Below are 391,147 nucleotides of genomic sequence, written 5' to 3'. Positions count from 1 at the left end.
GGAACGACGTTCTCTTACTCATTTGCTTGGGTTTCTTGGGTTTCAAACATAAACACTGAGGGTTTATGTGTGAAACCCAAGAACCCCAAGCAAATGAGGAAGAGAACGCCGTTCCCGCGATGACCACCGTGGAACGTGCGGAGATGCTCCTCAAGCAGGACGCGGTCATCCGCGAGAAGATCAAGGGCGGCGCTACGCTGGACGAGGCCGTCGACCCCTCCAATAAGGAGTTCGGCCCGCTCGCGCACCCCGAGCAGGTGCAGATGCGCGTCGCCAAGCGTGCGATGATGCTCGAAAGCGGCATCAACCCGTACCCGGTCCACCTCGACGTCACCGACACCATCGAGGGCGTGCGCGCCAAGTACGACGGCAAGCTCGAACCCGGTCAGGAGACCGAAGACATGGTGGGCATCGCCGGTCGCGTCCTGTTCATCCGCAACGCCGGCGGCCTCAACTTCGTGCAGCTCGCCGCGGGCGACGGCACGAAGATCCAGGGCATGATCTCCAAGAAGGAGATCGGCGCCGACTCGTTGAAGCAGTTCAAACAGCTCGTCGACCTCGGCGACCACCTGTACCTGAAGGGCCGCGTCATCGCGTCCAAGACCGGCGAGCTGTCCGTGTTCGCCACCGAGTGGGCCATCGCCTCCAAGGCGCTCCAGCCGCTGCCCGCCCTGCACAAGGACCTCAACGAGGATACCCGCACCCGCAAGCCGTATATCGGCATGATCGCCGACGAGAAGATCCGCAACATGGTGCGCAACCGCTCCAAGGCCGTCGCCTCCCTGCGCCACACCTTCGCGAGCCACGACTTCCTCGAGGTCGAGACTCCGATGCTGCAGACCATCCATGGCGGCGCCGCGGCCCGTCCGTTCACCACGCACATGAACGCATTCGACCTCGACCTCTACCTGCGCATCGCCCCGGAGCTCTTCCTCAAGCGCTGCCTCGTCGGCGGCATCGACCGCGTGTTCGAGATCAACCGCGACTTCCGCAACGAGGGCGTCGACGCCACCCACGCCCCCGAATTCACGATGGTCGAGGCCTATCAGGCGTACGGCACGTACGACACCATCGGCGAGCTCGTCAAGGAGCTCGTGCAGAAGACCGCGATGGACGTCTACGGCTCGCACAAGGTCACCCTCCTCGACGGCACCGAATACGACTTCGGCGGCGAGTGGAAGACCATCAGCATGTACGACTCCCTGTCCGAGGCACTCGGCGAGGAGATCATCCCCAACGGCGGCCCGGAGCACCCCGGCACCTCCGTCGAGCATCTGGGCGAGATCGCCGACAAGCTCGGCGTCGAGCGCGACGAGGTCGAGAACCACGGCAAGCTCGTCGAACACCTCTGGGAGCACTTCTACGAGGACAAGCTCTACGAGCCGACCTTCGTGCGCGACTTCCCGGTCGAGACCTCGCCGCTGGTCAAGGGCCACCGCACCAAGCCCGGCGTCGTCGAGAAGTGGGACCTCTACGTGCGCGGCTTCGAGCTGGCCACCGGCTACTCCGAGCTCAACGACCCGGTCGTGCAGCGCGAACGCTTCGTCGCGCAGGCCAAGGACGCGCTCGCCGGCGACGAGGAGGCGTGCGACATCGACGAGGACTTCCTCGAGGCCCTCGGCGTCGGCATGCCCCCGGCAGGCGGCATGGGCATGGGCATCGACCGACTGCTCATCGCCCTGACCGGTGCCACGATCCGCGAGACCATCACCTTCCCGCTCGTCAAGCCGCTCGTCGGCTGACCGTTGGCCCGGGCGGATCCTAGCCGCCACCGGCCATTCGACAGACCAAAAGCGCCCCGTTCCCCGCGGGGCGCTTTTTTCGTTCACATGCCCCGCGCCCTCCATATACTGAAAGCTATGACGATGGGATTGTGGATTCAGGGTGCGCGCCCGAAGACGCTGCCATTGGCCATCTCACCGGTCGTGGCCGCCTCGATGGCCATGTGGCCGACCGTATTCGAAGGCGTATGGGGCGGCTCCTACCTGCACAGGCCATGCCCGGTGATCGGCGGCAGGCCGTCCTTCGACCCCAACGGCGACTACGGCCAATGCCTGACCTCGCCCGTCTGGTACGCCGCGGTCACGCTGCTGTGCGTCGGCGTGGCCCTGTTGCTCCAGATCGCCGTCAACTTCGCCAACGACTATGCGGACGGCGTACGAGGTGCGGACGATGCGCGCGGCGGCGAGGAATCCGCCACCGGCAAGCCGCAACGCCTCACCGCCTCCGGATTGGTCCCGGCGAAGCATGTGCTCGCCGCCGCCGGCGTCAGCGCGGCGCTCGCCTGCGTGTGCGGACTGGCGATCACCGTCCTGACCGGACACTGGTGGTTCATCGCACTGGGACTGGTCTGCCTCGCGGCCGGATGGTATTACGTCGGTGGCAGACACCCCTACGGATACCACGGTTGGGGCGAGGTGTCCGTGTTCGTGTTCTTCGGACTCGTCGCCACCTGTGGCACCTCCTACGCCCTGTCCGACGAAGTGCCGTTCCTGGTGGTGTGGACGGCCGTCGCGCTCGGGTTCGTCGCGGTCGGCGTGCTGTGCGTCAACAACCTGCGCGACATCGACGACGACGCGGCCCACGGCAAACGCACGTGGATGGTGCGGTTGGGCCGGGAGCGCGGCACCACGTTCGCCTCCGCCATACCGATCGCGGCCGTGGCGATGCTCGCGCTCGCCTACATGTCGCGCAATCCGCTGATCCGGGTGGCATGGATGGTGGCCGACCCGATGTGCGGCATGACCGGCGACGGTCGGACGGTGTGCACGGGTGTGTCGTGGATCGATATCGTCCTGGCGGCCGCGTCCACGGCGATGCTCGTCGTCGCGATCGTGCTGTGCATCCGTCTGCGTGGGGGCCTGCGCGGTCGGCGCTACCGGTCGGCGCTGCCGATGGCGTCGATGCTGTCGCCGGTGCTGGCGCTGGGCTTCGGATCCCTCTACCTGATGGGTGCGTGACTGGTGCGTGACCGGTGTGTGACGGTCGGAGACGTGGGTTCCCTGGGTTCTTCGGGAAACGTCGGCTGAACGTTGCGCAGAAACTTGGGATGAATGTTCGTGTCCGGGCGGCATGGGCGGTAGACTGGCCGTATGACTTACAAACTAGTACTGCTCCGTCACGGACAGAGCGCATGGAACAAAACCAACCAGTTCACCGGCTGGGTCGACGTCCCGCTGACCGAGAAGGGTGAAGAGGAAGCCAAGCACGGTGGCGAGCTGCTCAAGGAGAAGAACGTCCTTCCGGACATCGTCTTCACCTCCCTGCTGCGTCGCGCCATCAACACCGCCAACCTCGCGCTGGACGCCGCGGATCGCCTGTGGATCCCGGTCGAGCGCAGCTGGCGTCTCAACGAGCGTCACTACGGCGCTCTGCAGGGCAAGAACAAGACCGAGATCCGCGAGGAGTACGGCGACGAGAAGTTCATGCTGTGGCGTCGCTCCTACGCGACCCCGCCGCCCGAGATCGATCCGAACGACGAGTACGCCCAGAACCACGACCCGCGTTACGTGGGCGATCCGGTTCCGGAGGCCGAGTGCCTGGCCGACGTCGTCAAGCGCGTCGAGCCGTACTTCAAGTCCGACATCGAGCCGCAGCTCCGCGCCGGCAAGACCGTCCTGATCGCCGCTCACGGCAACTCGCTGCGTGCCATCGTCAAGATGCTCGACAACCTGTCCGAGGAGGAGATCGCCAAGGTCAACATCCCGACCGCCATCCCGCTGCTGTACGAGCTGGATGAGGACTTCAAGCCGGTCAAGCCGCGTGGCGAGTACCTCGACCCGGAGGCCGCCGCCGCCGGTGCCGCCGCCGTCGCCGCCCAGGGCCAGAAGTGAGCCTAGGCCGCTGCTAATATAGCCGTTAATATAACAGCGCGCTGCAAGCAAGGGGGACGTTCCCAAGTGGAACGTCCCCCTTGTCATGTCTTGGCTCCCCTTGTCAGGGGAGCTGGCACGCGAAGCGGGACTGAGGGGTAGTCGAGGAGAGCCTGAAATACAGAGCCGAGAAAACAAAACGACGCAAGACCAACAGGCCATTGCGTCGTTTCGGGCCTCCCCGTGGGGAGAAATCTTAAGTTATCGGGATTCTCGAGATCGGATCACCGAATCGAGATTCACTCGATGGCGCCGTCCTCATCGCGGGCCGGCTCCTTGGACGGATCGAAACCGGAGACGATGAACACCACGCGGCGGGCGGCGGAGACGGCGTGATCGCCGAGACGCTCGAGGAAGCGGCCGATCAGGACCACGTCGATGATCTGCTGACGGGTCAGATCGGTGTTCTCGTCGAGAGCCAGCTCGAAGGTGTTGTGGTGCAGTTCGTCCAGCTTGTCGTCGTTGGCGATGATGCGCTCGGCGGTCTTGGCGTCACGGTCGGCGAGCATGCTCACCAGATCGTCGGACGTGCGGTCGAGGAAGTCCTGCATCTGCTGGAAGGTCTCCTTGGCCGAATCCGGCAGCGGGGAGGCGGGGTAGGTGCGGCGGGAGATCTCGGCCACGTGCTTGGCGAGGTCGCCCATGCGCTCGAAGGTGCTCGCCAGACGCATCGTGGAGACCACGACGCGCAGATCGGTGGCGACCGGGTTCTGCTTGGCAAGCAGCTTCACGCACTGGTCGATGACGCTCTCCTCGAGGGCGTCGAGTTCGATATCGCCGTCGATAACGCTCTGGGCGGCTTCGACATCCTGCTTGAGCAGGGCATCGCCCGCTCCGCGGATGGACTTGCGCACGCCCTGAACCATGCGGTCGAGGTCGTCGTCGACGGCCTTCAGCTCCTCATTAAAGATAACGCGCATTGTCTTTTCAGCCTTTCGTTCTTTTCCGATTACTCAGTCAGATAGCAACCACTCTTCAGTCTATTATTCCGTGTCGGCAATTGCGACAACGTAGCGCAAAGGCCATCTGATGTTGGTTGGCCGTTTACTGGAACGTTCACCTTAAGTTCAGGTTCACGGCATGTCGTCTCCGGCCTCTGCGCCGGTGTGGGAAGATGGAGACATGTACGATTCCCCTGTGCCCTCGATGATCGTCTCGACGGTGTTCGGCATCCTCGGCGTGGCCATGGTGCTCGGCATCATCCTGTTCATTTTCGACCATATCGAGCCGCTTGTCGAGCGTGTTCTCAAAGGCGTGTCGATCACCGAATGGATCGGCGGGAAGGTCGGTGGCGGGATCCGGCGACTGCCGCGGCTGCATCATCGCAGGCGTTCCGGTGTCGACGACGACCATGAGCTCGAGGCGTCCGCCGAGTCGTTGCTGTCGATCCTGCCGAGCGCGTCGCTGATCGTCGATCGTCAGGATGATGTCGTCCGGGCCAATCCGCAGGCGTATCGGCTCGGCATCGTGCGCGACGACAGCATCGTCGAACCGTCGGTCCTCGAGGCGGTGCATGAGGTGCGCGATCATGGCGGCAGGCGTCGGTTCGATCTGGAGACCGAGACGCCGGAACGCTTCGTCCAGTCCCTTCCGGGAGTCGACGGGGCCGGGACGGGGCCGAAGAGCGGCGTGCGCAGGCCGAACTGGCTCAAGGTGACTGTCGGGCGCGTCGATGAGCGGTTCGTCGTGGTGATGATCGACGACGTGAGCGAGACGGTACGGTTCTCGCAGATCCGCGACTCCTTCATCGTCAACGTCTCCGAACAGCTGCTCGCGCCCACCGAGGCGCTGGCGAGTCTCGCCGATGAGATCGAGCGCGACGACGGGGATCCGTCGAGGATCCGCGCCGATGCGTTGCGCGTGCGCGTGACCAGCAACCATCTCAACCACATGGTCTCCGATCTGCTGTTGCTCATCAAGGCGCAGGAGCCGATCGTTCCGTCGGCCGCGAACCGGCTCAACGTGATGGGCCAGTTGGAGGCCGTAACCGCGAAGCTGCAGTCACGGGCCGCGGATGCGGGCGTGCGGCTGACGCTCGACGGCGATCGCACGCTGGTCATCAACGGCGAGCCGGATCAGATCCGCACGGCCGTCACGAAGCTGGTCGAGAACGCGATCATCTACTCGAAGAAGGGCGGATATGTCGGCATATCGGCCGAGAGGGACGATTCCGGGCGATACGCGGTGATCCGAGTGCTCGATCAGGGCAAGGGCATCTCCAAGAGCGAGCAGGAGCGCATCTTCGAGCGTTTCTACCGTGGAAAGGACCAGAACGAACGCAGCGCCGACGGCGTGGGGCTTGGCCTGTCGATCGTCAAGCATGTGGCGCTGACGCATCACGGCACCGTCACCGTGTGGTCGGCGCCGGGGCAGGGCAGCACGTTCACGCTGTCGCTGCCCCTGGCGCGGTAGACCACCGCCTGTCTGCCCCCGGACCGCCTTACCGCCTTACTGCTACTGCCCGAGTCGGCGGTAGTCCCAGCGGTCGAAGTGCTCCCAGATGAGCATGAGCACACCGATGATCACGCCGGCGGTGCACACGATCCGTGCCGTCTGCGCGTTGAAGGACATCGCCTCCAGGATCAGACACACAATCAGGGCGATGGCCCATAGGCCGGTGCCGATGAGGAATACGGTACGAAGATCCACACGCACCGGCTTGGGGGCCGGACGGCGCACGGACGGGTCGATGATCGGCGCGAATCGCAGTCGCCATGGCTTCCTGGTCGTCATGGTAGAGGCCTCGTTCCTTCGGTGTCCGTCAGTGCTGGAGTCGTTCGACAACGTAGTCTATGCACTGCGTCAGCGCGACCACGTCGGAGGGTTCCACGGACGGGAATACGCCGATGCGCAGCTGGTTGCGGCCCAGCTTGCGGTATCCGGAGGTGTCCACGATGCCGTTCTCGCGCAGCGCCTGCACCACCGCGGACGCGCTGATCGCATCGTCCAGATCAATGGTGACCACCGAATGCGAGCGCGCGGCCGGATCGGTGACGAACGGACGGGCGTATTCGCTGCGTTCCGCCCACGTGTACAGCAGCGAGGCGGACTTGGAGCAGCGGGCGGTGGACCATTCCATGCCGCCGTTGTCGTTGAGCCAGCGCACCTGGTTCTCCATCATGATGAGCGTGGCCACGGCGGGCGTGTTCAGCGTCTGGTCCTTGCGGGAGTTTTCCAACGCGCTCGTCAGCGACAGGAACGGCGGCACCCAGCGGCTCACGCCGGGCAGGTTCACGTTCGCCTCGACGCGTGCGGCGCGTTCGATGGCGGCGGGGGAGAGCACCGCGACCCACAGGCCGCCATCCGAGCCGAACGCCTTCTGCGGGGAGAAGTAGTAGGCGTCGGTCTGGGAGACGTCCACGGGCAGGGCTCCGGCGGCCGACGTGCCGTCGATCAGCGTGATCGCGCCCTGCTCCGCGCTGCCCTCGACGCGCTGCACCGGTGCCGCGACGCCGGTCGACGTCTCGTTGTGCGCCCAGCAGTACGCGTCCGCGTATTCGGTGGGCTCGGGCAGACGGTAGGTGCCGGGTTCGCCCTTGAAGACGACCGGCTCCTCCAGGAACGGCGCCTTGGATGCGGAAGCGGCGAACTTGGAGCTGAACGATCCGTATGCGCCGAACGCGGCCTGACGGGTGATCAGGCAGGCGCAGGCGATCTCCCAGAAGCAGCTTGCGCCTCCGTTGCCGAGCGCGATCTCGTATCCGTCGGGCACCTTGAAGAACGATTCGAGCCCTTCTCGGATGGAACCGACGAGCTGGCGCACCGGCGTCTGCCTGTGTGAGGTGCCCAGCAGGGTGGTGGCGCCAGCATCGAGCGCGGCGACCTGTTCGGGGCGGATCTTGCTTGGACCGGAGCCGAAGCGACCATCTTCGGGCAACATATCGGTGGGAATCTTCACTGCATTGGACATGCCCTCCACCCTAGCCAACCGTGGGGATGGAGGGAAGAGCCGACCGTATTTCGGGCGTTCCCCCTAGGGGGACGGAAAACGCGAAAAAATTCTTCGTCACTTCGGAAATCATTCCTCCTCAGCCTTTGTGCCGACTGGAAAAACGACGATGAACATCGGATGGATGATGCATGTCCCCAGCGCAAAGTAAAACGATTGACGCGCCGTTTGGATTTGTTCAAAGACCGGGGCGCGTTGTATGGTGTCGAATCGAGACGGTGATGTGGCGTCCCCTAAGGGTCGCCCAAACGGCCCGCAAGGAGTGATTCTGTATGAAGCATGCTGCACACAAGGCGGCTAAGACTTCCATTCGAAGCAACGGTACGTCCGGTTCCGGTAATCTGTTCACCGCTGCTCGCGGTTCCCACTCGCGCAGGACCGTCATCGCCATGCAGATGGCAGGCAACAACGGCGCCGTGCTCGGCCTCGAGCCGGCGGTCGCCGAAAAGCTCAACGAGCTCGCCCCGATGTCGCGTCGAGCCATCCGAGAGGCCGCACGTGCGGCCGAACGCCGCAACATCATCGTGGGTTCCGCGTCCCTCGCCGCGCTCGCCGGCACCGCCGCGACCACGCTGGCGTTCGCCAACCCCACCGATGATCTGCTGCCGCTGGCCGATGATCCGGCCACGACCACCACGCAGATCCAGCGTCTTGGCGCCACGGCGTCAGCCTCCCGCTCCGACGTGCGCGTTCCGCTCGTCGGCACCGCAGACGGCCAGTCCGCGCAGTCCTCTTCGACCGCCGGCACCGATTCGTCCGCGACCACCTCCGACAAGACCGCCGACTCCGCCGCCGATTCCGACTCCGTCGCCGCCCAGGGCGATGCCGCGAAGTCCGATACCGCCGATTCCGCGGTCGCCTCCGAAGGCACCTCCTCCACCGCCGACGGCACCACGAAGCAGACCTCCAACACCGGTTCGTGGTCGCTGAGCGACTCCACCGCTTCCCTGGACGTCAAGCAGATGTCGAAGTCGCTGGCTAACAACCCGAACGTGGCCAAGCTGATGGATGCCGACAGCAGCGTGCTGCCGGCCGGATTCGACCCGAACCACGCCACCGGAGACACGGGCAACGCCTACGAGTTCAGCCAGTGCACGTGGTGGGTGTACCTCCGCCGCCACGATCTGGGCCTGCCGGTCGGCTCCTACTTCGGCAACGGCGCGCAGTGGGCGGACTCCGCCAGGGCTCTCGGCTACTGGGTCGACAACACCCCGCGTCACGTCGGCGACATCATGGTCTTCCGCACCGGTCAGGAGGGTGCGAACTCCGTCTACGGCCATGTCGCCATCGTCGAGAGCATCAATCCGGACGGTTCCGTCACCACGTCCGAGAGCGGCTCGTCCCTGCAGGGCAAGACCATGTCGCGCACGTTCACGAACGTGTCCGACTTCCAGTACATTCACTACTGATCGTTTTTTTTCGATCGCTTTTCGATCGCTTTCGCTGATCGTCATCGTGTCCGGGATCGTCATCGTCGATCTGTGATCCTCGTCATGGTTACCGGCGTGTCGTCACCGACGACGACCATGAGGCAATATCAGGGTTGAGGTCAGGGATCACCCGATGCTATGGTGGTGCCCTGATGAAGACCTTGAAGAACTATCTTTCCATGGTGATCGCCGTCGTGGCCCTCTGCACGACGTGCATTGCGCTCGCACCGGCCGCCACCGCAGCCGATGCCTCCGGTGTCGTCTCCTCCGAACGCTCGTTCCCGAAGGCCGCCGCCGCTCGCAAGAACCTGCTCAAGGAATCGACGTCCACCGACGTCGAGCAGGATTCCAATTGGGGTGGCATCGAATCGCTCGATGTGCCCAAGACCAAGTCCCAGGCCGAGAAGGACGCCGAGGCCAAGGCCCAGCAGGAGGCTGCCGCCGCGGCAGCCGCTGCAGCGGCAGCAGCTCAGGCGGGATCCTCCTCCGCCAGTCGTTCCGGCAACCGTAGCTCGCTGGGCGCCTCCACCACCACCGGAACCGGTGCCTCCAGCTTCGATCTTGGTTCCGTCGAGGCCCCGACCAGCTCCAATGGTTCGGCCGTCGTCTCCTACGCCGCCCAGTTCCAGGGCGTGCCGTATGTCTACGGTGGCACCACGCCCTCCGGCTTCGACTGCTCCGGCTTCACCCAGTACGTCTACGCCGCCTTCGGCATCAGCCTGCCGCGCGTCGACAACCAGCAGCGCGTGTGGGCTCAGTCCAACGGCACCAAGGTGTCCAACCCGCAGCCCGGCGACCTCATGTGGCGCCCCGGCCACGTGGGCATCTACGTGGGCAACAACATGATGATCCACGCGCCGCGCCCCGGCAAGAGCGTGTCGATCGTCCCGGTGTACGCCTCCTTCGAGTACTACCGCATTATCTGATCGCTTCCTGATCGTATTTGGCGGTCGCTGGTAGTTCGACGGCACACATCGCCCTGATCTTCATGAAACGCCTCCCGATGGGAGGCGTTTTCCTGTTTTGGGCGATTCCCGCCGTGCTGTTCACACACGGCGAACCCATCCGGGGGTATTCTTGGGAATCACAGGGGGCGACGTCGCCAACCGCGTCGTCGCATATATATCCTTAAGGAGGTCGTCATGATCAACGACAAAGCGATTCTCGTCGGCGTTGACGGATCGAATGCCAGCTACAAGGCCACCTGGTGGGCGGCCAATTACGCCAAGCACGCGGGACTCACACTGCAGATCGTCTGCGCGTATTCGCTGCCCAGCTACGCCGCCGTCAGCTTCGATGCCACCTACACCGCGATGGGGGACGACAACGCGGCCCACTCCGACGCGCAGGAGATCCTCTCCAAGGCCAAGGCCATCGCCGACGAACAGGGCGTGGAGGCTGCCACGCTCATCGTGACCGGTGATCCGGCATCCGTGTTCGTTGAGCTGAGCCGCAACTACAACCTGATCGTCATTGGCAACCGCGGCAAGGGCGGACTCGCCGAACGACTGCTCGGCACCACCTCGTCCTCGCTGCCGGCCTACGCGTACTGCCCGATCGTCGTCGTGCCCTACACCGATGACGACGGCAACCTGATGCACCTGAACAACACGATCACCAAGGTGGCTGTCGGCTCCGACGAATCCAAGTGGGGTCTGAAGGCGCTCGACATCGCCGCGTCGTTCGCCCACGCGTGGGGAGCCGAACTCGACGTGATCTCCGCCGCGCCGCAGGTCAAGGGCGCCGACGACGCCGTGTACGAGTCGTACATGGACGATCTGGAGACCCGCGTCAAGCCGCTCGAGGAGCAGTACCCCGATCTGGTGATCAAGAAGCGCATCGTGTCCGGCTCCGCCGTGGACACGCTCACCAAGGCCAGCTACGACCATGACGTCGTCGTCGTGGGCTCCCGCGGCCGTGGCGGTTTCACCGGCCTGTTGCTCGGTTCCACCAGTCAGGGACTGATCCAGCACGCCGCCGGTCCGGTCTACGTCGTGCCGCGCAAGTACGTCGAGGCGGCAGAATCGCGTCTCGACACCGTGCCGAGCTCGCCGGCCGAGGTCACCCCGAAGCCGCTCGACGACATCTCCGGTGTCGAGGAGATCCCGGTACCCACCGCCAAGCCCGAAGTCGTCAACGAGATCGAAAAGACCATCGATCCCGAGCACTGACCGGCGGCCTTTGACCCCTCTTTCTCCCGCGGCCCCCTCTGACGGGACGTTGCCGTGAAGCAAATGGAAAAGCTCCCCACCCGGGGAGCTTTTCCATTTCCATTTATCTTTACCGTCAGTTTCGGTAATCGCGTCCGCACTCAGTGCTTGACCGTGACCTCCATGCGCACCGGCGTCTCCTGCACGTACGTGTGCTTGACCGTGCACGCCTTGTCGATGTGGCGGGTGATGCGCTCCTTGAGCTTGTCGGCGTCCTCGTCGCTCAGACCCGCGTCGGAGGCGTCCACGACGACCTGCTCGTTGAAGTTGATGAACGCGTCGCTGTCAGCGTCGTACGTGCCATCCACGACGATCTTCGCGCCCTTGCCCTCGCCCAGAGCGTTCTCGACCGCGAACTGGCTGGAGAGTGCCGCGCAGCCCGCCAGGGCGATCTTCACCAGATCGCCGGGCGTGAACTGGCCGCGATCCTTGCCGAACTTGATGTGCGCGCCGTCATCGCTGAACGCGTCCCAGGAACCGTCCTTGTTGCGCTCCACCCACAGTCGCTTGCCCATAATGACTCCTCATTGTCGTGTCTGTATTGTGATTGTGCGCGCGGCGCGCCTGCCGTGCCGCGATATCTCCCAATCTAGCCCATATGTCGCTTCGTGAGGCACCGATGCGATCGTATTCGGTCATGACGGTAGTCAGCTACACTGGTGGGCATGGCTTTGACCGAAGAACAACTCGCTGACATCCGCTCCCGCATCCCCGCACGCCCCGTCACGGACATCCCCATGCCCTATGAGGATCTCGTGCGCCGGATCCTGACCGAAGGCACGCTCAAGTCCGATCGCACCGGCACCGGCACGATCTCCCTGTTCGGCCAGCAGATGCGCTTCGATCTGTCCCGGGGTGCCTTCCCGCTGCTCACCACGAAGACCGTGTTCTTCAAGGGACTCGCCTACGAGCTGCTGTGGTTCCTCAAGGGATCGCGCAACATCCGCTGGCTGCAGGAGCGGGGCGTGCACATCTGGGACGAGTGGGCCGACGAGAACGGCGACTTGGGCCCGATCTACGGCGTGCAGTGGCGCAGCTGGCCCGCACCCACGCCCGAGGACCCGAACCGTACGATCGACCAGATCTCCAATGTGATGGACCTCATCAAGCATCACCCCGATTCTCGCCGCATGGTCGTCACGGCGTGGAACCCGGCCGAGGTCGAGCAGATGGCACTTCCGCCCTGCCACGCCCTGTTCCAGTTCTACGTGGCCGACGGGCGCCTGAGCTGCCAGCTCTACCAGCGCTCGTGCGACATGTTCCTCGGCGTGCCGTTCAACATCGCCTCCTACTCGCTGCTCACCCTGATGATGGCACAGCAGGCGGGACTCGAACCGGGGGAGTTCGTGTGGACCGGCGGCGACTGCCATGTCTACGACAACCACGTCGATCAGGTGCTCGAACAGCTGTCGCGCGAACCATACCCGTACCCGAGAATCGAGATCGACAAGGCCGATTCGCTCTTCGACTACCGATACGAGGACTTCCACATCCTCGATTACCGGCATCACCCCACCATCAAGGCACCCGTCGCGGTCTGACGGTCGCCGCGTGACACTAAACTTGCCGCTAGCCGAAACGCATTCAAGGAGTATGAAATGGAGCATGACAGTAGCCGAAGCGGCTATCACGAACCCGAGCCCGGAGAAGCCGGGCTTGAGGAGATCGAGGACTGGGGTGACGATTTCCCCAAGACGTTCTCAATCAACCTGATCTGGGCCGAAGCCCGCGACAAGGAAGGTCGTCCGGGTGCCATCGGCTTCGACGGGGGCATGCCTTGGCACTTGGCCGAGGATATGAAGCATTTCAAGGAACTCACCGTCTCGCATCCGGTCATCATGGGTCGACGCACGTGGGAGTCGCTGGGGGCGAAGTATCGCCCGCTGCGCAATCGCGACAACATCGTCGTCTCCCATGACGCCTCGTATCGTGCGCCGGGGGCCACCGTCGTCGACAGCCTCGAGGACGCGCTCGATCTGGCACGTCAGGAGGCCATCCCGGACGACGGCATCGACCGTTCCGAGATCTGGGTGATCGGCGGGGCGCAGCTGTTCGAGGAGGCGCTGCCGGAGGCGAACAAGGTGTACGTCACCCTGCTCGACACCAAGGTGGACGCTGACACGTACGCGCCGGACATCGCCGCGCTCGCCAAGGCCGGACACTGGGATGTCGCCGACCGCTCCCCGTGGCTCAAGCCGGACAAGGAGAAGGACGGCAAGGACATCCGCCGCTACCGTTTCCTGACGTACGTGCGCGCCGCGCGCTGACACGACATCGAATCAGCAACGCCGAATCAGTGAACCTGCGAACCGGCGAACCGACAAGGACTGCAAGGATACATATTTCATGGCCGATAACCGCACCAGCGACCATAAGAGCGACCACAAGTACACGGTGATGACCGTCTGCACCGGCAACATCTGCCGTTCGCCGATGGGGGAGATCATCCTGCGCCACTACTTCGACGAGCGTGGTCTCGGTGACCTAGTGGATGTTGAGTCGAGCGGTGTCTCCGACGAGGAGTGGAGCCATCCGATCGACCCGCGCGCCGTGCACGTGCTGCGCGAGCGCGGTTACGGCGACGAGATCCCGCGCAACCACTTCGCGCACCGTATCTCGCGCGACGAGATCGCCCGCACCGATCTGTTCCTGCCGATGACCGCCGCGCACATGCGCTCGCTGCTGCGTCTGCTGCCGCCGGGCAAGCGCGCCGAAGTGCACATGTACCGCAGCTTCGACCCGAACCTGCCCAAGCCGCCGGCCGGCCGCGAGGACACGATCGATCTGGTCGACCCGTGGTACGGCGGCCCGCACGAGTTCGAGGTCGCCATCGACCAGATCGAACAGGTCGCCCCCTACATCGTCGACTGGGTCGCCAAGCAGCTCAAGGCCGAAGACAAGGGTTGAGTGGTTCGAGAGGCCGACTGAGGGCGGGCCTTATAGCTCCAGTTGCGGTCGTCTCCGCCAGCGAGCCTCTGTAGTTGGCACATAACGGACTCCCGAAAGCCTTCGGAAGTCCGTTATCCATAAGAAGACCGTATCTGCTTGCAGCTAACCGACGCCAACGGCGTGATTCGCGTCCGTTTCATACCAGAAAAGCGCTGAAACCCTTGAGTTTCAGCGCTTTTCATGGCTTTTGCCACAGGTACCCCCAGAGAGGGGGATACGGCCCAGCGTCGTACAGGTCCATCTCCACCACTCCGGGGGCAAATAAATTTACCTTCATTACTTACAAAATCAATCATAGCAACGGTTCCCGCTTTCTTCCAATAGACACGCAAGCAGTGTTGCTCCTTATCGTCATCTTCATGCGGCTGATGGTCGAAACGACCTGTGACGAGTGATCGAATCAGCCTAAACCTCAATGATTGCAAGGCCTAAGGCACTAGAGGTGCATTTTTAGGTGCAATGGCTCACTGAGAGCGTATTCGGCCACTTGGTGGCATTTTTGGTGGCATTTTTCCGAGGCCGTTATGCCATGCCATCGATCTTGGATTCAGCACAAGGAGCATCATCATGTCCGCAAGGACGAAGAAGGACAGTATGGGGCCGTCGCCGGGACGGCGGAGCAGGTTCGGCACCGTGACGCCGCGCTACGATACCGCAGGCAATCTCGTCGCCTGGCAGGTGCGGTACCCGGACCCGAAACGACCGGGCAAGAAGGTCCAGCGTCAGTTCAAGCCGGACATGGAGCACGAGGCGCACCAGTGGCTCGAAGAGGAACGGCATCTGGTGGAACTGGATCGCAAGAACATCCAGGAATGGGTCCATCCGTCAGAACGCCGCCGCAGGAAGCGCGCGAACCTGATCTCGTTCGAGGATTACGTGACCCGGTGGGCGGAAGGATACCGGCTGCCGAACGGCGAGAGGATAGCCGGCGGCACGCGCCGGAACCTGTATCTCGACATCGCGCACTTCATGCCGGGCTTCAAGGGCAAGCTCCTGACCGAGATCACGCCGAAGGACATCAAACGCTGGTACGACGCGCCGCACCCTGAGGGGCAATGGGCGTTCCGCCGCTCATGCATGCGCCTGAAGGCGGCGTTCGCCAGCGCCACGAAGATGAGTATGGACGGCTCCCCGCCGCTGATCCGCGACAACCCGTTCATCCTGCCCATACCACCCGCGCCACGATCCGCCAGGGAGGACGTTCCACCGGTCACGCCGCTGGAACTCAAGCTGATCGCGGAGAACATGCCCGACTACACGAGACTGGCGGTGATACTCGCCACGCTCGTCGGAGGCCTCCGTTGCGGCGAGCTGTGCGGCCTGCAGATCAAGGACATCGACCTGAAGGCCAAACGCCTGACCGTGCGACATTCCGTCAACAGGGGCTATGCGGATCGCGGTTCGACACGCATCGCCAGGACCAAGACCGACTCCAGCCGGCGCACCGTGCCCATCCCCGACGGGCTCGTGCCCCTGATTCACGACCACCTGCTCAGGCACTGCGAATGGACGGACCCGGAAGCCATGGTCTTCCGCCCCAGACGAGCCTCGGTGATGAGCCAGACCACTTTGGAGGCCCAGTTCCGCAAAGCCAGGGAGAAAGCCGGCCGCCCCGACCTGACCTTCCAATCCCTGAGGGCGAGTCACGCGACACTGCTCATGCTCAAGGGCGGCACCCTGCGGGAAGTCATGGACGAACTCGGTCACGTCAGCGAGAAGGTCGCCATCAAGCACTACCAGCGCATCGTCGCCCGACACCGCAACCAGATCGTCAACCAACTCGCCGAAGACTTCATCAAAGCAGCGCAATGACCACATGCAGACGAATACGGATTGAGACGCCCTGTTGCCCTGTGTATACAGAACTATTCCCAATCTGGAATAGTTCTGTATACAATAGGAATATGGCTATCAGAACGAATCGGACGCTGCTCACACGGCGGGAAGCCGCCCGTAGACTCGGAGTGAGCGAGCGACGGGTCAGCGCGCTTCGCGCTGCTGGCCGGCTTGAATCTCTTTCCGTGGGAGGCGGCTCGCTGATTACGGAGGATTCCGTACGTCGCCAAGCACAGTGGCAGGGTGCGGATGGGCGTCCTTATTCACCAGACATGGCGTTCGGGGCGCTATACATGCTCAGCGGGCTCGACGCGCCATGGCTGGGCCGACAGCAGCGATACCGGCTCAGGGGATACCTGAGGCAGATGGATGCGGAGAATCTGACCCGTCTCGCGCGCAGGCGTGCGACGACGGTCGAATACTGGTGCAGGGACTCCAACCTCGACAAGGTCGAAACCCTCATCCGTCCCTCCGCCGCCACCGGAGCATTGGCCGCCTCGTTCCAATTGACCGCCACAGACGTGGTGGAAGGCTACGTCACCGCCGATGCTCTGAACGACGCCATTCGGCAATGCCGGTTGAAGCAAGGCGCGACTCCGGTCCGGGTACGGCTCCACGTCGCCGACGATCTTCCCGCCGGCGAGGGGCCGATGCCTCTCGGCGTATGCGCGGCCGACCTGGCTGAATCCAACGACCCGAGAGAACGCCGCGCCGGCATGGAAACCCTTCAACAGCTGATCGACGAATATCATCGCAAGGAGCACCAGGCATGATTCCGACAATCCGCATCCCCAACACGGGCCATCCGTGGAATACCGTGTACGCGGTAGCCGCGGCGAACATCCCGGAATCATGGCTGCTTACGGGCGGGCTCATGGTCCAGCTGCACGCCATCATGGGCGGATTGACAGCACGACCCACCACCGACGCCGACCTGCTCGCCGACCTCATGGCGGATCGACGCGGCATCGCCAGACTGCGCGGCATTCTCACCTCTCGCGGGTTCGAGACGCAGCCGGGCACGCTGACCGGATACACGACCCGCATGATCGCGCCGAACGGCGACGTCGTGGACCTGCTGGTCGCCGATCACCTTCCCAAGTTCCTTGGGGCTGACGCGACCATCGCCGGCACACCGGTGCTATCCATGCCGGGCGGCGCGCAGGCAGTGGAACGCAGCATGCAGGTCCAACTCATCGATGACAAGGACGGCGCCGAAGTCGTGGTTCGCATCCCGGACCTGCTCGGCGCGCTGATACTCAAGAGCGCGGCCTACAGCGCCGACCACGCCGGCTACGGTGACCGTCACCTCTATGATGCAGCCATGCTCGCATCCCTCATCCCGGATCCCGATGCGGAGCTCGCACGCTTGCACAGCGGCACCGACCGCAAACGCATCAGACTCCTGCACGACAAGCTCATCGAGGATTCCCCGTACTGGGACAACCTCGATGAATCACACCGTCAAGACGGGCTCGACACTATTGAAACGCTCTCCACATGGTAATTGTCGGCAATTCCTTTTCTTGCAGATCCAGTTGTACCTTGCGAAAACCTTCAGATGAATGCGCCGTCTCGCATGGTGAGGGTGGTGTCGCATTGGGCTGCGACGCGTGGGTCGTGGGTGGCGAGGATGAGCGTGGCGCCTTGCCTGCATTGCGCGAGGAGCATGGTCATGATGGTGTCGGCGGTGTGCGTGTCGAGTGCCGCGGTGGGTTCGTCGGCGATGATGATGGCGGGGTGCATCACGGTCGCCCTGGCGATGGCGATGCGTTGCCTTTCGCCGCCGGACAGTTGCCCGGGCATGCGTCGCGCCTTGCCGGCGAGCCCGACTTGTTCCAAAGCGGCTGTGGCGCGTTGCCGGCGTTCGGCGCGCTTGATCTTGGGTTTCGCGTATTCCATGGGGATGGCGACATTGGCCCATGCGGGCTCGTCTTCGAGGATCGCGTAGTCCTGCGGGATGAAGCCGAACATGCGGTTGCGCCATGCGGACCGGTCCTTGTCGTTTTCCGGTGCCGGGCGCCCCTGCAGGAGCAGGGAGCCGGAGGTGGGTTGCATGGACAGTCCGATCATGCGCAGCAGGGTGGATTTGCCGCATCCGGACGGTCCCATGATGGCGATCGACTCCCCGGCCGAGGCGTGCAGGGATACGTCGCGCACGGCGAGGAGCTGCGCCTGCCCGTCCGTGTATCGTTTGGTCAGGTTTCGGGCGTCTATGGTCGTCTGTGGCATGGTCGGTGCTTCTTTCATTGAATGTGTGTGGTTGCGCGTCGTACGGCGATCGTCCAGACCAGGGCCGCCATGGCGAGGATGACGGCGATCATCGTCCGGGATGCGGTGGCCACCGGTTCCCCTATCAGCTGGAAGCATGCCAGCACCACGGCGGCGGGCAGCAGCATGCTGAGGATGAGTCCGGCGACGCGGATCGCCTCGTCCACGGCGGTGGCGCCGTAGAGCCGGCGGACGAGCATCGCCGGCCGCTCCCGTGCGAGGGTCACGGACAATGATTGGATGATCACGATGACGGTGAGCGCGAGGAAGGCGGACAGTCCGAGCAGGTACATCAGCGCGCGCACGATGAGATCCCTGTCGCGTTGGGGCTGCTCCGTGTTCAGCCGGTGCGGCACGAGTATCAGGCCGGCGTCGCGGCTTCCCGTGATGAAACCGTCGAGCTGGGTTCGGGATGGGTTGAACATGACCGTTTTGGTCACCGCCTCTTCGAGTTCGATGTCGTTGAGCCGGTTCAACGAACTCGGGTCGAGCCGGATGACGAGATACCGGTCCAGGTTGATGCCGGCGGTGTTCGGGTCGAATATGGCCGCCGAGGCCGGCAGCGTGCCGGTTACCCTGACGTCGGTGCCGGCGATATGCACACTGTCGGGCGCCTGCGCCCGGTCCACCCGGTAGCCGATGGACGCGCAGGGCGCGTGGGAGCACAGGCCCAGACGGGGGAACACGTCATCGACGTTGCCCATCAGGACGATGGCCGGTATGCCGTTGGCGAAATCGGGATCGTCGATCTCGACGTTGTTGACGATCGCGGTGTACGCCCTGCCCTGCTCCAGCATGTCCCGCAAACTATCCGTCACCTTGGGGTCCGTCTTGCTCGGGGACTGCAGGAGGTATTGCGGGGAGAACGTGACCGCGTCGACGGCCCGCAGACGAGCCTCGCCGCTGATCACGCTGGATTCGGTCAGCACATCGCTGAGCGTCATCGTGAACACGCTTCCCGCGAAGACGACGAGCAGCGTGATGCCGAGAATCGATCCCCATCGCCTCAATCCCATGCGGACGCCGGTCATCAGTTCATGGATCATCGTTCCACCTCGTCATTCGATCGTATGCCGAGCCATTCAGCCAACGCCGTCACAAGCGCCGTCAGGACCGTGCCGCTGATAAAAGCTGCGGCGAACGCGGCCGCCGGGCCGATGCCGGTCCTGCCCGACACCACGGTGATGAGCACGGCGCTCAACACCGTTCCTGCCAGCACGCCGGCCACGATCGGGACAACGGCCTCACGCACCCGGCCCGCCCACACCTGCCTGCCAGTGGCGCCGAACAGCCGTCTGACATGCAGGTCGGCCTTCCTCGCCGTCTCCATCGTCATGACGCACACGCAGGCGCAGACCAACGCCAGTACCAGAAACAGCAAGGTGATACCCACGAAGGAATCACCGGCAAGGGACGACCACAACGACTGCGCCTGCGGTTGGGTCACGTCCATGCCGCAGCGCGCGAACAGGTCCGAGATCTCCCGGAGCCGCTGCGGGTCGCTCGTGTTCACATACACGCTGCCGGGAAACAAGGGAACCGCCCCCAACGGGAGCACATACTGCAGGTTGCCGCCGACGTTCGCCCCCGGAACCCTGACGACACCGCCGACGGAAAACCCGGCGGGCAATAGCGGTGCATCCCCATGCTCACGCCATTGCCCGGCCGAGAACGACGACTCGATCACACAGGCCACGCGACTGTTCATGTTCCGGCATTCTTGCGGAAGCGCATCGGCCCATCCGATGGAGGCCCCCGACGACTGGAACACGATCGCCGGCCAACCGTCCCCCACGGAACCCTCCAACAGGGAAATACCGTGACCGGAAAGATACTCGGCCAGATCACGCGTCGCCTCAAGATTCTTTCCGTCGTCGTGCCCGGCATCCGCCGACGCGGTCAGCACCAGTTGCGTCTTCGCGTCGAACATGCCCCATTGCGATCCACGCCAATCAAGAACGCTCCAGTACACCGCCCAGGCAAGAAACGAAGACAACATCCCCAACAGCAACGATATTGCGCAAATGGATGTAGAAAAAAACTTTAGATGACGGGTAATTTTTAGCATTCCGTATCTTTCCAATCACGGTATTTCTAGATGGGTGCAATAAGAAATGCGTCAGAAGTATTCAACACCCCAGTAATAGTGCGTGACGTACTTATCGCCCCACAATACGGAATCCCAGACGGAGTCCGTCCTGCTTCGAACCTGAGTGTCTCCTGAATAGGAAGCGGCTGATGTATACAGTCGTCCGGTATCCAAGCTGGGGCCGGCCTGTCGGGTGAAACGCTGATATCCGCGACGCGCGTGACGCCCGCCATCATTATAGGAAGCCTGAATCTGTACATAGCCATTCACCTTGATGCCGCCAATGCTGCTTTCCCATGTGCGACCATAATTCGGACCGCCGGCAAAAGCGGTAGAAGGCAATGCGATGCCAGTTATACCCAGAATTGCCGCAAGGACAATTGCCGTAAATTACTTTCGCACAATCATGATTACTCCTTTGTTGGAAATTTGGAATGTGTAAAGACATGCGTAAAAAAACTAGATGATAATTACTTTCCTTTCTGCTAGATGCCGAAGTCTTATGGCTTCGTCTTGCAAGATCCAGTCTTCTACCCCAGCGAGAGAGAAACAATCAGAGAAGGAGTTATTGACATCTAGAGATGACTCGCAATACGTCAATCGGAGAAGGGGAAAGCTACAACTAGCTGCTTCTATAGCCAACCTAATACTGATTATGTTTGTTTTTGTCATCTCTGGATGACAAAAACAAACAACGGTTCTTTCAGCATATCTGCCTACACTGGTTTTTGGTTTCAATCTCCCCACAAGGCGCACGCAGGGTGCGCCTTTTCGCGATCGAGGGAGATCAATATGCCGAAAATCAGGCATTCCCATGGAAACCATCCGCAGAAGCCTCCGCGAAGCAAGTGGGGAACCGTGCTGGCCCGTTATGACGGAACCGGCATGCTAATCGCATGGCAGGTTCGATATCCGAATCCATTAGAACCTGGCAAACGCGTCCAACGCCAGTTCAAGCCGGATCAGGAGCTCGAAGCCCGTAGGTGGTTGGAAGCCGAAAAGTATCTTGTCAGTCTCCATCGTAACGGCATCGCCGAATGGGTTCATCCAACGGAACGAAGCCGACGAAAAGCCGTCGCGGAAAAGAGCCGGACACAACGCAATATGCTGTTCCGCGACTATGTGATGCGATGGGCCGAGGAATACCGGCTGCCCGACGGCAATGGTATCGCCGGTGGCACGCGTCGCAATCTTTATCTGGACATTGGCCATTTTTTGCCAAGTCTTGGGGACCTGCCGCTTAACGAGATCACTCCGTCCATTATCAAGGCTTGGTATGATGCGCCTCACCCGGAAGGACGGTGGGCGTTCCGACGCTCATGCATGCGACTGAAGGCGGTACTGGAGTCAGCCACCCGTGGCGGATTGGACGGTTCGGAGCCATTGCTGTCCTTCAATCCCTTCATATTCCATATTCCGCCAGCGCCACAGCCCGCCCGCATCAATGTACCGCCGGTGACTCCTTCCGAACTGATCCTGCTGGCTGACGCCATGCCCGATTACACCAGACTGTCCGTATTCCTCTCGACTTTAGTGGGTGGTCTGCGATGTGGTGAACTATGTGGGCTTCAGGTGCAAGACATCGATCTGAACAGGCAGATACTTCATGTCCGGCACTCCGTGAATCGCGGTGACGCTGACAGAGGGGATCTCCAATTCGGTAAGACGAAAACGGAATCCAGCATCAGGAACGTACACATCCCGGATACCCTGATTCCTCTTATTCGACAGCACCTTTCTGATTACTGCGATCTGACACGACCGGATTCGCCGGTGTTCGTGCCCAAACGTGCAAGAATCATGTCCCAGACAACGCTGGACGGCCAGTTCGCCAAGGCCCGGCTGAAAGCAGGACGCCCTGATCTGACATTCCAGGCATTACGAGCCAGCCATGCAACATTACTCATGATTCAGGGTGGAACGTTGCGGGAAGTCATGAATCAATTGGGACACGTCAGTGAGAAGGTGGCTATCCGGTACTACCAGCTCACCGTCGCCTCACATCAGAGTCAAGTGGTTGACGAGCTTGCCGAATCATTTATGAGCGACATTCAGCGGCGTGAGTCCTAGACCAAAGTGATGCACCATCGCGATACGTGACTCACCTTCATATAGGAAATGCCGTGAGGGATCTGAATCTGGTCCCTCACGGCATTTCGGTCTCTGACTGGTCGAAGTCTCACAATCGCAGCATCAGACGGATTGGAAGCGCAGATAGTCCGTTAACTCCCACACCGTATCTTGCAGCCGACGAAGTTCGGAGTCTCGGCTGAGAGTACTCCATTGCGCCGCATACGCCTCCATCCAGATTTCCAGCGCTTCGGCAAGACGCGCCGTATCATCATGCTGAGATGCGGCACTTGACTGCAAAGAGTCGATGACCCCGACATCGGACGCAAGCTGGAGACCAACTCGGTTCAACAGTCGTTGCCCCTCGATGGCTACGCGGAATGCAGCGGCGTTTCCTGCGATTCGCGGTCCTGCGGTCGCGGTGATCGCGGAGATTCGACGGGCGCTGGTCTGCAGAAGGTGATCTGCGGTTTCACCGAGCGAGATGTGGTGCTTCAGATAGCGGAGCAGCATCCGTCGGGATTCCACAAGTGACGGTGCCCGGCTTCCGTCCTGAAGGGCGCGGATCACATCGTCTGGTCGTTCGTTTTCCGGCAGCAGTCCTGGGATGGTTTGCAGGACACCGGTGTTGACGCCGCCCCGTCCGTCATCAAGTTCCAGCCAAGTGATCAGGTGGTTCCATTGGAAGCAGGCCGCATGGCTTGCGCGAGCAAGGATATCAAGCAGTTCTCCGCTGGCGTCGTGGTATTCGAGTCGGGAGATGCGTCGGAGCATGTCGGTCTCGTCGGGGATGCGCCCGGGGTTCCAGGATTCCTGTGCGCCGATGATCATGCCGGGGATGGCCATGCGCGGGTCGTTGACGTGGCCGAGGTCGCCCCAGTCGGTGACGAGCATGCCTGCCGCTTGGTATTGCGTGCCGTAGCGGGCCATGCGGGTGATGTTGTTCCAGGCGTCGTCGATGCGCGGCAGGAGCGCGTTCCAGCACCATACGGCCGGGCACACGATCTGTGTGGCGCCGGATTGGGCGACGGTGCGGACCTTCTCGTCGGTGACCTGCGGGTCGTACTGCCAGTTGAGCAGGGTGACGGCTTCGGGGAGGCGCTCCAGGATCTCGGGGTGTTCGAGGGCGATGTCGCCCCACATCATCGGCTGTTTGCCTTGGGCTTCGAGGTGGCGGCACAGGCGGGTGACGTAGTCGACGTACATGGCGGCGACGCCGATCTCCTCGGCGAAGGTCTTGGAACGACCCCTGCCGAGGTCGAAGGTCTCGTCGGCGCAGATGTTGAACTTGTCGGAGCGGAACAATTGCAGGTAGTCGTCGATGAGCTTCGTGGACAGGGTGAAGGCGCGTTCGTCGCTGATGTTCAATGTGTGGTGGCGCATGCGGTCGATGAATCCGAACGGTTCGTCGGCGGTCTCGGGGAACTCGCCGAGATCGCGCAGGCTCCGGGTGCGCAGGGCCATGTAGAGGTGACCGAACGTGGAGACCGACGGCACCAGCTCGATGCCCCGTTCGGCGCAGTAGTCGTCGAGGTCGAGGATGTCGCGCGGGGCGAGCGGGCTGGAGCCGCGCCATGTCTCGCTCATGCCGTCGAAGCGGAAGGTGTGTTCGACGTAGAGCTGGAGCTGGTTGTACTTGTAGAGGCAGAGTTTGTCGGCCCAGTGTTTGAGCCAGTCGAGGGTGGGGACGCGCCCGCGGGTGACGTCGAGGTAGTAGCCGCGCGTTTCGAAGGCGGGCCGGTCCTCGATGTGCAGGAGGGGCAGGGCGGCGCCGCATTGGCGGATGAGCTGGCGCAGGGTCTGCACGCCGTTGCGCACGCCCTCGAAGTCCACGCCCGCGACGGTCACGCCATCCGGGGTGACATCGAGCGTATACGAGCCGGACGGGTGTGCATGGGGATTGTCAAGTATGGTCAGGGTGATGAATCCCGGCCAGCGGTCGCCCGTCGCGATGTCCCATTCCAATCCGGTGGCTGCGCGGATGTCGTCGATGAGTTGTGCGGCGAGTATATGCCGATCGTCACCGACCGTGCGCGCTTCGTTGATTCGTCCGCACATTGGCAGCAATGCGATGCCTGCTTTATGCTGCATGGTTTGCGGCGTGGGGATGATGGTCCATCCTTGCAGGAGTATTTGGCCGTTCATGGGAAGTTCCTTTCTTGGCATATCGCTAAGGATTGTTGTGAGGTTCGTTTGGCCCTGAGATGGCAGTGCGGTGTCGAGGCCATTTCGCGGATATGGTCCCGACACCGCACATGCTGCCGATCGATTCGGTTGGGTTATTTGACGGCTCCCGTGGTGACGCCCTTCATGATGTTCCTTTGAATGATCATGAAGAAGATCACGACGGGCAGGGAGAAGATAACGGATGCGGCCATCTGCCCGCCGAAGTCGGTGCCCATGGTGGGCGTGGAGAACGAGGAGAGCCACACGGGCAACGTATACTTCGCCTGATCCTTCATAAACGTGTAAGCGGTCATATAGTCGTTCCACGCGTTGATGAACGCGAACACGGACGTGGACACGATGCCGGGCGCGGCCAGCGGGAAGGTGATCTTCCACAGGATCTGCCAGTCGTTGGCCCCCTCAACGGCCGCGGACTCGAAGATGTCCTTCGGGATGTTGAGGAAGAAGCCGCGCATGTTCCAGATCGCAAACGGCAGGACCATGGCGATGTACGCGAGGATCAGGCCGCTGTACTTGTTCAGCAGGCCGAACTGGTTGAAGATGATGAACTGCGGGATGATGCCGCCCGAGGTCATCTGGATGGCCAGCACGAACACCATGATCGCCTTGCGGCCGCGGAACCGGTAGAGGGTCAGGGCCGCGCACGCGAAGAACGCGAGGACGATCGACAGGACGATCGACACGGCGGTCACGATCACGCTGTTCTTCAGGTTCGTCAGGAAAGACGTCTGGGTGACGGCCACCATGAAGTTGTCGATCGACAGCTTCGCGGGCCAGAACACGGGCGTGGCGGTCATGATCTGGTTGCGCGGCTTGATCGACGTGACGAACATCCAGTAGACCGGGAAGATCCACACGATGCAGAACGCGACGGCCAACACGATCGTGCCGATGCGGCGCAGCCGTGAGGAAAGGCTGCGCTTGGCTCGCGGCGCGGCAGAGGTTATGGTTGCGGTGGTCATCACAGGTCCTCCCCGGATTTGAGCAGGTATCGGATGTACACGCTCGTCAGGGCGAGCAGGATGAGCGTGACCAGCACGCTCGCGGCGGCGCCGGTGCCGATGTCGAACGACACGAACGCCTTCTTGTAGGTGAAGATGCCGATCGTCGCGGTCGTCTCGCGGGGGCCTCCCTGGGAGACGAGCCAGATCTGGTTGAACACGTTGAAGTCCCAGATCACCGACAGCATCGTGATGACCATCAGGCTCGGCTTGATCAGCGGCACGGTGATCTGCCAGTAGCAGCGCAGCTTCGAGCAGCCGTCCAGCTGGGCCGCCTCAAGGCAGGACTTGTCCACCTGCGTGGTCGCCGCGTACAGGTTGATCGCGATGTACGGGACGGCCTGCCAGACGACCAGCAGCCAGATCTCCAGGAACGCGAGCCACGTGTTGTCGGTCCACGACAGGTTCGTCACGTCCCCGAACAAATGGGTCTGGGTCAGTAGCCAGTTGACCACGCCGTACCCCGGCTGGAACAGCCACTTCCATACCACCGACGAGGCGACGTTCGGCATGGCCCACGCGAAGATCAGCACGAACGTGACCAGCCAGCGCATCACCGGCCCCAGCTTGGTCATCAGCTGGGCCACGCCCATGCCGATCAGCACGCTGCCGGCCACGAGGGCGGCAGCGAACCCGAACGTGCGGGCCAGCGACTTGTAGAACTCCGGGTCGGTCAGCACGTTCTCGTACTGGTCGAACCCGACGATGTTGAACGAGCCCGTGAACAGGGTCTTCTGGTTGAAGTCCGTGAACGACGTGAAGACCAGGAAGATCAACGGCACCACGACCAGCGCGATGATGATCACGCCGGCGGGTGTCAGGAGCCACAGGGGCGTCAGATTGCGACGCCGCTTCACCACGGGGACGGCGGCAGCCGTCGATTGCGCATTGCTCATCACGCTTCCCCTACTTCTTCGCGTACAGGGAGTCCGCATGCTCGTCGAACGACTTGGCCGCGGCCTTGGCCGTGGTGGCGCCGGTGGCGATGTCGCCGAAGCAGTTCAGGGAGCTGTCGTTCTCGATGGTCAGCCATTGCGGTGACGCCGGCGTGGCCTTGGTGTTCTTCGCCGACTCGAAGAAGCCGGTCAGGTAGGACGGGAAGTCCGCGGACTTCATGACCTCGTCGAGGCCTTCGACGTAGTTGGGCATCCACCCGTCCTTGGCGAACACGTAGTCCTTCTGGATCTCGGGGCTCGCGGCGATCTTGATCCACTTGAGCGCCAGCTCCTGACGCTTGCTCTTCTGGGCGACGCCCCATACCGAGCCGGCCATCATCGCCGGCTGGAGCTTGCCGCTGGCGCCGGGCATGGGGAACGATCCCAGATCGTCGGTCGTGAGGTCGGGGTTGTACTGCTGGATGGTGCGGATGCCGGCGCTGTTGTTCAGGATCGCGCCGGTCTTGCCTTCGGCCAGCAGCTGGCTGAAGTCGGGGTTGCCGGTATCCAGCGAACGGGACGCCTCGGAGGACCACTTGTGCTGGAATTCCAGCCATTGGTCGATGCCCTTGAGCGAATTGTCGCTCGACAGGGTGCTCTTCCAGGTTCCGTCCGACTGCTGCTCGGCGAAGTCGCCGCCGGCATCCCAGATCCACCGTGCCGCCGACTTCCAATCGCGGCCGGGCATGTAGAACGGGGAGAAGTCCTTGTCGGTGTTCGCGTCCCGGAGCTTCTGCAGGTCGGCTTCAAGCTCCTCGTACGTGCTCGGCGGATTGTCGATTCCGGCCGCGGACCACATCTTCTTGTTGTAGATCACGGCGCCGGCGGCCCCCAGCGCGGGGATGCCGTACAGTCTGCCGTCGATGGTGGCGGGCTCCTCAAGACCGGACAGCCAGGTGTGCCCCTGCCTCATATCGTCGGCCTTGTCCGTCAGATCCAGCAGGCCGCCGCTCACGGCGAACCCGGCGACCTGCGTGTTGCCCAGATCGATAACGTCCGGCGGCGTGTCCGTGGACAGCGCGGTCGTCACCTTCGTGTTGATGTCGGCCCACACCTGGGTCTGCACATCGACCTTGACGCCCGTCTCCTTGGTGAACCGCTCGTTGATCGCCTTGATGGTGTCCTCGCTCTGGTCGCCCTGCATGATCCACACCGTCAGCTTGCCGCCCGCGGACGCATCCTGCTGCGATCCGCCGGACGGGGCTCCCATCGAGCATCCCGACAGGGTGAGCGCTGACGCGGCCGCCAAGGCGATGGCCGCGGAAATCCTCTTCGTTCTCATGGTGGTTTCCTTTTCCTGGAATGCCTGCCCGACGCCGCCGTTCGGAGGAATGGCGCGACGTGCCGCTGCGCACGACGGTCCCGGGTCCGTATCCGCCCGCGCTGCCATGCGTGGACGATGCTGTTTCGGACGCCGTCGCCGGCGCCCGAAACAGCGCCTGGGAACGTGATGTCACATCGTTCCTCGACATGACATCACGGCATGAATGACCAGAATTTTGTTAGTCATCCTTGCTTAATTCCCTTAGTTGGTTTCAACCTCCTTGATAGCCAAGGATATGACGCCTTTATCTTTTTTGCAAGTCAGTCGAACAAAATAAGGGGCATGCTACGGCCTTGCTTGGCGAAACCTGACGGAACGCGCGGCATTCGGCCCGACGCGCCGAAGGGGGGCGTTGCATCGGGAAGTGCGGTCAGCAGGCGATGAGGGATGCACCGAGCGCGCCGATCGGAATCGACGGGTCGGCGAGCCGCAGACGTTCCGTCAGGCGCAGACCCGCGATGAAACCGCTGGAGGATTCCCGCCTGCGCAGTTCCCCGCGCAATGCGTCAAGCAACGGGGAGCCGACGCGCGAGACGCCGCCCCCGATGACGATGACCGAAGGGTCCTCGCCCTGGGCGACGATCTGCACGACGTCGGCGAGGGCATGCAGCAGGATGCCGAGAACCCGCCCGGCTTCGGCATCGCCTCCTGCGGCCTTCGCGAGGATGTCGGGCAGCGGAGGATCCGCCATGGGCCACATGCGTCGCAGAGCCCCTCCCGAGCATGCGGTCTCCAGACATCCGCGTTGGCCGCATTTGCATGCCACGCGGTTGGAATCCACCGGAAGGTGGCCGATCTCCCCGAGGGCGCCCGTGTCGCCGCGTTCGACGAGACCGGCGCGGACGAATCCGGCCGCCAGCCCCGTCCCCAGGTTGACGAACGCCATCCTTCCCTGACGGAGCCGTTCGGGAAGCGTCCCATAGGCTCCCAGCGCGGCGGCGTTCACGTCGTTGTCCACCCACACGGGCAGACCGAGCACGCCGGACGCGCGGCCCCCGAGCTCCAGTTTCTCGATTCCGAGATTGACCACGTTCTCCACCTGCCCGGTGTCTCGGTGGACCAACCCCGGGATGCCGATGCCCACCGATCTCACATCACCGAACCTCATGCCGGCCACCTGCCGCACGATGGCGGCCACGTCCTCCACGACCTCATTGCCGCCCTTTCGGGCCGTCCTGCGTCCGGACGCGAGGATGGCGCCGGCCGCGTCGGTCAGCACCGCCTCGATCTTCGTTCCCCCGACATCCACTCCGACGCGCAGGTTCTCTATTTCCGTCGCGCCGCCGCCGTTCATCATCATGGCAATCTCCGTTCCCGTTGGACGGACTTCTCTTTCGTCCGCCGATCATTATGTTCGAAATCCTTACATATTGGATTCGGGAAGCGATGATACACCACGACATGCGCGCCCTGCGACGGCGGCCGCATCCATCAGGACGAGGCCGCCGCCGCGGACAGCCCGCGCCTGCCCACGATCTCGCGCAGAACCGAGACCGCCTGCCCCCGCAGGGTGGCGTCGTCGCCGAGCTCGCACCGGCGCACCCGTATGTTGCTCTGGTAGTCGTTCCGCGACAAGGAGTTGACGGTTTCGCCGCATGCGCCGAGCAGCGTCTCGCCGACGATGTCGGGAGGCCCGTAGACGGCGATGTCGTGAAGGTTCAGCAGGCTCGCCGGCATGGCCAGCGCGCTGCCGAGCCTTGCGCCGGCCTCGGCCAGGATGTCCGCGCGCCGCTCGGGATTCCGGCGGATGCGGTCGCGCAACGCGATGGCCGATACATAGGTCTCCAGACAGCCGCGCTTGCCGCAGGTGCACGCAGGGCCGGCGGGATCGATCACGACATGGCCGATTTCGCCGGCCGCATGGTCATCGCCCTCCACGAACTCGTCGTTCAGCAGCACCGACGCGCCGATGCCCCGAGTGATCTGCACGAGCAGACAGTTGGGATTGCCGTGCCCGAGGAAGCGGTCGGCGAGCAGAGCCGCGTTCGCGTCGTTGTCCACTCGGACCGGCAACGAGAACTCGCCTTCGAGCATGTCGCGAAGCTCCACGTCATCCCAGCCGAGATTGGAACTGGAGATCACCCTCCCCGCGCCGGAAACCACGCCGGGGACGGCCACGCCGATGCCGACGAGCCCCGAACCGGCAAGCCGGATCATCTGGCCCACAAGCGAGAGCACATCGTCGAGATCGACCCGGTCGCCATCATCGAGCACGCGTTCGCGGCGCTCCACGATTCTGGCCCGCAGGTCCATCACGGCGCCGGTCATCACATACGGGCGGGACAGATCGACGCATACCAGACGAAGCACGTCCGCGTCGATGGCCAGCAGGGTGCCCGGCTTGCCCCGGCCGTCGCGCCTGCCCGACCCCAGTTCCCTCAGCAGGCCGTCGTCGATCATCTCGCCGGTCACATCCGTAGCGGTGGCGCGGGAAAGCCCCGTCTCCTTACACAGGTCGGCGCGCGACAGCTGCCGGTCGGGAAACAGTAGCCGGAACAGCAGTCTGCGGTTGTTGGCCCTTGCATCGCTGGGATTGGATTTAGCGTACATGGGAGCCCTCCTCGGGTGAGACGATTGCGGAAAATGCGGAATCACATTATCGGGACGGACATCCCGGCGTCATCCTCGAACGGCTTTCAGGATAACACCCATCAGGGGACTGACAATATGAAAACCCCGGCACTTTGACAAGTTTCCCATCTTTGTACATAATCATGTTCGACATCCAAACAAAATAGTTGCGACATACGGCCAAAGATGGTCGAGCACGGAAAGAAGACCAACATGAACAACACCACACGCGCAGCCATCGCCACGGCCGCCATCGGAGCGCTGCTCATCCCTCTCGCGGGATGCGGCAACACGACAACAAGCTCGGGCAAGACCGAACTGACGGTATGGTCGTGGGACGCCAGCATCGATCGCGCCGCCAAAAACTTCATGAAGGCCAACCCCGACATCACGGTGAAGGTGAGCAACGTCGGCAGCACCGAGGAGACCTACACCGCGCTCAACAACGCGGCCCAGGCCGGCAATGGCCTGCCCGACGTCACCCTGATCGAATACCTCGCCATCCCGCAGTTCGTGCACTCGGACACGCTCATGGATCTGAGCAAGGTCTACGACACCGTCAAGTTCAAGGACACGTTCACTCCCGGCACATGGAACTCCGTGAACATCAACGGCGGCCTGTACGCGATGCCTGCCGACTCGGGCCCCATGGCCTACTTCTACAACAAGGACGTGTTCGACAAGGCCGGTATCGGCCAACCACCGACCACCTGGGACGAGTTCTACGAAGACGCGAAGAAGATCCGCGCCACCGGCTCCTACATCACCTCCGACTCCGGCGACGCCGGCCTGTTCAACGCGATGATGTGGGCCATGGGCGGCCACGCCTACAAACTCAACGACGACAAACTGACCATCAATATCACCAAGGACAAGGGCGCCCAGCGGTTCATGAACCTCTGGCAGAAGATGCGCGACGAAGACCTCATCGACGTCCACACGAAGACCTGGACCGACGACTGGATGAAGTCACTGGGCGACGGCTCCATCGCCAGCCTCATCAGCGGCGCATGGATGGCCAACAACCTCCTGCAGGGCGTGCCCCAAGCCACCGGCAAATTCCGCGTAGCCCTCCTACCCACCATCGACGGAACGCCCATCAACGGCGAATACGGCGGCAGCGGACTGGCCATCACCAAGAAGATCCCCGACGGCAAACTCGACGCCGCCAAGAAGTTCGTCGAATACGTCACCACCAACGACGAAGGCATCGACGCCCGCGTATCCAACGGCAGCTTCCCCGCCACCACCAAGACCCTCGACCAGAAGGACTTCCTCGCCAAGACCACGCTCAGGAACGCCGACGGCAGCGACAACGAGTTCTTCGGCGGACAGAAATACAACGAGGTCTTCTCCCAGGCCGCCAAGAACGTCACCGGCAAATGGGAGTTTCTGCCCTTCGAACCCTACGCCCGCTCCATCTACAACGACAATATGGGATCGTTCTTCTCCGGCAAGACCGATTTCAGGACTGCTGCTGGCAAATGGCAGATAGCGCTAAGAAATTATGCCGCTGACCAAGGATTTGCATCGTTTCAAGATGAATAGATTACAAAGATGACTCCTGTAAGAAATTAGCTATGGTTCATATAGTATTATAAAGGAGTATATAAATTATACTCGTAATTAGATGGATACTTCATGTTAAGCACATTTCATAAATGTGTGAAATATTGACATGGGCCTATGTTTGAATTGAAGTCACTATTTCAGTTGTGTAAAAACACCCGATTTAATCCAATTGATTGCAATTTGGGTGCGGTTTGAAAGATGAAGTTTCGATAGAATTCGACTAACATAGCGTTTGACTGATTTGGTTTCCAGAAATAGTTTTTTTGCTATGTCTTCATTACTGAGTCCTTGTGCGATTAAGGCACATATGTCACGCTCTCTAGTAGTAAGACTCTTGAATGATTCAATAAATATATTTTGTTGGTCTTGAAAAATGAATTTGCTTTGTTGATATTCTACTAGTTTCTTTGTTATTCGTGGAGTAAGAATTTTACCATTTTCAAAAACAGCTTTTATCGATTCCATTAATTGTGATTTACTTATGTCTTTCAGTAGGAATCCGCTGGCTCCAGCGTCGAGCCCGCCGAAGGCGTAGTCGTCTTCGTCGTAGGTGGTGAGGATGAGGGTTCTGATGGTGGGCCAGTGTCTGGCGATGTGTCGGGTTGCTTCGATGCCGTCCATGCCGGGCATGCGCACGTCCATGAGGATCACGTCGGGCAATGGCCGGTGATTGGCATCCAACTGGTTGAGTGTGTCGATGGCGGATTGCCCGTTTTCCGCTGAGGTGATGACGGTGATGTCGGTCACGTCGTCGAGCATGAGCTGGAAACCGAGGCGTGCCAGTCTCTGGTCGTCTACGAGCATCACACGGATCATGGTTGAATCTTCCTTTCGGCCGGTTGCTTCCCGGTCATGTTCCCGGTTGGGGGAATGACCGCTTTGACCTGCCATTCGGTGCCATCGACCGGCCCATAGGCGAACGTGCCGCCGGCGTCTTGCACGCGCCGTGACAGTCCGGCCAATCCGGTGCCGTCATCGGGTGCGACGGCTTGCGCCGCACCGGTGGCTCCGTCGTTGCGGACGATGACGGTGACTCCGTTGGGCTGGTGGTTCCATGAGACGTTGAGATGCGTGACGTGTCTGCCGTGGCGGATGGCGTTGGTTATGGCCTCTCGGGTCACGTCGAAGCAGAGGTCCGCCTGGGGTTCGTCGTCGGCGCGGATGCCGGTTTCGGTGAATATGGTGATGATGCCGAGCGTGCGGGCATGTGCGAGGATCGGACGGATGTCATCCCATGAACGCATGCTCCGGGATCCCGGTTCAGCAGGGTCTTCGTCGGTCGTGTCGGTTTCAGTCAGTGCGCGCACGGCCTTGCGCGTGTCCGCCAGGCTTTCCCGTGCGATCTCGTTGATGCCTTTCAGGGCCTCGTCCACGCGCGGGTCGCCGGTCTTACCGCTCAATCCCTCGGATAAAGCGATGATCGTGGTCAACCCGTGACCCACGCTGTCGTGCAGCTGTCCGGCGATGCGCGAACGACGCACCGCGGCGTCACGCTGCTTGACGGCGGTCTGCGCGCGCCGGTGTTCCAGGCCGGCGGCGGCCGTGGCTCTCCTGGCTTGAACCATGCCGCGGTGCGCCAGGGCGATCGCGCCGGCGAGGGCGAGTAGGAGGATGCGGCCAGGCCATTCGCCGAGGAACTGGCTGGCGGGCCATGACATGAACGTCGCCAAGGTCACGGCCAACGTCGTCGCGAGGGATCCGATGTACATGCGGCGTTCCCCGGTCGTGCGCATGAACGCGTAAAACGCCGCGACCAGCTGGACCAGCAGAATCGAGTCCGCATGCCAGAAGGACAGCATTAGGGTCAGGACGAGCTGCGACATCAATGTGACGGACGGGACCCGGTAACGGAACATCAAGACCGAGCATGACAGGCACAGGGCCAGCAACAGCAGCACGAATCCGCCGGTCTGCTTGGCGAGCGTGTACATCGGGTCCAATGGGGTGCCGATTATGCGCTCCCACATGAGCATCATGACCTCGACCGCGAGCACGCATAATGGCATGGCTGTGGCCGTGACCCTGCCGACGTTCACCGTTTGCCGTTCCATACGATCCACTGTGCCGTCTCGCCGGGTCATCGGCGTGCTTACTGGGCGAGACAGTCCGCGCCGGGCATCAGGCAGCCGAGCATCGTGACCGAACCGGTGAACAACAAAGTGAATACGATGATGATGGCCAGCCATACGAACGGCGAGAGCAGCGCCCCGATCCATGCGGCGACGCGGCCGCCATGCTCCCATCCGTGCCCGTCGCGGCCGGTGATCCACGCGATCAGCACGCCGGGCAGGGACAGGAACAGTCCGAGCAGCAGGAATCCGACGATCGAATCGTTCGGCGCGGCTTGCAACGGTTGGGGCGGGTTCGGCCGGCCGGGCTCCGGGACGGGCGGTGACGCCGACAGGGGCTTGCCGGGTGACGGTTCGTGATGTGCGGGAATGTCCATGAGCGCCGATCCTTTTGAGTGTCATTGGAGCTTGTTGATGTTGATGGTGCCGTTGTCACCAGGCAATGCACTGATGGAGACCTTGACGATGCCGTCGTCGGCCGTGTAGTCGTATACGCCGGCCTGTTCCTCCTCGGTGGCGTTGCGGGTGAAGCCCGCGTCCTTGATCTTTCGCGCGTAGTCCTTCGCCTCGGCGATGGTCCATGACACGTCGATCAGATAGCCGTTGTCGGTCTCGTCCCTGATACGGGTCGTCACCCGATCGGGTTCGGGCACCCGGCCGGCATACTGGCCGTCCGGCCAGGAGCCTTGGACGGAGCCGCACGCCGCCAGCCCGAACAAGGCCGTCAGGATTAGCAGGAACGCGAGCAGCATGGACACCGGGGCTCGCCTCGGCATGGCCGTGTATCGGACAGGCATGATCTCATCCTCCTTTTCCGAATCCGGTGCCGTCAACGGCTTCTGATCGCGTCGGCCACGCTGCGGCGCAACGCGGGGCGGATCTGCATGTACTGGATGAGGAACAACGCCAGCCAGCAGGCCGCTGCCGCGCCGATCACACCGGTCCACGGGATCTCGGCCACCGGAACACCGACGAGCGTGATGGAGCGTGTGGCGAGCACGAGCGAGCTGACGGCGACCGGGATGAGCGCGAGGACGACCGCGCCGGCGGCCAATTGCAGGCTCTGCCACAGGATCATGCGCGTCACCCGGCGCGGCGACATGCCGATGCTGCGCAGCAGCGCCTGGTCGGCGACCATGCCGCGGTTCGACAACGCGATGACGGCCAGGCTCGTGGCCAGGGACACGATGCACAGCATCGCGATCATCAGCAGCGAGTCCGCGTAGTTCAGGCTCGTCGGATGGCCACCCAGGGCCAGTATCCGCCCGTAGGACCGCGCGCAGGTCAGCAGGGTCGCGGACAATCCCAGAGCCAGTGCGAGCGGGGCGATGGTGTTCATACTGGACACGGCCTTCGCCCTAGCGGCACGGGCCGCGAGCACGCCGGTCGCCGACCCGCACAGGCGGCACATGACGCGTCCCGCGTCCAACAGGATCGGGACCAGCACGCCGGCGAGGACATACATGCCGAACGACGCGATGATCCCGGCCCATAATGCGCCGTTGAACGTCTGGCCGGCCTCCTGTCCGAACGCGCGGGCGCGCGGCATGCCCATGCCGGAGAACGCCAATACCAGCGCCGCCGCCATGACAACCAGTCCCAGCGCCCAGCGCACCCAATACCGCCATCCACGCCGTCCAATCGGCGCGTCCTTGCCGCGGATCGCCTCGATGGGACGGACCTTCGCCGCACGCATCGAGGGCACAAACGCGCCCAGCATGCACGTGACCACGCCCAACAGCAGCGAGCCGAGCCATGCCGCCACGGACGGCGCGAACGCGGGAGGGACGAACGAGCCGAGCCCGCCGGCGAAGCTCTCCGCGGCCATCGCGTCGAACTCGGGAACCGCGAGCAGGCTGGCCGGCATCGCGATCAGTGAACCGAGCAGCGAGCCAATGAGGCTCGCCACGCCCACGAGCATCCACATGCCCGCACGCACCTGGCTCGGGCTGGCGCCCATGAGACGCCATTGCGCGAACGTGCCGCGGATGCGGTCAACCGTGGCCGAACCGACCACCGTGAGCGAGAAGAACGCAAGCAACGCCACCACGACATAGATCGTGACCGACACCATGGCGAACTCGGCCGGATCCAAACCCGCCAGCCGGGCGGCCGACGCGAACGACGGCGACGAGGTCCACACGAACTGGTTCATGCACACGCCCACCAGCGTGGTCACCACCGCGACCACCATGATCGTGGGCACCCAACCCGCGAGATTGTCGCGGAACACGCGAAGCACATACCTACCCACGGCGAACCTCCTGACCGTGCTGCGACATGGGCGGCTCGAACGTGCGGCGCATGCCCTCGACGATCTGCCCGGCGGTCAGCCTGCCCGCGACGTGGGTGATCCCGCCGTCACGCAGGAAGACTACGCGGTCGGCCAGTGCGGCGGCATCCGTGTCATGCGTGACCATGACCACGCTGGAACCCGAATCCGCCAGCTCGCGCAGCACCTGCAGCACGAGCTCGCTGTTCGCGGTGTCGAGCGCGCCGGTGGGCTCGTCGGCGAACACCACCGCCGGACGCAAGAGCAGGGCCCGGCACAGGGCCACGCGCTGCTGCTCTCCACCGGACAGGGCGCTCACCACGGTCCTCGCCCTCTGGCGCAGGCCGAACCGGGACAGCAGCTGCGTGACATGCACGTAGTCGGCCTTGCGATGGGCGAGCGAGAGCGGCAGCGTCACGTTCTCCTCGACCGTCAGATACGGCACGAGGTTGTACTGCTGGAACACGAAACCGATATGCCCGCGGATGAACCGCGAACGACGCTCCTCGTCCAACGCGTAGATGTCGGTGCCGCCGATGACGACCCGGCCCGAGTCGGGCCTGTCCAAACCGGACAACACGTACAACAGAGAGGTCTTGCCCGCTCCCGAAGGCCCGACGATCGCCGTCAACCCGGCACCGGGAATATCCAACGAGACATCATTGAGAATCACACTCGGACTGGAACCATCAGCGGAAGCCACACGCTTGACCAGCCCACGCGCCTGAATCGATAAATATGTATTTACCCCAATGAAGTCATTTGGTTGTTTTTTCATGGACGAGAATCCTTCCTACGAGAGTGCTACTGCCGACAGTATCCATAAAGACGAGTCAATCGTCTATGCCGGAGAGACGATTGACATCAAAAGATGTCAATCTGTGTCGAAGAGAGAGTCGAGTAACCATATAGTTGATAAACAGCCACCGGTCAAAGAATCATCAGAATTGTGATGTCCTTCATCTAAAAGTTGCAAAAACACCGAATTATGTGCGGACGGAACAATAGCCGAATATGAATTCAGCCATTGTTCCGTATATAAGAGAGGCGCCTTTATATCATTCTTGCCGGCAGTAATCCAAATGTCAGGAGCTTGATTAGAAAAATCAGCTGGAAGACGCCGCAATTGCGCCAAAGGTGAAAACGAGTCATAGCAAGAAGATGATGATGGATATCCGAATTCATCCCAATCGCTAATTGTAAGTGGATTGTCGGGGTTTGTGAGAATCAATTCCGGTGTTAAAAAAGGGTGCGATAATTGAACAATTTTGAAATAATCCGGGCGGCGCAATGCGGCAGAAAGAACAACCAAAGCGCCGGCGCTTGAACCCACTGCTCCAATGCGTTTGGCGTCACATAAGTTATTTGCAATCAATCCTTTAGTGCAATCGAGAAAATCATTGATAGATATGAACTTATTGTTTTTTATCGCTTGCCTATGCCATTCCTCCCCATACTCGCCCCCACCTCGAATATGGCAGAAGGCAACAGTTATGCCGGACTGTATGACATATGAAATCAAACGGTCATAGGCTCCCTCAAGTGCGATTCCATAACATCCGTATGCCATCAATAGAATAGGAGACTGCTCGAGAATACTATCAAGTCTATAAAAAAGTGTAATGGGAATATTTGTTTGATCTCTACTCCGGATAATAATTTTGCGACAGTGAATATTAGGTGTGGACGATACAGCCTCTAAGAATCCTTTCCTATTTCCTGTTACAATTTGCGTTTGATGGATTGGAGATGATATGCAGAAAACAGGGAATCTATCCTGAAATCCAAGAAAACTAATAACTCCACAAGGAGGAGCTTTCCATATCCCATTTTGTCCGAGAGATGGAATCCAGATGGCGGAGTCGCCCGATAGGCGTCCTATCACATAAACAATCCCATTACGCTTTTGCAATGATTTAGGAATAAATCCATGGGGAGACTGAATCATTTGCCTATCATGTATATCGTTAAAAAAGTTAATAATTAGAAGTTGGTTATTGACGATAGCATATAGAAGAGTATTTGTAATCTCCATCGAATCAATGGGGAGTGATGCAGTAATTTCCCTAAAGCGTGTGTCTCTTTCGCCGAAATCATCGAAAAACAGCATACGAGAATTGTCTCCGTGCGTCATTCTTATAACAATAACCGCATCATTACTGCAAACGAAAGATAATATATCATATTCACTATTTGTGCCGTATACTTCAATGATGCCACACTTGTTTGCCATCATTAGTTTATACGGGCGATTTGATTTGCTTTTATTAATCCAATAGATAGAATGGTATGTCGTTCTTATCTGAGGTACAACATTGTTGCACCTCAGAAGAATATTGGCGGATTGCTTTTTCAATTCATATAATGAAATAGTGTAAAAATCAGTTTTTGGCATCTGCGTTAATAATGCCGCTATTGTCTTCTCTGAATTAATGTAAAAACCAGATATTCTTCCAATCGGTTTTTGACATAAATGAATATATTGCGACGGATCATCCTTGAAATGAATTACTAGTTCATTATTAATTTGCATTAATTCGAGCGATTGATTACTGGAATAATGAAAATTATTTGTATCCTCTATTAAATGTTCACAAAGTTGTTGCGCCTTGCTGCGATACTTGTCAGAGAATTCTTCATACAATTTGATGGGTTGATTGAGTGTTGTACACTTCATAGTTACTCCATTGCAAAAGTGTCTGGCATCAATTTTGCGAATTGGTGCCAGACACTTGTCTTGTCAGCAGTTGCTGTAGGTCAAGGTACTCGGCAGGCCCGGGCAGGGGCCATTGAAGCTAAACGTGCTGATACGTGCTGCATCATCCGTTTCGCCGTCAGCAGTCAAGATTTGAAAATCAAGAACGTTGTTTCCCATTGTGCACCTCCTTTCTAATATCTAAGGAATCGTTCCATGACAGGAACGGTATGCCTGACCATTTCCCCTGGAGTGCGGCAAGAGATCCGAGGACTCCGGCGGATCCGGTCAGAAAATCACACGACAGTTTTAGTCCTTGATTTCCTCGGACATAAAAACCGCCTTTACTTGGAATGATAAATAGTCGAAGAGAATCGCAATATGAGTTAATTACCTGATATTCCAGCTTGCTTTTATCGTCCTTTGCATTCAGAAAAGTCAAAAAGCCTGACATACCATATGCGTATGTTCCCTGTGCACACTGATAGTAGGTGCATGCGCGAACTAGGGACTCATACTCTTTGTCCAAGAGACATTCTCCGGTCGCTTTTCGCAAGGCATATAAAGCGATTGCAATACCGCATGACCCGGTTCCCAGATATGGCAGAGTTCTCCACTTTTCATCGTATTCCATGGTCATATTTTGGGTCAAAACACATTTTTTAATATCGTTTTGTATTGCATGTAGTGCATAATCCACATATTTTTCATCTCGATCAACCGTTCTATAGATTTCGGCCCACAATAAGGCCGCGCCAGACCAGCCATATAATAATCCAGCGGATTCACATTCGACATCGTTGGTAAGCATGTTCTGCAACTTTGATGAGGCTAAAAATAGTTCATCATATGATTTATTCGACCCGATACTTAGGTCATTTAGGCCGACGCCAGCCCATCCGGACCAATAAGTAGGATTAATGGGGTTTGCCACGGGCAAAGAATGTGCTTCTCGAGCGAGTTCATCAAATCCCGCCATGCGTAAGCCATACTCCAAACCATCTTTGCCGGCGAATCCTCGGTTTTTAACGCCCGAAAGATGATTTAAAATCCATTGAGATGCTTTTTGAACCGATGCGGAATCTATTGGATCACCTGCCAAAGCTAACGTCGACAAAGCACCCGCAACGCCATAAGGGTATCCCACCGAGGCTTGTACAGCATTAGGGCCAAATAGTTCTATATCACCGGGTAGAGCAACTGTAGCGCCTTCATCAAAATGAAGGTGTGCCTTTATTCCCCGAGCTAGTCCATGTATTAAATCTTCAATAGAAGCGAGATTGACAGCTCGCTGATCCAAGGATAGCTGAGTATTTTTAGATGTCTTTTGAATTATAGATTCGATGGAGTCTTCGTTAATATCGAGATGACTCTGCGCGTGTCTAGCGATTCGTATAATGCTTCCTTCATTGCCCTGATCTGTAATGGTGGCTTGAGGAAGAAGCATATCTAACTCCAGCAACCCTAATGAACAAAAATCTGCGTCGGTGCCGGTAAACCCTGTCAGAGGACCATATCCTGGTGCTATTTGTTTAATTCGCCATCCTTTATCCATTTTGTGCGCGAATTCAAAATCAATAAATTTAGGATTAACTCCGTTTTCCATAATGATATTTTTAGGGTGAATATCACCAAGAAGCCATCCGTGTCGATGAAAGAGCGACATTGCTTTATCAAGCTGTGAAACGGTATGATCAACCCATTGCCCAAAGGCAGCATTATCTAGTTTCCAAGGAGCTGGCTTTAGTATGGGAGTTCTAAGCATGCATTCATGCTTAAGGTTGTTCCCTGGTATTTTCTCCATCACGAGATAAAGGTTTTCCCATGCTCTAAACATTCCGAATACCTGAGGCACAAAGCCCGTATCTTGTAATTCGGATAAGACATGTTCTTCGTGCTTCAAACGATATACAGCATCATGGCCGTCGGAATCAAGCGCCGTATATGGTCGCGCCTCCTTTAGTACAACGATAGTTCCTTTTGAAACGTATTCATCCGTCAACGCCTCTGCGGTATACACACCTCCACCGCATGAAAAATGCATAGCTGATTTCATCTCGAATGGGAATGGTATAGATTGAGATTCTATGGATTCGTGTAGAAATTCCGGTATTTTCACCCAATCCGGCACGATAAAGGTAGGACGACGTACATCTTCCTCCTCGACTCCGTCGGGCCTTTTCAATACACTTATATATTTTGTCTTATCCTTAGGCGGGATAAAAGCGCCGAAGCGATAGAATATAGGCCCGTTCCTCCAACGTCTATCCGAAAGGATATAGGGTCCTGACTCATTCCCAATAATGTCGTCTAACCCATTGAGAGTAGAATGAAACTCCAATTCGTTTACTGGATATATTGTAATATATTTTCCGGCAGCAGCCCTATCGGTATATTTACTGTTTTGATCAAAAAAATCAGCTTTTGTTGATAGATATTTAAATGCGACTTTTTTTGAAAAACAATAATTTGATACTTCTCTTAATATCTTTTCATAATTCCAAAGAGTTGCCGAGATGTGAATCTTCCATCCCTGTTCCGGAATTTTAACATTACTAGGACGACAATTTGTCCATGGGGTACCTTTATATATCTTCCAATTATTTGGAAAGTGAATTTCATCATCAAGTCTTGGCGAAGATTGACGATCTGGTGGCTCATAGAAGGAACTGTTGGACTGACAGAATGGGATATATTTTAGGTCGATGGGCACGATTCTGTCTCTTTCCTTATTAATGGCTTATGACATTTTTATTACATCACCTATTCGCGTGCCGCGCGACCCGTTATGGGTTATCTGTCATCTCCAGATGACAAGAGATAAGAGTCGATATAGATTTCCGTCCAGTCGTCGGCCTTGTCATCATATGATGATATATACATTTTTTGTATAGTTTATGTCTGTATTTGTTATAGAGTTAGTCAGAGTGTTGCTTATTTGACCTAGCGGAACATAGTGTATTTTGTGTAGATGTCCAATCGGTTGTAATCGGTGAAAAGTGATATATATGCAGCATATATAAAATAACTATATTTTATAGTTAGATGAGGAATTATTGTAATAAATCGCCAAATTTCTTTTAGCTATGAGATATATTGTTCCGTTGCGAGATTGCGATAAAATGGTGCCGTTTTAAAAAGTTGTTTATGGGTTCCCGATCCGATAATCCGCCCTTGATTAAGTACATATATAAGATCGGAGTCAATTATCGTGGCGAGTCGATGCGCAACGATAATAAAAGTGCGGCCTTCTACCTGAGTCAATAGCTGAGTGATAAGGCGTTCGTTATCGGCGTCCAGGTTTGCGGTGGCTTCGTCGAGCAGGATGATTTTTGCCGTGGAAAGAAGGGCGCGGGCTATGGCGAGTCTTTGGCGTTCTCCGCCTGATAGCATGATTCCGTTTTCCCCTATCTGCATATCAAGACCTTTGTCGGATCGATCTAGCAGATGGGAGAGATTCACGGATTCCAATACCCGTCGGCATTCATCATCGCTACAATCGTTTGATCCGAGAAGTAGGTTCTCTCGTATGCTACCGGACAGTGCCGGTGAATCCTGTTCCACGTATGCGATGTGGCTGCGTAAATCGTCTCGATCACAGGTTGTTATGTCCTTACCGAGTACATTGATATTTCCGCTGGAAGGATCATAGAAACGTTCGATAAGTTGCAGGATCGTGCTTTTCCCTGCCCCTGAGGGCCCGACAAGTGCCGTGACACTTCCTTGGGATATGGAGAGATTCAGGTCACGCAGAATTGGTTTGGATCCATAGGAGAAGTAGACGTGTTGGAATTCCACCGCTGGCGGACGGGGCCCGCTGTGTGCCAGCGGCATATGTTCATTGATTGTTGCGACGACGGTGTCAGAGTCCTTTTCTTCGGGAATATCCAATATTTCCCGTATACGGTTCATTGCGGCCATTGAATTGCCGATTTGTGAGCCTGCGTAAATGATCTGGCTGAGCGGTGAGATGCTGATGAACAGCAACATGATGAACTGAGTAAGTTTCTCTACGGATAGCAGCCCTGTGGTTACGCGCCATAATCCCAGACCGAACACAATGATAGCTGCGAGTTGCAGGGCTATCGTGGCCAGTGGATTGACGATCGACTGGATTTTGGCAATCTTGAGTCCGGACAGGCGGACGCGGTTGATCAAGGCGGCAATAACCTTATTCTCGTTCTCGAAGCCGTTTGAAGCGCGTATGGTGCGGATGCCGGCGAGATCACGATTGAGCGTGGAGGTAAGGTCGCCGAGCGTGTATTGGCTGTCATAGCTTGCTCGTTCGATGAATTTAGCGGACAGCAGCATGAGCGTGAATACCGTAAGGAGCAAGGTGATCGCTGTGCCGAATAGGATCGGGTCAAGCATTGCCATAAACGCAGCGGAACCGATGACGGTGATGAAACCTGATGCAAGGGCTGATGTGCACTGCATGAATGCATTACGCAGTTGTGAGGTGTCGTTGCCGACACGGCTGAGCAGGTCGCCGGAGTCACGTTGATCGTATTCGCGTATGGGCAGACGTAGCAGGTGTTTGCTTAGTGCGAGACGAGCATCCCTTACGATATCCTCCCCTGTGCTCTGCAATTGGTAGTTCTGTAGGGCTGATATAGCTCCTGAAGCGGTGACGAGTAACAGCATTCCGGCAATGACGGGCCACTGGGGAACCTGGAATACACCATTCTGGAAGAAGTTGGTCATGTACTTAGGCACGAGCAGCGTCATAACGGCTCCTATGGCTCCAAGACATAGGATGAGTGCCAGCCGTCCTCGGTATTTTCGGAGAGGAGAAATCAGATTGTACATGGAGGCATGTTTCATGTGCATGGTGTCGTCCGGGTCGTTGGCGGTCATTGCGTATCTTTCCGTTCGGAACTGGTTCTGGTGATGGTGTACCGTCTGACGGCATCAGGTTCGCCGATGGGTATGCCGTTGGCTTCGACCCAGGCGTGTGCGCGAAAGGGACGATCGGTGAACCCGGTGCACCATGTGACGGATCGGCGAGATATGCGGCATGCCGCCGCCGTGGAGAGCGACCGAAGCAGACAACCCTGCTGGCTGCGGCATCTGCGGCTTACCGAACATACGGCGTTGCGGTAACGCTTCGCCATGTCGGCATCGGCTGGCGGATACCGTTCGGACCACGTTTCAAGCCGGCGGCAGAACTTTCCGATTCGTTGTCGTTCCATCCGTCTTCCGATAATGATGGCAATCAGCGCCACCAGGCGGTCGTGAAAGTTGACGCGTGTGGTTGCTTCCGGCTGTAGAGGGATACTCATAGGCGCACGTGCTTCCCTATATCGGCGAGGAATCGTTCCGTATCCCGGACGATGATTTGTCTGTCGGTCTGATATTCTTCGGCGATTGCGTTCATGCAATCCTCGACGGTTTTGCCGTGCATCAGACCGTCGAGGATGATTCGGCCTATTTCGTTGACCTGCAGGTATTCGCCGGTGTCGTTGACGAATACGATTGCCCCTCCCTCTTTGGGATATAGGGATATCTGGTCTTTCAGGCTGGTGTTCGCCATCGTGTTATCGGTTTGCATGTCTTAGCCACCTTTCCACTGCCGCGACTCGTTGCATTTCAAACAGAAACGTGATGTCAGGCATCGGCATGGAAGCTCGACGCCGTACGGCTGGTATATCGATCAGTCCTTCTTCGTCCAGCACTCCGCCGGCGATTGAGTCGAGCAGCGTGTCTTTCGAGCGTTGCCATGCCAGATACAGTGAATATGAGTGATCGCCTTTGACGGGACGCCGGAATATCGTTTCGGGGACTATACCCTTGAGCGCCCGGTACAATACGGCTTTGTGTAGATTTCCCTCGGTGCGTGCACTGATTGGGGCGCATAGCGCATAGCCCACGATTCCACGGTCCAGGTAGGGGGAGCGGAACGTTATGTCGTCGGAGGCGAACGTCCGATTAACCTGATTGAGCATTCGTGCCTGCATTGACAGAGAGTAGAGCGCCTGATGACGGCTTCGGTCGGGGCTTAATGGCCGAATGTCGGCGTGTTTCAATTGTGATTCAATGGCGCCATATAGGGTATCCCTGGCTTTCGCGGTCAGGAATTCGGGAATGCGTATGGCATCGTGCCATCCACAAGGCGAGGAGCGATGGCCATGATCTTGTTCCGCGTCCAGGAGCGATGACCGTAATTCCTCATGCAGATCGGTGCTGTCGGTCAGATCGAGAATTGCCTGATAGGGTGGGACCCGGTAATCGGCGCTGTATTGTCTTCGAATGTCCCGTAGCCGCAGCGGGTGTTCCCGCAGACAACTCCATGATGAGGATGGCATGGATGCGAACAGCTCGTCTCCTCCGAAACCCGTGACATGGATACGGCTTGTGTCTGCTTCCATTTCGGAGATTCGGCTGAGATAGCCTTCGATATCGCTCCAGAAGACCGGTTCTTCAGGTATCTCTCTGTTGGGATATTCGGCTGTGGATTCGAATGATCTGTTTCCATCCACGACTCGGCCGATTTTGATGAGTGGCATCCGAACGTCCTCGGAGATTCGCTCGGCCCATCGGGAATCCTGATTCATTGGATCGTCGGGTGTTTCATGATACAGGGGCATACGAACCCCCTCACTGGCGAAGATGTATGCGATGGCGGCGGAATCCACTCCTCCGGACACATCGGCGGATAGTGGTGCCTCATTGCGCCACTCATCCGCGATCGTCAGGAAACGGCTCCTTAGCGATGCCAGAATTACGTCGTTTGAAACATGTTTTATGGGTGAAGGTTCCGCTCTCGTATATCGCGGCCTATTGGATTTGTCGAGGTGCAGTGTGGTTGCGGCGGGTACGGAATGTATGTTCCTCCATGGGGATTTGTCCCCTCGCAGGCTGTCAGGGAGCGAAGGCAGCAGATCCATGATGATGCGTTCCAGGTCAAGATCGGCGTTCGTGATGCTTGCAAGCCGGAAGGCGCTGTCCGACAGGAGCACTTCATCTTCGGAGACGGTCCAGAACATGCGATCGCCACTCAACAGAGGAACCTGGACGCATGTTCCCTCGTCATTGATGCTGATGGAGGCGGGAAGCTTCGAACGGTCCGTCGGCTTCCCGCCGCGGACAATCACGGTACGGTTTGGGTTCTTATGCGTAAACGGCATCACGTTTCCCTATCCTGATACAGCTAGGGATCATCAATATATGCAGGGTTTCGGTCAGTTCGATCCCCAAGGGAACGGGGCCTTGGCTCCGCCAACATCGACATAGTTGCCGAACCATACGCCATTGGTTGCTTCCTTGAATGATGCGATGACCTCAACGACAGGAGGCACATAATCCTTCATCTTCGTTCTCCTCATGTTCTGTATATGGAACCGGATTGCATGCCGGTGCATGCCATTCCAGTTAACCTGATTTGGATGGTACATCCAAGAATGTGTTTGGTGTTTGTCATCTTCGGATGACAAACACCAAACACATGGACCTATGGGAGCGGGTGATCCGCCGGCGTTTTTCAGTCTTCCTTCCAGAGCTGGCCGCGGGAACCCTCTTTTACCACGGTGCCTTTATCCAGTACCACAACATCATCGGTAATCGGCTTCAGTCTGCCGTCCGGTTCGGATGCGATGAGCACCGCAACGCCACGATTCGCCTGCTTCCGTATCTGCTCGCAGATCCAATTCGTGCCCGATTGATCAAGTGCCTGGAGCGGTTCGTCTACGATCAGGGCTTTGGGGTTGGGAAGCAGAGCTATAGCGAATCGCATTTTGAGGACACCGATCGGAGCGAGATCGTGGAGCTTGACGGTGAGAAGATTCTGCAGTTCGGTCATGTGAATGATCCCGTCAAGAAGCGAATCAGACGTCCCGGCCCAGAGCGCCTTCCAACGAAGATAGGTTCCGGCCGAGTAATACGGGGACAGTGAAATGGCTTCGGGCATTGCACTCACAACGTTTTTTGGTATACGGGATGTGCCATAGGGTTTGCCACAGGTGGATATGCATCCGGAATCCGGGATATCCAGTCCCAACAGCATCCGGAGAACAGTTGTTTTGCCGGCGTCATGCGGTCCCATCAGAACGGTGACTCGACCTGCATAGGCGGCAAATGAGATCCCATGCAATTCGCGACCGGCATGATTGAATGAGACGTTCTCAAACGCGATGATGGGTGAAGCCGAATCGGGCAGCTGGCACATCGTTTTCCTTTCTTCGATTGACCCGAGCCGCAATAATCGAAGTCCCCCCCCCCCCTAACGGTTTTTGGATACTGCCCTATCTTAGGGGATGGCAGAAGTGACGTGATATATATGCTAGGTTTGTTCCGTTCGCTTGAGCGATGGACATAGACAGTTAACCAGTTCGCTCTATTCTCCAATAAAAGGATTGTGGTGTTTGTCATCTGAAGATGACAAACACCACAATCCTTGAGATGAATATCGTGATTTTTATGCTGGTTTGCCGCCTGTTATTTGGTCCAGCCCCGATTGATACCAGGCTATGGCGATTTGAACCCGGTCCCGCATGTGCATTCTGGCCAATATGCGGCTTACCGTGCGCCGTACCGATGTCGTTTCGATGAATAGGCGCTCCGCGATTTCCTGATTGGACAAGCCTGCCGCCACGAGTTCCGCGACTTCACGTTCCCGCTTGGAAAGTCCGTCGAATAGGCTTCGTAGCAGCTTGATGCGGGTGTTGTCCGATATGGGCCGAACCCCGCGATTGAGTACTTCACCGGTGATTCTCGGTGTCAATACCGCATCTCCGTTATGCACGGCGTGTACGGCGTCACGTAGCTGTTTGGGGGTCGCATCCTTGAGCAGGAATCCGGATGCCCCTCGCGCCAATCCGTCGAAGGCGTAATCGTCCTCATCGTATGTGGTCAGGATCAGTATCTGGATTTGGGGGAATTGCTCCTTGATGATGCCCGTCGCCTCTATGCCGTCCATGACGGGCATGCGCACGTCCATCAGAATCACGTCAGGCAGTTGCTGCGGTGATTGCCGTAGGAACTCGATTGCTTGGGCGCCGTCCACGGCCTGGGAGCTGACGATGATGTTCGGATCGTTGTTCAGCATCATCATGAAGCCGGTGCGCGCCCCTCGCATGTCATCGACCAGCATGACCTTGATGATGTCGTCTCTTGCATCCTTCATGGTTCTTCCGTTTCTTTCAGGGGATTAGTGCCTTGACCGCCCAGCCATTGCCGTATGGCCCATAGGACAGGGTGCCGCCCATTTTCGCAAGGCGTTGGGAGAGCCGTTGCAGTCCGGTTCCACCTGTCGGCTTCCTGCTTTGACCGGATGCCTCGCCGGTGGTGTCGTGTCCGGAGACGTGTCCATCGTTGCGGATCGTGATTGCTGTTCCGCCATCACGGTAATGATTCCAGGAGACGGCAATGCGGGTCAGTCCCGCGCCGTGCCGAAGGGCATTGGTCAGTGCCTCGCGAGTGACGGCGAAGCATAAATCCGAACGGCGGGGGTCCTCGACGCGTCTTCCCGTTTCGGTGAACACGACGATGATTCCGGTTGAGCGTATGTGTTCCAGTACGGGTCTGATATCGTCCCAATCCCGTAAACGCAGGATGTCATCCTGATTCACTGGGTCAAGACCGACCTGTTCCAAAGACGGCTGCGATTCCTCTTCATTGAAGACCTTTAGTATACGGCGCGTATCGGTCAGACTGTCCTTCGCAATCGATGTGATCTCTGCTAAGACATCAGCCAGTTGCGAAGCGGAATAGCCGCCATTCCTTATGCAGTCCTCACCTCCCTGCGATAACGCGATAATCGAGGTCAATCCATGACCGACACTGTCATGCAGCTCGTTGGCCATGCGAAGGCGCCGTTCCGTACGATTCTTTTCCTCCGCCAGCATTGCGGTCTTTCGCCGTGCCTCGGACAGCAGCCTATTCGACGTTCGCCGTTCCCACGCTATGGACAACAGTGAGGATGCGATGCCGGCCAAAGCGACGGAGTACAGTAACGCCAAATATTGAGGCTGCAGATAGGAGGGATAGATGTATTGCATTGCGATCATGCAGATCATGGCCAGATCGCACATGGCCTGAACATACAAAGGAAGCCGAATGCACAGATAAAGCACCAAGATAAGCGCGACCTGCGTGTATGAGTGCAGACCAACGCCGAACAGGACGCCCAGAGAGAGCTCAATGAATTCCAAGGCCAGCAACGCCACGGGGCTTCTGGACCTTAACGTCACGTTTATGGCTCCCAAAACTAGCAGTATAAGGAAGTACCATATTCCCGCTCCCTCGTTGAGGAACCGGATAAACGAATATCCTGTGCCGATTGCCATCCGCTCTTTCACATAATCGCGGATCAGCACGCCCATCGTGCCAACGATGCAGATCAGAGTCGTCGTGAAACGAAGCAGGCGTTCCCCTTTGAGCTGACGAAGCCATAGGATCAATCGATCCCGCGGGGTGACGGCTAACGTTTGTCTCCCATCTGATGACTTACCCCGGCGTGAGCCCATAATGAGATGGTTCCTCGCAACCTGCACCTTACGCCTTCTTCGTTGTCCGAGAATACAGCTTTCCCATTATCTACGATTTGAGGCTCGCATGTCCATGACTGGGCTCCTGTTTGACATCTACGGATGACAGTAACTTATCGCGGACTTCCCTCTCCGCTTGCGGAGAGAATGCTCCAGGCGGGGCTGTTCGACATACTCTCCGCAATCGGCGCGGGAACGCGGCCCCGGTCCATGCGCTGCGCGCATGACCGTGCTGTCTGGCCGCTCGCATGCTCGCGGCGGTGGGCCGCGCGGAATCTGACGAGGGGTTTGCGGCCACCACCAGCATGCCATGCGCTCCGTCTGCGTTCCCTGCGCCGTGTCCCGCGCCGCTCCCGTGCCTGCGCTGCGACGGCGGACCAGCATGCCGTCTTCGCTACTGCCCGGATCGTCGCGGTCCACGCCTCCGGTCTCTCCGCCTGCGCGCATGGCAGGCGGGTGGTGTCCGAAATGGAAACCACACGGAAAGGACCGATGGACATGAACGACATGGTGGACACCCGCACGACGGGAACCGGACTGGCGAAGCGCGTACGCGACGGGTTCCTTCAGGACCGGCGTGAACTTGGGCCGGCGGAAGCGGCCGACAAGTGGTTCGCACCCCTGATGGACAGGTGGAACGGCCTGCTGTCGCGCGACGAGGGCGGCTTCTCCCATGAGGAGCGCGTCACGCTGGCGGTGCTGATGACCGAGTGCCTGAGCATGCGGGACGCGCTGATACTCGCATCTTTGCGCGAGATGGGCGGCGGCGAACTGCACATGCTGTACGCCCAGCCGCATTCGATGGAGTCGGCGGCCGTGGTCATGCGCGAACTGTCACGGGCGTTCAAGGACGCCGACTACCAGCCGGACACGCGACGCGGGGAACGCGCGACGGCGTTGCTGGAATCGGTGACGGCCGACGCCCCGGACGGATACAAGGCACAGCCGATGGCGTCGTGCGCGTACCTGCTGTGGATGGCCGACCGTTCGACCGCCGCCGCGGTGCGCGCGCTCAAGGCCTTGGCCTTGGACGACGACTGCTCGTTGGCATCCCTCGTGCTCGCGGCCAGCGAACACGGCATCCGCCCCGCGTGGACGGAACGCCGCCGCCACTGAGCGTCGGCCGTGGATTCATCTGGCTGGGGCTTCCGATTCCGGAAGCCCCAGCCAATCCCCAATCATCTGTTTTTTCAAGGAGACAATCATGGAAACCGCAATCATCGAACGTCCCGTATCGGCCGACGAAGGCATGGAGGAATCGAACATCGTCATGCTGGACGTGGGACTTATCGATCCGAACCCCGCGAACCCGCGCCGCGACGTGGGCGATGTGTCGGAACTCGCGGATTCGATACGCGCGCAGGGCATCCGGCAAAACCTGCTCGTCACTCCCACGCCGCAGGGACGCTACCTGCTCGTCATCGGGCATCGCCGCCTCGCCGCCGCCAAACTCGCCGGATTGAGCCGGGTACCCGCCGTGGTGGCCGATTTGTCGGAACGGGAGCAACGCGAGCTCATGCTCGTGGAGAACAGCCAGCGCGCCGACCTGACCGTCATCGAGGAGGCCGACGGCTATCAGGGGCTTCTCGATTTGGGCGTGGGCGTGGACGAGGCAGCGCAACGCACCGGCCGTTCCACGTCATTGGTGCGCCGACGCCTGAAGATAGCCGCCATCGGCGAGAACGCGCGAAGCAAGGCCGGAACGGCCCAGCTGAGCATCGACGACTGGGAGACCATCGCCGACTTCGACCGGCATCCAGACCTTCAGGAACGGCTCGCCGAGGCGGCAGGCGGCAAGAACTGGAACATGGCCGTCAAGCACGCCCGGCAGGAGCGAACATGGCGCGAATGGCTCGACACGGCGAGAGCCGAATTGGAACGCATGGGCATCGACGCGGCCGACGAACAGCCGAACACGGACAACTGGTATGACTCGCCAAAGGGATTGCGTCGCACCACGATGCTGACCACGGGCGACATCGCCAAGGCCATCGACGCATGGCGCGACTCCCATGACGGAGCCACGCCCGTCGTTGGAGTGCGGGCCGAAGGCGCGTCATGGGCGCGCGGCATCGCCCTGTACGAAACCGTGGACGAGGAGGCCGAGACCGCGGCCCGCGAGGCGCGGGAGGCGCGTTGGCGAGAGGAACGGGAACGCGAGGAACGCGAGACGGCACCGGCCAAGGAGTTCGCGCGGGCAAGCCGTGATTTGCGCATCGCGTTCGTGACGCATCTCATGGAACTGAAATCCCAGCCGAAGGGCATCGGCAAAGCCGTCGCCCTGCTGTCCGCGAGATTCGCGCTCGATACGCTCACCGAGGGATTCGACCAATGGAACAGTCATGCCGAGGACGTCTGGGAGCAAATCACCGGCATCGGCACGGCGGGCGACGACGCCGATGATGCAAAGCCGGAGGACGAGGCCGAAGACCCGTTACGCGAGTCCGTCACCGCGATGATTGCCGGCGACCCGCAACGGGCCGCGTTCGGACTGCTCTACGCCTTGGCCGAAGAGCGCGTCAGCTGGGAAACGTGGCGTGACGCGGCGACCATCGCGGAACACGCCGCACCGTTGTACGAGGCGTTGGAAACACTCGGCTACCGCACCTCGGACACGGAAGCCGAAGCCCTCAACGGCTCCCTCGTACCAATCGATGACGACGACAATGGCGAGGATACCGGCATAGGGCAGGACAGCGAACCGGACGACGATGGGGCGTCGCAAGCCGACGACGCATCCGGCGAGCCGGACGACGCCGAATAAGCGACGGACGGGGCGGAACCGGAATACGGGTTCCGCCCCCGTCCGGGCGCGAATGGCGAAACGTGACGGCGCATGCGCGCCCGCGCCTTCCGGAGCCAAGCGGCGGCGGGTGACGTTCAGCCGTGGCGGGCGGAGCGTCGTCGGAGCCGCGCGTCGCACCAATCCATGAGCATGCTCGCAAGCACGGCCGTGAGAAACGTGGCGACGATCAACGCGAACGAGCCGTCCAATGCCGGAGCGTCCGAGCCGGCGAGGAAATGCATGAGCAGGAACGCCAGCATGAGCAATCCCGACAGCATGGCGAACGCCGTGAACACGGAGTTCACGAGGAACACCACGAGCCGCAACGGGTGCGCGAACAGGGCAAGGCACGAGGCCACGCCCCGCATCAGCATGCGTATCACGCCCGTCGCCAGCGACAGGCCAAGCATCACCAGCAGCATCGGCATCGCCGCCACCTCCCGTATGTCGCCAATGTCATCCAGCGTAGCCGCCAGGACGCGGGAAACCGAATCGCAATCCCTCCGGGTCCAATCCAATCGAACCGGATTCTCCGGCATCACCGGCATCGGCCGCATTCGCCGTTGCGGCGTTGTCTTCCGTCAGGGCAATCTCCGGCGTATCGACGGCGGATGCCGGTCGGCCGTCGGATTCGAGGGACAAATCCTCGCCATCATGGATTTCGCCGTGACTATCGGCGGGATTGGCCTGCCCGTAGTCGGGCGTGACGGCATGGAACGCCATGCCCGTCTCCCTTGGCTCCATCCTGAGCGTGCGCACGAGCTGGGCACGAGGCATGTGATGGTCGTCGCAGAACGATTGGGCGGCGTCACGGAATCGTTCCGCGGCCCAGCGCATGTCGTCCAGCAGGATGCCCAAGCGCGACAGTTCGCCGCGTTTGCGCCGGAGTGCCTCCAACTCGGCATCCAATGCGTTGTCGGCGATGGCGCGCATCGCCCGGTTGCGTTCCCTCGGCTTCGCCATGACGGTCTCCTCACGGTGATTGTTCTTCACTGCCCCGCATCGTAGAACGACGCCGGCCATGATGCCGGCGGACACGAAAACGGAACCGGCGTCGGCATGCGAAACGTGACCTGAAGTCCGCCGCGCATGGCGTGGCGCCAAGGCGAAACTGACCGGTGCGCAACCATCCCCTCCCCGGAGGGGCGGTTGGTGTGTAGCAAGCATCGCCGGTGTACGTACACCGGCGCGGCCCCGCGAGGCTCGGGGCCGATCGCGGGACACCCGTGGAACCCGATATGAGGAGGCGCCGATGGGTTGGAAAGGCAACCGTTCCAGGACGATCCGCAAGGCGGTCACGTTCAGCGAGGAGGAATGGCGGTGGGTGGCGGACTCGCTCAAAGTGGAGAACCGTCAGCGCATCCAGGCCGGGCTCAGGCCCGTGGGCTGGATGGCGTTCGCCCGCAACAGGATCAGATGCGCCCACCGCGTCAACATCACCATGCCCGCGAACCTGCATGACGTGAGCGCCCAACTGGCGAGGATCGGCAACAACGTCAACCAGATCGCCCGTCACGCGAACACCACGCGGGAGACGGACCTGGCCATGCTCTCGCGCGTGTTCGACGAGCTGCGCCAGGCGGAACGGCTGGTCGCGGGCCTGAGCATCCGGGTGGAGACCGACGTTGACCCCAAAGGGGTGCCCGAATGGCTGTAGTCAAGATCGGCAAGATCAAAAGCACGCTTGCCCGCAGCATCGCCTACGTGACGAACCCGGCCAAGACCGACGGCTACCGGTGGGCCTCGACCACCGTCGGCGATGACATCACGGACGCCGAGTCCATCGCCCGCGGCTTCGAATGTGCGTTGGACGCCACGAAAGGCGGCTCACGCCGGCAGGGGGCCGTGTTGGCGCTGCACGTGATCCAATCGTTCGATCCCACCGACCAGGTCACGCCCCGATTGGCGCATCTGATTGGGGAACGGTTCGTCCGGGAGATCACCGGAGGCACGCACGACTACGTGATCGCCACCCACACCGACAGGTCCCACATGCACAACCACATCCTCATCTGCCCGGCAGACCGGATCACGGGCAAGGCCCTGCGTCTGCGGAAAGGAACCCTGGGCGAATGGCGGAAGATCAGCGACCGGCTATGCCGCGAATACGGGCTGCACACCCTCATGCCGGAACGGTCCGGGCGCGTGGCCCCGTCGATCGGGGAACTCCATCTGAGCGCCAGAGGCGGCAACCTCAAGGACCGGTTGCGCACCAGCATCGACACGGCCTGCATGAACGCCCATGACTTCGCGGGATTCCGCCGCGAACTCGCGACGCTCGGCGTCAACGCGACCGTGCGCGGCGGACGCATCACCTACACGCCATGCGGGCAGACCCGCGGAATCCGAGACCGGCGACTGGGCGTGGCATACAACATGCTCGCCATCATGGGCAAGATCCACCGGCGCACGCTCAGCGAGATCACCTTCCACGAGGCCATGATCGCCCGTCGGACGGATACGGCGGTGACCGTGCGGGTGCCCGGCACGCACGGACGCCTGCGCCTGTCCATACCGTGCGACCGGCTCGTGCGTGACGGAAGGATCTGGCACGCCTACCTGTCCGACGACGTCAGACAGGTGCTCACCGACGAGAACGGCGGCTATGCACGTTCAACGGACTGCGAGGGCCTGTACGCATGGTTCGCGCGGCCCACGCTGCGACTGGAGGACTACTGCCGTCAACGGTTCGACGGCCGGGACATGACCGGCGTGAACGGGCGCGCGCTGCGTCAGGCAATCGCCTGCGACCGGCTCGCCGACAGCCTGCGCGAGCTCAAGGTGCTCGCCCAGGTCATCGACGAAGGCGACGGCCGGCTGGCGACGCTCGGCCGACTCACCGACTCCGTCGAACGCAACGCGAAGCACATGCGCGCCCTGATCGCGCTCATCGCCGACAACCATGATCAGGGAGCCGACGCCACGGGACTGGAGGCCCAGCTCGCCATCGAGGAGCAAGAGACCCGTGGCCTGGCCTCCGACGCCCTCGCCCTGCGCCGGCTCATCGCCCGCACCACGCCAACCGCCGAACGCTCCGACGGCGCACGGCGCGCGCAACGCCGCGATGGCGGGCATCGTGTCCGCCGCAGGAACCGGTGAGCCGGCGGAAGCTGGAACGCAACGAACCACGACGGATGACGGGAGAATCCTATGGCGGCCGAGGACCAGGCACAGGAACTCATGATGCGCGTCAGCGAGCAAGGCACGCGCGTCATCATCGACGTGACCAAATACGGGCTCGACAAGGCGCTGCACCTGCTCGGCATCGGCGTGCACGCCACCGGCGAGACATTACGGCGTATCAGGACCACCGGCAAGGTGGACGGCAAGACCCTGCACCGCACCGGCGAGCCGATCAACGTGCAGGAAGTCACCGGACGATACGCCCGACAGCTCGAACACGACCTGAAAAAGGCCGGCATCACCTTCCACATCGAGCACGACCGCGACACCGGCCGCACCTTCCTCCACTTCCAAGGCAAGGACGCCGACGAGGTCAACCACGTCGTCTCACGCATCGTCGAACGCCTCAACCGGGAACTCGCCCGGCAGGAGACCGCCACGACTCCCGAACCCGGCGACGCCGATCCCGCACGGCCGGCCACGGAGACAATGCCGGCACCGGAACGAGAGGAGCCGAATCCGTTCCTCGAACCCTCCGACGACGCGCTGCGCCTCGCCTTCGACGCCGAATCGCCATCGAACGGCCGGTTTGACTTCCGCACGGTGCCCTGGGACCGTGACGCCGCGATCATCACCGACCAGCTCGACCGGCTCCACATACCCCACCACACGCAACGGGTCGCCGACGACACGGTGCGCTTCACCTACCCGGCCGGCCAGGCCAGACGTATCGCCGACACTATCGAAACCCTGACCGCACGCTCACGGGGCCTGGACTGGAACCGCATGGACATCCCCGCCCCGGACGGCGGCGTGCGCCGCCCCAAAACCAAGCAGCAGACCCTGAACGACATCCGCAAGCGGGCCGGCAAACGCATCGAAGGGCAACGCCGCACCGCGCCCTCGAAGCAACGCACCCGCACCCGGTGAACGGATGCGCGACGACCATGACCGGAAAGGAACATCGCCATGCCCGAGCTTTCAGCCAACGCGCGTTGGCTCATGGACAACCTCATCGACAACGACCGGCAGGCCCTGGCGGACATCGCGCGACGCGGCGAGCAATACGCGGCCGCCGGCATGCCGCAGGACAATCGGCTGGGCCAGGTCGCCCGCATGGTCGTCGATGACGCGATCCGACGCCACAACCAGGCATGGCCCGACGCCTCGATCAGCTTCCCTGCGCCGGACCTCGACCAGGCCTCCGACGAGATCGCCCAACGCATCCGCACGCAGGCCGCACGATCATGGAACACGCCCGACGCCATGCAGACGCCGACGCGATGGCAGCCCGAACAGACCGGAAACGCGCGAACTCCGGCCCCGGAGCCGAAACGGAACGAGACGGCCGTCGGCCGGCCCGGCGGCGAGCAGACGGCGCAACCCGCGGCCGGTGGAAGAACAAGGGAGATCTGGCCGCGCGTGAACTTCCCCAACAGCTACGTGCACCTGTACCGGATGACCTCCAAGGACGGGCGCATGTTTGACAAGATGCGCGTGGCGATACCGCAGGGCACCAGCATCCGCGGCGTGGACCTGACCGGATGGCAGCTCGACCGCTTCCTGACCGACCATGCACGGGACGCCAAACTGAACGGGCGCGACGTGACCGTCAGCTTCAAACCCGGCGAACCGGTAGAACTGTGGCGCGGCAAAGGCGAGCAACGAGAGACCATGCGCATCGACGACGCATGGCAGCTGTGCCGCGCCGTCAAAGCGCAACGCATGGCCTACGCGAGGCAGCACGCCGAAAACAAACCAGTCACCGCCACCACCGGCACCCCAACCGGCGAGGAACCACCAGCAGCACCCGGCCCGGAAAACCCCGAACCGGCGGCCGAGCAATCCCGGAAGGCCGGCAAGAGCCGGACACTCGACGCCATCAAGGACAGGGCCGAACGCCGCACGCAAACACCATCCACCACGCCGGCAAGAACGCGGACGCAATCACAGCAATCACAGACAAGGAGCCGATGATGGCGGAAGACGACCTGACGATCAACGTATGGGTAGGCAACCTCGGACGATACAACGAGGGCACGCTCATCGGCGGATGGCTGCGCCTGCCCACGGACGAGCAGCGGATCAACCGGTTCCTCACCGAACAGGTCGGACTGACGCTCGACGCGCAGCAAGCCTATGAGATCGGACGCCAAGGAGGCGTCACCTATGAGGAATACGGCATCTTCGACCACGAATACACGGGCCTGCTCGCCGCACTCGACTACCGGCCCGGCGAATACGAAGACCTCCACTCCCTGAACACGCTCGCGCAAGCCGCCCGGATCTTCACGCAAGACCAGCCCGAAGCATTGGAGGCGGTACGGCTGGCGGCCGATATGAACGGCGTGCACGACCCGATCGGACTGGCGAACCTGCTCGTCCAATCCGAGGACATCGAATACATGACCTACGACCCGCCGCAAGGCATCACGCAGGAGAACACGCCCGACCTGGACGAGATGTACGGCTGGCATTGCGTCAACCAAAGCACGGAACTCGCGAAACTCCTTGACGGACCATACGGCATGTACTTCGACGTGGCGAAATACGGGCGCGACGCCGCCATCAACGACAACGTCACCCTCGCCGACCACGGGTTCCTGATCGACGCCACCATCCCCGACACCAAACGGTATTCCGGCACGGAACTCAAGCAGATCATCGACGCCTACACCGACGACGAGCCCGGCCTCGACGCCACGACGCAGTCGACCCCCGACGCAATGCGGATGATCGAGCGCTGGGGAGACACGCACGACAACGTGATGCGATCGGACGGCACGGAGCGCATCACCGAACGCATCATGCAGGCCAACGACACCGATGGCGACACCCTGCGCCGACAGGTCCAAGGCCTCGTCAAACCGGTGGCCGACCAGCTGGACGGCGACATGCCCTCAGGCTCGGCCACGTTCGCCCGACTCGTCGCCGAACACGCAGCAGAACACGCCAATCCCGACCAGATGCCGGCACGGGAACCGTTCCGGCTCGAATCACTGCTCGAACCCAGCGAACGCATCATGGAATACACGCTCGCCGGCACGGCGACGAACTGGGGAGCACCCGTCTACCAGTGCATCATGCCCGCCGATTCCACCGACATCAGCGCCGGATTGGAGGACACCCTCCAACGCATCATCGCCGACCGGACCGGGCGCGGCGACGCCGCCTCGATACTCGCCGAAACCATGGGCGCCAGACCCGCCGGCGAACTCGACCCCGCCGACGGCATCACCCCGATCGACCAGGGATACGCGCTGCCCGCACCCATCACCTCCTTCAACCCCAAATCGGCGAAAGAGGAAGAGCCGAACACGTCGAAAGGCAGGGACACGGTGCTCGACGGCATACGCCAACGGGCCAGCCAACGCACCAACGATTCCGCAACCCATCCGTCCACACCGGACCGGACGAAGACCCGCAACCGATAAGCCGCCGAGGAGACCAGCATGACCACCATGGACACCGCCTACCGGCAACTGCAGGACGAACTCAAACGTCTCGGCTACGAGCTGCGCATGGAAGGCTTCGGCATCCTCCAGCCCCAAGGCTCCTACGGGGACATCGAACCACCGTACCGACTCGTCACCTTGCACGAGATCCCTGTCGAACCGTTGCCTGAATGGTCGGCCGACGTACATCCGCACGACATCACCTACCGGTTCGACGCCACGCGATACCAGCACGACCGCGAACAGCGTGACGCCGTTGACGTGCGCGACTACGAGACATGGACACGCACCATATGCGACGAACAACACGTGCAGGGCCGCGTGCTCATCGACATGGACAAGACAGGAGAGGAACGCATCACCGACCTCGCCACCGCAATCCACTACATCCGGTCCACACAACCGGCATGCCGCTCCTACGCGGTGGACCGCAAGACCCGACGCAACGAACTGCCCGACCGCACCCGCATCAGCCAGCCGATCGACGACTACCGGGACCCGTGGAGCATCCGGGTCATGGCCGCACGGGAACAGGCCCTCGACACGCTCTCCTCCAGGCACGTTCGGGTGTCCAAGGCCCGCGCCGAATCCGACGCGCTCACCGGAGGCGGCCGCCATGCCCGCGCCATCGGTCGAGACGCCATCAACGCCGTCCAAGGCAAAGCCCCGAACATCGACAAACCCATCAGAAAACGCAGGCCGAGCCGATGATCGACGCCCGACATCCGCAGGCCTATGCGCGCGGCATCCTCACCGATGACGCCAGATTCCACACCGACGGCGACGGCAGGACGACGGCAACCCTGACCGTGAACGCCGGCACCATGGACACGCCGCTCATCATCCGCGTGCACGCGGCCGGAGACCATGCGACATACCTGCGCGAACAGAGCGCACTGCAGGGACGACGACTCATCGTCCACGGCATCATCCACGAAGAGGAAAACGCCGACGAAGTGTACATCCTGGCCGACGAGATGGCCCTGCACACCAGCGTCAAGGACACACTCCCGTGAACACGGCGCGAACAATCACGATCATCGATGCAGGCGAGGAAACCGTTGGCACTCCAATCACACGCGGGAACTCGGCCATCTACGATGCGGAAACACCCGTGGGACGCATCCTTGCCGCGATGTGCGACGGAGGCGACACCATCGAGAACCGCCAAGGTCTCACGCGCATCACCAGCGCCGCCGACGCGGGAAACAGACAGCCGGCACTCGGACGCGATAAGCCTTTGCAAGCGGACACCGCCGTCATGCAGCCCGCGGCCGACGATCCGCCATGGACTAGGGAACAGACGCTCACGAACATCCGCGTCCGCGCCGAACACCGCATCAACAGTCGGATTTCGCAAGCGGCCGAAGCATTCGTTGGAGATGACATACGAAGAACCATGACGCAGCACCGCGTCAGCGTGGGAGGAGACAAGGGAAACCAATGAAACGCCTGCAAGCCATACTGCCCGCGGCCATGGGACTGCTCACACTGTTCTGGCTGGGCGACAAGATCGGCTACCAGATACGCACCGACCTGGATGAAGGCACGAGCGTGATCGACCTGATGAACAGATTCTGGCTCGACCTGTACCATCCATTCCACCTATCCACGAACCATACCGATTTGCTGTGCGGGCTCGCCGCAATGGGCGTCGGCCTGCTGATTTGGGCATACAAGTACACGGCGCGCCTGAACCTGCGCAGCGGTGAGGAACACGGCTCCGCCCACTGGGGCACCCCGAAGGACATCAAACCGTTCATCGACCCCGTGGAATCCCGCAACATCCGATTCACAGAGACCGAACGGCTCTCCATAGACACGCGACGCACCCGACGCAACCTCAACGCGCTCCTGCTCGGCTCATCAGGCTCCGGCAAAACCCGCTACTACGTCAAACCCAACCTATTGTCCGTGGACATGAACTGGGCCGTCACCGATCCCAAAGGCGAACTTAAACGCGACACGGAACACGCCATGCGCGACCGCGGCTATCAAGTCAACACGCTCGACCTCATCCGCCTCGACCGGTCCGACCGGTTCAACCCCATGCGCTACATCGACCCCGAAGAACCCCAATCCGCGATCCTGCGTCTGACCGACAACCTCGTCACCAACGCCAACGGAGACCGCAAAACCGGAGACAGCTTCTGGCAGGACGCCGAAAAAGCACTCCTATGCGCCCTCATCGCATGGACCTACTACACCGAAAACAACCCCACCCTCAACCAAGTCACCGACACACTCGACCGAATGGGAGCCAGCGAACAGGACGAAGACAAGGAATACATCATCGATGCGCTCTTTGCCGAAGCCCAAACCGAAATCCACCGCATGCGCGAACACCCCGACGACTACGATGAGGAGACCCGGAGCATGCTCGACGGGCTCGCGTTCGCATGCGCCCAATACAACACGTTCCTCAAAGGCGCCGGCGAAACCAAGAAAAGCATCATCATCACCACCGGCGTCCACCTTTCACCTCTCCAAGTGCGCGAGGTACGCCGGATCCTCGACGGCGACGACATCCGGCTCGAAACCCTCGACCAAGGCAAACGCATCATCTACCTCGAACTGCCCGACACCAACGCCACGTTCTCCTTCATCGCCAGCGTCTTCTACCAATGCCTCTTCGAAACACTCGTGCGCAAAGCCGACGCCAAACCCGACGGCGTGCTCGACCGCGACGTGCACTGCATGCTCGACGAATTCGCCAACATCGGCAAAATCCCCAACTTCGTAAGGCTCATCGCCACCATACGAAGCCGACGCATCAGCTGCAGCATCATCCTCCAGACCGTCAGCCAAGGCAAGAGCCTCTATCGGGATGACTGGGAAACCATTGCCGGCAACTGCGACAGCCAGCTCTTCCTCGGCGGCAACGAACCCAGCACCACCAAATACATCAGCGACCGACTCGGAGACCAGACCATCGACGTCATCGAAACCAGCGAAACCAAAGGCCTCAACGGCAGCTGGACGCGCAGCACCCGTAAGAACGCCCGAAAACTCCTCACCCCGGACGAACTCGGACGCATACCTGCCAACCAGTGCATCTACCTACTCAGAGGCATACCGCCGTTCCTTAGCAATAAGGTTTGTCATCTATAGATGACAAACCCCTCTTTTCACAGGCAGCGTTTTGAATAAAGTGCCAGTATAAATGTGAGGTTCATCACAAAGACGTTGATGAATCCTCAGCGTCTGGTGAAGCCTCGTCAGACGTACACCCTTAAAAGAGAAAGAGTCATCATGAACACCGTCAAGCGCAAGCTTCTTGGCGTTTTCATACCGATGCTGGCTATGGCCTGCTTCGCAACACCGGCAATCGCCGGCAACGTGAGCAGCAGCAGCTGGAGCGGATATGCCAAGAACTGGTCTACCTTCGATACCCCTAACCGGCAGAAGCAGAATAGCTCAGCTTCCTTCGTGCGAGCTGATAATGTATCTGGGAATCGTACCATTAGGGTATGGGCCCTTGGATACAGCAATGATGACGTGTCATCCAGCGTTGAATTCCTGCGCAGCAATAAGAGTGCTCTTGTATCAAATAACGCTTTCAAGAACGGCCCCAAGCAAATTCATTTGCGTATGCAGAATGTAGAGAACTACATCTCTGCAACGTCTGCGTATGGTGTCTGGAGTCCGGACTCTAACTGATAACGACTAATAACGATGTGGGTGGTGCCACATATTCGGCGTCACCCACATCGTCATTAGAACGATATGGGAGTAGGGAGTAAAGCATGAATAGATTTGTATTCCGTCGGCAGTTGGCGCGAAACGTGTGCAGTGTTCGTTTGCTGGTTGTCGTGGCTATGTCTGTAATGCTGATGGCGGTGCAGTATTGGACCACGTACCACGCGGGGTATCGAATCAGGGAAAGTGCGCCATCGCTCCTGAAGGATGTGATGCTATTCAACCAGTATGGTTCGGCATCCACATTGTATCTGTATTTGCTGCCGTTCTTCGCGGCCCTGATGGGTGGGAGCGTGTGGGCGGTGGAGGAGCGTAGCGGTCGCCTGCTGAACATGCTTCCGCGCGAGGGACGTTCCGCGCTTTTGCATACAAGCATGCTGTCCGGTTTTGTGCTGGGTGGCTTGGGTGGGGTGTTGCCGTTGATCGTCAACCTGTTGGTTTCGGCTGTTCGGACACCACAGTTGTCGTTCATCGAAGGTACATCGGCGGATGAGAATGGCATGATGCTGCCTAAATATGTACTGATTGATTCGTCGTCGTGGGCGTATCCGTTGTACAGGATGAGTCAGCCGTTGCTGATTGCGGTGATCCTGTTGTTGGTGTTTGTCTTGTCGGGTGCGTTCGCCCTGTTGGCGTTGGGCTCGTCCCTGTTCATCCGTCGCAGGCATGTGGAGCTGCTGGTCCCGTTCGTGGCGAGTCTGGTGTGGTGGATGCTGCCCGCGCTGACCGGTGGCCTGGTTCCCGACGAGTGGAGCCAGATCATCTTCCTGAATTTCTCGCATTGGGATGCGCCTGGCACCGCGTGGCGCAATTACTTGGGGATGCTCCTGATGACGGTCGGGATGACGGTCTGCTCGCTGGTGCTCGCGCGGGTGAAGGAGGCCCGCGATGTGCTCTGATCTGTTCCATCCGTTCCGGACCGCGCCACGGGTGATGCGTATCGCAGTGGGGCTGGTGTCCCTGATCGGCGCCGTATGCGCCGTGAGTCTGCTATACGGGGGCTTGGCCCCATCCCTGCACGACGATTACATCGGGTTCATGCGTGTGGGCGCCACTTTGTGCTCGTTGCCGCCGTGTCTGATCGCGGTGGGCGCGGGCAGTGCGAGGTATGGCGCGTTCGAACGGGTGCGCCGCGATCCGAGGAACGAGTTGCGGCACAACCTCGCGTGGCTGACTCTGATGGGCCTGTTGACAGGGGCGTGCTCGGGTGTGGTGTTCGCACTGACCGAGTTCGTCCTGCTCGGCCGGCCGTTCGAGCCGGGCTCGCTGTCGCTGACGGCGATGCTGACGGTGCAGACGGTGATGATGTGCGTGGCCGTGTCGCTGCTGGTGCTGCTGCTGGCGAACTGCGGGCTGCCGTTCTCGCGGACGCTGCCGGTGCTGATTGCCATCCTGCTGTTGGCGAATTGGATGCTGCTGCCGTTGACGGGCGAGGTGACCCGGTACGTGTACTACTTCTGGTATCCGATCAGTCCTTATTGGTCGGATGTGCTCGTCGGGCAGGTGGCGCCGTTCGTCGGCTGGTGTCTGCTGCTCGTCGTCGCGAACGTCGTCGCCTTTGGACACATGGACAGGTTGGAGGCGTGACATGAACGATAGTGGTCGGATGAAGTGGCAGATGGCCCGGTTCCTGCAGTCGCTACATCGGCGCAACGGGTTGCGCGCGATGCTGCTCGTCATCTACGCGGTGGTCGTGTACCGGTTCCTGATCAGCGGTATGGATCCGGGCGTGTTCATCGGCATGTTCCGCTCGTCGGATTCGCCGTTCACTCCGGGGCTGGCGTACAACATGTATGCACTGGTGTACGCTTTGTTCGGTATGGCGATCCCGTTGGAGCAGTTCTCGGAATGGCTCGCCGTGCCCGAGTGCATGGTGTACGTCAGACGCGGCCGGGGACCGGGACGGTTCCTCGCCTACCTGCTCATGATCACCGTGTACTGCGTCGTCTACACCCTGATCCAAGCCGTGGCCCAGCGGATCATGTTCCCGGACGAAGACCCGGTCGCGTTCGCAGGTTCGGCCGTGTGCGCGGCGTGCGTGCTGCTGGCTGCGATGCTGACCGCGAACCTTGGCTACTTGTCGGGGTCGCGCATCGCTGGCTACTTCGTCGTGGTCGTACTGCTGGGACTGCTCATGTCGTTCTCGGAACCGCAGCAGTGGCTGCTCGCCGTCGGTCCGCTTCACGTACCGAACTGGATGCCCGCGGCCATCCTGACGATCCTCATATGCGCCGCGGCGAACCTGATCGCGTTCAATCGGATGCAGATTCTCTGAAGAGGTCGGGATGACGTCGCCAATCGGAAAACCAACCACTTTGTTACCAGCGAAAGGGGAACATCATGTACGTGCAGGTCAGGAACCTCACCAAGACGCTCAAGGGCAGGACCGTCCTCAAAGACGTGAACGCCGACTTCGAACGGGGACGGATATACGGCGTGGTCGGCGCCAACGGCTCCGGCAAGACCATGCTGTTGCGGGCCGTATGCGGATTCATCCGTCCCGACCGCGGGACCGTGACCATCAACGGCAAAACGGTCGAATTCAACCGCAAGCTCCCCGACATGGTCGGTGTGATTATCGAGAACCCCGGATTCATGCCCTCCGAAACCGCAGACGCCAACCTGCGCTATCTCGCCGGCATCAACCATACCTACGACGAGCGGGAGACCACACGGCTGCTGACGTTGTTCGGACTGAACGACCACAGGCACGAGAAGGTCAAGTCGTTCTCCCTGGGCATGCGCCAGAAGCTCGCCATCGTCCAGGCCCTCATGGAGCATCAGCATCTCATCCTGCTCGACGAGCCCACCAACGGCCTTGACGAACACTCCGTGGATATCTTCCTCAATGAGATGAAACGTCAGCGCGACATGGGACGGACCGCCATCATCGCCTCCCACCACAGCGATGAACTCAACCAAATCGCCGACCACCTCTACACCATGACCGACGGCAAACTCGGATGAGCAGTACTATCCCAGCCGGTCGGGGAATGAGGGGGTTGCCGATTGCCCAGGTACGTCCCAAGTGGGATTGCCTCGCGTGACTGGCTGGGATAAACCTTCCGCTGATGGTGCGGGTTGTCGGTTCGATGATTGGGAATCCGATCCTGGATGCGTGGAACCATCCGAACGGCCCGCCTCGGATATTTCCTCGTTCTCTACTACAGCCGTCATGGAATCCCGGACGATTTGCATGACTTCGTTGAGGTCCTGGATGGTTCTGTTATAGACATCAAGATCCTGATGGTCGCGCATCATGAGTCGTGCATGGGTGATCTGCTCATTGAGTCGTGCGCGGGTGTTGTCGTCTCTGACCTTGTTCGCGGATTCTTTGTAGAACCTATCGGCGTCTTCAATGGTTTGGCTCAGTGCGTTCTGTGCGTTGTCGATCTGTTGTTGTTCCTGTGATGCCTTGACCGTGTCAACTGTGTCATGCAGGTTCCTGATCTGGGTTCTGAGCTGGTTATTCGCTCTCCCTATTTCTGCACGAGTGCGATCGAGACGGTCGGCCGTCAGACTCGGATTGCAATTTTCTGTTGAGATCGATGGTTGATATTGCATGATTTTGCCAAGCAGTTCCAAAGACTTGGGATCCCGCACGTCTTTATCCTGGAACTTCGCATATGGTTCCGCCTGTTTCAATGCCTTGTTCCATTCAATCCGCACTATGTCAGATTGCTTGATTGCGTGATTGCATGACGTGAGCGCCGCCTGATGGTCGTAGTTCTTCTTCGCCATGACAAGGCCTGCGGCTGATCCTGCTGCGATGACCAGAACGAGCATGATGCCGGCGATGTGGGTAAAAGGGATATGCCGATGGACGGCCACCTCATCCGTGCTGTCAGCCGATGAATCTTCTGCCAAGGACACATCATCCTTGGCATGTTCCCCTACCCCCATTGGTGTGTCTATCGTCGTTCCCTTCTGTTTGTCAAGCTTGGATACGGGAGTGCTGTTGTTCCGTGCATCGCGAGGCAGCTCATCATCGATGATGGGTGTGATGGGAAGCAGCCGGTGCTTGGGTTTTCCGTCTGTCAACGGTTCCGGTGGAGCCCCAGCGGTTTCAGGGTCTGCAATGGCATGCGCAGCCCACTGGTCGAGTTCCGGCCATGTACTGGGATGATTGCGGATTTGCATGAGGAGATCCCAGTTGGCGGAATCGCTCATAAGATCGGAAAGCTCGCAAGGGTCAAGCTTGGGATTGATGCGGCGCATGCTTCCTTCCTTCCCTCGGGATTAGTGGATGTAAGTGATGCTGGGATTGTTGGCCTGCTCCTTGGTAAGGGTCCTGAGCCATGCGTATGGAAGGCCGCCGCCGGATTCGCTGACGACGATGCTGCCGTCGTCCTTGATTTCCTCGACGATGGCGACGTGTCCGTAATCGGCGCTTGCGCCGAGATAGCCTTTGGCGAAGCTCGCCACGTCGCCGAGCTGTATGCCGCCGCCCGTCGGGTATCCGAATTTTCTGGCGCTTGACGCCCACATCCAGCCGTCGCCCATGTAACCGTCCACAGGTTTGCCGATCTGCAATCGGCGAGCGGCCGCCCACCATGTGCATTGACCGGTTGCATAGGTGGTGATCTTGCCTACGGGCGTGCCGGTCGCCGCCACATCCACGTTCAGAGTGCCGGACCGCATGACCAACGGCGGCGTGAGCTTGCCGATGGTTCGTCCTGCCGTGGCCGAACAGCCGCCTCCCGCATCAATCGCCGGCTTCACGTTGTCGAGATACCGTTTGGTGATGTTGGGAATATCCGGGTACCTCATGAGATTGCCTTCGCCCGCGTTATGGGCGATGACCAAAGCCGTCAGGTCGTCAAGCTCGGCGAACGGCATGCCCGGATGCTTGGCCTTGAGTTGTTTGACGCCTTCCAGACGGTTTTTCAGGTATATGCCGCCGTAATGGGCATGGACCATGGGGTCGGTAATACCTTCAGGTGGCGTCCGGTCGGCACCTTCGGGATGCACGCCGCGCCATACGATCCTGTTCATCTGCAGCAGTCCCCATGTTCCGCCGTTGCTGTCGTCGGCATACGCATCCGGTCGGAAACCGGATTCCTGCTTCATGATCGCCGCGATGAAATCAGCGCTCAATCCGCTCGATCGAGCCGCCTCGCTCACCCATGGCTTCGCCTCGTCCGGAACCTCGATCACACTGGCCTCGCAGCCTCCGTCATCTCCGACGGCAACGGTGGGGATGAACCACAACAGCAGGCTGAAGACCATCAGCACCGCCGCCGCGCCCAATAGAAATGGAACGCTGACCGCAGCCGATGCCGATGCCGCGACACCGGCCTTCACCGCCGTCATAGTCCGAGAAACCGCCTGTGTGACTTGTCGTGCAATCTGCGTCGAAGCTCTGGCAGCGGATTCGGCCCCCTGAACACCTGATCGTACGGTCTTGCCGGAACGCCTCGCACGTTTGGCACGAACCGAAGCCGTTCTTCCCGCCTCGGCACGCGCCGTTGAACCTCTTGCGGCATGTCTTGTGCGAATAATGCCGGTCACGCCGTCGCGTACCCGGTCTGCAGGGACCATTGACGACAACAGATCGTCATCCTCGCTGGTCTCCGTCTGTGTCGATTGCGATTCAAGCACGGACCGTGTCGCCTTCACACCACGTTCCAAAACGCTGACGGTTGTTGTACAGATTGGGTGCGATACCTCGGATTGACTGTTCCTGATGGTGGTTCGTGGCTGTTTCAGCCCGGCCAGCGTTGGCCCATGGGAGAGTCCATTGACATGACGGACCTTCAAGCCATGAATCGTGCCGTTCGGCCGAACGAGATTGCGTGTGGCGTGGAAGGAGTCGGAGGTGACGGGTCTCATTCGGGTTTCCGATCCTCGAATTTCGTGGTATACAACCGATAAAGCAGACTATCGGCATCGATGCGCCCATCGAACGGTATGAACGCGGTACCACTCTTGGCCATGCCCTGACCGGGCTGCACCCCGGTGAAGAACGCCCGCTGTTCATCGGACAGCTTCAGCAGCTCGCACAAGGCGTCGGCATCCGTGGCGGTCTGGTTCAGCAGCAACAGGAAGTCGCTGTTCGCGAGCATCAGACGCGCATCCTGGTTGGCCAGTAGCTCCTCGATGTTCTGCGTGATGCCGGTGGGGCACAAGCCCCATTTACGGGCGCGCTTGTACAGGCGCAGGAAGTATTCGGCCGCATACCGGTTCGAGAACAGCAGATGGAACTCGTCCACCCACAGCCAGGTGCGCCGGCCGAGACGGCGATTCCTGACGACCCGGTTCCATATCTGATCCAGGACGACGAGCATACCGAATGTGCGCAACTCCGCTCCCAGACCGGAAACGTCATAGACCAGGAACCGGCTGGACGTATTCACATCAGTGGCATGGGCGAAGGCGTTCAGACTGCCGGTCGCGTAGATCTCCAATGCTCGCGCGGCATCATGGGCACCTGGCTCATTCAAAGCCGTGAGACGGTCATGCAGGGTGACGAGCGTTGGCATGCCCAGTTCTGGATGCTCCCGCACCTCGCGATACATGCCGATGACCGTACGGTCGATCAGACTGCGCTGCATGCGGTCGATGCCGTCCTGTCCGCCGATCAGCACGCCGAGCATGTTCAGCACGCTCGCACATTTCGACCGTATCGGATCACCCTCGGAATCATCCTCATACTCGATATCCAAAGCGTTGATATGCGCGCGCGACGATTCCCCGATCTCGACTCGCTCGCCGCCAAGACCGGTGCACAACGGCGTGAACTCACGTTCCGGGTCGATGACGATCAGATCATCGTCCGGACGGGTCAGATAGATCTGGGTGATCTCGTTCTTCGCCGCCTGGCTCTTGCCCGACCCGGTCGTACCCAGAACGAATCCGTTGCCGTTCATGCCTTTCGTACGGTCGATGACCACGGGATTGCCGGTGCGGGCGTTCGCCCCATGGAACACCCCGCCCGGCTCGAACAGCTCCTGCGATGTGAACGGCACCAGAATTGCCGCGCTCGACGTGGTCAGCGTGCGGCGCATCGGCGGCAAAGGATTACCCAATGGCAGCACGGCGTTCAGTCCCTCCACCTGCATGTAGGCCAAGGTCTCGGCCACGCATGACTGTCCATCGATCGCGGCCGTCACGTCACGGACCGTCTGGTCCAGTTGCTCGCGACTGTCCGCCGACACGTCCACGATCATGAGGGAATCCACCAGACGGTCGCCGTTATGCTCTAGATCATCGCGCAGCTCGCCCGCCTGGGTCATGGATTCCTGAAGATCATGAGGCAGCATGTCCTCGGGCAGATGCTGTTTGCGGTTCTTGCGCCGCTCGTCGATGGCCTGCATGTCCATCTCGGCGATCGTCCGGTTCACGAGCTTCAATCCCTCGGCCTTGCCCCGCGGGGACAGATGGATGCTGACCGTGATATCCGCCTTGATGTCCGTGATGGACGACACCAGCTGATCGCTCAGATAATCCGGGAAGTCACGCACCAAAAGACACTGATGCCATACTTCCGTGGTGCCCGAGCTCAACCGGAGCCAACGGCGATCCGACACGTCCACGGCGAACGGGGCCACGTAATCCTTCGTGGACATGCCATGCGATTGCAGGAAATCATCCTCGGTGAACGAGAACCGGACACCGTGCCGCAGCATCCCGTGCAGCACCGCCAGACGCGACTGACGGTTCAAGCGGACGCCGACGCAGCCGCCCACCGATCGTAGTTGCGCCGTGGCACGCAACGCGGCACGGTTCAGCAGCGTGACCGCACGTTCCCCGTCCCGTTCATGCAGCGTCAGCGTCAGATACTTGTCCGTCACCGCGCCCTGCGAACGGCCGGCGAGACGCCGACGCACATTGCGGTTGAAGTCCCCGCGCAATCCATCCAACGCATCGCCCCGAAGCGGCATGGCGATGCTGCGCGTCACCTCCTCGGGATCCAGCATGCGCGTGGCGACCGTGATCTGGACACCCATGTTCTCGCCGACCGAATTCAGGAAACGACCCCACCGGTCCACGACGTCCAGCTGCTGATCCTGGGTCGCGACCTGATAATTGATGTCGCTGATTCGCAGAGACACGCTCCACCGGTCGCCGCCAAGGAACGCGATGCCATTGGACAGCATCGAATCATAGCCAAGCAGCTCCTTCGACGAACGCGGCATGCGACGATTCCCGGAACGCCTGTTCCCGGCCTTTCCATGTCGCTTGCCATTGCCTTTGACCGCCTTGCTGCCGCTGATGTCAGACATGACGACGTGCCTTCCTTCCCCTGATTCGTCTACGGGTCTTCTCCCTCAATGACGGTTTGCCGGGAAACCTCGCGGGAACATAGGATTCAAGCAGGTAGACCCTCGGGCCGAAACGCTGGCGCAGCATGTATCCCAGATACCGTTCAGGCTTCAGCCCCTTCGGACGCCATCAGCCCCACAGCGCGAACGGCAGGCACACCGCAAACAGCAGATACGACCCCAGATCGGACAGTCCCAACGACCAGAACAACGCAGCCTCGCCTCCGCCCAGAACGAGCATGCACGCGGCGGCCGCCAGTTGGCGCCAGCTCAGACCCCACATCACCTTCGCCTCGACATTGGCGATCTCCTTATATACGCGCATCTGCAACATGAAAGAATCCTTTCCCCGATTGGATCCGGTTTATAGTAGGCGGCTACTCGCCGCCGGCTATGGCCCGGCTGACACGCTGACTCACCGCGATCACGAAGAACAGCAGGATGCCCGCCATCATGAGATTGCCGAAGTTGCCCGTCACCCACGCCACCATGCCCTCGTCAGCGGAATCCGGGATCTTCACGGCATCGACCACGATCCGCTGATAGAACACCAGACAGATGAACACGCACACCGCATTCACCGACGTGCGCGCATACGATTTGAAGAAACCCACGCCGATCGGCTTGGTGTCCTCATGCACCAGAAACGCGAACGGCAACGACTGAAACGCCGTCAACGCATACAATTCGATGAACCGCACATACAGCACCACTGTGAACACCACCGACGCCAACTGGGACAACAGCCACGGAATCACCAGCAGAAAGAACAACGCCGCCTGCCCCATCACCCCGGCATCGCGAATCTGGTCGCGCATCAGATCACCCAGCTGACCGCCGTCGCCCGTCGCCTCATACGACATCTGCGAGGACACGCCCTGCATGAGGAACTGCGTGACCTGATTAAACATCCGAATGAACAAACCGGCGTTCTGCACGGCGATGAACACCAGCGCGATCTTGAACATGGTGCCGGCTACGATCTTCACACCCAGATCGCGATCCGCTTCGATGCGCGTCGAGTTGCGCGCCAGCTCCAACGTGAACATGACCGCGAGCACCACCGACGTCAAAGGCTTGACGGCGACTCCATGCACATTCACCGCCAACTGATAAAGAGCGGGATTCCATGTCTCCGGCGCCTGGGACAACAGCCCGGCAGTGATCGAACCGGCACCTCCGCCGCCGATCATGTTGAGCATGGCTACGATGAAGTCCTCCACGGCAGGCCCCGAACCAGCTCAGCCCAGAGCCACCGCGTTGAAAATCTGCGCGGCCGCGATGATCATGCCGCCGCCCACGATCTGCCACAGTCCAGACTGCGTCTGCGGCCCATTGTGATCCTTCAGGCCGCCACCAAATGTAACGGCACCCCACACCAGCCACAGACCGCCGCCGATAGTGGCGAACCTGACGAACAACTGAAGCACCTGATTCAACAAATCCACGACGGCCTCCTCTGACGATGATCAAGGAGCCCGACAGGCAACGGCCTCCGTTGACACCCATCGTCAGGGAAAACCGGCAGGATAGCGGCGGACAACGAATGGTTTCATTGTCCTTCATGTTTTGATTGGGACGAAAAAAGGAGGCGAGCAAACTCGCCTCCTCGATTCATAGAGTCAAACTTAGCGGAACCAGACCTGAGCGTGGTAACTGGTCGAGTACCCGTCATCTGCGTATGCGCGGCTGGACTGCAGAGTCCACACGGTGCTTGCTACGCGCCTGCCATGCTGCGCATAGGAGCGACCTTGGGTTCCTCCGTTGGTTCAAGTCTGGGCCAAGGCATAGTCCGTGCCGGCATGGAGAGCGTAGGTTCCGGCCGCGTTAGCGGCAGGAACGGTGAAAGCCATCACGGCTGCCGCAGCTGCGGCGACGGCTCCGACTTTGCCCAGCAGACCGATTTTGCTTTTGGTGGTGGTGTTCATGGGAGTTCCTTCCTCCTTGGGTTGTCCAACCTTTCCGGTTGGTGCTCCCATAATATGCATTGACTGACTAGTCAGTCAACAAGAATCGTTGATTCTTGTCATACGATTCCCTTATAGCCTGTTATCAGAGAGTTCAGCCGCTTTGCTCAGACCGGTTAGGGACAGATAGAAATCAAGGGCCTGACGGAGCTGCTGCTTATTCTTCCATCGATCAGACCTTATGACGGCGATGTACATATCGATTAGGGTTCCTGCCTTAATGCTGTTATGGACGTCGTTGGACTGCCCAAACAAGACTAGTTCAAGTGCTTCCTCCCACTTCATGTGCCCCGCGTTCTCCGCTCGGGCTTTTTCTTCATGCAGCAGCAACCCGGAACGTATTCGCGCATCTTCATAGTGCATGTCAGCAATCGCGGCGAGAATCCGAGCGAAATCGCTTCTGCCGCTACATTGGGACACTTTTGCGCACAGGCGCTCATCGCACCATTGGATAAGCGTATCCCGTAATGCTTCCTTCGTGTGAAAATGGAACAGCACTGTGCCACGCGTCAAACCAAGTCGGTCAGCGACGCCCTGCAATGTGGTCTTCGCATATCCCTGTGTTTCAAATTCGAGAGCCGCGGCTTCGAGCAGGGCTTCGCGCGTTCTACGTCTCCGTTCCGCACTATTCATCGATATCCTCGCATTCATTGACTAATCAGTCAGTATGGGTAAGGATATCTTATCGTGAATAAATCATCTAATGGTCATGCCGATATGTCGATTTAGCATGATTCCGGCGCGGAATACATCGGCTGTGGGACGGCTAATGTTGAGGCTGGCGCCGATGGCGTCTGTGCAGGCTTTGGTGATGGATAGTCCGAGGCCGTGGCCGGGTTGGTTGGCCATGCGGGTTGCGTCTCCTCGATGGAATGGTTGGATGAGGTCGGCCGTGGCTTCGGGGTGGTCCGGCTGTCTTGTGGTGTTGGTGATGCTGATGGTGACGTGCTGCTTGTCGTCGTGGATGGTGCAGGCGATGGTGCCGTGGTCGGTGTTGTGGATGATGGCGTTGCGTATCAGGTTGTCCACGGCGAGCGAGAGGTAGCGCGGGTTCGTCTCGATGAAGGGGCCGTGGTATGCGACGAGTCCGTCGGCGTCGATGCGCAGGTGACGTGCCTGCGCCTGTTCGCGGTGGGTTTCGAGCGTGTCGCGTACGATGCGGGCGGGGTCCACGGCTTCCGTGCTGGTGTCGGGCACGGTCTGGATGCGGGAGAGTTCGAGCAGGCTGTTGATGAGTTCGCCGCTTTTGCGGTTCGCTTCGATGGCGTGGCGGATGGCTGGTCTGACGTCCTCGGGGAACCGGTCCTGGGCCATGAGCGCTTCGAGGCTGGTGCCGATGGTCGTGATCGGTGTTTTCAGTTCGTGGCTGGCGTTGCGGATGAACGATCGTTGCAGTTCGTTGGATTGCTCGATGCGGTCGAGCATCGTGTTGAGCGCGTCGGCGAGGCTGGCGGTCTCGGCGTCGGGATGATCGAGGCTGATGCGCCCGGCGGGATAGTCGGGGTCGAGTTGGCCGGCCTGGCGGCTGATGGAGTCGAGGTGTGCGGTGAGTTTGTCCGACAGGTTCCAGACGAGGAGCACGGCCAGGAGCGCGGATACGGCGAACACGGCGAGCGATCCGTAGCGCATCCATTGCACGACGCCGTCCCTGACGGTGAGCACCACGCCCTCCGTGCCGCCCTGTCCGGCGTTCGGGGTCGGAATGGTGCCGGTCACGTCGCAGGGGTCCGCGTTGCATGAGTCGGCCGTGCCGGGAACCCCGTCCTGGGGTGTTGCCGGTTCCGTCGTGATGGTGTTCTGGTTGCTGCCGGTGGCGATGGTGTCCACCTGATGCTGGAACGCCCAGTCGAGCGAGATGTTCTGCACGAGGATCACGGCGAGGAGCATGCCGAGCAGGAGCAGTCCGACGGTGACGGCGAGGCGGATGCGGAAGCTGGCGGGTTTGCGCGGGTGCGCGGCGTGCCCGGCCGGCTGGTTTGTCGTGTCGGTGTCGGTCATGGTATGCGGTATCCCTCTCCGCGCGACGAGGCGATGAGCGAGGGGTCGGGCAGCCTGCGCCGTAGCGAGTAGACGGCGGTCTTGACGAGGTCGGGCTGGTCGTGCGCCTCGGACGGCCACAGGGATTCGAGGAGGGCGCGGGTGTTGATCCACCCGCCGTCGGCGCGCAGCAGTTCCTCTAGGAGCGAGTATTCGCGGGGTGCGAGGTCGAGGGGCCGGCCGTCCGCGTAGGCGAGCCGTCTGACGGTGTCCACCGACAGACGTCCCCGTGAGATTACGGTGGGCGCGTCGTCGGCGTCGCCTCGGCGCAGGAGCGCGCGGATGCGGGCGAGGAGTTCGGGGTAGGCGAACGGTTTGGGCAGGTAGTCGTCGGCCCCGAGGTCGAGGCCGTGCACGCGGTCCTCGATGCTGCCGGCCGCGGTGAGCATGAGCGTACGCACGGGGATGCGCAGCCTGTCCACGGTGCGCATGACCTCGTCTCCGGAGAGCACGGGCAGGTCGCGGTCGAGGAGCATCACGTCGTATTCTCCCCGTGAGAGCAGGTCCAGCGCCTCGACGCCGGTGCCTGCCAGTCCGGTCGCGTATCCCTCGTGCCTGAGACAGTCGTCCAGCACTGCCGACAGGTCGGCGTCGTCCTCGACGATCAGGATCCTCGCCATTCTTATTGCCTCCGATTCCTCGCATGGTCTCCATGCGATTGCCTTCGTGCTCTCCATTGTGCCCGGTGTGGGTGTGCGTTAGGTGAGCGCGACACGCACCCATCGCACACGGAGAGCCGGCTGTAATGGGCATCGTCCGGCAGCCGCCGGGCCAAAGCATCGCCCCGGCAGCGGCGAACCCATGCAAGGGAGGAACACATGCGAACCATATCTGTATTCAGACTGGCGGCGGCCGCGGCGCTTGCCGCCATGCTGGCCGCGCCATTGTCGGCGTGCGGCCAACAGCAGCCGACGCAATCATCCGACGCGCCCTCCGCGACGACGTCGCAGGACGCGGCGCCGAAGACCGACAGCCAGGGCGGCGACGCGCCGCAGGGATCGAACCCGGCCTCGAAACAGGCTGCCGAACGATACCGCGACTGTCTCACGGCAGCGGGAGTGCCCGCGCAGATCATGGACGGCAACTGGGTCGTGCTCCAATGGACCGGCGACGGCTCCGGCTCGGTGTCCTCGGGGTCCACGGACGGTGACCGGGACAAGGCCATCAAGGAATGCCAGGCCAAGGTGCCCGACTACCACGATCCCGACTTCAACACCAAGTAGACAGACCGGCACCAGCCGATGGAAGGGGAAACCACCATGACCACCAGCACATCATCCATCCTCCGCCAAGAAACGCTGCGCAGGGCCGCCGCGCTGCTGTCCTGCATGGGACTGCTCGTCTCGCTGACGGCATGCTCGACGCCCTGGAGCCGGGACACGGCCGACGACGCGCAGACATCCGGCACCAGAATCGCGCCGAGCATGAGCGCCCTGTTCGACCAGTACCTCGCCAAGGACACACTCAGCCAGTTCGAGCGCGACGTGCTCCAACGGGCCAAGAAGACCGGCAAGATCAGCGCCGAGGACTACGAGACCGCGCACGACAAACAGGCCGCGTGCATGGCCGAGAACGGGTGGCAGGAACAGACCCGCAAACTGTCCAACGGACTCTACCAGACCACCGGCGTGACGCCGGTGCCATCGACCGACGCCGAAGTGAACAAGTACATGGAGGCATCCAACACCTGCTCCGAGGGCACCAGCAAGATCATCGAATCCCTCTACCAGCTCCAGCAGGGCAACCCGGGTCTTCTGGCCGACCCGTACGAGACCGCCGTGGAATGCCTGAAGAAAAGCAGCCTCGTCGATGACTCCTACACCGGACGCAAACTCGAAAACGCGTTGAACGGGGACGGAGCATCCAAGGGACTGCCGTTCGACGCCTCGTCGGACGCCGCCCAGTCATGCTTCACCGGAGCAGGCCTCGCCGTCAACATCGGCTGACGAACAAGCATCCGACGAAAGGAAACGACCACATGAAAACACGAATCCTGACCCCGCTGATCCTGACCGGGCTGGGCATGCTGTCCGCGGGCGTGCTCGTCACCGCGCTCGTCATCCCCACGCCCACACCCGACGGACTGTCCGCGGCCACGAGCCCAGACACCGTCACGGCCAGCCGCCAGCAGTTCGACGACGAACGGACCGTCGAGGCCTCGTTCGAGACCAGCGCGGAACAATCGATCACCTCGCGCGCCGCCGGCACCGTCAGCGAAACCCTGTGCACGCCCGGCCAAGCGGTCGAATCCGGCAAACGACTGCTGTCCGTGGACGGCAAACCCGTCATCGCCCTGCACACCGACACGCCCCTCTACCGCGAGATCGGCACCGGCGACACCGGGCCCGACGTGCTCGCCCTGCAACAGGAACTCGCCCGCCTCGGCTACAACGCCGAAGGCAACGGCACCTACGGGTGGCGCACCAAGGACGGCGTCAACCAGCTGCTCTCGCAGGCCGGCGACCGCAACCCCGACGGCAGGATCGGACCGGCCGACGTGGCATGGCTGCCCCAAGCTGCCGCCATGCCCACCCAATGCACGGCCGGACTGAACGCCAGCCTGACGGACGGTGCCGAAATCATGAAGACCGGCGGCCAGCTGACGGCCATCACCTTCCCCACGCCGGAGAACCTGAGGGAAGGCAAACGCACGTTCACACTCTTCGGCGTCAAGACCAGCCTCGACAAGACCGACGGCAGGATCAGCGACCAGAAATTCCTCGACCAGGTACAGGCCAGCGACGGCTACAAGACCACCCTCGCCGACCAAGGCGGCAAGAAACCCACCGCCACCCTCGCGCTCGAACAACCCATCGACGCGATCAAGGTCCCGCCCTCCGCCATCACCGGCCAGAACGGCACCCGCGCCTGCGTCTCGCCCGACGGCAAACAGGCCATCCCCGTCACCGTCATCGGCTCCGCCCTCGGCGCCACGCTCATCCAACCCGAACAATCCGACGCGACAATCGGCAAAGTCGCCCTCGGCCACAAACTCGACGACATCCAATGCCCCGCCGCAACGCAGCACTGACACAAGGAGGACGCGCATGAGCATCAGCATCCTGCCCCTCGAAACGGTCGCGGACCCCGTGCCGGCACGGCCAATCGACTCCGCGCGGCCCGCGGCCGGCGGAATACCGTCGGTCACGGGAGAACACGTGGGCCACCGGTTCGCGGACGGCCCCTGGCTGTTCCGCGACCTTGACTTCACCCTTACGACCGGCGAAGCCGTCGGCCTGTGCGGGCCGTCCGGCTCCGGCAAATCCACCCTCCTGTCCATCATCGCCGGCTTCGAGCCGCCCGCCGAAGGAACCATCCGACGCAGCCGGGTCAACCGCGTGCGCTGGGTGTTCCAGAACCCCCACGGCATGCCACGGCGCACCGCCATCGACCACGTCGTCCAACCGCTCCTCGGCCAAGGCATCGACCGCACGCAAGCCGAAGACGAAGCCATCGCCATCATGAGCACGTTCCACCTGACCAAAGTCGCCGCACGCGAGTTCCGTGAACTATCCGGAGGCGAAGCCCAACGCCTCATGCTCGCCCGCGCCATCGCCAGCAAACCCGACCTCCTCCTCGTGGACGAACCCACCGCCCAACTCGACCAGCGCACCGCCAACGACATCGACTCCACCCTCACCGGACTCGCGCAAGGCGACGCGATCGTCGTCATCGCCACCCACGACCCCAACACCCGGGCCGCGTGCACCCGCGTCATCGACCTCGCGTGGCACAACCCGAACCCCAACATCGACACCAAGGACGACACACGATGAAACCAACCGCCATCCTGTCCGAAGCATGGCGCAACATCGCCACCGGCACCACACGCGCCCTCGCCTGCGCCGGCATCCTCACCCTCATCGCAGCAGGAACCGCCGTATTCGACCTGACCGCCATCACCTCCCTCCAACACGAATCCCGACAATGGGCCACCAGCGCCGCCGCCATCCACATCATCTCCGGCAGCAAGCAAATCGACCCCACCACATGCGCAAACCTCACCCAAACCACCGGCACCACAGGCGACACCACCACGAACCCCATCCAAGCGGCCGGCGCGCTCAAAAGCAACGGGGAAATCACCCTGACCGCCATGCCCGCGGCCCCACTGGACGCATGGCAGGCCACGCCGGGACTCGCTAACGTGCTCGGCGTCGGAGCAAGAGAGCAAACCCAACCCGGCGTATGGATCTCCAGTCAACTCGCCGCCACCCTCCACGCGCGAGAAGGAGACGACCTGCCCACGACCCAGGGCGTCATGCACATCAGCGCGGTCTTCCCTTGGACCGACGACAGCCGTGACCAACGACTCGCCTACGCGATCATCACCCCAACACCCATCAACGCCGGCCAGCAATGGGACGAATGCTGGGCCACCATCAACCCCGCCAACCCCGACGCCGAAGACTTGCTCAACACCACCGCGACCGCCATACCCGGAGCCGCACCCGCCACCCAAACCAAACAAGCCAACACCATGCTCGGCACCAACCCTGACCTCGACACCCGCTACCGGCAGCGAACCACACGCCTCATGCTCGCCATCACACCCATCGCCGCATTCGCCATCGCCATCATGGCCACACGCGCACGACGCATCGAAATAGCCGACGACCTGCACATGGGAATACCCCGCCAAGGCATCCTCGCCACCAACGCGCTCGAAACCCTCGCATGGACCCTGCCGGCAATCCTCGCCGCCACCGCCATCACCTACACCACGGCCCGCTGGACCAGCGGACACGCCAACGCGATCACCCTGACAGCCATCCAACTCCCCGCACTCACCACAGCCCTCATCACCGCGCAAATCGGAGCCGTCATTGCCATCACCGCCATACACGACAACCAACTCTTCGCCTTCTTCAAAAACAGACAGTGAGCATGAGGAAAAGGTTCCGGTTCAGACTGCCATACGTCTTGATTAGAGGGCGAGCATGTTTTCCAATGACAAGCCCGCCCTCTATGCATTGCCCCTTTGTCGGGACGCTTGAAGTTTATCAGTTGTGGGTCACTTCCTGAGTGGGGGAATCCGCCATCTTGCAAATCCCGGGTTATGCTGTAGTAAAACCCTTTACTAAAGTTTGCGAGGAGGATGTCATGGCCACGCTCAAGGAAGTCGCGGAACGGGCCGGGGTGTCGCAGAGCACGGTGTCGCGCTTGCTGAACGACCCGTCGTTCTCCATCAAGGAGGAGACGCGCCGGCGGGTGCTGCGCGTATGCGAGGAGATGGGATACCGCAACGTGTTCCGTCCCGCGATCGCGGTGTTGGATGCCCCTCCGTCCGGGGAGGAATTGCAGGACGCATACTTCTCGGATCTGCGGAAGGTCCTTGTGGAGTGTGCAAAGTCGATGGAATTGGACCAGCCCACGTTCATCCGGTCCATACACGAGTTGACGGAACGTGCGGCGGAGTTTGATGGGTTCATCACCGTGGGCGCCACGGTGTTTCCCGAAGCGGACCTGCGCGCCCTGCATGCGGTGCTCCCGCATGGCGTGTGCATCGATACGAATCCGGCGCCGCACCTGTTCGACTCCGTACGGCCCGATCTGTCGCAGACGATGCTGGACGCCCTGGACGCGATGATCGCGGTGGGCCGCAGGCGCATCGCGTTTCTCGGCGGAGTGGGCAGCATCATGGGCATGCATGACTATCCCGAGGACATCCGTGAACTGTCGTTCCGCCAGTGGGCCGCGCACTTGGGATTGGGAACGGACGGATTGGTGTATTCGTCCGGCACGTTCACCGTGGAGAACGGCTACCGTCTCGCGGAGCAATTGGTGGCTGACCATCGTGAGGCCGGCAGCATGCCCGATGGCCTGATCGTGGCCGCCGACGTGCTCGCGGTGGGGGCGTTGCAGGCGTTGAATGCGCTGCGTGTGGCGGTTCCCGACGAGTTGGCTGTGGTGAGTGTGAACAACCAGTCGATCGCCCGGTACACGTCTCCGTCGCTGAGTTCGTATGCGATCGATCAAAGGGAGTTGGCCCGTATGGCGTTCTCCACCTTGATTGATGGGTTGAAGCATGAGCGGCGGGTGCGGCGTCACATCCTGCTGACGACCGAGCTGGTGCCGCGCGCAAGCTTCGTTCCTCGGGCGTAAGACGTCGTCTCGAAGACGGGCGGCACCGGTGTCGATTTTGCTGGAAGGAGTTTACTTCAGCTGGCGGCCGGCGCACCAGACGTGTTGGGCGGTCCAGTCGGTGGGGTCGAGGAGGTTGAGGTCGGCGGCGTATCCGGGGGCGATCAGGCCGAGCGGCGTGCCGGTGACGGGGTTGGCCCTGTCGAATCCGAAAGCGCGGGCCGGGGTGAGGGTGGCGGCCTCGACGGCGGCGACCGGGCTGAAGCCGAGTTCGTTGACCGCGCGCTGAACCGCGACCTCCAACGTCAAGGTGGAGCCGGCGATCGCGCCGTTGGACACGAGTCGGGCGTGGCCGTCGATGACGTTCACATCAAGTTTGCCGAGCTTGTACGCGCCGTCGGGGCAGTCGGTGGCGGCCATCGCGTCGGTGACGAACGCGATGCGGTGGGGCGCCAGTCCGAAGCCGAGCTTGACCATCGGGTTCTGGACGTGGAAGCCGTCGTTGATGAGCTCGATGGTGACGCGCGGGTCCTCGACCGCGGCCGGGATGGGGCCGGGTTCGCGGTGGTGCAGGCCGTTCATCGCGTTGAACATGTGGGTCATGATGCCGGCGCCCGCGTCGAAGCCGGCCTGGGCGGTGGCGTAGTCGGCGTCGCAGTGTCCGACCGCGGGCACCACGCCGGCGGCAGCGAACTGGCGGATGGCGCCGATGCCGTGCTCCAGTTCGGGGGCGATGGTGATCTGACGGATGCAGCCGAGCTTGCCGGCCGCGGGGTCGGCGCCCGAGGCGTCGAGCATGCGGTCCACGAGTTCGGGCACCGGGTCCTTGAGGCAGTTCGGGTCGTGCGCGCCCTTGCGCTTCAGGGCGAGGAACGGGCCTTCGAGGTGGCAGCCGAGGATGTCGGGGCGGGTGGCCATCTTCTCGCGCACGGTGCGGATGTTGCGGCAGATCACGTCCATCGGGTTGGTGATGAGCGAGAGGACCTGGCGGGTGGTGCCGTGCACCGCGTGGCCAGCGCGGGCCACGTCGATGCCGTTCGGGCCGTCGTCGAAGCTCTTCTCCCAGGCGCCATGGGCGTGGATGTCCACGTAGCCGGGCGTGAGGATGCGGCCGTCCGCATCAATAACCGCACCGTCCGAACCCGATGGAGCGGCCGGGTCGATGCCGACCGTGCGGCAGGCGTGCTCGAACGCCTCCTCGCCGCTGCCGTCCGCCGCCGCGAAACCGGTGGCCACGATCACGCCGCGCGCGTCCGAGACCACCCAATATCCGCTTTGCTCGCCGCGGGCGTCCACCTTGCGAGCCCCGCGGATCGCGACCGGACGGGCCTCGCCCTCCAACGCCGCCGTCACGTGCGCGACGATCTCACTTCTGTCCTGTGTCATGATTTCCTTCCTATATGCGTTCGGGCTCCTTCTTTGCGGAGAAAGAAGGAGCCCGAACCGTTCGATTGCCGTCAGATGCCCTGCCAGGCCGGCTTGTGGGCGAAGGCGTAGCGGTAGTAGTCCTTGTGACGCAGGCGGCTGGCGGCCTCCTCATCCACGATGATCGTGGCGTGCGGGTGCAGCTGCAGCGCGGAGGCCGGGCAGAACGCGCTCACGCCACCCTCGACGGTCTCCTCGATGGCCTCGGCCTTGCCCGAGCCGAACGCAAGCAGCACGAGGTGACGGGCCTTCAGGACCGTGCCGATGCCCTGCGTGATGCAGTGGGTCGGTACCTGGTTGATGTCGTCGTCGAAGAAGCGGGCGTTGTCGATGCGCGTCTGCTCGGCCAGGGTCTTCACGCGCGTGCCGGAGGCGAGCGAGGAGCCGGGCTCGTTGAAACCGATGTGGCCGTCGGTGCCGATGCCGAGGATCTGCACGTCGATGCCGCCCGCGGCCTCGATGGCCGCGTCGTAGGCCGGGCCGGCGGCGGCGATCTTGTCGCCGTCTTCGAGCGGGGCGCCGTTCAGCACGTCGCCGGGCACGTGGACCTTGGCCGGGTCGAGGCCCAGGGGCTCGACGACCGTGCGGTGGATGGTGGAGTGGTAGGACTGCGGGTGGTCGAGCGGCAAGCCCAGGTACTCGTCGAGCGCGAAGCCGCGCACCTTGGAGACGTCGATGTGCTCCTCATGCACGATCTTGGCGAGGGCCTGGTAGGCGGCCAGCGGGCTGGAGCCCGTGGCGAGTCCCAGCACCGCGTCCGGCTTGGCCTTGATGAGGTCCGCCACGCAACGGCCGTAGATCTCGCCGGCCTCCTCCTCGTTCTTGACGATGATCACTTCAGCCATGATTGATTGTCTCTTTTCTGTGGGTGTGTTTTGGGGAATATGCACGGGCGGCGGCATGGTGGTGCATGCCGCCGCCCGTTGCCGGTCAGATGAGTTCGAGGTTCACGTCGAGGGTGAGCGGCCTGCCTGCGGGCAGCTGGTAGGCCGTGTGGACGGGGGCTCCCCAGGAGTCGTCTCCGCCGACGCCCATCTGCGCCGCGAGCAGACGCAGGTAGTTGTGGCGCGGGGCGGGCAGGTCCTCATGGCGGCGCGCGGCTTCGATCATGTAGGTGTTCCATGGCAGCAGGCTGGCCGTGAAGTGACGGTCGCCGCGCTGGCTGACGCGCAATCCGTGGCCTTGGATGTCGGTGGCTTCGAGCCAGCGGACGTCCTCGTGGCTTCCGGTTTCCTGCACCATGAGATACGGCGCCATGCTCGCCTCTGAGGTGGTGTCCCAGATGCCGAGCTTGCCGCCCTGCTTGCGGTCGCGGTAGGTTTCCTCGGGGCCGGGTCCGTAGTAGCGCAGCTGCGTGTATTCGCCGGGCAGTTCCCATTCGACACCGAACGCGGGCAGGCTGGCGGCGTTGGTGACACCGCCGGGGTATTCGACGGTCAATCGCATGCGCATGTCGGACGTGATGCGGTAGGCGACCGTCACGGGCGTGTGGCCCGGGTCGGCGAGCTCGTACCGGTATTTGGCGGTGAGTCCTCCGTCGTCGGATTGCGTGATGCTCGTATCGGTCACGATGGCGTAGCGGCCGGCCGCGAACCATGCTGCACGGTCGAATCCGGAACGGTTACCGCGGTCGTTGTCGGTCAGAGGGCGGAAGGTGACGAGTTCAGGGCGACGGATGACCATTTCCCGTCCGTCCCGCGTCCAGGAGACGATGCCTCCCTGGGTGCGCGACAGGAGGATTTCCTCGTCGTCGCGGCGGATGCCCGCGTTCCACCGGCCGAGCGTGACCGTCGCGCGGCCGTCGTCGTCATAATCGGTCTCGGTGATGTCCCGTTCGGGGTTGAGAGTGCCGGTAAGCTGGCCGAACGCGAGCTCGTAGCCGGCCGGCGCCCATGCAGTGGCTTCGGCGAGCAGGAGATCGACCTCGTAGGTGACCTCGCGCGTATTCCCGTCCGTGTCGATGTCGGGGAAGGCGATGTCATGGCGTTGGGTGTCTCCGGCGGCCACGTCGAACCGGTAGTCGGCGTGCCAGATCTCGCGCCCGTCTTCGAGGAGCCGTGCGGCGAACACGTAATCGTCGGTGCCGATGAACAGGTTGCGGTTCTCGATGGTCACGCCGTGTCCGTCGGGGGTGAGCTTGATCGGCGAATACAGCTGCTTGACCTCCTGCGCCTTGGGGCTGGGCGTGCGGTCGGCGAACACGATGCCGTTGCCCACGAATTCGTAGTCGGTCGGCCGGTCGCCCCATTCTCCGCCGACGCTGAGTCGTTCGCTCCCGTCGGGCAGGCGCTGGACGAGCCCCTGGTCGATGTAGTCCCAGATGAACCCGCCGGAGTAGCGCTCGTACTGTTCGAGGTCGATGAACTCGCTCAGGCCGCCGCACGAGTTGCCCATGGCGTGCATGTACTCGCAGCTGACGAACGGCTTGTTCGCCGCGCCACGCTCGTCGCCGTGTTCGAGCCAGTCGCGGATCTCGTCCGGCTTGGCGTACATACGGCTTTCGAAATCGCTGATCCCATCGTAGGCGTGGTTCCAGTTGACGCCTTCGTAGTGGACGGGACGGCCCGGGTCGAGCCGATGCGCGTGCATGCTCATGGCCTTGAGGACTTCGCCCGCGTAGGATTCGTTGCCCAGCGACCAGACGAGTACGCTGGGATGGTTGCGGTCACGCATGATCATGCTGTCCAGCCGGTCGATGCATGCGCCCAGCCAGGCCTCGTCGTCACCGGGGACGGAGGTGCCCACGGGGATGTCGCCGGGGCTGTTCCAGCTGCCGTGGGTCTCCAGGTTGGTCTCGTCGATCAGATAGATGCCGTATTCGTCGCACAGCTCGTACCAGCGTGACTGGTTCGGGTAGTGCGAGGTGCGCACCGCGTTGATGTTGTGGCGCTTCATGAAGCGGATGTCCCACAGCATGTCCTCTTCGGTGACGGCGCGGCCGCGCCGGCAGTCGAACTCGTGGCGGTCCACGCCGCGGAACACGAGGCGCTTGCCGTTGAGCTTGAGGACGCCGTCCTCGATGGCCACATGCCGGAAGCCGATGCGGGTGCGCGCGGTCTCCAGAACCGTGCCGTCCGCGTCGAGCAGGGTGACGGACAATTCGTACAGGTCCGGGCGTTCGGCGCTCCAGGGGGCGGCGTCGTCGATCTCGGCTTCGGCGTGCAGCGTTCCGGCCGCTTCCGTGGCGGTGCGCCAGACGATGGTGCCGTTCTTGTCTCGCAACGCGAGGTCGGCCGTCGCGGCGTTCGTGGCGCCGTCGATCAGCACGTCCAGCGAGAGCGATCCGATCGACGTGGCAGGCTCCCAATCGGCTTCGGCGTGGATGTCGGAGACGTGGGCGGCGGGTCTCGCGTTGAGCTCGACGGAGCGGAACAGGCCGTGCAACCGCCAGAAGTCCTGGTCCTCCAGCCAGCTCGCGCTCGAATACTCGTAGCAGGCGACCGCCAGCACGTTGCCGTCCTTCCTGACGACGTCCGTCACGTCGAACTCGCTGGGCGTGAAGGAGTCCTCGGCGTAGCCGACGAACGCGCCGTTGAGCCACACGTAGATGGCGGTGGCCGCGCCCTGGAAGGTGAGCGTCACCGTGCGGCCCTCGCGGATGGCCTGGGCGACCGCGCCCTCCGCGGCGAACTTGCGTCGGTAGACCGCCACATGACCATGCTCGGGGATGGCCGGGGCCTTCGGGTCCTCGTGGCCGTCCCACGGGTACTGCACGTTCACATACTGCGGGTCAAGAAGCCCCGCGGTCTCCAGATGCGAGGGCACCCGCACGCGGGGGAACGACGAGTCGTCGAAGCCCGGCGCGGCGAACAGCGGCGACACGTCGCTGATCCAATCCGGCCCGTCGCTCGTCCCGTCGGGGAAGCTGTTCGCCGGCGCCGTCTCGACGCGGACCCGCCATTCGCCGTCAAGGCTCTGCGTGAGATCCGTGCCCTCGCCGCCGGAGGGGGCGTACGACCAGCACGCATGGTCGGAATGGGCGTCGAGCCGGTGGACCGCGTACACGCGCGGGTCGGCGAGCCATGCCGTCGTCGGCATGGACGGGGAGACGATCGGATCGCCGTTCTTCCGCTGATCGTCGGTTGTGTTCATGATGTCCTCGCTTTCGCATCGGATTGCGTCGCGTCGTTGCCGCCGCAGTGCGGGAGCCCTCGAATGTGACTCCTTGCACAACGATGATAAAGATATTTACTAATTTACGCAACTTCTTGCGCATGCCTCGATGGTGACTGCGAGAACCTGTGCAAATCCATTGATTGCAATGATAATTCGGCTGCTACGGTGTCTTTTCGCCCGTGCGTCGCGTCGAATCGTCGAATGCGATTCGTTGGCGTTGCTTGCGACACGCGGTAAAGTTTTTTACTTTTTTGAGAAAGTTCTATACTCGCGTCTTGCGGGATCGGAGCTGTTCCCGCGCACGGATTCTTTACAGGTCGCAAGGAGGCCAGCACACCATGAGCGGATCCACCACACAGCGCACGGCGACGCCCGGACAACCGCAGGCAGCGCCCGCGAGGAACATGGGCCAGAAGATCGCATACGCGTTCGGCAATCTGGGACAGGCCGCGTTCTACAACACGATGAGCACGTTCTTCATCACGTTCGTGACCACCGCGCTGTTCATCGACGTGGACAAGACGCTGGCCGCGCGCCTCATTGCGGTGATCACCGGACTCGTGGTGGTCATCCGCATCGCGGAGATCTTCCTCGACCCGCTGCTCGGCAACCTCGTGGACAACACGAACACCCGCTGGGGCCGGTTCCGCCCCTGGCAGTTCATCGGCGGCCTCGTGCCCGGCATCCTGCTGATCATGGTGTTCACCGGCCTGTTCGGCCTCGTGGACGTGAACACCGGCGTGTTCATGGTCCTGTTCGTCATCGTGTTCATCCTGCTGGACGTGATCTACTCGCTGCGCGACATCTCCTACTGGGGCATGATCCCCGCGATCTCCTCCGACTCGCACGAACGCAGCACGTACACCGCGCTCGGCGCGTTCACCGGATCCATCGGCTACAACGGCGTCACCGTCATCGTCGTGCCCGTCGTCAGCTGGTTCACCTGGAAGTTCACCGGCCAATGGGAGCAGGGCCGCACCGGCTGGGCCGCGTTCGCCATCATCATCGCCGTGCTCGGCCTGTTGACCGCGTGGAGCGTCGCGTTCGGCACCCGCGAGAACCAGGGCGAGCTGCGCGCCAAGGCCGAGGCCAACGGCAACCCCATCGAGGCGTTCAAGGCCATCGCCCAGAACGACCAGCTCCTGTGGGTCGCCCTGAGCTACCTGCTGTACTCCGTGGCCAACGTCGCCACCACCGGCGTGCTCTTCTACCAGTTCAAATACGTGCTCGGCGCGCCGGACAGCTTCTCCATCGCCGGCGTCATCCCGGTCATCACCGGACTGGTCACCACGCCCCTCTACCCGGTGCTCAACCGCCGCATCCCGCGCCGCTGGCTGTACACCGCCGGCATGGCGTTCATGATCGCCGGCTACACGCTGTTCATCATCGCGCCCATGAACCTGCCCGTCGTCATCGTCGCGCTCGTCCTCTTCTACCTGCCCGCGCAGACCATCCAGATGACCGCCATCCTGAGCATGACCGACTCCATCGAATACGGACAGCTCAAGACCGGCAAGCGCAACGAGGCCGTCACCCTCTCCGTGCGCCCGATGCTCGACAAGATCGCCGGCGCGCTGTCCAACGGCATCGTGGGCTTCGTGGCCGTCGCCGCCGGCATGGTCGGCAACGCCACCGCCGCCGACATGACCGCCGCGAACATCCGCACGTTCAAGACCTGCGCCTACTACCTGCCGCTCGCCGGCATCGTCGCCAGCCTCGTCGTCTTCCTCCTGACCGTCAAGATCGACGAGAACATGCACGACCACATCGTCGAACAGCTCGAAGAACGACTCGCCTCCGAGGAAACCGACAAGCAGTAAGCAATCAGGGCAGCAAGGGAACGGCCCGACGCGAACGGTTTGAACCGTTGGCGCCGGGCCGTTGCCATGCCCGCCGGGGAGAGAAGAAGGAAGAGAACCGGCGGGGTTCCGGCCGGATTGTCGTCCGGCCGGAAGAATCATCGCGGCAGAAAGCGGTCCCTGCCGCTTCGGTCAGACCACGGATTGCCCGCCGGGAACCGAATCCACGGTTTCGACGGCATCCGCGTCGGCGTCCTCGGCATCGACGGGTTGCATCGTGCCGGAGTGACGGCCGGCGGCGTTGTTCCCGCGCCTGAACCTGCGGGCGGCGACCAGTCCCACGCCGACGGCGAGCAGGGTGATCGCCGCGGCGATCACGCCCTGGATGGCGGCGCCGGTGTGGGCGAGCCCGGTCCGGTAGCCGTTCCAGTCGTCGGTGTTGCTGACCACTTCGGTGTCGGGGCAGACGAGCCTGCCGTCGATCGTGACCGCGTCATCGGGTGCGGACGTCTCGTCCTTGCCGTCGAACGGATCCGGGTCGGAGACGACGCATTCGATCAGAGGCGTGCCGGTGACCGTGGCGCGGTCGGTGTGATGGTCGGTCACGCCCTTGAGGACGCCCTTGACCTCGACGCTTTCGCCGGGCTTGAGGATGCGGCTGTCCCAATCGGCGGGGTATTCGAGGTCGGTCACCCGGCCGTCGCCGGCGACCAGTTGGTCCTTGAGGTTCAGGTCCTTGGTTCGGTACCATGCGCCCTGCTTGGTGTCGGGGTCGGCGGTGCTGGTGTTGGTGATGGTGAACACGATGCGCGTGTCGCCCTGCATGGCCAGCGCGTCCTTGACCTGGTCGCGGTCGCCGGCCGGCCAGCCGGAGGCCTCGTCCCATTTCTCGATCTTCAGGCTCGGGGTCATGTCGGGCGTGTGCGTCTCGACCTGGTTGGAAGGCCGTTTGGTGCCGTTGATGGTTTCGTCGAACCGGTTGGCGATGTGTTCGCCGGTCTTGACGCGCTTGCACTGGATGAACGCGGTCCATGCCTGCTCGCTTTCGTCGTTGCCGCTGACGAGATCGAGCATGCGCTGGGTCGCGGTAACGGTGACCACGCCCTTGTCGTCCTGCGCGAGGGTGAACAGTTCGCCACCGTACACACTGGCGTCGAAGCCGCTGCCGGCGATCTTCACGCCCTTGCGGGCGATCACCCTGCCCTGCTCGGTCAGGTCGCGCATGGCGTATACGGCCCATTGGCCGGTGTACTGGTCATGCTCGGCGTCGAGCGGGTCGGTGATGCTCCAGTCGGTGACCTTCTGGTAGGCGCGGTGCGCGGGCAGCACGGAGCTGTCGAGGCGATAGAGGAACAGGCCGTTGAGGTACACGCTCCGCTTGTCGATGGATTCGCCGTCCACCCTCACGACCACGTCCTTGGACGGGTTGACGGGTTTGAGGGGGTTGGCGACCTCGTTGGTGTCCTTGCGGGTGTCGTTGACGACCTGCGTGGCCTTGTTCCTCACGATATGTCCGTCGGTGACCTTGATGACGGTCATCGGCAGGATCACCTCGTAGCTCGTGCCCAGCATCGACTGGTCGATGGCCGGCTCCTTCAACGGGTCGTGGTCCTTCTTTTCGGCGTATTCCTTGAGGTTCTTGGGCTGGGGATCGCCCTTGATGGTCTCGCCGGTGGCCGGCACCTTCGTGTCCGCGGTCTTGGCGTACACGTAGGCGACGCCGTCGATCGCCGCGATGTTGAACTTCGCGGTCACGTCCTTGCCGGTCGCGGTGTCGGTGACCTCGATGCGCTTGGCGTCGAGGGAGAGGTATTCGTCGTCCCAGTCGTCGGTCATGCCGAGCCTCCAGACCTTGTAGGCCTGGTTGGTCTGCTTGGCGTCGATGGTCACGCGGTAGTAGATCCGGTCGCCCAGCAGCGCGGTCTTGCCGTCGATGCTGATGGACGGGTCGGCCTGGGTGTCCTTCTTCACCGGCGTGAAGTCGGGCGGCTCGTTCCATACCTTGTTGCTCGGGGTGATCATGTTGTTCAGGGTCAGGGCCCACTGGTTGCCGATTTTGGTGTCCGTGGGCGCGTCCTTGGCGACCGTGCCCTCGAAGCGGACGATGATGCGCGGGTTCGCGCCGTTGCGCCAGTTGGTCTTCACGTACCCGTCGGAGAACACGAGGCGCACCGCGTGCTGCGAGTCGTTCCACTGGGTCTCGTACTCGGTTTTCGGGATGAACCTGCCGGTGGACAGGTCGGTGACCTCCAAGGTCTGCTTGTCCACTTCAAGATGCTCGTCATAGGTGTCGGTGACCGCTACCTCGCTGACCGAGTACGCGAGATTGCCGGGCAGGTGGGGCTGGGTCTCCAGACGGTATTCCAAGCGTTGGCCCGGGTAAACGACTCTGCCGTCCACGGACGCCTGGTCGCCTCCCTGCGAGGATTCGCCGACCACGTCCTTGACGACGGGCGGTATGTAGCCGCAGATCTTCGGCTCGTTCGTGGGGATGGTGTGCGTGTTGACGGTCTGGGAGCCCTTGTTCGTCAGCGCCTTGTCGTCCGGCGCGGTGCAGAACGACAGTTCGTCGCTCGCCTGCTTGCCGAAGTCGTCGCGTACCTGGCCTGCGCCCTTGCCGTTGGCGTAGGCCGCCTTGCCGGGAATGAGCAGCGTGACCTGCTTCGCGGTCTTCAGTCCCTTCAATCCCTCGCGGTAGGCCTGGCCGGCGGTGGCGGTCACCGTGGTGCCTTCCATCGTGATCGCCCACTGGTCGGTGACGTCCCTGCCGTGGTTGGCGATGTCGGTGACGCTGGACTCGCGATCGGTGCCGGCATCGGCCTCGTACACCTTGATCTTCGACTTGTCGTCGGCGTCGAACAGGTAGTCGGCGGCCGACCAGTCGTCCGTGAGCGTCAGAGCCTCCGGGGCCTGGATGAGGTTCTTGGCGATGGTGCCGTTGACCACCGAGGCGACCCGGTCCCCGTCCAGAAGCGTCATATCGTCGGCGCCGGTCCGGTTGGTCTCCTTCGGGTCGATGACCGCCTCCCACTGGCCCTTCGCGTTCAGGCGGATCCAGCTCTTGTCGGGATTCGGCCGCCACGTATCGAACTGTTTCGTTCCGGCGTCGGCCTCGGGCTCGTGGTTCCACTGGCCCCACGCATGGTCCCTGACCTGCTGGAAGTCGGAGGGCTTCGACACGGTCACGTCGAAGCTGAACTCGTAGACATGGTCCATGGGCATCTCGCCCTTGTCCGCCGAACGAGCGGCCGACACCGTGTTCGACGCCTTGTCCCAATTGATCTCGAACTCGCCGGAAACGTCGCGGTTGCCGTCGGTCCTGTCGATGAGCCTGTAGTTGTCCACGGAGTATTCGACGCCGTTGGGTTCGATCACGTCGCGGAAACGCATCTCGTAGCCGCCGCGGCCGGTGCCGTACGTGATGGTGGTGCGGTTCGTCATCCGGTCGGCGCTCACGCCGTCCTCGATCTTCTTGACCGGGGGCTCGGGCGGCACCGAGCTCACCTTCCAGGATTCGGCCGGGTCACGGTCCGCGGTGTCCACGGCCGTCTGCATGCGCCCCTGCTTGGGCACCTGGATGTCGATCCAGTACGAGCCCTCGGCCCAGTGTTCCATGCCGAAATCCTTCGGCGAGGCGAGATTGTCGAGCTGGGTGTCCCCATTGCTGGAGAAGCTGATCGGCTTGCTCACGCTCTTCGCGGGCAGATAGGGGCCGTTCTCGTAATGGATGATCGCGGTGCCGTTCAACGTCTCCTTGATCGCGGAACCGCCGTTGTCTGCATGGATGACGTCGCCGATCGGGTCGGTGGAACCGACCTGCATGTCGGTCTTCTGCTTGTGGCTGGTGGTCACGTTCAGCTTGTAATCGACCGGCGGCTGGTTCTGTGCCAGCACGATCACACGGAACGAGGCGTTCGGGTTGGAGTCGATCGACTCCTGCGCCAGCGAGTCAACACTGCGTGTGCCGAGCTTGTCCTTCCACGTGGTCGAGGTCGAGTACTTCTGGCCCTGATACGTGTAGTCGCCCTTCGCCTCGGCCTTCCACTGCGCTTCCCAACGGTTCTTCGCGTTCGAACTCACATAGCTGCCATTGAACGAACCATCCGCCAATCGCACGTAGCCCACCGCCACCAGACGGCAATCCGCGTTCCCATCACCCGTATAGGAACGCCGGCACTCATCGATCGCGTCGCTCAAAGTCTTGTTCATGTTCACGAACTGGTTCTGCCCGTTCGCCAGATCGGACGACAGACGCACCTTCGCGTCACTCAACGCCATCTTCATGCCATCCAGCGTGGCCGGCCACGAATCCTTGTAGATCCAATGCACATCGGCCGTCTGCGTCGGACCACCGCCCGAACCGCCACCGTCCTCACCGGAACCGCCGCCACCGTTATCGGCCAACGCGACCGGAACCAAGCAGGCCAGCAACGCCGCGGCGGCGGTGATCGACGCCACCACGCCGACGCCCTTCTTCCCGAACCTCATACGAAATCCTTTCCCACATACGACAGAAGCGCCCCTCTCCGGGAAAGGGAGGAGACGGGGACTCCAGAACCCGCCTCCTCCCGGGTCCCTGGAAGAAAAGCACGCCCGTGAACCCGACGGCCGGCCGTAGGGCTCCGAACGCACCATCAGCATCACTCCGCATCGAGTGATGCTGCGGCGGACATGTGACGAAGATTGGCAACCCGTTCATGGATGAAACATGACGCGGGTACTACATTTAGTGCATTGCTTTGCTTTGGATACTAGATGTACGGAGTGTTCTGTATCTTTACGAAAGGCGATATATTCGCTACAATTAGCGATGTTAAAAGCCACCATTGCCTCTCACTGAAGCACACTAGGGTGGCATTTTTCTTATCGGAGGAACAATGGGCGAGAACGATACTCCACAGCTCCGCCCCTATCCGCAGCATCCGCCGAAATCATTGGATGCTTTATCGGCCAAACTCATTGACAACGGTTTGTCCGGAGTAAGTCGCGAGCTGCTTGAGCATCGGATCGAGCGAGTGGGATACTTCCGGCTGAAAGGATACTGGTATCCGTTCCTCACCCCAGTGTCGGAGCAGTCGGCGAAACGTTCATTGCCCTTCAAACAGGGTGTGCAATTCAAAGATATCTGGGATAGATACTTATTCGATCAGGAACTGCGGATGCTGGTATTCGACGGCATCGTCACCATCGAGATCTATCTCAAGAGCTTCCTCGCCCATGAGCTATCGGTATTCGGCGGTGAATTCGGCTACATGACACGAGAAGGACTCCCGGGGCTGAGCTATGACGACCATCTGGCCTGCCTTTCCTCGTTGCGTTCAATATTCACCAAATCGAATCTTCCGTACCTCAGGCATTTTCGGAGCACCTACAGTGATCCGCTACCTCCATACTGGATGATTGTCGGATGCCTGAGCTACGGAACGCTCAAGGAGAACTTCTACCAAGGTGCACCAGACCATGTCAAGAGAAAACTGGCCACCAAGCTGCACATCTTCAACCCCAACCCGAATCCGGCCGTTCGAGGCGACGCCAAAATCCTCTCCAATTGGCTTGAGACTATCCGACAGGCCCGGAACATGACCGCGCATCATGATCGCTTCTGGAACGAAACCAGCACCCGCATAGCGCCGAAACTGCCGAAGCATCGCAGCGGATCCCATGCAAAGGGTTGGTGGGGTAACGATTGGGATATCTTCCGTAAGTCCTCCGGCCCTGCTGCATTCCTCACCATGGAGAACTACCTGACGTCCCAGATCGACGGATCCGCATGGACGGAGAAATTCATCTCCCTTATGGATAGGTACCCTCAGATTCCGAAGTCTGACATGGGATTCCCTGACGGATGGCGGGTGTCGCCGCTGTGGCGAGTCGATGGCTCAGCTCATTGACGGGGCATCCTAATTGCATAAATGGGGAAACGCGCGCCTTTCAGGGACGTGGATCCAAGGAATTACCCGTCCCTGAAATGATAAGCGACAGAAACATCGTCTTTATTTGACGATGCGAGTAATTACATAGGCCATAAGACCTGCGATGACGGTGACGGCGGCAAGGAGCGCCAGTCTGGTTTCGCGGCGTTCCTTGGCCGCCATGTCGGCTTGCCGGTTGGCCAGGGCTTCGGCTTCGGCGGCGACGCCGCTGGCGGCGATGGCCGCGATGTGTGCGCTCATCTGGTCTTCGAGAGTGGAATCCTCGCTCGTGCCGTCGAAGGGCTCCTCGTTTTCGTTGTGGTTGTCATTCATGGTTCTGCTCCGTTCCTGATTGTTGGATTGTTTACTTTCCTGATTGTTGGCTTGCTTGATTGCTTGCATGTCAGCTTGCCTGCATGCAGTCAAGTTTGATTGTTTGATTGTCTGCATGCGGGCTTGTCTGCTTGTCAGCTTTCGTTTTGCCCGGCGAGGATAGACATGCGGGCGGCGATAAGCGCGTGGCGCGCGATCTCCAGGTAGAGCTGGTGGCCCTCGCCGTCGCCCCAGAACCGGTCGAACTGTTCGGTCGGCATCATGCTGGCAGGGTCGAACCCGTTCCACACGCCGCCGCAGAACACCTTCGCGGCCGCGTTCACCTCCTCGTCGGACGGCATGCCCGGATGCCCTTCGGCGGCATCGGCGGCCGCGCGCAGCTGCGCGCCGAACACGCGGGCCTGCAACGGCGAGAGCGTGTACGCCAGCCCCGCCGTCGAGCCTGCCGGGAATCCCGTGTTCACGCCGAGGGTGATGACGCGCCCCTCCTCGCCGACGCTGATCCGGTCGCCGAGCACGGAGACCTCCATCGAATAGTCCATAGTGGCTCCTTTCCGCAGACATGGCGTATTCATGGAATCGTGTCTGCATGTTTGACTGCTTGTATGCTTGGTCGTCGGCTTGTTTGCTTGCTGGATTGCTGGATTGCCGGATTGCCGGACGGATTACGTCTCGTCGTTGCCGTCGAGACGGTCGAGCTCGTGTTCGATGGCGTCGCGCAGGAGCTGCTGCATGGGAAGGTCGTGTGCGGCGGCCGTGGTTTTGAGACGGGTCTTGAGCGACACGGGTATGCGCAGTGAGAGCATGACCAATGGTTCGCCTGTGGTCTTGGGTGTCTTGTTCTGCTGGCGCAGCACGTCGTCGAACGGCACTGGCCGGGCCAGCGGCTGGTAGTTTCCTTGCACGGCCTTACCCCTGCTTTCCGGCGATCTGCTGGAGCTCGGTGACGAGGTCTCGGTATTCGCCCAACTGGTGCGGGTTGGTGCCGAGCGAACGCTTGTAGGTCTGGGCCTTCGGCACGATCGTATCGAATCGGGGCGTGTCCATGGCAATGAGGGCGTCCATAGTGTCGCGGAACGCCTTTGTGCTGCGTTCGGCCTTGACCAGCAGCAGGGCTGCGGGAGTGCTCATTCTGGCCATGTCGAGGGTGCTCCATGCCTGTTGGAGGTCCATAGGTGAGTCCGATGCCGGCACGATCACGAAGTCGGCGGCCTTGATTGCCAGATCCAGGGCCGGTCCCTGCGGAGGCGCGTCGATGATCGCCCATTCGTCCGGGTCCGGATCCGAGGCGAGATGGCGAAGCGTGGCTTGGTTTGCGGGCAGTACGTCGAACGTCAACGGATCCGCAGTCTGCTCAGCTGCGGCGGCCCACAGACTGGCGCTGGATTGCGGGTCCGCGTCGTACACGACGGCCATGCCTCCTCTGGATACGATGACCGAGGCGATGTAAATGCTGGACGTGGTCTTCGCGACCCCGCCCTTAGCGTTGGCTATGGCGATGCGCATTCGTTCTTCTCCTTTGCGATTGCCCGTGATCACGCAGGCCGGGCTGCCTGATCGTTTGATTGTCTGATTGCTTGATTGCTTGGCTGTTTGGATTCCTGCTTGTTTGAATGTCTGCCGGTTCGACGGGTCATGCGGTGCTCGGGGATTGGCCGGACCGCGCACGTAGGCGTCGTTGCTGGCGTTCCGCGCTGGCCTCGTCGGTGACGTCGTCGAACACATTCCCATGGGCGCGGATCCAGTCCGTGAGCAGCTGCCAGCGTTGGATCCATGGCATGCCGCGATCCCGGCAGGGGACGCCGTCGGCTTCGGCCATGCGGGCGATCCGTCGCCGGTCGGTGCATACCTTGCCGCCGTACACACCCCACTCGAGCCCTCCGCTGGCCGCGTAGGCCAGGCATTCGGCCCGGACCGGGCACTGTTCGCACACTGCCCTGGCGACCGAGTGGAACGCCTTCGCGTCAGCTGGACGGTGTTCGAACTCCAACGACCACAGGTAGTCGGACCAGGGTCGCGGGAAGTCGCGGCATTCGCCGGATTGCTTCCACTCCTCAAGACGATTCGCGACCCCGCTCATGGCCGCACCGTCCCCGCTGTAGCACCGGCTTTCGCCCTGCGGCGTCCGGCGACATCGTGGGTGGCATGGTTGCGTTTGTCGTATGCGCATACCGGGCATGCCTCCTGCGAGATGCTACCGTCGATGTGCTCCTGGCATAGCGAGGTGCGCAGCAGCGCCGCCCCGTAGATCGGCACGCGGCTCGCGGACAACGAGCTGACCGGTATCGCCCGGTTGGGATCCTTGACGACCGGCAGTGGGGCGTCGGGCGCGCGTTTGCCCGTCGGATCGGGATGGGTGAGCATCTCAAGCCGCAGCTGCACGTAGTTCGCGGCGAACTTGGCTCCATTGGCGAGCCGGGGCAGCCAGTAACGGTTGCGGTACGCCCAGTCCATCGTCGCGACGATCTCGCCGTATGGCCGGTCGATCAGCAGTGAGTGGACGGCCTTGCGGTCGGCCATGGTCGCCGGAACGTCGAACCGTCGGTCCACGGCGAGCAGGTGTTGCCGGATGCCGTCGAGCACGCGAACCTCCTGGCCGGCGCGCTCCGTGACCGGCTCGGGCAGTTTGCCGGGCTCGGGCACCCACAGCGGGTTCCTGCATCCCCGTGGAGGCAGGGCCCTGCCCCAATCGGGCGTTGGAACGGTTTCAGGCTTCGAATTGGTGGCGGACGTCCGAGCGGAGGCTTGTCCGACGTTGAGGGAGGCATCCCCGAAGGGGATGAAGGGAGAATTGTTTATCACTTGTCTATTGGGTGACTTTCTGTCCGGAATTTCGGGACAATTTGTCCGCGAGCCGGCGTCCGTCGGTTCGGGTGACAATCCGTCGGGTGACAAATTGTCCTTGCCTGTATCCGACTCGCCGGAGCAGGCCAGCGCGTCCAGGTTCCGGGGCTTCTCCTCGATGTTCTCGGCGGGACGGCCGCCGTCCATGACGACGTCCCACACGCGGGAGCGATGCCCCTTGGCGATCGGCTTGCGCGTGCGCGGATTGCGTGCGGACATCTCCTGGTCACCGAGCCTGATGTAGCCCTTGCGTTCCAACTCCTGCAACGAACGGATCACCGTGCGCTCACAGCATCCGCAGTTGAACGCAATGGTCTCCACGCTCGGCCAGGCGGCGGCGCCATCGTCGTAGTAGGCGCGACGGGCCAGATACACCAGCACGAACTTGGTGATGCCCTTGACGTCGTCACGCTCCCATGCCCAGTTCTCGGCCCTGCTGCTCATCGACAGTCCTCCTCGACGTCACACCGCCGGTCCGCTTCACGCCGTTCGTGCAGTCTTGCGCCGATCTCGTCGCCCAAGCGGGCGGCGCGGCACAACACATACGCGAGAACGCCGCCGGAAACGCACACGGCGACCACGACCATCCACCACATGGTTCGGCCGGATTCGAGGGGATGTCCCATGGACGCGCGCCTCAACGGCGCGAGCCCCGGGACGGGTGGGCGAGCATGGACAGCACATGAGCTTTCGCAATGCGCATGTCGACGTTCCCATCGACTCGCGTCGTCCGCCGCGCGGAGTCGCACGAACGGGTAGGCTCGGAAACATGCGCCGGGCGAACGCCGGCGGCATTGGTAGAATCGGTCATGGCGATGATCCTCCTTCGGGGAATCGGGACAGCTGGCGTCTGATCTTGGCGGATGCACGCGCCGGCGCGTCCCATGGTTGTTGCCGTTCAATCCCCGTGTCGGGTTCCAGCCGGTCCGGGGATTCTTGTTTCGGGTTTCCACCCGCCGTCCGTCAGGTATGCATCGATGCCGAGCACGTACCCCGGGGACAGGTTTCGGTGAATGGCCAGCCAGATCAGATCGGACTGCTGCCACGGTATCGAACCGTTGACCTTCCCCGCGACCGAGGATTTGGACTTGCCCATCTCCTTCGCGAGGTCGCGGCAGCTCAGACCCGCCGCCGTCATGTATCGACGCATCGGAGAATCCAATCTTTTTGCTGTCAGTCCATTCACGATAGACAATATATCAGGGAACTTGCGTCGAAGCAAATCGCTGTTGTAGGATTGTGTCCATCAGCAATGGACGTATGCAAATATGGAGGAACCTGATATGACAAGTTTTGAATCATCTCCCGGAACCAATGGACTCGGCGACTACATGCAGAAGGTGTTCATCTGGAATGTCAACATGCAGCTGACGGGACGTGGCCTGAACCAGCAGGCACTGTGCGCCCCGTTGGGGCTGAAGAAGGGTGCGGTGTCCGCGAAAATGACCGGCAAGACCACCTGGACCATCCAGGACATCGCCGCGGTGGCGGAGTTCCTCAACGTCTCGCCCCTCTACCTTCTGGACGCGTCGATGTACGAGCAGATGATGCGTGGCATGAACGGCGACGGAGGTGCATCTTTGGTGGCAGCGGCCACCGCCGGGTTTCCTGTGCGCGCGGCTGAAGGCCAGGCTGACGGCCTGAAACCGTTGGAAACAAAAGGCTCCGGGCCACGATACCTCGTGGAACCCGGAGCCGGTAAGTACCCCCAGAGAGAGTCGAACTCTCGTTGTCAGATTGAAAGTCTGGTGTCCTAACCGTTAGACGATGGGGGCTGACAACTCGAGTTAGAATACACAAGTCGTCGTCAGAGGGCAAATCGTCGTGTCTGTTCGGCGTGTCATGCCTTGCGGTATGTGAAGTCGTGGATCACGCGGCCGGCGGCGAGTCCCTTCTTCTCGAAGTTGGTGAGCACGCGGCCCTCGAATCGCGTCGACTCGGTGAAGTCGGCGTGTGGCATGTCCGCCGCGAGTTCGGCATTGCCCTTGCCGACATGCCCGGTGGGCAGGCTTACGGTGATTCCGCCTTCGTTGCGCCATCCGTCGAGATCGTCCATCACCTCGTGCACATGCAGGGCGTAGTCCTCTATGTCCGTGGCGATGCGCCAGATGCCGCCTTCGGTCAGCGTGCGGCGGATCTCGCCTGCAAGCTCCGGCTGGACGATGCGGCGCTTGTGGTGCTTCATCTTGGGCCACGGGTCCGGGAAGAACGTCCACACCTCGGCGGCGACGCCGTCGGCGCATGCCTTGAACAGTTCGGGCGCGTTGACCTGCGCCACGCGGATGCTCTTGAGGCTGCGTTTGCCGGCGAGCAGCAGCGTGTGCGCGACGCCCGGATCGTAGACCTCGAGCGCAAGGAAGTTCTCGTCCGGGCGTGACTCGGCCGCCGCGACGACGTTCTCGCCCTGACCGGTGCCGATTTCGATGATGAGCGGATTGTCGTTGCCCCACGTTCGGCGCACGTAATCGTGGTCGAGCGTGAACCCTTCCCGCACGTCAAGTGATCCCGCGGCCGGGGCGATGTCGAGCAGGTAGTCGTCAGCGTAGTTGTCCCAAGCGCGCTGGAGTCTGGCGTCGAGTCGGCCTGATCGACGCACGAAGGAGAGTACCTTGTGCATGGGGTGCGCGGGGTGCTCGGCGGGGGAGTCGGGTGTGGGCTCGGTCTCGGTTGCGGACGTCGTCTGCGTTTCGGGTGTCTCGGGCGTTGCCTCCAGCGTGGTCGCCTCGGTCGTTTCGTTCGTTTCGGGTGATGACGTGGTGTCGGTCATGGGGTCCTTTCTGTGAATTCGTCGGGGCCGCCGCGGTCTATCGCGGTCTCTTACGGTCTTGCCGTGCGCGCTTATCTCATTATTCACCACGATTGCAGATGAATCGCGTGTGTTCGGTCCTGTTACGTGTTATACTCAAATTGTTCGAAAAGATAACAAATGTGAGCAGAAGCGAACAGCGGCTCGCGTAGTCGGACCGCATGCCTCTCTCATGGAATAGGAAGGCCAGAACATGACAGTTCTCGTCACTGGTGGGTGCGGTTACATCGGCGCCCACGTCGTCCACGCGCTGCACGAAGCCGGTGAGAAGGTCGTCGTCGTCGACGATCTGAGCTACGGCAAGCCCACGCGCATCGAGGGCTCCCGCCTCTACGGCATGGACATCTCCGCTCCGGGTGCCGGCGATCGCCTCGCCGAGATCCTCGACGCCGAGGACGTCGACGCCGTCATCCACTTCGCCGCCCGCAAGCAGGTCGGTGAGTCCGTCGAGAAGCCGCTGTGGTACTACCAGCAGAACATCGGCGGCATGCTCAACGTCCTGACCGGCATGAGCAAGTCCCAGAAGACCAAGAAGCTCGTCTTCTCCTCCTCCGCCGCCACCTACGGCGTTCCGCCGGTCGACGTGGTGCCCGAGGACGTCGTTCCGATGCTGCCGATCAACCCCTACGGCCAGACCAAGCTGTTCGGCGAGTGGATGGCCCGCGCCTGCGAGGGCCGCTATGGCATCCGCTTCTGCGCGCTGCGCTACTTCAACGTCGCCGGCTGCGGTCCGGTCGAGCTCGAGGATCCGGCCATCCTCAACCTCATCCCGATGCTGCTTGATCGTCTGAAGAAGGGCAAGGCCCCGCTGATCTTCGGCGACGACTACCCGACCCCGGACGGCACCTGCGTGCGCGACTACATCCACGTCTCCGATCTGGCCGACGCCCACATCGCCGCCCTGAAGTACCTCGACCGCGACGAGCGCAAGTACGACGCGTTCAACGTCGGCACCGGCGAGGGCACCTCCGTGCGTCAGATCGTCGACGAGCTTAAGAAGGTCACTGGCCTTCCGTTCCAGGAGCACGTTCAGGGTCGTCGCGCCGGCGATCCGCCGCACCTCATCGGCTCCCCGAAGCGCATCAACGAGGAGATGGGCTGGCATGCCAAGTACAACGTGGAGGACATCGTCGAATCCGCGTGGAGGGCGTGGCAGGCTAACCCGGAGCACCACATCGACGTCGAAAACTGGAAGCAGACCGACTGATTTACGGTCGTGATCGACTGATCTGGGCTTCATGGGCCCGTAAGGGGCGTGGTCGGGTTCATCCGGCTGCGCCCCTTTTCGTTGGAATTCCGGGCGACACGCCGATGATTTGCATGCGGAGCTGAGACAGGTATTATATCTACCTGTTGCCTCACGGAAACGCGAGAGAAACACGGCCCCGTAGCTCAGTTGGTTAGAGCGCCGCCCTGTCACGGCGGAGGTCACCGGTTCAAGTCCGGCCGGGGTCGCTTGAATGGGAAACCATTCATTGGCTCTGTAGCTCAGTTGGTAGAGCGAGCGACTGAAAATCGCTAGGTCAACGGATCGACGCCGTTCGGAGCCACCACGCGGAACCCCGCAAGCCTTGCAAATACAGGCTTGCGGGGTTTCTTGATTTCGGAAACAAACCCAGCATAAACCATCAACCCTGCATTTACTCTGCACATTCACTAGCAAAGCGGAAGCCGGGTGAGAGCTTGCCGAAAGGGGCTGACGGAAACCTCTCTGGGAAGGGTGGCCTGACGAGAGGTTTCCGGGCCATATCGTGGGCGTTCGTCCGAAAAGTGAGCTGGAGTGATGGTGGTGGCTGCTCCTGATGTTCAATGGTGCGCGTGAATGACAAGATGAATGACGATATCGACGTTATCGACAATGTCGGCAGCAGGGTGAATGGCGAAACGAACACCAAGCAGTACGACTTCTACGTGGCAGGTCCGTTCTTCGACCCGGAGCAGTCGGACAGCATGGAGCGATTGGAGGCGGTGCTCGAGCGATACGGCAGGAAGCTGTTCAAGCCGCGTTTCGTCAGTCAGATCGAGGAAGCAGGGCCGGATGGCTGCTTCAAGGACGATATCAACGGCATCCGCTCCTCGAAGGCCGTCATCGCCAATCTCATGGACGAGGACCCGGGCACGATGTTCGAAATCGGGTATGCGCATGCGCTGGGTATGCCCGTGTATGGCTATGCGGAGGGTCTGACTCCGATGGATCGAGTCAATCTGATGGTGGCGCAGGCCGTCGAAATGGTGTTCTCCGGCCCCGATGATCTGAGCCAGTGGCTCGAGACCGGAGAACACGAGGAGATCGATTACATCCAGTTCTGAGAGGCGTGGATGGTTGGTGCGACGATCAGGCCTTCCACCACGGACGCAGCGGATACCACTTGCCGTCCGGGTGGCCGACACGGTCGGGGCGCACGGCGAGGAACTGGTGGATCTGGATGCCGTCCAGCTCGAAGTTGAGTGCGCAGGCGGCCATGTAGAGGCCCCACACCTTCGCGCGTTCGAAGCCGACCTGCCTGACCGCGTCGTCCCAATGCTCGGACAGGTTGTGATTCCAGTGATGCAGGGTCAGTGCGTAGTGCTGGCGCAGGTTCTCCTGATGCACGACGTTGAACCCTGCATCGTGGATGCAGGACTCGATGAAGCCGGGCGCGCCGAGATCGCCGTCGGGGAAGATGTAGCGGTCGAGGAACTCGTCGGTGCCTGGCTTGCCGTCGGGCTTGTCGTGGCTGATGGTGATCTGGTGGTTGAGCAGGCGTCCCATCGGCTTGAGGAGCTTGTACATCTCCCTGAAGTAGCTCTCGTAGTTCCTGACGCCCACATGCTCCATCATGCCGATCGAGCAGATGCCGTCGAAGTCGCGCTCGGGCACCTCGCGGTAGTCCTGCACGCGCACCTCGGCCAGATCCGTCAGGCCCTCGCGTGCGATCCATTCGTTCGCGTATTCGGCCTGCTCCTTGGACAGGGTGACGCCGAGGGCCTTGATGCCACGGCGGGCGGCGGTGATGACCATCGAGCCCCAGCCGCAGCCGATGTCGAGCAGCCGCTGGCCGGGCTCGAGCCCCAGCTTGTCGAGGATGAGGCGCAGCTTGTTGGCCTGCGCGTCCTCGAGGCTCATGTCCTCGTTGTCGAACACCGCACAGGTGTACGTCATCGAGGGCCCAAGGAAGTCGGCATAGAACTCGTTGGACATGTCGTAGTGGAAGCTGACGGTCTCGGAGTCGGCCTTCTCGGTGTGGGGGAGCAGGCCCTCCTTGATGCGATCGAACTTGCTCGGGCCCTCGGTGGCCGGAACCGGCGGCTTTTTGAAGCCGTGGCTGAGGATGCCGGCGGAGACACGCGCCACGGTCAACGGCGTCAGCGGCTTGACGTACTTGGCCATGGAGAACAGGGCACGCAATGCCGGATACGGGTCGGCGTAGTCGATGTCCTCCACGTCGAAGTCGCCCAGTACGTAGGCGCGCACGACGCCGATCTCATTGGGATGCATAAGCAGCTGGTACATGCAGCGAGGACTGGTGATGCGGACCTTCAGATCGGCGTCCGCCGCTCCGAAGTGGGATCCGTCAAACGCGTCCACGCGTACGGGTGCATCGTCTTCCAGGAACAATCCAACCATTTCGCCGACGGTCATGGACTTGCCGTTTGCCATAAGGCTGCCTCCTAACTATCTGTACTGTCTGTTCTCTTCGTGTCTGTTGCGTTGCGCGCCACGTGATTTCCGCGTTGCCGCGCATCGTGCCGGACAGTAGTGTCGTTCGCAGTCGCCGCGTGTGAAACCGCTACGCAGACGGTGTGAAACCCCAAATTCGAGCATCATATTAGTCCTCGTCGTGGGATGGGAAACGCGTGAAAACGCCGATCGTCGTCGAATTATCGGTGACGGGACGGGTTGCCGACGCGGATGACGACGCGGGTGGGTGGGCCTAGTGCTTGGAGGATCTCCATTTTTCTGGAATAATTTCGAAAATTTCCAGAGTCGTGTTGGTGAACGCTCACACAAACGAGTACACTGGGCATCGTCGGGAGATGCGATGAGCGCATCCGCCCACGTGCACAGACAGAACACTAGCTTCAAAGGAGAGCTCACTATGGTCTATCGCATGATTTTCAACCAGACCGCCTACTTCGGCCGCGGTGCCATCAAGGAGATTCCTGCCGTCGCCAAGCAGCATGGCTTCACCAAGGCGTTCATCGTCACCGATCCGGTCCTGCTGGAGACCGGCACCGCCGAGAAAGTCACCAAGGTCCTCGATGAGGCCGGACTGCCGTACGAGGTGTTCAGCAACGTCAAGCCGAACCCGCCGGTCGAGTGCATCAAGGACGGCGTCGAGAAGTTCGCCGCCTCGGGCGCCGACTTCCTGATCGGTCTGGGCGGCGGCTCGCCGCAGGACACCTGCAAGGGTATCGGCATCATCACGGCCAACCCCGAGTTCTCCGACGTGCTTTCCCTCGAGGGCGTGGCTGACACGAAGAACCCGTCCGTCCCGATCTTCGGCGTGCCGACCACGGCCGGTACCGCCTCCGAGACGACCATCAACTACGTGATCACCGATACCGCGAACAAGCGCAAGTTCGTGGCCGTCGACCCGCACGATATCCCGATCGTCGCGTTCGTCGACCCTGACCTGACCGACTCGATGCCGCGCGGTCTCAAGGTCGCCACCGGTCTCGACGCGCTGACCCATGCCATCGAGGGCTACATCACCCCGGGCGCCTGGTCGCTCTCCGACTGCCTGTCGATGCAGACCATCCGCATGATCGCCAAGAACCTCGCCAAGTCCGCCGACGGTGACATCCCGGCCGGCGAGCAGATGGCGTACGCCTCCTACATCACCGGCATGGCCTACTCCAACGTCGGCCTCGGTCTGGTCCACGGCATGGCCCACCCGCTGGGCGGCCGTCTCGGCGTGGCGCACGGCGTCGCCAACGGCATCCTGCTGGCTCCGGTCATGGAGTACAACAAGGACTACACGGGTGAGAAGTACCGTGACATCGCCGACGCGTTCGGCGTCGAGGACGCCTACACCGGCGATCTGGAGAAGGTCCGCGAGGAGGCCGTGCAGGCCGTCCACAAGCTGACCGTCGACCTGAAGAACCCGACCACGATCTCCGAGGTTGGCGCCACCGAGGCCGATCTCGCCCCGCTTGCCCACGACGCGTTCAACGACGTGTGCACCCCGGGCAACCCGCGCAAGGCCACCGAGGAGGACATCCTCAAGATCTACACCTCGCTGATGTGATCTCTCTGATGTGATCCATATCCATATGGACTAAGCGGCCCGGCGGATCCCCCGATCCACCGGGCCGCTGTCTATTCATGAGACCGAAAGAGCCCGTAGCCCTCAGCGTCACAAATTCCCGGGATTTCCCCTGTGCGCGGTAAAAGGTGACGCTCCCCAATCGTCAGCGTCACCTTTTACCGAGATGTAGGGTGATCTCGGGAATATGTGACGCTGACAATGGTCAATCGTCACAAATTCCCGAGATATGGGATGATTTCGGGAATATGTGACGCTGGCCCGACCGACCGTCAGTTCCGCTCCTCGTGCTTCTCGTCGTAGGTCTCGTCGGTGGGGGTCTCGTCGTACAGCTCTCGACCCTCCTTCTCGGCGAGCTCCATCTGCTCGTTGATCCACGCGGCCTCGGCCGGGTTGATGTCGGCGGTGTTGAGCACCTTCTGCCACACCGGGTAGAACAGGTGCATCGCCGGGTACATGGCCGTGAACAGGATCTCCGGCTTGTGCTTGCGCCAATGCTGCGGATGCGCGTCGAACGTGTTCCTGAACCGGCGCATGTAGTTGAGGAACGACGAGAACGACGTATCCATGCGACGGGCGCTCATGCCGGCGATCATCCGCGGCGAGTAGACCGTCTTGAGGCCCTTGCCGATCAGGTGCAGGGAGATGTCGATGTCCTCGTGCATCACATCGGCCTTGTCTCGGCACACCTCGCCGGAGATCTCGCGCCATGCGGAGGCACGCAGCGCCATGTTCGAGCCGAACAGCAGCGGCTGGCCGCCGTCGGCGCGGTAGATGCGCTTGCGGATCGAATTGTCGCTCTTGAGGCCGAAATGGCGCGACGGCATGTCGTAGTACATGACCGGACCGGTGGCGCCCATCGCGGTCGGATCCTCGGTGAAGATGCCGGAGACGACCTCCACCCAGTCGGGTTTGATCATGCAGTCGGCGTCGAAGCGGCCCAGCACATCGCCGGTGGCGTGGTCGAGACCGTAGTTGCGCGTGGGGATGAGCCCCTGCTCCGCATCCTGATGCAGCAGCTTGATCGGGGCCTCGGGATGATCGAGCATGAATTGTTCGACCACCTTGCAGGTGTCGTCGGTGGAACGGTTGTCGACCACGATGATCTCGTGGGGCATCACGGTCTGCCGAATCGTGTTGAGCAGACAGTCGGCGATGCGTTCGGACTCGTTCCAGGCCGGGATGACGATCGAGACATTCAGCATGCCTTCAGAATAAATGGGCGGGCGTACACGGGCGTACACGGGCCTCCACGGGCCCGAGGAGCCCACGAGCTCCCGCTCCCATACGGAACTGTCGCCGCTACAATGGGGAACCATGAGTCAAAGCGCGCGCGAATACGGCAGTGATACTACTGATGGCAATGAGCAGCGATGGGATTTCGGCACGCTGTTTCCGGCCAAGGGGGATCCGCGCAGACCACCCGAATGGTTCGGGCGCGGCCTGCTGTACATCGCCATCGCCGTCATCGTCTTCGCCTTCTGCTGGCGATCGTGGGGCCAGATCTCCTATCTGGTGCTCGACATCATCATCTCCCTGTTCCTGGCGCTCGCGGTCGAGCCGATGGTGATCTCTCTGGTCAAGCACGGCTGGAAGCGAGGCGCCGCCTCCGCGTTCGCGCTGGTCATCGTCGCGGTCGTCATCTGCGTGCTGCTGTCCCTGTTCGGCAGCATGTTCGTCCAGCAGGTGATCGCCATGCTGTACGGTCTGCCGTCGATGTACGAGCAGATCAAGGGTCTCGTCAGTCAGTACAGCAACTTCGAAATGCCCGAAATCAACAACCTCGGCACCGAGATCCTCAAGAACATCCAGACCTCGTGGGTGACCGACTTCGCCGGAACCGCGATGAGCACGGTCGGCGGTCTGTTCTCGTTCCTGCTCAACCTGATGACCGTGGTGATGACCACGTACTACATCTCCGCCGCGGGCCCGAAGCTGCGTCGCTCCTTCTGCCAGTGGATGGCGCCCGCCATGCAGCGCCGGTTCCTTCTGGTGTGGACGGTCGCGCAGGATCAGATCTCCTCGTTCCTGTTCTCCCGATCGATCCTCGCGATGATCAACGCCGCCTGCACCGCGATCTTCCTCGAGGTGCTCAAGGTCCCGTACTGGCTGCCGCTGGCGCTGTTCTGCGGCGTCGTCTCCCAGTTCATCCCGACCGTCGGCACGTACATCGGCGGCGCACTGCCGGTCCTGTTCGCACTGGGCAGCCGCGGCTGGGTGTACGCGGTGGCCGTGCTCGTGTTCATCATCGTCTACCAGCAGATCGAGAATCTGATTCTTTCGCCGAAGATCTCCCAGAGCACGATGGACATCAACGCCGCCATCGCGTTCCTCGCCGTGCTCGCGTTCGGTTCGGTGTTCGGCGCTCTGGGCGCGTTCCTCGCACTGCCGGTCACCGCATCCCTGCAGACGATCTTCCGCGTGTACACCCGCCGCTACGAACTGGTCGACTCGCCGCTCATGTATGACCCGGAGATCGGCAGGAAGTCGAAGGTCGTCGAGGCGTCCGAGGCGTTCAGCGAGCATGTGCTCCACCCGCTCGGCGACCACATGCCGCGTGCTGCCAGGGGATCGACGAATCGCGTGCCGATGAACGACGAGATCCGTCGTCTGCAGGAGGAGATCTACGCGATCCCGGACGAGGGGATCGGCGCGGAGCATGGCTCCGGACGTAGCGACGGCCGTGGCCGTTCCGGTTCGGGCGATCCGGACGAATCCGCCACGGTGGCGATCCCGAAGGGCGTGCTCGATCGGCAGGTCGGGAAGCGATCGGTGAGCGCACTGGCGGGCACGGAAGCCGACGACTCGTTACGAGCCGACCGACCCGACCCGTCCGCCGAATCCGTTGACTCGTCCGACGTGTCCGATTCGCCTGATTCATCCGATTCGTCCGACCCGTCCGACAACCCGCGTGCGGGGTGGCGCTGACATGGTCCTGCTCACCGTACTCGACGTCCTCATGTTCGTCGTCGGCGCCGTCGGCATGATCTACCAGGTGGCGTGCGTCCTCAAATCGCTGGTCTCCAAACCGGTGCGATTCCCCGACGCCCCGATGGACAAGCGCTATGCGGTCCTCATCTCCGCGCGCAACGAGGAACAGGTCATCGGCAACCTCATCGGATGCATCCGCGAACAGACCTATCCGGCCGAACTCATCGACATCTGGCTCGTGGCCGACAACTGCACCGACCACACCGCCGACCTCGTGCGATCGCTCGGCTGCAACGTCGTCGAACGCCACAACGACCAGCTCATCGGCAAGGGATACGCGCTGACCTATCTGCTCGACCATATGATCGACGAGGGCCTGTCCGACACGTACGACGCCTACTTCGTGTTCGACGCCGACAACCGTCTCGACAAGCACTACTTCGAGGAGATGAACAAGGCCTTCCACGCCGGGTTCAGGATCCTCACCAGCTACCGCAACTCGGTGAACCTCAACGACAACTGGGTGTCCTCCGGCTCCGCACTGTGGTTCATCCGCGAATCGCGATTCCTCAACAACTCGCGCATGCTCTTCGGATCCAGCTGCCATGTGGGCGGCACCGGCTTCATGTTCTCCAAGGAAGTCATGAAACGCAACAAGGGATGGAAGTTCCATCTGCTCACCGAGGATCTGGAGTTCACGATGGACTCCGTGCTGCACGGCGACCGCGTCGGATACTGCGGCACCGCGATCCTGTACGACGAGCAGCCCGTCACCTTCGCGCAGAGCTGGCGGCAGCGTCTGCGCTGGAGCAAGGGCTTCCTGCAGGTGTTCCGCTTCTACGGCCCGTATCTGATCCGCCGCGCCGTGCGCGAACGGGACTTCTCGGCGGTCGACTTCACGCTGCTGCTGTGCCCGTTCACCGTGCTGAGCGTGTTCCGCATCGCGTTGGGAATGCTGTTCGCCGCCTTCGGCTTCGTCACCTGGCAGAGCCAGATCGGCGCGATATCCGGCTGGGCGAACGGCATCGTGTTCGCCGTGCTCGGCATGATGGGACTTGCGGGACTGACGATCGTGGCCGAGCGCGATCAGATCGGCGCCACCAACAAGGAGCTGTTCGCCTACGTGCTGAGCTTCCCGATCTACATGCTCTCCTACGTGCCGATCTCCTTCCAGGCCATCTTCTCCAAAGCCCAGTGGAAACCGATCCAACATAAGGGGTGAAAGACCATGCAACCTCCCGTGCCCTATGACCCTCATGCGGCGGTGTCGATCCGCGGCCTCGTCAAACGCTTCGGCGCGAAGACCGCCGTCGCCGGGCTGTCCCTCGACATCCCGGTCGGCTCGTTCTACGGTCTGGTCGGTCCGAACGGCGCGGGCAAGACCACGACGCTCAACATGGTCACCGGTCTGCTCACTCCGGACATGGGCGGCGCGTCGATCTTCGGCGTCGACGTGTGGCGCGACGTCAACGCGGCCAAGCGCATGATCGGTGTGATGCCGCAGCAATCCCAGATCTTCGACCGGCTCACCGGCTTGCAGCTACTGGTGTACGCGGGCATGCTGCGCGGCATGCAGTGCGCCGAGACCGTCGCCCGTGCGCGCGACCTGCTCGCCGCGTTCGACCTCGTCGATGCGGCCGACAAGATGGTCGTCGACTATTCGACCGGCATGGTCAAGAAGATCTGCCTCGCCTCGGCCATGATCCACAGTCCGCGTCTGCTCGTGCTCGACGAGCCGTTCGAATCGGTCGATCCGGTCTCCAGCGCGAACCTGAAGGACATCCTCGCCGAATACGCGGCCACCGGCGGCACCATCATCATCTCCTCCCACGTCATGGCTCTGATCGAACGGATGTGCACGCACGTGGCGGTCATCAACCAGGGAAGCGTGTGCGCGGCCGGCACCGTCGCCGAGGTCGCGGCCGGCATGGACCTCGAGGATCGGTTCCTTCAGCTGGTCGGCGGACGCCACGCCGCGGCCAGACTTGACTGGCTCGACGGTTCGATGGGCGCACAGGAGCCGGGAGTCGGACGATGAGCGAGATCGCCGCAGTCGTCCGCCTGCGCTGGATCCTTACCATATCCGTGCTGCGCCGCTCCGTCCTGCAGACCATCGGCTTCGCACTGCTGCTGACCATGGGGGCCGGCGCAGTCGTCGTCATGATCGTGTTCGCGGCCCTGCTCGGCATGCCGCAGTTCGCGGCGGATCCTGATTTCGTGCCTGGACTGAACGCCCTGCTTGTCACGATCGGGGCCATCGGCATGGTGTTCGCCGTCATCGTCCAGCTCATGCTTCTCGGCGAGGGATCGGCACTGACCCCGCAGCGCTTCGAACTGTACGGCATCCGCGACTCCCGATTGCTGTGGGCGCTCATCGCCGCCGGACTGACCGGACCGGCCGCGATCATCGCCTTGTGCGCCCTTGTCGCTCTGGCGTTCATTTATCGCGCAATCGGTTGGGGCGTCGTGCTCGCCGGCGTTCTTTCGGCGCTGCTCGTCGTCATCACGACCGTTCTCGTCGGCAAGACGGTCATGTCGCTCGCCACCACGCTCGTCACCACGGCACGCGGCCGTGCGACGTTCTACATCATCGTCATCGTGGGGTTCATCGCGGCGACTCAGCTGCCGGCGCTGATTCTTCCGCAGGACGGTTCAGGCAGATCGCAGTCCACCCTCGGGACGTTCTCCGCTCTGTCCCGACTGCTCGCATTCACCCCGTTCGGCGCCGCGTTCCAGCTGCCGTTCGACGTCATCGCCGGCGCGTGGCTGCCGCTCGCGATCCGTCTGATCATCCTCGCCGTCGCATGGGTGGTCTGCTTCTATGTCTCCATGTGGTGCCTCGGACGTCAGCGGCACATGCGCGGTGCCGACACGTCCAGCAAGGTCAAGGCCGGTCTGGGTGATTTCGCCCGTATGCCGGACAGCGTGTCCGGAGCCATCTCCGCACGACTGTTCACCTATCTCAAACGCGACCCGCGTCAGGCCGTGCTGTTCGTCATGCCGCTCATCATGGTCGTCATCTTCACCCTGCAGTCACGTACCGCGGGCACCACGTTCCTCGCATGGCAGACGCTCATCTGGCTGGGACTGTTCATGATGATGGTCGAAGGCAACGGTCTCGCCTACGACGGCACCGGATTCGCCATGGAGGTGATCAGCGGCGTCAGAGGAATCGACGACCGTCTGGGGCGCATACGCGTGCTCGTGGGATTCGTCGTCATCTACATGCTCGCACTCGCCGCCGCACTATTCGCGTTCACCGGGGACTGGCGCACGCCGGAGGGAATCGCGATGGGACTGGGCTGCCTGTTCATCGGCATCGGCGTCGCGTTCGCCGCGCTCGGACTGGCCGAGATCGTCTCGACCCTGCTGCTCTACCCGGTTCCCGATATCGAGCGTCCCTTCTCCACGCCGCAGGGACGCGCCGCCGCACAGGGCGTGTTCCCGTTCATCCACATGTTCGGCACGGTGTTCGTCATGCTGCCCGCCGGCATCGTCGCACTCGTCACGCTCGTCATGCACACGTTCGGCGCCCCGGGCGCCACGATGGCCATCGCCGTGGCCGCGATGGTGAATGGAACGGGTGCTCTCGCGCTCGGTACATGGCTTGGCGGTAAGCTGTTGGATGCGCGCGCGGTCGGCATCCTCGGCACGTTGGACGAGTTCGCCTCCCTGCAGAAGTAGGGGAAGCGGCGGTAGGACCGTACGCCGCGCGGCGATCCACACGTATGCGTGTCCCGGAACGCGGGGGGCGCGGAAGGGGGAGGAATGAGTCGGAGCAACGGCCGGCAGATGGGCCATCGCGTCATCGTGTGCGCGCTGTGCGTGGTGCTGACGGCCGTGCTTGGCGTCGGATACGCCGTTGCGGACGCCGCCGACGCCGTCCCCGGACTGCTGACGATGCGCGGCGTCGCCACGCGCTCCTACCCGGATCCGTCCGCCGCCAGGGCAGCCGGCACGGTCTCCGGCGATGTCGACCTCGACGACGGTGACATCGACAAGGCAGCGGTCGCCCGCCTGATCGACGAACTTGGCAAGACCGAAGGCATCGGCACCGATTTCTCGGTCGCCGTGGCGGACGCGCGGGGCAACGTGATCGCCGAACATGAGATGAACACGTTGCGCGAGCCGGCGTCGACCACTAAGACACTGACCGCGTATGCGGCCGCGAACACGCTGGAGATGGGATCCACGCTCGACACCGAGGTGTATCTGACCCGCACCGGCGACGACCCCACGATCGTCCTCAAAGGCAACGGCGACATGCTTCTTGGCGCCGGCGACAACGATCCCACGCATATCAACGGCCGTGCGGGGCTCGCGACCCTCGCGGACAGGACCGCCGCCGCGCTTCGCAAGCAGGGCGTCACCCGCGTCGCGCTTGCAACGGACGACTCCCTGTTCGGCGACGACCGCACTCCGTCGAACATCATCGAGAACAACGCCGAACACCGCTATTACACGGCCATCTCCTCGATGGCCATCGACGGCGGACGCGACTGGACCGGACTGGAGAGCCAGGACCGGGACTCCTTCACCGAATACCCGATCCTGTCCGAGCATCCGGCGATTGACGCGGCGAACACGTTCAAAACGCTGCTGTCCGCACGAGGCATCACCGTCACCGACTCCACCGACGTGAGCGGGCAGAAGCCGTCCAACCGCATCGCCTCGGTCAGTTCGGCACCGCTCAACGAGGTGATGGCGTTCATGCTGCGCCACTCCGACAACACGCTGGCCGAGCTCTTCGGACGTCTGACCGCGTTGAAGCTCGGCACGGGCAACTCCATCGCCGGAGACGTCAAGGCCGTCGAACGTGTGCTGAAGGACGGAGACATCAGCATCGAAGGCATGACGCTGAGCAGCTGCTCCGGACTGGCTCCGGGCACGCGCCTGACCGTGAGGACGCTCGTTGAGGTGCAGTCGAGACTCGTCGATCCGGATGATGGCGCGGCAGCGGCGCTCGAGGGACTGTCGGTGCCGGGACTGGTCGGCACCGCCCGCAGCCGCGTGGCCGATCAGTCCACGCGCGGATTGATCCGCGTGAAGACCGGCTCGCTGGACAACGTGCGATCCCTGGCCGGCAACATCTCCCTGAGCAAGGGCGGTGTGCTCGCCTTCGCGGTGATCGTCAACAATCCGGTCAACGCATGGGAGGCCAACAAGGCCGTCGACAGTTTTGCGGCGGGACTGGCCAAGCTGTAGGTCGTCCGTCAAGTCGTCCGGTCGCTCGGTAGCTCGTGTAAATACTCGGAATCCATTCAGGTTTTCCTCAGAAACACGTCATTCGCGTGTGCCAAGATGGTTGGCATGCGAATCGCTGACGTACAAGACGACATCGACCACGAGCTGGTCAGCAAAGAAGAGATCCAGAGCATCATCAACCATGCCGCCGCACAGGCGAGCGAGGACTACCGTGGCAAGAACCCGCTGGTCATCGCCGTGCTCAAGGGCGCGGTGAACACGATCGCCGCATTCTCGCAGGCGCTGTCCATTCCGTGCCAACTTGATTTCATGAGCCTGTCGAGCTACGGCTCGGGCACCGAATCAAGCGGCATCGTGACGATTCGTCAGGATCTGTCGACCGATGTTCGCGGTCGGCACATCCTGATCGTCGAGGATATTATCGATTCAGGCCATACGCTCGCGTGGCTGGTCGGGGAGCTGAAGCGCCGCGGGGCCGCATCGGTCGAGATCTTCGCGTTGCTCGAGAAGCCGGCCCGCCGCGAGGTGGATGTGCATGTGAAGTACAAGGGCCGTGAGATCCCCGACGAGTTCGTCGTCGGATTCGGTCTGGACTACGACGAGCGTTACCGCAATCTCGATTCGATCGCGGTGCTGAAGCCGTCAGTATACCAAGGAGAACAGGCATGAGCTTCCCTCAGGGGCCGGGGCAGCCGAACAACCCGAACAACGGGAACGGCAACCCATTCAACAACCCGTTCCGCCGCAGTAATAAGGACAACGGCAACGGGAACAATCGCAACGGCGGCGGCACCGGGAACGGCAACAGGCCGTTCTGGCAGTCGCCGTGGTTGTGGGGCGCGGTCATCGTCGTCATCGTCGCTCTCATGTTCCAGATGTTCACGGGCACCGGCGCGCAGACCATCGACACCAAGGACGGCCTGCAGCTGCTCAGGAACGGGCAGGTCGACTACGCGAAGATCGTCGACAACAAGCAGAAGGTGACGCTCGACCTCAAGGCCGACTACACCAAGAAGGACCCCGACACCGGCAAGGACCACAACTACGGTCAGAAGGTGCAGTTCTACTACACGTTCGCGCAGGGGCAGGATATCATCAAGGCCGTCGAGAGCGCCGAGCCGTCCAAGGGCTGGAGCGCCGACATCGAGCAGACCAGCATGATGAGCTACCTCATCAGCTCGATCCTGCCGTTCGTCATCTTCTTCGCCCTGTTCTGGTGGATGATGAGCCGTATGGGCGGTGCCGGCGGCATGCTCGGCATGGGCGGCAAGAAGAACAACGGCAAGCTGCTCGAAGGCCAGACCCCGACCACCAAGTTCTCCGACGTCGCCGGCGAGGACGAGGCCCTGGCGGAGGTCGAGGAGATCAAGGACTTCCTCAAGGATCCGTCCAAGTACAAGGCGCTGGGCGCGCGCATCCCGCGTGGCGTGCTGCTGTACGGTCCTCCGGGCACCGGTAAGACGCTGCTCGCGCGAGCCATCGCCGGCGAGGCGGGCGTCCCGTTCTACGCGATGGCCGGCTCCGACTTCGTCGAGATGTTCGTCGGCCTCGGTGCCTCCCGCGTGCGCGACCTGTTCGACGAGGCGAAGAAGAACGCCCCGGCCATCATCTTCATCGACGAGATCGACGCCGTCGGCCGCAAGCGCGGTTCCGGCATGGGCGGCGGCCACGACGAGCGCGAGCAGACCCTGAACCAGCTGCTCGTCGAGATGGACGGCTTCGACAACGACACCAACCTGATCATCATCGCGGCCACCAACCGCCCCGACGTGCTCGACCCCGCCCTGCTGCGTCCGGGCCGCTTCGACCGTCAGGTGGGCGTCGCCGCCCCGGACCTCGAAGGCCGCGAGGCGATCCTCAAGGTCCACGCCAAGGGCAAGCCGTTTGTGCCGGACGTCGACCTGCATATGGTCGCCGTGCGCACCCCGGGCTTCACCGGCGCCGACCTCGCCAACGTGCTCAACGAGGCGGCTCTGCTGTGCGCCCGCGCCGGCGCCCAGCTGATCGACAACCGCGCCATCGACGAGGCGATCGACCGCGTCCAGGCCGGCCCGAAGCGCAAATCGAAGGGCATGGCCCTGGACGAACTGCGCAACACCGCCTACCACGAGGGTGGCCACGCGCTGGTCGCCGCCGCGCTGCACAACACGGACCCGGTCACCAAGGTGACGATCCTGCCGCGTGGCCGCGCGCTCGGCTACACCGCCGTGATGCCGACCTCCGACCGCTACTCCCAGTCGCGCAACCAGCTGCTCGACCAGATGGCGTACGCGATGGGCGGCCGCACCGCCGAGGAGATCGTGTTCCACGACCCGACCACCGGCGCGTCCAACGACATCGAGAAGGCGACGAAGATCGCCCGCACGATGATCACCGAGTACGGCTTTTCGACGAAGCTTGGCGCCATCAAGTGGTCCGATGACGATCAGAGCTCCGAATTCAGCGGCATGGGCCCGCACAAGTACTCGAACCAGACCGCCGAGATCATCGACGAGGAGGTGCTGAAGCTGGTGGAGACCGCGCACACCGAGGCGTGGGAGATCATCAACAACAACCGTGACATCCTCGACGAACTCGTCCGTCAGCTGCTCGTCAAGGAGACCCTCAACGAGAAGGAGCTGGCCGAGATCTTCGCGCCGATCAAGAAGGCGCCGGAACGTCCGGTGTGGCTGTCCGACGACAGGCGCCCCGACTCCGATCGTCCGCCGGTCGAGATCCCCGAATCGCTCAAGCGTTCGGTCGGCATGAAGCCGGGCGAGTGATCGAGACGAGTGATCGGACGATGACGAGCACGAACCCGGATTACCGCGGTTATGACGAGGAGGGCGTGCGCCGTGCCGTACGCCTCTTCCTCACCTCCATCGGCGAGGACCCCGATCGCGAAGGACTCGTGGAGACGCCGGACAGGATCGCCCGCGCCTGCCGCGAACTGTTCGCAGGCCTCGGATCCTCGCCCGCGCAGGTGCTGGAGAAGCACTTCGACGTGGACACCGACGAGCTCGTGCTCGTCAAGGACATCGAGCTGTATTCGGTGTGCGAGCATCATCTGCTGCCGTTCCATGGCGTCGCTCACGTGGGGTACATCCCCGCCAAGGACGGCGTGATGGGACTGAGCAAGCTCGCACGGCTCGTCGAGGTGTATGCGCGTCGCCCGCAGGTGCAGGAGCGACTCACCCAGCAGATCGCCGACGCGCTCGTCGAATACGCGGGCGCGCGTGGCGTGATCGTCGTCACCGAATGCGAGCACCTATGCATGTCGATGCGCGGCATCAAGAAATCCGAGGCGCGCACGGTCACCTCGGCCGTGCGCGGGCTGCTGCGCAATCCCGCCACGCGTTCGGAGGCGATGAGCCTCATCATGAGCCGGTGAGGGCGCGCCGCACAGGCGGCTACAGGTGACGGGCCGACTCGCAATCCATGGAATCGCAATCACACGAAGGGGGACATCATGGTTGATCTGCGAGCCTTGCACGATACCGATCGCACGCTCGTGATGGGCGTGCTTAACATCACCGAGGACTCGTTCTCGGACGGAGGCCTCTGGCTCGACCCGGTCGCGGCCGCGAACCACGGGCGGGCGATGATCGAAGCCGGTGCCGACATCATCGACATCGGCGCCGAATCCACGCGCCCAGGCGCCAAGCGTGTCTCCGAAGCCGATGAACTGACGCGCATCACCGGCGCGGTCAGGGCGCTCATCCCCGCCGGAGCGACCTTGTCGATCGACACCACGCGCGCCTCGGTCGCGAAGGCCGCGCTCGACGAGGGCGCGCAGATCATCAACGACGTCTCCGGCGGCACGCTCGACCGGGAGCTGCCGCACGTCGTCGCCGATCACGACTGCCTGTACATCGTGCAGCATTGGCGCGGCTGGCTCGCCGGATCCCACGGCACAACCCCCGACGCCGACACCTCGCACTACGAGCACGGCGTGCTCAACGACGTGCGCGACGAACTCATGCGCCAGGTCGACGACGTGCTTGCCGCCGGCGTCGACCCGAAGCGCGTGATCATCGACCCGGGTCTCGGCTTCTCCAAGCCCGGCATCGAACACAACCTACCGCTGCTCGCAGGCCTCGATACGTTCCGCGCCACCGGTTATCCGGTGCTCATCGGCCAATCGCGCAAACGCTTCGTCACCGCGATCCTCACCGATGCGGGCATCGACGGCGCGGACGGGGCCGGTCCCGACATGGCGGCGCGCGACGACGCCACCGCGGCGCTGAGCGCACTCGCCGCCGAACACGGCGCATGGGCGGTGCGCGTGCACGACGTGTCGAAATCCCGTGCAGCCGTGGCCGTGGGCAACGTGTGGCGACAGTACGCGGGACAGTACGCGAATAGACAGTAATCGTAAGTAAAGGAATTCGATGGACATCATCCGACTGACCGGTGTGCGTGCGAACGGCACGCACGGTGTGCTCGACTTCGAACACGAACGCGCCCAGCCGTTCATCGTCGACGCCACGCTGCATCTCGATCTGACCCGTGCCGGGCGTACCGATGCGCTCGGGGACACTGTCGACTACGGGAAGGTCGCCAAGGCCATCGTCGATGTCATCGAAGGCGATCACGTCGATCTCATAGAAAAACTCGCGCAGGAGATCGTCGATCGGGTGTTCGCCGTCGACGCGGCGATCCGCGAGGTGGAGATCACCGTGCACAAGCCGCATGCGCCGATCACCGTGCCGTTCGATGACGTCGCCGTCACGATCGCTCGCACGCGCGAATCGGATGCGGGGGATAATGGTGACGGACAGGATGCGTCGGACAGCGTCCATCGCGCGGTGGTCGCGCTCGGCGGCAATCAGGGCGATGTCGCCTCGACGCTGCGTGACGCCGTGCGTCGCATCGACGCGTTGGACGGTACGCAGGTCGTCGGCGTCTCGCCCCTGTACCGCACCGCCGCATGGGGCATGCCCGACGGCACACCCGATTTCCTCAACGCCGTGGTCGAGGTGACGACCACGCTGCCCGCATCCCGTCTGCTGCGCGAGCTGCTGCGTATCGAGGCCGATCACGGCCGCACACGCGACACGCATTGGTCGAACCGCACGCTCGACCTCGACATCATCGACTACGACGGCATCGAATCGGATGATCCGGACCTGACCCTGCCGCATCCGCGCGCATGGCAGCGGGCGTTCGTGCTCGTGCCGTGGGCCGCGCTGGACCCCAAGGCCGATCTGCCCGGCATGCACGGCGGTCCGGTGCGCGAGCTTGCCGAAGGACTGCTCGCCGAATCCGATCCGGACAGGCCGCCGGTCACACTCGTCTCGAAGGATTGGATGGGGGCGGAGCCGGCTGGAGTGTCGACGGATGCATCGGCGGACGCGTCGGTGCAACGTTCGTCGCGGACCGTCGTCGATGCCGGTGACGGCGCGATGATCTCCAGCAGGGCCGTGATCTCGATGGACTCGACCTCCACCGACGCCGAACGACTGTTCCGCGAGGCGATCGTCGCGATCGACGGACTTCCCGGCAATCAGGTCGAAGGCATCTCGCCCCTGTACCACGTGAGTAACTTCGACGGACCGGACGCGATGTCCGCGGTCATCCAGATCGAGACCAGACTTGGCGCACGTGCCCTGATCAGCGCGCTCGGCACCATCGAGCAGTCGCATGGCAACGCCATCGACCTCGATCTGGTCGACATGGACGGCGTCGAATCCGACGAGCCCGACTGCCGCGTACCATGGCCCACGGCTCGTGAACACGCCTCCGTACTCGCCCCGTGGATGGACATGGATCCGAACGCCACGCTTGGCGGAGACCCGGTGTCGTTCCTGCTGGCGATGGCACCCGACGCGGCGCGCGTCGGCATGCTGTCCGACAACTGGATTCTGGGAGGAACCACTCGATGAGCGCAAAACGTACACCGTGGTGGCAGCCCGCCCTCGCCCTTGCGCTGGGAACGGTCGCCGGAGCGGTCGTCGCGGAACTGGGGGAGCGCTTCAATCTCACGCTGATCGGCGCCCCATGGTTCGTGGCCGCGCTGCTCATCGCCATCGGCATCATCGTGCTGATCCTCGCGTTGAACGTGCACAAGTACGCCACCACGGATCCACGCAAACGCCCCAGCACCTTCATCAACCCGCGGCTCGCGTTCGACACGCTGGTGCTGTCGAAGGCGCTCGCGCTGGCCGGTGCGATGCTCGCCGGATGGTACGGCGGGCAGATCATCCCCACCATCGGACACATCGAGGCGGACTTCTACTCGCAGGCCGTGATCGAATGCGCGGTGACGGCCGTGGTCTGCCTGATCGACATGATCATCGGACTGGTGGGGGAGTGGCTGTGCCAGCTGCCGCCCACCGAAGGCCCGGAGAATCCCAAGATGAAGAGGGCCGAGAGGGAGCGCGGCGTCGCCCCCGCCGCCGCCAAGACCGTGCGCTAGACGAATCAGTCGCGCGGCACTCTGATCATCGCCTCCTGCGCGATCGCCGCAACCAGTTCGCCGTCACGCGAATACACCTTCGCCAATCCCAGTCCGCGGCCGTGCGCGGCGGTCGGCGTATCCTGCACGTACAGATGCCACTGGTTGATGTCCACGTCGCGGTACCACCACATCGAATGGTCGATCGACGCGTAGGAGATACCGGGCGTCGAGATCGACAGGCCGGCGCGGCGCAGCACCGGCTCCATCATTACCTGATCGCAGCCGAGCGCCAGCATCGCACGGTGCATGAGCTGCGGCACGTCGACCTCGCCATCGGCCTTCATCCACACCATCTGCTTGCCGGAATCGGCCGCCGCCGACTCCTCGTCCGGCCCCAGCATGATCGTGCGCGTGATATGGCGGATATCGAACGGCGACTTCTTCACGTAGTAGTTCGCGAACGGCGACTTGCCCGCGTACGGCTCCATCAGCTCCTTCGCGCTGGTGAGCGATTCCGGGTCGGGCAGATCGGTCGGCATCGGATCGGCGAACTCCACACCGGTCTGACCTGCGATCTGGAATGATGCGATCGCCGTGAGGATCGCCCCCTCCGCCTGCGTCACGTTGACACGTCGGGCGGAAAAGGACCGGCCGTCGCGCAGCTTCTCGACGTCGAACAACAGATCCTGACGGATATCTCCCGGAGCGACGAAATAGCCGTGGATCGAATGCGGCAGACGATTCTCCGGAACCGTCTTGGCCGCGGCCATCAGCGACTGTGCGATGACCTGGCCGCCATAGACGCGACCGGTGGGGAAGTACAGGCTCTCGCCGTTGATGTACGTATGATTGCGATACCCCGAGGGTTTGCCCAGCTTCAGCACCTTCACCAGATGTTCCAACGGCGTAGTGGCTTCGTCAGTCATGTTTCGTCCCCCTAGCTTGCAGATTACGTTGCCGTGTTCGATTGCATGATGCCCACACTGTAACGGTTCGGCGTTAAGCGGGCCCCAGACGATTGTAACGGGAGTGTAAGCGGTGTGAACGGCAGATTATCGAATACGGGAGTGCGAATATGGTAAGGGCTCCCTTGCGGGAGCCCTTACCTGTTTTCGGCTCCCCTTGTCAGGGGAGCCGGACTGTTCATTCCAGCCCCCTCTGACGAGGGGGCTGTCAGCGAAGCTGACTGGGGGAGAGAAAGCCGGTATGCATGTACTAGCGCGTCAGCTTCCTGTGCAGGCGGTGCGGGCGGGCCGCATCCTCGCCGAGGCGGGCGACGCGGTTCTCCTGATACGCCTGGAAGTTGCCCTCGAACCAGTACCACTTGGCCGGGTTCTCGTCATCGCCCTCCCACGCGAGGATGTGCGTGGCGACGCGGTCAAGGAACCAACGGTCGTGGGAGATCACCACGGCGCAGCCCGGGAAGCCAAGCAGCGCGTTCTCGAGGCTCTCGAGCGTCTCGACGTCGAGATCGTTCGTGGGCTCGTCGAGCAGCAGCAGGTTGCCGCCCTGCTTCAGGGTCAGGGCCAGGTTCAGACGGTTGCGCTCGCCGCCGGAGAGCACGCCGGTGAGCTTCTGCTGGTCGGAGCCCTTGAAGCCGAAGCTCGCCACGTAGGCGCGCGTCGGCACCTCGACGCCGGCCACCTCGATGAAGTCGAGACCGCCGGAGACCGCCTCCCACAGGTTCTTGTTCGGGTCGAGACCCTCACGATTCTGGTCGACGTAGCTGATCTTCACGGTGTCGCCGATCTTGAGCTCGCCGGACGTGAGCGGCTCCAGACCGACGATCGTCTTGAACAGCGTGGACTTGCCGACGCCGTTCGGGCCGATCACGCCGACGATGCCGTTGCGCGGCAGCGTGAAGCTCAGATCGTCGATAAGCACGCGATCGCCGAACGCCTTGTGGATGTGGTTGGCCTCGAGCACCAGCGAGCCCAGACGCGGACCGGCCGGGATCTGGATCTCGGAGAAGTCGAGCTTCTTGTTGTTGCGGGCCTCGGCCTCCATCTGGTCGTACCTTTCCAGACGGGCCTTGTTCTTGGCCTGACGGGCCTTCGGCGAGGAGCGCACCCAGTCGAGCTCGTCCTTCAGGCGCTTGGCGAGCTTCGCGTCCTTGGCGCCCTGAATCTCCATACGCTTGGCCTTGGTCTCCAGATACGTGGAGTAGTTGCCCTTGTACGGGTACAGGTGGCCGCGGTCCACCTCGCAGATCCACTCGGCCACGTTGTCCATGAAGTAACGGTCGTGGGTGACGGCGATGACGGCGCCCTTGTACTGGTGCAGGAACTGCTCCAGCCACAGGATCGACTCGGCGTCGAGGTGGTTGGTGGGCTCGTCGAGCAGCAGCAGGTCCGGGGCTTCGAGCAGGAGCTTGCACAGGGCCACGCGGCGGCGCTCGCCACCGGAGCACACGGAGACCGGGGTGTCCGGATCCGGGCATTGCAGGGCGTCCATCGCCTGATCGAGCTGGGAGTCGAGATCCCAGCCGTTGGCGGCGTCGATCTCGGTCTGGAGCTTGCCCATCTCGTCCATCAGCGCGTCGAAGTCGGCGTCCGGGTTGGCCATCTCCTCGCCGATCTGGTTGAATCGGGCGACCTTCTCCGCGATCGGGCCGAACGCCATCTTGATGTTCTCGCCGACGGTCTTGGTGTCGTCCAGCGGCGGCTCCTGCTGCAGGATGCCGACCGTGTAGCCGGGGGTGAGCGTGGCCTCGCCGTTGGAGACATGCTCGACGCCGGCCATGATCTTCAGGAGCGTGGACTTGCCCATGCCGTTGGGGCCCACCACGCCGATCTTGGCGCCGGGCAGGAAGCTCAGCGTCACGTCATCGAGGATGACGCGGTCGCCGAACGCCTTGCGGGCCTTGATCATTTGGAATACGAATTCTGCCATGAGTTGCAGCTGCTCCTTACAAAGGTTGGAATTCCGCCGTTTCTTTGGTCTGTGCATGCAGATTGACACAATACGGATTGACGCATGCGGATTCGACGGTCGCTGTCCGTCGGTTGCGTTGCCGTCATCTCGCCTTGTCGTCCGCGTCCATGCGGCGCGTGTCCGCATAGCGGTCGATTCCATGCCAAACCACCGCCCACCATGGTAACGGAAGGGCTGGAATGGCGGGGGTGTGACTGTCGGTGGCGGGGTGCCGTACGTTTGCCCGGGTGTTTTTGTGGTTGTATCCGAGCAAACGTACGTTAACAGATACCTACCGTACGTTTATCCGGAAGAGATGGAGGAATACCCGGACGGACGTACGCCCATAGTCGGGGTTGTCTTTGGAACAATACAAGAGCTCGCCCAAAGAGAATCCAGTCGATGTAGGGTAATGGCGAAGCGGCGACGGGGGAGTGCGTCAGCCATCGTTGACGTCATCATGTGATCGTTTGGCACCATGCCGCGCCTGGACGGACAATCGGAGTGAAGATGGCCGCCATTGTCAGTCGTGTGGGTTGTGTTTGTGTGAGATCACCGCCACGGCATCGACAGCCATGAATTGTACAGACGCACGGCGTTGAGCGAACGTCCAAGCATCGCGATGGCCATCGACAGCGCACGTGAACGTGGAGAAATCGCCGGTGAGCTACCGGAGAGCCTGATGGACATGTCAGGCGATCTGGGCCGGCCGCCATCATCCGCGACATGCGGCCGCTCTCGGAATCGGACATCGTTGCCGTCGTGGACGAGCTGTTCCTGCCATTGGTGCGCTATTACGAGGTTCAGGGCGGCGGTACGATGAAGTGACGGGTAACCAGAGCGGGAAGCGGAAACAATACCGGCGAAATGGGGGCGTATGAAACCGATCGGACAGGTGGAACCGTCGAAGCGGAGGACGGTGGTCATCTCCGGGGCGGAGAGCGTGGTGTGCTTCCTCGGATGGGTGGTCGTCTTTGCTTTGGGATCTGATCGTCCCGTGCCACCGGGGTTCTGGAAGCTTGTCGTGCTGGTCGGGGTCCTGCTGGTCGTCCAGTTCCTGTACGTGCGTCGGCTGTTGGCGGACATGCTATTGGCACAACCGACGTTCCGCCGTAACGAGGTGATGTTCGCCGTGGCGGGTGTGTCACTTGCCGTCCTGACGGGATGGTGGTGGCATACGGATTTCACCGGGATGGCCGGCGTCATCTGGCTTGTGGTGGTGGCCGTGGTCGGACTCGTATACGGCACCGTGCTATGGACGGTGAACCGTACGTTTGTCCGGGTGTTTTGCGGCCGTATCCGGGCAAACGTACGGTGAGTGCTCGTTACCGTACGTTTGCCCGGAAAAGATGGGGGAATACCCGGACGAACGTACGGTAGGTATCCGTCAACGTACGTTCGTCCGGAAAAGATGGGGGAATACCCGGACGAACGTACGCCCATGACCGGGGCCACCATCGGGGTCGGTCATGGGCGTACGTCTACGTCGGTTACGTCGGCTATGCCGACTGGTCACTCGCCGTCGCCGATGGCGCGCAATACGTTGACCATCTCGATGGCGCCGAGCGCGCAGTCGAAGCCTTTGTTGCCGGCCTTGGTGCCGGCGCGTTCGATGGCCTGCTCGATGTTCTCGGTGGTGATCACGCCGAAGAGCACAGGCACGTCGGAGTTCAGCGATACCTGTGCGATGCCCTTCGCGGTCTCGTTGCACACGAGATCGTAGTGGGAGGTGGATCCGCGGATGATCGCGCCGAGACAGATCACCGCGTCGTAGCGGCCGGTGGACACCATGCGCTTGGCCGCGATCGGGATCTCGAACGAGCCGGGCACCCACGCCACGTCGACGTTCTCGTCGGCCACGCCGTGACGGCGCAGACCGTCCTGTGCGCCGGACAATAGCTTCGAGGTGATGAACTCGTTGAAGCGGGCGACGACGATGCCGATGCGGATCGGCGCGTTCGCTGCGCTTCCGGTGAGAGTGGTGGTGTTCGCGACCAGCTGGCCTTCGAATACGGTCATGTCAGTTCTCCTTGGTGATTGTTGCAGTGGTGGTAGGGATGATTGTGGTGGTAGTGGTTGCAGGAACGCCCAGCAGGTGCCCCATGCGCCGTTGTTTGGTGGACAGGTAGTTCGCGTCGAACGCGTTCGGTGGGATGACGATCGGCACGCGGGATGCGACGGTGACGCCGGCGCGTTCCAACTGACCGATCTTGTCCGGGTTGTTCGTCATCAGGTCGACCGATGCGATGCCGAGATCGCGCAGCATGGCCGCCGCCGTGTCGTATTCGCGCGCGTCGGCGGGGAAGCCGAGCTTCAGGTTCGCGTCGAGCGTGTCGAAGCCCTGCTCCTGCAGCTCGTAGGTGCGCAGCTTGTTGAGAAGCCCGATGCCGCGGCCCTCCTGACTTAAGTAGAGGATCACGCCGCGGCCGACGTCGGCCACGCGGCGCATCGCCTCGTGCAGCTGCGGACCGCAGTCGCAGCGCTGGGATCCGAACACGTCGCCGGTCATGCACTGCGAGTGGATGCGGCACAATACGGGCGGGATCGCCGCCGCCGTATCGGATGCGCCGGAGACGCCTTCCGCGCCGGCCATCGCGGCGAGGATGTCGTCGCCCATCACCAGCGCCACGTGCTCGCCGCCGTTCTCGGATTCGTAGCCGACCATCGTGAACCGTCCGTAGTCGGTGGGCAGATCCACCTGTGCGACGCGTCGCACCGTATGTGGGAAGGCGTGCGTGCGCCGGTACTTCTGCAGCTGGGCGATCGTGATGTACGCGAGATCGTGCTCGGCGGCGAACCGTTCGAGATCGCCGCGTCGCATCATCGTGCCGTCCTCCTTCATCATCTCGCAGCACAGGCCGCACGGCTCGAATCCGGCCAGTCGAGCCAGATCGACGGTCGCCTCGGTGTGTCCGTTGCGTTCCAGCACGCCGCCCTCGCGCGCCACCAGCGGGAACATGTGACCGGGACGGCGGAAGTCCTCCGGCCGCGTATTCGGGTCAATGCAGGCCAGTGCGGTCAGCGAACGGTCGCGTGCGCTGATGCCGGTGGACGTGGTCACGTGGTCGATGGATACGGTGAACGCCGTGTGATGGTTGTCGGTGTTCGTGGCGACCATCGGCGCCAGTTCGAGGCGGTCGGCCATCTCGGCGCTCATCGGCGTGCAGATGAGTCCCCGGCCGTGCGAGGCCATGAAGGCGATGTTGCTCGGCGTGGCGTAACGGGCGGCGCAGATGAGATCGCCCTCGTTCTCGCGCCCCTCGTCGTCCGCCACGACGACGATGCGTCCCGCCCGGATGTCACGGATCGCGCGTGCCACCGCCTGATCGGTGTTCGTGTGATTGGTGTTCGATGAAGTCATGTGTTGTCCTTTGGTCCCTGTGGTCCTTTGATTCTTTGTTGTCGTCCGTGTGAGCGTCAGAAGCCGTGCTCGATGAGGAAGTTCTCGGTGATCGCCCCGGATCCGCCGGATCCTTCCCTGTTGGCATCGCCGCCGCGCGACGGCAGTGCCAACAGTCGGTCGACGTATTTCGCGATCGGATCGGTTTCGAGATTGACGATGTCGCCGACTCCGCGCTCGGCAAGCACTGTGTGCGAGGCGGTGTGCGGGATGAGGGAGACGCCGAACGCGGTCTCCGTGACGGTCGTCACCGTCAGACTGATGCCCTCGACGGCGATCGACCCCTTCTCGGCGATGAACCGCATGAGCCCGTATGGCGCGCGGATCGTGTAGGCCTTCGCGATGCCGTCGGGCGTGATCGACTCGATCACGCCGGTGCCGTCGATGTGCCCGGAGACGATGTGCCCGGAGAAGCGGCCGTCGGCGGGCATCGCGCGCTCCACATCGACATGGTCGCCGCGCCGTAAGGTTCCGAGGGAGGAGCGGCGCAGCGTCTCGTGCATCACGTCCGCGGTGAACGCCGTGCCATGCACGGCCGTCACGGTCAGGCATACGCCGTTGACTGCGATGCTTTCGCCGATGACCGTCCGATCGGTCACCACCACCGGCGAGTCGACGGTCAGGTGGGCGAAATCGGCGCCGCGATCCAATCGCACGACCGTGCCCAGATCCTCAACGATTCCCGTGAACATACTCGACACCTCCCTCGATGACGATGTCGCTGCCCACCGTGGCGACGGTGCGATCGATGATGCGGAAGGCGTCATCGGGAGCCTCGACCCCCTCGCCACCCACCGGACCGGGGGCGTTCCGTCCGCCGAACAGCTTCGGCGCGACGTAGGCGCTCACCTTGGACACCACATGATCTCGCAGCGCCGACCACGCCAGCGTTCCGCCGCCCTCGATCATCACGCTGTCCAATCCGCGCTCGCCGAGTGCCCTCACGATCCCGGCGACGCTCACATGGCCGTCGCCGTCAGCGTCCACGCGAAGGATCTCGCATCCGGCCTCACGGTAGGGGAGCGTGCGTTGCCCGTCGTCGACCGCCGTGGCGATGATCGTCGGCGTCTCGCTCGCGGTGGCGACGATCATCGCGTCGATCGGCGTGCGCAAGTGGGTGTCGCACACCACGCGCATCGGATCGTGACCGCCGTCGATACGGCAGGTGAGCTGCGGATCGTCCGCCAGCACGGTGCCCACGCCCACCATGATCGAGGCGAACCTGCCGCGATCCTCGTGCACGCGATGGCGCGCATCCTCGCCGGTGATCCAACGGGAAAGGCCGGTCGAGGTGGCGATGCGGCCGTCCAGCGTCATCGCGTATTTGAGCATGACGAACGGCGTGCGCGTGGTGATGAAATGAAGGAAGATCTCGTTGAGCCGGTCGCACTCGTCCCGCAATACGCCTTCGACGACATCGATGCCGGCGTCGCGCAGCTGACGCACGCCCTTGCCGGCCACCAGAGGATTCGGGTCGGGAGAGCCGACCACCACGCGGGCCAGTCCCGCATCGATGAGTGCCTTGGAGCACGGCGGCTGCTTGCCGGTATGGCAGCAGGGCTCCAACGTGACATAGATGGTGGCGCCGCGAACGTCGACGCCCGCCTGTTTCGCGGCCTCAAGCGCGGCGCGTTCGGCATGCCAGCCGCCGAAATGATCATGATGACCGGTGGCGATGATCTCGCCATCGCGCACGATGACGGCGCCCACCATCGGATTCGGGTTGACTCTGCCCGCTCCGAGCCGTGCGTGGCGCAACGCCACGGACATGAAGTCCCTATCGTCCATGAGTCCCCTTTCCTTGCTCGATAGGGCATGTCCAGGGGTGTGTTTCATGGGGGAGGACATGGCTCGCCTGCCACAAGACGTCCGCGCGACCCTCCCGAAACGCAAAAACCCTGAAATCCATTGGATTTCAGGGCATCGATCATGAGAGTACGCGCGAACGTCGGCCGACATCCGCATGTCTTCCGCAAACTTCTTCCATCCAGACTATGACTGTCGGTACCGGAATCTCACCGGTTCGGCCGCGCGATCGCTCGCGAAGCTAGCGGACTGTACCGCCGATCGGGAATTTCACCCTGCCCTGAAGATGCGTATTGATTTATCAGAGCACGACTATACAGGTGACCGTCCTCCGGACCGGGGCCGTCTCGGAATGCGGAATAGCCGTGCATCGGCTTGATACGGCGATTCGCCGTGATATAACGGTTCGCCGGCGCGGCGCTCGCCGTCGGCATAATCTCAGCAGGTATGGTCGTGGACAGGAGGGGTCGGCGACGGAAGCCGGGCTCCGACACATCGAAACATCGAAAGGAGCATATGATGACCGATTCCACGACGATCACGCAGCACGACGAATCCATTGAACGTGCCGACTGGCTGGCATGGCGGCGTCAGCGTGAGGAGGGGCTGCGTGCGCCGTACGGATGGCTGTCCCAGACCGGACTGTACTGGCTGCAGGCGCTCGGCGGATTCAGGGCGGTCGTGGCGGGCATCAGTGGCGAATGGCTGTTACAGGATGGCGAGGTCATGTTCACGCCGCAGCCGTCCGTGGAAAGCGGCAGGAGTGCCGACAGTGCTGGCGACCAGTCCAACGCACTGACGCTGGTGGATGCCAGGGGCGATCGCGCGCCGATCACCGGCCCAGTGCGCGTGCCGAGCGACGCCACGGCGAACGGATCGTACGTCGAAGCCGGGCAGATCCGCGCCGCGGTGATCGAACGTGGCGGCCGATTCGGCATCCGCGTGCGGGACCCCGAATCGAAGTTCCGCCGCGAGTTCACCGGTATTCCGACCTACGACTTCGATCCGGACTGGCGGATCGAGGGTCGGTTCGAGCCGTACGGCGAGTCGCAGGACACGGTGGTGAGCACCCGCGTCGAATGGCTGACGAGCACGCTCGAGGCCATCGGCGTGGTGCGCTTCGAGGCGCAGGGCGTCGAACAGCGCCTTATCGCCTTCGACGGCGGCGTGAAGGACGGCGTCCGCGAACTGTTCATCATCTTCCGTGATCCCACCAACGGCGACACCACCTACGGCAGCGGCCGGTTCCTCAACGCGACGGTCGCCGCGGATGCGAACGGAACCGACGGCGGCGCGTCGGACGTGTTGCTCGACTTCAACCGTGCCTTCAATCCGCCGTGCGCGTTCTCGCCCTACTGCACCTGTCCATTGGCCCCGGCCGAGAACACCGTGACCGTCCCCGTCACCGCCGGAGAACGCCACTGAGAGACCGGCGGCGTCCGTCAGCGGCTCTCACTCGGCCCGGCGGCCGCGGTCACGGATGAACAGGGATGCGACGAGGCAGATCGCGCACACGATCGCCACGTCGCGGAACGAGACTCGCATGCCGAGGGTGGATGCGGCGGCCTTGTCCATGCCGTCCGCGGCGGCGCTCGCGGCGTGCGTGTTCATGATGGTGATGAGCAGGGCGATGGCCATCGCGCCCGAGGTCTGACGCATCGTGTTGTTCATCGCGGTGCCGTGGGGGATGCGCCCGCCGGGCAATTGATTCAGCGCGGCGGTGACCAGCGGCATCGAGCTGAACGCGGAGCCGGCCAGCAGCACCGTGAAGTAGAGTGCGGGCTGCCACACCGGCGTGTGCTCGTTCATCGTGGCGAGCATCGCGGCCGCGGCGGTGAGCAGAGTGAAGCCGATCAGGGCGATCGGGCGTCCGCCGATACGGTCGTACAGACGGCCGGCCACCGGGTTGAGCAGGCCCATCACGATGCCGCCGGGCATCATGATCAGACCGGATTCGAGCGCGTTGACGCCGAGATCGTTCTGCAGGTACAGCGGCAGCACGTTCTCGATGCCGATGAACGAGGCGAATCCGATCACCGACACGGTCAGGCACAGCGAGAACATCGGAATCGTGAAGATGCGGAAGTCGAGCATCGGCTGTTCGAGCCTGAACTGACGAACGATGAGCAGCGCCAATCCCACGACGCCGATCGCAAGCGAGATCAGCACCGTCACGCTGGCCCACCCGGCCTTGCCGGCGTCGGAGAAGCCGAACAGCACGCCGCCGAAACCGAGCGTGGAGAGCACCACGGAGAGCACGTCGATGTGCGGCCGCGTCGGCTCGCCCACGTTGTACACGGTGAACCATGCGGCGATCAGCACGCCGCCGGCGATGATCACGAGGATCGCGAACATCCAACGCCAGCTGAGCCATTCGACCAGCAGTCCGGAGACGGTGGGGCCGAGCGCGGGCGCGAAGGCGATGACCATGCCGAACATGCCCATCGCCTGACCGCGGCGTTCGGGCGGGTAGACGCGGAACAGCACGGTCTGCAGCAGCGTCATGAGCACGCCCGCGCCGCACGCCTGCAGGATGCGTCCGGCCATCAGCAGCGCGAAGCTCGGCGCCAGCGCGCAGGCCAGCGATCCGGCGAAGAACATGCCCATCGCGTAGCCGAACAGCTGGCGCGTCGTGAAGGTCTCGATGAGGAACGCGGTGATCGGGATCATGATGCCGTTGGTGAGCATGAACCCGGTGGTGAGCCATTGCACGGTGCTGTTGGGCACGTCGAATTCGCGCATCAGCGTGGGCAGTGCGGAGATCATCAGCGTCTGGTTGAGTACTGCGGCGAACGAGCCGATCATCAGCGTGACGATCATCGCCCCCGTGTTGGGGTGCGCGTCGGGGTGTGTTGTCGTATTGGGTGAGTGGTGGGCCGAACTCATGAGATACTCCATCCTTCGTCTGATCGGCATCTTCGTCCAAATCGCATGAGGGACCGATCGAACTTGTAAGCCCAGGCCTTGCGCGATGTGATCCGTAGCGATTGAACCGTATGGCATTGTAGTATCGTTGTGAAAGCGGGGCATATGGACTCCTCAAAGTCCGACGATCGCCTGTATTCATGTCGATTGTATGTGTCGATGGCGGTGTTGCGGATGGGGGAATCCGGCGATGGCCGCTCCGTGATGGACGAAGGGGTTATGAAGATGTATGGCAGTGAGCATATGGGTAGCGTCGATATCAATGAGCGTGTCGACGATCTGACCGCCGACGAGCTGATCGAGGATAGGCCTCTGAAGCGTTCGGTCTGGATAGGACTGGCGTTGTTCGCCGTGTCGATGGCCATTCCGGGTGCTTCCCGGACCGGCGGCTGGCCGATTTCCGAATTCGTTTCGGCGGTGGGCGCCTGGTGTATCGTCATCCCTCTGATCATGGTGTCGTGGCATCAGTTCCGCACCAAGCGGCATTTCGGGGTGATCCTCCATCTGGTATGTCCCGTCATCGGCGCGATCATGGTCGCCGCGCGTGTGGTGCTGGTGCCTTTGGGCGTCTCGCCGATCTTCCTCAACGTGTGGTCGATCGGTGGCACGTTCCTGATCTTCCCGCTGGTCCAGCAGTTGATCGATCTGCTTTCCGGCAGTGTGGATATGGAGAACGGTGGCCGTCAGGTGCGGTATCAGGAGTAGTCATCGGCGGTTGGGCTGCTGTCGGCGGTCCGCCGATGTGGGCGTTTGGGCGGCGTTGATCGGAAAGCGCGTTGACGTATGCATTCCGTAAGCGTGATGTGTGTCCGGCAGCACGCGAATTTATTGTGGAAGATGGATGATATGGGTGTGATCGGAGAAGCGGCGATGGGTATGGGTGACGTCGGAACAGATGTGATTCATGGGAACGTGATTCATGGGAACGCAAGTGACGGTACCGAAATTGACCGTATCGAAACCGTTGCGGATGGTGCGACGGACGACGTCCCTGCGATTTCCACACGTCATCTGACCAAACGATACGGCAGGGCGCGGGGCATCGAGGACGTGAACCTTAACGTGCGTCAGGGCGAGATCTTCGGCTTCATCGGACCGAACGGGGCGGGCAAGTCGACGACGATCCGCACATTGCTCGGCCTGATCCGCAAGACGGGCGGCGAGGCGTCCATCCTCGGCCTCGACTGCGAGAAGGACCGCACGCGCATCCTCGAGCAGGTGGGATACCTGCCCAGCGAGGTGTTCTACTACGACGGCATGCGCGCCCGCGACCTGCTCGCCTACGCGGCCGGCTTCTACCGCACGGACTGCACGGCGCGCATCCGCGAGCTGTCCAAACGGCTCGGGCTGAACCTCGACCAGAAGGTCGAGGACATGTCGCTCGGCAACCGCAAGAAGGTCGGCATCGTGCAGGGACTCATGCACTCGCCGAGGCTCATCATCCTCGACGAACCGACCAGCGGCCTTGATCCGCTCGTCCAGCGTGCGTTCTTCGACCTCATCCGCGAGGAGAACGCCCGCGGCGCCACCGTCCTGTTCTCCTCGCACATCCTCTCCGAGGTGCAGCGCATCTGCGACCGCGTCGCCATCATCCGCGAAGGGCACATCGTCGCGGTCCGCAGCGTGGCCGACATGCGCCGGTCCGCGGTCAAGCGCGTGACGCTCGCACTGGAAAACGATTGCGCGTCCGCGGTGCACGCGCTCGAATCCACGCCCGGCGTCAGGTCGCTGAAAGCGGGAGGGGAAGACGAGGAAGGGAATACCGCCACGTTCCTCTACGAGGGCGACTGCAACGCGCTCATCGCGGCGCTCGCCGGCATGAGGCTTACGGATGTGGAGATCGCCGAGCCGACGTTGGAGGAAGTGTTCATGCATTACTACCAGTCGGAGCCGGTCCGATGAGTGCGCCCATGGTAGGCGCGCCCGCACTGCACGTCTACGCCTTCGAGCTGAAGTCCCAGCTTCGTTCGCTCCTCATCGGCGTGGCGACTCTCCTCATCGTCACCATCCTGCTGCTGGCCGGTGCCTATCCGATCTACCGCGACTCCAAATCGAGCGTTGAACAGGTGATCGACGGATTCCCTCCGCAGTTCGCCGCACTGTTCGGCGTCAACGACGACGTATTCTCCTTCGGAGGCTTCTACCGGTTCAGCTCGCTCTACCTCATGCTGACCATGGCGATCATGGCCTGCGCATGGGGATTGGCGATCTTCGGCCGTGAGAAGCGAGCCAAGGACGCCGACTTCCTTTTCGTCATGCCGATATCGCGAATCGCCATCTATCTGGCCAAGCTCGCGGCCGGGCTCACGCTCGTCATCGTCGCCGGACTGGCATTCCTCGCCTCGGTGGCGCTGACCTACACCCGGTTCGGCGACGACCCCACCGCGACGTCCATCGCCCTGCCGCGCCTACTGCTCGCCGCCTCGTCACTGTTCGGCGTGGGGCTGCTGTTCCTCGCCATCGGAGCGCTGACGGCGGTACTTCTAAGGCGCATCCGCAGCGTGTCCGGCATCGCGACCGCATTCGGCATACTCGGATTCATGCTCGTCTCCCTGCCCGAGATGACCGGCGAGGACAAGTACCGCATCGTCGCCCCGTTCACCTGGTTCAACGTGTCCGAAGCGCTCGACCACGGACGTTACGAGGCGGGCTATGTGGCTCTGTTCGCCGTGATGGTTCTCGTCTGTCTGGTCGCCGGCGCCATCATGTACGTATCCGCCGGGTTCGGTTCGCTGCCAACGAAGGAGGATCCGCGAGCATGAACGACCACATTCGCATTGACCATAACCGCATCGTCATCGACGGCAGGCAGTGGCTGCGCTGCGGACCGGTCGATCGCGTTCGATGACCATGGGAAGAGGAGGGGAGGGCGTCATGATGAAGACGCTGTTCGCCATGATCTCGCGCGAACTGAAGGCCAACGTGAAGGTCTGGCTGATCTGGAGCGTGGTGATCATCCTGTTCAACATCGCCGGCGTGATGAAGTTCGAGGGTATCGCCGGCGGTGACGCCGACGCCGTGCGCAAACTCACCGATGCCTTCCCGAAGGTCGCGCTCGCCGTCATGGGCATCTCCGACCTCGACATGTCCACGTTCGCCGGATACTACGCGGTGATCGAGTTCTACACCGGCATCATGGCGGCCGTCTACGCGGTCGCGCTCGCCCGCAACGCGGTGTCGCGCGAGATGACGGATGGCACCTACGAGTTCCTGTTCGTGCGGCCCGTCTCGCGCACCACGATTCTGAGCGCGAAACTCGTGGCGGCGTTGGCGGATGCGATCGCGTTCGTCGCCGTCAACTGCGTCTCGTCGTTGCTGTGCCTGCGACTGCTGGGCGATGTGCCCGGGCTCAATGACGTTACGGCCGCCACGGTGATCTGGCGGTTCTCCGTCTGGCTGTTCGTCATGATGCTGGTCTTCGGCGCAATCGGGGCCTGCGCGTCCGCGGCGTGCCCGCGCCCGGAGCAGGGGGCGTCCATCGGCAACGCATCGGTGGTCGTGGCCTATGGTGCCGGCGTCGTCTTCGACATGTTCTCCGATCATGACGCGTCGGTCGTGGCGCGGGTGCTCTCCCCGTTCCGCTATGCCACACCGCGTGAGGTGATCGACGGACGGATGCCCGTGCCGTTCGCCGTATTGGCGGTGCTGATCGTCGTGGTCGGGTTTGCGGCCGCGTACCGTCTGTTCGCCACGCGCGATCTGGCCGTGCGCTGATCGTGGATCGTGCTGGTCGATGCGCTGGACTTGCGGGCAGAAGTGAAGCGCGGATTCCAGTGCGACACGCCGAGTTTTGCGATCGCGGGAAAACGTGTAATATATCCACTTGTGCCTCGCGAGAGTGAGAAACACACGGCCCCGTAGCTCAGTTGGTTAGAGCGCCGCCCTGTCACGGCGGAGGTCACCGGTTCAAGTCCGGCCGGGGTCGCCAGCAACGGGCTTCCGAATGATTCGGAAGCCCGTTTTCGTATTCGGTTCGGATTAGCAGCGGATCATGCCGCGTGCGCCATCTGCAGTTCGGCGGCGAGTCGATAGTAGCCGATGAGCTGATCGACCAACGCGGGCCACGTGCGGCTCTTGACGGCCGCAAGTCCATTGAATCCCATGGTCTCGCGCAGCGTGGGATCCTCGATCAGACGCTCCACGCACGAGCGCAGATCCTCCTCGTCGTCGGGATTGAACAGCAGACCGGTCCTGCCGTCCGACACGAGATCGAGCGGTCCGCCGGCGGCCGGAGCCACGACCGGCAAGCCGCTGGCCATCGCCTCCTGAATGGTCTGCCCGAACGTCTCCTCGGCTCCCGTATGCACAAACACGTCCAGCGCGGCGTACGCGTCGGCCAGTTCATCGCCGTGCAGCATGCCGGTGAACACCGCGTGCGGCAGAAGCTCCTGCAGCTCCTCCTCGCAAGGTCCTCCGCCCACGATGACCAGGCGCATGCCGAGCCCGTCCAGCGCCGCAAGGCGCTCGACCTGCTTCTCCGGGGCGAGCCGGCCGACGTATCCGATGACCGGCAGGGCCGTGCCGCCGCTCCACTTGTCGTGCAGCTGACGCACCTCGGCGCGTTCCCGCCGCCGAGGATTGAACAGCCACGAATCGACGCCGCGGCCCCACTGCCGGATGAGGTCCGGGGCGACGCCGAACGATTCGAGCCGTTCGGCGGCCTGCGTCGTGGGGGCGAGCGTCAGCGTCGCCATGTTGTGCATCTGGGCGATGCGTGCGCCCACGATTTGCTCGGCGCTTTCGCCCGAGGCCTTGCTGACCTTGCGCAGCCACCCGGTGTGCTTCGGTATGACGCCGTCGACGACGCCGTCCAGCGCCTCGCGGACGAACCGCCGAGCGTACTGGGCCACGTCGGTCTGGTAGATCGCCACCGTCGGCACGCCCATCTCCTCGCCGGCGATCAGCGCCGCATGCCCGAGCTTCGATATCGGCGCGGCCACGTGGATGACGTCCGGACGGGGCAGTTCCTTGATGAGACGTATCACCGACGTCTTCGTCGGTACGGCCACGTTGAAGTTCTGAATCGGCCATGACGGGGTCGTGTCCACGTTGAAGCCGTCGTATTCGCCGTCGTCGGGAGCGGGCTGAGGGCTGATGACGTGGGCGTCGAACCCGCGTTCGCTGAAGCGGTCGAGAATGTGCTTCACGCTTCCGGAGACACCATTGGTCTGTTCCAGCGACGATTCGCTGACGACGAGTACCGAAAGCTTGCGTTCCTCGTACGCGGTCTGGTGCGTAGGAGGCTGAATGCTCGATAACGGATGCGGTGCGGTGTCTATGACGGTCACGAACCCCAGTCTAAAAGCCGTATCGCCTCTGCGTGCGGGTGGAACGACGGTGTTCACGCCCATGTTGCGGTCTGTTCATGTGGTGGTCCGTCCCGCTACGTAATCCGGTACGTAGCGGGACGGATTCCATGATCGGTTGCGTGGGATCGGTCGCGTGCGATCAGTGCAGGGCGAGGTTCGCCGCACCGATCAGACCGGCGTCCTGGCCGGCGGTCGCCGCGACGATCTTGGCATGGCCGCGGTAGGCGCTGCCTTCAAGGAATCGCGCGTAGTTGTAGCGGGCCGGGTCGAGCAGGATGTCGCCGACGGCCACCACGCCGCCGCCGATGACGAACAGGTCCGGGTCCAGCACTGCGGAGACGGCGGCCATCGTACGACCAAGCCACTCGCCGATCTTGCCGAACGCGTACAGGCCGAGCACGTCGCCCTCCTGCGCCGCCTGGGAGACCATCGGCCCCTCCAGCTTGTTGACGTCGCCTCCGCACAGCTCCAGCAGGCGCTTGGCGTCCTGCGGGCGGCGGCGCACGGCCGACTTCGCGAAGTGCTCCAGCGCGCTGCCGGACGTGTAGCGTTCGGCGCAGCCGCGCAGGCCGCAGCCGCAGGTGTCGCCGTCCGGCACCATGGGCAGGTGGCCGAGCTCGGCGGCCATGCCGAAGGAACCTCGGTACAGGCGTCCGTCGATGACGATCGCGCCGCCGAGTCCGGTGCCGACGGTCAGCGCCACCATGTTGCGGCTGCCTTGGCCGGCGCCGTGCACGTATTCGCCCCAGCCGGCGCAGTTGGCGTCGTTCTCGACGATGACCGGCACGGCGTGGTCGATGAGCGCTCCGACGTGCTCGGACAGATCGTAGTTGATCCACGCGGGGATGTTCGCGGCGATCGTGATGGTCTTGCGATCCGCTCCGACGTTGCCGGCCGCCGAGATGCCGATGGCCTCGATGTCGTCGTGGCCCGAGGCGACGGCCTGATGGTAGATGTCGGCGATGTGCTGGTTGATGGCATCGGCGTCCATCGGGGTGGGAACCCTCCAGCGCTGGATGATGCTATCGTTTGCGTCGCACACGGCCGCGGCGATCTTCGTTCCTCCGATATCGATTGCCAACGTGGTCATCGCTTCTCCTTTGATTGCTCCATTAGGCTGTTTCACTTGTGAAAGTGTAGTGATACCGGGTGATTGCGAACGCCCTTTCGGCATGTTTCGCCGGTGCTGACGCATGATTTGCGTCAAATGTCACCTGCCGTTCACCTATGGAAATGGCTTGATCGACGGGGATCAGCAGGGGAAAGCGGTGCTGATTTGTGTACGTTTACATTGCAAACGTTGCCACTTAGCGGGTCCGTTCGATGTTATTGCCTGACGGTCACGCGGCCTTGATGTGGAGCAGCTCCGCCAGTTCGCGCTCGAGCTCGTCGATGCGATGCAGCTGTCGGGCGATGAGCAGGTCGCGCGGATCCGGAGCTGTCGCTTCGGACGCATTCGTCGAGGTGTACTGCGTGGCGTCCAGGATATCCATGGCGTTCATCGCGTCCATCGCATCGATCGTGTCCGTGTTCGTGTCGGCGTGGATCAGGCGCATCCCGCCGCGGCCGTCGAGATTGCGGCCATCAAGACCGGGGGTGCGCGGGTATGCCGGCACATCGTGAAGGTCGCGCCAGCGGGCGAAGCTGCGTTCGATGCGCTTGTATCCGACGATCTTGGGGTCAAGTCCCGCCTCTCGGAACAGGGCTGTCGGGCTGTCGCCTTGAATGTAGCGTTCCAGACACTGCGTCTTGAATGCGTCCGTGTAGGTGATGCGGGTTGCGGTCGCGTGCTCGACCGCCGGAAGCGATTCGAGATACGTGATCTGCTCCTTGGTGAACGTCATTGTCTGCCGCCCTTTCGATGTTCCGATGTTCGTTGTTTCGAAATACCCCAACTCGTGTCTTCGGTCGTGCCTTGCGGCTGTATTGCCGTAGGTGATTCGAATCCGTAGGATGATCAACCACATGGTACATTCCGCAATGTGGTTAACGCTAACGGTTTGATAACAATTCCATATACGTGTACGCATGCTGGGCGGATTGGGCAGCTGGCCGGCGAGTGACGTGCGTTCCGGTTATCCACCGCGTCGTCCACCGTATCCACAGGTTTCGTGCCGATGTTTGTCTCTCTGTCGGATGCCTCCTAATGTGGCATGCACGAGGAGAACGATGGCGTTCTCCCACAAGCCTTCACAGAGGAAGGAAACGATCATGACGATGAGCGAGACGACGACGATGTGCGAGCGTGACGATTGGGGAACCCCCGCCTCCATCCCCGCGTTCCATGTGGCGAGCATGTTCCGACGGGCCGATCCGGAATCCTATGATGACGCGAGACGCGAGTTCTTCATCCAGGTGAACCTCAATCCGTTCCGCACGCGCAGCGAGGAGTTCCATCAGAGGATGGAGGACGCGTTCGACCAGTGGTTCACCTTCGACTATCACCTCGATCAGCTCGGTCTGACGCCGTTCGCGGTGGCCTCCGCCTACGCGCGTGACGAGAACGAGACCGTGGGGGAGCGCGGCTACGCGGAGCTGTGCGAGACGTCGCGGACGAACTTCGCCTCATGGTTCTGGGTGCGGGAGGCGAATGCCGCCGAATCGCGGATCGTGCTGGAGGACGTGATCAACGGCGGCATATACGGCGTGCGTGACTTCGCGACGGCCGCGGCGTTCGACGGCGCCAAGGGCGGGGCCGTGGTGGTGCGCATCGCCCGCGTGCGCGGCGCATGGCGTATGGTCGGCGACCCGCTGTTCCAGGCACGAAAGCCCGATTCCGCGCGATTCCGCCTGCATCTGGCCTCATGCCTGCGTACGTGGGACCCGAAGTTCATCGATCTGGTGCGATTGCTGTTCGGGTGTGACCCGCATCTCAAGCTTGATCTGAAGGACATGCGCTGGTGATCCCGTCATCGGGTCGGGCGCGTCCGCTCCATGGAGAACAGTGAGGGCTTCGCGGTCAACGTCGACCGCGAAGCCCTCCGTCTATAGGGCGATTGCAGAGGCATCGCCCTCGATGCGTGTCGTGGAATGGATGCCGATCAGTACTTGTTGGCGCCCTCACCCACGAAGTTCACCTGGAAGCCGCGCTGGTAGTGCAGGAACATGCTGGCGCCGTAGCGGTCGACCGGACGGTGGGTGAACAGCATGCGGATCGCGAACGCGGTCTGCACGTCCTCCGGCAGCGCGAGGAACGCCTTGTGGGCGTCCCAGTAGGGTTCACGCACGATGGCCGCATCCGGCACGTAGGCGTAGCCGTAGCCGTCGTCGTTCACGTAGCCCATGAACGGCAGCTCCCAGGCGTCGTAGCGGGTGAGCTTGGCCTTGTAGTCCTCGACCTCGGCGATCGCCTCGTCGCTGATGCCGAACGACTTGGCGACCTTGTTGGCCTCGGCGGTCTTCTCCTCCGGGGTCTTGTCGAACATATCGAAGTTGACGGTGATGACCTTCTTATTGTCCTCTGCCATGATGTTCCCTTCCTACGAGAAATCGAACAGGCAAAATGTTCGATTCTGATAGCGCGTTATGTACGTCTATGACGTTATCGATTGGCTGCAACAGGCGTTCAGGTGAACGTCCGAGACCTAAGAATAGCACTGCGAAATGTTTCAAATCGGTGAAGTGGTGCGATTTTCTGTCTCGTTAACCCTTAGGTAACCAGTTTGGTTGGTATTGTTCGTCAGGTTGAGTTTCTGTTCATATTCCCGCTCAAATGAACAGTGAGCTTGATAGTTTTGAGGTCGAAACGAACATTTGTGTGCGATCTGATATGCCGGTCCGGCGTGTCGTGATGCCGTGGCGTTCGGGCGCCTGCCGTGTTTCTCCGTCCCGGCCCTCGGTAGAATATGTGCGTCCGCCCCCGTAGCTCAGTCGGTTAGAGCAGCACCCTTATAAGGTGTGGGTCCTGGGTTCAAGTCCCAGCGGGGGCACCGTGCCGTCGGGGGCGCCATGCAGGCGTCGTGGTCACTTCGCCGGCGTGTTGTCGGTGCATTCGTCTAATATTCCGTAGGTTCCGGTTCACGCCAGCCAGAGGGGCATGGCGACCCGGGTCACCTGAATTCCTTAGGAGACATTATGAAGCAGGGTATTCATCCCGATTACCATGCCGTCGAGGTCCTGTGCTCGTGCGGCAACACCTTCGTCACCCGTTCCACCTACAACGGTGACCACATGACGGTTGACGTGTGCTCGAAGTGCCACCCGTTCTACACCGGCAAGCAGAAGATTCTCGACACCGGCGGCCGCGTCGCCCGCTTCGAGAAGCGCTACGGCAAGAGGACCAAGTAGCATACTTCACGCCAGCCCATCAGGTCCGGCGCGCATCCGCGCGATCCGGCCTGGGCTGGCTTTTTCATATCTTCTCCGCATTCGCCGTCATCCGCGGCGGGATGCGACCCGAAACGACAATCACAGGCAACACGGCAGGACGGTAAGGAAGGCTGCATGGCAGACGAACAGTTCCCCGCGGCGGCGACCGCGCTGGAGGAGTACAGGTCCATCGAGGAGCAGATGGCCAGCCCCGAAGTGGTGACGGACCCGGACAAGATGCGCAAGCTCGGACGGCGCCACGCCGAACTCGGCGCCATCGTCTCCGCATATCAGAGGTATCTCGGCATCCGTGACGATCTCGAGGCCGCGCGCGAGATGGCCGACGACGATCCCGACTTCGACGAGGAGGCCAAGCGACTCGAAGCCGAACTGCCCCAGGCCGAGGAGAAGCTGCGCACCGCACTGATCCCGCGTGACCCCGACGACGCGCGCGACGTCATCATGGAGATCAAGGCCGGCACCGGCGGCGAGGAGGCCGCGCTGTTCGCCGGCGACCTGCTGCGCATGTACACCCGATACGCCGAAAAGCGCGGTTGGACCGTCACCATCCAGTCCGAGAACGGCACCGAGCTCGGCGGCGTCAAGGACGTGCAGGTCGCCATCCGTGCCAAGGGCACGCCCGCCCCCGAGGACGGCGTATGGGCATCGCTCAAGTACGAGGGCGGCGTCCATCGCGTCCAGCGCATCCCCGTCACCGAATCGCAGGGGCGCATCCAGACCTCCGCGGCCGGCGTGATCGTCTTCCCGGAGGCCGACGAGGACGACGACGAGATCGAGATCGATCCCAAGGATCTGAAGATCGACATCTTCATGAGCTCCGGCCCCGGCGGCCAATCCGTGAACACCACGTACTCCGCCGTGCGCATGACGCACATCCCCACCGGCATCGTCGTGAGCATGCAGGACGAGAAGTCGCAGATCCAGAACCGCGCCTCCGCACTGCGCGTGCTCAAATCGCGACTGCTCGCGATGAAGCACGAGCAGGAGGCCGCCGAGGCCGCCGACATGCGTCACTCCCAGGTGCGCTCGCTCGACCGGTCCGAACGCATCCGCACGTACAACTTCCCGGAGAACCGCATCGTCGATCATCGTACGAACTACAAGGCGTACAACCTCGATCAGGTGCTCGACGGGGATCTGCAGGCGGTCATCGACTCGGACATCCAGGCCGACGAGGCCGAACGTCTCGCCAAGCAGCAGTGATCGCTTGGCCGGTGTGGTGCGGCTTATACGGTGCTCGACACACTCAAGGCCGTTCGGCCAAGCCTACGGTCGAGCACCGTATAAGCCGCACCACACCTCGTTCGTATTTCAAGTTGCGTTTTTGACAGGGGAGAGAGGTTTTGTGTCCCTGAATGAGGTGGTGAAGGCCGCTGCGGCTGAGTTGCGGGCGGCGGGGGTTGAGACGGCGGAGCATGACGCGAAGCTGCTGATGGCCGAGGCGGCCGGTGACGGCGTCGAGCTGCGCGATGTCGACAAGGCGCTGCTGATGGGCGAAGACCTCGCCTATGACGCCGCGCGGTTCGATGCGATGGTCGCGAGGCGGGCGAAGCGCGAGCCGCTGCAGCATATCGTGGGCCACGCGCCGTTCAGGTATCTCGATCTCGTGGTCGGGCCGGGGGTGTTCATTCCGCGGCCGGAGACCGAGACCGTGGTGCAGGCGGGATTGGACTGGATCACGCGGCAGGGCATGTACCATCCGCGCGTCGTCGATCTGTGCGCAGGGTCCGGCGCGATCGGGCTCGCCGTCGCAAGCGAGGTTCCCGGCGCCGAGGTGTGGGCCGTCGAACTGTCGGCCGAGGCGTATGCGTGGACCGAGCGCAATCATGTGCGCGTCGCGCGGGCGTACCCGTCGGTCGCCGGCAACTACCATCTGGAACGCGGCGATGCGACCAGTCCGCTGACGCTGCCGCAGCTCGACGGCACCGTCGACATCGTCATCACCAACCCGCCGTACGTGCCGCTCGATCAGGTGCCGGAACAGCCCGAGGTGCGCGACTTCGATCCGGACATGGCCCTGTACGGCGGGTCGGCGGACGGCGTGCTCATCCCCGAGCGGATCATCCTGCGTGCGGCCGGACTGCTGCGCGCAGGTGGCGCGCTCGTCATGGAGCACGACATCTCGCAGGGCGATCGACTCGTCGCCTTCGCGCGCGCCAACGGCTTCACCGAGGGACGCACCGACAACGACTGGACCGGTCGCCCTCGCTTCCTCTTCGCCGTCAAAGGCTGAAGCGGCCCGGCCCCTACTGCGCGTATTCCTGATAGACGCTGGCGTCCCTGTCGGTGATGGTCTTGATGACGTGCGCGGGGTTGCCGACGGCCACCGAGTTGGCCGGAATGTCCTTCGTGACCACCGCGCCCGCGCCGATCACGCAGCCGTCGCCGATGGTCACGCCGCCCAGCACCGTCACGTTGCCGCCGAACCAGCAGTTCGAGCCGATCGTGATCGGCTCGCCGTACTCGTAGTCGTAGGCGGTGCCGTCGGCGCGCCTGCGCACGTTGCGATCCTGCCAGCGCAGCGGGTGCATCGGCGGCAGCAGCGAGACGTTCGGACCGAACAGCACGTCGTCGCCGATCGTCACCGGCGCGCAGTCGAGCACGGTGAAGTTGAAGTTCGCGAACACGCGGTCGCCGATCGTCGTATGGCATCCGTAGTCAAAGAACACCGGGCCCATCACGTCGAGGTTCTCGCCGTGACCGGGCAACAGCTCGTCGAGGATCGCCCTGCGCGTCGCATCGTCGTGACGCGACGTGGCGTTGAACCGGGTGCACAGGTCGCCGGCATTGCGGCGCAGTTCGTCGAGCTCGGCGTCGGACGCGTCGTACAGTCTGCCGGCGAGCATCTCCTCGCGCTCCGAGCGACGCGGCGTGCGCAGCTCGATGGGCGGGATGCGGAACGGGTCTGCGGCGCCGGTGGTGACGTTGTCCGTGGTGGGCGTGGGCTGATCGGTCATCTGATCGGTCATGGTGATGGCTCCTTTGCATGATGTGTGCATGCTGCGTGCATGCTGTGTGCATGGTGCGTATGCGCGCCGCATACGGTTTTCGATGATTGTCATCCGTCGCCTACACATCGTAATGTACGCCCGTACATAATGGACGTTCGTCGCGTGGCGCTGCGATCGGCCTTCCACGGTTCGTGCTGCGGTCCGTGCGCAATGATGCAATGATAGATTGTGTGCCGATCCATGGGCCAGACGGATAGTGCTGGTCATGTGGACGCAAGAATGGATGAAGGACGATGAGCGAGACGACGGACGGGCGGAGGACGATGATGACGCGGATCGAGAAGGAGAGCAAGCGATGAGTGAGATTCTTGCGGTGAACGACGAGGCGCTCGCCAAGGCGGCCGAGATCATCAGGGACGGCGGACTGGTGGTCATCCCCACGGACACCGTGTACGGCATCGCCGGCGACCCGCGCAACGGCAAAGCCATCGACCGCATCTACGAGCTGAAGCGCCGACCGCGGTTCAAGGCGCTGCAGGTGCTGCTCGCCGACGTCGATCAGCTCGACGAGCTCGATCTCGCGCTGCCCGCGCCGCTCAACCGTCTCGCCGCACGATTCCTGCCCGGAGCGTTCTCGCCGATCGCCGTCGCGAAGGACGGCTGCACCCTGCGCACGCTCGCGAAGGACGGCACGCAGGGCGTGCGTGTCCCCAATTCGACGCTGTGCCTCAAGGCACTCAGGGCGCTGGGACCGCTGGCCGCATCCAGTGCGAACCTGTCCGGCGGCGAGAGTGCGCAAAGCGTCGCCGAGGCCGTCGAGGCGTTCGGTGACGCCGTGCCGCTGTATCTGGACGGCGGCAGCACGCCCGGGCACGTGGCCAGCACCGTCGTCGCCGCCGACCCGCACGAGCGTGACGGCATCCGCATCCTTCGGGAGGGCGTGATCCCGCAGTCGGCGATCCGCGAGGCACTCCACGTCAACGGCGGAGGGCTCGGCGCATGAGAATCTACCTGTTCATCGCCGCCGTCGCGGGCGGCGCCACCTACCTGTTCACTCCGATCATCCGTCATATCGCCATCGAGATCGGCGCCGTCGGCAAGGTGCGCGCGCGTGACGTGCACACCATCCCCACCCCGCGCATGGGCGGACTCGGCATGCTGCTCGGCTTTGCCGTCGCCATGCTGTTCGCCAGCCACATCCCGTTCATCCAGGGGCTGTTCGAAAGCACGCGGCAGGCGTGGGTGGTGCTGATCGGCGCGGCCCTGATCTGCCTGCTCGGCATGGCCGACGATCTGTGGGATCTTGACTGGATGCTCAAGATGGCAGGGCAGTTGCTCATCTCCGTGTTCGTCGCATGGGGAGGCCTGCAGATCATCTCGCTGCCGTTGGGATCGCTCGTCACCGCATCCCCCAGTCTGTCGATGGCGATCACCGCGTTCCTCATCGTCGCGTCGATCAACGCGGTCAACTTCGTCGACGGACTCGACGGACTGGCCTCCGGCATCGTAGCGATCGGCGGCATCGCCTTCGCGATCTACTCCTATATATTGGCGCGTACCTCGCCCTCGTACGCGTCGATGGCCACGCTCATCGACGTGGCGCTCGTCGGCATCTGCGTCGGATTCATCCTGCACAACTGGCATCCGGCGAAGCTGTTCATGGGCGATTCCGGTTCGATGCTCCTCGGCTATCTCATCACCTGCGCGTCGATCGTGATGACCGGGCGCATCGACCCGGCTTCGGTGCACACCAGTATCTATCTGCCGGTGTTCATGCCGATCCTGCTGCCGATCCTCGTGCTCTTCCTGCCGGTGCTCGACATGTGTCTGGCGATCGTGCGACGTCTGTCGAAGGGACAGTCGCCGATGCACCCCGACCGCATGCACCTGCATCACCGCATGCTCCGGATCGGCCACACCGTGCAGGGCGCCGTGACGATCCTGTGGGCGTGGGCCGCGCTCATCGCCTTCGGATCCCTGATGATCCTGTTCTTCAAGGCGTGGCACGTCCTCATCGGCATGGCGGTGGTCGGCGCGGTGCTCGCCGTGGTCACGATGTACCCGTACCTGAAACGCCGCATCCCCGAGATCCGCGCCGAAAACGAAGGCGCCAAACACGTGCGCAACGGCAAGTGAGATCCCTCCTTCTGGGAGCAGACAATCGAACGGAAGTCTGATGAACGGCAGTGAAACTCCGGAAGAACGGATGTGGAACGCCCATAGGCGATTGTGGTTTCCTACGTCAATGCACTTTCATATAGTGGTCACATGGCTACAAACCTCGATATGAACGCAGAATCCGCGTATGCTCCCCTTCCGCCGATTTTCGCGAAGCTTGGCCTCGCCTATGACGATGTGCTGCTGCTGCCGAACGAGACGGACGTCATTCCCTCCGAGGTGGACACCACCACCCACCTGACCCGCAAGATCACGATGAAGGCTCCGGTGCTCTCCGCCGCCATGGACACCGTCACCGAGTCCGAGATGGCCATCGCCATGGCCCGTAACGGCGGCATCGGCGTGCTGCACCGCAACCTGTCCATCGACGATCAGGCCGCTCAGGTCGACGTCGTCAAGCGCTCCGAGTCCGGCATGATCACCGACCCGCTGACCGTCAACCCGGACGTCACCCTCGCCGACCTCGACAAGCTGTGCGGCAAGTTCCACATCTCCGGCCTGCCGGTCGTCGACAAGGACAACAAGCTCGTCGGCATCATCACCAACCGCGACATGCGCTTCATCGCCTCCGAGGACTACGACCGCCTCAAGGTCAAGGACATCATGACCAAGGAGAACCTGGTCACCGGTCCGTCCAACATCTCCAAGGAGGATGCGCACGACCTGCTCGCCAAGCACAAGGTCGAAAAGCTGCCGCTCGTCGACTCCGAAGGCCACCTGACCGGTCTGATCACCGTCAAGGACTTCGTCAAGACCGAGCAGTACCCGGACGCCACCAAGGACGAGCAGGGCCGTCTGCGCGTCGCCGCCGGCGTCGGCTTCCTCGGCGACGCCTGGCAGCGTGCCTCCGCCCTGATGGAGGCCGGCGTCGACGTGCTTGTCGTCGACACCGCCAACGGCGAGGCCCGTCTGGCCCTTGACATGATCTCCCGCCTGAAGCACGACTCCGCCTTCGACGGCGTGCAGATCATCGGCGGCAACGTCGGCACCCGCTCCGGCGCGCAGGCCATGATCGACGCCGGCGCCGACGCCGTCAAGGTCGGCATCGGACCGGGCTCCATCTGCACCACGCGTATCGTCGCCGGCGTCGGCGTCCCGCAGCTCACCGCCGTGTACGAGGCCGCCCAGGCCTGCCGTACCGCCGGCGTGCCCTGCATCGCCGACGGTGGCATCCACTACTCCGGCGACATCGCCAAGGCCCTCGTGGCCGGCGCGTCCTCCGTCATGCTCGGCGGCACCCTCGCCGGCTGCGAGGAGGCTCCGGGCGAGAAGGTCCTGCTGCACGGCAAGCAGTACAAGCTGTACCGTGGCATGGGCTCCCTCGGCGCCATGGCCCCGCGCGGCAAGAAGTCCTACTCCAAGGACCGCTACTTCCAGGCCGACGTCACCTCCAACGACAAGGTCGTGCCGGAAGGCGTCGAAGGCGAGGTGCCGTACCGCGGACCGCTCAACGCCGTCCTCTACCAGATGATCGGCGGCCTGCACCAGTCGATGTTCTACATCGGCGCGCACAACATCGCCGAGATGTCCGAGAAGGGCCGCTTCATCCGCATCACCGACGCCGGCCTGCGCGAGTCGCACCCGCACGACATCGTGATGACCGCCGAAGCGCCGAACTACTCCGGCTTCCACAGCAACTGATCGAACGTGACGATTCGAACGTGACGGTTCGACGCTGACGACAGGAATGGTCTCCTCCCGAATTTCGGGAGGAGACCATTCCTTATGGTGAGGATTGACTCACTTGTCTCACTTGACTCGCTTGATGCCGAGCACTGCGATCGCGGCGATCGCGGCGGACACGGTGGCGCGTGACGACTCCTCGACGCGATCGGAGATGAGGGCGTAGATCGGTGCCTGCACCATGTTGAGGCCGACGAGAGCGAGGATGTAGAAGATCGCGATGAGCAGTGCGCTGGACGGACGGGACAGCGACCAGAAGCAGATGCCGTAGATGAACGCGCCGGTGAAGATCCACGGGGTGCGCTTGCCCCACCTGCTGCGCGTGCGGTCGGACAGTGCGCCGACGAACAGGGCGATGAAGATGGAGGCGATGGATCCGGCGGAGTTGATCGCGCCGAGGGCGGCGGTCGATTCGACGGCGCCCATGCCGAGATCGGCGCGCAGGCGCTGGGGGACCAGCACGGACATCGTGCCGAAGAAGGCGATGCCGGAGAGCACGGCGAAGGCATGAAGCCGGCGACATAGCGCCATTTGTCGGATGAGGGGCGGGAAGACGTGGGAGTCACGCTTGCTGCTGTCATTGTTCTGTTGCTTTCTCTTCGTTGAGTAATGGGGTTGGGAAGGTGGGATCAGGCGAGCTGGATCCAAGCGGAGGTGTCTTGAGGTAGCTGGCCGTCCTCGGTGAGCGGTCCGGAGGTGAGGAGTACCTCGCCGGCGGGCAGGTCGACCGGATCGGCGCCGAAGTTGGTGATCGATGCCCATCCGTTGGCACGCCTGTAGGCGATGGTGCCGCCGGTGAAGCCGTTCGCGCCGTCCGGCTTGCCGCTGGAGCGGTCTTCGGGCAGCCATGTCAGGCTCAGGTCGTCGGTCTGCAGCTCGTGACGCAGGGCCAGCGCGCGACGGTAGAGGTTCAGCATGGATTCCGGATCGCTGTCCTCGATGTCGGCGGCGAAGTCCTTGAACCATGCAGGCTGGGGCAGATGCGCCTCCTGACTCGGGGTGCCGTCCGCCTTGGAGGCGGGGGTGAAGCCGAAGGAGTCGGACGGGTCCACCGTCCACGGCAGCGGCACGCGGCAGCCGTCGCGGCCCTTGGTGCTGGCCGCCTGCGAGGTGCGGTGTCCGGACGGATCCTCGACTCGATCCCACGGGATGTCGGCCACCTCGAACAGGCCGAGTTCCTCGCCCTGATAGACGTAGACGGAACCGGGCAGCGCCATCTCCATGAGGATGGCGGCGCGGGCGCGCTTGGTGCCGAGCTCCCTGTCGAGCGGGTACGTGGTGCCGTCTCGCAGCACCCAATCCTTGGCGAGCTGGTGGTATTCGCTGGTCGGCACCTGCGGCAGGCCGTATCGGGTGGCGTGGCGCACCACGTCGTGGTTGCTCATCACCCACGTGGCGGAGGATCCGGAACGCTCGGCGCTGGCGACTCCCTCCTCGATGGCCTCGTGGAAGGCGTCACGGATCCAATCCTTCTTGGCGAACTCGAAATTGAAGATCTGCCCCAGATCGTCGGGGCTGGCGTACAGGTACTGGCGGTTGGGCTGCACCCAGGCCTCGGCCACGGCGAACGCCGGCGGGTTGTACTCGTTGAAGACCTTGCGCCACTCGTGGTAGATCTCGTGGACCTCGTCGCGGTCGATGACCGGGTGGGAGCCGTCGTCCGGCTGGTCGGAGGTGCACCACACGACGTAGTTGTCAAGGTCGTCGCGGTCGAGATCCTTGGCGAGTCCGTGCGCCACGTCCACGCGGAAGCCGTCGGCGCCGTGGTCGAGCCAGAAGCGCAGGGTGGTGATGAAGTCGTCTCGCACCTCGCGGTTGTTCCAGTTCCAGTCGGGCTGTTCCTTGGTGAACATGTGCAGGTACCACTGGCCATCAGGCACGCGAGTCCATGCGGGGCCGCCGAAGTGGTTCTCCCAGTTGGTCGGCGGCTGGTCGCCGTTCGGCCCCTTGCCGTCGCGGAAGATGTAGCGGTCGCGCTCCGGGGAGCCGGGGGCTGCGGCGAGGGCCTCCTGGAACCACGGGTGCAGGTTGGAGCTGTGGTTGGGGACGATGTCGACGACGACCTTGATGCCATGCGCGTGCGCGGCCTTGGCGAGGGCGTCGAAGTCGTCCATCGTGCCGAGCTTCGGGTCGACGTTGCGATAGTCGTCCACGTCGTAGCCGCCGTCGGCGAGCTGCGAGGGGTAGAAGGGGCTCAACCAGATCGCGTCGATGCCAAGCCGGGACAGGTAGCCGATCTTCTCGGTCACGCCGGCGAGATCTCCCAGACCGGAGCCGGTCGTGTCCTTGAAGCTGCGCGGGTAGACCTGGTAGACGGCGGCCTGCTTCCACCACAGTGCGGGGTCGGTGGCGTTGGTCATGCGGTTCCTCCTTGAATCCAGAGTTGTAAAAGCGTTTGCACCTTGTGTTGCAAGGTGTTTTCGTTCTTTCGGGTAGTTGAATAATAGCGCTTGCATAGAGTTGTGCAAAATCGGGTGCAATCGGCGTGTCGTGTCGGCGTGCAGTGTGCTGATTGCACTGAAATACCAATGATGCAAGCGTTTTTACAACAATGGAGTGCAAACGGTGCGATTCGCTGGTGTATCGTGATTGATGCGGCGTCATCCGCGCATCGGGCGGAGGGCGGAGATCGCAACGGCCTCGACGGACACGGGAGAGCGAACATATGAATAGGACGGCAACTCGTACCACGATCAACGACGTCGCCCGCCAGGCCGGCGTCTCCGTATCCACGGTCTCGCGTGCGCTGCGCGGATTGGACAAGGTCAATCCGGACACCCGCGCCCGCGTCGAACGGGCCGCCGAGGAACTCGGCTTCACCTTCTCCAAGACAGCATCGTCGCTCGCCAGCGGACGTTCGATGCGCGTGGCCGTACTCCTGCCCAGTGGCATGGACCAATGGTTCAACGCCAATGCATTCGAGGGGCTGTACGAAGGGCTCTCAAGCGAGGGATACGACGTCGTTCCCTATGTGATGTGGTCGGAGGTCGATCTGGACGGCTTCCTGCGAACGGTGTCGGGAACGCAGAACGTCGACGCGATCATCGTCGCCTCGTTCCTGCTTGACGCCGACCGTCAACGCATGCTCGCAACGCTCTCCACTCCGACGATCGGCGTCAACACGCCATCGGTCGAAGGACTGGACGCCTCCGTACGCATCGATGACAAGGCGGCGATGCGCGGGGTGATCAGACTGCTGCGCTCCCTCGGCCACGAGGCCGTGGCGTATGTCGAGCAGCCGGTGCAGTCATCGCCGTTCGTGTGCAGCGATTCGGTTCGTCTTCAGGGATTCCTCGACGCGGTGAACGAACAGGGGTACGACGAGACCCAGGTGCTGACGATCCCCTCGATCGACCGGTATGGCTCCGCGGATGGGGACGACGAGCATCTGGCGATCTCCGACATCGCCGCGCAACTGGTCGGAGCCACCCCCAGACCCACCGGCATATGCGTCGAGAACGACCGGTGCGCAGTGCTGCTGCTCAAGGAGCTGCGCAGACTGGGATGGCGTATCCCCGAAGAGGTGTCGCTCGTCGGATTCGACGGCGACTCGCTGGGAGACGTCGTCGACCTGAGCACCGTACGGCAGGATCCGAAACGACTCGGACGCGTCGCCGCGGACAAGGCGCTGCGGCTCATGCGCGGCGAGACGCTCGACGAGCCTCACACGATCCTGCCCACATCGCTGCTGACGCGATCCACCACAGCACGCCTGTGATCCGCGTCTACGCGTCCCCTGCCGGGTATAGTCTGAACTGTTCTTTTCCAAGACGAACGATGACGAAAGAGGGACGACAATGGTTGACGCACATGACGCCGAAACCTACAGCGCGAAGGATTCGCGCCTCATCTGGATCGACTGCGAGATGACCGGACTCGACATCTTCGGCGGCGACGAGCTCGTCGAAGTGTCGGTCGTGCCCACCGACTTCGACCTGAACGTGCTGGACGAGGGAGTCGACTACGTCATCAAGCCGAGCCGGAAGGCCGTGGATCACATGAACGACTTCGTGCGCCAGATGCACACACGCTCCGGACTCATCAACGAGTGGGAGCACGGTCTCACGCTCGAGGAGGCCGAGCAGAAGGTCACCGAGTACGTGGCGCGCTTCACCCCGGACGGCGTGCGCCCGCTGCTCGCCGGCAACACCATCGGCTCCGACAAGAAGTTCCTCGACCACTACATGCCGAACCTCATGAGCCACCTGCACTACCGCAGCATCGACGTGAGCACCCTCAAGGAACTCGCTCGCCGCTGGTACCCGGCCGTGTACGAGAACCGCCCGCCGAAGAACGGCGGCCACCGCGCGCTCGCGGACATCATCGAATCGCTCGACGAACTGCGTTACTACCGTGCGGCCGTCATGGCCGCCGCCCCCGGGCCGGACGCCGCCGAAGCCGCGCGCATCCGCGACGAGATCGTCGCGACCAGCCTGAACAACCAGTGAGACCGTCTCCGAGGGGCTGATCGATGCGGCAGAGCGAGGCGTTGGCGATTCTGAATGCCGGGGCGAACGTGTTTCTGACGGGTGCGCCCGGCGCCGGCAAGACGTACGTGCTCAACGAGTTCATCCGCGGTGCGCGCGCAGACGGTGCCGACGTGGCCGTCACCGCCTCCACCGGCATCGCCTCGACGCACATCGACGGCCAGACCATCCACTCGTGGAGCGGCATCGGTCTCGCTAACGTGCTCACCGCAAGCCTGCTCAAGACCATCAGAACCCGGCGCCGCCGCCGAATCCAGGCCGCCGACATCCTCGTCATCGACGAGGTGTCGATGCTGCACGCCTGGCTGTTCGACATGGTCGATCAGGTGTGCCGTCAGGTCCGGCACGATCCGCGCCCCTTCGGCGGTCTGCAGGTGGTGATCTCCGGAGACTTCTTCCAGCTGCCGCCGGTCTCCGTCTCCGGACGCGACCGCGACGTGCTGCCGGTGCGCCCCGAATTCATCGCCTCGCGTGAACGGTATGCGCGCGCCGGACTCAACCCGGAAGGGTTCGTCACCGAATCGCTCGTCTGGGCCGAACTCGATCCGGCCGTCTGCTACCTGACCGAACAGCATCGTCAGGACGACGGCAAGCTGCTCGGCGTGCTGAGCGACATCCGCTCCGGATGCGTCAGCGACGCGGACCGCGACCTCCTCGTCACCCGCCTCGGCGTCCGGCCGGCCGAAGGCGAGGTGGCCGTCCACCTGTTTCCCGTCAACCGTCAGGCCGACAATCTCAATGACGTGAAACTCGCGCGGATCAACGCCGAGCAGCACACGTTCCACGCCGAACAGGCGGGTCCCGCGAACCTCGTCGACCGGCTCAAACGCAACATGCTCGCCCCCGAACAGCTTGTGCTCAAGGAGGGGGCGGCCGTCATGGCCCTGCGCAACGACACCGACCGCCAGTTCGTCAACGGATCGCTCGGCACGGTGCGCGGATTCGCCGCCGACAACAAGGGCGGCTGGCCGATCGTCGAATTCGAGAACGGCAACATCGTCACGATGAAACAGGCTACATGGGAGATGATGGACGGCGACGAGGTGCTCGCCTCCGTTTCGCAGGTGCCGCTGCGCTGCGCATGGGGCATCACCATCCACAAGTCGCAGGGCATGACGCTCGATCGCGCGGTCATGGATCTGAGGCGCACGTTCGCGCCCGGCATGGGGTACGTGGCGCTCTCCCGCGTCGAATCGCTGGACGGACTGTATCTGGAGGGCGTCAACAACCGCATGTTCCTCGTCTCACCCGACGCCGTCATGCTCGACGGCGATCTGCGCGAGGCGTCCGCCGCCGCATCCGACCTGCTCGCCGACCAGGGCGCCGGCGCGTTCAAGCCGTCGGCGCTCGCGTCCGCTGCCGACGACGAATTCGCCCAAGAGTCTCTGTTCTAGCGTCCTATTGTTGGGGGGATTCGGGATGTCGCATATTGAAAAACGATATAGTATTATCGAAATGCAATGCAATCGTACTGTATGGCGATAATCGCTATGTACTGCATGATTGCCGGCGAAGCGTCGTCCGGCGGTCGGCGAAACGGCAAGGGAGTGAACCATGGCTGACATGTCGAACGAGATATGGCCCGAATACCATCCCACCGCCATAGCGGTGCTCAAAGGGCTGATCGTGGTTATCGAGATCGGTTGCCTGTGGGGGCAGTATGTACTGGTCGTCGCCTCGGGCGACTTCATTCAGGTGTATCCCGAGTTCGCGCCCGCCCGATGGCCGTATGCCATCGCCGGAATCTTCGGAGTCCTGTGCTTCGAGGCTGCGCTGGTGCCCCTATGGCGTCTGCTCACCCTGGTGAAGCGGCGTGACGTCTTCTCCGGCAAGGCCGTCACATGGACGAACGCCATCATCGTGTGCGCGCTCGCCGAGGCCGCGATCGTCGTCTTCGTGCTGCTCTATGGGTCCATCGCCCAATTCCCGTATCACGATCCCTCCAGCGGGCAATACGTGGATCTGGCCATGGGATCCGCCGCGTTGGGGATGGCGTGTCTTGGGGCGTTGCTGCTCATCGCCGCGTTCATACTGCTGCTCATTGTCATGCGTTCGCTGCTGGTGACCGCCATCGCCCAGCGCAGCGAACTCGCGGAGGTGATTTGACATGGCCATCCGCGTGAACCTCGACGTCATGCTCGCCAAACGGCGTATGAGCGTCAACGAGCTCGCCGAGCGCGTGGGCATCACGCCCGCCAACGTCTCCGTGCTCAAGAACGAGCGGGCCAAGGCGGTGCGTTTCACCACGCTCGACGGCATCTGCCGCGCGCTCGACTGCCAGCCCGGAGACATCCTCGAATACGTGGACGAACGTCATCAGCAGTGACGCGATGCGTCCGATGCGGCCGTCATACCGTGACGGTTGCCGGATGGAGCGATATGAGGGATTCAGCGCCGAAATTGGTCGAAATCGTGCTGGGTCCCGCAAATCCCGAGGACTCAGCACGATTCTCAGTGGTCTTTACGCTGAGTTCCGCATACGTCCGTACCTGAGCGGATATGGGACGCCGTGCAGACAAGACCATGTCACGTGGAATCAATTGTTGATGTATAACAAACGTTGACAATTGCATCTGAAACAAGTGCGAAGATGTGTTGGAAGCTATACAATGAAAAACGTCAAAGAGATCAGACGAAAACTACGTGAAAAGAGTTTATGATGTAGCATATTTAAAGCATGCTATTATGGTCGAATGGAATGTATCGTGAGGCTAAAAACGAGTCTGCCTCACGGCATTGTGAGATTGATTGAATGGGCGGGTGATCGGGATTAAAGTAGGAATAGTTGATAATGATCACATGTCTCTCAGTGTCCTAGGACAGATGGTTTCAAAGGATCATGAATGTCATATATTGTGGCTGCTTGATTCCGGGGAAGCATTGATAGGTAAATGCCTTGATGAACACGTTTGGCCTGATGTTATATTGATTGATGCTGAACTTGGTGATTCGTCGGGTATAAGTTTATGCCGAAGATTGAGGGAGGTGAATTCATCTGTTTCTGTGGTAATAATAACATCTTATCCGCTTCGGAGATATTATTACAGAGCGATTATGGCCGGAGCTCAGGGGTTGATACACAAAAGCGATTACAGATACTTGATACCGGTATTGCATGAAGTGCATGACGGGAGTGCAATGTCCGTATCGACGTTCAGGGACATGTCTGAAGTGACTGGTGCTGATGGGATAACTATTTCATCGCAAGAAAGCGGAGATGACGATCGTCCTCCTGCTCCTCAAGAATGGTTCAAGTCGGCTTCGGATAGTTATGACATGCGCCATTCGCGTAAATATAAGGACAAATCTTGTCTTAACTATATGGAAGAGATGGTTCTTCGTCTGTCCGCCGAAGGAATGACTCAAAATGATATTGCTAGAGAAATTGGAATATCCTCCACTAGCGTTCGGACTTATTCATTACGGGCGAGGAGAAAGCTGAAATCGAAGACTTTGATACAAGCGGTGGTTACATGGTTGTCGATTAATTCATAGAGGTGATCTATCGTGGATAAGATCAAGACGGCGGTTCGTCGTCATAAATGGACGATGGTTGTTTCCTTTGCTGTGTTGTGCTACAGCATTATCCAAATATATGGTTCTGGATATTTTTCGTTTGCACTGCCTGTTGATATTGTTTTATTTCTTGCGGTATATATTCTACTCATTGCACTATTCGCTGTTTTGCCATGTGTGGCAAGTCTGCTGCTTGTCGTGTTGCGCGTTGTGGTTGCTTTTCTGCCGAATGATTTGTATACCCTTCAGGCATTGGGTGTGCTGATTGCGATCTGCTTTCTTGCATATATTTTGCCAGTAGTATGGTCATCTTGTGTTCTTTTGGTCTTGTGTTCGATGCTTTTATTGTCCGAGTATTGGCTTCACCATGATATACAACAGATTATGTCTGTCATATATCTATGCATAATCTTCTTTTGTATCGGAAGGGCTATTCTTCGTATTCGTTTGGACAACAATGACTTGGTTAAACAAGTCAGATCACGAAACCTCATGTACAGAATATATATGTCTGAAGCACTTCATGATAAGGTGACCAATGAGTTATCTTCGATTATTCTCATGTGTGGACGCTCACATGATGATAGCTCTGGTGAAATGGATGCGAAGAGTGTTGCTGCCGTTGAGTTGTGCGCTCAAAAAGCTTTGCTCAACACGCATCGTGTCATGAATCTGCTTGTAGATGAAAGTGATCCTCATCTCCCAAAAACGGGAATGCTGAATTCTGATAGTATCAGTCACTTTCTAGTTGAATCCGACACCTATCTTCATGACATGGGATATGTGGGTAAATCTGTCTTCAATAGTGTTAGAAAGCACGATGTCATATATCCTGATGTGACCCTTGATGTACTCAAGGAGTTGTATGTAAACATTGAAAAATACTGTATTGTGAGTAGTGGTGCATATGATTTGAAGATTGTTGATGAAGGGGAATGTCTCACTATCTGCAGTTCCAATGCTATTTCCACTAAGAAGAGCGAAGTTCGATCCTTCGGATTGGGGACTGGGTTGAAATCGATGCAGTCAAAATTGTCTATGCTGGGAGGCAGTGTGCAGTATTCTGTCGAAGATGGCCGTTGGCATGTCAAGGTGACCATCCCGCTGAATTCCGTTGGTTGCTCTCGTCAGCTACCTGACTGATGCATGCTCCCGTAAGGAAAGGAGTCTATGCTTAGAACGGAGAGGCGGGGATCGTATGACGAGACGATTGGTGCGGACTCTGAAAGGCCAGATGCTATGACGGGGAATCGGACGGCGCGAAATGGCGATAATGGTCGTGACTCTGCCTACGGTGACGAGATCGATGATCCGACTCTTCTGGACAATCTGTCCCATTCTGACGAGTCTGTTGATGAATCGAGCGAGTCGATGGAGGACGACCTTTACGCGGCCGCGAAGCCTGGGCGCGGAGACTTCTCTGAGAGCTCCTCACAGAGCGATGCCGGGAGCGGCGCTGGGAGACGCCACGCCGATGTGCGTCGCCTGCGCACGCCGATCGTCGTCGCGGTGATCGCGTTGTTCGCGGCGGGACTGGTGTTCGCCGGGTGGACGGTCACGAGTTCGGTACTGACGTCGCAGCGTCACGCGCATGAAAGCGCACTCGCCGGATGCCGCGCCTCCCGCCGCGCGTACACGGAGACCGCCACCACGTTCACACCGACCCTCGCCACATCGAAGACGCTGCTCGACAAAACCAAGGGATTCGACGACAGCGAGACCCGCGAACGACTCCAGCAACAGGTGAACCGTACGGACGGCATCGACTTCACGGCGCTCGCCGCCGCCGACTGCACGGACGACATGTCCACCGCGGCGCTGGACGACCTGTCCGACCGGTACGGCATCGCCGACACCCAGATGGACACGGCCCTCATCTCCATGCCGTACGACATGCAGACCCTGCAGGGCATTCTCGATGGTCTGACCGTCAGGGACGCGCGTGCACGACTTGACACGCTCCTCGACAAGGCGCGCACCGCCTATACGCGATCCGACGGCAAGGCCGACAACGCCCTGCGCGCCGTACTCAAGCAGACCATCGACGCGGCGCAGCATACGCTCGACACCACGTCCACCACCGACGCGGCGACCATTGCGAACGCGACCGGACCGCTCTCCGACGCCACGGACAAGGTTATTGCCGCCATGCCGCTCGACTGCCATTTCATCAATTGCGTGGCCCTGACCTTCGATGACGGCCCCAACAAGCAGCGCACGCCGAAGATCCTCGACGAGCTCAAACGGGCCAAGGTACCCGCCACGTTCTTCCTGCAGGGCCAGTTCGTCAACGGCTCCAACGTGTCCCTCGTCAAACGCATGATCGCCGAAGGACACTCCGTCGGATCGATCTCATGGCGGCACACGCAGATGCATGCGATGAGCGCCGACCAACTTGCCAAATGGTTCAAGGACACCGACGACGTGATCTCGCAGGCCTCAGGCAAACCCGTCACCCTGTTCCGCCCGCCGGACGGTGCCTGGAGCGACGCCCTGCGCGCCGCCGCGAAAGCCAACAACCAATCGATGATCATGTGGAGCGTCGACTCCGGCGACTGGGACGGCAAGGCCACGGCCTCCGCAATCGCCAAACGCGTGGTCTCCGACGCTGCCCCGGGTTCGATCGTCGCCCTGCACGACGGCAATGCGGCAACCGCCAAGGCCTTTCCCGAGATCATCAAGGGACTCGAGAAGAAGGGCTATCATCTCGTCACCGTCGACACGCTCCTCGCCGGCGCCATGCAGCCTGTTGAGCCCGGCGACATGATCTACAGTCTCGACAGCGTCGACGCCGTACAGCAGGGTGGTCAAGTAGGCGCCGCCAGCTGAGTCCAGCCGAATCGGTCATCGTCGTGCGATAGGCGATCGCGAGACGCGGACATCCAACGACGACTACCATAGGACGTGAAAGAGGTGGTCGTTATGGTGCGTGCCGATTTCGTTCGTCTGGCAGCGGTGGCCGGAGCCTTCTACCCCGATGATCGCGTCGTATTGAAGAAGATGATCAGCCGACAGCTCGACTACGGGCGCGAATTGCTTGCGAAGCTGGAGGATGACGGGAACGACGGCGATTCCCTGCCGCAGGGCGCCCCGAAGGCGGTGATCGTGCCGCACGCCGGATACGTGTACTCCGGCACGACCGCGGCGCTCGCCTATGCGCTGCTCGAACGCGGACGCGGCACGATCCGCCGCGCGGTGATCGTCGGGCCTACGCATCGTGTACCGGTCCGCGGCGTCGCCTGCTCGTCGGCCGTCGCGTTCGAGACCCCGCTCGGCACGGTGCCGATCGACGTCGCGTCCGAACGTCGCGCATTGGGACTGCTATCCGGCGATGACGCGGACAGGCCTGACGATGTCGGAGGCGCGTTGCGCTCCGGCATGTGCGCGCTGCCGGACGCACCCGCCCCTGCGCTCATCGTCGACGATCCGACGCACGCGCAGGAGCATGCGGTCGAAGTGCAGATCCCGTTCCTCCAGACCGTGTTCGGACCGGATCTCGAGATCGTGCCGCTCAACGCCGGCGACGCCACGCCCCGCGAGGTCGGCGACGTGCTGCGCGCCCTGTGGGGCGGTCCCGAAACCGTCATCGTCATCAGCTCCGACCTGTCCCACTATCATCCGCAGGAGTATGCGCGCGAACTCGACGACGAAACCATCGACGCGATCGCGCACCTGCACGGGCCCATCCACCCGCGGCGCGCATGCGGCGCCTACCCGGTCAACGGCCTGCTCGACGTGCTGGCACGCGGGCTGCATCCCGATTCGTCTCCGGCATCGCAGGGGAGCGCCGCAGGAGACGACGTCGCCTTCGACCTGCTGCTGCTCGGCCGCAGCACCTCCGGCGACGACGGCGTGGTCGCGCTCGCCGGCGAGCCGCGTCCCGCGATGCGCGACCCCGACGAGGCCGTCGTCGGCTACTCGTCGTTTGCGATCTGGCAGGAGAGCGAATCCGCAGGTGGCGTGAGGACTGCGGAACGCGATGCGGCATCGCGGAACGGATCGGATCCCGCATCCGAGCAGGAAGCGTCCGGCCACGATGCAGGCCACGGTGTCGACCGTGACGCCGACCACGGCACCGTGCTCCTCAAACTCGCCCGAGCGGCCATCCGCGAACATCTCGGACTGGACGACGACCCCGCCGACCGTCCGAATGCGATCATCGCACGCCATTCGTGGCTCGACGAACCCGGTGCGAGCTTCGTCACCCTAACCGAACAGGGCGACCTGCGCGGTTGCATCGGCACGCTCGAGGCATACCGGTCGCTGGGCCGGGACGTCGCCGACCACGCGGTCGACGCGGCCAGCCGCGACCCGCGGTTCATGCCCGTGACGTCACGCGAATACCCGCTGCTCGACGTGGAGGTGTCGGTGCTTTCGCGCCCCGAACCGATCGCCGTGCGCTCGCGTACGGAACTCGAGCGCGCGCTGAAGCCCGGTGAGGACGGGCTCATCCTCGCCGACGGTCGCGGACGCCGCGCCACGTTCCTGCCGCAGGTGTGGGAGCAATTGCCCGACCCGCACGACTTCGTCTCCCATCTGCTCGCCAAGGCCGGCATCACGCCGAGCCTCGACTGGGATCACAGCGAGATCGAGTGCGAACGCTATGGGGTGACGGCCTATGCCGAGCGGGAGTGACCTGCGGCCACAGGACACCTTCGGCCCGGCCCTCGGCCGCTGGCAGACGCGGTTCGACGACGGTACCGGCCGCGCCCGCTGCGAACTGTGCCCGCGCCGTTGCGTGCTCAAGCCCGGACAGCGCGGCTTCTGCTTCGTACGCTCCAACCATGACGGCGTGATCGTGTCCGACACATACGGCCGCAGCTCCGGATTCGCCGTCGACCCGGTCGAGAAGAAGCCACTCAACCACTTCCACCCCGGCTCCAGCGTCCTGAGCTTCGGCACGGCCGGATGCAACTCCGGATGCCGGTTCTGTCAGAACTGGGACATTTCGCGCGCTCGCGATTACGATCGTCTCGGCGTCGAGGCGAGCCCCGAAAGGATCGCGCGCGTTGCCGCCGATCGTGGCATCGACTCGGTCGCGTTCACCTACAACGATCCGATCGTGTTCGCCGAATATGCGATCGACACCGCCTACGCATGCCGTGCGCGCGGCATCCATCCGATCGCCGTCACCGCCGGATACATGGCCGCGCCCGCCCGCGCCGACTTCTACGATGCGATGGACGCCGCCAACATCGACCTGAAGGGCTTCACCGAGGACTTCTACTGGAAGGTTACCGGCACGCACCTGCAGGACGTGCTCGACACCATCGACTATGCGGTCAACGAGGCGCGCATCCCGGACGGGCGGCACGTGTGGGTGGAGCTGACGACGCTGCTCATCCCCGGCCTCAACGACGACGACGCGCAGCTGCACGCCGAATGCACGTGGATACGCGAGCACTGCGGACCGGACGTGCCCCTGCACTTCTCCGCGTTCCACCCCGCATGGAAGATGACCGACGTGCCGCCCACCCCGCACGCGACGCTCACCCGCGCCCGCGGAATCGCCCTGGACGAGGGACTCCACTACGTCTACACCGGCAACGTGCATGACACCGACGGCGACACCACCTACTGCCCGAACCCGTCCTGCCGAACGCCGCTCGTGGTGCGCGACTGGTATCGGATCATCGACGACCGGCTTACGGGCGGGACTCCGGCAGGAGAGAGCGGGAACGATGGACGTGATGCGGAGGGCGTGCGATGCCCCGAGTGCGGGACCGTGATCGCCGGCAGGTGGTGATCTCCCCGCCGGCGGGTGATCTCGGGTGATTGCGGGCGATCGTGGGAGGGCACGCGGAAGGATACGCGGGCAACGGGCGTGCGGATGGGCAGGCCGATGTACATCACCCGCTTGTCGGTTGACGCGAATATCTTGGAGCGTATGACTTCCAATACCCTTCGTATGTCTACCCTGTTCCTGCGCACCCTGCGCGAGGACCCCGCCGACGCGGACGTCGATTCCGCCAAGCTTCTGCAGCGCGCCGGATACATCCGCAAGGCCGCGCCCGGCATCTGGACCTGGCTGCCGCTCGGCCTGCGCGTGCTCAACAAGATCGAGGACATCATCCGCGAGGAGATCAACGGCATCGGCGCCCAGGAGGTGCACTTCCCGGCCCTGCTGCCGCGTGAACCGTACGAGGCCACCCACCGCTGGGAGGAGTACGGCGACAACATCTTCCGTCTGAAGGACCGTCACCAGGCCGACTACCTGCTCGCGCCGACGCACGAGGAGATGTTCACGCTGCTGGTCAAGGACATGTATTCGTCCTACAAGGACCTGCCCGTCACCCTCTACCAGATCCAGACCAAGTACCGCGACGAGTTCCGTCCGCGCGCCGGCCTCATCCGCGGCCGCGAGTTCATCATGAAGGACGCCTACTCCTTCACGATCGACGAGGAGGGCATGCGCAAGGCGTACTACGACGAGCGTGGCGCCTATGAGCGTATCTTCCAGCGTCTCGACCTGAAGTACGTGCCCGTGTTCGCGATGTCCGGCCCGATGGGCGGTTCCGCGTCTGAGGAGTTCCTCGCCCCGATGGCCATCGGCGAGGATACGTTCGCGCTCGCCCCGTCCGGCAAGGCCTGGAACGTCGAGGCGCTGCACACGCCCGAAATGCCGGAGATCGATGCTTCGAACACCCCGGCGATGGAGACCCGTGAGACCCCTGACTCCAAGACGATCGAGGCGCTGGTCGACACCGCCAACCGCCTGTACCCGCGTGAGGACGGTCGCGAATGGACCGCCGCCGATACGCTGAAGACCGTCGCCATCACGGTGATGCACGCCGAGGACGAGGACCATGACAAGCCGTGGCGCGAGGTCATCGCCGTGGCCGTGCCGGGCGATCGCCAGGTGGACATGAAGCGTCTCGAGGCGCAGTTCGCGCCGTCCGAGATCGAGGAGTCCACTGAGGAGGACCTCAAGGCCCACCCGGAGATGATCGCCGGATACATGGGACCGATGGCGTTCGGCAAGCAGGGCGAGACCGCAGGCGTCGCTGAGCCGGTGCGCTTCTTCGTCGATGCGCACGTCGTGAAGGGATCCGAATGGATCATTGGCGGCGACGAGGCCGGCAAGCACCGCTTCCACGCGGTCTATGGCCGTGATTTCGAGGCCGACGGCACCGTCGAGGCTGTCGAGGTGCGTCACGGCGACATGAGCCCGGACGGCTCCGGCCCGCTGAGCTTCGAGCGCGGCGTCGAGATCGGCCAGGTCTTCCAGCTCGGTCTCAAGTACTCCAAGGCTCTGGACTTGAAGGTCCTCGACCAGAACGGCAAGGCCGTTCCGGTGTGGATGGGCTGCTACGGCATCGGCGTCTCCCGCGTGCTCGCCTGCATCGCCGAAACGCATCACGACGACAAGGGCCTCGCATGGCCGACCGTCATCGCGCCGGCGCAGGTCCACGTGGTCGCCACCGGCAAGGACGAGAAGGCGTTCGAGGGCGCCGAGAAGCTGGTCGCCGATCTCGAGGCCAAGGGCGTCGAGGTCATCTACGATGACCGCAAGAAGGTCTCCCCGGGCGTCAAGTTCAAGGATGCCGAGCTGATCGGTGTGCCGGTCATCGCCGTGGTCGGCCGCGACTACGTCAACGACGGCACCATCGAGATCCGTGACCGCGACGGCGAGAACAAGGTCGCCGTGCCGGCCGATCAGGCCGTCGACGAGCTGGCGAAGCGCATCTGATTCGTCGTTGTGCCGTCCCTTCGGCTCCCCTTGTCAGGGGAGCCGTTTTTTATCCACAACACGCCCGTGACGCTAGGCTCCGCCCACATATTCCGATCGGTCTTGCTCGTGCACCGTGCTCCGACGCACGCTGGAGGCACCGAAGAACGGCCGCCCGTGGTCACACGCGCGGGTGAGGCCGTCTCTTCGGTCCATCATCGATCGCATCGGCCAACGAGGGCCGATCGCATACGGAAAGGACCAATCGACATGGGTATCCAGCAAATTCAGGTGACCGTCACCGGCAATCTCGGTGCGGACCCCAGATCCTTCGGCAAAAGCATCGACGCTCCCGCCTGTTCGTTTCGCATCGGGGTTACTCCACGATTCTATGACTCGGGTCTCGGGCAGTGGCGTGACCGCGAGACCACGTGGGTGGGTGTGCGCGCCTATCGCACGCTCGCTTCGAACATCCTGGGATCGTTGCACAAGGGCGATCCCGTCATCGTGACCGGCACGCTCCACTCGGAGCGCTGGCGCAAGGAGGGTGAACAGACCGACCGGTTCACGCCGGTGATCGACGCCGTCGCCGTCGGTCACGATCTGAGTCAAGGCATCGGCCGATTCCGCCGGGTCGGGCGCGAACAGCCCGCCTCGGACGCGGCGGAATCGGAACGGAACGATCAGAACGGGCGGAACGTCCCCAATGAGCAGGGATCGGATTCGTACGCCAATGCCGGTGGTACCGGCGCTCCCAGCAATGATCCGCTGCCGGGCTCCTCGACACCGGTGAGCCCGGTCGACATCCTCGGTGCGCCGCGGGATGACGATGCCGATGGCACCGAGGTGTACGGTGCCATGAGCGAGGACGAGTCCGCCGACGGCGAAGCCGAGTCCGCCGACGGGACCGTGGATGACGATGGTGTCATCCACGACGAATCCGCAGGTGGCGAAAACGCTGATGGGGCCGATACCGAGTGGGAGACGTCCTCGGGAATGTAACCCCAGCCGACGACGATAACAACGACAACAACGACAATGGCGGAGGCGTCAGCAGCATGCTGGCTCCTCCGCCATTTCATGACCGGTCTGGTCGACTACCAGATGCGCACGCGCTGGTCGGGGGCGAGGTACATCGGATCGCCCTCCTTGACGTCGAACGCCTTGTAGAACAGATCCACGTTGCGCACGATGCCGTTCGTGCGGCATTCGGCGGGGGAGTGCGGATCGATCTGCAGATACTGCTCGGCCAGCTCGTCACGGTTCTTCGTACGCCAGATCGACGCGTAGCTCAGGAAGAAGCGCTGCACGCCGGTGAACCCGTCCATCTCGGGGGCGGTGGCGAGCGACGCCTCGATCGCCTCGGCGGAACCGTCCTCGGCGCGGCCCGCGGCCTTGTCGAGTGCGAACGCATACGCCTTGAGCGCGATGTTCACGCCGCCCAGATCGCCGATGTTCTCGCCGATCGTCAACGCGCCGTTGACATGCGGGGCCTTCTCCGGCTCGTCGGCGTACTTCTCCTGCAGCTGCCTGGGCACGAACGCGTTGTACTGCCCGATGAGCGCCTTCGTGCGCTGCTCGAAGTTGGCCTTGTCCGTAGGTGTCCACCAGTCGTTGAGCTTGCCGTCGCCGTCGTACTGCGAACCCTGATCGTCGAAGCCGTGGCCGATCTCGTGGCCGATCACCGCGCCGATGCCGCCGTAGTTGGCCGCATCCTCGGCCTGCGGGTCGAAGAACGGCGGCTGGAGGATCGCGGCCGGGAAGACGATCACGTTCATCGTCGGCTCGTAGTAGGCGTTGACCGTCTGCGGGTTCATCAGCCACTCGTCCTTGTCGACCGGCTTGCCGACCTTCTCCAGCTGATATCCGATCTCGTAGAGCGCAGCGGCCTGCATGTTCTCGGCGAGCACGGCGTCCTCGTGCACATCCAGCGCCGTGTAGTCGCGCCAATGGTTCGTGTATCCGATCTTCGGTGTGAACTTGGCGAGCTTCTCGAGGGCCTTCTCCTTCGTCTCCTCGCCCAGCCAGTCGGAGTTCGTGATCGACACGCGGTAGGCGTCGATCAGGTTCGCGACCAGCTGCTCCATACGCTGCTTGGAGCTTTCGGGGAAGTGACGGCGCACGTACTCGCGGCCCACGTCCTCGCCGCAGATGCCGTTGACGAGGCTCACGCCGCGCTTCCAGCGATCGCGCTGCTTCTTCGCGCCGGAAAGCACCTTGCCGAAGAAGTCGAAGTTCGTCCTGTCGAACGCGCGGGAGAGGTAGGAGGCGGATCCGACGATGAGATGCACGCGGGCCCAAAGCTTGAGATCGTCGAGATCGGCGGCCTCCCAGAACGCGTCAAGACCCTCCAGGAAGCTCGGCTCGTGGACGATCACGCGCGAGAACACCGAGCGCAGGTCGAGCGGCTGCACCTTGGCGGCGGCGGTCGCATCATAGCCGGCCTGCCATGCGTCGATCCACGCATCCAGATCGAAGTGCTTGAGCGTCGCGGCCAGATCGGCGTAGTCGGTGGGGTTGTAGGTCTTCACCGAATCGCGCGTGGCCACGTTGTCCCAATGGTTCGCGGCGATCCTGGTCTCCACGTCGAGGAATCGGGCGGCCATGTCGAGCGCTTCCTGGCTCGGCGTGACGGTCACGTCCTCAACGTCGTCGCCTTCGCCGTCCTCGCCGTCGGTCTGCGACTTCGGCAGTTCGTCGCCGACGTTCGGATTGTCCTCGGCGGCCGGCGCGTAGCCGGCGTTGACGAGCTGGACGGCGACCATGTGCACGTAGGCGTCACGCACCGGCGCGTAATGGTCCTCACGGTAGTACGCCTCGTCCGGCAGCAGGATGCCGGCCTGCTCGATGTGCGCGATGTTGAGATCCGGATTGCCCGGGTCGCCGTAGATCGGCAGCGCGAACACGTCGACGCCGGTGGACGCGTTGAGACGTCCGAGCGTGCGGGTGAGCTCCGCCTTGTCCTTGGCGGCATCGATCGCGTCGAGATCGGCCTTGATCGGGGCGATGCCCTGCTGTTCGATCAGATCGGTGTTGAGGAACGAACGGTACAGGGCCTGCGACTTGACGGCCGGGCAGCCGTCCTCATCCTCGAGGATGTCGCGGATCTGGTTCTCCGCGTTTTCGGCGAGCTTGTCGAACGAGCCGTAGCGGGAACGATCGTCGGGCAGACGGTACGTGTCGATCCACGGGCCGTTCACGTAACGGAACAGGTCGTCGGAAGGCTTGATGACGCCGGAGAACGATGCCGGATCGATGCCGGACTTCAATGCGCTGGTAGCGCCGGTGGTTGCAGATGCTTCACTCATAACGACCACAGTAGTCGCCACGGGGGAGCGGAGGCGGCGTTCGTCCGCCTGCCGTCCCCGCGAATGCTCGTGAGATCGGATCAGATCAGCGTGAGCTGGCGATGGATGACCGCGTCGTTTCCCTTGGCGGTGACGTCGGTCCAGTCGACCGCGCCGAAGCCACGGCCGGCGTGGCGATCCGTGTAGCGGTGCATCCATTCGAGGCACTGCTGGGTCTGGATCGCATCGCTCAGCGCGCGATGCTCCTCGTTGTCCGCGATGCCGAATCGCTGGATCAGGTCGAGCAGACGGTGATGGCGCTGCGAGGGGAACAGCGTGCGGCTGATCTGCATCGTGTCATAGTCGACGCAGGAGAACGGGCCTCCGAGCACCTTGCGTGCGTTCCAGTCGAGGAAGCGGATGTCGAAGCTCACGTTGTGGCCGACGATCGGCTCGAACGGGACGGCGGCGATGGCGGTGTCGGTGTTACCGGCACCGGCACCGGCCGGTTCGGGCTCGTAGGAGGCGTTCGGATCGGCCGAGACGCCGGCCGACAGCCACGAGACGAATCGCGGCAGCACCTCGTCGATCGTCGGCAGTCCCGCGACCATCTCGTCGGTGATGCCGGTCAGTTTGACGACCTGCGCAGGAATCGGACGTAGCGGGTTCACCAGCTGCTGGAACCGGTCCACGATACGCCGGTCGCGCACGCGCACCGCACCGATCTCCGTGATCGAGCAGCTGTTCGGGTAGAAGCCGGTGGTTTCCAGATCGAGCGTCACGTAGTCCGTGGGGAAGCCGGACATGAGGGATCCGGCGGCAGGAGAGCCGGCCGTGTCCGAACCGTTCCCGGTCGGAAGATCATCGAAATCGTCGGTACGGCCGAACGTGGTGATGCCGGAAACGGTCACTGGGTGCTCCTTCGGTTGCGTGTGTGTATGGCTTATGTGGCGTCCTGCGTGCGTCACGCGTCGTGCATGGACACGCGCGTTGTCGCGGGCCTCGAAATGCTCAATCCATAGTAGATGTACGCGTGGAGGCCGGGCGCGGGCGTCGGTCTATATTGGTGGGATACGCATGCGCAGTCGATGCGTGGAGGAGAACGGACGACAAGGAGAGAACGGGACGATGACACGGATCGTAGCGGGAATCGTGGCGCACGTGGATGCAGGCAAGACCACGCTGTCGGAGGCGCTGCTCTACCGCACCGGAGAGATCCGCAAACTCGGCCGCGTGGACCACGGCGACGCGTTCCTCGACACCAACGCGCTCGAGAAGGCGCGCGGCATCACGATCTTCGCGCATCAGGCGCTCGTCGAGCACGGCGATCTCAGGCTCACCCTGCTCGACACGCCCGGTCACGTCGACTTCGCCGCCGAAACCGAACGTGTGCTGCGTGTCCTCGACTACGCGATCCTCGTCGTCTCCGGCATCGACGGCGTGCAGGGCTACACCGAGACGCTGTGGCGACTGCTCAGACGGTACGACGTGCCGGTGTTCCTGTTCGTCAACAAGGCGGATGCCCCCGGATTCGACCGCGACGCGATCCTCGCGCAGCTGCACGCGCGGCTGAGCGACGCGATCCATCCGCTTCCGACGGTCGGTGCCGATCCGTCCGCGGACGGAAGCGACGGAAGCGCGGCGGTGCCGTTCGGCGACGAGATCGAGGACATCGCCGCATTGGACGAGCATGCGATGGAGGAGTACTTCGACGCCGGCGCGATCACGCTCGACCGCGTGCGTGCGATGATCGCCGCGCGCGAACTGTTCCCCGTGTTCTTCGGATCCGCGTTGAAGCTCGACGGCGTCGAGGAGTTCCTCGACGGATTCGCCGCCTACGCACGCGAACCGCAATGGCCCGCCGACTTCGGCGCACGCGTGTTCAAGATCTCGCACGATGACAAGCACAACCGACTCACCTGGCTTCGCGTGACCGGCGGCACGCTCAAGGCGAAGTCGCTGATCGATGGAGAAGGCGCCGAGAAGGGTGCGGAGAAGATCGACCAGGTGCGCGTCTACAACGGCGCCCGATTCGACATCGCCGCCGAACTGCCGGCAGGATCGGTGTGCGCGGTCACCGGGCTGGAACGCACGTTTCCCGGCGAGGGGCTGGGCATCGAACCGGATGCCGAATCGCCCGAAATGCAGCCGGTGCTCACCTACACCGTGCTTCCCGCCGGAGCAGCCGGCGCCGGGGCCGATTCCATGGCCGGCACCGGCGGCGAATCCGCGGTCGGCGCGTCGGACGAATCCACTCCCGCGGATCGCCCGCGCTTCGATGACCTCACCCTGCATCGGGTGCTCACCGCCTTGCGCGAGCTCGAGGACGAGGATCCGCTGCTGCACGTCGTATGGGTGGAGCGCGTGCAGGAGATCCACGTGCAGCTGATGGGTGCGGTCCAGTTGGAGATCATCCAGCAGACGCTGCACGAACGCTTCGGTCTGGACGTGTCGTTCGGTGCCGGATCGATCCTCTACCGTGAGACCATCACCCGTCCGATCGAAGGCGTGGGGCATTTCGAGCCCCTGCGCCACTACGCCGAGGCGCACATCCTTCTGGAGCCGGGCGAGCCGGGCAGCGGCGTGCACGTCGCCTCCGCACTGTCCGTGAACGAGCTCGACCGCAACTGGCAGCGTCTGATCCTTACGCATCTGACCGAACGCGAGCATCTGGGCGTGCTGACCGGTTCGCCATTGACCGACGTGAAGATGACGCTGGTGGCCGCGCGTGCGCACCTGAAGCACACCGAGGGCGGCGACTTCCGTCAGGCCACGTACCGTGCGATCCGTCAGGGGCTGATGGAGGCGCGATCCGGCGTCGTCGGGCACGCGGTCGTCGGAACGGATACGGCGCGGCCCGAGTACGAGATCGACGAGGACGAGGAGACGCAGGAGTCGAACGACGCGCCGGGAGCATCGAAGGGTACGGCATCGAACGGGACCGCGGCTGACGCCGACGCGCGTGCCGAGGCGGTCGCGCGGATGGCGAAGGCCGTGGCCGCCGATCCGGGCAACTGCGTCGTGCTCGAACCGTGGTACCGCTTCCGTCTCGAAGTCCCGCAGGACATGCTCGGGCGCGCGATGGCCGACATCCAGCGCATGTCCGGCACGTTCGATCCGGCCGTTTCGGACGGCGAGTACGCGTTGATCGAAGGGCTTGCCCCGGTCTCCGAGATGCGCGACTACGCGATGGACGTCAACGCGTACACGCACGGGCGCGGCCGCTTCTCCGCGACGTTCGGCGGATACCGGCCGTGCCATGATCAGGCGCGCGTCATCGAACAGGCGGCATACGATCCGGAATCGGACTTGGACAACACGCCCGACTCGGTGTTCTGCGCGCACGGCGCCGGATACCCGGTCAAATGGTACAAGGTACCCGAGTTCATGCACCTCGACTACGCGACGGCGTGATAGTGATATAGGGCGCGATTCGCGATCACGGGATCTGCGGGCGGATCAGATCGTTCGACTCGAGGAAGCGCTGCACGTCGCGCAGTTCGTCCATGTTGATCGAATGGGCCATGCCGGGGTAGATGTGCTCGCTCAACGTGCCGTGTGCGCGCCAGAACGCGCTCATCGCCGCGACATCGGCGGCGGGGAAGATGTCGTCGATCGAACCGTGGCCGTAGAAGACCGGCGGCTGTGAGGTCTCGAGCGTCTTGTCGCCGTCCATCACGCCCGGGGCGAGCCATCCGGAGAAGCTCACGGCGGCCGCATAACGGGCGGGATCGAAGCGCAGCATGTGCGCCGCAAGCAGACCGCCCTGCGAGAAGCCCAGCGTGACCACCCTGCGGTCGGCGGGGATGTTGGCCTTCACCCATTCGTCGATCGCGGCGGCCGCATCGTACGCCTGACGGGTCAGCGACTCGCCCTCCGGCACGCCCTCATGCGCCCAGTCGCCGAACCACGTATACCCCATGCCGTACGCGATCTGGGCCTGAAGGCTCGCGAAATCGGCCGAACCCGCGCCGCAGTAGCGCAGCAGGTCGGGCAGATCGTACTCGTTGGAACCCCATCCGTGCAGCAGCACGAACACCGGATCGGCGGAGCGGGAGGAATCGGAACCGGAATCGTTCAGACGCGTCAAAGCCTTGGAGATCTTCATGATTCCCAAGTGTAGGCGTCGAATGTCGCCGACTCATAACATTCCATAACCAACACATATAGCAACGCCATTCCATCACGCGCCGACATGCGTTATCGTCATAACCAACCGCACGGGAACACCCCGAACAGGCGGTACAACCACAACAGGAACAACGAAACCACGCAACAGCAAACCGCGCGACACACACGATAGGGGGTGCGCAATGACCAGGTTCAACACTCAGCTCGTACACGGCCTTCCGCTCGGCGACAACGCCACCGGCGCCGTGAACCCGCCGATCTACAACTCGACCACATATGCTTTCGACGAGGTCGGCGCCATGCCCCGCTACGACTACGCGCGCAGCGGCAACCCGACCCGCGAGTTCCTCGAGCGCCAGATCGCGCAGCTCGAACACGGCACGCGCGGCTTCGCGTTCGCCTCCGGCCTCGCCGCGATCCACGCCACCCTGAGCATCTTCGAGCCGGGGGACCGCATCATCGTCGGCAAGAACATCTACGGCGGCACCTACTCGCTGTTCCACGACTACTTCTCACGCTGGGGGCTGACGATCGAATCGGTCGACACCCATGATTTCCAGGCGCTCGAAACCGCGATCGCCGGGGATCGCGAGCACGGCGTCTCGCCGGCAAAAGCCGTCTACTTCGAAGTCCTGACCAACCCGCTGCTCGACGTCAACGACGTGCGCGGCATCGCCAACATCGCCCGCCGCCACGGGGCGCTGACCATCGTGGACAACACGTTCGTCACCCCGTACCTGCAGCGCCCGCTCGACCTCGGCGCCGACATCGTCATCCACTCCGCGACCAAGTACCTCGCCGGACACTCCGACGTGAACGCCGGGCTCGTGGTGACGCTGAGCGAGGAGATCGGCAACAGGATCTACTTCGCGCAGAACCGCTTCGGAGGCGTGCTCGCCCCGCTCGAATGCGACGCCGTGCGCCGCGGCATCCAGACGCTCGCGCTGCGCATGGACCGTCAGCAGGCCAACGCCAAGGCGGTCGCGCAGTACCTGCTCGCGCACCCGCTGGTCAAGACCGTGCACTATCCGGGGCTTCCCGGGCACGAGGCCGAGCTGCGCGAGAAGGGTCTCAAGGGCGCCGGCGGAGTACTGAGCTTCGAGGTCGTGCCCGGCGTGGACCCGGCCGACGTGCTCGACAACCTGCACGTGTTCCGCCTCGCGGTCTCGCTCGGCGCGGTCGAATCGCTCGCCGAACTGCCGTGTAGGATGACGCATTTCGAACTGCCGCGCGAGGAGCGCCTGAAGGTCGGCATCACCGACGAACTGGTGCGACTGGCCGTAGGCATCGAGGACGAGGCCGACCTGATCGAGGATCTGGGTCAGGCATTCGACATCGCGTACACGAAGTACATCGAACGTCACTCCGACGTCGACCTCTTCGCACAGCTCACGTCGGGCGTGTTCGCCTGATCGCGGCTGATCGCCGACTCATAGGACTTCGTCGTCGGCGGGTTGGGGGATCCGCCGGCGGCGATAAAGGGGAGAAGAACCATCCATCACCATGACAGAAAGGGGATTGTCATGATCAGTGTCAAGGTACGTGTCACGACGGGCACGGCCGCCGGAGCCTTCCGAATGATGTAGCCTGTGGCCGGCTCGTGTACCGGTCATAGGCGTTAAACTCACAGATCTCCTGTCGTTAGGGCATCGGTGGGAACGGAAAGCCGCTGTCGGTGCGATCATTTCCGCACGGTTCTCACAGTTCCGTACAGCCGACGGGCAGGATCCCCGTCCCGTGATCCTGTCGGCCTCCAACCCATTCCGATGTCCGTATTCGGGCCGATGCGTGCGTGCGTTGCCGTGGCGCATGCACGCATCGGCCCGACCATGATCGGTCTCATTCAGGCCAGTCGTATTATTCCCATTATTTGTACTATTCCTAGCATTCCAAGCAGTTTTCCACATCCGCCATAGGCCTTCGTCGCTTGCGTACGACGGAGGCCTATAGCCTTCTCTTATAGCGTCATCGGACGAATCGTGATACCCATTCGCCGGTTCATGCACGAGGGTTTGCTATGGTTCCGTCACAGTACGTACAGTGAACGTTCACCATTCGCCGTGCATCGTGAATGCCGTTCGACGCCGCACCTGGTGTGCCGCATCCGATCCGGCGATGAGAAAAGAGGGAACCGATGTCGAAGTTCGCCACGCAGGCCATCCATGCGGGCTATGATCCGAAGGACCATGATCACGCCGCCGTCCCTCCCGTATACGCCTCGGCCGCATTCGATCTGGGCGATGCGGCGCGTGGCGAGGCGCTCGCCGCCGGTGACGTCGACGGTTTCGAATACTCGCGTGTGGCCAATCCGACCGTCGACGCGCTGGAACGTCGTCTGGCTGCTCTTGAGGGAGGCATCGGAGCCGTGGCCGTGGGATCCGGCATGGCTGCGGTCACCTACGCGCTGATGTGCGTGGGCGAGGGCGGCGGCCGCATCATCGCCCCGTATGATCTCTACGGTGCCAGCGTGGACGCGCTCGGCGACTTCCTGCCCCAGTTCGGCATCCACGCGGATTTCGTCAACGACATCAACGATCTCGGCGAGGTCGCCTCGAAGATCGGTCCGGACACTCGTGCGATCTTCGCCGAGACCGTGGCCAACCCGTCCACCGAGGTGCTGGACATCGAACCGCTGGCCGATCTCGCGCACGAGCACGGCATCGCCGTGATCGTGGACAACACCGTCCCTACTCCATACCTGCTGCGACCCATCGAGCACGGTGCCGACGTGGTCGTCCACTCCACCACGAAAGGCATCACCGGGCACGGTAACGCCATCGGCGGCGCCGTGATCTCCGGCGGATCGTTCGACTGGGCCAACGGCAGGTTCCCGCAGTTCACCGCACGCCAGCAGGTCATCAGCGACGATCGCGCCGGCGAATGGCACAGCTTCGCCGAGAAGTTCGGCAAGGCGGCGTTCATCAAGCGCATCCGCATCAAGTATCTGCGTACGTTCGGCGCGGTGCAGAGCCCGTTCAACGCCTACCTGTCGCTGGTGGGGCTGGAGACCCTGCCGCAGCGCGTCTCGCAGCAGGTCGCGTCCGCCACGCGCATCGCCGAGCATCTGACGCGCACGCCCCACGTGGTGAAGGTCAACTACTCCGGCCTCGGCAACACCCCGCAGTTCGAACTGGTCCGCAAGTACTTCCCCAACGGCGTCGGCCAGATCCTGTCGTTCCTCGTGGACGGCAGCGCCGACAACGTCCGTCGCATCATCGACGGCACAAGGCTGTTCTCCTACGTACCGAACATCGGCGACGCGCGATCGCTCATCGTCGACCCGGCGCACATCACCCACCGAGAGGTGCCGATGGAGGCGCGCATCGCCGCCGGCGTCACCGACAACCTCATCCGCCTGTCCATTGGCCTCGAGGACCCCGACGATCTGATCGCCGACCTCGACCAGGCCATCGCCGGCGCATACTGACGGCCGAGTGCCCCTGTGGTTCCTAGGTCCTCGATCCTCCGGTTTCCAGAGTTCCCTCGGTTCCTTCGGTTCTTTGGTCCTTGGTCCTATTGGTTTCTCGGTTCCTTTGGTTCTTTGGTTCCTCTGGTTCCTCTGGTTCCTCTGGTTCCTCTGGTTCCTCTGGTTCCTCTGGTTCTCTTGGGTTCCTTGGGTTCCTTGGGTCTTCAGGTCTCCTTGGCTTCTTGGTTCCTTGGGGCTCCAAGTCCTTGGTTTCTCGGTTCCTTTGGCACCTGTTCCTTCCTCAGCGTCACTTATTCCCGAGATTCCTCCAGTGCGCGGGAATAGGTGACGTTGACCTTAAGTCAGCGTCACTTATTCCCGCTGGGTGAGCTAATTTCGGTAATAAGTGACGCTGAGGTCGAAGGGACAGCGAGGATGGGGGAGGACCGGGGGATCAACGTTGACTGGGAGATCGACGTTGGTTGACTGGGAGATCGACGTTGACCGGCGGGTCGACGTTGACCGGGGGATCGACGTTGACGAAGTCACCTTAGTTTCGGTACTCCGGCGGTCACCAGCTTGCTCTCAAGTCGTTGCGGTACCATCACGTCCTCATAGAAGACGTGAACAACGGAGGTGACTCCTTGTGATTTCAGGGACCGTTCCCGCTCGCGTTCATAGGCGAGCTTCGACTGGAGATTGGCTCGATTCGGGTTGCTGTTGTCGCGATATTTCGCCACGCCGTCGTATTCGGCGACGATGATCCTTCCATCGGCTAGCTTCCAGCAGAAATCAGCGCGATACGGCATGGAGAAGTTATCGGGATTCTCGAATTCGACCTGCAGCAGCGGCTCCGCGAAACCCTGTTCGATGATTCGTCCCCGCATCAGCGACTCTCCGCCGTTCTCGCTCAGAGGATTCGCCCATCGCAACAGTTCGGACACGGCCTTCTCATTACAGACGGTCTGAATCATCAAAGTCCGTACATCTGTGATGGTGACCAATTTCATACGCAATGCGGAATCATAGATGGCCAGAGCATTGGCGAACGGATATTCGGCGCAATCGATCAGCGTTCTGGCGGGTGACGTCAAGAGGAAGCGATTGGAATGTATCCAGGCGGGGATCCGTTTCATGTAGATGCGATGAAGTCTGTCGTGATCGCCGCTCTTGACACCACTGGTGCTGGCGATATGGGTCGTGCCGTCGTGCAGCGAATACGAATGCTGAAACCCGTACAGGCATGCGGCGCTCAATCCGGCGAACACCCATCGGGGATGAAGGATAGACAGCGACCGGATCACATGCAGCGATTGCTCCTCGGCATTGAGGGAGTTCCAGTACCCGGTTTCGGCATATAGATTTCGGTATGGCGAGATCAATTCGCCGACGGCCAGCCGTCGTCGGCATGCTCGGCGAATGGCCGGGTCGCTTCCGATGACGCAGCGGTGTTCCTGCTGCGCCGTTCGCATCATCGCGATGAGTCTTTTGTGCTTCTTCATGGAGGTGACGTTACGAATGCGCCGACCATGATTGCAACCGGATCGGGGAATGTGGACGAAACCCCGATTCCGTGAGGGGTTGTGGGTAACTAGTGGTCTGTCTTGCAGTTGTTTGAGTGGTATCGGCCCCCTCTGACGAGGGGGCTGGCAACGAAGTTGCCTGGGGGAGAGACAATGGTTGAAACCTCAATTATTAACGAGACGGACCACTAGTACGGTGGGGTGTCTCCGGCGATTGTCGATGCTCAGGTTGTGCCTTCCCTATTTCGGCGACGGTCAAGACCGGCTACACATTTACCGGTTAGCTGCGCACTTACCGACCAGATACGCACTTAAAGAGACAGTTTCGACCAACTACGGACTTATCGATATAGACTTCCTCTCCGTTACCAGACTTCTCCGTTACCCCTTTCCATTACCAGACTTCTCCGTTACTTCTCTCCGTTACCAGATTCCTCCGTTACGGTCTCTTAGCGTCGCTTATTCCCGAAAGTAGCCCACCCAGCGGGAATAAGTGACGCTGACTCGATACCAGCGTCACTTATTCCCGAGCACTGGAGAAATCTCGGGAAAAAGTGGCGCTGGAATTGGTGGCGCTGGGATTGGTGGCGGCGCTGGGGTGGTGACGCTGGATTGGTGGCGCTGGGGCTGTTGGCGCCGGGGGACTGACTAACACTGGTGAAGCGTTGGCATCGGGGAGTCTTGGCACTGGGAAGTGGCACCGGGGATTGGTACGGGGAATTGGTACCGGGGAATTGGCACCGGGGATTGGTACGGGGGTGTTGGTACTGGGGAGTGTTGGTACCGGGGCGTTGGCGCCGGGAGGTGTTGGTACTGGGTGGTGAAGTACTGGGTTGTTGACCTCAGTTACCAGTATCGGGTTATTGACCCCAGTTGCTACCGCCGCACGTTGGTCAACGACTCGCCGGCGGCGTAGCGGCGCACGTTCTCCAGCGCGATCGCGACGATGCGGCGTTCGGTGGCCTCCAGATGGTTGCCGCCGGCCACATGCGGGGTGATGAGGCAGTGTGGTTCGTCCCACAGCGGGCTGTCCTTCGGTAGCGGTTCGGGTTCGGTTACATCGAGTCCCGCGCCGTGCAGCTGGTCCTCGGACAGCGCCCGCGCCAGAGCGATCGGGTCGACGGCGGTGCCGCGGCCCGCGTTGAGTAGAATCGCGGTGGACTTCATCAGGGTCAGGCGACGTCCGTCGATCAGGTGGAACGTGTCCGGTGCGGCGGGCACGACAAGGGCGATCACGTCCGCAGTCGGCAGCAGAGCGTCGAGCTCGTCGAAGCCGTGCATTTCGTCGATGCCGTCCGCAGGTTTGGCGGGGTTGCGGCGTACGCCGACCGTGTGCGCACCCACGGCCTTGCACAGTCCGGCGAAATGCGAGCCGATGTCGCCGGTGCCGACGACCAGCACGGTCGCGCCTTCGGGCGACAACGCGCGTCCCAGATCATGCCAGCGATGCTCGCTCTGCTGGCGTGCGTACATCGGCAGGTTCCGCATGAGCGCCCACATCATCGCGAACAGATGCTCGGAGACGGTCTGGCCGTAGGCTCCGGAGGCGTTGGTCACATGGGTGGACTCCGGCAGCACGCCGGGCGCGACGTACCTGTCGACGCCGGCGCTCCACGTCTGCAGCCATTCGAGGTTCGGGTACTGCGCGCATTCGGCAGGGTCGATGTTGCCGATCACCGCGGTGGCACGCTCCCTGAGTTCCGAAGGAACGTTCGCGTGCCATCCCCATCGTGCCGCGTTCCATCGGATTGCCGACGAACTCCTGCGGCACGTCGCCGGCCGCGGAAACGAAAGCCTGCCGCTCCTCATCGGTGAGCGGCAGGCAGTTGACGATCAGTTTGTTCGCGTTGCGTTCGTTGCTTTCGGTCATGGCTCCCAGTGTAGGTCGATCAGGAGCGTCGATTACGTGCTGTCTTGCGATACGCGAATCGTATAACCCCGTTCGTCCCGTTTAACCGAAGCGGGTGACCGTCTCGGTGAGTAGTCTTCGATCACCTCGCGTGGGCGCCGGCCGTGGATGCGCCGGAACCCGGAACATCGCTTCCGGACTGTGTCTCGGCGGCTGTAAGCATGGCCTTGGTGACCTGCTCGTAGAGATCCTGGTAGCCGCCGGGTGTGGAGGCCGGCAGCACCACGGTCTTCGCGTTCTTCGACTCGGACAGCGAGCGCATCACGTCGAGGTACTGGTTGAACAGCACGACGTTGTTGACGTCATTGATGTTCATGCCCACGGCCTGCAGGCTCTTGATCTGGTCGACGATACCGTTGGCGATCTCGCGGCGGTAGTTGGCCTGGCCCTCACCCTGCAGCCTGGTCTTCTCGGCCTCGGCGGCGGCCTGCGTCTCGATCTGGATGCGCTGTGCCTCGGCGCGCTGACGCGTGGCCTCCTTCTCGCGCTGGGCCGCGTTGATCGAGTCCATCGCGTTCTTGACCTGCGGCGACGGGTCGATCGCGGTGATCAGGGTCTTGACGACGGTGAAGCCGAAGCGGCTCATCTCGTTGCCGACGGTTTTCTGCACGTCGAAGGCGACGTCGTCCTTGCGGGCGAACGCGTCGTCCAGCGTCAGTGCCGGGATGGCGGAGCGCAGCGCGTCCTCCATGTAGCTTCTGAGCTGTCCGGCGGGATCGCGCAGCTCGTAGTATGCGGTGGCCACGTTCTCCGGGTTGACGCGGAACTGCGTGGACGCCACGACGGTGACGAACACGTTGTCGAGCGTCTTGGTCTCCAGCTGCACGTTGAGCTGGTTGACGCGCATGTTCGTCTTCATCGCGATGCGATCGACGATCGGGATGCGCATGTGGATGCCGGCGAACTGTACCGACTGGAATTTGCCGAATCGTTCGATGATGAACGCCTGCTGCTGCGGCACGATGAAGATCGCCGAGATCAGCAGTGCGAGGATGATCACGACAAGGACCAGAATCAGTGCCGTGGTCCCGAACATTTCACCGATGACCATTGTCTTTTCCCTTCCAACGCGTTGCGACCGCCATCGGTCGCAACTGCTGGTTCCATCGTATCAGTTATCGGTGTTGGAGGGGAATGACCCGGGAATCCCCGTTTCGTTTCGCGAGGGACGGGGACGTGGGTCAGCTCTCGAGGAATCCGGGGATTGCGGCCGCCGCGGCGTAGCCCTTGCGGTACATCATCTCCAGCCCCTCGAAGCTCTTCTTGAGGGTGTTGAGGCCGTAGAGGTCCTCGGGGGCGAGGATCAGCACGCGCCCCTCGGCCTCGTATCTCTTGGCGAGTTCGATCTCGTCGTTGTAGGTCTTGTAGCGCATGCGCAGACGTTCGGCGGCGGCCGGATACGTGTGTTCGAGAATGCGCGCCGGCGCCAGATCATGGCGTTGCTGACGCGTCTCGTCGCGCAGGCGCGACAGGATCAGCACCACGCGCTCGTAGCCGTCGTCCAGCGCCTTCTGCACGGGGATGGGATCGGCGATGCCGCCATCGAAATACGGCACCCCGTCCACCACGTACGGCTCGCACGCCACCGGCACCGCCGACGAGGCCTTGACCGCGTCGAAGTCGTCATAGCGGATACGCGACTTGTCGAAGTACTTGGTCGAACCGTCCTCCGCGTTGCACGCGACGATCGTGAAGCCGGTCGGGTTCGCCTCGAACGCCTCGAAATCGACTGGATACTCGCCGTCATGGTTGCTCAGCGTGCCGTAGATGTAGTCGAGGTTGGCGAAGTTGTGGTTCTTGAGGAAGCTCTCGGTGCTCGCGTACTCCTTGCGGAACGCGTACTTCGTGTAGAACGTGTGGTTGCGTCCGTGCTGTCGGGCGATGAACGAGGTCATGTTCGCGGCGCCGGCCGAGACGCCGTAGCACATGTCGACGTCGATGCCCTCCTCGAGCATGTAGTCCATCACGCCGCAGCCGAAGATCGCGCGGAATCCGCCGCCCACATCGATCAGAGCAGTCCTGTTCGCCATCGTTCCCTCCATGATCCATGACCCGATTACGAGCGAGAGTACGCCATCTGCCGGGACATTGAAGGGGAATTGGACAGATGCGGTTCAGGCGTCGAGCAGCTCGCGCGACAGGGCCGCGATGCGCTCGGACGGATCGGAATTGGCGAGCTCGACCGAGCCTTGCGCGTCCTGAGGGGCGAGATCGCCCAACGATTCGAGCACGACGTCCAGATGGCGCACTGTGCCCTCGTTGCCGTCGATGATCGCGGCGCTGTCGGGCAGCAGCTCGCGGAAGTAGTCCCGGTAGAACACGAAATGCGTGCAGCCCAGCACCACCGAGTCGATGCGATGCAGGTCGTACTTGTCGAAATAGCGATGCAGCGTGTCCATCACCAGATCGTGATCGTGAAGACGACCCGATTCGACGATCTCCACGAGATCGGGGCACGGCTCCTTGAAGATTTCGTTGTCGGAGTCGAAACGGTCCATGAGCCGGGCGAATTTCCGTTCGCGCAACGTCAGCGGCGTGGCGGCGACGATCACGCGCTGAGGCACGTGGCTTCCGTCCGATTGGACGCCGCCGCGGTCGCAGGCGACCTTGAGCGCCGGCTCCATGCCGATGATCGGGATGTCGTAGGTCTCGCGCAGGTCGTTGACAGCGGCGGACGTGGCCGTATTGCAGGCGATGACGACGGCCTTGACGCCCTCGTGCACGAACCGGTCGACGATCGCGAAGCTCAGTCGGCGCACCTGTTCGGGGGTCTTCGTGCCGTACGGGGCGTTGGCGGAATCGCCGAAATACAGCACCCGTTCGCGCGGCATGTCCCGCACGATCTGCCGAACCACGGAGATGCCTCCCAAACCTGAATCGAACACGCCTATCGGAGCCGTCGAAGACATGCCTGTTCCCTCCCTGACATCGCTCGCTGACAAAGCTCAGCCGTACCACGTACTTGGTTCCCAGACTACTCACCGTAGATGTCGAAACCAAACAGGACTCCGCTCCTGCGGTGCGCATGGCGAGTATGCTGTGGCCCATGAGCATTCCGCAGCATGTCACCAAGGCACACGCCACCGGCAACGATTTCGTCGTCTACCTCGATTCGGACGGCACCTTCGAACCCACCGAGGACGAGGTGCGTTTCCTCGCCGACCGTCATTTCGGCATCGGCGGCGACGGGCTGATCCGTCTCGCCCATCCGCGCGACGTGTCCGATCTGAGCACCGAGCAGGTGGCCGACTGCGAGTCGCAGGGTGCCGAATGGTTCATGGACTATCGCAACGCGGACGGCTCGCTCGCCGAGATGTGCGGCAACGGCACGCGCGCCATTACGCTGTTCGCGCAACGGCACGGCCTCTTCGACGGCGATACGTTCCGTCTCGGCACGCGTGCCGGCGTCAAGACGCTGACCTCGCTGGGCGATGTAGCGGGGCTCGGACGTGACGTGTTCCGCGTCGAGATGGGAGCATGGAAGCGCGGCGAGCTCGACGGCTACGAGGTCACGATCCCTGGAACGGATGGTTCGGCCCGCGGCACGTTCGTCGACATGGGCAATCCGCATGTGGTCGCCGTCGTCGAGGACGCGTTCTCCAGCCTGCCCAACGTCGAATCGCTGGATCTGGTGACCAAGCCGGTCGTCGCCCCCGTCATCGAATCGGACCAGAACGTGGAGTTCGTGCGTGTCGACGAGATCGGCGAGGCCACCGGCGTCGGCGAGGCCACGATGCGCGTCAACGAGCGTGGCTGCGGCGAGACCCTGTCATGCGGCACCGGATTGTGCGCCACCGCGGTCACGCTGCGGGCGAAAACCGACGTCGACCATTGGATGATCACCGTGCGCGGCGGCACGCTGCGCGTCGATGTGACCGATACGGACGTGACGCTCACCGGTTCGGCTACACTGGTCGGCGACATCACGCTGTTGGGGGCGTGAGAACGTGAGAAAAGGGGAACGCCGATGACCGGCAGCGCACGAAACGGTTTATCTTCTTCTTCATCGAAGGCATCGTCGGAATCATCGACGGTTGACGAAGCGGCATTGAATGAAACGGCATCGGACGAGACCTTCGATGCCGCGGACCGCAGGCCCACGGGATTCCGCCATGGGTCCACATGGACGTATCTGATCATGCTCATCGCCTCGGCGGTGGCACTGATCGTCTCGTTCGTGCTGTCCGCGGAGACGCTGGAACTGGCGAGGCATCCGGGCCAGCAGCTGTCGTGCGACGTCAACTCCGTGCTGTCCTGCTCGGCCGTGGCCCAATCCTGGCAGGCGGAGATCGTCAAATTCGCCGGATTGAGCTATCCGAACGCGTTCTTCGGCATCGCCGCGGAGTCGGTGTTCGTCACGATCGCCGTGATCGGACTGGCCCGCGTGAAGGTGCCGAAGTGGTTCGCGGTATGCACCTGGTTCGGCGGACTCGCGGCGCTGCTGTATTCGTACTGGCTGACCACGCAGTCGCTGTTCGTGATCCGCGCGCTGTGCCCGTGGTGCCTGGCGCTCATGTTCTCGACCACGATCCAGTTCATGGCCCTCTCCCACGCGACCGCTACGGTCCAGCGTCTGCCCGGCGGCGCCTCCGATAGGCCGCGCGTGCTCGACACCTACTATCGTCTCAACTACGATCTCATGGTTGACGTGGTGTGGATGGTCGCGATCGTGGCGATCATCCTCGTCAAGGATGGTGCGGCGTTCCTCTCCTAAGGGGGAGACTGGAGGTCTAGGCCCTAGAGGTCCAGGCCTAGAGGTCCGGGGGGAAGCTTCCTGGGAATCCGCATCGGGGCCGGTTCGTGCGGCGAGCGGTTACGATAGAGGTATGACGCATTACGAGACGCCGGCCGAACCGCCGCAGGCCGGCTGGGACCTGCACTGCCACACGGTGTTCTCCGACGGCACCGAAACGCCCGAGGGACTGGTGGCCGAGGCGCGGCGATTGGGTCTGCACGGCGTGGCCATCACCGATCATGACACCGCCGCCGGATGGGAGCTGGCCGAACGGGCCGCACGTGAGGCCGGACTGCCGATGCTGCGTGGCACGGAGATCACCGCCGAGGACGAGAACGTGTCCGTGCACATGCTCGGGCTGCAGTATGATCCGCGCAACGTGCATATCTCGCAGCTGTTCGCCTCCACGCGCGAGGCGCGACTGGTGCGTACCAAGCGCATGGTGGAGCGTCTCGCCGAGGATTTCCCGATCTCATGGGAATCGGTGCAGGCGCAGGTCAAGGAGGGCGGCAGGACCACCATCGGACGTCCGCACATCGCCGACGCGCTCGTCGCGGCCGGGGTCTACGCCACGCGTTCCGAGGCGTTCGCCGGTGCCGTGAGCGCCAACTCCAAGTACTACATCCCCACGCCTTCGCCCACGACGCATGAGGTGGTGCGTGCGGTCGGCGAGGCCGGGGGAGTGACCATCATCGCGCATCCCGGCGATCTGAGCCGCAATCCGCGGCTGCTGTCCGACGAGCAGATCGAACGACTCGTCGACGAGGGACTGGACGGGTTGGAGGTATGGCATCGCGGCAATCCCCCCGAACAGCGCGAGCGTCTGCTCGCCATCGCGCGGAGGCGGCATCTGCTCGTCACCGGCGGATCCGACTGGCATGGCGCGGGCAAACCCAACAGGCTCGGCGAGAATCTGACCGACGATGCCACCGTGCGTGAGATCGTGCGCCGCGGCGCGATTCCGTTGATACGGTGATATCCGGTGTGGTGATATCCGTATAGCGAAGCGGGGATGACTTCCTTATGGAGTCATCCCCGCTTCGTGTTCTCCTGTCTATCGTCTTGTTTCGACTGGGCAGCCGTATCCCTGCTGTGACTATTCGGCCGTGACTATTCGGCTGTGACTATGACCGGGATGGCCGGGATACGGCAGACACGGAAAATACGTCGCAATACGTCACATGGCGCCGAAACCGACGGCGTGCTTGGTCTCCGAACCGACGATCGCGTAGCCGAGCGCGTCAGCGGGGACGATGATGCGGCGTCCCTTGTCGTCGGTCAGCTCGATCGGCTTGCCGTCGGCCACCGCCTGCGCGATGGTGGCGTTGACCGAATCGGCCGATTCGTCGGTGCTGAAGGTGACGGCGCGCGCCACGTTGCGGATTCCGAACTCGATGTCCATGTGCTGCTCCTTTGTGCTGTGTTCCTGATGTGTTCCTAGTGTTATGCGTCAAGACGCGTTTGTGTCAGGTGACTGGTGACTATTGTGCCCTCAGCCACGCCCGAGCGCGACGGGAACGTGTGCGATTACGCCTTCGGCGTGGTCACCGATTCGCCGGTGTCGTCGTCCTCGTCCTCGTCGGTCACCTCGTCCGCGTTATCCGACTCGTCCGTCGCGTCCGACTCATCCGTTTCGGCCGGCGTTGCGGTCTCGTCGAAGTTATGCGGCTGCTCGGGTTCGGCCTCCGGGGTCACGACCGGCTCCGCATCGTTCGTATCATCCGCGGTGTTGTCCGCGGTGTCGTCGTCCTCGTCCGCATCGGCGGCCGCGGCGGAATCGCCGTCCTTCGCGGGAATCTCGGCGGAGGATCCGGCGGTCGGCTTGTCGTCGAACGTCTCGTCGTCGAACTCCAGACCGGCCCGTGCGTCGCGCAGTGCGCGCTCCTCGCGTTCCAGCAGGGGGATGACGATCGTCGCCGTGTTGTTCGCGCGCTCGCGGTGATGTTCGTCGTGACGTTCGTCCTGCGGTGGGTCCATCAGCCGGTCGGTGCCGAATCCTCCCTGCGCCACGGCCGCGGCGACCGGGAACGAGACAGGCATGGCCTCATCCGCCTTCCCGGAGCCGGAGTCGGAATCGGCATGCGCGCTGACATCGTGTTCATCGGTGTCATCATCCTCATCGTCGCCGTCGATCGGTGCCAACGTGATCGTCTCGCTCGACGACGGCGCCGGCATGTCCGGGTAGGGGGAGGACGGCTGCGGCTTCGTCGAGCCGGTCGCACCGGTCGGGCCGGCTTGCCCGTCCGCCCGTGCCCCGCCCACGTGGAAGCTTGGCGGGATCGTCGCCTCCTTGGCGTCGATCGGCGCATCCATGGTGTCGTCGTTGCCGGTCGGCACCGCGATGCGTCCGGCCGCCTCGATATAGGCCGAACCGGTACGGTCCGATTCGGCCGTCGCATCGGCGCCCGGATCCCCCGGACGGACTCCCGCGGCCCTCGCCGCGGCCTGTTCGGCGGCCTTCGCCGCGGCGCGACGGCGCTCGCCGTCCTTGAGCAGCGTGCCCACGGTGATCGTCGAGGGCGGATTGTCCGCCGTATCATCCGGGTCGCCGGCACCGGCCCCCGCACCCGGGGCGCGACGGGCCTTCGCGGCGGCGTTGGAGTCATCGACGGCGCGCGAGGTCACGCCCAGCTGATGCGCAAGACGATCCACCTGCGCCTTGAAGCGGATGATGCCCTGCGTGTCCGCCTTGTTCAACGCCTGAATGAACTCGCCGACCTGCTCCATCTGCACCCACAGGTTGGCACGCAGCATGATCAGGTCGTCCAGACGGTTGCCCATCATGCGCCCGTACGCCGTGAGCACCGCATTGCGATGATCCTCATCGAGCTTGGAGAAGATCCACGCCAGATCGCGCGCAGGGTCGTTGACCTGCATGTTCTGCCAGTTGTTGATCGCCGTGATCGTCGAACCGTCGAAGCGCACATCGCCGTCCTCGAAGCCGCCGTGCACCAGGCAGGTGCGGAACGACCACAGTCCCTCCGTCTCGAGGATCCTCGACCAGCTCGAGGTGATCTCCGTTGGGACGTGGCCGGCGTGCTTGAGACGTGCGATCCATGCGACCAGCTGCGCCTTGATCTGCTCGGTCGCGTATATCGGATACCGGGCCTTGGCCAGGAACAGCGGGTTCAGACGGTGGATCGCGCCGATCGCCGTGCCCATCGACGAGCAGTCATCGAGCGTGAGCAGATTGAGATCGCGCTCGCGACCGTCCTGATGCATGGCGATCATCACCGCCGTGGTGCCGGTCGGTCCCTTCGGATCGTCTCCCGGAACGAATGCAAGCACGCGGTCGAACGCGAAGCCCAGACCACCCGGCTCGCGCGCCTCGGCGAGCGCCTTCGCCGCCTTCACTCGCGCGGCGAGCCGCTTGCGCCCCTGTTCGTCGTCCGTGGCGTACACGTCGTACGTCTTGCCGGTCAGGTCGCGCACCTGAGCCTGGTCGATGCCGCCGATGTGCGTGGTTCCCGGGGACACGCCGGCCACGATCACGGACGGCATCGCGGCCGATGTCAGAGCCGCCAGCATCAGTTCATTACGTTCAGTCACACTCCCACAGTAATACAAGGAGGCGCGATGGCCACGCCACTTGCCACAATGAAGGGCATGGACGTGGGGCGTGAGGGATCGGGCGAGGATCTGCTCGAGGGATTGGACGAGATGCAGCTGGCCGCGGCGAAGGCGCTGGACGGCCCGGTGCGCATCATCGCGGGCGCCGGCGCGGGCAAGACGCGTACGGTCACGCGTCGCATCGCCTACGCGTGCCGCACCGGCAGGTGGGATCCGGCGCGTACGCTCGCCGTCACGTTCTCCGTCAAGGCGGCGGCGGAGATGCGCGTGCGTCTGTCCTCGCTCGGCATCGGGGATTCGGTGACTGCGGCGACGTTCCATTCCGCCGCGTTGCACCAGCTGCGCCGCGTGTGGACCGATGTGTGCGACGCCCCCTTCCCGAGGCTGGTCGATGATGCGCGTGACATCGCCGCGCGTGCGATGCGTCTGATCGATCCGGATCTGGATCAGGATGATCTGACCGTGCGTACGGTGCGTGACGAGATCAACTGGGCGAAGATCTCGCTGGTGGCGCCCGATCAGGTGGCGCGTGTCGCCGCCGTGAGCGACCGGTGCCGTCCGGCGGGGCTCGAGCCGGGCAGGTTCGCGGAGATCTACGACGCGTACGAGAAGGAGAAGACCGTACGCGGCGAGATGGATTTCGACGACATTCTGCTCATGGCCTGCCATGTGCTCGAGGATTTCGAGGAGGTTTCCGCGGCGATCCGTCGTTCGGTGGGCTGGCTGACCGTAGACGAGTATCAGGACGTCTCGCCGCTGCAGCACCGGTTGATGCGCCTGTGGCTCGGTGACAACCGCAATGTGTGCGTGGTGGGGGATCCGGCGCAGACGATCTATTCGTTCGCGGGCGCGTCGAGCTACGATCTGCTCGGGTTCGCCGACGAGTTCGCGCCCCTGTCCGCCGATATCGCGCTGAACACCGATTACCGGTCCACGCCGCAGATCGTCTCGTATGCGAATCGCATTCTCGCCGCCTCGCCGGTCAGGCACGAGTATCTGAAGCTCGCCTCGGCCAGGGAGAAGGGGCGGCGTGTCGAACGCACCGTGTACGAGACCGATCAGGAGGAGGCGCGCGGCGTGACTGCGCGCATCCTGCGGCTCATGGAGCAGGGGGTGAGTCCGTCCGACTGCGCGATCCTCACGCGCATCAACGCGCAGCAGGCCGTATGCTGCGCGGCGCTGCGCCACGCGGGACTGCGGTATCGAGTCAAGCGGGACAGCGGCGGTGCGGGCGTCGCGCCGATCGCCGATCTGGATGCGGCGCAGCGCATCGCGATGGTCGAGGCGTTGCGCGAGTCGGAGGCGGCGGCATCCTCCGGTACGGGATCCTCCGGTACGGCATCCTCCGGCCTCGTGCGGCAGGACGATGCGACGCCGACGACGGCCGAACAGGCCGAGCGGGCGCGCGTGTGGATCGCGCGTCTCGGCCAGGTCACGGTCTCGACGGTCCACGCCTCGAAGGGACTCGAGTTCAAGCACGTCTTCCTCATCGGCTGCTCCGAGGGGCTGATGCCGTACGGGTCTCCGGCCCCCGGCGACGAACTGGAGGAGGAGCGCCGGCTCATGTACGTGGCCGTCACCCGCGCCGAGGATACGCTGCACCTGTCCTATGCGCGATCCAAGGACGGCATGGGGCCGCAGCAGCGTCGGCTGAGCCGCTTCCTGAGCTGACGCGTCGACGTGCTGGCCGGTCTCCGAAGGAGCCGACGGGCGGCCGCGGCACGTGTGGAATCGCCCGTCGATTTGACAACGCGCCGTGCTACTATGTGCATCGCAGTCAAGGCGATGATCCGTCATCAGCGGGGAGCCTTCGGAAGAACGGTCCAAGCGTGCGGCGTACATCACACATGCGCGTCGCGTGTCGCGGACTCAGTAGAACCGACGGGATCGGCCCGAAACAGCCGAACGCAAGCGGTCACGCGGCGCGTGCCGGGGCAGTAGCCGGTCGTGCGCATGACAAGCGAGGTGGTACCGCGGTGGCGGGCTCGACGTCGGGCAGACGTCGGATCCAAAGTCGTCCTCGTATGAAACCAACGAAGCATATACGAGGAGAACCACACGGTGAGCGACAACGTATATCCCAAGGCGAACGAGGGCGGCGAGACCGCGCACGTCGCGCCGAACCCCAGCTTCCCGCACATGGAGGAGACCGTCCTCGACTACTGGGACAAGGACGACACCTTCCAGAAGTCCGTCGAACGCAACCCCTCCGGCGACCACAGCCAGAACGAGTTCGTGTTCTTCGACGGCCCGCCGTTCGCGAACGGCCTGCCGCACTACGGCCACCTGCTCACGGGCTACGCCAAGGACGTGATCCCGCGCTACCAGACGATGAAGGGCCGCAAGGTCAACCGCGTCTTCGGCTGGGACACCCACGGCCTGCCCGCCGAGCTCGAGGCGCAGAAGGAGCTCGGCATCGACTCGGTCGACCAGATCGAGAAGATGGGCATCGACAAGTTCAACGACGCCTGCCGCGCCTCCGTGCTCAAGTACACGCATGAATGGCAGGACTACGTGCACCGTCAGGCCCGCTGGGTCGACTTCGAGCACGGTTACAAGACGCTGAACATCCCGTACATGGAGTCCGTGATGTGGGCGTTCAAGCAGCTCTACGACAAGGGTCTCGCCTACCAGGGCTACCGCGTGCTGCCGTACTGCCCGAAGGATCGCACGCCGCTGTCCGCGCACGAGCTGCGCATGGACGCCGACGTCTACCAGGACCGTCAGGACACCACCGTCTCCGTGGCCGTCAAGCTGCGCGACGAGGAGGACGCCTACGCCGTCTTCTGGACCACCACCCCGTGGACCGTGCCCACCAACTTCGCGATCGTCGTCGGCGCCGACATCGACTATGTCGAGGTCAGGCCCACCGAAGGCAAGTTCGCCGGCAAGAAGTTCTACCTCGGCAAGCCGCTGCTCGGCTCCTACGCCAAGGAGCTCGGCGAGAACTACGAGATCGTGCGCGAGCTCAAGGGCTCCGACCTCGCCGGTCGCCGCTACTACCCGGTCTTCCCGTACTTCGCCGGCGAGACCGCCGAGTCCGAGGGCCACGTGCCCGGACCGAACGGCTACACGATCTTCACCGCCGACTACGTCGACACCGTCGAAGGTACCGGCCTCGTCCACCAGGCCCCCTACGGCGAGGACGATATGAACACCCTCAACGCCAAGGGCATCAAGAGCACCGACGTGCTCGACGAGGGCTGCCGCTTCACCGCGCAGTGCCCGGACTATGAGGGCATGTTCGTCTTCGACGCCAACCTGCCGATCCTTCGCAACCTGCGCGCCGGCGACGGTCCGCTCGCCTCCATCCCCGAGGATCGCCGCGCGATCCTCTTCCAGGAGAAGAGCTACGTGCATTCCTACCCGCACTGCTGGCGCTGCGCCACGCCGCTGATCTACAAGCCGGTCAGCTCCTGGTTCGTCTCCGTCACCAAGATCAAGCCGCGCCTGCTGGAGCTCAACCAGGAGATCAACTGGATCCCGGGCAACGTCAAGGACGGTCAGTTCGGCAAGTGGCTCGCCAACGCGCGCGACTGGTCGATCTCCCGCAACCGCTTCTGGGGCTCGCCGATCCCGGTGTGGGTCTCCGACGATCCGAAGCACCCGCGCGTCGACGTGTACGGTTCGCTCGAGGAGCTGAAGCGCGACTTCGGCGACTACCCGCGCGACCGCGACGGCAACATCAACATGCACCGTCCGTGGATCGACAACCTGACCCGCGTCAACCCGGACGATCCGACCGGCAAGAGCCACATGCACCGCATCACGGACGTGCTTGACTGCTGGTTCGAATCCGGCTCCATGTCGTTCGCGCAGTTCCACTACCCGTTCGAGAACAAGGAGAAGTTCGAACAGCACTTCCCGGCCGATTACATCGTCGAATACATCGGCCAGACCCGCGGCTGGTTCTACCTGCTGCACGTCATGGCGACCGCCCTGTTCGACCGTCCGGCGTTCAAGAACGTGATCTGCCACGGCATCGTCCTCGGCTCCGACGGCCAGAAGATGTCCAAGCACCTGCGCAACTACCCGGACGTCAACGGCGTGTTCGACAAGTACGGCTCCGACGCGATGCGCTGGTTCCTCATGTCCTCGCCGATCCTTCGCGGCGGCAACCTGATCGTCACCGCCGAGGGCATCCGCGACACGGTCCGTCAGGTCATGTTGCCGGTGTGGAGCTCCTACTACTTCTTCACGCTGTACGCGAACGCCGCCGGGTACGACGCGCGCCAGCTGCGTCCGGAGGAGGTCGCCTCCCTGCCGCAGATGGACCGCTACCTGCTTGCCCGTACGCGTCGCCTCGTGCTCTCCGCCGAGAAGTCGCTCAACGAGTTCGCGATCTCCGACGCGTGCGATGCGGCCTCTGACTTCATCGACGTGCTCACCAACTGGTACATCCGCAACAGCCGTGACCGCTTCCTCAACAAGGACGAAAGCGCGTTCAACACGCTCTACACCGTGCTCGAGGCGTTCATGCGCGTGCTGGCGCCGCTCGCCCCGATGGAGGCCGAGTCCGTGTGGCGCGGCCTGACCGGCGGCGAGTCCGTGCATCTGGCCGACTGGCCGTTCGTCGTCGACGAGAAGACCGGCGAGGACACCGAGCTGGGCCGCGTGCTCGTCGACGATCCCGCGCTGGTCGCCGCGATGGAGAAGGTGCGCGAGGTCGTCTCCGGCACCCTGTCCCTGCGCAAGGCCGCCAAGATCCGCGTGCGCCAGCCGCTGAGCAAGCTGACCGTCGTGGCCGAGGACGTGGCCGCCGTCGAGCCGTACACGGACCTGCTCAAGTCCGAGCTCAACGTCAAGGACCTCGAGTTCTCGACGCTGGAGGACGCCGCCTCCCGTGGTCTCAAGATCGTGCACGAGCTGCGCGTCAACGCGCGTGTGGCCGGCAAGCGTCTGCGCAAGGACGTCCAGTTCGCGATCAAGGCGTCCAAGTCCGGTGCCTGGCATGTGGACGCGGGGACCGGTGCGCCCGTCGTCGAGACCCCGAACGGCGACATCGTGCTCGAGGACGGCGAATACGAGCTCATCAACCGCGTGGAGGAGCAGGACGCCGCCGAAGAGGCCGTGTCCGTGTCCGCCGCGCTGCCGACCGGCGGCTTCGTGATCCTCGACACCGCCCTGACCTCGGAGCTCGAGGCCGAAGGCTACGCCCGTGACGCGATCCGCGTGATCCAGGACGCCCGTAAGGAGGCCGGTCTCGACGTGGCCGACCACGTCACGCTGACCCTAACCGTGCCGGCCGCCGATGCGGCCAAGGTCGAGGCTTTCCGCGACCTGATCGCCTCCGCCACCCTCGCCGCCGACGACTTCACGGTCGTCGAAGGCGCCGAGCTCAAGGCCGAGGTGGTTAAGGGCTGAGCTGAGCGGCGTGAGCTGCGGTTCTTCTCCTCTCGGCCCCCTCTGACGAGGGGGCTCCCGGCGGAGCCGGGTGGGGGAGAGACATAGACATATAAGTCTGCTTCATATAAATGGTCCTGTTTTCCGATTCTGAATGATCGGGAGACAGGACCATTTTCCATGTGCGCCGACAGTCAACCACTGTTATGGCGTTGTGTTGCTTGGGGCAACCGTTAGCTACACTTATCACAATAAGTGCAGCTAACTGTGAGGAGAGGTGTTGGATACTAACGATGAATTGCTGATTCCACCCGTCGGTAGGGAGGAACATGTCTGGCACATCGCCGATGACGCTCCGGTCTCTCGCTCGCGTCGTTCCCGCGGCAACGGCGATTACGAGTCGACGGTTCCGACGCGACTGGCGTCTCTCGAACTTTCCATTCCCGCAGCCCTGAGTGCCGACGTCGAGGAAGCGGCGGGGGCTTTATCACGATTCGATATGTATGCCGCCTCCAGATTGGGTGCCGGGAATCATGTGCTTGGCCCGATGAGCGCGGTGCTGCTCAGGACCGAGGCCACGTCATCGTCACAGATTGAACATCTGACGGTTGGCGCCAAAAACCTCGCGCTGGAGACGATTCACGAAAGTTCCAGCGACAACGCGGCGATCGTCGTGGGTAATGTGCGTGCCATGGAGGCCGCCTTGCGCCTCGGAAAGGACATGGACGAGGAGCATGTGCTGGCGATGCATCGCGCACTGATGCTGGCACAGCCTGGTTGGGAGGAGGAAGCGGGGCGTTACCGCGACCGACTGGTGTGGGTGGGAACCGATTCGTACAGTCCTCGAGGAGCTTCGCATGTCGCCCCGCAGGCGGAGCTTGTTCCGGCGGCCATGCGGGATCTGCTTGCGTTCATCGCGCGCGACGATCTGCCTGTCATTGTCCAGTGTGCGATGGCGCATGCGCAGTTCGAGACCATTCACCCGTTCTCCGATGGCAACGGGCGGTGCGGGCGAGCTTTGGTGCACGCGATTCTGCGGAACAAGGGCTTGGTCCATGCCACCACCCCACCGGTCTCGGCTGGTCTGCTGAGACGCACGGACTCCTATTTCGATGCGCTGACGGCGTTCAGGAACGGTGACGCCGAGCCGATCGTCGAGTCGTTTGTGGAGGCGTGTCTGTTTGCGGCTTCCAGCGGTGAGCGCCTTATTGACGATCTGACGCATCAGCTGGATCTCGCTCGTGAGCAGCTGCAGGGAACGCGTTCCGATTCGCCGGTGTGGCGGGTGCTTCCGCAACTGATCGAGCAGCCGATCGTCACCACGAAGTACCTGTGCGAGTCAGTGGGGTTGAGCAAATCGCAGTCCGAGCGCGCGATACGGCGTATGGAAGGCGCCGGTGTCCTGACAGCACGAAGCGGTCGGCAGCGCAACGTCATCTGGGAGCACCGCGGCACATTGGATGTTCTGGATGCCTATGCCGCTGGGTTGCGGAGGCGGTAGGGCGTCTCGTTCAGGGTTATGCTCGGAATTGGTTTATGTGAAGATAAAGGCGAACAATGGCGCAGGTAAGGAGAACGATAATGGGACTAGAGGATGCCTTGTCGTCTGGGATTGGTTCCGGTTCGGCTGTCCCGCATCAGGCGTTCTATGCGCGCACCAGTGAACATGGATTCGAGACCTGCGTGGAGCACCTGTGCATGACTGGTTGTCTGTCTGGCGGATTCGCCCAGCAATTCGGGCATGGTAAGGACGGCTTGTTGGCCGGTCTGTTTCATGACATTGGTAAGTACTCTCAAGCGTTTCAGAAACGTATTCGTAACCCCGAACGCTATGGCAAGGTTGATCATTCGACGGCTGGCGCTCTGTTTTTGGTGCAGCATGGATGCTCTGCCGCATCGTTTGCGGCGATTGGACATCACACTGGGCTGCCTGATATGGGTGGTCTGGGCGAATTGGAGGGATCGACCTACAGTGCACGCATGAACAGGGCGTGCAGTGCGGGGAATAAGAATCCTCTCGTATTGGCTGATGCGTGGAAGAGTCAGCTGCACGTTCCGGCATCGGCGTTCATGGAGAATACGGAGGCTGGGCGAGAGATCGGACGGGAGAATAAGAACCGATCCTTCTATTCCGAGATGATGCTGACGCGCATGCTGCTGTCGACGCTGGTGGATGGGGATCGGCTCGACGCGGAGTTCTTCACGTCGAATCGGGAGGATCGCGCCGAGCATGAGCTGCTTGCACGTCTGAAGGAGAGGCTCGGCGGCGAACGGTTGGCGGAGGAACAGGCGCCATCGTGGAATACCCTACGTGAGGCGGCATTATCGGCGGCCGATTCCTTCGCCAATGAGAGCGATGCCAGGATCGCGCAGTTGGCCGGTATCGTGGAAGCGATCGCCCGGAAATATTTCGACAAACCTGATAAGACGCCGCTCGATGAAAAGCGATGTGAATTGTTGGAACGCTGTCTCGACCGCGGTCGGGACGAATCATGCGGTCCCGGGCTGTATACGCTTACGGCTCCCACCGGGAGTGGCAAGACTTTCTCGTCGATCGCGTTTGCGTTGGAGCATGCGCGTACGCACGGATTGCAGCGGGTCATCTATGTGATCCCCTATACGTCGATCATCGATCAGACCGTCGGCCAGTTCGAACGGATCTTCGGGATCGATGCCGTGCTGCCGCATTACGCCGAGGCGCCATATCAGCTCAAGGATGAATCCGATATGGACGAGAACGATCTCAAACGGGTGCTTGCGGCGGAGAACTGGAACGCGCCGATCGTGGTGACCACTGCGGTTCAGTTCTTTGAGAGTCTGTACTCGAACAAGACCTCTCGTTGCCGCAAGCTGCACAATATCGCGAACTCCGTCATCGTCTTCGATGAGGCACAGACGTTGCCGGTGCCGTATCTGCGTCCGTGTGTCCGGGTGATCGCCGAACTCGTGGAACGATACGGTGCCACGGCGGTGCTATGCACGGCGACGCAGCCGGAGCTCAAGCCGCTGTTCGACCGGGCGTTTGATGGTGCCGAGGCTAGGATTCCCGAGATATCGCCGTTCTCGGATGCCGATCGTGACACGTTCCGCCGTGTGACGGTCGATTGCATCGGCGATATCGGACTGGATGCGCTCGCGGACCGGTTGGGTGAGCATAGGCAGGTGCTGTGCGTCGTGAATACACGCAAGAAGGCGCAGTATCTCTATGGCCGACTTGCCGGAGATGACAGTGCAGGTGACGGCGAAGAGAACAGCGCAGAAGGCGTGTTCTGCCTGACCACGCTGCAGTGCGCGGCAGATCGCAGGCTCTTGCTTGAGGAGATTCGCGTTCGTCTTGCCGCGGATGAGCCATGCCGGGTGGTGTCCACCTCTCTGATCGAGGCCGGTGTGGATGTGGATTTCCCCGTTGCATATCGTGAGGAGAGCGGTTTGGATTCCATCATCCAGACAGCCGGACGTTGCAATCGGGAGGGAAGACGTTCGGCGGAGGAGAGCATGGTCTATGTGTTCTCCACTGAGGGAGGCTGCGCTCCGTTCCTGAAGCAGAACATCGAGGCGTTTCGCAGGGTGTCGGAGCGATGCGCCGACGCTGACGTGATGGCGGATACGGCGATACGTGGATACTTCAGCGAGATGCTGGATATGCTCGGCGATGCCTCTCTGGACAAGCGTCATATCCTGCGGCTGCATGAGAACGATGCGAACCTGCCGTTTGAACGTATCGCCGAACGGTTCAAGCTGATCGATACGCCGACCGTGCCTGTGTACATTCCGTTGTCCGGTGAAGGTGAGGCTCTGTGCGATCGATTGGAGCGGAACGACATCGATCGTACGCTGTTCAGACGATTGGGCAAGTATGCGGTGAACGTATGGCCCAAGCATCTGCAGCAACTGCTGTCGGCGGGATCCGTTGAACCGGTCGGACGCGGTGCATCTCCCGAAGAGGACTGCTTCATACTGAGGGATATGGGCCTCTATTCGTCACGACTCGGTCTGAGCGTGGACGTTGCCGCAGCGGATGGCATCTTCATATGACTGATCCGTGTGCACGACCCCGATGAGAGGCGTACACACGGATAGTTGATCAGATGAAAACCAACATATTTCAATCCACGCCGTACTGATGGCGACTGATGATCTCCGATGGTCACAGCGTTTTCATTGAGTAGCGCACCAAGGTGAGCATCCATTGGATATGGTACCACTGTGCGGTGTGCCCTGTATAAATTTCATGTTTGTTTATATCTACAATCTGTGCTATTGTTAATGGCAACAAAGATGTAGCTGTACGCAGTTCCGACGAAAGGAGAGCGAGGATGCCGGTGCGATTGGAGGTTTGGGGAGGTGGTGCTCTCTATTCCCGGCCTGAGTTCAAGACCGAGCGCGTCACGTATGATGTGATGACGCCGTCGGCGGCGCGTGGCGTTTTGGAGGCCATTTTCTGGCATCCCGGACTGCTGTGGCGAATTGATCGTATCCACGTGCTCAATCCGATTCGAGTCGATACTATCCGTCGTAACGAGGTCGACAGCGTCGTGAATGCAAGCAAGATCCGTGCGATGGCGGAAGGCCGTGGTGATGGTGGGGCTATCTACGCCGCCGAGTCCATTCAGCAGCGGTCGTCCGTCATTCTGCGGGATGTGAGATATGTGATTGACGCGCATTTCGTACTTGATCGAGCGAAAATGTCGTCGACGGATTCGGCGGAAAAGTTCCACAACATATTCTTGCGACGTGCAGGCAAGGGGCAGTGTTTCCATAATCCGTATCTCGGCACGAGGGAGTTCCCGGCCGGATTCCGATTGTGGGAGGGGGATGGCGAGCCTGTCGGGTTCGAACGGGGTCATCGCGATCTGGGCTATATGCTGTATGACTTCGACTACCGCAATCCGGCGCATCCCACGCCGTTGTTCTTCCGTGCCGCACTGGAGGATGGAGTGCTTGATCTGAACGATGTGGAGGTGCGATCGTGATCATCGGTGACCTTTGCGAGGAATACAACGCCCTCGCCTCCAAGGGGCGGGCTCCGGTCTATGGATACGATAAAGTCAATGTTCCATATGGATTGGTCATCGATGACGATGGGACGCTGCATGCCATCCGTCCGTTGGGTGATTTCACCGGGAAAAAGCCGCTCAACATCGTTTCGGTGCCTGCGCGCGTGACTCGATCATCGGGTATCGCGGCGAATTTCCTGTGTGATACTGTCGCGTACATGTTGGGCTATGACGCCAAGGGGAAACCCGATCGTGCGGCGAAGGCGTTCCAGGCGTGTGGCGAATTGCATCGTCTTGTATTGGGCGGTGTGGAGACACCGATCGTCGACGCCGTGCGTGCGTTCTTCGCGAAAGGTTCTCAGTGGGAGACCGCCCAAAGGCTCATGGGGGACGATTCGTGGAAATCGGCTCTGACAATGAATTTCGCCCTTCAATATGATGATGGAATGCGGGTCGTGTTCGTCGGGGATGATCCCGATGTGCGGGATGCGTGGGATGCGTATTACTCACGCGAGGATGTCGATGAAGACGGCGAAGCGGCGACATCGATGAGTCTTGTCTCCGGTAGGTCTGTTATTCCGGCGAAGATTCATCCCAAGATCAAAGGGGTGGCAGGGGCGCAGTCGTCGGGTGCCTCGCTGATCTCATTCAACGCGCCGGCGTTCTGTTCGCACGGTGTCGAGCAGAACGAGAACGCTCCGATGAGTAAACGTGAGGCTTACCAATACACGACCGCTCTGAATGTTTTGCTCGCGGATCGCGACCGGGTGCAACGCATTGGCGATGCGACCGTCGTATCATGGGCGCGTTGCGGAGATGTCGGATACACTGCCATGTTCAGTCGGTGGCAGATGAATCCGGCAGGACGATCCGCCGGGGAGGCGGTCGAGATCGAGGTGGGGGAGGCCCTGAAATCATTGGCTCACGGTCGACCGTACGATTTTGATAGTGTTCATCTCGAGCCCAATGAAGAGTTTCATGTGCTTGCCTTGTCTCCGAATGCGGCGCGTCTGGCGGTTCGGTTCTATCTGACCAATACGTTCGGCGCTTTTGCTTGCAATATTGATCGTCACTATGGGGATGTCAGAATTCGGCGTCCGAGCTACGATACGACAATGTTTCTGCCGACGTGGAGGCTGCTGAACCAGACCATCAGACCGCAAAGCAAGAATGCAAGGGTATCTGCTGAAATGGCTGGTGAGGTTATGGAGGCAATACTTAACGGTACCCCATATCCTGTGTCATTGATTTATGCCATTGAGCGTCGTATCAATGTTGAACATGATGTATCGCCGGATAAGGCGGCGATCATCAAGGCATATTACCTACGAGTAACCAATAACCCAAAATTCAAGGAGGTGCTTCAGGTGGATATCAATGAAGAAAGTGATTATGTGCCCTATGTGCTAGGCCGCATATTCTCCATCTACGAGCAGATTCAGTTAGCTGCCATTCCCAATATCAACACTACGATCAAAGACAAGTATTTCAGCAGTGCAGCTGCAACGCCAGCGCGAATATTTCCTATTCTGGGTGATCTTTCCATGAAACACATGAGGAAGACATGGCAGTACGAAGGGAAGAAGGCCAATTTGGCTAAAGCCCTGTGTGACTTGACCAGCAGGATAGGTGATCATTACCCATTGCGTCTTTCTCTTGAGGAACGTGGTGCGTTTCAACTTGGGTACTATTTCGAAAACCAGAAGCGATTCATCAAGAAGAATGCGAATGTCAAGGATACTGAACAAGGAGTAGATCATGATTGATAACAAACCAATTGAGAATCGTTATGATTTTACCATTCTCTTTGATGTGGAGAATGGTAATCCGAATGGAGACCCCGATGCGGGTAATATGCCGCGTGTTGATATCGTAAGCGGAAATGGTCTGGTGACCGATGTCTGCATCAAACGCAAGATCCGTGATTATGTGCAAATGGCAATGGATGAACGGGCTCCTTGGCGAATCTATATTCAGAATAGGCGCACGTTGAATCGTCTTGATAGTGAGGCCTTGGAAGCCGAGCATATCGATGCGCGTCCTGAAGACAAGGACTTTGCCAAGGAAATCAAGGCGTTGAAAAAGGATGATCCTGAATTGGATCGTCGCCTCCGTGATTACATGTGTGCCAACTTCTTCGACATCAGAACGTTCGGAGCGGTGATGACCACCTTCGTCAAGGGAAGCTTGGCGTGCGGTCAGGTGCGAGGTCCGGTTCAACTTGGTTTCGCCAAGTCGATCGATCCTGTTGACGTGCAGGAGGTCACCATTACCCGTATTGCAGTGACGAAGGAGGAGGATGCCGCTGAAAAGAACAACACCATGGGGAATAAGTACATTATCCCGTATGGTCTGTATCGCATGAACGGCTATGTTTCGGCCAAACTTGCGCAGAACGTAACCGGCTTCAGCGATGAGGACCTTGATATGCTGTGGCAGGCTATTCTGAACATGTTCGAATTCGATCGTTCCGCGGCCCGCGGCAACATGGCGGTCCGTAGATTGTATGTGTTCAAGCACAGTAATGCACTGGGTGATGCCCCATCGTGGAAACTGTTCGACAGCATCGACGTTCGCAAGAAGGAAGGGATCGGCGATGCGCGAAGCTTTGCCGATTATGACATCACCGTGAATCGTGATTTCATTCCGGACGCCGTTTCATTGACCGAAATGGTGGATGGCACGCTGTAGGCGAGTGTCCTGTACATACCGTCGATGGCCGGGAGATTGGCATCTGCACCTTCCGGCCATCGGCGGCGAACGTTCATCTGTTCGTCATATCGAATAGCTTCGGAAAGGTGGAATATGCCGACGCAATCCGATTATCCGGAAGAGGATTGGCTTGCCCTTTCGGGGCTCCAGCATTACGCCTTCTGCAAACGGCAATGGGCGCTGATACATCTGGAACAGCAATGGCAGGATAACTATCTGACCACGGCCGGCAGTCTGGAACATGATCGCGCCCACGATTATGCCGCGTCCGAAACCAGAGGTGATCTTCTTATCATGCGGGGCCTGCGAGTATTTTCGAGTCGACTCGGCATTACCGGTGCCTGTGACGTCGTGGAGTTCCGCGCTTCGTCCGATGGGGTGACGTTGCATGGGAGGGCAGGGCTGTGGTCGCCATATCCGATTGAGTATAAGCATGGTCGTTCGAAGAGCGACGATGACAATGCGGACAGACTGCAATTGTGCGCCGAGACGATGTGCCTGGAGGATATGCTGGCATGCAGCATCCCGGAAGGTGCCCTATTCTATCAGCAGACTAAACACCGTGAACGTGTTCTGATCGACGATGATCTCAGAGAACAAGTCACTGTGATGACTCAGCAGATGCACGAGCTATTCCGACGAGGCCACACACCCAAGGTCCGAGTGTCCAAAGCATGCAGAGCATGCTCGTTGCGAGATATATGTCTGCCTAAGCTCATGAAAAAGAATCGTTCTGCAAGGCACTATATTGATGAGATACTCTGCGAGTCAACTCATGGTGGGGAGATAGAAGGGGCTGAGTGATAATGAGACAGTTATTGAATACTTTATTCGTGACCTCTGAAGATGCGTATCTGTCTTTGGAAAATGAGAATGTCGTCGTCTCTCGAGAGGAGGATGTGCTTGCGAAAATTCCGCTACGATCATTGGAAGCCATTCTCTCATTCTCCTATAAAGGTGCTTCACCTGCGTTGATGGGGAAATGTGCCGAAATGTCCACGGGGATGTCGTTCTTTTCGCCGCGTGGCAGGTATTATTGCTCCATTCTTGGTGAAAGCAATCGTAATGTGTTGTTGAGGCGTGACCAATTTCGCATGGCGGATGATGAGACACAGTCGTTGCCTATTGCAAAATCGTTCATCGTCGGCAAAATATACAACAGCCGTTGGGTGCTTGAACGTACTAAGAGAGATCATAAACTTCGTGTCAACGTGGATCGCCTTTCACAGCAAAGCGAATTATTACAGAAGTTGATGGCGTCCGTACGTGACTGCAGCTCCATGGTCGAGTTGCGTGGAATCGAAGGACTGGCTGCCAAGGATTACTTCTTTGCATTCGATGACCTGATCCTGCGTAACAAGGACGATTTCTTCTTTCAGGAGCGAAGTCGGCGACCGCCTCTGGATAGGATGAACGCGCTGCTTTCCTTTATATATGCATTATTGACGAGTGATTGCATTGCCGCGTTGCAAGGTGCAGGGTTGGATCCTTATGTCGGTTTCATGCATGTGGATCGTCCGGGAAGGACCTCTTTGGCACTTGATCTGATGGAGGAATTCCGTCCTGCGATTGCAGATCGTTTTGCACTGACGCTTATCAATACCGGAGTCGCTCGTTCATCTCATTTCGAGGAGCGTGAAAATGGAGGTGTTTTTCTTACTGAGAACGGACGAAAAGCCGTGTTGTCGGCATGGCAGAAACGAAAGCAGGAAATCATCACCCACCCATTCATGGAGGAGCAAATACCGTGGGGACTGGTCCCCTATGTGCAGGCGCTGCTGCTGACTCGTACCATACGTGGTGATTTGGATGCCTATCCTCCATTTGCGTGGAAATAATGATCGGATAATTGATAGAGCGTATGTCGATTTAGTTCGTACGGGTTTGTGTACGCTTTTGTTGGGAAAGGAGTACGATGCTTGTTGTGGTTGCTTATGATGTCAATACGGAAACGGCTGAAGGGAGGAAACGTTTGCGTCATGTTGCGAAGGAATGCATGAAATATGGTCAGAGAATCCAGAACAGTGTTTTCGAATGTTCCGTCACTCCTTCGGATTATCTGTTGTTGAAGCATGCGTTGCAGGAAATCATGAATGAGGAGAAAGACAGTCTCCGCTTCTATAATCTTGGAACGAGATATTCGACTAAGGTAGAGCATATGGGCCGTCAAGGTCATATTCCCTTCGACGATGTAATGATGATCTGAGATGGAGTGATGTTGATCGGGGTAATGCCCCGTATGGTGACGCACGAGGACGATGCAAACCAAGTGCGATGTGGTAGCTCTCAGATTATGATCGGTCCTTCGCACCACATCGTGTGATGTTTGCGAGCGTTTTTGTTTTATCTTGTGCTGTTTGACAACTTAAGAGAGTTGATTTCCTGTCTTAAAGCGGTGATTGGCGAGGAACTGAGGTATTGTGAGCATGAGGATGGACTTGTCTGTCCACATTGTGAAAGATGCTGTCCATCTCCGCGGTCACTCCCCGCAAGGGGAGTGTGGATTGAAATATGTCCAACGCCGGCGGCCTCACCGGAGCCTCCACGTCACTCCCCGCAAGGGGAGTGTGGATTGAAATAGATTGTCCAACATCGCGTAGTTTCCGCGTGCCGGTCACTCCCCGCAAGGGGAGTGTGGATTGAAATCTGTGAGATGCAGAAAGGATAGACCTCTCACAGGGTCACTCCCCGCAAGGGGAGTGTGGATTGAAATGAGAATGATCGAACACATCGCGCCGCTCTCATCCCGTCACTCCCCGCAAGGGGAGTGTGGATTGAAATATGTACGCGGCCATGGATTCCTCCTCCTCGGCCGTCACTCCCCGCAAGGGGAGTGTGGATTGAAATGTGATGACGGTGATGACGGTTCCTATGGCGGCGACGTCACTCCCCGCAAGGGGAGTGTGGATTGAAATATCTTGCCGTTGAGCCCGTTGATGACGCCGTCGAGGTCACTCCCCGCAAGGGGAGTGTGGATTGAAATTGGTTTCGCCCCATGTGGGGACGATCTTGCAGTCGTCACTCCCCGCAAGGGGAGTGTGGATTGAAATAGGTCGGCGGGGCTTATGGGCGCGGTGACGGTCTGTCACTCCCCGCAAGGGGAGTGTGGATTGAAATGGTGGCGAGGTGGTGTCGTGCGAGGTGCTGCCGCCCGTCACTCCCCGCAAGGGGAGTGTGGATTGAAATTCGCCCAAGGCCTCGTATGCGCAGAACATGTCGTGGTCACTCCCCGCAAGGGGAGTGTGGATTGAAATGCGTTCGGGTTCGTCAGCGCCCACAGGCGACCGAAGTCACTCCCCGCAAGGGGAGTGTGGATTGAAATTGGGTCTGCGACCGTCAGCGCGGCGATTATATACGTCACTCCCCGCAAGGGGAGTGTGGATTGAAATGTGAGCGCCCTGACGAACGGCACCATATGGCACGCGTCACTCCCCGCAAGGGGAGTGTGGATTGAAATTCGTCATCAAAGACGGGAATGGCAACACGATAGGAGTCACTCCCCGCAAGGGGAGTGTGGATTGAAATAGATTGCTACTGTCGGTGTAGAAACGGGCCTTGTAGTCACTCCCCGCAAGGGGAGTGTGGATTGAAATATGATGTGGTTTGCAGTGCATTCGGTTAGGTGGACGTCACTCCCCGCAAGGGGAGTGTGGATTGAAATGAGGACCTCGGTCAGATAGTCTCAGTCGAAGCAGTCACTCCCCGCAAGGGGAGTGTGGATTGAAATTGGCTCCGGGCCGCGCAGGCGGCGATCCGACGCGGTCACTCCCCGCAAGGGGAGTGTGGATTGAAATATCCTGTTCAACCATGGGCTCCCGTTGGGACCGGAGGTCACTCCCCGCAAGGGGAGTGTGGATTGAAATATGACGGCCGTGAAATTGATGATGGCGACGCAGGTCACTCCCCGCAAGGGGAGTGTGGATTGAAATCAGGACATGCTCAGGGACGGCACCCTCACCCACCTGTCACTCCCCGCAAGGGGAGTGTGGATTGAAATGACGTCGGATGGCTCGTCATCCACCGGTGCGCCCGTCACTCCCCGCAAGGGGAGTGTGGATTGAAATCAAACCGATGACGGGCGTCGCGTCACCTGTCTGGGTCACTCCCCGCAAGGGGAGTGTGGATTGAAATAATATCCACCTGAACGACCTGTGGGACGACTATCAGTCACTCCCCGCAAGGGGAGTGTGGATTGAAATTTGTTGGCCATGTTGTTCGAGGTCCACACGTCCGTCACTCCCCGCAAGGGGAGTGTGGATTGAAATCCTCGTCAAATCATATTTGTCGCCCATCGGCACGGTCACTCCCCGCAAGGGGAGTGTGGATTGAAATACAAGATGCTTGGATTGCTCGTAACGGAGCCATGGTCACTCCCCGCAAGGGGAGTGTGGATTGAAATACGATCGCCCTGCCCACGGTGCGCCACGCGCGCCGTCACTCCCCGCAAGGGGAGTGTGGATTGAAATTCAACCGGTATCCACTCGGACGATGAGGATGACGAGTCACTCCCCGCAAGGGGAGTGTGGATTGAAATCTTGGTTTAAACCAAAACCAAAACCAAATAGTCACTCCCCGCAAGGGGAGTGTGGATTGAAATATCCTCGGAATCGGATTGGAGCGGGCATTCGGCTGTCACTCCCCGCAAGGGGAGTGTGGATTGAAATTTGTCCTTCATCGGGTTGACGTTTATCGAATTGCGAGTGGTCACTCCCCGCAAGGGGAGTGTGGATTGAAATCGCCCTGCTCGGAGATACTGCCGTTACCGGGCAGTCACTCCCCGCAAGGGGAGTGTGGATTGAAATATCTGGCCGGACGCGACCAGCGCGTCGATCAGCTGTCACTCCCCGCAAGGGGAGTGTGGATTGAAATACTGCGGAAGGCGAACCCGCATGGGAACGCATGCCGTCACTCCCCGCAAGGGGAGTGTGGATTGAAATCTTTTTGATGGTTTCAAGCGGATGTGCGCCCATGTCACTCCCCGCAAGGGGAGTGTGGATTGAAATTTTTTCAGCCATGTGAAGCCGTGGGAGAGTTTCACGTCACTCCCCGCAAGGGGAGTGTGGATTGAAATTCGAGATACTCCTCGAACTCATCCGCGACCGGCGTCACTCCCCGCAAGGGGAGTGTGGATTGAAATTTGAGTTGGTCTAGGTCGTCGTCGGAGTATCCGGTCACTCCCCGCAAGGGGAGTGTGGATTGAAATTTGATCAGCACGGGCCACGGGCTATCGATGTTGTGTCACTCCCCGCAAGGGGAGTGTGGATTGAAATATCCGCCTCACGTGCCTCATCCTCGCCGACCTCGGTCACTCCCCGCAAGGGGAGTGTGGATTGAAATGTTTGCATTGGGTGAAGAATTGTTTTCGGGCTTTGTTGAATGCTCGTGTGTTTTGTCGGTTTCGGGGGTGTGTCGGCATGCTTTGTTATCCCCCTCGTTGTTGTGGTGTATGCGTGTGTATGCGTGTATATGAGTTGAGGCCATCCGGTTCGTTCCGTGATGGCCTCGATATAGTGATCTCGGTATGAGAGTATACCACGGGGTGGCGGCAGCCTACTGCTGCTTGGGTTGCGCGTGTCAGGCAGGTTGGATGCTGATGCGGCCGCCGAGTGCGTGGATGACCTTGAGGATGGTCTGGAAGCTGGGGTTGCCGTCCTTGCTCAGGCTTTTGTAGAGGCTTTCGCGGCCGACTCCGGCCTCCTTGGCGATCTGGGTCATGCCTCGGGCTTTGGCGACGTTGCCGAGGGCGACCTGCATGAGTGCGGGGTCGTCGTATTCGGCGGCGGCGTTGAGATAGGCGATGATGTCATCCTCGCTGTCGAGGTATTCGCTGGTGTCATAGTCGGTGAATTCGGTGGTCATTGCTGCTCCTTGTAGTCGTCGAGGATGTCGTGGGCGCGTTTGATGTCGGTTTGCTGGCTGCTTTTGTCGCCGCCTGCGAGCAGGAGCATGAGCACGTTGCCGCGCATGGCGAAGTACACGCGGTAGCCGGCTCCGGTGTGGAGTCGCATTTCGCTGACCGGGCCGCCGACTGGCTTGATGTCGCCGAGCGGTCGTCCGGCGAGCCTGCAGGCGTCGAGGCGGGTCAGGATGGCGGCTTTGGCCTGACGGTCCTTGAGTTTGCGGAACCATTTGGCGTATTCGGCGGACTGTTTGATCTCCATGACCATTATTGTATCCTATAGAATACGCTTGGTCAAGCGCCGCGTCTGCCCATCGCCATCGCCAGCACCTCCCGGACGTTGAACTCCCAATAGCCGTCCGAATTCGGGATCGGCTTGGATGAGGGGAGCTTGCCGCGGCGCAGCCAGTCGGTGACCTGTTTGCGGCTGATTTCGTATCCGTATTCGTCTTGGAGCCATTCGGATAGTCCTGCGGGTGTTCTGGTGAGGTGGTATTTGTCGATGTTGTTTCGGGCTTGTTCGCGGATGTCGTCGGTGCGGACGAGTCACTCCCCGCAAGGGGAGTGTGGATTGAAATGCCTCGGCTCAGGTAACCCGCAACACCAAGGGAGGGTCACTCCCCGCAAGGGGAGTGTGGATTGAAATTTGACGATGTATGGGTTGATGTCGCCCCGGTGGGTCACTCCCCGCAAGGGGAGTGGGATTGAAATATCGCGATCCCCCAGGAGGGGCAGACCCTTGACGGGGTGCCGGCCGTCAGACCGCCAACGTCAGTTCGCCCCGCACACGCGGGGATGATCCGGCCGGGAGGCCTACTCGAACCCGACGTGATCGGTTCGCCCCGCGCGCGGAGGGATGATCCGGCTGTATTGCTTCAATGTTTGTTCGGCGGGTTGAGCGGTGTTTTTCCGCAGTGAGAGGACACCAACTTGCCAAACACAATCCGGCCCCTATCTCAGGGACTGTGCTGAACGGTGAGCTCGCCCCGCACGCGTGGGGATGATCCGATTGTCGGCAGAGTCGTGTCATATCGACGCCTGTGTGGGATTCAGCGCGGTTGTGGCCGATTTCGTTGCTGAGTCCCGCGGATTCGGGGGACTCAGAGGAGTTTATTGCGATTATCGCGCTGAGTCCCTCGACGGCACCCATTCATGCCGATATCGGATCGGAGGCGTTCCGTCGGGGTTGCTTGAGAATGGCGGAATTTCAATGTTTTTCGCTTCGTGTTCGGGGGGGTGGTTGTGCGGTTGGTGCCTGGGGTGTGTTCGTGGCGTGGGACTCAGTGTCGATTTCTGCCGTTATCGCGTTGAGTCCCGCGGATTTGGGGGACTCAAGGTGGTTTTTCGCGATTCTTGTGTTGAGTCCCGCGGTCATGCTCGTCATGCGCATGCGCGGCGACCGGAGGTGGCGGGATGGACCCGTGTCGTTGCCTTAGGATGGCGGCATATATCCACGTATTTGGACAAGGTGTCTTGTTTTGTTGATGGACTGAATTAGACAGGGTGCCTAGACTTGGGTTATGGAACGTGAACATGGCAGATATGTCCAGCAAGGAGGTCGTTATGACGGACTTCAACCCGAATAGCCAGAACCCGAACGATCAGAACCAAAATCCGAATGGTGACAACTACGGACAGTCCGGGCAGCCCGGGCAGACTGATGGCAGCGGGAACGCAAATCCGAAGCAGCCTGAATACGGTCAGTACGCGCCGGGAGCCGGTCCACAGGGACAGCAAGGGCAGTGGGGGCCGGGGCAGCAGCCTCCTCAGTACGGACAGTACGGTCAGTACGGCCAGTATGCCGGGGCGAATGCGGGTCAGTACGCCGGTCCCGCGCAGAATCCATACGGATATGGCCAGCCGCAGGCCGGCCAGAATGGCAACCCGTACGCCAACCCGTACGCGAATCAGAACAACACTACGTATGGCAACACTGGCAACACCGGCAATGCCGGCGGCGCCGGTAACGCCGGTAATCCGTTCGTCGGTCAGGGCGGTCAAAACCAGGGCGGCCAGAACCAGTTCGGCCAGCAGACCGGCCAGATCCCGTTCGGATGGCAGCCGACCGACCCGTTCAAGCTCATCGAGAGCATGCTGCCGCAGCGCACCAAGAACTGGGTGCGTACCATCTACGCCATCATCGGCGTGGCGGCGATCGTGCTCGGCATCGCACTGCTGATCTGGCCCGGCATCACCCTGCAGGTCGCGGCCGTGCTGCTCGGCATCTACTTCGTCGTCTCCGGCGTCACGCGCGTCGTCACCGCCATCGTCGAACTCGGACTGCCGGGAGGCTGGCGCATCCTTGACATCCTCGTCGGCGTGCTGCTCGCCATAGGCGGCGTCGTGGTGCTGAAGAACTCGGCCCTGTCCGGGCAGACCCTCGCCGTGCTCGTCACGATGACCGTCGGACTCGGTTGGATGCTGGAGGGCTTCATGGCTCTGGTCGAATCGTGGCGACTGCCGAGCTCCGGCTGGGCCGTGCTCTACGCGGTCATCTCGATCATCGCCGGCTTCGTCGTGCTGCTTTCGCCGATCACCTCCACGATGTGGCTCGTCGTCTTCGGCGGCTGCGCGCTGGTGGTCATGGGAGTCTCCGCCATCGTGCGTGGCTTCAAGTTCGGTCGATGAGCCGTATTTTCCGGATCGCAATCGGAACGTGCGCGTGAAATCGCCCTCGTGAATGACGTGAATGACGAGACGGGGCACTATCGTGGGAGCGTATTGAGAACGAGTCTTGATAGGCCCGCCAGAAGGTAGAAAGAGTCACATGATCGAACTGAAGACCCCTCGCGAGATCGAGGAGATGAAGCCCGCCGGCCGTTTCGTCGGATCCATCCTGCGTGAGCTGAAGGAGTACACGAAGGTCGGCACCAACCTGCTCGACATCGACGAGTTTGTACACAAGAAGATCGTCGACCGCAAGGGCGCTGAATCCTGCTACGTCGACTACGCTCCCGACTTCGGCACCGGCCCGTTCGCACACTACATCTGCACCTCCGTCAACGACGCGGTGCTGCACGGCGTGCCCTACGACTACAACCTCAAGGACGGCGACCTCGTCAGCCTCGACCTCGCGATCAACGTCGACGGCTGGGTGGGCGATTCGGCCATCAGCTTCGTGGTCGGCAAGGACAAGGATCCCGAGGACCTGCGCCTGATCAAGTGCACCGAGGAGGCGCTCGCCGCTGGCATCGAGGCCGCTCAGCCCGGCAACCGTCTGGGTGACGTGTCCAGCACGATCGGCGACATCGCCCGCGAGTACGGCTATCCGATCAACCTCGAGTTCGGCGGCCACGGCGTCGGTCACATCATGCACGGCGATCCGCACGTGCCGAACGACGGCAAGGCGCATCACGGCTACAAGCTGCGTCCGGGTCTGGTCATCGCCATCGAACCGTGGTTCCTCAAGACCACCGATGAGATCTACCAGGATCCGAAGGACGGCTGGACCCTGCGCGCCGAGGACGGATCGCGCGGCGCCCACTCCGAGCACACGATCGCCATCACCGAGAACGGCCCGATCATCCTCACCACGCGTGACGAGTGACGTCGGTCACACCGTTTTGAGACATTGAAAGCCGGCGTGCGCCCCACCTTGTTACGATGGGCGCACGCCGGCTTTCGACGTCTCTCCGACGTTTCCACGATGCGGCTGGCTGACGCGCAAAGTCATGCACTCATGCGCACCCGCGTCATGTTCCCGCGTCCTCGCGTCCCGCATCGTCCCGCGTATCGACCACGAAACCCGTGGCGGTAACACAGACGGTCTATTGTGACCGGCAACACTTGGAACAGGAACGAGGTACCCCATGGGCACAGCACAGCTGAATGTGGACGACAGCAAATACACCTTGCCATTGGTGAAGGCGACGGCCGGACCGGACGGCATCGTCGTGTCCAAGCTGCGCAACGACGGATGGGTCACGCTCGACCCGGGCTTTCTGACCACCGCGCAATGTGAATCGAAGATCACGTACATCGACGGCCAGCATTCGATCCTGCGCTACCGCGGCTATCCGATCGAGCAGCTGTGCGACCAGTCCGATTTCCTCGAGGTCGCCTGGCTGCTGCGTCACGGCGAACTGCCGAACAGGGAACAGTACGACAAGTTCGTCTCCGCCATCAACCACCGCACGATGGTGGGGGAGGACTTCCGCACGTTCATGGGCTCGTTCCCGCGCACCGCGCATCCGATGAGCGTGCTCGCCTCCGCGATCAACGCGCTCGCCACCTTCTACCCGGATACGACCGACATCACCGACTCCGATCAGCTCGACGAGTCCGCGATCATCATCATGGCGAAGGTCCGCACGATCGTGTCGTACATCTTCCGCCGTCGTCGCGACGAGCCGATGCTTTATCCTGATTACGCGCGCGGCTACGTCGACGACTTCCTGCGCATGTGCTTCGCGGTTCCCTACGAGCCGTTCGAGTCCGACCCGCTGTACGTGCACGCGCTCGGACGTCTGCTCATCATCCACGCCGATCACGAGCAGAACTGCTCCACCTCCGTAGTGCGCATCGCGGGCAGTGCGCATGCGAATCTGTATTCGGCGGTCGCCGCCGGCGTCAACGCCCTGTCCGGCCCGCTGCACGGCGGTGCGAACGAGGCCGTGCTGCGCCAGCTCAAGGCGATCCGCGACTCCGGTAAGTCGGTGCGCGAGTTCGTTGATGACGCCAAGGCCAACGGCCAGCGCATCTCCGGCCTCGGCCATCGCGTGTACAAGTCGTACGATCCGCGTGCGGCCATCGCCAAGCAGTATCTGGAGAAGATCATGGAGCGCGAGGACACGTCGAAGCTGCCGGCCGACGAGCGCGCGCTGTTCGACGTGGCCACCGAGCTGGAGGAGATCGCCCTGAGCGATGAGTACTTCGTCTCGCGGCACCTCTACCCGAACGTCGACTTCTACACGGGATTGATCTACCGTGCGATCGGCTTCGACCCGGCCATGTTTACCACGCTGTTCGCACTGGGGCGCATCCCCGGATGGATCGCCCAGTACCGTGAGATGCTCGCCGATCCGAACACCAAGATCGGCCGCCCGCGTCAGGTCTACACCGGTGCCACCGAACGCGATTACGTGCCGATGGACGAGCGCTGACCATCAATCGGCTACCCCTCAGACCCGCTACGCGGGCCAGCTCCCCTGACAAGGGGAGCCGAGCGAGGAGATAGTCAGACCCGCTACATGGTTCGGCTCCCCTAACAAGGGGAGCCGGGAAGAGATAGTCAGACCCTCTACGCGCCGACTCTCCTGACAAAGGGGAGTCGGGAGAAGAGGGGAGGGCTAGTTCTTGTGCAGCTTCTCGTTCAGTTCGATGCCGGTCTTGCGGTAGCGCGCCTCGATGCGGCCCGACACCGAGTTGCGGATGAACAGGATGTTGTCCTTGCCGGACAGGTCCGCTCCCTTGACGACCTCAAGCGGCTCGCCCGCGGCGGCCTTGGCCTTGTCCCAGATGGTGACCTTCGTGCCGGCCGTGACGTACAGGCCCGCCTCGACGACGCAGTTGTCGCCCAGCGAGATGCCGATGCCCGCGTTCGCGCCGAGCAGCGAATGCTCGCCGATGGAGTTGCGCAGCTTGCCGCCGCCGGAGAGCGTGCCCATGATCGAGGCGCCGCCGCCGATGTCGGAGCCGTTGCCGACGACCACGCCCTGCGAGACGCGGCCCTCGACCATCGAGACGCCGAGCGTGCCGGCGTTGAAGTTCACGAAGCCGGCGTGCATGACCGTGGTGCCTTCGGACAGGTGGGCGCCGAGACGGACGCGGTCGGCGTCGCCGATGCGCACGCCGGTGGGGACGACGTAGTCGATCATGCGCGGGAACTTGTCCACGCCGAACACGTTCACCGTGGCCGCCGGCGCCACGGCGGGCAGGCCGGCGTTCGCGGCGAACGACTGTGCGGCCGCGGTGGCCGCGGCCTCGACGTCGGCCTTGCGCAGGGAGAAGTCGGGGACGGCGAACGGGCCGTAGTTGGTCCACACCACGTTGGCCAGCTGCGCGAAGATGCCGTCCAGGTTGAGGGTGTTCGGCTTGGCCAGACGCATGCTCAGCAGGTGCAGCTTCAGGTACGCGTCCTCGGCGTTGGCGATCGGCTCGTCGAGGGAGGTCACGGTGAAGACCGGCACGCGACGCACGCCTCGGGCGTCGGGCTCGTCGTGCACGAGCACGCCGAAATCGTGGTTCGGTCGATCGGCCTCGGCCGGGGCGGCCCCCAGCGCGAGAGTCGGATACCACACGTCAAGGGTGTTGCCCGCCGCGTCGATGCTGGCCAGACCCCAGCCATAGGCGGTGCGTTCTTCTGCCATTGTTGCTCCTTTACTGTTCAGCGGAATCGCCATGTCGGCGGAATCGCCATGTGCTCCCACATTACCGCTTCCGCCGTCGGCGCAGAGGCGCGAGTCCAATGACCAAGCGGTACGGTACAATCCGTCCACGTGAGTGACTTTCAGCAGGATGAACGCGATGGGCGTGAGCGCCGCCGCCGCACGATGGTGCGCGCGGTATGCATCGTCATCGCCGCGTGCATGCTGCTGTCTCTGGTGATCCCCGCCATCTACGCGGGACTTTGACGTATGGTCACGCGCATCCCCGCGTGACGTTCCGTCCCGTACGGCCGGCCCTGGGTGGCGTCCGGACCGGGCGAGACGGAACGACGGACCGACCGGCGACGATGCGCGCGGCCCACACCATCGGACGATCATCAGGAAATTCCATCAAGGCAATTCATAGGTAAGACACGTAAGGTACAGAAACGATGGCAGAATTCGACTATTCGCAGGCGATCGCCGACGTGCGATCCAAATACGATTCCATCGCCAAGGCGCTGGACGTCGACCGTATCAAGGCGGACATCAAGGAACTCGAGCAGCAGGCGGCCGCACCGGGCCTGTGGGACGACCCGGAGAACGCGCAGAAGGTGACGAGCCGTCTGTCCGCCGCCGAATCCCAGCTGAAGAAGCTCCAGTCCGCGGGCTCGCGCATCGACGACGTGGAGACGCTCGTCGAGCTCGGCCGCGAGGAGGAGGATCAGGACTCCCTCGACGACGCGCAGAACGAGCTCAAGTCCATCGCCGAGGACCTCGACGCGATGGAGATCCAGACGCTGCTCGACGGCGAATACGACGAGCGCTCCGCAGTCGTCACGATCCGTTCCGGCGCCGGCGGCGTCGACGCGGCCGACTTCGCGCAGATGCTGCTGCGCATGTACCTGCGCTACTGCGAGCGCATGGGCTTCAAGGCCAAGGTCATGGACACCTCCTACGCGGAGGAGGCGGGCATCAAGTCCGCCACCTTCCAGGTGGACGCGCCCTACGCCTACGGTCGTCTGTCGGTCGAGGGCGGCACGCATCGTCTGGTGCGCATCTCCCCGTTCGACAATCAGGGCCGCCGCCAGACGAGCTTCGCCGCCGTCGAGGTGGTGCCGCTCGTCGAGGCCACCGATCACATCGACATCCCGGACACCGATATCCGCGTCGACACGTACTGCTCCTCCGGCCCCGGCGGCCAGGGCGTGAACACGACCTACTCGGCCGTGCGCATCACCCACCTTCCCACCGGCCTCGTCGTGACGATGCAGGACGAACGCTCCCAGATCCAGAACCGCGCCGCCGCCATGGCCGTGCTGCAGTCCCGACTGCTCGTGCTGCGCCATGAGGAGGAGGCCAAGAAGAAGAAGGAGCTCGCCGGCGACATCAAGGCCAGCTGGGGCGATCAGATGCGCTCCTACGTGCTGCACCCGTACCAGATGGTCAAGGATCTGCGCACCGGCTACGAGACGTCGCAGACCCAGGCCGTGTTCGACGGCGATCTTGACGGTTTCATCCAGGCCGGCATCCGCTGGCGTCACGAGGAGCGTCGTGCCGCCAAGGAAGAAGCCGGGGAGTAAAGCAATACGTAACTAGGCTACGGTAGGGGGATCATGGCACTCATCTCGCTCAGGCATGTCAGCAAGGTCTATCCGAAGGGCACCAGACCGGCGTTGCATGACATCAACCTTGACATCGACCGCGGGGATTTCGTGTTCCTCGTGGGGGCTTCGGGTTCCGGCAAGACCACGTTGCTGAGTCTGCTGCTGCGCGAGGAGGAGGCCACGGACGGCGAGATCCGCGTCGCGGGCAATGACCTGCGGCGCATCTCGAACCGTCAGGTCCCGCAGTACCGGCGCACGATCGGCTTCGTGTTCCAGGACTACAAGCTGCTCAACAACAAGACCGTCTGGCAGAACGTCGCGTTCGCCCTCGAGGTCATCGGCACGCGCCGTTCGGCCATCAAGTCGCTGGTACCGAAGGTGCTGGAGACCGTCGGCCTGACCGGCAAGGAGAGCAGCTATCCGCATGAGCTGTCCGGCGGCGAGCAGCAGCGTGTGGCGATCGCCCGCGCCTACGTGAACCATCCTCAGATCCTGCTTGCCGACGAGCCCACCGGCAATCTCGATCCGACCACGTCGCTCGGCATCATGGAGGTGCTTGACGCGATCAACCGCACCGGCACCACGGTCGTCATGGCCACGCACAACGAGGAGATCGTCAATTCGATGCGCAAACGCGTCGTCGAACTGCATGGCGGCTCCATCGTGCGTGACGAGGAGCACGGCTCCTATGACTCCGCCGTGTACTTCCCCGACGCCGAGGTCACGTCCAAGGCGCATCAGGCCTTGGGCTCCGGCACCGGCTCCAACGCCGTGACGTCGGGGTCGGGCGACTCCGATCTGCGTTTCCGCCCCAAGAGCGGAGTCGAGGCGGAGGTCACGCAGGCCATCGCCATCGAGGCCGGAACTATCGCCTCCGGTGCGATGAACGGCGACGAGGGCATCGCGCGCCTCGCCCAGTCCGTGCATTCGGGGCGCACCGGGCGCTACGGCGAGGCGTTCGCGCCCCTCGAGACCACGCTGACCTGGGGCAAGGGTCTGAACCTCGACGAGGTGGAGCGCTTCAGGAGCGGCGAGCCTGCCGCCACTGACGGGGAATCCGCTGGCAAGTCCGCTGAAGAGTCCTCCGGCGCGCCTTCCGGCGAATCCGGGGAAACTGCTGCGCAATCCGACCAGCCGCCTGCACCGCCCACCGAGGCGCCTGCGCAGTCGGAGGAGCCGCTTGGAGAGGGGGTTTCCGAAGAACCGTCCAAGGACGAAACCGCAACCCCTGAAAACGGCTTGTTGGCGCCGCCTGCGCCGCCGAGCGCCGCTCCCGCTACTCAGGGTGCCCGCCAAACGGATGCCGCCGGTGCGCAGGCGACCGCATCCACTGCGCAAGTGGGGAAGACGATCGCCCAGGAGACCTCCGAAAACCGCGAAAACCCCGAAACCGGTGAAATCGAGGCCGACGCCGAGACGGCCGGCAACGGCGATGCAACGAGCAGACAGAACGAGAACGAGGAGGACAAGCAGTGAGGTTGCGATTCATCCTGTCGGAAACATGGACGAGTCTCAAGCGCAACGTGCCGATGATCATCTCGGTGATGCTCGTCACGTTCATCTCCTTCGTGTTCATCGGCGCATCCGCCCTCATGCAGGCGCAGGTCACCCGCGCGAAGGGCGAATGGTACAACAAGATCGAGGTCGTCGTCTGGCTGTGCCCCGACGGCACCAGCCAGGCCGCCACCTGCGCCTCCGGCAAGGCGCCGACCAAGCAGGAGATCGTCCAGCTCGAGGAGTTCATCCAGGACGAGCTGACCGACAACGTCTCCAAGATCACCTACGTGAGCCGTGAGGACTTCTACAAGAACACGTTCCTCAAGCAGTACCCGAACGGCGACTATCAGGGACGCACCCTGACCGCCGCCGACATGCAGGACTCGCTGCAGCTCAAGCTCAAGGACCCGACCAAGTACAAGATGGTCTCCGAGGTGCTGTCCGGCAAGACCGGGGTGGAGGACGTCGTCGACCAGAAGCAGATCTTCGACCCGGTGTTCGCCGTGCTCAACCGCGCCACCGCCGTCACCGTCGCGCTCGCCGTGGTGATGATCGTCGTCGCGATCCTCCTGACCGGCACCACGATCCGCATGTCCGCGGCCTCGCGCAAGAACGAGACCGAGATCATGCGACTCGTCGGCGCATCCAACTGGACGATCCGACTGCCGTTCATCCTCGAGGGCGTGGTCGCCTCGCTCATCGGCTCGCTGCTCGCATGCGGCACCCTCGCCGGCATCGTGCAGGTGTTCATCACCGACGGTCTGTCCGGGTCCGTCAGCTGGATGCCGTTCGTCACGCAGTCCACGGTGTGGATGATCGCCCCGGCTCTGGTGGCCGGCGCCGTGCTGCTGTCGATCATCGCCTCCGCCATCTCGCTGCGCCGTTACCTGAAGGCGTGATCGACGGGATCGGCAGGCGGTTCCGCTCCCAGCCGAAGCGTGCGACTCGCGCGCCCAGCATTCTTAGTTACAATGACCAACAGCGTGTTCGTGAAGGAAGGACGATCAAGTGATGAATCGCTCTAAGCGTTGCTGGAACGCGGGGTTCGGAATCATGGTGTCGGTCGCGATGACCGCCATCTGCGGGCTGGCGACGATCGCCCCCGCGCCGCCGCAGGCCGAGGCGGTGTCCGTGTCCGAATACCAGCAGAAGGTCGCCAATCGCAACAATCTCAAGGCGAAGCTCGCCGGTGTGGACAAGGCGCTGGCCGATAAGATCATCGAACTGGACAATCTGGCCAACGTGCAGATCCCGGCCGCGCAGAAGGCCACCGAGGCGGCGCAGCAGAAGGCCGAGCAGGCCAAGGGACTGGCCGACGCCACGGCCGAGCGCCTCAAGGCGGCGCAGCAGGACAAGGCCGATCTCGAGAAGAAGATCGAGCAGACCGGCATCGCATACGACGACGCGAAGGAATCCGTCGCCGAGATGGCGCGCAGCAGCTTCCACGGTTCGGACGTGTCCACGATGATGGAGGTCGTCACGGACGCCAAGTCCACCGACGACTTCGTCTCGCAGATGCAGTCCGATGCCGCGGCCGCGCGATCCGCCGCGAACGCGGCGAACTCGGCGGCGACCACGCTCAACACGTCGATGAACCGCAAGCAGCGTCTCGCCGCCATCGAGAAGCAGATCACGCAGCTCAAAAACCAGGCCGACCAGCAGGCGGCCAGCGCCCAGAAGGCAGCCGAGGACGCCAGCGCCAAGGAGGCGTCTCTGGAGAAGCTGCAGGACGAGAGCGCCGCGCAACGCACCGAGCTCGAAGCCCAGAAGAGCAACCTGAAGACCCAGGAGGCCAAGGAGGCCGCCGACATCCTGCTCATCGAGGCCGAGCTGGCCAGCTACAAGCCGTCGAGCGGATCGACCAACTACACGCCGGGCAGCACCTCGCAGCAGAACACGCCTTCGGGCGGCTCGTCCTCCGGCAATTCCGGCAACGGCGGCAACACCTCCGGCAACAGCGGTAATTCCGGTAATGGCGGCACCACCAGCAAGCCGTCGACCCCGTCGACTCCTGCGACCCCATCGACGCCCTCCAAGCCCTCGACTCCGTCCGGCGGCTCCTCCGGCGCCAACGGCATGAACTACGCCGTGCCCGGCAACTGCCCCGAGGGATCCACGTACTGCTACGGCCACAACACCGGCAACACCGTGGGCGGCTCCGCCTATCCGGCCCGCCAGTGCACGCTGTGGGCGTACATCCGCCGCTCTCAGCTCAACCTTCCCGTCGGCTCGTACATGGGCAACGGCGCCGAGTGGGGCACCAAGGGCCGCGCGCTCGGGTACTACGTGAACAACACGCCGCACTACGGCGCGGCGATGGTCTTCCGTGCGGGCCAGAAGGTCTCCACCTGGTACGCCAACCGTCTGTACGGCCATGTCGCCATCGTCGAACGCGTCAACTCCGACGGCTCCCTGCTGATCTCCGAAGGCGGCACCGGCTTCGCGTCCTTCCCGAACTGGGAGACCGTCTGGCCGAACGGCAACGAGTTCGTCCACTACTGATCACTGATTGATCGACTGATTGAAAGGAAATCGCCTCGATGGCGAAGGAACAGGGAACGAAGCTCATCGTCCAGAACAAGAAGGCGCGTCACGACTACGCCATCGAGGACAAGTACGAGGCGGGACTCGTGCTGACCGGCACCGAGGTCAAGTCGCTGCGCGAGGGACGCGCATCCCTCGCCGAGGCGTTCATCTCGATCGATCGCCGCAACGAGATCTGGCTCGAGAACGCCAACATCCCCGAATACCTGAACGGCACGTGGAACAACCATGCCCCCAAGCGCAAGCGCAAGCTGCTGCTCCACGAGCGTGAGATCCTCAAGCTCGCCCGTCAGTCCGAGGCCAAGGGCTACACGATCATCCCCCTGAGCCTCTATTTCAAGGACGGCCGGGTCAAGGCCGAGATCGCACTGGCCCGGGGCAAGCGCGAATTCGACAAGCGCCAGACCCTGCGTGAGGAGCAGGACAAGCGCGAGGCCCTGCGAGCCATGCGCTACGCCAACAAGCGCTCGGTTCGCTGATCCCGGAGTCAAGCGTCTCACGTAATGAACCGTATTTGTGAGATTTACGCTTTCGTAGCATAGGAACCCTACTCTCGCGAATCAGTCGGGAAACATACCCGCCCGATCGACATTTCTGAGAGAGGAAAACCAATGTCCGTAAGCATGGGAATCAAGGGACTCAAGTCCGCAACCGCTGCCGTCCTGTCCGCCGCGATGCTGTTCGCGGCAGCCGCCTGTGGCACCACCGATTCGTCCGACACCGCCTCGTCGTCCGGCGACGCATCCGGTTCGTCCTCCAGCTCGAGCAGCACCAAGGGCTTCGACACGAGCGCGATCAAGAAGGACGACGAGATCGCGGCCCTCCTGCCCGATTCCGTCACCAAGGACGGCACGCTCGTCGTCGGCACCGATACCTCGTACGCTCCGGCCGAGTTCCTGGCCGAGGACGGCAAGACCCCGGTCGGCTTCGATGTCGACCTGTCCAAGGCGCTGGCCGCGATCTTCGGTCTCAAGGAGGAGACGGTCACCTCCACGTTCGATTCGATCATTCCGTCGGTCGGCTCCAAGTACGACATCGGCATCTCCTCGTTCACCGTGACCAAGGACCGTCTCGAGGCGGTCGACTTCGTCACCTACTTCAAGGCCGGCTCCACGTTCGTCGTCCAGAAGGGCAATCCGAACAAGGTCGACTCCTCCGACCTGTGCGGCAAGAAGGTCGCCGTGCAGACCGGCACCACGCAGGAGGAGGAAGTCAACAAGGACAACGAGCAGTGCAAGGCCGACGGCAAGAGCGAGATCGACATCCAGTCCTCCAAGCTGCAGACCGATGTGACCACCGCCGTCGCGTCCGGCAAGGCCGACGTGTTCTACGCCGACTCCCCGGTCGCGGGCTACGCGATCACGCAGACCGGCGACACGCTTGAGGCGCTCGGCGAGGACGTCGGCGTGACCCCGGAGGCCGTGGCCATCAAGAAGGGCGACTCCAAGACCGCCGAGGCCGTGCAGAAGGCCATTCAGAAGCTGATGGACGACGGCACGTACAAGAAGATCCTCGATACGTGGGGCGTCTCCTCCGGTGCGATCGACAAGCCGGAGATCAACCCCGCCGTCGAATGATCCGTTGAACGACGAGCGAATCGTCGATAACGGGAGGGTAACACGCATGTGTATACAGTGGCATGTATATTCGTTGCATACATTGCGTGAGCACGTGACCGTGTGATCGCACGGTCATCCGGTTGCGCGTCGTACACCACGGCGCGCAACCGTCGTTCGGAAGAAGAAGGAAGATACATCCCATGGCATTCAAGGGACTCAAGACCATCACGGCCGCCACGCTGGGCGTGGCGATGCTGATCTCCGTCGCCGCATGCGGCACCACCGACGAGGCGACGGGTTCGTCGTCCGACTCCGGCTCGTCCGACGGCGCCACCATCTCCAGCTACGACGTCAGCGGCGTCAAGAAGGACGATGCGATCGCCTCGCTGCTGCCCGATTCCGTCACCAAGGACGGCAAGCTGACGATCGGCACCAACCCGTCGTACGCCCCGGCCGAGTTCCTCGATGCCGACGGCAAGACGCAGATCGGCTACGACATGGATCTCGCCCGCGCGATGGGCAACATCTTCGGTCTCAAGACCGAGATCGTCTCCTCCAACTTCGACACGATCATCCCGGCCGTCGGCTCCAAGTACGACCTCGGCATCGCCGCATTCACGATCACCCCGGAGCGCATGGACTCGGTCGACTTCGTCTCCTACTTCACCTCCGGCATGGCCTACGCGGTCAAGAAGGGCAACCCGGAGAAGATCGACGAGAACAACCTGTGCGGTCTCAAGGTCGCGGTCGAGACCGGCACCGTCGAGGAGGAGGCCATCGCCGAAACCGCCAAGCAGTGCAAGGCCGACGGCAAGAAGGACATCGAGGTGCAGTCCTCGAAGCAGCAGACCGACGCCACCACCGCGGTCGTGACCGGCAAGGCCGATGTCTTCTTCGCCGATTCCCCGGTGGTCGGCTATGCGATCGCCCAGACCGGCGGCGAGCTCGAGCAGCTCGGCAAGGACTTCGACTCCGTGCCGAATGCCGTGGCCATTAAGAAGGGTGATTCCAAGACCGTCGAGGCCGTGCAGAAGGCGATGCAGAAGCTGATGGACGACGGTACGTACGGCAAGATCCTCAAGCACTGGGGCGTCGAGTCCGGCGGCCTCGACAAGGCCGAGGTCAACCCGAACGTCAAGGGCTGACCGCACAGAGCGTAATCACCAGAGCGTAACCACCAGAGCGTAACCACCGGTCCCGCGGCACATGCGACAATGCCTCGGGACCTCAATCATTGCAACACAAGGAACCGAGAGGAAGCCTCCTACCATGGCGAAGAAGGAAACCGACGGCGAGGGACTGGACATCCCCAACCGCATCAAGGCGCTGCCGGTCAAGCGCACCGGCCCTATCGTGGCCGGCGTCATCGTGGCGCTGCTGGCCGCGATGCTCATCCAGGGACTGGTCACTAATCCGCGTCTCGACTGGCCCACCGTTTGGAAGTACCTGTTCAACGAGAACGTGCTGGAGGGCATCGCCTACACGCTGATCCTCACCGCGATCTCGATGATCGTGGCGATCATCCTGTCGGTGATCCTCGCGATCATGCGCAAGTCGATCAACCCGGTGCTCAGGGGAGTGAGCTGGTTCTTCATCTGGTTCTTCCGCGGCACGCCTGTGTACACGCAGCTCGTGTTCTGGGGCCTGTTCGCCGTGCTGATCCCGAAGCTGAGCCTCGGCATCCCGTTCACCTCGATCGAGTTCTGGAGCATCGACTCGGAGACCGTCATCACCGCATTCAACGCCGCGTGGATCGGTCTGGCCCTGAACGAGGCCGCGTACCTGTCCGAGATCGTGCGCGCCGGCCTCGAGGCGGTCGACCCGGGCCAGACCGAGGCCGCCAAGGCGCTCGGCATGAAGCGCTCGCTCATCATGCGCCGCATCATCCTGCCGCAGGCCATGCGCATCATCATCCCGCCGACCGGCAACGAGACCATCGGCATGCTCAAGACCACGTCGCTGGTTCTCGCCGTGCCGTTCACGCTGGAGCTCCAGTTCGCGACCAACGCGATCGCGAACCGCATCTACAAGCCGATCCCGCTGCTCATCGTGGCCTGCATCTGGTATCTGCTCATCACCTCCATCCTGATGGTCATCCAGTCGCGTCTCGAGAAGCACTTCGGCAAGGGCTTCGACGCTCGTCCGGTCGGCTCGCGCGGCAAGCAGCCGCCGCTGCCCGGCAAGACCGAGGGTGAACCGAAGGACGACGTGACCAAGCTCAACGACGCCACGTTCAGCGGACTGACGGCCTGAAGCGCGGGGAAGGGACACATCACATCATGACTGCGAACATCACTGCAACCGGCGCGTCGAACACCGCCGGCACCCACGTCCCGGCCGTCAAGGCCGTCGGCGTGCACAAGGCGTTCGGATCGCTCCACGTGCTCAAGGGCGTCGACCTGACCGTCGAACCCGGCACCGTGACCGTCATCCTCGGACCCTCCGGATCCGGCAAGTCGACGTTCCTGCGGCTCATCAACCAGCTGGAGACCCTGACCGGCGGCTCGATCGAGGTCGACGGCGAGCTCATCGGCTACAAGCACGTCACCAAGAACGGTCAGGACATGCTCCAGACCCTGAACGAGAAGGAGATCGCCGCGCAGCGCTCCAAGCTCGGCATGGTCTTCCAGCGCTTCAACCTGTTCCCGCACATGACCGCGATCGAGAACGTCATGGAGGCCCCGGTCCACGTCAAGGGCATGAAGAAGGCCGAGGCGCGCGAGCTCGCGGTCGCTGAGCTCAACCGCGTTGGCCTCGGCGAGCGTCTCGACTACTATCCGGCCGAGCTTTCCGGCGGCCAGCAGCAGCGTGTCGCCATCGCCCGCGCCCTTGCGATGAAGCCGGAGATCATGCTCTTCGACGAGCCGACCTCCGCGCTCGACCCCGAGCTTGTCGGTGAGGTCCTGAACGTGATGCTCTCGCTCGCCAAGGAGGGCATGACGATGATCGTCGTCACGCACGAGATCGGATTCGCCCGCGAGGTCGCCGATAAGGTCGTCTTCATGGACGGCGGCGTCGTGGTCGAACACGGCACGTCCGACATCATCGACCATCCCACCGAGCCGCGCTTCAAGGACTTCCTGCAGCACGTGCTGTGATCCTGTCGGTGCGGCGCCGGCGATGTGCGCGATGCGCGCAGACCATGTGCCAAAAGCGTATCCGTAACCCGCGCCACGAGGGCGTGTAGTAGTCTGGGAAGCCATGTGTGGAATCGTTGGATATGCAGGACAGATTGATACCGCGTGCGGCAAGCCTCTGGAGGTGTGTCTTCAGGGCCTGAAGCGACTCGAATACCGCGGCTATGATTCGGCCGGCGTGGCGCTGACCGCGCCCGGCATGGATCATGTCGAGGTGCGCAAGAAGGCAGGACGCCTCGCGAACCTCATCGAGGACATCGAACGCAAGCCGATGCCGCTGGCCACGGTCGGCATCGGCCACACGCGATGGGCCACCAACGGTGTGCCGAGCGACGTCAACGCCCACCCGCACACCAGCCAGGACGGCAAGGTCGCGATCATCCACAACGGCATCATCGAGAACGCCTCCCAGCTGCGCCTCGACCTGCAGGCGGAGGGCTATCACTTCACGTCCGCCACGGACACCGAGGTCGCAGCCAAGCTGCTCGGCAAGATCGTCGACACCATCATCCACGAGGAGGGCAGGCCCGACCTGTTCAAGGCGATGCGGCGTCTGGCCCGCATGCTCAAGGGCGCGTTCACGATCCTCGCCACCGACTGCCGCCAGCCGGATATCGTCGTCGGTGCGCGCCACGATTCGCCGCTCGTCGTCGGCCTTGGCGACGGCGAGAACTTCCTCGGCTCCGATGTCGCCGCATTCGTCGCATACACGAAGCGTGCGATGGAGATCGATCAGGATCAGGCCGTGTGCGTCTCCGCCGACAAGGTCGTCGTCACCGACTTCGACGGTAACGTCGTCGAGAACCCGAAGACCTACACCGTCGACTGGGACGCCTCCGCGGCCGAGAAGGGCGGCTGGGACTCGTTCATGGACAAGGAGATCCACGAGGATCCCGCCGCCGTGCAGCGCACGCTGCTTGGTCGTTTCGACAAGAACGGCGATGTCGCCCTCGATGAGGTGCGCATCGACGAGCATGATTTCAAGGTGATCGACAAGATCATCGTCATCGCCTGCGGAACCGCCGCCTACGCGGGCATGGTCGCCAAGTACGCGATCGAGCACTGGGTGCGCATCCCCGTCGAGGTTGAGCTGGCGCACGAATTCCGCTACCGCGATCCGATCCTCACGCCGCGTACGCTCGTCGTCGCGATCTCGCAGTCCGGTGAGACGATGGACACGCTGATGGCCCTGCGCCATGCGCGCGAACAGGGATCCAAGGTGCTCGCGATCTGCAACACGCAGGGCGCCTCCATCCCGCGCGAATCCGACGCGGTGCTCTACACGCACGCCGGCCCCGAGGTCGCCGTCGCCTCGACCAAGGCGTTCGTCGCGCAGATCACCGCCGCCTACCTGCTCGGCCTGTATCTGGCGCAGGTCAAGGGCGCCATGTTCCGCGACGAGATCCGTCACATCCTTGACTCGCTCAAGGACATGCCACGCAAGATCCAGTGGGTGCTCGACACGCAGACCAAGACCATCCACAAGGCCGCCGAACGCATGCTCAACGCGCAGTCGTTCCTCTTCCTCGGCCGTCACGTCGGCTACCCGGTCGCCCTCGAGGGCGCCCTGAAGCTCAAGGAGATCGCCTACACGTTCACCGAGGGATTCGCCGCCGGCGAGCTCAAGCACGGACCGATCGCACTGGTCGACGAGGGCGAGCCGGTCGTGTTCATCGTGCCTCCGGAACGCGGACGCGACGTTCTGCACGCCAAGGTGCTCTCCGGCATCGAGGAGGTCAAGGCGCGCGGCGCGTTCATCATCGCCGTCGCCGAAAAGGGCGACAAGGACGTCGAGCGGTACGCGGACGTCGTCTTCTGGCGTCCGGCATGCCCGACGCTGATGAGCCCGCTCGTCGACGTGGTCCCGCTGCAGCTGTTCGCGATGGACATGGCCAAGCTCAAGGGCTACGACGTCGACAAGCCGCGCAACCTCGCCAAGTCCGTCACCGTGGAGTAATGGCACGACCGGGAACGGCCGTCATATCCTTCTCCCGACACACTCAAGGCCGTTCGGCCAAGCCTACGGTCGGGACAAGGATATGACGGCCGTTCCCTCTGTTGCGTGTTACCGTAACGTCCGCTGGAACTGCTACAGAAAGCGACACCATGCACCACCGATTCGTGACCGTGGAGCCGGATATTCCGTTCGAGCTGCCGGTGGTGTATGAGGATGCGGGGATCATCGTCGTCGACAAGCCGCATTTCCTCGCGACCACCCCGCGCGGCATGTGGTACCGGCAGACGGCGCTGATGCGACTGCGCGAGATATACGGAGACGACTCCATCACGCCGGCGCATCGGCTTGACAGGCTCACGGCCGGCATCGTCGTGTTCGTGCGCGATCCGGCGCTGCGCGGGGCGTACCAGATGCTGTTCCAGGAACGGCGCACCTCCAAGACATACGAGTGTCTGGCACCGTGCGCGCCGATCGTGCGGCCCCGGTACGGCACGATCGAACGGCTGGAGCCGCCGCGCATATTTCCGCTGCGACGGCGGTCGCGCATCGTCAAACGACGCGGCGTGCTGCAGGCGTACGAGGAGCCGGGCGAGGTCAACGCCGAAACGGTGATCGAGCTCGGAGCCGGTGGAATGGCGATCGATGGGACACCGACTTGGGGGAGCGGTGTTCGTGCCTACACACTGCATCCGCGCACCGGCAAGACGCATCAGCTGCGCGTGCATATGAACTCGCTCGGCCTGCCGATTCGCGGCGACGACTTCTATCCACGCGTCGAACAGCGCGCATACGACGATTTCTCGCAACCGCTCGAACTGGTCGCGCGGCGTCTGTCGTTCATTGATCCGGTCAGCGGCGAGCCGTGCGAGTTCATCTCCCGCGTGCCGCTCGGCTGAACCTTGGCCCGTTCGTTCTCGTCCGCCTACTCGTTCAGGTCGCGTACCGAACCGCGTTCGACGAACTCGGCGGGGATGACGGTCTTGGTGCCGGCCGGCACCCTCTCACCCTCGCACTGGCGGCGGATCATCGAGAAGGCCGTGGCACCGATCTCGTCGAACTTCATGCGCATCGTCGTCAGATCAAGACGCGGAACCATGTTGACGAGCGAATCGTCGACGCCGACCACGCTCACATCCTCCGGCACCCGCTTGCCCGCTACCTGAAGCCCCAGGATCGCACCGTACGCCATCTGATCGTTCGCCGCGTAGATCGCCGTGCAATCCGGATTGTGGGCGAGGGCCATGCCGGCCTGATAGCCGGAATCCGCATCCCAATCGCCGATATACATGTCGGGGACGGGAGCGCCGAGCTGCTCCAGTGCCTCGCGCCATCCGCGCGCGCGACTTTCCGCCGCTCGTGACGACGCCGGTCCGGCAATGTGATACACGGTGTGATGTCCCTTGCTCATCAGGTAGTCGACGATGGCGGTCGAGCAGCCGTACTGGTCGGCGTCCACGGTGGGGCAGTGGTCGGCCGCGCCCTCGGTGATGAGCACGACCGGCAGGTCCTTCGGCGGCTGGTATCCGGCGAAGCCGGCGATGCGTTCCTCGAGCAGGACGATGACGCCGTCGACCGGCTGCTGCTTCATGCGGTCGACCGCCGCGCTCAACGTGCGCTCGCCGCTGGTGGGGATGAGCTGGACCGTGATCGAATAGCTGTCGGCGATCGCGGCGTTGAGGATGCCGTTGAGGATGCGTGAGTTGCCGAAGGTGGTCATGTTGAACAGGACGACGCCGATGTTGCGGAAGCTGCCGTGCTTCAACGCACGGGCGGCGTAGTTCGGACGGTAGCCGAGGCGTTCCATCGCGGCTTCGACACGCTGGCGCGTGTCGGGACGCACGGCGTCGCTGCCGTTGGCTACGCGGGACACCGTCTGCGGCGAGACGCCGGCCTCCTTGGCGACGTCCTGCATCGATACCTGAATGCTGCGTGGCATGTCCCTCACTCCTCGTTGTCCTTGTCGCGCGGGAACGGGTCTGAGCCGTTGGCCCGTTCCGTGTCGCAACTGTCCATAGTATTACGCCCTTGTGCGAGATTCGTCCGCGTGCGGGTGAGGGGGTTCGTCGGGGCATCCGCGCCGCTGCCGGATGCCGGTCGGTGAATCGTCCCCACTGTCGTCGCTGACATACATAACACACAACGATGTTTTCGTGACCATTATAGGCTCTTGGGATGGCATTGCCGGCAAAAATGCGGAAAACTCCGAAATGGACAGAATTGGAAATGATGCTATAATGATAACGCAAACATTTAGAGGAATGGATACGGTGCCGAGACGCCCGGAGATCGAGCGCCCGGTCCATCCATCAAGCCTTCGAAGGAGAGGGGCTGGCAATGGCAGCAGCGCAAGTTGCGGCTACGGCGACTGGCGGGTCGTCCGCAGCTCAGGAGAATAAGCATAAGCCGGATTGGCGTGGTTGGAAGTTCATGGCGCCGTTTGCGGTGGTGTTCGTGTTCGTGTTCATCATCCCGATCGTGTATGCGATCTATATCAGCTTCTTCAAGAAGCAGATGATCGGTGGCACGAGGTTCGTGGGTGTGGAGAACTACGCGAGGCTGTTGGGTGACGCGCAGTTCTGGAGCAGTGTGGGTCGTGTGGCTTTGTTCACGTGTGTGCAGGTGCCGATCATGTTGTTCCTGTCGGCGTTGATGGCGTTGGCGTTGGATTCGATGAAGCTGCATGGCACGAAGTTCTTCCGTATCTCGACGTTCCTGCCGTATGCGGTGCCTGCGGTGGTGTCGACCCTGATCTGGGGTTTCGTGTATGGCGCGAAGTACGGTCTGGTGGGTTCGCTGAACGGGGTGCTGGGCACGCACTTGGATATGTTCGCCCCGTCGGTGTTGTTGGCGTCGATCGGCAATATCGTGACGTGGGAGTTCGTGGGCTATAACATGCTGATCTTCTACAGCTCGCTGTCGACGATCCCGCATTCGCTGTATGAGGCGGCCTCCATTGATGGTGCGTCGGAGTGGAAGATCGTGAAGTCGATCAAGCTGCCGGAGTTGCGTGGTTCGCTGGCGATCACGGTGATCTTCAGTATCATCGGTTCATTCCAGTTGTTCAACGAGCCGAGCATCTTGCAGAACATGGTGCCGGGTAATGCGATCACGACGTACTACACGCCGAACATGTACGCGTACAACCTGAGCTTCTCCGGCAACCAGAGCAATTACGCGGCCGCGTTGGCGATCACGATGGCGGTGATCACGATGGCGATCGCGTACGCGGTGCAGCTCAACAGCCTCAAGGAGCAGATGAAGTGACGCGTGTGGTGATGGCTTCGTTGGTGTCGGTGTCGGTTTCGGGTAAGGAGCAGGATCGATGAGCAGTGCAACGGTTTCCGCGCAGTCGCTGCGCGAGCAGGAGCGCGCCGCCAGGCGTGCGGAGCGTGAGCGTCAGAAGCGCGTCGCGAGGGATGAGGCCGCCGAGCGCAGGAGGGCGCAGAAGAGCGGTTTCGCCAACGTGAACAATCCGCGCCGTAGTGTGTGGATGACGGTGGTGTGCGCGATCTTCGCGGTGTACTGCCTGTTCCCGTTCGTCTACCTGCTGATCAACGCCACCAAGACCCAGGCCGACTTCACCAGTACGTTCGGCCTCGGCTTCGGCAGGACGTTCGCCCTGTGGGACAACATCGTCACGGTGTTCACCTATCAGGACGGGATCTTCGGCCGCTGGCTGATCAACACGCTCCTGTACGTGGTGGTGGGCGCGGGCGGCGCGACCCTGCTGGCGATCATGGGCGGGTACGCCCTCGCGAAGTTCCGGTTCCCGGGCAGGAAGGCGGTGTTCGCGGTCATCATCGGTTCGATCTCCGTGCCGGGTATCGCGCTGGCGGTCCCGCAGTTCCTCCTGTTCGCCAAGCTCGGGTTGACGAACACGCCGTGGGCCATGATCATCCCGAGTCTGATCAGTCCGTTCGGACTCTACCTGATGTGGATCTTCAGCGACCAGGCCGTGCCGACCGAACTGCTCGAGGCGGCTCGTGTGGATGGTGCGTCGGAGTTGCGTACGTTCTGGCAGATCAGTCTGCCGTTGTTGGCGCCGGGTATCGTGACGACGTCGTTGTTCACGATCGTGGCGACGTGGAACAACTACTTCCTGCCGTTGATCATGTTGAAGGACGCGGACTGGTATCCGTTGACGATCGGTCTGAACCAGTGGAAGGACCAGGCCTCGACCGCCGGTGGTCAGGCGATCCAGAACCTGGTGATCACGGGCTCGCTGATCACGATCATCCCGCTGGTGATCGCGTTCCTCGCTTTGCAGAAGTACTGGCAGTCCGGCCTCGCCGCCGGCGCCGTCAAGGAATAACCGGCATGGAGCCATTCACACTGCTGAACATCGTTCAGGAACCGCCTGATCGGCAGCATTGACGAGGGTGAGCGACGGCGATCCGACGGTCGCCGCCGCTCACCCTCGAAATGCATCGGTATACGCAACAATGATCAATCACACGGCAAAGGAAACACCAATGAGCGAACATCGCGCATTCAACTGGCCGCAGCCTCTTGCGGGGGAGAAGCCCCGTATCTGGTACGGCGGCGACTACAATCCCGACCAATGGCCTGAAGAGGTCTGGGACGAGGACATCGAACTCATGAAGCAGGCCGGAGTCAACCTCGTCTCCGTCGCCATCTTCTCCTGGGCGAAACTCGAACCCGAGGAAGGCGTCTACGACTTCGACTGGCTCGACCGCGTCATCGACAAGCTTGGCAAGGCTGGCATCGCCGTCGACCTCGCCTCCGGCACCGCCTCGCCGCCGATGTGGATGACGCAGGCGCACCCGGAGATCCTCTGGGTCGACTATCGCGGCGACGTCTGCCAGCCCGGTGCACGTCAGCACTGGCGAGCCACCAGCCCGGTCTTCCTCGACTACGCGCTGCGCCTGTGCCGCAAGATGGCCGAACACTACAAGGACAACCCGTATGTCGTCGCATGGCATGTGAGCAACGAATACGGCTGCCACAACCGCTTCGACTACTCCGAGGACGCCGAGCGCGCCTTCCAGAAGTGGTGCGAGAAGCGCTACGGCACTATCGAGGCCGTCAACGAGGCCTGGGGCACCGCCTTCTGGGCTCAGCACGTGAACAACTTCTCCGAGATCATCCCGCCGCGCTTCATCGGCGACGGCAACTTCATGAACCCGGGCAAGCTGCTCGACTGGAAGCGTTTCAGCTCCGATGCTCTGCTTGACTTCTACCGCGCCGAACGCGACGCGCTGCTCGAGATCGCGCCGAAGCCGCAGACCACGAACTTCATGATCTCCGCCGGCGGCACTGGACTCGACTACGACAAGTGGGGCTACGACGTTGACTTCGTGTCCAACGACCACTACTTCACCCCCGGCGAGGCCCACCTCGACGAGCTCGCGTACGCCGCGTCCCTGACTGATGGCATCGCTCGCAAGAATCCTTGGTTCCTTATGGAGCACTCCACGTCGGCCGTCAACTGGCGTCCGATCAACTACCGTGATGAGCCGGGCGAACTGGTGCGCGACTCCCTCGCCCATCTCGCCATGGGCGCCGACGCGATCTGCTACTTCCAGTGGCGTCAGTCCAAGGCCGGCGCCGAGAAGTGGCACTCCGCGATGGTGCCCCACGCGGGTGCCGATTCGCAGGTGTTCCGCGACGTGTGCGAACTTGGCGCGGACCTGAACAGGCTCGCTGACGAGGGACTGCTCGGTACCAAGCTGCTCAAGAGCAAGGTCGCCGTCGTCTTCGATTATGAATCGCAGTGGGCCACCGAGCACACCGCGACCCCAAGCCAGAACGTCCGTCACTGGACCGAGCCGCTCGACTGGTTCCGCGCCCTTGCCGATACCGGCGTGACCGCCGATGTCGTGCCGGTGCGTGGCGACTGGGACTCCTACGAGGTGGCCGTGCTGCCCGCCCTGTACATCCTGTCCGAGGACACCTCGCGTCGCGTGCGTGAGTACGTCGCCAACGGCGGCAAGCTCATCGTCACCTACTACACGGGCCTGTCCGACGAGCGCGACCACGTCTGGCTCGGCGGATACCCCGGCTCGATCCGCGACGTCGTCGGCGTGCGCGTTGAGGAGCATGCGCCGATGGGTACTGACTTCCCGGGTACGATGGATCACCTTGATCTCTCCAACGGGGCGGTGGCGCACGATATCGCCGACGTGATCACCTCCGTGGCCGAGAGCGGACGTGTGCTTGAGACCTTCAAGGCCGATAAGTGGACCGGTTTCGACGGCGCGCCCGCCATCACCGTCAACGAGTACGGCGACGGCAAGACGGTGTACGTCGGTGCCAAGCTTGGTCGTGAGGGGCTGGCCGTGAGCCTGCCGGAGATCCTCTCCGAGCTTGAGGTCGCGACGCCCGCCGGCGACGACCGTGGCGAGGTACTGCGTATCGAACGCGCCGATGCCACCGATGAGAACCACTTCGTGTTCCTATTCAACCGCACGCGCGATGTGGCGGTCGTCGACGTCGAGGGCGAGCCGCTGGTCGCGTCTCTTGCCCAGGTCAACGACAGTGAGCACACCGCCGCCATCCAGCCCAACGGCGTCCTCGTCGTCAAGCTGTGACGCTGATCGCGCCGGTATGATGCCGGGTCGCCGGCGCGGGGCCGCCCATCGATGGTGCGGTCGCTGGCGTCGGCAAGCAATGGGGTCGTCTCCCGATTTCGGTCGGGGGCGACCCCATTGTGTTCTCGTGTGTTCTCGTGTGTGTTCGGGTTCTCGGGTTCTCGGGTTCTCGGGGACTTGCCGCTCGAGAGGGGCGGGCGCCCAGTCGTCGGGGGAATCCCATGACGCGATCTGGGGCCACATGACGCGGTGAAATTCACATGACGCGGTGAGGCGGTTTTCTGTATTGGCGGAAATCCGCCGTTTTGTGTCACCACTTCATGGGGTAAACACAGCTCCATGTGGATTTCACCGCGCGATGGGTGTCGTGACCGCTTCATGGCTGCGCGATGGGGGCGATGTGGATGGGGAAGATGGGGAATGGATGCGACGGGGATGAATGGATGCGACGGGGATGAATGGACGCGGAGGGGATGAATGGACGCGGAGGGGATGGGGAATGGACGTGACCATAGGGCATGAAAAAGGGTGGCGCATCACGAGGATGCGCCACCCGGTGTTATTGCAGCCAGACCCGCGGGAAGGAGCCTCGCGGGGAGGAAGATGGCCACGAAGATATGAAAGGGGATTCGCGGGAAATGCGTACCGGGAGCGGAGTGTGCGTGCCGGTCGCGCTCGCGAATCCCCTGAGATCGGTTACTTGACCGTGTAGCCCTGGCCTTCGGCGTAGGACTTCAGATCCTTCTGCCAAGCGGCGATGCCGTCGGCCAGCTTGCCCTTGCCGGTGTAGGCGTCGCCGACGAAGTCGCCGAACTTACCGCGGGCGTAGACCTCGATCGGCAGGAACTGGTAGCCGGTGGACACGTTCGCGGCGGCCTTGGCCAGCTCCTCGTTGAACTTCTGACCGCCGAAGTACTCGTGGGCCTTGCCGTCGGAGTCGGTCAGGGCGGTCATGCCGAGGAAGTCGGAGGACTTGAGGGTATCGTTGTCGGCCGGGAAGGCGCCGCCGTCGACGCGGGTCTTGATGCCCTCGGCGTTGTGGCAGGCGTATTCCATGAACTTGTAGGCCGCGGCTACCTTGTCCTTGTCGTCGGACTTGATGACGGCGAGCGAGGAGCCGCCGTTCTCGGAGTTGGTCTCGGAGCCGTCGGCGGTCGGCATCTGGGCGATGCGCCACTTGCCCTCGCCGTTCGGGGCGCCGGAGAGCAGGTTGTACGGCATCCACGCGCCGGTGAGCAGGGAGGCGATGGAGCCGTCGTCGAGACCCTTGTTCCAGTCGTCGGTCCAGCCGACGGTCTTGGTGTCGATGAGACCCTCGTCGATCATCTTCTGCCAGAAGTCGGTGAACTCCTTGACCTTGGAGTCGCCGGTCAGGTCGATGGAGACGGTCTTGCCGTCCTTGGAGGTGGAGAACGGCTTCGCGCCGGCCAGCCAGGTCATCGAATCGAAGAAGCCCGCGTCGCCGGAATCGGAGGTGATGTAGGAGCCGGCGGCCTTGATCTTCTTGGCGGCCTCGTAGAACTGATCCCAGGTCTTCACCTGAGTCGCGTCGACGCCGGCCTTGTCGAAGACCTCCTTGTTGTAGAACCACGCCATCGGGCCGGAATCCATCGGCAGGGCGTAGACGCCGTCGTTGATGTTGACGGACGCCCAGGTGCCGGGCGTGTAGAAGTCGGAGAAGTCGGATGCGCCGTAGTCGGACAGGTTCTCGAGGTAGCCGCGGATCACGTATTCGGGCAGCGCGTAGTACTCGATCTGCGCGATGTCCGGAGCGCCGGAGCCGCCTTCGATGGCGTTGGAGAGCGCGTTGTACTCGTCCTTGTTGGTGCCGGCGTTGGTAACCTTCACCTTGATGTTCGGGTTGGCCTTCTCGAAGCCCTCGACCGTACGCGGCAGCGTGGAATCCCAGGACCAGACCGTCAGTTCGATCTTCTTGTCGGAGCTGGATCCGGTGCTGCTCGAACCGGTGTTGGAGCTGCCTCCGCAGGCGGCAACGCTGACGAGCATCGCGGCGGCGCCGGCGAGGGCCACCGTCTTCTTCATGGCTGTGAACTTCATCGTCCTTGTATCCTTCCTTATTGAAGAACGATTGGACTTGGTCTTCCAAGTCTTGTATCGTTTCAAGTACTACCATAGCACATAGCATATGGTTACGCAAACACGGGTTGTGAAGACCCGTGGGGAAGGACTTATCATGGGCGATACCACCATCGGATCGCTGCGGCGGGTCGCGGACGTACCGGAGCGTCTGTTCGGCTCGTTCGTCGAGCATCTTGGCCGCTGCGTGTACGGCGGCATCTACGAACCTGGTCATCCGAGCGCCGACGAGGACGGATTCCGCGAGGACGTGCTCGACCTCGTACGGGAGCTCGGCGTCACCTGCGTGCGCTACCCGGGCGGCAACTTCGTGTCCAACTACAACTGGGAGGACGGCACCGGCCCGCGCGAGCAACGTCCGGTCAGGCGCGACCTCGCATGGCACCAGACCGAGACCAACGAGATCGGCATCGACGACTTCCATCGCTGGAGCCTCAAGGCCGGCACCGAGATCATGCTCGCCGTCAACATGGGCACACGCGGGCTCAAGGCCGCGCTCGACGAGCTCGAATACGTCAACGGCGCGCCGGGCACCGAACTCGCGGACCGACGCGTGGCCAACGGCATCCCCGAGCCGATGGATGTGAAGATGTGGTGCATCGGCAACGAGATGGACGGCCCCTGGCAGGTCGGCCATATGACTCCGGACGAGTACGCGGACGCGGTGGAGAAGACCGCGCATGCGATGAAGCTCGCCGAATCGGGGCTGGAGCTGGTGGCATGCGGCTCGTCCAGCGCGCACATGCCCACGTTCGGCACATGGGAGAGGACCGTGCTCACCCGCGCCTATCAGTATCTCGACTTCGTGTCCGCGCACGCCTACTACTTCGATCACGGTCACAAGACCCGCTCGCAGGGGCAGATGCAGGAGTTCCTCGCGGCTGCCGAGGACATGACGACGTTCATCGACACGGTCGCCGCCTGCGCCGACGAGGCGCGCGAGGCGAACCACGGCGACCGCGACATCGCCCTGAGCTTCGATGAGTGGGGCGTGTGGTATTCGGACGCGTGGAACGAGCAGGAGGCGGCGTGGAAGGCGGCCGCCGGCGAGGGGCTGCATCACGAGCCGTGGCCGAAGGCGCCGCATCTGCTGGAGGACGTGTACTCGGCCGCCGATGCGGTGGTGGAGGGATCGCTGATGATCACGCTCCTCAAGCACTGCGACCGCGTGCGTTCGGCCTCCCGCGCCCAGCTGGTCAACGTCATCGCGCCGATCATGGCCGAACCGAACGGCCCCGCATGGCGTCAGACCACGTTCTACCCGTTCGCCGAGGCTGCGCATCATGCGAAGGGCGACGCCTATGCGCCGCAGATCGACTCGCCGCTCATCCATACGGAAGCCTATGGCGATGTGAAGGCGGTCGACGCGGTCGTCACCTGGAATCGTGAGTCCCGTGAGGGACTGGTGCTGATCGTGAACCGCGACGCCTCGCACGCGCATGACGTGTCGATCGACCTGAGCTCGCTGCCGGGTGTTGCCGGGGAATCTTCCGCGGCTAAGGCTGAGGGCGAGATCGGCGGCGCTTGCGTGAAGGTGACGCATGCCGAGATCCTGCACGATGACGACATCTACCGCACCAACACCGCCGCCGAGCCGGATGCGGTCACGCCGCAGCCGCTCGATATGACGGCGAACGGTACCGTGATCGACGTCGACCTGCCGCAGGTCTCCTGGGTCGCGATCCGTTTCACGGCGTGACGCCCTGCGGTGAGGATTCGCGGCAGACCAGCCGGCATGGCGCTTCGATCCGCTTCGCCGGCGCGCGCCTGCCGTCCCTGATCTGGGCGATGATCGACTCGACGGCGAGCCGCGCGATATCGGTGCGTCCCGGGTCGACCGTCGTCAGTGACGGTGCCATGTATCGCGATTCGTCGATGTTGTCGAATCCGACCACGCGCACGGCTCCCGGCACGTCGACGCCGCGCTCGCGCAGGCATCGCAGCGCGCCCCATGCGAGCGTGTCGTTGAGTGCGAACACCGCATCGAAATCGAGACCGTCATCCAGCATCCTGCCGACCGCCTCGAATCCGTCGATGCTGTCCCACCCGTCGGTTTCGATGAGCAGTCGCGGATCGCAGCTCATGCCATGGTCCGCGAGCGCCGCACAGTGGCCGCGCGTGCGCAGGTCGCCGGACGAGGACTGCGTCGGCGGGTCTGCGCAGGGGCCGGTCGAGGAGACTGGGGCGGAGGGGTTCCCGCTCGGCGCCGATGGACTGGGTGAACTCGTCGAGTGCGTCGTGGCGTGCGGTGGCGTCGGTGCCGTGACGTCCGATGTGGGGCCATCTACTTCTGATGTCGCTTCGTTTGCGGGCGGCACGGCTCCGATGACGGCGATGCGTCGGCATCCGTCCTCGATGAGGTGGGTCGTGGCCATATACGCCCCTTCGTGGTTGCGGATGAGCACATGCGGCGCATCCACGCCGAACAGGCGCTCGCCCAGCATGACCAGAGGGTAGGTGCCGTCCAGCAGGGGTGTGTCGTCGCGGGTCATCATCAGGGGGCTGAGGATGAGTCCGTCCGCGGGGTGCGTGCCCATGGATGCGATGCTGGCGAGTTCGTTCTCGCGGTGGTTGGACGTCGATTCGACGATGACGCCGTAGCCGTGCGTGCGCGCCTCGGTGAGAATGTCCTCGGCGAGATCGGCGAAGTACACCTGACGCAGATCGGGGATGACGAGCTTGAGCAGTCTGGTGCGACCGGACCTGAGATTGCGTGCGGATGAGTTGATCTGATAGCCGAGGTCGGCGATGGCGGTCTCGATGCGCGTGCGCATCGCATCGCTCATATACGGGCGCTTGTTGAGGTAGTTGGACACCGAGGCGACCGACACCCCGGCCTTGCGGGCCACGTCGGCCATCGTGATGGTCGCTCTGCCGTTCCTGTGGCTGCTGACTGACATGGCCTCCAGTCTATCCGGTTCCGTTCTGCCGGATCGTCGGCCGACCCGCAGTCGGGGTGGTCGAGTGGCGTGTCGTGCGAATCTGTGTGTAATGAATCATGTTATCGCAACCATACCTGCGAAGCGGCGGAATACGCTGGTTCGCGCTATCGGAAACAGAGCAAATTGTTTTCGATAGCATCACTACGAGGAAGAACGTGATGGGACCGTGGTTGCGGGAAACATCGACAGTCGTCGAATGGCGACTGAAGGAAGGAGCAATCAGGACGATGAAGTTCACCAACGCCAAGAAGGCCGTCGCGCTCACCGGTGCGATCGCCATGCTCGTCAGCGTCGCCGCGTGCGGTTCCGACAGCAACTCGAACAGCAGCAGCCAGCCGGCTCAGGAGAAGGACGTCCAGGAGATCACCGTGTGGGCTTGGGAGCCCACGCTGACCCAGGTCGCCAAGGACTTCGAAAAGGAGACCGGCATCAAGGTCGACTTGAAGAACGTCGGCACCAACACCAAGGAGTACACGCAGCTGGACAACGCCATCGAGGCAGGCTCCGGCGCCCCGGACGTCGCCCAGGTCGAGTACTACGCGATCCCGCAGTACGCCATCAAGGGCAACCTGCTCGACATCACCGACAAGACCTCCGGCTACGAGGACTTCTACACCCCCGGCCCGTGGGCCTCCGTGCAGTTCGCCGGCAAGGTCTACGGCCTGCCGATGGACTCCGGCCCGATGGCCTTCTTCTACAACAAGGAGGTCTTCGACAAGGCCGGCGTCGACGCCACCCAGATCAAGACGTGGGACGACTACTACGAGGCCGCCAAGAAGATCCACGCCCTCGGCGACAACTACTACATCACCTCCGACACCGGTGACGCCGGCTTCTACGACTCGATGACCTGGCTCGCCGGCGGACAGCCGTTCAAGACCTCGTCCGACGGCTCCGAGGTGGCCATCAACCTCACCGGCGACGAGAACGTCCAGAAGTTCAACACCTACTGGCAGAAGATGCTCGACGAGGGCCTGCTCGACACCAAGACCGCCGGCTGGTCCGAGGACTGGTTCAAGGGCATGGTCGACGGCACCATCGCCTCCCTGCTGACCGGCGCCTGGATGCCGGCCAACCTCGCGAACTCCGCTGCCGCGGGCGCCGGCAAGTGGCGCGTCGTCCAGATGCCGACCGCCGACGGCTCCGCCACCAACGCCGAGAACGGCGGCTCCTCGCTGGCCGTGCTCGCCAGCTCCAAGAAGGCTGACGCCGCGTACAAGTTCATCGAGTACGCGAACCACGGCGATGGCGTGGCCACCCGTGTGGCCGGCGGCGCCTTCCCGGCCGACAAGGCCTCCATGGAAGCCGATTCCTTCAAGAACGCGACCACGGTGAAGAACGCCGACGGCGAGGACGTCGACTACTTCGGCGGACAGAAGTACAACGAGGTTCTGGCCCAGGCCGCGGAGAACGTGTCCACCGGATACCAGTTCCTGCCCTTCGAGGTCAAGGCCCGCACCATCTTCGGCGACTACGTCGGCAAGTCCTACACCGGCGACCAGAAGCTGGCCGACGGCGTGGCCGCCTGGCAGAAGGCCCTGCAGGACTACGGCAAGGATCAGGGCTTCACCGTCAAGTGATCGCCCGGCTATCCGATCATCCGACCGGCCGCCAGCTGGCCGGATGATAGCAGCTTCGCCCGGAAGGGCGATGTCCCGCAAACCGCAATAACCAATCACACGAAGGCTCCGTCGCATTGTGCGGCGGGGCCTTCGTGCCGTCCGGCGGCCTCTTACGCACGCATCGGTGTCCGGGTGTTTGGTGTCCGCCAAATCGTCGTGCGGCGTCGTCGTACGGCTTCACACGCTCTCGTCACAGGAGGACGAGTACACTCGTGACCATTGCGCCTGCCGTCCGTTCCTCCGTGAGGCAGGAGAGTACGGCACGGGCGACAGCGGGCGACGAGATGACATCACGAATGCGTAGGGAGACTCGGCACATGGGTTTGAGAATCGGCTTCAACGGGGGTTTCAGACGCATCGCCGCCGCGCTGACGGCACTCGTCATGACGGTTTCGCTCGCCTCCTGCGGTCAGGCGGCCGACACGCGCACCCACATCACCGTGTGGAGCTGGGAGCCGAACATGGGCGAGGTGGTCGACGACTTCGAGCGCGACAACCCCGACGTGGTCGTCGATCTGAAGAACATCTCCGGCTACGAGAACCTCAACACCGCGATCCAGGACGGCTACGGCATGCCCGACGTGGCGCAGATCGAATACTTCGCGCTGCTGCAGTACGCGGTCTCCGGCCAGCTGCTCGACATCTCCGACTACGTAGGCGACGACTACGCGAACTTCTACTCGCCTGGCACGTGGTCGAGCGTGCAGCTGGCGGGACGCGTGTACGGCCTGCCGATGGATTCCGGCCCGATGGCGTTCTTCTACAACAAGGACGTCTTCGATCAGGTCGGCGTCGACGCCTCGCGGATCAGGACATGGGACGACTACTACGAGGCGGCGAAGAAGCTCAAGGACATCGGCGTGTACATCGCCGCCGATTCGGGCGACGCCAGCTTCTATGCGGCGATGATCTGGCTTGCCGGCGGCGAGCCGTTCCACACCAGCCCCGACGGCAAGACCGTCACCATCTCCCTTGACGGCGACGAGGGCACGAGGAGGTTCACGAAGTTCTGGCAGCGGATGATCGACGAGGGACTGATCGACACCCGGAGCGCCACCTGGTCGAACGGCTGGAAGCGGGCACTGAGCACCGGAACCGTCGCCTCCGTGTTCTCCGGCGCGTGGATGCCGTCGATGCTGATGGCCAATGCGCTCGGCACCGCGGGCCTGTGGCGGGTGGCGCCGATGCCCACGACCGACGGTCGGACGACCAACGCCGAGAACGGCGGATCGGCGATGGCCGTGCTCCAATCCACACGCAAGCCGCGGGCGGCCTACCGGTTCGTCGACTACGTCACGCATAGTCGCGACGGCATCGACACGCGTGTCGACGGCGGCGCGTTCCCCGCCGATCTGGAGACGCTCTCCAGCGAGACGTTCCTTGACAAGACCACGATCCGCAACACGAACGGCATCGACATCCCCTACTTCGGCGGGCAGCAGTTCAACCGAGTGCTCGCCGACGCGGCCGAGAACGTGTCGGTCGGATACCAGTATCTGCCCTTCGAGGTGTACGCGCGCAGCGACTTCCGCTCCACCGTCGGCAAGGCGTACAAGTGGGGCAGCGCCTGGCAGTCGTATCTGAAGCGTCAGCGGGACATCAAGGCCGGCATGACCGACGCGGACGGCAATGCGCTCAAGCCGATCGAGCGGCCCACCCCGAAGGTGAGTCTCTCATCGGGCATCGCCGCATGGCAGGCGGACCTGAAGGAGTACGGCGTCAACCAGGGCTTCACGATCCGCTGACGCGTATCGTCACCGCACGTTGCGCGAGTAGATGTAGGCCATGCCCTTGAAGATCAGATCCGGATCGTACACGTCGATCATGTCGGTGTCGTTCTGGAACACGCGGCCGAGGCCTCCGGTCGCGATCACCTGGAACGGCTCGCCGATCTCCTTGCGGAACTGGGCGATCGTGTACTCCACGCCGCCGAGGAACGTGTAGTACAGGCCCGCCTGCATGGCCGTGCGCGTGTTCGTCGCGAGGATCGACTTCGGACGCGTGATCTCGACCTCGGGCAGCTGCGCGGTCTGCCCCCACAGTGCCTCGGCGCCGGTGCGGATGCCGGTCGTGATGTACCCGGAGACGATCGTGCCGGTCGCATCCACGTAGTTGAACGTCGTCGCCGTGCCGAAATCGGCCACGAGCACCGGACCGCCGTACGTGTGGTAGGCGCCGGCGCAGTCCGCGATGCAGTCCGAACCCAGGGTCTTCGGGTCGTCGAGACGGATGTTCATGCCGGTCTTGATGCCCGGGCCGACCACCATCGGCTCGAAACCGAGGAACTTGATGATCGACGAGCGGAACGAGTACATGACCTTCGGCACCACCGAGCAGACGATCACGTCGTCCACGTCGCGCGCCGTATAGCCTCCGAGCTCCAGGAACTGCGTGATCATGAGACCGTACTCGTCGGACGTGTGCGTCGCCTTCGTGGTGATGCGGTACGTGCCGACGATGCGTCCGTCCTCCAGAAAACCGATCACGATGTTCGTGTTGCCGATATCGACCGCCATCAGCATGGGTTGCTCCTTGTGTCGCGTGTGTATTGAGGTATTGAGTGTGTATTTGTGATGTGTTCCCGTAAGCCGTGCCTATGAGCCGCTGAGCCGCCAGACGCGCTATGCCGCGTCCGACTGACGGTGCATGGCGGCGAGCCGCAGCATCAGCCGCTTGGCCAGCACGGTCTTGTCCATCTTGTTCCAGCGTTCGATCTGCGGGGTCTTCGGATCGCTCGTGCCGGGGGTCAGCACGGTCACGATGTTCGTGTCCGTCGCGAAGCCGGCGCCTTCCTCGCGCAGATTGTTCGCCACCAGCATGTCGCAGTGCTTCGCCGCGAGCTTTTTCGCCGCGTTGGCGATCAGATGCTCCGTCTCCATCGCGAAGCCGCACAGGATCTGCGATCCGTCGTCGCGCTTGCGTCCGCCGGCCCATGCGAGGATGTCCGGATTCGACACGAGATTGAGGGTGATCGAATCTCGTCCGTCCTTCTTGATCTTCTGCTGCGCGATCCGCTCGACGCGGAAGTCGCCCACGGCCGCGGCCATCACCGTGATGTCCGCCGCGGCGAACGCCTCCGACACCGCCTCGAACATGTCCTCGGCCGTGGTGACCCGCACCACGTCGACACCCTGCGGGGGCTCAAGCGAGACCGGTCCGGAGACGAGCGTGACTTTCGCACCCAGCTCGGCGGCCGCCTCGGCGATCGCGTACCCCATCTTGCCGGTCGAATGGTTCGTCAGGTAGCGCACCGGATCGAGCGGCTCCTGCGTGGGCCCCGCCGTGACCAGCACGGTAAGACCCCTGAGCGGCTGCGAAGCGATCGAGTCGGAGAATTCGTCGACGGTGTCCGACGCATCGGGCGTACCGGTAGTCTCGTCCGATGCGTCTGCCACGACCGCCGCATCCCCGTCGGGCAGCAGTCCGGCGACCGCCCGCTCGATCTCTTCCGGTTCGGCCATGCGCCCGCGGCCCACGTCGCCGCACGCAAGCTCCCCCTCGCCCGGCTCGACGACGGTCCATCCGAGCGATCGGCAGACGTCGAGATTGCGCTGCGTGACGGGATTGGCGTACATATGCACGTTCATCGCCGGACATAACGCCTTCGGCCCCTCGTAGGCGAGGACCGTGGCGGTGAGCGTGTCGTCGGCCATGCCAGCGGCGATGCGGGCGATCGCATCCGCGCTCGCCGGCGCCACGACGAGCATGTCCGCCCATTCGGCGTCGCGCACATGGTTGATCGTCTCGCGCGTGGCCGGATTGGCGACCACGTCGCCAAGGGCGTCACCGGCGGCGGGGGAGGGGAACATCGTCGTGCGCGTGCGCTCGCCGGTCAGCGACGTGAATGTTAAGGGGGTGACGAACCGTTCGGCCGCGGCCGTCTCGATCACGCGGACCGTGTGCCCGGCCTTCGTCCAGTCGGATGCCAGATGACAGGACTTGAACGCGGCGATACTGCCGGTGACCCCCAGAAGAATATGTGCCATAACCGCCTCCCGCCCCGGTTTTCGCCGGGTACGCGTGTGCCGATGCCTCCGTGCATGGCCGGTCGCCGCGGACCTTCCGTCGGCGCCGATGCCCCAGTATAGCCGCGAGGTCACGTAGGCGGTGGCAAGTCGTCACTACAATGGCGATGACGGACCGTGGCGGAATGGAAAGGACCATGGCGGGAAGGGGATGCAATGGGTTTGAGCGTATTCGGCCGCGTGTCGGGATCCCCCGACGGTTTCGACGACGGCGATCCCGCCATGTCCGGCCCCTCGTTCGAAGCGCCGCGAGGCGGTGCGGTGGGATTGCCGCTGTACACGTCGCTGCGGCACGACACCTCGCCGGCCGTGCTCGCCCGCGCCCGCTCGATCGCGGACTACGCCGTCTCGATGATGGATTCCCTCGACTACACGTTGGACGCGCGCACCGGATCGGCGACCATAACCGGGCGGATCAGAGGCACGTCCAGCCCGTCCAGCAGGTATACGGTCAATGTCTACTTCAACACCGACACCGGCGAGATCAGCGGCGGCGGATGCACCTGTCCCGCATATGCGCGCGGCTACGATATCTGCAAGCATATGGCGGCCCTCGTGATCGCGTTCATCAACGATCCGGATCGTTTCGACGGTTTCGGAGCGCCGCAGTCCATCTCGTCGTCGCGTCGGCTGCTCGCGGCGATGCAGCAGCTCGATGAGCAGGATGATCAGGCTCGTCGCGCCAGACGCCGTGAATCGATGATCAACGCCGGTACGTCGGACGGGCGCGGCCGTGCGTCGCAACCGAAGGTCGTCCCCGGTTCGGTCATGCTCGCGCCCATCCTGAGCTATCTCGACGGGCGGTGGAGCGTTGAGTTCCGCATCGGCGTCGAAGGCGCCATGTACGTGCTCAAATCGATCTCCACCCTGCTTGACGACATGCGGCTGTCGAGCTACCGCGCCTACGGGCAGAAGCTCGCGTTCACGCATACGCCGGCGATGCTCGACTCGCGTTCGCGCGCGATGCTTGGCTTCCTGAACCGCATCGAGGACGTGCGTCGGGCCGTCGACCTGCAGGATGTGCGATACGGCGCTCTGGGATCGGTGCGCATCGACCGGCATCTGCCGCTCGCCGAATCGGAGACCGCGCGACTGCTCGACATCGTGGCCGCCGCCCCCGATGCCGCCGGCTCCGACAACACGCGCATCGGACTGGTGCTCGACGAATGGTTCAACCGGTCTCCGGTCTATGTGCCGGTCAACGGCGAAGGCCCGGACGCGATGCCCGTCGTCTCGATGACCCGCATCAACGGCGATGGCGGCGTCGACGGCTACTCGTTGCACGGGCGTCCTCCGATTGAGACGACGATCACCGGGGACGACGGCGTATGGCTGCTCATGCCACCCGCCGACGCGCATGGTCGCCGTGCGCTGCGCAATACCATGCTGACGAGCCGGGCGCATTCCACCATGCGCATCAGCGCCGTCGGATACCGGTTCGTCCGCTGTCCGAAGCCGCTCGAACCGTTCGCCGACCTGCTTCCCGTGGTCTGTGGCGAGGATCCGAACGGCGAGATCGTCGCGTTCGACGACGCGCCGCTGTTCGCGCGCACGCTGATGCCCCGCCTCGTCGACGCGGGCCTGATGAGCGCCGGGGACGTGCCACGCGAGATCGAACTTCTGCGCCCCGTCGAGTGCGAGCCCGAGTTCTACCTCGACCGCGACGACAAGGGCATCACCTGCGTGGCGAAGGCCCGCTACGGTGATCGCGAGACGACGATCGTGCCCCAGCGCGGGGGAGACTTCATCGCCGGCGCGACGCCGATGGTCGGCGCCGGACACGATTTCGCCGCCGAACGCGCGATGCTCGACCTGGTGCGCACGTATTTCGCGATTCCCTCGAGTGCGGACCCGGCGTTCATCGGACGAGACGAGACCATGCGCATCATCGCCCTGTTCGACGAGGGCCTGCCCGCCCTGCGCGCTATGGGCAGGGTGTTCACGACGCCCGCCTTCGACCGTCTGCTCGCGCCGAAGCCGCCGAGCGTGACCGTGGGGCTTGCGATCAGGTCGAATCTCGTGGAGATCTCGCCGATCGCCGACGAGGTGCCGCCCGACGAGGTGGGTGCGCTCCTCGCCTCATACCGCCGCAGACAGCGTTTCCACCGGCTGAAGGACGGCACGTTCGTCGACCTGCGCGGCGCGAAGCTCGATGCGCTCGACAGGGTCGCCGCCGACCTCGATCTCGACGAATCGGAGCTCGACGACGGACCAGTCACCCTGCCCGGCATGCAGGCGTTCCTGCTTGACGGGGAGCTCGCAGGCGAGGGCGTGCGCAAGGAGCCGTCGTTCATGCGCTACGTGGACGAGCTGAAGACCATCGATCCCACCCGTTATGCGGTGCCGGACGAGCTCGCCCACGTGCTGCGCCCCTATCAGGTGGAGGGATTCAGGTGGCTGCGCACCCTGTGCGACAAGGGATTCGGCGGCATCCTCGCCGACGAGATGGGCCTGGGCAAGTCCGTGCAGCTGATCGCCCTGCTGCTTTCGTTGTCGGACGTGCACGCCGACACCGCCGCCGCCGACACCACCGCCGACGCCTCCGACGCAGCCAAACCCGCGCCCTCGCTCATCGTGTGCCCGGCATCGCTCGTCTACAACTGGGTGGCGGAATTCTCCAAGTTCGCGCCCGGGGTCGACGTCGTGGCCGTCGCCGGCACGAAGGCCGAGCGTCGCGACGCCATCGCGCGGTGCGTCGGCAAGGGCTCCGTGCTCATCACCTCGTATGATCTGCTGCGCCGCGACGTCGACGACTACAAGGATGTACGATTCGACGTGATGGCGCTCGACGAGGCGCAGGTCATCAAGAACCACACCACGAAGATCGCCAGGGCCGTCAAGGCGATCGGCGCCGAGCATCGCTTCGCCCTGACCGGCACGCCCATCGAGAACCGTCTGAGCGAACTGTGGAGCATCTTCGACTTCCTCATGCCGGGGCTCCTCGGCTCCTACCGGCGATTCCACGAACGCTACGAACTGCCGATCTCCAACGCGCGTGCCGCCGACCGATCCACGGCCGAAGGCCGCGCCGCCGCCGAGGTCAACCCGGAAGGGGAGCGGGTCGCGCACCGGCTGCAGGCGCTCGTCGGCGTGTTCATCAAGCGCCGTCTCAAGGCGCAGGTCCTCACCGATCTGCCGGACAAGATCGAAACCACCGTCACCGTGCAGCTGGAGGGCGAGCAGCGCAGACTGTACGCCGCGCACGAGCAGCGTCTACGCCAGCAGCTCGAACACAGCGCGGACGCCGACTTCAACACCTCCAAGATCCAGATTCTCGCCGAACTCATGAAGCTGCGGCAGATCTGCTGCGATCCGCGTCTGCTCTACGCGAACGCGAAGGACCATTCCGCCAAGCTCGCCGCCATCGAGGAGCTCATCTCCAGCTGCATGTCCGAAGGCAAGAAGGCGCTCGTCTTCTCCCAGTTCACGAGCTTCCTGGACCTGATCGCCGCCCGCCTCGACCGGGACGACGTCGCCTACTACACGATCACCGGCTCGACCCCGAAGCGCAGACGGCTCGAGCTGGTCGACCGCTTCAACGCGGACGACACCCCGGTCTTCCTCATCTCCCTGAAGGCGGGCAACACGGGACTGAACCTCGTGGGCGCGAGCGTCGTCATCCACGCTGACCCATGGTGGAACGCCGCCGCGCAGGATCAGGCCACCGATCGCGCCCATCGCATCGGACAGCGTCGGGACGTGGACGTGTACCGGATCGTCGCCAAGGACACCATCGAGGAGCGGATCCTCGAACTGCAGCACAGCAAAAGCGAGCTGGCGCGCCGGTTCACCGACGCCGAGGCGCTCGCCGCGGCCGCGCCGGCGACGATCTCCACACTCAGCCGCGACGATCTTCTGGGGCTGCTCGGATGATAGTCTCGGAAAAAAGGAAACGGACATCCGAACAGGAGGGAATGCAGGCATGATCAGGGTTTCGGTTGTTGGAGCCAAGGGACGCATGGGATCGCACGTCGTCGAGGCGGTCAGCGAAGCGGACGGCATGCAGCTGGCGCTGGCGCTTGACGCGGGCGACGACCTGACCGCCATCACGCCGGAGAACACCGACGTGGTCGTCGAGTTCACCGTGCCGGCCGTGAGCCTGACGAACGTGCTCGCCCTCATCGCTCAGGGCGTCGACGTGGTCGTCGGCACCACCGGCTGGACCGAGGAGAAGCTCGATCAGGTGCGTGGAGCCATCGCCGCCGGTCCGAGGCCCGAGAGCCAGAAGGTGTTCATCGCACCGAACTTCGCGATCTCCGCCGTCCTCGCCGACCACTTCGCCACTCAGGCCGCGAGGTACTTCGAATCCGTCGAGATCATCGAGATGCATCATCCGAACAAGGTGGACGCCCCCTCCGGCACCGCCATCCACACCGCGCAGGGCATCGCCGCCGCACGCAGGGCAGCCGGCCTCGGCCCGGTTCCGGACAACACCCAGACCGACGGCGGATCGCGCGGCCAGGTCGTCGACGGCATCCACGTGCACGCCGTGCGCCTTCGCGGCCTCAACGCGCACGAGGAGGTGCTCTTCGGCAACGCCGGCGAGCAGCTCGTGATCCGCGCCGACAGCTTCGATCGCGGCTCCTTCATGCCCGGCGTGCTGCTCGCTGTGCGCAAGGTGGCCTCCGACGCCCCCGCCGGGCTGACCGTCGGCCTCGACAACTTCCTCGACCTGTGATCCCTGCGAGCCTGTAGAGACGCAAGGCCACGGGGCCGCAAGGCCGACGTCACGTCGTCCGGGCGACGACGTCGAGAGTTAACAATAGGCGTCCACAACGCGAAGTACGGTAAGCGATATGACTGAGAGCGATATGCATCTGCTGAATCCTGCCCCGTTCGGGCGCATCCTTCCCGCCATGATCACCCCAATGAAATCCAACGGCGAGGTCGACTACGAGGCGGCGCAGAAACTCGCCAAACAGTTGGTCGCGGACGGGGCCGATGGCCTGGTGGTCAACGGTACCACCGGCGAATCGCCCGTCACCCACATGGAGGAGAAGGTCGATCTCGTCCGTGCGGTCAAGGAGGTCGTGGACGTGCCGGTGATCTCCGGCGCCGGCTCCAACGACACCGCGCACACCGTGCGCATGGTCGAACAGACCCAGGAGGCGGGCGCCGATGCGGTGCTCGTCGTCATGCCGTACTACTCCCGCCCCTCGCAGGACGGCGTCGTCGGCCACTACAGGGCCGTCGACGAGAGCACCGACAAGCCGATCATCGTCTACGACGTGCCCGGCCGCACCGGACTGAAGGTCAAGGTCGAGACCTACGACCGTCTCGCGGCGCTCGAACACGTCGTGGCGGTCAAGGACGCCACCGGCGACCTCGCAGCGGCCGTCGAGAAGCAGCAGCGCACCGGACTCTCCTGGTACTCGGGCGACGACGGCCTGTTCCTGCCGTTCCTGTCCATCGGCGCGGTGGGCATCATCTCCGTCATCGCGCATGCGGCGGCCCACCCGATGCGCCAGCTCGTCGAGGCGTTCGACCGCGGCGACATCCACGAGGCCCAGCGCCTCGCCAACCAGCTCGCCCCGCTGGTTCACGCCCTGAACGGCGACGGCTATCAGGCCGTCATGGCCAAGGCCGCGCTCAAGGTGCGCGGCATCCTCGACTCCACCACCATGCGTCTGCCGAACATCGGACCGGACGAGGCCCAGATCGAGAAGGCCAGGGCCGGCATGCACGCGGCCGGACTGCTGTAAGGCGCTCCACACGTCGCCTCCGCGAGAGCGCGGGGGCACCGAAGTACATACAGGAAATACAAGAAAGTCATGGCACAAGAACAAACCAGCAATACCAATGAAGGCGCCGCCAAGGGCGCCAGGAAATCCTCCGGTTCCCGCCGCCGCGGCGCCGGCCGCGCGGCTTCGGGCCGCACCTCCGCCGCACGTACGTCCGGCCGTTCCGCCTCCAACACGCGAGGCAGGAGCCGTTCCAACGGCAGCCGTTCGCGTGGCGCCTCCGGCGCGTCCCGCTCCCGCCGCCAGAACGTCGGCACTCAGGCCACCGCGCCCCAGCAGGATGCGGTGCTCATCGCCCCGCCGAAGTACCGCAAGGGTTCGATGCGCATCACGCCGCTCGGCGGTCTGGGCGAAATCGGCCGCAACATGAACGTGATCGAATACAACGGTCACCTGCTGCTCATCGACTGCGGCGTGCTCTTCCCGGAGGAGGAGCAGCCGGGCGTCGACCTTATCCTGCCCGATTTCAGCTACATCAAGGACCGGCTCGACCAGGTCGAGGCGCTGGTGCTGACGCACGGCCACGAGGATCACATCGGCGGCGTGCCGTACCTGTTGAAGCTCCGTCCGGACATCCCGCTGATCGGCTCCAAGCTCACCCTCGCCTTCGTCGACGCGAAGTGCAAGGAACATCACCAGAACCCCACCAAGGTGGAGGTCCAGGGCCGTGACAAGCTCAAGGTCGGCCCCTTCGAGCTCGAGTTCGTCACCGTCACCCACTCCATCCCCGATGCGCTCGCCGTGCACGTGAAGACCCCGGCCGGCTCCCTCATCGACACCGGCGACATCAAGCTCGACCAGCTGCCGCTCGACCACAAGATCACCGATCTGGTCGAGTTCGGCAAGATCGGCGAGAAGGGCGTCGACCTGCTGATGATGGATTCCACGAACGCCGAGGTGCCGGGCTTCGTCAAGCCGGAGACCTCCATCGGTCCGGCGCTCGATCAGGCGTTCGCGCAGGCCACCCGCAAGATCATCGTCGCGAGCTTCTCCAGCCACGTCCACCGCGTGCAGCAGGTCGTCGACACCGCCCACAAGTACGGACGCAAGGTCGTCTTCGCCGGCCGTTCGATGGTGCGCAACATGTCCATCGCAGCCGACCTCGGATACCTGCACATCCCGGAGGGCACCGTCGTGGACCTGAAGCAGGCCAACGACATCCAGGACGACAAGCTCGTCTACATGTGCACCGGTTCGCAGGGCGAGCCGATGGCCGCCCTCGGCCGCATCGCCGACGGCAACCACCGCGACATCCACATCAACGAGTTCGACACCGTCATCCTCGCCAGCTCCCTGATCCCGGGCAACGAGCACGGCGTCTACAAGGTCATCAACAAGCTCGTGCAGCTCGGCGCCAAGGTCGTCAACCGCGACAACGCGGCCGTGCACGTGTCCGGCCACTGCAACGAGGGCGAGCTGCTGTACATGTACAACATCGTCAAGCCCAAGTGCGCGATGCCGATCCACGGCGAGAACCGCCACCTCGTGGCCAACGGCCTGCTGGCCGTCAAGACCGGCGTGGACCCGCAGAACGTGGTCCTCGCCGAGGACGGCGACGTCGTAGACCTCTACCACGGCAAGGCCGCGGTCGTCGGCTCCGTGCCGTGCGGCTACGTGTACGTCGACGGTGATTCGGTCGGCGAGCTGACCGACGAGGAGCTCGAGAAGCGCCGCATCCTCGGCACCGAGGGCTTCGTCTCCGCGTTCGTCGTGGTCGACACCGATGCACGCGACGTGGTCTCCGGCCCGAAGATCTACCTGAACGCCGTGGCCGAGGACGAGAGCGAGTTCGACAAGGTCCGTCACCAGATCGTCGAGCAGCTCAACGACGCGATGATGCAGGGCACCACCGACACGTACAAGCTGCAGCAGATCATGCGTCGCACGCTCGGCGGATGGATCGCCCGCCAGCTCAAGCGCAAGCCGATGATCGTGCCGGTCGTGGCCGACATCGCCACCGACGTCGACGCCTAGTAGTCGTCAAGACGGTCGTAGACGCCGAGTCCCATCCCTCACACCATTCCACGTAAAAACCAGCTCCCCCTCCTTATCAAGGGGGAGCCTTGTTCATGTATAAGGAGCAATACATGCCCGGAGCGAATCTGACCCGCATCGAGGCCGAGGCCCGCAAGGCCGTCGTCGAAGCGCCCATCCACTACCATGTGAACCTCGATCTGACCGTCGGAGCGAAGACCTTCGGTTCGGACGTCCTGATCTGCTTCAACGCGCAGCCGGGCTCGTCCACCTTCCTCGACCTGATCGCCGACGAGGTGAGCGAGATCGTCCTCAACGGCCAGAGGCTCGACCCGTCCGAGGTCTTCGTCGACAACCGCATCGAGCTGACCGGTCTGAAGACCAAGAACGAGGTCTCGGTCAAGGCGCTGTGCCGCTACTCCAACACCGGCGAGGGCCTGCACCGCTCCGTCGACCCGTCCGACGGCAACGTGTACCTCTACTCCCAGTTCGAGGTGCCGGACGCCCGCCGCGTCTACGCCGTGTTCGACCAGCCCGACCTCAAGGCCACCTTCGACTTCAAGGTGCTCGCCCCGAAGAGCTGGATCGTCACCTCCAACATGCCGGCCGCGTCCGTCGAGGACGACGATCGTCTGACCGCCGAAGGCACGCTCGAGGCCAAGCCGGCCGAGACCACGCGCCTGTGGTCCTTCGACCCGACCCCGGTGATGAGCTCCTACCTGACCGCCATCTGCGCCGGCCCGTACGCCGAATGGCACACCGAGTACCGCAACGAGGACGGCCGCACGATCCCGATGGCCCAGTACTGCCGTCAGGCCGTCGCCGATGCCTTCGCCAAGGACGTCGACTATCTGTTCGACATCACCAAGAAGGGCTTCGCGTTCTACGCCAAGACGTGGGGCGTGCCCTACCCGTACGCCAAGTTCGACCAGATCTACGTGCCCGAGTACAACGCGGGCGCGATGGAGAACATCGGCATGGTCACGATCCGCGACTCCTACGTCTTCGAGTCCAAGGTGACCGACGCCCTGGCCGAGCGCCGCGTCGTCACCGTCCTGCACGAGCTCGCCCACATGTGGTTCGGTGACTACGTGACGATGAAGTGGTGGAACGACCTGTGGCTCAACGAGTCCTTCGCCGAGTTCACCTCCACGCTCGCCACTGCCGAGGCCACCGAATGGCACGACGCGTGGGCCACGTTCTGCTCCGGCGAGAAGAGCTGGGCATTGAGGCAGGACCAGCTGCCCACCACGCATCCGATCGTCGCTCCGATCAACGATCTCAACGACACGTACGTGAACTTCGACGGCATCACCTACGCCAAGGGCGCCTCCGTGTTGAAGCAGCTCGTGTTCTACGTGGGCCGCGCGAAGTTCTTCCAGGGCATCCACAACTACCTCAACAAGCACGCGTACTCCAACGCGACGCTGGGCGACCTGCTCGCCGAGCTGGAGCTCACCTCCGGCCGTGATCTCAAGGCGTGGAGCGCCAAGTGGCTCGAGGAATCCGGCATCAACACGATCACGCCGGAGCTCGAGGAGAACGGCGACGGCACCATCGCCTCGCTCACGCTCGTCCAGAGCGCGCCCGCCGATCACCCGGTCCTGCGTCCGCACCGCCTCGCCCTCGGCTTCTACAACGAGGACGGGAAGACCGGCCGCATCGTGCGCACCGACCGCCTCGAGCTCGACGTGGACGGCGAGAGCACCGCCGTCACGGCGGCCGCCGGCAAGCCGCGCCCGGCCCTGCTGCTCGTCAACGACGAGGACCTGACCTACACGAAGATCCGCTTCGACGCCAACTCGCTGGCATTCGCCGAGCAGCGTCTGCCCGACTTCGACGATGCGCTCGCCCGCGCCGTGATCTGGCTCGCCTTCTGGGACATGACCCGCGACGGCGAGTTCCCGGCCGAGCGCTTCGTCGACCTGACGCTGCGCCTGCTCGCCAGCGAGACCGAGTCCACCACGTTCCGCTACGCGCTGGCCTGCATGTCCACCACCGCGCACCACTACGTGGCCGCCGACCGCCGTGACGAGGTGCTGAAGCACGTGGCCGCCGAGCTGTGGAAGCTGGCGGGTGCGGCCGAAGCCGGCTCCGACAGCCAGTTCCAGCTCGCCACCGCCTACCTCGGATACGGCGAGGAGGGCGATGCCGCGTTCGTTGCCAACGCCCGCGGCCTGCTCGACGGCTCCGTGAGCCTCGAAGGCCTCGAGATCGACAACAACTTCACGTGGACGATCGTCAACGCCCTCGCCTCCGTCAACGAGTACGACGACGCCGACATCGACGCCCAGCTCAAGAAGAAGGAGACCACGGAGAACCGCGAGTTCGCCTACGGTGCGCGCGCCGTCAAGGGCACCGCCGAGGCGAAGGCGTGGGCGTGGGATCAGGCGCTCAACAACGCCGATCTGACCAACAGCCAGCTTGAGGCCGTGGCCCGCGGATTCGCCGCGACCCCGCGTCCCGATCTGGCCGCCCCGTATGCCGCCAAGTACTTCGAGACCGTCGACTGGATCTGGAAGAACAAGACCTTCCACATGGCCGAGGCGCTGCTCGAGGGCCTCTACCCGGGCTACGCCGATCCGGCCGAGCTGGTCTCGCTCGGCGAATCCTGGCTGGCCGGCCACGAGGACGCCGACGCGGCACTGCGCCGCATCATCCTGGAGAACGTGTACTCCTCGAAGCGCACCTTGAAGGTCCGTAAGTACAACGAATCCCTGTGATCCGTTGACGATCCGTTGACGCGCTTGGCGTGCCCGGTACTCGGCGTACGCTCCCGATGACCATGGAATGGGTCGCCACGTGGAACGTACGCTGAGATCCCGCCAGCGTACGTTCCACGTGGCGATAGAGACCTGACCCCCTGAAATCGTATGCTCACCTCGAGTGGCCGTACGATTTCGGGGGGTCTGTGCGTGATGGCCCCGTTCGACGTACGGTGAGCGGCAGTCAGCGTACGCCGAACGGGGCCGGCTTGCCTATGGCCACCGGGAACGTACGGTGAATCCGTCCACATGGCAAGAGAACCGTCACAGGCCGCTGGAATCGGGGTATTCTCACTCACGACCGTTAGGAAAACGTTAGGAATCGAGCCGGCAATGGGGTGGATATCCCGGACCGGATGGACCGTCGATCCCCCTGACCGGAAGGATGTTGTGGTATGGTCGTGGGATTCTCGATCGTCACGTTGCTGCTGATCATGTTTGCCGGCATCGGCGCCGGCATCGGCGGAGTGGTCGGGGCGCAGCACGAACTCAAGGGACAGGCGGCGCGCGTCGCGGTCTACATGGCCATCGGTGCGCTCGGCGGTGTCGCCGGTGCGTTCCTGCTGCTCGAACTCGACGAGAAGGTGTTCGAGTTCGCCGCGCCGGCGCTGATCCTGTTCTCCTCGTTCCTCACCGCGTCCGTCGTGTTCATCGCGAGGGGAGCGGTCGACTGGCCGGCCGCGATCATGCTGTGCGTCGGCTGCTTCGTCGGCGGCTGCATCGCCCCGCCCATCACACGCCGCATCCCCGCGAACGCGATGCGTTGGGCGGCCGTCATCGCCGGCGTCATCCTCACCGTCGACCTCGCTCTGAAAACGTACCGGTGACGGGGCGCTCGGATATGCGCGAATGTGGCCGAATCGGACATTATTCCGTGTCGGCGTGCGTTCGCGTGACGCGCCGATTACCATGGTGGTCGGTAACGGGGCGTTGCGTCGTCCGGCTCAGTGAGGGCGGACGCGTCGTCTTCGATCGATCGATGATAAGGATGTTGAGCAACTATGCCGAAGATGTTTGGAACCGATGGTGTTCGAGGTCTCGCGAATCGTGATCTGACCGCGCGTCTCGCGCTCGATCTGGGCGATGCCGCCGTGCGCGTGCTCGGTGACGCGGGAACGCAGGACAACCAGCCGGAGGGCCGCCGCCGCGCCCTCGTCGGTCGTGACACGCGCGTGTCCGGCGACTTCCTCGCCTCCGCACTGGCCGCGGGCATGTCCGCCGGCGGCTTCGACGTGATCGACGCGGGCATCATCCCGACGCCGGGCGTCGCCTACCTGACCTCCGTGCTCAACGTCGAGATGGGCGCCGTGATCTCCGCCTCCCACAACCCGATGCCCGACAACGGCATCAAGTTCTTCGCACGCGGCGGCTTCAAGCTGCCCGACGCCAAGGAGGATGAGATCGAGGCCGTGCTCGGCCAGGACTGGGATCGTCCCACCGGCGCCGGCGTCGGCCGTGTCAGCCACGACACCGTGACCGCCACCAACCTGTACATCGATCACCTGGTCTCCACCATCGCCCCGATCAACCCGGACAAGACCCAGCCCAAGCCCCTGAAGGGCTTGAAGATCGTGGCCGACTGCGCCAATGGCGCCACCTCCGTCGTCGCCCCCGAGGCGCTGCGCCGCGCCGGCGCCGAGGTCATGGTCATCAACGCCTCCCCGGACGGATACAACATCAACAAGCACGCCGGCTCCACCCACCCCGAGCAGCTGCAGGCCATGGTCAAGGCCACCGATGCGGTGATGGGCGTCGCGTTCGACGGTGACGCCGACCGCTGCCTCGCCGTGGACGAGGACGGCAACATGGTCAACGGCGATCAGATCATGGGCATCCTCGCACGCGCCAAGAAGGAGGCCGGCAAGCTCGCCGACAACACGCTCGTCGTCACCGTGATGAGCAACCTGGGGCTCAAGCTCGCCCTGAAGGACATGGGCATCAAGACCGTGCAGACCGCGGTCGGCGACCGCTACGTGCTCGAGGAGATGCTGCGCGGCGGCTACACGTTGGGCGGCGAGCAGTCCGGCCACGTCATCAACCGCGAGTTCGCCACCACCGGCGACGGCACTCTGACCGCACTGACCCTGTGCAACGAGGTCGTCCGCTCCGGCAAGAGCTTGAAGCAGCTCGCCGCCGACTTCCCGCAGCTGCCGCAGACTCTCGTCAACGTGCCGAACGTCGACAAGATGGCCGCCACCACCAACGCCAAGGTGCAGGCCGCCGTCGAGAAGGAGTCGAAGCTCCTCGGCGACACCGGCCGCGTACTGCTGCGCCCCTCCGGCACCGAGCCGCTGGTTCGCGTCATGGCCGAGGCCGCCACGCAGGAGCAGGCCGACGAGGTCTGCGCACGCCTCGCCAAGGTCGTCGCCGACGAGCTCGCCCTGTAAGCCCCAACCCACGAATCACACGGAATCCCACGGAGGAACCCAGCCACATGTTCGGGAAGAACACGAAGGTCGACATCGAGCTCAACCGAGACGTCGAACAGCTCATCAAATCCGGCGGCAAGGAGAAGATCCTGCCGATCGTACAGGCCGGCGAGCCGGTGCTGCGCCAGCAAACCGCCGCCTACGACGGCCAGCTGTCCAAGCACACGCTCGTCAAGCTCATCGACACGATGCGCACCACCATGCTCGAAGCGCCGGGAGTCGGCCTCGCCGCCACGCAGATCGGCCTGGGGCTCGCGCTCGCCGTCGTCGAGGACCATGTGCGCGACGACGAGGATGATCCTCGCGAGATCGCCGAATTCCCGTTCCACGTGATCATCAACCCGAAGTACACGCCGGTGGGGGAGAAGACCGCCAGCTTCTACGAAGGGTGCCTGAGCTTCGACGGCTATCAGGCCGTGCGCAGGCGCTGGCTCGACGTCGACGCCGAATGGGACGACGAGGACGGCAAGCACCACAAGGAACGTCTGCACGGCTGGCCGGCCCGCATCTTCCAGCACGAGACCGACCACCTGAGCGGCGAACTGTACATCGACAAGGCGGAGATCCGCTCCCTCGCCACCAACGAGAACCTCGAGGACTTCTGGGCCGAGGATCCGGTCCCCACCGAAGCCGCCGAGGAACTTGGCTTCGAGCTGTAAGCCACCGGCTCCGCCGGGTGAGGGAGAGACAAAAGCCGTACACTGCAACAGGCCAGCCCATCGAGGGCTGGCCTTCGTTGTTTCGCGATCGATGAGGATGCTCACGGGCAGGGCTATAATGGCACCCGGTGATCGACCCTTCCCCGGGCGGTCAACCGCACATAATCAAACTCATAACCACATATGAATCGGCATCGATCCGGGACGCGCAAGCATACCCGAACGAGCCGAACAGGGAGAGAACATGTCCCAGAACAATGGTGTGCACGGCGAAGCCGGCGCAACCAGTACCACAACCAGTACCAGTACGGCAAGCACCGACGCGAGCCTCAACGCCCGCGCGAAGACCCCCAAAGGCGGCAATCGCGCCGGCCGCAACGGCAACGGCAGGAATCCGAAGTGGTGGCTGTGGTCGCTGATCGCGGTCATCGTCGTCAGCGCGCTCGTCGTCGGCGTCAACGCGTTCTTCACCAACAAGCAGAACGGCGGGAACGGTTCGGCGAGCACAAGCGGCACCGCCGCGGCCAAGCAGGCCGACACCGTCGCCATCGGCCTGAAGCTCGCGCCCGTCAACCTCGACATCCGCCACCAGTCCGGCTCCGCACTCGAGCAGATCCTCATCGGCAATGTGTACGAAAGCCTCGTCTCACGCGGCTCCGACAACAAGGTCCACCCCGGACTCGCCAAGAGCTGGGAGGTCTCCGACGACGGCCTGACCTACACGTTCCACCTGAACGAGCACATGACCTTCTCCAACGGCGACGCGCTCGACGCCGACGACATCGCCTGGTCCATCAACGAGCTCAAGGCGAACAAGTACTACAACTACGATCAGGTCAAGAACCTCGACAAGGCCGAGGCCGTCGACTCGAAGACCGTGAAGATCACCCTCTCCGCGCCCGACTCCAACATGCTGTGGTATCTGACCGGCCGCCCCGGACTCGTCTACGACAAGGACGGTACGTGGGACGAGAAGACCGGCGCCCTCGGCTCCGGACCGTACACCGTCTCCTCGTTCGACCCGAGCGACAAGATCGTGTTCAAGGCCAACCCGAAGTACTGGGGAACCGAACACAAGGCGAAGACCGAGAACGTGATCATCCGCTTCCTGCCCGATGACAACGCCGGGATCAACGCGCTCAAGAGCGGCGACGTGCAGGTGCTCTCTCCGATCACCGCCACCCTCGCCGAACCGTTCCGCAAGGACTCCAACTACGTCGTCAAGGAGGGCGACGGCTCCGACAAGTTCGTCCTCGCGTTCAACATGACCAATCCGAAGCTCACCGACAAGCGCGTGCGCCAGGCCATCCGCTACGGCATCGACCACCAGCAGATCATCGCCTCCCGCGGCGGCGTCGACTCCCCGCTCGGCGGCCCGATCCCCAAGGTCGACCCCGGCTACGAGGACCTGACCGACCTGTACCCGCACGACGAGGCCAAGGCCAAGCAGCTCATGGCCGAGGCAGGCTACTCCGAGTCCAAGCCGCTTCAACTCACCCTCACCTACGCGAACGTGTACGGCACCGAACTCGGCGACCAGCTCAAGAGCCAGCTGAAGCCCATCGGCATCGACCTGAAGATCAACTACGTCGAATTCTCCACCTGGCTGCAGGACGTGCACACCAACGGCGACTACGACCTCTCGCTCGTCGACCACGCCGAAAGCCACGACTTCTACAAGTGGGCCACGCCGAGCTACTACTACCACTACGACTCCAAAGAGGTACAGGACCTCTACGCGAAGGCGCTCGCCGCGACCTCCGACGACGAGGCCTCCAAGTATCTCGCCCAGGCCGCGAAGATCGTCTCCGAGGACGCGCCCGCCGACTGGCTGTTCAGCTGGAGGGTGACGCAGGCCTACGCCAAGGGTGTCTCCGGATACCCGGAGAACCTCTCCCAGACCGTGCTGCCGTTGTGGCAGGTCACCTACACGCCAGTGAAGTGACGGCGTCTTACCTTTGATCGGTACCGAGTAGTGCGGTGGTCGCGGGAGATGACGATTCCCCATTCCGGACACGCTCCGGGCCGCTCGGCCAAGTCCTACGGTCCTGAACGGGGAATCGTCATCTCCCGCTCACTTCCGACGAGCATGTTGCGTTAGCGAAAGGAATCCTTATGCGGTTCTTGGTGAAGCGGCTGCTGCTGTTTGCGGTGGCGCTGGTCGGGGTGTCGGTGCTCGTGTTCGCGGCGCTGCGCATCCTGCCGGGCGACGTGGCCGTCGTCATGGCGGGCACCAACGCCTCAGCCTCGCGTGTGGCCGAACTGCGCGCAGAGTTCGGCCTCGACCGGCCCTACATCGTCCAGTACCTCGACTGGGCGGGCGGACTGCTGCACGGCGACCTCGGCATGTCCGCGCTGACCGGGCGATCCGTCGCCGCGCAGGTCAGCCGCCGCGCAGCCATCACGTTCCCGCTCATCGTCATGAGCCTCGTCGTCGCGCTCGCCGTCGGCCTGCCGCTCGGCTGCGCCGCGTCCATCGCCCGCTCGCCACGGCTGCGCGGGTTCCTGCGCGTGCTCGCCATAGCGGGCGGCGCGGTGCCCGCCCTGTGGAGCGGCCTGCTGCTGCTCCTGCTCTTCGGCCGCGGCGTCGGATTGATCGGCCTGTTTCCCTCGCAGGGATTCCCCGCCGATGGCTGGTCGGGCGATCCCGTCCGCGCGTTCGCCTCGCTGATCCTGCCTGCGCTCGCCACTGGCTTCGTCGCGGCGGCCGGCATCATGCGCTACACGCGTTCCGCGCTCGACGACATCGCCTCGGACGGCGGTCCGGTCGATATGGCGATGGCCTGCGGCATGACCCGCACACAGGCGATGCTCCAGGTGGGACTGCGCCTCGCGACCCCGCAGCTCGTCTCGGTCGTGGGATTGACGTTCGCGTCGATGATCACCGGCGTCATGGTCATCGAGAACCTGTTCGCCCTGCCCGGGCTCGGCGCGCTGCTTGTCGGCGACGTCGGCAACCGCGATCTCGTCGCCGTTGAAAGCGAGCTGTTCCTGCTCGCCGCGTTCTTCCTGATTCTGGGACTGATCGTCGACCTGACGCATCGGGCGCTCGATCCGCGACTTGCCGCGGGAGAGGAGGAGTGATGGCCGTGACCAAACGGACTCCGGCGCGCCGCGCTCGTGTCATCCTTGGCACCATGTGGTCGAGCGGCACCGGACGCTACGCGCTCGTCGTGCTCGCCCTCTGGGCGCTCGTCGCGCTCGTCTCGCTGTTCTGGACGCCACGGCCGCTGCTCGCCACCGACGGCTACCACGTCTGGGCCGCGCCGTCCGCCGACCATTGGCTCGGCACCGACGGCACCGGCGCCGACGTGCTGAGCTGGCTCATGGCCGGCTCGCGCACCAACCTCGTGATCGCCGGCCTCACCGTGATCGGCTCCGCCGCGCTGGGACTGCTGCTCGTCGGCCTCATGGTAGCCCGATCCACGGCGCTCGCCTCCGTGTCGGTCGCCGTCGTCGACGCGCTCATCTCCATTCCGACCGTGCTCATCGCCCTCCTGCTCGCGGTGCCGTTCGGCGCGTCCGCCGCGGTCGTCGTCGGCGCATGCTCGATCGCCTACGGACTGAACCTCGCGCGCGTGGCCCGGCCCGCGGCCCTGCTCGCCGCGCGGTCGCAGTATGTCGAATCGGCGCGGGCGAACGGGGCGGGCGGCTTGCGCGTGCTCGTGCAGCACATCGTGCCGAACATCACGCCGGTGCTGGCGGTGCAGCTGTCGATGTCCGCCGGGACCTCGGTGCTGGCCGAAGCGGGGCTTACGTATCTCGGCGTCGGCGTCGGCGCGGGCGTGCCCAGCTGGGGGCATTCGCTCTCCACATCGGTCAAGCTCATCAACGTGTTTCCGCTGACGGTGCTGTGGCCGGGGTTGGTGGTCACGCTCGTCGTCATCGCGTTGAACCTGTTCGGCGACGCCCTGCGCGATGCGGGCGATCCGGTCGCCAATCCTCTGCTGCGGGAGGCTTAGTGCGATGGTCGTCGGTTTGATTCGTTCTCGTTACGGCCGGGGTGAGACGGCTGACGCCGTACCGGACACGCTCAAGGCCGCTCGGCCAAGCCTACGGTCCGGTACGGCGTCACCCGCCTCACCCCTCCGTTGGGGGTGTTCGTCGCGTTTGCTGCTTGTGCCTCGGGGAGGTGTTCGATGAGTGTTTCTGTCCGTGGACTGCGGGTTGCCTTGGGCGGCGTTGAGATCGTGCATGGAGTGGATCTCGAGGTTGGCGATGGGGAGCGCGTCGGGCTGATCGGGGCGTCCGGGTCGGGCAAATCGATGATCGCCAAGGCCTTGCTGGGGTTGTTGCCACAGGGCGCTTCGCTGTGCGGCGGGATTTCGATGGGGGATGCGGAGATCCTTGGGAGTGCGAGTGGCGAGGGTAATGGCGGCGACTCGGCTCCGGCCTCCTATGCAGACGAGCGGACGCTGGCCGACCTGCGCGGGCGGTATGTGGGGACGGTGTTCCAGAACCCGGCGCGGGCGCTGAACCCGGTGATGACCGTCGCGCGGCAGATCGCACTGCCACTGCGGTTGCACTACGACCTCACGGCTGCGGAACGTGATGAACGTGTCAGGATGATGCTCGGCAAGGTCGGATTGTCCGACGACGTGCTGAACAAGCGGCCGCACGAGCTGTCGGGCGGACAGCGCCAGCGCGTCGGCATCGCGACGGCGCTGATCACCTCGCCGCGCTTCATCATCGCGGACGAGCCCACCACGGCGCTCGACTCGATCACGCAACGTCAGATCGTCGACCTGCTTGTCTCGCTCGTCGACGACGCGGGCGCCTCGATGCTGTTCATCACCCACGACTTCGCCGTGCTCTCGCGCGCCACCACACGCTGCTACGTGTTGGACGAGGGGCGTATCGTCGAATCGGGGAACACGGCCGATCTGCTCGCCGCGCCCGAAACGGCGCCCGCTCGCGAGCTCGTCACGGCCGCGCGCAGGCTGACGCTGCATGCCGACGGCACGTCGCGTGCCGATGAAGGGGGAGTCGCACAGTCATGAACGCCATGAACGTTATGAACGCCGCAGACGCAACGGCAACGCAGCAGCCGCTGCTCGCCGCACGGCACATCGACACGTCGTTCGTCGACCGCGCCATGCACCGGGGGCTGTTCGCGCACAGAACGCGCCGGCAGGTGCTGTTCGACGTGTCCGCCGAGGTGCATGCGGGGGAGTGCCTCGCCGTGATCGGCGCATCCGGATCGGGCAAGACCACGCTCACGCGCATCATGCTGGGGCTCGACACGGCCGACTCCGGCGAGATCCTCTACCGTGGGTCCGCGGTCGAACGCGGTTCGACGGGCATGCGTGCGTTGCGTGCCGAATCGTCGATCGTCTTCCAGGACCCGTATGGATCGCTCGACCCGCGCTGGACCGTCGAACGGTCGGTGTCCGAACCGCTGTGGCTGCGGCGCAAGGCGCTCGGCTACGCATTCGACGAGGTTGCCGGCAAGACCGTGCAGGCGCTGGCCCGTGTCGGTCTCGATCCACGCATGTTCCTGAACCGCTACCCGTGCGACCTGTCCGGCGGACAGGCGCAGCGCGTCGCCATCGCCCGCGCCATCGTCAACGAGCCGAAGGTGATCCTCGCCGACGAACCGATGAGCGCCATCGACGTGGCCTCGCGCGTGCAGATCCTCGAGACCCTCCAGTCGATCCTCACCGGCGAGGGCATGGACGGCGAGCGCCCCGCGCTGATCATCGTCTCGCACGATCTCGGCGTCGTACGGCACATCGCCGACCGCATCCTCGTCCTCAACGAGGGGCGTGCGGTCGAGACCGGACCCACCGAGCGGGTCCTTGACGCCCCGGAATCCGACTACACCCGCCGCCTCATCGAAGCCGCCTCGCTGTAGGCCGGCCGGGGAGAGACATGGCAACAGGTATCATCCATGTCCACGATGCGGACGGTGCGGGCCCGTGCGACACGCCCTCGCCGATGAGGGTGGTATCGTGTGAGACATGCAGATTCTCTTGTGTTGTTGTCGCTAACCGACGCCCCCGGGCGAACGGTCAGTGACGCATAACTTGAGATAGGGCATTCGGGCGCGGCGTAGCCGCATTTCACCTCGATTCGTGCGCAGCGGTTTTCAGTCGCACAAGGCTATTGGTACGTTGGGGGTATCGATAACCGGGTCTTCGGGGCAGACCAATGAGCAACAGGGCACATGGGCCACGGATCACGCATCCGGCGAACGGCCCGGAACACCGGCATCATCGGAAAACACCGGATACGATCACCGGATACGGGATCGCACCGCATCGAACGCAATCAATCTCGTCACTTTCCTTTCGTCAGGGAACGTCGGTCCGCGACACGGCATCGCACATCCATATGCCACCAATCCAATCCATCATCAACCAACCGACAACCCACCCGAACCACAAGGAAAGAGACGAACATGACCATCGCCAACAGCACCGCGGAGCTCATCGGCAACACCCCGCTCGTCAAGCTCAACCACATCCCCGCCGAGGAGGGCGTCAACGCCACCATCGCGGTCAAGATCGAATACATGAACCCCGGCGGCTCGTCCAAGGACCGCATCGCCGCGCGCATCATCGACGCGGCCGAACGCTCCGGGGAGCTCAAGCCCGGTGGCGTCATCGTCGAACCCACGTCCGGCAACACCGGAGTGGGCCTTGCGATGGTCGCCCAGCAGCGCGGCTACCGCACGATCTTCACCCTGCCGGACAAGGTCTCCGAATCCAAGCGTGCCGTGCTGCGCGCGTACGGCGCCGAAGTCGTCGTCACCCCCACCGACGCCGGCCCCGACGACCCGCGCTCCTACTACCAGGTCGCCGAACGACTCGCCAAGTCGATCCCCGGCGGATTCCGCCCCAACCAGTACGACAACCCGAACGGGCCCGCCAGCCACTACGTGACCACCGGCCCCGAGATCTGGGAGGCGACCGACGGCAAGGTCACGCACTTCGTCGCCGGCATCGGCACCGGCGGCACGATCTCCGGCACCGGCAAATATCTGAAGGAGGCCTCCGACGGCCGCGTCGTCGTCGTCGGATCCGACCCGGAGGGCTCGATCTACTCCGCACCCAGCCTCGCCGACGTGCACCAGTACGACATCGAGGGCGTGGGCGAGGACTTCTACCCGAAGGCCTACGACCGCTCCATCCCCGACGAGATCGTCAAGGCGAACGACGCCGAGGCGTTCGAGATGACCCGCAGGCTCGCCGCCGAGGAGGCGCTGCTCGTCGGCGGCTCCTCCGGCATGGCCGTCGTCAGCGCGATCAAGTACGCGAAGGAACACGACCTCGGCGCCGACCAGCTCGTCGTCGTCCTCGCCCCCGACTCCGGCCGCAGCTATCTGGAGAAGATCTTCAACGACGACTGGATGCGCGCCAACGGCTACGGTGACATCGTCGAACGCACCTCCCGGCCGTCGCTCGCCGAACAGTACCTGTGACCTTCCGCCCATAACCGACCGGATAACCGGTCATCACCAACACCGATACCGACCGGCGCCATATGCGCCGGCCATTGCCATACCCTCGACAACGTACCCAAATCCACTCATAAGCCCCAAGCGCACCACACCGAAAGGAAACCAATCACCATGTCCGCCGAATACAACGCCCAGTTCGCCGCAGCCGACATCGCCACCCGCGCCATCCACGCCGGTCAGGAGCCCGACCCCACCACCGGCGCAGTCGTCACCCCGATCTACGCCACCTCCACGTTCAAGCAGGACGGCGTGCTGGGCCTTCGTGGCGGACACGACTACTCGCGCTCCATCAACCCCACGCGCACCAGCTTCGACGAGCAGCTCGCCGCCGTCGAAGGCGCCAAGTACGCGCTCTCCTTCTCCTCCGGACTCGCCGCCATCGACGTGCTGCTGCGCTCCACCCTGAAGCCCGGCGACAGCATCCTGCTCGGCAACGACGTGTACGGCGGCACCTACCGACTGCTCGCCAAGGTGTTCGTGCCGTGGGGCGTTGGCCTCGACGTGGTCGACATCACCGATGCGAAGGCCGTCGAGGAGGCGCTCGCCGCCAAGCACTACGCGTACGTGTGGGTCGAGACCCCGTCCAACCCGCTGCTCAACATCACCGACATCGCTCTGACGGCCGAGATCGCGCACAAGTACGGCACCAAGGTCGTCGTCGACAACACGTTCGCCTCGCCCGCGCTCCAGCATCCGCTGGGCGAGGGCGCCGACGCGGTCGTCTACTCGACCACCAAGTACATCGGCGGCCACTCCGACGTGGTCGGCGGCGCCGTCGTCCTCAACGACGCCGAGGTGCGCGATGAAGTCGCCTTCCTGCAGAACGCCGCCGGCGCCGTGCCCTCCCCGTTCGACTCCTGGCTCGACATCAGGGGCCTCAAGACCCTCGCCCTGCGCGTCGAACGCCACTCCGCCAACGCGCTCAAGATCGCCCAATGGCTCGAATCCCAGCCGTCCGATGTGGTGGAACGCGTCTGGTACCCGGGCCTCGAATCCCACCCCGGCCACGAGATCGCCGCACGTCAGATGCACGGCGGATTCGGCGGCGTCGTCTCCGTGCAGCTCGCCGCCGGAGGCGAGGCGGCCAAGCGCTTCGTCGACCACACCCGCATCTTCACGCTGGCCGAATCGCTCGGCGGCGTCGAAAGCCTCATCGAGGTGCCTGCCGCCATGACCCACGCCTCCGTGGCCGGCACCACCCTGCAGGTGCCCGCCAACCTGATCCGCATCTCCGTGGGGCTGGAGAACGCGGACGACCTCATCGCCGACCTCGACCAGGCCTTCAAGGCGCTCTGAGACGCCGGCGGAGCGCCCTGCTTCCACCTGCTTCTACACTGGAAGCATGACTGAACCCACGGCGGCGCTCGACGCGCTCAAACGATACTTCGGCTACGAATCGTTCCGCCCCGGGCAGACCGCCGTGGTGAACGCGCTGCTCGGCGGGCGGGACGTACTCGCCGTCATGCCCACCGGCGCCGGCAAATCGGTGTGCTACCAGATCCCGGCCGTGCTCCTGCCCGGCGTCACCGTCGTCATCTCGCCGCTCATCTCCCTGATGCAGGACCAGGTCGACGTTCTGAACGACATAGGCCTGCCCGCCGCGTTCATCAACGGCACGCAGGCCCCCGACGAGCAGTCGATGGTGCTTGCACAGGCCGCCGCAGGCCGGGTCAAACTCCTCTACGTCGCGCCGGAGCGCCTGGAGACGCAGCGATTCAGGAACTTCGCCTCGTCCACGCCGATCTCGCTCGTGGCCGTCGACGAGGCGCACTGCGTCTCCCAATGGGGACAGGACTTCCGCTCTTCGTACCTGTCGATCGGTGAATTCATCGCCTCCCTGCCGCACCGCCCGATCGTCGGCGCGTTCACCGCCACCGCCACCGAGAAGGTCCGCTACGACGTCGTGAACCTTCTGGGGCTGCGCTCGCCGCAGGTCACCGTCACCGGCTTCGACCGGCCCAACCTCTACTTCGACGTCATCATGATGGAAGGCAAGCGCAAGGCCGCGTGGATCGCCGACTACATCGCCGCGCACGCGCAGGAGTCCGGCATCGTGTACTGCTCCACGCGCAAGGAGACCGAGTCGCTCGCCGACACGCTGAACCGTGCGGTGCCGGCGAAACTCGGGGGTGCGACCGGGGGAGTGGCGTCGGCCGGGCGTCTCGCCGTCGCCTATCACGGCGGCATGAGCGCCGACGTGCGCGCCGCCGCGCAACGCGACTTCGTCACCGACCGGGTGCAGGTCGTCGTCGCCACCAACGCGTTCGGCATGGGCATCGACAAGTCGAACGTGCGATATGTCATCCACCACAACATGCCCGAGTCGATCGAGGCGTACTATCAGGAGGCCGGTCGTGCGGGGCGCGACGGCGAACCCAGCCGGTGCACGCTGCTGTGGAACGAGTCGGACATCGTCACGCGCCGGCGCCTGCTCGACAACGACAACGAGAACGAGCGCATGACGCCCGAGGAGCAGGAGATCGCGCGGCGCAACCGCCGGCGCCTGCTCGACGGGATGATCGGCTACTGCCGCACCACCGAGTGCCTGCACCGCTACATGACCCGATACTTCGGGCAGGAGGACGGGCCGGTCGCGGGTGCGAATGGTGGTGTGTCGGCGTCCGGCAAGCCCGTCAAATGCGGGGCGTGCGCGAACTGCGAGCGTACGTTCACCACCATCGACGTGTCCGCCGTGGCCCGGGCGATCAGCCAGTGCGTGCACGACGTCGACCAGCGGGTCGGCTCCGGCAAGATCGTCAGGATCCTGCGCGGTTCGCAGGCGCAGGATCTCGCGTGGCTCAACCCGCAGAGCATGCCCACGTTCGGCATGCTCAGGGACGTGCCCGAGGCGCGCATCCGCGACGTGCTGAGCCAGATGGCCACCGACGGGTTCCTGTACATCGATGCGGGGCGTCTGCCGATCGTGAAGTTCGGACGTCGTGCGGCGGAGACGGTTTCGCCTGATTTCCGCTATGAGATCAAGCGCGTCGACCGCAGGTCTGACCACTCGTTGTCAGGAGGCGCAGGTACGGCGAGTTCGACCGTATATGGTGCCGCCGGCACGGTCGGCGGCGCTAGGGGTGGCTCTGCGACTGCGGATGTGGACGCCTGCGTGCCGAGCGACGAGGAGGACGCGCTGTTCGAGCGGCTACGCGTGTTGCGTCGCACGATCGCGCAGGAGATCGGCAAACCGCCGTACATCGTCTTCTCCGACCGCGCTCTGCGTGACATGGCGCGCATCAGGCCGGTCACCGACGCCCAGTTCCTCGCCGTCAACGGCGTGGGTGAGCGCAAGCTCGGTCAGTACGGCAAGCGATTCATGGAGGAGATCGCCGCGTTCAACGCCGCATCTTGACCGTTTGGTTGGACATGCGCCGGTACCGGACGCTGGTTATACGATATTTAGGCGGATGCTTTGGCGATTGCGCCTCCCCATCGTTCATTCCATTGGTCCGACCATGAATCGGATGATCGGATGTCATCGGCGCGCAGGGAAAGTGCTTCTGCAGCCATCAGGTTGGTCAGCAACATGCGCGAGATGTGATCGTTGGGTATGAACAGGCGCAGCCGTGTACCGGCGTCATTCCATAGAGTGCCGGTGGGGTAGACACGTCCGGCCTCCCCGTATACCGCCGCTGTTGGAGCTACATGAATCCTGAATTCCGACGAGGCTGCCGGTGTTACGATTTCCACCACATAGGCGATGCCATGTAACAGGCCCGACAATAGTTCGACGTCGACGAACGGCTTCTGATCATGTCTGGTATGGGAGATGATCATCATTGGCTGGCATCGTCCCGACGACAGCAGAAACGTCGCCAGCTCGCGAGCCTCGGCTGGCGTCGTGACCAGTGTCGGAGAGAATTTGCTTCGTAACTCACTGAGAAATGCGAGGCGGCGTACGCCGCCGTGTTCGTGCAACGCATTGAGTTTGCCACGTATCTCAAGCGCTGATCGCACATCTGGGAGCAGTTGTGAAAGTGCGTCGAATAGTTTGTCCCGATGCTGCGGTGTATCTACGAAAAACAGCGGTGCCGTCACGGAGGATAGTGATGCCGATCGTGTGGAAATCACCGGATACAATCGGGCTGCACCCTGATAAACGGCAAGATCCGCATGCCCGGATTCCATAAAGCCGCGGGTAAGCATCTCGGCGAGTTTGTCATCGGAGATGAGGACGACGTCAATGACGTGTCCCAGTGTTTCGGATAGTGCCATGGTATCGATGTCCGGTTCACGTCTGCCCGTGGCAACAGTGAGCACCAGTATTGGACGTTCGCGCGATTCGTCGTATATATATCGGATGAGATCGTTGATTTGACTCACATTTGAAATGCGATGATGGCGATTCGAGGGGAGTTGCAGCATGCTCTGTTTCCTTCCGGTCATGCCGGCGTTTGTGCGGCCGGATCCGTCGATTGCGTTCACAGGGTTCAATGACGGGAAACCGTTGTGATCGGATACGAAAAAGAGCAATGAATCGCGGACATCTACGTTTCTTCCCCCTGCAGGTGCACGGACGTAGTCGTATGGGTATACGCATGCGTCGCAAGATAAGGCTGAATGAGAATGGGGAAGGACAAGTGCCCTCATAAACGTTCAGCATGGTATCAGAAGTTCGTGACCTTGGACGTCGCAGACCATGTTGTGCCTCTTGCAAGGTTTGCATGACATTGATGTGGCCTGGTTTTTGTTCCGTGTTTTATCTCATTGATGGGAGACTAGGAACATGAGTGGTAAGACCCGTTATACGGAGGAGTTCCGGACGAAGGCGTTGAGGCTTCTGGAGGAGTCGCGCGCGAATCATTCGTCGGAGACGAGGGCTGTGGCCTCGGTCGCGCAGGGTCTGGGAGTCTCGTCCGAGACGTTGCGCAGGTGGAGGAACAAGGCCGACCGGACGGCCGGGGCCGATGCCGCGCGCGGCGCGGAGGAGACCGCGGCCGAGTTGAAGCGCCTGCGGGCGGAGAACGCCGAATTGCGCAGGGCGAACGAGATCCTGACGACGGCGTCGGCTTTTTTCGCGGCCAGGCTCGACCCGACACGGCGTTGAAGGCCGCGTACGTCGACGCGTACCGGGGCCGTTTCGGGGTCGGGCCGATCTGCAGGGTCCTGTCCGCCGGACTGGACTGCGGTTTCCTGACCGCGCGCGGCTACAGGGCGTTCAAACGCCGGCCTCCGAGCCGCATGGCGGCGAGGCATGAGGCGCTGGCGCGCGACGTCGCCGCCATCCATGACGACGAGTTCATGCGCGTGTACGGGTACCGCAAGGTATGGCATCAGCTCATCCGCCAGGGCTGGGATCCGGGGGAGGTCGGCCGCGACCAGGTCGCGCGGATCATGCGCGGGCTCGGCATCCGGGGCGTCGGCGGCGGCAGGAGACCGGTCACCACGATCCCCTCCAGGGGCAGGGGCGGCAGGCTCGACCTCGTGGGGCGCAAGTTCGAGGCGTCGGCGCCGAACCGTCTGCACGTGGCCGACATCACGTACGTGCGTTTGGCGGACGGATCGTTCGCGTACGTCGCGTTCGTCACCGACGCGTTCGCGCGTCGGATCGTGGGTTGGGCGGTCGCCGGGACGATGCGCACCGAGGACCTGCCGTTGCAGGCGCTGGAGCAGGCCGTCATGTGGGCCCGCTGCCACGGGGGCGCGGACGGGTGCGTGCACCACTCCGACCACGGGTCGCAGTACATCAGTCTCGTGTACTCCACGCACGTGGCGGACGCGGGCATGCTCCCGTCGACCGGCACGGTCGGCGACTCGTACGACAACGCGCTGGCGGAACGCACGAACAACACGTACAAACGCGAGCTGGTCTGGGTCAACAAACCCTGCCGGACGGTCGACGAACTGGAATACGCGACGATGCGGTGGGTCTCGTGGTACAACTCGAAACGACTGCACGCCTCGCTGGGCTACAGGACCCCACAGGACGTGGAGAACGAGTACTATAGACAACAAGCGGCACAAGCCGTCTCACAGTAGAGGCGGAACAAAAATCAGGCCACTTCACATAGCAATCCGACGCTACTGTGGAATCATAAGGCGTCCCATCGGGTGAGGAGGTGCGCATGATCGTAGCGGTCACGGGGCATCAGCATATTCCCGGCGTCATCATGCATGAGGTGGAGTCTGATGTACGCTCGTTGCTGCAACGTCTGCAGGGGGAGTCGGATCGAATGACCCGGGTCACTGTGATGGGCTGTCTCGCTGAAGGGGCTGATCAGATGGTCGCCCGGGTGGCCTTGGAGGAGGGACTGCATTTCGAAGCCGTGATTCCGTGCCGGAGGTATGAAAGCACGTTCGATGCGGTCGGAGCGAAATCCTACCGTGAGCTGCTTTCTCGTAGCTCGAGCAGTGTCGTATTACCGTATGATGGTCCTTCTGGTGAGGCATACATTGCCGCGGGACGTTACATGGTGAAACGGTGCGATCGGCTTATGGCGTTGTGGGACGGTCATCCGGCTGTTGCTTTGGGCGGGACCGGCGATGTAGTCGGCTATGCCCGTACGAAAGGTGTGCCGGTCGATGTTATATGGAGAATGGGGGTGCTGCACTGATGTCTGACAACGGCGTGATACGTTCCAGTGCCCGGGTGCGTCTGTCGGAGTCGTGGTTTCCGGGGGAGTGGCTGGAACCGGTGCATCCGGATATCGTACGAAGCTTTCTGCAGGACTACGGCATCGCAATGGGTAAGCTGATGACCCGTTATCTCAGAGATCAGGGAGTTGATGATGGCATAGGAGAGGATCCATCCGGTAGATCAGCCGGTGATGTGTGCGATACACCGGATTGCGAGAGCGACAACGGTCATGATCATCTCGCTCTGGGTGTGGATTTCATGAACATATGCCTGATCATCGATCAGAAACATACGTTTCCGATCCAGACCCGCAACCTTGCCCGCATCGGTTACGAGCCGGATGAAGAATCCGTAATGGAGGCAACGCTGGCGATCCAAAGCGAGTTCGACGGATTTGTCGACTTCATTGCCGGCCTGCCCGCTGACATCGATCGCCGTGAATTCGTTGTAGCCGTCGAACGGGAATATGGGTTTGACGGTGACATCGAGTCGATGACGATGCTGCGAACATTGGCGAAACGCGCCGCCGAAGAACTGGCCAAAAAGACCGTTCGTGGATGGTTCGCCGCGTCCGCCGAACCTTCCAATGCAACCAGCGAATTGATCGCACGGTGGCGGTTGGATTCACCCTCAGAGCCGTCCATGATGCTGGCCATGGCAGGAACTCCGTCATCCGACGGATATGCGTCGAAGAACCCCACCGTGCCGGAGCGTCTACGCGACGCGATGTCCTCGTGGGCACGGTGCGTGGCGGGTAATCGACGCAACACACCTCGAAGGCGAGAACAGGTACTGTCATGGTGCGTATGGCATGCCGTGCTGTCAGCGGTTTGGAAGCGTGAGCGTATGGCCTATGACGAGCATTGGCGCGGCGTCGACCAGTCCTCGCGTGACCCGCGATGCTACTGTGCGCTCGCGGATGCTATTCATGAGGATGCCGACCGTGTCGGTGTAGCCGTCGGCCGCGGCACCGATGAAGAGACCGACGATGGAGTACTTGACGGGGGACTATGGAATCAGCTGATGGCTCGCATGTTCTTCGTTCACCGTGCTGTGTCGCGCGGATACTCGCGGTGGTGCGATCTGATGCCGCCCGAGGGCGATGTCGCCCAGCTGCGGTTGGCGTGCCGGATGATTGCAGACGATCCATCATTCATTGACGTGACGTTGTTTGCTCTGTGCAATGCATTGATATATGACCGCATTGATCCGCCCTCCACGGCGCGGAAAGCGATGCGTAATCTGTTCGACTACGCATGCGTAAGCAGGATGGTCGCTTCTCCGGGCGGGGGCTCCGGTGTGAGGGAGTATGCATACGTAGGTCTGCGCAAAGCCATATGCGGATATGCCGGATACCGTGGAGAACGTCGTGAGCTCTCCGGTGCGTCGTATGAGCGATATCTTGCGATGATTGGTAAAAAATCAGACGGCGGGTCCAGAGGGAGGACATCGAAATCCGTGTGGGTCTATCCCGGTATGGCTGACTGGTATGCGACTTCGGACGCACGTGACACGATCGTCTCAGGGGTCTCCGAAGTATTGGCAGGAAACGATGCATATGAGGATGATGCTATGTCAGATGCCGTATGGCGTTTCCATCAGGCATCCGACCGCGCGGTAAGCGAATGGCTGGCATCTGAAACGGTGCATGCAACCGGACTGGATGGGCATGGACATTTCCTGTCCTATCGTGCAGCCGACCCAGTTTCACCCTATCAGGATGTCAACGCTTGGCGACTTGGCACCGCATTGGAGCGATATGAGGGAACGGTCATGTGGGGCAGCGGTAGTCGTCTTGCCAGATTGTACCGGGAACGTGGCCATCTGAGCAAACAGGGAGGTCAGGTCACTGATCGTGGTGTACGTGACTATGCGATTTCGGCGAGAGGCACCGGTGACGCCATCCAATACATAGCGTCCGTTGCTGGTTTCGGTGGACTGCTGGCCTCCGAACGAGGGGTGGAACTATTAGCGAGACTCGTCGATGCATGCGATGCGAATGGTGGCGACCGCTTTCATAAAGCCTGCTGGACTTTGATTCGGCTAGCTAGATATAAGAGACATCGCTTGACCGTGCCTTGTGGAACAGGCCGGCGCGCTGGCATGCGGTTGCTGGACGCCGCGATGGGGGCGAAGGGTAGATCGGATGGGGCTAAGGATGCATTGGTTTCGGAGCTGAAGCTTGTAAATCTGTTACGCACGTTCCACCGCATGGAAGTATCCACCGCGAAGACGATGATTTCGAACATGGAATCGCGTGACGTGGCAGACATGATCGATTTGGCCGAACACATCGTACACGATACGGCGCAGGCGGTCTGCATCAGGTTGCGCTCGGCTGGCAGAATTCCTGCGTCAGTACGGCCGACCCCATTGGACTGCATCGGCATGCACACCGGTGCATTCGTGGAAGTCGAATGTGTGTTCGGCAGGGGACTGCATGCCACGGATGAGCATGGCGCATCACGTAGAACACGGCGTGGATCATCAAACAGGGAGGTGTGTTGAGACGATGGGTGACACGACGAGCAATGTGAATGGGCATGGCCCGTGGACTGATAACGTCGTACGTCCGATCACGCCACGGCAGGTGATGTCTGGTGTGGTCGGTGGATTCGATGAGGCTCTCGCCCTCATGGTGCTTGCCGATGACTTGGCCATCGCCTACGTCAATCGGTTCCTTACCGAATACCGGCGTCGTTCCGGACATCTGCCTTATCAGTTCCAATCACGTATCGAGCGTGAACTCGTCGAACCAACCGAGGTCGGTGATTGGGATCTGAAGGTTGCGCTTGCGGCCGGTTACGGTCTGTCCGACGAGGCGTTTGACCAATTGCTCGCCGAATCCGACGATTGGGATCTGAACATTCGCATGGGTGCCGTCACATGGGACCCTGAGATGGATGTGGAGCGTCGTCCTGTGATGCTCGGTGACGAGCGAACGTCTGTTTCGCCGGAATCGGGAAAACAATCTGCTCGTTGGGACGTTGTCTTCATCTCCCAGCATTGTCGCATTTTGGTCCGTTCGGATAAGGACGGTGCAACGTTGTCTGTGCGTTGCGAGTGGCCGGATCATGACGGCAAGTACGCACTTGTCCTGCGATTCCTCGGTGGTACTGAGATCCGTATCGATGTTGTCATTGTCAGGGGAGTGTGGCGTAAAGCCGGAATCTTGAACCCAGACGGTGCCCTCCCCATCTATTGCGCGTTATCGCGTATGTAGCATCATCGTTTGTGCTGAATCTCCCAGTAGAGACGACCGAGCTCGGTCAGACGGACATACCCCTGTTCACCGGTGGAATGTCCCGAGTCTGCGTCCCATTCGGCCAGACATGCCCAGAACAGGTCTGTAGGACGGTCCGATCCATCCGCACCGCGAATGAACGCCTCGAGCAACTTTGCGTTGCGCAGATGCTTAAAGAGTTCCATATCCCGTTGCAGGTCATCCAGATCGTTCCATGTTTCGCGTCCGGTCCGCAGCACTCCTTCACGGGCGCGGGGCGACTCATGTTCGGGATGTACCGCGATGATCGCCGAGGCGGTCGAGAACCCTCGGAACACGGGAAGCTCGATATCATCGAACGATCGTATGTACTCGCGTCGATGCTGGAATGGCAGCGATAATGTCGGCACAATGCGCGCAAGCTCGTCCAATGTCAGTTCACGGCTGGAATCCACCTGCCTTAACACGGTGAGCGTGTCACTCCATGTGCGCAGCACCGGCTGCTGTCCGTCTTCTCCGAGATTCAGCATGCCGCACACCGTCGAGTGCAGGGACAACGGAGTGATAACGCCCTGCACGTCCGCGGCACCGCCTCGGAGAGCCGCCATCAGGGCGCTGGTGTACATGAGATGCGTGCCATACAGCGCCTGCGAAGCAGTGTGCTCGTCGGTGCTTGTCATCACCGTGGTGTTGCGTGGCCATTCCATGGTCGCTGCGATTCCGGAATGGCAGCAGTCAAGGATGATTGTTATGCTGCTGGCCTGTGAACGACGGGTAGCATCGCGCACGTCGCTTATGCGAATGCCTCTGCGCGTGTTGGGAGTATCATCCGGAGTCAGCAGTAGCAGGTTGGAGCCGCCGTCGATTGGAATGGCATGTCCCGTGAAGTATAACAGGGCGTCGCCTCTGCGGACGACAGCGAACAGGTCTCGTACCCGTTCTGTGAGCGCCGCTGATCCCACTTCCGGATCGATCGGATCATACTGGTCCGGTGTGGTGACGACCTCGCCTCCAAGCAGACGGAAATTCGGATTGGCGGTCCGTGGTTCATTCTCACGCAGCAAGGCGGCGAACGCCTGAGTGTCTCCGCAACAGCATGACGGCTGACGGCCTGCGTAAGACGTGTCCGCATACTCTCCGATGCCGATGAACAAGGCCAGTCGTTGCGCCATATATTGCCTCCGTTCGATTCATCCCGTTTCATCCGTTGGGGGTATGGTTCCCGAGGATAGTCGGGAACCATACCTGGAAATGATTCAGTAGGAATGATTCAGGACAGAGTCTTCTTGCCGCATGCGGAGCAGAACTTCGCATTGGCCTTTAGCTTGGTTCCACAGTATGCGCAGAACTTGAACTGTGCTTGTTCCGGATGCTCAGACATAGGCACACTTGACGGAGTTGTTATGGTCGTGGATGCCGGAGTCAGAGCCGATGTTGTCTCAGACCGGGAAATAGGCTGGGGAATCGGTCGTGGTGCGTATTGCGGTGTTGGTTGATGGGTAACCGTATCCATGACAGGCGTCGGCGCGGAGTGGAATGCTGGTGCGGGATCCGGCATCGCTGCGGAGTGCGGTGTCTGCTGCGGAGCAGGCGTGAACGCAGGACCGGATGACGCTCCGTTCAAGGGAGGCAGCTTCAGATCCTCGCGCTTGAGAAGCATGGACATCAGGTACACCTTGCCGGTCCAGCTGTCGTCCATGTTCATATTCGCCATATCAAGCAGCCAGTCGGTTGCTTTCGGGCCGAGTACCGGTTCCATGTGCTGACGTGCATTGGTTGACAGCATGTACTGTTTGGCGAAATCGGACAACCGGTACGGCAGTCCTGAGCCAAGTGTCGTTTCGATGAAGGGATACGGTTTGTACGGCTCGCCATACTTTTTAACATATTCGTCGAGGAAGAATGACTTGACCTTGGGCTCGCCATAGAGCACTGCGGCTTGAATGGCAGAATGGCAGGCATAGGCATATCCCACCGCCCACATGCAGGCCAAGGCAATAAGCGCAATGAACGCAAACAGTGTGAATAACGGCGTGTTCTGGTTACGCAGATTCTGCACACCCTCATTCACCTGATCCGGGGTCATGCCTCCCACGCCCCAGTTCTCTGCAAGTCGTCCAAGCTGTTGGTTGGCGTATTCGTAGTTGTTCGGCTGGAAAATAGTACCAGCATCATACCCTTCATAGTAGCCGGCTGGTTTCGTTCCCATCTTGATGAAGCCGATGAACCCGATGATGAACATCGCGATGAGCGGCCACTTGACCTTCGTGCAGAAGATCGTGTACAGGATCGCCATCCACTTCGAGCTGGATGGTACATGCATGCCGACGTACTTTCTATCGTGAAGATAGGGATATTGCTCGTCGTCCGTCTTGTCTGTGGTGGATTCGGAGCCGTCATTCCCGGTGGCAGTATATGGCAGCGTTGGGGATGGTGCGGCGGGTTTGAATGCCTTGAACGGTGTGGATGATGGCTGCGATGCCGGAGTCGTCGTCGTTGGATTCGATATGGTCACGGGCGACGGATCGGCGACAAGTGTCCCCTGCGGAATATCGAAGGGTTTCGCGCTCCATGCCATGACTTTGGTGTTCCATTCGCGCAGCTGTCGGAAATCCACGGTCAACTCCATCATTCTGAACGGTTCGTTCTCGATGTCCTTGCCCTTGTTCGCCCTCATGATGAATGCCATTGCAGGCATCATCAGATGGTTCTGCGGATCGTCATGCGCGGCGCGCAGAAACGCGTCGACATCATCGAAACCGTGAACGAGACGTCCTTTGTTCTCAATCCTGATAGCATAGGCCAGCAGCAGGTACTGCTTCGGAATGCCGATGGTATCCGCCATGACGAGCAGTTGATCGTTGTCGGCGTGCAGCTTGCCCTGCTGGTCGAAGGGGATCTCCACCTTCGAGTTCGGGTCGCCTGCGACGATCCGGTACATATCCACCTTGATGTCCATGAATAGTCCTTCCGTGGTAATGGTCGTATGTGCCGTCAATCGACGAACTTCAGCGATTTCGGCACCGTCTCGGTCAGCGGGTCGCCGGCCGAACGGTTGCTTGTCGGATACTTGAGTTGGATCGCCGCGATCTTGTCGTCGCGGACGATCTCCCGCTGGTAGTAGATGTAGCCATCCTTCGCGTAGCTCAGGTAGATGGATTGGCCGGCGACCAGCTGGAAAGCCGGATTCGTAGCCTCGTCACTGACGCTTGCCTTAAGCGAGTCCAACTCCTGTTGCGGGCTGTTGCCGGATGTGTTATCGGAACCCCATACCTTGATCTGGATGCCGTCGGTGGTGTTGGTGAACGTGCGGCCATCTCCGTTGCCGGATTCCTTACCCCAAACATATCCGGCCGGGATGTTGGCGACGTAGCCGAAGCGTGCGTTCGCGTAGTCCTTCGCCTCGGTAGACGGTTGTTCGTCCGCCTTAGAATCATTGGCCCCAGAGGAGGATGTGTCGGGCCCGGAAATGGTGATCTCCTTGAACTGGCTGAAATCGACCGGATTCTCGACGAGGTAGTACACGTTCTTCGCGTTCGGTGCATCCTTGAACGCGGTGCGTCCCGGGCCGGGGGCGTAGGGATTGACATGATATTCCCCGATGGCGGGCTCCTTATACGATATCGGCTGATACTTCGAGTTATCTCGCCGGATCAAGTACGGGCGGTCCTTATCGGGTTGGTAGTCAGACTTGCCGGCGAAGTAACCCGAGGACTCAAGTTGATCGAGCTTAGCGCCGACAGGCATGACGACGAAGAACTCCTTGGGAAGGTATCGAAGATATTCGGCGCTGTCGATTGAACTGACGTTGTCCGAGTATGTGTTCGTCCCGTTGTCACAGACGTTGTAGGCATCTCCTACGAATGGTGTCGTTCCGCAGTTCGGTAGGGTGAATCCCGAGAAGAGCTCTAATGCCCCGGTATCTCCCGTGACAAGATAATCTTTCATCAGGTAATCCGAGCTGTTGGACATTTGCTTGGGAACGCATCCGAGCGCGTCCTGCGCATATGGACAGAACGAGAGCCGATCCCAGGCATCTGACGGTTCCTCGCCTTTGATGACGAGTCCGTTTGGGCCTAGATTGTCTAGCTTGTTCTGCAATGTGATACAGTCGCCGCCATCAGTGCAGTACTCGCCTTCCATGGATTGCGTATTATCCGCCGGCGTGTAGTTGCCGTCGAAAAAGCTGATCGGTTCCCCGCCGACCACGTCCATCTTCTTGCTCGCGTCCACGCCGTAGTACAGCGTGACATTAGTTGCGTCGGTCATGACCCCAATGCTCGGGTCGGAGCGCGCGATCTTGCCCAGATACTGTTTGCTGGAGAATCGTGGCACCAGAGTGACGTTGAACCCCTTGCTCTCCAGTTCGCTTTTCGCTTGGTCCTTATCCATGCCGGCGATTTCGATTGGGATACCCTTGCCGGAGACTCCTACACCGATATGGATGCCGTTGGAGGTGTTCGTGACGGGCATGCCGTCCGCTGGCACGGTGACGGACACCTTGCCAGGGTCGTCGGAGACGACCTCATGCTCGGTGACCTTCACGCCCATCTTCTTCAACGAGGTTTCGGCAGTCTTCGGATCCGAACCGACTGTGCCTTTCGGTACGCCCGGTCCCAGCGACTCGACCACGGTGATAGTCGAGCCCTTATCGAGTTTCTCGCCCTCCTTGGCGCCGTCCATGCTCACGAAACCGCCCTTGTCAAGCGCACTGTAGACCTGCTTCCTCTTGACGACGAAGCCCTTGTCCTCGAGCTGCTTGACCACGTTCGCTGCCTGTTTGGTCTGCACCTGCGGCACCGTACGTGGCCCAATCATTTCGGTCTTGTACACAACAAGCCCGCCGACGACGCACAGCACGACCGCCACCACGGCAGCGACGATGCCGATGATCAACCCCGTGCGCCTCTTTTGCGAAGCCGGAATCGGTGCGGCGGTCGCACCAGACGGGTCGACCGGTGCACCAGCTATCGGTGGAACCGTCGTACTCCCGTTGCCTCCGCTCGCCGGATAGGGGACCGGAGGCATGAACTGCGTGGACCCGTCGTTGACGTTCGGGGTGGATTGCCGGGGAGTCGGAGTCTGGGAGGAGTCGGAGATCGGGACGGCGTATGGATCGCGCGGCAGTACGTCGTGACGTTGCCCGAACGGCACCTCCACGTTTATCGGCGTAGGCTCGACTGGTATCGACGGCGTAGATACGTCGGCGGTGACCGTCATGGCCGAGGCGGCTGGCGCCAGCCGCACTGCCGGTCCGTTGCCAACACCGGCATCGGTGGTTGCCTCGGGCGTCAACAGATAGCCGCACTCCTCGCAGAATCTCATATCCGGTGTGAAGGGATGTCCGCATTCCGGGCAGGTTGGCGGCTGTAGTTCGGCAGGACGCGGTGCGCCACATTCCGAGCAGAACATATCGCCGGGTTCGAACGGTGCTCCGCATTTCGGGCACTTCATGATGACTTCCCTTTCCTTGGATTTCCTTCTCATGCCGTTTCGTGAACTGTCATATCACGGTCATATGGCGATGGAAACGTTGCACCGTCTATCATTCGTCGCTCGTCGGCGCGGGATCTCCCGGTGCTTGGCCGCGCGTGACGACGGTCGTGATCGACGAGCCCGAGTACGACGACGAATCGGATGACGAGGACGAGAAATCGCCCTGCCACATCACCCAATCGACGGCGGTGTGGTCGCATTCGGAACCGTTGTCCGTGTACGGCAGGGCGGTGACGTCCTGACTGACGGTGTTGCCCTGCAGATCGACCGAGATCTGCTGGTCGGTGGTCTGTGCGTAGATGAGGTTGGATATGTAGTTGATGCCCTTGGGTTTGCCGCTATTGAGCAGCAGTCGGGCCCATCGTCCATTGTTCAGAATCTCGCTGGCCTTGCCGTCGATGCCGATAACCATGATGCGCTTGTCATCATTGGATCCGTTGATCTCGAAGTATAGCGAGCCGTCGTGGAACTGATCCCAATTGCTGATGGAATCCGATTCGCCGAGGTTCATGATGGAGCCGACAGACGTGACACCGGCCTGTGCATCGGCGATCACGCCATAACGTTCCGCGTCGCCGCCGGCCTCGATGAAATACTTTCCCGATGCGAAGTGCCGGATCGCGTCGACATTACATCCGTACTTCTTGTTCGGATCGCAATAGGTGTAGGGCAGAATGAGCACATTCCTGTTGTCGTCGATGGAGAACAGGCGGTAGGACGAGGAATCGTTGCCGTCATTTCCCCGCATGGACACTAGATAGATGTCGGCGGCGCTTGACTCGGACACCTTGATCGAGGTCTCACCGAGATACTGCTTGTTGTACTGGTTCGTTTTGACCGTGACATCATCCTTGAATGTCTGCAGTGCGGTCGCGGTGTCGGCGTCGCGCGTGACTCCCATCACCTGCGTGTGGTTCACGGTTCGTGTCGTGTTATCGCCGTTCACTGTGAACTTGTCGTCGCTGTGCCAAGACTTTGCCACCGCGACGGTCTTCTCGGATGAGGCGATCACCGAGAATTTGTACCCCTGTTGGTAGTCGATGAGGTTGTCCTCCTGTGTGCGCAGATCGATGCGGTCGGAGAACTTGCCCGTTTCCAGATCGACCTGATGCGCGTAGAGATGGACGGTCTCCGGCTGGGTGCCGACGGCCTTTGTCTTGACGGCGTACAGCACGAACACGGTCGGCTCGTCGCCGTAGGTGGCCGCGACGACCGGCTTCGAATACTCCTTCTCGCCGGTTTCGAGCATGGAGATGCGGATTTCCGTCGACTGATCCAGTGCGGGCGTCCATACCCCGAACGCATACTCGCCCTCCATCGTGTCCGAACCATATGAGGACGACGAGTCCGATGACGTGCACTGTACGACCTCGGATGCGAGCGCTCCGCCGGTCCAACCCCATTTGGTGGTAGTCTGGCTTCCGCAGTCGACGTTGGCCATCGTCACCTCGCTGACCGTCTTCGGCTTCTCCGGTTTGACCGGCTGATTGGCGGGCTGCTTTTTCGGTTTTGTGACAGTCTTCGCGGCTGCGGCGCTGGTGGCCTCCTCGGCGTCGGCAGCGCGTTTGTTCAGCAGCGTCCATGTCGTAAGGCCACCGATCAGCGCCACTACCAGCACCGTGACGATGATGATGCAGATGATGCTGTGGCGTTTTTGAGTGGTATCCTCCTTGTGTGCGGCATACAATAGACTATCCGGATCTTTGCCGTCCGGGTCGCTTGGGTTGACCGGTCCCGATTGTGTTGCGTTCATATCCGGTATGGCCGGCGTCGCGTCCGGTGCCGGTGTCGTCATAGCTGGCTGGAACGGCTGTGGCTGCTGCGGAACCGGATTCGGCTCCGCAGTGACCGGCGTGCCACAGGACATGCAGAATCGCGCGTCGTCAGGTACTTTGCCGCCACATTGTCTGCAGGTTCTCATTTTCGTTCCCTCTTCTCATGGTCCCGGAGGACAGGTCACGTCGACTCGTCATTCACCTATCTCCAGTCTACTTCGATTCGGCTTTCCTGGGGTTGTCGGGGGAGGCGTTCAGCCGGCCCGTTCGAGTTGCAGCTCGGTGGAACCATGCGTCAACGTGATGTGATCATCGTCCTGTACATTTACATCGAAGGTCTCACCCATGCCGAGCAGACCGGTGACGGTCAGCGAATAGCCGCCGTCATCCTTGCTCTTGAGGGCGTAGGTGTCGCGGGGACTGAACAGATTGCAGTAGCCATCCCGGAAATTGACGACTGTTCCCTCGCTGGTCACCTAGCCCCATTTGCCCGAGCTGACGTTCGTCCAGCTGCTTTCGATGCTGAACGGCCGCGATCCGCTCCCGCCAGCATGATCAGGATGGTGAACACGACGCAGAGCGCCGCGATGATGCCGGTCATGCGGTTACGCCGGGTGCGGTCCCCGGTCTTTGCGATCGCATTGTATTCTCTTCTCTGGCCATCGCCGAGGTGTCGATGATGTTCATGGTATCCTACCTTTCTCTACGATCGATGCGGGCTTGACTCGCTTCGTTTGTCGACTCTTATATGCCGGGAAATTCGTTCGTCCGGATATGAAAACCTCGTCGATCGGATGGCCTGAGGCCGTTTGGATACGGTCTCGCGCATAGAGGATGTCTGCAAAAGGGGATGAAGCGAATGCTTCGAAAGATGATCCTATTATAGCGGTTACTCGCTGATGCGATTAGTTTTTAGCGTAATTATGCTAAAATTGGGTTTGGAGGTGGTTTATATGGTCAATACCAATAGGACGATTCGTCCCGTATCGGATCTGCGCAATAATTTCGCGGACGTGAGCCGTACCGTGCATGAGACGGGCGAACCCGTCTTTCTGACCAAGAACGGATTCGGCGATATGGTCGTGCTCAGCATGGAGGCATATGAGAGCTTGCGGTTCGACAGCCGGGTATACGACATGCTGCTTGAAGGCGAGCGCGAAGCCGAGACCACTGGCGAACGTTTCAGTCCGAAGGAGGCTCTTGCCGCCATGAGGACCGCGATCGACGGTGCCGCACGTGTATAAGGTCGAACTGCTGCCGAAGGCGGTCGATGATATGGCCGAGACCGTGTCCTATATCGCAGGCGAGTTGGAGAGTCCGCATGCCGCGGAACGACTTGCCCTTGATATGAATGCCGCCATCGAGGCGCTCGCCGAATACCCGTATTCCCATCCCGCTTATGTGCCGGTTCGTCCCCTGCGTCATGAATATCGTCGGGTCATGGTCAGCAATTACGCGGTTTTCTATTGGGTGGACGAACCGGCTTCCGTCGTGACCGTGGCCAGGGTCATCTACGCCAGACGGGACCTGTCCTGGCATCTGCATTGAATTTCATTAGATGCCGTCGGTTGCAGCCATGAGCCAGTAGATTGTGTCGTCCTCCTCTTCGGTAGTCCTTCCGGGCTGGGATCCGGCTTCGAGTGTGTAGGTGGCGGTGAGACGCACTTGACCGATACCGCTGCTGTCGCCGAAATCACTCGGCCCTATCTCTTCTCCACTCGGTTTGATTACCGCGATCCACCCGACCGGGTTGCGCAGGGTGGATACCGCATCGGAGTTTCGGATGGTGGTGCCCATGGTCGTTGATGAGGTGAGACTGCTGAGGTTGAATATCCAGAATCCCTCATCGGTCTCGCCGATCCGCATCTTCCGATTTACGCTGTTGATGTCGTTGTAGTCGTATTCGAGGTTGAGCCCGAATTCCAGTTCGCTGGCCCAGTATCGCTTGCCATTCACCTCGTATTGGTTGCAGCGTGCGTACCCACCTTTCTCGTTGATTGCGCCCAGCGCTTCGCAGATGTTCGTGTCGTACAACGGTATGATCGAGCCGTAGTACAGATTGAAGGCCGCACCATACCAGTTCGGCGGCGCCTGTTTGCCGTCGGTCACGTTGGTCACGGTTCCGCGCATATCCTTCTCGCCGTAGTCAAGCATGACGGTGCCGGGTTTGCCCTGTGATGAATCGACGGAAGCATAGACGTTCATGTTCGATACGTCCACCCTGTATCGGTAGCCGTCCCTGTTAACGATGGTGTAGCTCAGACTTTGGCCTTGTCCGCTGGTGTCGGAGTCATCGGTCGAATCGGAATCTGAGTCGGAGCCGTCGTCCGTGTCCAGCGATTGCGACGAATCCGTCGAGTTGTCCGTTGAGTTGTCTGTTCCGTCTCCTCTGCCTGTGTCAAGCTGACTGTGGTCGGGGATCTGTGGCGTAGGCATGGTTTGCGTGCTGCCGCATCCGGCGAGGAGCGTCAACGTCGTAAACACGGTAAGCACGGACGTCGCGATGGTGCGTATCTTCATATGCTGCATGATGGTTCCCTCTTCGTTGGGGTTGGATCATTGGGTTTATGACCGATTCGGATGGGGCATCCCCCATGTGCTTGGATACGATTTCGCACATGGGGAATGGTCGGCAAAAAGGGATGATTCAAGTGTCTCTAAAACGATTTCGAAATCGTTTGGTTACTACTGACCGTCGGGATCGAGGGAGATGTCCATGTCATTGATGATGCCGCGGAGGAACTCCATGGAGTGATTGGTATTGTCTTTGCGAAGGTCGGTGGCTTCGACTCGGATTTCAAGCGGTGAGGTAGCTTTGGAGTCCTGATAGATAAGAATCGCTGCGGCTTGCTTAGCTTGCTTATCTTCCCATGTGCATGAGATCAGCTTGTCAGTCAGTTGTCTTTTGTCGCAAGGCAACTCTTTTCCCGGGGCCGAGCCGTGGGGGAGCCAAACGCCTCGCAAGGCGCGATCGTAGGCGTCGTCCGTCTTGTAGTTGACTTGCACTCTGGCGTATTGCATACTCATATAGCAATTGGACGTACCTTCGTCCGTGTAGTTGCATGAGCTGAGATCGGATAACTTGTTGCCTTCGGTATCCCAGTACTCCGAGCCGCGTTGGTATGAGCTATAGAATGTGTAATGGACGAATTGCTTGATTTGGTCAGCTGGACCACCGGTTTCGATTCCATTGGATTCGTCTCCATAGTAGGTGTTGGACGAATATCCAGCGATGGGATGGTCGTGTTCAATTTTGATTCCTTTGGGCATGTTGAAGGACAGACCGGTCATGGCGTCGGTTACTCGTGCGGTGTCGACGTTCTCTGCGGTGCCTTCGATGAGTGGTTTTCTAAATATCTGCGCCGGGCCACCGCTTGAGCTTCCACTGGCAATACCGCATCCGGCGATGAAGGTCAGGATGGCGAGTGTGGCTGTAACGATGGCGAATTGCTTCAATTGCTTCACGATTTCTTCTCTTTCTTTTTAAATGTGCTGTCTATGGGATTGACAATTGATGACGGCATCACAGGCCCCACGTGGTACGTTTGCTGCAACTGTGCGCAGGGCCTGATATGCGTGGAAGGCAAGCCCTCTGTCGGCAAGGTTGCATCTCCTGCTCAGTCGCGCAGTTCGTAGCCGTCATGGTCCTGATGCCAGCTGGTGCCGGGCTTGGAAATGAGGATGAGGATGCCTTCGATCAGCCCCCATGCGCCGGCGATGATGGGGCCGAGTCCCATCGCGATCCAGCCGACGAGGGTGAGCAGGAGCTGGATGACGGCCTTGGCATAGTTGCCGAGGTAGAAGTTGTGGATGCCTAGGGAACCCAGCAGGATACCGAGGATTCCGGCGGCGACCTTGCTCTTGGTGGACTGGTGGCGGGTGGGGGTGTAGTTGGTGTTGCTCATGATGAGTGCTCCTTCTTGGATCTTCTCCGTGATGGTGTCCCGTGCGGAACCGTTGTGGTCCTGTTCGGCTGTCATCTGTCATATGCCGGTGCGTGTCATAGTTCGGATACGAAAATCCGCGGATTCCTTGAATCCCCCGTTCGGGTATGGCTGATGGCCCGAGCATGACGGAATGACGAAAAAGGAAGAGAGACGAATGCCTCGAAGACAGTTTCAGTGTAGCACCGAATCATCAACAAATCGGTGGTGTCCGACCGGTATTCGGCCGGAATGGATCCTATCAGAGGCGTTGGGACTGCGGGGTAGATTGTCGTTTGCATCGGAATCGATATGGCGAGGGAGGGATCGTCATGGTAAAAGACTGGCCGACTGACTGATCCGTGAACGTGATGAGCGCGTGGGTAGCGGCCTGTAATACAACACACAGATTCTGTTCGCGTACAACTCGAACCACTTGGAGGGTTCGATCTGCTCTCCCGAGCAGACAGCTCAGCTGTACGATACGGGCGCGTTGCTGCCGGAGAACGGTGACGACCAGATCAGGGCGGACGACGTGGTCGAGATGCGGAACTACTTCCGGGCGTTCAATTGGATTCTCGACTATGTCGAAGAACCTGTCGATAGGAGCAAGGTATGCACCCTGCACGCGATGCTCAAGCGTGGTATGAGTCAAGAGCTCGATCCGGACCACAGCGTGGGCGGCTACAAGATCCTGCTCAACGTGATCAGTCAGGCGCTGGGCGTGCATACTGCTCTGCCCCGCCGACGTGCCCGAGGCGATGAAATATGTTTTCGCCCTGTACCGGGATTTTCGTGACGATCCGTATGAAATCATGAAGGCGCACTGGATGTTCGAGACCAAGCACCCGTTCTCCGACGGCAACGGCAGGATCGGCCGTCTGGTTATGTTCAAGGAGCTACTGCGACTGGACAGCGTCCCTGTGATCGTCCACGACTCCCAGAGGAACCTGTATACGCGCGGTCTGAGCCGCTTCGGCGAGGAACCGGGGTATCTGGTGGACACGCTATTGGCCGAACGTGATTCCTACGAGACGATGATCGACAGCTTGGCGCTAGTGCACATCGCATACTCGTATGTGTCTTGGCGGAATCCCGGCGACGTCGCAGAGCACACCGGTGGGCGACCCGTCGTCAACCCTTATGTGAAAAGCAACTGGAGCGACGGGGACATCCGTTCACGGGTGAAGCCTGATCGGTTGTCAGGGATGAGACCATCTTCGCACGGCGCATGATTCCTTCCCCCTCTTCAGTATCGCACCATCATCCATGCTTGTCGCGCCCCGACCAGTGCCGCACGTAGGTGCTCCATCATTCGGGGCGAGTCGATTTCACCTGATGTTCAGATGATTGACGGCGTACCGCAGGTGAGGCATAGATGGCTGTATGGCGGTCTGCGCGGCCTGGGACAGGTCGGAGTCGCCACCGGATGAGCTGCCAGCATCGTTGTCGTTTGAGTACTGTTGCAGATCCTTATCCAGTTTCCTGTATGCGGTCTCCCAACCATTCTTGTTGAATTTGAGGACGAGGATGTTGATGATGGCCACGGTTTGCTGGTTCTTTGTTACCACTATCCAGGCGCTGGACAGCTGTTGCATGGTACAGACCGTCAGATCGATGTCTCCGCTCTTGTGCTTGGTGATGTCGCAGGGGGTGGGATTGCCATATCTCGACGGAACGGTGCCGGATTCCAACTGTGGCGCTTTGCTCATGATGTAGTTGTGGTTGGCATAAACGCTGGTCGTTATGTCGATGAAGGTATCAGGCATGTCTGCCGGCAGCGTGTTGCTGTTGGGGTCGATCTTGGAGAAGACGGACATATCAACATTGGCCGACTCGTAGGTGGTGGCATAAGTCAGGGAGCTGTTGACGTCATAGGGATCGTCCACCCCGGCGGTTGCAGGCGTGGTCTTCTTGAACTGCGTGCCTGCGATCGGTATGTCAAGAGAAAGGCCACTGACGTCATCGGTCACCCGTTCGGTGTTCATCTTCGCCTGTTCGCCGGAGAGGATCGCCTCTCCGCCCGAAAGCTTGGCCGATACCGTTTCCAGAACGGTCGGGTTGTTCTCCTTGTGTGAATTGACGATTGCGATTCCGCAGCCGATCAGGATGGCGGCGATTATCAGACAGATAATGACCTTTCTGAGACCATTGTTGCCGTTGCGAATCTTGATGTCGGGATACGGTGCCAGTCGTTGTACGGGAGGTTCATGCGGTTCGCCTGTGACATCGGGAATGACCGTCTGCAGGTCCACGGGTGGTATGGCCACCTTGGTGCCACAGTGACTGCAGAATTTCGCGGTCGTCCGCAATGAGGTGCCGCATTGTGTGCAGTAGATCGGTTTTGCGATCGGCGATGCAGGATTTCCTTCGCTGTGGGGATCATTATTCATGATGGTTGCCTTTCTCGTGTTCTTGGTGCCGTTTGCGTTGTTCTCTTGTGATTAGTTGTTGGCCTCCTGCATTTCACCGGTTGGATGTCGTATAGGGGCCTGCTGTCAAGTCCGCTGGGTCAGTGGGGGCCAATGTACTGCCAAAGGTTTGTTTCACTAGTTCTTGTGATAGGTGCCGTCGTCGTCCAGATGCCCAATGGTGTTCCCGTCGTGTTCGATGATCTTGCCGGCGAAACCGTCTCTGACGTGATAGTCCCCTTGGTCGGTGTGCAGGGTCTCTCCAAAAGGCGTTTGATCAACCCGGCCGATTCGATTGCCCGTCAAATCGTAGGCGTAGTCGCCGGTCAGACCGTGTCTGATTGTTATGATCGGGTTGCCGAACGTATCCGTGATCGTACGCGAGGCTGACCGATCGGAATCGGATCCGTACGAACTGTCGCTTCCGCCTTCGCCTCCGGCGGCACCTGTGGCGCTTCCGCCGCCTCCCAAGAAAGACGTAAACAAGACAAACATCAGGCTCATGATCACCAGCAAGATGATGAGTCCTAGCAGCAGTCCCCACAATGTCAGGTTGGCCGATTTGAATCCCGCCATATCCAGCTTGTAGCCGAACATCAGTGTTTGTTGTAGTCCCTGATACCATGCGACGATTCCTTCGAATGGGTTCACATGTATCGCCACTGATTGTGCGATGTGACGATACAGGAACCAGCATCCGGCCGCTGCCGATCCGATTGCGCCGACGGTCATCCATGTGGAGATTGAATCGTTCAAGGTACGACGTCCCGTCATACATATGCTGAACAGGATGATCATCCAAGGCGTGTACTCGCCGAGCGAATCCAGCAGACCAGTCGCCACGACTGTCCATCGACGTCCCGATGTGGCGGTCAGGGGTTCCAGCGAAGCCAGAAGGATGAGCAGTGACACCATGCCGATAAGGTTCTTCGCGCTTTCGACGACCCAGTGACCGACACTTGGCATCCTCATACCTTTCGGGAACTGAACGTCGAGTGTCCCCTGCAGTAGGGAGGAACTACGAAACAGAATCAATGCTGGCAACATACCGCTGGAGAACAGTAGCTCCGCCATGTACTTTGCGTCCCTTGGCCATGGCTTGGCCGTCAGATATGATAGCTCGGTACCTGCGAATACATGCCGGACGATCAATAACGCAAACGACGTGAATACGATCGACCCCGCGACGAGGAATATGATTGAAATCACCGTATCAAGTGCCTGATCCCCGAATGTAGGAAACTGGAACCGCCTCCGATACCAGTCATGTATGATCCACAGAGTTAGGGCTGCGGTCAAAGTGGCTATCATCGGGCCGTTCGTCAACGTACTGAGAACTATTCCCATGAAGTATTGCCAGGACATTGGCCAGTAACGATCGTACATCGAGGTGCCGGGGACCACGCTACCGGTCGCCCACGCGACGAAGACAAAAATCAGCGCAAGAGCGGTGACGATCCATGCCAGGATGAACAGCGGGTCGATGATGCGACGAATCAGCCAGTACGGTCCGTCATCCCGTGCAGAATCGTCCCATCTTCTGTATATCCAATGGCAGGTCCACACTGCAGCCAGCAAGCCGAATGATTGCCAGATGCCGAGCCGGGGAATGAATGCCGACATCGTCGTTGGATATGACTGCGCATAGGAATCGACGTATTTCATCGCCAGTAACCGGAATAGTGCCCCCAGTCCTAAGGGAAGTCCCATTCGTAGTATTAGCGCGTGAAGCCAGTCCGTTTGTGTTTTTTGTTCTCTACCCATTCGGGCTCTCCTTGCCATTGCCGGATGTCGGTGTAATGCGTTTTTGGTTTATACCCTCGCCGTTTTGTTAGCGGCTGCACTTAGTGATAAGCGAAATTGCCAAATGGGCGTCAATCCTCGGAGGTGAAAACGACCTTGTTGCCTTCCTGGTTCTCGGTGAGGGTGTTGTCCGACGGATCGTAGGTGAAGGGACGCGGTGAAAGGTATTCGTTGTAGACGTCATCCGGTCCGTTCAGGTCCTCGCCATCGATTGGCGTGAGTGTGACGGTCGAACCGTTTATACTCACGCTGAACTTGGTCAGGAACGTGTTGTCATGCCCCTTGCCGGAGACGTTTACCTTTGCGTCGGCCGTGTCTCTGCGGATGGTGATGGTTTCCGTGGAGGTCATCCCATTGCTCGTCGTTTGTGCGTAGTATGCGCCCGACGGTGCGGAAGCAGTGGTATTACTCGGGACAGTGGTCGAGTGGGGCTGCTGCGTCGCGATGCCGACACCAAGCAGGATTGCAATGAGGAGCACGTTCAACGCCAATCCGGCGATGAACCCATTACGGGATCTACGGGCGTTGTGCGGCTTGCTGTCCCGCCAGACCAGCCAGAGAGTCAGTGAATGTGCATCGGGGATGCCGCCGCTCATGAGTTTCTTCTCTCGATGAAAATACGGTGTGATCATGCCATCAAATCACCAGATGAGCAGCTTGACGTGATCACTGGGCCAAAGCAGGTAGACGCCATAGAGGCTGGCGAGCAGGCCTGCCCAGTAGCCTTCGGAGAAAGCCACCACTATGCCTCCGATGAGATAGATCAGTCCGAATATGACGCATTTGACGGTGAAGACGCCGTCGAAGAGCGAAGTGAGTTTGTCCCAGAATCCTCCTGATTTCTTTGGTGCCTCGGTGGTGCTCGACCATTGGTGTGGCAGATGTCCGCGTGATTCGTCCGAAGATGTCGACGATGCTGTCGGCGTGGATGCGGACACGGTGGCCGTGGGCGTCGGGGTCGTGCCGGTCGTGGGGCCTGTGGGGGCCGCGGGCGCGACGGGGACGTTGACAGCCGACTCTTCGGATGTCGTAGGCCGTGCGTTACCGGAGGGAACGCCGGATTGCGCGGCCTTGAGCAGATGCGCAAGTTCCACGGGCAATTCGGAATCAGCATCCGTCGTTGGCAACGGTTCCGGAATGGGCGGGATAGTTGTCACTGGGGTTGGTGTCGGAATCGGGGCTGCCGGTACCGTGGCCGCCTCTGTAGGTACGAACCGTCTGACCCCGCATTTCGGGCAGAATTTCGCATTGTCGCGCAGTTTCGCACCGCAGTTGATGCAGAAGGTGTTGCCTTCGTTCCCTTCCATGGTGGTGTCCTTTCTTATCTTATTGATGCTGTTGCTTGGTGATTCGGGTGGATGTCCTACGCAGGTCCGATGACGCATGTGTCGGATAGAGGTCCGAGCCTGGCGATGTCGCAATCCAACGCCTCGTGCCGTGCGGCTGAGCGGAGTGCGTCGGCGATCTGTCGGCCGGTATGCGTCCGCATGCGCAGTGGGAAGCCGGCCAGACCGATGGCGAGCCGTCCGAGCGCCGCGGCACAGGAGCCGAGTGGGCCACGGCCTTCTCGCATGTCATCGCGCCATACGTCGGTCAGTGTGGCAGTATCATCCGGCCATACCGCGATGATCGTGCCGTCGTTCGTCCGCAGGCGCATCGCCTCGCGGATGACAGACTCCGGTTCGGGACAGACCTGCAGGATGTTGACAAGCAGTACCAGTCGGGCGCATCCATTGGGGAGTGGAACGGCCGTGGCGTCGGCGCGTATCGTATAGTCGAGCCGGCCATTGTGGATGGCCCGTTTGAGCATCGCCTCGGACCGATCCGCGCCGATGACGGTCCAGCCCAGTCCGCGCAGCGGCATCGCCGACAGTCCGGTGCCGCATCCCAGATCGATGCATACGGTGGGAGTGGCGGCGTCCGCGGATGATACCACAAGCGCGTCGATGCGCCGGGTTCCAGCGGCCCCGCGCCAGATGGCGTCATAGACCGTCGCGTAGATGTTCCAGAACGTCGTCTCCGCTGCGCCTTCCATGACTTCTATCTTCCTCTCCCGTTTAACGTTGATGGTCATATGCTTCATATGACCGGAACCGTCGTCGTGAGGTCATATGTCGGCGGGTCGCCGGAACCGGATGCGAAAACCACACCGCAAACACGGGTTCCGGTTGGAGAAAGGGTAGAAGCCACTGCTTCAAACAACACTCCCAGTCTAGCAAGGAGCGGCAGGACATGTTCGGGACGTTTCGGCGAAACGACATGTTTGCGACGGGAATCGGGGAATCGGATCGATCCCGTGCGGTGTGGTCGGGACCTGCCTAGCATAGAGTGGAGAAAGCATAGGCGAGAGGGGAATCAGTCCATGAACGCAACTTCGAACCGATCCCGGACAGTGATGATCGTCGCGCATCCGGGCGATACGCCGGCGCTGAACGAAGCCTCGCAGGCCGCCGCATCGTTGGACTATGACGTCGCCGGATATGGGGTAGATCCAAGGGCCGTTGCCATGTGCGTCATCATCCTGTCGGTCACCGCGGTGACCGATCCCACGTTCCTCGACTATGCGCGCGGCGTCGCGTCGCAGGCGAACGATGCTGGCGTGGCGGTCGTGCCCGTGCGCGTGGACGGCGTGCGTCCGGAACTGGCAGGTGAATCGATCGACAGCCACAACTGCGCTGACCTGTCAAATGTCGATTCGGCGGAACGCTTCCGACGCTGGGGTGCGTTGTTCCGATCCAACGTGACGTTGTATGACGCCTACAACACGCTGTCCGCCGACGCCGAACGCTGGGAGCGCAATGGCAAAGGCAGGGATTTCCTCATCCAGGACCTCAAGGCAGCCAGACGCGCCTGTGAACTGGTCTCCGCGATGGCTTCCGATTCGTTCAGCCCATCTACACCCTCGATGCGCTCCTATGCGGATGAATCCGTCGCATTCGCCGGAAACCAGCGCGCTAGGGAACGGTGGGCGCGTATCCGCGTGGCGATTGCGGTTCTGGTCATCGTCGGAGTCGTTGTTGTCGGACGGTATCTGACCTCCCAGTACAACCGTGAGGCCATTGCGTTGCAACAGGCGTCGACTGAAAGCATGCTCGATACCGAGCCCGCGTACCACACGTTCCGTTCCATTCAGGCGGCGTCCCGCATCGGCGACGAGACCGCGCTCACGTTCATCCGCGACGGACTCGCCCGGCAGTGGCCGATCGCTGAGTTCGGCGTCGATTCCACGAAGGGCCGGTGGCTGGGTGACGGCATGTTCTCCGCGGACGGGAAGCGTTATTATGTCGTGGCTGCCGGCGGTGCGCTGCAGACGTGGCGGGTGTCCGATTCAATCCCGATGGACAGTCTGCAGGTGTCGGACGATGACATGTTCACGTTTGACGTGGATGACGGGGGAACGATCGCCGCGGTGGCTGACGCACATGGGCTGCGCCTCGTTGCACTATCCGACGGAAGCTGGAGACCGATCCACACAGGGTCCAAGGACGTCGATCGCATCGCCGTCTCGGCGGATGGAGACGCCGTCATGGCGGCCGGCGGCAAACGTCTGATGTCATGGACGGATACCGGTTCCGACCAATTACCGAAGATCGAGAAGGTGGACGAGACGTTGTCCGTCATACGTACGAAGGACGGATTGCGGGCGTTGGTCGTCGTGGACGGACGGCTGCGGCTCGTCACCGGTCCGGACATGAACGCTATATGGGAGGTTCCGCTGCCCGAATCCACGTTCCTTTTGGGGACGATCGCGACTGACGGCACGGTGATGGTCGCCGTGGACGGCGTCGTCTACGCCGTGTCGGACGTTGCGTTGCGGCCGGTAGGATACACAACCCGTGACCTGCCGCTCGACATGGCGGTATCGGATACGGGACTGCTGGTGGTCAGCACCGATCAGGACGGCGTTACCGTGTTCGATCTGCACCGCCGCCGCACTCTAGGAACCGTATGCGCGGCCATAGTCGGCGCCCAATACCTGTCCGTATCTACGGATGATTTGTTCAGTTGTAGTGCTGGGTGGTACACGCAGGTATGGTCTCTCGGCGAACTCGCGAAACTTGCCGATGGTACGGCCGCTTTGCCGGGAAGTGACGCGAAGACCCTTGATGAAGCGGTATCGGCTGCTGAGAAGCGGAAGCCGTCCTGTTGGAGCGCGAACAGTATCCGCGCGTTCGGGGAGCGGTTCGCCGAACGATATGGCTTGACCGCCTGTCAGACCGCGCCACAGCCTCGAAAGGGGGCCTGACATGCGCTACATCTTCATCTCCTACTCTCGTCAACGGTCCGCGGTGGTCGATGCGTTAACATCCAGACTGAATCAGGAGGGCGTTGATGTGTGGCGTGATACCGCGAGTCTGCCCGCGGGCGTGAACTGGAAGCGCCAGGTCAACGATGCCATCCGTGGCGCCGATCTGGTGGTGATGTGCACGTCACCGGAGTGGTATGACTCCCGAGCATGCCAGGAGGAGGGGGATTGCGCAGGCTACTACCACCGGCCGCATGTCGAGATCCCAGTTGATGCCGCGGAGCGGGACCTCGATCGGGCGGTGAACGCCGTCGTCGCCGCGCTCGCCGCGGTCACCGCTGAGGACCGGTTGGTGTCCGATATCGAGGTGTCCGCGGGGGCCTGGCTCGAAGGCGGCGCTCGATCCCGTGACCTAGCGCGAGGCAGGTACCTCAAGGAATTGAACCGCGTGTTCGGGCGTGGCAGGGGTGTGGTCACCGATGCAGCCCGTCGATATCTGATCCGGTCCATCAGACATCGGCGTATAAAGCGGATCATGGCGGCGCTCGCGGTGATGGTCGTCATCCTCGCCATCCTGATCCCGTGGAACCTCAAGACTCAGATGGATACCATCGGGCGATTGGAAACGGAATCGCGTGTCATCTCGTCGCATCGCCGCGCATTGGACGCGGCGATGGGGGAAGGCCCATATGAGGCGTTGAAGACGGTGCTGGCATTTCCCAAAGACGGTAGATTTAATTCGACGGATTATCTGACCGAACTGCATACGGCGCTGTCGGTGAAAACGCCGGTCGAGCGGGGGACAGTCTCCGATTCCCGATATGAGGATTTTTCGTTCTCGCATCCCAGGGGTGCCATGGCCTCCTCCTCGGATCGTGTCCGCACTGCAAATGTCGGCGCCGACGGTTCGGTGTCGATCCGCCGGTCTGGTACGTCCGGCGCGGCGGAGGGAGAGGTTGGCGTGTTGTCCGTCTCCGATCTCGGCGTCGGCAGGGCCAGAATGGTGGCGTTCTCGCCGGACGGGCTGTATCTGGCTGCGCTTGCGGAGCGGGGCATCGTGATTATCGATCCGCGTCTTGCCTCCGTGGTGATGACGTTGTCCGGTGCCGATGTATCCGGTGCCGGGAACATCACGTGGAATGGGGATGGATCTCGAATCGCCGTGGAGCTGTCCGATGGAACCGTGGACGTGTGGGAGGTGCGCAGCCGTACCGAGGTTGTGTCCCGCACCGATCTGTGGATCGTAGGCGGTACTTCGTTCGACGGTGGTCGCAAGGCGGCGTTTCTCGGGCGGGATGGGCGCATCGTCGTCGTAGACGGTGGCTCCGGCAAGGTCGAATCCACCGAGACGGCGTTGGCTTCGGAGGATGTCGACGCCTACGAAATCACCGGTGGTCCGGAATCGGACAAAGTGTACGTCATCGCGCAAAGGGGCGATGACTACGCGCTCTACGGAGTCGATCTGGCCTCGCATAAGACGTCTCGGTTCGAGGTATCGGACCAATGCCAGCCTGGACATGTCGCCCAAGACGCGAAGGGTGTGGTCATCGATTGCGGCTCGAAGATCGCCGTACTCAGAGTAGACACCGGTGCCATCGTGGATACTATCGATGGGTATCCGAACGTTTCGGCGCTCGGCGTCAACGGCGAGGGCCGAGTCTTCGTCGGCATCGGCAGTGGAGCCATTGGGGTAGGACAGATCGGTTCCAGTGGTTCCGGCAAGCTGCGGCTCGCCGCCGATGGCAGGATCATGGGCGCGTTCATCGGCGAATGCCCCGGAGGCGTGGTGCAGGCGATCGCGGCTGGGGCCGACAGGGCCTTGGCCGTCGGCAACGGTACCACCGTTGGTAACTGTTCGCGTAGTCTGCGGCCATCCAACGACAGGTGGGCAGGCGGTGCATGGACCATTGGCGCGGGTCTGATGCCGTATACAACGGATGCGACCTCCGCTCAATCGCGAGCCGTCGCGATCTCCCCAGACGGATCGCAGTTCGCGGTCGGTCTGTCCAACGGGGCGATCGCCCTTCTGCGTGCGGACATGCAGCCCGGATGGGCGTGGAGAGAGCAGCCCGGGGAGATGCGTGGCGTCGTCTACAGTCCGGACGGCAACTATGTGTTTGGTGCCACGCGAGAGGGGCTGATCGTACGGGTACCCTCGTATCCGGAGAGCTTCACCGTGAAGGACATGCGGGCACAGGCCCGGGCCGTGCTGGATCGAGCGAGGAGACTGGGGTTATGCGATGTGAAATAGTCGTGGATGTGGTCACAGGACTGTCAGGGGGAGAGGTGATCGCCGCATTCAACGCTGGAGAACGTTGAGCACGATTCGGCCGCGGTGAGCATCAGTCGTATATGTGACCTAGATCACTAGGTTTTATGCAAATCGTGGGTTACGGTTTATGCAGATCGCCGATTACGCATGTGTCGATGAGGGAGAACGCAATGATTCCAAGGGCTTTGAGCCGAACTTGCGTCCGTCGGCGATATGCCTGCGAATAGCCTTCTATGACATCGGGTTGGCGGCCAACCTGCTGGGCATGGAATCGGCCGATCAACTGTTCACCAGTCAATATCGCGGCAACCTCTACGAGAACATGGTCGTGGTCGAGATCGTCAAACGATATCAGGCGCTCGGCAGGGAACCGAAGCTGTTCTACTGGCGTGACAGCAACAAGAAAGAGGTCGACCTGATCATCGAGAAGGGCGGGCGGCCGCTGTATGCTGTCGAGGTCAGGTCCTCGTCATCGTTCAAGCCGAAATCGTTCGAGATTCTCGAGGATCTCGCACCGGATTTCGGTCTGCCCGTGGACAACCGTTTCGTGGTCTATGGGGGAGAGGAATCCTTCGCGACCAGTCACGGTCAGGTCATCGGCATCACCGATCTCGGACGGTTGATCGGCTGACGACGCGTCCGTCCGCCAGCCTCTGCTGTCTCACCCCTCGAACGCTTGGTACACGTTCGCGGAGAGCGTTGCGATGTTCGCGGCGGCGGATTCGTCGACGTCGTTCGCCATCACGGCGATCACGTATGGGCGGGCGCCGTAGACGATTGCGACGTCGTTCTGCACCGCGGCCAGTTCGCCGGTCTTGTTCGCCACCTGCACGCCTGCCGGCACGCCCGCTGGGATCTTCGTGCGTCGCGTCTGCCCGAGCAGCAGGTCGACCATTCTCTTGCTCGCGTTCGCCGACACCAGTTCGCCCCGATACGCCTTGGAGAGGAACGTCCCGCAGTCGCGAGCCGACGTCCAGTTCTCGACGGCGTTGCCCGAGGCGGCGCCCGTCAGCGCGCGCAGCTCTTTCGTGCTGGAGAAGCCGTACCGTCCGGCGGTGTCGGTGACGGTCGCGATCGCGGCCGTGGTCCCGCCCTTGCCGCCGATGACGGCGAGTAGCCGGTTGGCCGCGTCGTTCGAACTGACCGTGATCATCTGCTGCAGGTTCGCGTCGATCGTCGCGTTGTCGGCGATCGTCCCGCGTTCGATACCGTCGAACACCGTGAGCATGATGTACAGCTTGATCAGCGACGCCGCGACCAGCGGTTTGTCGTTGATCGCCGTGTCCCGCCCGCTGCCGAGGTCGAGTGCGTACACGGACCAGTCGCCCGGATACTGTGCGACGGTCGATTCGATCGTCTGTCTCACCGCATCGATGCGCGCCGCATCCGGGTCCGGTGCGGCCGTTTCGGCTTTGTCGGTCCCGTCACCCGTACCTGTCATGTCGCCGTCCGCAGCATGTTTCGTCGTCGATGACGTGATCTGATTTCGGCCGGGGTCATCCGCTGCGCCGCCTGCCACGCCCGTCACGCGCGGATACGCGATGATCCCGGCGAGTACGGCGACCAGCAGCACCGCTGCCACGATGACGGCTGCGATCGGCGTGCGACTCCGCGCGGCGTGTGACCGTCCACGACGTCTATGGGAGGATGCGCTGCGGGCGGAACGGCGCCCGCCCATCACTCGTCCGCCTTGGCGAGCTGCTGGTCGATGTCGGCGAGGACGTCGCTCATGATCTGCGCCGCCGTGCCCTTGCCCTGATTCTGCGTGGCGAGCGCGACCGCCGCTTTGCCGTGCGGTGTGGTGACGACCGCGAAGTAGTTCCACGTGTTCTTGATGCCCTGTCCGCGATGTGCGTGGATGGTCATGTCGGTCGGAATCGCTACCCCTTCGGCCGCGACGTCAACGTTCATGAGGTCGGACACCCCGGCCGCATCCACCGCGGCGAGCATGCGTACGGCGTCGAACGTGGAGCTGGTGTTCTCGTAGCCGGCGTTGCTGGCCTGCACGTCGCCGAAGTTACGGTCCAGCGTAGTGTCGGCGTATCCGTGCTGCTTGAGCCACAGGTTGATCGCCTCGAAGCCGCCGAAGTCGGCGATCGCCTGATTGGCGGCCGCATTGTCCATCGTGGACATCATCGTCTGCGCCTCGGTGAGGGAATCGCCACCGTTCGACCGTGCGGCGAGATAGACGGGCAGGTACAGGCCTGCGGAAACGAACTTCGTGCGTGCGGCGACCGTGTTGGCCACGTCCTTTTCCGAATAGGACGTGTCGGCCGACGAGGTGCCGTCGCCGAGGAACATCGCCGAGACCGACACGTCGGTGGAGGAGTACTTGTCGGTGATCGACGACAACGACTTCGAGTTGGGCTTCGTCGCCTTGGCCTTCGCGTCGGCGTCGGATTTGGTTGCGGAATCGGCTTCGGACTTGTCCGAATCGGTCGTGTTCGACTGTCCGGTGGTCTGATTGGTCGGGGTCGAGCCGGTCAGGAAGTCCGGCTTGATGACGAACGCGAACACGAGCGCCGCGACGATCGCCACGGCGGCGATCGAGGCCACGACGATGATCCATATCCGGTTCGTCCTGGACCGTGTCGTGGCGGTCGGCGTGGGAGCCGGCACCGGCGAAGGCGAAGGACCGGACGCGGGTGCGGGCGAAGCCTGCGGGGGAGCCGGCACCGGATGATTCTGCGACGTTCCCCTCGTCGGTGTCGGCGTCGGTGCCGGTGCCGGTACCGGTACCGGTTGAATCGGCGCGGGCTCCGGCTGAGCTGCTGCGGACGACCCGGCGGGAGTCATCTGAGCAATCGGCGTGCCGCAGTTCGTGCAGAATCTCGTTCCGGGTTCAAGACTGTGACCGCAGTTCGTGCAGAAACGCATATGATCCCTTTCCTTCCCTGTGTTCTTCCCGCGTCGTTCTTGCGCATGCGCGTTGTCCTCCCGCATGAAGAACCACGTCCTATTATGGTATCCGTCATTCCAATGAACACCTATGGAGGACGACAAATGGTTGAGGAAACGAACGAGAAGCCGACGAAGCCCGTCGTCGAGAGCTTCCAGCTGGATCACACGAAGGTCAAGGCGCCGTACGTGCGCTACATCGACACGGAGAAGGGGCCGCACGGCGATGTGATCTCCAACTACGACCTGCGTCTCGTGCAGCCGAACGAGAACGCGATCCCGACCGCGGGCCTGCACACGATCGAGCACACGATCGCCGTGCTGCTGCGCGAGCGCATCGACGGCTACATCGACTGCTCGCCGTTCGGCTGCCGCACCGGCTTCCACCTGCTCACCTGGGGCGAGCACCCCACCGAGGAGGTCGCCAAGGCGCTGAAGGAGTCGCTCGAGTTCATCGCCTACAAGGCCACGTGGGACGACGTCCCCGCCACGACGATCGAAAGCTGCGGCAACTACCGCGACCACAGCCTGTTCACCGCGAAGGAGTGGTGCAAGGACATCCTCGCCAAGGGCATCAGCTCCGACCCCTTCGTCCGCAAGGTCGTCTGAGCCTTACGCCCGCTCGGCGATGCGCGTGATCGCGTCGTCCGATTCGTCGACGATGCGGCGCATCGCCGCCTCGGCGCCCGCGCCGTCGCCCCGGCGCACCAGCGCCGCGACCTCGCTGTGCAGGTCCAGCGCCTCCTGATTCGCGGTCTTCGGCATCAGCTCGTGATGCGTGCGCCCCTCGAGCGTGGCGACGATGACGTCGCCCAGATCGGCGATCATCAGATTCCCGCTCGCCTCCACGAGCGTGCGGTGGAACAGGCTGTCCGCATCGAGGTACTCCTGCTCGTCGGCGTGGTCCGCGTGCGAGACCATGCCGATCGCGGCCTCGGTCAGTGCCGCCCACTGCTCGTTCGTGGCGTGCGTGGCGGCGAGGCGCGCGGCCAGCGGCTCGACCGCCGAGCGAAGCTGCGATAGTTCGTGCAGCGCGTTCAGGCGGTGCCGCCCGCTCAGGCGCCAACGGACCACCTGCGGGTCGAACATGTTCCATTGCCGGATCGGGTTGACCGTCGCGCCCGCCTTGCGCCTGACGCTCACCAGTCCCATCGATTCCAGCACACGCGTCGCCTCTCGCGTGACCGTGCGCGAGGGGCTTTCGCCGCCGAGATCGGGGTCGGGGAGCCGGTCTCCCGGGGCGATGTCGCCGTCGACGATCGCCATGCCCCACCAGTCCAGCAGCCGGTCGTGCAACGGGCGTTCGTCACTCTGCCCGGCGTATTGACCGGTGCGCGCCGTATCTTCCGTCTTCTCCGTATTCATAGGACAAGTATCGCACAGGCGATGTGTTATGGCATACATATTCGACACGCCGTCCCTGAATCGTATTGCGTAATCCAAAACGGTGCGTTATATTGCATATCAACATACAAAACAGATTGGTTGACAGAGTTTCGTCATCCAATACAACGACTCAAAGAAGAGATGGATTATGAATACCATGATTCTCGCAGCGGCCACCACGGCGGCTGATACCGCGGTGCACCTCAACGGCACCCAGCTCGGCATCAGCGTGGTCGCCAGCATCGTCGTCCTGATCCTGCTGGTCACCGTCGCCAAGCTGCACCCGTTCGTCTCCCTGCTCATCTCCGCACTGGTCGTCGGCATCGGATCCGGCTACGGACCGGTCGCCACCGTCGAAAGCTTCTCCGACACCTTCGGCTCCACGATGGCCTCCGTCGGCATCCTCGTCGGCCTCGGCGCGATGCTCGGCCGCGTGCTCATGGACACCGGCGCCGCCGACTCCATCGTCGACACGCTGCTGGCGAAGACCTCCGTGAAGATGATCCCGTGGACCATGGCCCTGATCGGCGCTCTGATCGGCCTGCCCATGTTCTTCGAGGTCGGCCTCGTCGTGCTCGTGCCCGTCATCATCCTCATCACCCGTCGCTCCAAGCTGCCGCTCATGCGCGTCGCCATCCCGACCCTCGCCGGCCTGTCCGTCATGCACGCCTGCATGCCGCCCCAGCCCGGCCCGCTCGCTGCGCTCAGCTGCTTCAAGAACGGCTCCGTCGGCGTCACCATGATGTTCGGCCTGCCGATCGCCGTGATCACCGCCGCGCTCGTCGGCCCGCTCTTCTCCAAGTTCGCCGCCAAGTGGGTGCCGGTCGGCGCTCCCGAGAACTTCGAGACCGGCAAGGGCCGTGTCGACGCCGACGGCAACCCCGTCACCACCAAGCCGCCGTTCGCCCTGTCCGTGCTGTGCATCCTCATGCCCGCGATCCTCATGCTCGGCAACGCGATCTTCGAGATCGCCGCCCCCGATCAGGCCGGCTCCGACGCCCTCTACGCGCAGGTCTTCGCCTTCTTCGGCAAGCCCGCCATCGCGCTCGCCGTCGCCGTGGTCTTCGCGATGCTCGTGCTCGGCCGCGCCACCCACATGACCTGGAAGGCCGTCAACGACTCGCTCAAGGCCGCGCTTCCCCCGATCGCCGGCATCCTGCTCATCGTCGGCGCCGGCGGCGGCTACAAGGGCGTCCTCGTCGACACCGGCATCGGCGACATCATCGGCAGGTTCGTCGAAAGCTCCTCGATCTCCATCTTCCTCGTCGCATGGCTCATCGCCGCGTTCGTGCGCGTCGCCACCGGCTCCGCCACCGTCGCGATCATCACCACCGCCGGCATCCTCGGCCCCGTCGTCGACCAGATGGGCGTGACCGCCCCGGCCATCGCCCTGCTCGTCATCGCGATCGGCGCCGGCTCCGTGTTCCTCTCCCACGTCAACGACGCCGGATTCTGGCTTATCAAGGAGTACTTCGGCCTCGAGGTCGGCGAGACGTTCAAGACGTGGACCGTCCTCGAATGCCTGCTCTCGCTCGTCGTGCTCGCCCTCGTCATGATCGCCAGCATCTTCGTGCCCCTTGTCTGACCTCCCGCAATCCCTATAAGACTCCACGTACAAAGGAACCGCACCATGACCACCGCAACCGCCACCCCCACCCTCGCCGAGCGCATCATCGTCGAAAACACCATCCCCGCCAAGTACTTCAGCCACGCCAAGCCGATCATCGTCCTCATGGGCGTGTGCGGCTGCGGCAAGACCACCGTCGCCGAGCACCTCGTCGACCACTACGGCTTGAAGTACGCCGAGGCCGACGACTTCCACCCGCAGGCCAACATCGACAAGATGGCCGCCGGCCACCCGCTCACCGACGAGGACCGCTGGCCGTGGCTCGACACCCTTGCCGCGTGGATCGACGAGCGCATCGCCGTCGGCGAGCCCGCCGTCGTCACCTGCTCCGCGTTGAAGCGCGCCTACCGCGACAGGCTGCGTCGCGACGGCGTCGTGTTCGTCTACATGAAGGGCACGTTCGACGAGGTGATGGAACGCCTGTCCACCCGCGAGAACCACTTCATGAAGCCGGAGATGCTCCAAAGCCAGTTCGACATCCTTGAAGAGCCGGGCGACGACGAGGTCCATGTCGCCGCGCACATCGGACTGGGCACCCCCGAGCAGGAGGCGGCCGCCGTCGCGGGCGCGCTGCACCTGTGAGGACTCCGGCATCGTCAACGCATCGTCAATCACATCGCAACACCAACGCTACGACTCAGCAATCAGGACAGGAAGGCAACCGAAATGCAGATGGGTATGATCGGCCTCGGCCGTATGGGCGGCAACATGGTCAGGCGCTTGAGGGAGGACGGCCACGACGTCGTCGGCTTCGACATGAACCCCGACTCCGGGCGTGACGTCGATTCGCTCGAGGCTCTGGTGGCCGCGCTCGACGCGCCCCGCGTCGTATGGGTGATGGTTCCTGCCGGCGCCCCCACCGATTCGACGATCGCGCGTCTGGGCGAACTGCTCGAGCCCGGCGACATCGTCGTCGACGGCGGCAACTCCAAGTACACCGAGGACCGCGAGCACGCGGCCGCCCTTGCGAAGCGCGGCATCGGGTTCCTCGACTGCGGCGTCTCCGGCGGCGTGTGGGGCGCCGAACGCGGCTACGCGCTGATGATCGGTGGCGACGACAAGGACTACGAGACCGTCCTGCCGATCTTCAGGAGCCTCAAGCCCGAAGGTGAGTTCGGCCTCGTCCACGCCGGCCCGGTCGGTGGTGGACATTTCGCCAAGATGGTCCACAACGGCATCGAATACGGCATGATGCAGGCGTTCGGCGAGGGCTTCGCGACGATGCTGCGCAGCGAATACGTGACCAACCCGGCCGAGACGATGACCTCGTGGCGCACCGGATCCGTGGTGGCAAGCTGGCTGCTCGACCTGCTCGACAACGCCACCAGGAACGATCCCGAATTGAAGGACGTGCCGGCCGTCGCCAACGAGTCGGGTGAGGCCAAGTGGATGGTCGAGGCCGCGCTCGAACTCGGCGTGCCCACCCCGACCACCGCCGCGGCCCTATGGCAGCGTCAGGCCTCGCGCGGCGGCGCCGACGACATCCTCAGGGTCGTCACCGCGTTGCGCGCCCAGTTCGGCGGACATGTCACCAAGGTCGACGAGATCGCCACGCACTGAAACGACCACGCACCGAAACGGACATCACTGGTTTGTGCGGCGGACATGGTAGCGTAACCCGTCAGTCACCATTCCAACCGACCCAATCCGACCAATCGACCGTGAGGTGAATCGTGGTATCCAATACCTCCTCCCGGCGCTTCCGCCACGCGACCATGCACGATCTTCCCCAGATGCTCAAGATCTACGCGCACGCCCGCGAGCTGATGGCGCGCAACGGCAATCCCACGCAATGGGGCAACACGTTCCCGCGCGAGGAGGTCATCAGGGACGACATCGCCAACCAGCGCACGATGCTGCTCGTCGACACGCAGAACGGACACGAGCGCATCCTCGCCCAGTTCGCGTTGTGCCCGGGGGAGGACCCCACCTACAAGCACATCGACGGAGCCTGGCTGGACGATGACGCCTATGTCACCATCCACCGCATCGCGGCCTCCGGTCTGGTCAAGCACGCGGCGCGCGACTGCATCGCCTGGGCGCTCAAGCACTACGGCAATGTGCGCGCCGACACGCATCCCAACAACCGTGCCATGCAGCATGTGCTTGAGACCAACGGATTCGCCCGATGCGGGCTGATCCAGCTGATCGACCGTCCGACGGACACCACCCGCATCGCCTACCAGCGTCACGAGTGGTGAGGTGAGTGGACCGGCGAAACGCACTAGCCCCCTGCCGAAACCGTATCGGTCGGCAGGGGGCTAGCGCGTTTTGGCTGCGTATGCGGTTACAGCAGGCTCGTCGGATCGAGCTTGGCGAGATCGTCCGCCGGCAGCACCTCGGCGGCGTGCTCATACAGGCGCGGAATGCGGTTCCTCAGGCAGGTGAAGATCTCGTAGCTGATCGTATCGGCCGCGCGTGCCCAATCGTCGGCGGTCGGCTCGACGAACTCTTCGCCGCGGCCCGGGCCGAACAGTTCGACCGTGTCGCCCTCATGCACGCCGAGCGCGGCCGCCGAACCGTGCAGATCGAGGATGAACTGATCCATGCACACGCGCCCGGAGACGCGGTAGAGCTTCGGGCCCTCGGCGGTCATCACACGCACCGGGCCGCCCGGCTTCTCCACATGCTTGGCTCCCTGCATGTCGAATCCGGAGGCGGAGCGGTGGATGCCGTCCGCGTAGCCGAGCGGCACGATCGCCGTGGACGTGTCGTCCGGGGTCAGGTAGGTGCGGCCGTAGGAGATGCCGTGGCCGGCCTCCACGTCCTTGACGGTACCGAGCTGCGCCTGCAGACGCATGGCCGGGGTCAGATGCCAGTCGCGCGGCGTGCCCATCGCCGGGTCCGGTTCGTAGCCGTACAGGCCGATGCCCGGACGCGTGAGCTCGAAGTGGATCTCCGGACGGTCGAGCGTCGCCGCGGTGTTCGCGAGGTGGCGGATCTCGGGGGCGATGCCCGCGGCCTCCATACGACGGGTGAAGTCCTTGAAGTTCTCGATCTGACGGTCGGTGGAGGCGACGAACTCCGGCACGTCCGGCGAATCGGCCACGGCGAGGTGGCTCCACTGGCCCACGATGTGCAGCACACCCTCCTTGGCGAGCGGAACGAGCTTGGCGAGCGCGGCGTCGAAGCCGGCCGGGGTGAAGCCGTTGCGTCCGAAGCCGGAATCGACCTTCACATGCACGCGCGCCGTCTTGCCGAGCGTGCGGGCGGCCTCGGCCACGCGGTCGATGCCCGGCAGGGAGCCGACGGAGATGTCGATGTCGTTCGCGATGAGCTCGTCGAACGGCACTTCGGTGCCGTTGTAGACCCAGGTGAGAATGTGGCAGCGGTCGGGGCCGATGCCGAGCTTCCTGAGCAGCAGCGCCTCGTGCGACTGCGCGGTGCCGAGCCACGTGGCGCCGCCGGCCAGCGCGGCGAGGGCGGCGGGCAGCAGGCCGTGGCCGTAGGCGTCGGCCTTGACGACGCCCATCACGGCGGTGCCGGAGTTCGGACCTCCCACGACGTCCACCAGATGCGCCATGTTGTCGCGCAGGGCCCTCATGTCGATGATGGCCTGCGCCGGGTAGCGGCGGCGGGCGGCCGCGTAGTTGGCCTTGCCCTGTTCGTTGCTGAATTCGATTGCCGGAGCGGCATTCGCTGCGTTGATAGTCATGACGCCCTATTGTGGCGCGTCAGTGTGACGTGGCTGTGGGGGAGACCACATTGCGGCCTTGTGGGACCGCCGGATTGAAGCGTCGGTCGGGCGTTGAGCGGTGTCGGTCGGCGTGGATCGACACGGAGATGACGGGGAGATGACAGGGAGATGACAGGGAGACGCCGATTGGCGTGGTCCATATCGTGAACACATGGTGAGACGGCGCGCAGTGGTTCTCTCCGGTCCGACGTATACTCGCTTCTCACACGGTTCGCTTGCCGTTTTCCCTCCCGTAATATGCGGGGGCAACAATGACGACCGTATTCAAGACTCCCGGCGTTGAGGCGTGTCGGGGTCCCGGAATTCCGTCCGGCCAAGCCCCATTCCACTAATTCATGAGAGAAGAACCATGAATCTGTTCCGTAAGAAAACGGTGGATCAGCTTGTCGCCGAATCCACCCCTCTGAAGCGTACGATGCGCACGTTCGATCTGACGATGCTCGGCATCGGCGCGATCATCGGCACCGGCATCTTCGTGCTGACCGGCAAGGGCGCTCTGACCGCCGGCCCCGCCCTGTCCGTGTCGTTCCTGCTCGCCGCGATCTGCTGCGGTTTCGCCGGCCTGTGCTACGCGGAGTTCGCGTCGATGGCCCCCGTCTCCGGCTCCGCCTACTCCTACGCGTATCTGGCGTTCGGCGAGCTGATCGCGTTCGTCATCGGCTGGGATCTGATCCTCGAATACGCGCTGCAGGCCGCCACCGTGTCCGCCGGATGGTCGGGATACTTCAACAAGCTGCTTGAAGGGTTCGGCCTGCATCTGCCGGTTGAGCTGACCGCCGCATACGGCACCACGCCGGGCGTCACCACCTACTTCAACCTGCCAGGCTTCGTCATCGTCCTCATCATCACGTGGGTGCTGTCGATCGGCATCAACCAGACCAAGCGCACCAACGACATCATGGTGATGATCAAGCTCGTGATCATCGTCCTGTTCATCGTGTGCACCGTGTGGTACATCAACCCGGCCAACTGGAAGCCGTTCTCCCCGTACGGCATCTACACGTTCCAGCCCGGCTCCACGCAGCCGTATGGCATCGTGCCGGCCGCCTCGATCGTGTTCTTCAGCTTCATCGGCTTCGACGCCGTCTCCTCCTCCGCCGAGGAGACCGTCAACCCGAACAAGACCCTGCCTCGCGGCATCCTCTACTCCCTCGGCATCTCGACGGTGCTCTACATCATCATGACGCTCATCATGACCGGCATCGTGCCCTACAAGGAGTTCGCCAAGTTCATCGACGCGCCGGTCGCCGGCGTGATCCTCGCCACCGGCATGAACTGGCTGGCGTTCATCGTCAACCTCGGCGCCCTCGTCGGCATGACCACGGTGATGCTCGTCCAGCTGTACGGACAGTCCCGCATCTGCTACGCGATGAGCCGCGACGGCCTGTTCCCAGAGTTCTTCGGCCACGTGCACGAGAAGTACCGCACCCCGTTCAAGGGCACCTGGTTCTTCGGCATCCTCACGGCCGTCGCCGGAGGCTTCATCAACATCAACGTGCTGTTCGAGCTGGTGAACATCGGCACGCTGAGCGCGTTCATCATCGTCTCCGCCGGTATCCTGTGGATGCGCAAGACCGCGCCCGACGCGCACCGCGGCTTCAAGGCCCCGGGCGTGCCTGTCACCCCGGTCATCTCGATCATCTTCTGCTTCATCCTCATCGCCGGCCTCAACTGGGAGACCTGGCTGCGCTTCGCCGTCTGGTTCGGCCTCGGCCTCGTGGTCTACTTCGCCTACAGCCGCAAGCGCTCCAAGCTCAACGGCGCGGATGGTGTAGATAAGGCCGCCAAAGTCGCCGCCAAGTGATCCAACTCCCCTCAGCGTCACTTATTCCCGAGATCATCCCATCTCTCGGTAATAAGTGACGTTGGTCATCCGTAAGCGTCACAAATTCCCGAAGTCCCCATGGATCTCGGGAATAAGTGACGCTTACTGCTAGTGAGCGTCACAAATTCCCGCGGTGCCCTATGCTGGAGGCATGGAAACGACGCTGGATGGGGAAGCGGTCCTGAGCGGCGAGGGGTACACCGCCTTCGACGAGGAACGCTGGGCGATCGAACCGCCCAAATCGAAATCGCGCACCGCGTTCGAACGCGACCGCGCCCGACTCATCCACTCGTCGGCATTGAGAAGACTCGGCGCCAAAAGCCAGGTGCTCGTCGCCGGCACCGACGACTTCGCGCGCACACGGCTCACGCACACGCTCGAAGTCGCCCAGATCGGCAGACAGGTCGGCAAACTGCTCGGCTGCGATCCGGACGTCGTCGACTGCGCCTGCCTCGCCCACGACCTCGGACACCCGCCCTTCGGGCACAACGGCGAGAAGGCGCTCGCCGACATCGCCCGCAACATCGGCGGCTTCGAAGGCAATGCGCAGACCCTCAGACTGCTCACCCGACTCGAACCCAAGATCATGCATCCCGACGGCCGATCCGCAGGAGTGAATCTTACGCGAGCCTCGCTCGACGCCGCCGTCAAATACCCGTGGACGCTCGATCAGGCCGCCGAATACGCGAAAATCAAAGGCGTCAAACCCACGAAGTTCTGCGTCTACCCGGACGACATGGACGTCTTCCGCTGGCTCAAGATCGACGCTCCCGAAGCCACCAAGCCGATGGAATGCCAGGTCATGGACCTCGCGGACGACATCGCCTACTCCGTGCACGACGTGGAGGACGCGATCGCGACCGGCGCGTTCGAGCCGATCGTCCTCACCGATCCGCGCATGCTCGACCACATCGTCGAGGCGACGCGCGACTGGTACGGCGACAAATGGGATCCCGACCTGCTGCTCGCCGCATTCCGCCGACTGCAGCGCCTCGACATGTTCCCCATGCACTTCAATGGCTCGCGCTCCTCACTCGCACAGCTGAAGAACATCACCTCGGATCTCATCGGCAGATTCGCGTGGAGTGTCGAGGAGGCGACGCGCGACACGTACGGCCCCGGCCCCCTGACCCGCTATTCGGCCAGCGTCGTCATCCCCGAGGACACCGCATACGAGATCGTCGCCCTGAAGGGCATCGCCGTCTACTTCGTGATGGCCCCGCGCGAGCACGAACCGCTGCACCTCGAGGAACGCAGGATCGTCGAGGACCTGATCGACGTGCTCATGGCCGACTCGCCCCGCCCCTCCGACGTGCTCGAAAGTCAGTTCCTCGAGGACTGGGACTCGGCCTCCAACGACGACGAGCGGCTGCGCGTCGCCGTCGACCAGGTCGCCTCCCTCACCGACGCCTCAGCCCTCGCCCTCCACTCGATCCTGTGCTGACGCGCCATTGGCATTAGCTTTGAGGTGTGTCCGGTCCGGACCTCGTTTTTCGGGACAATACGCTGGAAGTGAGGCGGGGAGTGGGATATACGATGCACGACTGTAAGCTTGGCCAAACGGCCTTGAGTGTGTCGTGTATCGTATATCCCACTCCCCGCCGGCCGGCTGAAACCAAGCCTTACGGTGGGGTAAGGTAGGAAGCTATGGCCGGAATGATCAAGAAGGAAGACGTGGAGAAGGTGCGCGCAGCCGCGGACCTGTACGACATCGTATCGGCCAGCGTCTCGCTGAAACCCTCGGGCACCGGCAACTACGTCGGCCTGTGTCCGTTCCACGACGAGAAGACCGGCAGCTTCAACGTGCGTCCGGCGCTCGGCGTATGGCACTGCTTCGGCTGCGGACTCGGTGGCGACGTGTTCAAATTCGTCGAACAGCAGGAGAACATCGACTTCCGCGAGGCCGTGCAGCTGCTCGCGGACAAGTACCATATCGAACTGCACTACGAGAACTCCGGCACCGGCAGACCCGAGCATTCCGGTTCGAAGCGCGCCCGTCTCATCGAGGCGAACGAGGAGGCACAGCGCTTCTTCGTCTCGCAGATCATGACCAAGGAGGCGCTCGCCGCCCGCAAGCTGCTCGGCGGCCGCACGTTCAGCCAGGCCGACTGCGAGCGTTTCGGCTGCGGCTACGCGCCGCAGGGCTGGGACAATCTCGTGCGCCATCTGGCATCGAAGGGCTTCACGCAGCAGGAGATGCTCGACGCGGGACTTGCACGTCAGGGCCAGCGCGGCATCTACGACTACTTCCGCGGGCGCGTCACATGGCCGATCCGCGATTCGACCGGACGCACGCTCGGCTTCGGCGCGCGCAAGCTGTATGAGGACGATCAGATCGCCGCGAAGTACATCAACACGCCGGATACGGCGCTCTATCGCAAGACGCAGGTGCTGTACGGCATCGATCTGGCGAAGAAGGCGATCGTCAAGAAGCGTCAGGTCGTCATCGTCGAGGGATATACGGATGTGATGGCGATGCATCTGGCCGGGGTCGACACGGCGATCGCGACCTGCGGCACCGCGTTCGGCGCCGAACACGCGAAGATCGTGCGTCGTCTGATCGCCGACGATTCGCTCGGCGCGGTCCAGCTGGTCGGCCCGCTGAAGGTCGAGGGTCAGCCGTTGAGCTCGCGCATCGTGTTCACGTTCGACGGCGACGCGGCCGGGCAGAAGGCGGCGCTGCATGCGTTTGGCCTTGATTCGGCCTTCCTCACGCAAACGTTCGTCGCCGTCGCGGACGACAATCTCGACCCGTGCGATCTGCGCATCGAACGCGGAGACGAGGCGGTGCGCTCGCTGGTAGCGAATGCGAAGCCCCTGTATGATTTCGTCATCGACTCGGCGATCGGCCGGTTCGACACCACGTACACGACCGGTCAGATGGGCGCGGTCAAGGCGGTGGCTCCGCTGGTCGCGCAGATCCGGGACCGTTCGCTGCTCGACATGTACACGCGCAAGACCACGCGGCGCATCGGCGTGGATCTGGACGTGATGCGCCGCGAGGTGAACATGGCGCGCCGCCAGCTGCACGTGCGCGATGACGACGCATACGCGCAGCGCCGCAGGTTCGGTGATCAACCCGGATCGTTCGGACGCGGGGAGCCGCGTCTCGAACCGGGGGAGAACCCGTATGCCAATCCCGCCCGCCGGCGCGAGCTCGAGCATCGCGACGCGAGCGAGCAGACGTATTTCCGTATCGACGACGCCGTGTTCATCGCCGAACAGCAGTTCATGGCGATGCTGATCCAGGTGCCGCGCGCCATCGACGCGAACTGGTTCGGCGCGCTGACGCTCGCGAACTTCATGACGCCGGTGTTCCGCACGCTGTATCAGGCGATCGCCGCGGCCGGGGGATTGCCGTCCAACGACACCCCGCAGGGATTGTGGATGCACAATCTGACCAAAGCGGGCGGGCCGATGCTCGAACCGGTCATCAACGAGCTGGCCGTGATGCCTCTTCCGTTGCCGCCCTCGGGACGCGCGGGCGCGGGGTCCGGCTCGGATGCGTCGGGCAACATCAACACGTCGGGTGACGCCGATTCCGCCGACGCCCAGTTGCGCCCGCCGACCAAGGCCGAGACGCAGTACGCCAACGAGCTGCTCGCCAAGCTGCTCGACATGGGGATGATGCGCCGCATCGGCGCCGCCCGCCGCCGCATGGCGATGCTTCCGGATGGCGAGGAGAAGATCGCCCTGCTGGGTGAGATCACCAAGCTTGAAACCTCCCGCAAGGATCTCCAGGCTCAGGTCTACGGCACCATCGGCTGAGGCGCACGGCGGCATCGCGATTGGATGGGTGAAGAACTTGCCGATTGGCCCCATCCAAATTGGACTGGCTTGGATGGCCGCATGGTCCTGCGATCGATAATGAACGCGACGGAACGAACCAACAGTCGTTCGCACATTATCACACATGAAGGGAACACTCATGACGCAGGATCGTGCGGAACTCAATCGTAATCTGGCCCAGATGCTCAAGGGCGGCGTGATCATGGACGTGACCACGCCCGAACAAGCGAAGATCGCCCAGGACGCCGGCGCGTGCGCCGTCATGGCTTTGGAGCGCATCCCGGCCGACATCCGCGCCGCCGGCGGCGTGAGCCGCATGTCCGACCCGGCCATGATCAAGGGCATCCAGGAGGCCGTGTCCATCCCGGTCATGGCCAAGGTACGCATCGGACACATCGCCGAGGCCCGTATCCTGCAGGCCATCGACATCGACTACATCGACGAGTCCGAGGTGCTCTCCCCGGCCGACGACGTCTACCACATCGACAAGCGCCAGTTCGACGTGCCGTTCGTGTGCGGCGCGAAGAACCTCGGTGAGGCCCTGCGCCGCATCGCCGAAGGCGCCGCGATGATTCGCACCAAGGGCGAGCCCGGCACCGGCGACGTGATTCAGGCCGTGCGCCACATGCGCACGATGAACAAGCAGATCCACGAGCTCGTCTCCCTGCGCGACGACGAGGTGTACGAGGCGGCCAAGCAGCTCGCCGTGCCGTACGACCTCGCCAAGTACGTGCACGACAACGGCCGTCTGCCCGTCGTCAACTTCGCCGCCGGCGGCGTCGCCACCCCGGCCGACGCGGCCCTGATGATGGAGCTCGGCGCCGAAGGTGTGTTCGTCGGCTCCGGCATCTTCAAGTCCGGCGACCCGGCCAAGCGCGCCGCCGCCATCGTCAAGGCGACCGCCAACTGGCAGGACGCCGACCTGCTCGCCAGGCTCTCCGAGAACCTCGGCGAGGCCATGGTCGGCATCAACGAGGACGAGATCAAGACCATCATGGCCGCCCGAGGCGAGTGACGGGGAGCGGAAGACAGCATGGTCGTAGCCGTTGAATACATCTCCAAGGAGGAGTCCGACGACGCCGAACACGCGAAGCATGGCGTGACCGGCATCCTCGCCGTTCAGGGCGCATTCGCCGAACACGCCGCCGTACTGGACAGGCTCGGTGCCCCGTGGAAGCTCCTGCGCGCCGCCGAGGACTTCGACGAGTCCATCGACCGGGTGATCCTGCCCGGCGGCGAATCCACCACGCAGGGCAAGCTGCTCCACTCGACCGGCCTGTTCGAGCCGATCGCCCAGCACATCAGGGCCGGCAAGCCGGTGTTCGGCACCTGCGCCGGCATGATCCTGCTCGCGAAGAAGCTCGACAACGATCCGAACGTCTACTTCGGCGCGCTCGACGCCGTCGTCCGCCGCAACGCGTACGGCCGCCAGCTCGGTAGTTTCCAGACGACTGCCGACTTCGGCGCTCCGGACGACCCGCAGCGCATCACCGGCTTCCCGCTCGTGTTCATCCGCGGGCCCTTCGTCGTCTCTGTCGGCCCCGAGGCACAAGTCGAGACGGAGATCGACGGGCATCCGGTGGCCTTGCGCCAGGGCAATATCCTCGCCACCGCGTTCCACCCCGAACTCACCGACGACACCCGCATCCACGAGCTGTTCCTCTCGCTCTAGACTGATCCGGGATCGGAACGGAACAACCAGCGGCGAAAGGTGGGATGCGATGCGATTGACCGTCGACCGGCATTCGGGCGTGCCGATGTACCGGCAGCTTGCGGCTCAGCTGCGCGAATCGATCGTCTCCGGTGCCCTCGCCGAAGGCTATCGGCTCCCGCCCGAACGCGAGCTCGCCGCCCGTCTCGAGGTCAATCGCACCACCGTGTTGCAGGCCTACCAGCAGCTGAAGGACGAGGGACTCATCGCCTCGAAGGTCGGCAAGGGCACCTTCGTGCTGCCGGCCACGTCTGCTGCATCCGCTACATCGGGCACGACGGTCGCATCCGTTCCGCCCGCATCCGTCGATGCCACCGGTGCGACTGCGCTGTCCGCAAGTCAGGCGTCGACGCGGGTCGGTTCGGTCGTCGATGCCGGCATCGTCTCCGCGAAGGATCGTGGTACCCGTTCGGCATCAGGAACGGGCCGGAGCGCAGTCCACACGATTCGCGACGGCCTGTCCGGCGAGACATCCGCCGAACCGCCGGCCATCCGACCGCCGTGGTCGATCCTGTTCTCCGACTATTCCAACCGGTTCACCTACCACGACATCGCCGAGGCGGATCGCGCCCAGCGGGGCGGCAGTGGCGGTAGAGATGACGCCCGTCCGCATCCGATCGATTTCGCCACCGGCTCGCCGAACCCGGCCGACATCCCCGACGATTTGCTGCGCGCGGTGAGCCTTGAGGCGTTCGCCTCGCACGAGTTCGACGGACAGCCCGAATCCCCCATCGAGGGGTTCGACGAGCTGCGCGACCTGCTTGCGAAACACATGCGCGACCGCGGCGTCGGCTGCGACGCGCGCAACGTCATGGTCCTGTCCGGCTCCGAACAGGGCATCGACCTGATCGTGCGCGCGTTCGTCAATCCGGGCGACTGCGTGCTTGTCGAACAATCCACGTTCTTCCCCGCCCTGCAGACCTTCCGCTCGGCAGACGCGCGCATCGTCGGCGTACCCGTCGACGGGGACGGCATGCGCACCGACCTGTTGGAGGGCTACTGCGCTCGATTCCATCCGAAGCTCATCTACACGATCCCCACGTTCCATAATCCCACCGGCACGACGATGCCGATCGAACGCCGACGCACGCTCGTCGACGTGGCCCGACGCTACCAGTGCCTCATCGTCGAGGACGACGCGTACGGCGACCTATGGTACGGGGACGGTCATCGTCCCATCCCGCTCGCCGGCATGGAGAACACCGGCTATGTGATGTATCTGTCCACGTTCTCCAAGACCGTCACGTCGGGACTGCGCACCGGATGGGTCGTGGCCGATCCGCATGTTATCGCGCGACTTGCGGCATTGCGACGCATGGTCGACCAGCATACGAGCACGTCCTCGCAGCGCATCTGTCTGGAACTGCTCAAGGAGGGGCGCATCGCGGGGCATGTCGCGTCCCTTGCGGCCGCATACCGCACGCGCCGGGACGTGATCCTCGATGCGCTGGAACGGTACATGCCCCACGACATGCGCTGGACGCGACCGCAGGGCGGATACTACATATGGGCTACTCTGCCCGGAGGCGTGCGCGCGCTCGACCTGCTCGGCCGGTGCCGTGCCAGGGGTGTTACGTTCATGCCCGGCGGCGTCTTCGACGTCGATGAGAGCGACGACGCCCACATCCGCCTCAATATGGTCCGCCCCGATGCGGCCGATCTGGAGAGGGGCATTCAAGTGATCGGCGAATCGCTGAACGCAATGTAGCCTGAGACTCCCGGATGAATGCTCCGGGAGTCTCAGGCTACATCGACATATATCGGATATGTTCAGGCGATCTGCTTGAGCAGGGTCGGCAGCTCGGCCATCGTGTCGATGACCGCGTCCGCGCCGGCGGCGACGAACGCGTCACGGGCCGCGGTGCGCACCTTGGCCTTGTCCTGATCGGACAGCGCCTCGAACTCGTCCTGGCTGAGCGCCATCTGCGAGCTGCCCTCGGTGACGCCCACCGTGAACACGCCGGCGTTCTTGCCCTCGCGGATGTCGGAGAGCGTGTCGCCGACCTTGACCGCGCGGCGCACATCGGTCACGCCGAGCTTCTCGAGGTTCCTGAAGACCATGTACGGGTAGGGGCGGCCGAAGCCGTTGGTGCCGTCCGGGCTGATCCAGAAGTCCGGGGCGTAGCCGTTCTCGGCGGCCTTCGGCACGACGATCTCCATCATCCTGTCGGTGTAGCCGGTGGTCGAACCGATCTTGAGACCTTCGGCGCGCAGCTCGGCGACGGCGTCGATCACGCCCGGCTTTGGATCGGCGAAGCCGTCGAGGATCGACAGCAGCTTCGGCTCGAAGTGCGCGTACACGGCGTCGGTGTCGGCGTCGGTCGGGGCGGCGCCATGCTTGTCCTCCCATGCGCGGGCGATGCGATCCATGTGCAGCATGGTCTCGATGTGGTCGTGCTTGAGCATGCCCATCGGCTTGCGGGTCTCGGCCATCGTCGGCTCGACGCCGAACTCCTTGAACGCCTCCTGGAACGCCTTGACGGGGGCGAAGCAGCCGTAGTCCACGGTGGTGCCGGCCCAGTCGAAGATAACGGCCTCAAAACGCTTGGTCATAATGGAATCTCCTTGAATACGAACTCGAAAGAATCAGGCGGTGAGCTTGACGTTCGCCGGGGCGGCGGCCTTGATCGGCTCGCCGGCGGCGTCCATCGCGGCGATCGCGGCCGGCACTGAATCGAGACCGGTCGCGGCGGCCAGCAGGCCGCGCTCGCCCATGTACAGGGCCAGCAGCTCGGTGACCTTCTCGATGTCGTCGGTGTAGATCTCGCCGATGTTGCCGAGACGGAAGGTCTCCTCGTCGGTCAGCTTGCCCGGGTAGATCGCGTAGCCGCGCTCCTTGATGAACTCGTACATGTCGTGGAAGTCGAACTGCGTGCCCTCCGGGTAGAGGAACGTGGTGATGATCGGGCCCTGGTGGTCCTTGAGGAACACACGGAAACCGAGCGCCTTCATACGGGCGATGAGCAGGTGGTTGTTGAGCGCGTAGCGGGCGGAGCGGGCGGGGATGCCGCCTTCGGCGAACATCTCGTCGAGGGCCTTGGAAAAGGCGAGCACGACGTGGGTGGGGGAGGTGTAGCGCCACTTGCCGTTGGCCTTCTCGAGCGTGTTCCACTGATCCCACAGGTCGAGGGAGAGGCTGCGCGCCTTGCCCTTGGAGGCCTCGAGCTTGGCCTTGTCACAGATGATGAAGCTGAAGCCGGGCACGCCCTGGATGCACTTGTTGGCGGAGGAGACGAGGAAGTCGATGCCCCAGTCGGCGACCGGGATGTCGACGCCGCCGAAGGAGCTCATCGCGTCGACCATGAACGTGCAGCCGTGCGCCTTGGCGACGGCGGCCACGGCCTGGATGTCGTTGAGCAAGCCGGAGGTGGTCTCGGAGTGGATCATCGAGACGTGGGTGATGGACGGGTCGGCGTTCAGGTACTCGGCCACGCGCTCGGCGTCCGGGATGCGGTCGTACGGCTCGGCGTACTGCGTGTAGGCGATGCCGGCGTGCTCGCAGATCTTGACCTGACGGTCGCCGTATGCGCCGTTGGTGCACAGCAGGACCTTCTCGTCCTTGCCGATCACGGAGGTCAGGACGCTTTCGACGCCGAAGGTGCCGGAGCCCTGCATGAGCACCACGGTGTGGGCGCCGTCGTCGGCGTGGGCGAGCTCGAGCAGCTGGCGGCGGATCTTCTGCGTGATCTGCTGGTAGTCCTCGTCCCACGTGCAGTGGTCGAAGAGCATCTCCTCCTTGACGGTGCGGGTGGTGGTCAGCGGGCCGGGGGTCAGCAGCTTGTATTCGTTCGCCATGATGGTGGTTTCCTTTCCTTGTCGATGTCCTTCGCTTCTCGTCGTGGGAGTCGGGGGAGCGGGGGCGTGGTTTGTCGTGGTCTTGGTTGTTGCGGTATTCAGTTATGAAGCTTGGGTTGTGAAGCGCTGAAGCGCTGAAAATGTGTCCGAATATGGCTTCCGCCCGCAGAGTGTAATCACGAAGAGAGTTTTTGAAAATTTCTACGTAGATTTCGCCCTGCGGGCGGAGTGTCGAATCTAGTTTGCTAGTTGCGTTTGCTTTGCGTTATGGACTCACCTGCGGCGAGACTGTCATCCTGCCCTCGTTCGACTGTCGTCTCACTCGGGGCTTGGCTACGGACAGTCCACCGGGCTGTCCGCTTTTACGCCTCGCCCTGCGCGATCCGCTTGCATTCGGACGAGAAGTCCTGATGCTGCTGGAGCAGGTCGACGGTCAGCGGCTCGGGGAACGACTTGGAGCGCTTGGAGGCGTTCGCAGGAGCCTTCTCGCCCTCGTACAGCGGGGTCGGGTAGGTCTGGAGCAGCTCCTTGCGGCCCTTGTCGATGATGATGCCGGCCATCTTCTGCGCCTTCGGGTTGGTGGCGTTGCCCTTGTCGAGCACGGCCACCGACTCGGTGAGCGAGTAGTTGCCCTCCGTCGGATCGACGTAGTCGATCGGCAGGCCCTTCTTCTTGTCCGCGACCGCCTGGTGACGCAGGCCGAAGCCGATCGCCACCTCCTTGGCGCGCACGGCCTTGAGTGGGCCGGAACCGGACTGTTCGAGGTGCGGGCCGGCGTTGCGGTAGATGTCGGTGAGGATCTGCTTGCCCTTCTCGCCGGTGCCGTAGGCGTCGACGATGGCCTGGATCATCAGCCAGCCGGTGGAGGAGCCCTCCATGTCCGGCACGGAGATGAGTCCCTTGTATTCGGGCTTGGCGAGGTCCGCATAGCTCTTCGGGGCCTCGACGCCGGCGGCCTTGAGGGCCTCGGTGTTGATGATGATGGCGCCCTCCTGCGCGGTGGTCGGGGAGCGGTAGGCCGGGGCCTTCGAGTTCTCCGTGTCGCCGAGCAGCTTGGTGTGCACGTCGGTCAGGTTCGCGAACATGTGGTTGCGCTCCTGTGCGGAGTCGACGTAGTAGGAGCTCATCGTCAGCATGTCGGCCTCGAGGGCCTTGCCTTCGGCCAGCATCTTGCCGCCGAGCTCGGAGGTACCGAACTCCTGGATGATGTACTGGTCCTTGTAGCCGTTGTCGTCGAGAGCATGCTCGAAGGCGGTGACGGCCTCCTCGTCGGCGTTCGTGTAGATGACGACCTTGCCGCCGGCCGCGGCCGCGGAGGTCGAGACCGCGCCGAAGGTGACGAGCAGCGCCACGCACACCGCCGAGGCGATGCCGGTGAGCAGGCCCTTGGCCTTGCGGTTGCCGTCGTTCGGCAGCTGGAAGGTGGCCGCTGCGGTCGCAAGCTGGCTGCTGGGCTTGACGGTGCTGAACGAGGCGGCGAACTGCGGGGTCTTCACGGCGGCGCGTTCCTTGGCGCGGGCCTTCGCGCGCTCCTTGGAACGGTCGCGGGTGAACAGGGCGATCAGGCCCTTGACCACGAGGTTGACGACGAGGATGAGCAGCGAGAGCACGAACACGTCGTCGAACTTGGCGATGTGCTGCAGGGCGGAGATCTTCGTGGTGATGACCTGCGTGCGGGCGCCGGTGAGGAACACGACCGCGGAGATCGTGACCATCGCGTTGACGAAGTAGTAGCCGAAGATCTGCAGCAGGGTCGGCCACGCGTTCGGCGTGACCACGCGGATCAGCGTCTTGAACCAGTTGTCGCCCATGAGCTTGGCGGTGGTCTCCCATCCCGCGTTCATCTTGGTCAGGGAGTCCTTGATCATCTGGTACGGGGTGGCGAAGTAGTGCACGATGTTCGCGATGATCAGGATCCAGAACGTGTTCTGCAGCGGGGAGCCGGAGAAGGCGAACAGGAAGGCGATGCCGAGCACCATGCCCGGGACCGTGTTGATGATCGCGGAGATCGCGTCGACCGAGCGGCGGGCCCAGCCGGGCAGCTTCGAGCGGGAGGTCACGAGGCCGGCGGCGTAGACGAACACGCATCCGAAGATGGCGGTCATCGCGGCCACGTACAGCGAGTTGACGAACACCTGCGTCAGCTGGGAGTCGACGAACAGGTTCGCGATGTGCGAGAAGGTGAAGCCGAGGTGGTCAGGCCATTCCTGGACGAACGGGATGAGCAGGATCACGAGGAACACGGAGAGCACGCACACGAGGGTTACCACGGACAGGATGCCGCAGATCCAGTCGCGCTTCTTGCCCTTGGGCAGGTCGACCTGACTGATCTGCTTGTAGCGGATCGCGAAGCGCTCGAGCACGGTCATCAGGATGATCGAGATGATCGAGGGGATGAGCATGAACACTGCGATCACGGCGCCGCGGTTGAAGTTCGGGATCGAGCCGAGCATCTGGTTGAACAGCGTCATGGCCAGCACGTCGTACTCGCCGCCGACGGAGGTCGGAATACCGTAGTCGGTGAACGCGAGGAAGAACGACTGGATGAACGCGACGGCCATCGTGCCGACCAGCGGGCGCAGCACGGTGTTGAGGAACGTGGTGATCGGCTTGTCGCCCATGATGTGGGAGACGATGATGAATTTCTTGTCGACGAACTGGAAGCTGTTGTTGATCAGCAGGAAGCAGGTCGGCAGCGTGTAGATCACGTAGCCGATCAGCAGGCCGTTGAAGCCGTAGATGTCGAACAGCGGGTGGCCGATGAGCTGCGTGATCAGACCGTTCTTGCCGAACGAGTAGATGATCGCGAAGCCGTAGGTGATGGTCGGCAGGAGCATCGGCAGCTGCGCGAGCAGGGCGATGGCCTTCTTGAGGCCGCGCGGCACGTTCGTGCAGTTGATGGTGTAGGACAGCAGGAACGCGAGGATCACGGCGACGAGCGCGGAGACCGCGGCCACGGTCAGCGAGTTGGTGATCGACCGCCCGAATTCGGGCCTGGAGAGGATCGTCGTGTAGTTCTCGAGGGTGGCGGCCCCGCCGGCGGTGGTGAACGAGCGGATGATCACGAGGATCATTGGCACGACGAGGAAGCCGAGGAAGCACACCGCCACGATCACGAGGAGGGTCCACAGCTCGGTCTGCTTCGGCTTGGACGGCCGGGCCTCGTAGTTGTGGATCTCGGGGCGGATGTTGGGCAGCTGCTTGCCCGCTTGGATGGATTCAGCCGACATGGGTCTCAGGCCTCCTGACCTGCGGCGGCGAGCTGGGCGTTGGCCTTGGCCGCGTCCTGATCGCCCTCGTTGAACAGGGTGTAGATGTTGTTGCGCTTGACCTCGAGCTGGTGGAGGATGAACTTCTTCACGAAGTCGGACGCCGGGTGCTCGATGATGTTCTCCGGGCTGTCGTACTGCGCGACCTTGCCCTGGTTGATGATGAGGACCTTGTCGCTCATCGTGCAGGCCTCCTCCGGATCGTGGGTGACCATGATCGTGGTGAGGTTGTACTGTTCGACGATCTGCTTGATCTTGGCCTTGATGGACTCCTTGATCACGCCGTCCAGGGCGGACAGCGGCTCGTCGAGGAGCAGCAGCTTCGGCTTCATGACGAGCGTGCGGGCGAGCGCCACGCGCTGCTTCTGACCGCCGGAGAGCTCGTCGATGTGCTTGTTCAGGTGCTCCTCGAGGCCGAGCAGGGAGATCATCTCCTTGATCTCCTTCTCGGAGGAGATGCCGGGGTTGTTCCTCAGGCCGTAGGTGATGTTCTCGTAGGCGGTGAGGTTCGGGAAGAGGGCGTAGTCCTGGAACACGATGTTGAAGCCGCGCTTCTCCATCGGCACGTGGGTCAGGTCCTCGCCGTTGTAGATCAGCTTGCCGCTCGTCGGCTCGGTGATGCCGAGGATGATGTTGAGCAGCGTGGTCTTGCCGCCGCCGGAGGGTCCGAGGATCGACATGATCTTGCCGTTGTCGAGTTCCAGGCTGATGCCGTTCAGGACGTGGGTGTCGCCGAACGACTTGGTGATGTTCTTCAATTCGAGCATATTCTTCGACTGCCTCTCATCATGCGGCCCGTTGTCCGGGTCCGCTTTATGGTGTGGCTCCGTTCCCGCGGGGTCTGATCGGATTGATCGGTCCCATGGGTTCATCGCCGTGATCGATGTTCAGTTGTTGTTCAGTTATGCGGTATGCACTGTGTGTTCAGCACTGTGTGTCACGGCTCGAGACTGCTCGCCGCTGCGCCCCGCGTCCGGTCATTCCCGCTTGGTCATGCCCGTTCGCCTTGCGCAATTACCATGATGGTTCCGTTTCGGTGCCTCTCCACTGTGTTGTGTGGAAACCTGACTGAAAGTACGGTGAACAGCGAGTGAAACTACCTGTGGTGGATGTAGTCCACGTAGTTTTGAGGCGATGCGATGTGCGTATTGTGCATGTGAGCGCGGTCACATAGCGGTTTGCGGCATCCTCTTTGACTTGCCGCGATTGCGTGCTACGTAGCTTACGGTTTCCTGATGTCGGTGATGGGCTGCGTCGCATGACCGGTTGTTGAGCTCAATTGCATTGAGTGTAATTTGGTATAAAATGATACTAAATAGAATTAAGGAGTTAGCATGGGTGTGCAGATTGCCACTCGCGTTGACGATGATCAGGCGGCGCTTTTCAGGGAGACCACCAAGCGGCTCGGCATTACCCCGGCCGATGCGCTGCGTATGTTCATCAGCGCGTTCAATGATTACCGCGGTTTCCCTTATGCGGTGCGTGTGCCGCGTGAGGTGGCCGAGCCGTTTGCTTCCGAGAAGGAGGCCGCGGATTACGCCAGTGATCTCGCGCTGAGGATGTCCGATGAGGAGCGGTGAGATCTGGACGCTTCAGGCGGACGGATATGCAAGCAAACCCAGACCGGTCGTCGTCGTGCAGAGCGACGCGGTCGACAGGTTCGGCAGTTGGCGGTGGTGCTTGGCCTGGGATAACGGTGTGGGGCGTCCGTTCCCGATCCGGCTCTTACGTGTGGTGTAACGTTTACGTAAGTCGCGTTATGGATGGATCGGGAGGTTTGTGAATGGCAACATTGCGTGACGTCGCCAAGGAGGCGGGGGTGTCCGTCGCTACCGCATCGGTGGTGTTGCGCGGTGAACCGGGATTCAAGCCGGCTACGCGCGAGCGAATTCTCGAGGCTGCGCGGAAGGTGCATTATACGGCGAACATCTCCGCCAGATTCCTCAAACAAGGAACCAGCGGTGTGATCGCGTTCGTGGTGCCGGAACTATCGAACCCCTATTTCTCCGACCTTGCATGGGCCATCTCCCGTGAGGGGGCCAAACGGGGGTACCAGACCGTCGTGATGCAGACCAATGCCTCGCCCGAAGCCGAGAGGGATTCCCTTCGTCGAATCAGCACGCCGATGTGCGATGGCCTCATCATCAACCTGCATAACATCTCGGAAAGCGATCTTCAGTCGCTGATCGGTGGGCATCCTGCCGTGCTGTTCGAGGACTACGCCGAACATCCCCAGTATGACAATGTGGCCTTGCCGTTGGAGGCGTCGTTCAGGACGGCGTTCGCCTATCTCAAGTCCCAGGGGTACGAACATGCGGCGATCGCCGGCGGACGCAGGTTCGCCGCCGGTGAGTTCGGTCAGGAGGGGCGCAACGCCGGCTCGCATCTTGCGGTGCGGGCCATGATCGATTCCGGTCTGGGATCGGCAAGCGACACCATTCCCTGCGACTGGACGGTCGAGGGTGGCGCCAAGGCTGCGGCCACGCTTGTGCAGGCTGATCTGGGATATGATGCCGTGTTCTGTATGAACGATCTCATCGCGTTCGGTATGATCAGGGGTTTGTCGGACATGGGCATTCGGGTCCCCGATGACAAGGCCGTGTTCGGATTCGATGGCGTGAGTCCGGCATCCTACTGCATGCCGCGTCTGAGCACCATAGCCGTCGATTTCGAAGGCATGGCGAGAACCGCGGTGTCCATGCTGGTTGAGCGCATCAAGGCGGATGGTGATGCTCCTGCGCGCCGTGAGTTGGTGGGTTTCTCGCTGGTCCGCGGCGCATCCGCCTGAATTCAGTTTCCTGCCGCCCGGATTTGATTCGGTGAGGGGCGGCGTCTCGCACGGTCCCGTGCGTCCTCATTCCCGTGTCGCATATGTGCGCGAGATGCTCGTGTGTGAGGTGCATTCCATATAGGCCGAAGAAATATCGTTTAAATTCATAGCTTGACTAGAACGTTTCAACACGCCGTGCGAGCTCATGGGGATAGGTCTTATAAACGTTGGAATTTAGCCAAATATAGATGTTTGTCAAGTAGTTGTCGACTTTAGGTTAAACGTTATTGTAAAAACGTGTTATGCTGATATCGCCCACGCAAGGGGCGGCAAGGACTTCGCCAATGTCGGATATCCGCGTCGCCCAGCCTGCAAGGAAACAAACATCGAAGGAACAACCATGACAAGAGAAGTCAAGAAGTACGGCCTCAACGTGCAGTTGGCCGTGTTGGCGGTGTCGCTGCTGCTGACGAGCTCCAACATCATCAACGGCATCCTGCCGCAGATCCGCGATGGTCTGCATGTGTCCAATGCGGCCGCCGAGCTGCTGTCCACCACGCCCTCGCTCACCGCGCTGATCACGCTGCTGCTGAGCCCGGCGCTGGCTCGGTTCCTCGGACTCAAGAACGTGATCGGCCTTGGCGTGGCGCTGGTCGGCATCTCCGGTGTGGTGCCGATGTTCGTCAACGACTACACCGTCATCCTCATCTCGCGTATCGTGTTGGGACTCGGCCTCGGTCTGTACAACTCGCTGGCCGTCGCCATCATCCAGGTGATGTGGGCCGGTGACACCCGTTCCACGCTGCTCGGCATCCGAGGCGCGTTCGAGAACATCGGCCAGATGATCCTGACCGCCTTGGTCGGTGTGCTGGCCTCCTCGTTCGGCTGGCAGGGGTCCTTCTCCGCCTACATCCTCGCGTTCGCCGCGCTCGCATGGTTCTGGGTCGTCGTCCCCGACGTCAAGCTCGCCGATAACGACGATGAGGAGGCCGACGGCTCCGGAGATGTGTTCGCAGAGAAGTCCAATGTCGTGATCCTGACGCTGTTCGTGCTATTCGCGGCCGGTTATCTGGTGGCGATGCAGTCCGGCTTCGTGCGTTGGGCCGCCGTCACCCAGGAGGCTCTGGGCGCGGACTTCAACACGTCCACGATCATGTCGATCGGCGTGGCCGCCGGCATCGTCTCCGGCTTCGGCTTCGGTGCGCTCAACAAGTTCCTCGGCGACATGAACACCCTGTATCTGGGCATCTTCATCGAGGCGCTGGGCTGCTTCTTCCTGTACTTCGCCAATGGCAGCTACGCGCTGCTGGTCGCGTCGATCATCTGCTTCTACCTGCCCGGACCGATCCTGGGGCCGTGGCTGTTCAACCAGCTGCCGAAGTACGCGAAGAAGTCCCAGCAGGCGTTCTGGTCGACCGCCATCATGATCGGCTTCCACGTCGGCATCTTCGTGGCCCCGCTGGCCATGACTGCGATCGAGGCGGTCTCCGGTTCGAAGGATCTGGCCGTGTCGTTCCTGCCGTTCGGCATCGCCCTCCTGCTGATCATCGTCGGCGTGTTCGCCTACACCCACATGCCCCACAAGTCGGCCGACACCACGGTCAAGGCCTGACCCGTCAACTGACATCGGAAAGGAATCATCATGGCCGACGTGTACCAGCCCGTCGAGGAATTTACCGCCCCCGCCCCGCTGCGTGCGAAGGGTGACGTCATCAACCACTACGCCGCGTTCTTCAACCGCAACGACGAGGAGCTTTACCCGCAGGACATCACCGACGACATGGCCGCCGATTGGCTGAACCACGAGGTGCCGTTCTTCGAATGCGCCGACCGGCTCATCGAGCGCGTCTACTGGTTCCGCTGGTGGACGTTCCGCAAGCACATCACCTCCACCCCGGAGGGACGCATCATCACCGAGTTCCTGCCTGACGTCTACTGGGCGGGCGCCTACAACTCCATCAACTGCGCCAACGGCCATCACATCGCCGAGGCCCGATGGCTCAGGGACGGCGGCGACCTCGTGCGCAGCTACGTGAACTTCTGGTTCCGCGGCTCCGGCGACGAATTGTCCTACTCGTCCTGGGTGGTCGACGCCGTCACCCGATACGCGGTGACGCGCGGCGACCGCGAGTTCGCGATCGGGCTGCTCGACGATTTCGTGCGGTTCTACCACACCGTCGAGGAACGCAACATGACCCGCTACGGCCTGTTCTGGTCGTACGACGACCGTGACGCGATGGAGGACTCCATCTCCGGATCGGGCCTGCGTCCCACGCTCAACAGCTACATGGTCGCCAACGCGCGCGCCATCGCGACCATCGCGCGTTGGGCCGGCCGGCAGCCGCTCGCCGACGAATTCGACGCCAAGGCGTCCGCCCTGACCGGATTGATCCGCGAGGAGCTGTGGGATCCGGACGGACGCTTCTTCAAGGTCCTGCCGTTGGACGAGCGCGACGGGATCCTCGCCGCGACGGACTTCGACGACGTCGACCCGATGCGCAACGTGCGCGAGGAGATCGGCTACATCCCGTGGGCGTTCGGCATCGCCGACGCGAGGCACGAGGAGGCATGGCGGTTCCTGGACGACCCGGACCACTTCGCCGGTGCCGCGGGCATCCGCACCGCCGAGATCAGCCACCCGCGATACATGAACCGTGATTCCGCGCATGAGTGCCAGTGGAACGGCCCCTGCTGGCCGTATGCCACCACGCAGACGCTCAATTCGATGATCGCCGAGATCCGTTCGGGACGCCACGGCGTGGCCGAAGCCGACTTCCTGCGCGAACTGCGCCGCTACGCGGGCATCCATGTCCGCTACAGCGACAACGGCGAGGTCCTTGACTGGATCGACGAGGATCTCGACGCCGACACCGGCGCGTGGATCTCCCGCGACCAGCTCGAGGCGTGGCAGTGGCGCGAGGACAAGGGCGGCTACGAACGCGGCAAGGACTACAACCACTCCGCGTTCGCCGATCTGGTCATCTCCGGTCTCGCCGGCGTGCGTGTCGATGAAGCCGGCAGAGGCGCTACTCTCATCGTGACGCCGCTCGCCACCGGTCATGCGATGCCGTACTGGCGCCTGACCGACCTGCCGGTCGGCGGCACCACCGTCGACATCTACTACGACTTTTTGGGCGACCGATACGGACATGGTTCCGGACTCACCGTTCTCATCGATGGCCGTACGCTCCACGACGACTCCGACCATCCCTCGATCACCGTTCCACTGCCTGCCTACGTGCAGTGACGCGGAACGTAGTCGACCCACGAAAAAGTTAACGGACGGTTCACTTGGATGTCGGGTTATATCACCCGGCGACACACCCGCGACGGTTAGGCTACGAAAGCGTAGAGCATCATAGGCGTGACGTTGTAGGAGATGGGACCGTGCAGTCTTCGGTGGGAATCCGCGAGCGTATCGATCACGTATACCCTTCGCTTCGCCCGGCCGAACGGGCCGTCGCGCGTTACATCCGCGATCATATCGAAGAGGCGGCGGGATTGACCGTCGGCCAGCTCGCGGAGGCGACGCACGTAAGCCAGCCCACGGTCATCCGCTTCTCGCGCAAACTCGGTTTCGGCGGCTATCGCGAACTGCGATACGTGCTGCGCCATCCCGAGGCGGAACATCAGGTGACGTTCGATCCGCTCGAAGGATTCGACCTCAACCCGTGGGACAGCCCCGAGGATGTGCCGGCCAAGGCCGCCGCTGGGGCCGCCTCGCTCATCGAGGAACTTCGCCGTTGCCTCGATGTCAAGGCGTTCCGCAAGGCGACGGCGCTGCTGGCCGACGCGCATGCCATTGATATCTATGGTGTCGAGAACTCGCTGGTCCCGGCCACCGATCTGTTCACCAAGCTGATGTATCTGGGGCTCGATTGCCGCCTCAACACGGACGCCTACCTGCAGCAGATCGGAGCGGGGCACCTGCGTGATCAGGATGTGGCCATTGCGTTCTCGCATTCCGGCTCATCCGCGGACACCGTCAAAGCGTTGCGTCTGGCCAAATCCGCAGGCGCCCGTACCATCGCCGTGACCAACCATATCGGCTCGCCCCTCGCCGGATCGGCCGATGTCACGCTGATCACCGGATCAAGTACGCAGACGATCTACGGCAATGCGATCTTCTCGCGCGTGGCCCACATCGCGCTCGTCGACATGCTGTACATGGGCGTGATCCTGTCCGACTACGGCCGGTTCTCCACGGCGCTCGACCAGTCCGGTCGGATGATCGCCGACCGCGAATACCGCAGCTGACTTCTAATCTGCAGGGAATCTGTAGGTTGTCGATTCGTGTCGTTCCACCCCGGCTATTACAATGTCACGAGTTTGGCCCCGTAGCTCAGCTGGATAGAGCAACTGACTTCTAATCTGTAGGTCGCCGGTTCGAGCCCGGCCGGGGTCACCGGCAAAGCCCTTGGAATCACCGTGTTTCCAAGGGCTTTTTTCATTCTTTTATCGGATTGCTTCGATTACTTCGGGATTGCTTCGGGACAACATCGGACAACATCGGCAACTGTTTTTTTCCGGAAACACCCCTAAGGGTGTAAGGGGTGCAAGAGCATCCTTCACGCTATAGACTGACCGTAAGTGTGCGCGACGAGAGATGCGCCGATGTCCGCCAATGGCGACGAATGCAAGGAGAAGGGTCATGCCACCATCACATCCGATGATCGAGGTGCGGCATCTGCGCAAGGAATATCCCACCGCGGATGAGACCGTGGTCGCGCTTGAGGATGTCAACCTCGCCATTCCCCGCGGCCAGATTTGCTGCATCTACGGCGAATCCGGCTCCGGCAAATCCACGCTGCTCAACCAGCTCGCAGGCATGGAGAAGCCCACGCGCGGAGGCGTGCGCATCGGGGGAGTGGTCGTCTCCGCACTTGATGAGAACGAGCTCGCCGCCTTCCGTCAGCGTCATCTGGGATTCGTCTTCCAGTCGTACAACCTGCTGCCGAACCTCAACGCCGTCGAGAACGTCGCGATGCCGCTCATGTTCCGCGGCGTGCCGAAGGATCGTCGCGAGGCGGCGGCACGCGGCATCCTCAAGCGCGTCGGACTCGGCAGGCGGCTCACGCACTATCCGACGCAGATGTCCGGCGGCCAGCAGCAGCGCGTCGGCATCGCCCGCGCGTTCGTCGCCAGACCCGAGGTGGTGTTCGCCGACGAACCGACCGGCAATCTCGACTCGAAGACCAAGGTCGACGTGATGGAGATGATCTGCTCGTTCGCGCGCGACCTCAACCAGACCATCGTGCTGGTCACGCACGACGACAACATGGCGCAGTACGCCGACCGCATCGTCACCCTGCTCGACGGGCGGGTCGTCGATGATCGACTCACCGGAAACTGACCGAATACGGAAAACACAGGCACACGAGGCCAAGGAAGCAATCAAGGAAGCAACCCAAGGAAGAAGGAGAGACACACCATGACCACACGAGGAACGAAGGGCCCGGACTCCGGAGCCGCAGTGCCGATGGCGTCGGCGTCACGTTCGGGCGCACGCATGCCGCGCACGCTGATCGCCCTGTTGATGACGCTCGCCATGGCGCTCATGCTTGCCGCCTCCCCGCTGGCGCCCGCGGTGCGCATCGCCCATGCGGAAGGCACGAACGTCGCCGCCGGACAGGCGACGTCAGGCGGCTCTGGTGCCGCCTCGGGAGCCTCCGGCTCCTCCGGAGGTGAATCCACCACGCCGATCGCCGGTCCCGTGCCCAACGTCATCATCACCAACTTCACATACGGCGAGGGCTCGGTCGCGGTCGGCAGCGACTTCACGCTTTCGTTCACGTTCCAGAACAAGGGCAAGGTGGCGGTGAGCAACATGGTCGTCACCGTGGATGGCGGTGAGAACTTCGCCATCGCCGGCGGCACGAACACGTTCTACTTCGATGCGCTCTCCGCCGGCCGTTCGGCCACGCAGAGCGTGCCGATGCAGGCACTGCCGGCCGCGAAGAGCGGCGCGCAGGGCGTGACCGTGAGCTTCCGCTACGAGTACGTGGACTCCGGCTCGCGCTCCTCCAGCTCCTCCGACATCAGGATCTCCGTACCGGTCTCCCAGCCCGACCGGTTCCAGCTCGACGCCCCCGTGCCGCCCGAGGATGCGACCGTCGGCAACGAGACCACCATCACGATGAACTACGTGAACAAGGGCAAGGGTGACATCGCCAACGTCGAGGCGTCGATCGAGGGCGACGGATTCGACACCACGGCCAAGACCCAGTACATCGGCAATGTCGCCTCCGGCGCGAACGGTTCGATCGGCTTCGCGTTCACGCCCACGCAGTCCGGCGAGCTCCAGGCCAAGCTGCACATCGCCTATGAGGACTCCGACGGCAAGGCCCAGTCCAAGGACTTCCCGGTGACCGTGAACGTCGCCGACGCCGCCCCCATGCCCGCCGGCGCCACGACGTTCGAGGAACCCCAGCAGAATCAGGGCATGCCCGCATGGGCGTGGGCGGCCATCGCCGTGGCCGTGATCGTCGTGGTCGTCCTCATCGTCGTGCTCGTGCGCCGCCGCCGCAAGAAGAAGGCGAAGAAGAGCGAGATCGACGAGGAGTGGGATGAGTGGAACAAGCCCGACGGCGACGGCAAGACGGGCCCGTCCGATCCCGCCGACGGTGCGTCTGGCGCATCCGTGGCCGCGCAGACCGCACCCGTTCCCGCACCGTCCTCCGCATCCGACCCCGAGGCAACGCAGCTGATCGCCACGCCGCAGACCCCGTCCGTCGCAGGGGATGGGCCCGCGGATCAGGCTCAGGCGCGCCGCGCACGCAGGGGTCGCGCATGAGTTTCGCCGACATCCTCAGACTGTGCGTGCAGAACCTGTTCCGCCGCAAGTCGCGCACGATCCTCACCGTCCTCGGCGTGATCGTCGGATGCTGCTCGATCGTGCTCATGGTCTCGTTCGGTCAGGGCATCACCGAGCAGAACGAGCGAAGCCTCAAGGCGATGGGCGATCTGTCGGTCGTCACCGTGTACACGTCCGGTGGCGGTGGTGGCATGGGCATGATGGGCGGCATGGGCGGCGCCTCGTCGTCCTCCGTCGGGTCCGGTTCGGTCAAGCTCGACGACAAGGCGGTCGAATCCTTCCGGAGCCTCTACGGCGTCGAAGGCGTCACCCCGGTCAGGAACCTGCAGTACAACGCCACCGCCAAGGCCGGTGCCGGCGGACGCTACATCTACGACAGCATCCAGATCATGGGCATCGACATGAGCCAGCTCGACACGATGGGCTACACCCTCGAAGGGGGTGAGAAGCCCGTCGGCGACGATCAGATCCTCGCCGGAGAGAACGTGGCCTACGGCTTCATGGACTCGCTGCACAACGGTTCCCAGCGAGCCCGTTCCGACGACGGCTCCTGCGTCTTCAACGAGTCCACCGGACAGTGCGAGACGCCCGAAGGCGAGCAGCCGTTCTTCAACCCGCTCATCACGCCGCTCACGCTCGTCACCGGCGCCGACTATCAGGGCGATCCGTACGTGCAGCGGCTGTACGGCGGCGGCTCGGGCGCGTCCGGAGCGTCCGGCGCGGCATCCCAGTCGCAGAACGTCACCGTCGATTTCAAGGTCACCGGCGTGCTGAAGGGCGACTACAACAAGGGCTACGCCACCAGCGACGGACTGGTCATGGACCTGAAGACCATGCAGGACCTCATCAAGAAGATCGACCCGTCCGCCGCCTCCAAGTCCGTCACCTACGATCAGGTGCTCGTCAAGGCCGCGGACCTGTCCGAAGTGCCCCAGGTCGAATCGCAGCTCAAGTCGATGGGCTACGAGACGTCGTCGTACGAGGACCTGCGCAAGTCGATGGAGGAGGGCACTCGCGTCATCCAGCTGATCCTCGGCGGCATCGGCGCGGTGTCGCTGCTCGTCGCCGCCATCGGCATCGCCAACACTATGGTCATGTCCGTGTCGGAGCGCACGCGCGAGATCGGCATCATGAAGGCGCTCGGCTGCTATGTGCGCGACATCCGCGTCATGTTCCTGACCGAGGCCGGTGCGATCGGCTTCTTCGGCGGTGCGATCGGCGCCGCGTTGAGCGCGTTCGTCTCGCTCGGCATCAACGTGGGCGGCATGTGGCTCTCCAGCATGTCGTCCTCCTCGTCCGACGGATCAGGGTCAGGCTCAGGCGGCGGCGCGTCGTTCGGCACGATGGTCTGGCAGGCGATCGTCGGAGGCGAGGACGTGACCCGCTACTCGGTCATTCCGTGGTGGCTGTACCTGTTCGCGATCCTCTTCGCGACCTGCGTCGGCCTGCTGTTCGGATTCGGACCGGCCAACAAGGCCGTGAAGATCCCCGCGCTGGACGCCATCAAGAACGAGCAGTGAGCTCCTCGCGGATGCGTGCGATGATGCTCCCGACGGTCAGGCCGTAGCGTTCGTTCAGCTCGGCAAGCGGGATTCGGTCGGTGAACTCCTTGTCCGCGCCGAAGTTGAGGACGCGCGGGGAGCGCGGATCCCGGGCGGGATCGGATTGCGGCGCGTGGTGATTCGCGTAGTACGCGGTCACCTTCTCGCCCCAGCCGCCCTCGAGCTGACCGTCCTCCAACGTGACGACGAGCCGGTGATCCGCGCGCAGCGATTCCATCGTCACCGTGTCGAGCGAGGAGCACTGGCGTGGGTCGATGAGCGTCGCGTCGATGGGCGTGTCCGCGTAGGACAGCGTGTCGACCACCGCTTCGGCCAGTGGATACGTGTTGCCAAGCGCGATGATCGCCACGTCGGCTCCCTGATGGTCGATACGGTATCGCAGCATCTGCGCGGCATCGCCCGCCTCCGCAGTCGCGGATTCGCCGCGCAGCACCTCCTCGGGCGTCACTGCGCGTCCCAGCGCGCGCTCACGGTCGAGGATCGCCTGACCGGGCACGCGGATCACCACCGGGCCTTCCGGCGTGCCTTCCGCTCTCGTTGTGTCGGCTGGCATGGTCGCCCATGCGAGATCGGCCAGATAGTCGCGCGTCGAGGTCGGCACGAGCATCGTCACGCCGGGGATGTTCGCGAATATCGTCACGTCGTACGCGCCCGAATGCGTGTTGTCCGAACCGGACAGGCCGCCGAGGAAGTCGAGGACCGTCATGCGTGAGCGGTTGAGGCTCATCTCCTGGAAGAACTGGTCGTACGCGCGCTGGAAGAACGACGCGGTCGTCGCCACCACCGGCGTGCCGCCCGCCTTGGCGATGCCCGCGGCGAACGTCACCGCATGCGCCTCGGTGATGCCGGTATCCACGTAATGCGCGCCGGCGCGCTCGCGGAACTCGTGCGTGATGCCGTTCGAGCCCGGTGTCGCGGGGGAGATGACCACCAGCCCCGGCTCCGTGGGGAAACGGCGCTCCAGTGCGGCCATCGCGAGCTTGCCGTAATGCTTGCGCGGATCGTCCGGACGCCCGATCGCCCTGTCCGGCGTCTGCCAGTGCGACGCCTCGCACTGTCCCTCGTGCGGATCGTGGTCGGACAGGTTGCAGTGGTCCGAGTGCCACGGCTCGACGTGCGCGAGGTTGCCCGTCTCGTTGACGCCGGTATCGGTCGCGTGGGCGACCTCGCGGCTGGTGTCGTCCCCGGATTCGAGCCCCGCGCCCTTGAGCGTGTGGATGTGCACGACCACCGGGTGGTCGATGCCCTTGACCTCCTCGAACGCGGCGACCAGCGCATCCACGTCGTTGCCGTCGGCCACATACCGGTAGTCCAGTCCGAACGCGTTGAAGATGTTCGGCTGCGCGGTGCCGTTCGATTCGCGCAGACGCGCCAGCGGCCCGTACATGCCGCCGAAATCGCCCGCGATCGACATCTCGTTGTCGTTGAACACGATGATGAGGTTGCCGCCCTGCTCGGCCGCGTTGTTGAGTCCTTCGAACGCGATGCCGGAGCTGAGCGACCCGTCGCCGATCACCGCGATCACGTTGCCGATGCCGGCGTCGTCGTGGTTCGCCGCGGCCCGCATGTCGCGCGTCTTCGCCAATCCGCACGCCAGCGAGATCGACGTGCCGGTGTGACCGAGCACGAACTGGTCATGGACGCTCTCGTCCGGGTTCGTGAATCCCGTCACTTCGTCGAAGCGCGACGGGTTGAGGTACGCCTGCGCGCGTCCGGTGAGCATCTTGTGCACATAGCTCTGGTGCGAGACGTCGAAGACGATGCGGTCATACGGCGAATCGAAGACGCGATGCAGCGCGACCGTCGCCTCCACCATGCCGAGATTCGATCCGATGTGGCCGCCGTGCGCATGCCCATACGCGATCAGCGTGGAACGGATCTCGCCGCACAGCTCATGCAGCTCGCTATGGGACAGCGCCTTGACGTCGTCAGGGCCGATGATGCGGGACAGCACGTCGCAGCGCCCGGTGACCGCCGCATCGGGCCCTCCGCCAAGTCCGCCGTTGGCATCATCCACCGTACCGGTCATATCCATCCCCATACCTACCGTGCGCCCTTCCTCTCGAATGTCTTCCGAGGGCAACAGCCTAGACGATTCCCTCCGGCATTACACGCACGCATCGCAATGCGCCCAACATCTTCGTATATACATACACCCGCCGTATGTCTGGACCGCACATGGATCGAAACGGATCCTTACACGGCATCGCGATCGGACGTGAGACAATGAAACGGCAGGTGCGGCACCGAAGTCGCGCCGCACGCCGGAGTCATGCCCCATGCCGTCCCGTGTGCGGACATGTCGATCCGCCGCGCGATCGAAGGGCAACCCGAACGAAAGGAACTCCGATGAAGGCCGTATACGCAGCCGCAGTGAACAACGACAACCCGCTCTCCGCACTCGCCGTGGGCGATATGCCCGACCCCGAACCCAGGCCGTACTGGTCCAAGATCTCGGTCAAGGCCGTGACCGTCAACCACCACGACCTGTGGAGTCTCAGGGGCGTGGGACTCGCCGCCGAACAGACCCCGATGATCCTCGGCACCGACGCGGCCGGCATCCTCGACGAGGACATCCCCGTGCGCCACGGGCTCAAGGCCGGCAGCGAGGTCGTGCTCTACACGTTCGTCGGCACCGACGGCGCCGGCGTCATGCCGGGGGAGCGGCGCACGATCCTGTCGGAGAAGTACGCCGGCACGATGGCGGACAGGACGCAGGTGCCCAGCGCCAACGTCTTCGCCAAGCCCTCGAACCTCACCATGGTCGAGGCCGCTGCGCTCGGCACCAGCTGGCTGACCGCCTACTCGCTCGTCTTCACCGCCGCAGGCGTCAAACCCGGCGACACGATCCTCGTGCAGGGCGCGGGCGGCGGCGTCTCCACCGCGGCGATCCAGCTCGCGCACGCCGCCGGCCTCGAGGTGTTCGTCACCTCACGTTCCGCGGACAAGCGAGAGAAGGCGCTCGCGCTCGGCGCCGACGCCGCGTTCGAGACCGGCGCGCGACTGCCGCGCAAGGTCGACGCCGTCATCGAATCGGTCGGCGCCGCCACATGGTCGCATTCGGTGAAGTCCGTGCGCCCCGGCGGCACGATCGCCGTGTGCGGGGCGACCACCGGCGACCAGCCCGGAGCCGAACTGACACGCGTGTTCTTCCAGGACATCCGCGTGCAGGGCAACACGATGGGCTCGCGAGAGGACTTCGCCCGCCTCCTGCGCTTCGTCGAGCACGTCGACCTGCACCCGGTCGTCGACTCGACCTTCACCGGCCTCGAATCCGCGCCCGAGGCGTTCGCGCGAGTGGTCGGCGGCGACATCTTCGGCAAGGTCGCGATCAGCCTGTAGGGCGCTTCCGCGCGGACCGCATAGAGGAGTACAGTAAGACCGTATTCTCAATAACGCGGAGGTAAATGATAATGACGGACACCAAGCCCGAAGTCGCCGTCGTCATGGGCTCTTCCAGTGACTGGGAGACCATGAAGCGCGCCTGTGACATCCTCGACCAGTTCGGAGTCGCCTACTTCAAGCAGGTGATCTCCGCGCATCGCACGCCGGAACTCATGGCCGACTTCGCGCACAACGCGCGCAAGAACGGTCTCAAGGTCATCATCGCCGGAGCCGGCGGCGCCGCCCACCTGCCCGGCATGATCGCCGCCCAGACCACCCTGCCCGTCATCGGCGTGCCGGTGCGCTCCCACGCGCTGTCCGGCTGGGACTCCCTGCTCTCCATCGTGCAGATGCCCGGCGGCATCCCCGTCGCCACCACCGCCGTCGGCAACTCCGGCGCCACCAACGCGGGCCTCTTGGCCGTGCAGATGCTCTCCGCATTCGACGAGGGGCTCGCCGCCAAGCTCGAGGACTACCGCAACGAACTCAAGGAGAAGGTGGCCGAATCCAATGCCCAGCTTGTTTGAGGAAACCCACGGCGCCACGCAGATGCTCCAGCCGGGCGCGACGATCGGCATCATCGGCGGCGGCCAGCTCGGCCGCATGATGGCGCTGTCCGCCAAGTACATGGGCTTCCGCATCGGCGTGCTCGACCCCACCCCGGACTGCCCGACCGCGCAGGTCGCCGACTTCCAGATCGTCGGCGAATACGACGACAAGACCGCCATCCACGATCTCGCCGAGAAGTCCGACGTCCTGACCTACGAGTTCGAGAACGTCGACGCCGAATCGATCGACGAGGTGCGCCATCTGGTCGCCGCCCCGCAAGGCACCGACCTGCTGCGCGTCACGCAGGACCGCATCAACGAGAAGACGTTCATCAACAAGCACGGCATCGAGACCGCTCCGTGGCGCGAGGTCAACGACTTCGACGAGCTCGAGGCCGCCATCGACGACCTCCACTACCCGTGCGTGCTCAAGACCCGCTCCGGTGGCTACGACGGCCACGGCCAGCATGTGCTCAGGAACGATATGGATCTGGAGAAGATCCGCGCCCGCGGCGATCGCGGCGGCGGCTTCCCGCCGTCCATCCTCGAAGGCTTCGTCGACTTCGCGTTCGAGGCGTCGATCCTCGTGTCCGGCAACGGCAAGGACTACGTCACCTTCCCGATCGTGCGCAACGACCACCGCAACAACATCCTGCACATGACGATCGCCCCGGCCGAGGTCGACCCCTCGATCGCCAAGACCGCGCACGAGATGGCGCTGGCCTTGGCGAAGGGCTTCGAACTGGCCGGCACGCTCGCCATCGAGCTGTTCGTCACCAAGGACAACCGCGTCATCGTCAACGAGCTCGCCCCGCGCCCGCACAACTCCGGCCACTACACCATCGAGGCGTGCTCGATCGACCAGTTCGACGCGCACATCCGCGGCATCGCCGGATGGCCGCTCATCCAGCCGAAGCTGCTGAGCCCGGCCGTCATGGTCAACGTGCTCGGCCAGCACGTCCTGCCCACGCGCGCGCAGATCGCCACGCATCCCGAGTGGAACGTGCACGACTACGGCAAGGCGCAGCTGCGCCACAACCGCAAGATGGGCCACATCACCGTCCTGACGGACGACACGGCCCGCACGGTCGCCGAGCTCGAGGCCACCGGCTGCTGGGATGATCTTCAAGCTTATGCGCGCCCGTTCGTCAAGCCCATGCCCGCTGGTGCTCCGGCCGCCGGGAAATCCGGGAAAGAGGCGTGACGGTTCGCATGGTTGAACACATCGAACGTCAGACCAAACAGAAGGACGCGATCCGAGCCGCGCTCGCCGACTGCGACGAGTTCATCTCCGCGCAGGACCTTCACCGTCGGCTTGAGGATTCGGGATTGCGGATCGGGCTGGCCACCGTGTACCGGCAGCTCAACGCGCTCGCCGACTCCGGCGCCGCCGACACGATCCGCCTCGACGGCCAGCAGCTGTTCCGCCTGTGCGGCGACGACGGGCATCACCATCATCTGGTGTGCCGCAAGTGCGGGCGGACCGTCGAGATAGACCCGCCGAGCGAGGCATGGCTGCGCAAGGTGGCCGAGGGCCACGGCTTCACCGTCGAAAGCCACACGCTGGAGGTCTTCGGCCTGTGCCCCGAGTGCCAGCGGGAGCAGTAAGCGACGGTCAGATAGCGGCATTAAACAGCGAGGCCTCGGCCATATGGTCGAGGCCTCGCTTATGTGGTGTGCAGTGCGGATTCGGACGATACGCGATCATGGCTCCTCGATGATGATGTGCTCGGGCTGCGGCTTTTCGATGAACATCGTCATATACCAAGGCATGTAGGTGATGGCCGGTTGATCGTCGTCGACGGATACGTTGTCTGCGCACAGCACGATCGCTTGGCCCAGCCCCCATTCCCTGACCGCCAGCAGATTGTTCAGGGCCGCATGCCTCGTGTAGTCCTTGCCTGATTTCGCTTCGATGGGAATGACCTGTCCGTTTTGCTCGATGAGAAAATCCACTTCGCCGATCCGCGCGCGGTCGTAATAGTAGGGCTCGAGCCCATGGGCGAGCAATTCCTGGGCTATCAGATTCTCCAGGAAGCTGCCCCAGTTGATGCCGGCATCACCGGTAAGCAGTTCGCGGCGCGCGTCTCCCATACCGAATGCGCTCAGCAGACCGACATCCGCCATGAACACCTTCATCAGGCTCCGGTGCTCGTTGATCTTCAGAGGGCTGACCGGTTCGGTCACGTTGCGGCAGGGAATGACCACGCCGGCGTCCGCGAGCCACATGAAATCGCTGGCGTAGCGTTCCATGCGTGCGCTTTTGGACAGGTCGGCGAGAACGAACCGCTTGTTTTTCTTGTCGAGCTGAGAGGGGATCGCGTCGAAGATGGAGCGGATGTGCATCTTGGTGGCGGCGTATTTGGCGATGTCCTGACGATACAGATCGAGAATGCCGCGCTGCACATTGAATACGGCACGCAGGTCATGTGTTTCGACGAAGGACGACACCGCGGCGGGCATGCCTCCCACGACCATGTAGCGACGGAACAATGTGAGCAGACGTTCATGCACGGGCGCCGGCACCGGCGTTTTGGATGTGAAGCATGCGTGGGTGCGATCGATGATGGGTTTCTGGATGCCGTTGGCGTAGAGGAATTCCTCCAGCGTCAGCGGGTACATGGTCAGCTTCTCCTCGTAGCCGACCGGGTATGAAGGGACCTCCTTGTATGAGACCCCGAGCATTGAACCGGATTCGATGTAGTCAAACCGTCCGTCATCCACGAGGAACTTGATCGCGGTGCGGGCTCTCGGACACTCCTGTATTTCATCTAGGAAGATCAGGGTGCGTCCGGGGGCGAAGGGACGGTTGCTGTAGACGGACAGGTTCGTGATGATGGTGTCGGCGTCGAGATCCCCGGCGAAGGCGTCAATGGCGCTCGGTGTCTCTAGGAAGTTGATTTCGAGCACTACGTCATAGTATTCCGCCGCGAACTGGCGAATGAGATATGTCTTGCCGACCTGCCGCGCGCCGTCGACGAGCAGAGCGCGTCTGCGCGGGTTTGCTTTCCACTCCACGAGTCGTTCCCAAACGGTTCTTCGCAATGTCATTGACGATCCTTGTTCTGTGACGTTTCACAAGTAATCGTATCTGTATATTGCGACGTTTTACGTTATATAAAGGATGGGTTATGCGACGTTATAATATATTTTCAGTGGATGATTTGCGACGTTTTTCATGATACGACATGATCCTATTGCACGAGTTCACCCATGCCTTGCGCTGTTGGTCGCATATGGTTACCGGTTTCGCTGCCCGTCGCCGTCGTGGGCACTGTCGATGACCTTCCGCGCGCAGCGGGGGCACGGGCCATAGATTTCCAGCTCATGGGCGACGTTGATGTAGTGCAGTTTGGCCGCCGCCTGATCGATCCACTGTTCCAGCCCTGGAATCTCGATTTCTATGGTCTTCCCGCAACTCCGGCACATGATGTGGTGGTGGTGACGATGGTCGGCGCAGGCGTGATACAGGGGGTTTCGCCGTTGATGTGAATGACGTCGAGCTTGCCTTGGCTGGCCATCATCTGCAGATTCCGGTATGCGGTGGTGGTGCCGATGCGCGTGCCTCGGTTGCGTAGTATGTCGGTGATTTCCTGGGCGGTGGCGAAGCGCGACAACTCCGACAGCGTCTGCTCGATCAGCATGCGTGGTCTGGTGATGCGGGGGTTGGGCGGCTGCGCTGTTCGCTCGTTGCGCTGTTGCTCCTCATGATCGCTCACTGCATTCCTCCCCTCCCCTGGATAGTGATAGTGGTTATCGTTTATGAGACAAGTCGAGTGGTGCTGCTGGGAATCCATGGGTCGGCCGCCACGACCGTATCGGTCCGGCGTGCCGGTGTCGCCATATCCGTAGGCTGGCGTGACATGATGATGCGCCCCGATCGGCGGAGAACGATGTATTCGATCGGGGCGCAAGTGGTGGTTCAGGGGCCGGCTCGGGACGACGCCGCGGGTATGGCTCAGTGAGCCAGGATCTCCGTGGCGATCTCCTTGCCGCTCATGGACGCCGGGTAGTAGGTGGGCCAGTTGTCCATCTCCTTCAGGGTCTCCTCTTGGGAGGCGTTACCCATGAAGATGTGGAAGTGCGCGGACTTGCCCGGTGCGATGCCGTGATCGGAGAACTGCACGACCTTCGGCGCGCCCTCTGGCACGTCGCCGGTGGCGGTGAACAGGAAGCGCACGCCGCGGTTGCCCTTCGCGTAGTCGAGGATCCTGAATCCGTCGTACTTGTAGGTTGCGGTCGCGGTCTTGCCACCGCGGGTGAAGCTCATCTGGTTGCCCTTGATGACGATCTTCTCAACATCGGTCTTATAACCGGTGTCGTAGTACTGCTTGTACTCCTCGGCGGTCATGTCGCCCTTCTTGGCCTTCGCCTCCATCACCGTGTCGAGCGTGCCGTCCTTGAGGAACGGGTACACCGACTGCCATTCGCCCTCGTAATCGGACAGGGTGCGGTCCTTGACGTCCTGCGTGAGGAAGAAGCCGTTCGTGGTATCGGTCGCCAGCGCCTGCTTGGCGATCAGGGTGAGCCATCCGAGCAGCGTCTTCTGGTTCTCGGGCAGCTGCTCGGTGGCGGAGATGATCGTCTTGTTGCTGGAGATCGCGGCTTCGTTGAGCTTCTTGGCGAAGCCACCCATCTCCTGCGGGTTGACGACGAGGATGTCCACGTCGTCGCCGGCCACGGTGTCCATCGCGTTCTTCAGGTCGGCCGCGGAGGGCTCGGCCTCGCTGTTCATCGCGTTGGTGTAGGTTTCGGGGGTCTTGTCGGTCGCGCCGATGTAATCGAGCAGGTAGCTGATAATCGACTCGGTCGCCACGTAGTTGCGCTCGACTCCCGCGGCGCGGCCCTTGTTCACCAGCGCGACGAAGTCGGCGTATTCGCCGTTCCACTCGTTGAAGTGACGCTGCACGGTGGCGGCGGTCTTCGAGTTCTCTCCGGCCTCGGCGACGTAGGCGTCGTTGATCGCCTCGGCGGCCTTCAGCACGGCTTCGGGGCTGAACCACACGTGGGGGTTCGTGGAGCCGTGGTGATGGTGGTGATGACCTTCCTCGCCTTCGCCGCCCTCTTCGTGCTCGTGGGAGTGCTCCTCGGTGGCGGTGATGCCCATGAGGTCGCCCACGTTGACGATGCGCTGCCTGTTCTTGTCCAGCTGAGCCTTTTCCGCCCAGCCATCGTAGCCGGCGCCGTTGAGCACGACCACATCGGCCTTGGCGAGCTTGGCCAGGTCGGCGGCGGTCGCCTCATAGTCGTGCGGATCGGCGGAGGTCGAGTTGATCAGCGAGGTGACTTCGGCACAAGAGCCGCCGAGTTGCTCGGCAAGCGAACCCCACTGGTTCACCGAGGCGACCACGGTGAATGTCGTGTCGCAGGAATCCTTGGCGCCGGCCGACGCTGCGGTCGCAGTACCTTCGGCGCCGTTCGAGGATGCCTCGTTCGGCCTCAGGAACGCCACGGCTCCCGCGATGAGCCCGGCGAGCAGCGCGCCGACGATGAACGCGACGATGACGTTGACCGTGCCGTTGCGGCGAGCGGTTCCGTCGACGGTCGGGGTGGTGTCCGTCTGGATGTTGTGATCAGTGTGGTGATTAATATTGGGGCCGGGCTGACTGGTGTTCTGATCGGTCATGTCGGTCCTTCTTTCTACTTGATTCTCTGGTTCTTTGGTTTTTTGATTTCTCTGATTGGTGTTGTTGCGGAAGCCGAGTGGACGAGGCTTTGCCTCTTACGGTTTCACGTATCCTTTGCGTACGGCTGCGGCGAGGTTCTGCGGAACCTGTACCATCTCGCCTTCGGGGGTTGTCACCGTGGCGAGCTGCGGTGCCTGCACCTTCCATTGGGATCGGCGTGTGCGCGTGTTCGCGCGAGACTTCCTTACTTTCGGCAATGCCATCAGCCCTGCCTCGCTTTCCATCGGGGGTTCTTCTTGTTGATGACGTACAGATGCCCGCGCCTGCGCACGATGACGGAGCCGTCCTTGCGCGCCAGCGAGCGAATCGATGCCTTGACTTTCATGGTGTTGCTTCTTATCTACGGTTTGTGGTTCACCAGCTGGATTTGGTGACGCCGGGCAGTTCGCCCTTGTGTGCCTTTTCGCGCAGGTTGATGCGCGACAGCCCGAATTTGCGGTTGAAGCCGCGGGGGCGGCCGTCGATGGAATCGCGGTTGCGCAGTCTGGTGGGGCTGGCGTCACGCGGCAGGGCGTGTAGCTTGCGCATCGCCTCGGCGCGTTCCTCGGCCGTCAGGTGCGGGTCGACGCTGTCGTGCTTGTACTGCGCGCGTCGCTCCGCGAACTTGGCGACCATGCGCTCGCGTTGCAGTTGTCGGTTGATTTTGCTGGTTTTGGCCACTGTGATGCTCCTTGGGAATGGGCGGATTCATGTCTTAGGCAGATTTTTCGTTACTTAGGCACCTTGCCGTCGTGTCACGCACGGCCGATGGCTGTATTCGTACGGTTTTGCGTATGCGTTCCACGGCGGATGTGCCTAGGAAACGCAGAATCTGCCTAAGAAACGACGGCGTGGTGGATATGGAGACGGCTTATCGGGTTTCCCGGAAGACGACTCGTCTGCGTACCACCGGATCGAACTTCAGCAGTTCGAGTCGGTCCGGCGTGTTGCGTCGGTTCTTGCGGGTCGTGTAGGTGAAGCCGGTCCCCGCCGTTGACTTAAGGGTGATGACCGGTCGGATCTCCGATGATTTGCTTGACATGGTTGTCGCTTTCGTTGGTGTGGTTCTGCGGACGTGATCGTCGGTTGGTTGCCGTCGCGGGTTCAGCGTCCGTGTGACGCGCGGCGTTCGATGCGTGCCAAGGCCGCTTCGATGCCGATGCGGTCGATGGTCTTCATGCCTTTCGCGCTGACCGTCAGTGTGACGTAGCGCCCCTGCGAGGGAACCCAATACCGCTTGGATTGCAGGTTCGGGCTGAAGGTTCTGCGGGTTTTCCTATGCGAATGGGACACGGTGTTGCCTGTGGAGGCATGCGTGCCCAGCAGTTGACATTGTTTGGGCATGTCCACGAGTGTACCATAATGATAATCATTATCAACAAACGTGTGTCGTGAAAGGGAAACGCATGATTCATCCATCGCTGGGATATGGGGAAAATGAGGCCGGAAACGTCGAAGGCTTCACTCCGGTGGTGTTGCTCACCGGAGCTGACAGGCTGAGTCTTGACGCGGCGGTCTTCTCGCTGGTCGACTCGCATCCATCGGTCTGTTCCATCGTCTACGACGTGCGTCCGGACGAAGCCGCCGAATCTGGGATCGTTCTCGTGCGCAGCGTCTCGTACGCGGGTGTGGATGGCGTCCGGATCGGCGAGTCGGAGACGTTGTCTGTGGATGACTGCTGCCTGTCGTGCTCGGTCAAGCATGACGCCGGTCGGGCGCTTGGGCAATTGCGCGACCGTACCGACGCGTTCCTGATCGTCCTGCCCGTCGGCATGGAGGCGGTGCCGGTGATGCAGTATCTCGAGGACTCCTTCCGGCTGGACGCATGGGGCGAGGCGATGCGTGTCGCCGCTATCGCCGGTGTCGTCGGATTGGATGAATTCGAGGAGCGGTTCTTCGATGACGATCGCCTGTGCATGTATGGCGTGGGGGAAGAGGGTGTCTTCGACGATCGTTCCACGGGTGCCGTGGTCGTACGTCTGATTCACGAGGCCTCGCATGTGCTGCAGCTTCCCGTGGTCGGCGCCGGCTGCCTCACGCGCCATGTCGATGCGGTCGGCGAATGCCGCTGCCGCGAGATCGTCCGCGCCGTGGCGGCTCGCGGTGCCGTGGTGTACGAGGATGCGCACGATGTGTCGCTCGATGATCTGGTGGTGAGGTCGGAGGACGTCGTCGAGTCGGTCTGACGGCGTGTTCTCCTATAGGACTCCTATGGGACACGCCGATTACTAACGCAAATGATAATAATTCTCAATACGTGTTATGCTGTCGTGTCGGTGACCGGTTGAGGGAAGACCGAACGGCCTGTCCCAGGCCTCAGGGGTCCTTGGACCCTAGGCCTCTAGGCCCCAGTCTGGACCGATCGCGAAAGATGTCATTGCAGGTGCAATAGAGAGGAACGCATCATGACTGTCATGTCCAAAGCCAAGCGCGCGCTCGCGCTCGTCGTCGCTTCCGCCGCACTGTTCTCGGTGGCGGCATGCGGATCCGGATCATCCGCCTCCGCCGGAAACGCGGCCGACTCCGCCAAGTCCGATGCCGCCGCAAGCGGCAAGATCGAGGTCGTCGCCTCGATCAACCAGTGGGGCTCGCTCGCCCGCGACCTCGGCGGCGACCACGTCGAGGTCACCAACATCATGACCAAGACCGATGTGGAGGCCCACGACTACGAGCCCACCGCGCAGGACGTCGCCAAGTTCGGCTCCGCGAAGGTGGCCGTCGTCAACGGCGCCGACTACGACCCGTGGGCGTCGAAGGCCGCCGAATCCACCGACGCCACGCTGGTGGACGCCGCCGAGACCGCCGGCATCAAGGAGGGCGACAACCCGCACGTGTGGTTCTCCGCCGATGTGCGCGATTCCACCGCCGATGCGATCACCGCCGCCTACCAGAAGGCCGATCCCGACAACAAGGACGCCTACGCGGAGCTCAACAAGCAGTGGCATGACAAGGAGGACGAGCTCGAGAGCAAGATCGAGGAGACCTCGGCCAAGACCAAGGACCTGCCGTACGCCGCCACCGAATCGGTTGCCTGGTATCTGGCCGACGACCTCGGCATGAAGGATGCCACGCCGACCGGCTACGCGCAGGCGTCGGCCAACGAGAGCGAACCGTCCGCAGCCGACATCAAGGCGTTCCAGGACGCGCTGAAGGACGGCAAGTCCATCAAGGCGCTGGTCTTCAACTCGCAGGAGGCCAATTCCACCACCGACCAGATCACCTCCGCCGCCAAGGAGGGCGCCGTGCCGGTCATCGAACTGACCGAGCAGATGCCGCAGGAATATGATGACCTGCTCGATTGGATGAGCGCGCTCGTCGACGACTTCGCATCCGCGGTGAAGTAGTGAGGTAATCGGGGAAGAGCGGATCGAGAAGGGTCCACGGTCGAATATCAGGGGAAGGCCCCCATATGAATCAGGGTGTCTCGGGGATGGTCCGAGGCACCCTTTCCGTTAGAGTGAATGGTTGAGAAACCGTGTGGAAACCGTGTGGCCTATGGTTTTCCCAAGGTTAACGGAAGACAATATGCGACTGGACAACAGGTGAACCATGCTGTGCGGCGTCGTCGCACGGTTCCGTCATGCCATGTGGGGGCATGACCACATACACATATGAACGGCCATGAACGGAAACGGCAACCGAACGTAGGAGTGGAACGGGCAGTATGAAGCAGCAATCGGACGCGGAAACGATGGGTGACATGACGCGTGGGAGCAACGTCGCGGGCGCTGGACGCCGTTCCAGGGAGTTCCCCGGCTGGTTGTACGGTATCCTGTTCATCCTCTTCGACATTGCTGCCGTGGCGATCCTGGAGGTCGGCGTGAGTCTCGGCGCCTCCTCCCGCGTGACGCTCTCCAGCCCGGACGTCGGCTGGGACTTCGTCGGCAAGATGTTCAACGTGCACGGCCCGAACTTCGTCTTCCTGCTCAACGTCCTGCTGGTCGGCGTGCTGTATCTGGCGCTGCTCATGCTGTTCAACCGGTTCTGGATCGCGACTCCGGTGCTCGTTGCGGCCGCCATCGTCGTCGCGGTCATCGAGCATTTCAAGATCTCGATCCGATACGAGGCGATCCTGCCGTCCGACCTGAACTTCCTCAAGGCGGACGCCGGTAATCTCATGGGATTCATGCCGGCCGGCGCGCATTGGACGATCCTGCTGGCCATCGCGGTGTTCGCGGTGTTCGTCGGGCTGTTCGTGTTCCTCAACCACATCGACGCGCGTCGCGGCCGCATGTTCCGCGGTTCGGACCGTCAATCGAAGTCGATCAACGCGATCGCGCGACTGCTGCTCATCCTCGTGCCCGGCCTGTTCTTCGGCCTGTACGCGATGCAGGTGAGCACCGTCGGATCATGGGCGAAGAGCCTTGCCACCGCGATGGGCGACAAGCCCTCGATGTGGGATTCCGTCTACGACGCGCAGCGCAACGGCCCGCTCGTCGCGTTCATGCGTCAGGTCAATCCGAAGGTGATGGACAAGCCGTCCGATTACTCCGAGGAGACGATGAAGCAGGTCGTCGCGCGCTACGAGAAGGCCGCGAAACAGATCAACGCCTCCCGCAAGTCCAGCCTGACCGATTCGACCGTGATCTACGTGCTGTCCGAATCGTTCTCCGACACCTCCCGCGTGCCCGGGCTCAAGGTCAACAAGGATTCGATGCCGAAGATCCGTGCGATCAAGGAGAGCACCACCTCCGGGCTCATGCTCTCGTCCGGCTACGGCGGCGGCACCGCGAACCTCGAGTACATGGGCCTGACCGGCCTGTCGATGGCGAACTTCGACTCGTCCCTGACCAGCCCCTACCAGCAGCTCGTGCCCGGCGAGCACTGGACGCCGACCATCAACCAGATGTGGGGCGCCGCGAAGAACTCGATCGGTCTGCACCCGTACGAGTCGTCGATGTACTCGCGGGCCACGAACTACAAGAAGTTCGGCTTCTCGCACTTCTACACGCTCACCGGACCGGACGTCATCTCCCATCAGGACAGGATCGACGACAGTCCGTACGTCTCCGACGCCGCGACCTATCAGAGCACGCTGGAGGAGGTCGAGAAGAGCGACTCCAACCAGTTCCTGCAGGTCATCACCATGCAGAACCACATGCCCTACCACGAGTGGTACAAGGACAACGACTTCACCGCCGAATCCACCACCGGCGAGCCGCTCGGCAAGGACGAGCAGGAGTCGATCGAGACGTACCAGAAGGGTCAGGCGATCACCGACGAGGCCACCGCTGACTTCCTCGACAAGCTCGACAAGCTCGACAAGCCGGTCACCGTGGTCTTCTACGGCGATCACCTGCCTGGCATCTACTCGTCCGCCAGCGAGGACGACAACAACTCCCTCGCCCTGCATCTGACCGACTACTTCATCTGGTCGAACAAGGCGTCCGATTCGCAGGGCGTGAAGATCAACAACGCGGCCTACTCCTCGCCGAACTTCTTCGTGGCGCAGGCGGCCGAGCACATGGATGCGAAGGTCTCGCCCTATCTGGCGTTCCTGACCGAGATGCATGAGAAGATCGCCGCGATGGAACCGCCAGTCGTCAACAAGATCCAGGGCTGGGACCGCATCCCCGAAGGCCAGTCGATCTACCTCGATCACGCCGGCAACCCGATGGCGGAGAGTGATTTCGACGAAGAGACCAAGCAGCTCCTCGCCGACTACAAGCTCATCCAATACGACATCACCGACGGCAACAACTACCTGAAGGACACCGATTTCATGAGCCTGCCGTGACGTTTGCCACATGCGCACGCAGCGGGAACCACGTTGTGGCACGCCACCTACGCAAGGAACATTCGTGATGCCCTCGCGATGGCATCGTCCAGTGCCTTGAACCGTAAATTCGATGACAAACGGGGTTTGCGAACTGTGTCACAAGTCCGCAAACCCCGTTTGTCGTCATCTGCCTGTTACCGCCGATACCGTCATGGTCTCCGGCGGTCAGCGCTCCGGTATCACGCGTTCAGCGCCTTGGCGCCGATGTCGTGGCGGTAGAACATGCCCGTCGTGTCGAGTGCGTCGATGATCGCGTAGACCTTGTCCTGCGCGGCCTTGATGTCCGCGGCGGTGGTCTCGACGAGGAGCACGCGTCCGGAGGAGGCGACGAGGTTGCCGTCCGCGTCGTGGTCGACGCCGGCGTAGTAGACGTGCGAGGCGTCGTCGACCGGGATGGACGGGATGCGGGCGCCCTTGACGACGTGCGTCGGGTAGCCGTCGGCGGCGAGCACGACGCCGAGGGTGGCGTTCTCGCTGTCCCAAGTGAACTCCGGGGATTCCCCGACGAGGATGTCGGCGATGCCGCGTCCCAGATCGGAGGTGAGCTTCGGCAGGACGACCTCGGTTTCAGGATCGCCGAAGCGGGCGTTGAACTCGATGACCTTCGGGCCGTCGGCGGTGGCGATGAGACCCGCGTACAGGATGCCGGTGAACGGGGTCCCCTCCTCTGCCATGGCTTCGACGGTGGGGCGCACGATCGTCTCGATCGCCTGATCGACGACCTCCTGCGGAATCTGCGGCACCGGGCTGTAGGCGCCCATGCCGCCGGTGTTCGGTCCCTTGTCGCCGTCGTAGGCGCGCTTGTGATCCTGGGAGATCGGCATCGGCCAGAACCTGGTGCCGCTGACGAAGCTCATCAGGGAGAACTCCTGACCTTCGAGGAAGTCCTCGATGACGACCTTCGCGCCGGCGGAGCCGAAGCGATGATCGATGAAGATGTCGTCGAGCGCGGCGACGGCGGTGTCCTCGTCCATGGCGACGGTGACGCCCTTGCCTGCGGCCAGACCGTCGGCCTTGACGACGATCGGCGCGCCGTGCTCACGCACGTAGGTGACGGCCGGCTCGAGCGCGTCGAAGGTCGCATACTTCGCGGTGGGGATGCCGTGGCGCTCCATGAGTTGCTTGGCGAAGTCCTTGGAACCCTCGATCTGGGCGGCGGCCTTGTTCGGTCCGAACGCCTTGAGTCCGGCGGCGGCGAAGTCGTCGACGATTCCTTCGATGAGCGGCACCTCCGGGCCGACGAACGCCCAGTCGTAGTCGTTGTCCTTCATGAATTCGATCAGCGCCGCGTGGTTCGACTGGTCGATGTGCGTGGTGCGGATGCCGTCGAGATCCATGCCCGGGTTGCCGGGGGCGACGGTCACCTCCTCGACGCTTCCGCCGCGCTGAAGCGCGTGGGCGATGGCGTGCTCGCGCGCGCCGGAGCCGATGACGAGAACCTTCTGTCCCATGGTGATGTCCTTGTGTCCTTTCCGATGCTTCAATGCGATGAGGCTCCTCCTCTACGGGGGAACCTCATCGAAAACGTTGTGTGAATGCCGTCATCCGCGAACCGGAGGCTCCGGATGCGTCACAGACCCTTGTGCAGCTGCACGCGGGTGCCGTCGATGTCCTTGACGATCCTGCCGACGGTGTAGTGGCGCTCGTTCTCCGCGTCGAGCAGACGCTCGACCTCGGCGACCTTGTCCGGTTCGACGACAAGGACCATGCCGATGCCCATGTTGAAGATGTTGTACATCTCGAGCTCGTCCACCTCGCCCAGCTTCTGCAGCAGGCGGAAGATCGGCGGCACATCCCAGCTGGTGATGTCGAACGCGGCGGCCAGACCCTCGGGGATGATGCGCGGCACCTTCTCGACGAACGCGCCGCCGGTGATGTGCGCGACGCCGTGCAGCAGGTCGTCGCCGGCGAAGAGTGGCTTCAAGGGCTTGGCGTAGATGCGGGTGGGCTTCAAAATCTCCTCGCCCAGCGTCTCGCCGCCCAGCTCCTCGGGCTTGGAGTCGACGGTCAGGTCGTGGTCCTTGAACAGGATCTTGCGCACCAGCGAGTAGCCGTTGGAGTGGATGCCGGAGGACGGCAGGCCGATGAGCACATCACCTTCGGCGATCTTCGTGCCGTCGATGATCTTGGACTTCTCGACCACGCCGACCGTGAAACCGGCCAGGTCGTACTCGTCGGCGTCGTACATGTCGGGCATCTCGGCGGTCTCGCCGCCGACCAGCGCGGCGCCGGCGTCGACGCAGCCGTCGGCCACGCCCTTGACGACCTGCTCGAGCAGGGCCGGATCGTTCTTGCCGCAGGCGATGTAGTCGAGGAAGAACAGCGGCTCGGCGCCCTGGGCGAGGATGTCGTTGACGCACATGGCCACGCAGTCCTGGCCGATGGTGTCGTGCTTGTTCATCATCTTGGCGACCATGAGTTTGGTGCCCACGCCGTCGGTTCCGGAGACCAGCACCGGCTCCTTGTAGCCGAGGGAGGCGAGGTCGAACAGGCCGCCGAAGCCGCCGATGCCGCCGGCGCCCGGGCGGGCGGTGCGTGCGACGTGCGACTTGATGCGGTTGACGACTTCGTATCCGGCTTCGACGCTTACGCCGGCGTTCTCATATGCTTTTGGCATGTTGGGGTTGGCCTTTCTTGAGGGTTCTCTGAAGGGTTCTCGGGGGAAATCTGGTATTCGATCCGGTGCTCGCTAGACGAGGGCGTCCTCGGGCTCGTCGCCGTGCTTGGCGTCCTCGACGGGCGGCTGCACGGTGTTGTACTCGTTGCCGATGTACTTGCTCTTGTACAGCGCGAACTCGGGCAGGCGCACACGGTCTTCCGGCGTGAGGGACTTGAGGAAGTCGGCCTCGTAGTCGTCGAGCGCGGTGGGGTAGTCGCCGTTGAAGTAGGCGACGCACAGGCCGCCGTACGGAGCGTCGGCGTTGAGTCCGATCGATTCGATCAGACCGTCGAGCGACAGGAACGCGAGCGAGTCGGCACCGATGTACTGGCGGATCTCCTCCACTGACTTGTGTCCGGCGATGAGCTCGCGGGTGGTGGAGATGTCGATGCCGTAGAAGCACGGGTACTTGAGTGGCGGGGAGCTGATGCGCATGTGCACCTCGGCCGCACCGGCCTCCTTGAGCAGCTGGACGATGCGCTTGGAGGTGGTGCCGCGCACGATCGAATCGTCGATGACGACGACGCGCTTGCCCTTGACCACGCCGCGCACGGCGGACAGCTTCATGCGCACGCCCTGCTCGCGCAGCTCCTGCGTCGGCTGGATGAACGTGCGGGCCACGTACTGGTTCTTGATCAGGCCCATCTCGTTGGGTAGTCCGGACGCCTCGGCGTAGCCGGATGCGGCCGACAGCGAGGAGTTCGGCACGCCGATGACCATGTCCGCGTCGACGCCGGCCTCGGCGGCGAGCCTCGCGCCCATGCGCTTGCGCGCCGAGTGGACGTTGACGCCGTAGATGTCGGAGTCGGGTCGGGCGAAGTAGATGAACTCCATCGAGCAGATCGCCAGCTGCGTGTTGTTGGTGTACTGCACGATGCGGTAGCCGTGCTCGTTGACCACGACGATCTCGCCCGGACGGATGTTGCGCACGAGCTCGGCGCCGACGACGTCGAGCGCGCAGGTCTCGGAGGCCAGCACGTAGGCGCCGTTCTTCATCTTGCCGAGGGAGAGCGGGCGGAAGCCGTTCGGATCGAGCGCGCCGATCATCGCGTTCTCGGTCATCAGCAGGTAGGCGAAGCCGCCGTGGACCGTGTTGAGCGCCTCCTTGAGCTTGTCCATGAAGGTGCGCTGCAGGGAGCGGCGGATGAGGTGCATGAGCACCTCCGTATCCGAATTGGAGTGGAAGATGGCGCCTTCGTCCTCGAGCTTGCGGCGCAGGGACGGGCAGTTGGTGAGGTTGCCGTTGTGGCACAGGGCCACGTCCCCGTCGTGGAAGCGGAAGATGAACGGCTGGATGTTGTCCGTGGTGCCGGATCCGGCGGTTGCGTACCGCACGTGGCCGATGGCACGATCGCCCTTGAGACGCTGGATCTCGCGCTCGTCTCCGAAGACCTGGGTCAGCAGACCCAGTCCGCGGTGCCCGATGAGGTGACCGTGATCGTTCGATACGATACCGGCGCCCTCCTGTCCGCGATGCTGCAAAGCGTGGAGTCCGAAGTAGGTGAGTCGAGCGGCGTCGGGGTGTCCCCATACGCCGAAGATGCCACATTCCTCATGAATGTCTTCGAGTTCAGCCGACAAGCCAAAGCTCCTTCTCAAACTGGGGGTTCACTAAGTGTTTACCCTACCAATTACCGGCTACATCGGGTGCGTTCCGTGCATCGCCGCCGCGGTTCAGCCACCGATTCTCGTCGCAGGTTTCCCCCGTTTTCTCCTCACCGCGTTTCCGTTGCATTCCGTTGTGTTCCTTCCCGACGCATCCTGACACGCCAGAGTCGAACAAATGTTCGACTTTTTGGTATGCTGGGGTGAGCATCGTTTCGATGTTGGTTTCCTGTCGGGCCGGCCCTCGAACAGCGCCGGCCCGCTTGTTCTCATGTGAAAGCGGGTGATGGCGATGGGTGGCGTCTCCGATGAGTCCGGCCGCGTCTACATCGCCATCGATCTGAAGTCCTTCTACGCCTCGGTCGAATGCGCCGCTCGCCACCTCGACCCGCTGACCACCCATCTGGTCGTGGCGGACGAGACGCGCACCGACAAGACCATATGCCTGGCCGTATCGCCCTCGCTCAAGGCGTACGGCATTCCCGGGCGCGATCGCCTCTTCGCCGTCAAACAGAGGCTTGCGCAGGTCAACGCGGAACGGATGCTCAAGGCGCCGGGGCATCGTTTCGTCGGTGAATCGTGGGATGCGACCGAACTCGCGCGTCATCCCGAATTCAAGGCGTCGATGATCATCGCCATGCCCCGCATGGCCAGATATCTGCAGGTCAGCGCGGACATCTACGCGATCTACCTCGAATATGCGGCCCCCGAACACATCCACGTCTATTCGGTGGATGAGGTCTTCATCGACGCCACGCCGTATCTGCGATCCTCCGGTCGCACGCCCCACGAGATGGCCCGGACCATCGTCGCGGAGATTCTGGAGAGGACTGGCATCACGGCCACCGCCGGCATCGGCACCAATCTGTACCTCGCCAAGATCGCGATGGACATCGTCGCCAAGCACATGCCTGCCGACGCCGACGGCGTGCGCGTGGCGGAACTCGACGAGGCGAGCTACCGGCGTCTGCTGTGGGGGCATCGACCGCTCACCGACTTCTGGCGCGTCGGGCGGGGGTACGCGCGGAAGCTCGAGAAGGCCGGTCTCATGACGATGGGAGACATCGCCCGGTGTTCGATCGGTCGCGCCTCCGACTACTACAACGAGGAACTGCTCTACCGCATGTTCGGTGTCAACGCCGAACTGCTCATCGATCACGCATGGGGGTGGGAGCCATGCACGATCGCCGACATCAAGGCGTACGAGCCGGATACGCACAGCACCAGCATCGGTCAGGTGCTCACCGGCCCGGCGGATCACGCCACCGCACTGCTGATCGTCAAGGAGATGGCCGACGCGCTCGCCCTCGACCTGACCGGCAAGGGCATGGCCACGAACCGCATCGCGCTCGCCGTCGGCTACGACTCCGGCAGTCTCGACCCGAATCGGCTCGACGACGGCGTCGAACCTCGTCTCCGGCGGCTCGCCGAACGTGCATCGACGGACTATCGGGGCCCATGCTCCATCGACCGGTATGGGCGCAGAGTGCCCAAGCCCGTCTCCGGGGAGATCGGACTGGGGGAATACACCGCCTCAGCCGAGCGCATACGCCGGTCGATGACCGCGCTGTTCAGGCGCATCGTCGATCCCGGTCTGCTGGTCCGACGTCTTACGGTGATCGCCGTCGACCTTGCCACGCCCGTCGATCTTGCTGCGGGAAAGCGGTATGAGCAGCTTGACCTGTTCTCGGACGTGGATGGAGATGGGAGCGCTTCGGTCGGCTTGGTCGGTTCGATCGGTAACTTCACGGAGAGAGCCGGCGGGGATTCCTGTGAAAGCGGCGATTCCGGGACCGCCGACGGTACGCCGACACTCCGTCCCGAACGCGCCGATCGCATCGAGGACATGCAGCGTGCGATGCTCGCCATCAAACACAGGTATGGGCGCAATGCCGTCGTCAAGGCGATGGACATGGAACCCGGCGCCACCGGGATCGAACGCAACAAGCAGATCGGAGGGCATCGCGCCAATGGCTTTGACTGAAACCCATCGGTACGACGACATCATCGCACTGCCTCATCACGTCTCCCGGAGGCATCCGCCGATGTCGAGACGCAACCGGGCCGCGCAGTTCATGCCCTTCGCGGCGCTCACCGGCTATGACCGGCTCATCGCCGATACGGCGAAACGCGCCGAAGCCGACATTGCCAAGGCCGAAGCCCAAGGCGATGACGATTTCGGCGCGTGATCGGATATGCCATGCATCGGGACATCGCAGAATGAGTGCTCAGCCGACGTGGCGCTCGAAGCGGTGGAATCCGGTGATCGCGTCGATCTCGGCCATCGCGTCGGCCGGGATCACGAAGCCCGCGGCCTTGAGATTGCTCTCCAGCTGACTCGGCTTGCTGGCGCCGTTGATCACGCAGCTGATCTCCGGATGCTGCAGGATCCACGCCATCGACAGCACCGGCAGGTTCGTGCCAAGCTCCTCGGCGACCTTGCGCAGACGCTCCACCTTGTCGAGGTTCTCGTCGGTGAGCAGATCGTTGATCTGGTGGTCGGGCTGCCACGTGGCGCGCGAACCGGCCGGAAGCGGCTGGCCCTTGCGGTACTTGCCGGTCAGCAGGCCCTGGGCGAGCGGCGAGAACGTGGTGATGCCGATGCCGAGCTTGCGGCAGGTGCCCATGATCTCGTGCTCGATGTAGCGGTCCTGCAGGTTGTACTGCGGCTGGACCACGGTGATCGGGTACAGGTTGTAGCGATCGATGATGCGCTGGGCCTCCTCGAGGCGCGCGGATCCCCACTCCTCGGACACGCCGTAGTAGAGGATCTTGCCCTGGGAGACGAGGTCGCTCAGTGCGCGAAGCGTCTCGGTCAGATCGGTCGTCGTGTCGAAGCGGTGGCAGTAGTAGAGATCGAGATAGTCGAGCTGCATGTTCCTCAGCGTCTGGTCGATGCTCTCGAAGATGTGCTTGCGGCTCAGGCCGCGGTCGTTGACGCCGGGGCCGGTGGGGAAGTAGACCTTGGAGGAGATGACCAGCTCCTTGCGCGGGTACGCCTTGAGCGTCTCGCCGAGGAAGCGCTCGGCGTCACCGCCCGAATAGGCGTCCGCGCAGTCGAAGAAGTTGACGCCGGACTCATAGGCGAGACGCACGATGTCTCGCGCCGTGTCCAGCTGCGCGTCGTTCGTCAGCTGGGTGACCCAGCTTCCCAGTGCGACCTCGCTGACCTTCAGTCCGGACTTGCCTACATTGCGGTACTTCATTGATGCTCCTTCCGCTGCAATCCGTTGCAGCACTGGTACGGCTCACATGGTTCCTGGTTCCGCCGGCGATCCGGGTATCTCCATCGCAACCGGCCGTGAACGCTAACACGTCCATGGAAACACCTCAACCACACTTGAACGCAAACCCACACCGCGCCACCGCGCGTGTCGCAAGGCGCCGTTGGGACAATGATGACCGTGGGATGGCTCACGATGGCTCCGTCCCGCACATTGGCATTCGCCTACGACCATGATTGGCTGACTGCCGGATTCAGCATCAGCCCTCTGTCGCTGCCACTGCGATCCGGCGTGTTCGTAGCCAAGCGCGACCCGCTCAACGGCATGTTCGGGGTGTTCGACGACAGCATGCCGGATGGTTGGGGAGAATTGTTGACCGATCGCATGCTACGGAAACGCGGTATTGATCCGTTCTCGGTCGGCCCGTTGACCCGATTGTCGATCGTGGGCACCGGCGGCATGGGAGCGCTTGAGTACGAGCCGGCCGCATCGATGGATGACAGCGTATTCCCGACGGATCTGGACGACATAGCAGCGGAATGCGCCAGCCTGTTGGAAACGGATTTTTCGGATGGTCTGGACACACTGTTCGCCCTCGGCGGTTCGTCCGGAGGCGCACGTCCCAAGATCCTGACGGAAATTGACGGCGAGGAATGGATCATCAAATTCCCGTCCTCCATGGATCCCGCGAATATCGGCGAACAGGAGTATGCGATCTCCCGATTGGCGGTCGCTTGCGGCATCGACATGCCGGAAACACGGCTGTTCCCATCGAAGCGGTGCGCCGGGTATTTCGGTACTCGGCGGTTCGACCGAGTGGGCGGGCCGAACCGTCCACGAACGAAGATCCATATGGTTTCGGCCGGAGGATTGTTGGAGACCTCCCACCGTCTCGCCAACCTCGATTACGGTCTGCTGATGCGGCTGACCATGCGCCTGTGCGACAGCGTGGAGGACTGCGAGCGTCTCTACAGGCTGATGTGCTTCAATGTATTCATCGGCAACCGGGATGATCATGCCAAGAACTTCTCATACCTGTATGACCGAGACAAAGGGGAGTGGCATCTGTCTCCCGGCTACGATCTGACCGAAAACCCCGGAATCAACAGCGAACACACCACTGCCGTGAACGGCAAAGGGCGGGGAATCACGATTGGTGATCTGACGATGGTCGGCACACGTGCCGGCATCGCCCGTGCGCGGTGCATCTCCATAGCCAAGGACATCCGTGAACGTGTGGCCGATGCGGGATTCATGGCAAGTATGGGATGAACGCCTCACGGTAGACGGCGATGAGGCGGTCGAGGCTCATCGAGGCGTTGGCCGGGCTGGTCGAGGGCAGTGGCGTCATTGGCACGTCGATGCCGTTCGCCGCCAGTGCCGGCGCGATGAGACGGCGATACAGCTGCGCGGCCTTGGCACCGGTCGTGACGATGCGAGCGATCGGCGCGGCTGCGAGGATCGGCGTCGGATCGTTCGGGACGGCGTTGCGGATGCTCGCGTCGGACGCGCCCATGATGTCGCACGAGGCGATCACATCCCACAACGCGACGTGATGCCGCAGGGCGAACCCGCGACGCGACTGCGGTGTATCGCCCGCGATGTCCGTCGGATCGGCCGGATCGGCGAATACCGCCTCCATCACCGGCCAGAACCGGTTGCGCGGATGCATGTAGTAGAACGACTCCTCGCGCGACTTCGGGCTCGGCATCGACCCCATCACCAGCACGCGCGACGTGCCGTCCCACACCGGCCCGAACCCATGCTCCACATGTTTCACATGATGTTCCACGTGGCTGTCCATGGCTGTACTGCGTTTCACAGACGTACGAACACGGTCGGGGAGCCGGAGTGAAGATCGACGACCCGTGTCGGCTCGCCGCCCGAAGCCATGCATGCTCATACGGTTCGTGCGTCCGTCCTCCGCCAGTCGCGGCGTGTTCTATGAGCGAACGGACGCGGATGAGCGAATAAGAGGCCGGTTCCCGCCAGAATGATGTGTCATCTGGCGGAAACCGGCCTCTTACGTCATGCGTCGATTATCGGTGGCCTCAGGCGGCGAAGTATTCGACGCCGGCCTCGAAGATCGGCTGGTACTTGTCGCCGGGGACGTTCACGTACAGGCCGCTGCCGGAGCGCTCCGAGTGACCCATCTTGCCGAACACGCGGCCGTCCGGGCTGGTGATGCCCTCGATCGCGAGCATCGAGCCGTTCGGGTTCACCGCGAGATCCATGCCGGGCACGCCGGACTCGTCCACGTACTGCGTGGCGATCTGGCCGTTGGCCCTAAGCTGCGCCAGCACCTCGTCGGAGGCGACGAAGCGGCCCTCGCCGTGCGAGATGGCGACCGTGTGCACGTCGCCGACCGACGTCTTCGCGAGCCACGGGGACAGGTCGGAGGCCACACGCGTGCGCACCAGACGGCTCTGGTGACGGCCGATCGTGTTGAACGTCAGCGTCGGGCAGTCGGCGTTCATGTCGACGATGTCGCCGAACGGCACCAGACCCAGCTTGATGAGCGCCTGGAAGCCGTTGCAGATGCCCAGCATCAGACCGTCGCGGTTCTTCAGCAGGTCGCGCACCGCCTCGGTGACGGCCGGGGCGCGGAAGAACGCGGTGATGAACTTGGCGGAACCGTCCGGCTCGTCGCCGCCGGAGAAGCCGCCCGGGATCATCACGATCTGGCTTTTGTTGATCTCCTCGACCAGCTTGGCGGTGGATTCGGCCACGGCCTCGGGCGTCAGGTTGTTGACGATCAGCGTCGAGACCTCGGCGCCGGCGCGTTCGAACGCGGCCGCCGAGTCGTACTCGCAGTTGTTGCCGGGGAACACGGGGATGATCACGCGAGGCTTGGCCACGCCGGCGCCCGTGTACACGGTCTTCTTCACGCCGTCGGCCTCATGATCCGCCACGTGGAAGTCGACCGTCTCGACGGTCTCTCCCTTCTCTGCACCGTAGGAACGGTACGGGAACACGGATTCGATGCCGCCCTCCCACGCGTTCTGCAGTTCGGCGAGGTCGATGGCCTCGCCGCCGGCGACGAACTCGTACTCGGAGGAGGTCACGCCGATCTCGCCCACCTCGACGAGGTTGGAGACGGCCGGGATCTTTTCGTTGTCCTTGAGCTCGACGATGAACGAGCCGTACGCCGGAGCGAACAGGTCGTCGATCGCGATGTCGTCGTTCAGGGTCAGGCCGATGCCGTTGCCCACCGTCATCTTGAACAGCGCCTCGGCGGTGCCGCCGTAGCCCGGCGTGGACACGGCCAGCGCGGTGCCGAAGTCGGTGAGCTCTTCGATCAGTCCGAACGCGTCGAGCAGGGAGTCCTTGTCCGGCGTCAGACCGTCGGCGAGGTAGCGCGGCGCGATGCGCACGACGCGGTGTCCGGCGCCCTTGAATTCGGGGGAGGTGGCGCGCTTCATGTTGCCTACGGCCACGGCGAAGGAAATCAGCGTCGGCGGCACGTCGAGCGCCTCGAACGATCCGGACATGGAGTCCTTGCCGCCGATCGCGCCGGCGCCGAGGTCGATCTGCGCCATCAGGGCGCCCAGCACGGCAGCCGTCGGCTTGCCCCAGCGCTCGGGCTCGTCGCGCAGCTTCTCGAAGTACTCCTGGAAGCTCAGGTACGCCTTCTCATGCTCGAAGCCGGCGGCGACCAGTTTGGCGAGCGATTCGACGACGGACAGGTATGCGCCGGTGAACTGGTTCCTCTCCATGATGTACGGGTTGAAGCCCCATGCCATCGCCGAGGCGGTGGTGGTCTCGCCGAACACCGGGAACTTGGCGACCATCGCCTCGTTCGGGGTGAGTTGCCTCGTGCCGCCGAACGGCATGAGCACGGTGCCTGCGCCGATCGTGGAGTCGAAGCGCTCGGACAGGCCCTTGTTGGACGCCACGTTGAGGTCGGTCACCAGGGCGTGCATGCGCTCGTTGAGGGAGCCGGAGCGCCATGCGGCCGGCACCTCGTACGCCTGCTGCGCCTCGACGTGCACGGCCTGATGCTTCGGCGCGCCGTTGGAGGCGAGGAACTCGCGCTTGAGGTTGACGATCTCGTCGCCGTTCCAGGTCATCACCATGCGCGGGTCCTCGGTCACGGTGGCGATCACCGTCGCCTCGAGGTTCTCCTCGCGGGCGTAGCCGAGGAACTCGTCGACGTCCTCGGCCGCGACGTCGACGGCCATGCGCTCCTGCGATTCGGAGATGGCCAGCTCGGTGCCGTCGAGACCCTCGTACTTCTTCGGCACGGTGTTGAGGTCCACGTACAGGCCGTCGGCCAGCTCGCCGACCGCCACGGACACGCCGCCGGCGCCGAAGTCGTTGCAGCGCTTGATCAGACGGCAGGCGTCGCCGCGGCGGAACAGACGCTGCAGCTTGCGCTCGACCGGCGCGTTGCCCTTCTGCACCTCGGCGCCGTCGAGCTCGAGCGATTCGACGTTGTGCGCCTTCGAGGCGCCGGTCGCACCACCGATGCCGTCACGGCCGGTACGGCCGCCCAGGAGGATGATCCTGTCGCCGGGGGCGGGGGTCTCGCGGCGGACGTGATCGGCCGGGGTGGCGGCCACGACCGCGCCCACCTCCATGCGCTTGGCCACGTAGCCCGGATGGTAGATCTCGTTGACCTGGCCGGTGGCCAGACCGATCTGGTTGCCGTAGGACGAGTAGCCGGCGGCGGCGGTCGTCACGAGCTTGCGCTGGGGGAGCTTGCCCTCGAGCGTCTCGGAGACCGGCACGGTCGGATCGGCGGCGCCGGTCACGCGCATCGCCTGATACACGTAGGAGCGGCCGGACAGAGGATCGCGGATGCAGCCGCCGATGCAGGTGGCCGCGCCACCGAACGGTTCGATCTCCGTGGGGTGGTTGTGCGTCTCGTTCTTGAACAGGAACAGCCAGTCCTGCATCTCGCCGTTGACGTCGACCTTCACCTTGACGGTGCAGGCGTTGATCTCCTCGCTCTCGTCGAGGCCGGTGAGGATGCCGTTCTTCCTGAGCCACTTCGCGCCGATCGTGCCCATGTCCATCAGACATACGGGCTTGTTCTCGCGGCCGAGCTCGCGGCGCAGCTCCAGATAGCGCTCGAACGCGTCCCTGACCGTGTCGTCGTCGATCGCGACGTCGGTCAGGCGGGTGCCGAACGTGGTGTGGCGGCAGTGGTCGGACCAGTAGGTGTCGATCACCTTGATCTCGGTGATTGTGGGCTCGCGGCCCTCCTCGGCGAAGTACTTCTGGCAGAACTCGAGATCGGCCAGATCCATGGCGAGCCCACGCTCGTCGATGAAGCGCTGTCCGGCCTCGGCGTCCATCTCGTTGAATCCGGCGATGACCTCGACCTTGCCCGGGGTGGGCACCTTGGTCTTCAGCGTCTCCTTGACGCCGAGATCTGCCTCGCGCGCCTCGACCGGGTTGATGACGTAGCGCTTGATCGCCTCGACGTCCGCGTCCGTCAGATCGCCCTCGAGGGCGTACAGTTTCGCGGAACGCACGGTCGGGCGCTCGCCCTGCGAGATCAGCTGAATGCATTCGGCGGCGGAGTCGGCGCGCTGGTCGAACTGGCCGGGCAGGAACTCGGTGGCGAACACCGAGGCCTTGCCGAAGTCCGGCAGGTCGGCGTACACGTCATCGACCTGCGGCTCGCTGAACACGGTGGGCGTGACCTTGTCGAACAGGGCCTTGTCGATGCCCTCCACGTCATAACGGTTGACGATGCGGATCCGCTTGAGGCCGGCGATGCCGAGAATGGTTTTGAGCTCGGTGTCCAGCTGCTGGGCCTCGACGTCGAAGCCGGGCTTCTTCTCCACGTACACGCGGAAAACCATGGGATTCCTTTCCACTGAAAGTTACTCGAAAACAGTGTTGCGAAGATGGAAGAACCGTAAGGGGTTCTGTGCGCAATCGAAACTGGCTCCCGTCGTCGGACCCGTACGCCCTGCAAGGCGTGACGATTCCATCAACGGGAGCCAGTGTACGGGTCACTCGGCGCGTTCGATGCCCTCGGCCTCGGCCAGCTTGAGCAGGCGACCGTAGATCTCCTCGTACGCGGGGATGATGTTGCCCAGATCGCGGCGGAACAGATCCTTGTCGAGGTGCTCGATCTTGCCGCTCTTGTCCTTGAGATCCCACAGGCGGCAGGTGTCCGGGGTGATCTCGTCGGCGAGCAGGATGGTGCCGTCGGAGGTCTTGCCCTCCTCGATCTTGAAGTCCACGAGCTGGACGTCGATCTTGGAGAAGATGTCCTTGAGGCCATCGTTCACGGCGCGGGCGATGCGGGAGATCTCGGCGAGCTCCTCCTCGGTGGCCAGTCCCAGCGCCACGATGCCGTCGTCGTTGATGAACGGGTCGTTCAGCGGATCGGACTTCAGGCAGAACTCGAGGATCGGCTTCTTGAGCGGGGTGCCCTCTTCGACGCCGTAGCGCTTGGCGAAGGAACCGGCGGCGGTGTTGCGCATGATGATCTCGAGCGGGAACATGTCCATCTTCTTCACCAGCTGCTCGGTGTCGGAAATGCGCTTGATGAAGTGGCTGTCCACTCCGCGGGCCTTGAGCAGGTCGAAGATGACGGAGGTGATGTGGTTGTTCAGGTTGCCCTTGCCGGCGATCTGTTCCTTCTTCTCGCCGTTGAACGCAGTCGCCTGGTTCATGTATTCGACCCAGAGCACATCCGGGTCATCGGTCGCGTACATCTTCTTGGCTTTGCCCTGGTAGAGCATGTCCAGTTTTTCCATTATCGCCTTCCAAATCGTGCTTGTGAAGCGGCATTTCTGGGTGAACTAACGGTAAAAAGGGTAGCAATCGGCGGTGACACTGCGGGGGTGCGTCGCGGGCTTACGCGAGCAGCGCCTCGGCCGTCGACTGGTCGGTGACGAGCGCGGAGATGAGCCCTCCGATCAGGCACGCGCGGATGGCCGGCGTCTTGACCGACCCCCATGCCACGCCGATGACCAGCGGGATGCGGTGGAGGCGTTCGATGTCGATCGAGATCGTCCGCTCGCACAGGTCGGTCGTGACGTGCCGCCCCTGCGCGTCGATGTGGTGGCCGCAGATGTGGCCGACCACGCCGTGGGCGTGCAGGTCTGCCGCCTTGCGCTGGTCGATGTATGCGTCGAAGATATGCCCGGAGCGTTCCGTGGTGACCGCGCCGACGCCGACGATCGCCACGTCCGCGCCGCCGCCCAAAGCCAGCGCGGTCGCGATCTGCGGTTCCTGACGCATCGCGCGTGCGAGCTCAGGACTCGACAGGATCATCGGCGCGGGCAGTATCGTGAACGTGCCGCCGATGCGCTGTGCGAGCATGCGGCAGATATCGGGGGAGTCGGTCATCGGATTGTCGGGGCTCAGGGTGCCGAGCATCTGTGCGACGTTCGATTTGGGCCAGTCGCACACCGGTACCTCACGCACGGTGGCGGCCACCGCATTGCCGTTCGACACGGTGATCAGCGAGTCGGGCGCACACGTCTCGGCAAACAGCGCGGCCGCGTAGCGGGGCACGATCGTTCTCGGGTCCTCGCCGGGCCGCACCTCGGCCACGCGCGCGTGCCTCAGGCCGTACCTGCGTTTGAGCCCATCCTCTAGGGAGCGCATGCGTTCGAGCGTGTGCCCGATCGTGATGTGCACGATGCCGCTTTCACGCGACTCCTTGAGCAGTCGGGAGACGGTCGGCCGGGAGTAGCCGATCTCCTTGGCGATTTCGGACTGGGTCTTGTCGTCCAGATAGTAGGCGCGGGCCACCTTGAGCATCAGATCGATGTGCTTGCGGGAGGTGGAAGTCGCCATCATGACGTCATCGTTGAACATATGTTCATGTTAGCTCCAATAGCATGGATTGGGCAAGATGGTATTTGAGTTGTTTTTCCTTGCGATTCCAGTATTTGTTGGTTGCTTGTATGGATGAACGATTGTGTCTATGAACATCTGTTCATTGGTGTCATGGTTATTCTGGCGTGTCGCACATAGATTGATAACCGTCAGCCGAACCAAGGGGAAACCCAAGGCGAGAAGAACCGGTGCCTCACAGCGGAAGACACCGCAGCAGACCACAACACAAAGCAACAAAGGAGTACAACCATGGCATTCGCACGTACGATCTTCGGAGACGTCGATCCCAGCACCCTCGGCGTGGTGGACTGCCACGACCACCTGATCCGCGTCGGCGCCGGCGAGGTCTACATTGACGGCGACCACCAGCTCGACTCCGTCGAGAAGGCCATCGAGGAGGGCGGCTACTTCGCCGAGGCCTCCAAGAAGTGGAGCCCGAACGGCGGCACCGTCGTCGACATGTGCCCGATCAACTGCGGCCGCGACCTGAACAAGCTGGCCGAGGTCACCAAGGCCGTCGACGGCCTGCAGGTCATCGCCGCCACCGGCTTCCACCGCGAACACGTCTACCTCGAGACCCAGTCCCACTGGATCAACCGCTACGACGTCGACAAGGTCGCCGAACTGGTCATCGCCGACATCCGTGAGGGCATCGACAAGAACGACTACTCCGGCCCGATCGTCGAGCGCACCCCGTACAAGGCCGGCGTCATCAAGGTCGGCACCGCGTACGGCAAGATCACCAAGTTCGAGCGCAAGTGCATGGAGGCCGCCGCCATCGCCGCCATCGAGACCGGCTGCCCGATCAACACCCACACCACCTACGGCACCTGCGGCCTCGAGCAGGCCGAGGGCTTCCTCGAGCTGGGCGTGCCGGCCAACCAGATCGCCATCGGCCACATCCAGCGCAACGCCGACGTGTACTACCTCGAGCAGATTTTGAAGCTCGGCGTCTACCTCGAGATCGACGGCACCAACCGCATCAAGTACCAGCCGGACTCCAACCGCATGATGGAGCTGAAGGCCTTCTACGAGGATGGTTTCGCCGACCGCATCCTGCTCGGCACCGACTCCGGCAAGCGCGGCTACCAGAAGGCGTACGGCGCCACCTCCGGCGTCGACTACAACCCGGCCGTCGACGGTCCGCGCATGGTCGACGAGGGCTTCGACCGCGAGTACATCGAGAAGCTGCTCATGAAGAACGCCCAGGAGTTCTTCACCTTCAAGAAGGAGGGCTGATCCACGATGGCTGAGGCAACCGAAACGAAACTCCAGCGTCCGCGTCTGCAGATCGCACTCGACACCACTGACATGCCGAGCGCCCTGAGGCCCCTCAACAAGGCCATCAGCCAGATCGACGTCATCGAATGCGGCACGATCCTCATCATCGCCGAAGGCCTCAAGGCCGTGCGTGAGATCCGCGCCCTCTACCCGGACAAGACGATCCTGGCCGACGTGCGCATCGCCGAGGCCGGCGCCCTGATCGCCCGCAACTGCTTCGAGGCCGGCGCCAACTGGGTGTCGGTCGTGGCCGGGGCCTCCCTGACCACCGTCGAGCAGGTCGTCAAGGTCGCCGACGAGTTCGGCGGCGAGGTGCAGATTGAGCTCGGCGAGGACTACGACGCCGACAAGGCGCGCAGGTGGAAGGAGCTCGGCGCCAAGCACGTCATCGTCCACCGCTCTCGTGACGCCGAGGTCGCCGGTACCCTCAAGTGGGGGCCGAACGACATCGAGCGCATCAAGGAGCTGCACGCCATGGGCTTCACCGTCACCGTCACCGGTGGCGTGAACGTCAAGGACATCCCGTTCTTCCAGGGCGCTCCGGTCGGCGTGATCATCTCCGGTCGAGGCATTGTCAAGGCCGAGGATCCGCTCGCCGCCGCCACCGAACTGAAGAACACCATCAACGAGGTGTGGCCCGAGTAAGGCCGCCGCGGGATGGCCGGCCCGCCCTCCAATGGAAAAGGGACATCCCCCTAGCCCGGGGATGTCCCTCACGAAACTCCCGACATTTTCGAACAATCCCAAGAATTTCCAACCCGATTATAGACACAAGGAAGTGCGACATGACCGCTAACGCCGCCAAGTCACCCAAGTACGATCTCTCCACCATCGGCGAAGGCCAGATCCGCCTCACCGTCGGACGCGGCGAACGACTGATGTTCACCCGCTCCGTCCACATGAACCCCGCATGCTCCGAGGCCAACGTCGCCGGCCTGCTCTCCCAGCTCGGACGCGAGACCCTGTGGACCAGCTCCCTGCCCGAAGGCGACCTCGGCGACTACATCCTCGCCGAATACCGTTCCGTCGGCGTCCACATGGACACCATGGTCCGCCGTCCCGGCGGCCGCACCGCCCTGTACTTCATGGAGCCCGGCGAATACCCGATGCCCGCCAACGTCATCTACGACCGCGAATGGACCACCTTCCGCGCCACCGGCATCGACGACTACGACTGGGACGAGATCCTCGACACCAAGGTCATCTTCCTGACCGGCATCACCGCCGCCCTGACCGACACCACCGCCGAAGTCGTGCGCTACGCCGCCGACGAGGCCGTCAAGCGTGGCGTCGAGGTCATCCTCGACGTGAACTTCCGCCGCAAGCTGTGGAGCGGTGAGAAGGCCCGCGAGGTCCTTGAGCCCATCGCCAGGCAGGCGAGCGTCCTGTTCTGCTCCATTGCCGACGCCGAGAAGGTGTTCGGCATCACCGGCACCCCCGAGGAGGTCACCGCCGAACTGCAGAACCGCTTCGGCTGCAAGTACGTCGTCTCCACCAACCACACCGAAGGCCCCTACCTGCGCGGCCGCGAGGGCTTCTACCCCTACCGCACCACCCCGGTGAACGTCATCGACCGTCCCGGCGCCGGCGACTCCTTCGTCTCCGCCACCATCCACGGCTATCTGTCCGGCGACATCCGCGAAGGCGTCAAGTGGGGCCAGTACGCCTCCAAGGTGGCCCTGACGCACAAGGGCGATCTGACCCGCGTGCGCCCCGGCGAGCTCGACATCCCGCTCGGCACCGACATCGACCGCTGACGGCCGGGGAGCGTTGAACGTCATGACCTCACCAACCTCCGCCGCATCGTCGGCCGCCGCCGCGTCCGCCGTCACCGCATACGAGCAGATCGACTCCCGTCCCCTCACCGGGCATCAGAAAAGCCTCGTCGCGCTCGCCGTCGTCGGCAACATCGCCGAGTTCTTTGACATCTTCATGGTCGGCTTCGTGATCGCCCTGCTGACCGGAGCCTGGAACCTGACCGGCGTACAGGCCGGCATCATCACCTCCTGCACGGGGCTCGGGACCGTGGCCGGCTCGATCCTGTGGGGACGCATGTCCGACCGCATCGGCCGGCGCGGCTCCTTCCGCTGGTGCGTGATCTTCTTCCTCGTGTTCACGGTGCTCACACTGTTCATTCCGAACGGCGCGTGGTACCTGTATGCGATCTGCCGTGTCGGCGTCGGCATGGGTGTGGGCGGCCTCAACATCACCTCCATCCCGTACGTCCAGGAGTTCGTGCCATCCAAGCAACGAGGTCTGCTCGCCGGCCTCGCCTCGGTGTTCATTCCGATGGGTCTGCTGCTCGGATCGATCTGCCAGCGCATCGTCGGCGACAACTGGCGTGTGCTCGTCTCGCTGAGCCTTGTGTCCGTGCTCCTGCTCGTCTGGATCCACTTCGTTCCCGAATCCCCGCGTTTCTACCTGCTCAAGGGGCGCAACGACGAGGCCCGCAAGTCGCTCGCCTGGGCGATGGACATCCCCGAGAGCGAGGTCGGCGAACTGCCGGAGGTCAAGGTCGAGAGGAAGGCGTCCTACGGGGAGCTGTTCGCGCATCACCTGCGCCCGCTCGTCATCGTCTCGCTCGGCTCGTTCTGCTTCATTCTCGGCAGCTTCGCCATCCAGTCCTGGGGACAGACGCTGCTCAAGGACGCATTCGGATTCGACACCCAGATGGTCGCCTACCTGTTCATGGGCGTGGCCGTCGCCGACTGCCTCGGACGATTCGGCTCCGCATGGCTCGCCGACCGCATCGGCCGCCGCTGGACGATGTTCATGTACGGCATGATCGGCGCCGCCGCATGCTTCGCCGCCGCGCTGTTCCACGACTCCGGCTGGGCGTTCTACGTCGAGGTGCTCATCATCATGATGTTCGCCGACGGCGTGTTCGGCATCATCAACGCCTTCGGATCCGAGCAGTTCTCCAACGAGGTACGCTCCACCGGCATCGGCCTGGGCTATGGCCTCGGCGCGATCGCCAAGATCGTCGGCCCCTCCCTGATGGGCGTGCTCGTCGGCGGCAGCGCAGTCTCCCAGAACATCAGCCTGAACGTCATCACCACGGCCTTCACCTTCTTCGGATGCTGCCTCGTGGTCGGCGCGATCATCTACCTGTTCGCCCGCGAGACCAAGGGCAAGAACCTCGAGTCGCTCTGATCCGAGGCCCTGATTCCCGCTTCTGGTTTCCCTGATTTATTCCCCGTTATTCCCAACATTTCCAAAAGGACGCATCATGACCGTCAATGCCGTAGGCATCTACGAAAAGGCCCTGCCCATGGGCCTGACATGGGAGGAGACCTTCGATCTCGTCCACGATCTGGGCTTCAACTTCCTCGAGTTCTCCATCGACGAAAGCGATGAACGCCTCGCCCGACTCGACTGGAACGAATCGGAGCGTGAGCTCTTCCGCAACGCCATGTGGAAGACCGGCAGCCGCATCAACACCCTGATGCTCTCCGGACACCGCCGCTTCCCGCTCGGATCGGCCGATCCGGCCGTGCGCGCCAAGGCCCTCGACATGATGGCCAAGGCCATCGACCTGGCCGTCGACCTCGGCGTGCGCAACATCCAGATGGCCGGATACGACGTGTACTACGAGCCGAAAACCGAGTCGAGCCGCGAATGGTTCGTCGAGAACCTGCGCACCTGCGTCGAAATGGCCGCCAAGAAGATGGTCATGCTCTCCATCGAAACCATGGACGACCCATTCCTCAACTCGCTGAGCAAGGTCGACTATCTCAAGACCCAGATCCACAGCCCGTTCCTTCAGGCCTACCCGGACGTCGGCAACCTCACCGCATGGCCGGAGAACGACGTGGCGCACGAGATCGAATCGAACATCGACAACATCGTCGCCGTGCACCTGAAGGACACCAAGCCGGTCACCCCCGACTTCCCCGGACAGTTCAAGGAGGTCCCGTTCGGCGACGGCACCGTCGACTTCGAGGCAGTGCTGCGCCTGTTCAACCGGCTCGGCTACAACGGCAGCTACACGGTCGAGATGTGGACCAGCAAGGCCGACGATCCGATTGCCGAAGTCAAAAAGGCCAAGGAGTACTTCGACTACCTGTTCGACAAGGTCGGCATCACCCAGGAACCCGTCCTGCGCCGCGCCGCGTAAGGCTCGCCAACCCTGCTCTGGCTCCCCTTGTCAGGGGAGCTGGAGCGGGTCTGAGGGGTAGTTGATGCGATAGCTGGCAAAAACAGAAAGATATTCGACAATCCAAGAAAGGAAACCCAACAATGGCTACTTTGGCTGATTATGGTCCGGAGGTGCGTGCCGAGGTCAAGCAGGTGCGTGAGGTGGTCTCGAATCTGCACCAGCAGCTGATCAAGTGGAATCTGGTCGTGTGGACGGCGGGCAACGTGTCGCAGCGTCTGCACACCGCGGACCTGATGGTGATCAAGCCGTCCGGCGTGCGCTACGAGAACCTGACGCCGAACTCGATGGTCGTCACCGACCTCGAGGGCAACGTGGTCGACGGCTCCGAGGCGCCGAGCTCGGATACGGCGTCGCATGCGTACATCTATCGCAACATGCCGGGCGTGTATGGTGTGGTGCACACGCACTCCACCTACGCCACCGCTTGGGCTGCTACGGGTCAGAACATCCCGTGCGGTCTGACGATGATGGGTGACGAGTTCGGTGGTCCGGTGCCGGTGGGTCCGTTCCGTCTGATCGGCTCCGAGGCGATCGGCAAGGGCGTGGTGGAGACGCTGGCGAAGTACCCGAAGTCCCCGGCCGTGCTGATGCAGAATCATGGTCCGTTCACCATCGGCAAGGATGCTGAGGCCGCGGTGAAGGCTGCGGCGATGACCGAGGAGGTGGCGCACACGATGTGGGCGGCGCGTCAGCTCGGCGAGATCATCGAGATCCCGCAGGAGGACATCGATAAGCTCAACGATCGTTACCAGAACGTCTACGGTCAGCACTGAGGTAACGGAGCGTTATCGGCGCGTCGCAGGATTCGACGTACCGCCGTACGCCTTCATCCTGCGTCGCACCGATACCGCACGCGTTACCTCACCGCTGACTACGCCAGCACTGAGGGCTTGCAGCGAATCGTTCTCAATAACGAAAGTGTGAGCCTGCCGCACACAGACGCACAAACGAACAGGCGCCGGAATCGTTGGAATTCCGGCGCCTGTTCGCTTTTTATGTGCGATTGACGAGGTGTCAATCCTCACACGTTTGTTATTGAGAATGATTCGCTGCAACGGTACGCAAGCGTCAACTCAGCATCGCCTCGATGTTGTTGCCGTCCGGGTCGTGGATGAACGCGGCGTAATAGGTTGGCCCGTAGTTCGGACGCGGTCCGGGCTGGCCGTTGTCGACGCCGCCCGCGGCAAGACCCGCCTCATGGAACGCCTTGATCGCGTCCTCGCTCTTGGCGCGGAACGCGACATGAGTCGGCACCACGGGGTTGCCGTCCTTCGGCGACTCCAGCCACACGCTGTCACCGTCCTCGGCGTTGGCGAAGCACACCGCACCCGGGAATTCATGCTTCTTCTCGTAGCCCAGCGGGGCCAGCAGCTTGGCGTAGAACTCCGCGCGCTCGTTCGCGTCGGCGACGAACAGTCCGATGTGATCGATCATGACAAACCTCCTTGTGGACGGGAAACATCCCGTAACCATTATCGGCCGCGGGGCGCAGGCATGGCATGCAAGGTCACGATTCGGCCTTAAGGGGGACTAGCGTACGTCGATCGTCAGCGCGTCGGCCACATGGGCGGCCCTGGCACGCGCATCCGCCTCGGAATCGCCGATCGCCAGCGCGACCGCCATACGGCGATGCCCGTGCACCTCGGGCTTGGCGAAGATGCGCAGTTCGGTGCCCGGCTCGGCCAATGCCTCGGCGAGGCCGGAGAACTCCGCCTCACCATCGCCGGCAACCACGATCGCGTGGCTCGCCGCCACGGACCCGGCCGGCAGGGACAGCGCCACGTGCCCCTCGGTGACCGGCAGACCGAGAATCGCGCGGGCGTGCAGCGCGAACTCGCTCAGGCGCTGCGAGGCCATCGTCACCATGCCCGTGTCATGCGGGCGGGGGGAGACCTCGTTGAACAGCACGCGGCCATCGGTCAGTACGAACAGCTCCACGCCGAACACGCCCCAGCCGGTCTCCCCGGTCGTCCTCGCCTTGGCCACCAGTCCCTCGACGGCCGCACGTGCGATGCGACCGGCCTCGGCGAGCACGGCGTCCGACGCCGAGGCCGGCTGCCACGACTCGCGATAATCGCCCGACTCCTGACGCTGGCCGATCGGCGCGCACGTCACGATCCCGGCCGACGACGACACCGTCAGCACGGTCAGCTCATAGTCCAACGGCGCCAGCGCCTCGACGATCACGCGCGACACATCGCCCTCATCGGCCGCGCGACGGCCCTCCTGCGCCTCCGTCCACGCCGCCCCGATCGCATCGGCCGAACGCACGACCGACTGACCGTGTCCGGACGAGCTCATCACCGGCTTGACCACGCACGGATAGCCGACCTCGTCGGCGCCCTCGCGCAGTTCGGCCAGCGAGCCGGCGAAACGATACGGCGTGGTGGGGAGTCCCAGTTCCTCATGCGCGATCACGCGCAGACGTTCGCGATCCATGCAGATCGCCGCGATCTCTGCACTCGGCACCACTTGAATGCCACGGGCGGCCGCATCCGCAAGCTCGGACGTGGCGATCGCCTCGACCTCAGGTACGACGATGTCCGGGTGAACCTCATCGAACAATGCGCGCAGCTCGTCCGCATTCGCCATATCCAATACGCGATGCTCATGCGCGACCTGCTGCGCCGGCGCGCCCTCATATGAATCGGCGGCGCACACCCACGCGCCAAGCCGCATCAGCTCGATCGTGACCTCCTTGCCGAGCTCGCCCGAGCCGAGGAACAGTACGCGCGTCGGACGGTCGCCGAGCGGAGTGCCCAGCACGCGCCGCGAACCGGATTCGTGCATGGAGGAAGCGGAATCGTTGGGAATCTGTGCGTTATCGGTCATGTGCACATTCTCGCATCGCCCATAGAACACGTCGAAATCCGTCCGTCCGGCCCGGGATCCGCTCGTCATATGTCATATGTCATATGAGAGGCTTCTGTTGTTTTCGTGGGTTAGTTGGCGGGTTCCGGTAGTCGGATGTCGAGGCCGCCGCATCGGAGCATGATCAGGCCGATGAGGTTGTCGACGTGGTGGAAGCCGTAGGCCATGCGGATGGTGACCTTGATCCGGTTGTTGAACGCCTCGAGTCTCGCGTTGGAGTAGCCCAGCTCGATCGTCCTGAGGATGTCGGGGCGGCGTCTGCGGATCTTTTTGGAGAGTTCGACGATCTCGGGGATGCGGCTGTGGGACGCCCAGAACACCCAGTGTCTGAGCTCCGCGGCGGCCTGTCCGAGCGGGTGCTTGAGCAGGTTGCGCAGGAGCTCCTTGAGCTGCCAGGCGCGGTAGAGCTGGCCCTTGGGGTCCGTGTTCCCCAATGCGGTGAGGGATTCGTCCTGCCGGTCGGTCAATTGGTCGGGGTTCTTCAGGACCGCGTATTTGACGCCGCGCATGCGCTTGGTCGTCTCCTGGTCGCCGTCGCGCCTCGCGTCGTTCCATAGGCGTTTGCGGACCCTGTCGAGCGCGTCGGTCATCCAGCTGACGATGTGGAACCCGTCGAGCACGCGCTCCGCGTTCGGGCAGTGCTCCTTGACGCATGAGTCGATCCACCTCGCCCCGTCGCCGGTCACCACCTTGATGGATGCCTTCTGCTCGTCGGTGAGCTGTCGGAAGAACAGGTCGAACACGTCCCTGCCGTACCCGTCGTGCGCCCAGATGACCCGATGCCGCTCGTGGTCGACGACGACGGTCAGATACGTGTGGCCCTTCCGGTAGCTGGTCTCGTCCACGCCGATCGACGTGAGATGGTCGAACGGGCACGGCATGGTCTCCCTGAGCCGGTCGGCGACCCGTCGTGCGATCTGGCCCGCGGTCCGCCACGCCACGTGCAGGAACCCGCTGACCGTCTTCTGGTTGGCGACCGTCATCAGCCACGCGCACTCCGCCTCGAAATCACGCGTGAACCGGCTCCCGGGCTCGGCCCACGGCACGGTGGCGACGACCACGCCGCACCCGGGGCAGTCCACGCGCGGCATGGCGGCGACCAGCTCCACCCGCCAGCAGCCGAAGTCCTGATGACGCCACCGGCGCACCCCGCCGCCACGGTCATAGCCCGGGCGCCTCCGCCCGCACCGCGAGCATCTGAGCATGCCCGCGCGCGGGCGCACGCGCACCTCGAGCACGGGCTCGGGACGCATGGGGCCATCGACGATCCTCGCGGACTCGACCACCATGCCTTTGACGTTGAGAAGACGTTTGAATATGCTGTTCATCAGGCGCTTTGCGGTTGCTTGTTTATCTTGGTCGAAAACATCCTACCCGGAAAGCGCTCTTCTCTTACTCCCTCAACGACTCAACCACGAACCACCACCCACGAAAACAGCAATAGCGCCTCATATGACGCAGCGCCGCGCAACGCGTAACCGGCTATAACCAACGCGTATAGGCGCGCCCTTGAGCATGAAACACGACCTGCCGTATGGTGGAACCACCGGTCGATGGAACACACGATCGGGCCAACGTCATAAACGTCATAGCAGAGTCAACATGCCGAGGGGTGTCTGAGGGGAAGAACATGGGCAGTGACACGCCGTCGTTCATCGAGCATCTGATCTCACGAAGGGCGGCCGGGCTGCCCCCGAACCCGTTCGCCGAGGCCGACGCCCGCGCGGCCGCGGCGATCGCGGCCGGACGTCACATCATCGACCTGTCCAAAGGCAATCCGGACGGTGTCCCGCCCTCGTTCATGCAGGATGCGCTCGCCCACGCCGCGCACGACCCCGCCTATTTCCGATACCCGCAGTTCGACGGCATCCCCGTCTATCTCGACGCGATCCGTCACTGGTATGACAGCCGTCACGGCGTCGCCCTCGACACGACCATGCAGATCCTCGCCGTCGCCGGCGCGTCCGTTGGCATCTCCACGGTGATCGACGCACTGGTCGACGAGGGCGATCTCGTCGTGGCGGTGGACCCGTACTACCCTCAGTACGAGGGCTCCACCGCCGTTGCGAAGGGCGATTTCACGTCGATTCCCGTCGACCCGGACCACGGGTATCTGCCCGATCTCGACGCCGTCGACCCCGCGCTATGGGATCGGGCGAAGCTCCTCATCCTCAACTATCCGAACAACCCCACGGGCGCCGTGGCAACGCCGGCGTTCTATCGGCGGGCCGTGGAGCTCGCGCATCGTCATCACTTCGCGATCATGAACGACTTCGCTTACGCCGGCATCGAATTCGGCAGGGAGCAAGGCCGCAGCCCCAGCATCCTGGAGATTCCGGGTGCGCTCGACGTGGCCGTCGAACTTGGATCCCTGTCGAAGATGTTCATGGTCGCCGGCTGGCGTGGCGGGTGGATCGTCGGCAACACGCGGATCCTCGCCGCCGCCAAGGCGGTCCACCGTCAGACCACCGTGCTCGCCCCCAGCATCATCCAGCAGGCCGGAGCCGTGGCACTGAACAGCGACCTGCATTCGGTTGCGCGGCTCGCCGCCGTCTACGGCCATCGGGCTCAGGTGCTGACTCAGGGCCTGACCGAGGCCGGCATTGACGTGGCCGAGGTGCATGGCGGTCTGTTCCTGTGGGCTCGGGTCCCGGAGGGCTTCGGCACCTCCTCAGAATTCACCGCGTGGCTGCTTGAACACGCCGGCGTCGCCGTCATCCCCGGTTCCTGCTTCGGCCCCCATTCCGACGGCTACGTCCGCTTCAGCCTTCTCAGACCCGAGGCGGACCTCTACGAAGCCGCATCGCTCATCACACGCGCGCTGGCGTAACGATAAAAACGATAAAACCGGGGGAGTGGTGGGCAAGCCAATGCATGACCGTAAAGACTCGGCCGGAGCGGCCCGGAGCGTGTCGTGCATCGGCTGCCCACCACTCACCGGCAATGTGTACAATGCTGCCCGATCAGCGTAGTCGTACCATGGAGCAATGCGTGAACGTGAAATCAGGGAAGAGCGCGAGGAAAGCATCGACCGTCCGCTGACCATCGCGCTGGTGGTGGACACGGTAGGCAATCAGGGCAACGGCACCTCCAATTCGGCGTTGCAATGGGCCGCCGAACTACGGCGCCAGGGGCATCACGTGCGACTCGTAGGCATCGGGGCGCCGGAGTATCCGGCGCGCGTGAACAAGGTCCCGTTGGTGTCCTGGGTGGCGGCCAAGCAGCAGATGCAGTTCGCGCAGCCCAGCGACACGCTCTTCCGCACCGCCTTTCAGGGCGTCGACGTCGTGCATATCTACATGCCGTTCAAATTCGGGCGCCGCGCCGCGAAGGTCGCCCGTCAGATGGGCATCCCCGTGACTGCGGGGTTCCATCTGCAACCGGAGAACGTCCTGTATTCGGCGGGGCCGCTGCGCTACATCCCCGGCATGGAGAAGTTCCTCTACTGGCTGTTCCGACAGTGGCTGTACAAGCGCATCGATCACATCCACACGCCCACCGAGATGACCGCGAGCCTGTTACGCGAGCATGGCTACAAGGGTGTCATGCATGTGATCTCGAACGGGTATTCGCCGCGCTTCGTCGCGCGTGAGCCCATAGACCCATCCGAGCCGGCACATGTGCCCTTCCGCGTCGTCGCCTCAGGCCGTCTCGCGCATGAGAAGGATCAGATCACGCTGATCAAGGCGATCTCGATGAGCCGGCATGCCAGCGACATTCAGCTGATCATCGCCGGCACCGGACCGCTCAAGCACTATCTCACGTTCCGTGCGAACCGCCGGCTCAAGCGCAAGGCCGACATCGGTTTCCACCGTAATGCCGACATGCCGGCGCTGCTGCGCTCATGTGACCTGTTCGTGCACTGCTCGATAGCGGACATCGAGTCGGTGAGCGTGATCGAGGCAATGGCGAGCGGTCTCGTGCCGGTGATCGCCGCCTCGGAACTGTCCGCGGCGAGCCAGTTCGCGCTGCTTGATGAGTCGCTCTTCCCGGTGCGTGACGCGGCGATGCTCGCCCGGCGCATCGACTGGTGGATCGATCATCCCGATGAGCTCGCGCGATGGGGAGACCGGTATGCGGTCCATACGCGCGAGCACTACTCCGTCGAGGCGTCCGTCCACAAGTTCGTTGACATGGAGCGCGAGGCGATCGCCACGGCGGGCGCATCAGCTACAGCAGCGCGATAAGCGCGTCGGTCTCCTCGTCGGTGGTGGCCCAGCTGGTGCAGATGCGCATCACGGTGTGCGTGTCGTCGGCCTTCTCCATGAAGCCGAGGCGCACGTGCTGTTCCAGCCGGTCGATGGTGGGCTGGTCGAGCGTGACGAAGATCTGATTGGTGGGCGCGTCGAAGGTGAGCGTGTACCCCTTCTCGCGCAGTGCCTCGCGGATGCGGTCGGCCTGCTCATTGGCGTTGCGTGCGATGCGGAAGTACAGGTCGTCGGTGAACAGCGTGTCGAACTGCACGCCGAGGAGGAATCCCTTGGCGAGCAGTGCACCGTGCTGCTTGATGAGTGTAAGGAAGTGCTTCGGCGTGTTGCGCTTGGTGAAGACGACGGCCTCGCCGAACATGGCCCCCACCTTGGTGCCGCCGATGTAGAACACATCGCAGATGTCCGCCAGCTCCGGCAGCGTCACGTCGCATCCGGTCGCGGTCAGTCCGTATCCGAGGCGTGCGCCGTCGACGAAGAGCGGCATGTCGTATTTGTGTGCGACTTCGGCCAGACGCTCGAGCTCCGCCTTGGTGTACATCGTGCCGTATTCGGTGGAGATGGAGACGTACACGCATCCGGGGAAGACCATGTGCTCGTGGTTGTCGTCTGCATAGAACGTGGCGCAGTACTCGTCCAATTCGTCGGCGTCCATCTTGCCGTCGTGGTGGGGGAGGGTGAGCACCTTGTGCCCGGAGTATTCGATCGCCCCGGCCTCGTGCACGTTCGGATGCCCCGAGGAGACGGTGACGACGCCCGCGTAGACGGGGGTGATCGCGTCGATGACGACCTGATTGGTCTGCGTGCCGCCGACCAGGAACCAAACGTCGGCATCCGGTTTGCCGCAGGCGGTGCGGATTCTCTCCTTGGCGGAGTCGCAGATCGGATCGGATCCGTATCCGGGGTAGAGGTTGTCGTTGATACGGGAGAGCGCGTCGAGGATCGCGGGGTGCGCGGCGCGCGAATAGTCGTTTTCGAAGGAAAGCATGGTCACGAGTCTATGCCGGGAACATGTCGGAAGGCGACTGCGCTGTTCGCAGGGTGGATCGGATGGCAAACGACGGCAAAAGGCGGCCCCCGGAACCGAAGGGAAAAATTCCGAGGGCCGCCTGATATAGGGGAAGGAGGTGATGGAACGTTTCGCCTCATCCTGGTCGCCACGTTGGGGGAGCGTGGCGTTTTTAGCTCACACAGTACACATCGTTGGATGGGTGCACGGCCCGGCGCCTGCGCCGTATGACCTCACCGTGCCTTGTCGCGAATCGTTATCGCCATATTCAGTTATTTCGAAGGCGTTGCGCCTGCGGTCTTACGACGTTCTGCGCTTCGTTGCGACCTGCCGAATTCTCGGCCGATCTTAAACTCCGGCCTTCACTTGCAGTATACCCTGATAATGAACATCAACACGCGGTCGGACGGGCTATTGATGCTGCTTGAAGTCAATCAGGAGTAGTGGTTATAAAGATTTGATGAAAGAGAACAAAATCGAACATAAGTATGATGTTCGTACTGGGGAATCGCACATATTGCGTACCGATCAGTGCGTTTTCGCAAGCGCGACACGCCGAGGTTGGACAGCCTTGGAAACTCATGTATAGTATCCACTCGTTGTCCAACACCGACGCAAGCCGGTCAAGGAGAACGCCACATGGTGGATATAGCTCAGTTGGTAGAGCATCTGATTGTGGTTCAGAAGGTCGCGTGTTCGAGCCACGTTATCCACCCCACCGAGGCCCCGAGGCGAAAGCCCCGGGGCCTTCTTGTTTTCGCGGACCGATCCGCAGCGTATCCTGCTCCGGGGCATGCGAGGTGTGTCGTGCGTGCGCCGCATGCCGTATGCACCCGAAGGGTACTCCGGCGTGTCGTTGTCGAGCTTGAACGTATTCTAGATATTCGTGTGTGCCAGCGGCATGCCTTATGTGACAGGCGTGCGGGTTGGGATATCCCGCGAATCGCATGCATCGCGCGCAGTAATGCGGCGGCGAGAGATGAGCGGGCCATCGGGCCGGTGGGCAGTGGCTGACTTTCCGATTCGGATGCGCATATGGGCGCGTCGGGGGAGTGCGGTTCACAGCGTCGCGGGCCTCACGAAAGCAAGAGATAACACTGAATCGGAGAATTCAAGTTGCCTACTATCGAACAGCTCGTCCGTAAGGGACGTTCGCCGAAGCCGAAGAAGTCGAAGACTTTGGCGCTCAAGGGCAGCCCGCTGCGTCGCGGCGTGTGCACCCGTGTCTACACCACCACCCCGAAGAAGCCGAACTCGGCACTGCGTAAGGTCGCCCGTGTCCGTCTGTCCTCCGGCATCGAAGTCACCGCCTACATCCCGGGCGAGGGCCACAACCTGCAGGAGCACTCCATCGTGCTCGTGCGCGGCGGCCGTGTGAAGGATCTGCCGGGTGTTCGTTACCACATCGTGCGCGGCGCGCTCGATACCCAGGGTGTCAAGGACCGCAAGCAGGGTCGTTCCCTGTACGGAGCAAAGAAGGCGAAGTAAGAGATATGTCACGTAAAGGACCCGCTAAGAAGCACGTCGTTCTGCCCGATCCGATCTACGGCTCGACCGTCGTGGCGCAGCTGATCAACAAGATCCTGCTCGACGGCAAGAAGTCGATCGCCGAGGACATCGTCTACTCCGCTCTTGACATCGTCAAGGAGAAGACCGAGCAGGAGCCGGTCGCCGTCCTCAAGCGCGCTCTGGACAACATCCGTCCGTCCCTCGAGGTGCGTTCCCGCCGTGTCGGTGGCGCCACCTACCAGGTCCCGGTCGAGGTCAAGCCGAACCGCGCCAACACCCTGTCCCTGCGCTGGCTGACCGACTTCTCCCGCGCCCGTCGCGAGAAGACGATGGCCGAGCGCCTCGCCAACGAGATCCTCGACGCCTCCAACGGCCTCGGCGCTTCTGTCAAGCGTCGCGAGGATACTCATAAGATGGCAGAGGCTAACAAGGCCTTCGCTCACTACCGCTGGTAATTCAAGTAGAACGAGAGTTAAGGAAAACTCATGGCGCTAGACGTCCTTTCGGATCTTCACATGATCCGCAACATCGGTATCATGGCTCACATCGATGCCGGTAAGACCACCACCACCGAGCGTATTCTGTACTACACCGGCAAGAGCTACAAGATCGGCGAGGTGCATGATGGCGCCGCGACGATGGACTTCATGGAGCAGGAGCAGGAGCGCGGCATCACCATTCAGTCCGCCGCCACCACCTGCTTCTGGAACCGTCAGACGCACGACACCGAGGACAAGTTCCAGATCAACATCATCGACACCCCCGGCCACGTGGACTTCACGGCCGAGGTCGAGCGCTCCCTGCGCGTGCTCGATGGTGCCGTCGCCGTCTTCGATGGCAAGGAGGGCGTGGAGCCCCAGTCCGAGACCGTGTGGCGTCAGGCCGACAAGTACGGCGTTCCGCGTATCTGCTTCATCAACAAGATGGATAAGCTGGGTGCGAACTTCTACTACTCGGTGGACACCATCAGGGAGAAGCTGGGCGCCAACCCGATCGTCATGCAGCTGCCGATGGGTGCCGAGAGCGACTTCACCGGCGTCATCGACCTGGTCGAGATGAAGGCCTACGACTGGAACACCGGCGACGAGCTGGGTGCCCACTACAACATGGACCCGATCCCGGAGGAGTACGCGGAGAAGGCTCAGGAGTACCACGAGAAGCTGGTCGAGGCCGCCGCCGAGGCGAACGACGAGCTGATGGACAAGTTCTTCGAGGAGGGCGACCTCTCCAAGGAGGAGATCCGCGCCGGTATCCGCGAGCTGACCATCTCCAAGCGCGCCTTCCCGGTCTTCTGCGGTTCCGCGTTCAAGGATAAGGGCGTTCAGCCGATGCTGGACGGCGTCATCGACTACCTGCCGTCCCCGGAGGACGTGCCGGCCATCAAGGGCTACAAGCCCGGCGACGAGTCCGTCGAGATCGACCGTCACCCCACCGTCGACGACCCGTTCTCCGCTCTGGTCTTCAAGATCTCCACCCACCCGTTCTACGGCAAGCTCGTGTTCGTGCGCGTCTACTCCGGCGCCGTCAAGCCGGGCGACTCCGTCCTCGACTCCACCCGTGAGAAGAAGGAACGCGTCGGCAAGATCTTCCAGATGCACGCTGACAAGGAGAACCCGGTGGATGCCGCCGAAGCCGGCAACATCTACACCTTCGTTGGTCTCAAGAACGTCACCACCGGTGACACCCTGTGCGCCATCGACGCCCCGATCACCCTCGACTCCATGACCTTCCCGGAGCCGGTCATCCAGGTGGCCGTCGAGCCGAAGACGAAGGCCGATCAGGAGAAGATGGGCATCGCTCTGGCCAAGCTGGCCGAAGAGGATCCGACCTTCCAGGTCACCACGGACGAGGAGTCCGGCCAGACCCTGATCGCCGGCATGGGTGAGCTCCAGCTCGACATCATCGTCGACCGTATGCGTCGCGAGTTCAAGGTCGAGTGCAACCAGGGCAAGCCGCAGGTCGCCTACCGCGAGACCATCCGCAAGGCCGTCATGGATCAGGGCTACACGCACAAGAAGCAGACCGGTGGTTCCGGCCAGTTCGCAAAGGTCCTGATGAACTTCGAGCCGCTCGACACCACCGAGGGCAAGACCTTCGAGTTCGAGAACGCCGTCACTGGCGGCCACATCTCCCAGGAGTTCATTCCGTCCATCGAGGCCGGCGTCAAGGAGGCCATGGAGTCCGGTGTTCTGGCCGGCTTCCCGGTCGTGGGCGTCAAGGCCACCGTCACCGACGGCCAGATGCACCCGGTCGATTCCTCCGAGATGGCCTTCAAGCTCGCAGGCTCCATGTGCTTCAAGGAGGCCGCTCCGAAGGCCAAGCCGGTCATCCTCGAGCCGATCATGGCCGTCGAGGTCCGTACGCCTGAGGACTACATGGGCGAGGTCATCGGCGATCTGAACCAGCGTCGTGGCAACATCCAGTCCATGACCGACGCCACCGGCGTCAAGGTCATCGACGCCAAGGTCCCGCTGTCCGAGATGTTCGGCTACATCGGCGATCTGCGTTCCAAGACCCAGGGCCGCGCCATGTTCTCCATGCAGATGGATTCCTACGCCGAGGTCCCGAAGAACGTCTCCGACGAGATCATCAAGGCCCAGCGCGGCGAGTGACACGCGTGGCTACGTTGATTTGCAGTCAGTCTTCAGTCAGCGGTAATATCGTGTACCGCTGACTGGGTTCTGGCTTCTCAATGTGGCACGAAACCCAGAAACCCAGTAAACCTACGAAACGTCCAGGAGGACAAAGTAATGGCAAAGGAAAAGTACGAGCGTACTAAGCCGCACGTTAACATTGGTACGATCGGCCACGTCGATCACGGTAAGACCACGCTGACCGCGGCCATCTCCAAGGTTCTGTACGAGGAGTACCCGGATCTCAACACCGAGTACGACTTCAACCAGATCGACTCCGCTCCGGAAGAGGCTGCTCGTGGTATCACGATCAACATCTCCCACATTGAGTACCAGACCGCGAAGCGCCACTACGCTCACGTGGACTGCCCGGGCCACGCCGACTTCGTGAAGAACATGATCACCGGTGCTGCCCAGATGGATGGCGCCATCCTCGTGGTCGCCGCCACCGATGGCCCGATGGCCCAGACCCGCGAGCACGTGCTGCTCGCCCGTCAGGTCGGCGTCCCGAAGATCCTGGTCGCTCTGAACAAGTGCGATATGGTCGAGGATGAGGAGCTCATCGAGCTCGTCGAGGAAGAGGTCCGTGACCTGCTCGACGAGAACGGCTTCGATCGTGACTGCCCGGTCATCCACGTGTCCGCCTACGGCGCTCTGCACGACGATGCTCCGGATCACGAGCACTGGGTCGAGCAGATCAAGAAGCTCATGGACGCTGTCGACGAGTACATCCCGACCCCGGTCCACGACCTGGACAAGCCGTTCCTGATGCCGATCGAGGATGTCTTCACCATCTCCGGTCGTGGTACCGTCGTCACCGGCCGTGTCGAGCGTGGCCAGCTGGCCGTCAACTCCCCGGTCGAGATCGTCGGCATCCGTCCGACCCAGAACACCACCGTGACCTCCATCGAGACCTTCCACAAGACGATGGACGCCTGCGAGGCCGGCGACAACACCGGTCTGCTGCTGCGTGGTCTCGGCCGTACGGACGTCGAGCGTGGCCAGGTCGTGGCCGCTCCGGGCTCCGTCACCCCGCACACCAAGTTCGAGGGTGAGGTCTACGTCCTGACCAAGGATGAGGGTGGCCGTCACTCGCCGTTCTTCTCCAACTACCGTCCGCAGTTCTACTTCCGCACCACCGACGTCACCGGCGTCATCGAGCTGCCGGAAGGCGTCGAGATGGTTCAGCCGGGCGATCACGCGACCTTCACGGTCGAGCTGATCCAGCCGATCGCTATGGAGGAGGGCCTGACCTTCGCTGTGCGTGAGGGTGGCCACACCGTCGGCTCGGGCCGTGTCACCAAGATCATCGACTGATTATCATCGGTTCGATCATTGACACGCTTGAACTAGCGTTCTAGGAGATCCCCCTTCGAGAGCAATCTCGGAGGGGGATTTTCCATATCAGAGGTTGTATTGCGCGGGGCATGCGCCATCGGTCGTGAGGCGCGCCACGCCACTGTATATACGTTGTGGCATAATTGCCAAGGCAAATTTTGGGCGCATCGCCCCAGCCCTAGAAGTTTGAATTTGAAAATAGGTGAGTAACTGTGGCACAGACTACCAATGACATCAAGAACGGTTCCGTTTTGAACCTTGACGGCCAGCTGTGGACCGTCCTGAAGTTCCAGCACGTCAAGCCGGGCAAGGGCCCCGCCTTCGTGCGCACCACCATCAAGAACGTCCTCTCCGGCAAGATCGTCGACAAGACCTTCAACGCGGGCATGAAGATCGAGTTCGAGACCGTCGACAACCGCAACCTGCAGTACTCCTACGAGGACGGCGACAGCCTCGTCTTCATGGACATGGAGACCTACGACCAGATCTACGTGCCGAAGGCCCTTGTCGACACCAAGTTCCTGCTCGAAGGCACCGACTGCGTCGTCTCCTTCCACGACGGCACCCCGCTGAACGTCGAGCTGCCGGCCTCCGTGGTCCTGACCATCACCCACACCGAGCCGGGCCTGCAGGGCAACCGCTCCAACGCGGGCACCAAGCCGGCCACCGTCGAGACCGGTGCCGAGATCCAGGTCCCGCTGTTCATCAACGAGGGCGAGAAGGTCAAGGTCAACACCGAGGACGGCTCCTACCTGGGTCGCGAGAACTGATTCCCACGGATCGGTTCTCCCAACGGGAAACTCGATACAACCAGTCGATACGGTAACCAAGCAGGCAACAGCTAAGCAAAGGACTTGAGAAGCTCATGGCACGTTCCACCGCCCGTAAGAGGGCTCTGAACACGTTGTACGAAGCGGACGAGAAGGGACAGGACATCCTGTCCCTGCTTGAGGAACGCATCCAGACCCCCGGCGCGCAGACGCCGCTGCCTGAATACGCCATCGATATCGTCCGCGGCGTCGCCGAGCATCTGGATGAGATCGACGCCACCCTGGATACGCATTCCACCGGGTGGAAGGTCAAGCGTATGGGCGTGGTCGATCGCAACATTCTGCGTATCGCCACCTGGGAGATCCTCTTCAACGATGACGTGCCGGACAAGGTCGCCATCGACGAGGCGCTGTCGCTCGCCAAGACGTTGTGCGACGACGATTCCCCCGCATTCATCCACGGACTGCTGTCCGCCATCTGCACGGCTAAGGAAAAGCCGATCGACTGATTTTCCCTTCAACGCCTCCCCGCAATACGGGAGGCGTTTTTGTGAACGGAACGGAACGGTTCCGCGAACACGCCTTACGCCAGCGAGGCTTTGGATTGACACGTGTTTCCACCCGCGTGTGAGTCTGTGCTGGCCGATAACCTAAGTTACGAATACCCGAGTAGAAAAGGGGGTTTTGGTGAGCGAGAACGCGAACTATGGCAAGGACGATGCTGTCCTTGTGTTGGAGGATGGGCAGGTGTATGTGGGAGAGCCCTACGGTGCCCGAGGTGCTACCACGGGCGAGATCGTGTTCAACACGGGTATGACCGGATACCAGGAGACGCTCACCGACCCGAGCTACGACCGTCAGATCGTGGTGCAGACCTTCCCCCACATCGGCGACACCGGCGTGAACCATGAGGACCCGGAGTCCTCGCGCATCTGGGTCGCCGGATACGTCGTGCGCGATCCCTCCCCGAACGTGAGCAACTGGCGTGCCGACGGCAGCCTGGACGATGATCTCGTCGCCAACGGCATCGTCGGCCTTGCCGATATCGACACCCGCAAGCTGGTGCGCCATCTGCGCTCCGCCGGCGTCATGCGCGCCGGCATCTTCTCCGGCGACGCCCTGCTGGACGGCAACGGCCATCTCAAGGAGATCGACGAGCTGCTCGAACAGGTCAGGCAGACCCCGCAGATGCAGGGACTGAGCCTGTACGACGAGGTCTCCACCAAGGAGACCTACACCATCGAGCCGTGCGGCGAGTTCGAGGGCAAGGAGCCGCTGTACACCGTCGCCGCCGTGGACCTCGGCATCAAGGCGATGACCCCGCACCGCATGGCCGAGCGCGGATGCCGCGTGCACGTCGTGCCGTCCACCATCACGTTCAGCCAGATCGAGGAGCTCAACCCGGATGGTGTCTTCTTCTCCAACGGCCCGGGCGATCCGGAGCAGGCCGGACCGGAGGTCGAGCTGCTGCGTCAGGTGCTCGACGCGGGCTACCCGTTCTTCGGCATCTGCTTCGGTAACCAGCTGCTCGGCCGTGCGCTCGGCTTCGGCACCTACAAGCTCAAGTTCGGCCACCGTGGCGTCAACCAGCCGGTCAAGGACATGACCACCGGCAAGATTGAGATCACCGCTCACAACCACGGCTTCGCCGTCGACGCGCCGATCGGTGAGACGGTCGACGCCCCGTTCGAGAACGGCAGGTACGGCAAGGTGTTCGTCAGCCACATCGATCTCAACGACGATGTGGTCGAGGGCCTGCAGTGCGTGGACATCCCCGCGTTCTCCGTGCAGTATCACCCGGAGGCCGCCGCCGGCCCGCACGACGCCGCCTATCTGTTCGACCGATTCTGCGAGCTCATGAAGAACAATCCGCGCGACGAGCGCGCCAACTCCAAGGAAGGTAAGTGATATGCCGAAGCGCACCGACATCAAATCCGTGATGGTCATCGGATCCGGCCCGATCGTGATCGGTCAGGCCGCGGAGTTCGATTACTCGGGCACTCAGGCATGCCGCGTCCTCAAGGAGGAAGGCATCCGCGTCATCCTCGTCAACTCCAACCCGGCCACCATCATGACCGATCCGGAGATGGCCGACGCCACCTACATCGAGCCGATCGCCACGCCGATCCTCGAGCAGATCATCGCCAAGGAGCGTCCCGACGCGCTGCTGCCGACCCTCGGTGGCCAAACGGCGCTCAACGCCGCGATGGCCCTCGGCGAGGCCGGCGTGCTTAAGAAGTACAACGTCGAGCTGATCGGCGCCTCCCTCGAGGCCATCGACCGCGGTGAGGACCGTGAGCTGTTCAAGAAGGTCGTCGAGGAGGCCGGCGCCGAGTCGGCGCGAAGCGACATCGCCCACAGCCTCGAGGAGGTCGACCGCATCGCCGAGAGGTTCGGCTACCCGCTGGTCGTTCGCCCGAGCTTCACGATGGGTGGCCTCGGCTCCGGCATCGCCCACAACGAGGAGGAGCTGCACCGCATCGCCGGCGCCGGCATCCACTACTCGCCGACCGATGAGGTCCTGATCGAAGAGGGTATCGAGGGCTGGAAGGAATTCGAGCTCGAGCTCATGCGCGACCGCAAGGACAACGTCGTGGTCGTCTGCCCGATCGAGAACGTCGACCCGGTCGGCGTCCACACCGGCGACTCCATCACCGTGGCCCCCTGCTTCACGCTCACCGACCGCGAGTACCAGAAGCTGCGTGACATCGGCATCGCGATCATCCGCGGCGTCGGCGTCGACACCGGCGGCTGCAACATCCAGTTCGCCGTGCACCCCGAGACGGGCCGCATCATCGTCATCGAGATGAACCCGCGCGTTTCGCGCTCCTCCGCGCTCGCGTCGAAGGCCACCGGCTTCCCGATCGCCAAGATCGCCACCAAGCTGGCCCTCGGTTACACGCTCGACGAGATCCGCAACGACATCACCCAGTCGACGCCCGCCTCCTTCGAGCCGACCATCGACTATGTGGTCACCAAGGTGCCGCGCTTCGCGTTCGAGAAGTTCCCGGGCGCCGACCCCACCCTGACCACCTCGATGAAGTCCGTCGGCGAGGCCATGGCACTGGCCGGCAACTTCCAGGAGTCCCTCGGCAAGGCCATGCGCTCCATCGACAAGCGTCACATGGGCTTCAGCTGGGACGGCGACAAGCCGACCGCCGAGGAGGTCGACGAGCTGCTCAAGGCCATCCACGTGCCCACCGAGCAGCGCTACCTGCAGCTCATGCGTGCCATCTGGGGCGGCGCCACCATCGAGCAGCTGTTCGAGGCAACCAAGATCGATCCGTGGTTCTTGAAGCAGCTCACGCTCATCAACGAGACCGCCCAGGCCGTGCACGAGGCTGAGACGCTGACCCGCAAACTGCTGCGCCGCGCCAAGCTCGCCGGCCTGTCCGACCTGCAGATCGCCCATCTGCGCGGTCTCGGCGACGAGGGCGAGAACACGATTCGCGAGCTGCGCTGGACCTACGGTCTCAAGCCCGTGTACAAGACGGTCGACACCTGCGCCGCCGAGTTCGACGCGGCCACGCCGTACTACTACTCCTGCTACGCGGACGAGAGCGAGGTCAAGCCGCGCGAGCGCGAGGCCGTGATCATCCTCGGCTCCGGCCCGAACCGCATCGGTCAGGGCATCGAGTTCGACTACACCTGCGTGCACGCGGTGCAGGAGCTCGGCAAGGACTATGACACGATCATGGTCAACTGCAACCCGGAGACCGTCTCCACCGACTACGACATCTCCGATCGCCTGTACTTCGAGCCGCTCACCTTCGAGGACGTGCTCGAGATCTACGAGGCCGAGAAGAGGATGGGACCGGTCAAGGGCGTCATCGTCCAGCTCGGCGGCCAGACGCCGCTCTCGCTTGCTGCGCGCCTCAAGGCCGCCGGCGTGCCGATCCTCGGCACCACCCCGGAGGCCATCGATCTCGCCGAGAACCGCGAGCTGTTCGGCGAGGTCCTCAAGAAGGCCCGGATGAACGCGCCGCGCTACGGCACTGCCCTGAGTCTCGAGGAGGCGCAGGAGGCCGCGCACAACATCGGCTACCCGGTGCTCGTGCGTCCGTCCTACGTGCTCGGTGGCCGCGGCATGGAGATCGTCTACGACGACGCCCAGCTGGAGAAGTACGTCGATCGCGCACTGGCCGAGGCCAAGGCCGATACGGTCGTCTCCGGACGTCTGCCCTCCCCGCTGCTCATCGACAAGTTCCTGCAGGACGCCATCGAGATCGACGTTGACGCGCTGTTCGACGGCAAGGATCTGTACATCGGCGGCATCATGGAGCACATCGAGGAGGCTGGCGTGCACTCCGGCGACGCCGCGTGCACCCTGCCGCCGTCCACCCTCTCCGACGACCAGATCCGCCGCCTCAGGGAGGGCACCTACGCCATCGCCAAGGGCTGTGACGTCAAGGGCCTGATCAACGTGCAGTATGCCTTCATGGCCAACACGCTGTACGTCATCGAGGCCAACCCGCGCGCCTCGCGCACCGTGCCGTTCGCCTCCAAGGCCACCGGCGTGGCGCTGGCCAAGGCCGCCGCGCGCATCATGGCGGGGGAGACCATCGCCGATCAGCGCGCCAACGGCCTGCTGCTGCCCAAGGGCGACGGCGGCGTCATGCACCGCGGCCAGCAGGTGGCGGTCAAGGAGTCCGTCCTGCCGTTCAAGCGCTTCCGCACGCCGGTCGGCAAGACCGTCGACATCCTGCTCGGACCCGAGATGCGCTCCACCGGCGAGGTCATGGGCTTCGACCGCGACTTCCCGCACGCGTTCGCCAAGAGCCAGCTCGCGGCGTACGAGGGCGGCCTGCCGACACACGGCAACGTGTTCATCTCCGTCAACGACGCCGACAAGCGCCAGCTGCCGCTGATGGCCGTGCGTCTCGAGGAGCTCGGATTCACCATCTGGGCCACCGAGGGCACCGCCTCCGTGCTGCGTCGCTACGGCATCGAGTCGAAGATCGTCGACAAGATCTCCACTCGCGTGGACTCCGATCCGGAATCCCCGGTGAAGGTCATGCACGCCGAGGGCTCCGTCGGCAAGAACGTCGTCGAGCTCATCGAAGAGGGCAAGATCGACATGATCCTCAACACCCCGAACTCGCGCGGATCGCGCTCCGACGGCTACTCCATCCGAGCCGCCGCCATCGCCGCCGACCTGCCGCAGTTCACCACCATCACCGAGTTTTCCGCGGTGCTCCTGGCCATCGAGGCGGTCAAACGCAACGATTACCAGATCATGAGCATTCAGGATCATTCCAAGCAGTTGTTCGAATTGGAAAGCAAGGATTTCTAAACACAGAATTCCCCAAGGTTCACACATATCAGGTTCATACCAAACGAAAGGAACCGCGATGAACGCCAGCACCCAAGAGGAACAGGACAAGGAACAACTCGCGAGGCGCTCGGACTTCGGTCTGCGCCTGCGCAACTCGATGGACAAGTATGGTCCGTTGTGCGTGGGTATCGACCCACACCGAAAGCTCCTGACCGATTGGGGCTACAGCGTTGACGCCGACGGCGCGGAAATGTACTCCATGCGCATGCTGCAGGCTGCGAATGGCCGCGCCGCCGCCGTCAAGTTCCAGCTGCCGATGTTCGAACGGTACGGTTCGAAGGGATTCGCGGCGCTGGAACGCGTGCTGTACGCGGCACGGCAGATGGGCGTCATCACGATCGTCGACTGCCTGCACGGCGGCCTGTCGACCACGATCTCGGCCATCGCCGACGCCTACTTCAAGCCCGACGCGCCGCTGCGCGCCGACGCGATCACCCTGCTGCCGTACTACGGCGCTCGATCGCTGCAGGGGCTGATCGATGAGGCGCTCGACAACGGCCGCGGCGTGTTCATCGCCTCCCTGACCTCCAACGAGGAGGGCAAGAGCCTGCAAAGCGCCATCCGTCAGACCGGCGACTATGCGGGCAAGACCGTGGCCTACGGCATCGCGGCCACCGCGCAGAAGCACAACGCCGACATCGATGGCATGGGTTCCGTGGGCCTGATCATCGGCGCGACCATCGGCCAGTGGATCAACGAGACCGGCGTCGACCCGGCCCGCTTCACCGGACCGATCCTGTCTCCGGGATACGGCTGGCAGGGTGCCGAGGCCAAGGACCTGCGCACCGTGTTCAAGGGCACCAAGGGCAACGTGCTGGTGACGGTCTCCCGTTTCATTGCCTCCCACGGCCCGGACATCTCCGCGCTGTCCGAGGCGACCGAGGCGATCGCGCTGGATGTGCGTCAGGCGCTGCTCGAGGCCACTCGAATCGGTGATAGGCACGAAGAACCGGAGGGGGAGAAGTCCTCTTCCACGGTGATCGATCTGGGCGCAAACGCCGCCGACACCGCCGACAAGCAAGGAGCACAATCCGTGACCGATACTTCCGCATCCTCCGACACCGCCGAAACCGCTGCCGCCGATACGACCGGCACCGCAACGCAGAGCGCATCCGCGCCGGCCTCGACCAGTACCGTCGAAACCGATACGCAGATCGATGACGCTGCCGTGCTGCACGGCAGCCGTCTGCTCGTGCTGACCGGCCCCGCCGGCGTCGGCAAGGGCACCGTCGAGGTGGCGCTGCGCAAGAAGCACTCCGAGGTGTGGGTGTCCGTCTCCGCCACCACGCGTGACCCCCGCCCCGGCGAGGTCAACGGCGTCAACTACTGGTTCATGAGCGAGGAGGAGTTCGCCGCCAAGGAGAAGGCGGGGGAGTTCCTTGAGACCGCGCTCGTGCACGGTCTGGCCCACTACGGCACGCCGCTCAAGCCTCTGGTGGACCACCTGTCCGTCGGCACCCCGACGATCCTCGAGATCGACCTGCAGGGTGCGCGCCGCGTCAAGCAGAAGGCCGCCGAACTTGGTCTCGAGGTGATGACCGTGTTCATCGCCCCGCCGAGCTTCGACGAGCTGGTGCGTCGTCTGACCGGCCGTGGCACCGAGACCGAGGAGCAGCGCAAGCGTCGTCTGGAGACCGCGCACGTCGAGCTCGCCGCCGAAAACGAGTTCGATGTGACGATCGTCAACGACAACGTGCAGAAGGCTGCCGACGATCTGTGGAACGTCATCGCCAAGGAGTACGGCGCCAACGCCTGACGGCATAGACTCCCATGTAGATGATTGAAGGGGCTTCCTCATCGTGAGGAAGCCCCTTCATCTGTTTTCGGCTGCGGAAGTACTGGAAGCCGTCCTATTGCCGTTGCCGCGCGATGATCTCGTCGGCCAGCTTCGGCTTCTCCGTCAGCTGTCCGGTGAATCCGGGACGGATATCCATGTGCAGCACGAGACTCGTGCGATAGCCCTGTTCGGCGAGCTTCTTGGCGGCCTCGCCGGCCACGTGCAGGATGTCGTCCAGATCGCCTTCGACGTCGGTGAACAGCGCGTTGGTCTCCTGCGGCAGACCGGAGTCGCGGATCACCGAGATCGCCTGTGCGACGTACGGGGAGACCTCGGAGCCGGCTCCCGTCACCGACACCTGGATGGCGGCCACCGTATTGAGGTACGGCTTGCCGGTTTCGGGATTGATCGGTACCTCCTGCCTGATCGCATTGCGGTCCGACACTGTGTTGAGCGTGTTGTCGGGAGTGGTGGAATCCTGCGGCATGCCTGTCGTCATGATCGATTCACCTCCACGCCCACGCGTGGTCCATCGGGCCGGAGCCCTGACCAAGATCGAGCATCGCGTTCAATGCGCCGGTCAGATACTCCTTGGCGTGGCGGATCGCCTCGGGCAGCGTCTCGCCCTTCGCGAGATTCGCCGCGATCGCCGAGCTCAGCGTGCAGCCGGTGCCGTGCGTGTTCGGATTGTCGACGCGCTTGCCCTCGAACCAGGTGATCGTGCCGTTCGATTCGGCCAGCACGTCGTTCGCGTCGTTCGTGTGATGGCCGCCCTTGACGAGCGCCGCGCATCCGTATCGTTCGGTCAGTGTCTTCGCCGCGCGCTCCATCGAAACCGCGTCGGTGATCTCCATATCGGACAGCGCCTGCGTTTCGGGGATGTTCGGTGTGATCACGGTCGCCAGCGGGAACAGTTTCGAGGTCAGGGCGGCGATCGCGTCGTCGCTGATGAGCTTCGCGCCGGAGGTCGCCACCATCACCGGATCGAGCACCACGTTCCTCGCGTGGTGGAAGGTCAGACGGTCGGCGATCACGTCGATGATGTCGGTGGCCGAGACCATGCCGATCTTGACGGCGAGTGGCGGAATGTCCTCGAACACGGCGTCGATCTGATCGGCGAGGATCTTGGGCTCGGTGTCCTGGATGGAGCGCACGCCGGTGGTGTTCTGCGCGGTCAGCGCGGTGATCGCGCTCATGCCGAACACGCCGTTGGCGAGCATGGTCTTCAGATCGGCCTGCATGCCGGCGCCGCCGGACGAGTCCGAACCGGAGATCGCAAGTACTGGTGGGAGGGTTGTCGTATGTTGTGCCATAGCTCCCAAGTCTAATAGTCGAAGGCCGGAATATCACGCGGTTTTCCTTGATTATTCGCCGTTCCTATGGTGTGATGGGGAAGGTTTGACGAGGGTTCGACTAAGGAGCGGGAGGGATTATGGCAGGCAATGACGTGCTGCGTCGCGATGGCGTTCTGGCGCGCATCACCGGATTCGACGAGGGACGCGTCGCCTACTATGCGGTGATGCCGAACGGGCACACCACTCAGCTCACGTTCCCGCGTCAGGAGGTGTTCGACGTCGGCGACGTCCTGCTCGTCGGCGAGGACTTCTACACGAAGGTGCCGGCGGACGTGTGGCCGGTCAAACCGCGCGTCGGCATCGTGCGCCGTGCTTTGGACGACTGCGTGGTATTGGAGACCTCCGACGGTCTGGAACTGCTGGAGGGCGATTACCCCCTCAACATCATGCCCGGCAACACCGTGGAGTTCACCGACCTGTTCGGCATCGAACGCGTGCTGTGGCCCACGGCCATCCGACCCGGCGAATCCGACCACGACGACGACATCAAACAGTACCGGATCACCCCCGGTGCCGACCCCACGCTCACCTTCGACTCGTTCGGCGGCTACGAGCAGGTCATCACCCGCGCCAAGGAGCTCATCGAAACCCAGCTGGGCAACAGCGAGCAGATGCGCGCGATCGGCGCCAAACCCATCAAGGGTGTGATCTTCACCGGCGCGCCCGGCACCGGCAAGACGCATCTGGCGCGCATCATCGCCAACGTGGCCGACGCCCAGTTCTACCTCGTCTCCGGCCCGACGATCGTCAGCAAGTACGTGGGCGACAGCGAGGAGACGCTGCGCATGATCTTCGCGGCAGCGCAGGCCGACCGTCGCGCGATCATCTTCTTCGACGAGATCGACTCGATCGCCTCGTCGCGTGACACCGACACGAATGGCGTCGGCAAGCGGCTCGTCGCCCAGCTGCTCACCCTGATGGACGGTTTCGCCTCCAAGGGCAACGTGGTGGTCGTCGCCGCCACGAACCGCATCGAGGACGTGGATCCGGCTCTGCTGCGCCCCGGGCGGTTCGACTGGCAGATCCCGTTCCCGATGCCGAGCGAGCACGACCGTTTGTCGATCCTTGAAGTGCAGGCCCGTGCGCTCGCCACCGAAGGCGAACTGCCGCTCGCGGACATCGCCCGGCGCACCGAAGGCTGGAGCGGCGCCGAGGTGTGCGCGATCTGGACCGAGGCCGCGCTCGTCGCCGCCAAGGACCGCCGCGGCGCGATTCGCGCGGCCGACCTTGCCACCGCGTTCGCACGCGTCGAACGCAGACCGGAGCTGCACGCACACCGGATGCCCTGAAAACGCAGATGAGCCCCCTTATACGAGGGGGCTCATCGGGACGTCACCCGAGAATCACTCGGTAGATATCACTCGGTGGCGGTGGAGTACAGCTTGCCGCCCTGGGCGGTGTACTTCTCGCTCATCGCGTTCATGCCGGCGCGGATCTCCTCCGGGCTCAGCACGTTCGCGGACACGACGGTGTCGTCGTTGACGACGTTCGGGGTCGTGGTCGGGGCCACGCCGGCGATCGCCTCCTTGACGATCTGCTGCTGCGCGGCCTCGCCGCCGAACGCCTTGCGGATGTTCTGCGAGATGGCCATCGAGCAGAACTTCGGGCCGCACATCGAGCAGAAGTGCGCCATCTTGGCTGGTTCGGCGGGCAGCGTGTCGTCGTGGAACGCGATCGCGGTGTCCGGATCGTAGGAGAGGTTGAACTGGTCGAGCCAACGGAACTCGAAGCGGGCCTTCGAGATCGCGTCGTCACGGTCCTGCGCGTGCGGGTGGTGCTTGGCGATGTCGGCGGCGTGGGCGGCGATCTTGTACGCGATCACGCCCTGCTTGACGTCGTCCTTGTTCGGCAGGCCGAGGTGCTCCTTCGGGGTCACGTAGCACAGCATGGCGGTGCCGTAGCGGCCGATCTCGGTGGCGCCGATCGCGGAGGTGATGTGGTCGTAGCCCGGCGCGGTATCGGTCGTCAGCGGTCCGAGCGTGTAGAACGGGGCGCCCTTGCACACGGCCTTCTCGAGTTCGATGTTCATGCGCACCGTGTCGAACGGCACGTGGCCCGGGCCCTCGATCATGACCTGCACGTCCTTGGCCCAGGCGCGCTCGGTGAGCTCGCCCAGAGTCATGAGCTCGCTCAGCTGCGCGGCGTCGTTCGCATCCGCAAGGCAGCCGGGGCGAAGGCCGTCGCCCAGCGAGAACGCGACGTCGTACTTGGCGAAGATGTCGCACAGCTCGTCGAAGTGCGTGTACAGGAAGCTCTCCTGATGGTGGCGCAGGCACCAGTCGGCCATGATCGAGCCGCCGCGCGAGACGATGCCGGTGACGCGGTTCGCGGTCAGCGGCACGTAGCGCAGCAGCACGCCGGCGTGGATCGTCATGTAGTCGACGCCCTGCTCGCACTGTTCGATCACGGTGTCGCGGAACAGCTCCCAGCTGAGCTTGGAGGCGTCGTCCTCGACCTTCTCGAGCGCCTGGTACATCGGCACGGTGCCGATCGGCACGGGGGAGTTGCGCAAGATCCACTCGCGGGTGGTGTGGATGTCGTTGCCGGTGGACAGATCCATCACGGTGTCGGCGCCCCACTTGGTGGCCCAGGTGAGCTTCTCCACCTCCTCGTCGATGGACGAGGTGACGGCCGAGTTGCCCATGTTCGCGTTGAGCTTGGTGAGGAATCGGGAGCCGATGATCATCGGCTCGGCCTCCGGGTGGTTGATGTTGCACGGCATGACCGCGCGGCCGGCCGCGAGCTCGGAGCGCACGAGCTCCACGTCGCAGTTCTCGCGGGTGGCCACGTACTGCATCTCCGGGGTGACGATGCCGTGGCGGGCGTACCACATCTGGGTGATCGGGTGGTCCTTGGCGCGCATCGGCTGGTGCTTGCGTCCACGCCATTCCTTGCTGGCACGGCCGCGCTTGATGGCGCGCTTGCCGTCGTCCTCGAGATTGCGGCGGCGGCCCTCGTACTCCTCGACGTCGCCGCGGTCGCGGATCCAGTCGATGCGCAGGGGCTTCAGGCCCTCCTTCGGATCGCACTTGGGGCCCTCGGTGTTGTAGTCGTGGAACGGCGGGTTCGGCCCCACGCCGGGGGTGTCGGACAGCTTGATCTCGGTGTACGGCACCTCGAGATCGTACGAACCGTACTCGTAGGAGAACGGCACGGACTTCGTCTTGCGGATATGCGCCTTGTCGCGCTGCTTGGAGCCGCGGGCGGCGATGTCGACGCGCTGCTGCTTGGCGAGCTTCTGCGCCTCCTTGGCCTCCTTGGCGTTGGTGAACTTCTTCTCGGTGGCCTCGGCGCCCGGCTGTGCGGCGCCCTCCTGGGCGGCCTGCGTGTCGACGGCCGGAGTGTGGGTGACGATGCGTGGCGCGTAACCGTGCTTAGCGTCGCCGCGCACGGCCTTCCAGCCCTCGACCATCGCACGGGTGGCCTCCTCGGGGTTCTCGGCGCCGGCGATCGCGGACACCGCGAACCAGCCGGCCGCCTTCGTGCCGGCCAGCATGGCCATATCGGCGGCGGTCACGCCGCCGCCGACGACGACCGGGAATTCGGAGGCTGCGCAGATCGTGTTGATCTGCTTGACGTCCAAGGTCTTACCGGAGCCGTCGTTGC

The 391,147-nt window shown here is 62.6% G+C and carries 319 protein-coding genes, 7 tRNA genes, 11 pseudogenes, 1 CRISPR repeat array and 1 riboswitch (1 of these 339 running past the window's edge); of the genes and pseudogenes, 199 read left to right on the top strand and 138 right to left on the bottom strand.

Features of this window, described 5'->3' with window-relative positions; translation table 11 throughout:
- Nucleotides 1–65: 65 nt before the first annotated feature.
- The 3 genes from lysS (at nt 66) to EMB92_RS04610 (ending at nt 3,833) form a co-directional block, all read left to right on the top strand.
- Complete coding sequence (gene lysS / locus EMB92_RS04620; RefSeq protein ID WP_150393875.1) at nt 66–1,742, top strand: lysine--tRNA ligase; 1,677 nt, start codon at nt 66–68, stop codon at nt 1,740–1,742.
- Between the two features lie 117 nt (nt 1,743–1,859).
- Entirely contained in the window at nt 1,860–2,960 is a 1,101-nt protein-coding gene (menA, locus tag EMB92_RS04615) for a 1,4-dihydroxy-2-naphthoate octaprenyltransferase (RefSeq protein ID WP_223847564.1), read from the top strand.
- 132 nt (nt 2,961–3,092) lie between these two features.
- A complete protein-coding gene (locus EMB92_RS04610; protein ID WP_107042497.1) occupies nt 3,093–3,833 on the top strand; it encodes a phosphoglyceromutase in 741 nt (246 codons plus the stop codon).
- Nucleotides 3,834–4,111: 278 nt separating this feature from the next.
- On the opposite strand, the gene phoU is transcribed toward EMB92_RS04610, so the two are convergent.
- Nucleotides 4,112–4,792, bottom strand: a complete 681-nt coding sequence (gene phoU, locus EMB92_RS04605) for a phosphate signaling complex protein PhoU (protein ID WP_150393874.1) — start codon at nt 4,790–4,792, stop codon at nt 4,112–4,114.
- A 202-nt stretch (nt 4,793–4,994) separates the two neighbouring features.
- Between phoU and EMB92_RS04600 the strand changes: the two genes are divergently transcribed.
- The gene (locus tag EMB92_RS04600) at nt 4,995–6,284 is read left to right on the top strand and encodes a sensor histidine kinase (RefSeq protein ID WP_150393873.1); all 1,290 of its coding nucleotides are present in this window, start codon (nt 4,995–4,997) and stop codon (nt 6,282–6,284) included.
- Nucleotides 6,285–6,326: 42 nt separating this feature from the next.
- On the opposite strand, the gene EMB92_RS04595 is transcribed toward EMB92_RS04600, so the two are convergent.
- Nucleotides 6,327–6,581, bottom strand: coding sequence for a DUF2530 domain-containing protein (locus EMB92_RS04595; RefSeq protein WP_043167721.1), 255 nt, complete (start codon nt 6,579–6,581; stop codon nt 6,327–6,329).
- Nucleotides 6,582–6,633: 52 nt separating this feature from the next.
- Nucleotides 6,634–7,782 (bottom strand): phosphoserine transaminase, encoded by a 1,149-nt coding sequence (gene serC / locus EMB92_RS04590; RefSeq protein ID WP_043167713.1) that lies wholly within the window; start codon nt 7,780–7,782, stop codon nt 6,634–6,636.
- Between the two features lie 311 nt (nt 7,783–8,093).
- Between serC and EMB92_RS04585 the strand changes: the two genes are divergently transcribed.
- From EMB92_RS04585 to EMB92_RS04575, 3 genes are all read left to right on the top strand, one after another.
- The gene (locus EMB92_RS04585) at nt 8,094–9,230 is read left to right on the top strand and encodes a CHAP domain-containing protein (protein ID WP_043167714.1); all 1,137 of its coding nucleotides are present in this window, start codon (nt 8,094–8,096) and stop codon (nt 9,228–9,230) included.
- A 173-nt stretch (nt 9,231–9,403) separates the two neighbouring features.
- Nucleotides 9,404–10,177 (top strand): C40 family peptidase, encoded by a 774-nt coding sequence (locus tag EMB92_RS11850; protein ID WP_274518242.1) that lies wholly within the window; start codon nt 9,404–9,406, stop codon nt 10,175–10,177.
- A gap of 216 nt (nt 10,178–10,393) precedes the next feature.
- A complete protein-coding gene (locus EMB92_RS04575) occupies nt 10,394–11,422 on the top strand; it encodes a universal stress protein (protein ID WP_043167715.1) in 1,029 nt (342 codons plus the stop codon).
- Nucleotides 11,423–11,562: 140 nt separating this feature from the next.
- Here the strand turns inward: EMB92_RS04575 and EMB92_RS04570 are convergent, their stop codons facing one another.
- Complete coding sequence (locus EMB92_RS04570) at nt 11,563–11,976, bottom strand: OsmC family protein (RefSeq protein WP_043167717.1); 414 nt, start codon at nt 11,974–11,976, stop codon at nt 11,563–11,565.
- 222 nt (nt 11,977–12,198) lie between these two features.
- On the opposite strand from EMB92_RS04570, the gene EMB92_RS04565 reads away from it, so the two are divergent.
- From EMB92_RS04565 to EMB92_RS11670, 6 genes are all read left to right on the top strand, one after another.
- Nucleotides 12,199–13,002, top strand: a complete 804-nt coding sequence (locus tag EMB92_RS04565; RefSeq protein ID WP_181162456.1) for a thymidylate synthase — start codon at nt 12,199–12,201, stop codon at nt 13,000–13,002.
- A 57-nt stretch (nt 13,003–13,059) separates the two neighbouring features.
- Nucleotides 13,060–13,728: a dihydrofolate reductase gene (locus EMB92_RS04560; RefSeq protein ID WP_140444471.1), complete on the top strand. Its 669-nt coding sequence runs from the start codon at nt 13,060–13,062 to the stop codon at nt 13,726–13,728.
- A gap of 79 nt (nt 13,729–13,807) precedes the next feature.
- On the top strand, nt 13,808–14,368 hold the full coding sequence (locus EMB92_RS04555) for a low molecular weight protein-tyrosine-phosphatase (RefSeq protein ID WP_052119338.1): 561 nt from the start codon (nt 13,808–13,810) through the stop codon (nt 14,366–14,368).
- A 609-nt stretch (nt 14,369–14,977) separates the two neighbouring features.
- Nucleotides 14,978–16,222: a tyrosine-type recombinase/integrase gene (locus EMB92_RS04550; protein ID WP_094667163.1), complete on the top strand. Its 1,245-nt coding sequence runs from the start codon at nt 14,978–14,980 to the stop codon at nt 16,220–16,222.
- Between the two features lie 296 nt (nt 16,223–16,518).
- The gene (locus EMB92_RS04545) at nt 16,519–17,019 is read left to right on the top strand and encodes a hypothetical protein (RefSeq protein ID WP_223847563.1); all 501 of its coding nucleotides are present in this window, start codon (nt 16,519–16,521) and stop codon (nt 17,017–17,019) included.
- Nucleotides 17,016–17,753 carry a hypothetical protein gene (locus EMB92_RS11670; protein ID WP_223847562.1) on the top strand — a complete coding sequence of 246 codons (738 nt, stop codon included), beginning with the start codon at nt 17,016–17,018 and terminating at the stop codon, nt 17,751–17,753. The genes EMB92_RS04545 and EMB92_RS11670 overlap by 4 nt, the downstream gene beginning before the upstream one ends.
- 50 nt (nt 17,754–17,803) lie before the next feature.
- Here EMB92_RS11670 and EMB92_RS04535 read toward each other — a convergent pair whose 3' ends face one another.
- The 3 genes from EMB92_RS04535 to EMB92_RS04525 are packed head-to-tail and all read right to left on the bottom strand — an operon-like array spanning nt 17,804 to nt 20,447.
- Complete coding sequence (locus EMB92_RS04535; RefSeq protein WP_150393872.1) at nt 17,804–18,478, bottom strand: ABC transporter ATP-binding protein; 675 nt, start codon at nt 18,476–18,478, stop codon at nt 17,804–17,806.
- Between the two features lie 14 nt (nt 18,479–18,492).
- Nucleotides 18,493–19,563, bottom strand: coding sequence for a hypothetical protein (locus tag EMB92_RS04530; RefSeq protein ID WP_150393871.1), 1,071 nt, complete (start codon nt 19,561–19,563; stop codon nt 18,493–18,495).
- Complete coding sequence (locus EMB92_RS04525; protein ID WP_094667166.1) at nt 19,560–20,447, bottom strand: FtsX-like permease family protein; 888 nt, start codon at nt 20,445–20,447, stop codon at nt 19,560–19,562. The genes EMB92_RS04530 and EMB92_RS04525 overlap by 4 nt, the downstream gene beginning before the upstream one ends.
- A 951-nt stretch (nt 20,448–21,398) precedes the next feature.
- Here EMB92_RS04525 and EMB92_RS04515 point away from each other — a divergent pair.
- Nucleotides 21,399–22,676: a tyrosine-type recombinase/integrase gene (locus tag EMB92_RS04515; protein ID WP_043164767.1), complete on the top strand. Its 1,278-nt coding sequence runs from the start codon at nt 21,399–21,401 to the stop codon at nt 22,674–22,676.
- Nucleotides 22,677–22,799: 123 nt separating this feature from the next.
- Here the strand turns inward: EMB92_RS04515 and EMB92_RS04510 are convergent, their stop codons facing one another.
- The 6 genes from EMB92_RS04510 to EMB92_RS04485 form a co-directional block, all read right to left on the bottom strand.
- Nucleotides 22,800–24,821, bottom strand: coding sequence for a beta-N-acetylhexosaminidase (locus EMB92_RS04510; RefSeq protein WP_150393870.1), 2,022 nt, complete (start codon nt 24,819–24,821; stop codon nt 22,800–22,802).
- A gap of 134 nt (nt 24,822–24,955) precedes the next feature.
- Complete coding sequence (locus tag EMB92_RS04505; RefSeq protein ID WP_043164770.1) at nt 24,956–25,825, bottom strand: carbohydrate ABC transporter permease; 870 nt, start codon at nt 25,823–25,825, stop codon at nt 24,956–24,958.
- Nucleotides 25,825–26,760 (bottom strand): carbohydrate ABC transporter permease, encoded by a 936-nt coding sequence (locus EMB92_RS04500; protein ID WP_044088999.1) that lies wholly within the window; start codon nt 26,758–26,760, stop codon nt 25,825–25,827. Before EMB92_RS04500 ends, EMB92_RS04505 begins: the two co-directional genes overlap by 1 nt.
- 10 nt (nt 26,761–26,770) lie before the next feature.
- A complete protein-coding gene (locus tag EMB92_RS04495; RefSeq protein WP_043164773.1) occupies nt 26,771–28,081 on the bottom strand; it encodes a sugar ABC transporter substrate-binding protein in 1,311 nt (436 codons plus the stop codon).
- A gap of 412 nt (nt 28,082–28,493) precedes the next feature.
- Nucleotides 28,494–29,423, bottom strand: a complete 930-nt coding sequence (locus tag EMB92_RS04490) for an ROK family protein (protein ID WP_052119032.1) — start codon at nt 29,421–29,423, stop codon at nt 28,494–28,496.
- Between the two features lie 131 nt (nt 29,424–29,554).
- On the bottom strand, nt 29,555–30,673 hold the full coding sequence (locus tag EMB92_RS04485; protein WP_044088998.1) for an ROK family protein: 1,119 nt from the start codon (nt 30,671–30,673) through the stop codon (nt 29,555–29,557).
- Nucleotides 30,674–30,907: 234 nt separating this feature from the next.
- Between EMB92_RS04485 and EMB92_RS04480 the strand changes: the two genes are divergently transcribed.
- Complete coding sequence (locus EMB92_RS04480) at nt 30,908–32,242, top strand: ABC transporter substrate-binding protein (protein WP_043164978.1); 1,335 nt, start codon at nt 30,908–30,910, stop codon at nt 32,240–32,242.
- 156 nt (nt 32,243–32,398) lie between these two features.
- On the opposite strand, the gene EMB92_RS04475 is transcribed toward EMB92_RS04480, so the two are convergent.
- The 17 genes from EMB92_RS04475 to EMB92_RS04400 form a co-directional block, all read right to left on the bottom strand.
- Nucleotides 32,399–33,082: a response regulator transcription factor gene (locus EMB92_RS04475; RefSeq protein ID WP_043164775.1), complete on the bottom strand. Its 684-nt coding sequence runs from the start codon at nt 33,080–33,082 to the stop codon at nt 32,399–32,401.
- Nucleotides 33,079–34,317: a sensor histidine kinase gene (locus EMB92_RS04470; protein WP_043164777.1), complete on the bottom strand. Its 1,239-nt coding sequence runs from the start codon at nt 34,315–34,317 to the stop codon at nt 33,079–33,081. The genes EMB92_RS04475 and EMB92_RS04470 overlap by 4 nt, the downstream gene beginning before the upstream one ends.
- 38 nt (nt 34,318–34,355) lie before the next feature.
- Nucleotides 34,356–34,712 carry a hypothetical protein gene (locus EMB92_RS04465; RefSeq protein WP_052119033.1) on the bottom strand — a complete coding sequence of 119 codons (357 nt, stop codon included), beginning with the start codon at nt 34,710–34,712 and terminating at the stop codon, nt 34,356–34,358.
- A 21-nt stretch (nt 34,713–34,733) separates the two neighbouring features.
- Nucleotides 34,734–35,132, bottom strand: coding sequence for a DUF6591 domain-containing protein (locus EMB92_RS04460; RefSeq protein ID WP_043164778.1), 399 nt, complete (start codon nt 35,130–35,132; stop codon nt 34,734–34,736).
- A gap of 32 nt (nt 35,133–35,164) precedes the next feature.
- Nucleotides 35,165–36,589 (bottom strand): FtsX-like permease family protein, encoded by a 1,425-nt coding sequence (locus tag EMB92_RS04455; protein WP_043164780.1) that lies wholly within the window; start codon nt 36,587–36,589, stop codon nt 35,165–35,167.
- Nucleotides 36,582–37,280, bottom strand: a complete 699-nt coding sequence (locus EMB92_RS04450) for an ABC transporter ATP-binding protein (RefSeq protein ID WP_223847561.1) — start codon at nt 37,278–37,280, stop codon at nt 36,582–36,584. Before EMB92_RS04450 ends, EMB92_RS04455 begins: the two co-directional genes overlap by 8 nt.
- Nucleotides 37,281–37,481: 201 nt before the next feature.
- Nucleotides 37,482–39,284 (bottom strand): prolyl oligopeptidase family serine peptidase, encoded by a 1,803-nt coding sequence (locus EMB92_RS04445; protein WP_081886551.1) that lies wholly within the window; start codon nt 39,282–39,284, stop codon nt 37,482–37,484.
- Nucleotides 39,285–39,347: 63 nt separating this feature from the next.
- Nucleotides 39,348–39,482 carry a hypothetical protein gene (locus EMB92_RS11810; protein WP_257798101.1) on the bottom strand — a complete coding sequence of 45 codons (135 nt, stop codon included), beginning with the start codon at nt 39,480–39,482 and terminating at the stop codon, nt 39,348–39,350.
- Nucleotides 39,463–42,015, bottom strand: a complete 2,553-nt coding sequence (lanKC, locus tag EMB92_RS04440; protein ID WP_150378753.1) for a class III lanthionine synthetase LanKC — start codon at nt 42,013–42,015, stop codon at nt 39,463–39,465. Before lanKC ends, EMB92_RS11810 begins: the two co-directional genes overlap by 20 nt.
- Nucleotides 42,016–42,386: 371 nt before the next feature.
- Nucleotides 42,387–44,159 (bottom strand): ABC transporter ATP-binding protein, encoded by a 1,773-nt coding sequence (locus EMB92_RS04435; protein WP_043164784.1) that lies wholly within the window; start codon nt 44,157–44,159, stop codon nt 42,387–42,389.
- Nucleotides 44,156–44,584: a lasso peptide biosynthesis B2 protein gene (locus EMB92_RS11915; protein ID WP_081886553.1), complete on the bottom strand. Its 429-nt coding sequence runs from the start codon at nt 44,582–44,584 to the stop codon at nt 44,156–44,158. The genes EMB92_RS04435 and EMB92_RS11915 overlap by 4 nt, the downstream gene beginning before the upstream one ends.
- Nucleotides 44,581–44,853, bottom strand: coding sequence for a PqqD family protein (locus tag EMB92_RS04425; RefSeq protein WP_043164786.1), 273 nt, complete (start codon nt 44,851–44,853; stop codon nt 44,581–44,583). Before EMB92_RS04425 ends, EMB92_RS11915 begins: the two co-directional genes overlap by 4 nt.
- Nucleotides 44,840–46,429: an asparagine synthase-related protein gene (locus EMB92_RS04420; protein WP_043164788.1), complete on the bottom strand. Its 1,590-nt coding sequence runs from the start codon at nt 46,427–46,429 to the stop codon at nt 44,840–44,842. The genes EMB92_RS04425 and EMB92_RS04420 overlap by 14 nt, the downstream gene beginning before the upstream one ends.
- A gap of 54 nt (nt 46,430–46,483) precedes the next feature.
- Nucleotides 46,484–46,612, bottom strand: a complete 129-nt coding sequence (locus EMB92_RS04415) for a lasso RiPP family leader peptide-containing protein (RefSeq protein ID WP_106426817.1) — start codon at nt 46,610–46,612, stop codon at nt 46,484–46,486.
- A 170-nt stretch (nt 46,613–46,782) separates the two neighbouring features.
- Complete coding sequence (locus EMB92_RS04410) at nt 46,783–47,466, bottom strand: ATP-binding cassette domain-containing protein (RefSeq protein WP_043164790.1); 684 nt, start codon at nt 47,464–47,466, stop codon at nt 46,783–46,785.
- A gap of 249 nt (nt 47,467–47,715) precedes the next feature.
- Nucleotides 47,716–48,423 carry a response regulator transcription factor gene (locus EMB92_RS04405; RefSeq protein WP_150393869.1) on the bottom strand — a complete coding sequence of 236 codons (708 nt, stop codon included), beginning with the start codon at nt 48,421–48,423 and terminating at the stop codon, nt 47,716–47,718.
- Between the two features lie 16 nt (nt 48,424–48,439).
- On the bottom strand, nt 48,440–49,621 hold the full coding sequence (locus EMB92_RS04400) for a sensor histidine kinase (RefSeq protein WP_223847560.1): 1,182 nt from the start codon (nt 49,619–49,621) through the stop codon (nt 48,440–48,442).
- Between the two features lie 663 nt (nt 49,622–50,284).
- Between EMB92_RS04400 and EMB92_RS04395 the strand changes: the two genes are divergently transcribed.
- Nucleotides 50,285–50,902, top strand: coding sequence for a DUF4192 family protein (locus EMB92_RS04395; protein ID WP_150393868.1), 618 nt, complete (start codon nt 50,285–50,287; stop codon nt 50,900–50,902).
- A gap of 88 nt (nt 50,903–50,990) precedes the next feature.
- Nucleotides 50,991–52,550, top strand: coding sequence for a ParB/RepB/Spo0J family partition protein (locus EMB92_RS04390; protein ID WP_055427650.1), 1,560 nt, complete (start codon nt 50,991–50,993; stop codon nt 52,548–52,550).
- Nucleotides 52,551–52,666: 116 nt separating this feature from the next.
- On the opposite strand, the gene EMB92_RS04385 is transcribed toward EMB92_RS04390, so the two are convergent.
- Both EMB92_RS04385 and EMB92_RS04380 read right to left on the bottom strand, forming a co-directional pair.
- Nucleotides 52,667–52,999 carry a hypothetical protein gene (locus tag EMB92_RS04385; RefSeq protein WP_150393867.1) on the bottom strand — a complete coding sequence of 111 codons (333 nt, stop codon included), beginning with the start codon at nt 52,997–52,999 and terminating at the stop codon, nt 52,667–52,669.
- 28 nt (nt 53,000–53,027) lie between these two features.
- Complete coding sequence (locus EMB92_RS04380; RefSeq protein WP_146194685.1) at nt 53,028–53,564, bottom strand: hypothetical protein; 537 nt, start codon at nt 53,562–53,564, stop codon at nt 53,028–53,030.
- 259 nt (nt 53,565–53,823) lie between these two features.
- On the opposite strand from EMB92_RS04380, the gene EMB92_RS04375 reads away from it, so the two are divergent.
- The 14 genes from EMB92_RS04375 to EMB92_RS04310 all read left to right on the top strand — a co-directional run bounded on the left by EMB92_RS04375 (nt 53,824) and on the right by EMB92_RS04310 (nt 65,815).
- Nucleotides 53,824–54,228: a MobC family plasmid mobilization relaxosome protein gene (locus EMB92_RS04375; RefSeq protein ID WP_150393866.1), complete on the top strand. Its 405-nt coding sequence runs from the start codon at nt 53,824–53,826 to the stop codon at nt 54,226–54,228.
- On the top strand, nt 54,219–55,670 hold the full coding sequence (locus EMB92_RS04370; protein WP_150393865.1) for a relaxase/mobilization nuclease domain-containing protein: 1,452 nt from the start codon (nt 54,219–54,221) through the stop codon (nt 55,668–55,670). The genes EMB92_RS04375 and EMB92_RS04370 overlap by 10 nt, the downstream gene beginning before the upstream one ends.
- Before the next feature lie 51 nt (nt 55,671–55,721).
- Nucleotides 55,722–56,624: a DUF3801 domain-containing protein gene (locus EMB92_RS04365; protein ID WP_150393864.1), complete on the top strand. Its 903-nt coding sequence runs from the start codon at nt 55,722–55,724 to the stop codon at nt 56,622–56,624.
- Between the two features lie 39 nt (nt 56,625–56,663).
- Complete coding sequence (locus EMB92_RS11470) at nt 56,664–57,671, top strand: hypothetical protein (protein ID WP_174514763.1); 1,008 nt, start codon at nt 56,664–56,666, stop codon at nt 57,669–57,671.
- Nucleotides 57,671–59,128, top strand: coding sequence for an antirestriction protein ArdA (locus EMB92_RS04355; protein WP_190973547.1), 1,458 nt, complete (start codon nt 57,671–57,673; stop codon nt 59,126–59,128). Before EMB92_RS11470 ends, EMB92_RS04355 begins: the two co-directional genes overlap by 1 nt.
- A gap of 18 nt (nt 59,129–59,146) precedes the next feature.
- Nucleotides 59,147–59,860 (top strand): hypothetical protein, encoded by a 714-nt coding sequence (locus EMB92_RS04350; protein ID WP_150393862.1) that lies wholly within the window; start codon nt 59,147–59,149, stop codon nt 59,858–59,860.
- Nucleotides 59,857–60,165 carry a hypothetical protein gene (locus EMB92_RS04345; RefSeq protein ID WP_055427658.1) on the top strand — a complete coding sequence of 103 codons (309 nt, stop codon included), beginning with the start codon at nt 59,857–59,859 and terminating at the stop codon, nt 60,163–60,165. The genes EMB92_RS04350 and EMB92_RS04345 overlap by 4 nt, the downstream gene beginning before the upstream one ends.
- Nucleotides 60,162–60,596: a hypothetical protein gene (locus EMB92_RS04340; protein ID WP_055427659.1), complete on the top strand. Its 435-nt coding sequence runs from the start codon at nt 60,162–60,164 to the stop codon at nt 60,594–60,596. Before EMB92_RS04345 ends, EMB92_RS04340 begins: the two co-directional genes overlap by 4 nt.
- Nucleotides 60,593–62,260 (top strand): VirD4-like conjugal transfer protein, CD1115 family, encoded by a 1,668-nt coding sequence (locus tag EMB92_RS04335; protein ID WP_150393861.1) that lies wholly within the window; start codon nt 60,593–60,595, stop codon nt 62,258–62,260. The genes EMB92_RS04340 and EMB92_RS04335 overlap by 4 nt, the downstream gene beginning before the upstream one ends.
- Nucleotides 62,261–62,401: 141 nt before the next feature.
- Nucleotides 62,402–62,809, top strand: a complete 408-nt coding sequence (locus tag EMB92_RS04330) for a DUF2712 domain-containing protein (RefSeq protein WP_174514764.1) — start codon at nt 62,402–62,404, stop codon at nt 62,807–62,809.
- 86 nt (nt 62,810–62,895) lie between these two features.
- Complete coding sequence (locus tag EMB92_RS04325; protein ID WP_094667176.1) at nt 62,896–63,747, top strand: hypothetical protein; 852 nt, start codon at nt 62,896–62,898, stop codon at nt 63,745–63,747.
- Nucleotides 63,737–64,435: a hypothetical protein gene (locus tag EMB92_RS04320; protein ID WP_055427671.1), complete on the top strand. Its 699-nt coding sequence runs from the start codon at nt 63,737–63,739 to the stop codon at nt 64,433–64,435. Before EMB92_RS04325 ends, EMB92_RS04320 begins: the two co-directional genes overlap by 11 nt.
- 1 nt (nt 64,436) lies before the next feature.
- On the top strand, nt 64,437–65,123 hold the full coding sequence (locus EMB92_RS04315; protein ID WP_094729292.1) for a hypothetical protein: 687 nt from the start codon (nt 64,437–64,439) through the stop codon (nt 65,121–65,123).
- Nucleotides 65,124–65,188: 65 nt separating this feature from the next.
- On the top strand, nt 65,189–65,815 hold the full coding sequence (locus tag EMB92_RS04310) for an ABC transporter ATP-binding protein (protein WP_055427673.1): 627 nt from the start codon (nt 65,189–65,191) through the stop codon (nt 65,813–65,815).
- Nucleotides 65,816–65,821: 6 nt separating this feature from the next.
- Here EMB92_RS04310 and EMB92_RS04305 read toward each other — a convergent pair whose 3' ends face one another.
- The 10 genes from EMB92_RS04305 to EMB92_RS04260 form a co-directional block, all read right to left on the bottom strand.
- Nucleotides 65,822–67,066 carry a hypothetical protein gene (locus EMB92_RS04305; RefSeq protein WP_223847559.1) on the bottom strand — a complete coding sequence of 415 codons (1,245 nt, stop codon included), beginning with the start codon at nt 67,064–67,066 and terminating at the stop codon, nt 65,822–65,824.
- A gap of 21 nt (nt 67,067–67,087) precedes the next feature.
- On the bottom strand, nt 67,088–68,449 hold the full coding sequence (locus EMB92_RS04300) for a CHAP domain-containing protein (protein WP_223847558.1): 1,362 nt from the start codon (nt 68,447–68,449) through the stop codon (nt 67,088–67,090).
- Nucleotides 68,450–68,676: 227 nt separating this feature from the next.
- Nucleotides 68,677–71,073: a VirB4-like conjugal transfer ATPase, CD1110 family gene (locus EMB92_RS04295; RefSeq protein WP_150393860.1), complete on the bottom strand. Its 2,397-nt coding sequence runs from the start codon at nt 71,071–71,073 to the stop codon at nt 68,677–68,679.
- A 169-nt stretch (nt 71,074–71,242) separates the two neighbouring features.
- Nucleotides 71,243–71,446 carry a PrgI family protein gene (locus EMB92_RS11665; protein ID WP_223847557.1) on the bottom strand — a complete coding sequence of 68 codons (204 nt, stop codon included), beginning with the start codon at nt 71,444–71,446 and terminating at the stop codon, nt 71,243–71,245.
- A 43-nt stretch (nt 71,447–71,489) separates the two neighbouring features.
- On the bottom strand, nt 71,490–72,335 hold the full coding sequence (locus tag EMB92_RS04285; protein ID WP_107043672.1) for a VirB6/TrbL-like conjugal transfer protein, CD1112 family: 846 nt from the start codon (nt 72,333–72,335) through the stop codon (nt 71,490–71,492).
- Nucleotides 72,336–72,353: 18 nt separating this feature from the next.
- On the bottom strand, nt 72,354–72,560 hold the full coding sequence (locus EMB92_RS04280) for a hypothetical protein (protein ID WP_025263185.1): 207 nt from the start codon (nt 72,558–72,560) through the stop codon (nt 72,354–72,356).
- Between the two features lie 321 nt (nt 72,561–72,881).
- On the bottom strand, nt 72,882–73,040 hold the full coding sequence (locus EMB92_RS11660; RefSeq protein WP_223847556.1) for a hypothetical protein: 159 nt from the start codon (nt 73,038–73,040) through the stop codon (nt 72,882–72,884).
- A 111-nt stretch (nt 73,041–73,151) separates the two neighbouring features.
- Entirely contained in the window at nt 73,152–73,712 is a 561-nt protein-coding gene (locus tag EMB92_RS04270; RefSeq protein ID WP_181281148.1) for a TetR/AcrR family transcriptional regulator, read from the bottom strand.
- A 63-nt stretch (nt 73,713–73,775) separates the two neighbouring features.
- A complete protein-coding gene (locus EMB92_RS04265; RefSeq protein ID WP_150393859.1) occupies nt 73,776–75,077 on the bottom strand; it encodes a sensor histidine kinase in 1,302 nt (433 codons plus the stop codon).
- Entirely contained in the window at nt 75,074–75,736 is a 663-nt protein-coding gene (locus EMB92_RS04260) for a response regulator transcription factor (RefSeq protein WP_107043669.1), read from the bottom strand. The genes EMB92_RS04265 and EMB92_RS04260 overlap by 4 nt, the downstream gene beginning before the upstream one ends.
- 198 nt (nt 75,737–75,934) lie before the next feature.
- Here EMB92_RS04260 and EMB92_RS04255 point away from each other — a divergent pair, with 198 nt between their 5' ends.
- From EMB92_RS04255 to EMB92_RS04230, 6 genes are all read left to right on the top strand, one after another.
- Nucleotides 75,935–76,339: a hypothetical protein gene (locus EMB92_RS04255; protein WP_107043668.1), complete on the top strand. Its 405-nt coding sequence runs from the start codon at nt 75,935–75,937 to the stop codon at nt 76,337–76,339.
- Between the two features lie 36 nt (nt 76,340–76,375).
- Complete coding sequence (locus EMB92_RS04250; protein WP_107043667.1) at nt 76,376–77,062, top strand: hypothetical protein; 687 nt, start codon at nt 76,376–76,378, stop codon at nt 77,060–77,062.
- A 32-nt stretch (nt 77,063–77,094) separates the two neighbouring features.
- The gene (locus tag EMB92_RS04245) at nt 77,095–78,147 is read left to right on the top strand and encodes a peptidoglycan-binding protein (protein WP_043164830.1); all 1,053 of its coding nucleotides are present in this window, start codon (nt 77,095–77,097) and stop codon (nt 78,145–78,147) included.
- 16 nt (nt 78,148–78,163) lie between these two features.
- Entirely contained in the window at nt 78,164–78,892 is a 729-nt protein-coding gene (locus EMB92_RS04240) for an ATP-binding cassette domain-containing protein (RefSeq protein ID WP_043164832.1), read from the top strand.
- Nucleotides 78,889–80,001, top strand: a complete 1,113-nt coding sequence (locus tag EMB92_RS04235) for a hypothetical protein (protein WP_043164834.1) — start codon at nt 78,889–78,891, stop codon at nt 79,999–80,001. Before EMB92_RS04240 ends, EMB92_RS04235 begins: the two co-directional genes overlap by 4 nt.
- Before the next feature lie 218 nt (nt 80,002–80,219).
- Nucleotides 80,220–81,221, top strand: coding sequence for a LacI family DNA-binding transcriptional regulator (locus EMB92_RS04230; RefSeq protein ID WP_043164836.1), 1,002 nt, complete (start codon nt 80,220–80,222; stop codon nt 81,219–81,221).
- A 51-nt stretch (nt 81,222–81,272) separates the two neighbouring features.
- On the opposite strand, the gene nagA is transcribed toward EMB92_RS04230, so the two are convergent.
- The 3 genes from nagA to EMB92_RS04215 form a co-directional block, all read right to left on the bottom strand.
- Complete coding sequence (nagA, locus tag EMB92_RS04225) at nt 81,273–82,586, bottom strand: N-acetylglucosamine-6-phosphate deacetylase (RefSeq protein ID WP_150393858.1); 1,314 nt, start codon at nt 82,584–82,586, stop codon at nt 81,273–81,275.
- Between the two features lie 71 nt (nt 82,587–82,657).
- A complete protein-coding gene (nagB, locus tag EMB92_RS04220) occupies nt 82,658–83,470 on the bottom strand; it encodes a glucosamine-6-phosphate deaminase (protein ID WP_055427681.1) in 813 nt (270 codons plus the stop codon).
- A gap of 85 nt (nt 83,471–83,555) precedes the next feature.
- Nucleotides 83,556–86,717 carry a beta-galactosidase, LacZ type gene (locus tag EMB92_RS04215; protein WP_150393857.1) on the bottom strand — a complete coding sequence of 1,054 codons (3,162 nt, stop codon included), beginning with the start codon at nt 86,715–86,717 and terminating at the stop codon, nt 83,556–83,558.
- Between the two features lie 362 nt (nt 86,718–87,079).
- On the opposite strand from EMB92_RS04215, the gene EMB92_RS04210 reads away from it, so the two are divergent.
- Nucleotides 87,080–88,561, top strand: a complete 1,482-nt coding sequence (locus EMB92_RS04210) for a glycoside-pentoside-hexuronide (GPH):cation symporter (protein WP_043164844.1) — start codon at nt 87,080–87,082, stop codon at nt 88,559–88,561.
- 171 nt (nt 88,562–88,732) lie between these two features.
- Here EMB92_RS04210 and EMB92_RS04205 read toward each other — a convergent pair whose 3' ends face one another.
- A complete protein-coding gene (locus EMB92_RS04205; protein WP_150393856.1) occupies nt 88,733–93,028 on the bottom strand; it encodes an LPXTG cell wall anchor domain-containing protein in 4,296 nt (1,431 codons plus the stop codon).
- Between the two features lie 389 nt (nt 93,029–93,417).
- On the opposite strand from EMB92_RS04205, the gene EMB92_RS04200 reads away from it, so the two are divergent.
- Nucleotides 93,418–94,431 (top strand): Abi family protein, encoded by a 1,014-nt coding sequence (locus tag EMB92_RS04200; protein WP_150393855.1) that lies wholly within the window; start codon nt 93,418–93,420, stop codon nt 94,429–94,431.
- Nucleotides 94,432–94,533: 102 nt separating this feature from the next.
- Here EMB92_RS04200 and EMB92_RS04195 read toward each other — a convergent pair whose 3' ends face one another.
- The 7 genes from EMB92_RS04195 to EMB92_RS04165 all read right to left on the bottom strand — a co-directional run bounded on the left by EMB92_RS04195 (nt 94,534) and on the right by EMB92_RS04165 (nt 98,779).
- A complete protein-coding gene (locus EMB92_RS04195) occupies nt 94,534–94,854 on the bottom strand; it encodes a hypothetical protein (RefSeq protein WP_101616345.1) in 321 nt (106 codons plus the stop codon).
- Between the two features lie 65 nt (nt 94,855–94,919).
- Complete coding sequence (locus tag EMB92_RS04190; protein ID WP_150393854.1) at nt 94,920–95,327, bottom strand: transcriptional regulator; 408 nt, start codon at nt 95,325–95,327, stop codon at nt 94,920–94,922.
- A gap of 123 nt (nt 95,328–95,450) precedes the next feature.
- Nucleotides 95,451–95,690, bottom strand: a complete 240-nt coding sequence (locus tag EMB92_RS04185) for a hypothetical protein (RefSeq protein WP_140445551.1) — start codon at nt 95,688–95,690, stop codon at nt 95,451–95,453.
- 4 nt (nt 95,691–95,694) lie between these two features.
- A complete protein-coding gene (locus EMB92_RS04180; RefSeq protein ID WP_140445550.1) occupies nt 95,695–96,291 on the bottom strand; it encodes an AAA family ATPase in 597 nt (198 codons plus the stop codon).
- 127 nt (nt 96,292–96,418) lie between these two features.
- Complete coding sequence (locus tag EMB92_RS04175) at nt 96,419–96,865, bottom strand: WhiB family transcriptional regulator (RefSeq protein ID WP_150381225.1); 447 nt, start codon at nt 96,863–96,865, stop codon at nt 96,419–96,421.
- The gene (locus tag EMB92_RS04170; RefSeq protein ID WP_150393853.1) at nt 96,862–98,073 is read right to left on the bottom strand and encodes a helix-turn-helix domain-containing protein; all 1,212 of its coding nucleotides are present in this window, start codon (nt 98,071–98,073) and stop codon (nt 96,862–96,864) included. Before EMB92_RS04170 ends, EMB92_RS04175 begins: the two co-directional genes overlap by 4 nt.
- 454 nt (nt 98,074–98,527) lie before the next feature.
- On the bottom strand, nt 98,528–98,779 hold the full coding sequence (locus EMB92_RS04165; protein ID WP_223847555.1) for a helix-turn-helix domain-containing protein: 252 nt from the start codon (nt 98,777–98,779) through the stop codon (nt 98,528–98,530).
- A 118-nt stretch (nt 98,780–98,897) separates the two neighbouring features.
- Between EMB92_RS04165 and EMB92_RS11910 the strand changes: the two are divergent.
- Nucleotides 98,898–99,173, top strand: a pseudogene (locus EMB92_RS11910) (helix-turn-helix domain-containing protein); the annotation flags it as partial.
- Nucleotides 99,174–99,332: 159 nt separating this feature from the next.
- Here EMB92_RS11910 and EMB92_RS04155 read toward each other — a convergent pair.
- Nucleotides 99,333–99,404, bottom strand: a tRNA-Glu gene (locus EMB92_RS04155).
- Between the two features lie 65 nt (nt 99,405–99,469).
- A complete protein-coding gene (gene trmB / locus EMB92_RS04150) occupies nt 99,470–100,396 on the bottom strand; it encodes a tRNA (guanine(46)-N(7))-methyltransferase TrmB (protein WP_150393852.1) in 927 nt (308 codons plus the stop codon).
- A gap of 232 nt (nt 100,397–100,628) precedes the next feature.
- On the opposite strand from trmB, the gene galE reads away from it, so the two are divergent.
- The 4 genes from galE (at nt 100,629) to EMB92_RS04130 (ending at nt 102,745) form a co-directional block, all read left to right on the top strand.
- Nucleotides 100,629–101,642, top strand: a complete 1,014-nt coding sequence (gene galE / locus EMB92_RS04145; RefSeq protein ID WP_043164874.1) for a UDP-glucose 4-epimerase GalE — start codon at nt 100,629–100,631, stop codon at nt 101,640–101,642.
- Between the two features lie 174 nt (nt 101,643–101,816).
- Nucleotides 101,817–101,890, top strand: a tRNA-Asp gene (locus EMB92_RS04140).
- A 22-nt stretch (nt 101,891–101,912) separates the two neighbouring features.
- A tRNA-Phe gene (locus EMB92_RS04135) sits at nt 101,913–101,988 on the top strand.
- Nucleotides 101,989–102,253: 265 nt separating this feature from the next.
- Complete coding sequence (locus EMB92_RS04130) at nt 102,254–102,745, top strand: nucleoside 2-deoxyribosyltransferase (RefSeq protein WP_223847554.1); 492 nt, start codon at nt 102,254–102,256, stop codon at nt 102,743–102,745.
- Nucleotides 102,746–102,770: 25 nt separating this feature from the next.
- Here EMB92_RS04130 and EMB92_RS04125 read toward each other — a convergent pair whose 3' ends face one another.
- On the bottom strand, nt 102,771–104,075 hold the full coding sequence (locus EMB92_RS04125; RefSeq protein ID WP_150393851.1) for a class I SAM-dependent methyltransferase: 1,305 nt from the start codon (nt 104,073–104,075) through the stop codon (nt 102,771–102,773).
- Between the two features lie 439 nt (nt 104,076–104,514).
- Between EMB92_RS04125 and fucO the strand changes: the two genes are divergently transcribed.
- Nucleotides 104,515–105,666 (top strand): lactaldehyde reductase, encoded by a 1,152-nt coding sequence (fucO, locus tag EMB92_RS04120; RefSeq protein WP_043164876.1) that lies wholly within the window; start codon nt 104,515–104,517, stop codon nt 105,664–105,666.
- Between the two features lie 290 nt (nt 105,667–105,956).
- Here the strand turns inward: fucO and EMB92_RS04115 are convergent, their stop codons facing one another.
- Nucleotides 105,957–106,889 (bottom strand): glycosyltransferase family 2 protein, encoded by a 933-nt coding sequence (locus EMB92_RS04115; protein ID WP_043164877.1) that lies wholly within the window; start codon nt 106,887–106,889, stop codon nt 105,957–105,959.
- A 112-nt stretch (nt 106,890–107,001) separates the two neighbouring features.
- Here EMB92_RS04115 and EMB92_RS04110 point away from each other — a divergent pair, with 112 nt between their 5' ends.
- The 11 genes from EMB92_RS04110 (at nt 107,002) to EMB92_RS04060 (ending at nt 120,217) form a co-directional block, all read left to right on the top strand.
- A complete protein-coding gene (locus EMB92_RS04110; protein ID WP_150393850.1) occupies nt 107,002–108,612 on the top strand; it encodes an AI-2E family transporter in 1,611 nt (536 codons plus the stop codon).
- 1 nt (nt 108,613) lies between these two features.
- On the top strand, nt 108,614–109,837 hold the full coding sequence (locus tag EMB92_RS04105) for a glycosyltransferase family 2 protein (protein WP_150393849.1): 1,224 nt from the start codon (nt 108,614–108,616) through the stop codon (nt 109,835–109,837).
- A 6-nt stretch (nt 109,838–109,843) separates the two neighbouring features.
- Nucleotides 109,844–110,653 (top strand): ABC transporter ATP-binding protein, encoded by an 810-nt coding sequence (locus EMB92_RS04100; RefSeq protein ID WP_150393848.1) that lies wholly within the window; start codon nt 109,844–109,846, stop codon nt 110,651–110,653.
- On the top strand, nt 110,650–112,299 hold the full coding sequence (locus EMB92_RS04095) for an ABC transporter permease (RefSeq protein WP_150393847.1): 1,650 nt from the start codon (nt 110,650–110,652) through the stop codon (nt 112,297–112,299). Before EMB92_RS04100 ends, EMB92_RS04095 begins: the two co-directional genes overlap by 4 nt.
- 84 nt (nt 112,300–112,383) lie before the next feature.
- Nucleotides 112,384–113,820, top strand: coding sequence for a D-alanyl-D-alanine carboxypeptidase/D-alanyl-D-alanine-endopeptidase (locus EMB92_RS04090; protein ID WP_150393846.1), 1,437 nt, complete (start codon nt 112,384–112,386; stop codon nt 113,818–113,820).
- Nucleotides 113,821–113,916: 96 nt separating this feature from the next.
- Nucleotides 113,917–114,489 (top strand): hypoxanthine phosphoribosyltransferase, encoded by a 573-nt coding sequence (hpt, locus tag EMB92_RS04085; RefSeq protein WP_043164883.1) that lies wholly within the window; start codon nt 113,917–113,919, stop codon nt 114,487–114,489.
- On the top strand, nt 114,486–116,582 hold the full coding sequence (gene ftsH / locus EMB92_RS04080; RefSeq protein WP_150393844.1) for an ATP-dependent zinc metalloprotease FtsH: 2,097 nt from the start codon (nt 114,486–114,488) through the stop codon (nt 116,580–116,582). Before hpt ends, ftsH begins: the two co-directional genes overlap by 4 nt.
- Nucleotides 116,583–116,602: 20 nt before the next feature.
- A complete protein-coding gene (folE, locus tag EMB92_RS04075; RefSeq protein ID WP_150393843.1) occupies nt 116,603–117,190 on the top strand; it encodes a GTP cyclohydrolase I FolE in 588 nt (195 codons plus the stop codon).
- Nucleotides 117,191–117,268: 78 nt separating this feature from the next.
- Nucleotides 117,269–118,171 (top strand): dihydropteroate synthase, encoded by a 903-nt coding sequence (gene folP, locus EMB92_RS04070; RefSeq protein ID WP_150393842.1) that lies wholly within the window; start codon nt 117,269–117,271, stop codon nt 118,169–118,171.
- 19 nt (nt 118,172–118,190) lie between these two features.
- A complete protein-coding gene (folK, locus tag EMB92_RS04065) occupies nt 118,191–119,684 on the top strand; it encodes a 2-amino-4-hydroxy-6-hydroxymethyldihydropteridine diphosphokinase (RefSeq protein WP_150393841.1) in 1,494 nt (497 codons plus the stop codon).
- Entirely contained in the window at nt 119,681–120,217 is a 537-nt protein-coding gene (locus tag EMB92_RS04060; protein ID WP_043164887.1) for a DUF3180 domain-containing protein, read from the top strand. The genes folK and EMB92_RS04060 overlap by 4 nt, the downstream gene beginning before the upstream one ends.
- Nucleotides 120,218–120,222: 5 nt before the next feature.
- Here the strand turns inward: EMB92_RS04060 and EMB92_RS04055 are convergent, their stop codons facing one another.
- Nucleotides 120,223–121,125, bottom strand: a complete 903-nt coding sequence (locus EMB92_RS04055) for an acyl-CoA thioesterase (RefSeq protein ID WP_150393840.1) — start codon at nt 121,123–121,125, stop codon at nt 120,223–120,225.
- A gap of 289 nt (nt 121,126–121,414) precedes the next feature.
- Entirely contained in the window at nt 121,415–123,091 is a 1,677-nt protein-coding gene (gene ettA, locus EMB92_RS04050) for an energy-dependent translational throttle protein EttA (RefSeq protein WP_150393839.1), read from the bottom strand.
- A gap of 898 nt (nt 123,092–123,989) precedes the next feature.
- Here ettA and EMB92_RS04045 point away from each other — a divergent pair.
- Nucleotides 123,990–124,430 (top strand): hypothetical protein, encoded by a 441-nt coding sequence (locus tag EMB92_RS04045; protein ID WP_150393838.1) that lies wholly within the window; start codon nt 123,990–123,992, stop codon nt 124,428–124,430.
- 194 nt (nt 124,431–124,624) lie between these two features.
- On the opposite strand, the gene ribH is transcribed toward EMB92_RS04045, so the two are convergent.
- From ribH to ribD, 4 genes are read right to left on the bottom strand one after another with little or no spacing between them, the layout of a single operon-like run.
- Entirely contained in the window at nt 124,625–125,131 is a 507-nt protein-coding gene (gene ribH, locus EMB92_RS04040; protein WP_150393837.1) for a 6,7-dimethyl-8-ribityllumazine synthase, read from the bottom strand.
- Nucleotide 125,132: 1 nt separating this feature from the next.
- The gene (ribB, locus tag EMB92_RS04035) at nt 125,133–126,473 is read right to left on the bottom strand and encodes a 3,4-dihydroxy-2-butanone-4-phosphate synthase (RefSeq protein WP_150393836.1); all 1,341 of its coding nucleotides are present in this window, start codon (nt 126,471–126,473) and stop codon (nt 125,133–125,135) included.
- Between the two features lie 56 nt (nt 126,474–126,529).
- Nucleotides 126,530–127,204: a riboflavin synthase gene (locus EMB92_RS04030; RefSeq protein WP_150393835.1), complete on the bottom strand. Its 675-nt coding sequence runs from the start codon at nt 127,202–127,204 to the stop codon at nt 126,530–126,532.
- The gene (ribD, locus tag EMB92_RS04025; protein WP_150393834.1) at nt 127,185–128,300 is read right to left on the bottom strand and encodes a bifunctional diaminohydroxyphosphoribosylaminopyrimidine deaminase/5-amino-6-(5-phosphoribosylamino)uracil reductase RibD; all 1,116 of its coding nucleotides are present in this window, start codon (nt 128,298–128,300) and stop codon (nt 127,185–127,187) included. Before ribD ends, EMB92_RS04030 begins: the two co-directional genes overlap by 20 nt.
- Before the next feature lie 183 nt (nt 128,301–128,483).
- A riboswitch (FMN riboswitch) is annotated at nt 128,484–128,610 on the bottom strand.
- Nucleotides 128,611–128,837: 227 nt separating this feature from the next.
- Here ribD and EMB92_RS04020 point away from each other — a divergent pair.
- Nucleotides 128,838–129,743 (top strand): DUF1684 domain-containing protein, encoded by a 906-nt coding sequence (locus EMB92_RS04020; protein WP_190973546.1) that lies wholly within the window; start codon nt 128,838–128,840, stop codon nt 129,741–129,743.
- Between the two features lie 27 nt (nt 129,744–129,770).
- Here the strand turns inward: EMB92_RS04020 and EMB92_RS04015 are convergent, their stop codons facing one another.
- Complete coding sequence (locus EMB92_RS04015) at nt 129,771–131,204, bottom strand: MDR family MFS transporter (protein WP_190973545.1); 1,434 nt, start codon at nt 131,202–131,204, stop codon at nt 129,771–129,773.
- A gap of 198 nt (nt 131,205–131,402) precedes the next feature.
- On the opposite strand from EMB92_RS04015, the gene EMB92_RS04010 reads away from it, so the two are divergent.
- The 5 genes from EMB92_RS04010 (at nt 131,403) to EMB92_RS03990 (ending at nt 135,171) form a co-directional block, all read left to right on the top strand.
- Nucleotides 131,403–131,948 (top strand): hypothetical protein, encoded by a 546-nt coding sequence (locus tag EMB92_RS04010; RefSeq protein ID WP_150393831.1) that lies wholly within the window; start codon nt 131,403–131,405, stop codon nt 131,946–131,948.
- A 345-nt stretch (nt 131,949–132,293) separates the two neighbouring features.
- Entirely contained in the window at nt 132,294–133,145 is an 852-nt protein-coding gene (locus EMB92_RS04005) for an ABC transporter ATP-binding protein (protein WP_223847553.1), read from the top strand.
- Nucleotides 133,142–134,005, top strand: coding sequence for an ABC transporter permease subunit (locus EMB92_RS04000; protein ID WP_081887202.1), 864 nt, complete (start codon nt 133,142–133,144; stop codon nt 134,003–134,005). Before EMB92_RS04005 ends, EMB92_RS04000 begins: the two co-directional genes overlap by 4 nt.
- 112 nt (nt 134,006–134,117) lie before the next feature.
- Nucleotides 134,118–134,957 (top strand): DUF2705 family protein, encoded by an 840-nt coding sequence (locus tag EMB92_RS03995; protein ID WP_043164896.1) that lies wholly within the window; start codon nt 134,118–134,120, stop codon nt 134,955–134,957.
- 137 nt (nt 134,958–135,094) lie between these two features.
- Nucleotides 135,095–135,171: transfer RNA gene (locus tag EMB92_RS03990), tRNA-Asp, on the top strand.
- A 61-nt stretch (nt 135,172–135,232) separates the two neighbouring features.
- Here EMB92_RS03990 and EMB92_RS03985 read toward each other — a convergent pair.
- From EMB92_RS03985 to EMB92_RS03975, 3 genes are all read right to left on the bottom strand, one after another.
- Nucleotides 135,233–136,594, bottom strand: coding sequence for a glycosyltransferase family 4 protein (locus EMB92_RS03985; protein ID WP_150393830.1), 1,362 nt, complete (start codon nt 136,592–136,594; stop codon nt 135,233–135,235).
- A gap of 97 nt (nt 136,595–136,691) precedes the next feature.
- Nucleotides 136,692–137,642, bottom strand: a complete 951-nt coding sequence (locus tag EMB92_RS03980; RefSeq protein WP_043164897.1) for an ROK family glucokinase — start codon at nt 137,640–137,642, stop codon at nt 136,692–136,694.
- A gap of 250 nt (nt 137,643–137,892) precedes the next feature.
- On the bottom strand, nt 137,893–138,396 hold the full coding sequence (locus EMB92_RS03975; protein ID WP_150393829.1) for a hypothetical protein: 504 nt from the start codon (nt 138,394–138,396) through the stop codon (nt 137,893–137,895).
- 367 nt (nt 138,397–138,763) lie between these two features.
- Here EMB92_RS03975 and EMB92_RS03970 point away from each other — a divergent pair, with 367 nt between their 5' ends.
- On the top strand, nt 138,764–139,456 hold the full coding sequence (locus tag EMB92_RS03970; RefSeq protein ID WP_150393828.1) for a hypothetical protein: 693 nt from the start codon (nt 138,764–138,766) through the stop codon (nt 139,454–139,456).
- A gap of 137 nt (nt 139,457–139,593) precedes the next feature.
- Here EMB92_RS03970 and EMB92_RS03965 read toward each other — a convergent pair whose 3' ends face one another.
- Nucleotides 139,594–140,019: a glycerophosphodiester phosphodiesterase gene (locus EMB92_RS03965; RefSeq protein ID WP_150393827.1), complete on the bottom strand. Its 426-nt coding sequence runs from the start codon at nt 140,017–140,019 to the stop codon at nt 139,594–139,596.
- 388 nt (nt 140,020–140,407) lie between these two features.
- On the opposite strand from EMB92_RS03965, the gene EMB92_RS03960 reads away from it, so the two are divergent.
- The 4 genes from EMB92_RS03960 (at nt 140,408) to prmC (ending at nt 143,114) form a co-directional block, all read left to right on the top strand.
- Nucleotides 140,408–140,481 (top strand) — tRNA-Ile (locus tag EMB92_RS03960).
- A gap of 145 nt (nt 140,482–140,626) precedes the next feature.
- A complete protein-coding gene (gene rpmE / locus EMB92_RS03955; protein WP_043164901.1) occupies nt 140,627–140,839 on the top strand; it encodes a 50S ribosomal protein L31 in 213 nt (70 codons plus the stop codon).
- Nucleotides 140,840–140,995: 156 nt separating this feature from the next.
- Nucleotides 140,996–142,084, top strand: coding sequence for a peptide chain release factor 1 (gene prfA, locus EMB92_RS03950; protein WP_150393826.1), 1,089 nt, complete (start codon nt 140,996–140,998; stop codon nt 142,082–142,084).
- 142 nt (nt 142,085–142,226) lie between these two features.
- Nucleotides 142,227–143,114 carry a peptide chain release factor N(5)-glutamine methyltransferase gene (gene prmC, locus EMB92_RS03945; RefSeq protein WP_150393825.1) on the top strand — a complete coding sequence of 296 codons (888 nt, stop codon included), beginning with the start codon at nt 142,227–142,229 and terminating at the stop codon, nt 143,112–143,114.
- Between the two features lie 13 nt (nt 143,115–143,127).
- On the opposite strand, the gene EMB92_RS03940 is transcribed toward prmC, so the two are convergent.
- Nucleotides 143,128–143,727 (bottom strand): sugar O-acetyltransferase, encoded by a 600-nt coding sequence (locus EMB92_RS03940; protein WP_150393952.1) that lies wholly within the window; start codon nt 143,725–143,727, stop codon nt 143,128–143,130.
- A 460-nt stretch (nt 143,728–144,187) separates the two neighbouring features.
- Here EMB92_RS03940 and EMB92_RS03935 point away from each other — a divergent pair, with 460 nt between their 5' ends.
- From EMB92_RS03935 to guaB, 3 genes are all read left to right on the top strand, one after another.
- Nucleotides 144,188–144,835 carry an L-threonylcarbamoyladenylate synthase gene (locus EMB92_RS03935; protein ID WP_043164905.1) on the top strand — a complete coding sequence of 216 codons (648 nt, stop codon included), beginning with the start codon at nt 144,188–144,190 and terminating at the stop codon, nt 144,833–144,835.
- Entirely contained in the window at nt 144,832–145,968 is a 1,137-nt protein-coding gene (locus EMB92_RS03930) for an MraY family glycosyltransferase (RefSeq protein ID WP_043164907.1), read from the top strand. Before EMB92_RS03935 ends, EMB92_RS03930 begins: the two co-directional genes overlap by 4 nt.
- Nucleotides 145,969–146,100: 132 nt before the next feature.
- On the top strand, nt 146,101–147,651 hold the full coding sequence (guaB, locus tag EMB92_RS03925; RefSeq protein WP_043164909.1) for an IMP dehydrogenase: 1,551 nt from the start codon (nt 146,101–146,103) through the stop codon (nt 147,649–147,651).
- A gap of 108 nt (nt 147,652–147,759) precedes the next feature.
- Here guaB and EMB92_RS03920 read toward each other — a convergent pair whose 3' ends face one another.
- Together EMB92_RS03920 and EMB92_RS03915 are read right to left on the bottom strand one after the other, a co-directional pair.
- Nucleotides 147,760–148,224 (bottom strand): MFS transporter, encoded by a 465-nt coding sequence (locus tag EMB92_RS03920; protein ID WP_238549599.1) that lies wholly within the window; start codon nt 148,222–148,224, stop codon nt 147,760–147,762.
- Nucleotides 148,225–148,322: 98 nt separating this feature from the next.
- The gene (locus EMB92_RS03915; protein ID WP_043164911.1) at nt 148,323–150,053 is read right to left on the bottom strand and encodes a glycoside hydrolase family 13 protein; all 1,731 of its coding nucleotides are present in this window, start codon (nt 150,051–150,053) and stop codon (nt 148,323–148,325) included.
- 305 nt (nt 150,054–150,358) lie between these two features.
- Between EMB92_RS03915 and EMB92_RS03910 the strand changes: the two genes are divergently transcribed.
- The 12 genes from EMB92_RS03910 (at nt 150,359) to EMB92_RS03855 (ending at nt 164,367) form a co-directional block, all read left to right on the top strand.
- A complete protein-coding gene (locus EMB92_RS03910; RefSeq protein WP_043164912.1) occupies nt 150,359–151,411 on the top strand; it encodes a LacI family DNA-binding transcriptional regulator in 1,053 nt (350 codons plus the stop codon).
- A 79-nt stretch (nt 151,412–151,490) separates the two neighbouring features.
- On the top strand, nt 151,491–152,141 hold the full coding sequence (orn, locus tag EMB92_RS03905) for an oligoribonuclease (RefSeq protein ID WP_043164915.1): 651 nt from the start codon (nt 151,491–151,493) through the stop codon (nt 152,139–152,141).
- Between the two features lie 23 nt (nt 152,142–152,164).
- A complete protein-coding gene (locus EMB92_RS03900) occupies nt 152,165–153,574 on the top strand; it encodes a DEAD/DEAH box helicase (RefSeq protein ID WP_043164916.1) in 1,410 nt (469 codons plus the stop codon).
- Nucleotides 153,575–153,734: 160 nt separating this feature from the next.
- Complete coding sequence (locus tag EMB92_RS03895) at nt 153,735–154,286, top strand: DUF2975 domain-containing protein (RefSeq protein WP_052119044.1); 552 nt, start codon at nt 153,735–153,737, stop codon at nt 154,284–154,286.
- 1 nt (nt 154,287) lies between these two features.
- On the top strand, nt 154,288–154,506 hold the full coding sequence (locus EMB92_RS03890) for a helix-turn-helix domain-containing protein (RefSeq protein WP_043164917.1): 219 nt from the start codon (nt 154,288–154,290) through the stop codon (nt 154,504–154,506).
- A 434-nt stretch (nt 154,507–154,940) separates the two neighbouring features.
- Complete coding sequence (locus EMB92_RS03885; protein WP_223847551.1) at nt 154,941–155,675, top strand: response regulator transcription factor; 735 nt, start codon at nt 154,941–154,943, stop codon at nt 155,673–155,675.
- Nucleotides 155,676–155,687: 12 nt separating this feature from the next.
- Nucleotides 155,688–156,839 carry a sensor histidine kinase gene (locus EMB92_RS03880; RefSeq protein ID WP_150393824.1) on the top strand — a complete coding sequence of 384 codons (1,152 nt, stop codon included), beginning with the start codon at nt 155,688–155,690 and terminating at the stop codon, nt 156,837–156,839.
- A gap of 228 nt (nt 156,840–157,067) precedes the next feature.
- Complete coding sequence (locus EMB92_RS03875) at nt 157,068–158,525, top strand: polysaccharide deacetylase family protein (RefSeq protein ID WP_052401184.1); 1,458 nt, start codon at nt 157,068–157,070, stop codon at nt 158,523–158,525.
- 93 nt (nt 158,526–158,618) lie between these two features.
- Complete coding sequence (gene amrB / locus EMB92_RS03870; RefSeq protein ID WP_150393823.1) at nt 158,619–160,331, top strand: AmmeMemoRadiSam system protein B; 1,713 nt, start codon at nt 158,619–158,621, stop codon at nt 160,329–160,331.
- A complete protein-coding gene (gene amrS, locus EMB92_RS03865) occupies nt 160,315–161,442 on the top strand; it encodes an AmmeMemoRadiSam system radical SAM enzyme (protein ID WP_081887197.1) in 1,128 nt (375 codons plus the stop codon). Before amrB ends, amrS begins: the two co-directional genes overlap by 17 nt.
- A gap of 162 nt (nt 161,443–161,604) precedes the next feature.
- Nucleotides 161,605–163,386, top strand: a complete 1,782-nt coding sequence (locus EMB92_RS03860; protein ID WP_190973544.1) for a proline--tRNA ligase — start codon at nt 161,605–161,607, stop codon at nt 163,384–163,386.
- A gap of 249 nt (nt 163,387–163,635) precedes the next feature.
- The gene (locus tag EMB92_RS03855) at nt 163,636–164,367 is read left to right on the top strand and encodes a single-stranded DNA-binding protein (protein ID WP_150393822.1); all 732 of its coding nucleotides are present in this window, start codon (nt 163,636–163,638) and stop codon (nt 164,365–164,367) included.
- 95 nt (nt 164,368–164,462) lie between these two features.
- On the opposite strand, the gene EMB92_RS03850 is transcribed toward EMB92_RS03855, so the two are convergent.
- Nucleotides 164,463–166,673, bottom strand: a complete 2,211-nt coding sequence (locus tag EMB92_RS03850; protein ID WP_150393821.1) for a M13 family metallopeptidase — start codon at nt 166,671–166,673, stop codon at nt 164,463–164,465.
- An 80-nt stretch (nt 166,674–166,753) separates the two neighbouring features.
- A complete protein-coding gene (locus EMB92_RS03845) occupies nt 166,754–167,563 on the bottom strand; it encodes a 3'-5' exonuclease (protein WP_395951691.1) in 810 nt (269 codons plus the stop codon).
- Between the two features lie 217 nt (nt 167,564–167,780).
- Between EMB92_RS03845 and EMB92_RS03840 the strand changes: the two are divergent.
- A pseudogene (locus EMB92_RS03840) lies at nt 167,781–169,541 on the top strand (GTP-binding protein); the annotation flags it as partial.
- A 111-nt stretch (nt 169,542–169,652) separates the two neighbouring features.
- Nucleotides 169,653–170,066 (top strand): annotated as a pseudogene (locus tag EMB92_RS11905) (GTP-binding protein); the annotation flags it as partial.
- 25 nt (nt 170,067–170,091) lie between these two features.
- Here the strand turns inward: EMB92_RS11905 and EMB92_RS03835 are convergent.
- The gene (locus EMB92_RS03835; RefSeq protein ID WP_150393819.1) at nt 170,092–170,760 is read right to left on the bottom strand and encodes an alpha/beta hydrolase; all 669 of its coding nucleotides are present in this window, start codon (nt 170,758–170,760) and stop codon (nt 170,092–170,094) included.
- A gap of 205 nt (nt 170,761–170,965) precedes the next feature.
- On the opposite strand from EMB92_RS03835, the gene EMB92_RS03830 reads away from it, so the two are divergent.
- Both EMB92_RS03830 and EMB92_RS03825 read left to right on the top strand, forming a co-directional pair.
- Nucleotides 170,966–172,195 (top strand): trans-sulfuration enzyme family protein, encoded by a 1,230-nt coding sequence (locus EMB92_RS03830; RefSeq protein WP_150393818.1) that lies wholly within the window; start codon nt 170,966–170,968, stop codon nt 172,193–172,195.
- A gap of 722 nt (nt 172,196–172,917) precedes the next feature.
- The gene (locus tag EMB92_RS03825; RefSeq protein WP_150393817.1) at nt 172,918–174,210 is read left to right on the top strand and encodes an O-acetylhomoserine aminocarboxypropyltransferase/cysteine synthase family protein; all 1,293 of its coding nucleotides are present in this window, start codon (nt 172,918–172,920) and stop codon (nt 174,208–174,210) included.
- 524 nt (nt 174,211–174,734) lie between these two features.
- On the opposite strand, the gene EMB92_RS03815 is transcribed toward EMB92_RS03825, so the two are convergent.
- The 5 genes and pseudogenes from EMB92_RS03815 to murI all read right to left on the bottom strand — a co-directional run bounded on the left by EMB92_RS03815 (nt 174,735) and on the right by murI (nt 180,530).
- Complete coding sequence (locus EMB92_RS03815) at nt 174,735–175,691, bottom strand: type IV toxin-antitoxin system AbiEi family antitoxin domain-containing protein (protein WP_150393815.1); 957 nt, start codon at nt 175,689–175,691, stop codon at nt 174,735–174,737.
- Between the two features lie 897 nt (nt 175,692–176,588).
- Nucleotides 176,589–177,582, bottom strand: a pseudogene (locus EMB92_RS03810) (D-2-hydroxyacid dehydrogenase).
- 121 nt (nt 177,583–177,703) lie between these two features.
- Nucleotides 177,704–178,657 carry an SPFH domain-containing protein gene (locus EMB92_RS03805; RefSeq protein WP_150393949.1) on the bottom strand — a complete coding sequence of 318 codons (954 nt, stop codon included), beginning with the start codon at nt 178,655–178,657 and terminating at the stop codon, nt 177,704–177,706.
- Between the two features lie 145 nt (nt 178,658–178,802).
- Nucleotides 178,803–179,651, bottom strand: coding sequence for a patatin family protein (locus EMB92_RS03800; RefSeq protein WP_190973543.1), 849 nt, complete (start codon nt 179,649–179,651; stop codon nt 178,803–178,805).
- 84 nt (nt 179,652–179,735) lie between these two features.
- Nucleotides 179,736–180,530, bottom strand: coding sequence for a glutamate racemase (murI, locus tag EMB92_RS03795; RefSeq protein WP_150393814.1), 795 nt, complete (start codon nt 180,528–180,530; stop codon nt 179,736–179,738).
- 137 nt (nt 180,531–180,667) lie between these two features.
- Between murI and dapF the strand changes: the two genes are divergently transcribed.
- From dapF to EMB92_RS03780, 3 genes are all read left to right on the top strand, one after another.
- Nucleotides 180,668–181,564, top strand: coding sequence for a diaminopimelate epimerase (gene dapF, locus EMB92_RS03790; RefSeq protein ID WP_150393813.1), 897 nt, complete (start codon nt 180,668–180,670; stop codon nt 181,562–181,564).
- A 24-nt stretch (nt 181,565–181,588) separates the two neighbouring features.
- Nucleotides 181,589–182,335: a vitamin K epoxide reductase family protein gene (locus EMB92_RS03785; protein WP_150393812.1), complete on the top strand. Its 747-nt coding sequence runs from the start codon at nt 181,589–181,591 to the stop codon at nt 182,333–182,335.
- A gap of 112 nt (nt 182,336–182,447) precedes the next feature.
- A complete protein-coding gene (locus EMB92_RS03780; protein ID WP_150393811.1) occupies nt 182,448–183,332 on the top strand; it encodes a PHP domain-containing protein in 885 nt (294 codons plus the stop codon).
- Nucleotides 183,333–183,533: 201 nt separating this feature from the next.
- Here EMB92_RS03780 and EMB92_RS03775 read toward each other — a convergent pair whose 3' ends face one another.
- Both EMB92_RS03775 and EMB92_RS03770 read right to left on the bottom strand, forming a co-directional pair.
- Nucleotides 183,534–183,758 carry a DUF3107 domain-containing protein gene (locus EMB92_RS03775; RefSeq protein WP_107043912.1) on the bottom strand — a complete coding sequence of 75 codons (225 nt, stop codon included), beginning with the start codon at nt 183,756–183,758 and terminating at the stop codon, nt 183,534–183,536.
- 737 nt (nt 183,759–184,495) lie between these two features.
- Nucleotides 184,496–185,884: pseudogene (locus EMB92_RS03770) on the bottom strand (phosphotransferase); the annotation flags it as partial.
- 48 nt (nt 185,885–185,932) lie between these two features.
- Between EMB92_RS03770 and EMB92_RS03765 the strand changes: the two are divergent.
- The 10 genes from EMB92_RS03765 (at nt 185,933) to cas2 (ending at nt 201,184) form a co-directional block, all read left to right on the top strand.
- A complete protein-coding gene (locus tag EMB92_RS03765; protein ID WP_395951687.1) occupies nt 185,933–187,597 on the top strand; it encodes an ATP-dependent helicase in 1,665 nt (554 codons plus the stop codon).
- A 390-nt stretch (nt 187,598–187,987) separates the two neighbouring features.
- Nucleotides 187,988–191,290 (top strand): mupirocin-resistant isoleucine--tRNA ligase, encoded by a 3,303-nt coding sequence (gene ileS / locus EMB92_RS03760; RefSeq protein ID WP_150393810.1) that lies wholly within the window; start codon nt 187,988–187,990, stop codon nt 191,288–191,290.
- A 259-nt stretch (nt 191,291–191,549) separates the two neighbouring features.
- Nucleotides 191,550–192,770: a Fic family protein gene (locus EMB92_RS03755; RefSeq protein WP_223847547.1), complete on the top strand. Its 1,221-nt coding sequence runs from the start codon at nt 191,550–191,552 to the stop codon at nt 192,768–192,770.
- An 80-nt stretch (nt 192,771–192,850) separates the two neighbouring features.
- The gene (gene cas3 / locus EMB92_RS03750) at nt 192,851–195,304 is read left to right on the top strand and encodes a CRISPR-associated helicase Cas3' (protein ID WP_190973542.1); all 2,454 of its coding nucleotides are present in this window, start codon (nt 192,851–192,853) and stop codon (nt 195,302–195,304) included.
- A gap of 281 nt (nt 195,305–195,585) precedes the next feature.
- The gene (cas5c, locus tag EMB92_RS03745; RefSeq protein WP_150393808.1) at nt 195,586–196,242 is read left to right on the top strand and encodes a type I-C CRISPR-associated protein Cas5c; all 657 of its coding nucleotides are present in this window, start codon (nt 195,586–195,588) and stop codon (nt 196,240–196,242) included.
- Nucleotides 196,239–198,032: a type I-C CRISPR-associated protein Cas8c/Csd1 gene (gene cas8c, locus EMB92_RS03740; protein WP_190973541.1), complete on the top strand. Its 1,794-nt coding sequence runs from the start codon at nt 196,239–196,241 to the stop codon at nt 198,030–198,032. The genes cas5c and cas8c overlap by 4 nt, the downstream gene beginning before the upstream one ends.
- Complete coding sequence (gene cas7c, locus EMB92_RS03735) at nt 198,025–198,957, top strand: type I-C CRISPR-associated protein Cas7/Csd2 (protein WP_150393806.1); 933 nt, start codon at nt 198,025–198,027, stop codon at nt 198,955–198,957. Before cas8c ends, cas7c begins: the two co-directional genes overlap by 8 nt.
- 114 nt (nt 198,958–199,071) lie before the next feature.
- Nucleotides 199,072–199,782, top strand: coding sequence for a CRISPR-associated protein Cas4 (cas4, locus tag EMB92_RS03730; protein WP_150393805.1), 711 nt, complete (start codon nt 199,072–199,074; stop codon nt 199,780–199,782).
- Nucleotides 199,783–199,784: 2 nt separating this feature from the next.
- Nucleotides 199,785–200,816, top strand: coding sequence for a type I-C CRISPR-associated endonuclease Cas1c (gene cas1c, locus EMB92_RS03725; RefSeq protein WP_150393804.1), 1,032 nt, complete (start codon nt 199,785–199,787; stop codon nt 200,814–200,816).
- 77 nt (nt 200,817–200,893) lie between these two features.
- Nucleotides 200,894–201,184: a CRISPR-associated endonuclease Cas2 gene (gene cas2 / locus EMB92_RS03720; protein WP_150393803.1), complete on the top strand. Its 291-nt coding sequence runs from the start codon at nt 200,894–200,896 to the stop codon at nt 201,182–201,184.
- A 272-nt stretch (nt 201,185–201,456) separates the two neighbouring features.
- Nucleotides 201,457–204,315: a CRISPR direct-repeat array (repeat unit 33 nt; unit sequence GTCACTCCCCGCAAGGGGAGTGTGGATTGAAAT).
- A 237-nt stretch (nt 204,316–204,552) separates the two neighbouring features.
- Here the strand turns inward: cas2 and EMB92_RS03715 are convergent.
- The gene (locus tag EMB92_RS03715) at nt 204,553–204,837 is read right to left on the bottom strand and encodes an addiction module antidote protein (RefSeq protein ID WP_150393802.1); all 285 of its coding nucleotides are present in this window, start codon (nt 204,835–204,837) and stop codon (nt 204,553–204,555) included.
- Entirely contained in the window at nt 204,834–205,139 is a 306-nt protein-coding gene (locus EMB92_RS03710) for a type II toxin-antitoxin system RelE/ParE family toxin (RefSeq protein ID WP_150393801.1), read from the bottom strand. The genes EMB92_RS03715 and EMB92_RS03710 overlap by 4 nt, the downstream gene beginning before the upstream one ends.
- A 1,301-nt stretch (nt 205,140–206,440) precedes the next feature.
- Between EMB92_RS03710 and EMB92_RS03700 the strand changes: the two genes are divergently transcribed.
- The 3 genes from EMB92_RS03700 to EMB92_RS03690 all read left to right on the top strand — a co-directional run bounded on the left by EMB92_RS03700 (nt 206,441) and on the right by EMB92_RS03690 (nt 209,979).
- A complete protein-coding gene (locus tag EMB92_RS03700; protein ID WP_150393945.1) occupies nt 206,441–207,505 on the top strand; it encodes an HdeD family acid-resistance protein in 1,065 nt (354 codons plus the stop codon).
- Nucleotides 207,506–207,644: 139 nt separating this feature from the next.
- The gene (gene map / locus EMB92_RS03695) at nt 207,645–208,424 is read left to right on the top strand and encodes a type I methionyl aminopeptidase (RefSeq protein WP_043164943.1); all 780 of its coding nucleotides are present in this window, start codon (nt 207,645–207,647) and stop codon (nt 208,422–208,424) included.
- Between the two features lie 262 nt (nt 208,425–208,686).
- Nucleotides 208,687–209,979 carry a citrate synthase gene (locus EMB92_RS03690; RefSeq protein WP_150393800.1) on the top strand — a complete coding sequence of 431 codons (1,293 nt, stop codon included), beginning with the start codon at nt 208,687–208,689 and terminating at the stop codon, nt 209,977–209,979.
- Between the two features lie 186 nt (nt 209,980–210,165).
- Here the strand turns inward: EMB92_RS03690 and dapD are convergent, their stop codons facing one another.
- The gene (dapD, locus tag EMB92_RS03685) at nt 210,166–211,185 is read right to left on the bottom strand and encodes a 2,3,4,5-tetrahydropyridine-2,6-dicarboxylate N-succinyltransferase (protein WP_150393799.1); all 1,020 of its coding nucleotides are present in this window, start codon (nt 211,183–211,185) and stop codon (nt 210,166–210,168) included.
- Between the two features lie 129 nt (nt 211,186–211,314).
- On the opposite strand from dapD, the gene EMB92_RS11805 reads away from it, so the two are divergent.
- The 12 genes from EMB92_RS11805 to EMB92_RS03630 all read left to right on the top strand — a co-directional run bounded on the left by EMB92_RS11805 (nt 211,315) and on the right by EMB92_RS03630 (nt 224,379).
- Nucleotides 211,315–211,449 (top strand): hypothetical protein, encoded by a 135-nt coding sequence (locus EMB92_RS11805; RefSeq protein WP_258175577.1) that lies wholly within the window; start codon nt 211,315–211,317, stop codon nt 211,447–211,449.
- A 185-nt stretch (nt 211,450–211,634) separates the two neighbouring features.
- A complete protein-coding gene (gene prfB, locus EMB92_RS03680; RefSeq protein ID WP_150393798.1) occupies nt 211,635–212,765 on the top strand; it encodes a peptide chain release factor 2 in 1,131 nt (376 codons plus the stop codon).
- Nucleotides 212,766–212,798: 33 nt separating this feature from the next.
- Nucleotides 212,799–214,265 (top strand): cell division ATP-binding protein FtsE, encoded by a 1,467-nt coding sequence (gene ftsE / locus EMB92_RS03675; protein WP_150393797.1) that lies wholly within the window; start codon nt 212,799–212,801, stop codon nt 214,263–214,265.
- Nucleotides 214,262–215,185 carry a permease-like cell division protein FtsX gene (gene ftsX, locus EMB92_RS03670; RefSeq protein WP_150393796.1) on the top strand — a complete coding sequence of 308 codons (924 nt, stop codon included), beginning with the start codon at nt 214,262–214,264 and terminating at the stop codon, nt 215,183–215,185. The genes ftsE and ftsX overlap by 4 nt, the downstream gene beginning before the upstream one ends.
- Nucleotides 215,186–215,297: 112 nt before the next feature.
- Nucleotides 215,298–216,788 (top strand): CHAP domain-containing protein, encoded by a 1,491-nt coding sequence (locus EMB92_RS03665; protein WP_150393795.1) that lies wholly within the window; start codon nt 215,298–215,300, stop codon nt 216,786–216,788.
- A gap of 38 nt (nt 216,789–216,826) precedes the next feature.
- Nucleotides 216,827–217,309: an SsrA-binding protein SmpB gene (gene smpB, locus EMB92_RS03660; RefSeq protein ID WP_150393794.1), complete on the top strand. Its 483-nt coding sequence runs from the start codon at nt 216,827–216,829 to the stop codon at nt 217,307–217,309.
- Nucleotides 217,310–217,441: 132 nt separating this feature from the next.
- Nucleotides 217,442–218,407: an ABC transporter substrate-binding protein gene (locus EMB92_RS03655; RefSeq protein WP_190973540.1), complete on the top strand. Its 966-nt coding sequence runs from the start codon at nt 217,442–217,444 to the stop codon at nt 218,405–218,407.
- Between the two features lie 182 nt (nt 218,408–218,589).
- Nucleotides 218,590–219,534, top strand: coding sequence for an ABC transporter substrate-binding protein (locus EMB92_RS03650; protein ID WP_150393792.1), 945 nt, complete (start codon nt 218,590–218,592; stop codon nt 219,532–219,534).
- A gap of 124 nt (nt 219,535–219,658) precedes the next feature.
- On the top strand, nt 219,659–220,642 hold the full coding sequence (locus EMB92_RS03645) for an amino acid ABC transporter permease (RefSeq protein WP_150393791.1): 984 nt from the start codon (nt 219,659–219,661) through the stop codon (nt 220,640–220,642).
- A 26-nt stretch (nt 220,643–220,668) separates the two neighbouring features.
- Nucleotides 220,669–221,487 (top strand): amino acid ABC transporter ATP-binding protein, encoded by an 819-nt coding sequence (locus EMB92_RS03640; RefSeq protein ID WP_150393790.1) that lies wholly within the window; start codon nt 220,669–220,671, stop codon nt 221,485–221,487.
- Between the two features lie 103 nt (nt 221,488–221,590).
- Complete coding sequence (gene glmS / locus EMB92_RS03635; protein ID WP_150393789.1) at nt 221,591–223,483, top strand: glutamine--fructose-6-phosphate transaminase (isomerizing); 1,893 nt, start codon at nt 221,591–221,593, stop codon at nt 223,481–223,483.
- 149 nt (nt 223,484–223,632) lie between these two features.
- Nucleotides 223,633–224,379 (top strand): pseudouridine synthase, encoded by a 747-nt coding sequence (locus tag EMB92_RS03630; protein WP_150393788.1) that lies wholly within the window; start codon nt 223,633–223,635, stop codon nt 224,377–224,379.
- 26 nt (nt 224,380–224,405) lie between these two features.
- Here EMB92_RS03630 and EMB92_RS03625 read toward each other — a convergent pair whose 3' ends face one another.
- The gene (locus EMB92_RS03625; protein WP_190973557.1) at nt 224,406–225,395 is read right to left on the bottom strand and encodes a LacI family DNA-binding transcriptional regulator; all 990 of its coding nucleotides are present in this window, start codon (nt 225,393–225,395) and stop codon (nt 224,406–224,408) included.
- Between the two features lie 422 nt (nt 225,396–225,817).
- On the opposite strand from EMB92_RS03625, the gene EMB92_RS03620 reads away from it, so the two are divergent.
- The 3 genes from EMB92_RS03620 to EMB92_RS03610 all read left to right on the top strand — a co-directional run bounded on the left by EMB92_RS03620 (nt 225,818) and on the right by EMB92_RS03610 (nt 230,034).
- Nucleotides 225,818–226,747, top strand: coding sequence for a carbohydrate ABC transporter permease (locus EMB92_RS03620; RefSeq protein ID WP_190973539.1), 930 nt, complete (start codon nt 225,818–225,820; stop codon nt 226,745–226,747).
- A 58-nt stretch (nt 226,748–226,805) separates the two neighbouring features.
- Entirely contained in the window at nt 226,806–227,795 is a 990-nt protein-coding gene (locus tag EMB92_RS03615) for a carbohydrate ABC transporter permease (protein ID WP_150393785.1), read from the top strand.
- Between the two features lie 160 nt (nt 227,796–227,955).
- Nucleotides 227,956–230,034 (top strand): beta-galactosidase, encoded by a 2,079-nt coding sequence (locus EMB92_RS03610; RefSeq protein ID WP_043166807.1) that lies wholly within the window; start codon nt 227,956–227,958, stop codon nt 230,032–230,034.
- A gap of 696 nt (nt 230,035–230,730) precedes the next feature.
- Here the strand turns inward: EMB92_RS03610 and EMB92_RS03605 are convergent.
- Nucleotides 230,731–232,092, bottom strand: coding sequence for an ABC transporter substrate-binding protein (locus EMB92_RS03605; RefSeq protein ID WP_043166809.1), 1,362 nt, complete (start codon nt 232,090–232,092; stop codon nt 230,731–230,733).
- Nucleotides 232,093–232,228: 136 nt separating this feature from the next.
- Between EMB92_RS03605 and EMB92_RS03600 the strand changes: the two genes are divergently transcribed.
- Nucleotides 232,229–233,830: an alpha-N-arabinofuranosidase gene (locus EMB92_RS03600; protein ID WP_223847546.1), complete on the top strand. Its 1,602-nt coding sequence runs from the start codon at nt 232,229–232,231 to the stop codon at nt 233,828–233,830.
- Here EMB92_RS03600 and EMB92_RS11655 read toward each other — a convergent pair.
- Nucleotides 233,820–234,989 (bottom strand): LacI family DNA-binding transcriptional regulator, encoded by a 1,170-nt coding sequence (locus tag EMB92_RS11655; RefSeq protein ID WP_223847579.1) that lies wholly within the window; start codon nt 234,987–234,989, stop codon nt 233,820–233,822. The two genes, EMB92_RS03600 and EMB92_RS11655, sit on opposite strands and share 11 nt — an antisense overlap.
- Before the next feature lie 311 nt (nt 234,990–235,300).
- Here EMB92_RS11655 and EMB92_RS03590 point away from each other — a divergent pair, with 311 nt between their 5' ends.
- Together EMB92_RS03590 and EMB92_RS03585 are read left to right on the top strand one after the other, a co-directional pair.
- Nucleotides 235,301–236,653, top strand: coding sequence for an ABC transporter substrate-binding protein (locus EMB92_RS03590; protein ID WP_150393783.1), 1,353 nt, complete (start codon nt 235,301–235,303; stop codon nt 236,651–236,653).
- A 359-nt stretch (nt 236,654–237,012) separates the two neighbouring features.
- The gene (locus EMB92_RS03585) at nt 237,013–238,440 is read left to right on the top strand and encodes an ABC transporter substrate-binding protein (RefSeq protein ID WP_150393782.1); all 1,428 of its coding nucleotides are present in this window, start codon (nt 237,013–237,015) and stop codon (nt 238,438–238,440) included.
- A gap of 9 nt (nt 238,441–238,449) precedes the next feature.
- Here the strand turns inward: EMB92_RS03585 and EMB92_RS03580 are convergent, their stop codons facing one another.
- Nucleotides 238,450–239,217, bottom strand: a complete 768-nt coding sequence (locus EMB92_RS03580; RefSeq protein ID WP_107043895.1) for a type III pantothenate kinase — start codon at nt 239,215–239,217, stop codon at nt 238,450–238,452.
- A 99-nt stretch (nt 239,218–239,316) separates the two neighbouring features.
- On the bottom strand, nt 239,317–240,681 hold the full coding sequence (locus tag EMB92_RS03575) for a bifunctional phosphopantothenoylcysteine decarboxylase/phosphopantothenate synthase (RefSeq protein WP_150393781.1): 1,365 nt from the start codon (nt 240,679–240,681) through the stop codon (nt 239,317–239,319).
- A gap of 195 nt (nt 240,682–240,876) precedes the next feature.
- Between EMB92_RS03575 and EMB92_RS03570 the strand changes: the two genes are divergently transcribed.
- The 16 genes and pseudogenes from EMB92_RS03570 to EMB92_RS03495 all read left to right on the top strand — a co-directional run bounded on the left by EMB92_RS03570 (nt 240,877) and on the right by EMB92_RS03495 (nt 265,105).
- Nucleotides 240,877–244,593 carry a DEAD/DEAH box helicase gene (locus EMB92_RS03570; protein WP_150393780.1) on the top strand — a complete coding sequence of 1,239 codons (3,717 nt, stop codon included), beginning with the start codon at nt 240,877–240,879 and terminating at the stop codon, nt 244,591–244,593.
- Between the two features lie 49 nt (nt 244,594–244,642).
- Nucleotides 244,643–245,398, top strand: coding sequence for a 4-hydroxy-tetrahydrodipicolinate reductase (gene dapB, locus EMB92_RS03565; RefSeq protein WP_150393779.1), 756 nt, complete (start codon nt 244,643–244,645; stop codon nt 245,396–245,398).
- Nucleotides 245,399–245,516: 118 nt separating this feature from the next.
- The gene (gene dapA, locus EMB92_RS03560; RefSeq protein ID WP_150393778.1) at nt 245,517–246,422 is read left to right on the top strand and encodes a 4-hydroxy-tetrahydrodipicolinate synthase; all 906 of its coding nucleotides are present in this window, start codon (nt 245,517–245,519) and stop codon (nt 246,420–246,422) included.
- 291 nt (nt 246,423–246,713) lie between these two features.
- Nucleotides 246,714–248,435 (top strand): annotated as a pseudogene (locus EMB92_RS03555) (ribonuclease J); the annotation flags it as partial.
- Between the two features lie 113 nt (nt 248,436–248,548).
- Nucleotides 248,549–251,158 (top strand): aminopeptidase N, encoded by a 2,610-nt coding sequence (pepN, locus tag EMB92_RS03550; protein ID WP_150393776.1) that lies wholly within the window; start codon nt 248,549–248,551, stop codon nt 251,156–251,158.
- Between the two features lie 437 nt (nt 251,159–251,595).
- Nucleotides 251,596–252,027, top strand: a complete 432-nt coding sequence (locus EMB92_RS03545; protein ID WP_150393775.1) for a TSUP family transporter — start codon at nt 251,596–251,598, stop codon at nt 252,025–252,027.
- Between the two features lie 174 nt (nt 252,028–252,201).
- Nucleotides 252,202–253,587, top strand: coding sequence for a phosphoglucosamine mutase (gene glmM, locus EMB92_RS03540; protein WP_043166829.1), 1,386 nt, complete (start codon nt 252,202–252,204; stop codon nt 253,585–253,587).
- 47 nt (nt 253,588–253,634) lie between these two features.
- Nucleotides 253,635–254,288 carry a peptide deformylase gene (locus EMB92_RS03535; RefSeq protein ID WP_150393774.1) on the top strand — a complete coding sequence of 218 codons (654 nt, stop codon included), beginning with the start codon at nt 253,635–253,637 and terminating at the stop codon, nt 254,286–254,288.
- Between the two features lie 244 nt (nt 254,289–254,532).
- Nucleotides 254,533–256,233, top strand: a complete 1,701-nt coding sequence (locus tag EMB92_RS03530) for an ABC transporter substrate-binding protein (RefSeq protein ID WP_150393773.1) — start codon at nt 254,533–254,535, stop codon at nt 256,231–256,233.
- 170 nt (nt 256,234–256,403) lie between these two features.
- Nucleotides 256,404–257,372 (top strand): ABC transporter permease, encoded by a 969-nt coding sequence (locus EMB92_RS03525; protein ID WP_150393772.1) that lies wholly within the window; start codon nt 256,404–256,406, stop codon nt 257,370–257,372.
- Nucleotides 257,373–257,425: 53 nt separating this feature from the next.
- Entirely contained in the window at nt 257,426–258,250 is an 825-nt protein-coding gene (locus EMB92_RS03520) for an ABC transporter permease (RefSeq protein WP_395951759.1), read from the top strand.
- Nucleotides 258,251–258,427: 177 nt separating this feature from the next.
- Nucleotides 258,428–259,288: an ATP-binding cassette domain-containing protein gene (locus tag EMB92_RS03515; protein ID WP_140445170.1), complete on the top strand. Its 861-nt coding sequence runs from the start codon at nt 258,428–258,430 to the stop codon at nt 259,286–259,288.
- A gap of 14 nt (nt 259,289–259,302) precedes the next feature.
- Nucleotides 259,303–260,142 (top strand): ABC transporter ATP-binding protein, encoded by an 840-nt coding sequence (locus EMB92_RS03510; protein WP_150393943.1) that lies wholly within the window; start codon nt 259,303–259,305, stop codon nt 260,140–260,142.
- A gap of 546 nt (nt 260,143–260,688) precedes the next feature.
- Nucleotides 260,689–261,711, top strand: coding sequence for a pyridoxal-phosphate dependent enzyme (locus EMB92_RS03505; RefSeq protein ID WP_140445169.1), 1,023 nt, complete (start codon nt 260,689–260,691; stop codon nt 261,709–261,711).
- 150 nt (nt 261,712–261,861) lie between these two features.
- Complete coding sequence (locus tag EMB92_RS03500) at nt 261,862–263,046, top strand: cystathionine gamma-synthase (protein ID WP_043166841.1); 1,185 nt, start codon at nt 261,862–261,864, stop codon at nt 263,044–263,046.
- Between the two features lie 46 nt (nt 263,047–263,092).
- Complete coding sequence (locus EMB92_RS03495) at nt 263,093–265,105, top strand: RecQ family ATP-dependent DNA helicase (protein WP_150393770.1); 2,013 nt, start codon at nt 263,093–263,095, stop codon at nt 265,103–265,105.
- 47 nt (nt 265,106–265,152) lie between these two features.
- Here the strand turns inward: EMB92_RS03495 and EMB92_RS03490 are convergent, their stop codons facing one another.
- Nucleotides 265,153–266,118 (bottom strand): hypothetical protein, encoded by a 966-nt coding sequence (locus EMB92_RS03490; RefSeq protein WP_150393769.1) that lies wholly within the window; start codon nt 266,116–266,118, stop codon nt 265,153–265,155.
- Nucleotides 266,119–266,479: 361 nt separating this feature from the next.
- Between EMB92_RS03490 and EMB92_RS03485 the strand changes: the two are divergent.
- The 4 genes and pseudogenes from EMB92_RS03485 (at nt 266,480) to EMB92_RS03470 (ending at nt 271,553) form a co-directional block, all read left to right on the top strand.
- Nucleotides 266,480–267,701: pseudogene (locus EMB92_RS03485) on the top strand (IS3 family transposase).
- Nucleotides 267,702–267,818: 117 nt separating this feature from the next.
- Nucleotides 267,819–268,307: a hypothetical protein gene (locus EMB92_RS03480; RefSeq protein ID WP_150393768.1), complete on the top strand. Its 489-nt coding sequence runs from the start codon at nt 267,819–267,821 to the stop codon at nt 268,305–268,307.
- Nucleotides 268,307–270,838: a hypothetical protein gene (locus EMB92_RS03475; RefSeq protein WP_150393767.1), complete on the top strand. Its 2,532-nt coding sequence runs from the start codon at nt 268,307–268,309 to the stop codon at nt 270,836–270,838. The genes EMB92_RS03480 and EMB92_RS03475 overlap by 1 nt, the downstream gene beginning before the upstream one ends.
- Nucleotides 270,839–270,842: 4 nt before the next feature.
- Nucleotides 270,843–271,553, top strand: coding sequence for a hypothetical protein (locus tag EMB92_RS03470; RefSeq protein ID WP_150393766.1), 711 nt, complete (start codon nt 270,843–270,845; stop codon nt 271,551–271,553).
- Between the two features lie 2 nt (nt 271,554–271,555).
- Here EMB92_RS03470 and EMB92_RS03465 read toward each other — a convergent pair whose 3' ends face one another.
- From EMB92_RS03465 to EMB92_RS03445, 6 genes and pseudogenes are all read right to left on the bottom strand, one after another.
- The gene (locus EMB92_RS03465) at nt 271,556–272,725 is read right to left on the bottom strand and encodes a caspase family protein (RefSeq protein ID WP_150393765.1); all 1,170 of its coding nucleotides are present in this window, start codon (nt 272,723–272,725) and stop codon (nt 271,556–271,558) included.
- Between the two features lie 98 nt (nt 272,726–272,823).
- On the bottom strand, nt 272,824–274,512 hold the full coding sequence (locus tag EMB92_RS03460) for a zinc ribbon domain-containing protein (protein WP_150393764.1): 1,689 nt from the start codon (nt 274,510–274,512) through the stop codon (nt 272,824–272,826).
- 35 nt (nt 274,513–274,547) lie between these two features.
- Nucleotides 274,548–277,040, bottom strand: a complete 2,493-nt coding sequence (locus tag EMB92_RS03455; protein WP_223847545.1) for a PASTA domain-containing protein — start codon at nt 277,038–277,040, stop codon at nt 274,548–274,550.
- Between the two features lie 58 nt (nt 277,041–277,098).
- Nucleotides 277,099–278,802 carry a zinc ribbon domain-containing protein gene (locus EMB92_RS03450; protein WP_150393763.1) on the bottom strand — a complete coding sequence of 568 codons (1,704 nt, stop codon included), beginning with the start codon at nt 278,800–278,802 and terminating at the stop codon, nt 277,099–277,101.
- 99 nt (nt 278,803–278,901) lie between these two features.
- Nucleotides 278,902–278,970: pseudogene (locus tag EMB92_RS11900) on the bottom strand (zinc-ribbon domain-containing protein); the annotation flags it as partial.
- Nucleotides 278,971–279,078: 108 nt separating this feature from the next.
- Complete coding sequence (locus EMB92_RS03445) at nt 279,079–279,300, bottom strand: hypothetical protein (RefSeq protein WP_150393762.1); 222 nt, start codon at nt 279,298–279,300, stop codon at nt 279,079–279,081.
- A 477-nt stretch (nt 279,301–279,777) separates the two neighbouring features.
- Here EMB92_RS03445 and EMB92_RS03440 point away from each other — a divergent pair, with 477 nt between their 5' ends.
- Nucleotides 279,778–280,068, top strand: a complete 291-nt coding sequence (locus EMB92_RS03440; RefSeq protein WP_150393761.1) for a type II toxin-antitoxin system Phd/YefM family antitoxin — start codon at nt 279,778–279,780, stop codon at nt 280,066–280,068.
- Nucleotides 280,052–280,372: a type II toxin-antitoxin system RelE/ParE family toxin gene (locus EMB92_RS03435; protein WP_317908855.1), complete on the top strand. Its 321-nt coding sequence runs from the start codon at nt 280,052–280,054 to the stop codon at nt 280,370–280,372. Before EMB92_RS03440 ends, EMB92_RS03435 begins: the two co-directional genes overlap by 17 nt.
- A gap of 6 nt (nt 280,373–280,378) precedes the next feature.
- On the opposite strand, the gene EMB92_RS03430 is transcribed toward EMB92_RS03435, so the two are convergent.
- From EMB92_RS03430 to EMB92_RS03420, 3 genes and pseudogenes are all read right to left on the bottom strand, one after another.
- Nucleotides 280,379–281,353 (bottom strand): hypothetical protein, encoded by a 975-nt coding sequence (locus EMB92_RS03430; protein ID WP_150393760.1) that lies wholly within the window; start codon nt 281,351–281,353, stop codon nt 280,379–280,381.
- 156 nt (nt 281,354–281,509) lie between these two features.
- Entirely contained in the window at nt 281,510–282,289 is a 780-nt protein-coding gene (locus tag EMB92_RS03425) for a hypothetical protein (RefSeq protein ID WP_150393759.1), read from the bottom strand.
- Between the two features lie 152 nt (nt 282,290–282,441).
- Nucleotides 282,442–282,696, bottom strand: a pseudogene (locus tag EMB92_RS03420) (TM2 domain-containing protein); the annotation flags it as partial.
- Nucleotides 282,697–283,183: 487 nt separating this feature from the next.
- On the opposite strand from EMB92_RS03420, the gene EMB92_RS11645 reads away from it, so the two are divergent.
- A complete protein-coding gene (locus EMB92_RS11645) occupies nt 283,184–283,546 on the top strand; it encodes a hypothetical protein (protein WP_223847544.1) in 363 nt (120 codons plus the stop codon).
- Nucleotides 283,509–283,982 carry a Fic family protein gene (locus tag EMB92_RS11640; protein WP_263390621.1) on the top strand — a complete coding sequence of 158 codons (474 nt, stop codon included), beginning with the start codon at nt 283,509–283,511 and terminating at the stop codon, nt 283,980–283,982. Before EMB92_RS11645 ends, EMB92_RS11640 begins: the two co-directional genes overlap by 38 nt.
- Nucleotides 283,983–284,078: 96 nt before the next feature.
- Here the strand turns inward: EMB92_RS11640 and EMB92_RS03410 are convergent, their stop codons facing one another.
- The 5 genes from EMB92_RS03410 to EMB92_RS03390 form a co-directional block, all read right to left on the bottom strand.
- On the bottom strand, nt 284,079–285,140 hold the full coding sequence (locus tag EMB92_RS03410; RefSeq protein WP_150393757.1) for a zinc ribbon domain-containing protein: 1,062 nt from the start codon (nt 285,138–285,140) through the stop codon (nt 284,079–284,081).
- A gap of 156 nt (nt 285,141–285,296) precedes the next feature.
- A complete protein-coding gene (locus EMB92_RS03405) occupies nt 285,297–286,922 on the bottom strand; it encodes a hypothetical protein (RefSeq protein WP_150393756.1) in 1,626 nt (541 codons plus the stop codon).
- 110 nt (nt 286,923–287,032) lie between these two features.
- The gene (locus tag EMB92_RS03400; protein ID WP_150393755.1) at nt 287,033–287,557 is read right to left on the bottom strand and encodes a hypothetical protein; all 525 of its coding nucleotides are present in this window, start codon (nt 287,555–287,557) and stop codon (nt 287,033–287,035) included.
- Between the two features lie 45 nt (nt 287,558–287,602).
- Nucleotides 287,603–288,268, bottom strand: a complete 666-nt coding sequence (locus EMB92_RS03395; RefSeq protein ID WP_190973538.1) for a zinc ribbon domain-containing protein — start codon at nt 288,266–288,268, stop codon at nt 287,603–287,605.
- Nucleotides 288,269–288,324: 56 nt separating this feature from the next.
- Nucleotides 288,325–288,996 carry a class I SAM-dependent methyltransferase gene (locus tag EMB92_RS03390; protein ID WP_190973537.1) on the bottom strand — a complete coding sequence of 224 codons (672 nt, stop codon included), beginning with the start codon at nt 288,994–288,996 and terminating at the stop codon, nt 288,325–288,327.
- Nucleotides 288,997–289,323: 327 nt separating this feature from the next.
- Here EMB92_RS03390 and EMB92_RS03385 point away from each other — a divergent pair, with 327 nt between their 5' ends.
- The 3 genes from EMB92_RS03385 to EMB92_RS03375 all read left to right on the top strand — a co-directional run bounded on the left by EMB92_RS03385 (nt 289,324) and on the right by EMB92_RS03375 (nt 294,110).
- Complete coding sequence (locus EMB92_RS03385; RefSeq protein ID WP_150393752.1) at nt 289,324–291,207, top strand: WD40 repeat domain-containing protein; 1,884 nt, start codon at nt 289,324–289,326, stop codon at nt 291,205–291,207.
- A 1-nt stretch (nt 291,208) separates the two neighbouring features.
- A complete protein-coding gene (locus EMB92_RS03380; RefSeq protein ID WP_150393751.1) occupies nt 291,209–293,458 on the top strand; it encodes a toll/interleukin-1 receptor domain-containing protein in 2,250 nt (749 codons plus the stop codon).
- A gap of 148 nt (nt 293,459–293,606) precedes the next feature.
- The gene (locus EMB92_RS03375; RefSeq protein ID WP_150393750.1) at nt 293,607–294,110 is read left to right on the top strand and encodes a DUF4143 domain-containing protein; all 504 of its coding nucleotides are present in this window, start codon (nt 293,607–293,609) and stop codon (nt 294,108–294,110) included.
- Nucleotides 294,111–294,140: 30 nt separating this feature from the next.
- Here the strand turns inward: EMB92_RS03375 and EMB92_RS03370 are convergent, their stop codons facing one another.
- Nucleotides 294,141–295,061: a serine hydrolase gene (locus EMB92_RS03370; RefSeq protein WP_223847542.1), complete on the bottom strand. Its 921-nt coding sequence runs from the start codon at nt 295,059–295,061 to the stop codon at nt 294,141–294,143.
- A gap of 95 nt (nt 295,062–295,156) precedes the next feature.
- Nucleotides 295,157–296,017 (bottom strand): serine hydrolase, encoded by an 861-nt coding sequence (locus EMB92_RS11465; protein ID WP_223847577.1) that lies wholly within the window; start codon nt 296,015–296,017, stop codon nt 295,157–295,159.
- On the opposite strand from EMB92_RS11465, the gene EMB92_RS11635 reads away from it, so the two are divergent.
- Nucleotides 295,980–296,162 (top strand): hypothetical protein, encoded by a 183-nt coding sequence (locus EMB92_RS11635; protein ID WP_223847582.1) that lies wholly within the window; start codon nt 295,980–295,982, stop codon nt 296,160–296,162. The genes EMB92_RS11465 and EMB92_RS11635 overlap by 38 nt on opposite strands.
- Before the next feature lie 125 nt (nt 296,163–296,287).
- On the opposite strand, the pseudogene EMB92_RS11895 reads toward EMB92_RS11635, so the two are convergent.
- Nucleotides 296,288–296,356, bottom strand: a pseudogene (locus EMB92_RS11895) (zinc-ribbon domain-containing protein); the annotation flags it as partial.
- Nucleotides 296,357–296,482: 126 nt separating this feature from the next.
- Here EMB92_RS11895 and EMB92_RS03360 point away from each other — a divergent pair.
- On the top strand, nt 296,483–296,986 hold the full coding sequence (locus EMB92_RS03360) for an S-ribosylhomocysteine lyase (protein ID WP_043166846.1): 504 nt from the start codon (nt 296,483–296,485) through the stop codon (nt 296,984–296,986).
- 3 nt (nt 296,987–296,989) lie between these two features.
- Here the strand turns inward: EMB92_RS03360 and EMB92_RS03355 are convergent, their stop codons facing one another.
- A complete protein-coding gene (locus EMB92_RS03355) occupies nt 296,990–297,742 on the bottom strand; it encodes a FadR/GntR family transcriptional regulator (protein ID WP_150393749.1) in 753 nt (250 codons plus the stop codon).
- A gap of 169 nt (nt 297,743–297,911) precedes the next feature.
- Between EMB92_RS03355 and EMB92_RS03350 the strand changes: the two genes are divergently transcribed.
- The 4 genes from EMB92_RS03350 to EMB92_RS03335 all read left to right on the top strand — a co-directional run bounded on the left by EMB92_RS03350 (nt 297,912) and on the right by EMB92_RS03335 (nt 301,591).
- Entirely contained in the window at nt 297,912–299,348 is a 1,437-nt protein-coding gene (locus tag EMB92_RS03350; protein ID WP_223847541.1) for a GntP family permease, read from the top strand.
- 45 nt (nt 299,349–299,393) lie between these two features.
- Nucleotides 299,394–299,972: a gluconokinase gene (locus EMB92_RS03345; RefSeq protein ID WP_223847540.1), complete on the top strand. Its 579-nt coding sequence runs from the start codon at nt 299,394–299,396 to the stop codon at nt 299,970–299,972.
- Nucleotides 299,973–300,056: 84 nt separating this feature from the next.
- Complete coding sequence (gene gnd, locus EMB92_RS03340) at nt 300,057–300,950, top strand: phosphogluconate dehydrogenase (NAD(+)-dependent, decarboxylating) (RefSeq protein ID WP_150393748.1); 894 nt, start codon at nt 300,057–300,059, stop codon at nt 300,948–300,950.
- 155 nt (nt 300,951–301,105) lie between these two features.
- Nucleotides 301,106–301,591, top strand: coding sequence for a GNAT family N-acetyltransferase (locus EMB92_RS03335; RefSeq protein ID WP_181281171.1), 486 nt, complete (start codon nt 301,106–301,108; stop codon nt 301,589–301,591).
- Between the two features lie 86 nt (nt 301,592–301,677).
- Here the strand turns inward: EMB92_RS03335 and alr are convergent, their stop codons facing one another.
- Nucleotides 301,678–303,045 (bottom strand): alanine racemase, encoded by a 1,368-nt coding sequence (alr, locus tag EMB92_RS03330; RefSeq protein ID WP_150393747.1) that lies wholly within the window; start codon nt 303,043–303,045, stop codon nt 301,678–301,680.
- A gap of 391 nt (nt 303,046–303,436) precedes the next feature.
- On the opposite strand from alr, the gene EMB92_RS03325 reads away from it, so the two are divergent.
- The 6 genes from EMB92_RS03325 (at nt 303,437) to EMB92_RS03300 (ending at nt 312,120) form a co-directional block, all read left to right on the top strand.
- A complete protein-coding gene (locus tag EMB92_RS03325; RefSeq protein ID WP_140445161.1) occupies nt 303,437–304,891 on the top strand; it encodes an APC family permease in 1,455 nt (484 codons plus the stop codon).
- Nucleotides 304,892–305,063: 172 nt separating this feature from the next.
- The gene (locus tag EMB92_RS03320; RefSeq protein WP_150393746.1) at nt 305,064–306,356 is read left to right on the top strand and encodes a deoxyguanosinetriphosphate triphosphohydrolase; all 1,293 of its coding nucleotides are present in this window, start codon (nt 305,064–305,066) and stop codon (nt 306,354–306,356) included.
- Between the two features lie 203 nt (nt 306,357–306,559).
- Nucleotides 306,560–308,680, top strand: a complete 2,121-nt coding sequence (gene dnaG, locus EMB92_RS03315) for a DNA primase (RefSeq protein WP_150393745.1) — start codon at nt 306,560–306,562, stop codon at nt 308,678–308,680.
- A gap of 160 nt (nt 308,681–308,840) precedes the next feature.
- Nucleotides 308,841–309,716: a pyridoxal 5'-phosphate synthase lyase subunit PdxS gene (pdxS, locus tag EMB92_RS03310; RefSeq protein WP_150393744.1), complete on the top strand. Its 876-nt coding sequence runs from the start codon at nt 308,841–308,843 to the stop codon at nt 309,714–309,716.
- Nucleotides 309,717–309,734: 18 nt separating this feature from the next.
- Entirely contained in the window at nt 309,735–310,373 is a 639-nt protein-coding gene (gene pdxT, locus EMB92_RS03305; protein WP_150393743.1) for a pyridoxal 5'-phosphate synthase glutaminase subunit PdxT, read from the top strand.
- Nucleotides 310,374–310,422: 49 nt separating this feature from the next.
- Nucleotides 310,423–312,120: an aminotransferase-like domain-containing protein gene (locus tag EMB92_RS03300; protein ID WP_150393742.1), complete on the top strand. Its 1,698-nt coding sequence runs from the start codon at nt 310,423–310,425 to the stop codon at nt 312,118–312,120.
- A gap of 62 nt (nt 312,121–312,182) precedes the next feature.
- Here EMB92_RS03300 and phnX read toward each other — a convergent pair whose 3' ends face one another.
- From phnX to EMB92_RS03280, 4 genes are all read right to left on the bottom strand, one after another.
- Nucleotides 312,183–312,965, bottom strand: coding sequence for a phosphonoacetaldehyde hydrolase (phnX, locus tag EMB92_RS03295; protein WP_150393741.1), 783 nt, complete (start codon nt 312,963–312,965; stop codon nt 312,183–312,185).
- A gap of 33 nt (nt 312,966–312,998) precedes the next feature.
- The gene (gene phnW, locus EMB92_RS03290; protein ID WP_150393740.1) at nt 312,999–314,207 is read right to left on the bottom strand and encodes a 2-aminoethylphosphonate--pyruvate transaminase; all 1,209 of its coding nucleotides are present in this window, start codon (nt 314,205–314,207) and stop codon (nt 312,999–313,001) included.
- A gap of 362 nt (nt 314,208–314,569) precedes the next feature.
- A complete protein-coding gene (locus EMB92_RS03285) occupies nt 314,570–317,437 on the bottom strand; it encodes an extracellular solute-binding protein (protein ID WP_223847539.1) in 2,868 nt (955 codons plus the stop codon).
- Nucleotides 317,438–317,442: 5 nt separating this feature from the next.
- The gene (locus EMB92_RS03280) at nt 317,443–318,243 is read right to left on the bottom strand and encodes an ABC transporter ATP-binding protein (protein WP_150393739.1); all 801 of its coding nucleotides are present in this window, start codon (nt 318,241–318,243) and stop codon (nt 317,443–317,445) included.
- Nucleotides 318,244–318,810: 567 nt separating this feature from the next.
- Between EMB92_RS03280 and EMB92_RS03275 the strand changes: the two genes are divergently transcribed.
- The 9 genes from EMB92_RS03275 (at nt 318,811) to EMB92_RS03230 (ending at nt 328,580) form a co-directional block, all read left to right on the top strand.
- Nucleotides 318,811–319,056, top strand: a complete 246-nt coding sequence (locus EMB92_RS03275; RefSeq protein ID WP_150393738.1) for a type II toxin-antitoxin system RelB/DinJ family antitoxin — start codon at nt 318,811–318,813, stop codon at nt 319,054–319,056.
- Between the two features lie 203 nt (nt 319,057–319,259).
- A complete protein-coding gene (locus EMB92_RS03265; protein WP_150393737.1) occupies nt 319,260–320,264 on the top strand; it encodes a LacI family DNA-binding transcriptional regulator in 1,005 nt (334 codons plus the stop codon).
- Between the two features lie 382 nt (nt 320,265–320,646).
- Entirely contained in the window at nt 320,647–321,858 is a 1,212-nt protein-coding gene (locus EMB92_RS03260; RefSeq protein ID WP_107041495.1) for an MFS transporter, read from the top strand.
- Between the two features lie 30 nt (nt 321,859–321,888).
- Nucleotides 321,889–323,493 carry an MGH1-like glycoside hydrolase domain-containing protein gene (locus EMB92_RS03255; protein ID WP_190973535.1) on the top strand — a complete coding sequence of 535 codons (1,605 nt, stop codon included), beginning with the start codon at nt 321,889–321,891 and terminating at the stop codon, nt 323,491–323,493.
- Between the two features lie 140 nt (nt 323,494–323,633).
- Nucleotides 323,634–324,503: a MurR/RpiR family transcriptional regulator gene (locus tag EMB92_RS03250; RefSeq protein WP_043166870.1), complete on the top strand. Its 870-nt coding sequence runs from the start codon at nt 323,634–323,636 to the stop codon at nt 324,501–324,503.
- Nucleotides 324,504–324,577: 74 nt separating this feature from the next.
- Nucleotides 324,578–324,651: transfer RNA gene (locus EMB92_RS03245), tRNA-Arg, on the top strand.
- Between the two features lie 246 nt (nt 324,652–324,897).
- The gene (locus tag EMB92_RS03240; RefSeq protein WP_223847538.1) at nt 324,898–325,599 is read left to right on the top strand and encodes an ABC transporter ATP-binding protein; all 702 of its coding nucleotides are present in this window, start codon (nt 324,898–324,900) and stop codon (nt 325,597–325,599) included.
- Nucleotides 325,600–325,725: 126 nt separating this feature from the next.
- A complete protein-coding gene (locus EMB92_RS03235) occupies nt 325,726–327,039 on the top strand; it encodes a CARDB domain-containing protein (RefSeq protein ID WP_395951755.1) in 1,314 nt (437 codons plus the stop codon).
- Entirely contained in the window at nt 327,036–328,580 is a 1,545-nt protein-coding gene (locus EMB92_RS03230; protein ID WP_150393736.1) for an ABC transporter permease, read from the top strand. The genes EMB92_RS03235 and EMB92_RS03230 overlap by 4 nt, the downstream gene beginning before the upstream one ends.
- Here EMB92_RS03230 and EMB92_RS03225 read toward each other — a convergent pair.
- A complete protein-coding gene (locus EMB92_RS03225; protein ID WP_223847537.1) occupies nt 328,564–330,651 on the bottom strand; it encodes a 1-deoxy-D-xylulose-5-phosphate synthase in 2,088 nt (695 codons plus the stop codon). The genes EMB92_RS03230 and EMB92_RS03225 overlap by 17 nt on opposite strands.
- Before the next feature lie 320 nt (nt 330,652–330,971).
- Between EMB92_RS03225 and EMB92_RS03220 the strand changes: the two genes are divergently transcribed.
- The 4 genes from EMB92_RS03220 (at nt 330,972) to EMB92_RS03205 (ending at nt 334,162) form a co-directional block, all read left to right on the top strand.
- Entirely contained in the window at nt 330,972–331,964 is a 993-nt protein-coding gene (locus EMB92_RS03220; protein WP_150393735.1) for a zinc-binding dehydrogenase, read from the top strand.
- Between the two features lie 71 nt (nt 331,965–332,035).
- Nucleotides 332,036–332,533 carry a 5-(carboxyamino)imidazole ribonucleotide mutase gene (purE, locus tag EMB92_RS03215; RefSeq protein WP_043167070.1) on the top strand — a complete coding sequence of 166 codons (498 nt, stop codon included), beginning with the start codon at nt 332,036–332,038 and terminating at the stop codon, nt 332,531–332,533.
- Nucleotides 332,517–333,758: a 5-(carboxyamino)imidazole ribonucleotide synthase gene (gene purK / locus EMB92_RS03210; protein ID WP_223847536.1), complete on the top strand. Its 1,242-nt coding sequence runs from the start codon at nt 332,517–332,519 to the stop codon at nt 333,756–333,758. Before purE ends, purK begins: the two co-directional genes overlap by 17 nt.
- Nucleotides 333,759–333,766: 8 nt before the next feature.
- Nucleotides 333,767–334,162, top strand: coding sequence for a Fur family transcriptional regulator (locus tag EMB92_RS03205; protein ID WP_043167072.1), 396 nt, complete (start codon nt 333,767–333,769; stop codon nt 334,160–334,162).
- 96 nt (nt 334,163–334,258) lie between these two features.
- On the opposite strand, the gene EMB92_RS03200 is transcribed toward EMB92_RS03205, so the two are convergent.
- The 9 genes from EMB92_RS03200 to rpmB form a co-directional block, all read right to left on the bottom strand.
- The gene (locus EMB92_RS03200; RefSeq protein ID WP_223847535.1) at nt 334,259–335,572 is read right to left on the bottom strand and encodes an ATP-binding protein; all 1,314 of its coding nucleotides are present in this window, start codon (nt 335,570–335,572) and stop codon (nt 334,259–334,261) included.
- Between the two features lie 222 nt (nt 335,573–335,794).
- Nucleotides 335,795–335,983, bottom strand: coding sequence for a hypothetical protein (locus EMB92_RS11800; RefSeq protein ID WP_263390618.1), 189 nt, complete (start codon nt 335,981–335,983; stop codon nt 335,795–335,797).
- Nucleotides 335,956–336,273, bottom strand: a complete 318-nt coding sequence (locus EMB92_RS11795; protein ID WP_263390617.1) for a transcriptional repressor — start codon at nt 336,271–336,273, stop codon at nt 335,956–335,958. The genes EMB92_RS11800 and EMB92_RS11795 overlap by 28 nt, the downstream gene beginning before the upstream one ends.
- A gap of 239 nt (nt 336,274–336,512) precedes the next feature.
- Nucleotides 336,513–338,180, bottom strand: coding sequence for a metal ABC transporter substrate-binding protein (locus EMB92_RS03190; protein WP_150393734.1), 1,668 nt, complete (start codon nt 338,178–338,180; stop codon nt 336,513–336,515).
- A 96-nt stretch (nt 338,181–338,276) separates the two neighbouring features.
- Nucleotides 338,277–338,444, bottom strand: a complete 168-nt coding sequence (rpmF, locus tag EMB92_RS03185) for a 50S ribosomal protein L32 (protein WP_150393733.1) — start codon at nt 338,442–338,444, stop codon at nt 338,277–338,279.
- Nucleotides 338,444–338,566, bottom strand: a complete 123-nt coding sequence (gene ykgO, locus EMB92_RS03180; protein WP_043167076.1) for a type B 50S ribosomal protein L36 — start codon at nt 338,564–338,566, stop codon at nt 338,444–338,446. Before ykgO ends, rpmF begins: the two co-directional genes overlap by 1 nt.
- A gap of 29 nt (nt 338,567–338,595) precedes the next feature.
- Nucleotides 338,596–338,901 carry a 30S ribosomal protein S14 gene (rpsN, locus tag EMB92_RS03175; protein ID WP_043167078.1) on the bottom strand — a complete coding sequence of 102 codons (306 nt, stop codon included), beginning with the start codon at nt 338,899–338,901 and terminating at the stop codon, nt 338,596–338,598.
- Nucleotides 338,902–339,091: 190 nt separating this feature from the next.
- On the bottom strand, nt 339,092–339,262 hold the full coding sequence (gene rpmG / locus EMB92_RS03170) for a 50S ribosomal protein L33 (RefSeq protein ID WP_043167080.1): 171 nt from the start codon (nt 339,260–339,262) through the stop codon (nt 339,092–339,094).
- 62 nt (nt 339,263–339,324) lie between these two features.
- The gene (rpmB, locus tag EMB92_RS03165; RefSeq protein ID WP_043167117.1) at nt 339,325–339,564 is read right to left on the bottom strand and encodes a 50S ribosomal protein L28; all 240 of its coding nucleotides are present in this window, start codon (nt 339,562–339,564) and stop codon (nt 339,325–339,327) included.
- 47 nt (nt 339,565–339,611) lie between these two features.
- Here rpmB and EMB92_RS03160 point away from each other — a divergent pair, with 47 nt between their 5' ends.
- The 3 genes from EMB92_RS03160 to EMB92_RS03150 all read left to right on the top strand — a co-directional run bounded on the left by EMB92_RS03160 (nt 339,612) and on the right by EMB92_RS03150 (nt 343,957).
- Entirely contained in the window at nt 339,612–340,406 is a 795-nt protein-coding gene (locus tag EMB92_RS03160; protein ID WP_223847534.1) for a hypothetical protein, read from the top strand.
- Between the two features lie 219 nt (nt 340,407–340,625).
- Nucleotides 340,626–341,564 (top strand): metal ABC transporter solute-binding protein, encoded by a 939-nt coding sequence (locus tag EMB92_RS03155; protein ID WP_043167083.1) that lies wholly within the window; start codon nt 340,626–340,628, stop codon nt 341,562–341,564.
- Between the two features lie 347 nt (nt 341,565–341,911).
- Entirely contained in the window at nt 341,912–343,957 is a 2,046-nt protein-coding gene (locus tag EMB92_RS03150; RefSeq protein ID WP_052119270.1) for an LTA synthase family protein, read from the top strand.
- Nucleotides 343,958–344,178: 221 nt separating this feature from the next.
- Here the strand turns inward: EMB92_RS03150 and purD are convergent, their stop codons facing one another.
- The 3 genes from purD to purF all read right to left on the bottom strand — a co-directional run bounded on the left by purD (nt 344,179) and on the right by purF (nt 348,239).
- Nucleotides 344,179–345,450: a phosphoribosylamine--glycine ligase gene (gene purD / locus EMB92_RS03145; RefSeq protein WP_043167088.1), complete on the bottom strand. Its 1,272-nt coding sequence runs from the start codon at nt 345,448–345,450 to the stop codon at nt 344,179–344,181.
- Between the two features lie 119 nt (nt 345,451–345,569).
- Complete coding sequence (gene purM, locus EMB92_RS03140) at nt 345,570–346,616, bottom strand: phosphoribosylformylglycinamidine cyclo-ligase (RefSeq protein ID WP_043167090.1); 1,047 nt, start codon at nt 346,614–346,616, stop codon at nt 345,570–345,572.
- Nucleotides 346,617–346,688: 72 nt separating this feature from the next.
- Complete coding sequence (purF, locus tag EMB92_RS03135) at nt 346,689–348,239, bottom strand: amidophosphoribosyltransferase (RefSeq protein WP_052119266.1); 1,551 nt, start codon at nt 348,237–348,239, stop codon at nt 346,689–346,691.
- Between the two features lie 310 nt (nt 348,240–348,549).
- On the opposite strand from purF, the gene EMB92_RS03130 reads away from it, so the two are divergent.
- Nucleotides 348,550–350,247, top strand: coding sequence for a Y-family DNA polymerase (locus EMB92_RS03130; RefSeq protein WP_052119267.1), 1,698 nt, complete (start codon nt 348,550–348,552; stop codon nt 350,245–350,247).
- Complete coding sequence (locus EMB92_RS03125; protein ID WP_043167092.1) at nt 350,234–350,452, top strand: hypothetical protein; 219 nt, start codon at nt 350,234–350,236, stop codon at nt 350,450–350,452. Before EMB92_RS03130 ends, EMB92_RS03125 begins: the two co-directional genes overlap by 14 nt.
- A gap of 39 nt (nt 350,453–350,491) precedes the next feature.
- On the opposite strand, the gene EMB92_RS03120 is transcribed toward EMB92_RS03125, so the two are convergent.
- Entirely contained in the window at nt 350,492–351,469 is a 978-nt protein-coding gene (locus EMB92_RS03120; RefSeq protein WP_043167093.1) for an aldo/keto reductase family protein, read from the bottom strand.
- Nucleotides 351,470–351,658: 189 nt separating this feature from the next.
- Here EMB92_RS03120 and EMB92_RS03115 point away from each other — a divergent pair, with 189 nt between their 5' ends.
- Entirely contained in the window at nt 351,659–352,759 is a 1,101-nt protein-coding gene (locus tag EMB92_RS03115; RefSeq protein WP_150393732.1) for a type II toxin-antitoxin system HipA family toxin, read from the top strand.
- On the opposite strand, the gene EMB92_RS03110 is transcribed toward EMB92_RS03115, so the two are convergent.
- From EMB92_RS03110 to EMB92_RS03095, 4 genes are all read right to left on the bottom strand, one after another.
- On the bottom strand, nt 352,740–353,291 hold the full coding sequence (locus EMB92_RS03110; protein ID WP_150393731.1) for a DNA-deoxyinosine glycosylase: 552 nt from the start codon (nt 353,289–353,291) through the stop codon (nt 352,740–352,742). The genes EMB92_RS03115 and EMB92_RS03110 overlap by 20 nt on opposite strands.
- Before the next feature lie 247 nt (nt 353,292–353,538).
- The gene (locus tag EMB92_RS03105) at nt 353,539–357,300 is read right to left on the bottom strand and encodes a phosphoribosylformylglycinamidine synthase (protein ID WP_150393730.1); all 3,762 of its coding nucleotides are present in this window, start codon (nt 357,298–357,300) and stop codon (nt 353,539–353,541) included.
- 153 nt (nt 357,301–357,453) lie between these two features.
- The gene (gene purC / locus EMB92_RS03100) at nt 357,454–358,206 is read right to left on the bottom strand and encodes a phosphoribosylaminoimidazolesuccinocarboxamide synthase (protein WP_043167102.1); all 753 of its coding nucleotides are present in this window, start codon (nt 358,204–358,206) and stop codon (nt 357,454–357,456) included.
- A 100-nt stretch (nt 358,207–358,306) separates the two neighbouring features.
- Nucleotides 358,307–359,275: a sugar-binding transcriptional regulator gene (locus tag EMB92_RS03095; protein WP_043167103.1), complete on the bottom strand. Its 969-nt coding sequence runs from the start codon at nt 359,273–359,275 to the stop codon at nt 358,307–358,309.
- A 270-nt stretch (nt 359,276–359,545) separates the two neighbouring features.
- On the opposite strand from EMB92_RS03095, the gene EMB92_RS03090 reads away from it, so the two are divergent.
- From EMB92_RS03090 to EMB92_RS03065, 6 genes are all read left to right on the top strand, one after another.
- Nucleotides 359,546–360,535 carry a phosphotriesterase family protein gene (locus tag EMB92_RS03090; RefSeq protein WP_043167105.1) on the top strand — a complete coding sequence of 330 codons (990 nt, stop codon included), beginning with the start codon at nt 359,546–359,548 and terminating at the stop codon, nt 360,533–360,535.
- Between the two features lie 6 nt (nt 360,536–360,541).
- Entirely contained in the window at nt 360,542–361,222 is a 681-nt protein-coding gene (locus EMB92_RS03085) for a 3-keto-L-gulonate-6-phosphate decarboxylase UlaD (RefSeq protein WP_150393729.1), read from the top strand.
- A gap of 140 nt (nt 361,223–361,362) precedes the next feature.
- The gene (locus EMB92_RS03080; protein ID WP_150393728.1) at nt 361,363–362,334 is read left to right on the top strand and encodes a sugar kinase; all 972 of its coding nucleotides are present in this window, start codon (nt 361,363–361,365) and stop codon (nt 362,332–362,334) included.
- A 22-nt stretch (nt 362,335–362,356) separates the two neighbouring features.
- Nucleotides 362,357–363,730 (top strand): MFS transporter, encoded by a 1,374-nt coding sequence (locus EMB92_RS03075; RefSeq protein ID WP_150393727.1) that lies wholly within the window; start codon nt 362,357–362,359, stop codon nt 363,728–363,730.
- 76 nt (nt 363,731–363,806) lie between these two features.
- A complete protein-coding gene (locus EMB92_RS03070) occupies nt 363,807–364,694 on the top strand; it encodes an L-ribulose-5-phosphate 3-epimerase (protein ID WP_150393726.1) in 888 nt (295 codons plus the stop codon).
- 122 nt (nt 364,695–364,816) lie between these two features.
- Nucleotides 364,817–365,509 (top strand): L-ribulose-5-phosphate 4-epimerase, encoded by a 693-nt coding sequence (locus EMB92_RS03065; protein WP_043260022.1) that lies wholly within the window; start codon nt 364,817–364,819, stop codon nt 365,507–365,509.
- Between the two features lie 295 nt (nt 365,510–365,804).
- Here EMB92_RS03065 and EMB92_RS03060 read toward each other — a convergent pair whose 3' ends face one another.
- The 3 genes from EMB92_RS03060 to EMB92_RS03050 all read right to left on the bottom strand — a co-directional run bounded on the left by EMB92_RS03060 (nt 365,805) and on the right by EMB92_RS03050 (nt 368,935).
- Entirely contained in the window at nt 365,805–366,170 is a 366-nt protein-coding gene (locus EMB92_RS03060) for a VOC family protein (protein ID WP_150393725.1), read from the bottom strand.
- 96 nt (nt 366,171–366,266) lie between these two features.
- On the bottom strand, nt 366,267–367,526 hold the full coding sequence (gene purT / locus EMB92_RS03055) for a formate-dependent phosphoribosylglycinamide formyltransferase (protein WP_223847576.1): 1,260 nt from the start codon (nt 367,524–367,526) through the stop codon (nt 366,267–366,269).
- Nucleotides 367,527–367,678: 152 nt separating this feature from the next.
- Nucleotides 367,679–368,935, bottom strand: coding sequence for an ISL3 family transposase (locus EMB92_RS03050; protein WP_223847533.1), 1,257 nt, complete (start codon nt 368,933–368,935; stop codon nt 367,679–367,681).
- Between the two features lie 302 nt (nt 368,936–369,237).
- On the opposite strand from EMB92_RS03050, the gene EMB92_RS03045 reads away from it, so the two are divergent.
- Nucleotides 369,238–370,437 carry a pyridoxal phosphate-dependent aminotransferase gene (locus EMB92_RS03045; RefSeq protein ID WP_150393723.1) on the top strand — a complete coding sequence of 400 codons (1,200 nt, stop codon included), beginning with the start codon at nt 369,238–369,240 and terminating at the stop codon, nt 370,435–370,437.
- Between the two features lie 157 nt (nt 370,438–370,594).
- Complete coding sequence (locus EMB92_RS03040) at nt 370,595–371,794, top strand: glycosyltransferase (protein WP_150393722.1); 1,200 nt, start codon at nt 370,595–370,597, stop codon at nt 371,792–371,794.
- Here the strand turns inward: EMB92_RS03040 and EMB92_RS03035 are convergent.
- Nucleotides 371,778–372,803 carry a threonine aldolase family protein gene (locus EMB92_RS03035; protein WP_150393721.1) on the bottom strand — a complete coding sequence of 342 codons (1,026 nt, stop codon included), beginning with the start codon at nt 372,801–372,803 and terminating at the stop codon, nt 371,778–371,780. The genes EMB92_RS03040 and EMB92_RS03035 overlap by 17 nt on opposite strands.
- Nucleotides 372,804–373,466: 663 nt before the next feature.
- Between EMB92_RS03035 and EMB92_RS03030 the strand changes: the two genes are divergently transcribed.
- The 11 genes and pseudogenes from EMB92_RS03030 to gmk all read left to right on the top strand — a co-directional run bounded on the left by EMB92_RS03030 (nt 373,467) and on the right by gmk (nt 386,165).
- Nucleotides 373,467–373,542 (top strand) — tRNA-His (locus EMB92_RS03030).
- A 398-nt stretch (nt 373,543–373,940) separates the two neighbouring features.
- A complete protein-coding gene (rpsL, locus tag EMB92_RS03025) occupies nt 373,941–374,312 on the top strand; it encodes a 30S ribosomal protein S12 (RefSeq protein ID WP_003825774.1) in 372 nt (123 codons plus the stop codon).
- 5 nt (nt 374,313–374,317) lie between these two features.
- A complete protein-coding gene (gene rpsG, locus EMB92_RS03020) occupies nt 374,318–374,788 on the top strand; it encodes a 30S ribosomal protein S7 (protein ID WP_043167139.1) in 471 nt (156 codons plus the stop codon).
- A gap of 30 nt (nt 374,789–374,818) precedes the next feature.
- Nucleotides 374,819–376,945, top strand: a complete 2,127-nt coding sequence (gene fusA, locus EMB92_RS03015) for an elongation factor G (protein WP_150393720.1) — start codon at nt 374,819–374,821, stop codon at nt 376,943–376,945.
- A gap of 138 nt (nt 376,946–377,083) precedes the next feature.
- Entirely contained in the window at nt 377,084–378,283 is a 1,200-nt protein-coding gene (gene tuf, locus EMB92_RS03010) for an elongation factor Tu (RefSeq protein WP_043167142.1), read from the top strand.
- A 233-nt stretch (nt 378,284–378,516) separates the two neighbouring features.
- On the top strand, nt 378,517–379,074 hold the full coding sequence (gene efp, locus EMB92_RS03005; RefSeq protein ID WP_043167144.1) for an elongation factor P: 558 nt from the start codon (nt 378,517–378,519) through the stop codon (nt 379,072–379,074).
- Nucleotides 379,075–379,169: 95 nt separating this feature from the next.
- On the top strand, nt 379,170–379,583 hold the full coding sequence (gene nusB / locus EMB92_RS03000) for a transcription antitermination factor NusB (RefSeq protein WP_150393719.1): 414 nt from the start codon (nt 379,170–379,172) through the stop codon (nt 379,581–379,583).
- A gap of 178 nt (nt 379,584–379,761) precedes the next feature.
- The gene (gene carA, locus EMB92_RS02995; protein ID WP_223847532.1) at nt 379,762–380,982 is read left to right on the top strand and encodes a glutamine-hydrolyzing carbamoyl-phosphate synthase small subunit; all 1,221 of its coding nucleotides are present in this window, start codon (nt 379,762–379,764) and stop codon (nt 380,980–380,982) included.
- Between the two features lies 1 nt (nt 380,983).
- Nucleotides 380,984–384,367, top strand: coding sequence for a carbamoyl-phosphate synthase large subunit (carB, locus tag EMB92_RS02990; protein WP_150393718.1), 3,384 nt, complete (start codon nt 380,984–380,986; stop codon nt 384,365–384,367).
- 58 nt (nt 384,368–384,425) lie between these two features.
- Nucleotides 384,426–385,355 (top strand): annotated as a pseudogene (gene pyrF, locus EMB92_RS02985) (orotidine-5'-phosphate decarboxylase); the annotation flags it as partial.
- 207 nt (nt 385,356–385,562) lie between these two features.
- On the top strand, nt 385,563–386,165 hold the full coding sequence (gene gmk / locus EMB92_RS02980; protein WP_395951751.1) for a guanylate kinase: 603 nt from the start codon (nt 385,563–385,565) through the stop codon (nt 386,163–386,165).
- A gap of 94 nt (nt 386,166–386,259) precedes the next feature.
- On the opposite strand, the gene EMB92_RS02975 is transcribed toward gmk, so the two are convergent.
- Nucleotides 386,260–386,685, bottom strand: a complete 426-nt coding sequence (locus EMB92_RS02975) for a thiamine-binding protein (RefSeq protein ID WP_223847531.1) — start codon at nt 386,683–386,685, stop codon at nt 386,260–386,262.
- A 7-nt stretch (nt 386,686–386,692) separates the two neighbouring features.
- Nucleotides 386,693–387,499 (bottom strand): bifunctional hydroxymethylpyrimidine kinase/phosphomethylpyrimidine kinase, encoded by an 807-nt coding sequence (gene thiD, locus EMB92_RS02970; RefSeq protein ID WP_150393717.1) that lies wholly within the window; start codon nt 387,497–387,499, stop codon nt 386,693–386,695.
- A gap of 119 nt (nt 387,500–387,618) precedes the next feature.
- Between thiD and EMB92_RS02965 the strand changes: the two genes are divergently transcribed.
- A complete protein-coding gene (locus EMB92_RS02965; protein WP_140445121.1) occupies nt 387,619–388,830 on the top strand; it encodes an ATP-binding protein in 1,212 nt (403 codons plus the stop codon).
- 68 nt (nt 388,831–388,898) lie between these two features.
- Here EMB92_RS02965 and thiC read toward each other — a convergent pair whose 3' ends face one another.
- Nucleotides 388,899–391,147, bottom strand: partial view of a phosphomethylpyrimidine synthase ThiC gene (thiC, locus tag EMB92_RS02960; protein WP_395951749.1) — the 3' portion only. Its footprint extends 472 nt past the window's final position; only the last 2,249 of its 2,721 coding nucleotides appear in the window; its start codon lies beyond the right edge, outside the window — the gene reads right to left on this strand; the stop codon is at nt 388,899–388,901.

It is taken from the genome of Bifidobacterium callitrichos, assembly GCF_008698085.1.
In the GTDB taxonomy this organism is placed as follows: domain Bacteria; phylum Actinomycetota; class Actinomycetes; order Actinomycetales; family Bifidobacteriaceae; genus Bifidobacterium; species Bifidobacterium callitrichos.
Note: the sequence above shows the minus strand (reverse complement) of the source record. Positions and strands in the feature narration are given on the sequence as shown.

Coding starts and splice junctions, on each gene's coding strand:
- lysS (WP_150393875.1), top strand. CDS start 66: ATGTGTGAAACCCAAGAACCCCAAGCAAATGAGGAAGAGAACGCCGTT.
- menA (WP_223847564.1), top strand. CDS start 1,860: ATGACGATGGGATTGTGGATTCAGGGTGCGCGCCCGAAGACGCTGCCA.
- EMB92_RS04610 (WP_107042497.1), top strand. CDS start 3,093: ATGACTTACAAACTAGTACTGCTCCGTCACGGACAGAGCGCATGGAAC.
- phoU (WP_150393874.1), bottom strand. CDS start 4,792: ATGCGCGTTATCTTTAATGAGGAGCTGAAGGCCGTCGACGACGACCTC.
- EMB92_RS04600 (WP_150393873.1), top strand. CDS start 4,995: ATGTACGATTCCCCTGTGCCCTCGATGATCGTCTCGACGGTGTTCGGC.
- serC (WP_043167713.1), bottom strand. CDS start 7,782: ATGTCCAATGCAGTGAAGATTCCCACCGATATGTTGCCCGAAGATGGT.
- EMB92_RS04585 (WP_043167714.1), top strand. CDS start 8,094: ATGAAGCATGCTGCACACAAGGCGGCTAAGACTTCCATTCGAAGCAAC.
- EMB92_RS11850 (WP_274518242.1), top strand. CDS start 9,404: ATGAAGACCTTGAAGAACTATCTTTCCATGGTGATCGCCGTCGTGGCC.
- EMB92_RS04575 (WP_043167715.1), top strand. CDS start 10,394: ATGATCAACGACAAAGCGATTCTCGTCGGCGTTGACGGATCGAATGCC.
- EMB92_RS04570 (WP_043167717.1), bottom strand. CDS start 11,976: ATGGGCAAGCGACTGTGGGTGGAGCGCAACAAGGACGGTTCCTGGGAC.
- EMB92_RS04565 (WP_181162456.1), top strand. CDS start 12,199: ATGCCCTATGAGGATCTCGTGCGCCGGATCCTGACCGAAGGCACGCTC.
- EMB92_RS04560 (WP_140444471.1), top strand. CDS start 13,060: ATGGAGCATGACAGTAGCCGAAGCGGCTATCACGAACCCGAGCCCGGA.
- EMB92_RS04555 (WP_052119338.1), top strand. CDS start 13,808: ATGGCCGATAACCGCACCAGCGACCATAAGAGCGACCACAAGTACACG.
- EMB92_RS04550 (WP_094667163.1), top strand. CDS start 14,978: ATGTCCGCAAGGACGAAGAAGGACAGTATGGGGCCGTCGCCGGGACGG.
- EMB92_RS04545 (WP_223847563.1), top strand. CDS start 16,519: ATGGCGTTCGGGGCGCTATACATGCTCAGCGGGCTCGACGCGCCATGG.
- EMB92_RS11670 (WP_223847562.1), top strand. CDS start 17,016: ATGATTCCGACAATCCGCATCCCCAACACGGGCCATCCGTGGAATACC.
- EMB92_RS04535 (WP_150393872.1), bottom strand. CDS start 18,478: ATGCCACAGACGACCATAGACGCCCGAAACCTGACCAAACGATACACG.
- EMB92_RS04530 (WP_150393871.1), bottom strand. CDS start 19,563: ATGATCCATGAACTGATGACCGGCGTCCGCATGGGATTGAGGCGATGG.
- EMB92_RS04525 (WP_094667166.1), bottom strand. CDS start 20,447: ATGTTCGACGCGAAGACGCAACTGGTGCTGACCGCGTCGGCGGATGCC.
- EMB92_RS04515 (WP_043164767.1), top strand. CDS start 21,399: ATGCCGAAAATCAGGCATTCCCATGGAAACCATCCGCAGAAGCCTCCG.
- EMB92_RS04510 (WP_150393870.1), bottom strand. CDS start 24,821: ATGAACGGCCAAATACTCCTGCAAGGATGGACCATCATCCCCACGCCG.
- EMB92_RS04505 (WP_043164770.1), bottom strand. CDS start 25,825: ATGACCACCGCAACCATAACCTCTGCCGCGCCGCGAGCCAAGCGCAGC.
- EMB92_RS04500 (WP_044088999.1), bottom strand. CDS start 26,760: ATGAGCAATGCGCAATCGACGGCTGCCGCCGTCCCCGTGGTGAAGCGG.
- EMB92_RS04495 (WP_043164773.1), bottom strand. CDS start 28,081: ATGAGAACGAAGAGGATTTCCGCGGCCATCGCCTTGGCGGCCGCGTCA.
- EMB92_RS04490 (WP_052119032.1), bottom strand. CDS start 29,423: ATGATGATGAACGGCGGCGGCGCGACGGAAATAGAGAACCTGCGCGTC.
- EMB92_RS04485 (WP_044088998.1), bottom strand. CDS start 30,673: ATGTACGCTAAATCCAATCCCAGCGATGCAAGGGCCAACAACCGCAGA.
- EMB92_RS04480 (WP_043164978.1), top strand. CDS start 30,908: ATGAACAACACCACACGCGCAGCCATCGCCACGGCCGCCATCGGAGCG.
- EMB92_RS04475 (WP_043164775.1), bottom strand. CDS start 33,082: ATGATCCGTGTGATGCTCGTAGACGACCAGAGACTGGCACGCCTCGGT.
- EMB92_RS04470 (WP_043164777.1), bottom strand. CDS start 34,317: ATGGAACGGCAAACGGTGAACGTCGGCAGGGTCACGGCCACAGCCATG.
- EMB92_RS04465 (WP_052119033.1), bottom strand. CDS start 34,712: ATGGACATTCCCGCACATCACGAACCGTCACCCGGCAAGCCCCTGTCG.
- EMB92_RS04460 (WP_043164778.1), bottom strand. CDS start 35,132: ATGCCTGTCCGATACACGGCCATGCCGAGGCGAGCCCCGGTGTCCATG.
- EMB92_RS04445 (WP_081886551.1), bottom strand. CDS start 39,284: ATGAAGTGTACAACACTCAATCAACCCATCAAATTGTATGAAGAATTC.
- EMB92_RS11810 (WP_257798101.1), bottom strand. CDS start 39,482: ATGGGAAACAACGTTCTTGATTTTCAAATCTTGACTGCTGACGGCGAA.
- EMB92_RS04435 (WP_043164784.1), bottom strand. CDS start 44,159: ATGACCGCCAACGACCCGGACGACACCATGCACATGAAACATGCCTCC.
- EMB92_RS11915 (WP_081886553.1), bottom strand. CDS start 44,584: ATGAGTATCCCTCTACAGCCGGAAGCAACCACACGCGTCAACTTTCAC.
- EMB92_RS04425 (WP_043164786.1), bottom strand. CDS start 44,853: ATGCAAACCGATAACACGATGGCGAACACCAGCCTGAAAGACCAGATA.
- EMB92_RS04420 (WP_043164788.1), bottom strand. CDS start 46,429: ATGCCGTTTACGCATAAGAACCCAAACCGTACCGTGATTGTCCGCGGC.
- EMB92_RS04415 (WP_106426817.1), bottom strand. CDS start 46,612: ATGAAGGATTATGTGCCTCCTGTCGTTGAGGTCATCGCATCATTCAAG.
- EMB92_RS04410 (WP_043164790.1), bottom strand. CDS start 47,466: ATGTGCCAGCTGCCCGATTCGGCTTCACCCATCATCGCGTTTGAGAAC.
- EMB92_RS04405 (WP_150393869.1), bottom strand. CDS start 48,423: ATGAAGGATGCAAGAGACGACATCATCAAGGTCATGCTGGTCGATGAC.
- EMB92_RS04400 (WP_223847560.1), bottom strand. CDS start 49,621: ATGGGCGTGCTGATCCGCGATTATGTGAAAGAGCGGATGGCAATCGGC.
- EMB92_RS04395 (WP_150393868.1), top strand. CDS start 50,285: ATGAACGACATGGTGGACACCCGCACGACGGGAACCGGACTGGCGAAG.
- EMB92_RS04390 (WP_055427650.1), top strand. CDS start 50,991: ATGGAAACCGCAATCATCGAACGTCCCGTATCGGCCGACGAAGGCATG.
- EMB92_RS04385 (WP_150393867.1), bottom strand. CDS start 52,999: ATGCCGATGCTGCTGGTGATGCTTGGCCTGTCGCTGGCGACGGGCGTG.
- EMB92_RS04375 (WP_150393866.1), top strand. CDS start 53,824: ATGGGTTGGAAAGGCAACCGTTCCAGGACGATCCGCAAGGCGGTCACG.
- EMB92_RS04370 (WP_150393865.1), top strand. CDS start 54,219: ATGGCTGTAGTCAAGATCGGCAAGATCAAAAGCACGCTTGCCCGCAGC.
- EMB92_RS04365 (WP_150393864.1), top strand. CDS start 55,722: ATGGCGGCCGAGGACCAGGCACAGGAACTCATGATGCGCGTCAGCGAG.
- EMB92_RS11470 (WP_174514763.1), top strand. CDS start 56,664: ATGCCCGAGCTTTCAGCCAACGCGCGTTGGCTCATGGACAACCTCATC.
- EMB92_RS04355 (WP_190973547.1), top strand. CDS start 57,671: ATGGCGGAAGACGACCTGACGATCAACGTATGGGTAGGCAACCTCGGA.
- EMB92_RS04350 (WP_150393862.1), top strand. CDS start 59,147: ATGACCACCATGGACACCGCCTACCGGCAACTGCAGGACGAACTCAAA.
- EMB92_RS04345 (WP_055427658.1), top strand. CDS start 59,857: ATGATCGACGCCCGACATCCGCAGGCCTATGCGCGCGGCATCCTCACC.
- EMB92_RS04335 (WP_150393861.1), top strand. CDS start 60,593: ATGAAACGCCTGCAAGCCATACTGCCCGCGGCCATGGGACTGCTCACA.
- EMB92_RS04330 (WP_174514764.1), top strand. CDS start 62,402: ATGAACACCGTCAAGCGCAAGCTTCTTGGCGTTTTCATACCGATGCTG.
- EMB92_RS04325 (WP_094667176.1), top strand. CDS start 62,896: ATGAATAGATTTGTATTCCGTCGGCAGTTGGCGCGAAACGTGTGCAGT.
- EMB92_RS04320 (WP_055427671.1), top strand. CDS start 63,737: ATGTGCTCTGATCTGTTCCATCCGTTCCGGACCGCGCCACGGGTGATG.
- EMB92_RS04315 (WP_094729292.1), top strand. CDS start 64,437: ATGAACGATAGTGGTCGGATGAAGTGGCAGATGGCCCGGTTCCTGCAG.
- EMB92_RS04310 (WP_055427673.1), top strand. CDS start 65,189: ATGTACGTGCAGGTCAGGAACCTCACCAAGACGCTCAAGGGCAGGACC.
- EMB92_RS04305 (WP_223847559.1), bottom strand. CDS start 67,066: ATGCGCCGCATCAATCCCAAGCTTGACCCTTGCGAGCTTTCCGATCTT.
- EMB92_RS04295 (WP_150393860.1), bottom strand. CDS start 71,073: ATGTCTGACATCAGCGGCAGCAAGGCGGTCAAAGGCAATGGCAAGCGA.
- EMB92_RS11665 (WP_223847557.1), bottom strand. CDS start 71,446: ATGTTGCAGATGCGCGTATATAAGGAGATCGCCAATGTCGAGGCGAAG.
- EMB92_RS11660 (WP_223847556.1), bottom strand. CDS start 73,040: ATGAACACCACCACCAAAAGCAAAATCGGTCTGCTGGGCAAAGTCGGA.
- EMB92_RS04270 (WP_181281148.1), bottom strand. CDS start 73,712: ATGAATAGTGCGGAACGGAGACGTAGAACGCGCGAAGCCCTGCTCGAA.
- EMB92_RS04265 (WP_150393859.1), bottom strand. CDS start 75,077: ATGACCGACACCGACACGACAAACCAGCCGGCCGGGCACGCCGCGCAC.
- EMB92_RS04260 (WP_107043669.1), bottom strand. CDS start 75,736: ATGGCGAGGATCCTGATCGTCGAGGACGACGCCGACCTGTCGGCAGTG.
- EMB92_RS04255 (WP_107043668.1), top strand. CDS start 75,935: ATGCGAACCATATCTGTATTCAGACTGGCGGCGGCCGCGGCGCTTGCC.
- EMB92_RS04250 (WP_107043667.1), top strand. CDS start 76,376: ATGACCACCAGCACATCATCCATCCTCCGCCAAGAAACGCTGCGCAGG.
- EMB92_RS04245 (WP_043164830.1), top strand. CDS start 77,095: ATGAAAACACGAATCCTGACCCCGCTGATCCTGACCGGGCTGGGCATG.
- EMB92_RS04240 (WP_043164832.1), top strand. CDS start 78,164: ATGAGCATCAGCATCCTGCCCCTCGAAACGGTCGCGGACCCCGTGCCG.
- EMB92_RS04235 (WP_043164834.1), top strand. CDS start 78,889: ATGAAACCAACCGCCATCCTGTCCGAAGCATGGCGCAACATCGCCACC.
- EMB92_RS04230 (WP_043164836.1), top strand. CDS start 80,220: ATGGCCACGCTCAAGGAAGTCGCGGAACGGGCCGGGGTGTCGCAGAGC.
- nagA (WP_150393858.1), bottom strand. CDS start 82,586: ATGACACAGGACAGAAGTGAGATCGTCGCGCACGTGACGGCGGCGTTG.
- nagB (WP_055427681.1), bottom strand. CDS start 83,470: ATGGCTGAAGTGATCATCGTCAAGAACGAGGAGGAGGCCGGCGAGATC.
- EMB92_RS04215 (WP_150393857.1), bottom strand. CDS start 86,717: ATGAACACAACCGACGATCAGCGGAAGAACGGCGATCCGATCGTCTCC.
- EMB92_RS04210 (WP_043164844.1), top strand. CDS start 87,080: ATGAGCGGATCCACCACACAGCGCACGGCGACGCCCGGACAACCGCAG.
- EMB92_RS04205 (WP_150393856.1), bottom strand. CDS start 93,028: ATGAGGTTCGGGAAGAAGGGCGTCGGCGTGGTGGCGTCGATCACCGCC.
- EMB92_RS04200 (WP_150393855.1), top strand. CDS start 93,418: ATGGGCGAGAACGATACTCCACAGCTCCGCCCCTATCCGCAGCATCCG.
- EMB92_RS04195 (WP_101616345.1), bottom strand. CDS start 94,854: ATGCAAGCAATCAAGCAAGCCAACAATCAGGAAAGTAAACAATCCAAC.
- EMB92_RS04190 (WP_150393854.1), bottom strand. CDS start 95,327: ATGGACTATTCGATGGAGGTCTCCGTGCTCGGCGACCGGATCAGCGTC.
- EMB92_RS04180 (WP_140445550.1), bottom strand. CDS start 96,291: ATGCGCATCGCCATAGCCAACGCTAAGGGCGGGGTCGCGAAGACCACG.
- EMB92_RS04175 (WP_150381225.1), bottom strand. CDS start 96,865: ATGAGCGGGGTCGCGAATCGTCTTGAGGAGTGGAAGCAATCCGGCGAA.
- EMB92_RS04170 (WP_150393853.1), bottom strand. CDS start 98,073: ATGAGCAGCAGGGCCGAGAACTGGGCATGGGAGCGTGACGACGTCAAG.
- EMB92_RS04165 (WP_223847555.1), bottom strand. CDS start 98,779: ATGCGTCGATACATGACGGCGGCGGGTCTGAGCTGCCGCGACCTCGCG.
- trmB (WP_150393852.1), bottom strand. CDS start 100,396: ATGACCGACACCACGTCATCACCCGAAACGAACGAAACGACCGAGGCG.
- galE (WP_043164874.1), top strand. CDS start 100,629: ATGACAGTTCTCGTCACTGGTGGGTGCGGTTACATCGGCGCCCACGTC.
- EMB92_RS04125 (WP_150393851.1), bottom strand. CDS start 104,075: ATGGCAAACGGCAAGTCCATGACCGTCGGCGAAATGGTTGGATTGTTC.
- fucO (WP_043164876.1), top strand. CDS start 104,515: ATGGTCTATCGCATGATTTTCAACCAGACCGCCTACTTCGGCCGCGGT.
- EMB92_RS04115 (WP_043164877.1), bottom strand. CDS start 106,889: ATGCTGAATGTCTCGATCGTCATCCCGGCCTGGAACGAGTCCGAACGC.
- EMB92_RS04110 (WP_150393850.1), top strand. CDS start 107,002: ATGAGTCAAAGCGCGCGCGAATACGGCAGTGATACTACTGATGGCAAT.
- EMB92_RS04105 (WP_150393849.1), top strand. CDS start 108,614: ATGGTCCTGCTCACCGTACTCGACGTCCTCATGTTCGTCGTCGGCGCC.
- EMB92_RS04100 (WP_150393848.1), top strand. CDS start 109,844: ATGCAACCTCCCGTGCCCTATGACCCTCATGCGGCGGTGTCGATCCGC.
- EMB92_RS04095 (WP_150393847.1), top strand. CDS start 110,650: ATGAGCGAGATCGCCGCAGTCGTCCGCCTGCGCTGGATCCTTACCATA.
- EMB92_RS04090 (WP_150393846.1), top strand. CDS start 112,384: ATGAGTCGGAGCAACGGCCGGCAGATGGGCCATCGCGTCATCGTGTGC.
- hpt (WP_043164883.1), top strand. CDS start 113,917: ATGGTTGGCATGCGAATCGCTGACGTACAAGACGACATCGACCACGAG.
- ftsH (WP_150393844.1), top strand. CDS start 114,486: ATGAGCTTCCCTCAGGGGCCGGGGCAGCCGAACAACCCGAACAACGGG.
- folE (WP_150393843.1), top strand. CDS start 116,603: ATGACGAGCACGAACCCGGATTACCGCGGTTATGACGAGGAGGGCGTG.
- folP (WP_150393842.1), top strand. CDS start 117,269: ATGGTTGATCTGCGAGCCTTGCACGATACCGATCGCACGCTCGTGATG.
- folK (WP_150393841.1), top strand. CDS start 118,191: ATGGACATCATCCGACTGACCGGTGTGCGTGCGAACGGCACGCACGGT.
- EMB92_RS04060 (WP_043164887.1), top strand. CDS start 119,681: ATGAGCGCAAAACGTACACCGTGGTGGCAGCCCGCCCTCGCCCTTGCG.
- EMB92_RS04055 (WP_150393840.1), bottom strand. CDS start 121,125: ATGACTGACGAAGCCACTACGCCGTTGGAACATCTGGTGAAGGTGCTG.
- ettA (WP_150393839.1), bottom strand. CDS start 123,091: ATGGCAGAATTCGTATTCCAAATGATCAAGGCCCGCAAGGCGTTCGGC.
- EMB92_RS04045 (WP_150393838.1), top strand. CDS start 123,990: ATGAAACCGATCGGACAGGTGGAACCGTCGAAGCGGAGGACGGTGGTC.
- ribH (WP_150393837.1), bottom strand. CDS start 125,131: ATGACCGTATTCGAAGGCCAGCTGGTCGCGAACACCACCACTCTCACC.
- ribB (WP_150393836.1), bottom strand. CDS start 126,473: ATGACTTCATCGAACACCAATCACACGAACACCGATCAGGCGGTGGCA.
- EMB92_RS04030 (WP_150393835.1), bottom strand. CDS start 127,204: ATGTTCACGGGAATCGTTGAGGATCTGGGCACGGTCGTGCGATTGGAT.
- ribD (WP_150393834.1), bottom strand. CDS start 128,300: ATGGACGATAGGGACTTCATGTCCGTGGCGTTGCGCCACGCACGGCTC.
- EMB92_RS04020 (WP_190973546.1), top strand. CDS start 128,838: ATGACCGATTCCACGACGATCACGCAGCACGACGAATCCATTGAACGT.
- EMB92_RS04015 (WP_190973545.1), bottom strand. CDS start 131,204: ATGAGTTCGGCCCACCACTCACCCAATACGACAACACACCCCGACGCG.
- EMB92_RS04010 (WP_150393831.1), top strand. CDS start 131,403: ATGGCGGTGTTGCGGATGGGGGAATCCGGCGATGGCCGCTCCGTGATG.
- EMB92_RS04000 (WP_081887202.1), top strand. CDS start 133,142: ATGAGTGCGCCCATGGTAGGCGCGCCCGCACTGCACGTCTACGCCTTC.
- EMB92_RS03995 (WP_043164896.1), top strand. CDS start 134,118: ATGATGAAGACGCTGTTCGCCATGATCTCGCGCGAACTGAAGGCCAAC.
- EMB92_RS03985 (WP_150393830.1), bottom strand. CDS start 136,594: ATGGGCGTGAACACCGTCGTTCCACCCGCACGCAGAGGCGATACGGCT.
- EMB92_RS03980 (WP_043164897.1), bottom strand. CDS start 137,642: ATGACCACGTTGGCAATCGATATCGGAGGAACGAAGATCGCCGCGGCC.
- EMB92_RS03975 (WP_150393829.1), bottom strand. CDS start 138,396: ATGACGTTCACCAAGGAGCAGATCACGTATCTCGAATCGCTTCCGGCG.
- EMB92_RS03970 (WP_150393828.1), top strand. CDS start 138,764: ATGACGATGAGCGAGACGACGACGATGTGCGAGCGTGACGATTGGGGA.
- EMB92_RS03965 (WP_150393827.1), bottom strand. CDS start 140,019: ATGGCAGAGGACAATAAGAAGGTCATCACCGTCAACTTCGATATGTTC.
- rpmE (WP_043164901.1), top strand. CDS start 140,627: ATGAAGCAGGGTATTCATCCCGATTACCATGCCGTCGAGGTCCTGTGC.
- prfA (WP_150393826.1), top strand. CDS start 140,996: ATGGCAGACGAACAGTTCCCCGCGGCGGCGACCGCGCTGGAGGAGTAC.
- EMB92_RS03940 (WP_150393952.1), bottom strand. CDS start 143,727: ATGCTCGCCGGCAGACTGTACGACGCGTCCGACGCCGAGCTCGACGAA.
- EMB92_RS03935 (WP_043164905.1), top strand. CDS start 144,188: ATGAGTGAGATTCTTGCGGTGAACGACGAGGCGCTCGCCAAGGCGGCC.
- EMB92_RS03930 (WP_043164907.1), top strand. CDS start 144,832: ATGAGAATCTACCTGTTCATCGCCGCCGTCGCGGGCGGCGCCACCTAC.
- guaB (WP_043164909.1), top strand. CDS start 146,101: ATGGCTACAAACCTCGATATGAACGCAGAATCCGCGTATGCTCCCCTT.
- EMB92_RS03920 (WP_238549599.1), bottom strand. CDS start 148,224: ATGGCGCTATGTCGCCGGCTTCATGCCTTCGCCGTGCTCTCCGGCATC.
- EMB92_RS03915 (WP_043164911.1), bottom strand. CDS start 150,053: ATGACCAACGCCACCGACCCCGCACTGTGGTGGAAGCAGGCCGCCGTC.
- EMB92_RS03910 (WP_043164912.1), top strand. CDS start 150,359: ATGAATAGGACGGCAACTCGTACCACGATCAACGACGTCGCCCGCCAG.
- orn (WP_043164915.1), top strand. CDS start 151,491: ATGGTTGACGCACATGACGCCGAAACCTACAGCGCGAAGGATTCGCGC.
- EMB92_RS03900 (WP_043164916.1), top strand. CDS start 152,165: ATGCGGCAGAGCGAGGCGTTGGCGATTCTGAATGCCGGGGCGAACGTG.
- EMB92_RS03895 (WP_052119044.1), top strand. CDS start 153,735: ATGGCTGACATGTCGAACGAGATATGGCCCGAATACCATCCCACCGCC.
- EMB92_RS03890 (WP_043164917.1), top strand. CDS start 154,288: ATGGCCATCCGCGTGAACCTCGACGTCATGCTCGCCAAACGGCGTATG.
- EMB92_RS03875 (WP_052401184.1), top strand. CDS start 157,068: ATGGAGGACGACCTTTACGCGGCCGCGAAGCCTGGGCGCGGAGACTTC.
- amrB (WP_150393823.1), top strand. CDS start 158,619: ATGGTGCGTGCCGATTTCGTTCGTCTGGCAGCGGTGGCCGGAGCCTTC.
- amrS (WP_081887197.1), top strand. CDS start 160,315: ATGCCGAGCGGGAGTGACCTGCGGCCACAGGACACCTTCGGCCCGGCC.
- EMB92_RS03860 (WP_190973544.1), top strand. CDS start 161,605: ATGTCTACCCTGTTCCTGCGCACCCTGCGCGAGGACCCCGCCGACGCG.
- EMB92_RS03855 (WP_150393822.1), top strand. CDS start 163,636: ATGGGTATCCAGCAAATTCAGGTGACCGTCACCGGCAATCTCGGTGCG.
- EMB92_RS03850 (WP_150393821.1), bottom strand. CDS start 166,673: ATGAGTGAAGCATCTGCAACCACCGGCGCTACCAGCGCATTGAAGTCC.
- EMB92_RS03835 (WP_150393819.1), bottom strand. CDS start 170,760: ATGAAGATCTCCAAGGCTTTGACGCGTCTGAACGATTCCGGTTCCGAT.
- EMB92_RS03830 (WP_150393818.1), top strand. CDS start 170,966: ATGACCAGGTTCAACACTCAGCTCGTACACGGCCTTCCGCTCGGCGAC.
- EMB92_RS03825 (WP_150393817.1), top strand. CDS start 172,918: ATGTCGAAGTTCGCCACGCAGGCCATCCATGCGGGCTATGATCCGAAG.
- EMB92_RS03815 (WP_150393815.1), bottom strand. CDS start 175,691: ATGAAGAAGCACAAAAGACTCATCGCGATGATGCGAACGGCGCAGCAG.
- EMB92_RS03805 (WP_150393949.1), bottom strand. CDS start 178,657: ATGTTCGGGACCACGGCACTGATTCTGGTCCTTGTCGTGATCATCCTC.
- EMB92_RS03800 (WP_190973543.1), bottom strand. CDS start 179,651: ATGGCGAACAGGACTGCTCTGATCGATGTGGGCGGCGGATTCCGCGCG.
- murI (WP_150393814.1), bottom strand. CDS start 180,530: ATGTCTTCGACGGCTCCGATAGGCGTGTTCGATTCAGGTTTGGGAGGC.
- dapF (WP_150393813.1), top strand. CDS start 180,668: ATGAGCATTCCGCAGCATGTCACCAAGGCACACGCCACCGGCAACGAT.
- EMB92_RS03785 (WP_150393812.1), top strand. CDS start 181,589: ATGACCGGCAGCGCACGAAACGGTTTATCTTCTTCTTCATCGAAGGCA.
- EMB92_RS03780 (WP_150393811.1), top strand. CDS start 182,448: ATGACGCATTACGAGACGCCGGCCGAACCGCCGCAGGCCGGCTGGGAC.
- EMB92_RS03775 (WP_107043912.1), bottom strand. CDS start 183,758: ATGGACATCGAGTTCGGAATCCGCAACGTGGCGCGCGCCGTCACCTTC.
- EMB92_RS03765 (WP_395951687.1), top strand. CDS start 185,933: ATGGCCACGCCACTTGCCACAATGAAGGGCATGGACGTGGGGCGTGAG.
- cas3 (WP_190973542.1), top strand. CDS start 192,851: ATGGGACTAGAGGATGCCTTGTCGTCTGGGATTGGTTCCGGTTCGGCT.
- cas5c (WP_150393808.1), top strand. CDS start 195,586: ATGCCGGTGCGATTGGAGGTTTGGGGAGGTGGTGCTCTCTATTCCCGG.
- cas7c (WP_150393806.1), top strand. CDS start 198,025: ATGATTGATAACAAACCAATTGAGAATCGTTATGATTTTACCATTCTC.
- cas4 (WP_150393805.1), top strand. CDS start 199,072: ATGCCGACGCAATCCGATTATCCGGAAGAGGATTGGCTTGCCCTTTCG.
- cas1c (WP_150393804.1), top strand. CDS start 199,785: ATGAGACAGTTATTGAATACTTTATTCGTGACCTCTGAAGATGCGTAT.
- cas2 (WP_150393803.1), top strand. CDS start 200,894: ATGCTTGTTGTGGTTGCTTATGATGTCAATACGGAAACGGCTGAAGGG.
- EMB92_RS03715 (WP_150393802.1), bottom strand. CDS start 204,837: ATGACCACCGAATTCACCGACTATGACACCAGCGAATACCTCGACAGC.
- EMB92_RS03710 (WP_150393801.1), bottom strand. CDS start 205,139: ATGGAGATCAAACAGTCCGCCGAATACGCCAAATGGTTCCGCAAACTC.
- EMB92_RS03700 (WP_150393945.1), top strand. CDS start 206,441: ATGACGGACTTCAACCCGAATAGCCAGAACCCGAACGATCAGAACCAA.
- map (WP_043164943.1), top strand. CDS start 207,645: ATGATCGAACTGAAGACCCCTCGCGAGATCGAGGAGATGAAGCCCGCC.
- EMB92_RS03690 (WP_150393800.1), top strand. CDS start 208,687: ATGGGCACAGCACAGCTGAATGTGGACGACAGCAAATACACCTTGCCA.
- dapD (WP_150393799.1), bottom strand. CDS start 211,185: ATGGCAGAAGAACGCACCGCCTATGGCTGGGGTCTGGCCAGCATCGAC.
- prfB (WP_150393798.1), top strand. CDS start 211,635: ATGGCAGAATTCGACTATTCGCAGGCGATCGCCGACGTGCGATCCAAA.
- ftsE (WP_150393797.1), top strand. CDS start 212,799: ATGGCACTCATCTCGCTCAGGCATGTCAGCAAGGTCTATCCGAAGGGC.
- EMB92_RS03665 (WP_150393795.1), top strand. CDS start 215,298: ATGAATCGCTCTAAGCGTTGCTGGAACGCGGGGTTCGGAATCATGGTG.
- smpB (WP_150393794.1), top strand. CDS start 216,827: ATGGCGAAGGAACAGGGAACGAAGCTCATCGTCCAGAACAAGAAGGCG.
- EMB92_RS03655 (WP_190973540.1), top strand. CDS start 217,442: ATGTCCGTAAGCATGGGAATCAAGGGACTCAAGTCCGCAACCGCTGCC.
- EMB92_RS03650 (WP_150393792.1), top strand. CDS start 218,590: ATGGCATTCAAGGGACTCAAGACCATCACGGCCGCCACGCTGGGCGTG.
- EMB92_RS03645 (WP_150393791.1), top strand. CDS start 219,659: ATGGCGAAGAAGGAAACCGACGGCGAGGGACTGGACATCCCCAACCGC.
- EMB92_RS03640 (WP_150393790.1), top strand. CDS start 220,669: ATGACTGCGAACATCACTGCAACCGGCGCGTCGAACACCGCCGGCACC.
- glmS (WP_150393789.1), top strand. CDS start 221,591: ATGTGTGGAATCGTTGGATATGCAGGACAGATTGATACCGCGTGCGGC.
- EMB92_RS03630 (WP_150393788.1), top strand. CDS start 223,633: ATGCACCACCGATTCGTGACCGTGGAGCCGGATATTCCGTTCGAGCTG.
- EMB92_RS03625 (WP_190973557.1), bottom strand. CDS start 225,395: ATGCAGGACGTCGCCAAGGAGGCCGGCGTCTCGCCGCAGACGGTGTCC.
- EMB92_RS03620 (WP_190973539.1), top strand. CDS start 225,818: ATGGCAGCAGCGCAAGTTGCGGCTACGGCGACTGGCGGGTCGTCCGCA.
- EMB92_RS03615 (WP_150393785.1), top strand. CDS start 226,806: ATGAGCAGTGCAACGGTTTCCGCGCAGTCGCTGCGCGAGCAGGAGCGC.
- EMB92_RS03610 (WP_043166807.1), top strand. CDS start 227,956: ATGAGCGAACATCGCGCATTCAACTGGCCGCAGCCTCTTGCGGGGGAG.
- EMB92_RS03605 (WP_043166809.1), bottom strand. CDS start 232,092: ATGAAGTTCACAGCCATGAAGAAGACGGTGGCCCTCGCCGGCGCCGCC.
- EMB92_RS03600 (WP_223847546.1), top strand. CDS start 232,229: ATGGGCGATACCACCATCGGATCGCTGCGGCGGGTCGCGGACGTACCG.
- EMB92_RS11655 (WP_223847579.1), bottom strand. CDS start 234,989: ATGGCCGACGTGGCCCGCAAGGCCGGGGTGTCGGTCGCCTCGGTGTCC.
- EMB92_RS03590 (WP_150393783.1), top strand. CDS start 235,301: ATGAAGTTCACCAACGCCAAGAAGGCCGTCGCGCTCACCGGTGCGATC.
- EMB92_RS03585 (WP_150393782.1), top strand. CDS start 237,013: ATGGGTTTGAGAATCGGCTTCAACGGGGGTTTCAGACGCATCGCCGCC.
- EMB92_RS03580 (WP_107043895.1), bottom strand. CDS start 239,217: ATGCTGATGGCGGTCGATATCGGCAACACGAACATCGTGATCGGTTTT.
- EMB92_RS03575 (WP_150393781.1), bottom strand. CDS start 240,681: ATGGCACATATTCTTCTGGGGGTCACCGGCAGTATCGCCGCGTTCAAG.
- EMB92_RS03570 (WP_150393780.1), top strand. CDS start 240,877: ATGGGTTTGAGCGTATTCGGCCGCGTGTCGGGATCCCCCGACGGTTTC.
- dapB (WP_150393779.1), top strand. CDS start 244,643: ATGATCAGGGTTTCGGTTGTTGGAGCCAAGGGACGCATGGGATCGCAC.
- dapA (WP_150393778.1), top strand. CDS start 245,517: ATGACTGAGAGCGATATGCATCTGCTGAATCCTGCCCCGTTCGGGCGC.
- pepN (WP_150393776.1), top strand. CDS start 248,549: ATGCCCGGAGCGAATCTGACCCGCATCGAGGCCGAGGCCCGCAAGGCC.
- EMB92_RS03545 (WP_150393775.1), top strand. CDS start 251,596: ATGGTCGTGGGATTCTCGATCGTCACGTTGCTGCTGATCATGTTTGCC.
- glmM (WP_043166829.1), top strand. CDS start 252,202: ATGCCGAAGATGTTTGGAACCGATGGTGTTCGAGGTCTCGCGAATCGT.
- EMB92_RS03535 (WP_150393774.1), top strand. CDS start 253,635: ATGTTCGGGAAGAACACGAAGGTCGACATCGAGCTCAACCGAGACGTC.
- EMB92_RS03530 (WP_150393773.1), top strand. CDS start 254,533: ATGTCCCAGAACAATGGTGTGCACGGCGAAGCCGGCGCAACCAGTACC.
- EMB92_RS03525 (WP_150393772.1), top strand. CDS start 256,404: ATGCGGTTCTTGGTGAAGCGGCTGCTGCTGTTTGCGGTGGCGCTGGTC.
- EMB92_RS03520 (WP_395951759.1), top strand. CDS start 257,426: ATGTGGTCGAGCGGCACCGGACGCTACGCGCTCGTCGTGCTCGCCCTC.
- EMB92_RS03515 (WP_140445170.1), top strand. CDS start 258,428: ATGAGTGTTTCTGTCCGTGGACTGCGGGTTGCCTTGGGCGGCGTTGAG.
- EMB92_RS03510 (WP_150393943.1), top strand. CDS start 259,303: ATGAACGCCGCAGACGCAACGGCAACGCAGCAGCCGCTGCTCGCCGCA.
- EMB92_RS03505 (WP_140445169.1), top strand. CDS start 260,689: ATGACCATCGCCAACAGCACCGCGGAGCTCATCGGCAACACCCCGCTC.
- EMB92_RS03500 (WP_043166841.1), top strand. CDS start 261,862: ATGTCCGCCGAATACAACGCCCAGTTCGCCGCAGCCGACATCGCCACC.
- EMB92_RS03495 (WP_150393770.1), top strand. CDS start 263,093: ATGACTGAACCCACGGCGGCGCTCGACGCGCTCAAACGATACTTCGGC.
- EMB92_RS03490 (WP_150393769.1), bottom strand. CDS start 266,118: ATGCTGCAACTCCCCTCGAATCGCCATCATCGCATTTCAAATGTGAGT.
- EMB92_RS03480 (WP_150393768.1), top strand. CDS start 267,819: ATGATCGTAGCGGTCACGGGGCATCAGCATATTCCCGGCGTCATCATG.
- EMB92_RS03475 (WP_150393767.1), top strand. CDS start 268,307: ATGTCTGACAACGGCGTGATACGTTCCAGTGCCCGGGTGCGTCTGTCG.
- EMB92_RS03470 (WP_150393766.1), top strand. CDS start 270,843: ATGGGTGACACGACGAGCAATGTGAATGGGCATGGCCCGTGGACTGAT.
- EMB92_RS03465 (WP_150393765.1), bottom strand. CDS start 272,725: ATGGCGCAACGACTGGCCTTGTTCATCGGCATCGGAGAGTATGCGGAC.
- EMB92_RS03460 (WP_150393764.1), bottom strand. CDS start 274,512: ATGGACATCAAGGTGGATATGTACCGGATCGTCGCAGGCGACCCGAAC.
- EMB92_RS03455 (WP_223847545.1), bottom strand. CDS start 277,040: ATGAGAAGGAAATCCAAGGAAAGGGAAGTCATCATGAAGTGCCCGAAA.
- EMB92_RS03450 (WP_150393763.1), bottom strand. CDS start 278,802: ATGAACGCAACACAATCGGGACCGGTCAACCCAAGCGACCCGGACGGC.
- EMB92_RS03440 (WP_150393761.1), top strand. CDS start 279,778: ATGGTCAATACCAATAGGACGATTCGTCCCGTATCGGATCTGCGCAAT.
- EMB92_RS03430 (WP_150393760.1), bottom strand. CDS start 281,353: ATGCAGCATATGAAGATACGCACCATCGCGACGTCCGTGCTTACCGTG.
- EMB92_RS11640 (WP_263390621.1), top strand. CDS start 283,509: ATGAAATATGTTTTCGCCCTGTACCGGGATTTTCGTGACGATCCGTAT.
- EMB92_RS03410 (WP_150393757.1), bottom strand. CDS start 285,140: ATGAATAATGATCCCCACAGCGAAGGAAATCCTGCATCGCCGATCGCA.
- EMB92_RS03405 (WP_150393756.1), bottom strand. CDS start 286,922: ATGGGTAGAGAACAAAAAACACAAACGGACTGGCTTCACGCGCTAATA.
- EMB92_RS03400 (WP_150393755.1), bottom strand. CDS start 287,557: ATGAGCGGCGGCATCCCCGATGCACATTCACTGACTCTCTGGCTGGTC.
- EMB92_RS03395 (WP_190973538.1), bottom strand. CDS start 288,268: ATGGAAGGGAACGAAGGCAACACCTTCTGCATCAACTGCGGTGCGAAA.
- EMB92_RS03390 (WP_190973537.1), bottom strand. CDS start 288,996: ATGGAAGGCGCAGCGGAGACGACGTTCTGGAACATCTACGCGACGGTC.
- EMB92_RS03385 (WP_150393752.1), top strand. CDS start 289,324: ATGAACGCAACTTCGAACCGATCCCGGACAGTGATGATCGTCGCGCAT.
- EMB92_RS03380 (WP_150393751.1), top strand. CDS start 291,209: ATGCGCTACATCTTCATCTCCTACTCTCGTCAACGGTCCGCGGTGGTC.
- EMB92_RS03375 (WP_150393750.1), top strand. CDS start 293,607: ATGCAGATCGCCGATTACGCATGTGTCGATGAGGGAGAACGCAATGAT.
- EMB92_RS11635 (WP_223847582.1), top strand. CDS start 295,980: ATGACGAACGCGAACACGAGCGCCGCGACGATCGCCACGGCGGCGATC.
- EMB92_RS03360 (WP_043166846.1), top strand. CDS start 296,483: ATGGTTGAGGAAACGAACGAGAAGCCGACGAAGCCCGTCGTCGAGAGC.
- EMB92_RS03355 (WP_150393749.1), bottom strand. CDS start 297,742: ATGAATACGGAGAAGACGGAAGATACGGCGCGCACCGGTCAATACGCC.
- EMB92_RS03350 (WP_223847541.1), top strand. CDS start 297,912: ATGAATACCATGATTCTCGCAGCGGCCACCACGGCGGCTGATACCGCG.
- EMB92_RS03345 (WP_223847540.1), top strand. CDS start 299,394: ATGACCACCGCAACCGCCACCCCCACCCTCGCCGAGCGCATCATCGTC.
- gnd (WP_150393748.1), top strand. CDS start 300,057: ATGCAGATGGGTATGATCGGCCTCGGCCGTATGGGCGGCAACATGGTC.
- EMB92_RS03335 (WP_181281171.1), top strand. CDS start 301,106: ATGCACGATCTTCCCCAGATGCTCAAGATCTACGCGCACGCCCGCGAG.
- alr (WP_150393747.1), bottom strand. CDS start 303,045: ATGACTATCAACGCAGCGAATGCCGCTCCGGCAATCGAATTCAGCAAC.
- EMB92_RS03325 (WP_140445161.1), top strand. CDS start 303,437: ATGAATCTGTTCCGTAAGAAAACGGTGGATCAGCTTGTCGCCGAATCC.
- EMB92_RS03320 (WP_150393746.1), top strand. CDS start 305,064: ATGGAAACGACGCTGGATGGGGAAGCGGTCCTGAGCGGCGAGGGGTAC.
- dnaG (WP_150393745.1), top strand. CDS start 306,560: ATGGCCGGAATGATCAAGAAGGAAGACGTGGAGAAGGTGCGCGCAGCC.
- pdxS (WP_150393744.1), top strand. CDS start 308,841: ATGACGCAGGATCGTGCGGAACTCAATCGTAATCTGGCCCAGATGCTC.
- pdxT (WP_150393743.1), top strand. CDS start 309,735: ATGGTCGTAGCCGTTGAATACATCTCCAAGGAGGAGTCCGACGACGCC.
- EMB92_RS03300 (WP_150393742.1), top strand. CDS start 310,423: ATGCGATTGACCGTCGACCGGCATTCGGGCGTGCCGATGTACCGGCAG.
- phnX (WP_150393741.1), bottom strand. CDS start 312,965: ATGACCAAGCGTTTTGAGGCCGTTATCTTCGACTGGGCCGGCACCACC.
- phnW (WP_150393740.1), bottom strand. CDS start 314,207: ATGGCGAACGAATACAAGCTGCTGACCCCCGGCCCGCTGACCACCACC.
- EMB92_RS03285 (WP_223847539.1), bottom strand. CDS start 317,437: ATGTCGGCTGAATCCATCCAAGCGGGCAAGCAGCTGCCCAACATCCGC.
- EMB92_RS03280 (WP_150393739.1), bottom strand. CDS start 318,243: ATGCTCGAATTGAAGAACATCACCAAGTCGTTCGGCGACACCCACGTC.
- EMB92_RS03275 (WP_150393738.1), top strand. CDS start 318,811: ATGGGTGTGCAGATTGCCACTCGCGTTGACGATGATCAGGCGGCGCTT.
- EMB92_RS03265 (WP_150393737.1), top strand. CDS start 319,260: ATGGCAACATTGCGTGACGTCGCCAAGGAGGCGGGGGTGTCCGTCGCT.
- EMB92_RS03260 (WP_107041495.1), top strand. CDS start 320,647: ATGACAAGAGAAGTCAAGAAGTACGGCCTCAACGTGCAGTTGGCCGTG.
- EMB92_RS03255 (WP_190973535.1), top strand. CDS start 321,889: ATGGCCGACGTGTACCAGCCCGTCGAGGAATTTACCGCCCCCGCCCCG.
- EMB92_RS03240 (WP_223847538.1), top strand. CDS start 324,898: ATGCCACCATCACATCCGATGATCGAGGTGCGGCATCTGCGCAAGGAA.
- EMB92_RS03235 (WP_395951755.1), top strand. CDS start 325,726: ATGGCGTCGGCGTCACGTTCGGGCGCACGCATGCCGCGCACGCTGATC.
- EMB92_RS03230 (WP_150393736.1), top strand. CDS start 327,036: ATGAGTTTCGCCGACATCCTCAGACTGTGCGTGCAGAACCTGTTCCGC.
- EMB92_RS03225 (WP_223847537.1), bottom strand. CDS start 330,651: ATGACCGGTACGGTGGATGATGCCAACGGCGGACTTGGCGGAGGGCCC.
- EMB92_RS03220 (WP_150393735.1), top strand. CDS start 330,972: ATGAAGGCCGTATACGCAGCCGCAGTGAACAACGACAACCCGCTCTCC.
- purE (WP_043167070.1), top strand. CDS start 332,036: ATGACGGACACCAAGCCCGAAGTCGCCGTCGTCATGGGCTCTTCCAGT.
- purK (WP_223847536.1), top strand. CDS start 332,517: ATGCCCAGCTTGTTTGAGGAAACCCACGGCGCCACGCAGATGCTCCAG.
- EMB92_RS03205 (WP_043167072.1), top strand. CDS start 333,767: ATGGTTGAACACATCGAACGTCAGACCAAACAGAAGGACGCGATCCGA.
- EMB92_RS11800 (WP_263390618.1), bottom strand. CDS start 335,983: ATGTGCCGGAGTTGCGGGAAGACCATAGAAATCGAGATTCCAGGGCTG.
- EMB92_RS03190 (WP_150393734.1), bottom strand. CDS start 338,180: ATGACCGATCAGAACACCAGTCAGCCCGGCCCCAATATTAATCACCAC.
- rpmF (WP_150393733.1), bottom strand. CDS start 338,444: ATGGCATTGCCGAAAGTAAGGAAGTCTCGCGCGAACACGCGCACACGC.
- ykgO (WP_043167076.1), bottom strand. CDS start 338,566: ATGAAAGTCAAGGCATCGATTCGCTCGCTGGCGCGCAAGGACGGCTCC.
- rpmG (WP_043167080.1), bottom strand. CDS start 339,262: ATGTCAAGCAAATCATCGGAGATCCGACCGGTCATCACCCTTAAGTCA.
- rpmB (WP_043167117.1), bottom strand. CDS start 339,564: ATGCCCAAACAATGTCAACTGCTGGGCACGCATGCCTCCACAGGCAAC.
- EMB92_RS03155 (WP_043167083.1), top strand. CDS start 340,626: ATGACTGTCATGTCCAAAGCCAAGCGCGCGCTCGCGCTCGTCGTCGCT.
- EMB92_RS03150 (WP_052119270.1), top strand. CDS start 341,912: ATGGGTGACATGACGCGTGGGAGCAACGTCGCGGGCGCTGGACGCCGT.
- purD (WP_043167088.1), bottom strand. CDS start 345,450: ATGGGACAGAAGGTTCTCGTCATCGGCTCCGGCGCGCGCGAGCACGCC.
- purM (WP_043167090.1), bottom strand. CDS start 346,616: ATGCCAAAAGCATATGAGAACGCCGGCGTAAGCGTCGAAGCCGGATAC.
- EMB92_RS03130 (WP_052119267.1), top strand. CDS start 348,550: ATGGCGATGGGTGGCGTCTCCGATGAGTCCGGCCGCGTCTACATCGCC.
- EMB92_RS03125 (WP_043167092.1), top strand. CDS start 350,234: ATGGCTTTGACTGAAACCCATCGGTACGACGACATCATCGCACTGCCT.
- EMB92_RS03120 (WP_043167093.1), bottom strand. CDS start 351,469: ATGAAGTACCGCAATGTAGGCAAGTCCGGACTGAAGGTCAGCGAGGTC.
- EMB92_RS03115 (WP_150393732.1), top strand. CDS start 351,659: ATGATGACCGTGGGATGGCTCACGATGGCTCCGTCCCGCACATTGGCA.
- EMB92_RS03110 (WP_150393731.1), bottom strand. CDS start 353,291: ATGGACAGCCACGTGGAACATCATGTGAAACATGTGGAGCATGGGTTC.
- EMB92_RS03105 (WP_150393730.1), bottom strand. CDS start 357,300: ATGGTTTTCCGCGTGTACGTGGAGAAGAAGCCCGGCTTCGACGTCGAG.
- purC (WP_043167102.1), bottom strand. CDS start 358,206: ATGGAAAAACTGGACATGCTCTACCAGGGCAAAGCCAAGAAGATGTAC.
- EMB92_RS03095 (WP_043167103.1), bottom strand. CDS start 359,275: ATGTTCAACGATGACGTCATGATGGCGACTTCCACCTCCCGCAAGCAC.
- EMB92_RS03090 (WP_043167105.1), top strand. CDS start 359,546: ATGGCATTCGCACGTACGATCTTCGGAGACGTCGATCCCAGCACCCTC.
- EMB92_RS03085 (WP_150393729.1), top strand. CDS start 360,542: ATGGCTGAGGCAACCGAAACGAAACTCCAGCGTCCGCGTCTGCAGATC.
- EMB92_RS03080 (WP_150393728.1), top strand. CDS start 361,363: ATGACCGCTAACGCCGCCAAGTCACCCAAGTACGATCTCTCCACCATC.
- EMB92_RS03075 (WP_150393727.1), top strand. CDS start 362,357: ATGACCTCACCAACCTCCGCCGCATCGTCGGCCGCCGCCGCGTCCGCC.
- EMB92_RS03070 (WP_150393726.1), top strand. CDS start 363,807: ATGACCGTCAATGCCGTAGGCATCTACGAAAAGGCCCTGCCCATGGGC.
- EMB92_RS03065 (WP_043260022.1), top strand. CDS start 364,817: ATGGCTACTTTGGCTGATTATGGTCCGGAGGTGCGTGCCGAGGTCAAG.
- EMB92_RS03060 (WP_150393725.1), bottom strand. CDS start 366,170: ATGATCGATCACATCGGACTGTTCGTCGCCGACGCGAACGAGCGCGCG.
- purT (WP_223847576.1), bottom strand. CDS start 367,526: ATGCACGAATCCGGTTCGCGGCGCGTGCTGGGCACTCCGCTCGGCGAC.
- EMB92_RS03050 (WP_223847533.1), bottom strand. CDS start 368,935: ATGAACAGCATATTCAAACGTCTTCTCAACGTCAAAGGCATGGTGGTC.
- EMB92_RS03045 (WP_150393723.1), top strand. CDS start 369,238: ATGGGCAGTGACACGCCGTCGTTCATCGAGCATCTGATCTCACGAAGG.
- EMB92_RS03040 (WP_150393722.1), top strand. CDS start 370,595: ATGCGTGAACGTGAAATCAGGGAAGAGCGCGAGGAAAGCATCGACCGT.
- EMB92_RS03035 (WP_150393721.1), bottom strand. CDS start 372,803: ATGCTTTCCTTCGAAAACGACTATTCGCGCGCCGCGCACCCCGCGATC.
- rpsG (WP_043167139.1), top strand. CDS start 374,318: ATGTCACGTAAAGGACCCGCTAAGAAGCACGTCGTTCTGCCCGATCCG.
- fusA (WP_150393720.1), top strand. CDS start 374,819: ATGGCGCTAGACGTCCTTTCGGATCTTCACATGATCCGCAACATCGGT.
- tuf (WP_043167142.1), top strand. CDS start 377,084: ATGGCAAAGGAAAAGTACGAGCGTACTAAGCCGCACGTTAACATTGGT.
- nusB (WP_150393719.1), top strand. CDS start 379,170: ATGGCACGTTCCACCGCCCGTAAGAGGGCTCTGAACACGTTGTACGAA.
- carB (WP_150393718.1), top strand. CDS start 380,984: ATGCCGAAGCGCACCGACATCAAATCCGTGATGGTCATCGGATCCGGC.
- EMB92_RS02975 (WP_223847531.1), bottom strand. CDS start 386,685: ATGACGACAGGCATGCCGCAGGATTCCACCACTCCCGACAACACGCTC.
- thiD (WP_150393717.1), bottom strand. CDS start 387,499: ATGGCACAACATACGACAACCCTCCCACCAGTACTTGCGATCTCCGGT.
- EMB92_RS02965 (WP_140445121.1), top strand. CDS start 387,619: ATGGCAGGCAATGACGTGCTGCGTCGCGATGGCGTTCTGGCGCGCATC.